Raw genomic sequence first — 447,322 nt, forward strand, 5'->3', positions numbered from 1 at the left:
CCAGCTGGACCATCGACGGGCAGGCGCAGGAACGCTCGCTGTTCCGCATGATCAAGAACACCCACCAGCAGACACCGCAGCACACCCTGAGCGCGTACAGCGACAACGCTGCGGTGATCGAAGGCCATCCGGCGTCGCGTTACCGTCCGGATCCGGCCAGTGGCGAGTACCGCCGCGAGCCGCAGGTGCCCAGCGCCTTCCAGATCAAGGTCGAAACCCACAATCACCCGACCGCGATCGCGCCGTTCCCGGGGGCTTCCACCGGTGCCGGTGGCGAAATCCGCGACGAAGGCGCAACCGGCCGCGGCGGCAAGCCGAAGGCCGGCCTGACCGGCTTCTCGGTCTCGCACCTGCGCATCCCCGAGCTGCCGCAGCCGTGGGAAGCGCCGCGCGCGCTGAATCCGCGGATGGCGCCGGCGCTGGAGATCATGACCGACGGCCCGCTCGGCGGCGCTGCGTTCAACAATGAGTTCGGCCGCCCGAACCTGCTCGGTTACTTCCGCAGCTTCGAGCTGCCTGAAGGCGCTGACCTGGTCCGTGCGTACGACAAGCCGATCATGCTGGCCGGCGGCCTCGGTGCGATCGACCGTATCCAGGTCGACAAGATCCCGCTGCAGGCCGGTGATGCGGTCATCGTGCTCGGCGGTCCGGCGATGCTGATCGGCCTGGGTGGCGGTGCGGCCAGCTCGGTGGCCTCCGGTGAAAGCGCCGAAGACCTGGATTTCGCCAGCGTGCAGCGCGACAACCCGGAGATGGAGCGCCGCTGCCAGGAAGTCATCGACCGCTGCGTGGCGATGGGTGCCGACAACCCGATCAAGTTCTTCCATGACGTCGGTGCCGGTGGTCTGTCCAACGCGATTCCCGAGCTGCTGCACGATTCGAACGTGGGCGGCATCATCGATCTCGGCAAGGTGCCCACCGACGATCCGTCGTTGTCGCCGATGCAGCTGTGGTGCAACGAATCGCAGGAGCGCTACGTGCTTGGCGTCGCGCAGGAGCGACTGGCCGAGTTTGCCGCGCTGTGTGCGCGCGAGCGCTGCCCGTTCGCCGCCGTGGGTGTGGCGACCGCCGAGGAGCATCTGGTGGTGGCGTACGGTGCGGTGCCGGGCCATGTTCCTGCAGACGCGCCGATCGACCTGCCGATGGACGTGCTGTTCGGCAAGCCGCCGAAAATGCACCGCGACACGGCGCACCCGCCGGCACCGCGCTGGCCGGCGCTGAAGACCGGTGGCCTGGATCTGCAGGAAGCGGGCCTGCGCGTGCTGGCACACCCGACCGTAGCCGCGAAGAACTTCCTGGTCACCATCGGTGACCGCAGCGTCGGCGGCCTGACCGCCCGCGAGCAGATGGTCGGCCCGTGGCAGCTGCCGGTGGCCGACGTAGCCATCACCCTGGCTGATTTCGATGGCGTGGCCGGTGAGGCGATGTCGATCGGCGAGCGCACGCCGCTGGCCCTGCTCGACGCCGCGGCGTCGGCGCGCATGGCCGTGGGCGAAGCGCTGACCAACCTGTGCGCGGCCCCGGTGGATGCGCTGGATGGCATCAAGCTGTCGGCGAACTGGATGGCTGCTGCCGGCCATCCGGGCGAAGACGCGCTGCTGTACGACGCAGTGAAGGCCGTGGGCATGGAACTGTGCCCGCAGCTGGACATCAGCATCCCGGTCGGCAAGGACTCGCTGTCCATGCAGGCGCAGTGGCATGACCAGGGCGAGGCACACAAGAGCGTGTCGCCGGTGTCGCTGGTGATCTCGGCGTTCGCGCCGGTTGCCGATGTACGCCAGCAGCTGACGCCTCTGCTTGATCGCGACGTCGACAGCGAGCTGTGGCTGATCGGTCTCGGTGCCGGCAAGCAGCGCCTGGGCGGCTCGATCCTGGCGCAGGTGCACGCCGACCACGGCGAACTGCCGGCCTTCGCCGGTGCCGCGCCGGACCTGGACGACCCGCAGCGCCTGCGTGCCTTCTTCGAACTGATCCGGGATGCGCGCCAGTCCGGCCTGCTGCGTGCGTACCATGACCGCAGCGACGGCGGCGCGTTCGCCGCGCTGTGCGAAATGGCGTTCACCTCGCGCCTGGGCCTGGATATCGCCCTCGACGCGTGGGGCGATGACCCGTTCCGCAGCCTGTTCAATGAGGAACTGGGTGCGGTGGTGCAGATCGCCCGCGAAGATCGCGCCGCTTTTGCCGACCTGGTCGAGCGCCACGCCCTTACCGAATGCGCGCAGCGCATCGCCAGGCCGACCACCGCACCGGTGGTGCGCGTATCGCTGGCAGGCGAGAACCTGGCCGAGTGGCGCTGGGAGCAGCTGTTCGATGCGTGGTGGTCGGTCACCCATGCCATGCAGAAGCGTCGCGACAATCCGGCCAGCGCCGATGCCGAGCGCGATGTCGCCCGCGCGTTCAACGCACCGGGCCTGAAGCCGAAGCTGAGCTTCGACCTCAACGAGGATGTGGCGGCGCCGTTCATCAGCACCGGTGCGCGTCCGCGCGTGGCGGTACTGCGCGAACAGGGCGTCAACGGCCAGATCGAGATGGCCAACGCCTTCGAACGTGCAGGCTTCCGCGCGTTCGACGTGCACATGAGCGACCTGATCGAGGGGCGCGTGGCCCTGCAGGACTTCACCGGCCTGGTCGCCTGTGGCGGCTTCAGCTACGGCGATGTGCTGGGTGCCGGCCGTGGCTGGGCGACCTCGATCCTGGAACGCAGCGCGCTGCGCGATGCCTTTGCGGCGTTCTTCGAGCGCCAGGACAGCTTTGCCCTCGGCGTATGCAACGGTTGCCAGATGATGAGCCAGCTGAAGGACATCATCCCCGGCGCCGAACACTGGCCGCAGTTCCGCCGCAATGCCAGCGAGCAGTTCGAGGCCCGCACCGCACTGCTGGAAGTAGTGGAATCGCCGTCGATCCTGCTGCGTGGCATGGCCGGTTCCCGCCTGCAGGTGGCGGTGGCGCACGGCGAAGGCCAGGCGGTGTTCGACAACGCCGTCGACCAGGCCGCTGCGCGCGTGTCGCTGCGCTACATCGATGGCAACGGTGCCATCGCCCAGCAGTATCCGCTCAATCCGAACGGCTCACCGGATGGCATCACTGGCCTGACCAGCACGGACGGCCGCGTCACCATCATGATGCCGCATCCGGAGCGTACCCCGCGCGCACTCAATCTGAGCTGGGCGCCGGCCGAGTGGCAGGGTGATTCACCGTGGATGCGGATGTTCCGCAATGCCCGGGTGTGGTGCGGCTGATCGCGCACCGCTTCGCGCAGGCGTCGATGCCGATGCGTATGGAAAAACCCGCCGCATTGCCGGCGGGTTTTTCTTTGCGCGGATGAAACTCCTGTCGCCACCATGAGTTACATGCATTTCCATGCGCCAGACAATCGTCACGTGCAACTAACAAAATGGATTGATAAACGCGTGAAAAAGTGAACTGCTTCACGGCAATGTGATTTGCTGTGTCAAAGTCTTGACGATATGGAAAGTTGCCGTTAACACTTGAACCCCGTTTCAGAACCATTCATCCCGCAGTAACCGCTTGGCGCACGCGCTCGGTTTTCTGTCGCTGCGCGCCGTTCGGCAATACCCCGCAGTAAATCACGCGAATAAACGCCCCCAGGGGACGTTGGACCAGAAGGTCCGGCGGTGGCGTTGCTTTGCCCAAAACCAGTCCAATCAGGAGCCGTACCGATGAATCGGATTTATCGCAAGGTCTGGAACAAAGCACTGGGTCAGTTGGTCGTGGCCTCGGAACTGGCCTCGTCCGACAGTTGCGGCGGGGTCGTCGACCAACGCCGCGATGCGACACAGGCCAGGCCCTTTGTACTGGCTGCCGCACTGGCGCTGGCACTGGGATTGGGCATGACCGGCGTCGCCTCTGCACAGTCGGTGGAGATCGGCGGCAACGCCAACTGCGTGGTGCTCAACAGCTCGATCGTCGACAAGTGCCTGGTGGATGGCAGCGCCTCGGCCACCGGCACCAATGCGGTCGCCGTGGGCACCGGCAGCCGTGCAACCGGTGCCAACAGCGTGGCGCTGGGCGCCGGCTCGAAAGCAACGCGTGCCAATACCGTTGCCGTCGGTGATGCGGGCAAGGAACGGCAGGTGACCCACGTCGCCGCTGGCACCGAGGCAACCGATGCGGTGAACAAAGCGCAGCTGGATGCACAGGCGCGGGCCACGCAGGCGGCGTTGGCCGAAGCGACAGCCCAGAGCAGTCGCTACTTCAAGGCCGACGGCGCCGGTGATGACAGCGACGCGGCGAAGATCGAAGGGCAGGGCGCGATTGCGGTCGGCAGCGGCAGCCAGTCGCTGGCCAACGCCACCACGGCCGTCGGCACACAGGCCGTGGCCGCCGGTCTGGGCGCCAGTGCGTTCGGCCAGAGCGCGTTGGCCATCGGTGATGCCAGCGTCGTCGTCGGCCAGAGTGCCGTTGCGTTCGGGCTGGGAGATACCGCCGTCGGTGCCAGCGCTGTTGCGGCCAGCGAGAACGGCGCAGCGACCGCACTGGGCGCGTTGTCCGAGGCCAGTGCGGACGGCGCAACGGCGGTCGGTGGCGGAGCCGTGGCCATGGGCCCGGGCAGTACCGCCGTGGGTCGTGGCGCAACGGCCGCCAATGAAGCATCGATCGCGGTCGGTGCGTTCAGCACCGCCGTGGGTGAATACAGCACCGCGCTGGGTTCGAACTCGGCGGCGGTTGCCACCGGCAGTGTGGCGCTGGGCGCCGGCTCGCTGGCCGACCGGGTCGATACGGTATCGGTGGGCGCGGCCGAGTACGGTCTGACCCGGCAGATCACCAGTGTCGCGGCGGGTACCGAAGACACCGATGCGGCCAATGTCGGCCAACTCCGGGACGTCGCGGCCGTGGCCGATGCCACGGCCAAGCGTTTCCAGGCCACCGGCAGCAGCAACAGCGACGCCGGTGCGCTGGCCGCAGGCGATGACGCGCTGGCTGCCGGTGAAGCGGCCAACGCGCTGGGCGATGGCACCACCGCAGTCGGCGCCGGCGCCACCGCGGTCGCGCAGAACGCCACGGCGGTCGGCAACAACGCCCTGGCCGCCGGACAGAACAGCGCCGCGTTCGGCAACAACGCGCAGGCTGCAGGACCCGGCAGCGTCGCGGTGGGTGGCGCCGCCGTGGACGAGGACGGCAATCCGCTCATCACCAACGGCGGCGTGCCGGTGGAGACCGGTGCGACCAGTGCCGGCGTCGGCGGCACTGCGGTCGGTGCCAGCGCAGAGGCGGCTGGCTTCGCTGCGTCCGCCTATGGCGTGGGTGCCTATGCGGCCGGCGCGCAGTCCTCCGCATTCGGCGCGGTGGCCAATGCCATCGGCGACTACGCCACCGCAGTCGGCACCCAGAGCAACGCGACCGGCACCAGCAGCGTGGCCGTGGGTGGCCCGGCTGACCTGATTCCCGGTCTGGGCTTCTTCGTGCAGACCCAGGCCAGCGGCGAAGCCGCTACCGCTGTCGGTGCCGGCGCGATCGCCAGCGGTGACCGGACCGTGGCCAACGGCAGCCTGACCGAAGCCTCCGGCGCCGAAGCCACGGCCATCGGCTACTTCGCCTACGCACCCGGAGAAGGGGCCAGCGCGCTGGGCGCGCAGACCTGGGCCAGCGGCGCGCAGAGCACGGCGGTCGGCTACTACGCCACGGCACGCGGCGCCAACAGTGTCGCCCTGGGGGCGAACTCTGAAGCCATCCGTGACAACAGCGTCGCCGTGGGCAGTGCCGGCAACGAGCGGCAGATCACCGGCGTCGCTGCCGGCAGTGAAGCCACCGATGCAGTGAACAAGGCGCAGCTGGACGCGGTGGCCAGCACCGCGGATACCACCGCCCATTACTTCCAGGCCCAGCCGGAAGCCGGCAGCGATGCCGGTGCATTTGCCGAGGGTGAAGGTGCGGTAGCCGCCGGTTCGTCCAGCAACGCGATCGGCGCCGGTGCCATCGCCCAGGGCGCGGGCGCTTCCGCCGTGGGCGATGACAGCGTCGCCATCGGTCGCAACAGCAGTGCCAGTGGCAACGGCGGGGTCGCCATCGGTGGACTGGGCCAGGCCTACGACCAGTACAACCAGCCGATCATCGGCGATGACGGTCAACCGGAACGTGTCGGCACCACCGCCGGCGCCGATGCCACCGCCGTCGGCAATGGCGCGCAGGCAACGGGTGCCTCGGGCAATGCCTTCGGCAGCGCGGCCAAAGCCACCGGCGACAACAGCGTGGCTGCCGGTGGCAAGTCGCGTGCGACCGGCAGCTACGCGGTCGCCGTGGGCGACAGTGCGTTCGCCAGCAGCGACGACAGCACCGCCGTCGGCGGCTACAGCTGGGCCACCGCCAGTGGCGCCAGCGCATTCGGTTCGGGCGCATGGGCCACCGCCACCAACGCATCCGCCTTCGGCAATGCAGCGTGGGCCAGCGGCAGTGGCGCCACCTCCATCGGCTACAACAGCTGGGCCAACGGCACCAGCGCCACCGCCGTCGGTCGCGGTGCCTTCGGCTACGGCGACTACAGCGTGGCGTTGGGCTACCAGGCGCTGGGCAACACCGTCAACAGCATCGCCATCGGCACCAATACGGTGGCCGGCGGTGAAAGCGCGATCGCGCTGGGCGCCGGCAGCAACGCCAGCGGCAACAACGCGGTCGCGTTGGGTGCAGGCTCGGTGGCTGATCGTGACCGCAGCGTGGCGGTTGGCGCTGCCGGCAACGAACGCCAGGTGACCCACGTGGCCGCAGGGACGCAGGCCACCGATGCGGTGAACAAGGCACAGCTGGATGCCGTCGCGGCCGAAGCATCCACCACCGGCAGGTACTTCCAGGCCAGCGGCAGTGCCGACAGCGATGCCGGCGCTTACGTGGAAGGGGACAACGCACTGGCTGCCGGCGAGGCATCCAACGCCATCGGCGACGGCGCCATCGCCCTGGGCAGCGGCGCCAATGCACTGGCCAGCAACGCGCAGGCGCTGGGCTTCAATGCCGTGGCCACCGCGGCCAACGCCAGCGCGATCGGTGCCAACGCACAGGCGACCGGCGAGTACGCCACCGCGCATGGCGCGGAAAGCGAAGCCAGCGGTGAACAGAGCGCGGCCTTCGGTGCTGCCTCGATCGCCAGTGGCGCCGGCAGCACCGCCAGCGGCGTGCTGTCCGAAGCCTCCGCAGAAGAGGCGACGGCGGTGGGCTACTTCAGCACTGCCAGTGGTGAAGCGGCCACGGCGGTCGGCAGCGAGAGCGTGGCCAGCGGCACGGCCTCGGCTGCGTTCGGCATCGGTGCGGAAGCCACGGGCGGCTACAGCACCGCCATCGGCGGTTTCGCCAGTGCCTCGGCGTTCAACGCCACCGCGTTCGGCAATTTCGCCAATGCCTCCGGCTCCAACAGCGTGGCGTTGGGCGGCGACTCGGAAGCCTCCGGCGACTACAGCACGGCCACCGGTCAGGGCAGCCTGGCCACCGGTACCAACAGTGTCGCTGTCGGCGGCTCGTTGTTCGGCATTCTCGCCACCGAGGCGTCCGGCAACTACTCCACGGCCGTCGGTGGTGGCGCATGGTCGCCGGGCATCAACAGCACCGCGCTCGGCAATGCGGCCGAGTCGCGCGGCGCCAACAGCGTCGCGCTGGGTGCCGATTCGATTGCAGACCGTGACAACACGGTATCGGTCGGTGGTGGTGGCAACACCCGCCAGGTGACCAACGTGGCGGCAGGTACCGAAGGCACCGATGCGGTCAACAAGGACCAGCTGGACGCCGTGGCATCGGTGGCCGAGAACACGGGCCGCTACTTCCAGGCCAGTGGCAGTGCCGACAGCGATGCCGGCGCCTACGTGGAAGGTGACAACGCGCTGGCGGCCGGCGAAGCGGCCAACGCGATCGGCAACGGTGCCACCGCACTGGGCAGTGGTGCGACGGCGGTCGCCGCCAGTGCCACCGCCGTAGGCCTGGACAGCCTGGCCAGCGGCAGCAATGCCGCAGCGGTGGGCAGCAACGCACAGGCCACGGGTGAAAACAGTGCGGCGCTGGGTAACGGCGCGGTTGCCAGCGAGATCGGCAGCACGGCGACCGGCGCGGGCGCACAGGCCACGGCGGTGTACAGCACCGCCAACGGCTCGGAAGCGCTGGCCAGCGGTGCGCAGTCGCTGGCCAGCGGCTTCCGCAGCGCGGCGTCGGCCGATGGCACCACGGCGGTCGGTGGTTACAGCGAAGCCAGTGGTCGACTCGGTTCTGCACTGGGTTACGGCACGATCGCCAGCGGGGCCAACAGTACTGCGACGGGCGTGTTTGCCACGGCCAGCGGCGCCAGCGCGGTGGCCATGGGTGATTCCAGTGAAGCCAGCGGCGATGAAAGCGTCGCCATCGGCGGCAGCACGTTCTTCGGTCTGATCCCGGCCCGCGCCAGCGGCTACGGCGCCGCGGCGTTCGGTGCGGGTGCATGGGCCACCGACGACTACGCCACCGCCATCGGCTGGAACTCGTGGGCCGACGCGGCCGATTCCACCGCACTCGGTGCCAGCGCCACCGCCAATGCTGCGAACAGCGTGGCACTGGGTGCGGGTTCCGTTGCCGACCGCGCCAACAGCGTGGCCGTCGGTAGTGCCGGCAGCGAGCGCCAGGTGACTCACGTGGCGGCAGGTACCGAAGGCACCGATGCGGTCAACAAGGACCAGCTGGACGCCGTGGCGTCGGTGGCCGAGAACACCAGCCGCTACTTCCAGGCCAGTGGCAGTGCCGACAGCGATGCCGGCGCCTACGTTGAAGGTGACAACGCGCTGGCCGCCGGCGAAGCGGCCAACGCGATCGGCAAGGGTGCCACCGCACTGGGCAGTGGTGCGACGGCGGTCGCCGCCAGCGCCACCGCCGTAGGCCTGGACAGCCTTGCCAGCGGCAGCAATGCCGCAGCGGTGGGCAGCAACGCACAGGCCACCGGTGAAAACAGCGCGGCACTGGGCAGTGGTGCGGTTGCCAGCGAGATCGGCAGCACGGCGACCGGCGCGGGCGCACAGGCTACGGCGGTGTACAGCACCGCCAACGGCTCGGAAGCGCTGGCCAGCGGTGCGCAGTCGCTGGCCAGCGGCTTCCGCAGCGCGGCGTCGGCCGATGGCACCACGGCGGTCGGTGGTTACAGCGAAGCCAGTGGTCGTCTCGGTTCTGCACTGGGTTACGGCACGATCGCCAGCGGGGCCAACAGTACTGCGACGGGCGTGTTTGCCACGGCCAGCGGCGCCAGCGCGGTGGCCATGGGTGATTCCAGTGAAGCCAGCGGCGATGAAAGCGTCGCCATCGGCGGCAGCACCTTCTTCGGTCTGATCCCGGCTCGCGCCAGCGGCTACGGCGCCGCGGCGTTCGGTGCGGGTGCATGGGCCACCGACGACTACGCCACCGCCATCGGCTGGAACTCGTGGGCCGACGCAGCTGATTCCACCGCACTGGGCGCCAATGCCACCGCCAACGGCAGCAACAGCGTCGCCCTCGGTGCTGCATCGAAGGCAGACCGCGACAACACGGTGGCGGTTGGCAGCACGGGCAGCGAACGCCAGGTCACCCATGTCGCCGCGGGTACCGAAGGCACCGATGCGGTCAACAAGGACCAGCTGGACGCCGTGGCGTCGGTGGCCGAGAACACCAGCCGCTACTTCCAGGCCAGTGGCAGTGCCGACAGCGACGCCGGCGCCTATGTGGAAGGTGACAACGCGCTGGCCGCCGGCGAAGCGGCCAATGCGATCGGCAACGGTGCCACCGCACTGGGCAGTGGCGCGACGGCGGTCGCCGCCACTGCCGCTGCCGTGGGCTTCAACGCGGTGGCGACGGGTGAGGATGGCGTGGCCATCGGCCACAGCGCCAGCAGTACCGCTGGCGGCGCGATCGCCCTCGGTGCGCAGAGCAGCAGCGCCGGGCCGGCCAGCGTCGCCCTGGGCGCGCAGTCGGAAGCGGAGGGCATCGGTGCCGTTGCGGTAGGTGGCATCGCCCAGGCCACTGGCCTGGCCGCCACCGCCGTCGGTTACGGGGCCACGGCCGACGGTCGCGAAGCGACTGCGGTCGGCAACTTCGCCTATGCCAATGGCTGGCAGTCCACAGCCTACGGTGCGGGTGCCACGTCCAGCTTCTTCGGCACGGCCCTGGGCAGTGGCGCGCAGGCCGCCGACGTCGCCACGGCGGTCGGCCAGGGCACCACCGCGCAGATCGCCGGTGCGGGCTTCGGCGTACAGGCACGCGCCGGTGAGTACGGTACCGCGCTCGGCAACAACGCGGCCACCGGCCTCAATGGCGTGGCGGTAGGCTTCAACGCACTGGCCGGGCAGGATGCCAACAGCGTCGGCAGCGGTCAGCACACCACCGCCATCGGCAGCGAGGCGTGGGCGACCGAGGACGGGGCCACCGTGGTCGGCTACAACAGTTACGCGCAGGCAACCAATGCCACGGTGCTGGGCAGCAACACCTGGACGACCAAGGCGGCCGACAACAGCGTCGCGCTGGGTGCCGGATCGCTGGCGGATCGTGCCAACGCGGTATCGGTCGGCGCGGCGCAGGACTGGGTTGATGCAGCGGGCGTTACCCACAGCGCGATCAACCGCCAGGTCACCAATGTCGCGGCCGGTACCCAGGCGACCGATGCGGTGAACAAGGGCCAGCTGGATGTGGTGGCGGCCACCGCCGATGCCACCGGCCGCCACTTCCGTGCGACCGGTACCGGGACCGCCAGCGCCACGGGCAGCAACGCGGTCGCCGTCGGTTCCGGTGCCAGTGCCAGCGGCAACCGCAGCAATGCGCTGGGCAGCAGTGCCAGCGCCATCGGCAATGCGGCGCTGGCCGTCGGCGCCAACGCCGGCGCGACCGGTGCGAACTCGGTGGCGCTGGGCAGTGGCGCGCGCGCGCTGGACGCCAATGTGGTGTCCGTCGGCGGTGGCAACGGTACCGATGGTCCGGCGACGCGCCGCATCGTCAACGTCGCCGACGGTCGCATCGCCGCAGGCAGCAGCGACGCGGTCACCGGTTCGCAGCTCAATGTCACCAACCAGCGCGTCGGCGCGGTGGAAACCCGGGTCGGCGATTTCGATTCGCGCATCGCGACCGTGGAAACGTCCACTGCCAATGCGGTCGGTTATGACGACGCCAGCCGCGACCGGCTGACCCTGGCCGGCATCGAGGGCACCACGATCGACAATGTCGGCGCCGGCAGCATCGCCGCAGGCAGTCGCCAGGCGATCAATGGCGGCCAGCTGTTCCAGTCGCTCAGCGATGCCGCCAGCTTCCTCGGAGGTGGCGCCAGTGTCGGCATGCAGGGCGTGTTCGTCGCGCCGAACTACGTGATCCAGGGCGCCAGCTACAGCAATGTCGGCGATGCCCTCGGCGCACTGGACCGCAAGGTCAGCGAGATCGACCAGCGCACCGGGGGGGCGAACCGCTCCCGCACCGCCAGCCTGCGTTCGACCAGCACGCCGCTGGAGGGAGGCGCCGGCAGCCTGGCCGCGGAGACGGCCAGCGCCGATGCTGTCCCCACCGTGGCCACTGCCAGTACTGCCCGGGTACAGGGCGCGCCGACCGCCGCCGCAGCGGGCTCGGGCATCCCGGTCGGCACACCGGCAGCGGGTTTCAACGCGGTCACCGTGGGAGAGGGCGCCGTTGCCAGCGGCGCGTCGTCCACGGCCATCGGCCAGGGGGCCAGTGCGACGGCCGCCAACGCCGTGGCGCTGGGCCAGGGCTCGGTTGCCGATCGTGCCAACACCGTCTCTGTCGGCAGCGAAGGCAACGAGCGCCAGGTCACCAATGTCGCGGCCGGCAGCGCTGCCACCGACGCGGTCAACAAGGGTCAGCTGGACCGTGGTGTCGCCACGGCCAACAGCTACACCGATGGCCAGGTGAAGGCCGTGACCGACAGCTTCGATGTGTTCAAGGGCGAAGTCGATGGCCGCCTGCGTCATATGGACCGTCGCATCGATCGTCAGGGCGCGATGAGCGCGGCGATGCTCAACATGGCCACCAGCGCCGCCGGCATCCGTACCCAGAACCGGGTCGGCGTCGGTGTCGGCTTCCAGGGCGGCGAGTCGGCGTTGTCGCTGGGTTACCAGCGTGCAATCAGCGACCGCGCCACGGTCACCTTCGGCGGAGCCTTCAGCAGCGACGACAGCTCGGTCGGCGTTGGTGCCGGCTTCGGCTGGTAAGCCACTCCATCGCGCCGGCGGCCACCCACGCCGGCGCCACACCCGCAACGAGGGCCTGGGGGGAGGTCACGGCAATCCCGGCTGGGCCGGCCGGGAGTCGTCAAGGAATGATGGCCGCAGTGTTGGTTCGATCCATGACCCAGAAGAGGAATTTCGACGTGATCAAGAAGCAGAACCTTCGCATCAACGTGCTTGCCGCCGCCGTGCTGTCGATGACCGCCGTCGGTGCCGTCCATGCCGCCGGGCTGCCGACGCAGGAACCGGCGCGCCAGGCGCGCACCGCACAGCCGGGCACCGACCGCATCATCGTCAAGTACCGCGCCGGCACGGCCGCTGCGCTGGATCGTTCGGCCAAGCTGTCCACGGTGCAGTCGGCGCTGACCCGCGCCAGCCTGTCCGGCGGCACTGCGCGCGCCAGTACCCTGGGCCCGCAGGTCGTGCGCAAGCTCGGCGTCGGCGCCGATGTGATCCGCCTGCAGGGCCGTCTGGCCCCGGCTGAACTGCAGCGCGTGCTGAAGGAGCTGAAGGCTGATCCGGCGGTGCAGTACGCCGAGGCCGACGTGAAGCTGCGCCGCAGCGAACTGCGTGCGGGCGATGTGCAGCCGGCGCTGGTGCCGAACGACCAGTACTACCAGCAGTACCAGTGGCACCTGCACAACGCGACCGGCGGCATCAACGCGCCGGCGGCCTGGGATGTTTCGCAGGGCGAGGGCGTGGTGGTGGCGGTGCTCGACACCGGCATCCTGCCGCAGCACCCGGATCTGGTCGGCAACCTGCTGGAGGGCTACGACTTCATCAGCGATGCCGAGACCTCACGTCGCGCTACCGACGACCGTGTACCGGGCGCACAGGACTATGGCGACTGGGTCGAGAACGACAACGAGTGCTACACCGGTTCGCTGGCTGAAGACAGCTCCTGGCACGGCACGCACGTCGCCGGCACCGTGGCCGAGCAGACCAACAACGGTGTCGGCATGGCCGGCGTCGCGCACAAGGCCAAGGTGCTGCCGGTCCGCGTACTCGGCAAGTGTGGCGGCTACCTCTCCGACATCGCCGACGCCATCACCTGGGCCTCCGGTGGCACCGTGACCGGCATTCCGGCCAATACCAACCCGGCCGAAGTCATCAACATGAGCCTGGGTGGCAGCGGCAGCTGCGATGGCACCTACCAGGATGCGATCAATGGCGCGATCTCGCGCGGCACCACGGTCGTGGTGGCCGCCGGCAACGAGACCGACAACGCGTCCAATTACCGTCCTGCCAGCTGCGCTGGCGTGGTGACGGTGGGAGCCACCCGTATCACTGGCGGCATCACCTACTACTCCAACTACGGCACCCGCGTCGATCTTTCCGGCCCTGGTGGTGGCGGCAGCGTGGACGGCAATCCGGGTGGCTATGTCTGGCAGGCCGGTTCCGACGCGGCCACTACGCCGGACTCGGGCAGCTATACCTACATGGGCAAGGGCGGAACCTCGATGGCCTCGCCGCACGTCGCGGCGGTGGCGGCACTGGTGCAGAGCGCGTTGATCGCCGATGGCAAGGAGCCGCTGGCTCCGGCAGCCATGCGTACCCTGCTCAAGGAAACCGCACGCCCGTTCCCGGTGGCCATCCCGTCGGCGACCCCGATCGGTACCGGCATCGTCGACGCCAAGGCCGCACTGGCCAAGGCGCTGGAGGAGCCGTGCACCGAGGACTGTGGCCCGGTAGCCACGCCGCTGACCAACAAGGTCGCTGTCGGCGGCCTGTCCGGTGCGACCGGCGGCAGTGCCCTGTACAGCTTCGAAGCGGTGGCGGGCAAATCGCTGAGCGTGATCACCTACGGTGGTAGTGGCAACGTGTCGGTGTACCTGGCCCAGGGCCGCGAGCCCAGCGCGAGCGACAACGACGCCAAGTCCACGCGTGCGGGCAACGCCGAAACCGTGCGCGTCAACAAGCCGGTGGCCGGCACGTACTACGTCAAGGTGGTGGGTGAAGCCGCCTACAGCGGGGTGACCATCCTCGCCACGCAGTAATGCCATCACACTGTCGTAGATGAACTGGCGACGCCCGTCACCCCGTGGTGGCGGGCGTTGTCATTTTTCGAAAGGCGGCGCGATGGCGGCGGAAACCACGGCTTAACTGCTAAAGTCGGGCCGATCGACAGGAGAGTCACGTGAACGCGCTCGCTGCAACCACTGCCGACGACGCCGAGAGCCGCATCCTGGATGCGCTGCTGGCGCGTGGGCGGCTCAAGGAAGGAGACCTGGCCCGGGCGCGGCCGCTGCATGCCGAGGCCGGCGGCAGCCTGCTCGGCCTGCTGGTGCGCCTGGGACTGGTGTCCGAGCGGGACCAGGCGCAGGCCAGCGCGGATGTGCTGGGCCTGCCACTGCTGGAAGGCAAGCAGGTGCCCGAGACGCCGCCGCAGTCCCTCGCCGAAGGCCTGCCGCTGTCGCTGCGCTTCCTCAAGCAGTTCCACGTCTGCCCGCTGGCGCTGGATGAACACGGCGTACGGCTGTGGTTGGCCGATGCCCACGATGTCTACCCGCAGCAGGCCGTGCAGCTGGCCCTGGGCGTGCCGGTCACGCCGGTGCTGGGCATGCGGGCGGAGATCGACGATCTGGTCGAGCGCTGGTTCGGCCAGGGCCGCAGCGCCATGGGGGCGATCGTGGAAACCGCCGATGGTGAAGGCGGCGCGGTGGACGACATCGAGCATCTGCGTGACCTTGCCTCGGAAGCGCCGGTAATCCGCCTGGTCAACCTGGTGATCCAGCGCGCGGTGGAACTGCGTGCGTCGGACATCCATGTCGAACCCTTCGAAAGCCGTTTGAAGGTCCGTTACCGCGTCGATGGCGTGCTGGTGGAGGGCGAGAGCCCGCCCGCCAACCTGACCGCCGCGGTCATCAGCCGCATCAAGATCATGGCCCGGCTCAACATCGCCGAGCGCCGCCTGCCGCAGGACGGCCGCATCATGCTGCGCGTGCAGGGCAAGGAGCTGGACCTTCGCGTCAGCACGGTACCGACCGCACACGGCGAGAGCGTGGTGATGCGCCTGCTTGACCGCGAAACCGTGGTGTTCGATTTCCATCGGCTTGGCTTCACCGATGCATTCCTGCCGCAGTTCCGCAAGGTCCTGGAGCAGCCGCACGGCATCCTGCTGGTGACCGGCCCGACCGGTTCGGGCAAGACCACGACGCTGTACACCGCGTTGAGCCAGCTCAATACCGCCGACGTCAAGATCATCACGGTCGAAGACCCGGTCGAGTACCAGATCGAAGGCATCAACCAGATCCAGGCCAAGCCGCAGATCGGCCTGGACTTCGCCAATGCGCTGCGCAGCATCGTGCGCCAGGATCCGGACATCATCATGATCGGCGAAATGCGCGATCTGGAGACCGCGCGCATCGCGATCCAGTCGGCGCTGACCGGCCATCTGGTGCTGTCCACCCTGCACACCAACAATGCCGCCGGTGGCATCACCCGGCTGCTCGACATGGGTGTGGAGGACTATCTGCTGACCTCCACCATCAACGGCATCCTCGCGCAGCGTCTGGTGCGCCGCCTGGAACCGACCCACGCCGAGCGCTACCCGGCGTCACCGGAAGAGATCGATCGTTTCGAGCTGCGCCGCCTGCAGCCGGAGGGGGCGATTCACCTGTACCGGCCGCGTCCCTCGGCACTGGCACCGACCGGCTACCTGGGCCGCACCACCATCATGGAATTCCTGGTGATGAACGACGCGCTGCGGCGCGCGGTGATGCGCCGCGATGGCATGGGCGAGCTGGAGCGCATCGCGCGCGAAGGCGGCATGCGTACCATGTACGAGGATGGCCTGGCCAAGGCCCTTGCCGGGCAGACGACCATCGAGGAAGTCCTGCGTGTGACGGAGGAGAGCTGATGCGCGCCGGAGCCCGGGGCTGACATGCCTAACTACCGCTACAAGGCCCTCAATCCGCATGGCGAGATCTTCGACGGGCAGATGGAAGCGGCCAGCGAGGCCGACCTGATCGCGCGCCTGCAGGACCAGGGGCATCTGCCGATGGAAACCCAGCTGGCCGATGCGGGCTCCATCGGGGGGGGCAACTGGCGCAACCTGTTCCACCAGCGCCCGCTGCAGGGCCCGGCGCTGCTGCAGTTCACCCAGCAGCTGGCGACCCTGCTCGGTGCCGGCCAACCGCTGGATCGCGCGCTGTCGATCCTGCTGGGCCTGCCCGAGGACGAGCGCTCGCGTCGTGCGATCACCGACATCCGCGACGTGGTGCGCGGTGGTGCGCCGCTGTCGACCGCGCTGGAGCGCCAGCATGGCCTGTTCTCGCGCCTGTACGTGAACATGGTGCGGGCCGGCGAGGCCGGCGGCAGCCTGCATGAGACCCTGCAGCGGCTGGCCGATTACCTTGAGCGCGCGCGTGCGCTGCAGGGCAAGGTGATCAATGCGCTGGTCTACCCGGCCATCCTGCTGGTGGTGGTGGGCGGCGCGCTGCTGTTCCTGCTGGGTTACGTCGTGCCGCAGTTCGCGCAGATGTACGAGAGCCTGGACGTGGCGCTGCCGTGGTTCACCAATGCCGTGCTGCAGCTGGGCCTGTTCGTGCGCGACTGGTGGATCCTGCTGCTGGTGGTACCGGGCGTGCTGGCCCTGCTGTTCGAGCGCAAGCTGCGGCAGCCGGCCTTCCGGCTGGCCCTCGACGGCTGGCTGCTGCAACGGCGCAGCATCGGCCGCCTGCTCGGCGAGCTGGAAACCGCACGGCTGGCGCGCACGCTGGGGACGCTGCTGCGTAACGGTGTGCCGCTGCTGGGTGCGCTGGGCATCGCCCGCAACGTACTGGGCAACCGCGCGCTGGCAGCCGACGTGGATACCGCCGCCGACGAGGTCAAGAACGGTGCGGGCCTGTCGCTGGCACTGTCGCGCGGCAAGCGCTTTCCGCGGCTTGCCCTGCAGATGATCCAGGTCGGCGAGGAATCCGGCGCGCTGGACACCATGCTGCTGAAGGCGGCGGATACCTTCGAGCAGGACAGCGCCCGGCGCATCGATCGCCTGCTGGCGGCGATGGTCCCGGCGATCACCCTGGTGCTGGCTTCGGTGGTCGGTGCGGTCATCGTCGCCGTGCTGGTCCCGCTGTACGACCTGACCAATGCCATCGGTTGACGATGGACTCTTCCGCACTTCGACCCAACGCAACCGAAAGGACCGATCATGATCGCTAACCGTCGACCCATCCGCCTGTCCTTCACCGCCGCGCGGCACCAGTCGGGCATGAGCCTGCTGGAGATCATCATCGTCATCGTGTTGATCGGCGCGGTGCTGACCCTGGTGGCCAGCCGCGTGCTGGGCGGTGCCGACCGGGGCAAGGCCAACATCGCCAAGGCGCAGGTGCAGACCGTGGCATCCAAGATCGACAACTACCAGATCGATACCGGCAAGCTGCCGGGCGCGCTCACCGATCTGGTGACCGCACCGGCCGGCGTTGGCGGTTGGCTCGGCCCGTACGCCAAGCCGGCCGACCTCAACGATCCGTGGGGGCACGCGCTGGAGTACCGCGCACCCGGCGAAGGCCAGCCGTACGAGCTGATCAGCCTGGGCAAGGACGGCAAGGCCGGTGGCAGCAGCGTCGATGCCGACATCCGCTACCAGCCGTAATCCCGCATGACGTATTTCCTGCCGCGCCGGTTGCCCCGACCGCGCCTGCACGGCAGGCGCCCGGCGGGGCTGTCGCTGCTGGAGATGCTGCTGGTGATCGCGCTGATCGCGGCCATCGGCCTGATCACCGCGGCGGGACTGTCGCGTGGCTTCGCCGGCATGCAGCTGCGCAGCGCCGGCAAGGACATCGCCAACCAGCTGCGCATGGTGCGTGCACAGGCGATCGCGCGCGGCGAACCGCAGCGGTTCGTGATCGAGCCGGCACGGCATCGCTGGCAGGGGGCGAACCAGCGCCAGGGTGAACTGCCGGCACAGTTGACGGTGCGTTTCGAAGGTGCGGCGCAGCTGGCCACTGCACCGGGGCAGGGCGTGATCGAGTTCCATCCCGATGGCGGTTCCAGTGGCGGCCGCATCCGCCTGCAGCGTGATGCCGCCGAATGGCGCATCGATGTCGGCTGGTTGACCGGTGAAGTCCGCTCCGGCCCATGGCAGGCGCAGTGATGCGGCGGGCGCGCGGTTTCACGCTGCTGGAGGTGATCGTGGCCTTCGCTCTGCTCGGGCTGGCGCTGACCCTGCTGCTGGGCAGCCTGTCCGGCGGTGCCAGGCAGGTGCGCGAGGCCGAACTGCGCACGCGCGCCGTCCTGCATGCGCAATCGCTGCTGGCTGCGGCGGGCGTGGATGCGCCGCTGCAGGTGGGGCAGCAGCAGGGCGACTGGGAAAACGGGCGCTATCGCTGGGAGCTGCAGGTGCAGCCCTGGACCGAGCCACGCGCCGGCAACGCCGCGGCCACGCAGTCGCCGGGTGCACCGTGGCTGGCCGAACTGCAGTTGCAGGTGCGGTGGGGCGATGGCGAGCGCGAACAGCTGCGCTGGCGCAGCCTGCGCCTGCTGCCGCCGGACCTGGAGCGCGCGCGATGAAGCGGAGCGCTGCGGGATTCACTCTGGTTGAGGTGATGCTGGCGACCGTGCTGCTTGCCGGTGGCCTGGCGCTGGCGTTCGCCAGCGTGCGCTCGGCGATGGCGGTCAGCCAGCGGGGTGAACAGATCGCCGCCGAAAGCGAGCGGATGCGCGCGGTGCAGGCCCTGCTGCGGCGACAGCTGGCCGGGGCGATGCGCAGCCCGCTGGAAGTGCCAGACCCGACCCGCGAGCCGGTGTTCTTCCAGGGCGAAGAGCAACGGATGCTGTTCGTCGCCGATCTGCCAGGCTACCTCGGACGCGGCGGGCCCTATCTGCATGCGCTGCAGGTGGACGGCAAGGCCGGGCAGCAGCGTCTGCTGCTGGACCTGGTCCTGCTGCAGGAGGGCGAGCGCATCGCCGAAACGCCACCACGCCCGCCCGAGGTGCTGGTGGATGGCCTGCAAGCGGTGGAGATGCGCTATCGCGGCATCGATGCCGGCAGCGGGCAGATGACCGAGTGGCTGCCGCGCTGGGAAGACACCCGTCGCCTGCCTCTGCTGGTGGAACTGCGGATCGTGCCGGTCCGTGGTGCCGCATGGCCGCCCCTGGTGGTGGCCCCCCGCCTGGGCGGCGGTGGAGGGGGGCGTTGATGCGGTCGCGCGGGGCCGCACTGGTGCTGGTGCTGTGGTTGATCGCGCTGATGACCGCACTGGTCGGCGCGTTCGCGCTCAGCGCCCGCGTCGAGCATCTGCAGGAGCGCGTGCTCGACGACGATGCACGTGGCCAGGAGCGTGCCCGTGCGGGACTTGAGTACGCACTGATGCGGCTGTCACCGGATCCGCTGCGCGCGCCGTGGCAGGCCGATGGTCGCACCTATCGCTGGCAGTTCGACGGTGCCCGCATCGAGATCCAGGTGCTGGACGAGAACGGCAAGATCAACCTGAACCTGGCCGACGTGGCGCTGCTGACCGCATTTCTGCAGGCACTTGGCGAACCGGTGGACAACGCGCGCCAGCTGGCAGGCGCGATCGTCGACTGGCGTGACGAGGACAGCCTGCTGCAGCCCGGCGGCGGTGCCGAGGCACAGGATTACGCTGCGGCCGGGCTGCCGTATGGGCCCCGCAACAAGCGCTTCGAGACGCTCGGCGAGCTGCAGCGGGTGCTGGGCATGAACGGGCCGCTGTACCGGAAGATGCTGCCGCACCTGACCCTCTACAGCCGCCAGGCGCGACCGGATCCGCGATTCGCCAGCGCTCCCGTGCTGACCGCGCTGGGCCTGGATGCCGACCTCGTGCTGGCGCAGCGGAACCCGCCGGAGCGTGACGGCGATCCGGCGGATGGATCTTCAGCGCTTGCCAGCAGCAGCGGCACCTATAGTATCGAGTCCCGTGTCATCGACGGCAGTGGACGCAGGTCGGTGTTGCAGGCAGTGGTTCGCAATGGCTCCGGGGGGATTCCCGGGCGGTCCTACACAGTGCTTCGCTGGGAGCAGGGAATGACGGCAAGATGACGGCTTGGCAGGACAGTCTGCGGCAGGTGCAGGGCCAGATCGGTCCTGGCGCCGGCCGTTTCCTGCGCTGGTGGCGGCACTCGTTGCTGGCGTGGGTGCCGGCGCGCTGGCAATGGGCGCTGGGCTGGGCCCAGGCACGGTTGCTGCTGCAGCGCGAGGGTGACCAGCTGCAGGTCTGGCGCGAAGCGGGCGAGCGCCGCGAGGCTGTGGTCACCCTGCCGTGGCCCTCGTCTCCGGCCGCACTGGATCGCGTGCTGGAGCCGCGCCTGCGCAGCCTGCCGCGATTCTGGCTGCTGCCGGTGGAACGGGTCCTGCGTCGCACCCTGCGGCTGCCGGCGGCGGCCGGCGACCGGCTGCACGCGGTGGTCGGTTATGAGATCGACCGGCAGACCCCGTTCGAGGCCAGCCAGGTCAGCTATGACGTGCGTGAACTGGGCGTGGCAGGGGAAGGCCAGCTGCAGGTCGAACTGGTGGCCTGGCCGCTGCGCCAGATGGAGGCCTGGCGTGCCAGCGTGGGCGAGTGGGGCGACGCCCTGGCCGGCGTCGACGCGATCGATGCACAGGCTGGCACGCTGCAGGTCAACCTGTTGCCGAGCGCCCAGCGCCAGTCGCGGCCCGATCCGATGCGGCGCTGGAACCTGCTGCTGGCCCTGGCTGCGCTGGTGATGCTGGTACTGGCTGGACTGCAGCTGCTGGACAACCGCCGCGCCGCCGCCGACGCACTGCGTGCGGACGTCGAACGCAGCGCGCGCAGTGCCCGGGGTGTAGCCAGTGAACGTGCCCAGCTGCAGGCACTGATCGACGGCGCGGCCTTCCTGGAGTCGCAGCGCCGCCAGCATGCCGGCACGGTGGAAATCTGGAACGAGCTGACCCGCCGTCTGCCCGAAGGCACCTATCTGGAGAAGCTGGCCATCGAGAACAACGGCCTGCAGCTGATCGGGCTCAGCCGCGAAGCCTCGCAGCTGGTGCAGCTGCTGCAGGATGCTCCGCAATGGCGCAAGGTCAACCTGACCGGTGTGCTGCAGGCGGACGGCGCCGGCAGCGGCCGGGACCGCTTCACCATGACTGCCGAACTGCAGCCGTTGCCCGCGGCGGCACCGGCAACGCCGACAGCAGCGACTCCGGAGGCGGCCGATGCCAAGCGCACGCCGTGACCGCTGGCTGGCGCTGGCGCTGCTGCTGGCGGTGCTGGGCCTGGCTTACCTGTTGCTGGTGCACCCTTGGTTCACCCAGCCGCTGCGCGAGATCGATGCCGATGTCGCGGCCCTGCGCGAGCGCCAGCAGCGCGTGCAGGCGCAGCTGCAGCAGCAGCCCCAGATCGAACAGCGGCTGCGCGCCACCCGTGAAGCCTTGCAACGGCAACCCGGCTTCCTGCAGGAGGCCACTGCCGAAGCCGCCGCCGCCGCGCTCGGCGCGCGCCTGCAGGATGCGGTGGCCACTGCAAGCCCCGGCAACCGCAGCTGCACCATCAGCAATCGCACGCCGCTGACCGACAATCGCCGTGATGCCGAGTTCGTCCGCGTCGCCATGCAGGTACGCCTGCGCTGCGGCGTGGCGGAACTGGCGACCGTGCTGCACAGCCTGGAAACCGGCAGCCCGCGGTTGTTCGTGGACAACCTCAATCTCATCGCGCAGCGCTTCCAGCAGTCGCCGAACGAATCCGGGCTGGGCCTGGACGTCTCCTTCGAACTGGCCGGCTACCTGTTGCCCGGTGCCGCCAGTGGCGCTGCGGCAGTACCTCCCGCAGCGGAGCCCGCCGAGGCCGCCCCGGCCCCGGTCGAGCCGCCGCCACCGGCGGCCGCCGAGGGAGAGGAGGTCGCCGATGAAACGTGAGCCCATCAGCCTGCGCACCGGTTTCCTGCTGGCCCTGGCCGGCTGGTCCGCCGCGATATGGCTGGCCACCGGTTTCGGACTGGGCAGTCGCCTGCCGGCCGGCGGGGCCGACGCCGACCCCGCGGCAGCACTGCCGGTGCTGCCGGCGTTCGCTCCGGAACGGATGGCCAGTGCGGACAGCTACAGCGCCATCGCCGCGCGTCCGCTGTTCGCCGAAGACCGCAGGCCGCGCCCTTACCTGCTGGGCGGCAGTGAACCCAGCGCCAGTGCCGCATTGCGCCTGACCGGTGTGCTGCTCACGGACGACTTCGGCCTGGCCACGTTCAGTACGGAGCAGAACCGCTCGCTGCGCCTGCGCCTCAATGGTGACGCGGTCGACGGTTGGCAGCTGGTCGCGCTGCAGCCCCGCCAGGCGACGGTGATCGGCCCGGGCGGCAGCCAGGTGCTGGAACTTGCCGTGTTCAACGGGCAGGGCGGGGAGCCACCGACGGTCCTGCGCGGCAGTGCCGGTGCACCCGCACCGGGCGTGCCGGTGCCACCGCCGGTAGTGCCGCTGCCGGCGCAGGCCGCGCCGGCACAGGCGGCGACCGCACCGCAACGTGCAGCCGACGCCACACCCGCGCCGGCGTCTGCTGCCGCACCCCCGCCGCCGGCCAACAGCAACGGGCCCAGCGAAGCGCAGATGCAGGCCATCCGCGAGCGCATCCAGGCCCGCCGCCGCCAGCTGCAACAACAACAGCAACAACAGTCGCCGCCGCCTTCGGGCAATGGCGCCAACCGGTAGAGTGAGAGCATGAGCCTGCGTTTTCTTCCTTGGTCCTTCGTGCTCGCGCTGCTGGTGGGCTGCGGTACCGTCTCCAGCCCCCATGTGCAGCGCAAGGGCGCCCTGCAACCTGCGGCCAGCGCCGGCCAGGCCGCAGCGGACGTCCAGGCCGATGCGGCGGCCGACAGCCAGGGGGCACCTCAGGCGGTCATCCGCCGTGGCACCGGCACGATGATCAATCGCGAGGCCGCGCGCGCACCGTCGCCGGCATTGCATGCGGCCGGCACCGGCAGCGCCACGTTCAACTTCGAGGGCGAATCGCTGCATGCCGTGGTCAAGGCGATCCTCGGTGACATGCTGGGCCAGAACTATGTGATCGCGCCGGGGGTGCAGGGCACGGTCACGTTGGCCACGCCCAAGCCGGTCTCGCCGGCACAGGCGCTGAACCTGCTGGAGATGGTGCTGGGCTGGAACAACGCGCGCATGGTGTACAGCGGCGGGCGCTACAACATCGTTGCCGCTGACCAGGCGCTGGCCGGCACTGTCGCGCCGAGCACCGCACCGGCCTCCAGCGCGCGCGGCTTCGAGGTCCGGGTGGTGCCGCTGCAGTTCATCTCCGCCACCGAGATGAAGAAGGTGCTGGAGCCGTACGCGCGGCCCAACGCCATCGTCAACGTCGACAGCGGCCGCAACGTGATCACCCTCGGCGGCACCCGTGCCGAGCTGGAGAACTACCTGCGCACGGTCGAGATCTTCGATGTGGACTGGCTGTCGGGCATGTCGGTGGGCGTGTTCCCGATCACGTCCGGCAAGGCCGAGCAGGTCGCCAGCGACCTGGAGAAGGTGTTCGGCGAGGAGAGCAAGACGCCCAGCGCCGGCATGTTCCGTTTCCTGCCGCTGGAAAACGCCAACGCGGTCCTGGTGATCACCCCGCAGGTGCGCTACCTGGACCAGATCCAGCAATGGCTGGACCGCATCGATACGGCCGGTGGCAGTGCCCGCCTGTTCTCCCATGAGCTGCGCTACATCAAGGCGCGCGATCTTGCCGAGCGGCTCAGCGAGGCGTTCGCCAGCAGCGGCAAGCGGGGCGGCTCGAGCCCTGCATCGCTGGCCCCGGGTGCCATTCCGTCGCAGCTGGACAGCGACAGCGACCGTGGCATCGACAGCAACAACAGCAGCAGCTTCGGCTCGACCCCAGGCAGCAGTTCCAGTGGCGATAATGGCAGCTTGAACCTGCCGCAGCGCCAGTCCGGCAACGTCAGCGTCAGCCTGGAAGTGGAAGGCGACCGGGTCGGCGTGTCGGCGGTGGAGGAAACCAATACGCTGCTGGTGCGCGCGACGCCGCAGGCCTGGCGCTCGATCCGCGAGGTGATCGAGAAGCTGGACGTGATGCCACTGCAGGTACATATCGAAGCCCAGGTGGCCGAGGTCGCTCTGGATGGCGACCTGAAGTACGGCGTGAACTGGTTCTTCGACAACGCCGTGGCCGGGCGTGCACTGACCGGAGCCTTGAGCGGTGTCACCCTGCCGGCCGCGGCGGGTGGCTCCTGGAGCAGCTTCGCCGGTGCTGCGACCGGCGGCGAAGGCCTGGGTTGGGCGTTCACCGGCCACAATGGTGCAGCGGTGGTGAGCGCGCTGGACAAGGTCACCGATGTGCGACTGCTGCAGACCCCGTCGGTGTTCGTGCGCAACAACGCCGAGGCCACGCTCAACGTGGGTGACAAGGTGCCGATCAGCACCACCACGGTGAACACCGGCGTCGGCACCAGCAGCTACAGCTCGGTGCAGTACATCGATACCGGCGTGATCCTGAAGGTGCGCCCGCGCGTGACCCGCGACGGCACGGTGTTCCTGGACATCGTGCAGGAAGTCAGCAGCGCGTCGGATGTGCCGGAGAACTGCAATCCGCAGGAGCGCAACTGCAACCCGCGCATTTCCACCAAGAAGCTGGCTACCGAGGCCGCCGTACAGAGCGGCGACACCATCATGCTGGCCGGTCTCATCACCGACTCGGCCACCGACGGCAGCAGCGGCATTCCCGGCCTGAGCCGGATTCCGGTGATCGGCGCACTGTTCGGGCAGAAGAGCCGCACCAGCCGTCGTTCGGAGGTGATCGTGCTGCTGACGCCCAGCATCGTTCGCAATGCGCAGGAAGCGCGCACGTTGACCGACGAGTACAGCGAGCGTTTCCGGGCGATGGAGCCGCTGAACCAGCCGCGCGCAAAGAAGTAGGGGGTTACGGCGGGGCGACGCCCGCCGTTTCCATGAACCCCGCTTCGGCTCCGGCTTTTGCACGTGCCGGGTGCAACCCGGCCAACACCCTCCCGGTGCTACGCTGTGGCCACCGACAACCACGGAGGCGGGATGGGGGCGATCGTGTTGTTGCCGCTGTGCGTGGACGATGCGGCGCTGGACCGGTGTCTGGCCGCACTTGATGCCGGTACGGCACCGGGTACCGCGGTCTGGTTGGCCGACGATGCGCAGACCGGACCGCGCGCTCAGGCGGTCGTCGAGCACTGGCTGGCGAACACGCCACTGCAGGCCGAGTACACCCGCCGCGCCCGGCCGCTGGGCGAGGTGGCCCATCTGGATGAAATGCTGCGTGCCTGCGAGGGGCTCGATGTGGCCGTGCTGGCACCGGACAGCGTACCGGCGCCGGGATGGCTGCAGCAGCTGCAGGACGCCTTCGCCCGCGATGCGGCCATTGCCACCGCCACGCCCTGGTGCAATGCAGGCGAGACCGCGGCCTGGCCCCGGCTGGGCGAGATCAATGCCGAGCCCATCGATACTGCGCTGCTGGCGCAGACCTGCGCCGCACTGCCGACCCTGCACCCGGAGCTGCCATCGGCGGTCACGCATGCGGTACTGGTGCGCGGCAATGCACGTCGCCGTGCCGGCGGACTGGACGTGGAAAGCTACGCCGGCTGGAACGCTGCGCTGGTCGATCTGAGCCTGCGCATGGCGGGCCTGGGCTGGCGCAACGTGCTGTGCGAGAACGCGTTCGTCAGCCGCGCCGGCGAAGCGGTCAGCCGCGATGGCGATCTGGAGGCGTTGGCCGCGCGGTGGCCTGGCTGGGTGCCACGCCTGGCCGACTTCCTGATGCACGATCCGCTGCACGAACTGCGCGCGGACCTGCAGCAGCGGATGCAGCAGGCGATAATGCCGCGCGAGCAGGGCGATCTGTTCGTCCCGTCCGCGTCGGAGCCAACCGCTTGAATGCCGCCATTGCCGCCATCGTCGTTACCTACCAGAGCGGCAGCACCATCGATGCCTGCCTGTCGAGGCTGCGCCAGTCGCAGGATGTGGCGGAAATCCGGGTGATCGACAACGGTTCGGTGGATGGCACGCTGGATATCGTGCAGCGGCACGCCAGCCACGACCCGCGCGTGCGCTTCATCGGCAACCCGGACAATCCGGGCTTCGCCGCCGCCAACAACCAGGGCGCGGCCGATTCGCACAGCCCGTGGCTGGCGTTCATCAACCCGGACCTGATGGTCGAGCCGGAAACCCTGGCCAGGCTGCGCGACCGCGCACACGTGCTCGGTGACTGCCTGCTCGGGGTCGAGCAGGTGGATGAGCACGGCCATGCCGATGAGGCGGTGCGCCGCCGTGATCCGGATTTCCTGGCCATGCTGCGCTCGCCGGGCAGCGGCTCGAAACTGGCGATTCCGCGCGATCCGGCACAGACGCTGCAGCCGGTGCCGGCGCTGTCCGGCGCGCTGCTGCTGATGCCGCGGACGCTGTTTGATCGTCTCGGTGGCTGGGACGCCGGTTACCGGTTGCACGCCGAGGACCTGGACCTGTGCCGGCGCGCGCGTGAGGCGGGCGCGGTGGTGGCGATCGCGAACGACCTGCAGGTCACCCATGTCCGCGGCGTGTCCAGCCGTTCGCGGCCCTTCTTCGTCGAGTGGCACAAGCACCGCGGATTGTGGCGTTACTTCCGCAGGTTCGAGGCGCGACAGCGCTCGTTGCTGGTGCAGGTGGCGGTCTGGGGGGCGATCTGGGCGCACGCGCTGCTGCTGGTGCCGAGACTGCTGCGCAGATCCCTGTAGTGTCGAGCGTGTCCGGCGGCGGCGCGCATGGGCGGGCCCCCCGGTTCACCCCGCCGGGCGCATAATCCGCCTCATGCCTATCATCCAGTCCCTGCTCGACACCGATCTGTACAAGTTCACCATGATGCAGGCGGTGCTGCACCAGCATCCCGGCGCCCAGGTGCAGTACCGGTTCAAATGCCGCACGCCCGGCATCGACCTGGCCCGCTTCATCGACCAGATCGATGAAGAGATCGACCACCTGTGCAGCCTGCGTTTCAGCGACGCCGAGCTGGATTACATGCGTGGCCTGCGCTTCGTGAAGCCCGATTTCGCCGATTTCCTCGGCCTGTTCCACCTGGACCGCAAGTACATCCAGCTGCGTGCCTCGACCCGGGTGCCCGGCGAGATCGAACTGGACATCACCGGGCCCTGGCTGCATACGATCCTGTTTGAAGTGCCGCTGCTGGCCATCATCAACGAAGTCTGGTTCCGCAACACCACCACGCCCGACTTCGCCGAGGGCGAGCGCCGCCTGCAGGCCAAGGCCGCGCTGCTGCGCGACACCCCCGGCTTCGAGCAATGCCGCATTGCCGACTATGGCAGCCGCCGTCGCTACTCGCGCGACTGGCATGCGCGCCTGCTGCCGCTGCTGCGCGATGCGCTCGGCCCGCAGCTGGTCGGCACCAGCAACGTGCATTTCGCCCGGCTGTACGGCATGACCCCGCACGGCACCATGGCGCACGAGTACCTGCAGGCATTCCAGGCGCTGGGGCCACGGCTGCGCGATTCGCAGGTGGCGGCATTGGAGTCATGGGCACGCGAGTACCGCGGTGACCTGGGCATCGCGCTGTCCGACGTGGTCGGCCTGGACGCCTTCCTGCGCGACTTCGACATGTATTTCTGCAAGCTGTTCGACGGCGTGCGCCATGACTCGGGCGATCCGTTCGACTGGGGCGACCGCATGCTGGCGCATTTCCAGCAGCGCCGGGTCGATCCGCGCAGCAAGGTGCTGGTGTTCAGCGATGGGCTCGACATCGCCAAGGTGATGCGCCTGTACGACTATTTCCGCGGTCGCTGCCAGGTGGCCTTCGGCGTCGGCACCCACCTGACCAACGATCTGGGCCCGACGCCATTGAACATCGTCATCAAGATGGTCCGCTGCAACGGCCAGCCGGTGGCCAAGCTCAGCGATTCGCCGGGCAAGAGCATGTGCGACGACCCCGGCTACCTGGCCTACCTGCGTCAGGTCTTTGAACTGCCGGACCCGGCTTAAAGGTAGTCGACCACCACCAGGTAGGCGCCCCGCAGCGGTTGCTGCTGCGGCGCTTCCACGCGGTAGCGCTCGGAGAAGGCGATGTCGCCGACGCGCATGGCGCTGGCCGACACGGCCAGCTGCTGGCCATGGCGCTTGCCATCGCGCAGCGTCGCGGCCTGGCTGTCGCCCACCGCGGTCACCGCCACCGTCGAGCCCTTGGCCGACGGCGGGCAGGCCGCCAGGCTCAGCTCGCCCTGGGACAGGGCCGTCGTGCAACCCGGCTCGGCGATGCGGCCGCTGAACCGGATGCTGCCACTGCTGGCCTGGGCCAGCGCACTGACGGACATCAGGGCCACGCACAGCAGAAGGGAAGTCCTCATGACACGTTCTCTGGTTCGGTGTGTCCTAGTTAGCGACAGCTCCGGACGGCCTTTAATAGGCAAAATCCGAATCTGCTAGGGCCATCACCAACAAAGAGTGATGCGCATCAAATAAGGCGCTGGCCGCCTGAAAACAGCCTCTTTCAGGCGCGCCCGCCACCGGGGTCGAAGACGTCATCTGCTGTCGTTCCCCACCTTTGCCGGCCCGCGCCAATTCCCCATCGGCCGCCAAGCCAAAAGTGCCTATCACGTCACATTTGTGGCGTCAATAAACCATCGTTCAGAAAAATAATGGGACTTTCATCACAGTTCTGCATATACTTGCGTCACGGATTCAGGGGTAGGTATGTCCGAATCCGGCCACAGGTGAGACGCAAGGATGGGTCTTGAAGCCCGGCAGTGCTCCTTGCTTCCTCCTCTACTTCCATCTCTTCAGTAGGGTTAGGTAAAAGCAATGCACAAGATCAACATCATCGCGGCTCTCATGCTGGCCGCTGCTCCGCTGGCCGCCAACGCTGCCGACGGCACCATCACCTTCAATGGCAAGGTGACCGACAAGACCTGCACCATCTCGACCCCGGGCGGCAAGGACTTCGCCGTTACCCTGCCGACCGTGTCCAAGAACACCCTGGCCACCGCCGGTGCCGTCGCGGGCCGCACCCCGTTCGCCATCAACCTGACCAAGTGCAGCGCCGGCAACGTCGCCACCTACTTCGAGCCGGGTTCGACCGTTGACTTCAACAGCGGCCGCCTGATCAACCAGGCTTCGGCCAACGCTGCCGGCAACGTGCAGCTGCAGCTGCTGGGCTCGAACAACCAGTTCCTGCCGGTGAAGGCCGCAGGCACCGGTCTGGCCCAGGACAACTCGCAGTGGGTGACCGTTGCCACCGACGGCACCGCCAACCTGAACTACTACGCCGAGTACTACGCCACTGCCGCCGCCACCCCGGGCGACGTCACCAGCAGCGTCAAGTACACGATCATCTACAACTGATCATCGCCGTACCCGCACTGGCCGGCGTACGCGCCGGCCAGCGCTCCGCGGCCCCTGGCCACACACCTCGAGCGTAGTACTTCCGATGAAAGCTCTCTTTCCCCGGGCGCTGCTGCTGGCAGCGTCGACGCTGCTCTTCTGCCAGGAAGCCATGGCAGGCGTGGTGGTCAATGGCACGCGTGTGATCTATCCGGCGCAGTCGCGCGAAGTCACCGTGCAGGTCGACAACGTGGGCGACTCGCCCGCGCTGGTGCAGGCCTGGATCGACAGTGGCGACGCCAACCAGACGGCCGACACCAGTGATGCCCCGTTCGTGCTGACGCCGCCGATCAGCCGCGTCGAGCCGGGCCGCAGCCAGGCGCTGCGACTGATCTTCTCCGGCGCGCAGCTGCCGACCGATCGCGAGTCGGTGTTCTGGCTGAACGTGCTGGACGTGCCGCCGTCGCCGGACAACGCCGAGAACGGTGAGCAGAACTACCTGCAGGTCGCGTTCCGTTCGCGCCTGAAGCTTTTCTATCGGCCGCAGGGCCTGAAGGGCGTCGCCAACGACGCACCGGCAGCCCTGCGCTGGACCCGCAGCGGTGACCGCCTGCGGGTGGAGAACCCGAGCCCCTTCCACGTGACCCTGGCCGAAGTGCATGCCGTGACCGGCAGCAGCGAAAAGGCGGTCGAGGACAAGGGAACGATGGTCGCACCGAAGCAGAACCTGGAGTTCGCCGCACCGGCGGGCACCACCGAGGTGCGCTTCATCACCATCAACGATTACGGCGGTCGGGTGGAGCACAAGGTCCGCCTCGACAGCACCGGGGGCTGAACGCGCCGCGCTGGCCAGGGCCTGCGCATCCCGCCACCGCCGCCGTGCGGCGAATTGAAGGAATGTCAGTGTGATCGGAAACAGATTGACATTGTCGATCCATCAGGCGCTTTGCCTGTTGGCTGCCGGCGTGGCCTGCCCAGGATGGGCGCTGGCTGCCCCGGCCAATCTCGGCGAACAGGCGCTGATGGCGCAGACTGGGGCGGCGACCGCGCGTGCGCCGGAGTCGGCGCAGTTCAACTCCAGCTTCCTGTCCGGCCAGGCCAAGCAGGTCGATCTGGCGGCCTTCAGCAACGGCAATCCGATGGTCGCCGGCACCTACCGCGTGGACGTCTACGTCAATGGCGCCTGGCAGGGCCGCCGCGACGTGCAGTTCAAGGCGGATGCACAGGGGCGCGTCGATGCCTGCCTGGCGCTGCCGATGCTCGAGGAAATGGGCGTGGACAGCGAGGCGGTGCTGCTGCAGCAGGATCCGTCGGTGCCGACCGATACCTCCACGTGCGTGCCGGTGCAGCAGCGCATGGCCAATGCCTATGGCGTCTATGACAGCGGCAACCTGCGTTACGACCTGAGCATCCCGCAGGTGTTCCTGCGCCGCGAAGCGCGTGGCTACGTCAACCCCGCGCTGTGGGACCGTGGCATCAACGCCGGCTTCGTCGGCTACAGCTTCAATGCCATCGACAGCGACAGCCGCGTCGAAGGCGGACAGCGCAACCGCAGCGCCTATCTGGGCCTGAATGCCGGCCTGAACCTGGGTGGCTGGCAGTTCCGCCACGATTCCAACCTGACCTGGACCGAGGGCGACGGCCGCCACTGGCAGAGCATCGCCACCTACGCCCAGCGCGGCATCCCGAAGATCCGCGGCATGCTCACTGTGGGCGAGGCCTATACCACCGGCGAACTGTTCGAGTCGATCGGATACCGGGGTGCCAGCCTGGCCAGTGACGACCGCATGCTGCCCGATTCGCTGCGCGGCTACGCGCCGGTGGTGCGCGGCATCGCCGAGACCAATGCGCGGGTGGAAGTCCGGCAGAACCAGCAGCTGATCTATTCCTCCACCGTATCGCCGGGCAGCTTCGTCATCGACGATCTGTACCCGACCGGTTACGGCGGTGACCTGGAAGTGAGCGTGATCGAGGCCGATGGCCGCCGCCGCGAGTTCAAGGTGCCGTTCGGTTCGGTGCCGCAGATGCTGCGCGAAGGCGTCTCCCGCTACTCGGTGACCGCCGGCCAGGTCCGCAACGAGCTGCTGCGCGATGAACCCTGGCTGGCGCAGGGTACCTACCAGCGCGGCATCGGCAACCAGCTGACCCTGTACGGCGGCAGCGCGCTGAGCGAAGGCTACGTTTCACTGCTGTACGGCATTGGCCTGTCCACCCGGATCGGTGCGTTCGCGGCCGATGTCACCCACGCCCGCACGTCGTTCAACCACTACGGCGACCACACCGGCGCCAGCGTGCGCCTGAGCTACAGCAACATGATCGGCGAAACCGGGACCAACCTGACCCTGGCCGCCTATCGTTATTCGACCGAAGGCTACTACAGCCTGCAGGACGCCCTGTACGGACGCGACGCGGATGATCGCGGCATCGACCCGACCACCCGTGGCCGCCAGCGCAGCCAGTTCCAGCTGACCCTGAACCAGCCGCTGGGCCGCCGTGCCGGTGCGCTGTACGTCACCGGTTCGGTGCGTGACTTCTACGACCGTTCCGGCACCTCCAAGCAGTACCAGGTGGGCTACAACAACGCCTGGCGCTCGGTGAACTACGGTTTCTCGGCACTGCGCACCGAAGAAGGCATCCTCGGCCGGGCCGACACCCAGTACCTGTTCTCGATGAGCGTTCCGCTGGGCCGAGGGACCCATCCGGTGTCGTTCAGCGCCGACCTGGGCGCGCGTGACCGTGGTGGCTACGACAACAGCCGCGTGGGCATCACCGGTTCGGCCGGCGTCGACAACAACTTCAGCTACGGCGTGGCCCTGTCCGATTCCCGCGAGGGCAACACCACCGCGGTCGGCAACGCCGAGTACCGCAGCCGCTACACCGCGCTGAACGCGACCTACAGCCATTCCAGCGATTTCCGCCAGGCATCGGTGGGCGCCAACGGCAGCGTGGTCATGCATCCGGGCGGCGTCACCTTCACTCCGCAGCGTGGCGATACCATGGTGCTGGTCGAGGCGCCGGGCGCGCGCGACGCGCAGGTGACCAACGCACCGGGCCTGCGCATCGATGGTCGCGGCTACGCCGTGGTGCCGTACGTATCGCCGTACCGCCTGAACACCGTGACCCTGGATCCGCAGGGCATGGCGCATGACGTCGAGCTGGAAAGCAGCAGCCAGTCGGTTGCACCGTTTGCCGGTGCCATCAGCTACCTGCGCTTCGATACCCGCAAGGGCAACGCGCTGCTGATCCAGGTGCGCAATCCCGATGGCCGCACCCTGCCGTTCGGCGCACAGGTCAAGGACGAGCAGGGCCAGCCGGTGGGCATGGTCAGCCAGGGTGGCCGCCTGTATGTGCGCAGCGAGCAGGATCACGGCCGCCTGCAGGTGGAGTGGGGCGCCGGCGCCGACCAGCGCTGCACCGTCGATTACCAGGTTCCGGCGGGCGCCGATGCGTCCAAGACCGGCTTCATCCCGCTGGAGGCAGCATGCCGATGATTCTTTCCCGTGGCCGCAAGGCGCTGGCCGCACTGGCCGTGCTGGGGGGCGTGCTGCTGGCCCAGCAGGCCAGCGCCGCATGCCGCATCCAGACCAGCGGGTTCACCGCGCAGGACGTGACCATGGACATGGGTCAGATCGTGATCCTGCCCAGCACCCCGGTTGGCGGCGTGATCAAGGAGATCAGCGTTGCGATCAACCAGCAGAACAGTGTCGCGCGCTGCGACTGGTCCGGCGGTCGCTCCATCGGCGAGTACGTCAATGCCGCACAGAAGCGCCCGGTGGCCGGCTTTTCCAACGTCTATGAAACCGACGTGGCGGGCGTGGGCATCCGCCTGTTCCGCGACTCCGGCGCCATCCAGACCTACTATCCTCACTCGATCAACTTCAACGGCAACGCGACCATCTCGCTGATCGGTGGCCAGTTCCGCATCCAGCTGATCAAGACCGCGGCGCAGACAGGTTCGGGCATCATCGCGCCCAATGGCCGTTTCACCACCTATTACTTCGATGGCGATAGTGCCAGCCGGCCGGTGCTGACCTCCACCTTCAAGGGATCGGGCACGACCGTGGTCAGCCCGACCTGCGAGGTGGACGCCGGCAGCCGCAACATCGCGGTGGATTTCGGCAGTGTCCCCAACACCTCGTTCACCGGCGTCGGTTCGCGCGCGGTCAACCGTGACTTCGACATCCGCCTGAACTGCCAGGGCAGCAATGTTGCTGCCTACCAGAGCAAGATCGGCATCCGCCTGGATGCCGACCAGGACAGCTCCAACATGCCGGGCGTGCTGAAGCTCAGCGCGGCTGCCAACAGCGCGACCCGCATCGGCATCCAGATGGTCCAGCGCGATGGCACCACCGAGCGCGAAGTGCGCTTCGGCCAGGCGATCAATGTCGGCACCACCATACCGGGCACCAGCACCATGACCCTGCCGCTGCGCGCCCGCTATGTACAGACCCAGGCCGGTACCGTCGGTGCCGGTGTCGCGAACGGACAGGCGACTTTCACCATCCAGTACGAGTAGCGGCCAACGGCCGTTCCACCGCTGCGCTGCACCCCAACGTTGCCTGTTCCGCAGGCGACGTTGACTGCGTCTTGATCCCGGAAATACCAAGATCGGAGCTGCCATGAACGTATCGCAGCGCGAGTGTGATGCGCGTCATGAAATTCGAGTCACCCAACACAGCACCTCCGCTGCCGCAGCGTCGGCTCGGCGGAGGTCCGCTGAAAGGACCCGGCATGACAGCGCCCCATCTTGCCATCGCCGGATTGCCGCCCGAATTCGTCGAGATGCACGGCGGTGGGCTGTACTGGGTCGTCGCGGCCGGAAGCGCGCCGGCCGACCTGGTCGGCGCAGGTGTGCTGGGTTCGGCCAGCGACGTGCAGGACGCCGTGCTGGCGACGCTGGGGCGCGGCGCCGATGCGATGCTGGCCGAGCTGCGGCCGGGGGAGGGGCCGGCGCGGTTGCGTCTGTTCCGTTCCTCGGCCGCTGCCATGCAGCGGACCCTGCGCGGTCTGGCGGTTGATCTTCCCCGCGCGGCCACCGCCGCGACCCGCCTGTGCATGGTGCAGTTTCCGCTGGCGGCGCTGGAAGGCTGGAGCGATGCCCGGCTGGCGGCATGGAACCGGCAGCTGCAAGCCTGGGCGGAGCAGGCCGGCACGGTGCTGCTGCTGCTTTGCCACGGTGAAGTGGCCACCCTGGCGCCGCGCCTGCTGGCCTTGAACCGGACCTGTTCCGGCGTCGCCCAGCTGCATCCGCACCGCGGTGCGCTGCAGCTGCTGCTGCATTACTGGGCCAATGCCCATGGCGTGGTGGCCCGCCGTGCGTTTGCGATCGAAGCGGCAGAAGGCGGGTTGCGCCGCGTGCCAGAAGAGGCGGACAGCGTGCTCTCTGCGGTCGAGGCCAGCGGCGGCGATCGTGATCTGTACCTGGCCGAGGCCGACGTGCTGGAAGGTGCTCCGCCCCTGTCGCCCGCCTGGCGGCTCCACGATGGCTGGGCGGACCTGCTGCCTTCGGCGCTGCAGGCGCGCGAGGCCACCGTGGTGCTGGCGATCCGCAGCAACGACCAGGTGGACACACTGGCACGCCTGCTGCATCGGCTGCGCCGCGAGCGCGGCGACCTGCTGAAGCTGGTGGTGCGCGAGGTGCAACCGTGCCTGCGCTACGCCGACGAGCGCCTGCTGCTGCAGTGCGGCGGCAACATGGTGGTGCCGGCGACGACCCCGCTGCCGCGGCTGCTGACGCTGCTGGAGACGGTGCAGCGGCAGCGTTGGCAGGGGCAGCTGGCGGCCGACCCCGAACCGTTGATCCGTGCCCACCGGCCACCGGAAGTGAATGGAATCGTGGCGGCCGACCGCTTCCGGCAGATCGTCGGCGAACGCATCGATCAGGACGGCAGCGCGGTGGAAAGCGCCGTGCTGGCGCTGCAGCCGGTGGCCGGGCTGCGCGCGGAACAGACCCTGCAGCAGTTGAACATCCGCAGGCAGGGGGATGTGGCCTGCGTGTACCGCGGCCAAGTCCGCCTGTTCCTGTTCGGCTGCCGCCGCGATGCGGTCGAACAGGCGCTCTCCAACCTGTACCGGCTGCCCTGGCGCGAGCTGTTCGACGGCTACCAGCGCCTGGCCGAGTACGACATCGCAGCGATGAATGCCCGCGGCAGCGACTCCGAATCCGAGACGCTTCCCGCCCCTGCTGTTCCGTTGCCGCAACCCGCGGCCCCGGTCAACGAGGTTGCATTCAACGCCCCCATTCCATTCCGGTTGGGAGGTTCCGCATGACCACCGACCAGCAGCTGTGGACGCTGATCGCGGCCTGTGCGCTGGTGATGATTCCCTTCGGCGTGATGCTGGGCGCGCTGTGGCGCGCGGCGCGTCGCCACGCAGCGTCATGGCTGCCCCCACGGCACCTGCGGCGGGCGGGCGTGCGGGTGCGCGATGCGCGGAGGCCCCAATGAGTGCACAGCTGACGCCCGCATCGCCGTTCGTGTGGTCGGACCTGCGCGGCTGGAACCTGTATTTCCTGTCCAAGGTGGTGCTGGCCTGGATGGGCGCGCTGGACCTGAAGATCCTGCCCAACCTGTTGTTCCTGGCCGCACTGCTGGTGCCACTGCCGTGGCGATGGGCACGCATCACACGCACGGTCGTCGCCGTGCCGGTGGCCGTGGTGCTCTACTACCAGGACACCTGGTGGCCGCCCTTCCAGCGTCTTCTCGCACAGCCGGGCGTGCTCGATTTCTCCGCCGACTACTGGCTGGAGCTGGCGCAGCGCTTCATCAACTGGCAGATGGTCGCGGTGCTGGTGCTGCTGGTGGTTGCCTACCTGCTGCTGAAACCGTGGCTGCGCATCACGACGCTGAGCGTGCTGGGCATGCTGGGCATGGCGGTGGTGGCACTGCCATTGCCGGCGGGCCTGAACTGGGGAACGTCGCAGGCCACCGCAGCGACCGGCGGTGCTGACGCCGCTGCCGGCGCTGCCGGTGCACTTGCGCCGGCCAGCAACGAGACACTCAATGCCTGGCTGGCAGCCTTCTACCAGCAGCAGTCGGGCCTGAAGACGGTGTTCCCGGCGCCGGCCAGCGCTGCGCCGTTCGACGTCATCATCCTCAACATCTGTTCGCTGGCATGGAGTGATCTGGACGAAGTCGGCATGCGCCAGAACACGCTGCTGGACCACATGGACCTGATCTTCGACGATTTCAACTCGGCCACCGCCTACAGCGGACCGGCGGCGATCCGCCTGCTGCGCGCCAGCTGCGGACAGACCTCGCACACCGCATTGTTCGACCCGGTGCCAGCCGAATGCCAGTTGTTCTCCAACCTGCAGCGCCTGGGTTTCCAGAGCGAGCTGGCGATGAACCACGATGGGCACTTCGACAACTTCATCGGCGAACTGAGCCAGTACGGTGGGTTGCAGGCACGGCCGATGGACATCAGCGCGTTTCCCCGGGCGCTGGTCGCGTTCGACAAGTCGCCGCTGCGCCGCGATGGTGACGTGCTGAACGCCTGGTGGAAGCAGCGCCAGGCCGAACAGGCGCAGCAGGTCGCGCTGTTCTACAACACGATCTCCCTGCACGACGGCAACCGCATCGTCGGCGCCGACGGTCGTGCCAACGCGGCGGACTACAAGGCCCGCGCGCAGATGGTGCTGGGTGACATGGCAGGCTTCGTCGAAGCGGTGGAGCGCAGTGGCCGTCGCGCCATGATCGTCGTGGTGCCCGAGCATGGCGCGGCGCTGCATGGCGACCGCATGCAGATTCCCGGCATGCGGGAGATTCCGAGCCCTTCGATCACCCATGTGCCGGTCGGCATCAAGCTGGTCGGGATGGGCACGCCGGCCAGCGGAGGGCCGCGTCATGTGCCCGAGCCCAGCAGCTATCTGGCCCTCTCCGAACTGGTGTCGCGGGTGTATGCGCTGAACGCGCAGTCGCCGCCGGGAGCGCGTGACTGGGACAGCCTGCTGCAGGGGCTGCCACGTACGCCCTCGGTGTCGGAGAACGAAGGCGCCAAGGTCATCGATTACGGTGGCAAGCCCTGGCTGCAGCTGCAGGGAAGCAAGGCCTGGAACCCGTACCCGGAGGACAAACGCTGATGGCCGACATCCTGGCCGTTGCCAGTACGCTTTCGGTGGAGGAGGACGACATCGATCTGCTGCGTCGCAGCCTGGGCATGCCCGGGTTGCCCTACGTGGACTTCTCGGCGCAGAACGAACGTGCCCGGGCACTGGCACGCTGGCCGTTGCTGGCCGAGCTGGAGCGGCAGCCATGAGCGTACTGCTGTCCCTGCAGGGCGTGCACGGCGGCACAGGCGTCACCACGGTGCTGGCCGCGTTGGGACAGGCGCTGCATGCGCAGGGCCAGCGCGTGCTGCTGGTCGAGTGCAGTCCGGATCAGATGCTGGGCCTGCATGTCGGGTTGGCCGCGCGGGAGGCCGATGGCTGGGCGCGGGCGATGCTGGACGGCCGCGATTGGCGTGATGCGGCCTTCGCCTGCGCACCGGGCCTGGCAGTGCTGCCGTACGGCCGTGTCAGCGCGGCCGAAGCCCTGCAGATCGAGCAGGCGCTGAGTCTGGCACCCGACACCTGGAATGATCGCGTGCCAGTGCTGTCGGCGCAGTTCGACTGGCTGCTGTTCGACCTGCCGCAGCGGCTGCCGGCACATGCGGCGGCGGTCAACCGACATGCGCGCTGTACGCTGCCGTTGCGCCTGGCGTGCGTCGATCCGGCAAGCCACGTCTTCCTGCAGCGGCAGCACGACGATCCGCGCCGTCTGCTGGCCAACCGGTATGACCCGGCGGTTCCGGTGCAGCGCGATCTGATGCAGCTGTGGCTGCATGCGCACGCGTCGATGCTGGTGCCTCAGCCTCTGCACGAAGATGCGCGGGTGCCGGCCGCGTTGGCCAGCAAGCAGCCGCTGGGCCAGCATGCGGCCGATGCGCTGGCGGCTGCCGACGTCGCCGGCCTGGCATTGTGGTGCCTGGCCGAGGCGGCGCGGCGGCAGGATCGGGAGAGCGGGCGATGAAGGGCGCACGCATCCACTATCTGCACTGGAACCGGCTGCGTGAGCGCGTGTACGCCGCATGGCCACTGTGCGCGCTGCTGTGGTCGCTGCAGGCGCTGGGCTGGGCGCTGTTGAGGCTGGAAGGACCTGCGTGGCAGGCGCTGGCGCCGCGGCTGCGGCGTGCGTTCCCGCAGTTGCAGGGTGAGCGCCGCTGGCGCCCCGGAGATCCACTGCGGCTGCTGATCCAGGCCGCATGGCTGTCGCTGGTGCGGCTGGTTCCGCATACCTCGCTACGCCGACAGCGCCTGGCCCAGGCCCGGCGCCAGCGCATCGCCGAGCTGCGCGGAGCGGCAGGACGCGGTCGCCTGCGCTACCTGCGGGCGATGCGTGATGCACCTGCCGATGTCGGCAACAGTCGCCTCGCGGCGTGGCTCGCACAGCGCCTGGAGCACCTGCCGCCTCGCGTGCGTCAGGCGCTGACCGCGGTCACCGGTCTGGCTACGCTGGGTCTGGCGGCGCTGTGCATCACCCAGCCCTTCAGCTATCTGGCGCAGTTCGTATTCGTGCTGCTGCTTTGGGTCATCGCGCTGCTGGTACGGCGCATGCCCGGCCGCTATGCGACGCTGGTACTGGTGGTGCTGTCGATCACCGTGTCCTGCCGCTATCTCTGGTGGCGCTATACCGCCACCCTGAACTGGAGCAGCACCTTCGACCTGGTCTGCGGCCTGGTGCTGCTGGTGGCCGAGACGTATTCCTGGCTGGTGCTGATGCTGGGCTACGTACAGGTTGCCTGGCCGCTGCGACGGCGTCCGGCGCCCTTGCCGGCCGACATCCGGCAGTGGCCCACGGTGGATGTGCTGATTCCCACCTACAACGAAGACCTGTCACTGGTGCGGCATACCGTCCATGCCGCCATGGGGCTGGACTGGCCGGCCGACAGACTGCGCATCCACCTTCTCGATGACGGCAAACGCGAGGCGTTCCGTGCCTTCGCCGAGCAGACCGGCGTCAACTACATCACCCGCAGCGACAACCGGCACGCCAAGGCCGGCAACCTCAACCACGCCCTGACCCTGATCGACGGTGAGCTGGTGGCGATCTTCGACAGCGATCACTTGCCGGTGCGCTCGTTCCTGCAGATCACCTGTGGTTGGTTCCTGCGCGATCCGAAGCTGGCGCTGGTGCAGACGCCGCACCATTTCTTCTCGGCCGATCCCTTCGAGCGCAACCTGCAGGTGTTCCGCAGTGATCCCAACGAGGGCGAGCTGTTCTACGGGCTGGTGCAGGACGGCAACGACCTGTGGAATGCCGCATTCTTCTGTGGTTCCTGCGCGGTGCTGCGGCGTGAGGCCATCGATGCCATCGGCGGCTTCGCCACCGAGACCGTCACCGAGGATGCGCATACCGCCCTGCGCCTGCATCGCCAGGGCTGGAACTCGGCCTACCTTCGCATTCCGCAGGCGGCCGGCCTGGCCACCGACAGCCTGGGCGCGCACGTCAACCAGCGCATCCGCTGGGCACGCGGCATGGTGCAGATCTTCCGCATCGACAATCCGCTGCTTGGCAAGGGCCTGAGCCTGTTCCAGCGCTTCTGCTACGCCAACGCGATGCTGCATTTCCTCGCGGGCATCCCGCGGCTGGTGTTCCTCACCGCGCCGCTGGCCTTCCTCCTGCTGCATGTCTACATCATCTACGCCCCCGCGCTGGCGATCCTGCTGTTTGTCGTTCCACACATGGCCCACGCCAGCCTGACCAACGCGCGCATCCAGGGCCGGTACCGCCGCCCGTTCTGGGGCGAGGTCTATGAAACCGTGCTGGCCTGGTACATCGCGCGGCCGACCACCGTGGCCCTGTTCAGTCCCGGACGTGGCAAGTTCAATGTCACCGACAAGGGCGGCACGCAGGCGGGTGACCGCTTCGACTGGCGGGTGGCGCGCCCCTACCTGGTACTGGCGCTGCTGAACGTGCTGGGACTGTGCTTCGCCGTGTGGCGTTTCATCGAGGGGCCCGCCGATGAGCGCGGCACCGTGGTCGTGAGTTCGTTGTGGGTGCTGTACAACCTGCTGATCATCGGCGGCGCGCTGGCGGTGGCGGCGGAGGTACAGCAGGTGCGGCGCACCCACCGGGTCACCACGCGCCTGCCGATGGCGCTGCAGATACCCGATGGGCGTCGACTGCGGGGCGTGCTGCAGGACTATTCCAACGATGGCGTCGGCCTGGAGTTGGGACTGGATCCGCAACTGGCCGAAGGCACGCGCGTACACCTGCTGCTCGGGCGTGGCCGGCGCGAGTTCGCCTTCCCGGCGCGGGTACAGCGCAGCGTCGGCCATCGCCTCGGCCTGCTGCTGCAGTTCGACAACGAGCGCCAGCGCGTGGAGTTCGCCCAATGCACATTCGCCCGCGCCGATGCGTGGCTGGACTGGCATGCCGGTTACCAGCCCAAGAGCCTGCCACGCAGCCTGTGGAGCGTGCTGGTGCTGGGCTGGAAAGGCTATCGGCGAATGGGCGACTTCACGCCGTTCGATCTCGACCGCCCGGTGCACTGGAGCGGTCGCCTGCTGCGCTGGCTGGCCAGTTTCGCACCACAACGTCCGCTTCCCTCCCACCCGGCTGACCCAGCCGCTGACCCAGGGCTTCGTCCATGAGCATCCCGACCTCTCTGCGCTGGCTGCTGCTGCCGTTGCTGGTACTGCCAGTGGTGTCCGGCAATGGCGCTCCAGCACCCGTGCCGGCGCCTGCCACCGGTTCCACGCCGGATGCCCCGGCCGCGCAGGTTGCGGTACCGACCCCGACCACAGCGGCATCGGTGCCCGCGCCGCGCGGCGAACCGGCCTTGCCCGATACCTGGGCCGGCAGCGCTTGGCCCTGGCAACGGCACAGCACCTTCGCACAGCTTGGCCGCCGCCAGGACACGCTGCTGTCCGGCGTCCGCAACAGCACCACGTTCGAATTCCAGGTGCGCCGCGATCGCCTCGCGCGCGAAGCGGAGCTGGATCTGAGCTTCACACCCTCGCCGTCGCTGTTGCCGACGCTGTCGCACCTGCGGGTCTATCTGAACGACGCGATGATGGGCGTGGTACCGATCAGCAACGACCAGCTGGGACGCCCCGTGCAGGCCAAGCTGCCGCTGGATGCGCGCCTGATCGCTGATTTCAACCAGGTCCGCCTGGAATTCGTCGGCCATTACACCGACATCTGCGAAGAACCCACGCACAGCTCGCTGTGGGTCAACCTCTCCAGCAACAGCACGCTGAGGCTGGGCGGCCAGCCGCTGGACATGCAGGATGATCTGGCCAATTTCCCGCTGCCCTTCTTCGATCCGCGCGACACAGCGCGGCTGGAACTGCCGGTGGTGTTTGCAGCGGCGCCCACGCTGGCGCAGCAGCGGGCTGCGGCGGTCATGGCGTCCTATTTCGGCAGCCTGGCGGGATGGTGGCGGCAGGCCCGTTTTCCGGTGAGCTTCGGCACCCTGCCCGAGCGGGGCCACGCGGTGGTGCTGGCGGTGAATGGCCGCTTCCCGCCGGTGATCGCCAACCACGCGCCTGTGCAGGGGCCGGTGATCGAGCTGATGGCCCTGCCCGGGGATCCGCAGCGCAAGCTGCTGCTGGTGCTGGGCCGCAACGACGATGACCTGCAGAAGGCCGTTTCGGCGATGGCGGCCGGCAATGTCCTGTTCCGCGGCCGCCAGGTCGCGATCGACGAAATGAAGCCGTTGGCGCCACGCAGGCCGTACGACGCGCCGAACTGGGTGCGTACCGATCGCGCGGTGCGCCTGGCCGAGCTGCTGGACTATCCGCAGCAGCTGCATGCCAACGGGGTATCGCCGCAGCCGATCACGGTCAATCTCAACCTGCCACCGGACCTGTTCATCTGGCGCAACCAGGGAATTCCACTGAACCTGCGTTACCGCTACACGCCGCCGTTTGGCAGTGATGAGTCGCGGCTGGGCGTGGCGATCAACGACCAGTTCATTTCCAGCTTCCCGCTGGTGCGCCGCACCGGCAAGCAGGGTGTGGCGGAAATCCGCCTGCCTGTGCTCGCTGGCGATGCCGGCGCCGACGATGGCCGCCTGTTGATTCCGGCGCTGAAGCTGGGTGACCGCAACCAGCTGCGGTTCGACTTCAACTTTGCCAGCGTGATGGGCAGTGCCCAGCGCGACCACTGCCAGACCGTGCTGCCGCCCAACCTGCAGGCGGCCATCGAGGAGGATTCGACCATCGACTTCTCCGGCTTCCATCACTACATGGGGCTGCCGGACCTGTCCGCGTTCGCGCTCAGCGGCTTCCCGTTCACACGCATGGCGGACCTGTCTGAAACCGTGGTGCTGGTGCCGCCGTCCGCCAGCGAGGCCCAGGTCAGCCTGCTGCTCAACCTGATCGGAGGCCTGGGCGTGCAGAGTGGGTATCCGGCCTACGGGTTGCGCCTGTCCGCGGACTGGAAACAGGCCAGTGCGCTGGATGCGGATCTGCTGGTCCTGGGCGCATTGCCGGATGAGCTGCGCGGCAGCCAGCAGCTGTCACTGCTGATCGACGATCAACGCACGCGCCTGCTCAATGGCCAGTGGTCATCGCCGGAGCTGGCGGTGCAGCAGGCCCGTCGCGGCAGCCGCGCGGGCGATCCTGCGGTCACCCGCGTGGCGGTCACCGCACAGGCGCCCTTCGCGGCCATCGTCGGCCTGCAGTCGCCCCGCCATGCACAACGCAGCATCGTCTCGCTGGCGGCCAGCCATCCGGCCGACTATCAGCTGCTCGATGATGCACTCAGCGACACCGGCAAGCGCGAAGCCATTGCGGGATCGGTGGCGATCCTGCGCAGTTCCGGCATCAACAGCCAGTTCGTGGGGGAACACTACTACGTGGGCGCGCTGCCGTGGTGGCTGCTGCTGTGGTATCACCTGGCCGATCATCCGGCATTGCTGGCCGTGCTGGCCACGCTGGTGGTGCTGATGGTCGCCTTCCTGCTCTGGCGTGCACTGCGCTGGGTCGCCGCGCGGCGCCTGGATGCGGGCAAGGAATGAGCCGGACCTCGCCGCCGCTGCTGATGGCGTCCCGGCTGGTGCTGCTGGGTCTGGCCGGGACCGGCGCATGCGCGGCACAGGCGCTGCCGCAAATGCCCGGCGGCACGGCGGCCGAGCAGCGGCAGTGGTTGTTGCAGCAGGTACGCATCGGCGAGGCGACCGGGCGCCAGAGTCTGATCGAAGATGCGTTGGCCCGGCTGCGCATGCTGGCACCGGATGATCGTGGCACCCTGCTGGCGATCCTGGAGGTGCAGTTGTCGCAGCAGAAGGTGGAGGATGCGACCGCGACGCTGCAACGATTGCGGCAGGTCGGTGCGGGCAGTCGCGAACTCGCTGCGGGTGATCGCCTCTGGCAGGCCTACCAGGGCGATCTGCAGCAGGAGCTGCAGCAGGCACGCCTGTTCGCAGCCGGTGGCCGCAGTGCCGATGCGCTGGCGATCTACCGCCGCCTGTTCAATGACGCGCCTCCGGGGTTGCAGCTGGGGCTGGAGTACTGGCGTCTGCGTGGCGCGCAGGCGGATGGCCGCGCGCTGGCGATCCGGGAGCTGACCGCATTGGACCAGGCGTATCCAGGCAACACCGGGCTGCTGCAGACGCTGTCGCAGCTGCTGTTCGCGGCCGGTCGCGACGATGAAGCGCTCGACGCGCTGCGGCGCATGGGCCGCAACCCCGACGCCCGCGGGCTGGCTGCCGATGCCGAGTGGGCGTACCTGCAGGACCAGCCCGCCGATGAGCGCGGCGTGCGTCGCCTGCAGGAGTTCATCACCCGCAATCCCACCTTCAATGACATCGCCCTGGTGCGCGAGCGCTATGCCGAGCAGCACAGGCAGGTCAGTGATCCGGCCTGGCGGGCGGGTCTGCGTGGCCAGCAACTGCTTGAACGCGGGCGCGATGCCGAGGCCGAACGTGCCTTCCAGCAGGCGTTGCGGGCCTATCCGCGCGAAGCCGCCTTCCTGGGCGGATTGGGCATGGCGCAGATGCGACAGGGCCGTCGCGCGTCGGCGATCAGCCTGTTCGAACGCGCGATCCAGGCCACGCCCGTCGGCGAGAGCAGCGACAAATGGCGCGACCTCATTGCCAGTACGCGCTACTGGCTGCTGCTGGACCAGGCCGATGCCGCACTCGGTGCCGGTCGGCTGGACGAGGCGGATGCGTTGTACGCGCAGGCGCGGCGGCAGCAGCCACGCGAGGTCAACGCACGGCTGGGGCAGGTGGATGTTGCCGTGGCCCGTGGCGACGACGCCTCGGCCGAACGCCAGCTGCAGGCCGCGAGGCGGATGGCGCCGAACGATGCCAACGTGATCCGCAGGTTGGTGCAGCTGTATGGGAGGACCGATCCGCAGCGTCTGGAGACCTTCATCGATGCGTTGCCGGCCGCGCAGCGCCGGTTGTACGCCGAGGATCTGCGTCAGCTGCGGATCAGTCGCCTGCGCGAACGACGTGAGCAGGCCCTGGCGGCCGGCGATGCGGAGGCCGCCCTTGCGCTCGGGCATGAGCTGCGCGTGGAGCTGCCCGCCGATGCGTGGCTCGCCCGTGCCCTGGCCGTTGAGCTGCAGGCCGCGGGTCGGCCTGCCGAGGCCGATGCGGTGGTCGCGGACATGGTGGCGCGCAATGACAGCGCTGAAGCACGCTACGCGCAGGCGTTGTATCTGTCCGGCACCGATCGCCTGCCGCAGGCACTGGCAGTGCTGGACGCGGTGCCGCTGGCGGAATGGGATGACGATATCCGCGCACTGTCCGCACGGCTGCGCCGGCAGCAGCTCATCGATCATCTCTGGTCGCTGCGTGCGCAGGGACGCGAGCCGGAAGCCATCGCTCTGCTGCAACAGCAACCGGCCAGTGCCGAGAACAACCTGCTGCTGGCCGACTGGGCGCGCCTGCGCGGCGACCACCCGCAGGCCCTGCAGTATTACCAGCGGGTACTTGCGGAGCAGCCGGACAACGTTGATGCACAGCTTGGCCAGGTGCAGGCCTGGATCGGTGCCGGCGATCTGGACAACGCGCGGCGGCAGATGCGGCTGTCGCCCCCGGTGGTCGCCGAAGATGCGCTCGGCCAGCAGCGCCAGCTGGCCGGCATCTGGACCGACCTGCACGAGGACGCCAAGGCATTGGCGATCTTGCGCGCGCTGCTGGCCCGCAGGGACGGTCCGGATCCACAGTCCTGGCGCGACGCAGCGCGACTGGTGCGCCGCGAGGATCCGCAGCAGGCGCTGGACATGTACGCGCAGGCGATGGCCGACAACGGCCTGCTGGCCGCAACGCAGGCACAGCCGCGCGACAACCGCGCGCTGACCCTGGCCAGCCGCGAGACCGCGGGGGACGACTGGCTGCGGCGCAGCCTGCGCAGCGACGTGGAAACGCTGTACCAGCAGGAAAATCCCACGCTGACGGTGATGCAGGATACCGGTCGTCGCAGCGACGGAACGCCCGGCATTTCCCGCCTCGGGCGCGACACCCGCATCGCGCATCTGGATGCGCCGTTTGCAGGCGGGCTCGGCTGGGCGCGCATCGAACAGGTGCACTTCGACGCAGGGCGGTTCCGCACCGGCGCCGACGGCACTTATGACGAGGATTTCGGCAGCTGCGACCTGTCGCTGCTGCGTGCCGACGGCTCCCGGCTGCAGGCCCCGGGATGTACCCGCTTCGTGCATCAGCGGCGCAGTTCCGGCGCAGGGTTCGCGGCCGGCTGGCGCACGCTGGACGATCGCTGGAATGTCGACCTTGGCCATACGCCGTCCCACTATGTGATCGGCAACTGGCTGGGAGGCATCACCGCCAATGGCGATCTGGGCCGTCTCGGCTGGGGGGCGACGCTGTCGCGGCGGCCGATGACCAACTCCCTGCTGTCACAGGCCGGTGCCCGTGATCCTCGCAGCGGCATTGCCTGGGGTGGGGTGACCGCCAATGGCATCACCTTCAGCCTGGGCTTCGATGAGGGCGGACGCAATGGTGTCTGGTCGAACTGGAGCTGGCACCGGTTGACCGGTCACAACGTCGCGGACAACACGCGTGCGCGTGCGATGGTCGGCTGGTACCACAAGCTGATCCAGCGTACGGACATGCGCCTGGACGTCGGCACCACGGCCATGTACTGGCGTTACCAGAAGGATCTGGGCGGCTACTCGCTGGGCCAGGGCGGCTACTACAGCCCGCAGCGCTATGCCTCGTTGAGCCTGCCGGCCAGCTTTGCCTGGCGCAATGATCTGTGGTCGCTGCGGGTGGATGGGTCGGTCAGTGTTTCCAGCGCGCGTACGGCGTCGATCAGCCGCTTCCCGGACCAGGCGCTGATCGAGCGCGTGGTGGCACAGCTGGAGCCGCAGTACGGTGCTCTCGCGCTGGACGAGGCTGGCCTGTACACCGGCGACAGCCGCAGCACCGGCACCGGCTATCGGCTCTACGCGGCCGTGGAGCGGCGGCTGGGCGATCACATCGTCCTGGGTGCGGCGGGAACCCTGCAGCGCAGCCGTGACTTCTCGCCGAACACATTCCAGCTCTATCTGCGCTATACCTTCAAGCCCTGGCAGGGCAACCTGCCGCTGCCCGTGTCGCCACTGGTGCCCTATGGCGAGTTCCGCTGACCCGCAACGCCGCCGACTGCTGCAGGCGACGGCCGCCTTGCCGTTGCTGGCCATGGGCGCAGGGCGTGCGCTCGCAGCGCCGCGCTGGCCGGCCTGGCAGGTGCTGCTGGACAGCAGCCTCAGCAACGACGGACGCATGATCGATCGCAGCCAGGACGACCAGCGCAGTACGTCGGAAGGGCAGTCGTATGCGTTGTTCTTCGCGCTGGTCGACAACGATCAGGCGCTGTTTGATCGCGTTCTGGGCTGGACCCAGGACAACCTGGCCGGGGGCGATATGCGGCAGCGGTTGCCGGCCTGGCTGTGGGGCCGCGATGACAAGGGCGGCTGGCGCGTACTGGACGACAATCCGGCGTCCGATTCCGATCTGTGGCTGGCCTACGCCCTGCTCGAAGCGGGGCGGCTCTGGCACCGTCCTGCGTTGCAGGCCATCGCCGGGGGCATGCTGGGGCAGGTGCGGGAAAGGGAAGTCGTGCAGCTGCCCGGTCTCGGCCCGATGCTGCTGCCGGCACCGCAGGGATTCATCGAAGGCGATGCGACCCGGGTCAATCCCAGCTATCTGCCGCTGCCGCTGCTGCGGCGCTTTGCCGCGGCCGATCGCAGTGGGCCCTGGGCGGAACTGGCGGACAACGCGACCACGCTGCTGGAGCAGACCAGCCCGCATGGCTATGCACCGGACTGGGCGGCCTGGCAGCAGGGGCGCTTCGTGGTCGATCCGGTGAACGGAGCGGTGGGCGGCTACGATGCGATCCGCTGCTACACGTGGGCAGGCATGACGGCCCCGCGCGATCCGTTGTTCCGGCGGCAGCTGGCGGCGTTGTCCGGTCCGCTGCAGCGCCTGCGCAGCGGTGCGGCACTCTGGGAAAAGGTCGATACCCGCAGCGGGCAGGGGCAGGGCGAAGGCAACTATGGTTTCCGCGCGGCTGTACTGCCCTGTGTGCTGGCGCAGCGCGAGCAGGGGCTGGCGAAGTCGCTGCTGGCCAGCCTGCCCAGCCCGGAACAGCAGCGTGCCGAGGCACCGGCCTACTATTCGCAGATGCTGGCCCTGTTCGGCCGAGGCTGGGCCGAGGGCCGCTGGCGTTTCGGCGTGGATGGCCAGCTGCGACCGGCATGGCGATGAGTGCACCACCAGCCCGCCGTGACAGCGGGCCCCTGCCCTGATTACTCCAGCGCGAAGCGCAGCACGAACAGCACGGCCACCAGCCACACCGCCGGATGCACCTCGCGCCAGCGGCCAGTGCCGGCCTTCAGCGCGGCGTAGGCGATGAAGCCGAAAGCCAGTCCATTGGCGATGGAGTAGGTGAACGGCATCGCCAGCGCACACAGGGCCGCCGGCACCGATTCGGTGAGGTCGCTCCAGTCCACTTCCACCAGCTCGCGCAGCATCAACCCGGCAACGAACAGCAGGGCCGGTGCGGTGGCATAGCTTGGCACCATCGAGGCCAGCGGCGAGAACAGCAGGGCGGCCAGGAACAGCGCGGCGACCACCAGGGCGGTGAGGCCGGTGCGGCCGCCCACCTGCACGCCCGAGGCGCTTTCGGCGAATGCCGTGGTGCTGCTGGTGCCCAGCATGGAGCCGGCGACGATTGCCGTGCTGTCGGCCAGCAGTGCACGGCCGAAACGCTTCTGCGCACCCGGCAGCTTCAGCAGGCCGGCGCGGCCGACCACGCCGTACAGCGTGCCGGTGGCATCGAACACCTCCACCAGCACGAACACCAGCACCACCTGCAGCAGTACCGCGATGGGGGCACCGCCGTCGTGGTGCAGCAGGCCCGGCAGGTCCAGCTGCAGGAAGGTCGGCGCCAGGCTTGGCGGCAGGGACACCAGGCCCTGGTACTGCACGTCGCCCAGCGCCCAGCCGGCCCCAGTGACCGCCAGGATGCCGATCAGGATCGCACCACGGATGCGGCGCGCCTCCAGCACGGCGATCAGCAGGAAGCCGGCCAGTGCCAGCAGCGGTGGGGCGGTGTTGAGCGGGCCCAGCGCCACCAGCGTGTCCTCGTTGCCGATGATCACCCCGGACTTCTGCAGGGCGATGATGGCCAGGAACAGGCCGATGCCGGCGACGATGGCCGAGCGCAGTGACGAAGGAATGCCGGATACCAGCCAGGCACGCACGCCGGTCAGCGACAGCACCAGGAACACCAGGCCGGAGATGAACACTGCCGCCAGCGCCTGCTGCCAAGGCAGGCCGGCGGCGCCGACCACGGTGAAGGCAAAGAACGCGTTCAGGCCCATGCCCGGAGCCATGCCGACCGGGAAATTGGCTGCCAGCGCCATCACCGTGGAGCCCAGCGCGGCCGCCAGGCAGGTGGCGACAAATACCGCGCCCGCATCCATGCCGGTGGTGCCGAGGATTTCGGGGTTGACGAAGACGATGTAGGACATCGTCAGGAAGGTGGTGACACCGGCCAGCAGCTCGGTGCGCACGGTGGTGCCGTGCTGCTGCAGCTGGAACAGGCGTTCGAACAGGGACATGGGGCTTCTCGTGAAGGTGTCTCCCAGCAAGCGGGCGACCCACAGAAGGAGAAAGGCCGCGCGAGCGCGGCCTTTCCTGTTGCGTTACTTCAGTGCCTTGAAGCGCAGGCGCTTCGGCGCAGCGTCATCGCCCATGCGGCGCTTCTTGTCTTCCTCGTACTCGCGGTAGTTGCCCTGGAAGAACTCCACGTGCGAGTCGCCTTCGAAAGCGATGATGTGCGTGGCGATGCGGTCCAGGAACCAGCGGTCGTGCGAGATCACGAAGGTGTTGCCCGGGAACTCCAGCAGCGCGTCTTCCAGCGCACGCAGCGTTTCGATGTCCAGGTCGTTGGACGGTTCGTCGAGCAGCAGCACGTTGCCACCCTGCAGCAGGGTCTTGGCCATGTGCAGGCGGCCACGCTCACCACCGGACAGCGAGCCGACCATCTTCTGCTGGTCCTGGCCCTTGAAGTTGAAGCGGCCGATGTAGGCGCGCGACTGGATCTCGATGCCGTTGATGTTGAGGATGTCCAGGCCACCGGCGATTTCCTGGAAGACGTTGTGGTTGCCTTCCAGCTTGTCGCGGCTCTGGTCCACGTAGGACAGCTGCACGGTCGGGCCGATCACGATCTCGCCCGAATCCGGCTTCTCCTGGCCGGTGATCATCTTGAACAGCGTCGACTTGCCGGCGCCGTTCGGGCCGATGATGCCGACGATCGCGCCCGGCGGAATCAGCATCGACAGGTTGTCGATCAGCAGGCGGTCGCCGAACTTCTTGGACACATTCTTGAACTCCATCACCATGTTGCCCAGGCGCTCGCCCGGCGGGATGAAGATTTCGTTGGTCTCGTTGCGCTTCTGGTAATCCTGCGACTGCAGCTCTTCCAGGCGGGCCAGACGGGCCTTGCCCTTGGAACGGCCGCCCTTGGCGTTCTGGCGCGACCACTCCAGTTCCTTCTGGATCGCCTTCTGGCGGGCCTTTTCCTGGTTTTCTTCCTGCTTCAGGCGCTCATCCTTCTGCACCAGCCATTCGGTGTAGTTGCCCTTCCACGGAATGCCGCGGCCGCGGTCCAGTTCCAGGATCCACTCGGCGGCGTTGTCCAGGAAGTAGCGATCGTGGGTAACGGCCACCACGGTGCCGGTGTAGCGCGCCAGGAACTGTTCCAGCCATTCCACCGACTCGGCGTCGAGGTGGTTGGTCGGTTCGTCCAGCAGCAGCATGTCCGGCTTCTGCAGCAGCAGGCGGCACAGCGCGACGCGGCGCTTTTCACCGCCGGACAGGTTGGCGATCTTGGCATCCCACGGCGGCAGGCGCAGCGCATCGGCAGCCACGTCCAGCTGGTTTTCCAGAGTGTGCGCGTCGCCGGCGGCCAGGATCGCCTCCAGGCGCTCCTGTTCCTTGGCCAGTGCGTCGAAGTCGGCGCCTTCCTCGGCGTAGGCGGCGTACACCGCCTCCAGCGCAGCCTGGGCCTGCAGCACTTCGCCCACGCCTTCCTCGACCGACTCGCGCACGGTCTTGTTCGGGTCCAGTTCCGGTTCCTGCGCCAGGTAGCCGACCTTGATGCCCGGCTGCGGGCGTGCCTCGCCCTCGAAATCGGTATCCACGCCGGCCATGATCTTCAGCACGGTCGACTTGCCAGCGCCGTTCAGGCCCAGCAGGCCGATCTTCGCGCCCGGGAAGAAGGACAGCGAGATGTCCTTGATGATCTGCCGCTTGGGCGGGACCACCTTGGACACGCGGTTCATGGTGTAGATGTATTGCGAGGACATGAGGTCTCCGTAGGCGCGACCCTGCGCCCGACCGTCACGGGAGGTTTCCCGGTGCGGCAGCGGGCACAGACTTGAATGGAATACCGCCAATTATAGCCGGAACCGGTTACCCGCCGCGCCACGGGGAGCCGGCCGGGCTGGCCGCGGCCTGAATCGCCGTCACAGTCCTGAAGCGGGAAGCGTTTCCAGCCGGAAACGGTTCAGATCCGGTGCGCAATATGGGGTCACCACCACCCAAGCAGAGGTCTGACATGCGCATCAATTGAGTAATGGCCGGAGCCGTGGCCTCTGTGCTGGCGCTCGGCGCGGTTGCCCCGGCATTTGCCGACGACGACCATCGCGGCCGCGGTCACGACCGCCGCGAGTGGCGGGAGGATCGTCGCGAGTGGCGACAGGACCGTCGTGACTGGGAGCGCGACCGCCGTGAGGCCCGGCGCGATTACCGGCAGGACCGCCGCGAGTGGCACCGTGACCATGACCGCTACTACCGCCCGGCACCGCCGCCGCGTGTGGTCTACCGCCCTGCCTACGGCCCCGGCTATGGCTGGAAGGTGGGGCACCGCTACCGCGACTACTATCGCGGCCCGATCTACGTGGTGAACGACTATCCGCGCTACCACCTGCGCCGTCCGCCGCATGGCCACCACTGGATCCGCGATGACCGCGGCAACATGCTGCTGGTGGCCATCGCCACCGGCGTGATCGCCCAGTACGTGCTCAGCAGCCGCTGAGGATCGCGGTCGGGGTCAGATCCCTTCCCAACGGAAAGGGATCTGACCCCGCAACTTCACTCGAAACCATACGGGGCCGGATTCCTTCGAGGGATCCGGCCCCGTCCGTTTCGGCCCCAGCCGGCCGGTGCGGGGCTACAATCAGGGGCTGAGCCGTACACCCCCTTTCCCTGCCTGCTGGAGTACCCGATGTTCCCGCGTGACGTCCGCATCGAATCCTACGATCCCGAACTGGCCAAGGCCATCGCCGCTGAGACCCAGCGCCAGGAAGACCATGTCGAGCTGATCGCCAGCGAGAACTACACCAGCCCGGCAGTGATGGAAGCGCAGGGCAGCCAGCTGACCAACAAGTACGCCGAAGGCTATCCGGGCAAGCGCTACTACGGTGGTTGCGAATACGTGGACATCGCCGAGCAGCTGGCGATCGACCGCCTCAAGCAGCTGTTCGGCGCCGACTATGCCAACGTGCAGCCACACAGCGGCTCGCAGGCCAACCAGGCCGTGTACTTCGCGCTGCTGCAGCCGGGCGACACCATCCTCGGCATGAGCCTGGCCCACGGCGGCCACCTCACCCATGGCGCCAAGGTGAACGCCTCGGGCAAGCTGTTCAACGCCGTGCAGTACGGCGTGAACGACCAGGGCCTGATCGACTACGACGAAGTCGAGCGCCTGGCCCTGGAGCACAAGCCGAAGATGGTCGTGGCTGGCTTCTCGGCCTACTCGCAGGTGATCGACTGGGCACGCTTCCGCGCCATCGCCGACAAGGTCGGCGCCTACCTGTTCGTCGACATGGCCCATGTCGCCGGTCTGGTCGCCGCCGGCGTCTATCCGAGCCCGCTGGACCACGCCCACGTCGTCACCTCCACCACCCACAAGACCCTGCGCGGCCCGCGCGGCGGCATCATCGTCGCCAAGGGTGCCGATGAGGACCTGGTCAAGAAGCTGCAGTCGATCGTGTTCCCGGGTATCCAGGGCGGTCCGCTGATGCACGTCATCGCCGGCAAGGCGGTGGCCTTCAAGGAAGCGCTGGAACCGGCCTTCAAGACCTATCAGCAGCAGGTGGTGAAGAACGCCCAGGCGATGGCCAGCACGCTCATCGCGCGCGGCTACAAGATCGTCTCCGGCGGCACCCAGAACCACCTGATGCTGGTGGACATGATCGGCAAGGACGTGTCCGGCAAGGACGCGGAAGCGGCACTGGGCAAGGCGCACATCACCGTCAACAAGAACTCGGTGCCGAACGACCCGCGTTCGCCGTTCGTGACCTCGGGCCTGCGCCTGGGTACGCCGGCGGTGACCACCCGTGGCTACACCGAGCAGGACTGCGTGGATCTGGCCAACTGGATCGCCGATGTCCTCGATGCGCCGAACGATGACGCCGTGATCGCCCGCGTGCGCGATGCCGTCAGCGCGCAGTGCCGCAAGTACCCGGTCTACGGTTGATCGGGTAATGGGGTCGGATCCCGTCCCGCAGGGGAAGGGCTCTGACCACGGCCCAGGGAGAGCAACGCACATGGATGAGCGTATGGATGAACGTCTGCACAAGCGCCTGCACCTCGTGCAGGCCCTGCTGTTCGGGCTGCCAGGCGTGCTGCTGGGAGGCACCGTGGCCTTGGTGGGCGTGTATTCCGGCCTGATGCAGGAAACCCGCCTGCCGAGCCGGCTGCTGCTGGTGTGCTGGGGCACCGCCGGGGCGCTGGGCATTGTTGCCTGGTTGTACATCGGCGCCGGTTTCCTGCTGCAGGGCCGGTCTGGCCTGCAGGCAGTGGGCCGGGTGTGGTGGGCGTTGCTGGCGCTGGGCGCGCTGGCAGCAGTGCCCGCCGTCGTGCTGGGGCTGGCGGTCGGCCTGACCGAACGCATGGACGGCTTCAGCCTGTTGCTGTTCGGCCCGCCGCTGCTGCTGCCGGCGGCGCATCTGGCCTGGCTGCGCTGGCGGCCTGCTCACCTTGCGGCTCACCTTCCGGGCGCCTGAGTTTTCAGGCAGGTCGCATGGGGGTGTAGGGATCGCCTCCCCAGCCTCACGCATCAGCGTGTTTCTGAGTATCTGGGTGCATCTGGGACGGTTACAGGGTTGCCTTTGACGAGGGGCCGTACAGCGCATGAAATTTGCCGGAAAGCCCCTTCTCAGGTACCTTTGCGACGCTGCCATGACCGTGGCATTTAGGTTGCCCCCTGAGCCAGGCGTTCCATGTATTGCCCCTTCTGCCAACATGCCGATACCCGGGTCATCGACTCGCGCGTCTCTGAAGACGGCGCGACGATCCGCCGTCGGCGTGAGTGCGAGGCCTGCAACGAGCGCTTCAGCACCCTGGAAACCGTCGAACTGAAGCTGCCGGCCATCGTCAAGAGCGATGGCACCCGCGAGGCCTTCGACCAGCGCAAGGTACGCGCCGGCTTCGATCGCGCGCTGCAGAAGCGTGCCGTGCCGGAAGACAAGATCGAAGCGGCGGTGCGTGCGGTGGTCCACCAGCTGCGCCTCAGTGGCGAGCGTGAAGTGCCTTCGATCAAGGTGGGCGAGTTCGTGATGAACGAGCTGCGCAAGCTCGATCACGTGGGGTACGTGCGATTCGCTTCGGTCTACCGCAGCTTCGAGGATGTGGCCGATTTCCGCGAGGAAATCGAAAAACTCGAACGCGAGCTGCCGGCCAGCACCGAACAGCTGCAGCTGTTGGGCGATGTGATCGCCCTGGCCAAGAAGAAGAAAGGCTGACCGCCTCTGCCTGGTTGGCACTGATGGCCGCATTCACTGGTGGGTGCCAACCCTGGTTGGCACCGATGGCCGCATCCACTGGTGGGTGCCAACCTTGGTTGGCACCGATGGCGCATTCACTGGTGGGTGCCAACCTTGGTTGGCACCGACGGCATGGATCAACACCGGCAGCGTTACCATGGCCAGATGACCACCCCATTCTCCGTCCTCGACCATCTGCACATGGCCAGCGCGCTGCGCCTGGCCGAGCGCGCCGCCTACACCACCCGCCCCAATCCGATGGTCGGCTGCGTGATCGCCCATGGTGAACGTGTGGTCGGGCAGGGCTGGCACCAGCGTGCCGGTGGCCCGCATGCTGAAGTGTTCGCGTTGCGCGAGGCCGGTGGTGAGGCGCGCGGTGCCACTGCCTACGTCACCCTCGAGCCCTGCGCGCATTACGGGCGCACACCACCGTGCGCCCTGGCACTGATCGAGGCCGGTGTATCGCGTGTGGTCGCTGCGCTGCGTGATCCCTTCCCGCAGGTCGATGGCGGCGGATTCGACCTGCTGCGCGGCGCCGGCATCGAGGTCGCCGAAGGGCTGATGGCGGCGCAGGCACGCGAGCTCAACAAGGGCTTTCTGTCCCGCGTGGAGCGCAATCGCCCGTGGCTGCGGGTGAAGCTGGCCGCCAGCCTGGACGGGCGTACGGCGATGGCCGACGGCACGTCCAAATGGATCACCGGAGCAGCGGCGCGCGAAGACGTGCAGCACTGGCGTGCACGCGCCGGCGCGATCCTGACCGGTGCCGATACCATCCTGGCTGATGATCCGATGCTGACCGTGCGCCTGGCCGATGCCGAGGTGATGCCGCCACTGCGCGTCGTGCTCGATTCGCGCCTGCGTTCCCTGCAGTGCAGCCGCGTGCGCGAGGGTGGGGCACCGACGCTGTACCTGCATGATGCGGCGGTCAGTGCACCCGATGCAGCCGATGCCGAATTCGCCAGCGTGCCCAGTGCCGACGGCCGTCTCGATCTTGGCGCGATGCTGACGCTGCTGGCCGGGCGCGGCATCAACGAAGTGCATACCGAAGCCGGCGCTACGCTGGCCGGTGCGCTGCTGCGCGGCGGCTGGGCGGACGAGCTGTTGCTGTACCAGGCGCCCACCCTGCTGGGGGACCGCGGCCGCCCGCTGCTGGCCGGACTGGGCATCGAGGCGATGCAGCAGCAACGCCGGCTGCGCGTGGTCGAGCAGTGCCAGGTAGGTGAGGACCTGCGCCTGCTGCTGCGGCCGTAGCATGGGCAGGTGGCGGACGAGACGGACGCGCGGTAGCGGGGGTGCTCAGTCGTGGAGCAGGCTTGGGAGAACATCCCCCGTGATACGCCGGTCCCATGCCTCGAACGGCAGCAACCTCAGCAGAATGGCCTGGTACAGCTGGTCTGAACGGGCCTCATGCACGTCGCCATGGCGATAGGAGGACCACCCCACCACATGGGTGCGATGCAATGCCGCCGGCGCACTGCGAAGGTGGGCGGCGTAGGCGCTGAAGAACACATCGCTGTGGTGCGCCTGCCCGCCAGGCCCGGCCTGGCGCAATGCCCGGTAAAGCGCGAACGTGGGCGCCGGGTCGGGCAACGCGCAGGCGAGCGTGAATTGACCGATCTCGGGACTGCCCAGCGGCAGGAACGCCTCGGCGTGGCAGGTGGCCGTCGACAGTCGCGCCAGCAGTGCATCGGTGACATCCTGCATCACCGCCGCCGAGGGCGGCACGATCTGCTGCTGCCGCAGCCAGGTGGGCAGATCATCGAGGCTGCGCTGCCAATCGATTCCGTTGCGAGGAACAGCGGCAGCGTCCCACAGGGCCAGCTGGTCGCGCGCAGCCGGATCGTGCTGAAGAACAACACGCGCCTGCAGCGTGTACTCCTGTTCCGGCGTGTGTGGCGCGGCAATGCACACGCCGGTGAACAGAAAGGACAGAGCGGCGAGCAGGCGCATGTCAGGGGCCGGGAAGGGTGCTGCAGGATCGGCCCCGGCACCCTGTGAAGCAATGCAAGAAGTTGCAAACGGGGTCATGCAGCGCATGCCCCCGCTGCGATGCCATCATCACGCGATCAGGTGCATTCGAGTGACGCCGGGCATGGCCCGGCGCTACCACTTAGCGGCTCAGGTGCATTCGTCGGTCCACATCATCTCGGCCAGCGGGCGCAGTGCCTTGCACTCCTGCGTCATCTCCTCGGCCGACTGCACCTGCGCTTTGGCCTTCAGCTCTTCGGCCATCGCGTCCACGCCGCTGATCTGGTCGGGTGCGATCTTCGCCACGCAGGCGCGGTGCTGCTGCAGCAGCAGGTCGCAGCCGGGTATGCCGGTCACTTTCGGCGCGTTGGCTGCCTGCGCGTCCTGCATCCAGTCCTCGAACGGAGCCAGCGCACCGGCCACGGTGCCCACCAGATCATCGAAGTTGCCGCTGTACCAGTAGCCGTTGTCCTTGGCCGGGTACAGGGTGAAGGCGCCGCTGACCGGCACGCGTGCACCACTCTGCAGCGCCTGGGTGTAGGCATCGGTGAACTGCTTGCGCGAAGCCGGGCTGGCATGGTCGGCCAGGCTGGCGGCGAACAGCGGGCGGACCTTGCCCAGGTCGGGCACCTGGCAGATGTAGGTGATCCGCGCCAGCTTCTGGTCTTCAACGTATTCGTTGTCTTCGATCACGCTCTGGGTTGCGCGGCACTTCGAATCACGCAGCGCCTTGGCGTACAGCGCTTCGGTGGCCGCAGCGTCGACCTTGGCGCCGGTGCTGGCCAGTACCGTCTGCCAGGGTTCGGCCAATGCCTTGGCCAGCGCCCCCGGGTTCGGGGTCACGGCGTCCTGGCCCTCGAACGCCGGCTTCAGCGCGTCGTTGAGCGTGCGCGTGGCGGCCGCGTCGTCTTCCAGCAGTACGCGGGCATAGAGATCGAACGTCTGTTCGGGGCTCAGCTGGGTCGAGGCGGCGCTGGCGAACAGGGGAGCGCACAACAGTGCAGTGGCCAGCAGGGAGCGCAGGGGGGTCTTCATGACAGTGATTCCGGGTCCAGAGGCGGGCAAGCCTAGCGCATTCTCCGCCGTTGCCGCAGGCAGAAAAACGGGCCACCTGCGGGGGCGTTCGACCGCACGACGAGGATCGGGCAATGCGCTTCAGGCGGGTGACCACGTGGTCATCGTCGTGGCAGCGGGTTGTCGAACGTGGCTGACCACTGATCACGGTAGGCATCATGGATCGCCCTGCAGTATCTCATTGAAGATTCCCGACCCAGCATGTTCAGAAGCTCCGCCATGCTTTCATGAAGCGCTGCGCCCCGCTGGCGTGGGTTGTCCGGATAGTGGCGTGCTGCGAATTTCATCTGTGCGTCCAGCATGAGATCACACGCTGGAATGCCGGAGAATACAACGACGGACTCAGCATCGATCCGTTCGTCCCACTCCTTGAAGGGGAGCAATCGCTCAAACAGCGCGGGGGCAAGATCGTCCAAGGTGCCGCCCATCCATGGTCCAGGACTGCCGAGACGGTAGAACGCGGCTTCCGCTTGGTGGATGCGGTCGGGTGCGTCGCTGACAATCGCAGCGTATTGATCGAGGAAGGCCGCGAATCGCTCTTCATCCTTGTCCGGATGGAAATACCTGCGGTTCTCGCGGTAAACGTCAAAGGCCGCCGATACGTCCGGGAGCAGGCATTGATAGCGTACCTCGTGATGATCTGATGTGTCGCGTTTCACGGCCTCGATCCCAGTGATCTCGCAACGGATGCGCTGGATGCGTGCATGTATTGCCTCGGTTGCCGCCGCACTGAACACTTTGTCCAGACCTCCAAAGGCATACAGCCGGTACGTGCTGGATGCGATGTGATGGTGGTGGTCAGCGTCCGCCGTCTCCAGGCTGCGCCTGAGGATGTCCCGGGCTCGACCATCATTGTGGGCAATGACCTGGATATACGCATCAAACGTTGCTTCCAGTGAAAGCGCGGCGGGTTCTGCTGCGCGCGTGGCAAACGGTACGGACAGCAACAGGGCAAGGACAGGTTTCAGCACGGCATGGACAGGAACGCGTGAGGGGCCCAGAGGATCGGGCTTGCCGGCCCGGCAATCCATGCAACCTGTCCGAAAAAAAACGGGCCCCTTGCGGGGCCCGTTCGATCGCACGACGAGGATCGGGCAATCAGAAGCTGGCGCGGACGCCGGCCGAGAACTGGGTGACATCGCGCTGGCCGGAGACTTCTCCCACCAGGCCCCAGGTCGGGGTGAAATTGATCTGGCCACCGACGGTGCCGACCCAGGTGCCCTTGAAGTCGTTGCCGCCATCCATGTAGCCGGCCTTGGCCCACGCTTCGGTCTTCGGCGAAGGCTTGCCACGCACGCCCATGGTGGCGCGGGCCAGGTTGGTGTGATCCTTCAGGTGTTCGCGGCCGAACAGATCCGATTTCACGGTCAGCTCGGCGTTCTGGCGCACCCAGGCGATGTCGGCGGTGTAGTCCAGGCGGTCCGTCCACGGCATGTGGTAGCCGATGCCCAGCTCAGGCTGGTCCAGTTCGAACTTGGCCGACGCACCGGTGAAGTGGTAGCTCTTGCTGGTACGCGACCAGCTGCCGAACACGTGCACCTGCTCGGCCAGCGCGAACGAACCGCGCACGTAGCCGCCGTCAAGCTTCGGGTCGTTGAAATCGCTGTCGTCGGTCTTGACCTGGGTCCAGCCACCTTCGACGTAGGTGTAGCTCAGCCCTTCGGCGGCCGAGGCCAGCGGAGCGACGGCCAGCAGGCTGGCGATGATCAGGAGCTTGCGCATGGGAATTCCTGTGAATTGCAGTCCATTGGCGGGCGCGCCGGAGGCGCAGCCCGTGGCGACCTCATGTCGTCCGCGGCGAATTTTAATGAAAGTTTTACAAAATGCGAGAGACAGCCGTCACAGGCTGGGCAGGCTTGGGGTGAGATCCGTTTCCCGCCGGGAAACGGCTGCGGCGCCGGGCATCCCACCCCGTTCAGCCCGGGCTGGTACACTTGCTGCGCCGGTTCGCCGGTACACAAACGTCTTCAGGGCGGGGTGCAACTCCCCACCGGCGGTAGGTGCGCAAGCACGAGCCCGCGAGCGCCCCGGTCCACGGCCGGGGGTCAGCAGATCCGGTTCAAGGCCGGAGCCGACGGTCATAGTCCGGATGAAAGAAGACGGTGCCACAGGGCCCATGCCCTGCGCGTGCCTGTTTGCCTTGCGGCGTTTTTCGCTCACATCCTGCGGAGAACGTTACTTGTTTACTGGAATCATCGAAGGCGTCGGCCGTCTGGCCGCACGCGAGTCCATCGGCGGCGATGTCCGCTTCACCTTCAATGTCGGCAACCTGCCGTTCGACCACGTGCAGATGGGCGAGAGCATCGCCATCAACGGTGTCTGCCTGACGGTCATCGCATTCGACGCCAACAGCTTCCAGGCCGATGCCTCCACCGAGACGCTGGGCCTGACCACGCTGGGCCAACTCGAGCAGGGCGCGGTCATCAACCTCGAGCGTGCCATGCGCCCGACCGATCGTCTGGGTGGGCATCTGGTCAGCGGCCACGTTGATGGCCTGGGCCAGGTGCTGTCCATCCACGATGACGCGCGCGCCCAGCGCTGGCGCTTCGCCGCGCCGGCCTCGCTGCTGCGCTACATCGCCAAGAAAGGCTCGATCTGCGTGGACGGCGTCAGCCTCACCGTCAACGAAGTGGACGAGGAAGGCTTCGAGGTCGCGCTGATCCCGCATACCGTGGCCAACACCGCCTTCTCCGCCTCCGGCGTGGGCAGTGCGGTGAACCTGGAAATCGACCTGGTCGCCCGTTATGTCGAACGTCTTGTTGGCGGGCACCTGCAGGGAGGCGCAGCATGAACTTCGCGCCGATCCCCGAGATCCTGGAAGACATCCGCCAGGGCCGCATGGTCGTCATCGTCGATGACGAGGACCGCGAGAACGAAGGCGACCTGATCATGGCTGCCGAGCTGGTCAAGGCCAGCGACATCAACTTCATGGTTACCCATGGCCGTGGCCTGGTGTGCCTGCCGTTGACCCGCACCCGCGCCGCCGACCTGGGCCTGGCGCCGATGGTGCAGGCCAACACCGCGCAGTTCCAGACCAATTTCACCGTCAGCATCGAAGCGGCTGAGGGCGTGACCACCGGCATCTCCGCCCATGACCGCGCGCATACCATCCGCACCGCGGTGAAGCCCAACGCGCGGCCGTCGGACCTGCACCAGCCCGGCCACATCTTCCCGCTGATCGCCCAGCCGGGCGGCGTGCTGACCCGCGCCGGCCACACCGAGGCGGGCGTGGACCTGGCCATGCTGGCCGGGCTGGAACCGGCCGGCGTGCTGGTGGAGATCCTCAACCCGGACGGCAGCATGGCGCGTCGCCCGGAGCTGGAAGTGTTCGCCCGCGAGCACGGCCTGAAGATGGGCTCCATCGCCGACCTGATCGCCTACCGCCTGGCCACCGAGAAGACGGTCGAGCGCGTTGATGAGCGCGACATCGATACCGAGTTCGGCCCGTTCAGGCTGGTGACCTACCGCGACCGCATCGCCCACGACCTGCACTTCGCCCTGGTCCGCGGCACTCCCGACGCTGGCACGCCTACGCTGGTGCGCGTGCAGGTGGAGAATCCGCTGGCCGACCTGCTGCACTGGCGTCGTGACGATTTCGGCGTGGCCGCCACCGACGCGCTGCGTGCGATCGCCGCCGAAGGTGCCGGCGTGATGGTGGTGCTGTCGGCGCCGCGCGATGGCGAGGCGCTGCTCGCGCGCCTGCGCCAGCAGCCCGCACCGGTGGTGCCGGGCAAGGACAAGGATGTGGGCCAGTGGCGCCGCAATGGCGCCGGTGCGCAGATCCTGTCCGATCTGGGTCTGGGCAAGCTGCGCGTGCTGGGCACGCCGCGCCGGCAGATCGGCCTGGCCGGCTATGGCCTGGAAGTGGTGGAGACGGTGGCCCTGTAACGGTCGCCCCTTGGGGTCGGAGGCCGCGGTGCGGGATCCGACCCCGGTAGCGCCGGGCCATGCCCGGCGGATGCCAGGCCCCCGCCAACCACGGCCGGGGCCCATCCACGCTAGAATTACCCCTTATCGAGTCCCCCAAGCCGCATATGAGCCACTACGAAGGCGATCTTCGCACTCCCGAGTCGGCGCGCTTTGCCATCCTGGCCAGCCGCTGGAACGCCCGCATCACCGATACGCTGGTGGCCGGCGCACGCCAGAGCCTGGCCGGCAACGGCATCACCGAAGCCAACATCGACGTGATCCGGGTGCCGGGCGCCTGGGAACTGCCGCTGGTCGCCGCACGCCTGGCCGCCGCCCATGAACACGCCGCCATCCTCACCCTCGGCTGTGTGATCCGCGGCGACACCCGTCATTACGAACACGTGGCCGACCGCTGCGCCGAAGGCCTGATGCGCGTGCAGCTGGATTTCGGCGTGCCGGTACTGAACGGCGTGCTGGCGGTGGAACGCGTGGAAGATGCCGAGGCCCGCGCCGGCGGCAGCCACGGCAACAAGGGCGAGGAAGTCGCACTCGCCGCATTGGAAATGGTCAATCTTCTGGAGCAGCTGCCATGAACAAGAACACCCAGGGCAAGCCCTCCGGTAAACCCGTCCGCCGCGATGGCATTGATCCGGTGCTGCGCTCGCGCGCGCGCCGTCGTGCCGTGCAGGCCGTCTATGCGTGGCAGATCTCCGGCGGCAACGCACAGTCGCTGATCGCCCAGTTCGCGCATGAGCAGGCCCGCGAGATCGCCGATCTGGCGTACTTCGAGGCGCTGATGCACGGCGTGCTCGACAACCGCACCGACATCGACGAAGCGCTGGCCCCGTATCTGGACCGTGGCATCGAGGAAGTCGATGCCATCGAACGCGCTGTGCTGCGCCTGGCGGCGTACGAGCTGCGCTACCGCCTGGACGTGCCGTACCGCGTGGTGATCAACGAGGCCATCGAATCGGCCAAGCGCTTCGGCTCCGAACACGGCCACACCTACGTCAACGGTGTGCTGGACCGCGCCGCCGTGGAATGGCGCAAGGTCGAATCGGGCCACTGACCCGATCGCTGTAGAGCCGTGCCCTGCCTGGCTTGCCGCGCAGGGCAGGGTTGCGTCCGGTAGTGTGGCGCGTGATCGAACTGCAGCCGCGCATGGCCCGGCTGCTACCTAAGAGCAGAACGCCCCATGTCCCTGGCCGAATTCGCCCTCATCGACCGTATCCGCGCCCGCACCGCCGAGCGCGATGACGTGCTGCTCGGCATCGGTGACGATGCCGCGCTGCTGCAGCCGCGCGCGAATGAACAGCTGGTGGTGACCGCCGATACACTCAACAGTGGCGTGCACTTCCCGGTGGAGACGCCGGCCTTCGATATCGGCTGGAAGACGCTGGCGGTCAATCTGTCCGATCTTGCGTCGATGGGCGCGCGACCGGCCTGGTGCACCCTGGCGCTGTCATTGCCGGAAACGTCCGAAGACTGGATCGAGGCATTCGCCGATGGCTTCTTCGCATTGGCCGACCAGCATGACGTCGCGCTGATCGGGGGTGACACCACGCGCGGACCGCTGTCGTTGTCTGTCACCGCAATGGGCCAGGTTGGCCGTGGTCAGGCCCTGCGCCGCGACCGTGCACAGGCCGGCGATGACATCTGGGTCAGTGGCACGCTGGGGGATGCGGCAGGTGCGCTGCGCCTGTGGCAACAGGGTGCGTTGAACGTGGCCACGGCCACGTTGCTCGTCGATTATGAAAGCCTGCGCCAGCGCCTGCTGCGGCCGACGCCACGCGTGACCCTCGGCCTGCGCCTGCGTGCCTTCGCGCATGCGGCAGTGGATGTGTCCGACGGACTGCTGGCCGATCTGGGCCACATCGCCCGCCTCAGTGACGTGGCAGCGCATGTCGATACCGATGCGTTGCCGATCTCGCACGCGCTGCGTGAGCTGCTCGGCCGCGATGGCGCGCGCGACTGTGCATTGCGTGGCGGAGACGACTACGAGCTGTGCTTCACTGCGGCCGCCGATCAGCGCGACGCACTGCATTACCTCGCCGAATCGCTGGACCTGCCGCTCACCCGCATTGGCCGCATCGCCGAAGGGCAGGGCGTGCACGTGGATGGCGAAGTGGCCGACGGTGGTTATCAGCACTTCGCCTGACGAATGAAGACGCCGGGCATGGCCCGGCGCTACCGTCCTGACACGGACGGCGTTCATGCACAGGGCGGCGCCTCATGCAGGCGGCAGCACCTTGCCCGGGTTGAGGATGCCATCCGGGTCCAGCGTGGCCTTGATCGCGCGCATGGTCGCCAGCGTGGCGGGAGTGAACGCCTGCGCCATGAAATCGCGCTTGGCCAGGCCAATGCCATGTTCACCGGACAGTGTGCCGCCCAGTGCCAGCGTCAGCGCGAAGATCTTCGGCAGCGCCGCATGCGCTCGCGCGCTCTCATCGGCATCGTCCGGGTGGTACAGGATGTTGACGTGCAGGTTGCCGTTGCCGGCATGGCCGAAGGTGACGATGGTCAGGCTGTACTGGCCTGCCAGCGCCTGTACCCCGGCAACCAGGTCGGGAATGCGCGATACCGGCACCACCACGTCTTCGTTGATCTTGCCGGGCGCAACGCTGCGCAGCGCGGGCGACAGTGCCTTGCGCGCCGCCCACAGCTGGTCGCGTGCGCGGCCCTCCATCGCTACGTCCAGTTCCATCATGCCGTCGCCTTCGGCAGCGCTGGCCAGCGCCTGCAGCAGGTAGGGCAGGGTGTCGTGGTCGCCATCGGCCTCGACCAGCAGCATCGCGCCGGCCTCCGGTACGTCGGCGCCATTGAGGCGCAGCAGCTCCAGGCTGCGCGCGTCCATGAACTCCAGGCGGGTCGGTACCACTGGCTGCGACATCAGCCGCGATACCGCGGCGGCGGCGGCATCGGCATCGCGGTACAGCACGCGCAGTCCGGCCTGCGCGACCGGCAGCGGCGTCAGCTTCAAGGTAGCTTCCACGATCAGCGCCAGGGTGCCCTCGCTACCCACCAGCAGGTGGGTCAGGTCGTAGCCGGTGGCATCCTTGGTATAGGCACCACCGCAGCGGATCACCTCGCCGGTGCCGGTGACCGCGACCAGCCCCAGTACGTTGTCTCGGCTGGTGCCGTACTTCACCGCGCGTGGGCCACCGGCATTGCAGGCGAGGTTGCCGCCGACGCTGCAGATCTCCGCGCTGGACGGGTCCGGCGCCCAGAACAGCCCATGCGGTGTCAGCGCCTGCTGCAGGGCGCCGTTGAGCACGCCAGGCTGCACCACCGCGCAGCGATCACCGGCACGGATCTCGACGATGCGATCCATGCGGGTGAACGACAGCACGATGCTGCCCGGCAGGGGCACCGCCGCCCCGGTGGTACCGGTGCCCGCGCCACGCGCGACCAGGGCCACGCCGTGCACACGGCAGGCGCGGACCAGCGCCTGCACCTGTTCGGTGTCGGCCGGCAGCGCGACGGCGGCGGGGCGTTGCCGGCGCCATGAGTTGTCCTGCGCATTCGCCTCCAGCGCGGTGTCATCCATGCGCCAGCCCTCCGTGCCCAGCAGGGCGGACAGTTCGGCAACCAGGGCAGCGGGCAGGGCAGGGCTCATGTTGGATCTCGTGGAACAACCGGTACGGAGTGGATGGCCTTACAGGCGGCCTCTGCGCCGGGCATCGGCACCGCAGCGTGGGTGATGATCGAGGGCATCAGCAGTCGTCCAGCCGGAACGCGTCGCGCAGCCAGTGCAGCTGTGGCGGTTCGCCGCTGGCCTCGACCACGTCGAAGCGGCAGGGCGCATCGGCCAGTGCAGGATGCGCCTGCAGGTACAACTGTGCGGCCTGTACCAGGCGCCGGCATTTGCGGGGGTCGACCGAGGCGGCAGCGCCGCCGAAGTCGCTGCGCGCGCGGTACCGCACCTCCACGAAAACCACGGTACCGGCGTCGTCCATCACCAGGTCCAGTTCACCGCTTCGATAACGGACATTGCGCGCGCGTGGCTGCAGCCCGGCCTGTTGCAGGTGCAGCTCGGCGGCGGTTTCCACCGCCGAGCCCCGCTGCGTGCGCTCAGCGACCACCGACGATCGGCATCGGCCGGCCGCCGCTGAAGGTCGACCACGCCGGCTGGCGCAGGATGTTGCCGTTGCCATCGAGGAACAGGGTGCCGGTGGCGCCTTCCAGGCCGCCTTCGTTGGCCAGCTTGTCCAGATAGCTGCTGATCTTCCACGCGTCGGCGCCGAAGGCGAACAGGCGGCCGGCGGCACCGCGCGCGCTGGGCAGCGTGCTGGCGACCTGGCTGGCCGACGGCAGGCCGGAGACACTGCGCACGTTCCAGGCTTCATTCGGGTAGACGATGCCGTCCAGTGCCACGTCTTCCTCCACCTTGCCGCTGCCGATGGTCAGCTGGGACGTGCCGACGCGGGTGGCGCCGCCGACACCGGCCAGCGCCAGCTGCGGCGCGAGCAGCCGCGCCTGCGGAGCGCGCACGGCGAGAAACACAGCGTCGACCTGGCCGGCATTGCGCACCTGGGCGCCGACATCGCCCACCGCTTCAGGGACCGATACCGTGGCGGCCACCTGGCCACCGCGCTGGGTGAAACGCTGGGAGAAGGCCGCGGCGGCGCGGCGGCCGGTATCGTCGCTGCTGCTGATGACCAGGGCGCGATTGCGCTCACGGCCACGCAGGTATTCGGCGGCGACGATGCCGTCGTCTTCCGGGGCGAGCGAGAAGCCGGCGCTGCCGGCCGGCGGTGAATCCTTGCCACGGTTCAGCGCCAGCACCGGCACCTGCAGCGGCTGGCGGCCGTATACCGCATCCACTTCATCGCGGCCCAGCGGGCCAACGACGAAGTCGGCACCGGAGGCCACTGCCTTGTCGTAAGCAGCCAATGCCCCGGCCGGCGTGCCGGCGGTATCGAAGAAATTGATGTCCGGGCGGCGGCGCGATTCGCCGTAATAGGCGGCGAGCAGGCCATCGCGCACCGGCTGTGCCGCGGTGGCGAGGCGGCCACTGAGCGGCAGCAGCACGGCCAGCTTCGCCGGCGGGCGGTAGCCATCGCTCATTGCCGGCGGGCGCTTGCTGGTGTCGAACTGGGCGGCACCGTCGCGGTCGAACGGACGCGGAAGCGGCAGGCCGCGGGCGATCAACGCACGGCCGGCGAAGTTGTACAGCGGATCGTTGGCCGGCAGCGCGGCGGCACGGCTGCGCAGCGTGGCATCGTCGAGGGTGCCAAGCAGGCCTGAAATGGCCGCCTGGTTCTCGTTGCGCGCGCTGCCGGTGAGGCCGGCCTGCGCGCGTGCGCGGTCGCTGGCGGCGCCGAAGGCATCGCCAGTGGCCTGCAGGGCCTGGGCACGGGCGAGCAGCCAGCGCGTGCGCAGGCCGGGTGCGACGTTGTCGCCATTGTCCTTGAGCAGGGCCAGCGCCTGTGCGGGTTGCTTGTCAGCCAGTGCCAGCTCGGCGCCGGTCAGCTGGTAACGCTGCAGGCTGGCACCGGACAGCTGGCGGGCGCTGAGCTGCCCCAACAGGCTGCGCGCGCGGGTGCTGTCGCCGGCCAGGTGCCACGCCCAGGCTGCATCCGCCAGGGCATTGCTGCGCGCGCTGCCGCGCAGGGTGGCCGCCAGGCCCTCCAGCTGCATCGCGGCGTCGCGCGGCTTGCCCTGTTCGATCAGCGCCAGCGCCTGGCTCTGGGCCGGCGATTCGGGCGCGCTGGTGAAGCTGGTGGTGGCACAGCCGGCCAGGAGCATCAGCGACAACGAAAGGGCGGAGATGCGTGCGGCGGGCTTGTTCATGATCGGGTCCATGCGATGAGGGCAGCGGCCTTGGCCAGGTACACGCTAGGATTCTACCCTTGCCCCGTGAGTACCGCTGAAATGAGTGTCCCCACCCTGTATGTCGTCGCCACGCCGATCGGCAACCTGGCCGATCTGAGTCCGCGCGCACAGGAGGTGCTGCGTTCGGTAGCGGCGATCTGTGCCGAAGACACCCGGCGCAGCGGCCAGCTGTTGTCCCATTTCGGCATCCAGCAGCCGCTGGTGGCGCTGCACGAGCACAACGAAGACGCCCTGGCGCAGCGACTGGTCTCGCGCCTGCAGGCGGGCGAATCGCTGGCGCTGGTCAGCGATGCCGGCACGCCGCTGGTCAGCGATCCCGGCTTCCGCCTGGTACGGGCCGCGCGTGCGGCGGGCATCCGGGTCAGCCCGGTTCCGGGTGCCTGTGCCGCCATTGCCGCGCTCAGTGTGGCCGGCCTGCCCAGCGATCGCTTCAGTTTCGAGGGATTCCTGCCGGCCAAGGCCAGCGGGCGCCGCGACCGGCTGCAGGCGCTCGCCGGCGAGGTGCGCACGATGGTGTTCTACGAATCCTCGCACCGGATCGCCGAGTCCCTGGCGGACATGGCGGCGATCTTCGGCGGTGAGCGGCCTGCGGTGCTGGCACGGGAGCTGACCAAGCTGTTCGAGACCGTGCTGGATGGCGATCTGGCGGCCTTGCTGGCAGCGGTCGAAGCCGACGAGAACCAGCGCAAGGGCGAGTTCGTGGTGATGGTGCAGGGGGCCGGCGACGACGAGGAAGCGCAGCTGGCCCATGGCCGTCGCGTCTACGCCACATTGAGCGAGCACCTGCCGCCGTCGACCGCCGCCAAGCTGGCCGCCGAGCTGACCGGCGCACCGCGCAAGGCGTTGTACGGCCGGTAGCGCCGGGCCATGCCCGGCGTGCGCGTCGCGCGGCCTCGAACAGCCACCGGGCAGGAACCACCCGCGTACGGTAGAATGCGCGCTGGCGGAGCCGGCCAGACAGTCGCGTCATCCCTTGCGGGGTGCCGAGGAAAGTCCGGGCTCCACAGGGCAAGGTGCCAGGTAACGCCTGGGCGGCGCAAGCCGACGGAAAGTGCAACAGAAAGATACCGCCTACGTCTTCTTCGGAAGACCGGTAAGGGTGAAATGGTGCGGTAAGAGCGCACCGCGAGTCTGGTAACAGACCGGCACGGCAAACCCCACCTGGAGCAAGACCAAATAGGGATCCTTTGGCGCGGCCCGCGTTGGATCCGGGTAGGTTGCTTGAGCGTTGCGGTGACGTAACGCCTAGAGGAATGACTGTCCACGACAGAACCCGGCTTATCGGCCGGCTCCGCCTCCATTCACCTGTGTAGCGCCGGGCCATGCCCGGCGGCATCCTGCCCGCCGTTCAGAAGTCGATGCGGCTTCCGGCGACGAATACGCCCTGCGGCCCGAAGCGGCGTTCATGGATCTGCCCGTGGCCATCACCATCGATCAGCAGCACGGTGCTGGCACGGGTGCCGTAGTCGTCGCCGCGGATGAAGGCCGGGCTCAACCAGCGCTCGCGTTCCAGTCCGATGCCGGTGTCCGGCAGGTCACTGTCGGCAGGCCGGTGTTCGTCGGCCAGCGCGGTCCATAGCGGGGTCAGGTCCGGGGTCAGATCCCTTTCGCTTTGCGAAGGAGATCTGACCCCGTCTTCTTCGAGCCAGGCCGTCAGCGCGGCCATCAGCCGCTGTGTCTTCGGCCAGGGGGCATCCAGTGCACCGTTGGACATGCCATGCACGCCCGGCCCCAGGCGCTGCCGTTCGGCAGGGTGGTTGCCCAGATACTCCAGGCTGTCGCTATCGGCAAGCAGCAGGTTGAACGGGGCGTAGGCGCCGGCCACGGCCGCCAAGCGATCGATATGCACTGCGGCCGGGTCGCGGCCACGCAGGAAGTCGGCCACCAGCGCGCCACGCGAGGGACCGGTCTGGGCGGCCAGCGGATCGCGCACATTGGTGACCACCGCCATCCGGCCGCCGGCACCGACGCCGGCCCAGCCTCCTCCGGAGCGGAGGTCGCGCCCGCCGATGACGGAGGTCTCATCCTGCCAGCGGGCCAGCGCCGCAGTGGGGCGGGCGTGGAACTCATCACGGTTGCCGGTCATCACCAGCCGCCAGCGCGGATGGTGCATCCAGCCAAGAGCAAGCAGGCACATGACGTCATTGTGCCCGGTTTGCGCAGTCTGGCGCCGCTTTCAGCCAGTTCCCGATGAATGCGGGGGCGATGTTTCACGCCCCCTGCACAGGCCTGAACTTCCGTTCAATCTCAAAAATTGAGACGGATCAGCAACTTGTGGATAAGCCTTGAACAATTCTCTAAAGGTTGCTGCAAGCCATTGATGTGGCTGGCGATTTCCCTGCGGAAAAGTTGTTGACAACCCTTCGCTCGCTGCTAAGGTGGGCATCAGAGGGAAATCCGGGTGTTTTGTGGGTTTTCGTGGTTCAATGTTTCACCGGGCGAAGGACAAGGTGCAGGCGTCGTGTTTCAGGGCGAGACGGCCATCACAGTTGACGACAAGGGGCGCATGGCGGTTCCCACCGCTTACCGCGACCTGGTCGCGCGCGCCAGCAACAACCGTCTCGTGTTGACCTACAACCCGTTCGAAGCCGGCTGCCTGTGGCTGTATGCCGAGTCGGAATGGGAGCGGGTCCGCGACGATGTCATGTCCAAGCCCAATACCCAGCGCGTCGTGCGCCTGTTGCAGCAGAAGCTGGTCGGCTCGGCCGCCCACCTGGAGCTGGACGGCAACGGTCGTATCAGCATTCCCGCCAGCCACCGCGGTGCGGTGGGCATAGAAAAGAAGGCGGTATTGCTCGGTATGGGCGACAAGTTCGAATTGTGGAGCGAGCAGGCGCATCGTGCCCTGATCCAGCAGACGTTGTCTGACGAGGATCTGGGCGATGGGTTGCTCGACCTGAAGTTGTGAGCCGGGGTGCCCGGATGCGCCCAGAAGCGCAGGCCGGTCACCTTCCGGTGTCGCAGTCGCCGGCGGTGCACCTGCCGGTCCTGTACACCCAGGTCCTGGACGGCCTGAGGGTGATCGAAAACGGACGTTATCTGGATGGCACGTTCGGTCGTGGCGGTCACGCACGTGGCGTGCTCACCCAGTTGGGGCCGGAGGGACGCCTGCTGGTCATGGACAAGGATCCGGAAGCCATCGCTGTGGCCGAGCGCGACTTCGCGCCGGACCCGCGCGTGTCGATTTTCCGTGGCAGCTTCGCCCAGCTGCTGCAGTGGAACGAGACGGCCGAAGGCCTGGATGGCGTGCTGTTCGATCTCGGCGTGTCCTCGCCGCAGCTGGACGTGGCCGAACGTGGTTTCAGCTTCGGCAAGGACGGCCCGCTGGACATGCGCATGGATCCGGACAGCGGCGAAAGTGCCGCGCAGTGGATCAACCGCGTCGAAGAGCGCGAGATCGCCGACGTGCTGTGGACCTATGGCGAAGAGCGGCAGAGCCGGCGCATCGCCCGCGCCATCGTTGCCCGCCGCGAGAAGCAGCCGTTCTCCCGCACCGCCGAACTGGCCGAACTGATCGCGTCGGTGATGCCCCGCGGCAAGGACAAGATCCATCCGGCCACCCGCAGTTTCCAGGCCATCCGCATCCACATCAACCGCGAGCTGGCCGATCTGGAGGCCGGGCTCGACGCGGCGGTGGAACGGCTCAAGCCCGGCGGCCGGCTGGCGGTCATCAGCTTCCATTCGCTGGAAGACCGTATCGTCAAGCAGTACATGAACCGTCTGGCCAAGGCGCCGCCTGCCAACCGCCGCCTGCCTGAAGCGGTCGCGTTCGTGCCGACCCTGGACCTGATCGGCGGGGCCATCAAGGCCACGGACGACGAACTGGCCGCCAACCCGCGCGCGCGCAGCGCCGTGCTGCGCGTGGCCCAGAAGCGGGAGGCCGACGCATGAGCCGCCTGCTGCTGATCATTCTGCTGGCCTCCACCGTGGCCTCGGCGATCGGCGTGGTGTTCGTGCGCCACCGCCACCGGCAGACGTTCATCGAGCTGTCGCGCGCCGAGCGTGCGCGCGATGACCTGAACATCGAGTTCGGCCGCCTGCAGCTGGAACAGGCCACCCTGGCCGAAGCCAACCGCGTCGACCGCATCGCCCGCGAGAAGTTGGGCATGAAGTTCCCCGAAGCCGCCGACGTAGTGGTGGTGCGCCCATGAGCAAGACCGGCCGCAACCGTCCACGCAACGCCTTCAACCTGCGCCAGCGCCTGCGCTGGGTGGCGCTGGCGCTTGGCCTGTGTTCGGTGTCGCTGGTCGGCCGCGCGGCCTACGTGCAGATCATCAACAGCGATTTCTACCAGCGCCAGGGCGAGGCCCGCTACCTGCGCGAGCTGCCGATCAAAACCTCGCGCGGCATGATCACCGACCGCAACGGCGAACCGCTGGCGGTCTCCACCCCGGTGGCCTCGATCTGGGTGAACCCGCAGGACCTGCTGCGCGCGCCTGACCGCATTCCGGAACTGGCGCAGGCCGTGGGCATGTCGGTGGACGAGCTGAGCAGCCGCCTGTCGCAGAAGTCGGACAAGGAATTCATGTACCTGCGTCGCCGGATCAATCCGGACGAGGCAGAAAAGGTGGTCGCGCTGAAGATTCCAGGCGTGGCCGCGCAGCGCGAGTTCCGCCGCTTCTACCCGCAGGGCGAAGCGATGGCGCATGTGCTGGGTTTCACCAACATCGACGACCGCGGCCAGGAAGGCCTGGAACTGGCGTTCGACGAATGGCTGCGCGGCAAGCCGGGCGCGAAGCGGGTGATCCGCAACCGCAAGGGCGAGACCGTCGAGAGCGATCTGCTGCGTGCCGCCGAACCGGGCAAGGACCTGACCCTCAGCATCGATCGCCGCATCCAGTACCTGGCCTTCAAGGAACTGCGCAATGCGCTGGTGGCCAACAAGGCGGCCGGCGGTTCGATGGTCATCATGGACGTGACCACAGGCGAGATCCTGGCCATGGTCAACCTGCCGACCTACAACCCGAACTCGCTGACCGGTGCGTTGCCCGATTCGCGCCGCAATCGCGCGGTGACCGATCTGGTCGAACCGGGCTCGACGATGAAGCCGTTGACCATCGCCACCGCGCTGCAGGCAGGCGTGGTGACCAAGGACACCATCGTCGACACCAATCCGGGTTACATGACCCTGGGCCGCTTCACCATCCGCGACGTGCCGCGCAACAACGGGGTACTGAACGTGACCGGCGTGATCACCCGCAGCTCCAACGTGGGTGCCGCCAAGGTCGCGGCGAAGATGCCCGACCAGACCTTCTATGACGGTGTGCGGCGCTTCGGCTACGGCTCGGTACCGCACAGCGGTTTCCCGGGTGAGTCGGGAGGTGTGGTGATGCGTCCGGGCCGTTGGTCGGGAACCACCAAGACCACCATGTCCTATGGCTACGGCCTGTCGGTCACGCCGTTGCAGATCGCCACCGCGTACTCGGCGCTGGCCAACGGTGGTCGCCTGATCGCACCGACCTTCGTCAAGGGGCAGCGCAACGAAGGCCAGCAGATCATCGACGAGAACGTCGCCAAGCAGGTGGTGGCGATGATGGAAACGGTGGTCACCCAGGGCGGCGCCAAGCAGGCGGCGGTCCTGGGCTACCACGTCGCCGGCAAGACCGGTACTGCGCGCAAGGCCGGCCCCGGCGGCTACGAGCGCGGTCACTACAACGCGCTGTTCGCCGGCGTGGTGCCCGCCACCAACCCGCGCTTCGCCACTGTCATCGTCATCAATGATCCGCAGGCCGGCAAGTTCTACGGCGGCCTGGTGTCGGCGCCGGTCTATCACAACGTGATGGAAGGCACTCTGCGCCTGATGGATGTGCCGCTGGACGACCTGCAGTCGTGGCTGGCCGCGCAGCAGTCCGGAAAGATGGGGCACTCGGCCTCGATCCTGCCGGCCCCGCCGGCCGAGACCGCGTTGCCGGTCGATGCCGCCGCCGAATTCGATGCCGCGCTGCCCAGCGCGCAGGTCCAGACGCCGCCCGCCACGGGAGGCACGCAATGAGCCCTTCGATGTTGCTTTCGCAGTTGCTTCCGGACGTGGCCCTGGCGGGCCATGATCCCGTTCTGACCGGCCTGGTGCTGGACAGCCGTGCCGTACGTCCCGGCAATGCCTTCGTGGCCATCGCCGGCTTCGGCGCACACGGCCTGGGCTTCGTCGATCAGGCGCGCGCGGCGGGCGCCGGCGCGATCCTGTTCGAGCCACCGGCACCGGACGATCTGCCCGCACCGGCCGATGCCATCGCGGTGCCGGGCCTGCGCGCACGCATGGGCGCAATGGCTGACCAGTTCCACGGTGCACCGTCGCGGGCAATGGCGATGGTGGGTGTCACCGGTACCAACGGCAAGACGTCCACCGTGCAGCTGCTGGCCCAGGCCTGGCATCTGCTGGGAACGCCCAGTGGCAGTATCGGCACGCTGGGTGCTGGACTTTACGGCGCGGTCGAGCCGACCGGCTTCACCACGCCGCTGGTGCTGCAGATGCATGCCCTGCTGGCGCAGCTGCGCGACCAGGGTGCGCGAGCGGTGGCGATGGAAGTCAGTTCACATGCGCTGGACCAGGGCCGCGTCGATGCCGTGCATTACGACGTGGCCGTGTTCACCAACCTCACCCGCGACCATCTCGATTACCACGGCGACATGGCCAGCTACGGCGCCGCCAAGGCCCGCCTGTTCCATCGTCCTGGCCTGAAGGCCGCGGTGATCAACCTCGACGACGCGTTCGGGCGCCAGCTGCTCGCCGATCTGCCGGCCGGCGTGCTGCCGATCGGCCTGAGCTCGCGCGGTACCGACGGCGCCGTCGTGCTCGCCGACGCGCTGCAGCTTGATGGCCGTGGCATCGCCTTCGACCTGGTGATCGAAGGCCAGCGCGCAGCTGTCCGATCGCCGCTGCTGGGCCGCTTCAACGTCGACAACCTGCTGGCCGTGGCCGGCACCCTGCACGCGCAGGGCCAGCCACTGCCGCGTATCGCCGAGGTGCTGTCGGCGCTGCAGCCGATCCGCGGCCGCATGAACCGCCTTGGCGGCGAGCAGGGCCTGCCGACCGTGGTCATCGACTACGCGCACACGCCGGATGCACTGGAACAGGCACTGGACAGCCTGCACGGGCACCTGCAGGGCACGCTGTTCTGTGTGTTCGGCTGTGGCGGTGAACGTGACACCGGCAAGCGCCCGCAGATGGCGGCCATCGCCGAGCGGCTGGCCAACCAGGTCATCGTGACCGATGACAACCCGCGTGGCGAGGACGGTGACCGCATCGTCGCCGACATCCTTGCAGGATTCACCGATGCCGGCGCGGTGACGGTGCAGCGCAACCGTGCGCGCGCGATCGGCCTGGCCGTGAAGCGCGCCGGTGCCGGCGACATCATCCTGATCGCCGGCAAGGGCCATGAGCCCTACCAGGAGATCAAGGGCGTACGCCACGACTTCGACGATACCGAAGTGGCGGCCGCTGCACTGGCTGCCAAGGCCGGTGTGCTGGCGGCGGAGGGTGCACGATGAAGCGCACCCTGCTGTCGCTGATCGCGCACTGGGCCGGCGGCGAGATCCACGGCGACGATGTCGCCATCGATGCCATCAGCAACGATACCCGCAGTCTCGGCCCGGGCAGCCTGTACGTGGCCCTGCGTGGCGAGCGTTTCGATGGCCATGACTTCGCCGCCGACGCGCAGGCCCGTGGCGCCAGCGCGCTGCTGGTCGAGCGCCTGCTGCCGGTCGAGCTGCCGCAGGTGCTGGTCGCCGACAGCGAACTGGCGCTGGCGAAGATCGCCACGGGCATGCAGCGCGACCGCAGCACCGAGGTCTTCGCGATCACCGGCAGCAACGGCAAGACCAGCGTGAAGAGCCTGCTGCTGGCCATCCTGCAACAGGTGGCACAGCACGCGCACAAGGTGGTCTACGCCAACCCGGGCAACCGCAACAACGAGATCGGCCTGCCACTGGCGGTGATCGATGCACCGGAAGATGCCGACTACGCCGTCTACGAGATGGGCGCCGGCAAGCCGGGCGACATCGCCTACCTGACCGATATCGCCCGCCCGCGCTATGCGCTGGTCAACAACATCGCGCCTGCGCATCTTGAGCGGATGGGCAGTCTGCTCGGCGTGGCCACCACCAAAGGCGCCATCTACGCCGCACTGCCGGCCGACGGCGTGGCGGTGATCAATGTCGATGATGCCTACGGACGGTGGTTCGAGCAGCACTTCGTCGGCGTTCCGCCGCGCTGCCGCGTGCTGCGTTACGGCCTGGAACACACTGCCGACATCACCGCGCGTGACATCCGCGCCGGTGCGCAGGGCAGCCAGTTCACGCTGGTCTCGCCGATGGGCGAAGCACGCGTGGTGCTGGGCCTGCCGGGCCGCCACAACGTCAGCAACGCGCTTGCTGCCGCCAGCCTGGCGCTGGCTGCCGGCATCGACCTGGCATGGGTTGCCGCCGGCCTGGCCGACGCACAGCCGGTGCCCGGACGCCAGATCGCGCACCAGCTGCGCAATGGTGCGGTGCTGGTGGACGACAGCTACAACGCCAATCCCGGTTCGCTGGCCGCCGCCATCGATGCGCTGGCGGCCGCCCCGGAAGAGGGCTGGCTGGTGCTGGGTGACATGCGTGAGCTTGGCCCGGATGCGCAGTCGCTGCACGCGCAGGCCGGCGTCCGCGCGCGCGCCGCAGGGCTGAAGCGCCTGTATGCGCTCGGTCCGCTCAGTGCCGCCGCCGCCGCCGCGTTCGGCGAAGGCGGCCGCCAATTCGCCACCCATGACGCGCTGTCGCAGGCGTTGAAGGACGAGCTGCACGCCGGCGTGCGCTGCCTGGTCAAGGGTTCCCGTGGCAGCGCCATGGACACGATCGTCAAAGCGCTGCTGGCGCAAGGAGAGGAATCCCCGCATGTTGTATGAACTGGCTCGATGGTTGCAGCAGTTGGAGAGCCTGTTCGGGCTGTTCAACTACCAGACGTTCCGCGCCATCCTTGCCGCGTTGACGGCCCTGTTCCTGTCGCTGTGGCTCGGCCCGGCGATGATCCGCAAGCTTGCCCAGTTCAAGGGCGGCCAGCCGATCCGCAAGGACGGCCCGCAGACCCATTTCTCCAAGGCCGGCACGCCGACCATGGGCGGTTCGCTGATCCTGCTGACCGTCACCCTGTCGGTGCTGATGTGGGCCGACCTGCGCAACCGCTACGTCTGGCTGGTGCTGGCGGTGATGCTGTGCTTCGGCGCGATCGGCTGGTACGACGACTGGATCAAGATCGTCCGCCGCGACCCGAACGGCCTGAAGTCGCGCTGGAAGTACCTGCTGCAGTCGATCTTCGGACTGGCCGCCGGCCTGTTCCTGTTCTATACCGCCGATGTGCCTGCCGCACTGACCTTCTACATTCCGATGTTCAAGTCGGTGGCGCTGCCGCTGGCCGGCATCGGCTTCGTGACCATCGCCTACTTCTGGATCGTCGGCTTCTCCAACGCGGTCAACCTGACCGATGGCCTGGACGGCCTGGCGATCATGCCGACCGTGCTGGTCGCCTGCGCGCTGGGCGTGTTCGCCTACGCCTCCGGCAACGTGGTGTTCGCCAACTACCTGCAGATCCCGCAGATTCCCGGTGCCGGTGAGCTGGTCATCATCTGCGCCGCCATCGCGGGCGCCGGGCTGGGCTTCCTGTGGTTCAACACCTATCCGGCGATGGTCTTCATGGGCGACATCGGCGCGCTGGCGCTGGGCGCGGTGCTGGGCACGATCGCGGTGATCACCCGCCAGGAACTGGTGCTGGTGATCATGGGCGGCGTATTCGTCATCGAGACCCTGTCGGTGATGATCCAGGTCGCCTCGTTCAAGCTGACCGGCAAGCGCGTGTTCCGCATGGCGCCGATCCACCACCATTTCGAACTGAAGGGCTGGCCGGAGCCGCGCGTGATCGTGCGCTTCTGGATCATCTCCGTCGTGCTCGTGCTGATCGGCCTGGCCACGTTGAAGGTGCGCTGACGATGAACGACCTGTCCCGCCAGGCAACACGCCTCGAAGCCATCGAAGGCAGCTACGACAAGTGGCTGCTGGGTGCGATGCTCGCGCTCACCGGGCTGGGCGTGGTGATGGTGGCGTCGAGTTCGATCGCGTTGATGAGCAGCCCGTTCTACTACCTCAACCGCCACCTGGTGTTCCTGGCGATCGGCATCGTGCTGGCGGCCATTGCAGCGCGTACCGAGCTGAAGTCCATCGAACAGTACAACCAGCTGCTGCTGCTGGGCTGCTTCGCACTGTTGCTGGTAGTGTTCATCCCCGGTCTGGGCAGCAGCGTCAACGGTGCCCGCCGCTGGATCAACCTGGGGGTCTCCAAGTTCCAGACCGTGGAAGCGGTGAAGGTGCTGTACATCGTCTGGCTGTCCAGCTATCTGGTGCGCTTCCGCGACGAGGTCAATGCGACCTGGCCGGCGATGCTCAAGCCGCTGGGGGTGGCCGGTGCGCTGGTGGTGCTGCTGCTGCTGCAGCCCGACTTCGGTTCGTCGACCCTGCTGCTGGCGATCACGGCCGGCATGCTGGTGCTGGGCGGGGTCAACATGCCGCGCATGTCGATGCCGGTGATCATCGGCCTGGTCGGCATGAGTGCGCTGGCGATCATCGAGCCGTACCGCATGCGCCGCATCACCTCGTTCCTGGACCCGTGGGCCGACCAGCAGGGCGACGGCTACCAGCTGTCCAACGCGCTGATGGCGGTGGGGCGCGGTGAGTGGACCGGCGTCGGCCTCGGCAATTCGGTACAGAAGCTGTACTACCTGCCCGAAGCACATACCGACTTCATCTTCTCGGTGACCGCCGAGGAATTCGGCTTCATGGGCACCTGCGTCATCATCGCCCTGTTCGCGCTGCTGGTCGGCCGCACCTTCTGGCTGGGCATGCGCTGCGTGGAAATGAAGCGCCACTTCTCCGGCTACATCGCCTTCGGCATCGGCCTGTGGATCAGCATGCAGACCTTCGTTTCGATCGGCGTGAACCTGGGCATCCTGCCGACCAAGGGCCTGACCCTGCCGCTGATCTCCTCGGGTGGTTCGTCGGTCCTGATGACCTGCGTGGCGATGGGCCTGCTGCTGCGCGTGTCCTACGAGCTGAAGCGTGCCGAGCGCCGCCAGGCCGTGCGCATCGGCGGCGGCGACGACGTCACCAGCGCGCCGGCCGAAGAGCCGTCCGCCCCGTCCGCGGGGTCACTGCCGATGGGCGCGGACGCGCCTGCCGGTGCGGGCCCTGCCGTGCGTGGCACCAGCCGCCTGCAGTCCCGCGTCGAACCGACCTTCGGGAGGCTCGGATGAGCGCTGCCGACCACAACGTTCGCCCGGTGATGATCCTGGCCGGTGGTACCGGCGGGCATATCTTCCCGGGGCTGGCCGTGGCCCGCGTGCTGCGCGAGCGTGGCGTGCCGGTCACCTGGATGGGCGCCGAAGGCGCGATGGAAACCCGGCTGGTGCCGCAGCACGACATTCCGATCGACACGCTGGCCATCACCGGCCTGCGTGGCAAGGGCAAGCTGGCACTGCTGGGCGCACCGTGGCGGCTGATGCGCGCGTTGCGCGCGGCCGGCATGATCATCCGTCGTCGCCAGCCGCGTGCGGTGATTGCCTTCGGTGGATTCGCTTCGGGCCCCGGTGGCATGGCCACCCGCCTGCACGGGCTGCCGCTGCTGGTGCACGAGCAGAACCGCGCACCCGGCATGACCAACCGCATCCTGTCGCGCTACTCGCGCCGCCTGCTGACCGGCTTCCCCGGCACCTTCGCCAAGGGTGAAGAAGCGGTGGGCAATCCGGTGCGCGCGGAGATCGCCGCGATCGCGCCGCCGGAACAGCGTTTCGCCGATCGCCACGGTCCGTTGCGCGTGCTGGTGGTGGGTGGCAGCCAGGGTGCGCGCGCACTCAACAGCGGCGTGCCGCAGGCCATCGCAGCGCTCGGTGCGGAAGTGCCGGTGCAGGTGCGCCACCAGAGCGGCGAGAAGCTGCACGCCGAAGCGGTCGAGGCCTATGCCAAGGCGGGCGTGCAGGCGCAGATCACGCCGTTCATCGCTGACATGGCCGAGGCATTCGCCTGGGCCGATCTGGTCGTGTGCCGTGCCGGGGCATCCACCCTGGCCGAGCTGTGCGCGGTCGGTGTCGGCAGCGTGCTGGTGCCATTCCCCGCCGCCGTTGACGATCACCAGACCCGCAACGCGGAGTATCTGGTCGAGCGCGGCGCGGCGGTTTTGCTGAAGCAGGACGGAACGCTGGCAGACGGCATTGCCGCACTGCTGCGCGATCTGTCCGAAAATCCCGGCCGCCGCATGCAGATGGCGCAAGCCGCGCGTGCCCTGGCCAAGGTCGATGCCGCCGAGCGCATCGCCGATATCATTCTCGAGGAAGCTGTATGAAGAAGGCATGCCAGCGCGCCTGCCCTGCGCGAGGCCGCGCATGATCCGTCGCCTGCACGACACCAACGACCTGGTGCGCGCCTTCCCGCGCGTGCACTTCGTCGGCATCGGCGGCACCGGCATGAGCGGCATCGCCGAAGTGATGCTGACGCTGGGTTATGAAGTGTCCGGTTCGGACAATGCCGACAATGCGGCCACCCGCCGCCTGGCCGGCCTGGGCGCACGCATCATGCGTGGCCATTCGGCGGCCAATGTGCTGGGCACCGACTGCGTGGTGGTGTCCAGCGCGATCCGCGAAGACAACCCGGAGCTGATGGAGGCGCGCAGCCAGCGCATTCCAATCATGCCGCGTGCGGCGATGCTGGCCGAGCTGATGCGCTTCCGGCGTGGCATCGCCGTGGCCGGCACCCATGGCAAGACCACCACCACCAGCCTGACGGCAGCGGTGCTGAGCGAGGGTGGCCTGGACCCGACCTTCGTGATCGGTGGCCAGCTGCTGGCCGCCGGCGCCAACGCCAAGCTCGGCGGTGGGCAGTGGCTGGTGGCAGAGGCCGATGAGAGCGATGGCAGCTTCCTGCGCCTGAATCCGCTGATGTCGATCATCACCAACATCGATGCGGACCACCTGGAAAACTACGGCAACGACTTCGCCCGGGTGCAGGCCGCATTCGCCGAATTCCTGCAGCGCCTGCCGTTCTACGGGCTGGCGGTACTGTGCATCGACGATCCGGAAGTGGCTGCACTGGCCGCCAGGACGCCGCGCCACGTCATGAGCTACGGCATGAGCCCGCAGGCCGACGTGCGCGCCGAGAACGTGGTGCAGGAGGGCTCGCGCATGCGCTTCACCCTGCGCCTGCCGCAGGGCACCAGCCAGGAAGTGGTGCTGGCACTGCCGGGCAGGCACAACGTGCTCAACGCGCTGGCCGCCGCTGCGGTCGGTTGGCAGCTGGGCGTGGCACCGGATGCAATTGCGCGTGCGCTGGAGGCCTTCGCCGGGGTCGGCCGTCGCTTCAACGACCTGGGCGAAGTCACCACCGCCAGCGGTGCCAGGGTGCGGATCATCGATGATTACGGTCATCACCCGAGCGAACTGGAGGCGGTGTTCGCCGCTGCCCGCGGCGGCTGGGCCGACAAGCGCCTGGTGGTCGCGTTCCAGCCCCACCGCTACAGCCGCACCCGCGACCAGTTCGACAAGTTCGCTGCAGTGCTGTCCAGCGTCGACGCGCTGGTGCTGAGCGAGGTCTACCCGGCCGGCGAGGAGCCGATCGCAGGTGCCGATTCGCATGCGCTGGCACGCGCCATCCGCGCCCGCGGCCGCAGCGAGCCGGTGGTGGTGGGCAAGGCCGCCGAGCTGGCGAGCGTGCTGCCGGACGTGCTGCAGGATGGTGACCTGCTGCTGATGATGGGGGCCGGCGATATCGGCGCCGTCGCCACCCACATCGCAGTGGAAGGCTTCAAGGCGGAGGGCGAGGCGTGAGCACGCTGACCTTCCCGCCGCTGCGCAGTACCGACCCGGCCGCGTTCGGTCGCGTCGCCGTGCTGCTCGGCGGTACCTCCAGCGAGCGCGAGGTGTCGCTGGACTCCGGCCGCAACGTGCTGGAGGCGCTGCAGTCGCGCGGCGTCGATGCGTTCGCCGTGGACGGCATTCCGGCCCTGGCCCGGGCATTGGCCGGCGGCGGCATCGATCGCGTGTTCAACATCCTGCACGGCCACAACGGTGGCGGAGAGGATGGCATCGTGCAGGGCCTGATGGACGCCTTCGGCGTGCCGTATACCGGCTCGGACGTGCTGGGTTCGGCATTGAGCATGGACAAGATCCGCACCAAGCAGGTGTGGCTCTCGGTCGGTTTACCCACCCCGCAGTACCGGAAGGTCACTGCCGAGACCGTCCACGCACAGGCGCGCGAGCTGGGCCTGCCGGTGGTGGTCAAGCCGGCCAACGAAGGCTCCAGCGTGGGCATCAGCCGGGTGACCGACGAAGCCGGCCTGGACGAGGCGGTGGCGTTGGCCTCGCGCTACGACGGCCAGCTGCTGATGGAGCAGATGGTAGTCGGCGACGAGCTGACCGTCGCCATCCTTGGCGACGTCGCACTGCCGTCGATCCGCATCGTGCCCAAGGGCCAGTGGTACGACTACAACGCCAAGTACATCGCAGAAGATACCCAGTACCTGTGCCCGGGCCTGGACGGCGAGGCCGAGGACGAGATCCGTCGCATCGCGCTGGCCGCGTTCCGCGCCGCCGGCTGCCGTGGCTGGGGGCGCGTGGACGTGATGCGTGACCGCGCAAGTGGCCGCTTCTTCCTGCTGGAAGTGAACACCGCGCCGGGCATGACCAGCCACTCGCTGGTGCCCAAGGCGGCCCGCCAGGCCGGCATCGGCTTCGAGGAGCTGGTGTGGCGCGTGCTTGAACAGACCCTGGAGGCTGGCCACGCATGAACGCGGTGCTGCGCATCTTCGTCTGGCTTCTGGCGCTGTCGGTGGTGGCACTGCCGGTGGTGGCCGTGGTCAATGGCTGGGTCGGCGCCGAGCGCTGGCCGCTGGCGAAGCTGCGCGTGCACGGTGAATTCAAGCGCGTGCCGGCCGAGCAGCTGCAGCAGGTGCTGTTGCCGTATGCGCGTGCCGGGTTCTTCGCGGTCAAGCTGCAGGATGCGCAGGACGCACTGGAGAAGCTGCCGTGGGTGGAAAGCGCGCAGGTGCGCAAGCAGTGGCCTGACGTGCTGGAAGTGACCCTGGTCGAGCACAAGCCTTTCGCCCGCTGGGGCGAGGGTCGCCTGCTGTCCGAGCAGGGCAAGCTGTTCCCCACGCCGAAGAAGCTGGCCGACCTGCAGCTGCCCGAGCTGGATGGCCCCGACAGCCAGACCGAGGAAGTGGTCAAGCTGTACAACGATTCACGCGCGCTGTTCGCGCCTGCCGGCGTCGACGTGCGCCGGCTGACCATGGATGCGCGCGGCAGCTGGTCGCTGGTGCTGAGCAACGGCACCGAAGTGGTGGTAGGACGCGATGACGCCCGTTCGCGCCTGCAGCGCTTCGTGCGCGTGCTGCCACAACTGGCCAACCAGGCTGCGCCGATCGAGCGCGCCGATCTCCGCTACACCAATGGTTTCACGCTGAGCTGGGGCACCCCGGCCGCGCCGGCTGACGCGCCGGCGACCCCGGCAAGAAGGACGCAGGAAAGGACATGAATCGCAAGGGTGACAAATCGCTGATCGTCGGCCTGGATATCGGCACCTCCAAGGTGGTGGCGCTGGTGGGCGAGTATTCGCCGGGCAACCCGATCGAAGTGATCGGCATCGGATCGCACGAGTCGCGCGGCCTCAAGCGCGGCGTGGTGGTGGACATCGAATCGACCGTGCAGTCGATCCAGCGTGCGGTCGAAGAGGCCGAGCTGATGGCCGGCTGCGAGATCCGTTCGGTCTACGCCTCGATCTCCGGCAACCACGTGCAGTGCAAGAACTCGCCGGGCATCGTTCCGATCCGCGATGGCGAGGTGACCTGGGGCGACCTGGACCGCGTGCTCGACGCTGCCAAGGCGGTGGCGATTCCGGCTGACCAGAAGATCCTGCATGCGATCCCGCGCGAGTACGTGCTGGATGATTCGCAGGAAGGCATCCGCAACCCGGTGGGCATGACCGGTGTGCGCCTGGAAGTGCATGCACACCTGGTGGTGTGCGCGCAGTCCGCCGCCGCCAACATCAGCAAGTGCGTGCAGCGCTGCGGCCTGCAGGTGGATGATCTGGTGCTGTCCTCGCTGGCCTCCAGCGTGGCGGTGCTGACCGCCGACGAACGCGAGCTGGGCGTGGTGCTGGTCGACATGGGCGCAGGCACCACCGACATCGCGGTGTTCGTGCAGGGCGCGATCTGCCACACCGCATCGCTGCCGATTGCCGGCGACCACGTCACCAACGACATCGCGCACATGCTGCGCACGCCGACCCCGGAAGCCGAGCAGATCAAGGTGCGCTACGCCTGCGCCCTGGCCCAGCTGGCCACTGCCGAGGAGAGCATCCAGGTGCCGTCGGTGGGTGATCGCCCGCCGCGGCGCATGCCGCGCCATTCGCTGGCGCAGGCAGTGCAGGGCCGCTACGAGGAAATCTTCGAGATGGTGCAGGCCGAACTGCGTCGCTCCGGCTTCGAAGAGCTGGTGCGCGCGGGCATGGTGCTCACCGGCGGTGCATCGAAGATGGAAGGCGTGGTCGAGCTGGCTGAAGAGATGCTGCAGATGCCGGTGCGCGTGGGCATTCCGCAGCACGTCACCGGCCTGGGCGAAGTGGTCGGCAACCCGGTGCACGCCACCGGCGTGGGCCTGCTGCTGATGGGCAGCCAGATCGAGCATCCGCGCCGGCCATCGCTGCCGACCGGGCGCGCCGGCAGCATGTTCAAGAAACTCAAGACCTGGTTCCGCGGCGAGTTCTGACGCGGAACCCTTAACGCCGGGCATCGCCCGGATGCAACACCCGCAACACAACGCAACACCGGCAACACACAACCCACACAGCCGCAACGGCGGCATGCAGCAGGACGGCAGGACGCCCGAATGCCCATGCCATCGAAAGCGGATACAACGAGGACACGGACATGGCGCATTTTGAACTGATCGAAAAGATGGCACCCAATGCGGTGATCAAGGTGGTTGGCGTGGGCGGCGGCGGCGGCAATGCCGTGGCGCACATGGTCAACTCGGCGGTGGACGGCGTGGAGTTCATCACCGCCAACACCGACTCGCAGGCCATCAAGAATTGCGGTGCGAAGCTGCAGCTGCAGCTGGGCACCAACGTGACCAAGGGCCTGGGCGCAGGCGCGAACCCGGAAGTGGGCCGCCAGGCCGCCCTGGAAGACCGTGAGCGCATCATGGACGCCCTGCAGGGCGCCGACATGGTGTTCATCACCGCCGGCATGGGCGGCGGCACCGGCACCGGTGCGGCGCCGGTGGTGGCGCAGCTGGCCAAGGAAATGGGCATCCTGACCGTGGCCGTGGTCACCAAGCCGTTCCCGTTCGAAGGCCGTCGCCGCATGCAGGTTGCGCTGAAGGGCATCGAGGAACTGAGCCAGCACTGCGACTCGCTGATCACGATTCCGAACGAGAAGCTGATCACCGTGCTGGGCCGCAACGCCACCATGATCCAGGCGTTCCGTGCCGCCAATGACGTGCTGCAGGGCGCCGTGCAGGGCATTGCTGACCTGATCGTGCGTCCGGGCCTGATCAACGTCGACTTCGCCGACGTGCGCACCGTCATGTCCGAAATGGGCCTGGCGATGATGGGTACCGGCACCGCCCGTGGCGATGACCGTGCCCAGGCTGCCGCCGAAGCGGCGATCCAGAACCCGCTGCTGGACGATGTGAACCTGGCCGGTGCCAACGGCATCCTGGTCAACATCACCGCCGGCGCCGACTTCACCATGGCCGAGTTCGACGAGATCGGCCGCACCATCGATGGCTTCGCGTCCGAAGATGCCACCGTGGTGGTCGGTACCGTGCTGGATCCGGACATGCAGGACGAAGTGCGCGTGACGGTGGTCGCTACCGGCCTGAACCGCGTGTCGGCCAGCAAGAGCCAGCGTCCGGGCGAGCGTGCGCCGATCAAGCTGGTGCGCAATGCCACCACCGGCCAGCCGGAGTTCGGCGAGTTCGACACGGGTGGCGATGCGGTCTCCAAGGCCGTGGGCGGCATGGGCCTGGGCCTGCGTCGTGCCAGCAGCGATACTGCGGCAGCCTCCACCGCGTCGGCCCCGGCCTCTTCGGCCCCGGCGGCGGCGGAACTGCCGAACGATTACCTGGACATCCCGGCGTTCCTGCGCCGCCAGGCGGACTGAGCGGAGCTGCCCGGGGCTTGTCCTCCCCGGGTCGCGCCACCATGTCCTGAAGTGCGGGCGTCGGGCCAGGATAGGCCCGGCGGCCCTTCACGCGTGTCCCACCCGCGCGCCGGTGTGTCCTGCCGCCGTTTCAGCCGGGGTAGGGGAGTGCGCGTGTTAATCTAATGTGTCACTTCCGGTCTGCCCCCATGATCCAGCAACGCACCCTCAAGAACACGATCCGCGCCACCGGCGTTGGCCTGCACAGCGGCGACAAGGTCTACATGACCCTGCGCCCGGCACCGGTCAACCACGGCATCGTGTTCCGCCGCGTGGATCTGGATCCGGTGGTGGAAGTGCCGGCCAAGGCGGAGCTGGTCACCGAAGTGACCCTGTGCACCGGCCTGACCTGCAACGACGCCAAGATCCAGACCGTCGAGCACCTGATGTCGGCTCTGGCCGGCCTGGGTGTGGACAACATCATCGTTGAGCTGTCCTCGGCCGAGCTGCCGATCATGGACGGTTCGGCGGGCCCGTTCGTGTTCCTGCTGCAGTCGGCAGGCATCGTGGAACAGGATGCGCCCAAGCGCTTCATCCGCGTGCTCAAGACCGTGGAAGTGACCGAGGGTGACAAGGTGGCCCGCTTCACGCCCTACGAAGGGTACAAGCTGGGCTTCACCATCCAGTTCGACCACCCGATGATCCCGGCCAAGCAGTCACGCCAGGAAATCGAATTCTCCACGCTGGCGTACACCAAGGAAATCTCCCGCGCGCGTACCTTCGGCTTCATGCGCGACCTGGAGTACATGCGTGAACGCAATCTGGGCCTGGGCGGGTCGATGGACAACGCCATCGTGCTTGACGAGTTCCGCGTGCTCAACGAAGACGGGCTGCGCTACGCCGACGAATTCGTGCGCCACAAGATCCTTGATGCGATCGGCGACCTCTACCTCGCCGGTGGCCAGGTGCTGGGCGCCTACGAGGGCTTCAAGTCCGGTCACGCGCTCAACAACAAGCTGGTGCGCGCGCTGATGGCCGATGCCAGCGCGTGGGAGTGGGTCAGCTATGACTCGCCGGCGGTACCGGATCCGGTCGAGTACGCCACCCCGGCCTATGCCTGATCCAGCTAACATTTTGAATTAAAAGGAAAAAACGCCGCCTCTCAGGGCGGCGTCCGCATTTCTGGAGGCTGTGACGGATACGACGCAGCAGATGACGCGACTGTCGGTCTGACGTCACGGTTTCGTGAACCTGTTGGATCGGAAGCCTGAATTTAACGTTGCTTTAACAACAATCTAACGACAGGTCCACCGGGGACCGCTAGGATGCGACCCGGCCCCCGAAATGTTTCACGCTGCGGTGACACGCGCGACGGGGAGCGGAGCAGGAAGCTCCGTTGTCCTCAGGACCGCTTCTTCGGCTTCGAAGGAACATCCTGCAGGGCTGCCAAGGCGTCGCGTAGCCCTTTGTGCGTGGCGGCTGAAACTGCGTGGGGGCCATTCCGGTTGTCGATCGCTGGGGAGCGTGAGGGAGTGGTGGACGCAGTCTTGATGGTCACCCTGGTGGCCTTCAGCCCGATGGACCGGGCCGCGTCGAGAAGCTGGGCCTCGGCAAGCCGGAATTTGGCATGCCAGACCGGCGACTCGACGAGAAAAACGAGGTGTTCCCCGTCCACATTGGCCAGCCGGCAACGGCTGCGCAGAGGTGGCGGCAACTGGGGGCGCAACTGACGGTCCAGCGCGTCGAGCCACAAGGCACGCCGCAGCGGGTTCCCGCTTTTGTCCGCCATCACCGCATCCAGTGCCGGTTTCGGCACGGAAGCGGGGCGAACGCTGGATTTCGGCTCAGACATGAAAACTCACTGATGGCATTCAAAAAGATCGTAATCAAAACGCGTGAAGGTCAGGCCAAATCGGCGCTCACGCGTTTGCGGTTCTATTTCGAGGACCGCCCCCGTGCCCTGCTGGGCAGCGTGCTTGGGGTAGGCTGCATTATCGGCTTTGCAGGCGGAATCGGCGCCAACGCGTTCAACGATTCGCGGCTGCAGGCCAAGGTCGACCGCCAGGAGGCTGAACTGGCCAAGGTCCAGCGCGATGCGCAGACCCAGGTCAACGCCCTGGCGGCCCGCCTCGGCGAGCTGCAGGCGCAGGCCACCCGCCTCAACGCCCTGGGCGAACGGCTGACCCAGATGGGCAAGCTGGAAGATGGCGAGTTCGACTTCAACGAAACTCCCGGCCTGGGTGACGGCGATGCCGGCGGCCCGACCTCGGACATCCCGGTCAAGGATGTCAACGCCGACTTACAGGTGCTGGAGCAGCGTTTCGCTGCTTCAGGCCGCCAGCTGTCGGTGATGGAATCGCTGATGTTCGATCACCAGCTGCAGCAGAACGCCGTGCCTTCGCGCATGCCGATCCGCAACAGCTATGTCACGTCCGGCTTCGGCACCCGTGCCGACCCCTTCGGCCGCGGTGCCGCCACCCACAAGGGCATGGACTTCCACGCCCGGGTCGGCGATCCGGTCATGGCCGTGGCCGATGGCGTGGTCAGCTTCTCCGGCGTCAAGGGCGGCTACGGCAACGTCGTCGATGTCGACCATGGCAACGGCTACGTCACCCGCTACGCGCACAATTCGCGCCTGGTGGTGAAGGTCGGCGATCTGGTCCGTGCCGGCCAGGAAGTGGCCAAGGCCGGTTCCACCGGTCGCTCCACCGGCGCCCACGTGCACTTCGAGGTCTGGGAAAACGGCAACGTGGTCAACCCGCGCAAGTTCCTCGGCGACGGCGGCAACACGCCGGTCGGCCGTATCAGCCGCGGCTGATTCCAGCGCCGGGCATGGCCCGGCGCCACCCTCCTTGGGGTCAGATCCTTTCGCCACGGCGAAAGGGATCTGACCCCTTTGCTCAACCCCGGTTTGCCGGATCCGGGCCGATCACGCCGCACGGGACGCTTGAAACCCCTCCCGGCCGTCCCAAGCTACAATGGGTGTTGCCATCGACAGGGCGCCAAGCGCCCTGTTTCGTTTGCGGCGGACGGATTCCCCAGGGAAGGCCGGGCGTCGTGTCCATCCAACCCGGTTCCTTCAATGATCAACAGCCTGCTTACCCGCGTATTTGGCAGTCGTAACGAACGACAGCTGCGCCAGCTCAACCGCATCGTCGCCAAGATCAATGCGCTGGAGCCGGAGATCGAGAAGCTTTCCGACGAGCAGCTGCAGGCCAAGACGCCGGAGTTCAAGCAGCGCATCGCCGGCGGTGAGGCCCTGGACAAGGTCCTGCCGGAAGCATTCGCGGTCTGCCGCGAAGCCGGTCGCCGCGTGCTCGGCATGCGCCACTACGACGTGCAGCTGATCGGCGGCATGGTCCTGCACCTGGGCAAGATCGCCGAAATGCGTACCGGTGAAGGCAAGACCCTGGTGGCCACGCTGCCGGTGTACCTCAACGCGCTGGAAGGCAAGGGCGTGCACGTGGTCACCGTGAACGACTACCTGGCCCGCCGCGATGCCGCGCAGATGGGCAAGCTGTACAACTGGCTGGGCCTGAGCGTGGGCGTGGTGTATCCGGGCATGCCGCACAGCGACAAGCGCGAAGCCTATTCCGCCGACATCACCTACGGCACCAACAACGAATTCGGTTTCGACTACCTGCGCGACAACATGGCGCTGTCCAAGGCCGATCGCTATCAGCGCGGCCTGCACTACGCCATCGTCGACGAAGTCGACTCCATCCTGATCGACGAAGCACGCACCCCGCTGATCATCTCCGGCCCGGCCGACGATTCCCCGGAGCTGTACATCCGCGTCAACCGCATCGTGCCGAACCTGGTCAAGCAGGAAGTGGAAGACGGCGAGGGCGACTTCTGGGTCGATGAGAAGGGCAAGCAGGTGCACCTGTCCGAAGCGGGCATGGAGCACGCCGAACAGCTGCTGGTCGAGGCCGGCATCCTCAACGGCGACACCGAAGGCCTGTACGCGGCGCAGAACCTGACCGTGGTCCACCACCTCAACGCCGCCCTGCGCGCGCACGCCATCTACCAGCGTGACGTGGACTACATCGTGCGCGATGGTGAAGTGGTGATCGTGGACGAGTTCACCGGCCGTACCCTGGCCGGTCGCCGCTGGTCCGACGGCCTGCACCAGGCGGTGGAGGCGAAGGAAGGCGTGCCGGTGCAGCGTGAGAACCAGACGCTGGCCAGCATTACCTTCCAGAACCTGTTCCGCATGTACAAGAAGCTGTCCGGCATGACCGGTACGGCCGATACCGAAGCATTCGAGTTCCAGAGCATCTACGGCCTGGAAGTGGTGGTGATCCCGACCAACCGCCCGACCATCCGCAAGGACAGCCCGGACCAGGTGTTCCTCAACCGCAAGGGCAAGTTCAACGCGGTGCTGGCCGACATCGAGGAATGCGCCAAGCGCGGCCAGCCGGTGCTGGTCGGTACCACCTCGATCGAAACCTCGGAAATGCTGTCCGAGCACCTGCGCAAGGCGGGCGTGAAGCACGAAGTGCTCAACGCCAAGCAGCATGACCGCGAAGCGACCATCGTCGCCAATGCCGGTCGTCCCGGCGCGGTGACCATCGCCACCAACATGGCCGGTCGTGGTACCGACATCGTGCTCGGTGGTTCGCTGGAAGCCGAGCTGCATGCGCTGGGCGAAGATGCCACCGATGAACAGAAGGCGGCGATCAAGGCCGACTGGCAGCAGCGCCACGAAGCAGTGAAGGCGGCAGGCGGCCTGCACATCGTCGGCACCGAGCGCCATGAATCGCGTCGTATCGACAACCAGCTGCGTGGCCGTTCGGGCCGCCAGGGCGACCCGGGTTCGTCCCGCTTCTACCTGTCGCTGGAAGACAACCTGATGCGCATCTTCGCCTCTGACTGGGTGCAGAAGGCCATGCGCATGATGGGCATGAAGGAAGACGACGTCATCGAAGACCGCCTGGTCAGCCGCCAGATCGAGAAGGCGCAGCGCAAGGTCGAGGCCCACAACTTCGACATCCGCAAGAACCTGCTGGACTTCGACGACGTCAACAACGACCAGCGCAAGGTCATCTACGCCCAGCGCGATGAACTGCTGGACGCCGAATCGGTGAAGGAGAACGTCGATGGCATCCGCGACGACGTCGTCTTCGACATCGTTGCGCGTTTCGTGCCGCCGAACTCGGTGGACGAGCAGTGGGACCTGCGTGGCCTGGAAGCGACCCTGGAATCGGAGTTCGGCCTGCAGATGTCGCTGACCGACCTGGTCAAGTCGCACGAGGAACTGGACGCCGAAACCATCGCCGCCAAGGTGCAGGAACGCGTCAACCAGCACTTCGCCGAGAAGGAAGCCAGCGTCGGCGACGAGACCATGCGCGCGCTGGAAAAGCACGTGATGCTGACCGTGCTGGACCAGAGCTGGAAGGAGCACCTGGCACGCATGGACTACCTGCGCCAGGGCATCTACCTGCGGGGTTACGCGCAGAAGCAGCCGAAGCAGGAGTACAAGAAGGAAGCCTTCGAGCTGTTCTCGGACATGCTGGAGAACGTCAAGCGCGAAGTGGTGACCCTGCTCGCCCGCGTGCGCATCCGCAGCGACGAGGAAGTGCAGGCACTGGAAGCGGCCGAGCGCCAGCAGGTCGAGGCACGCCTGCGCCAGTCGCAGTTCCAGCACCAGGACGCCGGCGGCTACAGCGCCGACGAGGAAGCGGCGCAGGTGCAGGCCGCGCAGCAGGGCGTGGCCCAGGTGCAGCGCGAAGAAGCCAAGATCGGCCGCAACGATCCGTGCCCGTGCGGCAGTGGCAAGAAGTACAAGCACTGCCACGGCCAGCTGAGCTGACCGGCCAGAGAGCCCCGCGAAAGCGGGGCTCTCCCGTTATGGGGCAGGAAAGTGCGCGATCCGCGATTGCGCCGGTCCCCCTGTTGTAGGCATGCTCCCTGCATGCCTTCCCCCACCCGATCGATCCATGTCGTGGCGGCCGTCATCACCGACGCCCGTGGCCGCGTGCTGCTCAACCGTCGTACCGAGAACCGCGACATGGCCGGCCTGTGGGAGTTCCCCGGCGGCAAGCGCGAAGCGGGCGAAACCTCCGCGCAGGCCCTGGTGCGTGAACTGCGCGAGGAACTGGGCATCGAGGCCGAGGTCGGCGACTGGATCATGGACGTGCCGCAGCGGTACCCGGACAAGCACCTGACGCTGGAAGTGCGGCACGTCCGCAGCTGGAAGGGCACGCCGCGCGGTCGCGAAGGCCAGGCCATTACCTGGGTCGCGCAGGACAAGCTCGGACGCTACTCGATGCCGCCGGCCGACCTGCCGGTGGTGGCGGCACTGCGCGAGCCCGACTGCTACCTGGTCACCCCTGCACCGGGTGAGGACGATGCCGGTCAACGGCAGTGGCAGGAACGGCTGCAGCGCGCGGTCAGTGGCGGCCAGCAGCGCATCCAGCTGCGCCTGCCGTTGCAGCATCCTCGCCGTCAGGCCCTGATCGAGCAGGCGCTGCGCGCGCACCGTGGCGGGGTGCAGTGGCTGCTGAACCGCGATATCGAACTGGCGCGCGCGCTGGGTGTCGGCGTGCATCTGGGCAGCGAACAGCTGCTGTCCCTGCAGGCGCGACCGTTGCCGGATGGGCAGCTGGTGGGAGCCTCCTGCCACGACCTTGAACAGCTGCAGGCCGCACAACGGCTGGGATGCGACTTCGCCGTGCTTGGGCCGGTGCAGGCGACCGCCAGCCATCCCGAGGCAACGCCGCTGGGCTGGGATGCGTTTGCCGCCCTGCGTGCACAGGTATCGCTGCCCATCTACGCGCTGGGTGGGATGGCACGCAGCCAGGTCGCTGAGGCGCGCCGCCATGGTGGGCAGGGCATCGCCGCCATCCGCGGCCTGTGGCCGGAGTAAAGCACGCACGCGGGGTCAGATCGCCGCGCAGCCGGGCTCTGCCCCCTCGCGGTCACAAGGTGATCCAGAAACAGCCGTACTGACGTCGCAGTCCCAGCACCGTCGCGGCGCGGGTGGCGCTGCCAGGCAGCGTCTGCTCAAGCCGCAGGCCTACGGGATGGCGCGACGTGGAGGGCTCGGTCGCGGATCCGGCCAGTGCAGGATCCTCGTCCTGCAGAACGGCCTGTGCCTGCTGCGGATAGACCGGCACGACGTCCACCAGTGGCCGCCGCGCCAGCGACTCCAGCTGGCCGAGGATGCGCTGCGCGCCCGCGTCGGACACCGCCCCCCAGAGATAGAGTGAGGACAAGCGGTTCACGTCGTTGCCGGTAATGCCGGTGCGCAGGGCCTGTACCAGCTCGCTCAGGCGGCGCGGGCAGCGCGCCCCCAGCGAGTCCTGCGGCAGGTGGTTGCCGGCAGGAGCGGGAGGTGGCAGCCGTGATCGCGCGCCGATGCTGTCGCAGGGCCGGTCGGTGTAGACGCTCTGGCCCTGTGCATCGGTGCAGCGGTTCAGGCGCGAGGCCTGGCCGTGGGCAACGCCGGGCGCAGCGGACAGCAGCAGCGGCAGCAGCAGGAGTGAAATGGATCTCATCGACGCAGGGTAGCGCCGAACGCACACGTGCAGGGTGTTTTCAGCCCTGCAGCAGTTTCAACACGGCCGTTGTCGGCTTGGCCAGGTTCAGCGTGTAGAAGTGCAGGCCCGGCGCCCCGCCTTCGATCAGGCGCTGGCACAGCTTGGCCACCACCTCGGCGCCGAATGCACGCACCGATGCCGCGTCATCGCCGTAGGCCTGCATCTTGCGGCCGATCCAGCGCGGGATCTCGGCGCCGCACTGCTCGGAGAAGCGGCGCAGCTGGCTGAAGTTGGCGATCGGCATGATGCCGGGCGTGATCGGCACGTCCACGCCAAGCCGGCGCACTTCATCCACGAAGTGGAAGTAGGCGTCGGGGTTGAAGAAGTACTGGGTGATCGCCGCGTCGGCGCCGGCATCGATCTTGGCCTTGAAGTGCTTCAGGTCGGCCAGGGCATCGGAGGCCTGCGGGTGAGTTTCGGGGTAGGCACCGACCTCGATGCGGAAGGCATTGCCATGTTCGGCACGGATGAAGGCGATCAGTTCGGCGGCGTAGCGCAGGTCGCCAGGAAAGCCCATGCCCGAGGGCAGGTCACCGCGCAGTGCGACCAGCCGGCGGCAGCCGATCGCGCGGTACAGCTTGAGCAGCTCGCGGATTTCCTGGCGGGTGCCGCCGACACAGGAGAGGTGAGGCGCCGCCTCGAAGCCGTGGTGCTGGTTGAGATGGCGCACGGTCTCGGAGGTGTAGCTCAGGGTCGAGCCACCGGCGCCGAACGTACAGGACACGTACTCGGGCGTGTAGTCCTTCAGCTTCGCCGCGGCACGGTCGAGCTGGCTGCGCTGTTCGTCGGTCTTGGGCGGATAGAACTCGAAGCTGATGGCGGTCATGGCACGGGCGATGGCGGCGGGTGCGAACCAGTATATCGCTTCATCAAGATGGATGTGCAACGAATGTGTGAAGCGCCTGCCGCGAAGGGGGAAGGGCGGGTACCCTGTGCCACTGAATTCCTGATCACGCCGCACACCATGTCCATCGTCCTTACCGATTTCGCCCGTCCCCGCCTGTTCCCGCGCGTGCCGCGCGGCAACACCATCCAGGACTGCACTGCCGAGCAGTTCGAGGCGTATCTCAACGCACACGCACCGCTGAAGGTGCTCGACGGCTACGCGCCGTTCTGCAAGCTGTTCGTCTACGAGAACTGGACCAGCACGCGCTGCCTGACCGTGCCGGTCACCGATGCCAACCGCCACCTGCTGCGCAGCGGCTACGAAGCGCGCAACCGCGATGAGCTGCCGGTGCTGGTGCGTTGGTTCGAAGGCGTCGAATCGCCGCGTGCGAACTACCTGGTGGTGATCCTGTACAGCGCCGAGCAGCTGGCCAAAGAGGGCTCACCGATCGATGCGGACAGGGGCATCGTCGGCTGCATCTACACTGCCGAACCGGAGGAGGTGCCGATGGCGCCGATCACGATGATGCGCAATGCGCTCGGTGTGGAGGAGGGCGGTTCCGGCGTGCCGCTGGACCGCGAGGCCTACCAGCGCGCCGTGCAGTTCTGGGAGAACAACGCCAACTGGCGGCCGTAGGCCCGGTCAGGTGCGTCCGGCCGCGCTCAGCCGGAAAGCCATTCCCACCACGGGTAATGGTATTCGCGGTCGATTGCCTGCCAGTGCTGGCCGCAGTGTGCACAGGCGACCGTGTGGCAATCGCCCCACCCATCCTCGGCCTCCTGCAACGAGAGCAGCTGCATGTGGCCTTGTTCGATCAGGCGCCGGGGATCGAAGAACGGGTAGGTGGGGTGGAGCGCGCACAGGCAACCCTCGCGCGCCTGCCAGTAGCGCAATCGCCGCAGCGCCGCCTTCAGGTGCGCCTGGTTGCTGACCAGCATGCCGCCGAGTTCGATGGGCTGGCAGCGTCGCTCGATCAGGTCGGCGTGCGATGCCAGGGCCTCCAGCGAGGAGGGGGTGAACAACCGTGCAACCGTGCGCGCGGCGTCGGTGATGCGGCTGGCGTCGCGCGACAGCAGATCCTGCAGCAGCACGTCGGCCTGTGCATCGTCGAGCCGGGGTATCGGCGCTGAGGACCACGGCCAGCGCATCAGCGGGCCTTGCCGATGGCGGCGTAATGGCCGGCCGTAAGGCGCAGCAGGTCGGCCGGCGCCAGTTCCACTTCCAGTCCACGACGCCCGGCGCTGACATGCAGGCTGGGCAATACCTGCGCACTGGCATCCAGGAACGTGCGCAGGCGCTTCTTCTGCCCGAGCGGGCTGATGCCACCGACCACGTAGCCGGTGGCGCGCTGGGCGGCGTCGGCAGCGGCCATCTCACACTTCCGGCAGCCGGCTGCTTCCGCCAACGCCTTCAGGTCCAACTGGCCGGCCACCGGCACGATCGCCACCAGCAGCTCGTGGGTTTCGGTGCTGGCCAGCAGGGTCTTGAATACCTGTGCCGGATCGAGGCCCAGCTTGTCGACGGCCTCGCCACCATACGACTCGGCGTGGGCATCGTGCACGTAGCTGCGTACGGTGTGGGCGATCTTCTCGCGCTTGAGCAGGGTGATGGCCGGAGTCATGGGCGCATCGTAGCGTGGGGCGACGCGGCTGCCTTGACCGAGGCTGTTGCCGCGATCCGGCAGCGCCGGACCATGCCCGGTGGCGTGGAGATCGTATTGCCTGCGTGTCGATGAGCAGGCGCCCTGCACCCGCCGGGCATGGCCCGGCGCTACCGGGATGCTCATGGGCTGGCGCTAGCGGCGTGCCTGAAGCAGAACGGGCGCCCGAAGGCGCCCGTTCTTTCTGCTTCCGTTACCCCGGGCGCGGCATCAGTAGCGGTAGTGGTCCGGCTTGAACGGGCCTTCCACCGGCACGCCGATGTAGTCGGCCTGTTCCTGGGTCAGGGTGGTCAGCTTCACGCCGATCTTCTCCAGGTGCAGGCGTGCCACTTCCTCGTCCAGCTTCTTCGGCAGCAGGTAGACCTTCTTCTCGTAGCTGTCCTTGTTCGCCCACAGGTCGATCTGTGCCAGGGTCTGGTTGGCGAAGCTGTTGGACATCACGAAGCTCGGGTGGCCGGTGGCACAGCCCAGGTTCACCAGGCGGCCCTCGGCCAGCAGGAAGATCGCATTGCCGTTCGGGAAGACGTACTTGTCGACCTGCGGCTTGATGTTGACGTGCTTGATGCCCGGGTAGGACACCAGCGCATCGACCTGGATCTCGTTGTCGAAGTGGCCGATGTTGCAGACGATGGCCTGGTCCTTCATCGCGCTCAGGTGCTCGATGCGGATGATGTCCTTGTTGCCGGTGGTGGTGACGTACAGGTCGGCACGGCCCAGGGTCGATTCGATGGTGTTGACTTCATAGCCTTCCATCGCTGCCTGCAGGGCGCAGATCGGATCGATTTCGGTCACGACCACGCGTGCGCCGTAGGCACGCAGCGAGGCGGCGCAGCCCTTGCCGACGTCACCGTAACCGCAGACCACGGCCAGCTTGCCGGCCAGCATCACGTCCATGGCACGCTTCAGGCCATCGGCCAGCGACTCGCGGCAGCCGTACAGGTTGTCGAACTTGCTCTTGGTGACCGAATCGTTGACGTTGATCGCCGGAATCAGCAGGGTGCCGGCCTGGGCCAGCTGGTACAGGCGGTGCACGCCGGTGGTGGTCTCTTCGGAGACGCCCTTCCAGTCCTTGACCACGCGGCCCCAGTAACCCGGGCGCTCCTTGGCCACGCGCTTGAGCAGGTTCTTGATGACCTGTTCCTCGTGCGAGGAGGAGGCGGTGTTGACCCAGTCACTGCCGTTTTCCAGCTCGTAGCCCTTGTGGATCAGCAGGGTGACGTCGCCACCGTCATCGACCACCAGCTCCGGACCGGTCAGGGTGCCGTCGGCCAGAGTGAAGGTCAGCGCGTCCAGGGTGCAGTCCCAGTACTCTTCCAGGGTCTCGCCCTTCCAGGCGAACACCGGGGTGCCGGTGGCGGCGATGGCCGCAGCCGCATGGTCCTGGGTCGAGAAGATGTTGCACGAGGCCCAGCGCACGTCGGCGCCGATGTCCTTCAGCGTTTCGATCAGCACCGCGGTCTGGATGGTCATGTGCAGCGAGCCGGTCACGCGCACGCCCTTCAGCGGCAGCTCGGCCTGGTACTTGCGGCGGATCGACATCAGGCCCGGCATTTCATGCTCGGCGATGTCCAGTTCCTTGCGGCCCCAGTCGGCCAGGGTGATGTCGCGGATCTTGTAATCGCCTTCGGTGGAGAAGGTCTTGGCAACAGCGTTCATGCAGTAGCTCCGGTTGTGGGCGAGCGGGTGCTCGCATCTAGCCGGGCGCCGTTGTTACAGAGCCACCTCACCGAGCCTGGCCGGCCTCATGGGGGTCCGGTCGCAGCGCCCCTCGGGAGGGGAGAACGGCCATTATATCGCGCGCCCGGTGTTTCATCGGCGTGACCCAACCATCGGCAGATGGGCGCCTGTGCACGGACTGTTAAGGTCGGGTTTTAACGCACCCTCAGGTGGAACGATGAGCATGCATGTACGCCGCAACCGGCGCTTGACCGGCCTGGTACTGTCCATGGCCCTGTTGGCGGTGGCCCCGCTGGCCTGGGCGGCAGCGCCGCAGCCTGCGGCGGCCCAGGCCCAGGGGGCAAACGGCTACGAGCTGCCCTCGGCCGAGCTGCAGGCGGTGGTCGACGCCCCGCGTGCGCCCTCGCTGTACCTGTCGCCGCGCCGCGATGTGGCCGCGCTGATGCAGATGCCGTCGCTGCCGTCGATCCAGGTGGTGGCCCAGCCGGAACTGAAGCTGGCAGGCCTGCGCATCAACCCGCGCACGTTCTCCGACAGCCGTTTCAGCTTCGGCGAGAAGCTGTGGCTGATGAGCGTGGCCGACGGCAGGGAGCGGCAGATCAGCGGCCTGCCGGGCACGCTGTCGATTGCCAGCCTGGCATGGTCGCCGGACCAGAAGTGGCTGGCCTTCAACCAGGTCGACGCCGCCAGTGGCGCCAATGAACTGTGGCTGGTGGATGTGGCCGCCGGCAGCGCCCATCGCCTGGTCGCCGGCCTGAACACGGTGATCGGCAGCGGCTACCAGTGGCTGCCGGACAGCCGTGGTCTGGTGGTGTTCACCCGCCCGGCCAACCTCGGCGCCGCCCCGGCCGCCGACGGCATTCCCACCGGCCCCGCCGTGCAGCAGACCAGCCAGGGCGGCGGCGTGGTGTCGATCCGTACCTATCAGGACCTGCTGAAGAACGAGGCCGACGCGCGCCAGTTCGACTACTACGCCACCACCCAGCCGATGGAAGTCAGCCTGGATGGCCGCACCCGCGCGATCGGCGCGGCGGGCATCTTCATGGGCTTCTCGGTATCGCCGGATGGCCGCTTCGTGCTGCGCCAGCCGGTGCAGCGGCCTTACTCCTATGTGGTGCCGGTCAGCAGCTTCCCGCGCCGCATTGAAGTGATCGACCGTGCCAGCGGCCAACTGGTGCACACCGTGGCCGTGCGCCCGCTGGTGGAAGGCCTGCCGACCGGTAACGACGCCGAAGTGACCGGCGTACGCGACATCAGCTGGCGCGGCGATGCCGATGCCACACTGGTCTGGGCCGAGGCCCAGGACGGTGGTGATCCGAACCGCGACGCCAAGGTGCGCGACGCGGTGCTGATGCAGGCCGCCCCGTTCAACAGGCCGCCGGTGACGCTGGCCCAGCTCGGCAGCCGTCTGGCCGGCATCAGCTGGGGCCGTGGCGACCTGGCCCTGCTCACCGAGTCGTGGTGGAAGACCCGCAGGACCAAGACCTGGTTGATTGCCCCGGACAACGCCGGTACCGAGCCGCGCCTGCTGTGGGATCGTGATGCGCAGGACCGCTATTCCGATCCGGGCCGGCCCCAGCTGTCCAGCGACGATCGCGGCCGCTCGCTGCTGCAGACCAGCCCCGATGGTGGCAGCCTGTATCTGGTCGGTGCCGGTGCTTCGCCGGAAGGTGACCGTCCGTTCGTGGACCGCTTCGACATCGCCAGCGGAAAGGCCTCCCGCCTGTTCCACTCGCAGGCGCCGAACTATTCGGTGCCGGTGGCATTGCTGGACAACCAGGGCAGCTCGCTGCTGCTGAGCCGTGAAAGCCCGGACGAGCCGACCAACTTCCATGTGCAGTCGCTCACCGATGCCGGCGCGGCACCGCGCGCGCTGACCCACTTCCCGCATCCGCTGCCGCAGCTCAAGGGCGTGCAGAAGGAGCAGATCCGCTACAAGCGTGCCGACGGCGTGGACCTCACGGCCACGCTGCTGCTGCCGCCGGGCTACGATCCCACGCGCGACGGCCCGCGCCCGCTGCTGATGTGGGCCTACCCGGGCGAGTTCAAGAGCGCCGCGGCCGCCAGCCAGGTCACCGATTCGCCGTACCGTTTCAACGCGATCAGCTACTGGGGCCCGCAGGCGTTCCTGGCCAAGGGCTATGTGGTGCTGGCAAGTCCTTCGATGCCGATCATCGGCGAGGGCGACAAGGAACCCAACGACACCTATATCGAACAGCTGGTGGCCAATGCCCAGGCTGCGGTGGACGAAGTGGTGCGCCGTGGCGTGACCGACCGCGACCATATCGCCATCGGCGGCCATTCCTACGGTGCGTTCATGACCGCGAACCTGCTTGCGCATACGCGCCTGTTCAAGGCCGGCATCGCCCGCAGTGGTGCCTACAACCGTACGCTGACGCCGTTCGGCTTCCAGGCCGAAGAGCGCAACTACTGGCAGGCGCAGGACGTGTATCAGAAGATGGCGCCGTTCAACTATGCGGACCGGATCAAGGATCCGATCCTGTTCATTCACGGCGTGGATGACAACAATTCCGGCACCTTCCCGATGCAGAGCGAGCGCATGTTCGCTGCGGTGAAGGGACTCGGAGGGACGGCGCGCCTGGTGATGCTGCCGAACGAATCGCACGCCTATCGTGCACGCGAATCGATCATGACCATGCTGGCCGAGAGCGAGCGCTGGCTGGAGCAGACCATCGGCCCGGCAGCCTCGGGCAAGGCGAAGAAGAAGCGCTGACACGTGCATGCCGGCGGCCCCTGCGAGGGGCCGCCCCGACGCGGTTGCATTCCACATCGGCAGCGCTGGCGTTGCATGCAGATGAAACCATTTCTGCATCGCAGCACAGCCCCCGATCTGGGATAGGCTTGGATCCAGGATCCGTTGACCGAGGCCCGTGCGTCGCCGATGAACGAGTACCGCAGCAGCATCGAGTTTGCTTCTCCCGATCTTCCGCTCCGCGATGACGTGCGCCGGCTCGGCGCGCTGGTCGGCGACCTGCTGGTCGAGCAGGTTTCGGCAACCTTCCTCGACGACGTCGAGGATGTGCGCACGCGGGCCATCGCCCGCCGCGAAAACCAGGCGCCGCTGTCGGAGCTGGCCGAAGGCCTGGCCGGTCGTACGCCGCAGCAGGCCGAGACGATGGTGCGGGCGTTCAGCACTTACTTCCAGGTGGTCAACATCGCCGAGCGCGTGCACCGCATCCGCCGCCGCCGCGACTACCAACGTGCCGGTACTGCCGCGCCGCAGCCGGATGGCCTGCAGGATGCGCTGCAACACCTGAAGGCGCAGGGCGTGACGCTGGATGAGTTGGCGCAGTGGCTGCCGCGCATCGATATCGAACCGGTGTTCACTGCGCATCCCACCGAAGCCGTGCGCCGCGCACTGCTGGAGAAAGAGCAGCTGATGGTGGCCAGCCTGGTCGACAACCTCGACGGCCAGCGCACGCCGGGCGAGGCGGCAGCGGATGCTGCACGCTTCCGCATGGCGCTGACCGCTTCCTGGCAGACCACCGACTCCTCACCGGTGCGGCCGACGGTCGATGACGAGCGCGAGCATGTCGGTTTCTATCTGGTGCAGGTGCTGTACCGGGTGATACCCGTGCTGTACGAATCCCTGCAGCAGGCGCTGCGTGATACCTATGGCGAAGAACTGGCGCTGCCGCGCCTGCTGCGTTTCGGCACATGGGTGGGCGGCGACATGGACGGCAACCCGAACGTGGACGCCCGCACCATCCGCAGCACGCTCGATGCCCAGCGACAGGCAGTGCTGGGGCGCTACCAGAAGGAACTGCTGCAGCTGGCCAGCCTGCTCAGCCAGTCCACCGAGCGGGTGGGCGTGAGCGATGCGCTGCAGGCGCGCGTGTCGCACTACCAGCAGCTGTTGCCGCAGGTGCAGTCGCGCCCGCGGCACGCCGACATGCCGTACCGGCTGCTCAACGACCGCATGCGTGCGCGCCTGCAGGCCACCCTGGACGATGCAGAGGGAGCCTATGCAGGCCCGGACGAGCTGATCGACGATCTGCAGCTGATCCTCGACAGCCTGCGTGCCAACCGTGGCGAGCATGCCGGCGGATTCGCCGTGCAGCGACTGTTGTGGCGGGTGAAGACGTTCGGCTTCCATCTGGCGCGGCTGGACGTGCGGCAGGAATCGAGCGTGCATGCGCGCGCGCTGGCGGCGGTGCTGGGCGGCGAAGCGGCCTGGGAAGGATTGGATCCATTGGCCCGCGCAGGCCTGCTCGGCCCACACGCCAGCGGCGAGCAGCCGCTGCCGGTGGGTGACGACGAGGGCAACCAGCGACTGGATGCGGTGTTCGCGGCGCTGGCCGACGCGCGCGCGCGGCATGGCAGCGAGGCGCTGGGCAGCTACATCATCTCGATGGCACATGATCGCAGCGATGTGCTGGCCGTGCTGGCGCTGGCGCGCCGTGGCGGATTGGCTGACGAGGACGGCGCGGTGCCGCTGGACATCGCACCGCTGTTCGAGACGGTGGACGATCTCAAGCGTGGTACTGCGACGCTGCGTGACCTGCTGGCCGATCCGGTCTATCGCGCTCATCTGCGGGCACGCGGTGATGTGCAGATGGTGATGCTGGGTTATTCCGACAGCAGCAAGGACGGCGGCATCGCCGCTTCGCGCTGGGGCCTGCAGCGTGCGCAGGTGGAACTGCTGGACGTGGCGGCCGAGGCCGGCATCCGCCTGACCTTCTTCCACGGCCGTGGTGGTTCGATCAGCCGGGGCGGTGGCAAGACCACGCACGCGGTGGACGCGTCGCCACGTGGCAGCATCGATGGTCGCCTGCGCGTGACCGAGCAGGGCGAGGTGATCCACCGCAAGTACGGCATCCGCGCGCTGGCGCTGCGATCGCTGGAGCAGGCCACCGGTGCGGTGCTGCGGGCCAGTCTGCGTCCGCGTGCCGCGGAACCTCGCGAGGAGGGCTGGCGACCGGTGATGGACGTGGTCGCCGCCGCCAGCAGCGAGGTCTATCGCGTCTTCGTCGGCCAGGCCGGTTTCATGGATTACTTCCGTACGGCGACGCCGATCGATGTGATCGAGCGGATGACGCTGGGTTCACGGCCGTCGCGTCGTCTCGGCCAGGATGCGGCACTGGGCAACCTGCGTGCGATCCCGTGGGTATTCGCCTGGAGCCAGGCCCGCGCGGTGATTCCCGGCTGGTATGGCGTGGGCAGCGGCCTGCAGGCGGCGGTGGCTGCCGGCCATGAACCTGTCCTGCGCGACATGGCGCGCGACTGGCCGTTCTTCCGCACCTTCCTGGACGACATCGCAATGGTGCTGTCCAAGGGCGATATCACCATCGCCGAACAGTTCTCGCGTCTCTCCGGTGACCTGCACGGGCGCTTTTTCCCGCAGATCCAGCACGAACTGGCGCTGACCCGCCGCTGGCTGCTGGCACTGATGGACCAGCAGACCTTGCTGGAGCACGATGCGCGGCTGGCGCTGTCGATCCGCCTGCGCAATCCCTACGTCGATCCGATCAGCGTGCTGCAGGTGGACCTGCTGCAGCGCTGGCGCGAAAGCGGGCGGGAGGACGAAGAACTGCTGCGCGCGCTGGTGGCCTGCGTGAATGGTGTTTCGCAGGGCGTGCAGAACACCGGGTGATCCGCATCCGCCGGGCATGGCCCGGCGCTACCCGCCTCGGTGGGTGCGGGGCTTGCCCCGCACGCTCTCACTCTTCAGGCGAAGGCGGATTGGACGCCAGCAATTCCAGGTGCCGTTGCTCCATTTCCTGCCGCAGCTGGCGCCGGATCAGCGCGGCGGCCTGCCGGCGCTTCTCGTCCGAACTGGCGGGCTGCAGCGGGGGGACAGGCGTTGGCCGCCCCTCTTCGTCCACCGCCACCATGGTGAAGAAACAGCTGTTGGCGTGGCGCACGCTGCGCTTGAGGATGTCCTCGGCCACCACCTTGATGCCGATCTCCATCGACGAGGTGCCGGTGTAGTTCACCGAGGCCAGGAACGTCACCAGTTCGCCCACCGCGATCGGCTGCCGGAACATCACCTGGTCCACCGACAGGGTGACCACGTAGCTGCCGGCGTAGCGGCTGGCGCAGGCATAGGCGACCTGGTCGAGCAGGCGCAGGATGGCGCCGCCGTGGACCTTGCCGGAGAAGTTGGCCATCTCCGGCGACATCAGCACGGTCATGGACAGCTGGTGGGTTTTGAGTTCGGTCGACATGCACCGATTGTATCGGCGTGGCGCAGCTCGTGTGGAGCCGAGCCCGTGCTCGGCTGCTCTCGGCGCAGGCAAAAGAAAGCCGAGCATGGGCTCGGCTCTACAGAAAGCAGAAGGGCCGCTTGCGCGGCCCTTCGTCTGTCTTACTTCAGCTTCGCATCGGCGCGCAGGGCGGCGGCACGATCGGTCTTCTCCCAGGAGAAGGCCGTGGCGTTGACCGTCTCGCCGGCACCGTTGAGGTAGCTGAACTCCTTCGGCTTGCGGCCGAAGTGGCCGTAGGCCGCAGTCTGCTGGTACATCGGGTGGATCAGGTCCAGCATCTTGATGATGCCGTACGGGCGCAGGTCGAAGTGCTTGCGGATCAGCTTCTCGATCTTGTCGTCGCTGATCTTGCCCGTGCCGAAGGTGGTGACCGAGATCGAGGTCGGCTCGGCCACGCCGATGGCGTAGGAGACCTGCACTTCGCAGCGGTCGGCCAGGCCGGCGGCGACCACGTTCTTGGCGACGTAGCGGGCAGCGTAGGCGGCCGAGCGGTCAACCTTGGACGGATCCTTGCCGGAGAACGCGCCGCCACCGTGACGGGCCCAGCCGCCGTAGGTGTCGACGATGATCTTGCGGCCGGTCAGGCCGCAGTCGCCCACCGGGCCGCCGATCTCGAACTTGCCGGTCGGGTTGATGTGGAACTTGGTGCCCTTGTGCAGCCACTTGGCCGGCAGCACCGGCTTGATGATCTCTTCGCGGACGGCCTCGATCAGGTCCTTCTGCTTGATGCCCGGGGCGTGCTGGGTGGACAGCACCACCGCGTCGATGGCGGCCACTTCGCCGTTCTCGTAGCGCAGGGTGACCTGGCTCTTGGCGTCCGGGCGCAGCCACGACAGCGGCGAGTTCTTCTTCTTGCGGATCTTGGCCTGCTGCTCGACCAGGCGGTGCGACAGGTGGATCGCGGCCGGCATGTAGCTGTCGGTCTCGTTGGTGGCGTAGCCGAACATCAGGCCCTGGTCGCCCGCGCCCATTTCTTCCGGCTTCTTGCGGTCCACGCCCTGGGCAATGTGCGGCGACTGCTTGCCGATCAGGTTCAGCACGCCGCAGGTGGCGCCGTCGAAGCCGACGTCGGAGCTGTCATAGCCGATGTCCAGGATGACCTTGCGGGTCAGCGCTTCGAGGTCGATCCAGGCGCTGGTGGTGATCTCACCGGCAACAATGGCCACACCGGTCTTGACCATGGTCTCGCAGGCCACGCGGGCGCGCTGGTCCTGGGTCAGGATCGCGTCCAGCACCGCGTCGGAGATCTGGTCGGCAATCTTGTCCGGATGGCCTTCGGAGACCGATTCGGAGGTGAACAGGTAGCTGGACATCAGGCTTAATATCCCTTGATTCGGATGGAAAGATGGGCGCGCATCATACACGGGGTGCGCCGCCTGTGCATTGTGAACCCGTACGGGTTGCCGGTGGTTAAGGTGACGTGCCCTCTGGCACAAGGCCTGGCGGGCGTCTGCAGGACACGGTGCGCAGGCAGTGTTCCACTGGCGTGACCATTGCCGCAAGGCCGTGTTGCGGGGGGGAAGGGGCGGTTCCGGCGTTGCCGGAGCGGGACCGGCCGTCATCGTTCTGCCCCGAAACCGCCATCTGCCTGCCGCGTGCCAGGCGCAGGCTGTCGGCCAATCCGGCCGCCGGGTATCAGTGAGCACGCCATGCAGGAACTCGAACAGCGTCTGCAGCAACGCTTTCCGGAGTGGTTCCACGGCCGCCGCGGCCAGCTCGCGCGGCCCCTGCTGCGCAGTGTCGGTCGCTGGTCGCGGCTGGACCGGGTGGAGGACTTCCTGCGGCGCAACGCTAACGTGCGCGGATTCGGCTTCGTGGCCGCCGGACTGGAGTTCCTGGACGGCCAGTACCAGGTGGATCCGGCCGCCCTGGCCCGCATTCCGGCCACGGGCCGTCTGCTGATCGTGGCCAATCATCCTTCCGGTGCACTCGACGCGCTGGCGCTGCTGGACGCGGTCGGCCGCATCCGCCGCGACGTGCGGATCGTGGCCAACGATCTGCTGGGCGCCATCGGCCCCCTGCAGGACCTGCTGCTGCCGGTCCGCATCCTCGGCGGCAAGGTCCAGCGCGGCAGCCTGCAGGCGGTGGAGCAGGCGCTGGCCGCCGAGCAGTGCGTGATCGTGTTTCCGGCCGGCGAGGTATCCCGGCTGTCGTTGCGCGGCATCCGTGATGGTCGCTGGCAGCGCGGGTTCGTCAGGTTCGCCCGGGCCGCCGGCGCCCCGGTGTTGCCGGTGAGGGTGGAGGCACGCAATTCGGCCCTGTTCTACGGCGCCTCGACCCTGTTCAAGCCAGCCGGCACCGCGCTGCTGGCGCGCGAGATGTTCGCGCGGCGTGGTCGGCCGCTGCGGTTGCGCGTCGGTGAACCGATGCAGCTGGGACAGGGCGACCCGGGCGAGCAGCTGCTGGCGGTACGGCGCGCGGTGTATGCGCTGGGCCGCGACCTGCGCCCCGGCGAGACTGCCAGCGCCGGCCCCGAACCACTGGCCGCACCGGTGCCGCCGTCGCAGGTGGCGGCCGCCATCGCTGGCGCTGTCCGGCTTGGACAGACCGCCGACGGCAAGCAGATCCTGCTGGCCAGCTGCAGCGCCGACTCGCCGCTGCTGCTGGAACTGGGACGCCTGCGCGAGCTGACGTTCCGCCAGGTGGGCGAGGGTACCGGCCACAGCCGCGACCTGGACGCCTTCGATCCGCAGTACGAGCACATCGTGATCTGGGACGCTGCCGCGCAGCGCATCGCGGGCGCGTACCGCATCATGCGGGGCGCGCACGCCCTGGCCCGGCGCGGACTGGCAGGGCTCTACAGCGCGTCGCTGTTCCGCTATTCCGACGATGCCATCACCCATATCGCCGAGGGGCTGGAGCTGGGCCGCAGCTTCGTAGTGCCCGATTACTGGGGCAGCCGCAGCCTGGACTACCTGTGGCAGGGAATCGGCGCCTACCTGCAGTGCCGGCCCGGCATCCGCTACCTGTTTGGTGCGGTATCGATCAGTGCGGCGCTGCCGCGCGATGCGCGCGAGCAACTGGTGGCCTACTACCAGCGCTACTACGGCGGCATCGCCGGCCTGGCCGAGTCGAACCGGCCCTTCCAGTACTTCGCGGCACCGCCCAGTTTCGGCGAACTGGATGCGGGCGCAGCCTTCGATGTCCTGAGGGCCAACCTGGCCGCACTCGGGACCGGCGTGCCGACCCTGTACCGCCAGTACACCGACCTGTGCGAGCCCGGTGGCGCGCGCTTCCTTGCGTTCGGTGTCGACCCGGCGTTCAGCGACTCGATCGACGGTCTGATCGAGGTGGACCTGTGCGCGATCCGACCACACAAGCGCAAGCGCTACCTGCGTGATGCCGGAGCGCAGGCATGAGCGCGCTGGCGACGTTGTCGCCACACCGTCGCGCCGTGTTCGTCTCCGACGTGCATCTGGGGTCGCGCCATTGCCATGCGGCCGAACTGGCCGTGTTTCTCGCCCAGCTGCGCTGTGAACGGTTGTACCTGGTCGGTGACATCATCGACCTGTGGTGGATGGCGCATCATCGCGCCAACTGGCGGCAGTCGCACAGCGACGTCATCCAGGCGCTGCATGCACTGCGTCGCAACGGTACCGAGATCATCTACATCCCCGGCAATCACGATGCCTCGCTGCGCCATGTCTGCGGGTTGATGCTGCCGGCGATGCAGGTGCGCCGTCGCGCGATCCACGTGACCGCCGACGGGCGACGGTTGCTGGTCGCCCATGGTGACGACTACGACGGTGTCACCCATTTCGGCGGCCTGCAGGAAAAGTTCGGCGACTGGCTGTACTACCGCATCCTGACCGGCAACCAGGCGCTCAACGCGGTACGCCGTCGGCTGGGCATGCGCTACTGGTCGCTGTCGGAATTCCTCAAGAAGCGCAGTGGTGCGGCCGAGCGCTACATCGAGCGCTTCGTGCAGGCCGGGCTGGACGACGTGCGCCGGCGCGGCCTGGACGGCATCATCTGCGGGCACATCCACCGTGCGGCGCTGGTCGAGCGCGACGGCCTGGTCTACGCCAACGACGGCGACTGGGTGGAGAGCCTGACCGCGCTGGCCGAAGATCATGACGGCGCGCTGCGCCTGCTCGATCACCATGGGCGGACGCTGGTGGAGCTGCCCGGCGCAGCCCGGCGCGCGGCGGCTGCCTGAGCCCAGCGACACCGGCCACCGTCCTGGCTCTTCCGTCGCCCTGCAAAGCCGTTAGCATCGGGCCATGGATTCCTTGACCCAGATCGTTCTCGGCGGCGCCGTAGCCGCTGCCATCGCCCCGCCCGGACATCGCCGCGCGGCCCTGCTGGCCGGTGCCGCACTTGGCACCCTGCCGGATCTGGATGCCTTGTGGCTGGGCTTCACTGCCGAGGATCCCGTAGCGGTGATGGTCGACCACCGCAGCTTCAGCCATTCGCTGCTGGTGTTGCCCTGGGTGGCGGCGTTGATCTGGTGGCTGTTCAAGCGCTACGGCCGGGGGCGGGTGGCGCAGTCGCCGCTGCGCTGGTTCTGGGCCATCCAGCTGGCGCTGGTCACCCATCCACTGCTGGATGCGTTCACCGTCTACGGCACCCAGCTGTGGTGGCCACTGCGGCCACACCCGACCATGGGCTCGAGTGTTTTCATCATCGATCCGGCGTACACGGTGTGGCTGCTGCTGGGCTGCGTGGTGGCGTGGTTCGGGCGCGCGCGGCCATGGGCCGGCAAGGTACTCGGGGTTGCCCTGGTGCTCAGTACCGGCTACCTGGGATGGGGCCTGCTGGCCAAGGCTCAGGTCGACCGTGCCGCCCAGCAGAGCCTTGCGGCCATGGGGCTGGGCGATGCGCCACGATTCTCGGTACCGATGCCGTTCAACACCCTGCTGTGGCGGGTGGTGGCGATGACCCCGAACGGTTACGTGGTCGGCGATCGCTCGCTGGTGGCCGACCGCGGCCCGATGCAGTTCGAAGGCCACCCGTCCAATGTGCAGGCCCTGCGTGAAGCGCAGTCGATTCCGGCGGTTCAACGCCTGCAGTGGTTCAACCGTGGCTTCATGCGTGCGCAGATAGTGGACGGAATGCTGGTGCTGAGTGATCTGCGCATGGGCCTGGAGCCGGATTACACCTTCAACTTCGCGGTGGCACGGCAGGTCGATGGGCGCTGGCAGGCGATCGTGCCCGAGCAGCGGCGCACGGATTACAGCAGCCCAGCGGCGCGCGCCGATGTCGGCGTCAGGCTGGCCGCGATGTGGCAGCGGATCTGGCATGCGCCGGCAGCGACGGGCGCCACCGGCGGTGGTGCCCCGGTGCACGCGGGCGATTGATCGGCAGGCGGGGATGCTGTGCCGGCGTCAGGCCGGCGGTGCTGTGCGGTTGAGCTGGATCGAGCGATGCAGGACCTGGCGCGGCGCATTGGCGATGTCGAAGCCGACGAATGCCAGCAGGAACTGCAGGCCCGAAATCAGCGAAACCATGACGATCATGAGCGTACCTACCGGCGTCGCAACCTCCGCCGATGCCGATGCGATCCAGTGGTACGCGCCGAACACGCCACCGAAGGCAAGCAGTCCCAGCCCGGCGATCAGCTCCAGCGAGGCGATGGTCAGGTCGCGCAGGAAATAGTTGTAGCCGACACGCTTGAGCGTGTTGCGCACGTGCTTGAAGGCGAACTCGCCCAGTACCCGGCTGATGCGCAGGTTGCTGGTCTCGTCGGCATAGCGCGCGTCCATCGCCACGTCCTGCACCACGGCACGCACCGTGTTGAGGCGGAACAGCATGTCGGTCTCGAAGAAGTAGCGGTCGCTGATCGCATCCAGGGGCAGGTGGCTGGCAACGCGGGCGTGGATGGCGGTGTAGCCGTTGGTCGGGTCGAACACCTGCCAGTAGCCGGACGACGCCTTGCTCATGAACGACAGCGCGAGGTTGCCGATCCGCCGCAACAGCGGCATGCGACGGATGTGGCTGAGGTTCCAGAAGCGGTTGCCCTTGGTGTAGTCGGCGTTGCCCTCGGCGATGGGAGCGACGAAGTCCATCAGCAGTGTGGGATCCATCTGGCCGTCGCCATCGACCTTCACCAAGATGTCCATGCCCTCGGCGATGGCCGCGCGGTAGCCGGTCTTGATCGCACCACCGACGCCGCGGTTCTGCGCATGGAACAGCACCCTGACCCGGGGATCGCGCGTGCTGTCCTGGACCATCCGGCCGCTGCCATCCGGGCAGGCATCATCAACGCAGTAGATGGCGGTGACCGCATCGTCGATCGCTGCGAGCACGCCGAGCACGTGGCGGGTCACCCGGTAGCAGGGAATGATGACGGCGATCTTCGGTGGCGTGGCCGGGCGCGCGTAGGCGTTCATCTGCATCGTCCTCAGGGCTGCGGCGTTGCCGGCGGCTGCGCGGGCGCGGCCAGCATCGCGGCTGCGGGCACTTCCACCAGGTCGGCGTACATCGAACGGGGTTCGGCGACGTCGCTGACCATCACATGGTGATAGCGGTTGAACGTGGTGTTGAAGCGGTCTTCGGGCATGTCCGGGAAGCGCGCGCGGAAGTACGCCAGCTGCGGGAAATACAGCGTGTGGTTGACTGCCGGGATACCGACGCCGGACAGCAGCGCACCGTAGCGCCCTTCCACCACCAGCGCTCCGTCCGCAGCCTGCCGTGCACCGCGCGCCTGCATCGACGCCAGCACGGCGCTGCGGTCCATGTCGAAGATCGGCCGGGCCGACTGCACAGGATTGAACAGCCCGTTGGTCAGCACGTTGCCGAGCGCGGCCACCGCCAGCACCAGCGCCACCGGATGCGCGGCGAGCCGCGGGCGGCGCGCTGCGAAGGCCAGCACGCCCACGCACAGCAGTGGCCATGCATCGGCCGTGGCATGCAGCCGGCTGAAACTGCCCTGGCCGAAGGCGAACTTGAGCAGGCATCCCGCCAGCAGCAGGGCCGCGAGCAGCAGCAGGCGGCCGCGTCCCAGGCGCACCCCGCCGCGCACCAGCACGATCGCGCAGCCGATGTTCAGCAGCAGGCCCAATGCCAGCAACGCACGGGTGGGCGGCACCATCGACAGTCCGGTCAGCTGGCCGATCCGCAGCGGCACCGGCAGGAAGATCCAGCAGGCGACCAGCGCGATGCCGGCGGCCAGCACCCCCAGCGACAGCCGGTGGCCGCGCGCCCAGCGCAGCACCTGCGTCCAGTCGGCGAGGACGGCGGTGAACAGCGGCAGCAGGCTGCTGAACACTGCGATCTCGCAGGCGTTGGACGGCTCGAACGCAGGCAGCGGATAGAACCCGCGCGTCATCAGGTTGGGGAACCCGTGGGTGAGCAGCGCGACCGGGCTGACCCCGCCGCCGGCGCTCTCGCGCTGGCCGGGATAGACGGTGTTGCGGACGATCTCGATCGCTTCGTGGAAATAGCCCAGGAACGCCAGCAACGCCAGGCCGCCGGCGACCGCCGCATCGAGCAGGCGTGCCACTGTCAACGCATCGCGGCGGAAGGCCAGCACCAGCACGCCCATGGCCAGCAGCGCTGAAATGATGAAGGGCGGGTAGGCCACGGCCAGCAGCCAGACCACCAGTGCGTAGGCGCTGGCGAGGATGCGCAGCCAGCGGTTGTCGATCCGCAGCCAGGCCACGGCTACCCACGGGGCCAGCGCGAACGCGCCCCAGTTGGTCGTCCACCACACCTGCACGTAGGGCGAGAAGTACAGGGTCAGCGCGACCAGCACGGCCGCCAGCGGCGGAACCCGCAGTTGGCGCAGGAACAGCGCCCAGCCGCACAGGAACGCCATCGCCATGAACATGAAGAAGAACGAGTAGGCGTTGGCCGGTGGCAGGATGAAGAAGGCCCAGTGGTACGGCTTGAACAGCAGGCCCCAGTCCAGCAGCGGAAGCGCCTGGAACGAGCGCAGCGTCTCGTGGTACGGCGAAAACGCGTTGGTCGCGCCGAAGTCGTTGGCCACCGCGATCTGCACGTAAGGGGTGTAGACCATCCACTCGTCCATGCGGATGCCCCGCGCCTTGCCGAGCAGGGGCTCGATCGGCGCCAGCCCCAGGTACTGGCTGGCCATCGCATACGACGAGGGCGTCAGTGCAAATGCGACATACAGCAGGCACAGCACCGCCACGATGCCCAGGCACAGACGGGCCTGGCGGGAGTCGAGGCCATCCAGCAGGCCGCCTTCCCGGGCGGCGAGGGGCAGCGTGCTACCCGGAGTCGTTGCGCGTGCTGTCATCAGGAATCCCTTCAGGCGCGGAGCTCGGTGGTCCCGTTGCCGCGCACGCGGAAGGGGCCGGGTCCAGCGCGCGCCCGTCCTCGACGCCAGCCCGCGACGATTCTAGCGGGTTGCCAGCCATGCGGCGCGTGGCACTGCCGCAGCGCAGCGGTGCAGGCGCCGGTCAATACACCGTCGCGCGGCCCTGCACGAACGAGAAGAAGAACACGGCATTGGGATCGTTCTGCACCAACCGGAACTCGCGACGCATGCCCTCCACCGTATCCTCGTCCACGGTGCCGGCCTGCAGCAGCTGCTCGGCGGCCGACAGCAGCAGCTGCTCCCAGAACGCGATCATCGTCTTGCGCCGCGCCGGCTCGCGGTTGTCCAGGTGGATCGTCTTGATCTCGGTATGCACATCGCGGAAACCACCGGCCAGCAGCAGGTTGCCGAGCTTGGCGCCGACGAAGGGATCGCCGCCGTGGTCGTACTGGAAATCATTGAACGCCATCCAGTAACGCCAGATGTGCGGCGAATACGGATCGAGCAGGAACGATGCGTTCATCACTTCGGTGATGTAGACCGGCGATCCCGGTGCGAGTACGCGGCGCACTTCGCTGAGCACGCGGGCCGGCGAAGGTACATGCTCCAGCACCCAGCACAGGAATGCCGAATCGAAGCTGCGTGCCTCGAACGGCAGCTCGCCTGCATCGGCCTGCTGCAGGGTGTAGCGATCGCTGCACCACGGCGTGCGCGCGAGGTTCTCGCGGGCGGTCGCCAGCTGCGTTTCGCTCAGGTCCACGCCGGTCACGTGCAGGTCCGGGAAGCGGCGCAGCAGGATCTCGGTCTGCGCGCCGACGCCGCTGCCGACTTCCAGCAGGCGTCGTGCGCTGCCGTAGTCGATCTGGCCGAAGATGCTCGATTCCAGCAGGCGGGCCTGGGTCATCAGGCGCTGCTGTTCGGTGCCGGAGAACCCGTGCAGGTAGGTGGGGGAGGAAATCGGCGGTGTCATGGTCGCGGGCTCGTGGTGCGTCGTGCGGGGTCGACTGCGGGGCGTGCGGGGTCAGGCAGCCGACGGCAGCGCCGGTTGTCCGGCGATCAGTCGGTCGAAGTACTCGGTGGTCAGCGTGATCTGGCTCTGCGGATCTTCGGCGCGGTTGACCACGGCGCGGAACGCCGCATTCTCGGGCCGGTCCTTGGCGTACCAGCCCAGGTGCTTGCGCGCGATGCGCACGCCCTGCGGCTCGCCGTAGAAGGCATGCAGGGCGTGCAGGTGGCCGAGCAGGATATCGCGCACTTCGGCCAGTGACGGCGGGGCCAGTTCCTCACCGGTGGCCAGGTAGTGCGCCACCTCGCGGAAGATCCACGGCCGGCCCTGCGCCGCGCGACCGATCATCACTGCGTCCACGCCGGTCTGCTGCAGGACGAAGGCGGCCTTGCGCGGCGAATCGATGTCTCCATTGGCGATCACCGGAATGCGCAGCGCTGCCTTGATCTCGCCGATCGTGGCGTACTCGGCCTGGCCGGTGTAGTGCTGGTCGCGGGTGCGGCCGTGCACAGCCAGGGCGGCGATGCCGCTGTCCTCGGCGATGCGCGCGATCAGCGGCCCATTGCGGTGGTCGCAGTCCCAGCCGGTGCGGATCTTCAGCGTGACCGGCACATCGACCGCGTTGACCACGGCAGCAAGGATGCGCGCCACCAGCGATTCGTCACGCATCAGCGCCGAACCGGCCCAGGCATTGCAGACCTTCTTGGCCGGGCAGCCCATGTTGATGTCGATGATCTGCGCACCATGGTCGACGTTGTAACGCGCCGCCTCGGCCAGCTGCTGCGGCTCGGTGCCGGCGATCTGCACGCTGATCGGTGCCGGTTCACCCTCATGGTCCATGCGGTGGATCGACTTGCGCGTGTTCCAGAAGCGCGGGTCGCTGATGGTCATCTCGGAGGCGGCCAGGCCCGCGCCCAGCCGTTTGCACAGCAGGCGGAACGGCTTGTCGGTGACGCCGGCCATGGGCGCCAGCACGACGTTGGGAGCAATGGTGTAGGGGCCGATCTGCATGCGCCCATTGTAGGCCGCAGGCGGTCACATGGCCGGGTCGGCGAGGCGCCGGTTCAGGCCGATCCGGACCGACCTCATGCCGTACGGGCATCAGCAGATGCTTGACGGTTGCTTCCGCCGCCCCCAGTGGCGGGTCATCCTGGGCGGCTGGGGCAGGGCTGCGTGCCCTGCATGGGCGCAGGCAGAAAAAGGCCCGGGCACCTGCGTGCCCGGGCCGGTTCATGCAGCTGCGGCGTGGACCTACCGGATTTCCACGTCGGCCGGGGTCAGCCGTGGCATCGCCGCTGCGGCGCCTTCCTTCTCGGTCGAGCGGCCCGCGAACTGGTTGGCGAAGCGCACATGGCGTGCGAACGGCGCCTCCGGCAGCTGGGCAAGGGAGGCGGCCAGCGCGCCGTTGAAGGCGTCGCCGGCACCGGTGGTATCGATCGCCTGCACCTGCTCCGCACCCACGCGGTAGTACGGCTGGGTGTCGCCGCGCAGGTTCTCATCGGCATGCGAAACGAACACGCCCACCGAGCCCAGGGTCACCACCACGGTACCGTTGCCGACCAGCTTGCGGCACAGCGCATGCAGGCTGGCACCATCCAGCGCGGCCACGTCGTTGGCATCCACGCGCTCGCCGACATGGCGGCCCAGCAGGGCGGCGAACTCGGTCTCGTTCGGGGTGATCACATCGGCCAGCTTGAGCAGGCCGATGGTCGAGGGGGCGTCGGCCGGTGCGGTGTTGAGCACGGTGGTGACACCGGCCTCGCGGGCGGCAGCCAGTGCCGCCTCGATGGTCTGCACCGGCGACTCCAGCTGCACCAGCACCACCCGGGCACCGGTCAGCAGCGCCTGTTGCTGCTGCAGGAAATCGGTGCTCAGGGCGGCATTGGCGCCCGGGCCGATCACGATGGTGTTACGACCCCGTGCATCGACATAGATGCCGGCGGTGCCGGTCGGTTCGCTGCTGGCTTCGGCGATCAGCGCGAAACCGTCCTGGCCGGCGAGGTCGCGGGCGGTGGCACCGCCGGCGTCATCACCCAGGGCGCACACGAAGTGGGTGTCGGCGCCCGCGCGGCATGCGGCCACGGCCTGGTTGAAGCCCTTGCCACCGGGGCCGGTGCTGTAGCGGCCGGCAATGGTCGCGCCCGGTGCCGGCAGCGACTCGCACCGCCACACGTGATCGACATTGAAGGAACCGACGACAACGACACTGCTGCTCATAGGGAATCTTTTCTCGAACTAGGGTTCAACTGAAATGCGTCAGCACGCCGGCGATGGTCGCCGTCATGAAGGTGGCGATGGTACCGCCCAGTACCGCGCGCAGGCCGAACTTGGCCAGGTCGTGGCGACGTTCCGGGGCCAGGCCACCGATGCCGCCGATCTGGATCGCGATCGAGCTGAAGTTGGCGAAGCCGCACAGCGCATAGGTGGCGATCAGGCGACCTTCGTTGGACAGGGTCACGCCGGCGACCTGGCCGTTCACGATCTGCGACAGCTCGGTATAGGCGACGAATTCGTTGATCACGACCTTCTGTCCGATCAGCGACCCCACGGTGGTGGCGTCGGCCCACGGAGTGCCGATCACCCAGGCGATCGGTGCCAGCAGGTAGCCGAAGATGGTCGACAGGTTGGTCGGCTTGCCGATCTGTGCGGCCAGGCCGGTCACTTCGCCGAGCCAGGTCAGCGGGGCGTTCAGCAGGGCGATCAGGGCGATGAAGGCCAGCAGCATCGCGCCGATGTTCAGCGCCAGCTTCAGGCCGTCGCCGGCGCCGGCCGCCGCCGCGTCGATGATGTTGCTGGAGGTCTTCTCCACTTCCATCTTCACCGTGCCGCGGGTCAGCGGGGTGCCGGTTTCCGGGATCAGCAGCTTGGCCACCACCAGCGTGGCCGGTGCGGCCATGATGCTGGCCGCCAGCAGATGCTTGGCGTAGAACGCCTGCTGGGTCGGGTCGCCCCCGCCGAGCATGCCCACGTAGGCCGCCAGCACGCCGCCAGCGATGTGGGCCATGCCACCGATCATCATGGTCAGCAGCTCGGACTGGGTCATCTTGGCGATGTACGGGCGCACGGTCAGCGGCGCCTCGGTCTGGCCAATGAAGACGCTGGCGCAGACGCTGGTGGTTTCGGCACCGGACACGCGCATCACCTTGGTGATCGCCCACGCCATCACCCGGACGATCGCCTGCATGACGTTCAGGTGGTACATCACGCCCATCAGCGCGGAGAAGAAGATGATGGTCGGCAGCACCTGGAAGGCGAAGATGAAGCCGTAGTTCTGGACGTCCATCAGCGAGCCGAAGATGAACTTCGAGCCCTCGTTGACGAAGCTCAGGACCTTCACGAAGCCGTGGCCGAGCGCATCGAACACGTCGCGGCCGCCGGGGACCAGGATCACCAGCGCCGCAAAGGCGATCTGCAGGGTGATGCCGGTGGCGACGAGCTTCCAGTCCACCGCGCGCTTGTTGTTGGAAAACAACCAGGTGATGCCGATCAGCACCGCCAACCCGAACAGGCCGAAGCCGATCCTGCCCAAACCTTCGACCATGTGAGTGACTCCCCTGGGGCGTCGCGAAAAACGGGAAGCCTAGTGCAGGGCAGGGGCCGGGGCAAGGAAAAGCAGCGTGCGCGCGGCCATCGGCACCGATCGGGCCAGCAACGGCAAGGGGTTGCGGTCGGCACGACGGGTAGAATGGGGCTCGATTCCGGCCCGGATGCGGGCCCGCAGCAGGAGATTCGCATGCATTACCGCCGCCTGGGCTCCACCGGCCTGCCGATATCCGCCCTGTCCTTCGGCGCCTGGGTGACCTTCGGTGACCAGATTCCGCGCGACGAGGCCCGCAACCTGGTTGCCGCGGCCTGGGACCATGGCATCAACTTCTTCGACAATGCCGAGGGGTATGCCAATGGCCGCGCCGAGCAGGTGATGGGCGATGTGATCGCCGACCTGCGCCTGCCGCGCGATGGGTTCTGCGTGTCCAGCAAGGTGTTCTTCGGCAGTGCCAAGGATCCGCGACCGACCCAGCGTGGCCTGTCGCGCAAGCACGTCACCGATGCCTGCCATGCCGCGCTCAAGCGCCTGCGGGTGGACTATCTGGACCTTTATTACTGCCACCGCCCGGATCCCGACGCGCCGATCGCCGAGACCGTGCACGCGATGGATACCCTGATACGGCAGGGCAAGGTGCTCTACTGGGGCACGTCCGAGTGGTCGGCGGCACAGATCCAGCAGGCGCTGGACATCGCCGCGCGACACAACCTGCAGGGGCCATCGATGGAGCAGCCGCAGTACAACCTGCTGCACCGCGAGCGGGTGGAAACCGAATACGCCCCGCTGTATGCGGGGGCCGGCCTGGGCACCACCATCTTCTCGCCGTTGGCGTCCGGCCTGCTCAGTGGCAAGTACGACCGTGGCATTCCGGCCGACGCCCGGCTCGGCCGCGAGGGCATGGAGTGGCTGCAGGATCTGGTTCTGGGCGCCGATGCACAGGCACGCCTGGCCCAGGTCCGTCATTTCAGCGCGGTGGCACGCGAGCTTGGCCACGCCCCGGCCAGCGTGGCCATCGCCTGGTGCCTGCGCAATCCACAGGTGTCCAGCGTGATCCTGGGCGCCAGCCGGGTCGAACAGCTGCTGCAGAACCTGCAGGCCCTGGAAGTGCTGGAGCAGATCGACGCCGCCGGCTGGGCCCGGATCGAAGCCGCCTTCGTCTGACCTGGAGCATTTTCCCGCCGGAGTCGAGCCGTGCTCGACCCCTGGGGCCCCGTTGCCCGCCATTCGATTCACGAAATCTATCGAATTCTGGATTTCGATCATTAATCTCATCAATCAAATTGAGAATGGTTGTTGATTGTCAACTGAGAATCATTATCATTTAACTCGTCCCTCGCACGAGTCCAGATGCTCATGAACGCTCAACCTGTACTGCTGCGCCCCGAAACACTGACCCTCCGCGATCGTCCGGTCCGCGTCGTTCCGCCGGAAGAGGTCATCGACAGCGAAGCCCTGCTCAAGGGCCGTCGTGAAATCCTGATCCAGCACGGCGATCGCTTCTATCGCCTGCGGCACACCAGCAACGACAAGCTGATCCTGACCAAGTAACGCGGCCTGGTCGCCCGCCTCCCTCCCTCCTGCCGGGCGCCGCCCGCAGGGTGGGCGACCCGTCCGCTCCTGCTCTCTCCCCCTCGGTCTACCGCGTACGCTCCGGCGTGCCGGTGGCCGGGGGTTCCCCTGCCTGACCGAACGAACCCGATGACCCGCCATACCGCCCTTTGCCTTGCTGTCTGGATGGCGCTGCCGCTGTCCGCCCACGCTGCCACTGCCGCCAGCGCCGCGCCCGATGCGCGCGAATTCGATCGCGTGCAGGTCACCGCCACGCGCACCGAACGCGCGGTCAGCGACGTCGCCGCTACGGTCGATGTGATCGACCGCGAGCAGATGGACCGGCACCTGGTCCAGGACATCAAGGATCTGCTGCGCTACGAGCCGGGCCTGTCGGTCAGCCGCAGCGCCGCGCGCTTCGGCCTGGGCAGCATCCGTATCCGTGGCCTGGACGGCAACCGTGTGCGGGTGCAGACCGATGGCATCGCGATGCCGACCAGCTTCAACATTGGTTCGTTCTCCAACGCCAACCGCAACTTCACCGATCTGGACACGCTCAAGCGCGTGGAGATCGTGCGCGGCCCGGCCAGCTCGCTGTACGGTTCCGATGCGCTGGGCGGCGTGGTCGCCTTCGTCACCAAGGATCCGGCCGATTACCTGAAGGATGGCAAGGACAGCTACGTCGGCCTGAAGTTCGGCTACGACGGTGAATGGAAGGGCCTGCTCGGCGGTGTCACCACGGCGTTCGGCGGCGAACACTGGAGCGGCATGGTCAACATCAACCATCGCCAGGGCCAGGAAACCGACAACAAGGGTGACGTGCGCAGCAACGACAACACCCGCACCGCCCCCAACCCGCAGGACCGCGACGGTCGCAGCGGTCTGGCCAAGCTGGTCTATGCACCGAGCGAGGACCAGCGCTTCCGCCTGACCGTGGAAGGCAACGAAGACAAGACCGAGACCAACGTGCTGTCTTCGATCGACCGTACCACCACCACCGGCATGAAGGCGCGCGACAAGCAGAACCGCACCCGCGTGTCGTTCGCGCATGAAATGGATGCGCTGAACAAAGGCTTCGCCGACAGCCTGCACTGGCAGCTGTATACCCAGCACAGCGAAACCACCCAGATCACCGATGAGGACCGTGCCAACCGCAGCCGTCGCCACCGCGAGTTCAACTTCGACCAGCGTGTGTACGGCCTGCAGGCGCAGTTCAACAAGGCCTTCAGCACCGGCAGCGTCGAGCACGCGCTGACCTATGGCTTCGAGGGTGCACGCACCGAGATCCGCCAGAAGCGCGATGGTTTCCAGGTACTGGCCAACGGCCAGACCAGCACCACCATCCTGCCCGATGCGTTCCCGGTACGCGATTTCCCGATCAGCAAGACCACCGAGCTGGGCCTGTATGCGCAGGATGAAATGCGCATGGCTGGCGGCAAGCTGTCGCTGGTGCCGGGCGTGCGCGTGGACCGCTACGAGCTGAAGCCGGAAGTGGACAACATCTTCGCCGAGGACAATCCCGGCGTGGCGGTGGCGAAGCTGACCAAGACCAGCGTCTCGCCCAAGCTTGGCATGGTCTATCGCTTCACCGACGAATGGTCGCTGTTTGCCGGTTACTCGCACGGCTTCCGCTCGCCGCCGTACAACGACGTCAATCTCGGCTTCACCAACTTCGCCTTCGGCTACACGGCCATTCCCAATCCGGACCTGAAGCCGGAAACCAGTGATGGCATGGAACTGGGCCTGCGCTTCCTGTCGCCGGCTGCCTACGTCAGCGTCAGCGGCTACTACAACGAGTACAAGGACTTCATCGAGTCGCAGTCGCTGGTCGGCACCAATGCGCAGGGCCTGATGGTGTTCCAGTCGCGCAACATCGCCGACGCCCGCATCTACGGCGCTGAACTGAAGGCCGGCGTCGACTTCGGCCAGATCAGCCCGACCCTGCAGGGCTGGGCACTGCGCAGTTCCGTGGCCTGGTCGCGCGGCGACAACAAGACCGAGGACACCCCGCTGGATTCGGTCGACCCGCTGCGCGGCACCGTCGGCCTGATGTACGACACCGATGCCTGGGGTGTCGAACTGGCCGGCACGTTCGTCAAGCGCAAGGACCGCGTCGCCTCGGCCACGGTGTACCGCCCGGCCGGCTATGGCGTGGCCGACCTGATGGCACATTGGAACTTCGCCCCGGGTGCGACCTTCAACGTAGGCGTGTTCAACCTGGGCGACAAACGCTACATCGATTGGTCCAACGTGGGTACGACGCTGTCGCCGACCAGCCGCGTGCTGGATCGCTACACCAGCCCGGGTCGTACCTTCTCCGCCAGCCTTGCCGTGTCCTGGTGACCTCATGAGCCGAGCCTTGTCCGCACGCAGGAATGACTCCATCGCCGCGCCACACCGCGCGGCATGGCCGACCCCGGCACAGCTGGCCACGCTTGGCACCGTGTTGTGTCTCTACCACGCCGACGGCAACGAGCTTGGCGGCTGGCGCCAGGCGGTGCGCGTGCATGCCTGCCAGGGCGTGGACAGCGAGGGCCTGCGCGAAAGCCTGTGCTTCCTTGACGGCCGTGGCCGCTGCGTGTGGCGCCTGTACCTGCTGCCGGACAGCGATTTCCTGGCCTGGGACCGGTTGGTGGCCGCGCTGCCGCCGGGCCCACAGCACGACAGCGACGGCAGTGTCGGTGAACGCCTGTGGCGGCGCCTGGCCGGTCATCTCGGCGGCCAGCGTTGGCGCCTGTGTGCGCTGCGCCTGCATGCCGCCGATGACGGCCGCACCCTGGCGGCCAGCCTGTCGACGCTGTCGTCGCTGGGCGCGGCCACCGCACGCCGCATCGCGCGCCTGGAAGGCGCAGAGGGCGAGCTGGCCGTCGACGACTGCTGCTGTGCCGACGCCGCGCGCCGGCCGCCACCACGGATTCCCGGCGACCAGCCGCTGATCCGCCTCTGATCTGTTCCTGATGGAACGCCCGACGGCCACGGATGGCCTCTCAACGAACCTGCAACCCCGAAGGAAGACCCCGATGAAATTCCAGACAGCCAGCGTCCTGCTGTTGCTCGCCGGCAGCGGCGTGGCCAGCGCGCAGCCCTCCGACATCGCCCGCGATCACGACAGCATTCTGGCCATGCAGGGCGAGTACACCGTGGATTTCGCCTTCGACGAAACCGTGCTGCTGAAGCCGGGCTACGAGCGCGCGCCGGCGATGCGCAGCGGCGGCAATGAAATGGTCATCGTGGTCGAGGACACCCCGAAGCGCATCGTGCTGCAACACCTGCTGCTGGACGAGAAGAGCGGCCACATCACCAAGCACTGGCGCCAGGACTGGGTCTACGAGGCCCCGAACCGCTTCGAGTTCAGTGCCGACCAGACCTGGCGGGTACGCAGCATCCCGGCGGCGGTGAACCAGGGCGCCTGGACCCAGTGCGTGTATGAAGTAAGCGATGCACCGCGCTACTGCGGCACCGGCAAATGGACCTACACTAACAACGTGCCGAGCTGGACCAGCGACCTGAGCTGGCGCCCGCTGCCGCGCCGTGAGTACACCAAGCGCAGCGACTACAACGCGCTGGCGGTGGTCAACCGCCACACGCTCACCCCGAACGGCTGGACCCACGAGCAGTTCAACACCAAGGTGCAGCGCAACGCCGACGGCAGCCAGGTGGAGATCGCGCGCGAGTTCGGCTTCAACGACTACGTGAAGACCACCGAGATCGACTTCACCCCGGCGCGCGACTACTGGAAGGCCACCGCCGGCTACTGGGCCAAGGTGCGCCAGCGCTGGGACGGTTTCCTGACCCAGGCTCCGGGCGTGCACCTGAAGACCAAGCTGGATGGGATGGCGATGATCATTCCGCTGTTCACCCAGGCGCAGGACCTGCAGGATGGCAAGCAGGTGAAGGACGCGCAGATCGACGAAGTGTTCGCCAGGTACGTGGAAAAGGCCCAGTAGGGTCGAGCCATGCTCGAGGCCACAGCCGGATCCACGCATGGCGTGGCCTACCGCAAGGAAGGGTGCCGGGCTTGCCCGGCACGCCTTCCGGGGCGCGCCTTCGTCAGGCCTCGCGCAGGGCCAGGGCGGGCGGGGTATGCAGGATGCGCCGGGTGCCCCACCAGCCCGCCAGCAGGCTCAGCCCGATGCCGACCACGCCGCCCAGCAGCAGGCCCGGCCACGGCGGCAGCAGCGGCAGCTCGAACACCTTCTGCGACACCACCAGCCCGATCACGGCCGTGGCGCCCACCGCCAGCAGCGCGGCGAGCGTGCCCAGTGCCCCGAACTCGACCAGTACCGCACCGCGCAGCTGGCGCCGGGTCGCGCCCAGCGTGCGCAGTACCGCGCTGTCGTAGCGGCGCTCGCCGGCCGTGGCCTGCAGGGCAGCCAGCAGGACCAGCACGCCGGCCAGCAGGCTGAACACCATCACCAGCTGTACCGCCTGCGCCACCCGTTCCATCACGTCGCGCACCTGCGAGATCACCGCATCCACGTCCAGCAGCGACAGGTTCGGCTGTGCACGCACCAGTTCGCCCAGCCCGGCTGCCTGGCCGGCCGGGAGGTGGAACGCCGACAGCAGGTTGTGCGGGGTGTCGCCCACGGCGTTCGGATTCAACAGCACGAAGAAGTTCGGCCGGAACGTGTTCCAGTCCGCCTTGCGCACGCTGGTCACGGTGAACTCGCGCTGCTGCTCGCCCACGGAAATGCCGATACGGTCGCCGGTCGAGACGCCGTAGCGTTTGGCCCAGCCGGTTTCCACCGAGGCTTCGGGCGCAGTGCTGTCCGCCTTCCAGAAGTGGCCCTCAAGCAGCGTATTGGCCGGCGGGAAGGTGCTGCGCCAGCTGAAGTTCAGTGGCCGGTTCTCGTCGTCGTCCTCGCGCGGGCCGTTTTCCCGCCCCTGGCCGTCCTGCGCCTGGTCCACGCGCACCGGCGGCTTGCCGTTGATCGCGATCAGGCGGCCGGTGGCCATCGGTTCGATGCTGGCATCGGCCGCACCCAGCGCGCGCAATGCTGCCAGCACGCCGTCGCGTTGTTCGGGCTGGATGTTGATCAGGAAGTAGTTCGGCGTGTCCTCCGGCAGGCGCTCGCGCCACTGCTGCAGCAGCCCCGGCCCGGTCACGGCCAGCAGCAGCAGCGCGCACAGCGACAGCGACAGGCCCACCAGTTGCATCACCGCCAGCATCCGGCGGCGGGTCAGGGCGGCCAATCCCAGCCGCCAGTTGCCGTGCAGGCGGTGCTGCAGGCTGCGCAGCACCTGCAGCAGCACAAAGCCGCCCAGGCCCGCCGCTGCGGCGAGAGCGGCCAGGCCACCCAGCACCCACAGGGCCAGCTTCAGGTCGCCGGTCACCTGCACGGCCAGCACCAGGCTGGCCAGCAGGGCGGCGACGTAGGCCAGCAGCGAGGCGGGCGGCAGTGCAGCGAAGGAGCGGTTGAGCACGCGCATCGGCGGCACTCCGCGCAGGCGCAGCAGCGGCGGCAGGCCGAAGCCGAACAGCAGCAACAGACCGATGCCTGCACCGGTCAGCGCCGGTGTTGCCTGTGGCAGCGGCAGGCGCTGCGGTATCAGGCTGCCCAGCACCTGTACCAGGCTTTCCTGCGCGGCCATGCCCAGTCCAATGCCGAGCAGGCAGGCCGGAACGGCCAGCATCAGCAGCTGCAGTGCCAGGCCCAGCAGGATGTCGCGCTGGCGTGCTCCCAGGCAACGCAGGATCGCCACCTGGTCGATGCGGCGCAGGGCGAAGCGGTTGGCGGCCAGCGCGGTGGCAACGCCGGCCAGCAGCACCGCCAGCAGCGCGCTCAGGCCGAGGAAGCGCCCGGCCAGATCGAACGCCTGGCGCACGCCGCGCTGGGTGTCATCCACGCTGAGCAGGCGCATGCCCTTCACCTGTGGCTGCAGCCATTGCCGGAACGCCGCGATCCGGTCGGCCGGCCCGGCGAACATCAGCCGGTAGCTGATGCGGCTGCCGGGACCGAGCAGGCCGGTGCCGTCGACATCAGCGCGATTGACCAGCAACGTCGGCGACAGCGTGAGGAGGTCGCCGCCGGCATCCGGTTCGGCCTCGATGATGCCGGCGATGCGCAGCGTACCGGCGCCGAACTCGAGGTCATCGCCGGCCTTCAACCCCAGCGCCTGCAGCAGGCGGGGATCGGCATAGGCCTGGCCCTGCGGCGGCATGCCGGCATCGTCGATCAGCGCACCACCGGGCGTGCTGCGTACCCGCAGCGTCCCCCGCAGCGGATAGCCGGCCTGTACCGCCTTGATGCTGGCCATCTGGCTGGCATCGCCCTGGAACAGCACGGTGCCGAAACTGGCCATGCGGGTGGATGCCAGTCCCCGCTGCCTGGCCTCTTCGGCGAAGGCGGCCGGCGGGTCGTCACGACCGGCGACGCCGAGGTCGCCGCCGAGCATCTCCGCAGCGCTGCTGGTCAGTGCCAGGTTGACCCGGTTCACCAGCGTGCCGACCGCGGTCATCACCGCCACGCCCAGTACCAGCGCGGCGAACACGGTCAGCAGGTCGCCGGCCAGGGCTTCGCGGCGCAGCGCGCGCCACGCATGCCGCAGCAGGTTCATGCGCGGGCCTCGTGCGCGACCGCCTGCAGGCGGCCGTTGTCGATGCGGTGGATGTGCTGGCAGCGCTGGGCCAGGCGCAGATCGTGGGTGACCAGCACCAGCGTGGTGCCGCTGCCGGCGTTGAGCTCGAACAGCAGGTCGCTGATGTGCTGGCCGGTGCTCTGGTCCAGCGAGCCGGTCGGCTCGTCGGCGAACAGGATGCGTGGCCGGGTGACGAAGGCACGCGCCAATGCCACGCGCTGCTGTTCGCCGCCGGACAGCTGGCGCGGGTAATGGCGGGCGCGATGGGCCAGCCCGACCTGGTCCAGCACGGCGTCCACCCGCGCGCGATCCTCGCGCCCGCCCAGCTCCAGTGGCAGGGCGACGTTCTCGGCGGCGGTCAGCGCCGGCAGCAGGTGGAAGCTCTGGAAGACGAAGCCGACCTCGCGAGCACGCAGCTGCGCGCGGGCTTCCTCATCCAGGCTGGACAGTTCGTGCCCGGCCAGAGCGATGCGACCGCGGCTGGGCAGGTCCAGCCCGGCGAGCAGGCCGAGCAGGGTGGTCTTGCCGGAGCCGGAGGCGCCGACGATGGCCACGCTGGTGCCTTCATGGACCGTCAAAGTGATGTTGTCCAGTATGTGGACTTCACCCTCCGGGCCATGCACGGATTTGCCGACCTGGTCGACGGCGATGGCGACGGGCGCGCTGCGGGGGGACAGGCTGTCGATGAGGAGACTCCAATGCGCAAGACGGGATGGAGCCGGCGAGCCGGCATGATGATGGTGCTGTTGCTAGGGTTCCTGCTGTTGCCCGGGCTGGCCTGTGCCAAAGGTCCGGCCGGTACCGTCCTGGTGCTCGGCGACAGCCTCAGTGCTGCCCACAATATCCCTGCCGATGCCGGCTGGGTCAGCCTGCTGCAGCAGCGGGTCAGGCAGCAGTCGAAAACGCCGGCGCGGATCGTCAACGCCAGCATGAGCGGCGAGACCACCGCCGGCGCCCTGACCCGGCTGCCGGGCCTGCTGGCGAAGGAGAAGCCGGACGTGGTGGTGATCGCTCTGGGGGGCAACGACGCCCTGCGCGGGCTGACCCCGGCGCAGGTGCAGGGCAATCTGGAAAAGATGGTGCAGGCCAGCCAGAAGGCGGGCGCCAAGGTGCTGCTGCTGGGCATCGATGTGCCACCGAATTACGGCCCGGCGTACCGCCAGCGGCTGGCGGCCGCCTACCGCGCGCTGGCCGACCGCTACGCTGTGCCGCTGCTGCCGTTCCTGCTGGAGGGGGTGGCCCTGCAGCCGGGGATGATGCAGGCCGACGGTCTGCACCCCACCGCCCAGGCCCAGCCGAAGGTGCTCGACAACGTCTGGCCCCTGCTCAAGCCGCTGCTCTGAGCAGCGGATCGGACCTCTTGACGGAACTTCACATTGCCTCCACCGTCGATCCGGCATGTTTCACAAAGCTGAAGTTAGAGGGAATCACATGCGTCAGACGAAGGAGACTTCCGGCTTGGTGCTGGTGGTCGAAGACAACCGCAACATCTCCGAGATGATCGGCGAATACCTGGAAGGTCGTGGCTTCGAAGTCGACTATGCACAGGATGGCCTGGACGGCTACCGGCTTGCGGCGGAGAACAGCTATGACGTGGTGGTGCTGGACCTGATGCTGCCGCGGCTGGATGGCATCGAAGTCTGCCGGCGGCTGCGCAACGATGCGCGCAAATCGACGCCGGTGCTGATGCTGACCGCGCGCGATACGCTGGACGACAAGCTCACCGGCCTGGGTTTCGGTGCCGATGACTACCTGACCAAGCCGTTCGCGATCCAGGAACTGGAAGCACGCCTGCGCGCGCTGATCCGCCGCGAACGCCGCCAGGTGGGTTCGGAAGTGCTCAAGGTCGCCGACCTGGTGCTCGATCCGGTCAGCATGCGCGCCACCCGCGCCGGCACCGAACTGCAGCTGTCGCCGATCGGCCTGCGCCTGTTGACGATTCTGATGCGCGAATCGCCGCGGGTTGTCACCCGCCAGGAAATCGAGCGCGAGATCTGGGGCAACGGGTTGCCGGATTCGGACACCCTGCGCAGCCATCTGTACAACCTGCGCAAGATCATCGACAAGCCGTTCGATCGCCCGCTGCTGCATACCGTGCAGAGCGCCGGCTATCGCATTGCCGACATCGCCCAGCCGATGGCCTGAGCAGGGACCGTGCCGGTGCAGCTGCAGGCCCGGTGCGGTAGCGGACGGGCAACAGGGCAGGGGATGACCGACCGGCAGTGTCGGCGGTCATCATCCCTGCACGACCACGGCGCGGTGCGCTGCCTATAATCGCAGCGCTCTGACCGGGACCCCGCAATGCCGCACGGCCTGCCGCGCAAGATCCGTATCGCCTTCATCCTGCAGGCAGTGCTGGCCAGCCTGGGCATCCTGCTGGGCGCATGGCTGGTGTCGCTGGTCATCAAGCACAGCCTGGTCGGTGCAGCGCTGCGCGAGGAAGCGGCGTATTACTGGACGCTGCACGACGCATCCCCGGCACAGCCCCCCCCCCAATACGCAGAACATCCGCGGCTACCTGCTGGAAAGCGGCCAGTCCGCGTTGTCGCTGCCGGCCAACCTGCGCGACCTGGAGCCCGGTTTCCACGAACTGCCGGCGGATGACCAGCTGGTCCTGGTCGATGTGCGGCCGGCCGGCCGCCTGTATCTGGTATTCCTGCGCTCACGCGCGGAAATGCTGGCGTTCTGGTTCGGCATCGTGCCGGTGTTGCTGACCCTGCTGGCGGTGTATGGCGCCAGCTGGATCACCTATCGCGCGTCCAAGCGTCTGGTATCGCCGGTGAACTGGCTGGCGCGGCGCGTGTCGCGCTGGGACCCCGGCCACCCCGAGGCAGCCGATCTGGAACCGAACAAACTGCCGGCGGACATGCAGGGCGAGACCCGGCAGCTCGCCGCGGCCCTGCATTCGCTGGCCAACCGGGTCAGCGCGCATGTCGCCCGCGAACGCAACTTCACCCGCGATGCCAGCCATGAACTGCGCACGCCGTTGACGGTGATCCGCGTGGCCAGCGACATGGCGCTGGGGGATGATTCCCTGCAGCCGCGCCTGCGCCGCAGCCTGCAGCGCATCCAGCGTGCCGGGCGTGACATGGAAGCGGTGATCGACGCCTTCCTGATCCTTGCCCGCGAGGCGGATGTCGAGCCGCAGGTCGAGCTGTTCGATGTCAACGACATCGTCCGTCACGAGGTGGACAACGCCAACGAACTGCTGGGTACGCGCCCGGTCGTGGTGCACCTGCACAGCGACGGACCGGTGAATCTGCATGCGCCGCCGCGGGTGCTGCAGGTGGTGGTCAGCAACCTGGTGCGCAACGCCTGCAGCTATACCGACGAAGGCCGCATCGACGTGCATGTGCGCGACGACCGGGTGGTGGTGCGCGACACCGGCATCGGCATGTCTGCCGAAGCCCTGTCGCGCGCGTTCGAGCCGTTCTACCGCGCCGAACCCAGTCGCCCGCAGGGCACCGGACTGGGCCTGTCGATCGTGCGCCGGCTGTGCGATCGCTTCGGCTGGAAGGTCAGCCTCTCCAGCGAACCCGGGCAGGGAACCGAAGCCACCGTGATTTTCCGCTAGAGGGCTTTTGCCGGGTCAGAAGCGGGCATTCCGCGGAATGGCAGGGGTAGCGCCGGGCCATGCCCGGCGTGCGCAGTGTCTCAGTCGCAGGTCACCTTCGGTGCCAGCGCGCGGGTCCAGATGGCATATCCGGCGGGCGTCATGTGCAGCATGTCCTCACGGAACAGCGCGCGATCAGGCTGGCCGTCGGCGCCCAGCATCGGCGTGTAGATGTCGGTGAAGCCGGTGTTGGGCAGCCTGGCCAGCGCCGCCTTGACCAGCGTGTTGGCCTCGTTGATCGCCGGCAGCAGGTGCGCCCGTGACGGGCTGGGCTTGATCGACACGTATTCCACCCGGGTCTTGGGCAGGTCGCGATGCACGCGCTGCACGAAGGCGACCACATCGTCGCGCACCTGCACGGCGCTGCGGCCGCTGTTGAGGTCGTTGTCGCCGGCGTACAGGAAGACCTTGCACGGCGCGTACGGGATCACGATCTGTCCGGCATACCAGGTGCTGTCCCGGACTTCCGAGCCGCCGAAGCCCCGGTTGAACACCGGCTGGCCGGCGAAATCGGCCGCCAGGCTGTCCCACATCCGGAATGACGAACTGCCAATGAACTCGATGCCACCACGAGGCGGCGGGGCGACCTTGTCGGCGGCGGCGAAGGCGGCCATGTCGGCGGCCCAGGCCACGTTGGAGACCTGCTCGGGAACGCGGGGCGACGGCGAGGGAACGCGTGCCAGCGCCAGCGGCGCAAGGGTCAGCAGGCCCAGCATCAGCAGAGCGGGACGGCGGTGGGACATCGTGCACTCCAGGCAGGAAGGAGGGAGCCATCATAGGAGGCGGGCGCGGCCCGCGCTTGTCCCCGGCAGGCCATTCGGCCCGGCCGCGCGGAGTATGGCCGGCGGCCTTGTGGCAAAATGGCGACTGTCTGCCCATCCCTGTGCACCCATGACTCCCTGCCGTGCGTCTGAGCGGTCGCTGCGCCGCGCCCCCGTTGCTGGATGCTCCACCCGTGGCTGACCAGTTCGGCCACATGCCGCGCGGCCCGCGCCGCATCTTCCAGGCCGCGCGCTGGTCCTGGCAGGGCCTGCGGGCTGCCTGGCTGCATGAGTCCTCGTTCCGGCTGGAGGTCTACCTGCTGGTCCTGCTGACCCCGGTGGCGATCTGGCTCGGCCAGACCCCGGTGGAGCGCGCGCTGCTGATCGGCTCGATGCTGCTGGTGCTGGCGATGGAACTGGCCAACTCCGCCATCGAGGCCGTGATCGAGCGCTACGGCAGCGAGATCCACGAGCTGGCCGGGCGCGCCAAGGACATGGGTTCGGCCGCCGTGTTCGTGCTGATGATGAACGTACTGCTGTGCTGGGCCCTGGTCGTGGTCCCGCATGCACTGGCCGGCCGCTACGGCTGAACCCCCATTCCCCCACTGCCTTGAAGAGTTTCCATGTCCTTTGAGTTCCTCGCCGACCCCAACGCCTGGGTGACCCTGTTCACCCTGAGCGCGCTGGAAATCGTGCTCGGCATCGACAATCTGGTGTTCATCTCCATCGCGGTCAGCAAGCTGCCGGAAGAGCGCCGTCCCTTTGCGCGCAAGCTCGGCATCGCCGTGGCCTGCATCACCCGTATCGCACTGCTGGTGTCGCTGGCCTACCTGGCCCACATGTCCGCCAACCTGTTCACCGTGGCCGGCATGGGCATCTCGATCCGCGACCTGGTGCTGATCGTGGGTGGCCTGTTCCTGATCATCAAGGGTTACATGGAGATCAAGGAACTGATCACCGGTGGCGAAGACGAGAATCCGGCGACCAGCAAGGCGTCGGGCGTGTTCGGCATGGTCATCCTGCAGATCGCCATCATCGATATCGTGTTCTCGCTGGACTCGGTGATCACGGCCGTCGGCATCGCCGACCACATCCCGGTGATGGTCGCTGCCATCCTGCTGTCGGTGCTGGTCATGCTGCTGGCGGCCAATCCGCTGGGGCGCTTCATCGACGCCAACCCGACGGTGAAGATGCTGGCGCTGGCCTTCATCCTGCTGATCGGCGCGGTGCTGATCCTGGACGGCCTCGACGTGCACGTGCCCAAGCCGTACATCTACGCCGCGATGGGCTTCTCGGTGCTGGTGGAATGGTTGAACCTGCTGATGCGCCGTCGCGCGCGCGACCACCACGTGCCGGGCGCCGGCGACTGGTAAAGCGTATGACTTCGAACCCCCGGCCCGGCCGGGGGTTCTGCTTTGCGGGCTACCGCGTCCGCCGGGCATAGCCCGGCGCTAACGGGGTACGCCACGCCTCGGGCAACGCCGGGCCATGCCCGGCGGGGGCTTTTGCCTGCAATGCCGGCGTACACCTTCACTTGTGAACCCGCATCAACAGTGTTTTCCCCGGGCGAGGCTTAATCCGGTGCGGCAAAGCGCGCAGGCTACGCGCTCCCGATTCCCGCCCCCAGGAAGTCCCCCATGAAGTCCAGAGCCGCATTGCTGGCGCTTGCCGTCGGCGCCTTCGCCATCGGCACCACCGAGTTCGCCCCGATGGGCCTGCTGCCGGTCATCGCCGACGGCGTAGGGGTTGGCATTCCCACCGCCGGCATGCTGATCACGGCCTACGCCATGGGCGTGATGCTGGGCGCGCCGGTGATGACGCTGCTGATGGGGCGCTTCGGCAAGCGCACCGCGCTGATGCTGCTGATGTCGATCTTCGTGGTCGGCAACCTGCTGTCGGCGCTGGCGCCGAACTATGGCCTGCTGCTGTTGTCGCGGCTGGTCACCAGCCTCAACCACGGTGCCTTCTTTGGTATCGGTGCGGTGGTCGCCGCCAGCCTGGTACCGAAGGACAAGCAGGCGGCGGCGGTGGCCACGATGTTCATGGGCCTGACCATCGCCAACATCGGCGGCGTGCCGCTGGCAACCTGGGTCGGCCAGCAGCTGGGCTGGCGCCTGTCCTTCGCCGGCACCGCAGTGCTGGGCGTAGTGGCGATCATCGCGCTCGGCCTGGCCCTGCCGGCCTCGGCACCGGGCCCGCGCCCGGACGTGCGCCGTGAACTGAAGGCGATCCTGCAGCCGCAGGTGCTGCTGGCCATGGCCACCACGGTGCTGGGCGCCGGTGCCATGTTCACCTTGTACACCTACGTGGCGCCGGTGCTGACCGAGCTGACCGGTGCCTCCAATGCCTTCATCGCGATGTCACTGGCGCTGATCGGTATCGGTTTCACCATCGGCAACGGCATCGGCGGGCGAATGGCCGACTGGTCGCTGGATGGCGCTACGCGGATCCTGCTGGCGGCGCTGGCCGTGTTGATGTTCGTGCTGCCGCTGGCCTTCATGAATCCCGTGACCGCAGCGCTGGGTGTACTGCTGTTCGGCGCGGCGACCTTCGCCATCGTGCCGCCGCTGCAGATCCGGGTGATGGAAGCGGCCACCGAGGCGCCGGGCCTGGCGTCGTCGATCAACGTGGGCGCGTTCAACCTGGGCAACGCCGTGGGTGCGGCGCTCGGCGGTGCGGTGATCAGCTCGGGCCTGGGCTACGCCGCGATCCCGGTGGCCGGTGGCCTGCTGGCGGCATCGGGCCTGCTGCTGGCATGGTTGGGGCGTCCCCGCACTGCGGTGGCTGAAGCCTGCTGAGGGGTGTTGGATTCCGGCAGGGCTTGCAGCCCTGCACCCGCCGAATCAACGTCAACGTCAACGGCAAAGGCCTGCATTCCGTGGGTTGGCGGGGTGGGTCCGGTTGAGGGGGACGCTGTAAGTACCCCTGCGGGGCCCGGCCCATTCCCGCGATCTGTCGCAACGGCGTTCCTCTCTGGTAGGTGTCGACCTTGGTCGACACGAATGCCTGAAGAACCGGCTTTTGCTTTTGATTTTTTTCTTTTGATCTTCCCGCGGTGCGCAGGAAACCGTATGAGGCCGGGGGGGGGCGTGGCGGGGGTATCCGCGCCATGGATGGCGCGGCTAAGCCTCCAGGGATGGATTCACGGCGTCCCCCGCCATGCCCACCCGCCCGGACTACTCAGGCGATCCATGAGCATGGCCACCGCGGAGGGGGCGGCGCCCGATGGCCGGTCTTTCACCCGAACCATGGCATGCTCGGCGCCAAGCCCACCCGGAACCTCCGCCATGCGCCTGTTCACCCGTGTCCTGTCCCTGATGCTGCTGGCCTCCCTGCTGTCCGGCTGCGGCTACAACGCGATCCAGCAGAAGGATGAAGCGGTCAAGGCCAGCTGGGCCGAAGTGCTCAACCAGTACAAGCGCCGCGCCGACCTCGTGCCCAACCTGGTGCAGACCGTGAAGGGCTTCGCCAGCCAGGAAGAGCGCGTGCTGACCGAAGTCACCAACGCCCGCTCGCGTGTCGGCCAGATCAACGTCAACGCCGATGACGAAGCCTCGCTCAAGCAGTTCCAGCAGGCCCAGGGCGAACTGGGTAGCGCGCTGTCGCGGCTGCTGGTGGTGACCGAGAACTATCCGGTACTGAAGTCCGACCAGAACTTCCGCGACCTGCAGGCCCAGCTGGAAGGCACCGAAAACCGGATCACGGTTGCGCGTGGTCGTTACATCCAGCAGGTGCAGGACTACAACACCTACATCCGCTCGTTCCCGCAGGTGATCACCGCAAAGCTGTTCGGCTACAAGACCAAGCCGAACTTCACCGTGGACAACGAAGCGCAGATCTCCAACGCACCGGCCGTCGATTTCGGCAACGCGCCGCAGCAGCAGCCGGCACCGCAGCCGGGCCATTGAGCCATGCGTCTGGCGACGGCACTGCTGGTCATGCTGCTGTGGCTGCCGCTGGCCGGCCACGCACAGTCGCTGGCGCCCATCCCCGCGCTGGACTCGCCGGTGGTCGACACCACCGGCACGCTGGACGCCGCGCAGAAGCAGGCGCTGGTGCAGCAGGCGCTGGACCTGCAACAGCGCAAGGGCAGCCAGCTGCAGGTGCTGGTGGTGCCCACGACGCAGCCGGAGGACATCGCGCAGTACACGACGCGGGTCTTCGACCAGTGGCAGATCGGCCGCAAGGGTGTGGATGACGGCGTGCTGCTGGTGGTGGCCAAGGATGACCGGCGTGTGCGCATCGAGCCGGGCTATGGTCTTGAAGGCGCCATCCCCGATGCCATCGCCAACCGCGTCATCCAGGAATATCTGGTGCCACGCTTCCGCAGTGGCGACTACGCCGGCGGCATCACCGATGCCACCGCCGTACTGGTCGGGCTGATCGACGGCGAGTCGCTGCCGGCGCCGGTCAGTGGCCAGCGCGGGCGGGAGGCCGACGGCGGTGGCGATACCTGGATCCTGGCGTTGTTCATCGGCGTGTTCGCAGGCACGGTGCTGCGGGGCGTGTTCTCGCGGGTGCCGCGGCCGGTGCGCGGGCTGCTCGGAGGTGCGGGTGCGGCGGTTGCTGCCTTCCTGTTCACCTCCACCCTGCTGGCCAGTGGCCTGGCCGGCGTTGTCGGGCTGGTGGTGGCGATGCTGTCCGGCCATCCCGGCCGCTTTGCCGGCGGCAGTGGCTGGGGCGGCGGCAGCTGGGGCGGCGGTGGTGGTTTCGGGGGCGGCGGCGGTTTCGGCGGTGGTGGCGGCTGGGGCGGCGGCGGCGGCCGTTCCGGCGGCGGTGGTGCTTCGGGAGGTTGGTGATGATCCGTCGTCTTTGCCGTCATCTGTTCTCGCCCTCGGTACGACGGGCGTTTCCCCCCGCCACGCTGCAGGCGATCACCGCGGCCATCGCTGCCGGTGAGCAGCGCCACGGCGGCCAGGTGATGTTCGCTGTCGAAGCCGACCTGCCGCTGCACGCGGTCTGGCGCGGAATCACGCCGCGCCAGGCGGCGGAGCAGGCGTTCGCCCACCTGCGCACCTGGGATACCCGGCACAACAACGGCGTACTGATCTACCTGCTGCTGGCCGACCACGCCATCGAGATCGTCGCCGACCGGGGCCTGAGCGACCGGGTCAGCGCGGCGCAGTGGCAGCGGGTGTGCACCCACCTGCGCGAAGGCCTGCGCGGCGCCAGTCCGGTGGATGCGCTGCGCGATGCGATCGACGAAGTCTCCAGCCTGATCGAAGGGCACTTTCCGGCCTCGACGCGGTCGGAGGATGACGCGCTCCCGAATGCGCCGCAGATCCTGGGCTGAGCCCCGGTCCCGGGCCGGGTCGGGGCGCTAAAATACCCGTACTCCTGCCAGGCGTCTTCCATGATCTATTTCCACGACATCGACCCCATCGCCCTCTCGCTGGGGCCGATCAAGGTGCATTGGTACGGCATCATGTACCTGCTGGGTTTCACCGCCGCCTGGCTGCTCGGTCGTCGCCGGATCGCCGCCGGGCGCCTGCCCGGCGTCGATGCCAACGGATTCTCCGACCTGTTGTTCTACGCCATGCTGGGCGTCGTGCTGGGCGGGCGCATCGGTTACATGCTGTTCTACGCGCTGGGCGATTTCCTGCACAACCCGCTGCTGTTGTTCAAGGTATGGGACGGCGGCATGAGCTTCCACGGTGGCCTGCTGGGCGTGCTCGGCGCCTGCTGGTGGTGGTCGCGCAAGCACAGGCTGCACTTCTTCGACACCATGGACTTCATGGCGCCGCTGGTGCCACTGGGCCTGGGTTTTGGCCGCATCGGCAACTTCATCGGCGCAGAGCTGTGGGGCAAGTACACCGACGGCAGCTGGGGCGTGGTGTTTCCGTCCGGCCTGCCGGCTCCGCTTAACCAGCTTGACCACGCGACCCTGCAGGCGCAGTTCGCGACCGGCGCGCTGAACCAGTACGCACGCCACCCCTCGCAGCTGTATGAAGCCTTCCTCGAAGGGCTGGTGATGTTCGTGGTGCTGTGGGCGGTGTCGGCCAAGCCACGCCATCGCTATCTGGTGGGGGGGCTGTTCGCGCTGATGTACGGTGTCTTCCGCTTCGCGGTGGAATTCGTGCGCATGCCCGACAACGGCATCTACGTAGCGTTCGACTGGCTCACCCGCGGCCAGATCCTCAGCCTGCCGCTGATCGCGCTGGGCCTGGTGCTGCTGGCGATGTCGCGCCGCGCACCGGTACTGCAGCCGCAGCCGCTGGCGGTGGAGGGCAAGGCATGAAGGCCTACCTGGACCTGCTCTCGCACGTGCTGGAGCACGGGACGGAGAAGAGCGACCGCACCGGTACCGGCACCCGCAGCGTGTTCGGCTGGCAGATGCGCTTCGACCTCAACGAAGGTTTCCCGCTGGTCACCACCAAGAAACTGCACCTGCGCTCGATCATCCACGAGCTGCTGTGGTTCCTGAAAGGCGATACCAACATCGGCTACCTGAAGGACAACCAGGTAAGGATCTGGGACGAATGGGCCGACGGCAACGGTGATCTTGGCCCGGTGTACGGCAAGCAGTGGCGCAGCTGGGCCACCGGCGATGGTCGCGAGATCGACCAGATGCAGTGGCTGGTGGACGAGATCAAGCGCAACCCCGATTCGCGGCGGCTGGTGGTCAGCGCCTGGAACGTGGGCGAGCTCTCGCAGATGGCGCTGATGCCCTGCCACAACCTGTTCCAGTTCTACGTGGCCGATGGCAGGCTCAGTTGCCAGTTGTACCAGCGCAGCGGCGACATCTTCCTCGGCGTGCCGTTCAACATCGCCAGCTATGCGCTGCTGACCCACATGGTTGCGCAGGCCACCGGCCTGGGCGTGGGCGACTTCGTGCATACGCTGGGCGATGCGCACCTGTACTCCAACCATTTCGAGCAGGCCCGTGAGCAGCTGGCGCGCGAACCGCGCGCGCTGCCGAAGCTGTGGTTGAACCCGGACGTGACCGACCTGTTCGGTTTCCAGTTCGACGACATCCGCATCGACGGCTACGACCCGCATCCGGCGATCAAGGCGCCGGTGGCGGTATGAGTATCCGCCTGATTTCCGGGAGCCTGCTGGCGCTGTGCGGCATGCTGCCGCTGGCCATGGCGCAGGCCGGACCGGCCGATGCGCTGTCGTTGGCCAGGCAGGTCAATGAGCAGATCGTGCACACGCACATGCGCGAGGAAGTGCATGCGTTCGCCGGGGCATTCAACGGCAGCACCATGATGCCCCCGGATGTCCCGGAAGGATGCCGGGCGCAGATGCGTGAGGCGGTAACGGGCATGTACACGGCAATGACCGACCACCTGAAGGCCGGTATTGAGGATCCGGCCTATCAGCGCACGCTCGAGCAGCAGCTTGCCAACGTCTATTCCAGCGACCAGTTGCAGGCGTTTCTGGCACGTCGTGCCAGCACCGATACCGCCGCGCTGTCGGCAGAGATCCTGTCAGGACCGGGCCTGAAGGATATCGAAGAGGCGCAGAAGCAGAAGATCCTTGGTGGCCTGGACGAGCAGTCCACGTCCAGCCCTGCGCTGGCTGCGGCGTTGCAGGCCGCCAGTGCAGCGAACGCTGCCTGCGAACGCCTGCAGATCGATGCCAACTGAGGAGGTCGCAGCATTGAAGCTTTCGATGATCGTGGCGCTGGATCGCAACCGTGGCATCGGCCAGGGCAATGCCATGCCCTGGCACCTGCCGGATGACTTCAAGCACTTCAAGGCGCTCACCCTGGGCAAGCCGATCCTGATGGGGCGCAGGACGGCCGAGTCGATCGGCCGCGTTCTGCCGGGGCGGACCAACCTGGTGCTGACCCGCAGCGGCCAGGTGCCGTTCGAGGGCATGCGCGCGGTGGGCTCGCTGGACGAAGCGAAGGCGATCGCTGAAGGCGAGGGTGCCGGTGAGCTGTGTGTCATCGGAGGCGGCGAGATCTTCCGCCAGCTGCTGGACCAGGCCAGTGACCTGTACCTGACCTGGGTCGATGCCGAAGTGCCGGCCGACACCCATTTCCCCGAGGTGGACCCGCAGCTGTGGCGGGAAACAGGCAGTGAGCCGCATCCGGCCGACGAACGCCACGCCTACGCGTTCCGCTTCGTGCATTACGTGCGCCGCTGATCGCCGTGCATCTGTAGAGCCGGGCCACGCCCGGCCTCGTTCCTCAAGGCTACAGGATCGTTTACGGCATCCGGTAATGCCCGATGATGGCGTGCTGGAACAGCAGGTTCTCTTCCCGGGTCCCGCGCGCGATGTTGTGCAGTACCAGCGGTGTCCCGTCGGCCAGCTGCCGATCGGAGACGATGCCCACGTGCAGCAGGCCGTTGCCATTGAGCTTCCAGGCGACGATGTCGCCTGCCGCGTAGTCGGCGGCGAGGGCCGTGATGGGCTGCTGCCAACCCTGCCGCTCGAACCAGCGCATCAGGTTCGGTACGCGGCGATGATCGATGTTGCGATCCGGCCGTGACAGGCCCCATATCGCGGGATAGGCGCCGAAACTGCTGCGCATGTCTTCATGCACGCGCGCCTGCAGATCCAGTCCCAGATCGCGCAGGGCGCGCACCACCACGTCGGTACACACGCCGCGATCAATCGGGACGTCCCCGCCGGGATAGGCCAGCACCCGATAGGCCGGGTCGTAGCGGGTGGTGACGCCGATCTGTGCGCGCGCCGCGGTCACCAGCGGCGGCGAAGACGCCTGCGGTTGCGCTGGTACGTGGCCGGCGTTTTCGCCGCCGGAGGGAACCGGGGCCGGACCGGGCTGGCAGCCGCTGGCCAGGGCCAGCGTCAGCAGCAGCACCGTCCATGGTGCCCGACCGCGCGCGGTCATGCCTGCGGAGGCGTGCCGGTGCTGTTGCCGCCACCCGTACCGCCACCACCACCACCACCGCGCCGACGGCGGCGACGTGGGCCGCGGTTGCCCGGGTTGGCAGCGGTGTTTCCGCCGCCCTGTTCCTTGCCCTGTGCCGCAGCGGTAGACCGCTCGTGGGCCGGTCGCGCCGGCGGCCGGGCATTCGGAACCGGAGCAGGTACATCGCGGCCGGGCACCTGCACCACGCGCAGCTCATCGGTATCGAGCTGGATCGCGGTCAGCTTGCCGCCCCATACCGCGCCGGTATCGATGGCGTGCACGCCCTGGGTGATGGTCAGGCCCAGCGCCGACCAATGGCCGCATACGACCTTCAGGTCGCGCTCGACCCGGCCGGGCACTTCAAACCACGGATACAGTCCCTGTTCCTGCGTGCCCGGCGTGCCCTTGTCCTCGATGCCGATGCGTCCGCGCGGAGTGCAGTAGCGCATGCGGGTGAGCACGTTGATGATCGCCCGCGAACGGTCGTAGCCGGACAGGTTCGGTGCCCAGCTTGGCTTGTCGCCATACATGTTGCGGAACAGCTTGCGGTAGCCCGCGCCGTGCAGTTGCACTTCGACTTCGGCCGCATGCTTTTCGGCCATCTGCGTGGTCCATTTCGGCGCCAGGCCGGCGTGCACCATCATCCAGCCCATCTCGCGGTCCACATGCACCAGCTTCTGCAGGCGCAGCCAGTCCAGCAGTTCGTCACGGTCCTCGGCCTGCACGATGCGCAGCAGGTCCGGATTGACCTTGCGCTGCTCTTCCTCGGTGCGTGCACCGACCGCCAGCAGCGAAAGATCGTGATTGCCCAGCACGACCACGCTGTGCTCGCGCAGCGAATGCACCAGCCGCAGCGTTTCCAGGGATTGACCACCGCGGTTGACCAGGTCGCCGCAGAACCACAGGGTGTCCTGCGCGGGGTCGAAGCGGAGCTTCTCCAGCAGTCGCTGGGTCACGTCATAGCAGCCCTGCAGGTCGCCGATCGCCCACACACTCATCGTCCGGCCTCCGTGTCAGTGCAGGGTACGTGGGATGGCCAGCACGAACGGTGCGACCGGCGCGGCGAATTCGGTGCCGTCATCGGCGACCATGTCGTAGTGGCCCTGCATGGTTCCGTGATCGGTCGCCAGCATGACACCGGACGTGTAGTGGAAGTCTTCACCGGGACGCAGCCGCGGCTGCTCACCGATCACACCTTCGCCATCGACGTGCTCGACGCGGCCGTTGGCATCGGTGATGCGCCAGTGGCGCGCGACCAGCCGCGCGGCCACCCGGCCCTGGTTGTGGATGCGGATCGTATAGGCGAACGCATAGCGGCCGTCTTCCGGCACGGACTGGTCATCGAGGAATCGCGGTGCGACCTCGACGGAAATGGCGTAAACGTCAGCGTCTTCCATACCGGCAGTGTAATCAGGAGGCATTGGCCAAGGCGATGAATTCGGCCACGTCCAGCTGTTCGGCACGGGCATCGGGGCGCACGCCGGCAGCGGCGAACTGGTCGGCCGACACCACGTTGTTCAGTGCGTTGCGCAGGGTCTTGCGGCGCTGGCCGAAGGCGGCCTTGACCACTTCGGCGAAGCGGGCATGGTCACGGATGCCGACCGTGGCCGGATCATGCGGCACCAGCCGCACCACGGCCGAATCGACCTTCGGCGGTGGCCGGAACGCACCCGGCGGCACCACGAACAGCGAGGTGACGGTGCAGTAGGCCTGCAGCATCACGCTGAGGCGGCCGTAAACCTTGCTGCCGGGGCCGGCTGCCATGCGGTCGACCACTTCCTTCTGCAGCATGAAGTGCATGTCGCGGACCACGGCGGCATGCTCGAGCGCATGGAACAGGATAGGCGAGGAGATGTTGTACGGCAGGTTGCCGACCAGACGGATCGGCTGTCCGGCCGCCAGTTCGGTGAAGTCCACGCGCAGCACGTCGCGGTGGACGATGGTCAGCTCGCCCAGCGGCTCGGCGGCGGCGGTCAGCGGCGCGATCAGGTCGCGGTCGAACTCGATCACCGTCAGTGCCGGATGCACGCGCAGCAGCGGCAGCGTGATCGCTCCCTGGCCGGGGCCGATTTCGACCAGGCGGTCACCGTCCTTGGGGTTGACCGCCATCACGATCTTGTCGATGTAGTGGCGATCGGCCAGGAAATGCTGGCCAAGCTGTTTCTTGGCCGGGGCGGTGAACACCGGGCCGGAGGGGGAATGCGGGGAATTCATGCGCTCAGTGTACGTTGCCGCGCAAGCTGCGCACACAGCGTCGTTGCCGCCTGCAGGCTGGATGGATCGGCAATGCCGCGGCCGGCCAGGTCCAGCGCGGTACCGTGATCGACAGCGACGCGCGGGTAGGGCAGGCCCAGGGTCAGGTTCACGGCCTGCTCGAAGCCGGAGTACTTCAGCACCGGCAGGCCCTGGTCGTGGTACATGGCCAGGACCGTATCGAAACCTGCCAGCTTGCCTGGCAGGAACGCGGTGTCGGCCGGCAGCGGCCCGACCAGATCCATGCCTTCAGCGCGCAGGCGCTGCAGCAGCGGGATGACCAGATCCAGTTCCTCGCGGCCGAGGTGACCGTCTTCACCGGCGTGCGGGTTCAGGCCGAGCACGGCGATGCGCGGCGATGCCAGCCCGAACTCGCGGCGCAGCGCGGCGTGCACGGTGCGCAGGGTGTGCTCCAGGCCGGGTGCGGTGATCGCATCGGCGACCTCACGCAGCGGCAGGTGGGTGGTGGCCAGGGCCACGCGCACGATGTGATTGGCCAGCATCATCACCACCTTCACCCCGGCCTGGTCGGCCAGCAGTTCGGTGGTGCCGCTGTAGGCGATGCCGCCCTCGTTGATGATCGCCTTGTGCACCGGGCCGGTGACCACGCCGTGCAGCTCGCCCGACAGGCAGGCCTGGCCGGCGCCGAGCAGGGCGCCGATGACCGCGCCGGCATTGGCCGGATCGGCGTGGCCGAAGCGGCTCGGGACGGCATTGGCCACGACGCGCAGACGCAGGTCGCCCGGGAAGCGGGCTTCTGCCTCCTCGGGCAGCAGTTGCAGGGGCAGGTCCAGCGCGGCGGCGGCTGCGCGCAGGGTATCCGGGTCGGCGAAAGCCAGCAGCCGGCAATCATCGCGCGGCTGCTGGATCAGGCGGATGCACAGCTCCGGGCCGATCCCGGCGGGCTCGCCCGGTACCAGAGCGAGCTCGGGGCGCATCGGTCAGGACTGCGGCGGCGTCGCGGTGTTTTCCGCGCGGTCACCGCTGCGGAAGCTGACGTAGGCTTCGCCACGCAGCTCCTGCAGGAAACGGTTGTATTCGTCTTCCAGCTTGCGGCGGCCGATGGTCTCGCGGACCTGCGCACGCTGGTTGTCGTTGGTCACGTCGGTCTGGCGGGTCGCCACGCGCTGCACGATGTGCCAACCGGCGTCGGTGCGGAACGGCTGGCTGACACCGCCGTCCTGCACGCTCTGGACCTGCTGGCCGAAGGCCGGACCGAACGCATCGGCCGGGAACCAGCCCAGATCGCCGCCCTGGCCCTTGCTGTTGTTGTCCTCGGACGACTCCCTGGCCACCGTCTGGAAGTCGGCGCCGCCGGCAATGCGGGCACGCAGGGTGTCGATCTTGGCCTTGGCGGCCGCATCGGTCTGGTTTTCGTCCACGCGCACCAGGATGTGGCGGCCGTGGAACTCGGTGACGGTATGGGTGCCGGCGGCGGCGCTGGAATCGCGCACTTCCACCAGCTTCAGCAGCTGGAAGCCGCTCGGACCACGGATCGGGCCAACCACGTCACCGGCATTCATCTTTTCCATCAGCTGCGCGAACGCGGCCGGGATCTCGTCCATGCTGCGCCAGCCCAGGTCGCCGCCTTCCAGTGCATTGGGGCTGTCCGAGTAACGTACGGCGGCGGCATTGAAGTCCAGCTCACCCTTGTCCAGCAGGGCCTTCACGCCGTCGGCCTTCTTCTGGCCGGTGGCGATCTGCTCGGCATTGGCGCCGTCGGGCAGGGCGATCAGGATGTGCGCCAGGTGGTACTGGTTGCCGGCGGTGGCCTGCTGCTTCAACGCGGCATCGACTTCGCCCTCGCTGACGCTGATGCGGCTCTGCGCGAAGCTCTGGCGCAGGCGCTGCACGGTGATCTCGTCACGCACCGAGGCGCGGAAGTCGTTGAAATCGATGCCGTCACTTGCCAGGCGCTGGCGCAGCGCGTCCAGATTGGAACCATTCTGCTGGGCGATGGCATTCATCGCCTGGTTCAGCTCCTGGTCGCTGACGCGGATGCCGCTGCCCTGCGCACGGGCCACCTGCAGCTTGACCAGCACCAGGCGCTCGAGCACCTGCCGGCTGAGTACGTCATCCGGCGGCAGCTGGGCCTCGCGGCCGGCGTACTGCGCCTTGATGTTGGCGATGGCGCGCTGGAGTTCGCTCTGCAGGATCACGTCCTCATCGACGACAGCGGCGATGCGGTCCAGCGGCTGCGCCTCCTGGGCAAGTACCTGCAGGGGGGCGGACACGCTGGACACCGCCAGCAGCGAGGCGAGAAGAACGGGGAAGCGCTTGGTCATGGGATCAGATTCGGATCGTAGTCGTCCCGGGTCGTCCCGGTATTGCTGGGGGGCACGAGATAGAGGTCGTCGCGGTTGTAGCCGAGGATAGCACGGCGCAGGGTGCGGTCCGTGTCCTGGCCCAGGGAGCTGAGGCCCTTCAGCACGAACTCCAGCTGGATGGAATTGTTCAGCTCGCCCTCGCGGTTGCGCACGTAGCGGCGGGCCACCGCGCGCACGGCCAGGCAGCAGCTGTCCCACTGGACGCCACCGATGATTTCCAGCGGCTTCTTGTCTTCCAGCGAGTAGTAGTAGCGGCCGACCAGGCTCCAGCGGGGGTTCAGCGGGTACAGGAACGACAGGTCGGCCTGCTTCAGCAGGTCGGTGCCGTCCGGGTTGATGCGGTGGCGGTAGGTCAGGTTGACCACGCCATCGTTGGGCATCAGGTAACGGGCGCGGAAGCTGGCCAGGTCCTCACGCTTGTATTTGGGGTCCCACTGGTAGGTCGCGCTGAGGGTCCAGCGGTCGTTGACCATGTAGTTGGCATCGGCGATCCAGGCCGACTTGCCCTTTTCCACCGGCGGGCCACCCGGCACGGCGGTCACCCGCGATTCGTCGAAGTACTGGATCTGGCCGATGGCCGCCGAGAACCGCTCGCGGCCGGTGGTCTGGTCGATGAAGCGGGTGCCCAGCGCCATGGTCAGCTGGTTGGCGTCGTTCTGGCGGTCGGCGCCGGTATAGCGCGAGTCGCGGAACAGCTGGCCCCAGCTGAAGGTGAAGTCGCGGGTATCGAAGATCGGCAGCTCGTCCTGGTTGCGGTAGGGCGTGCGCAGGTAGAACAGGCGCGGTTCCAGGGTGTGCAGGAACGAGCGGCCGCCGATGGTGGTCTCGCGGTCGAAGAACAGGCCGGCATCGATGCTGCCGATCGGCAGGCTGCGGCTGGGCGAGGTGTTGCCGCGCAGCTGCTCGGGGGTAGCGGTGGCCGGATCAACGCCCTGTGAAACCAGCACGTTGCGGCGGATGCTGTCGGCCAGCTGCCGGTCCAGGTCGTAGGCGGTGTAGCGGTAGGCCAGGGTCGGGGTCACGTACCAGGCCGCACCGCTGAACGGCAGCGACACATAGGGTTTCAGGTCCAGGCGTGCGCCGCCGTACATCCGCTGGGTCTGGCCGGTACGGGTGTACTCGAGGTCCGGTCCGGCCTCGGGGCCGTACTTGAAGTTGATGTCTTCATGGGTGAAGCGCACGGCTTCGGCGTACACGCCGGTTTCCAGCCACGACAGGACCGGCTTGTCCCAGTTGAAGTACAGGCGCGGCTGGCGGTTGTAGGCCAGCGCGCTCTCGTTGAGCGTGTAGTCGGTCAGCTGCCAGCGGTCGGCCATGATTCCGGCCGTCCAGTTCTGGCCGGTGCCGTAAAGGCCAACGGTGCTCTGCAGGTTCGAGGCGGTCACGCCCACCAGGCGGTTGGCGAAGTCCTCGACGTAGCGCTCGTCGCTGACCCAGGCCAGGTTGGCACGTGCCTGCCAGTGGCTGTCCACGTTGTGGTAGCCGCTGAACATGACACGGCCGCGATCGCGGTCGCGCAGCTTGTCGTTGGGGATGTAGGCGGTCAGCAGTTCGCCGCGGCCGCCGTTGTAGAGGTAGCGGAACTCGTTGTCGAGCATCAGGCCGCGCCGGCTCATGTAGCGCGGCATCAGCGTGTCGTCGTAGTTCGGTGCCAGATTCAGGTAGATCGGCTGGGTGTAGTCGAACCCGTTGCGCCCGGACATGCCCAGCTGCGGGAACAGCAGGCCGGTCTTGCGCCGGTCGTCGATCGGGAACTTGAAGTACGGTGCCCACAGCACCGGCACCTTGCCGATGCGCAGCACGGCATTGCGCGCCGTGCCGAAGCCCTCGTCGTTGTCCACTTCGATCTGCGGCGCCGACAGCTTCCACACCGGCTGCGACGGGTCGCAGGTGGTGTAGGTGGAGCGGTGCATCTGCCCGACCGCGCCCTGCAGGTCGACCGATTCGGCGTCGCCGTTGCCACGGCGGGACACCAGCTGGTACTGGATGTCGGTGATCTTGTGGGTGTCGCTTTCCTGGTTGCCCTCGGCGCGCTTGGCGACCATGCGGATCGACGCGTCCTGGTAGCGGACATTGCCATCGGCGATGTAGTTGCCGGACTCGGTGTCGAAGCTGAGCTTGTCGGTGCCGACGAACTGGTCGCCGCGACGCAGGGCGACGTTGCCCTCGTACTGCGGCACCGTGGTGGTACCCAGCAGCTGATCGCCCTCGATATCGGTCGGCTGCTGCTCGCGCGCGGCGCTGGCGGCGGCCTTGTCCTGGCCCGGAACCGGGGTCGGGGCGTCGGTGAACGCGGGAATGACGTCGGTTGCCGGGCACAGGCCCCAGTTGAGCGGCTTATCATCGGCCATCGCCGGCAGGCAGACGGCGATGCTCAGAGGCAGGGGAAGCAGGCGGAGGGCTCGGCGCACGCGGTTCGGATTCGGGCGAAAACGGACGGTAGCTTGCCCCATCCCTTGCATAGGGGCAATGAAGGCGGCCCGGTCGCACCGGTTCGGGTTCATCCAGCCGGGGGGGACGCCGCCGGCGACATCAGGGCCTGCACGTGGGCCACGCTGCATTCGGCCAGGGCCTGCAGGTCGTAGCCGCCCTCCAGCATCGACACCACCCGGCCGGCCGCGTGGCGACGCGCCAGCGCATGCAGTTCGCGGGTGATCCAGGCGAAATCCTCGGTCTCCAGCATCAGATCCGCCTGGGGGTCGCGCAGATGGGCGTCGAAGCCTGCCGAGATCAGCATCAGCTGCGGGCGGAAGTCGTCGATGGCCGGCAGCATCTCGTCGGCCCAGACATTGCGGAAGCGGAATCCGCCACTGCCCGGCGGCAGCAGGATGTTCATCAGATTGCCCGCGCCACGGTCACGGCGCAGGCCGGAGTTGGGGAACAGGCCGGCCTGGTGGGTGCTGTAATACGACACCCGTGCGTCGTGCTGGAAGATGTCCTGGGTGCCGTTGCCATGGTGGACGTCGAAGTCGACCACCGCGATCCGCTCCAGCCCGTGGCGGTCGCGCGCGTAGGCTGCGGCGATGGCGATGTTGTTGAGCAGGCAGAAGCCCATGGCCGTGCTGCTGGTGGCATGGTGACCCGGCGGGCGCACCGCGCAGAACGCCAGCGGGTCCGCGCCCAGCATCACCGCATCCACCGCGGCCACACCGGCACCGGCAGCATGCACCGCCGCGCTGGCCGAGCCGGGCGAGGTCCAGGTGTCCATGTCCAGCTGGCGCAGGGGCACGGTCTGCGGTTGCAGCACGAAGTCGAGCAGGGCGCTGTCGTGGACCCGGCTCAACTCGCCGAACTTGGCGGGTGGGGCCTCGCGCCAGTCCAGCTGGCCGGGGAATGCGCCGCGCAGGGCGTCGAGCACGCCCTGCAGCCGTTGCGGGCATTCGGGATGGCCCGGACCGGGATCGTGCAGCAGGCAGGACGGATGGGTGAAGACCAGCATCGTACGGACTCAGCCCTGCCGGTGCTGGGGCTGCCAGAGCGCCTCGCCCTGCCCATCGGCGCGGGCCAGCACCCGGGCCAGCACGAACAGCAGGTCCGACAGCCGGTTGAGATACTGCAGCGCTTCGCTGCGCACGTTCTCATGGCGGGACAGCGTCACCGTCTCGCGCTCGGCGCGGCGGACAATCGTTCGTGCCAGGTGGCAGCGTGCGGCGGCTTCGCCACCGGCGGGCAGGATGAACTCCTTCAGCATCGGCAGCGTGGCGTTGTAGTGGTCCAGCTGCTGTTCCAGTGCCGAGACATCGGCGGCATGGATCGCGGCATGGCCGGGGATGCACAGCTCGGCGCCCAGGTCGAACAGCTGGTGCTGCAGATGGACCACCAGCGCGCGCACGTCGTCCGGAAGCGGTGCGGCCAGCAGCAGGCCCAGCGCCGCGTTGGCTTCGTCGACGGTGCCGTAGGAGGCGACGCGGGCATCGTCCTTGGCTACGCGCTGGCCATCGCCCAGTCCGGTGCTGCCGTCGTCACCGGTGCGGGTGTAGATGCGCGAGAGGCGATGGCCCATGGCGCAGCTCAGTGCCGGATGTCGCGACGGGCCTGCTGGAGCTTGAGCACCTGCTCCACGGCCAGTTGCAGGGCGGCGGCCAGCGCCACGTAGATCGCCGTGGTCCGCAGGTAGGGGCCGAACCACTGTGCGTAGTTCTGCGCCCAGCCCGCCAGCGTCGGCTCGGCTACGTTGCGGGTGGTCCAGTAGAAGCCCCCCTGCGCAAGCAGGTGGCACAGCGCCACCGAGGCCACCAGCAGGAGCGCACCCTTGGCCAGCACCGGCCAGCGCGCGCCGCGGTAGTTGTGGCCCAGCAGCATGCCGCCGGCCCACCGCGAGAAGTACGCCGGCAGCAGCAGCCAGTAGCCGGGCGACACGCAGTAGTGCTGCCAGAAATCCAGCCCCGCGCTGCGGATCACGATCCAGTCGACCAGCACCGCGAACAGCATCAGCAGCGGAAAGGCCCAGCGCGTCCAGCGCGCGAGGTAGAAACCGCCGATGAAGAACACCGCCCAGGAGGCATCGGGGATCGCCGCGAAGTGGTTGACCCGGGTCGCCGCCAGCAACAGCACGAGCACGGACAGGACGAAGGCGCGATTGGCGGTGTCGGACATGGCGGCGGGCCCGGAGCGGATTCAGCTTTCATTCTAGCCCGCCGCGCGGGTTGGCGCAGGCAGCGTCGCGTTCGGTGTACAGCCGGGGCGAGCGCGTATCATGAACGCCATGAGTGAACGACATGACGTGCTGATCGTCGGCGGCGGACTGGTGGGTGCCAGCCTCGCCATCGCCCTGGACCGCCTGGGCCGCGACGTGGGCCTGATCGAGGCCAGCCCTGCCGGTGGACTGCCGGCGGTGTTCGACCAGCGCAACCTCAGTTTCGCCGCCGCCACCGTCAACGCGCTGACCGCGCTGGGGGTGATGCAGAAGCTGGCGATGGCGCCGGGACCGATCCGTCGCATCCATGTCAGCCGCGCCGGTGACTTTGGCCGGGTGCAGCTCGATGCGGCCGATTACAACCGGCCGTGGTTCGGCCAGGTGGTGGTCGCACGTGACTTCGGTCATGCGCTTGAGGCACGCCTTCAGGAACTGCCGCGGCTGCGGCGTTACCGGCCGATGCGTTTCCTCGGCCTGGGCGGGGTGGTGGAGGGCTGTCGCCAGGTGCATGTGGCCGACGACGCCGGCGAGCGCACGCTGCTGGCACGGCTGGTGGTCGGTGCCGATGGCACGGCCAGTGCGGTGCGGGAGGCGCTGGGCATCGAGGTCGACCGCCACGATTTCCAGCAGACCCTGTTCGTGGCCCGCGTGCGCAGCCAGCGCGCGCCCGACGGCACGGCTTGGGAGCGCTTCACCGATACCGGCCCGACGGCCCTGCTGCCGCGTGGCGACCGCCATTTCGGCACGGTGCATGGGGTGGCGCGCGAAGACGCCGACGCGGTGATGGCGCTGGACGACGCAGCGTGGCTGCAGCGCCTGCAGCATGCCATCGGCTGGCGTGCCGGGCGTCTGCTGGAGTCGGGTCCGCGCAGTGCCTACCCGCTGATCCAGGTGCTGGCGCGCGCCCTGGCAGGCGAGCGCGCGGTGCTGCTCGGCAATGCCGCACAGACCATCCATCCGTTGGGCGCGCAAGGCTTCAACCTGGGCCTGCGCGATGCGCTGACCCTGGCCGAACTGCTGGAAGACGATGCAGGCGATGCCGGCAGTGATGCGCTGCTGCGTGCGTATGTGGCCCGTCGGGAAGAGGATCGCCAGCAGACGGTGGCGTTCTCCGGAGGACTGGCGCGCCTGACCAGCAATCCTGCGCCGTTGATGCGCCCGTTGCGCAGTCTCGGCCTGGTGGCCGCGCAGCGCGGTTCGGTGCAGTCGATGCTGGTCGGCGGGGCGATGGGTTTCCGTGGCGTCGTGCCGCGACTGTGCCGCGGAGAAGCCGCATGAACCGCCGCGCGCGCCTGGACGTGGTCATCGTGGGAGGCGGCGTGGTCGGTGCCGCGTGTGCACTGGCGCTGGCCGATGCGGGGCTGGCCGTCGCCCTGGTGGAGGGCCGTGAGCCCGCGCCCTGGCAGGCATCGCAGCCGGACCTGCGCGTGTTCGCCTTCGCGGCTGACAACGTGCAGCTGCTGGACCGTCTCGGCGTGTGGCCTGCGATCGTACAGGCGCGGGCCTGGCCGTATCGCCGCATGCAGGTATGGGATGCCGCGGGAGGCGAGGACCTGCTGTTCGATGCCGACCGCCTGGGGCGTCGCGAGCTGGGCTTCATCGTCGAGAACGGGCTGTTGCAGGATCGCCTGTGGGCGGCACTGCCGGCGGCCGGGGTGCAGCTGCATTGCCCGGCACGGGTGGAGGCGCTGGAGCAGGACGAGGAAGGGGTGCGACTGCGCCTGGATGACGGACGCAGGCTGGAAGCGGCCCTCGCCGTGGCCGCCGATGGTGCCGAGTCGACGCTGCGCGAGCTGGCGGGCATCGACGTGGTGCGCCACGACTATCACCAGCGTGGCGTGGTGGCCTACGTCGACAGCGAGCTGCCCAACCAGTCCACGGCCTGGCAGCGTTTCCTGCCGACCGGTCCGCTGGCGCTGCTGCCGGTGGCCGAGCGCCGCAGCTCGATCGTGTGGACCTTGCCTGACGAAGAGGCGGTGCGCGTGCTGGCGCTGGAGGAGGAGGCATTCAATCGCGAACTGACCCGCGCCTTCGCCGCACGGCTGGGCGAACTGCGCCTGGTGTCGCCGCGCGCCGCGTTCCCGCTGCGCCGCCAGCTGGCCCGCCACTATGTGGCCGGCCGCGTGCTCGCACTCGGCGACGCCGCGCATGTGGTGCATCCCCTGGCCGGGCAGGGCGTGAACCTGGGGCTGCGGGATGTCGCTGCCCTGCGGCAATGGCTGGCGCCGTCAGCCGAGCGCCGTGGCCAGCCGCGCCTGTCGCCGCAGCGCCTGCAGCGCTGGGCCCGCGAGCGGCGTAGCGACAACCAGGTGGCCGCCTACAGTTTCGATGCGATCAACCGCCTGTTCTCCAACGACGAGATGCACCTGACCCTGGCCCGTGGCCGCGCGCTGGGCTGCGTCGGCAAGTGGCCGCCACTGGTTCAGGCGTTCTGGAAGCGCGCCGCCGGCGTGTGACGACCCCGTTTGGCGGTTGATCCGCCGGGCATGGCCCGGCGCTACCCGCAGCGGATCAATCAATCAGTGCGCCGGCCAGATCGGCGCTATCCAGCGCGGCAACGGGACGCCGTTCGGCGGATCATCAGGCCGGTAGCGCCGGGCCATGCCCGGCGGGATCCGTGAACCGGATCAATCAATCAGCCAGCCGGCCAGGTCGGCACGATCCAGCTTGCCGCGGCGCTTGCTGTCCAGCGCGGTGAACTCATCGGCCAGTGCAGGATTGGCCTGGGCCTCCGCACGGCTGATGAAGCCATCACCGTCGGTATCCAGCGCGGCAAAGTGGATGCGGTACTGGCCGGTCACGCTGCTGGGTTCAACCGAGCGCACCGTGACCTGGGCCTCCCCTGCGGGCATCGGGATATCGACGCTGCCGGTGACCCGTCCGGCATTCAAGGGCTGCTGGCGGATGGCTCCGCCGGTCGGACCCAGCGGTTGGCTCTGCGCGGGTGTGGGCGGCAGCTGCTGCGCCAGCACGGGGGACGTGGCCAGCAGGGCAGCCAGCAGCACGGGCAAACGCGGACGGCACATGACGGACTCCTGGCGGGCGTTGACGGAAGCGTACCCGCGGCATCCTGTGCGGGCGATGACCCTGCCGCGCATCACCGCATCGGCGACGCCAGCACGGTGATCTCTTCGCGGTCGTGATAGAGCTGCTTGGCACGCACTTCCAGAGACGTGCCAGCCTTCTCCTGGAACAGGTCCAGGCACAGCCGGGTCTCGTCCCAGCGCTTCTTCATCGGCAGTTTCAGATTGAAGATGGCATGCCTGCACCAGCCTTCGCGGAACCAGGTGGCCATGCGTTCGGCAACGCGACGCGGTTGCTCGACCATGTCGCACACCATCCAGTCCAGCGGCTGCTCCGGGTGCCAATGGAAGCCATCCGCGCGCAGGTGCTCGACCAGGCCGGTATCCAGTACGTGCTGGCGCAGGGGGCCGTTGTCGATGCTCAGCACCTGCATGTGCTGGCGGGTCAACACCCAGGTCCAGCCGCCCGGTGCCGCCCCCAGATCGGCCGCGCGCATGCCGGGTTTCACCAGTGCCTCGCGTTCTTCCGGCGCCAGCAGCGTCAGCAGGGCTTCGTCCAGCTTCAGCGCCGAACGCGAGGGGGCCTCCGGCAGCAGTTTCAGGCGCGGAATGCCCAGTGCCCACGGTGCGCTGTCGGCGGGGTCGGCCACGCAGATGAAGGCGTGGGTGCCGTCGACGAACACCACGTGCAGGCGTGGCAGCCGTGCATTGGGCTTGTCGCTGAGCTTGCCGGCCTTGCGCAGCGCCGGGCGCAATGCGTTGCCGAACGCACGGGCGAGCCCGGACAGCGGCTTGCCGGCATCCGAATCCGGATGTTCGACCCAAAGATCACCAAAGCGTGGCGCATCGGCCAGCACCTCCAGCATCGGCGTGATGCGATCGGCCGGATCCAGCTGCGGCAGTTCAGCCAGCACCACCAGCTTCTGCCGCGCGAAGATCAGACCGCGCCACGGCAGCCGCGGTGCCAGCGCGGCCGCTTCCTCGCACATGAACAACACATAGCCATCATTGCGCTGGGTACGTGCGTAGCCGGCGAAGCCTGCCTCACCGGCGCGGAACTGCAGTTCGCCGGCCAGCTCCGGCTCGAAGCCCTGGCGGCACAGGCACAGCAGGCCGATGCCGGTTTCAGTAACGGGCGCCATCGCTTTCCCCATAGGCGCGCAGCACGCTGCGTGCGGCGTCGCGGTTCAGGCCCTGCACCACCTCGATGCCACGCTTGTTGAGCTCGCCCACCCAGTCGGCCGGCAGCGGGCCTTCGTCGAACGGGGTCAGTTCCTCTACATCGGCGGCACTGGCGCCGATCAGCAGGCGGTCGATGCCGGCCCACACCGTAGCGCCGTAACACTGGCAGCACGGCTGCGAGCTGGTGGCCAGGGTAACCGGCGACAGCACGGCATTCAGGCGCGGCGTCTGCAGGCGCTGCTGGGCCAGCATGTAGGCCATGTTCTCGGCATGTGCCAACGAGGTGGCATGCGGCATCACCCGGTTCACGCCGGCGGCGATCACCTTGTCGTCCGGACCGAACACCACGGCGCCGAACGGACCGCCGCTGGCGTGCTCGACGTTCTGGCGCGACAGCTCGATGGCCAGCGCGACCTTGGCCTCATCGCCCGGATATCGACGATCCAGGTCGATCTGGTCGTGGATCCAGGCGGGAAGGGTCAGGTGGACTTGCGCATACAGCATCGCGGGGGTGCCTCGTGTGGGATGGGAAAAGTGCGGTTGCTTGGGAAACCGGCGCGCAGTGTAGCCGCACCGGCCTGTACCGGGTGTGGGCGCGTCAGCCGGGTGAGCCGGTGCGGATCACCACGTACTGCTTGCGGAACTCCAGCCCGGCCTGCGGCCAACTGGCGGCATACGCGCGCAGCAATGGCAGGGCAGGGGCGAAGTCGTGGCCATTGACCCGACAATCGGCCTCGCACAGGCCATCGGCATCGCGCGAGGCGAACAGGCGGATGGCAAGGAACTGGCGCGCTTTCAGCAGCTCGTCGAAGGCGTCCATGCTCCTGGTGAACAGGCAGCAGGGGCAGGAACCGTGGTCGTCCTCACTGCATGTGGCGACCTCCACCTCCTGCGCGCGGTAGTGGGCCAGCGGCCCCAGCACGACGGTGCGCCCGTGTTCCTTGCCGTCATCACCTGCTGGATAGGTCAGGCCCATCATCGGCAGGCCCTGCGCGTCGTCGGCGCCCACTGCGGTCTGCAGGGTGGCCAGGTCCACCCGCACCCAGGCCTGGAAGCCGGACAGCAGCGAGGCCTGCTCATCGGCGCCGTTGGCGTGCTGGTACTCGAACAGGCCATCGGCGAACAGGGTGGGGTGCTGCGCCTCGATGACCGTGGAGGTCTGCCAGCCACCGTTGTCGCGCGCGTGTGCTGCCATCGCATGCGGGGTCAGGCGCAGGCCGCTGTCCAGCACCAGCGCGCCGCCGTCGACGCGGCTGGCGATGCCAGCGTCCTGCAGGACCTGCTGCAGCAGCGGGAGGAGGGCGGTGGACGTCGTGGTCATGTCAGGCCTGTGGATGGATCGGGTGGAGCATCCAGGCCGGGCCGGGTGCTAGTGATCGAGTGCTTCGCGTTCTGCGCGATATCGCCGTGCGTCGGACTGCTGCTGCGGATCGTTGCCATGATCACGCAGCCAGGTATCCAGTTCGCGGCGATAGTCCGCGCGGAAATCGGCGTTGCCCGGGCTGAAGTGCAGCTTGCGTGCGGCTACCTCCACCCGCTCGCGCGCGCTGGCACGGGCCTGGGCGATGCCGTGCGGTGATTCGGTGGTGAGGATGACGAAGTTGCGCGGAAAGCCCGGCGTGTACTTCACCACGAACGGCTGGTCCTGAGCCGGGATGCGGATCGCGTTCTCCAGCGGCCACAGCGAAGCGGTGTTGGTGTGGAACACCACCTCCACGTCGCGACCTTCGGAAGTGCGCAACACCGCTTCGTAGCGCCAGATGTACTGTTCGTTGATCGTGGAATTGGTTTCCTCGGCCTTCACGATCACCGCTTCACCGCGCTCGCCCACCGCGTTGAGGAAAGTGGCGTTGAGGAAGCTGCCGAGGAAGATGTTGAGCATCGCCAGCGGAAACACCACGATGGCGTAGACCGGTGAACGCCGCCACCACGAGACCAGCGCGGCCAGCCCCATTGCTGCAAAGAACGTCAGCAGCGGATGCTGCGAGATGAACCAGAGCAGGGCGGACAGGGCGGTGACCATCGTCGCGGGCGTGCGGGCGTGCGGGCGCCGTGCCGGCGCCCGCGCAGGTCCTCAGGCCGACCAGGTATCGCGCAGCGTCACGCTGCGGTTGAACACCGGCTTGGCTTCGGTGTGGTCGCGGCGGTCGGCAACGAAGTAGCCGGTGCGCTCGAACTGGAACGACTGCTCCGGCGCGGCGCTGGCCGCGGCCGGCTCGACATAGCCGGTGACGGTGCGGCGCGATTCCGGATTGAGGTAGTCGCGGTAGGTCCTGCCTTCCGACTCGTCGTCCGGGTTCGGCACCGAGAACAGCCGGTCGTACAGGCGGATCTCGGCCGGAACGCCGTGCACGGCGCTGACCCAGTGAATGGTGCCCTTGACCTTGCGGTTGGCCCCTTCCATGCCGGGGCGCGACTCCGGATCCAGCCAGCCGCGCAGCTCGGTGATGGTGCCGTCGGCATCCTTGATCACCTCATCGCAGCGGATGATGCCAGCACCACGCAGGCGCACTTCGCCGCCCGGCACCAGGCGCTTCCAGCCCTTCGGCGGCACTTCGGCGAAGTCCTCGCGGTCGATCCAGACCTCGCGCGCGAACGGCACCTGACGGCTGCCGAAGCTCTCGTCCTTCGGATGGTTGCTGAAGGTGAGCTGTTCTTCATGGCCTTCGGGCAGGTTGGTCAGTACCAGCTTGAGCGGGTCGACCACGGCCATGCGGCGCGGTGCGGCGCCATCGAGGTCTTCGCGCAGCGCGCCTTCCAGCACGCTGAAGTCGATCAGCGAGTTCTGCTTGCTGATGCCCACGCGTTCGGCGAACAGGCGCATTGCCGCCGGGGTGTAGCCGCGGCGACGCAGTCCCTGCAGGGTCGGCATGCGCGGGTCCTCCCAGCCGTCCACCAGCTGCTCGGTGACCAGCGCCATCAGCTTGCGCTTGCTCATCACCGTGTAGTTGATGTTCAGGCGCGAGAATTCGATCTGGCGCGGCTTGGCGGCTTCGCGCGGCAGGCCGGCATCGACCAGCGGCTGGGTCAGTGCGTCGTCATGGGCGAAATCGACGTTGTCCACACACCAGTCGTAGAGCGGGCGATGGTCCTCGAATTCCAGGGTGCACAGCGAGTGGGTAATGCCCTCGATCGAATCGCCCAGCGCATGCGCGAAGTCGTACATCGGGTAGATCGGCCACGCATTGCCCGTGTTCTGGTGCTCGACATGCTTGATGCGGTACAGCGCCGGATCGCGCAGGTTGATGTTGCCGCTGGCCATGTCGATCTTCGCGCGCAGGGTGCGCGCACCGTCCGGGAATTCACCGGCACGCATGCGGCGGAACAGGTCGAGGTTCTCCTCGACACTGCGCTCGCGCCACGGCGAGGGACGGCCCGGCTCGGTCAGGGTGCCACGGTAGGCACGCACTTCCTCGGCCGACAGGTCACACACATAGGCCTTGCCCTGCTCGATCAGCTTCTCGGCGGCGAGATAGTAGGCCTGGAAGTAATCGGAGGCGTGGCGCAGTTCGTTCCACTCGAACCCCAGCCAACGGACATCATCCTGGATGGCGGCCACGTACTCCGGGTCTTCCTTGGCCGGATTGGTGTCGTCGAAGCGCAGGTTGCATACGCCGCTGAACTCGCCGGCAATGCCGAAGTTCAGGCAGATCGACTTGGCATGGCCGATGTGCAGGTAGCCGTTCGGCTCCGGCGGAAACCGGGTCTTGATCGCCTGGTGCTTTCCGCTGGCCAGGTCCTCGCGCACGATCTGGCGGATGAAATCGCGCTTTTCGTGGCTGTCGGCGGGGGTCTCGGGGCTGGCGGGGGTGTGCTCGGACATGAGGCTGGGCGAAAAAGGGCAGAAAGACCAACAGTCTAGCGCGTAAGGGGAAGGGCTGCCGGGGTTGCGCCCGCGCTACCGGGCGCAGGGGGGGCGGGGGTAGCGCCGGGCCATGCCCGGCGAGCGCAGCGGCGGCATTCAGCCCCCGGGCGTATGCTGGAGGCCTCTCCCGTGGAGCCGCCCCATGCACATCGTGTACAAGGCCGACAATCTGTTCGACGCCCACTTGGTGAAGCACGCGCTGGAAGATGCCGGCATTCCTGCCTTCGTGTTTGGCGAGCAGCTGCTGGGGGGCATGGGCGAGCTGCCGCTGTTTGGTGTATTGAGGGTCGGCATCCCCGACGCCGCGCGGGCCGAGGCTGAAGGCATCGTCGCCGGCCTGGACTTGGGCCACGCCGCCGACGCCCCCATTTCCGATGCAGACGACATTGCCGGCCTTCCGGCGTAGGAGCGCATCATGTTGGGAATCGGACAGGGCATCCTGGGCATCGGCGCCTTCAAGCAGCGCCTGCCGCGCCCGGAAGAGGCGCTGCCAGGGCGTGATCAGCCACTGCCGCTGCACAGCAACCAGCACTTCGTGAACAGTCACCCGCTGAAGGACCGCTTTGCCGGCCTGCAGCAGATCCGTTTCGCGCTTGGCTGCTTCTGGGGAGCCGAGCGCAAATTCTGGTCGGAGCCGGGCGTGTACAGCACGTCGGTCGGCTATGCCGGCGGCGTCACGCCGAATCCCACCTATGAAGAAGTCTGCTCCGGCCTGACCGGCCACACCGAAGTGGTGCAGGTGGTGTTCGATCCGAAGGTGGTGAGCCTGGAACGGCTGCTGCAGCTGTTCTGGGAAAGCCACGACCCGACCCAGGGCATGCGCCAGGGCAACGACACCGGCACCCAGTATCGTTCGGCGATCCATGCCACCGACGAAACGCAGTACGCCGCTGCGCTGGCCAGCCGCGAGGCCTACCAGGCGCAGCTGGACGCGGCCGGCTATGGCCCGATCACCACCGAGATCGTGTTCCCGGCGCCGGAGTACTACTATGCCGAGGACTATCACCAGCAGTACCTGGCGAAGAACCCGAACGGTTACTGCGGCATCGGCGGCACCGGGGTGAGCTGCCCGATCGGGCTGGATGTGGAGGCGCCGCGCTGACGCGCGGTGGTCCGCCTGCGGCGGGCAGAAGCGGAAAGCAACTGCCGAAGCAAAAGCCAGAGCCAAAGCCAAAGCGGCTCTGGGTTGCTTTGAGTAGGGGGGGCGGTGTGGGTCGGCAGGACACGCCGTGAACCCATCCATGGGGGCTCGATGGCGCCATCCATGGCGCCAACGGTCCTGCCAACCCACACCACCCCACCTCCGACAGTTTCCCGGTGACGGTGGGCAAGAGCGTGGGTTACTGACGAACTGAAGGAAAACAAGAAGGACGCGGCCTTCGCCGCGTCCTTTTTGTTTGATCCTGCGGTGTCTTTTGTAGAGCGGAGCCATGCTCCGCTCCGAGCAAGCGAAGCGCGCGACCCGCTGTTGCTCTTCTCTCTTTCTTCCGTGGCGGGCGGCCGCAGGAAATTGTCGAAGGCAGGGTGGGTAGGCTGTGCAGGGGCGTGAGCCGCATGGATGCGGCGACCGAGCTTACAGGGACGTACTTGCAGCGTCCCCTGCACGGCCTACCCACCCTGCCAAACGCATTACCCGCCTTTCGCGACCAAGCCCCCGCCACGAGGGGCTCAGCCGTTGGCTGGAACCCTTACAGCGCCGCGCGGATCCGCTCGCGCAGCGCTTCCAGATCCTTGGCGAACGCCTCGATACCGGTCGTCAGCTTCTCGGTCGCCATCGGATCGGCAGCCAGATCCGCCGCAAACGTCGCCGCATCGATCGGGGTCACCGCCACGCCGTTACCCTCACCGGGCACCAGCTTGCGCGGCAGCTCGCCGTGATCGGCGTCCAGCTTCTCCAGCAGATCCGGCGAAATGGTCAGGCGGTCGCAGCCGGCCAGCGCCTCGATCTGTGCGGTGGAACGGAACGAGGCGCCCATCACCACGGTCGGCGAACCACGGCGCTTGAACTCCGCATACACGCTGCGCACGAACTTCACGCCCGGGTCCTCATCGATGTTGGCCGGGGTCTGGCCGTTGGCCACGTACCAGTCAAGGATGCGGCCGACGAACGGCGAGATCAGGAACGCGCCCGCTTCGCTGCAGGCCAGCGCCTGGGTCGGGTTGAAGATCAGCGTCAGGTTGCAGTCGATGCCCTCGGCCTGCAGGATCCGCGCCGCTTCCACGCCTTCCCAGGTCGCGGCGATCTTGATCAGGATCTTCTCGCGCGGCACGCCGGCATCGGCGTACATCTGGATGAACTGGCGGGCCTTGGCCACGGTGGCGGCGGTGTCGTACGCCTGGTCAGCATCCACCTCGGTGGACACGCGGCCCGGCACCAGCGTGCTGAGCAGCGCGCCGACGCCGATGGTCAGCCGATCGGCCACCGCATGCACCACGGCTTCGCGGTCGCCGCTCTGCTGACGGCCCCAGGCCAGTTCGCGCTCGATCAGATCGGCATAGACCGGCAGGTCCAGTGCCTTCTTCACCAGGGTCGGGTTGGTGGTGCAGTCCACCGGCTGCAGGCGCTTGATCGCCTCGTAGTCACCGGTATCGGCAACGACCACGGACAGTTCGCGCAGCTGGGACAGTTTGGACGAGGTACTCATTACGGCTCCTGGTACGGGGAATCGGATCGCGCGCAGTGCGCAGCGGAGATCAGGGACGGTCGTTGTGCACTGCGGTCACGCGCAGGCGCAGCTTGCGACCACCGGGTGCAGTCCAGTCGATGCTCTGGCCGACCGACAGGCCGAGCAGGGCACTGCCGACCGGGGCCAGCACGGAAACCTTGCCTTCATCGACGTTGGCTTCGCGGGGGAAGACCAGGGTCAGGACGTGCTTCTCGCCTGAGACCCCATCTTCGCACTCCACGCGGGAATGCATCATGACGATGCCTTCGGGAATCTGGTCCGGCGCCAGCACGGTGGCCCGGTTGAGTTCTTCGGCAAGCGCGAGCGCGGCAGGCGTCTGGCTCAGCGCAGGGGCTTCGAGCATGGCCTCCAGGCGGTCCATGTCGAAGGTTGAGACAGTGATCGACGGCGGCAGGCCGCTGGCGGTGTTCATGTAAAACTCCTTGGTTGAAAACCATGCAAAAGGCGGCGCCTGCTGGCGCCGCCTGTCTGTATTGTGGGGACAAATGCGACCGGAATCGACTCCCGCCGCTCGGGGGCGGGGACGCGGGGCCGTCAGCCGTTCAGCGCGGGGCCGGAAAGGCTGGCCGGATCGGCGGCCGCGCCATTGGCGGCTTCCAGCGTGAACAGCGCATGCGGCAGGCGCTTGAACTGGCTGGCCAGCTCCATCAGGAAGTCGTTCATCGCCGAGCTGCGGCGCCAGACCATCGCAATACGGCGGCTGGGCCGGCCCTCACCGATGAAATCGAGCAGGCGGATGTTGTTCGAGCGCGGGACGGGGGGCTGCACCGACAGGCTCGGCAGCAATGTGATGCCGACATCGGCGGCGACCATCTGCCGCAATGTTTCCAGGCTGGTGGCGCGGAACTCGGATTTCTCGTTGGCGCCGAACAGCCGGCACACTTCCAGCGCCTGGTCGCGCAGGCAATGGCCGTCTTCCAGCAGCAGCAGCTTCTGCGTGGCCAGTTCCTGCACATCCAGATGGGCGCGCTGGGCGAGCGGATGGCGACCGGAGACGGCCAACAGGAACGGCTCCTCGAACAGGAACTCGGCGTGCAGCTGATCGTCGATCACCGGCAGTGCCAGCAGCGCGGCATCGAGCTTGCCTTCGCGCAGGCGCTCCAGCAGCACATCGCTCTTCTCTTCGACCAGCAGCAGTTCCAGTTCCGGGAAACGTTCGCGGATGCGCGGGATCACATGCGGCAACAGGTACGGGCCCAGGGTCGGGAAGATTCCCAGGCGCACCGTGCCGGCTTCCGGATCGCGGCTGCGCCGTGCCGCTTCCTTCAGCTGCTCCACCTCGGACACGATCACCCGCGCCCGTGCAGCGGCTTCCTGCCCGGCCGGGGTCAGCATCACCTTGCGGGGTGCCCGCTCGACCAGCGGCAGGCCCAGCTCTTCTTCCAGCTTGCGGATCTGGGTGGACAACGTGGGCTGGCTGACGAAGCACGACGCGGCAGCCCGACCGAAATGCTTGTGGTCGGCCAGGGCTACCAGGTACTTCAGATCGCGTAGATTCATCCTCACATCCCAGGGATAACGGACCGGCTGGCGGCGTGGTCACCCCGCAGCTGACAATGCTCCCGGCAACCCGGGAGCAGTGGATCAGGCAGCTTCGGCAACGGCTCCGCTGCTCTTGCTCACCGACGAGCGGATCAGATGATCGAACGCGCTCAGTGCGGCGGTCGAGCCGGCGCCCATGGCGATGATGATCTGCTTGTAGGGTACCGTCGTGCAATCACCTGCGGCGAACACGCCGGGCACACTGGTCTGGCCACGGTCGTCGATGACGATCTCGCCGCGCGGCGACAGCGCCACGGTGTCCTTCAGCCACTCGGTGTTGGGCAGCAGGCCGATCTGCACGAAGATGCCTTCCAGCTCTACGCGGTGGGCGTCGCCACCGATGCGGTCCTTGTAGACCAGCCCGGTGACCCGGCTGCCATCGCCCAGCACTTCGGTGGTCTGGGCGCTGGTCAGCACGGTGACATTGCCGAGGCTGCGAAGCTTCTTCTGCAGCACCTCATCGGCGCGCAGGCTGGAATCGAATTCCAGCAGGGTTACATGCGACACGATGCCGGCCAGATCGATGGCAGCTTCAACGCCGGAGTTGCCACCACCGATCACCGCCACGCGCTTGCCCTTGAACAGCGGGCCATCGCAGTGCGGGCAGTAGGCCACCCCCTTGTTGCGGTACTGCTCTTCGCCCGGCACATTCATCTGCCGCCAGCGCGCACCGGTGGACAGGATCACCGAACGTGACTTCAGCACCGCGCCGTTTTCCAGCTGCACCTGTACCAGCCCATCGTCGCCGGCCGGCACCAGCGCGGTGGCGCGCTGCAGATCCATGATGTCCACGTCGTACTCGCGCACATGCTGCTCCAGCGCGGTGGCGAGCTTCGGGCCTTCGGTCTCCTTGACCGAGATGAAGTTCTCGATGGCCATGGTGTCCAGTACCTGGCCGCCGAAGCGCTCGGCGGCGATGCCGGTGCGGATGCCCTTGCGCGCCGCGTAGATCGCTGCGGCCGCGCCAGCCGGGCCGCCGCCCACCACCAGCACGTCGAAGGCCTGCTTGGCGGCGATCTTCTCTGCGTCGCGCTTGCTGGCGTTGGTATCCAGCTTGGCCACGATCTGTTCGAGCGTCATCCGGCCCTGGTCGAAGACTTCACCGTTGAGATACACGGTCGGCACCGACATGATCTCGCGCTTCTCCACTTCCTCCTGGAACAGCGCGCCGTCGATGGCCACGTGCTGGATGCGCGGGTTGAGCACCGCGGCCAGGTTCAGCGCCTGCACCACGTCCGGGCAGTTCTGGCAGGACAGGGAGAAATAGGTCTCGAACCGGTACTCGCCTTCCAGGCTCTGCACCTGCTCGATCAGTTCGGCGGTGGCCTTGGACGGATGACCGCCCACCTGCAGCAGCGCCAGCACCAGCGAGGTGAATTCATGACCCATCGGCAGGCCGGCGAAGGTCAGGTGGATGTCCTGGCCGGGCGTGCCCAGGTCGAACGAAGGCACGCGGCCCTGGCCATCACGCAGCACCTGCAGCGAGATGCTGTCGGACAGGCTTTCCAGGGTCTGCAGCAGTTCCAGCATTTCCCGCGACTTGTCGCCGTCGTCGGCATGCGCGGTGATCTGGATGGGGCGGGTCACGCGCTCCAGATAGGTCTTCAGCTGCGACTGCAGGTTGGCGTCCAACATCGGGTCTTCTCCTGGATTCAGGCAAACAGGGGGCGTGGCACCGCTGTAGAAGGTAGCGGACCAGCAGGGGGTAGGGGTGAACCCAAGACAGCGACCGTGGAAGGGGCTGGCTGGCCGCGACGGGCCGGCGATGGCTGTCTTGGGTTCACCCCCACGCCGGCGATGCCGCCGGCATGGAGATGGGCCTGCCGTGGCATGGGGCCACGGCGTGCCGGTGCTGCGTTAGATCTTGCCGACCAAGTCCAGCGACGGGGTCAGGGTCTTCTCGCCTTCCTTCCACTTCGCCGGGCACACCTGGTTCGGGTTGGCGGCGGTGAACTGGGCGGCCTTCAGCTTGCGCAGGGTCTCGGAGACGTCGCGGGCGATCTCGTTGGAGTGGATCTCCAGGGTCTTGATCACACCTTCCGGATTGATGATGAAGGTGCCGCGCAGGGCCAGGCCCTCTTCCGGAATGTGCACGCCGAAGGCGTTGGTCAGCTGGTGGGTCGGGTCGCCGACCAGCGGGAACTGGGCCTTGCCGACGGCCGGCGAGGTTTCGTGCCACACCTTGTGCGAGAAGTGCGTGTCGGTGGTGACGATGTAGACCTCAGCGCCAGCCTTCTTGAACTCGGCGTAGTGGTCGGCGGCGTCTTCGATCTCGGTCGGGCAGTTGAAGGTGAATGCAGCCGGCATGAAGATCAGGACGGACCACTGGCCCTTCAGGCTGGCATCGGAAACCTTGATGAACTCGCCGTTGTGGTAGGCGTTGGCTTCAAACGGCTGGATCTGGGTATTGATGAGGGACATCATTTTTCCTCTGGGTGAAGGGAGTGGGTGAATCGACAGGAGCTAGGTTACCGGCTCAGTTGCGATAAGAACAATCCATTGATTGCATCTATTTGATAGATGCAGCCTATCAAATTGCCATGAGCCCGCACTGAACCTTGCGTCCCTCATCCTGCAACTGCCTGTGTGACAAGGGAAATCGCCAGGGACGCGTGAAGAGGGCCGATAGCCCCTCCTTATGCCCCCGGGCGAAACCTGAACGGATTCCAGCTCTTGTAGAGCCGAGCACGCGCTTGACCGCGGATCTGTAGAGCCGAGCCCATGCTCGGCTGTTCCAGAAGCAGCCGAGCATGGGCTCGGCTCTACAATTGCGGAATGTCTTCCCAAACCCAACCCTCCCTGCGCCAGGTGGTGGCCGACGCCAGCGCCCGCCTGGGCGGCATCGACGCCCGCCACGAAGCCGAGCTGCTGCTGCTGCATGTGCTGGAGCGTCCACGCAGCTGGCTGTTCGCCCATGCGACCGATCCGCTGCCGGCAACGGCGCAGGCTGCCTTCGAGGCGCTGCTGGCGCGTCGCGCCGCCGGTGAGCCGGTGGCCTACCTGACCGGCCGGCGCGGGTTCTGGACGCTTGATCTGCGGGTCGATGCGGCGACCCTCATCCCGCGTCCGGAAACCGAACTGCTCGTGGAGCTGGCGCTGGAGCGCCTGCCACCGGACCGCCCGCTGTCCGTGGCCGACCTCGGGACCGGCAGTGGTGCGATCGCCCTGGCCCTGGCCAGCGAGCGGCCGCTGGCACAGGTGCTGGCCACCGATGCCAGCCCCGGTGCACTGGCCATGGCTGCGCGCAATGCCGCCCACCATGAACTGCGCAACGTGCGTTTCGCTGAAGGCGGACAGGACTGGTACGCACCGCTGCAGGGCGCGCGCTTTGCACTGATTGCCAGCAATCCGCCCTACATCGCCAGCGAAGATCCGCATCTGCAGCAGGGCGACCTGCGGTTCGAGCCGGCCAGCGCGCTGGCGTCCGGCATCGACGGACTGGACGATATCCGCCGCATCGTTGCAGGCGCGCCCGAACACCTGCAGCCGGCGGGCTGGCTGCTGATCGAGCACGGCTGGGACCAGGGCGCGGCGATCCGCACGCTGTTCGATGCGGCCGGTTTCGCCGACGTGCAGACCCAGCAGGACCTTGAGCAGCGTGATCGGGTCACCCTCGGCCGGCGACCGGCCTAGAATGTGGGTTCTCCTGCCCCGGCAGGGCATCACCCTGGAGCTGCAAGCATGCGTACGCTGTACCCCGCCATCACCCCCTATGACGTCGGCACCCTGAAGGTCGACGACCGCCACACGCTGTACTTCGAGCAGTGCGGCAATCCGGATGGCAAGCCGGTGGTGATGCTGCACGGCGGTCCGGGCGGCGGTTGCAGCGACAAGATGCGCCAGTTCCATGACCCGGCGAAGTACCGCATCATCCTGTTCGACCAGCGCGGTGCCGGCCGTTCCACGCCGCATGCGGATCTGGTGGACAACACCACCTGGGACCTCGTCGCCGATATCGAGCGGCTGCGCGAGCATCTGAACGTCGACCGCTGGCAGGTGTTCGGTGGTAGCTGGGGGTCAACCCTGGCGCTGGCCTACGCCGAAACCCATCCGCAGCGCGTCACCGAACTGGTTCTGCGCGGCATCTTCATGCTCCGCCGCTGGGAGCTGGAGTGGTTCTACCAGGAAGGCGCCAACCGCCTGTTCCCCGATGCATGGGAGCACTATCTGAAGCCCATCCCGGTGGTTGAACGCCATGACCTGATCTCGGCGTTCCACCGTCGCCTGACCAGTGAAGACGAGGCGACCCGCCTGGAAGCAGCCAAGGCCTGGGCCGTGTGGGAGGGTGCGACCAGCTTCCTGCATGTGGATGACGACTTCATCAACAGCCACGAAGACCCGCATTTCGCGCTGGCCTTTGCCCGTATCGAGAACCACTACTTCGTCAATGGTGGCTTCTTCGAGGTGGAAGACCAGCTGCTGCGCGACGCGCACCGCATCGCCGACATCCCGGGCGTGATCGTGCATGGCCGCTACGACGTGGTGTGCCCGCTCGCCAATGCCTGGGACCTGACCAAGGTGTGGCCGAAGGCGAAGCTGGAAATCACCCCGGCATCGGGCCACTCCGCGTTCGAAGCGGAGAATGTCGACGCGCTGGTGCGCGCCACGGACAGCTTCGCGTAACGCGCCGGTAGCGCCGGGCCACGCCCGGCGGCATCGCGATCTGTCGTCGCGGTCCGACTCGCCGGGCATGGCCCGGCGCTACCCGTTCCCTACCTGCAGCAGACGTTGCTCCGGTAGCGCCGGGCCACGCCCGGCGGCATTGCGATCTGTCGCCGCAGTTCCGACTCGCCGGGCATGGCCCGGCGCTGCCCGTTCCCTACCTGCAGCAGACGTTGCTCCGGTAGCGCCGGGCCACGCCCGGCGGCGTTGCGATCTGTTGCCGCGGTTTGACTCGCCGGGCCTGGTCCGGTGCTACCCGTTCCCTACCTGCAGCAGACGTTGCTCCGGTAGCGCCGGGCCACGCCCGGCGGCATTGCGATCTGTCGCCGCAGTTCCGACTCGCCGGGCATGGCCCGGCGCTGCCCGTTCCCTACCTGCAGCAGACGTTGCTCCGGTAGCGCCGGGCCACGCCCGGCGGCGTTGCGATCTGTTGCCGCGGTTTGACTCGCCGGGCCTGGTCCGGTGCTACCAGTCCCCTGCAAGCAGCGCGTCGGCCAGCACCTGCAGCTTCGGCGAGTGCTGGCGCGAAGGTGGGTAGATCAACGAGAGTTCGCGGCTGCGGCCTTCATACGGTTGCAGCACGCGCAGCAGACGACCGTCGGCCAAGGCGTCGGCCACGGCGAAGTCCATTACCTGCACGATGCCGATACCGGCGATGGCGGCTTCCACCAATGGGTCGCCGCTGTCGAACACCATCCGCGTCGGTGGCGTGAACTCGCGCAGCTGGCCGTCCTGAAGGAACTGCCAGTCCACCAGGCGGCCACTGCGCAGGTTGCGCACGGCCAGGCAGGCATGCCCCGCCAGTGCGGCCACATCGCCCGGTGCACCGCGCCGGGCGAGGTAGTCCGGGCTGGCGACGGTCACCCAGCGCAGCGGTCGCAGGGGCCGGGCGACGATGCGCTGGTCGGCGATGGTGCCGGTACGCAGCGCGGCGTCGAACCCCTCTTCGACCAGGTCGACCAGGCGATCGCTGAGCACGGCTTCGACCTGCAGTTGTGAATGGCGCTCCAGCAGCGGCGCCAGCAGGGGCACCAGCACCTTGCGGCCGAACATCGACGGCGCACTGATCTTCAGCGTGCCCGACGGCGTGCAGGGGCGATCTGCAAGCTGCCGTTCCGCGTCCTCCAGTCCGCACAGCAGTGGCGCGACCTGTTCTACAAACTGGCGCCCATCCGGGGTCAATGCCACGTTGCGCGTGTTCCGCTGCAGCAGCTTTACGCCCAGGTCCACCTCGAGCCGGCTGATCGCGCGCGACAGCCCGGATTGGCTCAGGCCGAGCTGGCCGGCAGCGACGGTGAAGCTGCGTGCTTCGGCCACCTGCACCAGCATGCGCACCGCGTTGAGGTCCATCGATGATCCACTCATGCAGAAAATCATGACAGATATGGCGGGTGAGGGGTTTATTGATTTCGCTGCATCAATGAGACTGCGCTCCCCCTTCACTCCAGACCACCGATGCCTCCCCTCAAATACCCGCGCTGGGCACTGACCCTGCTGGCCACCGCCCAGCTGATCATCGCCCTGGATGCCACCATCATCTTTGTCGCGCTGCATGACATGGGCCGCGCGCTGCAGATCAACGCGCAGCAGCTGCAATGGGTGGTCAGTGCCTACACCGTGGCCTTCGGCGGCAGCCTGCTGCTGGGCGGGCGTGCCGCCGACCTGATCGGCCGCCGTCGCTTCTACCGCCTGGGCATGCTGTTGTTCGCGGTGGCTTCGCTGCTCGGCGCGCTGGCGCCGAATGCGGGCCTGCTGATCATCGCGCGCGCAGCGCAGGGCATCGGTGCCGCGCTGCTGTTCCCGGCAACGCTGGCCCTGATCAACACCCTGTATGAAGAAGGCCCGGCCCGCAACCGCGCGCTGGCGATCTGGAGCATGGCCAGTGCAGTGGGTCTTGCCTTGGGTACGCTGCTCGGTGGCGTACTCACCCAGGCCTTCGGCTGGCCGGCGGTGCTGGCGGTGATCGTGCCGCTGGCCACCGCGTGCGCGCTTGCCGCCGGTGCGTGGCTGCCGCCCGATGCTTCGCGCCCGCAGGGCCGTTCGTTCGATCTGGCCGGCTGCATCACCGTGACCCTGGGTGGCAGCCTGCTGGTGACCACGCTGGTACAAGGCCCCGAATGGGGGTGGACGGCGCCCGTCACGCTGGGCTGCCTGGTGCTGTCGATACTGATCCTGTTCGCGTTCGTGCAGATCGAGCTGCGCAGCCGCGATCCACTGATGCAGTTCGCGCTGCTGCGCCTGCCGGGCCTTCGTGCCGCCCTCGGCCTGACCTTCGCGTTCATGAGCAGCTACGGTGTGCAGTACTACTTCATGGCGCTGTACTTCCAGGACGGCTACGGCTGGAGTCCGCTGCAGGCCGGCCTGGCATTCCTGCCGGCCACGGCGGTGTGCACCGTGGGCATCCAGCTTGCCGAGTGGACGCTGCAGCGCTGGAGCGCGCGCAGGGTGCTGGTGATCGGCAACCTGGCCGGTGCCGTCGGCATCGCCTGGGTGGCGGCGGCACTGCCGCATGCCTCGAATTTCTGGCCATTGCTGCCGGGCGTGGTGGTGTTGAGCATCGGCCAGGGCATGACCTGGACCGCGATGTGGATCGTGGCGGGTCAGGGCGTGCCGGCGGCGCAGCAGGGCGTGGCGTCGGGCATGGCGGCCACCGCACAGCAGATCGGCGGTGCGCTGGGCCTGGCGGTACTGGTGATGGTGGCCAACGCCGACGTGGCAGCTGCCGGCTCTCCGGATGCGCTGGCCGGGCTGGTGCGTGCGGAGTACGGCGCCGCAGTGTTTGCACTGCTCGGCGTGGTCATCGCGCTGGCCCTGCGCCCGGCGCCGGTCGCCCCGGCGGTCCCCGCCTGCCTGGCCAACGACGCATGATCGACCTGCAGGACGACCCGGTAGCGCCGGGCCATCCCCGGCGAGGCGCAACGCGACGGTGAATCCTCCAGTGCCGCCGGGCATGGCCCGGCGCTACCGGGCCCGGATGGCGTTACACCGATGCCAGCAGCCGTGGCTGCAACGCGCTGAAGATCCGCGCCAGCCGCTCGGCCCACGCCTGCTGCCCGGCCGCGTCGGCGATCAGGTCCTGACGGATCTCCAGTTCGACGTGCACCAGGCCGCGCCCTTCGCCGTGCACCGGTACCGCGTAGTCGCTGGTACTGCTTACCGAATACGGTTCGTTGTCACCGACCACCAGATCGCCTTCGTCGCGCAGTGCCTGCAGCAGGGCGTGGGCAAAGCGCGTGTCCTGGTGGTACAGCACGCCGGCATGCCATGGCCGCAGCGTGCCGTTCATGGAGGGAGTGAAGCTGTGCATCATCACCAGCAGGGTCGGGCGGCCGGCTTCGCGGCGCGCATCCAGTTCCGCTTCGATGCGGGCGTGATAGGGCGCGTGGATCGCGTCGATGCGCTGCTGCCGTTGTGCGGCCGACAGGCCGGCGTTGCCCGGTACCACGGTGTGATCGCTTGCTTCCGGAATCAGGGTCGGCGATGCCAGCGGACGGTTGCAGTCGATCAGCAGGCGCGAATAGGTCTGCTCGATGGCCCAGGCATCCAGCCGTTCGGCCAATGCACGCGTGGTGCCGGCGATGCCGATGTCCCAGCCGATATGGCGGTCAAGTTCGCGCTGCGGCAGGCCGAGGCCGGCCAGTGAGCGCGGTACCTGCTGCCCGGCGTGATCGGCCAGCAGCAGGTACGGCGAAGCGCCCTGCGGCCGGTGGATGGTGTAGATCGCCGGGTCGTCAGCGCCCAGCAATGCCGGCAAGGTGTGCAGGTCGGCGTCAGCCACGCGGGCGCCCGTCCAGGTGATGTTCGATCATCCACAGCCCGGCCCAGAGCTTGGCATCGAGCTCGTAGCCTTCGCCCATCTTCTGCACCAGCCACGCGGCAGCCTGCTTGAGCGGGACCTCGTGCACCGTGATGTCCTCGCTGTCATCGCCGCCGCCTTCGCCGATCCGGCGCAGGCCGGTGGCGCGCACGAATGCGATCTTCTCGCTGCTGGCGCCTGAGGAGGTCGGGCCGATCATCAGCACTTCGGCGTGCTCGGCGGTCCAGCCGGTCTCTTCTTCCAGTTCGCGTACCGCCGAGACTTCGATCGACTCGCCGGCATGGATGTCACCGACCAGCCCGGCCGGCATCTCGATGGTCGATGCCTGCAGGGGCACGCGGAACTGCTCGACGAACAGCACCTTGTCCTCGGGGGTGACGGCGATGATGATCGCCGCCAGGCCACCGGCGTGGGTGCGTTCGCTGTATTCCCAGGTGCCGCGTACCAGCATGCGCTGGTACTTGCCTTCATAGACGACACGCGGGGCTTCGGTATTGCGCTGGCTCATGCGGGCTCGCCGGAATTGGAAAAGGAGGGAGTGGGAAGCGGGTCGGCCATGCCGGCGGCGTTGAACAGCCGGCGGCGGGTCATCGGGCCGAAGCGCAGGGTCTGGCACAGGCCGCCGAGCAGCTCCGGGTCGGCCGTCTGCCGCAGCAGGCCAGGCTGGCAGCCTTCCAGCGGCGCGTCCAGCGCGATGGTGGTCAGCTGTCGCCAGAGCAGGGCATGCTCGCGCTGCTCGCGCAGGCGCACTGCCATCTGCGCTGCGCCGCGCAGGCGCAGGAAGGGCACTTCGTCCAGGCGCTCGTACAGCACATCCAGGCTGCCGAAGTGGGCCAGCAGGACCGCCGCGGACTTGCTGCCGACGCCGCTGATGCCGGGGATGTTGTCCACCGCATCGCCGCACAGTGCCAGGTAGTCGGCGATCTGGTGCGCATGCACGCCATGCCGCGCTTTCACCCCGGCCACGCTCCAGCGCTGGTTGCGCGCATAGTCCCACTGCTCGTCGTGGTCCAGCAGCAGCTGCGACAGGTCCTTGTCGGCGGAAATGATGACACCGCGGTGGCTGCCGCGGTGCACATGCAGGGCGCTGCCGATCAGGTCGTCGGCCTCGTAGTCGTGATGGGCAAGCACGGCCAGACCGAGCGCCGCGCACAGTGCCTTGCAATGCACGAACTGGCGCTTCAGCGCCTCCGGAGCCGGATCGCGGTTGGCTTTGTACGCCGGATACAGGCGATGGCGGAAGCCGCTGTCCAGCGCCTCGTCAAAGGCGATGGCGATGTGCTGCGGACGCTCGCGTTCGAGCAGGTCCAGCAGGAAGCGCGCGAAGCCGTGCACGGCATTGGTCGGCCAGCCCTGCGCATCCTGGAACTGGTCGGGCAGCGAGTGCCAGGCACGGAACACGTAGATGCTGGCGTCGACCAGGTACAGCGCCGGCGCCGGTGCCGGCAAGGTCATGCCGGTGGCGTCCAGTCGCGCAGCAGGGCAGCTGGATCCGGACGCTCGCGCTCGGGCACGTCGGCGCGGGCGGTGCCGATATGGATGAAACCGGCGATGCGCTCGCCGTCGGCCAGCCCCAGATGGGCGTGTACGGCCGGGTCGAACGCCATCCACGCCGTCAGCCACTGGGCGCCGAAGCCCAGCGCCTGTGCGGCCTGCAGCAGGGCAAAGCAGACGCATCCAGCGGTCATCAGCTGCTCCTGCTCGGGCACCTTCGGGTCGGGGCGGGGGCTGGCCACCACCACGATCACCAGCGGCGCATGGCTGAAACGCTGGCGATCCTTCTCGAACACGGCCTCGCCGGCAGTGGGATCGCGCTGGCGGCTGCGCTCGGCCAGGAACGCGCCCAGAGTGTGACGCGCATCGCCGGCAATCTTCAGGAACCGGAACGGCACCCGCTTGCCGTGGTCGGGCACCCGCACCGCCGAGGAGAGCATGCGCAGCAGGGTCTGCGGGTCCGGCCCGGGCTCGCCCAGCTGCCGCGAGGGCACCGAGCGGCGGGCATCGAGGGCAAGCAGGGCGGCGGGGTCGGGCATGGCGTCTGAACCGGTCATCACGGGCATTTGATTATAGTCGCGGTGGTCGATGACGCCGTGGCTGCGGCGTCTGTCCCCTCACTATCAAACTGTGATGAACATCATGCCACTGGCGGCAATCGGACGCCGGCTTCCTCTCGCCTCGCGGGCCTTGCACGGCTTACGATATCCCTCTTGCCGGGCCGTGGGTCACGAGGTTTGAAGTGAGGACTGTTTCACTGTCCGTGAGGGGCGGGCCGGCCTACCATCGACGTATCGGTACATGGGGTGTGCCGGTCGTCGCGATGTCCATGTTGTCTGTCGCACCAGAGAAGGTGGGGAGCCTTCCCGAATGATGAGCGCGCCCACACCGTTGGGAACGTCGGGTCGTGACCCGGCCCAGTTCCAGCTTGCCCGTGACGCCGTCCTGCCCGCGCTGTGCCAGGCCTTCGGGGCGGCACTGGCGCGCTTCGACGACGCCCTGTTCGACCGTGCCGGCAATGCCGGCGCCTCGCAGCTGCTGTTCCTTGATGCGATGCGCGAGCTGCGCCGGCGGCGCGAGGAGATAGCGGCGGCCTTTGCCGGCCATCTGCAACGCGCCTGGGCGGCTCTGGTTGCCGGAGAGCCACTGTCGGCGGATGCGACCCTGTCCGGCCCGGCCGAGGATGGCCTGAGCCTGCTGGCCGAGCACGTGCTCGAATCGCGGCTGGCGGTGCGCAACTTCGCCACGGTGCTGCTGCGTGATTTCAAGCCGGTTCTGGCGCGGCTGGACCGCCGCCTGGGCTGGCTGGCCGGCGATGTGCCGCTGGATGCCGACCTGAACCCGATCAGCCCGGAACATCTGGGCGTGGCCATCCACGAGGCCTTCGCCGGCTGCGAACTGGCGCCGGAAGTCCACCTGGTGCTGATCAAGCTGTGCGAGCGCGACCTGCGCGCGCCGGTCGGCCGCATCTACGACAAGCTGGACGAGCAGCTCGCGGCGGCCGGCGTGATGTCGCAGATGGGCGCGGTGCGCCGCACCCCGGCGGCCCCGGGCCCGCGTCCACCGCAGGGGCTGGACGATCTGGTCGAACAGCGCCCGGTGCCGGGGTTCGACAGCGATTTCAGCGATGACGAGCAGGCCGCACCGGCGTGGGCGCAGCGCTTCGCCGCGCGCTGGTCCGAGCGCCGAGGCCACCTTCAGCAGGCCGGTGGGGACGGTCCCGGCGCCGCCGGCAGCGAGGCCTATGGCCAGCAGGGGATGTTGCTGGAAGCGCTGCAGGAACTGCTGCAGCAGACGCGCCACGTGCGTGAGGACGCAACATCGGCCGCGCAGGTGGCCGTGGGCCAGCAGCGCCCGTTGAGCCAGCGCGAGATGATGTCGGTGCTGTCGCTGCTGCAGGCGACCCCCAGCGCCACGCTGCGTGCGGCGATCGGTGAGGATGGTGAGTCGCTCGCGCAGCGCCTGAAGAGCGAGGTGTTGTCCAGCGCCACCCGGCTGGGCGTCGACCCGGGCCAGACCCGCCTGGATCCGCAGGACGAGGACGCGATCGACCTGGTCGGCATGCTGTTCGACGTCATGCTGGATGAACGCGAACTGGAGGGTCGCTCGCGCGAACTGATCGGCCGCCTGGTGGTGCCCTTCGTCAAGGTCGCCATGCTCGACCGCCGCATGTTCGTGCAGAAGACCCATCCGGCGCGCAAGCTGCTCAATTCGTTGGCCGAGGCCTGCGAAGGCAACACCGGCGAGAGCCAGGCCGAGCGCATGCTGATGGCCAAGGTGGAGGAGATCATCGAGCGCCTGGTCGCCGAGTTCAACGAGAACCTGGCCATCTTCCTCACCCTGGAAGAGGAGTTCCGCGACTTCCTGGTGCAGCACCGTCGCCGCGTCGAGATTGCCGAGCGGCGCGCAGCGGAAACGCAGCGCGGCCAGGAAAAGCTGGAAATGGCCCGCACGCGCGCGGCCACCGAGCTGGATCGCCGCATAGGCGATGCCACCCTGCCACCGGCCATCGCCGAGTTCCTGCGCCAGCCGTGGCAGCACCACCTGACCCTGGCGCTGCTGCGCGAGGGCGAAGACGGTGCATCGGTCGCCGAAGCCCTGGCTCTGGGCGATGGCCTGCTGGAGGAAGTGGCCGAAGCGCGCCGGCAGATCATCGGCAAGCCCTGGCTGCAAGCCTGGCAGCCGGTGCTGGCCAAGGTGTTCGCCAGTGTCGGCGTACACGGCGATGCGGCAACCTCGGCCATCGATGCACTGCATGACACCCTGCAGGGCATCGCCGAGTCACGGCCGGAGCTGGAACGTGCGCTGCCGGAGCTGCCGCAGGTTGTCCTGCCCATGCCGCCGGTTGCGGACTCGCCGACGGTCGAACTGGGCAGCCAGGTGGATACCGACGATTTCGACAATGCCGATGCCGATCGCTTCCGCCGGATGGAGATCGGCAGTTGGCTGGACTTCGTCGACAAGGACGGCAAGGTGCAGGCCGGCAAGCTGTCCTGGGTGAGCCCGATTTCTTCCCGGCTGCTGTTCGTCAACCGGCGTGGCGTGCGCTTCTGCGTGGCTTCGCCGGAGGAACTGGCGGTGATGGTGCGGCTGGGCCGCCTGCGTGCGCATGTCGACGATGGCGCCTTCGACAGCGCCATGCAGGGCGTGATCGACCGCCTCGACCCGGGCAACGCCACCCTGCACTGAGCGGGAGCCGCCTGCTAGGATCGGGAAAACTCACCGATCAGCGGGGACCTGCATGGCCGTGGCGTTGCTGGGGATCAAGGAGACCGCGCCGGGCGAACGGCGCGTAGCGTTGACGCCGGAGACCGCGCGCAAGCTCGCCGCACTGGGCGTCACCGTCTGGTACGAAACCGGTGCGGGCGAGGCCGCCGGTTTTCCCGATGCCGCCTATCAGGACGCGGGCGCACGTGCATTCGATGACGGTCGCTGGGGCGAGATCGACATCCTTCTGTGCGTGCAGGCGCCGCCGGCGCAGGTGCTGGCCCGGCTCAAGCCGGGCGCAGCCGTGGTCGGCCTGCTGACGCCGGCCAGCGATCCGACACTGGCGGCGCTGGCCAGCGAGGACCGCCTGCTGCTGTTCCCGCTGCAGCTGTTGCCGCGCACCACCCGTGCGCAGGCGATGGATGTGCTCAGTTCGCAGGCCGGCATGGCGGGCTACAAGGCTGCGCTCATCGCAGCCGAGCGTGCACCACGCTTCTTCCCGATGCTGACCACCGCGGCCGGTACCGTGCGTCCGGCCAAGGTGCTGGTGATCGGCGCTGGCGTTGCAGGATTGCAGGCGATCGCTACTGCGCGCCGCCTCGGCGCCCAGGTGGAAGGATTCGATGTGCGGCCGGAAACGCGCGAGCAGATCCAGTCGCTGGGCGCACGCTTCCTCGACCTGGGCGTCAGCGCGGCCGGCGAGGGCGGCTACGCGCGGGCGCTGACCGAGGAAGAACGGGCCGAGCAGCAGCGGCGGCTGGCCGACCATCTGCGCAGCGTCGATGTAGTGATCTGTACCGCAGCCGTGCCGGGCCGTCCGGCACCGACCATCGTCACTGCGGCGATGGTGGAAGGCATGGCGGCGGGCAGTGTGATCGTCGATCTGGCGGCCGAGAGCGGCGGCAACTGCGCGCTGACCCAGCCGGGGCAGTGCATCGAACACCAGGGCGTGACCATCGATGGACCACTGGGCCTGGCCAGCCGGGGTGCGACCCAGGCCAGCGAGATGTATGCGCGCAACCTGCTCAACTTCGTTGCCCTGTTCGTACGCGAAGGGCAGCTGAGCTTCGACTGGGAAGACGAACTGCTGGCAAAGACGCGCTGGCAGGCGTGAATGGCATGGGGTCAGATCCCTTTGCCTCTGCCAAAGGGATCTGACCCCCTGTATCCCGAAGGCTTACCGTGGCTTTGCCGGTGGCGGGTTGTCCCGCACCCAGTCGCGACGCTCCTCCGGCGTCATCCGGGACCAGAATGACATGGGGTCAGATCCCTTTGCCTCTGGCAAAGGGATCTGACCCCTGTATCCCGAAGGCCTACCGCGGCTTTGCCGGTGGCGGGTTGTCCCGCACCCAGTCGCGACGCTCCTCCGGCGTCATCCGGGACCAGCGATCGCGCAGGGCGTCGCGCTGGGCAGGGGGCAGCTGGCGCATCTGCCCGAACAGTGCGCGTGCCTGTTCACGCTGTTCCGGGCTCATGTGCTCGAACCGGCGCAGGCCACGACGGGCCTTGTCGCGCTCTTCCGGGCTCATGGACTGCCAGCGCTGGCCATGGGCCAGCATGCGCTGGCGCTGACCGGCATCGGCGCCGTTCCAGCGGTCGCGCAGCGGGGCCAGCACCGCCTCGCGCTGGGCGGGGCTGAGCTGATCCCAGGCAGGCAGTGGAGCACCGGGAGCGGGCGGCGCGGGCGCATGGGTCTGCGCCAGCACCGGTGCTGCAGGCAGCAGCGCCAGGGCGATCAGCAGGGGCAGGGAGAGATGTCGCAGCATGATTCACTCCATCGCCAGGTCGGTGTCGCCCAGCCACAGGTACAGATCGGGATTCTCGTCGTACAGCGCGCTGTTGTCTTCCACTGCAGCAACGGTCGGTACCGGGGCTGGCCGCGTCGGCAGGTCCGGACCGGTGAACTGCACGCCGATGCCCAGCGCCACCACCAGCGAGCAGGCGCTGGCCAGCCACCAACGCCAGCGCCCACGATGGGCTGCATGGGCGCCCTGGCGGGCCTGGCGCAAGCGCGACAGCGTTGCCGGCGACAGCGCCTGCAGAGAATGCGCATGCAGGCGCCGCAAGGCGTCATCGGAGGGCAGGGAGCGGTTCACGGGAGGTTCTCCAGATAATCCTGCAGCGCCTGCCGGGCGCGTGCGAGATGGGTCTTTACCGCGCCTTCGCTGCAGCCCATGGCGCGGGCGGTGGTGGCGCCGTCCAGTTCCTGCAGCACGCGCAGGGTGAACGCTTCGCGCTGGCGGGCGGGCAGCGTACGCAGCGCCTGCACCAGCTGCTGGTACTGCTGGTGCTGCTCGTGCGCCTGCGCCGGGGTAGGGCCGGGGTCGGCCCAGTCGATGTCGGCACCGTCGGCATCCTGGTTGTCGCGCCAGAACGGGAGGCGGAAGCGGCGTCGGCGCTGCAGGTCGATCACCCGCCGGCGCAGGATGCTCCAGAACAGGGGCGCCCATTCGCTGGCGGGCTTGTCGGCATAGTCCAGCATGCGCAGCAGGGCATCCTGCACGGCGTCCAGGGCATCCTCGCGCTGGCGCAGGCCGGCCTCGGCGAAGCGGAACGCGCGCGGGCCGATGCTCGCCAGGAACGCTTCCAGCGACGCCGGCAGGGCATCGGTGTCGGCGGTCGGGGGGATGGGGCTGCTCACCAGCACAGGGTACGGTTCCTTGCTCGGGGTCACCATCGACAACGCGTGAGCGCGGCCCCGGTTGACGAGGATGCGCGCCGGGTTCAGCCCATGGTTATGATGGGCCGACGAAGACAGAGCGGGAGCGTTGCTGATGAGTGACGGGTTCGTGGCGCTGTACATCTTCATGCTGGCCGCCATCGCCGGCCACGTGATCATTTCGCGGGTGCCGGTGATCCTGCACACCCCGCTGATGTCGGGTTCCAATTTCATCCACGGCATCGTGCTGATCGGCGCGATGGTGGTGCTCGGCCACGCACAGACGCCGCTGGAAAAGGCCTTGGGCTTCATCGCCGTGGTGCTCGGTGCCGGTAACGCCGCCGGCGGCTACGTGGTCACCGCGCGCATGCTGGAGATGTTCAGGCCGAGCGCGCCGCGGGCAGGCAAGGACGAACCGAAGGAGCCGCAGGCTTGAACATCAGCACCGTCGAACTGCTCGATTGGCTGGTCAAGGCCAGCTACCTGGTGGCCGCCACGCTCTTCCTGCTCGGCCTGCAGCGGATGGCCTCGCCGCTGACCGCGCGCAGCGGCATCCGCTGGGCCGGGCTGGGCATGCTGCTGGCCACCGCGGCCACCTTCTTCCTGCCCGAGCTGCACAACGTGCCGCTTATCCTGGTCGCGCTGCTGCTGGGTGCCGGCCTGGCCTGGTGGTCGGCCGGCAAGGTCGCGGTCACCGACATGCCGCAGATGGTGGCGCTGTACAACGGCATGGGCGGTGGTTCGGCGGCGGCGATCGGTGCGGTCGAACTGCTGCGCTACGCCTTCCTGGCCCATCGCGATACCACGCACTGGAGCGAACAGGCGCTGGCCGACCTTGCCGCACGCCAGCCTTCCACCACCGTGCTGCTGCTGGCGGTGGTCGGCGCCGCGATCGGCGCGGTGTCGCTGTCCGGCTCCGTGATCGCCTGGGCCAAACTGGATGGCCGCCTCGACAAGCGGGTCATCTGGCCAGGGCAGCAGGCGTTGAACCTGCTGGTGGCGCTGGCGGTGGTGGTGCTGGCCATCGTCGCGGCCAGCACGCTCAGCACCTGGGCGATCATCGCCTTCTTCGTGCTGGCACTGGCGCTGGGCGTGCTGATGACGCTGCCGATCGGTGGCGCCGACATGCCGGTGGTGATCTCGCTGTACAACGCATTCACCGGTCTGGCGGTGTCCTTCGAGGGCTACGTGCTGGGCAACGAGGCCTTGATCATCGCCGGCATGATGGTCGGCGCGGCGGGCATCCTGCTGACCCGCCTGATGGCCAAGGCGATGAACCGGCCTATCCGCAACGTGCTGTTCTCCAATTTCGGGGGTGGTGCAGGCGGAGAGGCACAGGCGATCACCGGCGCGCAGAAGCCGATCGAGGCGGCCGATGTGGCGGCAATGATGGCCTTCGCCGAGCGCGTGGTGATCGTGCCCGGTTACGGCATGGCCGTGGCCCAGGCCCAGCACAAGATCTGGGAACTGGCACAGCGGTTGGGGCAGCGCGGGGTCAAGGTGAAGTTCGCCATCCATCCGGTCGCCGGGCGCATGCCCGGGCACATGAACGTGCTGCTGGCCGAGGCCGGTGTGCCGTACGACCTGATCGCCGACATGGACGACATCAATCCCGAGTTCGCCAGTACCGATGTGGTGCTGGTGATCGGCGCCAACGACGTGGTCAATCCGGTCGCACGTACCGATCCGGCCAGTCCGATCTACGGCATGCCGGTGCTGGACGTGATCAACGCACGCAACGTGGTGGTGATCAAGCGCGGTCGCGGGACCGGCTTTGCCGGGATCGAGAATGCGCTGTTCTACGCCGACAACACGCGCATGCTGTACGGGGACGGCGCTGAGGCGGCAGCGTCGCTGGTCAGCGAGCTGAAGGCGCTCGACGGCGGGCATTGAGCTGTAGCGGCAGCGCCGGGCATGGCCCGGCGCCTGATGCGCGGGGCGCTGCGCTCGCCGGGCATGGCCCGGCGCTACCCACGTCAGGTGCGATCAGCGCGCCAGCCAGGCGCCGACGGCCACGCCGATCGCCAGCCACAGCCATTCCATCGCGCCATTGGCCAGGTTGATCAGCGTCCAGGCCAGATGCGGGCCCATGCGCAGCGAGGCGTCCCAGGGGTTGAGCCCCATCGAGCCGCCCATCCAGGCGCTGGCGATCGCCCAGTTCGCCGCCGCCGCCACCAGCAGCGTGCCGGCCACCACCAGGGCCACGCGAAGACGGCCGGGACCGAGTGTGCCCAGACGCAGCATGAACACCAGTTCCAGAGCGGTCAGCACTGCCATCCAGCCGACCTGGCGGCCGGTCATCAGGGCCAGCAGCATCCAGGCGAGGGGAGCAACAACCAGGCCCAGCAGCAGCATGAAGGGCCAGAGCCAGGTCACGGTCCTGGCACGCGCGGCATTGGAGGACATCGAAGCTTCCTGAAAGTCACCCACAGGATACTGTGGTTTGCCGCGGTGCACCGGCGGGCGCAGGACGGCTGGGCTAGAATGCCGTCTTGCGTGGCCATGGCCACGGCCCCATATCGGTCCCCATGTATTCCCGTAGCAGCGAACCTGTCCACTTCGAACGCGATTGCGAGGCCGTGATGGTCCCGCAGGGCGACACCGTGACCCTGCCCGCCGGCAGCTATGGATACATCACCCAGGCGCTGGGCGGCAGCTATTCGGTATTCGTCGAAGGCAACCTGTTCCGCATCGCCGGCAAGGATGGCGACGCCATCGGCAAGGAAGCACCCGCTCCGCTGGAACTGCCGGCCGACGCCACCGACGAACAGGTGGAGCAACTGGTATGGCAGCAGCTTCGCACCTGCTTCGATCCGGAAATTCCGGTGAACATCGTCGAACTGGGCCTCGTCTACGAGGTCGAGATCAAGCATCTGGACGAGGGCCAGCGCGAGATCGACGTGAAGATGACCCTGACCGCGCCCGCGTGCGGCATGGGTGACATCCTGGTCGACGACGTGCGCAGCAAGCTGGAAATGATCCCGACGGTGGCCGAGGCCGACGTCGAGCTGGTGTTCGATCCGCCATGGAACCAGCACATGATGTCCGAGGCGGCCCGTCTCGAGACCGGCATGCTTTGACCCAGGGCCCGCAGTGACGCGGGCCCGGCACTACCCGCAACCAGAACAGGAATCCTCCGGTGTCCCAGTCCATCCCCAGCTTCGCCGTCACCCGTTCGGACCACCCGCGCAGCGCTGAAGAGCGCGCCACGATCCTGGAGAAGCCGGGTTTCGGCCTGCACTTCACCGACCACATGGTGGAAGTGCGGTGGGACAAGGACACCGGCTGGCACAACGCCAACGTGCGTGCCTATGGCCCGCTGCAGCTGGACCCGGCAGCGGCCGTGCTGCATTACGGACAGGAGATCTTCGAGGGCATCAAGGCCTACCGTCATGCCGACGGCTCGATCTGGACCTTCCGTCCGGATGCCAACGGCCGTCGCCTGCAGCGCTCGGCACAGCGCCTGGCGCTGCCGGAACTGCCGGTGGAGATCTTCGTCGAGTCGCTGAAACAGCTGATCGCCGTGGACAGCGCCTGGGTGCCGTCGGCGGATGAGTCCAGCCTGTACTTCCGCCCGTTCATGATTGGCGACGAGGCCTTCCTCGGCGTGCGTGGCGCGCACAAGGCCGGCTATTACGTCATCGCCAGCCCGGCCGGTCCGTACTTCGCCAAGGGCGTGGCACCGGTGTCGATCTGGCTGTCCACCGAATATGCGCGTGCGGCCAAGGGCGGCACCGGCGCGGCCAAGTGCGGTGGCAATTACGCCGCCTCGCTGCTGCCGCAGCAGAAGGCCCAGGCGCAGGGCTGCTCGCAGGTGCTGTTCCTCGACCCGGTCGAGGGCAAGTACCTGGAGGAACTGGGCGGCATGAACGTCTTCCTGGTCTACAAGGACGGCACCCTGGTCACGCCGCAGCTGTCGGGCAGCATCCTGGAAGGCATCACCCGCGAGAGCATCCTGCAGCTGGCCCGCGACCGCGGCATGAAGGTCGAGGAGCGCAAGGTCAGCATCGACGAGTGGAAGGACGGCGTTGCATCCGGTGCGATCAGCGAGGTGTTCGCCTGCGGCACCGCTGCGGTGGTGACCCCGATCGGCCAGCTCAAGGGCGAAGGTTTCTCGGTGGGCGACCTCAACGCGCCGGCCGGCGAAGTGACCATGTCGCTGCGCAAGGAACTGACCGACATCCAGTACGGCCGCCTGCCGGACCGCCACAACTGGCTGGTCAGGCTGGGCTGATCCTCCCGCCAGTCGGTAGCGCCGGGCCCATGCCCGGCTGCGCTGTTCCCCGAAGGCCCGTCCCCGCGACGGGCCTTCGTCGTTTACGGGGGAGGCCGGCCGCCGATGTCGGCAAAGTCATCGGTGGACAGGACATCTGCCCAGTCAGGTTCGTGCGCGTGGCGCGAAAGTTCCTTCATCTTCACAAACCCTCGACCCGGAAAGTCTCAGATCGAACATTTCATGTTCCTGAAAAGACACTGAAAATATTGTGGTGTCCGGTTTAGGCCATTAGCGTCATCGGCACGGCGGATCGTAAGGGGGATCCGCTGGCTCGCCGGACTCCGGACCTCGCCAACGCAAGCCAGCCCATGGTTCGGGCCGGTGTTTCTGCCGATTCCGGCATTCACACCACTAGAAAGGGAAATACGATGTCCCAGGTAACGCAACCGCGTGTGCGTCGAGTGTGGGTGGTCCTTGGTGCTTCCGTTCTTTCATCGCTGCTGCTGGCCACGCCTGCGCTGGCCGGTGATGTCCAGCTCAGCGGGCTGCAGTCCGCGCCGACGCACCAGCGTTTCATCGTCAAGTATCGCGACGGCAGTGCGCCGGTGGCCAACACCACCGCCCTGGCATCGTCGCTGAAGACAGCGGCTGCGGGCCTTGCCAGCAGCCAGGGCCGCGCGCTGGGCCTGCAGCAGGTCCGCAAGCTGGCCGTCGGCCCGACCCTGGTCAGGACCGATCGTCCGCTGGACCAGGCCGAATCCGAACTGCTGATGCGCAAGCTCGCCGCCGACCCCAACGTCGAGTACGTGGAAGTCGACCAGATCATGCGCGCGACGCTGACGCCGAACGACACCCGCTTCAGCGAACAGTGGGGGTTCGGTACGTCCAACGCCTCGATCAACGTGCGCCCGGCCTGGGACAAGGCCACCGGCACCGGCGTGGTCGTCGCGGTGATCGACACCGGCATCACCAACCACCCCGATCTGAACGCCAACATCCTGCCCGGCTATGACTTCATCAGCGACGCGGCAATGGCACGCGACGGCGGTGGCCGCGACAGCAATCCCAACGACGAGGGTGACTGGTACGCCGCCAACGAATGTGGCGCAGGCTACCCGGCCTCCAACTCCAGCTGGCACGGCACCCACGTTGCCGGCACCGTGGCAGCGGTGACCAACAACAGCACCGGCGTGGCGGGTACTGCCTTCAATGCCAAGGTCGTGCCGGTGCGCGTGCTCGGCAAGTGCGGTGGCTACACCTCCGACATCGCCGACGCCATCGTGTGGGCCTCCGGCGGCAGTGTCAGCGGCGTGCCGGCCAATGCCAATCCGGCCGAGGTCATCAACCTCTCGCTGGGTGGTGGCGGCAGCTGCTCGACCACCTACCAGAACGCGATCAACGGCGCCGTCGGCCGTGGCACCACGGTCGTGGTGGCCGCAGGCAACAGCAACACCAACGTGTCTTCATCGGTACCGGCCAACTGCCCGAACGTGATCGCGGTGGCGGCCACCACGTCGGCGGGCGCACGTGCCAGCTTCTCCAACTACGGCACGGGCATCGACATCTCCGCGCCGGGCCAGGGCATCCTGTCCACTCTCAACACCGGCACCACCACGCCGGGCAGCGCCAGCTATGCCTCGTACAACGGCACCTCGATGGCAGCACCGCACGTGGCCGGCGTGGTCGCGCTGATGCAGTCGGTCGCACCGAGCCCGCTGAGCCCGGCCCAGGTGGAAAGCATCATCAAGAGCACCGCTCGGCCGCTGCCGGGTGCCTGTTCGGGTGGCTGTGGCGCCGGCATCATCGACGCCGATGCTGCAGTGGCGGCAGCGATCAATGGCGGTGGCAACCCGAACCCGGGCGGCACCGTGCTGCAGAACAACGTACCGGTGAGCGGACTGGGTGCCGCATCGGGCGCTTCGCTGAACTACACCGTCAATGTCCCGTCCGGCAGCAGCCAGCTGCGGGTGACGATCAGCGGTGGCAGCGGTGATGCCGACCTGTACCTGCGGCAGGGCAGCGCGCCGACCGATACCGCCTACACGTGCCGTCCGTACCTGAGCGGCAACAGCGAGACCTGCACGGTCAACAGCCCCGCTGCAGGTACCTGGTACGTACGGGTGAAGGCCTACAGCACCTTCTCGGGCGTGACCCTCAACGCCCAGTACTGAGCCCAAGACCCTCTCCTAGGGCACGCCCTGGCTTCGGCCGGGGCGTTTTTGCATGGGGCCGCGCGGTGGTGCGTGCCGCCGCGTCGTGGTGGGTGCCGACCTTGGTCGGCACTCCGTTCCTCAAACCGATTCGAAGCGGTTCGCGGCAACGTTCTTGCGCACGTGCTGCGGGTCGAAAATCCGCCCGTTCATCGCGATGTAGACGCCGGCCGGCAGCGACTGTACCGCGCCGATCGCGCAGCCGATGTTGAACTCCGCGTCCGAACCGCGGAAACGTGCCGGACTGAGCGCGCCGGTCATCACGATGGTCTTGTCCGCGATCGTCGCCAGCACCTTGCCGGTCTGCACCATCGAATCGGTGCCATGGGTCACCAGCACATGCCGGGTCGGCTGCGCGGCGATGGTGGCCCGGATCAGCTCGCGGTCCTCATCGTTGATGTGCAGCGAATCCTTGCGCAGGATCGGAATCACGTTGAAGCGGAACGTCACCCCCAGCTCGCGCAGGATCATGCCGATCTGCGGATCGCCGATCTGGTAGTCCGACTTGTCGTCGAAGTAGATCTTGTCGATCGTGCCACCGGTGGTGACGACCAGGAGCTCTTCCATCATGTGCATGCGCGAAACCAGGACAGGTGCAGCGGCGCGGGGCCGGGAACGCAGATGATACGGCCCGGGAGGCGCAGCGTCAGCGTCGCCTGCCGAAGCGGGCGCGCAGCCCTGGCAGGCTGGCGCTGAAGATCACCAGCAGGGCCAGCGCGATCTCGATCAGCGCCAGCCAGCGCGTCTCCGGGTGGCTCCAGGCGCTCATCACGCCGTGGCTGAACCAGCCCAGGGCCAGCACCGAGGCCCAGAACCCTGCCTTGCGCCAGCCCAGGCGCAGGGCGATGGCCAGTGCAAGCGGTGGGGCGGTGAACACCAGCTGGGTGGCCAGCCAGTGCTTGTCGTTGATGAACCAGCCTGCAAACAGCGCGGCCAGACCCATCAGGGCCAGCAGCAGAGCCGTACGCGGCGCGGCGTTCATCGGGCCAGCCGCTGCGCGATATCGGCGACGCGACGGCCCAGCGCCCGCGCCAGCACCGCCTCATCATCGGTCGGCTGCGGGTCGTCGGCCGCTCCCGCCACATGGCTGGCGCCGTAGGGCGTGCCGCCGCTGGTGGTGTGGCTCAAACCCGGTTCGGTGAACGGAATGCCGACGATCAGGCAGCCGTGATGCAGCAACGGCACCTGCATGGTCAGCAGGGTCGATTCCTGCCCGCCGTGCATTGATGCGGTCGAGGTGAACACGCCGGCGGGCTTGCCCGCAAGCGTGCCATTGACCCATTCAGCACCGAGTCCATCGAGGAAGTGCTTGACCGGCGCGGCCATGTTGCCGAACCGCGTCGGACTGCCCAGCAGCAGCCCCTGGCAGTCGGCCAGATCCTGCACGCTCACGTAGGGGGCGCCATCGTCGGGCACCGGCGGCTGTGCGGTCTGGGTCACGGCCGCCACCGGCGGCACCGTGCGCAGCCGCGCCACCATTCCCGGCACCTCGCCGATTCCCCGCGCGATCTGGCGCGCCAGCCGTGCCACCGAGCCACCGCGGCTGTAGTAAAGCACCAGGATCTCGCCCATCGTGCCCAGGTCTCCTCATCGTGTGGACGCCAGTATGGCTATCCTGCGTGCATTCCGCATCGGGTACCCTTGCGCCGATGGAACCTCTGGATACGCTCAACCTATGGATGGAACGCGCGCGCGATCGTGCGCGTGCCGCCAGCTTCGGCCGCTTCCTGTGGCACCGCTTTCTCGATGACCGCCTGTTCCAGGCGGCCGCCGCACTGGCCTACACCACGGTATTCGCCCTGGTTCCGCTGGCGATCGTGGTGTTCGGCGTGCTTTCGGCCTTCCCGGTCTTCGACCGCTGGAGCGACCAGCTCAGCGACTATGTCTTCTCCAACTTCGTGCCCAATGCCGCACGCGCCGCCGAAGGCTACCTGCGGCAGTTCTCGGCCAGCGCTGGCCAGCTCACCGCGGCCGGCTTCATCGCCCTGGTCGTCTCGCTGCTGATCACCCTCAACAGCGTGGAAGAGACGTTCAACAAGATCTGGCGGGTCGGATCGACCCGGCCCAAGCTGACCCGCTTCCTGGTCTACTGGACCGTGCTGACCCTGGGCGCGATGCTTGCCGCCGCCTCGCTGGCAGTGTCGGCACGGGTACTGGCAATGCCGCTGTTCGGGACCCAGGAGGGGCGCTGGCTGGCCGACCTGTCGCTGCGGCTGGCACCGGTGCTGATCGAATTCGTCTGCATCAGCCTGATGTTCCGGGTCGTGCCGCACCATACGGTGAAATGGCGGCATGCAGTCCCCGGCGCGATCCTGGCGGCGGTGATCCTGGAGCTGGTGAAGTGGGGCATCGGTGCCTATCTGGGCAGTTTCCAGTCCTACCAGAAGCTCTATGGCACGGTCGCGTTCGTGCCGATCCTGCTGCTGTGGATCTATCTGTGCTGGGTGGCGGTGCTGCTGGGCGCATCGCTGGCATCGTCGATGGCGGCGTTCCGCTACCAGCCGGTCGAGCTGCGCCTGCCGCAGGGCTATGAATTCTATGGGCTGCTGCGCCTGCTCGGCCGCTTCCACCAGGCGCGTGCCCGGGGCAGGGGGCTGGCCGATGACGAGATCCTGCGGCTGGAGCCGATGCTGACCGACTCGCTGCTGCAGGACCTGGCCTGCAAACTGGAGGCCATCGGCCTGCTGCGCCGCGACGAGCGGGGTGAATGGCTGCTCGCGCGCGACCTGGACCAGGTCAGCCTGGCCGATCTGTACGAATGCACCCAACTGCGCATCCCGGTGGCGGAGCAGCATCTGCCCTACCGCGAAGACAGCCTGGGCCAGGCCGCGCTGGCGGCGCTGGATGAACTGCGCCTGCCTCTGCGTGAGCGCCTCAAGCGTCGCGTCAGCGATATCTATCCCGATTCCGGAGACACCCCATGACCCGCACGACTCCGCTGCTGCTGGCAGTTCCATTGGCCGTGGCGCTTGCCCTGGCGGCCTGCAAGCCTGCGCAGGACGCGACCCCGGCCAGCAGCCAGCCACCGGCGCAGGCTCCCGCACCGGCGGCACCGCCTGCGGCCGAGGACACGCCGGCCGAGCGTGTCACGGCCGAGTTCCCCACATTGAAGATGAAGGCCGTCGATGGCAGCGAGTACGACCTCGCGGCCCATCGGGGCAAGTGGGTGGTGGTGAATTTCTGGGCCACGTGGTGCGCACCATGCCGCAAGGAGATGCCGGAGTTGTCCGCGCTGCACGCCATGCGCAGCAACATCGAAGTGGTCGGCCTGGCCTATGAGGACATCGAGGTGCCGGAGATGCAGTCGTTCCTGACCAAGCATCCGGTGACCTATCCGATCGTGATCGTGGATCCGTTCGATCCGCCGGCGGACTTCGCCACGCCGCGGGGGCTGCCGCTGACGCATCTGATCGATCCGCAGGGCCGGGTGGCCCACAGCTTCCTCGGCCCGGTTACGGCGGCCGACATCGAGAAGCAGATCGCGGCTGCGAAGTAGTGGGTGTGTAGGCAGGGCCTGCGGCCCTGCACCCGCTACGCGCAACAGCAACAGCAACAGCCGAAGCGGAAGCGGGTTCCCTGAGGGATGGCGGGGTGGGCCCGGTTGCGGGGGACGCCGTGAACCCATCCATGGGGGCTTGGCCGCGGCATCCATGCCGCGGACACCCCCGCAACCGGACCCACCCCGCCTTCGACAGTCCCCTGCGATCTGTCGGAACGGCTATTGGGGTCAGATCCGTTTTCCTGCGGAAAACGGATCTGACCCCAATTTGGATTTCGATATCCGAGAGATTCCATCACGCATGGCGTGGACCTATCAGATTGCAGATATCTGTCAGAGGTGGGGCGGTGTCGGAGTGCGGGGTGTCAGCCGCATGGATGCGGCTGCCAAGCCTACAGGGACGTACTTGCGGCGTCCCCGCACTCCGACACCGCCCCGCCACCCCGCGGTATGTCTGCCGTTGCCGTTGCTTCTGCCGTTGCTCGTAGCGGGTGCAGGGCCGCAGGCCCTGCAGACAACCCCTACTCCTCGACAGGAAAGTCCTCGATCGGCTTCAGCACATCGTAGTGCTCGCGATGCAGCTTGCCCTTCAGCTTCGGCAGCTCCGGCAGAGGCGCGTCCACGCGGGTGTCGGGCAACCGGTCCAGCAGGTTGCGTACCAGGGTCAGCCTGCCCAGCCGCTGGTCGTTGAAGTCCACCAGGGTCCACGGCGCACCTTCGCGATGGGTGGCGCGCAGCATGGCCTCCCGTGCTTCGGTATAGGCGCTGTACTTGCTGCGCGATTTCAGGTCGACCGGTGACAGCTTCCAGCCCTTCAGCGGATCGACATGGCGCTCGGCGAAGCGCTTCTCCTGCTGCTCCTGGTCCACGCACAGCCAGTACTTGAACAACAGGATGCCGTCATCCACCAGCAGCTGCTCGAACACCGGGGCCTGGCGCAGGAACTGCTGGTACTCGCTCTCGCTGCAGTAGCCCATGACCCGCTCGACACCTGCGCGGTTGTACCAGCTTCGATCCATCAGCACGATCTCTCCGGCTGCCGGAAGGTGCCCGACATAGCGCTGGAAGTACCACTGTGTCGCCTCGCGGTCGGTCGGCTTGGGCAGTGCCACCACCCGGCACTGGCGCGGATTGAGGTGCTGGCTGATGGCCTGGATCGCGCCGCCCTTGCCGGCGGTGTCGCGGCCTTCGAAAAGCACCAGCAACCGCTGCCCGCTGTGCTGTACCCAGCGGGCCATCGCGGTCAGTTCCAGCTGCAACGGCAGCAGCAGTTCGTCGTAGTCCTTGCGTTTGAGCTTGCCCATCGTCATGCCGCGCGGAAAGGAGGGCCCAGCCTAGCGCAGCGGCTGCTCAGGCGCCGTCGACGCCCTGCCAGCCCTGCTCGCGCGCCAGCTGCTGCAGCAGTGCCGAAAGGTCACGGGCGAAACCGGCCATGTCGAACACGCCGCTACGCGCGCGGGCCTGTGCCAGTTCGGCGCGCAGTGCGGCCAGCGCTGCCGGATCGTTGCCGAGCGCGCGGGCGGTGGCGATGAACGCCGCATCGTCGGCAACGTTCATCCGTGCCAGGCCCAGGTGATGGTTGAGGCTGCCGGCCACGCGCGCGGCGAAGGTCTCGCCCGGGCAGGTGAGTACCGGGCAGCCCGCCCACAGTGCGTCGGAGGCCGTGGTGTGCGCGTTGTACGGGTGTGTATCCAGGAACAGATCGGCCAGTTGATAGCGGGCCAGATACTGCGGATGCGGCAGCTTGGGCATGAACACCAGCCGCGCCGGGTCCAGACCCGCTGCCTGCGCCGCTGCCCGCAGGCGCGCATCGGCCTGGCCGGGGCCGGACAACAGCCATAGAACGCTGCCAGGCACCGCCGCCAGGACGGCGAACGCGCGCCCCATGCTGCGCGGGTTGAGCTTGTAGCTGTTGTTGAAGCAGCAGAACACCACGCCGTGTCCAGGCAGGCCGCACGCGGCGCGATCCGGTGCCGGCTCGAGCGCGCGGGTGTTGTCCGAGGGCTGGAACGCGCGCGGCAGGTACACCACGCGCTCGCTGTGGTGGGGCGCCAACGCCGCTGGCAGGACGAACGCATCGGCGATCACCGCATCCAGCCACGTTGCGCCGGATGTGCCGGGATAGGCCAGCCAGTTGAGTTGCAGCGGGGCAGGGCGCAGCGCCAGCACTTCCGGCGCGCCGCCACCGCCCCAGCCACGCAGGTCGAACAGCAGGTCGATGCCCTGTGCACGGATGGCGGCAGCGATGTCGGCATGGCGGCGCCCCGCCAGATCGTGCAGCCGGGTTGCCGCCTGCAGCCGCTGGCGGATGCGGCTGCCATCGTCCCGGTTCAGTGCGAACAGATGCAGCTGCAGTTCCGGGTGGCGGCCCAGCTGCTCGAACAAGGCAACGGTCAACAACCCGGTCGGATGTGCGCCGAAGCCGTTGGAGAGGAAGCCGATCCGCAGGGCTCCCTGTGTCCGTACCTTCACAGCGGGCATCGGCCGCACCGATGCGGCCACCGCTGCGGCGCGCGTGCGGGCGCAGGCCAGCTGCTCGGCGGCGCTGGCGTCTTCGCTGAGGAAGGCAAAGGGCTCGACCGCGCCCTGCCCGGTCGCGACCGCGCCGCGCACCTGCGCGGCCAGGGCCTCCACGTCCTGCCAGTCGCACAGGCGGCGTTGCCATGCCAGTCGCTGGGCGGTGATATAGGGTTCGTCGGGCATCAGCCCATGTGCACGCCGGTACGCGGCCGCCGCGCCCTCGGGGTCGCCGGCATCTTCCAGGGCATGGCCCAGCCACAGCGCGATGCCGGGATGCTCCGGAGCGCGCGCTGAAGCCTGTCCCAGCAGCGTCGCAGCGTCGGCGTGCGCACCGGCCATCCATGCCACGCGACCCAGCCGGGCCAGCGCCTCGGGATGGTCTGGCCGCAGCTGCAGCGCACGCCGTGCGGCCTGCTCGCCTGCGCCGATGTCGCCGGCTTCCAGTTCCAGATCGGCCAGCATCACCCAGGCGACGAAGTCACCGGGCTGGCGCGCGATCGCCTGCTGCAGTTGTTGCCGCTGCTGCCAGGCCGACATCGGCGTCAGCCCGCCGACAGCTGGGCCAGGGCATCCACCTGGTGCTCGTGGCTGAGGCGCTGCAGCAGCGGGTCCAGATCGCCGGCGAGGATGTTGGGCAGGTCATACAGGGTCAGGCCTTCCACACGATGATCGGTGATCCGCCCCTGCGGGAAATTGTAGGTGCGGATGCGCTGGCTGCGATCGCCACTGCCGACCTGCAGGCGGCGCGATTCGGCCTGCGCGGCGTCCTGGCGCTGGCGCTCGGCGTCGAGCAGCTGCGCCTTCAGGCGTTTCATCGCCTTGTCGCGGTTCGCGTGCTGGCTGCGTTCGGTCTGGCATTCCACCACCACGCCGGTCGGCACGTGGGTGATGCGGATCGCCGACTCGGTCTTGTTGACGTGCTGGCCACCGGCACCGGATGAGCGGAAGGTGTCGACCTTCAGGTCGGCGGGGTTGATGACGATGTCATCGACTTCGTCCGCTTCCGGAATGATCGCCACGGTAGCCGCCGAGGTGTGGATGCGGCCCTGCGATTCGGTGGCGGGCACGCGCTGCACGCGGTGCGTGCCGGATTCGAATTTCAGCCGCGAGAAGGCGCCACGGCCGACCACGCGCGCCACCACTTCCTTGTAGCCGCCGTGCTCGCCGGGGTTGTCGGACTCGATCTCGACTTTCCAGCCCTGGCGCTCGGCATAGCGCGCGTACATGCGGAACAGGTCGCCGGCGAAGATCGCTGCTTCGTCGCCACCGGTACCGGCGCGGACTTCCAGGAACAGATTGCCCTCGTCACGTGGGTCGCGGGGCACCAGCAGCAAGGCCAGCTCCTGCTCCAGTTCCTGCAGGCGCGCCTGGGCCGAGGCGATTTCCTCATCGGCCAGCTCGCGCAGGTCCGGATCGGCGCGCATGCCCTCGGCGGCGGCCAGGTCGGCCTTGGCGCGCGCCTCGTCGGCCAGTGCGGTGGCGACCGGTTCAAGTTGGGCGAATTCGCGCGAAAGGTCGCGGAAACGGGTGTTGTCGGCGACCACGTCGGGTTCGGCGAGCAGGCGTTCCAGTTCTTCGCGGCGCTCGGCCAGCGCTTCCAGCTTACGGCGCAGGGTCGGCGTCATCGGTTCTCACGGGTGGGTGGCGGTAACCCGGCGTGGCCGGGAACAGGCGCTCGGCGGCGCGGGTCAGGTCGGCATCGCCGCTCAGCGCGGCCGCGCGCAAGGCAGCGGTCGGGGGGTGCAGGAGCCGGTTGGTCAGGCCGTGGGCCAGCAGTTCCATGACCTCTTCGGCCGGCTTGCCGTTGGCCAGCTGCTGACGGGCACGTTCGAGCAGCTCGGCGCGGGTGGCGTCGCCGAAGGCACGCAGTTGCCGCAGCGGCGCGTGGTGGGCGCCGGCCTGCAGGGTCTCGACGAAGCGCGATACCTGCAGGTCGATGATCGCTTCGGCTTCGGCGGCCGCCTCGCGACGGCCGCGTCGATTGTCTTCCACCGCGCGTTCCAGATCGTCCACGGTGTACAGGAAGGCATCGTTGAGCGTGCCGACCTCAGCCTCGATGTCGCGTGGCACGGCCAGATCGAACAGCAGCATCGGCTTGTGCCGGCGTGCACGCAGTGCATTGGCCACGGTCTCGCGGTGGATCACCGGTTCGCGTGCGGCGGTGGCCGAGAACACGATGTCGGCCTCGGCCAGATGGCGTTCAAGCTCGGTCAGCGGCAGGGCCACGCCGCCATGACGGCTGGCCAGTTCCTGCGCATGGGCGATCGTGCGGTTGGCGATCAGCAGCCGCCGCACCTTGCCTTCGCTGAGGTGGCGGGCGGCCAGCTCGATGGTTTCCCCCGCACCGACCAGCAGCACGGTGGAATCATCCAGGCGGGCAAAGGCATTCTGCGCCAGGCGCACCGCGGCCGAGGCGACCGACACCGGGTTGGCGCCGACCTGGGTATCGGTGCGCGCACGCTTGGCCACGGAGAACGTCTGCTGGAACAGCCGGTCCAGGCGCTGGCCAAGCAGACCGTGGTCGCGCGCGGTTGACCAGGCATCCTTCACCTGGCCCAGGATCTGCGGTTCACCCAGCACCATCGAGTCCAGGCCCGTCGCGACCCGGAACAGGTGGCGCACGGCGTCGGCATCAGCATGCTGGTACAGGTAGCCCTGCAGGTCGCCGGCCTGGCTGCGCAGCCACTGGTCCAGCGCCTGCGCCGAATCGGCCACCGCGTACAGTTCCGTGCGGTTGCAGGTGGACAGCAGCACCGCCTCGGCGATCTGCGGGGTGTCGCGCAGCGAACCGAGCGCGCGCGGCAAGGCATCGCCGGCGAAGGCCGCGCGCTCGCGCAGTTCCACCGGCGCGGTCTGGTGATTCAGTCCGAGCACCCACAGGGTCATTGTTCAGTTGCTTGCGATAAGCTGCTGGCCATTGGACGACATTTTAAGGCCCCGATGCCGACGATGCCCGCATTGATTCGCATCCCCAGTGTTCTGCTGCTGTCCCTGGCGTGCAGCCAGGCCCTGTCGGCGGCGCCCGCCAAGCCCCCGGCGCGGGGCGCCGCCACCGAGGAACTGGCACTGGAGCCGGTGATGGCCGGCGAGTTCGCCCTGCAGGCCGGCAAGCTGGCCGAGGCGGCGCGCTGGTACCTGCAGGCCGCCCAGCGCAGCGACGGCGATGCCGGCCTAGCCGAGCGCGCGACCCGTATTTCCATGCTGGCCAACGACGATGCCAGCGCCGCCCAGGGCCTGGCCCTGTGGCAGCAGCGCGCGCCACGGTCGCTGGCCATGCGCAGCGCGGCCGGTGCGCTGGCGATGCGCCAGGGCGACGTGAAGGCGGCCCGCAGCGAGCTGCAGAGCCTGCTGCAGGACAGCGATGACCGTGGCTGGAAGTTTGCCCTGGCCGCGCTGGTCGGCGGTGGGCGCGATCCGGCCGTGCCGGCGCAGGTGCTGGGCGAGCTGGTCGATGCCAACGCCATCCCGCCGAAGATCGAGGCCTGGCAGGAATTCGGTCGCCTGGCGCTGCGGATGGAAAAGCCGGAGCTGGCACGGCGCATGATCGATGAGGTGGTCAAGCGCTTCCCGGAAGAGCCGCGCGTGGCGTTGCTGCGCGCCAGCCAGCTGCAGCAGGCTGGGCAGACCGATCGCGCGCTGGCGCTGCTGCGCGAGGTCGAACCGAAGACCCGCCAGGATCCGGAACTGCGCAACGCGGTGGCCATTGCCTACGACAGCCTGAACCAGCCGGCCGCCGCCGAGCGGGTGCTGGCGGTAGGGCCGCAGGACGTGCAGACCTGGGGAATGCGGGCGTCGCTGCTGGCCAAGCAGGGAGACAAGGCGGCCCTTTCCAACCTGTACAGCGAGCTGTCGCGGCAGGCCGCCAAACCGGACCCGGCGCAGCGCCTGCTGCTGGGCAAGATCGCGGAGTATCTGAAGCGTTATCCGGAAGCGGTGCAGTGGTATCACAGCGTGCCGGGCGGCGACGAACTGAGCGAGGCCCGCCTGCGGGCGGCGAGCGCACAGGCGCTTGCCGGGCGCCAGAGCCTGGCGCTGGACGAGGTACACGCGATCCAGTCCGATGCCGGCGTGGACGATGAGGTGCGCCGCGACGCCTATCTGCTGGAAGCGGAACTGCGGCAGCGCGCCAGCGACGATGCAGGTGAACTGGATGCGCTGGCCCGCGGTCTGGCCGCTTACCCGGACGAGAATGCACTGCTGTACGCGCGTGCGTTGGCCTGGGAACGCCGTGATGATATTGCCCGTGCCGAGGCCGACCTGCGCAAGATCCTGATCACCGAGCCGGAGAACGTGCCGGCGCTGAATGCGCTGGGCTACACCCTGGCCGATCGCACCGGTCGCTACCAGGAGGCGCTGGAACTGATCGACCGTGCCCGCGTGGCCGAGCCGGACAATGCCGCCATCGTCGACAGTTATGGCTGGGTGCTGTATCGCCTGGGCCGCAACGAAGAGGCGCTGGTGCAGCTGCGTCGTGCGTGGACCCTGGCCAAGGATCCGGAGATCGCCGCACACGTCGGCGAAGTGCTGTGGGTGCTCGGCCGGCATGACGAGGCCCGCCACTTCTTCGAGGAAGCGGCCAGGCTCGACCCCGACAACCGCGCGCTGCAGCGTGCCCGCGAGAAATTCAATCCATGAGTGTTCTTTTCCGGCCGCTGCTGTTGGCAGTGGCGACCGTCGCCATGACTGCCTGCACGTCGCTGGGCACCCAGAAGACACCGGCGCCGGCCGTGGTCGAGACCGTGTCGGCGGAAGCGGCACAGGCCGAAGCCGCTCGGGTAGCGGCGCTGCAGGCGCAGCCGGAGTGGTCCTTCCAGGGCCGGGTAGCGGTCAGCAAGGGCAAGGACGGTGGCAGTGGACGCATCGACTGGCAGCAGGCCGGGCGGCGCTACGTGATCGAGCTCAGTGCACCCGTGACCCGGCAGAGCTGGAAGCTGACCGGCGACAGCCAGCATGGAGGCGGTCGCCTGGAGGGACTGGCCGGCGGCCCGCGTGAAGGCGAGGACGCGCAGCAGCTGCTGCTGGAGGCCACGGGCTGGGAAATCCCGGTCAACTCCCTGCCCGAGTGGGTGCGTGGGCTGGCGGTTGCCGATCCCGCCGGCGCGGGCAAGGTCGAGCGTGATGGCGAAGGCCGCCCGCGCCGCATGCAGCAGATGGGCTGGCAGATCCAGTACCTGGACTGGTACCCCGCCGAGGCCGGGCGCCCGTCCCGGCCGCGCCGGATCGAAGCCAGCAGCGGAGATGCCAAGGTTCGCCTGCTGGTGGACCAGTGGGGGCAGGGCGCGCCATGAGCGCGGGTGCGGAGGATGCGGGCTGGTCCTGGTGGCCGGCCCCGGCCAAGCTGAACCTGTTCCTTCATATCACCGGCCGCCGCGCCGACGGCTATCACGAGCTGCAGACCGTGTTCCGCCTGCTGGATTGGGGGGACCGCATCGGCCTGCGCCTGCGTGAAGACGGCCAGATACGTCGGCAGGGGGAGGGATTGCCGGGTGTGGACGAGGCCGACGATTTGGCCGTACGTGCCGCCCGCATGCTGAAAGAGGTCGCCAACATCGGCCAAGGTGTCGATATCATCGTCGAAAAGCATATTTCGGCCGGTGGTGGGTTCGGCGGTGGGTCATCCGACGCTGCCACCGTGCTGGTGGCGCTGAACCGGCTCTGGAACGCCGCTCTGGACGAGGACGCATTGGCCGCGCTGGGCCTGCGCCTGGGCGCGGATGTGCCGGTGTTCGTGCGTGGCCGTAACGCCTGGGCCGAAGGTGTGGGAGAGCGGCTGCAGCCGATCACCCTGGCACCGGCCTGGTATGTGGTGGTCGAGCCCGGCGTTCATGTTCCGACCCCGGTCCTGTTCGCAGCCCCGGATTTGACGCGCGACAGCCCAGTGGCGAAAATAGACGACTTCGCTTCCGGGGCCTTGGTCGGGAACGCGTTCGAACCGGTGCTGCGCCGCCGCGAGCCTGCCGTCGAGGCAGCGCTTGCCGCGTTGAGCGACATCGGTACCGCGCGACTGACCGGTTCTGGAAGTGGTTGTTTCGTCGAATTCGCATCGCAGACTGCCGCACAGCAGGGGCGGGCGAAGTTGCCGAAGGAGTTGCGGGCCAGGGTGGCTGCGGGCGTTGCGCGTTCGCCGCTGCTGGATGCACTCGAGCAACACTGATTTCAAATGCAGGGGCGTCGCCAAGAGGCCCAAGGCACCAGGTTTTGATCCTGGCATTCGTAGGTTCGAATCCTACCGCCCCTGCCAATGCGGCTGTGTCCGCGCCTTCAGCGCATCCTCCGCGCGGGACGTGGAAACAACCGCGGTGTTGTCAGCAGCAAGGGTCCGGCGTGGTCCTTGCCGCCACCGGATCCCCGCCACTCGTCCCCGCCCGAGACAATCATGATGCAAGAGTCCCCGAACCTGCTGGTCTTTTCCGGCAACGCCAACAAACGTCTGGCGCAGAACATCTGCAAGGAACTGGGGGTTCGCCCGGGCAAGGCGCTGGTCTCGCATTTCTCCGATGGAGAAGTGCAGGTGGAGATCGAAGAGAACGTCCGCAAGCAGGACGTGTTCGTGATCCAGCCGACCTGCGCACCGAGCGCGGAAAACCTGATGGAACTGCTGGTGCTGATCGACGCGCTCAAGCGCGCATCGGTAAACAGCGTGACCGCCGTGGTGCCGTACTTCGGTTACTCGCGCCAGGATCGCCGCATGCGTTCCTCGCGTGTGCCGATCACCGCCAAGCTGGCGGCGAAGATGTTCAGCACCGCTGGCGCTGATCGCGTGCTGACGGTCGACCTGCACGCCGACCAGATCCAGGGCTTCTTTGATATTCCGGTCGACAACGTTTATGCCTCTCCGCTGCTGCTGGCCGACATCTGGCGCGCCTACGGCACGGAAAACCTGATCGTGGTGTCGCCGGACGTGGGCGGCGTGGTCCGCGCCCGTGCCGTGGCCAAGCGCCTGGATGATGCCGACCTGGCGATCATCGACAAGCGCCGTCCGCGCGCCAACGTCTCCACCGTGATGAACATCATCGGTGACGTCGAAGGCAAGACCTGCGTGATGGTCGATGACATCGTCGACACCGCCGGCACCCTGTGCGCCGCTGCCGCTGCCCTGAAGGCGCGCGGTGCGCTCAAGGTCGCCGCCTACTGCACCCACGCGGTGCTGTCGGGACCGGCGGTGGACAACATCACCAATTCCCAGCTCGACGAGCTGGTGGTGACCGATACCATCCCGCTGAAGGACGCAGCTCGGGTGTGCAGCAAGATCCGCCAGCTGAGCGTGGCGGAGATGCTGGCCGAAACGATGCGCCGCATCGCCTTCGGCGAGTCGGTCAGCTCGCTGTACGTGGACTGAGTTTTTCGTCCCTGCCGGCAACGGCAAGGACTTCCCCGGATGCTTCTGGTCGCGGAAGCATCTTCAATCGCCAAGCCGCAGGGCAAGGCAACAACCTGAGTAGTCGAAAATGTCGAAGACCCATGAAATCAAGGTCACCAAGCGTGAACTGCAGCGTAAGGGTGCGAGCCGCCGCCTGCGTCACGCCGGTGTGATCCCGGCCATCGTGTACGGCGGCAACGCCGAGCCGGTCGCCATCAGCCTGGACCACAACGAAATCTGGCTGGCCCAGCAGAACGAGTGGTTCTATGCCTCGATCCTGGACCTGAACCTGGACGGCCAGGTGCAGAAGGTCCTGCTGCGTGACATGCAGCGCCATCCGTACAAGCAGCTGATCATGCACCTGGACTTCCAGCGCGTGAACGAGAACGAAGCCCTGACCGCTTCGGTCCCGCTGCACTTCATCAACGAAGACACCTCGCCGGCCGGCAAGGCTGCCGACGTCGTGGTCACCCACGAACTGAAGGAAGTGACCATCAGCTGCCTGCCGAAGGACCTGCCGGAGTCGATCGAAGTCGACCTGGCCGACCTGGCTGCTGGCGACGTGGTGTACCTGTCCAACATCAAGCTGCCGAAGGGCGTGGAAATCCCGGCCCTGGCGCTGGGCAAGGACCACGACGACGCGATCGTCACCGCCAAGCACGGCAAGGAAGACGCTGCCGACGCTGAAGAAGCACCGGCCGCCGAGTAATGCCCCCGCGGCGCCTGCTCCGGCAGGCGCCGCCCCGGCATCTACAGGAAGATCCAATGGCAGGACTGCGACTGATCGTCGGTCTGGGCAATCCCGGATCGGAGCACGCCCGGACCCGGCACAATGCCGGGTTTCATTTCGTTGAGGCCCTGGCGGAAAAGGCAGGGGCGCGATGGAACGTGGACAGCAAGCTGTTCGGCGAGACCGCCAAGGTCGAGATCGCCGGGCAGACGGTATGGCTGCTCAAGCCTGCCACTTTCATGAACCTCAGTGGCAAATCGGTCACCGCCGCGCAGCGGTTCTGGAAGATCGAGCCCGAGGAAACCCTGCTGGCGCATGATGAACTGGACCTCCCGCCCGGTGTGGCGCGGCTCAAGTTCGACGGCGGTCATGGCGGCCAGAATGGCCTGCGCGACACCATCCGCCTGCTGGGTCACGGCAAGTTCCATCGCCTGCGCGTGGGCATCGGCCATCCCGGCCACAAGGATCGCGTGGTGGGCTGGGTGCTGGGCCGTCCGTCCAAGGACGACGACCTGCTGATCGCGCGCGCCATCGACGATGCGATCGATGTGATGCCGCTGGCCGTGCAGGGCGATTTCAATGAAGCGATGAAGCGCCTGAACACCCCGGAGTAGCTGCCAACCCCGGTTGGCACCCGCAATGATCGATTGAAACAGCTTGGGAAAGCAGCGCGCGCGCTGTTTTCCCAATCAATTTCACCCCAGAGGTTGTCAAAGATGGGTATCAAATGCGGCATCGTCGGCCTGCCCAACGTCGGCAAGTCGACCCTGTTCAACGCGCTGACCAAGGCGGGCATCGCCGCGGCGAACTTCCCGTTCTGCACCATCGAACCGAACGTCGGCATCGTGCCGGTGCCGGACCCGCGCCTGAACGAGCTGGCAGCGATCATCAACCCGCAGAAGGTCATTCCGACCGCCGTGGAATTCGTCGACATCGCCGGCCTGGTCGCCGGTGCTGCCAGCGGTGAAGGACTGGGCAACAAGTTCCTCGCGCACATCCGCGAAGTCGATGCGATCACCCACGTGGTGCGCTGCTTCGAGAACGCCGACGTCATCCATGTCAACAACAAGGTCGATCCCATTTCGGATATCGAAACCATCGATACCGAGCTGGCCCTGGCTGATCTGGACAGCGTCGAGAAGGCGCTGAACCGCGCCGAGCGCGCTGCCAAGGGTGGCGACAAGGAGGCCGCCGCGCGCAAGCCGGTGCTGGCCAAGCTGCAGGCTGCGCTGTCTGACGGCAAGTCCGGCCGTTCGGTGGGTCTGGACGAGGAAGAGAAGGCGCTGGTGCGCGACCTGTTCCTGCTGACCCTGAAGCCGGTGATGTACATCGCCAACGTGCTGGAGGACGGGTTCGAGAACAACCCGCACCTGGAAGCCGTGCGCGCGCACGCTGCCGCCGAGGGCGCGCAGGTGGTGCCGGTGTCCGCCGCGATCGAGGAAGAACTGTCGCAGCTTGACGACGAGGACCGCGACACGTTCCTGGCCGACCTGGGCCTGAGCGAGCCGGGCCTGAACCGCGTGATCAACGCGGCCTACAGCCTGCTGGGCCTGCAGACCTACTTCACCGCCGGCGTGAAGGAAGTCCGCGCCTGGACCGTGCGCAAGGGTGCCACCGCCCCGCAGGCCGCCGCGGTCATCCACACCGACTTCGAGAAGGGCTTCATCCGCGCCGAAACCATCGCGTATGACGACTTCATCAAGTACAAGGGCGAAGCCGGTGCCAAGGAAGCCGGTCGCCTGCGTCTGGAAGGCAAGGAATACCGCGTGCAGGAAGGCGACGTGCTGCACTTCCGCTTCAACGTCTGATCCAGCGGCATCGGATCGACCCCGGACGCCCCGCCCCGAGCGGGGCGTCCGCGTTTCCGGCATCCGTCTCTGCGCTGGACAAAAATTGACCATGCTCTGAAACGCCTGCAGCGCAACGTTCGCACACACTTGTCCACATCAAACCCCCACCGCTTTCCACGCGCGGTGTGGAAAACCCAGCGTGCCGCTGTAGCGCCGAGCCCATGCCCGGCTGATGCCAGCCGGAGCCGAGCATGGGCTCGGCTCTACAGAAGCTTGTCCGCACGCCGTGGACAAAATTTCACCGCGCTTGGAAACGCCTGCGCGACAACGCTCTCACCCACTTGTCCACATCAAGTTCCCATTGCCTTCCACGCGCCGTGTGGAAAACAATCGCGGCCGTGGACAAAAAATAACCACGCATGGAAACGCCTGAGGCGCAAGGCTCTCGCCTACTTGTCCACACCAAGCCCCCATCGCTTTCCACGCGTGGTGTGGAAAACCACGGCCAACAGCAGATTCCGATTTCGTACTTGTTGCATGGTGCGCGGCGCGGTGCTGCTTCAGGCTGGCCTCTGACCCTTCCACTGACACGGGCGGCATCATGCCTGTGCGCGACCCGGAGAGTTGCTATGACGACGCGAACGTATGGGTGGGTAGTGGCGATCGCGGCCCTCGGGTTGCTTCTGGCCTACGGCTGCCAATACATGGCCGTGCGGCCTGCACGAGGGAGTGCATCAGCCCCGGAGTGCAGTGCCGTCAGCCTGTTGAGTGCCATGCGCGAGCGGCTGCGACCCGAAGCGGACTTCAGCGAAAGCGGAGGCATCTACCTGGACTCTGTTGACCCGGAGGATCCAGAGGCACTGATCGCCTATGCGGCACTGGGTCGCATCTGCCAGGAGCCAGCAGGACGACGCACCGACGAGGGGCAGGCCCTTGCCAGGCGGCTTGCCCGGATCGCATCCAGCTTCATCGTCGGGGGAAAGCTTGAGCCCGGTCGCTACGTCCTGACCGCGGCCACGGATGGCTCCCGGGGTGATGAAGTGGTCGCAGTGTCACCGGAACACCTTGCACTGCTGCGAAGCATGAACACCCGCACGCTGGGGAGGGCAGTGATGCTGATGGACAGCAAGCGTCCCTACGGTGATATGCATTACTTCTACATCGACATGGCCCGCGCGCTGGGGGAGCCGGTTCCGCTGGACGCGAATGGTAATGCGACGTTCGCGCCGGAGGTGATTGCCCGGTACGACGAACTGCATGGACAGATGCTTGATGTGGTCCGTGTCTTCTGGCGCTTTGCGGAGCCGGCGCAGTCTACGTCCTGAGCGGGGACGGAGGCCTGCACCCCCGTCCTTCCGCCTGACTTCAATGCAGCGGCACGCCTTACAGCGCGCTGCCGCCGAACTTGTGCGTGTACTGCAGATTGATCGTGCGGCCCACGCTGTCGAACCAGGAGACGTCGTAGTACGGGTACGCCGTGTATGTGGCGTCCTTCGGCGGCATCTTGTTGAACACGTTGACCACAGACAGAGACAGGCGCGAGTGGTCGTCGAAGCGATACTGCACCGACGCGTTGTAGCGGTACGTGGCCCTGATGTACGGGCTGTCGCCGCTGTCCCAGTCGAACACCTGGTCGTAGCTGTCCGAGGTGGGCAGCTTGCCCAGTCGCGAACCGTACACGGTGGCCGACCACGCATCCTTTTCCCACGTCACACTGACGCTGCTCTTGGTGCGCGGGATGTCGAAGCCGCTGTTCACCGCGAACTGGTCCTCGATCGCATCGCCGGTGTAGCGCTGGAAATCGTGCTTCTTCACCCAGGTGTGGCTGCCGTTGAAGATGAAGTCACCGATACCGGTCTGCAGGCGGTAGCGCAGGCCCGCATCGATGCCTGAGGTCGACTCGCGTGCCACGTTGATCGGATTCACATGCACCCCGTACAGGCGGCCGTCGGCGGTCCGGGTCACCCGCGCCAGTGCGTCCACGCAGGTTGGTGACGTGATGTCGGCGTCGCCCAGGCGGCAGTTCGCTTCACTGGCCAGGATCGTGCGCACGTCCATGTCCTGCACCTGCCTGCGCATGTCGATATCGAACCAATCCAACGAAAGATCCAGCCCTGCGGCCGGCGACCAGACGAAGCCTGCGCTCCACGAGGTGCTGGTCTCCGGGTCCAGCTCGCGGTTGCCGCTGCGGCTGCGGATGACGTTGCGCTCGTAGTCCGAGCAGTCGTCGGCCTGTTCGGCGCGGCAGCTGTACAGGTCCTCAGCGCTGGTCTCGTCGTTGCCGGGGCCGGCAAACACGTAGTGCAGGTCCGGGGCGCGGAAGGCCGTGCCGTACGAGCCGCGCACCAGCAGGCTCTCGACCGGGCGCCACTCAAGGCCGCCGCTCCAGGTCGCCTTGCCGATCGTGTGGCCGGAGTAGCGGTACTGGTCATAGCGACCGGCCACGCTCAGGTTGATCGTCTCGTGCAGCGGCATGCGCAGCTCGGCGGCCGTTGCCCAGCGGTTGCGCGAACCCTTGCCGTCGGAATCCTTCCAGCTGTAGTAGTAGTACTGGGTCGCCAGCGGATCGGGATTCAGCGCGTAGGCCTGCTGGCCCACTTCCACGGTCGCGGCAAAACCGGCATCGCCGCCGGGCAGGGCGAACAGCGAGCCGTTGGTCAGGGTTAGGGCGGCCGTCTCGGTGCGGGACTTCGGGGTATAGGTGGTGCGTGCGGCGATCGCGTCGTACTCGGCGCGTGTCAGCGGTCGGTACAGCCGCGACGGGTCGGCGTTGTAGATCGGGAAGCCGTCATCGTCCTCGCCCAGCTGCGGGCCCAGGAACAGGTCGTTGGCCCTGCCGGCGATGATCTGTGGCCAGCTGATCCGCGACTGGTACTGCGAATGGCTCAACGCCGCTTCGTAATCCCAGTTGCCGGCCAGGTTGCCCTTGAAGCCGGTGGTCACGCTGAAGGTCTTCTGCGTGCTGCGCACCATCGCGTTGCGCAGGCCACCCATTTCCTCGGGCGAGAACTGACGCTGCCAGAACTCGATTTCGCCGGTGGCTTCGTTGCTGAAGTAGCCCGACTCGTCGCCGTCGGCGGCCATCCGGCCCCACGACGTCACGTCGCGCATCAGCGCCAGCGTGTGGTAACCCATCTGCACGTCGGCGAACCACTGCTGGCCGTTGTCGAAGTCATAGCTCAGCGAGGCATAACCGTTGGCGCCGCGGCGCTTGCTGAGGATGGTGCCGTAGCCGATCGACGCGTCGCTGCCGCAGTAGTAGCCATAGCGGGGGCGGAAGGCATGGTAGGTGCTGCCCTGATTCTGTCCGCTCAGGGCATCGCAGGTGGCCGCGCCCGGATCCAGGTAGTCATCGTTGTAGTCGGTGCGCAGGTAGGCACGGCGGGCGATGCGCGAGCCCTCGGTCGGCCCGTCCCGGGTGGAATCCTGGATGCCGCGCTCATAGGCCCACAGCGGCGTCTGCGACTGCAGCTCCACGCTGTACACCGCATTGAAGCGGCCCGCGCTGAACCCGCTGGACAGGCTCATGTCGAAGGAATCGCCACCGCCTTCACTGGTGGTACCCATGCGCACGTCGACCGTGGTGCCGTCGGCCTTCTTCTTGAGGATGAAGTTGACCACGCCGGCGATCGCGTCCGAACCATAGATGGCCGAGGCGCTGCCGGTCAGCACTTCGATGCGGTCGATCATGCCCAGCGGAATGTTGGACACGTCGGTGAAGTTGCTGCGGCCCTGGAACGGCATCGGGAAATCGGCGATGCGGCGGCCGTTGACCAGCACCAGGGTGTGGTTGGGTCCCAGCCCGCGCAGGTCGACCTGCTGTGCACCCGGCGAGAAGTCGGCGCCGCTGGAGGATTGCTGGCTCTGCGTCTCGCCACCGTTCTGGGTCATTGCCCGCAGCACGTCCGGCACGGTGGTGAAGCCGCTGGAACGGATCTGTTCGGCGTCGATCACCGTGATCGGGGCAGGGCCCTCGACCTGGGCGCGCGGAATGCGTGAGCCGGTGACCTGCACCGCATCGAGCTGCCGTACCGGAGAGGAGGCCGGAGCCTGGGCCGCCGCAGAAGCAGCAAGGCCCATCAACGCCAGCTGGATCGACCACGCCATCGCCTGTCTACGCATGAGAAGTTCCCGGAAGTAATGCCAGCCCGCAGAGGAGGGGCCCATCCCCCATTCAGATTTCCGCAATGGGCGCCGGCATTTAACGCCTTTTTCATGCCCTTGACTACTGATGCCCCATCTGGCAAAGAGTGAAAACGCTTGCAGGTCGTTTCTGTTCAGGGAGATCAAGATGCGACGGTTCCATCGGAGGCTGCATCACGTGCTTGCCGGCCTGGCAGTGCTGGTCCTCCTGGGCTCGCCGCTGGCCGCATCCGCGCAGGACCTGCAGGGGCCGGGATTCGCCTATTACGAGACCGGCGATCTCGATGCCCCGCGACCGGGGCCGAGGGCGCCGGCGATGATGCTGATGGGCGGTGGAGAGTGGGTGCCGGAGGCGTTCCAGTGGTGGTTGAAGCAGGCCGGCAATGGTCGCGTGCTGATCCTGCGCGCCTCCGGCAGCGACGATCTGCAGGAGCGTCTGCACCATGACATCGGCGGCACCACCGCCGTGCAGACCCTGGTGTTCGACAGCCGTCGTGGCGCCGATGACCCGGCCGTACTGCGGGTGGTGGCCGCGGCCGACGCCATCTTCATCGCCGGCGGCGACCAGTCGCGCTACATCCGCTTCTGGAAGGGGACCGCACTCAACCGCGCGCTCAATGCCCACGTCCGTGCCGGCAAACCGATCGCCGGCACCAGTGCCGGACTGGCGATCCTCGGTGGCTATGCCTACGGCGCGCTTGACGGTGGCAGCGTCACCTCCGCCGCCGCGCTGGCCGACCCAATGGGCAGCGCGGTGACGATGGACAGTGGCTTCCTGCAGATGCCCTATCTGCAGCGGGTGGTCACCGACACCCACTTCGACCGGCGTGATCGTCTCGGTCGCCTGATCGTTTTCGTTGCCCGTGCCGCGCAGGACAGTGGCGACCCGGACATGATCGGCATCGGCGTGGACGAAGACACCGCGCTGTGCGTGGAGCCTGACGGACGCGCGCAGGTCTACAGCGCCGATGGTCATGGCAGGGTCTGGGTGGTCCGCCCGGGCCGTGGCGCGGACCGGCTCACGCAGGGCGAACCGCTGCGTTTCCACGCTGTGCCGGTTACCGTGGTGGCAAGCGGTGGCCGCATGCGGCTGGACGACTTCCAGGCCGACGCCGACTATCACGCAGCGGTCGATGTTGACGGTGGCCGGATTGAACTGATCCGTCGCTGACCGCTGCTGCCGGCCGCTCGCCGGCGCTTCCCTTCAGGCATCTCGTCGAGCCTGCTCGATGCCATCGCTTCCATTTCCGGAGATATCGATGAAGCTTCATCTGGCGCTGTCTGCGCTGCTGTCCCTGCCGTTGCTCGCCCACGCTGCTCCCGGTGCGTCGCCCCTGCTGGTCATCCATGGCGGTGCCGGCGTCGAGCGCAAGGATCTGTCCGCCGCCGAAGAGAAGGCGGCACGTGCGGCACTCCGTGCGGCGCTGCTGAAGGGGCATGCCGAGCTGGCAGCCGGTCGCCCTGCACTGGCGGCGGTCACCGCGGCGATCACCGTTCTCGAGGACGATCCCACGTTCAATGCCGGCAAAGGCGCGGTGTTCACCCACGAAGGGCGCAACGAGCTGGACGCGGCCGTGATGGATGGCGCCACCCAGGCGGCCGGCGCGGTGGCCGGCGTGCAGCGCGTACGCAACCCGATCCTGCTGGCAACGGCCGTGATGCAGGAATCGAAACACGTGATGATGGTCGGGCAGGGCGCTGAGGCGTTCGCGGTCGAGCAGGGCATGACCCTGGTCGATCCTTCGTACTTCCGCACCGACAAGCGCTGGCAGCAGCTGCAGCGTGCATTGAAGGAGGAGGCCGGTGGCCAGGCCCACGCCGACCTGGAAACGGCCCGGCACTTCGGCACGGTCGGTGCGGTTGCGCTGGATGCGCAGGGGCGCCTGGCAGCGGGGACCTCCACCGGAGGAATGACCAACAAGCGCTATGGGCGTGTCGGCGATTCGCCGATCATCGGCGCCGGCACCTGGGCCGATGCACGCTGTGCGGTGTCGGGAACCGGGTGGGGCGAGTACTACATCCGCACCGCTGCCGCGCACGAGATCTGCGCGCGTATCCGCTACCAGGGCCAGTCGCCGGCGGAGGCGGGCAGGGGCGTGATCAACGAGGCGATTCCGCAGATGGGTGGGGATGGCGGTGCGATCGTGCTCTCCGCCGATGGAAAAGCGGCCACGCCGTTCAACACGCAGGGCATGTACCGCGGCTGGATCGGTGCCGACGGCGTTCCGCATGTGGCGATCTTCGCCGACGAGGCCTTGGCACTGCCCGGGCAATAGGCTTGCGTATCAAAGGGTTTGCGACGCATGTGAAAAAAAGTGAAAAAAAGCGTTGACAGGCCCCCGCTTCATCTCCAGAATTGCGGGCTCACCACCACACACCGCAACGCTTCGGCGGCACGGGATGGGGTTGAAACGGAGGGATACCCAAGCGGCCAACGGGGGCAGACTGTAAATCTGCTGGCTTACGCCTTCGGTGGTTCGAATCCACCTCCCTCCACCAGCTTCACGTTGTGGCACTTCCCGGTGCGGGAGTAGTTCAATGGTAGAACCTCAGCCTTCCAAGCTGATGGTGCGGGTTCGATTCCCGTCTCCCGCTCCATTGAATGAACTTTGAATATTATCGAGTTCATGCCATAATGCAAAACTCGCTCACGTAGCTCAGTCGGTAGAGCACTTCCTTGGTAAGGAAGAGGTCGAAGGTTCGATTCCTTTCGTGAGCACCATCTTCAGCACCACACCAGACGAATTCGAGATAAGCAGCCATGGCCAAGGGTAAGTTCGAGCGCACCAAGCCGCACGTCAACGTCGGCACCATCGGTCACGTCGACCACGGCAAGACCACGCTGACCGCCGCGCTGACCAAGATCGGCGCCGAGCGCTTCGGTGGCGAGTTCAAGGCGTATGACGCCATCGACGCCGCACCGGAAGAAAAGGCTCGTGGCATCACGATCTCGACCGCGCACGTCGAATACGAATCCCCGACCCGTCACTACGCCCACGTTGACTGCCCGGGCCACGCTGACTACGTCAAGAACATGATCACCGGTGCTGCCCAGATGGACGGCGCGATCCTGGTGTGCTCGGCCGCTGACGGCCCGATGCCGCAGACCCGCGAGCACATCCTGCTGTCGCGTCAGGTCGGCGTGCCGTACATCGTGGTGTTCCTGAACAAGGCTGACATGGTCGACGACGCCGAGCTGCTCGAGCTGGTCGAAATGGAAGTGCGCGAACTGCTGAGCAAGTACGAGTTCCCGGGCGACGACACCCCGATCATCTCGGGTTCGGCCCGCCTGGCGCTGGAAGGCGACCAGAGCGAGATCGGCGTGCCGGCGATCCTGAAGCTGGTCGACGCGCTGGACACCTGGATTCCGGAGCCGGAGCGTGCGATCGACAAGCCGTTCCTGATGCCGGTGGAAGACGTGTTCTCGATCTCGGGCCGCGGCACCGTGGTGACCGGTCGTATCGAGCGCGGCGTGATCAAGGTTGGTGACGAAATCGAAATCGTCGGTATCCGTCCGACCCAGAAGACCACCGTGACCGGCGTGGAAATGTTCCGCAAGCTGCTGGACCAGGGCCAGGCAGGTGACAACGCCGGTCTGCTGCTGCGCGGCACCAAGCGTGACGACGTCGAGCGTGGCCAGGTTCTGGCCAAGCCGGGTTCGATCACCCCGCACACCGAGTTCGAAGGCGAAGTGTACGTGCTGTCGAAGGACGAGGGCGGCCGTCACACCCCGTTCTTCAACGGCTACCGCCCGCAGTTCTACTTCCGCACCACCGATATCACCGGCGCTGCCAAGCTGCCGGAAGGCGTGGAAATGGTGATGCCGGGTGACAACGTCAAGATGACCGTGACCCTGATCAACCCGGTCGCGATGGACGAAGGCCTGCGCTTCGCCATCCGCGAAGGTGGCCGCACCGTCGGCGCCGGCGTGGTCTCGAAGATCATCAAGTAAGCCTGCAGTACCGGCGGTTGCATAGCGCTGCCGGTCGCGCGAGTGGCGGGCCGGGAACCTCGGTCCGCCTTCGCCGTCTAAGGGAAGGCAAGTTTCAAAACGTACGCCAGTAGCTCAATTGGCAGAGCAGCGGTCTCCAAAACCGCAGGTTGGGGGTTCGAGTCCCTCCTGGCGTGCCATCTGCCCACCTTATCCAGCGGCTCTTGCCGCTAAAGCAGACACACCGGATGAATAGCAAGATCGAACATTCCAAGGACACCTCCGCCAGCGGTGGAGATATCGTCAAGTACGTTGCCGCATCCCTGCTGGTGCTGGCGGGTCTGTTCGTCTGGTTCTGGTTCTCCGCCGACTCCGGTCGCGCCGCCCAGCTGGGCGCGTGGGCGGGTCAGCTGCGTGCGTTGGCGGTCGTGGTCGGTCTGGTTGGCGGTATCGGCGTGTTCATGCTGACCGGCAAGGGGCGCGACACCCGCGAATTCCTCTCCGAGTCGCGCTTCGAACTGCGCAAGGTGGTCTGGCCGACGCGCCAGGAAGCCGTTCGCATGACCTGGGTCGTGATTGTCGTGGTGCTCATCCTCAGCCTGCTGCTGGGTGGCTTCGACTTCCTGATCCAGAAACTGACTCAGTGGTTCCTGAGCCGCTAAGGAGAATTGCATGAAGCGTTGGTACGTCGTTCACGCCTATTCGGGCTTCGAGAAGTCGGTGGCGCAGGCTCTGCGTGATCGCATCGTCCGTGATGGCATGGAAGAGCGCTTCGGCGACGTCCTGGTTCCGACCGAGGAAGTGATCGAGATGCGCGCCGGCCAGAAGCGCCGGTCCGAGCGCAAGTTCTTCCCGGGTTACGTGCTGGTCCAGATCGAGACCCACGAAGAGGCCGGTATTCCGCGCATCGACAACGAAAGCTGGCACCTGGTCAAGGAAACCCCGCGCGTGATGGGCTTCATCGGCGGTACCGCCGATCGTCCGCTGCCGATTGCCGATTCCGAAGCCGAGTCCATCCTGAATCGCGTTCAGGAAGGTGTCGAGAAGCCGCGTCCGAAGGTGCTGTTCGAGCCGGGCCAGATGGTCCGCGTCACCGATGGTCCGTTCAACGATTTCAATGGTGTGGTCGAAGAAGTCAACTACGAGAAGAGCCGTCTGCGCGTCTCGGTGCTGATCTTCGGTCGTGCCACCCCGGTCGAGCTCGAGTTCGGCCAGGTCGAGAAGCAGACCGGCTGATGCCCGGTGATGCTGCCGGCCACGGGCTGGCAGCCTTCAGGTCGCCCTCCCTGTTCAGACAGGGCGCCCAAAACCTGATATAGTGCGCGGCTCCCCGCTGGGAAGCCAGCAGGACGAGGCCACCGCAAGGTGGCCTTCGGCATGATTTCAAAACGCGATGCCGGGACGCGTGATTCCCGGTCCGATGGGGAGCCTGTTGTCGAAAGGCGCTAGCACCCGGAGAGTACTCACATGGCAAAGAAAGTTGTCGGTTACATCAAGCTGCAGGTGAAGGCCGGTCAGGCCAACCCCTCGCCGCCGGTCGGTCCTGCGCTGGGTCAGCGCGGCCTGAACATCATGGAATTCTGCAAGGCGTTCAACGCTGCCACGCAGAAGCTCGAGCCGGGTCTGCCGGTTCCGGTGATCATCACGGCCTACTCGGACCGTACGTTCACCTTCATCACCAAGAGCACCCCGGCCACCACCCTGCTGAAGAAGGCCGCTGGCATCTCGTCGGGCTCCAAGCGCCCGAACACCGAGAAGGTCGGCAAGGTCACCCGTAAGCAGCTGGAAGAGATCGCCAAGGCGAAGGAGCCGGATCTGACTGCCGCCGACCTGGACGCCGCCGTGCGTACCATCGCTGGCTCTGCCCGTTCCATGGGCCTCGTGGTGGAGGGTTAAGAAGATGGCACAGACCAAGCGTGAGAAGGCCATCAAGGCCGCCGTCGTTCCGGGCAAGGCTTACGCCTTCGAGGACGCGATCAACATCCTGAAGAGCGCCACCAAGGCCAAGTTCGTCGAGTCGATCGACGTTGCTGTGCGCCTGGGCGTCGACGCGAAGAAGTCCGACCAGCAGGTCCGTGGCTCCACCGTCCTGCCGGCCGGTACCGGCAAGTCGGTCCGCGTTGCCGTGTTCGCTCCGGCCGGTGCCAAGGCTGATGAAGCCCTGGCCGCTGGCGCCGAAGCCGTCGGCATGGATGACCTGGCCGAGAAGATGCAGGCTGGCGATCTGAACTACGACGTCGTCATCGCGACCCCGGACGCCATGCGCGTTGTCGGTAAGCTGGGCACCGTGCTGGGCCCGCGCGGCCTGATGCCGAACCCGAAGGTCGGCACCGTTTCCCCGAACCCGGGTGAAGCCGTGAAGAACGCCAAGTCGGGCCAGGTCCGTTACCGCACCGACAAGGCTGGCATCATTCACTGCACCATCGGCAAGGCCGACTTCGCCGAAGACGCGCTGAAGTCGAACCTGACCGCGCTGCTGCTGGACCTGATCAAGGCCAAGCCGGCCACCTCGAAGGGCACCTACCTGCAGAAGGTTTCGGTCAGCTCGACGATGGGCCCGGGCGTCACCGTCGACCAGTCGTCGCTGACCCTGAAGTAATTGTTTCAAGCGGTCACGGTACTTTCGGGTGCCGTGACCGTGACATTTGAAGGCATCGCAGGCAGCCCACCGCCTGCGGTAGCCGTCAAAGACCGCAGGCGCGGTCGTGGCAGGGCCGGCGACGGGCACGGAAGCTCGATATGGCAGGGAGTCGCCGCCGGAACAGTCATGAACGCTTAATCGATTCCCCGGAATCACCCTGCGTAGATGGTGCCCTTCTGGAGTTTTTCTGGTTCACGCACGTCTGGGTTTCCCAGGTTGGCCCACTCCAGGTCTAGAACGGCCCACCCCCCGGAACATCATCCTGGTGTTCCCGGCGTCCAGGACGGATGCCGCACAGGACCGCACACGGCAGGAGCCGTAAGCGGAGTTCAATTGGAGGAGTGCAATGGCTCTCAATCTGTCCCAGAAGCAAGAAGTAGTCGCCGAGCTGGCAGACGTCGCCGCCAAGGCCCACTCCTTGATCGCAGCCGAATACGCTGGCACCACGGTCGCCCAGATGACCGCGATGCGCAAGCAGGCTCGTGAAACCGGTGTTTTCTTGAAGGTTGTCAAGAACACCCTGGCTTCGCGCGCCGTTGAAGGCACCGAGTTCGCCGTGGCCCAGGACCAGATGGTTGGTCCGCTGCTGTACGCGTTCTCGCTCGAGGAGCCCGGCGCTGCCGGTCGCCTGATCAAGGAAGCCGCCAAGGGCAACGACAAGCTGAAGGCTAAGGTCGTCGCCATCGGTGGCGAAGTGTTCCCGGCAAGCCACGTCGACGTGCTGGCCTCGCTGCCGACCCGCGATCAGGCCCTGGCCATGCTGGCCCGCGTCCTGACCGAGCCGGTCACGATGTTCGCCCGCGCCATCAAGGCTGTTGGCGAGAAGCAGGGTGGTGGCGAAACCGCCGCTGCCGAGCCGGCCGCCGAGACCGCCTGAGTTTCGACTTACCGTGGTTCCTGACGGAACCTCAACCCAGAAAATCATCCAAAGGTATTAATCATGTCCCTTACCAACGAACAGATCGTCGACGCCATCGCCGAGAAGTCCCTGATGGAAGTGATGGAGCTGGTCAAGGCCATCGAAGAGAAGTTCGGCGTCTCCGCCGCTGCTCCGGTTGCCGTGGCTGCTGCCGCTGGCCCGGCCGCTGCTGTTGAAGAGCAGACCGAGTTCACCGTCACCCTGAAGTCGGCCGGCGAGAAGAAGGTCGAAGTCATCAAGGCCGTCCGCGCCATCACCGGCCTGGGCCTGAAGGAAGCGAAGGACCTGGCCGAAGCTGGTGGCGTCCTGAAGGAAGGCGCTTCGAAGGACGACGCCGAGAAGATGAAGAAGGACCTGGAAGCTGCTGGCGCGACTGTCGAAGTCAAGTAAGCACTTCCTTTGCATCGTCATCGATTCTCGGCGATGCAGCCAAGGCTGGGGGCGTAAGCCCCCGGCCTTTGGTCGTTGTTGCAGGCCCGCGTACTGCGCGGGTGGAATCAGGCGGTAGAAAGCCCAACACGGGCTGCGGTCAAATCCCGGCACGCCCGCGCATCGCGCGGCAGCAGGGAAGTAGATGCAGACGAGTTGGCAGTTGGAAGTAGCGGGAGAAGGCGTGCTGGTGCCGGCAATACCAGCGACTTCCAACTGACAATTTCAAAGTTCCCTTCAGGGTCGTGGACGCACGGCCCGCACAACAAGGTGGAAGACCTCATGACGTCCTATTCGTTCACCGAAAAGAAGCGTATCCGCAAGGATTTCGGCAAGCAGCGCTCGATTCTCGAAGTGCCGTTCCTGCTCGCGATCCAGGTGGATTCCTACCGTGATTTCCTGCAGGAGAACATCGATCCGGCCAAGCGTGCCGATCATGGCCTGCACGCCGCGCTGAAGTCGGTCTTCCCGATCGCCAGCTACAGCGGCAATGCCGCCCTGGAGTACGTCGGCTACAAGCTGGGCGAGCCGGTCTTCGACGAACGTGAATGCCGCCAGCGCGGCATGAGCTACGGCGCTCCGCTGCGCGTGACCGTGCGCCTGGTGATCTACGACCGCGAGTCGTCGACCAAGGCCATCAAGTACGTGAAGGAGCAGGAGGTCTATCTGGGCGAAATCCCGCTGATGACCGAGAACGGCACCTTCATCGTCAACGGCACCGAGCGCGTCATCGTCTCGCAGCTGCACCGTTCGCCGGGCGTGTTCTTCGACCACGACCGCGGCAAGACCCACAGCTCGGGCAAGCTGTTGTACAGCGCCCGCATCATCCCCTACCGCGGTTCCTGGCTGGACTTCGAGTTCGACCCGAAGGACGCGCTGTTCACCCGTATCGACCGCCGCCGCAAGCTGCCGGTGTCGATCCTGCTGCGCGCGCTTGGCTACAGCAACGAAGAGATGCTGGCCGAGTTCTTCGAGATCAACACCTTCCACATCAACCCGGATGAAGGCGTCCAGCTGGAGCTGGTGCCGGAGCGCCTGCGTGGCGAAACCCTGGGCTTCGACCTCGCCGACGGCGACAAGGTCATCGTGGAAGCCGGCAAGCGCATCACCGCGCGCCACATCAAGCAGCTGGAAGCCTCGGGCATTGCGGCCCTGGCCGTGCCGGACGACTACCTGGTCGGCCGCATCCTGTCGCACGACGTGGTTGATGCCTCGACCGGCGAACTGCTGGCCCAGGCCAATGACGAGATCAGCGAAGAGCAGCTGCAGAACTTCCGCAAGGCAGGCGTCGATGCGGTCGGTACCCTGTGGGTGAACGACCTGGATCGTGGTCCGTACCTGTCCAACACCCTGCGCATCGATCCGACCAAGACCCAGCTGGAAGCACTGGTCGAGATCTACCGCATGATGCGTCCGGGCGAGCCGCCGACCAAGGACGCCGCGCAGAACCTGTTCCACAACCTGTTCTTCACCTTCGAGCGCTACGACCTGTCCGCGGTCGGCCGCATGAAGTTCAACCGTCGCGTGGGCCGCAAGGAAACCACCGGCGAAGCCGTGCTGTACGACAGCAAGTACTTCGGTGAGCGCAACGACGAAGAGTCCAAGCGCCTGGTCGCTGCCCATGGCGACAGCTCCGACATCCTGGACGTGATCAAGGTCCTGACCGAGATCCGCAATGGTCGCGGCGTGGTCGACGACATCGATCACCTGGGCAACCGTCGCGTGCGTTCGGTCGGTGAAATGGCCGAGAACGTGTTCCGCGTCGGCCTGGTCCGCGTCGAGCGCGCGGTCAAGGAACGCCTGTCGATGGCCGAGTCCGAAGGCCTGACGCCGCAGGAACTGATCAACGCCAAGCCGGTCGCTGCCGCCATCAAGGAGTTCTTCGGCTCCTCGCAGCTGTCACAGTTCATGGATCAGAACAACCCGCTGTCGGAAGTGACCCACAAGCGTCGCGTCTCGGCCCTGGGCCCGGGCGGCCTGACCCGTGAGCGCGCCGGCTTCGAAGTGCGCGACGTGCACCCGACCCACTACGGCCGCGTCTGCACCATCGAAACGCCGGAAGGCCCGAACATCGGCCTGATCAACTCGCTGGCCGTGTACGCCCGCACCAACCAGTACGGTTTCCTCGAGACCCCGTACCGCAAGGTCGTGGACGGCAAGGTCTCCGACGAGATCGAGTTCCTGTCGGCGATCGAGGAAAACGAGTACGTCATCGCCCAGGCCAACGCCCTGACCGATGCCAAGAGCATGCTGACCGAGCAGTTCGTGCCGTGCCGCTACCAGGGCGAGTCGCTGCTGAAGCCGCCGGCGGAGGTCCACTTCATGGACGTCTCGCCGATGCAGACCGTGTCGATCGCGGCCGCGCTGGTGCCGTTCCTGGAGCACGATGACGCCAACCGCGCACTGATGGGCGCGAACATGCAGCGTCAGGCCGTGCCGACCCTGCGTTCGCAGAAGCCGCTGGTCGGCACCGGCATCGAGCGCGCCGTGGCGCGTGACTCCGGTGTGACCGTGAACGCCCGTCGTGGCGGTGAGATCGTGCAGATCGACGCCGCCCGCATCGTGGTCAAGGTGGTCGAGGAAGAGATCGTCGGTGCCACCGACGCCGGCGTCGACATCTACAACCTGGTCAAGTACACCCGTTCCAACCAGAACACCTGCATCAACCAGCGTCCGCTGGTCCAGGTGGGTGACGTCATCGCCCGCGGCGACGTGCTCGCCGACGGTCCGTCCACCGACATCGGCGAACTGGCCCTGGGCCAGAACATGCTGATCGCGTTCATGCCGTGGAACGGCTACAACTTCGAAGACTCCATCCTGCTCTCCGAGCGCGTGGTGGAAGAGGATCGCTACACCACGATCCACATCGAAGAGCTGACCTGCGTCGCGCGCGACACCAAGCTGGGGCCGGAGGAAATCTCCGCCGACATCCCGAACGTTTCCGAGCAGGCGCTGAACCGCCTGGACGAGAGCGGCGTGGTGTACATCGGTGCGGAAGTCCGCGCCGGCGACATCCTGGTCGGCAAGGTCACGCCGAAGGGCGAGAGCCAGCTGACCCCGGAAGAGAAGCTGCTGCGCGCGATCTTCGGCGAGAAGGCTTCGGACGTTAAGGACAGCTCGCTGCGCGTTCCGCCGGGCATGGACGGCACCGTCATCGACGTGCAGGTCTTCACCCGCGACGGCATCGAGAAGGACAAGCGTGCGCGCCAGATCGAAGAGTCGGAAATCAAGCGCGTCAAGAAGGACTTCGACGACCAGTTCCGCATCCTGGAAGCCGCCATCTACATGCGTCTGCGTTCGCAGATCGTCGGCAAGGTGGTCAACGGCGGTGCCGGCCTGAAGAAGGGTGACGTCATCACCGACGCGTACCTGGACGGCCTGAAGAAGGCTGACTGGTTCGTGCTGCGCATGAAGGACGAGGACGCTTCGGAAGCCATCGAGCGCGCCCAGAAGCAGATCCAGGCGCACGAGAAGGAATTCGAGCGTCGCTTCGCCGACAAGCGCGGCAAGATCACCGCAGGCGACGACCTGGCTCCGGGTGTGCTGAAGATGGTCAAGGTGTTCCTGGCCGTGAAGCGCCGCATCCAGCCGGGCGACAAGATGGCAGGTCGCCACGGCAACAAGGGTGTGGTGTCCAACGTGGTGCCGGTCGAGGACATGCCGTACATGGCCTCGGGCGAAACCGTGGATATCGTGCTGAACCCGCTGGGCGTGCCGTCGCGTATGAACATCGGCCAGATCCTGGAAGTGCACCTGGGTTGGGCCGCCAAGGGCCTGGGCCGCAAGATCCAGGCGATGCTGGAAGCCCAGGCGGCCGTTGCCGACCTGCGCCGGTTCCTGGACGACATCTACAACCACGATGACACCAACGTGGCCAACCGTGTCGACCTGTCGCAGTTCAGCGACGAGGAGCTGCTGCGCCTGGCCCGCAACCTCACCGACGGCGTGCCGATGGCCACCCCGGTGTTCGACGGTGCCACCGAAGCGGAAATCAAGCGCATGCTGGAACTGGCCGATCTGCCGAGCAGTGGCCAGACCCAGCTGTACGACGGCCGCACCGGTGAAGCGTTCGATCGCCACACCACCGTGGGTTACATGCACTACCTGAAGCTGAACCACCTGGTCGACGACAAGATGCACGCGCGTTCGACCGGTCCGTACTCGCTCGTTACCCAGCAGCCGCTGGGCGGCAAGGCGCAGTTCGGTGGTCAGCGCTTCGGTGAAATGGAAGTCTGGGCGCTGGAAGCCTACGGCGCGGCCTACACCCTGCAGGAAATGCTGACGGTGAAGTCCGATGACGTGCAGGGCCGCAACCAGATGTACAAGAACATCGTCGACGGTGAGCACGAGATGGTCGCGGGCATGCCGGAATCCTTCAACGTGCTCGTGAAGGAAATCCGCTCGCTGGCCATCAACATGGAACTGGAAGACAACTGATCCATGCCGGCGCGGCGGCTCTCTCCGCCGCGCCGCTGGCAGTGACCTGAAAGCCCATCGACACAGCATTCCTCCTTCTGGAGAACACCATGAAAGACCTGCTCAATCTCTTCAACCAGCAGCGCCAGACGCTGGACTTCGACGCGATCAAGATCGCGCTGGCTTCGCCGGACCTGATCCGCTCGTGGTCCTTCGGCGAAGTGAAGAAGCCGGAAACCATCAACTACCGTACCTTCAAGCCGGAACGCGACGGCCTGTTCTGCGCCGCCATCTTCGGCCCGGTCAAGGACTACGAGTGCCTGTGCGGCAAGTACAAGCGCATGAAGCACCGCGGCGTGGTCTGCGAGAAGTGCGGCACTGAAGTGACCCTGGCCAAGGTGCGCCGCGAGCGCATGGGCCACATCGACCTGGCCTCGCCGGTCGCGCACATCTGGTTCCTCAAGTCGCTGCCGTCGCGCATCGGCCTGATGCTGGACATGACCCTGCGCGACATCGAGCGCGTGCTGTACTTCGAAGCCTACGTGGTGACCGAGCCGGGCCTGACCGCCCTGGAGCGCCGCCAGCTGCTGACCGAAGAACAGTACCTGCAGGCCCGCCAGGAGCACGGTGACGACTTCGACGCCGCCATGGGCGCCGAGGCCGTGTACGAACTGCTGCGCACGATCGACCTGCAGTCGGAGATGACCCGCCTGCGCGAGGAGATCGCCGCGACCGGTTCGGAAACCAAGCTGAAGCGACTGACCAAGCGCATCAAGCTGATCGAGGCCTTCCTGGAGTCGGGCAACCGTCCGGAATGGATGGTGATGACCGTGCTGCCGGTGCTGCCGCCGGACCTGCGTCCGCTGGTGCCGCTGGACGGTGGCCGCTTCGCGACCTCGGACCTGAACGACCTGTACCGTCGCGTCATCAACCGCAACAACCGCCTGCGCCGCCTGCTCGAACTGAGCGCGCCGGACATCATCGTGCGCAATGAAAAGCGCATGCTGCAGGAATCGGTCGATGCGCTGCTGGACAACGGTCGCCGTGGCCGTGCCATCACCGGCACCAACAAGCGCCCGCTGAAGTCGCTGGCCGACATGATCAAGGGCAAGCAGGGTCGCTTCCGTCAGAACCTGCTGGGCAAGCGCGTGGACTACTCGGGCCGTTCGGTCATCGTGGTCGGTCCGTACCTGCGCCTGCACCAGTGCGGCCTGCCGAAGAAGATGGCGCTGGAGCTGTTCAAGCCGTTCGTGTTCGCCAAGCTGCAGCGTCGTGGCCTGGCCACCACCATCAAGGCCGCCAAGAAGCTGGTCGAGCGCGAAGAAGCCGAAGTCTGGGACATCCTGGAAGAGGTCATCCGCGAGCATCCGGTGATGCTGAACCGCGCGCCGACCCTGCACCGTCTGGGCATCCAGGCGTTCGAGCCGGTGCTGATCGAAGGCAAGGCCATCCAGCTGCATCCGCTGGTCTGCACCGCGTTCAACGCCGACTTCGACGGTGACCAGATGGCCGTCCACGTGCCGCTCTCGCTGGAAGCCCAGCTGGAAGCGCGTGCGCTGATGATGTCGACCAACAACATCCTGTCGCCGGCCAACGGCGAGCCGATCATCGTGCCGTCGCAGGACGTCGTGCTGGGTCTGTACTACATGACCCGCTCGCTGGAAAACAAGAAGGGCGAGGGCATGGCCTTCGCCAACATCGCCGAAGTCAAGCGCGCCTACGACAACCGCGTGGTGGAACTGCACGCCAAGGTCAAGGTCCGCATCACCGAAGTGGTGACCGACGAGGAAGGCAACAAGCAGAACAAGACCTCGATCGTGGATACCACGATCGGTCGCGCCCTGCTGGCTGAAATCCTGCCGGAAGGCCTGCCGTTCGCGCTGGCCAACACCGAGCTGACCAAGAAGAACATCTCGCGCCTGATCAACTCCAGCTACCGTCAGCTGGGTCTGAAGGACACGGTCGTGTTCGCCGACAAGCTGATGTACACCGGCTTCGCCTACGCAACCCGCGCCGGCGTGTCGATCGGTATCGACGACATGCTGATCCCGGACGAGAAGCGCGGCATCCTCACCGAGGCCGAAGCCGAAGTGCTGGAAATCCAGGAGCAGTACCAGTCGGGTCTGGTCACCGCTGGCGAGCGCTACAACAAGGTGGTCGACATCTGGTCGCGCACCAACGAGCGCATCGCCAAGGCGATGATGGACACCATCGGTACCGAGAAGGTCGTCAATGCCAAGGGTGAGACCATCGATCAGAAGTCGATGAACTCGCTGTACATCATGGCCGACTCCGGTGCACGAGGCAGCCAGGCGCAGATCCGTCAGCTGGCCGGCATGCGCGGCCTGATGGCCCGCCCGGACGGCTCGATCATCGAGACGCCCATCAAGGCGAACTTCCGCGAAGGCCTGAACGTGCAGGAGTACTTCAACTCCACCCACGGTGCCCGTAAGGGTCTGGCCGATACCGCGCTGAAGACCGCGAACTCGGGTTACCTGACCCGTCGACTGGTCGACGTGGCGCAGGACGTGGTGATCACCGAGGTGGATTGCGGTACCACCGAAGGCCTGATCATGACCCCGATCGTGGAAGGCGGTGACGTGGTCGAGCCGCTGAAGGACCGCGTGCTGGGTCGCGTGGTTGCCGAGGACGTGTTCCTGCCGGGCAACGACGAAGATCCGATCGTCACCCGCAACACCCTGCTGGACGAGCAGTGGGTCGCCAAGCTGGAAGATGCCGGCGTGCAGAGCATCAAGGTGCGTTCGACGATTTCGTGCGAATCGGCCTTCGGTGTCTGCGCTCGCTGCTACGGCCGCGATCTGGCCCGTGGCCATCTGGTCAACATCGGTGAAGCGGTCGGCGTCATCGCCGCCCAGTCCATCGGTGAGCCGGGTACCCAGCTGACCATGCGTACCTTCCACATCGGTGGTGCGGCGTCGCGAGCTGCTGCGGTCGACAACATCACCGTCAAGACCACCGGCTCGGTCAAGTTCAGCAACCTCAAGTCGGTCGAGCATGCCAACGGCTCGCTGGTGGCAGTGTCGCGCTCGGGCGAAATCTCGGTGCTCGATGCCCACGGCCGTGAGCGTGAGCGTTACAAGCTGCCGTACGGTGCGACCATCACGTCCAAGGACGGCGATGCGATCAAGGCTGGCCAGACCGTGGCCAACTGGGATCCGCATAACCACCCGATCGTGTCGGAAGTGGCCGGCTTCATCCGCTTCATCGACTTCGTCGACGGCATCACCGTCATCGAGAAGACCGACGAGCTGACCGGCCTGGCCTCGCGCGAAATCACCGATCCGAAGCGTCGTGGTACCCAGGCCAAGGACCTGCGCCCGATCGTGCGCATCGTCGACGCCAAGGGCAACGACCTGTCGATCCCGGGCACCGATCTGCCGGCGCAGTACCTGCTGCCGCCGCGCTCGATCGTCAACCTGCAGGATGGCGCCCCGGTGGGCGTGGGCGACGTCGTCGCCAAGATCCCGCAGGAAGCCTCGAAGACCCGCGACATCACCGGTGGTCTGCCGCGCGTGGCCGACCTCTTCGAAGCGCGCAAGCCGAAGGATCCGGCGGTGCTGGCCGAGCGTTCGGGCATCATCAGCTTCGGCAAGGACACCAAGGGCAAGCAGCGCCTGATCATCAAGGACACCGATGGTTCGGAGCACGAAGAGCTGATTCCGAAGTACCGCCAGGTCATCGTGTTCGAAGGCGAGCATGTCACCAAGGGTGAAACCATCGTTGACGGCGAGCCGAGCCCGCAGGACATCCTGCGCCTGCTGGGTGTCGAACCGCTGGCGGCCTACCTGGTCAAGGAAATCCAGGACGTGTACCGCCTGCAGGGCGTGAAGATCAACGACAAGCACATCGAGGTGATCACCCGCCAGATGCTGCGCAAGGTCGAGATCACCGATCAGGGCAGCAGCAAGTTCCTGAACGGCGAGCAGGTCGAACGCCAGCGCGTTATCGAGGAGAATGCCCGCCTGTCGACCCGCAACGAGCTGCCGGCGCGGTTTGATCCGGTCCTGCTGGGCATCACCAAGGCCTCGCTGGCCACCGAGTCGTTCATCTCGGCGGCGTCGTTCCAGGAGACCACCCGTGTGCTGACCGAAGCGGCCGTGCGCGGCACCTCGGACAACCTGCGTGGCCTGAAGGAAAACGTCATCGTCGGCCGTCTGATTCCGGCCGGTACCGGTCTGGCGTACCACAGCCAGCGCCGTCGTGGCGCGTCCGGCCTCACCGAGTCGGAGATGCAGACCCTGGCCGGCACCCCGGCGGCGGTCGAGGCTCCGGCAGTGGAAGCCGAGACCGAACAGGCTGCGGGCGAGGAATGAGGTGACCGGTCCGGCCGCAAGGCCGGACCCACCTTTGCGGTAACGCCCGGGGACATGCCCGGGCGGGCTTGAAGGGCAGGGCGGCGCAGGCCGTCCGACCTGGCTGTAGCGGCAGGCGGCTCCATCCGTGGAGGGCCGGTCGAACCTGAACGGGGTACATGGAGGCCCCCCAGTAACGTTCCGGGATCAGGGACGGGCTTGACAGGGCGCGTTTGACGTCGTTCCTGGCAGGTTGCTACAATCGTCTGTCTCAGCAGGCCAGAATTTTGGCCTGCTTTAACATTTCCGCATCTCTGGCCGGATTTTCCGGCCACCAATCAGAAGAACCTACTGATGGCGACGATCAACCAGCTGGTCCGCAAGCCGCGGCAAGCGACCACCTACAAGAGTGCCTCGCCGGCGCTCGACAAGTGCCCGCAGCGCCGTGGCGTCTGCACCCGTGTCTACACCACCACTCCGAAGAAGCCGAACTCGGCCCTTCGCAAGGTTGCCAAGGTCCGCCTGACCAACCAGGAAGAAGTGATTTCCTACATCGGTGGTGAAGGCCACAACCTGCAGGAGCACTCCGTGGTCCTGATCCGCGGCGGTCGCGTCAGGGACCTGCCGGGTGTGCGTTACCACACCGTTCGTGGCTCGCTCGACGCCGCCGGCGTTGCCAAGCGTCGCCAGGCCCGTTCCAAGTACGGCGCCAAGCGTCCGAAGGCCTAAGGAGAGAGCACTATGTCGCGTAAGGGTAATACTCCGCAGCGTTCCGTCCTGCCCGATCCGAAGCACGGAAGCGAAACCATCGCCCGCTTCATCAACATGGTCATGCAGAGCGGCAAGAAGTCCGTCGCCGAAAAGATCGTGTACGGCGCCATGGACGTGATCACCGAGAAGAACAGCAGCGCCAACGCCATCGAGCTGGTGCAGAAGGCGCTGGACAACGTCGCTCCGGCGGTCGAAGTCAAGTCGCGTCGCGTCGGCGGTGCCACCTACCAGGTGCCGGTCGAAGTGCGTGCCTCGCGCAAGATGGCTCTGGCCATGCGCTGGCTGATCGACTCCGCGCGCAAGCGTGGTGAGAACACCATGCCGAAGAAGCTGGCTGCTGAACTGATCGACGCCTCGGAAAACCGTGGTGGCGCCATCAAGAAGCGCGAAGAAACCCACCGCATGGCCGAAGCCAACAAGGCATTCGCCCACTACCGCTGGTGAGTTTGACGGCCTTGCAAAACAGGCAGGGCAGCACCACCTAGGTGCTGCCTCGCGGTCCCAGAAGGACTGCGCCAACCCGAAGGCCGCCGAAAGGCGGCGTTCGGCCATCCGAAATCCAAGAAATCTGAGAGGCTCCCCGTGGCCCGTTCCACTCCCATCGAGCGTTACCGTAACTTCGGCATCATGGCTCACATCGATGCCGGCAAGACCACCACGTCCGAGCGCATCCTGTTCTACACCGGCAAGAGCCACAAGATCGGTGAAGTGCATGACGGCGCCGCCACCATGGACTGGATGGAGCAGGAGCAGGAGCGTGGCATCACGATCCAGTCCGCTGCCACCACCGCGTTCTGGAAGGGCATGGACAAGTCCCTGCCGGAGCATCGCTTCAACATCATCGACACCCCCGGACACGTCGACTTCACCATCGAAGTGGAGCGCTCGCTGCGCGTGCTCGACGGTGCGGTGTTCGTGCTGTGTGCCGTCGGTGGCGTGCAGCCGCAGTCGGAAACCGTGTGGCGCCAGGCCAACAAGTACCACGTGCCGCGCATCGCGTTCGTCAACAAGATGGACCGTACCGGTGCCAACTTCCAGAAGGTCGTCGGCCAGCTGAAGGCCAAGCTGGGCGCGGTTGCCGTGCCGATGCAGCTGCCGATCGGCGCTGAAGACAACTTCAAGGGCGTCGTCGACCTGCTGAAGATGAAGGCCATCCACTGGGATGAAGCCTCGCAGGGCATGAAGTTCGAGTACAGCGACATCCCGGCTGAACTGCAGGCGGCTGCTGAAGAAGCCCGCCAGTTCATGGTCGAGACCGCTGCCGAAGCCAGCGAAGAGCTGATGGAGAAGTACCTGGGCGGCGAAGAGCTGGCCGAGGCTGAAATCATCAACGCGCTGCGTACCCGCACCCTGGCCACCGAGATCGTGCCGATGTACTGCGGCTCGGCGTTCAAGAACAAGGGCGTGCAGGCCATGCTGGACGGCGTGATCCAGCTGCTGCCGTCGCCGGTCGATGTGCCGGACGTGAAGGGCGTGGACGTCGACGACGATACCGTCGAGATGACCCGCAAGTCGGACGACAAGGCGCCGTTCTCGTCGCTGGCCTTCAAGATCATCACCGACCCGTTCGTCGGCGCGCTGACCTTCTTCCGCGTCTACTCGGGCACGCTGAACGGTGGTGACACCGTGCTGAACTCGGTGAAGGGCAAGAAGGAGCGCATCGGCCGCATCCTGCAGATGCACTCGAACAACCGCGAGGAAATCAAGGAAGTTCTGGCGGGTGACATCGCTGCGGCCGTGGGCCTGAAGGACACCACCACCGGTGACACCCTGTGCGCCGTGGACGCCCCGATCATCCTGGAGCGCATGACGTTCCCGGAGCCGGTGATCTCGATGGCCGTCGAGCCGAAGACCAAGTCGGACCAGGAAAAGATGGGTCTGGCCCTGGGTCGTCTGGCGCAGGAAGATCCGTCGTTCCGCGTCAAGACCGACGAAGAATCCGGCCAGACCATCATCTCCGGCATGGGCGAGCTGCACCTGGACATCATCGTCGACCGCCTGAAGCGCGAGTTCAACGTTGAAGCCAACGTCGGTGCGCCGCAGGTGGCCTACCGCGAAACGATCACCCTGGCCGACGTCAAGTCGGACTACAAGCACGCCAAGCAGTCCGGTGGTAAGGGTCAGTACGGTCACGTCGTGATCGAGCTGTCGCCGATCACCGCTGAAGACCGTGCCGATCCGAAGCTGGCTCCGGCCATCAAGGACGACTTCCTGTTCATCAACGACATCACCGGCGGCGTGATCCCGAAGGAATTCATTCCGTCGGTCGAGAAGGGCCTGCGCGAAACCATCACCAGCGGCCCGCTGGCTGGCTTCCCGGTCGTGGACGTCAAGGTGAAGCTGGTGTTCGGTTCGTACCACGACGTCGACTCCTCGGAAATGGCGTTCAAGCTGGCTTCGTCGATGGCCTTCAAGCAGGGCTTCGCCAAGGCCAAGCCGGTGCTGCTGGAGCCGATCATGAAGGTCGAGATCGTGACCCCGGAGGATTACCAGGGTGACGTGATGGGCGACGTCAGCCGTCGTCGCGGCGTGCTGCAGGGTTCCGACACCACCGGTGACGGTTCGGCCAGCATCATCAACGCGATGATCCCGCTGGGTGAAATGTTCGGCTACGCCACTGCGCTGCGTTCGCAGACCCAGGGCCGCGCCACCTTCACCATGGAATTCGATCACTACGAGCCGGCTCCGACCAACATCGCCGAAGCCGTCATGAAGAAGGGCTGAGCCTCGCTCAGCCTCTCTTGAAACCACTTACGAACAATCAAGGTATATAACAATGGCAAAGGGTAAGTTCGAGCGCACCAAGCCGCACGTCAACGTCGGCACCATCGGTCACGTCGACCACGGCAAGACCACGCTGACCGCCGCGCTGACCAAGATCGGCGCCGAGCGCTTCGGTGGCGAGTTCAAGGCGTATGACGCCATCGACGCCGCACCGGAAGAAAAGGCTCGTGGCATCACGATCTCGACCGCGCACGTCGAATACGAATCCCCGACCCGTCACTACGCCCACGTTGACTGCCCGGGCCACGCTGACTACGTCAAGAACATGATCACCGGTGCCGCCCAGATGGACGGCGCGATCCTGGTGTGCTCGGCCGCTGACGGCCCGATGCCGCAGACCCGCGAGCACATCCTGCTGTCGCGTCAGGTCGGCGTGCCGTACATCGTGGTGTTCCTGAACAAGGCTGACATGGTCGACGACGCCGAGCTGCTCGAGCTGGTCGAAATGGAAGTGCGCGAACTGCTGAGCAAGTACGAGTTCCCGGGCGACGACACCCCGATCATCTCGGGTTCGGCCCGCCTGGCGCTGGAAGGCGACCAGAGCGAGATCGGCGTGCCGGCGATCCTGAAGCTGGTCGACGCGCTGGACACCTGGATTCCGGAGCCGGAGCGTGCGATCGACAAGCCGTTCCTGATGCCGGTGGAAGACGTGTTCTCGATCTCGGGCCGCGGCACCGTGGTGACCGGTCGTATCGAGCGCGGCGTGATCAAGGTTGGTGACGAAATCGAAATCGTCGGTATCCGTCCGACCCAGAAGACCACCGTGACCGGCGTGGAAATGTTCCGCAAGCTGCTGGACCAGGGCCAGGCAGGCGACAACGCCGGTCTGCTGCTGCGCGGCACCAAGCGTGACGACGTCGAGCGCGGCCAGGTTCTGGCCAAGCCGGGTTCGATCACCCCGCACACCGAGTTCGAAGGCGAAGTGTACGTGCTGTCGAAGGACGAGGGCGGCCGTCACACCCCGTTCTTCAACGGCTACCGCCCGCAGTTCTACTTCCGCACCACCGACATCACCGGCGCTGCCAAGCTGCCGGAAGGCGTGGAAATGGTGATGCCGGGTGACAACGTCAAGATGACCGTGACCCTGATCAACCCGGTCGCGATGGACGAAGGCCTGCGCTTCGCCATCCGCGAAGGTGGCCGCACCGTCGGCGCCGGCGTGGTCTCGAAGATCATCAAGTAATCTGTTAGACTCTGCGCCCCGATGTTGCCTGGGTAGGGCATCGGGGCGTATCAAAATGGGAAAGCAGGCACAGGATGTGCCTTGTGTTCCCCGGACCAGGAAGGGTCAAGGCCATTCAGGCGGCGTCAACAGGAGACTGTTGACAGTCTGCCTGGCGTGCCATTATGCTTCTACGTCTGGGCAGGCCGGGAAACTGGTCTGCCTACGTTTTTGAGGTCTACGGATTGACCTTGTCGGCCTGCAGGAGTGCGGGCCGTCCGTATGCAGGAATTTCATGGGGCAAAGCAACCCAGAGGCTTTGTCTGTCGCTCTTTTAACGAAGGAACCTACCGCCATGGCGGACCAAAAGATCCGGATCCGGCTGAAAGCGTTCGATCATCGTCTGATCGACCGTTCGGCCAGCGAGATCGTTGAAACGGCAAAGCGGACCGGCGCGCAAGTGCGTGGCCCGATCCCGCTGCCGACCAAGATCGAGCGTTACACCGTTCTCGTTTCCCCGCACGTCGACAAGGACGCGCGTGACCAGTACGAGACCCGCACGCACAAGCGCGTGCTCGATATCGTTGACCCGAATGACAAGACCGTGGACGCGCTGATGAAGCTCGAACTGGCTGCCGGCGTCGACGTTCAGATCAAGCTGACCTGAGGACTACGACCATGACGAAGAAGTATTCGTTGGGCTTCGTGGGCCGCAAGGCCGGCATGAGCCGCGTGTTCACCGAAGATGGTCGTTCCATCCCGGTGACCCTGATCGAAGCCACCCCGAACCGCATCGCGCAGATCAAGACCGTCGAAACCGACGGCTACAGCGCCGTGCAGGTGACCGTCGGCGCGCGTCGCGCTGCCCTGGTCAACAAGCCGGAAGCCGGCCACTTCGCCAAGGCGAAGGTGGAAGCGGGTCGTGGCCTGTGGGAATTCCGCGTTGAAGACGCGCAGCTCGGCGATTTCGCCGTCGGCGGCGAAGTCAAGGCGGACATCTTCGAAGTCGGCCAGATCGTCGACGTCCAGGGTGTCACCAAGGGTAAGGGTTTCCAGGGCACCATCAAGCGCCACAACTTCCGTATGGGCGATGCAACCCACGGTAACTCGCTGTCGCATCGCGCGCCGGGTTCGCTGGGTCAGCGCCAGACCCCGGGTCGCGTTTTCCCGGGCAAGAAGATGTCGGGCCACATGGGCGCGGTGCAGCAGAGCACCCAGAACCTGGAAGTGGTCAAGGTCGACGTCGAGCGCGGTCTGATTGCGGTTCGCGGCGCCGTTCCTGGCGCGGCGGGTGGCGATGTGATCGTCCGTCCGGCGAGCAAGGCATAAGGAGAGATGACGATGGAACTCGTTATCACGGGTAGCAACAACAAGGTCTCGGTCTCCGACGCCGTGTTCGGTCGCGATTTCAGCGAAGATCTGGTCCACCAGGTCGTCGTTGCTTACCGCAACGCCGGTCGCGCCGGCACTAAGGCACAGAAGACTCGCTCCGAAGTGGCTGGTACCACCAAGAAGTCGAAGAAGCAGAAGGGCGGCGGCGCGCGTCATGGCGCACTGACGGCTCCGATCTTCGTCGGCGGCGGTGTCACCTTCGCGGCCAAGCCGCGCAGCTTCGAGCAGAAGGTCAATCGTAAGCAGTACCGTGCCGCCATGTGCGCGATCCTGTCCGAGCTGAACCGTCAGGGCCGTCTGACCATCGTGGAGGCCTTCGATGTCGAAGCGACCAGCACGAAGGGTCTGATCGCCAAGCTGGCCGGCCTGGAAGTGGGCAAGCGCCCGCTGATCGTCACCGAGGAAGCCTCCGAGCACCTGTACCTGTCCGCCCGCAATCTGCCGTACGTGCAGGTGCGTGACGTGCAGGGCCTGGACCCGGTGTCGCTGGTCGGTGCCGACACGGTCGTCATCACCGCTGACGCGGTCAAGAAGGTCGAGGAGTGGCTGGCATGAACAGCAACGAAAAAATCTTCAGCGTGCTGCGTGCCCCGCGTGTCTCCGAAAAGACCGCGCGCCTGCAGGAACTCTCCAACCAGTATGTCTTCGAAGTTTCGAACGAAGCCACCAAGGCCGATGTAAAGGCCGCGGTTGAGCAGCTGTTCGACGTCAAGGTCGAAGCCGTCAACGTGGTCAACGTCAAGGGCAAGAACAAGTCCTTCCGTAACCGTGCTGGCCGCCGCGGCGATTGGCGCAAGGCGTACGTTCGCCTGGCCGATGGCCAGTCGATCGATGTAACGGCCAAGGCCTGAGGTACATCCCATGCCATTGATGAAATTCAAGCCCACTTCCCCCGGCCGCCGTTCGGCCGTGCGCGTGGTTACGCCCGACCTGCACAAGGGTGCTCCGCACGCTGCGCTGGTCGAGTCGCAGAGCCGCTCGGGTGGTCGTAACCACCACGGCCGCATCACCACCCGTCACGTCGGTGGTGGCCACAAGCAGCACTACCGCATCATCGACTTCAAGCGCAACAAGCTGGGCATCCCGGCGCGCGTGGAACGCATCGAATACGATCCGAACCGCACCGCCCATATCGCCCTGCTGTGCTACGTCGACGGCGAGCGTCGCTACATCATCGCCCCGAAGGGCCTGAAGGCCGGTGATCAGGTGATCGCTGGTTCGGATGCCCCGATCAAGGCGGGCAACACCCTGCCGCTGCGCAACATCCCGGTCGGTACCACCATCCACTGCATCGAGCTGAAGCCGGGCAAGGGCGCTCAGATCGCCCGCGCTGCAGGTGCTGCCGTGCAGCTGGTCGCCCGCGAAGGCATCTACGCCACCCTGCGCCTGCGCTCGGGTGAAATGCGTAAGGTTCCGGTCGAGTGCTGCGCCACCATCGGCGAAGTCGGCAACGACGAGCACAGCCTGGAAAAGCTGGGCAAGGCCGGTGCCAAGCGCTGGCGCGGCGTCCGCCCGACCGTTCGTGGTGCTGCCATGAACCCGGTTGACCACCCGCACGGTGGTGGTGAGGCCAAGGCCGGCCAGGGTAACCCGCATCCGGTCACCCCGTGGGGTGTCCCGACCAAGGGTTACAAGACGCGCCATAACAAGCGCACTCAGCAGTTCATCGTCCGCGATCGTAGGGGCTAATCGACCATGGCACGTTCACTCAAGAAGGGCCCGTTCGTCGATCACCACCTCGTCAAGAAGGTGGAGGCCGCTGCGGGCAGCAAGAAGCCGATCAAGACCTGGTCGCGCCGTTCGATGATCCTGCCTGACATGGTAGGCATCACCATTGCCGTGCATAACGGCAAGAACCACATCCCGGTTCTCGTCAACGAGAACATGGTCGGCCACAAGCTCGGCGAATTTGCCATCACCCGGACCTTCAAGGGTCACGGTGGTGACAAGAAGTCGGGCAAGTAAGGAGAGATGACAATGGAAGCGAAAGCCATCCTGCGCACTGCGCGCATCTCCCCGCAGAAGGCTCGCCTGGTCGCTGACCAGGTGCGCGGTCTGCCGGCCGAACGTGCGGTCAATCTGCTGAAGTTCTCGGACAAGAAGGCTGCCCACCTGATCAAGAAGGTGGTGGAGTCGGCTATTGCCAACGCCGAGAACAACCAGGGCGCCGACGTCGACGAGCTGAAGGTTCAGACCATCATGGTTGATGAAGGTCCGACCCTGAAGCGTTTCATGGCGCGGGCGAAAGGCCGCGGTACCCGCATCCTCAAGCGCACCAGCCACATCACTGTGGTTGTGGGCGCCGGCAAGTAAGCGGATAAGGAAAAGACCATGGGTCATAAAGTTCATCCGATTGGTATCCGTCTCGGTATTTCCAAGGACTGGAACTCCAAGTGGTACGCCAACAAGGCCGAGTTCGCTGGTTACCTGGCAGCCGACCTGAAAGTTCGCGAAATGCTGCGCAAGAAGCTGGCTCAGGCCGGCATCAGCAAGATCCTGATCGAGCGTCCGGCCAAGACCGCGCGCGTGACGATCCACACCGCCCGTCCGGGCGTGGTGATCGGCAAGCGTGGTGAGGACATCGAGAAGCTGCGCAAGGAAGTGAGCGAGATGATGGGCGTTCCGGCGCACATCAACGTCACCGAAGTGCGCAAGCCGGAACTGGACGCGCAGCTCGTTGCCGAGTCGATCGCCCAGCAGCTGGAGCGTCGCATCATGTTCCGCCGCGCAATGAAGCGCTCGGTGGGCAACGCGATGCGCCTGGGTGCCCTGGGCATCAAGGTCAACGTGGGTGGCCGCCTCAACGGTGCTGAAATCGCCCGTTCGGAGTGGTACCGCGAAGGCCGCGTGCCGCTGCACACCCTGCGTGCCGACATCGACTATGGCTTCGCTGAAGCCAAGACGACCTACGGCATCATCGGCATCAAGGTCTGGATCTACAAGGGCGAGGTCTTCGATTTCTCCCAGGTTGGCCAGGAAAAGCAGGACGACACCCCGTCGCGCAACGATCGTCACGATCGCGGCGACCGTGGTGACCGTCAGCGCCCGGCCCGTGAAGCGAGGTAACGACAATGTTGCAACCCAAGCGAACCAAGTACCGCAAGGTACACAAGGGCCGTAACGAAGGCCTGAGCTGGAGCGCCAACGCTGTCAGCTTCGGCGAATACGGCCTGAAGGCAACCGCACACGGTCAGCTGACCGCGCGTCAGATCGAAGCGGCTCGCCGCTCGATCAGCCGCTACGTCAAGCGCGGCGGCAAGATGTGGATCCGCGTGTTCCCCGACAAGCCCATCACCAAGAAGCCCATCGAAGTTCGAATGGGTTCGGGTAAGGGTAACGTGGAATACTGGGTGGCCCAGATCCAGCCCGGCCGCATGATCTATGAAATCGAGGGTGTTTCCGAGGAAGTGGCTCGCGAGGCGTTCCGCCTGGCCGCCGCCAAGCTCTCGGTCACCACCACTTTCGTGACCCGTACGGTGCGCTGATGGATATCAAAACTCTCCGTGAAAAGTCGGCTGACGAACTCAAGGCCCACCTGATCGACCTGCGTAAGGAACAGTTCTCTGTCCGTATGCAGCAGGTCACCGGCCAGCTGCCGAAGACCCACGACATCCGCCGGGTCCGTCGCGAGATTGCTCGCGTCAAGACCCTGCTCGGCAGCACGAAGTAAGGATGGCCGCTATGAGCGACAATACTGAAAACAAGACGCTGCGCACGGTCGAAGGCCGTGTCGTCAGCAACAAGATGGACAAGACGGTTACCGTCCTGGTTGAGCGTCAGGTCAAGCACGCACTGTACGGCAAGTACATCAAGCGCTCGACGAAGCTGCACGCCCACGATGCCGACAACGCCTGCAAGGAAGGCGATGTCGTCCGCGTGACCGAGATTGCTCCGATGTCCAAGACCAAGAACTGGCGCGTGGTGGAAGTCATCACGCGTGCGGCTGAATAAGGAGTCTGAATCATGATCCAGATGCAGAGCTACCTTGACGTCGCGGACAATTCGGGTGCCAAGCAGGTGATGTGCTTCAAGGTGCTGGGTGGTTCCAAGCGCCGTTACGCCGGCATCGGCGACATCATCAAGGTCACCGTGAAGGATGCGATTCCGCGCGGCAAGGTCAAGAAGGGTGAAGTGTATGACGCCGTCGTGGTGCGTACCCGCAAGGGTGTGCGTCGCGCCGACGGCTCGCTGATCCGCTTCGACGGCAACGCTGCCGTCCTGCTGAACAACAAGCAGGAGCCGATCGGTACCCGTATCTTCGGGCCGGTGACCCGTGAACTTCGTTCGGAGAAGTTCATGAAGATCGTCTCGCTCGCTCCCGAAGTGCTGTGAGCGACAGGAGATAATCATGGCTAACCGTATCAAGAAGGGCGACCAGGTCGTCGTCAACACCGGCAAGGACAAGGGCAAGCAGGGCGAAGTCGTCCGCGTCGACGGCGACCGTGTGGTCGTCGCCAACGTGAACATCGTCAAGCGCCACACCAAGCCGAACCCGCAGGCAGGCGTTGCCGGCGGCGTGGTCGAGCGTGAAGCTTCGATCCATATCTCCAACGTGAATGTGCTGAACCCGGCTTCGGGCAAGGGCGAACGCGTTGGCTTCAAGGTGCTGGAGGATGGACGCAAACTGCGTGTGTTCCGCTCCAGCGGTGAGGCGCTCGACGCCTGAGGAATGAGAAGATGACTTCCCGTCTCGAAAAGTTCTACAAGGACGAAGTGGTGCCGGCGCTGATGAAGCAGTTCGGCTACACCAATCCGATGGAAGTGCCGAAGCTCGTCAAGGTCACCCTGAACATGGGTGTCGGCGAAGCGGCCACCAACAAGAAGATCCTGGAAAACGCCGTCGGCGACATGACCAAGATTTCCGGCCAGAAGCCGGTTGTCACCAAGTCGCGTATTTCGGTTGCGTCGTTCAAGATCCGTGATGGTTGGCCGATCGGCTGCAAGACCACGCTGCGTCGCCACAAGATGTACGAGTTCCTGGATCGCCTGATCAACATCTCGCTGCCGCGCGTGCGCGACTTCCGTGGTGTCTCCGGTCGTTCCTTCGACGGTCGCGGCAACTTCAACATGGGTGTGAAGGAACAGATCATCTTCCCGGAAATCGACTTCGACGCTGTCGACGCGATCCGCGGTATGGATATCGCCATCACCACCACTGCGAAGACCGACGCGGAAGCGAAGGCGCTGCTGGCAGCGTTCAAGTTCCCGTTCCGTAACTGATCCGTCGAGGAAACCGAAATGGCAAAGACCTCCATGGTCAACCGCGACATCAAGCGGGAAAAGCTGGCCAAGAAGTACGCTGAGAAGCGTGCTGCTCTCAAGAAGATCGTGTCCTCGGTGGACGCGAGCTACGACGAGAAGATCGAAGCTGCTGCCAAGCTGGCCAAGCTGCCGCGCGATTCGTCGCCGAGCCGCCAGCGCAACCGCTGCGAACTGTCCGGCCGTCCGCGTGGCGTCTACAGCAAGTTCGGCCTGGGCCGCAACAAGCTGCGTGAAGCCACCATGCGTGGCGACGTCCCGGGTCTGCGCAAGGCCAGCTGGTAATCCCAGCCGGTCCTGCGATCAGGCGTCCCTCCGGGGGTTCCTGAACCGGGGAGGGGAGGCATTCAGCCTCCCTTTCGCAAAAAACCCGAAGAGCCCGACGCAAGTCGGGCTCTTTTGGCGTATACTCCCGCGTCTTGCCCTGTGCAGACGGGGTTGTAGGGCGGGCCGCAGGTCCGCTGCATCAAGGGACCTGGCCCGTTTCCAGGAGACAACAGATTTTCGCGAAAGCGGATATCGGTGCACTCAAAGGTACTCATATGAGCATGACTGATCCCATCGCCGACCTGCTGGTCCGCATCAAGAATGCGGCCGCGGTTGGCAAGCAGACGGTGAAAGCCCCGTCGTCCAAGATCAAGGTTGCGATCGCCCAGGTCCTGAAGGACGAGGGTTACATCACCGACCTGCGCGTTACCCAGCTGGAGAACAACAAGGCCGAGCTGGAAATCGTGCTGAAGTATTTCGAAGGCAAGCCGGTCATCGCGACCCTGAAGCGCTTCTCGCGTTCGGGCCTGCGCCAGTACCGCGGCAAGAGCGAGCTGCCGAAGGTCATGAACGGCCTGGGCATCTCCATCATTTCCACCTCCAAGGGCATCATGACTGATGCGCAGGCGCGCCAGCTGGGCGTCGGCGGCGAAGTCCTGTGCTTCGTGGCCTAAGGCGAAAGGAGTAGAACTATGTCCCGCGTAGCCAAGAAGCCGATCGACCTGGGTAAGGTTGAACTGAACGTCCAGTCGGAAAGCGTCACCGCCAAGGGCCCGAAGGGCACCCTGTCGCTGGCCAAGCCGGCCGGTATTGCCATCAACGTCGACAACGGCGTTGCCACCCTGAGCACCGAGAACGTCGAACTGGTCGCACTGACCGGTACCGTGCGTGCGATCCTGGCCAACATGGTCAAGGGCGTGTCCGAAGGCTTCGAGCGCAAGCTGGAGCTGGTCGGCGTGGGTTACCGCGCTGCCATGCAGGGCAAGGACCTGAGCCTGTCGCTGGGCTTCTCGCACCCGGTCGTGTTCGTGGCGCCGGAAGGCATCACGCTGTCCACCCCGACCCAGACCGAGATCCTGGTCCAGGGCGCGGACAAGCAGGCCGTCGGTGAAGTTGCCGCCAAGATCCGTGCGTTCCGCAAGCCGGAGCCGTACAAGGGCAAGGGCGTGAAGTACTCCGACGAAGTCATCATCCGTAAGGAAGCCAAGAAGGCCTAATAGGCGCTTCCGCTTTCATAGGAAAAACATCATGAACAAGAACATCGCCCGCCTGCGTCGCGCCAAGTCGACCCGCGCCCACATCCGTGAGCTCGGCGTCGCCCGCCTGTCGGTGCTGCGCACCGGCCAGCACCTGTATGCCCAGGTCTTCACCGCCGACGGTTCCAAGGTGCTGGCTGCCGCCAACACCACCCAGACCGACGTCAAGGAAGGCCTGAAGAGCGGCAAGAATGTCGATGCCGCCGCCAAGGTTGGCCGCATCGTCGCTGAGCGTGCCAAGGCCGCCGGCGTCGAGAAGGTTGCCTTCGATCGTTCGGGTTACCGTTACCACGGCCGTATCAAGGCCCTGGCAGAGGCTGCCCGCGAAGCCGGCCTGCAGTTCTAAGGGATCGGGGCAGGGGGCCGATGGCCCCCTGTCCGCCTGCTCGCCAGCCTGAGCGAGGCTGGACGGCGCCATTCTTCTGTAGTGGCCCACCGGAACGACGCGTCATTCCACAACCATAAGCGGCCCTGAGCCGTACATACCCAACAACCAAGGAATCAACATGGCAGAAGAGCGTCAGCAGCGGGGTCGCGATCGCGACCGTAACCGCGAAGAGAAGATCGACGACGGCATGATCGAAAAGCTGGTCGCGGTCAACCGCGTCAGCAAGACCGTCAAGGGTGGTCGCCAGTTCACCTTCACCGCCCTGACCGTGGTCGGCGACGGCGAAGGCAAGGTCGGTTTCGGTTATGGCAAGGCCCGCGAAGTGCCGGTCGCCATCCAGAAGTCGATGGAACAGGCCCGCAAGAACCTGGTCAGCGTTGACCTGAACAACGGCACCCTGTGGCACACCATCAAGGATGGTCATGGCGCAGCCCGCGTGTTCATGCAGCCGGCTTCGGAAGGTACCGGCGTCATCGCCGGCGGTGCCATGCGCGCCGTCCTGGAAGCGGTTGGCGTGAAGAACGTGCTGGCCAAGGCCACCGGTTCGCGCAACCCGATCAACCTGGTGCGTGCCACCGTGAAGGGCCTGTCTGCAGCGCAGTCGCCGGCCCGCATCGCGGCCAAGCGCGGCAAGAAGGTGGAGGAACTCAACCATGGCTAATGAGTCCAACAAGACTGTGAAGGTGCGCCTGGTGCGCGGCCTGCGTGGTGCTCAGTCGCGTCACCGCCTGTCGGTGCGTGCCCTGGGTCTGAACAAGCTCAACGATGTGCGTGAACTGAAGGACAGCCCGCAGGTTCGCGGCCTGATCAATACCGTTCACTACCTCGTCAAGGTTGAGGAGTAATCGATCATGACTCTGCGTCTCAATGAACTGAGCCCGGCACCGGGCGCCCGTACCGAGCGCACCCGCGTCGGTCGCGGTATCGGCTCGGGCCTGGGCAAGACTGCCGGCCGCGGCCACAAGGGTTCGTTCGCCCGCAAGGGTGGCGGCAAGATCAAGGCCGGCTTCGAAGGCGGCCAGACCCCCATGCAGCGTCGTCTGCCGAAGATCGGCTTCCGTTCGCCGATCGCCAAGGACACCGCTGAAGTGCTGCTGTACCAGCTGGACAAGCTGCCGGCCGGCGAGATCGACTTCGCCGCCCTGCGTGCCGCCAAGCTGGTCCCGAGCACTGCCAAGAAGGCCAAGGTCGTCGTCAAGGGCGAAGTGACCAAGGCGTTCACCCTGAAGGGTGTTGCTGCCACGGCCGGTGCCAAGGCTGCGATCGAAGCTGCCGGCGGCAGCGTAACGGAGTAAGAAAATCATGGCGCAAGCTGGCATCGGTAACCTCGCGGGCGGAATGGGCAAGTTCACTGAACTTCGCCAACGTTTGCTGTTCGTCGTCGGGGCTTTGATCGTCTATCGCATCGGCTGCTACGTGCCGGTGCCGGGCGTCAATCCCGATGCCATGCTTGCCATGATGCAACAGCAGGGCGGCGGCATCGTGGACATGTTCAACATGTTCTCGGGCGGCGCCCTGCACCGTTTCAGCATCTTCGCGCTGAACGTGATGCCGTACATCTCGGCATCGATCGTGATGCAGCTGGCCGTGCACATCTTCCCCGCCCTGAAGGCGATGCAGAAGGAAGGTGAGTCCGGTCGCCGCAAGATCACCCAGTATTCGCGCATCGGCGCCGTGCTGCTGGCAGTGGTGCAGGGCGGTTCGATCGCTCTGGCCCTGCAGGGCCAGGTCTCGCCGTCGGGCGCTCCGGTCGTGTACGCGCCGGGCATGGGCTTCGTGCTCACCGCCGTGGTCGCGCTGACCGCCGGCACCATGTTCCTGATGTGGGTCGGTGAGCAGGTCACCGAGCGCGGCATCGGCAACGGCGTGTCGCTGATCATCTTCGCCGGTATCGTGGCGGGCCTGCCGGGCGCGGTCATCCATACCTTCGATGCCTACCGCGACGGCAACATCCAGTTCATCCAGCTGCTGCTGATCGCCATCGTCGTTCTCGCCTTCACCTTCTTCGTGGTGTTCGTCGAGCGCGGCCAGCGCCGGATCACGGTCAATTACGCGCGCCGCCAGGGCGGTCGCAATGCGTACATGAACCAGACCTCGTTCCTGCCGCTGAAGCTCAACATGGCCGGCGTCATCCCGGCGATCTTCGCCTCGAGCCTGCTGGCCTTCCCGGCCACCCTGGCCATGTGGTCCGGCCAGGCGGCCAACCAGAGCAGCTTCGGCCAGGTCCTGCAGAAGGTCGCCAACGCGCTGGGTCCGGGCGAGCCGCTGCACATGATCGTGTTCGCTGCGCTGATCACCGGTTTCGCGTTCTTCTATACCGCGCTGGTGTTCAACTCGCAGGAAACCGCCGACAACCTGAAGAAGTCGGGCGCGCTGATTCCGGGCATCCGTCCGGGCAAGGCCACCGCCGACTACATCGACGGCGTGCTGACCCGCCTGACCGCAGCCGGCTCGGCCTACCTAGTGATCGTCTGCCTGCTGCCGGAACTGATGCGCACGCAGCTGAACGCCTCGTTCTACTTTGGCGGTACCTCGCTGCTGATCGTGGTGGTGGTGGTGATGGACTTCATCGCCCAGGTGCAGGCGCACCTGATGTCCCACCAGTACGAGAGCCTGCTGAAGAAGGCCAACCTGAAGGGTGGCAACCGCGGCGGTTTTGCCCGCGGCTGATTCGCCTGTTATACTTTCGTCTTCCTGACGTGATGGTCCCTCCGCTTCGCGGACTCCGGCCACACAAACGAAGGGCGGCCCCCGCAGCGGTTCCGGGTGGGGGTGTGATGAGGTGGTCCCGCGCAGGAGTAGCGCGGGCGGCCCCGGGAGACCTCCCGGGATCAACCCCATCCGGCGCCGGAGCCTGGGCACACTCCCCAGGCCGGGTTCATGAAACCTCTGGTTTCACGGGCTTCCATGTAAACCGGAACCTTGTTAGTATCGCTAGTTCACTTTTTTGATCCATCCTGCCGGATTGGCGTGCCCGAGGCGCGCTGTCGGCCATCACTCAGCTGGAGAACCGCGTCATGGCGCGTATTGCAGGCGTCAACCTGCCAGCCCAGAAGCATGTCTGGGTCGGGTTGCAAAGCATTTACGGCATCGGCCGTACCCGTTCGAAGAAGGTCTGCGAAGTCGCAGGCGTCGCTTCGACCACCAAGATCCGCGATCTGTCGGAGCCGGAAATCGAGCGCCTGCGCGCCGAAGTCGGCAAGTACATCGTGGAAGGCGATCTGCGCCGTGAGATCGGCATCGCGATCAAGCGCCTGATGGACCTGGGCTGCTACCGCGGCCTGCGTCACCGTCGTGGCCTCCCGCTGCGTGGCCAGCGCACCCGTACCAACGCCCGCACCCGCAAGGGTCCGCGCAAGGCGATCAAGAAGTAAGGGACTGAGAAATGGCTAAGCCCGCTGCTAAGACCAAGAAGAAGATCAAGCGCGTCGTCACTGACGGCGTTGCCCACGTCCACGCTTCGTTCAACAACACCATCGTCACCATCACCGACCGCCAGGGCAATGCTCTGTCGTGGGCGACCTCCGGTGGCGCTGGCTTCCGCGGTTCGCGCAAGTCGACCCCGTTCGCTGCCCAGGTGGCTGCCGAGAAGGCCGGTCGTGCTGCGCTGGACTACGGCGTGAAGTCGCTGGAAGTCCGCATCAAGGGCCCGGGTCCGGGCCGTGAGTCGGCCGTGCGTTCGTTGAACAACGTCGGCTACAAGATCACCAACATCATCGACGTGACGCCCATCCCGCACAACGGGTGCCGTCCGCCGAAGAAGCGTCGCGTCTAAAGGGAGCGATAAGAAATGGCTCGTTATATCGGTCCTACCTGTAAGCTCGCCCGCCGCGAAGGCGCCGACCTGTCCCTGAAGAGCCCGGCGCGTGCGCTGGACTCCAAGTGCAAGCTGGAGCAGAAGCCCGGCCAGCACGGCGCCACTGCCCGCAAGGGCAAGCTGTCCGACTACGCCACCCAGCTGCGTGAAAAGCAGAAGGTCAAGCGTATCTACGGCCTGCTGGAGCGTCAGTTCCGCAACTACTACAAGAAGGCCTCGACCAAGAAGGGCAACACCGGCGAGAACCTGCTGCAGCTGCTGGAAACCCGCCTGGACAACGTCGTCTACCGCATGGGCTTCGCCGTGACCCGTCCGGCTGCCCGCCAGCTGGTGTCGCACCGCGGCGTCACCGTGAATGGCAAGTCGGTCAACCTGGCTTCGTACCAGGTCAAGGCTGGCGATGCCATCGCGCTGTCCGAGAAGGCTGCCAAGCAGCTGCGCGTCCAGGAAGCCCTGACCGTCGCCGCACAGCATGACCTGAGCCCGTCGTGGGTTGAAGTGGATTCCGGCAAGTTCACCGGCATCTTCAAGGCGGTTCCGGATCGTTCGGATCTGCCTGCGGACATCAACGAAGCGCTGATCGTCGAGCTGTATTCGAAGTAATTCACATTGGAGAGCCCCCGGCGACGGCCGGGGGTTCACTAGGAGAACCCGCAACATGACGGTTACCGCCAACCAGGTTCTGCGTCCTCGCGGTCCGCAGATCGAACGCCTTACCGACACCCGTGCAAAGGTCGTTATCGAACCTTTGGAGCGGGGTTACGGGCATACGCTGGGCAACGCCCTGCGTCGCGTGCTGCTGTCGTCCATCCCGGGCTTCGCCATCACGGAAGTCGAAATCGACGGCGTGTTGCATGAGTACACCACGGTCGAAGGTCTGCAGGAGGACGTGCTCGAAGTCCTGCTGAACCTGAAGGACGTGGCCATCCGTATGCACTCCGGCGACAGCGCCACCCTGTCCCTGTCCAAGCAGGGCCCGGGCGTTGTCACCGCTGCCGACATCAAGGTCGACCACAATGTGGAGATCCTGAACGGCGACCATGTGATCTGCCACCTGACCAAGGATACGGCAGTGAACATGCGTCTGAAGATCGAGCGTGGTTTCGGCTACCAGCCGGCTGCTGCGCGTCGTCGTCCGGACGAAGAAACCCGTGCCATCGGCCGCCTGGTCCTGGATGCCTCGTTCTCGCCGGTCCGCCGCGTCGCCTATGCCGTGGAAGCGGCCCGCGTCGAACAGCGTACCGACCTGGACAAGCTGGTCATCGATATCGAGACCAACGGCACCATCGATGCCGAGGAAGCCGTGCGCACCGCCGCCGACATCCTCAGCGATCAGTTGTCGGTGTTCGGTGACTTCACCCACCGCGACCGCGGTGCGGCCAAGCCGGCCAACAACGGCGTGGATCCGGTGCTGCTGCGCCCGATCGACGATCTGGAACTGACCGTGCGTTCGGCCAACTGCCTGAAGGCTGAAAGCATCTACTACATCGGCGATCTGATCCAGAAGACCGAAGTGGAGCTGCTGAAGACCCCGAACCTGGGCAAGAAGTCGCTCACCGAGATCAAGGAAGTGCTGGCCCAGCGTGGCCTGTCGCTTGGCATGAAGCTGGAGAACTGGCCGCCGGCCGGCGTCGCCAGCCACGGCATGCTGGGCTGATAAAGCCTCCTGCTGTACCCGAAGGCTCCACCGTCAGCGGTGGAGCCTTCACCGCAAGATGCCATGACGAACCGCAGGTTCGCGGGCAGGTCGTCCAGGACGGGCGGCCAGGACCATCCGCAGTCCGTGCAGCAACGCCAGGATGGCGACAACGATCCACACAGCCACATCATTAACCAAGGAATATCACCATGCGTCACCAGAAGTCTGGCCGTAAGTTCAGCCGTACCAGCGCCCACCGCGAAGCGATGTTCAAGAACATGGCCGCCTCGCTGTTCAAGCACGAGCTGATCAAGACCACCCTGCCGAAGGCCAAGGAACTGCGCCGCGTCGCCGAGCCGCTGATCACCCTGGCCAAGGTCGACTCCGTTGCCAACCGCCGTCTGGCCTTTGCCCGTCTGCGTGACAACGAAGCCGTGGGCAACCTGTTCACCATCCTGGGCCCGCGCTACGCGAACCGTCCGGGCGGCTACCTGCGTCTGCTGAAGTGCGGCTTCCGTGCCGGCGACAATGCTCCGATGGCCTATGTCGAGCTGGTCGACCGTCCGGCCGTGGCCGAGGAAGTGGCCGAGTAATCGGACCGCTCCAACGCGAAACAGTGAAAGCCCGGCATCTGCCGGGCTTTTGCGTTCTGGTAGCGCCGGGCGATGCCCGGCGTTTACGTTTCCGCTGCACTCGCCGGGCATGGCCCGGCGCTACCTGCGAAGGGAAGTGGCCCGCACCGTTCCGACGAGCGTCACCGGCAGCGGTTCGAATGGCAGGCGCGGTCGGTTACGCTTGGCGCCTGATCCATTCGAGCATTCACGATGAATCCTCTGCGCTGGCCCTTCCGCGCCCAGTTCCTGCTGGGCTTCCTGATCTGCGTGGGCCTGCTGGGCTATGCGATTTTCCTGCAGCTGAAGATGGGGCTGGAGCCGTGCCCGCTGTGCATCTTCCAGCGGCTGGCCTTTGCCGCGCTCGGCCTGCTGTTCCTGCTGGGCGCACTGCACGGCCCGTCGAACCGGCCGGGACGGGTGACGTACGGCATCCTTGCCTTCATTGCGGCAGCCGTCGGCGTCGGCATCGCCGCGCGCCATGTCTACGTGCAGATGCTGCCGCCGGAAATGGGTGCCACCTGTGGCCCGCCGCTGAGCTTCCTGCGCGAGACCATGGGCCCGTTCGAGGTGTTCCGCACGGTGCTGACCGGTACCGGCAACTGCGGCAACATCGACTGGACCTTCCTCGGACTGACCATGCCGATGTGGTCGGGCGTGTGGTTCGTGCTGCTGGGGCTGTGGGCACTGCTGGTGCCGCTGCGCAGGGTCAGGCGCTGAGTAACTGACGCGCCCCAGCAGAGCCGGGCATGGGCTCGGCTCTGCCGGGGGGCAGCGACATCGATCAGAAATCCTGCTGCAGGCTGAGATAGGCGCCGCGTCGCGGCCCCCACTGGGGGGCGAACACGCCTACGCCGCCGCCATCGCGCAGCTGATAGCTGCGATCCAGCGCGTTGACCAACGCCAGCTGTGCATGCAGCGGATGGCCGCTGTCGGGGTTGAAATCGTGGCCAGCACTGAGGTTCACCTGCAGGTAGGACGGCAGCTCGCCCCCATTGGGTACGCTTTCGGTGTCCGAGCGCAGGCCACTGCCGAACACGTAGTTGGCACCGATCCGGTTGTGTCCGGCGAAGGCATAGCTGACACCGCCCGACGAGGTCAGCTTCTGGTCGTGGTCCAGGTGGATCCAATGGTCGGCCACGTAGGCCAGGGCGTCCGGGTCGAGGTTGTACTGGCCGGTGATCACCTGGGTGCCGATCGCCTTGTTGTATGCAGCGTTGAAGTAGGCGCTGAACGGTCCGTCGCTGTAGTCGGCGCTGAACTCCAGGCCGCGGATGTGGCCGCGACGATAGTTGAACGTTGAATAGAGGTAGGCGGCGCCGAACTGGCCTTCATCCTGCAGGCGGGCGACACGCCGGTCATACGCATCCACGCCGAGTGTCAGGTGCTCGCCGATCTGCTGCGAGATGCCGATGTCGTAGTAGTCACTGCGCTCGGCCAGTGGCGTGGCGTTGCCATCGCTGGGCTGCTGGTTGCTGGTGCCGTCGTACAGCGTGATGTCGTCGCGGGCGATCAGCTCGCTGGCCGGTGGCGTGAAGTAGCGCGAATAGCCTGCGTGCAGGGTGGTGCTGTCGCTGGCATTCCAGACCACGCCCAGGCGCGGGCTGAGCTGGCCTTCGGTGCGTCCGAAGGCCGTGTAGCGGTCGCCGCGCAGACCATAGTTGACCGTCCAGTCGTCTCCGATCTTCCACTCGTCCTGCACGTAGAGCGCCAGCGTGCTGGCGTGGAAAGCACTCTGGTCGGGAATCATCAGGGGCGTGGTGCTGGCCTGCTGGCCGGCGTCGTCAACCGGGAACACCCAGCTGCTGCTGTGGGCCCGCGCGGTCTCATGATTGCCGTACAGGCCATAGCGCAGCGTGTGATCGCTGCCCAGCGGGGTGGAAACGTCGGCCTGCACGGTGTTGGCGCGGTTGCTGCGCTGCACCTGTGAAGCAACACCGCTGAACACCAGATCGCCCGCCACATCGGGATTGAACCCGACATCGCTGTAGCGTTGGCCGGCCGACAGCTGGTACGCGCTGGCGCCCAGCGTCCCCTGCAGCACCAGCATGCCGAAGCGCGTGGTCTCGCGCTGGGTCTCATCCAGCTGGCTGGAGTCGAACGTGGAGGTATCGAGGTAGCCGAACTGCGGTGTCTGGCCCGGGTTTACCGGAATCTGGAAGCGGTTGTTGGCAATGCCGGCGAACACGCTCACGCGCGTGTTCTCGTCCAGCAGATAGGTGAGGTCGGCGAACGCCTTGCCCTGGTGGGTGTCGTCGTGCAGCGGCCGGCGCGAGTTCGTCGGGTTCTCCAGGCCGACCTCGTTCTGGTCGTAGTTGCCGGTCAGGAACCAGCTCCAGCGTCCCTGGTTGCCCCACCAGGAGGCGTTGGGATTGACCTTGCCGAACGACCCGGCAGTCAGTCCGGCGCTGCCGCCGTTGCCCAGTTCGGCGCCACTGCGGGTGGTGATGTCCACCACTGCGGCGGTGCGTTCGCCGAACTGCGCCGGCAGTGCGCCATCCATCAGCCGGATGCTCCTGATGGTTCGCGCATCCAGGGTCTGGCCGAAGCCGGAGATCGATTCGGGCAGCAGCACGCCGTTGATGCGGTACTGCAGGTTGGCGTGATCACCACGCACATGGACACCGCCGTAGGAATCCTGGACCACGCCCGGGGCCTGCAGCAGCACCTGGCTGAGTGCGGCGGAGGCGCCGAGCGGCTGCTTCTGGATGTCCTCTGCGGTGATCTGGTACTGGCTGCTGCCGATGTCCGGCGACAGCGCGTTGCGGGCCTGGTCGAGGTGGGCGCTGACGGTGACCGCATCCAGGTTCTTTACTGCGGGCCCGGCGTCATCCGCGGCCGCGGCAAGATTGGGCGTGCTGGCCAGGGCCAGGGCGAAGGTGATGCCGGTAGCGAGGCGTGAGGGCTTCATGGGAGAGAGCAGGAGCCTGGGGCGGGGAGGGGGCCGATCCATGACGGTGAGTGTTACTCCGTAACAGATCATGCGCCTGTGGCGGTGCCTCCGGCCATGCGGTCTGTGGCTGCTCGGCGCGTGCTTTCCCTGGCGTTCAGGCATCGGGCCGGAACGGCTGGCCCTTTGCGGCGGCGGCCGGCTCTGCGACGATGACCGTCCCCCACCCCGGAAGTCTGCAATGAGCCTGTCCGCCGTTTCACCGGTTCCCGATCCTGCCGCAACCGCTGCGGGTGCTGCCTGGTCGCCGGAGAGCTGGCGCGGCAAGACCGCACTGCAGATGCCGACCTATCCCGACCCGGTGGCGCTGGATGCTGCCCTGCATGAGCTGAAGCGGCTGCCCCCCCTGGTGACCTCGTGGGAGATCCTGGCGCTGAAGCAGCAGCTGGCGGAGGCGCAGGAGGGCAAGCGCTTCCTGCTGCAGGGCGGCGATTGCGCCGAGAACTTCAGCGACTGTGAGTCCGGCACCATCTCCAATCGGCTGAAGGTGCTGCTGCAGATGAGCCTGGTACTGGTGCATGGCCTGCGCCAGCCGGTGATCCGCGTCGGCCGCTTCGCCGGCCAGTACGCCAAGCCACGCTCGGCTGATACCGAGACCCGTGATGGGGTGACGCTGCCCAGCTACCGGGGCGATGTGATCAATGCGCCGGCCTTCACCGAAGCCGCGCGCCTGCCCGACCCGAAGCGGATGCTGCAGGCCCACGCGCATTCGGCGATGACGATGAACTTCGTGCGGGCGCTGATCGATGGCGGCTTCGCCGACCTGCACCACCCCGAGTACTGGAACCTGGACTGGGTGCGGCATTCGCCGCTCGCCGCCGAGTACCAGAAGATGGTGGCATCGATCGGCGATGCCGTGCACTTCATGGAAACCCTGGCCGGTGCCCGGGTGCACAACCTCAACCGCATCGACTTCTACACCTCGCACGAAGCCCTGCTGCTGCCCTACGAGCAGGCGCTGACCCGGCAGGTGCCGCGCCAGCAGGGCTGGTTGAACCTGAGCACGCACTATCCCTGGATCGGCATGCGCACGGCGGCGCTCGACGGCGCGCACGTGGAGTACCTGCGGGGCGTGCGCAATCCGATCGCGATCAAGGTTGGGCCGTCGGTTTCGCCGGACCAGCTGCTGCGCCTGATCGATGTACTCAATCCGGACGACGAGCCGGGGCGCCTGACCTTCATTCACCGCATGGGCGCGACGCAGATAGCCGAAAAGCTGCCGTCGCTGCTGGAAGCGGTCAAGCGCGATGGCCGCCGCGTGCTGTGGGTGTGCGATGCCATGCACGGCAACACCGAGAGCACCGCCAATGGGTTCAAGACGCGCCGCTTTGACAACGTGCGCCGCGAGGTGGAGTTGTCGTTCGATCTGCACGCCGCGGCGGGTACGCGCCTGGGCGGCGTGCACCTGGAGCTGACCGGCGAGGACGTGACCGAATGCACCGGTGGCGCGCGCGAGCTCACCGAGCGTGATCTTGAGCGCGCGTACCGTTCCACGGTCGATCCGCGGCTGAACTACGAGCAGTCGCTGGAGATCGCGATGGCGATCGTGCGCAAGCAGGAACAGGTGCGGTAAGGGTTTTTCGGCAGGGCTTGCAGCCCTGCACCTGCGGAGTCAACGTCAACGTCAAATGCGGGCATTCCTTGGGATGGCGGGGCAGTGTCGGAGTGCGGGGACGCCGTGAATCCGTCCATGGAGGCTTGGCAGCCGCATCCATGCGGCTGACACCCCGCACTCCGACACCGCCCCGCCTCTGGCAGACGTCCACGGCTGTTGGATCCACGCCATGCGTGGATGAATCTCTGTCCGATATCGAAATCAATCCGGGGTCAGATCCGTTTTCCTGCGGAAAACGGATCTGACCCCAAGAGCCATTCCGACAGATCCCGAAAATCTGTCGAAGGCGGGGTGGGTCCGGTGGCGGGAGTGTCCGCGGCATGGATGCCGCGGCCAAGCCCCCATGGATGGGTTTACGGCGTCTCCCGCCACCGGACCCACCCCGCCATCCCGCAGGAAATCCGCTTCTGCTTCGGCAGTTGCAGTTGCAGTTGCTCCAGCGCTCAGCAGGTGCAGGGCTGCAAGCCCTGCAGGCCAACACCCTGCTTACGAACGACTGACGTGACGCTCATGCGCCATGCGCGAGGCTGTCCGCTGCTGTTCAAGTGGAGGTGGCAACCGTGCACTGGCAAAGCGCACAGGCATATGCATGGCCGCTGGGTCTGGCGGCGCTGGTAGGCGGCATCGGCGCCTGGCTGATCCTGTGGATCTATCACCGGCTGAAAGGGCGTGATCGCCGGCGCGCGCGCATCGGTCGTGTGCTTGGTCTGCCAATGGCGACCGCATGGCCCTTGCTGCTGCTGATCCCGGCGCTGCAGGCCACGCCACTGCAGGAGCCTCTGCTGGGGCATCTGCAGCACGGGCTGCACATCGCGCTGACGGCCTGTTTCATCTGGCTGCTGGTGCGCGCGGTGGCCGCCGGCGAGCGTGCGATCCTGCGCAGTCATCCCATCGACGTCTCGGACAATCTGGAAGCCCGACGCATCCAGACCCAGACGCGGGTGCTGAGCCGCGTGCTGATGGGCGGCATCATCGTGCTCGGTGCATCGCTGGTGCTGCTGACATTCCCGATGGTGCAGAAGATCGGCGCCGCCCTGCTGGCCTCGGCCGGTCTGATCGGGCTGGTCGCGGGCATCGCGGCCAAGCCGGTGTTCGGCAACCTCATCGCCGGCCTGCAGATCGCAGTGACCCAGCCGATCCGGCTGGATGATGTGGTGATCGTTGAAGGCGAGTGGGGGCGCGTGGAGGAGATCGGCAGCAGCTATGTGGTGGTACGCATCTGGGACGAGCGGCGGATGGTGGTGCCGCTGACCTGGTTCATCGAGAACCCCTTCCAGAACTGGACCCGGCGCAGCGCCGATCTGCTCGGCGCGGCGTTCCTGTGGCTGGACTACCGCGCGCCGATCGCGGCGATCCGCAGCGAACTGGAGCGCATCTGCCGCGGCGAGGCGCTGTGGGATGGACGGGTCTGCGTGACCCAGGTGACCGAAACCAGCGAGCGGGCAATCCAGGTGCGCCTGCTGGTCAGTGCACGCAGCTCCGGCGATGCCTTCGATCTTCGCTGCCTGGTGCGCGAGCGCATGCTGGATTTCCTGGCGCGCGAGCATCCGCAATCACTGCCGCAGCTGCGCGCGCGGTTGCAGCGCGAGGATGAGCTGGACATGCCGCGCGCACCGCGTGCACGTACGGCAGATGTGCGTTCACCCGGGGCGGAGGACGGCGAGGCCGCGATCGCACCGGTGGAACCGGACCCCGACCGCTAGCGCCGGGACGTGCCCGGCGAGCGCAGCGGTACCGCCCGGTCCGCCGGGCAGCCCGGGCAGCCCGGGCAGATCAAGGCTCGCCAGTGTCGATCAGGGTGTCGGTTTCGAAATGAGGTGGACGGCGCGCACGCGTGCGTTGCTCGTAGGCGTAGGCCATTTCGATCAGCTTCGGCTCGCTCCAGGCCGTGCCCATGAACAGCAGGCCGACCGGCAGGCCGTTGATCTGTCCCATCGGCACGCTCAGGCTGGGGTAACCCGCCACCGCTGCCACGCTGTAGCTCTCACCCGGGAAATCGTCGCCTTCGCGGCGGATGGGCCAGGCTGTGCCGGTGGTCGGTGCAACCAGCGCATCCAGCTGGTAGGCAGCCAGGACGGCGTCGATGCCTTCCGGCCCGGCCAGGCGCCGCGCATCGCTGCGCGCACGGATGTAGGCAGGGTCGGCCAGTCCGGCAGTGGCGTTGGCCTCCAGCAGCAGTTCCTGGCCGAACAGGCCCAGTTCCTGCGGCGCCTGGGCCTAGTTGAAGGCGATGAGTTCGCCAAGACTGCGCAGGGGCGCGCGGTAGGTCTTGAAGTAGCGCTCCAGCCCGGCCTTGAACTCATGCAGCAGCACGACCCGCTCGGCTTCGGCCCAGGCACCCGGGTCGGGCAGTTCCACCGGCACCACCACCGCGCCCGCACGGCGCAGTTCGGCGGCGGCCTGATCGATCAGCGGTGCCATGCCACGGTATGTCAGCAGAGGGGTCTGCAGCAGGCCGATGCGCTTGCCGCGCAGGCCTTCGGGGTCCAGGCGCGCGGTGTAGTCGTAGACCGCGCGGCCGGGCATGGTGGCCGTGGCGGGGTCGGCATCGTCCCGGCCCGCGATCGCCGTCAGTACGGCCGCGGCGTCGGCGACGCTGCGCGTCATCGGCCCGGCGGTGTCCTGGCTGAAGGAGATCGGGATGATGCCTTCGCGGCTGACCAGGCCGACCGTCGGTTTCAGGCCGACGATGCCGTTGATCGCGGCCGGGCAGACGATGCTGCCGTCGGTCTCGGTGCCGATCGCCACACTGGCCAGATTGGCGGCCACCGCTACCGCGCTGCCGCTGCTGGAGCCACAGGGCGAATGGCTGAGACGGTACGGATTGCGGGTCTGGCCACCGCGCGCGCTCCAGCCCGACACCGAATCGTTGCCGCGGAAGTTGGCCCACTCGCTGAGATTGGTCTTGCCCAGCACGACCGCGCCGGCCTCGCGCAGGCGTCTTACCAGGTAGGCATCGGCGGGGCGGAAACCCTGCAGCGCGAGCGATCCGGCGCTGGTGGTCATGGGCGCGGCGTTGATGTTGTCCTTCAGCAGGACCGGAATGCCATGCAGCGGCCCGCGCAGATGGCCGTCCCGGCGCTCGCGATCGCGTTCACCGGCTTCCCGCAGGGCATCCGGGTTGAGTTCGATGACGGCACGCAGGCGCGGCCCGGCGCGATCCAGCGCAGCGATGCGCTGCAGGTAGGCGTGGGTCAGCGTGGTGCTGTCCAGTTCGCCGGCCACCATGCGCGCCTGCAGGTCGGCCAGGTCGGTCTCGGCGTAGGGGAAGGGCACGTTGCGGCTCGCGGGTTCGGCGGCGTGGGCGCTGGTCGTGGCCGGGCTGCAGCCAACAATGAACAACGCGGGCAGCGCGATGAGCAGGCAGGTCAGCAGAGGCGGCAAGGACGGGCGCATGGGGCGGCTTGGTCGGCTCCAATGCCCAGTGTAGCCGCTGCTCAGTGGTGGCGCTTGCGCAGGTCGCGGGCCAGGACGTAGACCACGAGCAGGTTGATCGCCAGGATCGTCCAGGAGGGCCAGCCGGGGTGGCGGACGATGGCGAAGACATCGAAGGGCAGATACAGCGCGGCGGTCAGGCAGCCCAGCCAGGAGGCCCAGGCCCTGGCCCGCCAGAGGCCCCAGGCTTCCACCAGGTGCAGCAGGCCGTAGCCGATCATCGCCGCCGCCGCCAGGTGCACGGCGTCGGGATTGATCATGTTCAGGAGGGAGGGCAGGGTGCCGTGATCCGGGTCCAGGCTGAAACGCCGGATCAGGGCATTGACCCCATCGCGGAGCGGCTGCGGACCGAGCACTTCAAGCCCGGTCGCAGCCAGCAACGCCAGCACCGCCTTGCTCGCTTCGAGCAGGGCGATGACGTGGAGGCCCGGATGCCGGTGTGGATCCGGGTTGTAGCCGCTCTGGCTCACGGTCCGGCTCAGCCGCCGCGCGAAGCCTTCTTGCGGTCGCTTTCGGTCAGGAACTTCTTGCGCAGCCGGATTTCCTTCGGAGTGATCTCGACCAGCTCGTCGTCCTCGATGAAGTCCAGCGCCTGTTCCAGCGAGTACTTGATCGCCGGGGTCAGCTGGATCGCATCGTCCTTGCCCGAAGCGCGCATGTTGGTCAGCGGCTTGGTCTTGATGGCGTTGACGGTCAGGTCGTTGTCCTTGGAGTGGATGCCGACCAGCTGGCCTTCATACACATTGTCGCCTTCAGCAGCGAACAGCTTGCCGCGTTCCTGCAGCGGGCCCAGGGAGTAGGCCGGAGTCACGCCCGGGGCATTAGCGATCATGACGCCGTTGATGCGCTTGGCGATTGCGCCCTGTTCCTTCGGACCGTAATGGTCGAACACGTGGAACAGCAGGCCCGAACCCTGGGTCAGGGTCTTGAATTCGTTCTGGAAGCCGATCAGGCCACGGGCCGGGATCGAGTATTCCAGGCGCACGCGGCCCTTGCCGTCCGGTTCCATGTTCTTCAGCTGGCCCTTGCGGGTGCCCAGCTTTTCCATCACGCCGCCCTGGTGCACTTCTTCCACGTCCACCACCAGCTGTTCGATCGGCTCCATCTGCTGGCCGTCGATTTCCTTGATGATCACTTCCGGACGCGACACGGCCAGTTCGTAGCCTTCACGACGCATGTTCTCGATCAGCACCGACAGGTGCAGTTCGCCACGGCCGGAGACCAGGAACTTGTCGGCGTCCTCCAGCTGTTCGACCTTCAGCGCCACGTTGTGGACCTTTTCACGGTCCAGGCGGTCCTTGATCTGGCGGCTGGTCAGGAACTTGCCACCGGACAGGTCCTTGTTGCCCGCGAACGGCGAGTTGTTGACCTGGAAGGTCATCGAGATGGTCGGCTCGTCCACGGTCAGCGCCGGCAGCGCTTCCGGGGTGTCCGGGTGGCAGAGGGTGTCGGAGATGGTCAGCTCCGGAATGCCCGAGATCGCCACGATGTCGCCGGCTTCAGCGGTGTCCTGCTCGATGCGCTCCAGGCCCAGGAAGCCCAGCACCTGCGCGACCTTGCCGTTGCGCTTCTTGCCTTCACGATCGATCACCGTGACCTGCATGTTCTTCTTCAGGGTGCCACGCTGGATGCGGCCGATGCCGATCACGCCCACGAAGTTGTTGTAGTCCAGCTGGCTGATGCGCATCTGGAAGGCACCTTCCGGATCCACTTCGGGCTTCGGCGCGTGCTTCATGATCGCTTCGTAGAGCGGGGTCATGTCGCCATCGCGGACGGTGTCTTCCAGGCCGGCATAGCCGTTCAGGGCCGACGCGTAGACGATCGGGAAGTCCAGCTGCTCGTTGGTCGCGCCGAGCTTGTCGAACAGATCGAACACCTGGTCGATCACCCAGTCCGGACGCGCGCCCGGACGGTCGATCTTGTTGACCACCACGATCGGCTTGAAGCCCATCGCGAAGGCCTTCTGGGTGACGAAGCGGGTCTGCGGCATCGGGCCGTCCATCGCGTCGACCAGGATCAGCACGGTGTCGACCATCGACAGCACGCGCTCGACCTCACCGCCGAAGTCGGCGTGGCCGGGGGTGTCGACGATGTTGATCCGGTTCTTGATGCCGGTCTTCTTGTCTTCCCAGGTGATGGCCGTGTTCTTGGCCAGGATGGTGATGCCGCGTTCCTTTTCCTGGTCGTTGCTGTCCATCACGCGCTCGGCGAGGACGGTACGCTCGGACAGGGTGCCGGACTGCTTCAGCAGCTGGTCGACCAGGGTGGTCTTGCCATGGTCGACGTGGGCGACGATGGCGATGTTGCGAAGATTTTCGATGGACATACGAAAGGGGGCCAGTCGGCGCCGGATTTGGAAAAAGAAGTCCAACATTATACGTCGAACTTGACGATTCGCGAAAAGCTGGATTCCGGCCCGCCCGGGAGCCCCATTCAGCTGGCCGTCGGGGCCCCGCCGGCGGCGCCCCTCCAGAGCCTGAAGCGTCGCCCTGCGCCGATGGTCGAAGCCGCCGCCGCCACGAGCCGGGTGTAAACTAGGTGGCTAGACGCCTTTCCCTTTGCAACAAGGATCTTCATGTCCCTCATCGCCACTTTCGACACCACCCAGGGCCCGATCAAGGTCGAGCTGTTCGCTGACAAGGCGCCGCTGACCGTTGCCAACTTCGTGAACCTGGTCAAGCACGGCTTCTATGACGGCCTGATCTTCCACCGCGTGATCGCCGACTTCATGATCCAGGGCGGTTGCCCGCAGGGCCGTGGTACCGGTGGCCCGGGCTACAAGTTCGAAGACGAGAAGAACGGCGTGAAGCATGAGGTCGGCTCGCTGTCGATGGCCAATGCCGGCCCGAACACCAATGGCAGCCAGTTCTTCATCACCCACATCAAGACCGATTGGCTGGATGGCCGCCACACCGTGTTCGGCAAGGTTCTGGAAGGCCAGGCCATCGTCGATTCGGTCAAGCAGGGCGACGTGATTCACTCGATCACCCTGGAAGGCGACGTCGACGCCGCGCTGGCCGCACAGGCTGACCGCGTGGCCGAGTGGAACAAGATCCTCGCCGCCTGACCCCCTTCCGAGACGGCCACCCACGGGTGGCCGTTTCCCTGTTCTCCGCCGCCTGCCAGGCCCACCGGGCCACGCCCGCGGCGTCCCATCAAACGCTTGCAAGCAAGAGGAAACCCCCATGAAAGCACCCGTTCGTGTTGCCGTGACCGGCGCCGCCGGCCAGATCGGTTATGCCCTGCTGTTCCGCATCGCCTCCGGCGAAATGCTGGGCAAGGACCAGCCGGTCATCCTGCAGCTGCTGGAGCTGCCGGTGGACAAGGCCCAGGCCGCCCTGAAGGGCGTGATGATGGAACTGGAAGACTGCGCCTTCCCGCTGCTGGCCGGCATGGTCGGCACCGACGACGCTGAAGTGGCGTTCAAGGATGCCGACATCGCCCTGCTGGTCGGCGCGCGTCCGCGCGGCCCGGGCATGGAGCGCAAGGACCTGCTGCTGGAAAACGCCAAGATCTTCACCGCGCAGGGCGCGGCGCTGAACAAGGTCGCCAGCCGTGACGTGAAGGTGCTGGTGGTCGGCAACCCGGCCAACACCAACGCCTACATCGCCATGAAGTCGGCACCGGACCTGAAGCCGGAAAACTTCACCGCCATGCTGCGCCTGGACCACAACCGTGCCCTGAGCCAGCTGTCGGCCAAGCTCGGCAAGCCGGTCGGTGGCATGGAAAAGCTGGTGGTGTGGGGCAACCACAGCCCGACCATGTACCCGGACTACCGTTTCGCCACCGCCGATGGTGCTTCGATCGCCGATGCGATCAACGACCAGGAGTGGAATGCCAACACCTTCATTCCGACTGTCGGCAAGCGCGGCGCGGCGATCATCGAAGCCCGTGGCTCGTCCTCGGCGGCTTCGGCGGCCAATGCCGCGATCGACCACGTGCGTGACTGGGTGCTGGGCAGCAACGGCAAGTGGGTCACCATGGGCGTGCCGTCCGATGGTTCCTACGGCATCCCGGAAGGCGTGATCTTCGGCTTCGCCGTGACCACCGAGAACGGCAAGTACACCCTGGTCAAGGATCTGCCGATCGACGACTTCAGCCAGAAGTACATCGACAAGACCCTGGCCGAGCTGGAAGAAGAACGCGCCGGCGTTGCCCACCTGCTGGGCTGATGCCGCGGGTGCCGGTCTGGCCGGCACGCAGCTGACAGAAACGGGGAAGCTTCAGCTTCCCCGTTTTCATTTGGAGTTCCGCAGAACCGCATGATCCACCTGCATTACATCGATGACGCGCTGCTGGTGGTGGAAAAGCCCGCTGGCCTGCTGTCCGTGCCTGGCCGTAGCGCGGAGAACCAGGACTGCGTGGTGGCCCGCCTGCAGGTGCTGTACCCGGACGCGCTGACCGTGCATCGGCTGGACCAGGTCACCTCCGGTCTGCTGCTGCATGCACGGGGCAAGACGACGCAGGCCGCGTTGTCGATGCAGTTCGAGCAGCGCAGGGTGGGCAAGTGTTACGAAGCCGTCGTGCAGGGTGTGATCGAAGGTGATGCCGGCGAAGTGGATCTGCCGCTGATCGTGGACTGGCCGAACCGGCCGAAACAGAAGGTCGACCATGAACACGGCAAGCCTGCGCTGACGCGCTGGCGCGTGCTGGCCCGCGATGTTGAAGCGCAGCGCACGCGCGTGGCGCTGGAGCCGGTGACCGGGCGCAGCCATCAGTTGCGCCTGCACATGGCCAGCCTGGGTCATCCGATCGTCGGCGATGTGCTGTATGGCGCCGCACCGGCGCAGCGCGTGCATCTGCATGCGCGCAGCCTGCACTTCACCCACCCGGTGACGGGCGACGCGCTGGCGTTCGAGTCCGCCACTCCGTTCTAGCAGGGCAAGGGGGGCGGCAGGGCTGCGCCCTGCACCTGCTACGAGCCAGGGCAACGTCAGATTCAACGTCAAACGCGCGCTGTCCGTGGGGTGGCGGGGCGGTGTCGGAGTGCGGGGACGCCGCAAGTACGTCCCTGTAGGCTTGGCCGCGGCATCCATGCCGCGGACACCCCGCACTCCGACACCCCCCACCTTCGGCAGAATGCCGTGATCTGATGGATCCACGCCACGCGTGGATGAAATCTGTCAGATATCGGAATAGATAGTGGGTCGGATCGTTCCGACAGATCGCAGGAAACTGTCGAAGGCGGGGTGGGTCCGGTTGCGCGAGTGTCCGCGGCATGGATGCCGCGGCCAAGCCCCCATGGATGGGTTCACGGCTTCTCCCGCAACCGGACCCACCCCGCCATCCCTCAGTAGTCCAGCTGTTGACGTTGCCTCTGCAGGTGCAGGGCGGCAGCCCTGCATGGAAAACCCACCCCCTACCAAGGTAGGGCGGAACGCGCGGCAACGCGGCACTATGCTCGAACCCATGACTTCGTCTGGGAGGGCTGCGTCATGAACTACGAGGAAACCTACCGCCGCTCGATCGACGAGCCGGAGGCGTTCTGGGGCGAGGAAGCCAAGCGCATCCATTGGCACAAGCCGCCGCAACAGGTGCTCGACTACAGCAACCCGCCGTTCCGGCGCTGGTATGTAGGCGGCGAAACCAACCTCTGTTACAACGCGGTTGATCGCCATCTGGACACTCGGCCCGACCAGCTCGCGCTGGTGGCCATTTCCACCGAAACCAACAGCACCCGCGAGATCACCTACCGGCAGCTGTACCGTGAAGTGAACGACTTCGCTGCCGTGCTCCAGCGCCTGGGCGTCGGCCATGGCGACCGCGTGGTCATCTACATGCCGAACATGGCCGAAGCCGTGTTCGCGATGCTGGCCTGCGCGCGCATCGGGGCCGTGCACTCGGTGGTGTTCGGTGGTTTCGCCGCGCACAACCTTGCCCTGCGCATCGACGATGCCAGACCCAAGCTGCTGATCGCGGCCGATGCCGGCATGCGCGGAGGCAAGCTCATTCCCTACAAGCCGATGGTGGACGCCGCCTGTGCGGAAGCCGGGCATCCACCGCCGCACGTGCTGATCGTTTCGCGCGGGCTGGATCCGGCCGAGCCGCGCATCGAGGGCCGCGACGTCGAGTACGCGACGCTGCGCGCGGAAGTCGGTGCCGTCGATGTTCCGGTGCAGTGGCTGGAAGCGAGCGAGCCGAGCTATCTGCTGTATACCTCCGGCACCACCGGCAAGCCCAAGGGCGTGCAGCGTGATGTGGGCGGATACGCGGTGGCGATGGCACAGTCGATGGAGACCGTCTTCGACTGCAAGCCGGGGCAGGTGATGTTCTCCACCTCCGATGTCGGCTGGGCCGTAGGACATTCCTACAACGTGTATGGACCGCTGATCGGCGGTTGCACATCGCTGTTGTACGAAGGCCTGCCGACCCATCCGGATCCGGGCATCTGGTGGGCCCTGTGCGAGCAGTACAACGTGCGCACGATGTTCTCCTCTCCCACCGCGATCCGCGTGCTGAAGAAGCACGACGCGGATTTCATCCATCGCCACGACCTGCGCGCGTTGAAGTACCTGTTCCTGGCCGGCGAACCGCTGGATGAGCCGACCGCGCACTGGATCAATGAAGCGCTGGGCAAACCGATCATCGACAACTACTGGCAGACCGAAACCGGCTGGCCGGCCTTGACCCTGTTGCCGGGCCTGGAGATGAAGCCGGTGCGCTTTGGTTCGCCGGGCTTCCCCAACCTCGGTTACCGCATGAAGGTGATCGACGAGAACACCGGCGAAGAAGTCGCACCCGGGCAGAAGGGAGTCCTGGTGGTCACCCCGCCATTGCCGCCGGGCTGCATGAGCACGGTGTGGAACGACGACAGCCGATTCCTGCAGAGCTACTTCAGCCATTTCAAGGAACTGCTGTACAGCTCGCTGGACTGGGCGATCCGCGACGATGACGGCTACACCTTCATCCTCGGCCGTACCGACGATGTCATCAACGTCGCCGGGCATCGCCTGGGGACACGTGAGATCGAGGAAGCCATCTCCAGCCACCCGCGTGTGGCGGAGGCCGCGGTGATCGGCGTCAAGGATGAACTGAAGGGACAGGTGCCGCTGGTCTTCGTCACCCTCAAGCAGGGGCTGGGGGGCGAAGACCCTGCACCGGTGGTGGCGGAGATGATGGCAACGGTGACCACGTCGCTGGGGGCTGTTGCACGGCCGGCGCACGTGCACGTGGTCAACGCATTGCCGAAGACGCGCTCGGGCAAACTGCTGCGGCGCTCGCTGCAGGCGCTGGCCGAGCAGCGCGATCCCGGCGACCTGTCGACCCTGGATGACCCGGCCGCCCTGGAGGAGATCCGCCGCGCGCTGGGACGCTAGACCGGTCCTGCATTGCCGGGGCCGCGTGCATCGGGCCGAGGCAAGGAATGCAGCGGTGCTGCACCGCAGCGTTCACCGTACCAGCAGTGCGTTAAGCTCGATGCCGGGGAGCGCGTCCGTCAGGGCACGCAGGCATGCGCATCATGGAACGGGGGAGCTATGGCACTGCTGCACGCCAAGACGGCCGCTGGCCGCCAGGAAATCGAGGATCGTGCGCGGCGCCTGCCGGCCGCGCTGCGCTCGATCCTGCTGATGGTCGATGGTCGCCGCGATGACACCGAACTGCGCAGCCTGCTCGAAGGACTGCGGGCGCCACCCGATGCGCTGGAACAGCTGGCCGCGATGGAGCTGATCGAGGTGGTGGGGGGCAGCGCCGATGCGGTGCCGGTCGCTGGCCTCAGCAACGGCCGCGAACACGATCCGGCGTTGTATCAGCAGCTGTACGAGGCGATGAGCGAAGCCGTGCGGCGCCACCTTGGGCTGAAGGGCTACTTCATGCAGTTGAAGATCGAGCGCTGCACCGATGCCTCGGCCCTGGAGCGCCTGTGCCCGGAACTGCTGGCGGCGGTAGGCAAGGCACGCAGCCCGGCACTGGCACAGCGCTGGTGGCAGGAAACGCAGGCATCGCTGGCAGCCGGCGATCGCGGAGTCGTGCAGGCCTGACGCAGCGCGTAGAGTGGATGGTTTCATTCCCATCAGGAGCCTCTCGTGCAGGACGACCACGACGACACCGAAACCCCCGGCTGGGACGCGATCAATGCGGCGTTGGCGCCGCTGTACGCGGGCCAGGAGCCCCTGCATTTCGGAACGGCATTGCCGTACACGCTGGGCGGCCAGGATCCCCTCGATGGCATCAGTGTCTACCGTGTGGAGGTGCCGGTACCGCACTGGCACTACATCACCTATGGCCTGTCCGAGCTGTACGCCAAGGAGAGCAGTGACGCCGAAGCAAGTGGCTACGGATTCGAGCTGACCTTCCGTCTGGCAGCAGGCGAGGGCGTGCACGCCGAACAGGCACCGCCGACATGGCCGATGAACCTGCTGCAGAACCTGGCGCGCTACGTGTTCGGCAGCGGCAACGTGTTCGAGGATGGCCACCACCTTGACGCGAACGGCCCGATTGCCCTCGAGTCCGACACCCGCCTGCGCCATCTGGCTTTCATCGCCGACCCGCAGTTGCCGGCGCGCGAGACCGCCAACGGCCGCCTGCAGTTCCTGCAGCTGGTCGGGCTGACGGATGGGGAAATGGCTGCAGTGAAGCGCTGGTCGACCCGCGGGGTGCTGCACGTGCTGGAGCCGGCGATGCCCCTGTGGATCACCGATCTGCATCGGGGCGACCTGCTGGATGATCCGGCACTGGCGGCGCAGGTGCAGGCGGGCAGTGCGCGGGAGGGTTCCAGCACCGGCATGTTGTTCATTGAAACGCTGGACTGGCGACAGGTCTCGGGCGTGACCACGCTGGTGCTCGGCGCCGGCCAGGTGCCGAGCGTGCGCGAGCTGCTGCCGCTGCGCCTGCACCATGGCGCATCACTGGTGCTGGTCAGCCGTGAGCGCCAATGGGAGTTCACCCCGGCTGCGGGCGGCGGCGCCAACGACGTCGATGCCGACAGCGCGCGCTGGGCATTGGATGCACAGGGGGTCCAGGCGTGGCAGGACGTGCGTGCCGAGCGCGGGATCTACCCGCTGGGCGGTCAGCTGCAGGTCGAGGTGGTGCCGACGCTGCTGCGTGACGCCAAGGGTGCCGTGATCCGCGAGATCGGTTGAACGGTGGACACGGGGCGCCGGCGATGCCCGGCGCCGGGCCGGGACGCCGGATCGGAGCCGCCTGCGCTGCCGGCGGCTCCGTGTGCGGTCAGGCCAGGCCTTCGGCCTTCAGTGCGGCCTGCACGCCGGCATCGGCGTCCATGCGCGCCTTGTAGGCGGCCAGATGATCCAGCCCCGACAGGTCGACCTTGGCGCCGGCTGCCCAGCGCAGGGTGATGTAGAAGTACGGGTCGGCGAAGCTGCGGAAACCGGCCAGCCAGGGCTTGTCCGCCAGCTGCCGGTCGGCCGTCTCGAACAGGCCGCGCAGGCGCTTGCGGGCGGCCGCGCGGATCGCGTCGTACTGGCTCTCATCGCCGATGAACTTGCCCGGTGCGAACAGCGGCGAGAACGCCGGGTGCACATCGGAGTTGACGAAGGCCAGCCAGCGGGAGGCCTCGGCACGCTGGCGCGGGCTGCCGTCGCCGGCCAGGCCGGCCTGCGGGAAGCGGTCGGCGATGTAGCCCATGATGGCCGCGTTCTGCAGCAGGATGAAGTCGCCATCGACCAGCGCCGGAACCGAGCCGGCCGGGTTGATCTTGAGGAATTCCGGCCCCTTCAGGGTGTCCTTGTCGAGCAGTTCGACCTCGAACGGCTGGCCGGTCCACTGCAGGGCGATGTGGTCGGCGGTGGAGCAGGCACCGGGCTTGCTGTACAGCTTCATGGGAACTCCAGGCGGGGTGTGCGGGAATCGCCCACTATCCCAGAGCCTGCCGGCGCGCGGCAACGCTGCCGCCGGCAACAGTTCGTTACGACTGCCGGGGCTTGAGGTTCTGCACCTTATAGAAGGTGTGATCACCGATGGTGGCCACCTGGTAGGCATTGCGCCAGTTCGGGCTGGCGATGGCCAGGGCGGCGAAATGGCTGGCACCGGGAACGATCTCGCGGCGCTCGCCGGCCGGCAGCGCCCAGTTGCGCTCCGCATCGAAGGCCACGCTCATGGCCTCGCTCCAGGCCGCGTCGTTGCCCAGCTGGGTGCCGGGGGAGACGATGGTCGGGGCGAACTGCTTGCGTGCGGTCACCACCTGGCACATCGAGTCGCCCCACAGGCCGCTGTCGAGGCGGCGCAGTGCCACTTCGGCCACGGCCTGCTGGCCGCGCAGGGTCTGGTCGCGGGCTTCCAGGTATACGGTGGTGCTCAAACACAATGAATCAGCCGCCGGCTGGGGCAGCAACTGCGACAGCCAGAGAATCCAGGCCAGTTTCATATAACTCCTTGCTCCGTATGGGCCGCACCACGGGGTTCCGGCCGAAGAGAGGGCAGGAGGCGGGGTACGACTTGGCGTCATGGGGAGGCGGCCATCGGGGCCGCCCCGTGGGCGGCCCGGGAAAAGAGGATCGATGAACGATCCGGGAGGGCCGCACCGGCTCACCGGAAACTGGGTGGTGAGCGGAAAGTTGGCGCAAGGTAGGGGGGGCTGGCCGAACGCATCATGAATCGCCCGGCTTGACATTCAGCTTTGAGGTGGGTGACGGAAATCACAGTCCCGCCGCCCATTCAGGTCTGGATCAAAGGGCGGCCGCCACCTGGCTGCCCTGATCGATGGCGCGTTTGGCGTCCAGTTCGGCGGCCACATCGGCACCGCCGATCAGCTGTGCGCTGATGCCCGCCGCCTGCAGTTCGGCCTGCAGCGCGCGGTTGGGTTCCTGCCCTGCACAGATCACCACATGATCCACCGGCAGCAGCTGTTCGCTGCCTTCCACGCGGATGCGCAGCCCCTGGTCGTCCACGCCGAGATACTCGACGCCGCCCAGCATCCGCACGCCCTTGGCCTTCAGCGTGGCGCGATGGATCCAACCGGTGGTCTTGCCCAGGCGCGCACCCGGCTTGCCGGGGCTGCGCTGCAGCAGCCACAGCCGGCGTGGCGAAGCGTCCGCCTGCGGACGGGCCAGCGAGCCGCGGGCCTCGAAGGTGACGTCCACCCCCCATTCGGCCATCCAGCGCTGCGGGTCCAGCGACGGCGATGGGCCCTCGTGGCTGAGGAATTCCCCAACATCGAAGCCGATGCCGCCGGCACCGATGATGGCCGCGCTGGCGCCCACCTCGACCCGGCCCTGCAGCACGTCCAGGTAGCTGACGACCTTGGCGTGGTCCGCGCCGGGGAAGTCGACCCGGCGCGGCGTGATGCCGGTCGCCAGCACGACCTCGTCGAAGCCGGCCAGACAGGTCGCGTCTGCCCGGGTACCCAGGCGCAGCTGCACGCCCGTGTCCTGCAGCTTGTGGCGGAAATAGCGCAGCGTCTCGTGGAACTCTTCCTTGCCCGGGATGCGCTTGGCCACATTGAACTGGCCGCCGATCTCGTCGCTGGCGTCGAACAGGGTGACCTGGTGACCGCGCTCGGCGGCCACCGTGGCACAAGCCAGGCCGGCCGGGCCCGCGCCCACCACCGCCACCCGCTTCGGTGTGGACGCCGGGCGGTAGACCAGCTCGGTTTCGTGCGCGGCCCGCGGATTGACCAGGCAACTGGCCAGCTTGTTCTCGAAGACGTGGTCCAGGCATGCCTGGTTGCAGGCGATGCACGTGTTGATCGTGTCGGCACGGCCGGCGCGCGCCTTGTTCGGCCATTGCGGGTCGGCCAGCAGCGGGCGCGCCAGCGACACCATGTCCGCACCGCCGTCGGCGAGAATGCGCTCGGCAACCTCGGGCATGTTGATGCGGTTGGTCGCTACCAGCGGCACCGTCACATGCGGTTTCAGCTTGGCGGTGACCCCGGCGAAGGCGGCGCGGGGCACCGAGGTGGCGATGGTGGGAATGCGCGCCTCGTGCCAGCCGATGCCGGAATTGATGATCGTCGCGCCCGCGGCCTCGATGGCCTGCGCCTGCTGCACGATTTCCTCCCAGTTGCTGCCGTCCTCAACCAGATCCACCAGTGACAGCCGGTAGATGATGATGAAATCCGGACCGCAGGCTTCGCGGATGTGGCGCACGATCTCCACTGCGAAGCGCATGCGCTGGGAGGCATCGCCGCCCCAGCGGTCCGTGCGCGTGTTGGTGCGCGGGGCGATGAACTCGTTGATGAGGTATCCCTCCGAGCCCATCACTTCGACACCGTCGTAGCCGGCTTCGCGTGCCAGCCTGGCGCTGCGTGCGTAATCGGCGATGTGCCGTTCGACGCCGCTGGCCGACAGTGCGCGCGGGGTGAACGGATTGATCGGCGCCTTGAGCTTGGAGGGCGCCACCGACAGGGGGTGGTAGGCATAGCGGCCGGCGTGCAGCAGCTGCAGACAGATCTTCGCGCCATGCTGGTGGGCGGCGGCCGTCAGTTGCCGGTGCGGACGCACTTCCCAGGGCCAGGACAGCTTGCCGCCGAAGGGTTTGAGCCAGCCGACCACGTTGGGGGCGAAGCCGCCGGTGACGATCAGGCCGACGCCGCCTTCGGCGCGCTCGGCGAAGTAGGCGGCCAGGCGCGGGAAATCGCGCGCGCGATCTTCCAGCCCGGTGTGCATCGAACCCATCAGCACCCGGTTGCGCAGCTGGGTGAAGCCCAGATCGAGCGGGGCGAACAGGTGGGGATAGGCGCTTTCGTTGGCTGGCGACATGGTCGATACGCTTGCGTACGGAAGCGCGAAGCGTGCCGCGAAACGGCGGTCGGGGCAAGGGGCGGGCGAATCGGTAGCGCCGGGCCATGCCCGGCGATGCGGCTACCCGTGGCCGCGCTGCGCGCTCGCCGGGCGTGGCCCGGCGCCACCCGCCGGCAGGGGCCGGCCGATGCCGAACCAGCCCAGCGTCACCCCGCACAGCGGGCCGATCAGCAGCGCAAAGGCCAGGGTGCCGACGCCCACGTTGCCTCCCAGCCACCAGCCCAGCAGCAGGACGCTGCCTTCGATCAGGCTGCGCACCTTCCAGATCGGCCAACCGGTGCGGGCATGCAGGCCGGTCATCAGCCCGTCGCGCGGGCCGGGGCCGAGCCGCGCGCCGATGTACAGGCCGGTGGCCAGTGCCACCAGCAGCATGCCGGTACCGAACATCGCCACCTGCCAGACCAGGCCGACAGCCGGCGGCAACAGCCACAGGCCGAACTGCGCGGACGGACCGATCAGCAGCACGTTGAGCACGGTGCCGACGCCCGGCTTCTGCCGCAGGGGCCACCACAGCAGCAGGACCAGCGCGCCGATCACGTTCGTGGCCAGGCCGAAGGACAGCGGAGTCTGCGCCGCGATGCCCTGCGACAGCACGTCCCAGGGCGCGACACCGATCGCGGCACGGATCATCAGCGAGGCGCCGAAGCCATACAGGAACAGGCCGACGATCAATTGCAGCAGGCGCAGGGGCAGGGCAGTGGGCATGGGAGCGCTCAGGGGGGAGGGAATCTGTCTCCACCGTAATCCCGAATCGCCAGCTTCCATAGATACAGATCCGGGTGAATCCCGCGCCACAGCGCGCGCGTCAGTCGTCCCAGCCTGCCAGTGCCAGCTTGCCCAGCGTGCGGCCGCTGGCCAGCCGCTCGTGCGCCGCCTGCAGGTTGGCGGCACTGATCGTGCCGAGTGTCTCGCTGAGCGTGCCACGCAGCTGGCCTGCATCGATCATGCTCGCGGCGCGGCTCAGGATGCGGTGCTGCTCGATGCGATCGGCGGTACCGAAGCGCGATCGCGCGAACATGAATTCCCAGTGGATGCCGATGCATTTGGCCTTGTACGGGTCGCCGATGCGCAGCGCGCCGCGGGGTTCGACGATCAGCCCGACGTGCCCCTGCGGCGCCAGCAGCTGGCCCAGTTCATCCCAGTAGTGATCGGTGTCGGCCAGGTTGAGCGCGATCTGCACGGCGCTGATGCCCAACGCCTGCAGCTGCGGCTGCAGCGGCTGGCGATGGTCGATCACGTGATGGGCGCCCATCTGCCGGCACCAGTCGGCCGACCGCTCACGGGAGGCGGTGGCAATGACCGTGAAGCCGGCATGGTGGGCCAGCTGGATGGCCATCGAACCGACGCCGCCGGCGCCGCCGATCACCAGCAGGTGCTGCCCGGCGTGGCGGCGGTCGTCCAGATGCAGCGGCATGCGCTCGAACAGCAGCTCCCATGCGGTCAGCGTGGTCAGCGGCAGCGCCGCTGCCTCGGCGAAATCCAGCGTGGTGGGCTTGCGTGAGACCAGCCGCTCATCCACCAGCTGATACTGGGCATTGCAGCCGGAGCGGGTGACATCACCGGCGTAGTAGACCTCGTCGCCGGAGGCGAACAGGCGGGCGTCCTCGCCGATGGCCTCGACCACGCCCGCCGCATCCCAGCCGAGCACCCGCGGCGTGTCCAGCGTGGCCGGATCGGTGGCGGCACGCTGCTTGCCGTCGACCGGATTGATCGAAACCGCCTGCACGCGGACCAGCAGATCGCGCCCGGCTGGCGGCAGCGGCGGCGGCAGGCGAAGGTCTTGCAGGGCGGGGGCGGATTCACGACTCAGGGCGACGGCTTTCATCTCGGCTCCGGCTCGGTTTCCCTTTTCATCATAAGGTTCCTCACGTTTCCGGGGGCGCGCTGAATCTCCTTCGCCGCGCGTTCGGCAGAATGTCGCCTGCGTTGCCTAAACACCGTCAAACCCTTGTGGGGTGAGGGTCTTGCGGATTTTCATCATCCTGTATAGGGTTTCAACGTCGGACCGGTGGCCGGTCGGGCGCAACACTTCACATGTTACGGGACTGTTAACATGGCCTTCACCCGCCTGAGCATAATGTTCGCGGCGGTGGCGTGCTGAATCGGCTGTCTGAACATCGACGCAGTAGTGCTGGCCCATGCCTCTACCGGTTTCATACCCCCGAAATAGGAGCTGTACTCAATGAACAAGAAGATCCTTACTGCCGCGCTGCTGGGTGGTCTGGCTTTCGCCCAGGCTGCTTCTGCGCAGGAGTTCGATGACCGCTGGTACCTGACCGGTTCGGCCGGCTTCAACTTCCAGGACAGCGACCGTCTGACCAACGACGCTCCGTTCGTGACCCTGGGCCTGGGTAAGTTCATCAGCCCGAACTGGTCGCTGGACGGTGAGCTGAACTACCAGAACCCGAACTTCGACAGCAATCAGGACCTGAACTGGTCGCAGTACGGCATCTCGCTGGACCTGCGTCGCCACTTCATCAAGGAAGGCCGCGGCTGGAACCCGTACATCGTCGGTGGCCTGGGCTACCAGAAGTCGGAAGAAGAGTACCCGGCAATCAGCGTCAATGGTCCGCGTGAGCGCAAGGACGGCAACGTTGCCGCCAAGCTCGGCGTCGGCCTGCAGACCACCTTCGACAAGCGCGTTGCTGTCCGCGCCGAAGTGGCCTACCGCGCTGATTTCGACGACAAGAGCTACCACGCTGCCAGCGAAGACTGGTTCGGCGACGTGCTGGCTTCGGTCGGCGTCGTGATCCCGCTGGGCCCGGCTCCGGTCGCGGCTGCTCCGGCTCCGGCTCCGGTTGCCCCGAGCTGCGCCGACCTGGATGACGACGGTGACGGCGTCAACAACTGCGACGACAAGTGCCCGAACTCGCAGCCGGGTCAGACCATCGGTCCGGACGGTTGCCCGGTGCCGGTCTCGATCGACCTGAAGGGCGTGAACTTCGACTTCGACAAGTCGAACCTGCGTCCGGACGCCGTGGCCATCCTGAGCGAAGCCACCGAGATCCTGAAGCGTTACCCGGATCTGCGCGTTGAAGTCGCCGGTCACACCGACTCGAAGGGTACCGACGCTTACAACCAGAAGCTGTCGGAGCGCCGCGCCACCGCGGTGTACAACTACCTGACCAAGAACGGCGTGGACGCTTCGCGTCTGGTCGGCCCGATCGGCTACGGCGAGAGCCGTCCGATTGCTCCGAACACCAACCCGGATGGTTCGGACAATCCGGAAGGTCGTGCCAAGAACCGTCGTACCGAGCTGAACGTCCAGAACTAAGTTCTGACGTTTCGCCCGCAAGACACAGCAGGACCCGGCTTCGGCCGGGTCTTGTTGTTTCTGCGGCGGGAAAAACCGGAACGGGCGTCGATGGACCGACCGTTTGTCGGCTTTTTGTCCAAAAAACCAATGAGTTGGCGCATTCATTGAAAGTGGCGCTTGAAAGCTGTCGCCGCATTGCTACACTCGCCGCGTCACCTTCATTCCGTGGATGCCTCTCATGCTGCGCTCTGCATCGGCCGCCGTCCTGGCGCTGGCCCTGGTTCCTGCCGCTCACGCTGCGGTCGATTGCTCGGTCAACACCAGCGCTTCGCCGCTGCCGCTGCCGGCCACGACCATCGCGCCGGTGGCCGACGAGCTGTACATCCGTGGCAACCAGCTGGGCATGCCGGCCGGTGTGCTGAGCAGCAGCTACGATCCTTCGCAGTCGCTGGACCAGGTGCTGCAGCGCCTGCGCATCGACGGCTGCCAGAACATCGCCAAGGCGATTCCGAGCGCGCCGGCGGTGAAGCCGAACGATCCAGCGGCGTACAAGCCGCAGACCGAATTCGACAATACGCCGTGGCGCTTCGACATGAGCCAGAACGGCAAGCGCATGACCGCCGAGGAATTCGATGCCTGGATGAAGGCGCGTGGCGTCCGCGTGGTCAAGGCGCGCCCGGCACCGGTGGCCACCCCGGCCGCGGCCGAAGTACCGGCTGAGACCAAGCCGGTCGATAAGAAGTAACCGTCGCGGGGAGCAGAGGCTTGCGTACGCGCCGCCCACCTGCCGCCCCCGCCGCCCGCTCCCACGTCCTGCGTGGGCGCGCGGATCCGGATGCACCCACGGGTGTGCGCCATGGCCTGGCGCGTGTGCTCTCCAAGGCCGGCGTGTGCTCGCGCAGCGAGGCCGCGCGCTGGATCGCCGAGGGCCGCGTGCGCGTCTCCGGCCGTATCGTCCGTGACCCGGAGTTTCCGATCGGCAGTCCGGCACCTCCCATCGAGGTCGATGGCCTGCCGCTGGCACCGCCGCAGCGGCTTTACCTGATGCTCAACAAGCCGCGCGGGGTGGTGACCACCGCGCAGGACGAGCGCGGCCGTGACACCGTATACCGCTGCTTCGACGGCGCCGGCCTGCCCTGGATCGCGCCGGTCGGCCGGCTGGACAAGGCCAGTGAGGGCCTGTTGCTGTTCAGCAACGATCCGCAGTGGGCGGCGCGCCTGACCGATCCGCAGACCGGGCCGGACAAGACCTACCACGTGCAGATCGATCGCCTGCCCGATGCGGCCACGCTGGCGGCGCTGCAGGCCGGGGTGGACGACGAGGGTGAATTCCTGGCCGCCCGGGCCGTGCGCGTGCTGCGCAGCGGTGACAAGACCGCGTGGCTGGAGGTGGTCCTCGACGAGGGCCGCAACCGCCACATCCGCCGCCTGCTGGCGGCCTTCGACCTGCAGGTGCTGCGCCTGGTCCGGGTCGCGATCGGCGACCTGGCGCTCGACGATCTCGGCAAGGGCCAGTGGCGGATGCTGGAGGTCAATGACCAGCAGCGGCTGGGGGCCGCTGCACCGGGCTGAGCGTCATGCCCGCGGCCGGCGGATGCCGGTCACCGTTCCAGGCGTAGGGGGCGCCTGGTCGTCGAAATCCCGAACGGAGCCTGCCCATGTACCACTCGTCCCTCAACCGAACCCTGCGCTGTGCCGGCCTGCTGCTGCCGATCGTGCTGCTGGCCGCCTGCGGTGGCCACAAGAAAATGGCCAAGACGGAAACGCCTGCCGAAACCCCGGTGGTGGAAGTGAAAACCCCGGAACTGGATGGTCGCGGCAGTTACCGCTTCCTGATGAGCGACGGCGACAGGAAGATGACCGCCGACGAGTTCGATGCATGGATGAAGGCCAATGGCATCCGCGTCGCCCGTGGCAATGCCCAGGACGCTGCCGCCAAGCCGGTCGTGGTGGCCAGCAAGGATGAGCCGAAGGACAAGAAGAAAAAGAAATGACGCGCATGGCGCGTCATTCCGGTAGCGCCGGGCCGTGCCCGGCGAGCGCATGGCGCGGCTGTCGGGAAACCGCCGGGCATGGCCCGGCGCTGCCCCCCGGGGCGATCAACCCTTGATCACGCCCAGCTCGACGCCGATGCGGGAGAAGGCGTCGATCGCGCGGTCCAGCTGCTCGCGGCTGTGCGCGGCGCTGATCTGGGTGCGGATACGTGCCTGTCCCTTGGGCACCACCGGGAAGAAGAAGCCGATCGCATAGATGCCTTCCTCGAGCAGGCGCTCGGCGAACTTCTGCGCCAACGGTGCGTCGTACAGCATCACCGGGCTGATCGGATGCACGCCCGGCTTCACGTCAAAGCCGGCGGCGGTCATCTTCCCGCGGAAGTACGCGGTGTTCTCGGCCAACCGGTCGCGCAGGTCGTCGGCGGCAGCCAGCATCTCGAAGGCCTTGATGCCGGCGGCGACCACATGCGGCGGCAGCGAGTTGGAGAACAGGTACGGGCGCGAGCGCTGGCGCAGCAGTTCGATCACTTCCGCGCTGGCGCAGGTGAAGCCGCCCAGTGCGCCCCCCATGGCCTTGCCCAGAGTGCCGGTGATGATGTCGATCTTTTCCAGCACACCCTTCACTTCGGCCGAGCCACGACCGGTGGCGCCAAGGAAACCCGTGGCATGGCATTCGTCGATGTGCACCAGCGCGTTGTACTTCTTCGCGAGCGCGGTGATCTCGTCCAGCGGTGCAATGAAGCCGTCCATCGAGAACACGCCGTCGGTGGTGATCAGCTTGGTCCTGCAACCGGCGGCGTCGGCGGCCTGCAGCTGCGCTTCCAGGTCGGCCATGTCGCAGTTGGCGTAGCGGAAGCGCTTGGCCTTGCACAGGCGCACACCGTCGATGATCGATGCGTGGTTCAGTGCGTCCGAGATGATCGCATCGTTCTCGCCGAGCAGCGGCTCGAACAGGCCGCCGTTCGCATCGAAGCAGGCCGCATACAGGATGGTGTCCTGCTTGCCGAAGAAATCGGCGATCTGTTTCTCGAGCTGCTTGTGCAGGTCCTGGGTGCCGCAGATGAAGCGCACCGAGGCCATGCCGAAGCCGTGGGTATCCAGAGCATCCTTGGCGGCCTGGATCAGGTCGGGATGATCGGCCAGGCCCAGGTAGTTGTTGGCGCAGAAGTTCAGCACCTTGCGGCCATCGGCCAGCGTGATCTCGGCCGATTGCGGACTGGTGATGATCCGCTCGGACTTGAACAGGCCCTGGGCGCGGATGGCGTCCAGTTCCTCGGCATAGTGGCGGGTCAGGGCGGAGGAGGCGTCGGTCATGGCGTGGGCACGGCTCAGCACGGGAAACCGACGATTCTACCGGGCATCGATGGCTGGCGACCGGCGGCAGGCAGGCACCGCCATGGCCGGCACATGTTGCAATGCAATAGCAAACGGGTTAAAAAATCGTGAACCGGCCCGTTCTGGCTCCGGTTTCCCGCAACTGCCCTGCACGCCACCGCCCCCCACCGGAGACGACCATGAAGCACGCTCGTGCCTGCCTCGCCCTTGCCGCCGCCCTGACCTTGGCCCCGTTTGCCGCCAGCGCCCAGGAGAGCGAATCGCCGTACAGCTGGAACGTTACCGCCGTGTCGGATTACCTGTTCCGTGGTGTGTCGCAGACCGATGAGGATCCCACCCTGCAGGCCGGTTTCACCTATACCAGCCCGGTTGGTCTGTATGCCGGTGTCTGGGGATCGGGCGTGGACTTTGGTCCGGGCGACCCGAGCGTTGAAGTGGATTACCAGATCGGCTACGGCGTCGACGCCACCGAGCGGGTGAACTTCGATGTGCTGCTGAACCGCTACACCTACCCCGGCGCCAGCGAGCTGAACTACAACGAGCTGATCACCACCACCACGCTGGATGACACCTACAAGCTGACGGTGGCCTACAGCAATGACGTGTGGAACAGCAGCACCGATGGCTGGTATTACGCGCTGGGCGGCGAGTGGGGCCTGCCGCAGGACTTCACGCTGAGCGCCAGCGTCGGCCGCAGCACCTTCGAAAAGGGCATTGCCAAGGATTACACCGACTGGAACGTTGGCGTGGCCCGTACCTGGGGTCTGTTCACCCTCGGCCTGGGCTACTACGGCACCGACGGCAACGGCCGCGACAACAGCGGCAAGCTGGCCGACAACCGGGTGGTGTTCACGGTGGCGGTAGGCCAGTAAGCGGCGCATGACATCAAACGAAAAAGGCACCCCTGGAGGTGCCTTTTTCGTGTCTGGCGTCGGGCACTGCGTGGGCCGGCCAACGGCCGGGGACAAAGTGAGATGCGGGGGAATCAGGCAGTCGCGCCGGAGGCACGAGTGATCAATTCCAGCTCAGTACCACCTTGCCGGCCTTGCCTTCTTCCATCAGGTCGAAGCCCTTCTGGAAGTCGTCGATCGGCAGCTGGTGGGTCATCACCTTGCCGAGCGGGAAACCGGACAGCACCAGCTGCGTCATCTTGTACCAGGTCTCGTACATCTTGCGGCCGTAGATGCCCTGCACGGTCAGGCCCTTGAAGATGATCTTGTCCCAGTCGCAGCCGGCACCCTTGGGCATGATGCCGAGCATGGCGATCTTGCCGCCGTGGTACATGCAGTCGAGCATGTCGTTGAAGGCGCGCGGATTGCCGCTCATTTCCAGGCCCACGTCGAAGCCCTCCATGTGCAGTTCCTTCATCACGTCCTTCAGCGAGGTGTTGGTGACATTGACCACGCGCGTCGCGCCCATGTCGGCGGCCAGCTTCAGGCGGAAGTCGTTGACGTCGGTCACCACCACGTTGCGCGCACCGATGTGCTTGCAGATGCCCGCAGCGATGATGCCGATCGGGCCGGCGCCGGTGATCAGCACGTCCTCGCCGATCACGTCGAACTCCAGCGCGCAGTGCGCGGCGTTGCCGTACGGGTCGAAGAAGGCCGCCAGTTCGGACGGAATCTGGTCGGGGATCGGCCACAGGTTGCTGGCCGGCATCACCATGTACTCGGCGAAGGCGCCATTGACGTTCACGCCGATGCCGACGGTGTTCGGGCACAGGTGCGGGCGGCCGCCACGGCAGTTGCGGCAGTGGCCGCAGACGATGTGGCCTTCGGCCGAGACGCGCTGGCCAACCTCATAGCCGGTCACCGCCGAGCCAAGCGCGGCGATGCGACCGACGAATTCGTGGCCGATGGTCAGGCCCGGCTTGATGGTGCGCTGGCTCCACTCGTCCCACAGGTAGATGTGCAGGTCGGTACCGCAGATGGCGGTCTTTTCCAGCTTGATCAGGACTTCGTTCGGGCCCGGGGTCGGCACCGGGACCTCTTCGAGCCAGATACCCTTGGCCGCTTCGCGCTTGACCAGGGCCTTCATCGTTTGCTGCGCCATCGGGGTGGAACTCATCAGGGGGAAAGCGCGGATTATAGAGGTCTGCACGGAATTCCAATGTTGCGCTGCGGGCGCGCTGGCGGAACGAAAGGCGTGCGCCGGCGGGCGTTTCGAACGTGACCGGCGTGCTCGCCGGGCATGGCCCGGCGCTGCCGGGAAATCGGGCGGCTCGCGCTCGCGGGGCATGGTCCCGCGCCATCGGGAAATCGTGCGGGTAGCGCCGGGCCATGCCCGGCGGGCCGGGGGCCATGACTTCCGGGGTTCGGGACAGGGCAGGGGGGCGGGCTACAATCGAAGGTTCCACTACCAGGGGCCGCTCCATGCGCTCGAACCTGCTTGCATTCTCCGTCGTCGCCAGCCTTGGGCTGGTCCAGGTCGCCCATGCCGCCGAAGGCATGTGGGTACCGCAGCAGCTGCCGGAGATCGCCGGCCCGCTGCAGAAGGCCGGCCTGAAACTGTCGCCGGAACAGCTGTCCGACCTGACCGGCGACCCGATGGGCGCGGTGGTGGCGCTGGGCGGCTGCACCGCCAGCTTCGTCTCCCCGCAGGGCCTGGTGGTCACCAACCACCATTGTGCCTACGGCGCGATCCAGCTCAACTCCACCGCCGAGAAGAACCTGATCAAGGACGGTTTCAACGCGCCGACCCTGAAGGACGAACTCAGCGCCGGTCCCAACGCCCGCGTGTTCGTGCTGGACCGGATCACCGACGTCACCGACCAGGCCAAGGCCGCCATCGCCGCCGCCGGCAAGGACCCGCTGGCCCGCACCCGTGCGCTGGAAGCGTTCGACAAGGCCCAGACCGCCGCCTGTGAAGCCGACGCCGGTTTCCGCTGCCGTCTGTACAGCTTCTCCGGCGGCAATACCTACCGCCTGTTCCGCAACATGGAAATCAAGGACGTGCGCCTGGTCTATGCGCCCCCGGGCAGCGTCGGCAAGTTCGGCGGCGACGTCGACAACTGGATGTGGCCGCGCCACACCGGCGACTTCTCGTTCTATCGCGCCTACGTGGGCAAGGATGGCAAGCCGGCCGCGTTCTCGGCCGACAATGTGCCGTACCAGCCGAAGCACTTCCTGAAGTTCGCCGACCAGCCGCTGGGCGCGGACGACTTCGTGATGGTGGCCGGCTACCCGGGCCGCACCAACCGCTATGCGCTGGCCGGCGAATTCAATGAAACCGCCGAGTTCACCTACCCGACCATCGCCCGCCATTACAACGAAGTGCTGGCGCTGATCGACAAGGCCGGCAAGGCCGACGCCGACGTCAAGGTCAAGTACGCCAACACGGCGGCCAGCATGAACAACGTGGCCAAGAACTACGTCGGCCAGCTGGAAGGCTTCAAGCGCATCGACGCGGCCGGGCAGAAGCGGGCCGAAGAGGCCGCCGTGCTGGCCTGGCTGAAGCAGCAGGGCGCAGCCGGCAAGCCGGCCCTGGCCGCACACGCCCAGCTGCTCAAGCACCTGGATACCAGCAAGAGTACCCGCGAGCGCGATCTGTTCGTCGGCCAGTTCAACAACACCTCGGCCGTGGGCGCCGCGCTGTCGCTGTACCGCCTGTCGATCGAACGCGCCAAGCCGGACGCCGAGCGTGAAGCCGGTTACCAGGAGCGCGATCTGCCGACCCTGGAAGGCAATCTGCGCCAGATGGACCGTCGCTACGTCGCCAGCATGGATCAGCAGCTGCAGCAGTACTGGCTGGACCAGTACGTCGCGCTGCCGGCGGCACAGCGCAACAACGAGGTTCTCAACCAGTGGCTGGGCGGCAGCGATGCCGGGGCCGTCAACGGCCTGGTGAAGAAGCTGGCCGGCACCGGGCTGGGCAGCCTCGATGCACGCCTGAAGTGGTTCAAGGCCGACCGTGCTGCCTTCGAGGCCAGCACCGATCCGGCCATCCAGTACGCCGTGGCCGTGATGCCGGCCCTGCTGAAGCAGGAAGAACAGAGGAAGATCCGCGAAGGTGAATCGCTGACGGCCCGTCCGCTGTACCTGCAGGCGGTGGCGGACTACAAGAAGAGCAAGGGCGAGTTCGTCTACCCCGATGCCAACCTGTCGCTGCGCATCACCTTCGGCAATGTCATGGGCTATGCCAAGGACGGTGTCCAGTACACCCCGTTCACCACGCTGGAAGGCGTTGCGGCGAAGGAAACCGGCGTCGATCCGTTCGACTCTCCGAAGGCACTGCTGGATGCGGTCAAGGCCAAGCGGTATGGCGGCCTGGAGGACAAGCGGATCGGCTCGGTGCCGGTGAACTTCCTGTCCAACCTGGACATCACCGGTGGCAACTCCGGTTCGCCGGTGCTCGATGCGCACGGCAAGCTGGTCGGCCTGGCCTTCGACGGCAACTGGGAATCGGTCAGCTCCAACTGGGTATTCGACCCGGTGATGACCCGCATGATCGCGGTGGACAGCCGCTACATGCAGTGGATCATGCAGGAAGTGGCCCCCGCGCCGCAGCTGCTGAAGGAATTGAACCTGGCGCAGTAAGGTTCATGCTGGCGCCGCCGGGCGATGCCCGGCGGAATCCGTCTGCAATCCCGAAACCCCGCGATCCCCGTCGCGGGGTTTTTTCATGTCCCGACCGGCGCGATGCGCCGAACAGGTATCATCCCTGTTCCGCGTACTTCACAGGATGTGAACGAAACGCGGCCATCTCCTCCCCCCAGGACTCCTTGCACGCATGCGCATCCTGCTTGCCCGCCACGGCGAAACCCCGTGGAACGCCGAAGGCCGCTACCAGGGCCAGATCGACATCCCGCTTTCGCCCATCGGCGAAGCCCAGGCCCAGGCGCTGGGCGCCCGCCTGGCATCCGTGGACATCACCCGTGCGGTAGCCTCGCCGCTGTCGCGCGCCCAGCGCACCGCCCAGCTGGCCCTCGGCGCCGACCGTGCCGGCACGCTGCAGACCGAACCGGATCTGCAGGAAATCGCCCATGGCGAGTGGGAAGGCCTGCTGGCCAGCGAGATCAACGAGAAGGACCCGTCGCGGTTGAAGGCGTGGCGTGAGGAACCCGATACCGTGCTGATGCCGGGCGGCGAGTCGCTGCGTCTGGTGCTCGAGCGCAGCTGGCGCGGCCTGGCACGCGCCAGCGAGGGCCTCGGGGAGCACGACACGCTGCTGGTGGTCGCACACGATGCCGTCAACCGGGTGATCCTGTGCAGGGTGCTGGGCCTGCCGCTGTCGCGGCTGTGGACCTTCCGCCAGGCACCGACCACGTTGAACCTGCTTGAAGGTCCGGACCTGGAGAGCCTGGAGGTCGTGCGCCTCAACGACTGCGCCCACCACACCCCGTTCTTCGGCGAAGCCAAGCACCGCGCCCTCTGATCCCTGTCCACATCGAACCACCCTGCTTCTGCTGGAACCGCTGCCGTGACGAACCTGCCGACCACCCTGGCCGAATGGCTGGATTACATTGAACGCCAGCACCCGGCGACGATCGACATGGGCCTGGAGCGCGTCCGCGCCGTGGCCACGAGGATGGGACTGGGCGCGCCGGCCAAGCGCACCATCGTGGTCGGTGGAACCAACGGCAAGGGCTCCACGGTCGCCTTCATCGAGGCCATCGGCCGCGCTGCAGGCTGGAAGGTGGGGGCCTACACGTCGCCGCACCTGCTGCGCTACAACGAACGCGTGCGCATCGATGGGCAGGATGCGGAGGATGCCGCTCTTGTGGCGGCATTCAACGCCGTCGAAGCTGCGCGTGGCGACATCACCCTGACCTACTTCGAGTACGGCACGCTGGCCGCCCTGCGGCTGTTCGCGGGGGCAGCGCTGGACCTGGCGGTACTGGAAGTCGGGCTGGGAGGGCGCCTGGATGCGGTCAACATCGTCGACGCCGACGTGGCCGTGATCACCACAGTGGACATCGACCATGCCGAGTGGCTGGGCGAGGACCGTGAAGCGATCGGTGCGGAAAAGGCCGGCATCATCCGCGGCTGGAAACCGGTGATCCTGGGCGAGACCGACCCGCCGTCGAGCGTGCTGGCACGGGCCTATCTGCTGGGCGCGAACGCCATCCGCGGCGGCAGCGACTACTTCTACGAGCCGATCGATGCCCAGCGCTGGCGCTGGCGCGATGTCGGCCTGCGCATGGAACTGCCGACCCCCGCGCTGGCCGGTCCGATCCAGCTGGCCAATGCGGGTGCGGCCATTGCCGCGCTGCGCGCGCTGGACCGGCCGCTGCCACGCGCGGCGTGGGCGGCTGGCATCGCCGCGGCCCGCATCAACGGTCGCCTGCAGGAATTCGATCGTGATGGGGTGCAGGTGCGGGTCGATGTGGGTCACAACCCGCAGGCGGCCGGCCAGCTGGCACGCGCGCTGAAGGCCGAAGCTGTCCCGGGCCGGACCCTGGCGGTCTATGCCGCGTTGCAGGACAAGGATGCGGAAGGCGTGGTGCAGGCGCTGCAGGAGGTGGTGGACGAGTGGACGCTGGCCGGCCTGGAAGGTCCGCGCGGACAGAGTGCGCAGCAGCTGCAGGCACGTCTGCATGGCACCGCTGCGGTCACCGCACGGCTGGTCGGCACTGTCGAGCAGGCACTGACGCAGGTGCTGGCACAGGCCCAGTCAGGCGACCGCGTACTGGTATTCGGTTCGTTCCACACGGCCGCTGCGGCCCTGCAGTGGTTGCAGCCCGCGCCCTGATCCACGTTCAGCCAACGCCGACGCCGTCCGGTCCGGCACCCGTATAATCGACTGCAACCCCCGGACAGTTGCCTGCCTCACGTGGATACGCCTCTGAAACAGCGATTGATTGGTGCCATCGTGCTGGTGGCACTCGCCGTGATCTTCCTGCCGATGCTGGTGAAGGGGCCGGCGCCGGACAGTGGCGTCGCCAGTGTGCCGATCGCAGCGCCCAATGCGCCCGCCGACGGCCAGTTCGAGACCCGTGAGCTGCCGCTGGTCGCCCCGGCCGGGGGGGCCACCGGCCTGCAGAGTGGCCAGGCCGCACCGCTGCAGGACGCAGCCGCGCCCGCCACGCCGCCGACCGTGGACACCTCGCCGGCGGTGGCTGCCGGCAACTATGCGGTGACATTCGGCGCCTATGGCAGCAAGGCCGACGCCGATGCGGTGATCGCCTATCTGAAGCGTTCGCAGCTGCCGGGCTTTGCCGAGGCGGCGACCATCAACGGCCGGCAGGCGTGGCGCGTGCGCGTCGGACCGTATGCCGATCGCGCCCAGGCCGAGGCGGCCCGCCTGCAGGCGGTGAAGATCCGCTCCGACGTCCATGCCGAGGTGATCACGCTGGATGCGCCCGCAGCTGCGGCTGCACCGGCCGCCGCTTCTCCGGCGCCGGCGGCACCGTCGGCCAGCACCCCGGCGGCCGCGTCCACGCCGTCGGCCACGGGCAACCCGGTGCGCAGCGAGAGCCTGCCGCCCAGCACGCCGGTCGCCAAGCCTGAAGCACCGAAGGCAACGGCGACGCCGGAGGCGACGAAGCCGGTCGCCAAGCCCGAGCCAAAGCCGCAACCGCAAACCCCGGCCGCGCCGGCGGCGGGCGGTGTTGGTTTCGCGGTCCAGCTGGGGGCGTTCGGCCAGGCCAACGACGCCAACGCGCTGCGCGACAAGGTGCGCGCTGCCGGATTCAGTGCCTTTGTCGAGCAGGTCCGCACCGAAAAGGGCACCCTGCATCGCGTGCGCGTCGGGCCGGTGGCCAACCGTGCCGATGCCGAGCAGCTGAAGGCCCAGGTGGCGGCCAAGGTCGGCGTGGCCGGCATGGTCCGACCGCACCCGTGATCACGCGCGCTGTCCGCCGCTGTCGTCGGCAGGAGCGGGCAGCGTGATCGACATCGTGCTGGGCGTGCTGATCGGTGCGTCGGTGCTGTTCGGCTTCATCCGCGGTTTCGTCGGCACCGTGGTCGCGCTGGTGTCCTGGCTGCTGGCCGGCTGGATGGCGTTCACCTTCGGCAACGAGGCATCGCACTGGTGGGCGGCGCCCCAGCCACCCGGCACGGGTCACTATCTGGCCGGCTATCTGGGGGTGTTCGTGCTCACCGTGGTGGCGGTCGGGCTGGTCGGGCTGTTGCTGAAGGCAGCGATCAAACTGACCCTGCTGGGCGGCGTGGATCGCCTGCTGGGCGGTGCCCTGGGCCTGGTCCGCGGCCTGTTCTTCGCCAGCGTGCTGTTGCTGCTGGCCGGTTTCACCGCGTTGCCGGCTGAGCCGGCATGGCAGCAGTCGCAGGTGCGGCCGTTGCTGCAGCCGGCGGTGGCCTGGATGCAGGCCCAGCTGCCGCAGCTGGACGGCATGCTGCCACAGGCGCTGCCGCTGGACGGCCTGCTGCCGGGGGCACTGCCCTTGCCCCTGCTCGAGAATGCCCCCACCTCCTCGCAGGTATTGGGCAAGCCGGCGCCGACAGGCGATAATGGCGTTCTCAACGAGGTAGTGGCGGGCGGCGGATGGCCGCGGCCCGTGGACGTGGAGCGGGAGCCCCGGCCGGCCCCCACACTGCCCAGCAACATCGAGCCGGCGCCCGCGCGTCCGGCCCGGCCCGCGCCTGCCGCGGGCGGGACCCCAGGCCAGGCACGGCCACCTTCCTTGTAACTGGGCACAGCCCAGCGGAGACCTCGCACCATGTGTGGCATCGTCGGAATCGTCGGCAACCAGAACGTCGCCGGGCAGTTGTATGACGGCTTGACCGTCCTCCAGCATCGCGGCCAGGACGCGGCAGGCATCGCCACCGCCAACGGCAGCCGCCTGCGGGTGCAGAAGGCCAACGGCCTGGTCCGCGACGTGTTCGACGCACGCACCATGTCCACCCTGGAGGGCAGCGTCGGTATCGCCCACGTGCGGTATCCCACGGCCGGTTCGGAAGGCATGGACGAGGCCCAGCCGTTCTACGTCAATTCGCCGTATGGCATCGCCCTGGCGCACAACGGCAACCTCATCAACACCGAGGCTCTGCGCCAGCAGGTGTTCGAGCAGGACCGCCGCAACGTCAACACCGATTCGGACAGCGAAGTGCTGCTGAACGTGTTCGCCTACGAACTGGAACAGCAGCGCCAGCTCAGTCCGGAAGCCGCCATCCGCGCGGTGGCCGGCGTGCATCGTCGCTGCAAGGGCGGCTACGCGGTGGTCAGCGTGGTGCTGGGCCTGGGACTGGTTGCCTTCCGCGATCCGCATGGCATCCGTCCGCTGGTGCTGGGCAAGCGCAGCCATGCCGAGGGCGACGAGTACATCGTCGCTTCCGAATCGGCCGCACTGGACGTGCTCGGCTTCCAGCGCGTGCGCGACGTGCAGCCGGGCGAAGCGCTGGTGATCACCGCGCGTGGCGAGCTGTTCTCGGAAATCTGCGCGGAACCGGCCGAGCATACCCCGTGCATCTTCGAGTACGTGTACTTCGCCCGCCCGGATTCGATGATCGACAATGTCTCGGTGCACAAGGCGCGCATGCGCATGGGCATCAAGCTGGGCGAGAAGATCCTGCGCCTGCGCCCGGACCACGACATCGACACCATCATCCCGATTCCGGACACCTCGCGCGATGCCGCGCTGGAAATCTCCAATGTGCTTGGGGTGAAGTACCGCGAAGGCTTCATCAAGAACCGCTATATCGGCCGCACCTTCATCATGCCGGGGCAGGGTGAGCGGGTGAAGTCGGTGCGGCGCAAGCTCAACCCGATCCACCTGGAGTTCCGCAACCGGGTGGTGCTGCTGGTGGACGACTCGATCGTGCGTGGCACCACCAGCCAGCAGATCGTGCAGATGGCCCGTGATGCGGGCGCACGCAAGGTCTACCTGGCCAGTGCCGCGCCGCCGGTGCGCTTCCCGAACATCTACGGCATCGACATGCCGGCTGCCGAAGAACTGGTCGCGCACAACCGCAGCGTGGAAGAAATCGAGGCCCACCTGGGCTGCGACTGGCTGATCTACCAGGATCTGGAAGACATGGAAGCGGCCGTGAGCGAGGGCAACCCGGCACTGCGCAACTTCGACTCGTCCTGCTTCAACGGCCACTATCCCACCGGCATCGAACCGGGCTATTTCGAGCGCATCCAGCAGCTGCGTTCGGACGACGCCAAGCACAAGCGCCGCGCCTGAGGCCAAGGGCGTGGTCGAGGTGGCCGACGTCGGTGGCGACCTGCTGCGTGCCGCGCAGCAGTGCCTTGCAGAAGCCGATCCGCTGCGCAAGGTGGCCTTGACCCAGGCCCATGCCGCGGCATTCCGTGCGGGGCGGCTGAAGGTGGCGGTGGATGTGCCGCCACCGGAGCCGATCCGGATGCCGGGCAGGCCGGACCGCCTGCGGCTGGTCCATCCGCGCGAGGTGCCGCGGCGTGGCCTCGGTGGGGTGGAAGGGCGCGCCGCCTTCATCCATGCCATCGCCCACATCGAACTCAATGCGATCGATCTGGCGTGGGATGCCGTGTATCGCTTTCGTGGCCTGCCCGCAGCTTTCCATGCCGACTGGGTCAGTTGTGCCGATGACGAGTCGCGGCATTTCATGCTGTTGCGTGAGCGCCTGCTGGCCCATGGCCACGACTACGCCGACTTCCCTGCGCACAACGGCCTGTGGGAGATGTGCGAGAAGACCGCACATGACGGCCTGGCACGCATGGCGCTGGTGCCGCGCGTACTGGAGGCGCGCGGCCTGGACGTGACACCGGGCATGATCGACAAGCTGCGCAACGTCGGCGATGGCGAGACCGCGGATGTGCTGGAGATCATCCTGCGCGAGGAAGTGGCGCACGTCGCCGCAGGTTCGCGCTGGTACCGCTGGTACTGCGAACGTGCCGGCGTTGAACCGCGCGCACGCTTCAAGGCACTGCTGGTCGAGTTCGCAGGCGGTTACCTGCACGGTCCGTTCAACCTGGAAGCCCGCCTGCTGGCCGGTTTCGATGCCGATGAACTGGCCAACCTGGTCGAACAGGCCGGCTGACCGGCAACGCGGGAGCCCCTTCCCGCCCTGCGCGGGCGCGTCTCATGTGTTCGGCAGCACCACCCGCTTGCCATCCACGGTCGGGCGGTTGATGCAGAACAGGCCGGGACCGGGTCGATACGGCAGCTCGCTCACGCCGGCATCGGCCGCATAGGTCAGCGCGGTATCGCCCAGTGCGTCGAAATTCCAGTGTGCCGACTGCATCAGGTAGCGCCTGCGCAGCAGTGCTTCCTGGGCCGGGGTGAGGGCCTGGCCGGCCATCAGCCGGCGCGCGATAGGCAGCAGTGCGTCGGGCAGTTCCCAGCCGGCAACCGCGTTGGCATCTGCGCGCCAGCGTACGCCGGCGGCGATGGCCTGCTGCTGCATCACCTGCAGGGCCACCAGCTGGTAACGCCAGTCGATGCGCCGACGCAGCACCACTGCCGCGGTGACGTACAACACCGGCGACAGCAGCACGCTGCGGCTGCCGGCGCGGCGTTGCTGCTGCCACTGGTGCCAGACATCGACCCACACTTCCTTTTCGCCCAGCCCGAGCTGCTGCCGCCAGCGTTCGGCATCCGCCTGCGCCTCGGCGTACACCGTCGTGGCCTGAAGCTGTGCCAGCGGGGGGACCTGGTAGTCGGCCACGCTTGGCCGGCGCAGCTGCTGCCGGCGTGGGCGACTGAGCAGCTTCGGTCCTTCCTCTGTCTGGTTGTAGCCACCGCCGATGTTGGCGTGCACGCCGGGCAGTGCGATCTCCATGTGCGCTGCGGCCACCCGCGTGAGCGGGTAGTGCTGGCGATGTTCGTCGCGCGCGACCAGCTGCACGACACGTCCGGCGATGTCGGCGGCGAGGGCGACGCGTGGTCGCTCATCGGCTCTTCCCCCGCTTACGGCGACGACCGTGTCGAACAGGCCGATGAAGCGCAGCAGCGGCCGTGCCGGCGCGAAGCCGGCGGCGCACACCAGCCCCGCGTCCTGCAGCAGTTGCTGCCAGCGGGCCGTATCCCAGGCCTGCAAGCGGTTGGCGGCATCGCGCGCCGCCGCCGCCCCGCGCGAGTATCCGAACAGATCCAGCTGCACGGCCTGCACGGGCCTGTGCCAGCGCGCGGACACGCTGGTCAATGCTGCCGGCAACAGCTCGTTGAGCGCGCGCTCGACCTTGGCACGCACACCGCTGGCGCCGATGCCGAAGGCCAGTCCCAGCAGATCGTCTTCGGCATCATCGCGGGTGCCCACCCCTTCCACGTAGATGGCCAGCGAGGGGAACGGCAGCGTCTCCTGGCGGCTGTCCGGATACAACCGGTGCAGCCGTGCAACGTTGGTCAGGCCATTGTCGTAGCTGCTGGTCAACCGGCTCTGATAGGTCGAATCATCGTCGGCGCGCAGCACGGCAGGGCGGGGTTGCGGCACCTGGACGTGTCCGCGCGCCAGGTTGTGCGCGTTGTTGCGGGTGCCATCGAAGAACAGACCGATCCGCAGCACGGCGGCATCGTCATGGGTGTCCTGCGCTGGTGCCATGTGCATTCCCCGTCGTGGCTACGTCACGGTAGCGCGAAAGCGGTGTGTTGGCGAAGTGTAGCGACGCTGTTGACCTGACTGAACGCAGATGCGGTCGATCACAGATCCAGATTCTCATTCCGACCGCCTATTGAATTCACACGACCTGCGCAGGCCAGATGGCCGGACCCGACACAACGGGTCGTGCTGCATCACTGCTGTTCACTTCATTCAAGGAGCGACGAAATGATGTCCAGATCGATTGGCAAGACGGCGGGTGGCCTGTTGCTGGGAATGTCGGTGGTTGCGGCCGCCGGTGCTGCACCGTTGTTCGAGCCGGTGACGGTACTCAGTCGTGCATCGGCAAGCAGTGAACCTGCGCTGGGCCGGTTGCTGGCGACGCCGTCCACGGCCGCCGTGCAGGAAGTGCGGGTCGATGCCGCTGCCACCGCGCAGCCGCAGCTGGAGTTCGAGCTGCTTGGCCAGCGGGTGCAGGCGGTACGCAGCAAGGTCGAAACGCTGCCCGACGGCAGCTCTGTCTGGTACGGCCAGCTCCGCTCCGCGTCGGGCAGGCTGCAGGCGGCCACCTCCAATGGACAGGATGACCCTGGCAATTCGGTGATCCTGGTCCGCTCCGGCGACACGCTGACCGGCTCGATCCGCAAGGACGGCAAACTCTACCGGTTGCGTCCGCTCGGCAACCGCCACGTCCTGGTGGAAGTGGATGAATCGCGGATGCCGGCCGACCACCCGGCCGACTACAACCAGTTGCCGAAGATTCCGCTGCCGGCCGATGACCGCATCGGCATTGCCCAGGCGTCTTCGGGAACGCCGGCGACCATCCGCGTACTGGTGGTGGCCACCAATGCCGCCGTCGCCGCCTATGGCGGCAACATGCAGTCGCTGGTGCAGCTGGCGGTCGCCGAGTCGAACCAGGGCTACACCAACAGCAATGTCGGCCTGACGCTGCAGCTGGCCCGCTACGAGACCACCAGTTACAGCGAATCCGGCGACTTCAATACCGATCTGGCACGTTTCCGCGGCACCAGCGACGGCTACATGGACAGCATCCACAGCAGCCGCAATACCTACACGGCCGATGTCGGCGTGCTGCTGATCAACAACGCGTCGTACTGCGGCCTGGCCTCGGGCATCGGCTCAAGCGCATCCACCGCATTCGCGGCGGTGTACTGGGATTGCGCGACCGGCTACTACTCGTTCGCCCACGAGATCGGCCACCTGCAGAGCGCGCGGCACGATCTCGCCAACGATCCGAGCACGTCGCCGTACGCCTATGGCCATGGCTATCGCTATGAGCCGTCCAGCGGTACCGGCTGGCGCACCATCATGGCGTACAACTGCACCCGCAGCTGCCCGCGCCTGAATTACTGGTCCAATCCGAACATCAGCTACAACGGCATCCCGATGGGCACTGCCAGCACCGCCGACAACCAGCGCGTGCTGGTCAATACCAAGCACACCATCGCCGGCTTCCGGTAACCGGTACTCGGGGCGCACGACCCGGGGTCGTGCGCTGCCGTGGATGGACGGGCCTCAGGTCAGCGAATCCAGCGTCCAGCCCTGTGGGGTCACGCGCAGTACCGAGCCCCGCTCGTACCAGTCACCCAGAACGATGCGGGTGCAGCTGCGTCCGCCGGCCTGCAGCGCATGGATTGCAGGGCGGTGAGTGTGGCCGTGGATCATGGTGTCCACGCCGTGACGGATGAAGGTGGCCTCCACTTCGGCCGGGGCCACGTCGGTTACTGTCTCGAACTGCGCGCGGTCGCCCTGTTTCATTTCCGACTGCCGTGCCTGGCTCGCTTCACGGGCCTTCTGTGCGAAGGCAATGCGTGCGGCCAGCGGTTGCGAGAGGAACTGCGCCTGGAATGCCGGATCGCGCGTCTGCGCGCGGAACTGCTGGTAGGGAATGTCGTCGGTGCACAGCAGATCGCCGTGCTGCAGCAGCACGGCACGGCCGTACAGCTCGATCACGCAGGGGTCGGGCAGGATGCGCAGGCCGGCGCGGCGCGCGTAGTCTTCGCCAAGCAGGAAATCGCGGTTGCCGCGGATGAAGTACACCGGCACGCCGCTGTCGGCGAGCGTCCTCAACGCGTCCGCCACCGCATCGGCGGCGGGTGAGGGCGTGTCGTCGCCGATCCAGGCCTCGAACAGATCGCCCAGGATGTACAGCGCGTCCGCGCCGGGCGCCTGTTCGCGCAGGAAACGCAGGAACAGGTCGGTGATTTCCGGACGGCTCGGGTCCAGGTGCAGGTCGGAAATGAACAGCGTGGTCATGCCTGCATTCTAGGTCATCGCGGATACCGGTAGCGCCGGGCCATGGCCGGCGAGCGCATCACACCGGCAGCGGCAGCCAGGCCAGGCTGGCCGACGCCAGCAGTGCGGCGATGCCGGTGGCGGCCAGCACATCGCTGGGGTAATGCAGGCCCAGCACGACCCGCGACAGGCCCACGCCGAGGGTGAACGGCACCAGCAGCGGCGCCAGCCAGGGGTAATAGGCCAACGCCACGATGGTGAACGACACCGCGTGCAGGGTATGCCCGGACGGGAAACTGAACTCGTCCAGCGGGGCCACCCAGGCCCGGATGCGCAGATCGGCGGCATACGGGCGGGGGCGCCGGGTCCAGCGCTTGAGGCCCTTGTACAGCAGCAGCGCGGCCAGGCCGGTGGCGGCCATGTGCACCGATGCGCGCAGCCCGTCGAAGCCATCGATCGCCACCAGTACACCCATCAGCACGTACCAGAACACGCCGTCGCCAAGCCGGCTGATGATCGAGAACAGACGGCGCACGCGGCGGCGCCGGCAATAGTGGTTCGCCCGCCGGCACAGGCGTGTTTCGCTGCCGCGCAGCAGTTCAAGCGGCGTGGTGCGCATGGCCAATCCTCCGGGTGTTCGCCAGCTCGGCCAGCAGCGCATCGAACTCGGCCACCACCTGCTGCGGATGCAGCCGCTTCATCGCCCGTGCGGCCTGGCTGCCCAGTTCGCGGCGCAGCGTGTCATCGCTGGCCAGCTGCACGGCCGCTTCGACGAACTGCTCGTCGTTGTCCACGGCGGCACCGTTCTCGCCGTTGCGCAGGTACTCACGCGCCGCGCCGTAATCGAAGGCCACCGTGGCCAGGCCGCTGGCCATGCTTTCCAGGGTCACGTTGCCGAAGGTCTCGCTGCGGCTGGGGAACAGGAACAGATCGCCGCTGGCGAAATGGCGGGCCAGCGCTTCGCCGCGCTGGATGCCGCAGAAGATGAAGTCGGGGTTCTCATGCGCCAGCTTCTCCCGTGCGGGCCCGTCGCCGACCCAGACGAAGCGTGCCTTCGGCCGTATCTGCTGCAGGCGGCGGAACGCCTTCACGGCCAGTCCGAGGTTCTTCTCGGCGGCGATGCGGCCAACGTAGATCGCTGCCAGGCCATTGCCGTCGATGCCCCATTCCTCGCGCAGGGTGGGGTCACGCCGGCCCGGGTCGAACTGCTGGCTGTCGACCGCGCGGGCCAGCAGCCGGACGCGCTCGAAGCCCTGTTCGGCAAGGAACTGTTGGAGCTCGCGGGTGGGCACGAGGGTGGCGTCGGCCTGGTTGTGGAAGCGGCGCATCCAGCGCATCGCGGCGGCCTGCAGCCAGGCGACCCCGTAGTCGGGCAGATACTCGTCGAAGCGGGTGTGAAAGCCACTGGCTACCGGGATGCCGAGGCGCCGCGCGGTACGCAGCGCCGACCAGCCCAGCGGGCCTTCGGTAGCGACATAGATCGCATCCGGGCGCTGCTGCTGCCAGTGGCGACCGAGCCGGATCGGGGCCGGCAGGCCGAACCGCAACCCGGGATAGCGGGGCAGGGCGGCGCCGGGAACCAGCAGGGTACCGGGAGCGGAATCCAGCGCTTCACTGGCCTGGCGTGGCCGGATCAGGTCGATCTCGTGCCCGGCCGTCCGCAGGCCCTGTTCCAGTCCCTGCACGGTCAGTGCGACGCCGTTGACTTCCGGCGGATACGTCTCGGTGACGATGGCATAGCGCATGGCGGGCCTCCGGTTTCCCGGCATGCTCGGGCCTGGCGATGTAGCCGACATGACGGCTTGGCGACACAGGCATGACAGACGCGCAGGAGTGCCGGCGGCGGGGCCGGGGCCAGAAAAAACCACGGCCCCGAAGGGCCGTGGTCGTGGAGCGTCGCAGTGCGATCGATCAGAAGCGCTGCTGGTACTTCATGTAGATGAAACGACCGATGTCGTAGCCACCGTAGTACGAGAACGCGGAGTTCGGCTTGCTGTACATGATCGGGCCGGACTTCTCGAACACGTTGTTGGCGCCGACGGCGACGGTCGCATCCCACGGCAGGTTGTAGCGGAACTGCACGTCGTGGAAGGTCACCGAACCACGCTCGTTGTAGTTGCGCGAGCCCTTGTACCACGGTGCATACACGCCCGGATCCGAGCACTCGTCCGGATACAGACCGATGTTGGAGCAGGTCTCCTTCACGCCCGAGTAGTAGCGCGCGGTCCAGGTCACCCCGAAGTCACCCAGATCGTAGCCCAGCGCCAGGTTGGAGCGGACGCGGAAGGCGCTGCCGATGCCGTTGGTGACGATCGGAACGATCGAGCTGTCGTTCGAGGTGCGGTAGGTCGCACTGGACACGTAGGTGGTGGCCGAATTCACGTTGAACTTGCCGAACCGGGTGTCCAGACGGTAGCTCACATCCAGGTCGTAACCTTCGGTTTCCATGAAGCCCGCATTGCGGTTGCCGAACTTCAGGTTGGTCACGATGCCGGTCACCGGGTCACGCTGGAAGCGCGTGCAGCGCGAATCGATGCCTGCTTCGTAGCAGTCCTGCAGGATCTGGGTCGGCGTATCGGCAATGATCGTGTTGTCGATGCGGATCTTCCACCAGTCCAGCGAGGCGTTGAAGCCCTGGATGAAGCTCGGGCTCCAGACCAGGCCCAGCGTCTTGCTGGTCGAGGTTTCCGGAGTCAGCTGCGGATTGGAGCCGGAGGTGAATGGCACCGGCGTGGCATCGGTGGAGGTGTTCACCGGAGTGCCGCCCTGGCGCAGCTGGCGGAAGGTATCGGCATTGGCGATGTCACGCGCGCAACGCGCACGGACTTCGGCGCTGGAGGCCGAGGAACCGAAGCGGGTGTCGCACGGATCGCTGAACTGCGCGAAGGTCTCGGAGCCACCACCGAACAGATCGTTGATGGTCGGGGCGCGGAAGCCCTCCGCCCAGGTGCCGCGCACCATCAGCGAGTCGATCGGCTTCCACTTGAAGCCGAACTTGCTGTTGAGGGTGTTGCCGAAGGTGTTGTAGTCCGAGAAACGGGTAGCACCGTTGAAGCTCAGTTCCTTCGCGCCCGGCAGATCGGCCAGCACCGGAACGTTCACTTCCAGGTAGGCTTCATTGACGGTGTAGTCGCCACCGGTCGGGCCAGCCGCGAGGTTGGTGGTGGCGCCGGTCTGGGCCAGGGCATCCGGGGTGTACTTGCCTTCTTCCTTGCGGCTTTCCACGCCGAAGGCGAAGCCGAGGTCACCGGCCGGCAGGGTCACGATGCTGCCCGCGATGCTGGCGAAGAAGTTCTTGGAGGTGGTGCGGCCCTTGGTGATCTCATCCGGGAACAGCCACGCCTGCAGTTCTTCGTTGCCATAGATGCCATCGGCAGCGGTGGTGCCGTACGGAACCAGCGGGTTCCACGGCTTGCAGACGTCGTAGGAGATCGGAGCAGCGGCAGTGCCGCACTGCACCTTGCCGGTGGCAGCGTTGAAGAAGGACGGACCTACGCCGGCCGCGACGCGACCCTTGTGCAGGTTGCCGGTCGCCACCGATTCCAGCTCGTTGCGGTTGTACTGGTAGCCCACTTCCCAGTCGAAGTAGCGCTCGCCGATGTCGAACGAGCCGTCGAACGAGGCCACCGCGCGGTAGGTCTTCAGCTCGCTGGTGGTCACGCGCGGCACTTCCCAGGTGCGGCGGTTCCAGGCCACCGCAGTCGGGGTGGCGAAGCCGTGCTGGTTGCCGAACGGGTTGAAGTAGCTGTCGATCGACATGGAGCCGACACCGGCGGTGCTCGACTGCAGCGGATAGCCCGCGATCTGGCGGGTGGACTCGCGCTGGTTGTAGCCCAGCTCGGTGCGGAAGTTGACGTTGTCGGTGATCTTGAACCGGCCGTCGAAGTAGATCGAGTCGCGCTTGACCGGGTACATCACGTGCATCTGGTCGTTGGCGTTGCTCACGTCACCGGTGAAGGGCGTGGAGCTGGTGAGGTGGTAATTGGCCGGATTGGTCGGGTCCGTGCCACGGTTGAGCGAGTAGCCACAGCCTGCCGGAGGCGTCGCATTGCAGCCGGGACCGCGCACGCCGGTGAACTGGCCGTACTGGCTGATGGTGGTCCAGTTGCTGCTGTCGTTCGGGTGGCGATCGGTCATGCCGTACTGGCTGAAGCCGCGGTCACGTGCCCACACGCCCTTCTCTTCTGCATGCTCGGCCGACAGGGTCAGCGAGATGCGGTCGTTGTTCCAGCCGGCGACCACGTCGAAGCGGTCGCGCGCGCCGTCGCCCTCGCTGTACTGGCCGTGGTAGACGTTGGCGGTCACGCCGGTGACGTTGGAGCGGGTGATGATGTTGACCACGCCGGCCATGGCATCCGAACCATAGATCGCAGAAGCGCCGTCCTTCAGCACCTCGATGCGCTCCACTGCCGACACCGGCAGGGAGGAAACGTCCTGGTAGCCGGACGTGCTGATGCCCAGGCGCTTGCCGTTGACCAGCACCAGCGTGCGCTGCGTGCCCAGGTTGCGCATGTCGATGTAGGTGCCGCCCGCGTTCTCGCCTGCGGTCAGCGCGTTGGCGCGGCTGATTGCCGGGCTGCCCATCGCGGTGACGTTCTGCAGGATGTCGGCAACCGAGCTGAAGCCCTGGCGCTCGATATCGTTGCGGCTGATCGCGAACACCGGCTGGGCGGTTTCCACGTCGACCTGACGGATACGCGAACCGGTGATCTCGATACGGTCCAGGTTGGTCGGCGAAGCAGTGCTTTCGCTCTGGGCGAACGCGGGCAGTGCCGCCAGCGTTGCAGTGGTAGCCAGGGCATAGCGGATCGCCTGCCCCAGGGCGGTGGTGCGTGAAGTCATACGAGCTCTCTCTCTCTCAGGTCGTGCAACGGACGCCAAAAAGGGCGTCGAAGAAGCCGGAAGGTCGTGCGACCGGACCAGCAACCCGATAGTAGTCTCGTTGGTTAATGCTGTGTAAAGAGGGCGTGTCGAACAAATTAACGCTTTGTCACAAATCTTCACAAAACATGAACAAAAGCAATCGCTTACGATGCCGTCGCGGATGGACCCCCAACGACGGGCTGACGCGATGCAACAGGAAAAGCCGCCAGATTGCGCAAAGTGTCACCGAATGTAACGCCGAGGCGCGCGTATTCAGGCAACGAAGGGACGGAACTGGATGCCGAGGCCGGCGATGCCGTCGGTCTCGCCGATCAGGTCGGCGCGCAGCAGCGGCCGGGCGTCGATGAACGCCTGCGGCACGATCAGCGACAACCGGTTGTCATCGGCGGTCAGTTCCAGCGGCGGCAGCGGAGCGTCCTCATGGGCACGGTTGAGCAGCACCGCCAGGCGCAGCAGCGCGGCCAGCCGCCGCGCGGTCAGTAGCAGGCGCTCGGGCAGGGCGTCGAACGCGGTCTTGCCCACGCTGCGGCGATGGCTGCGGACCAGGGCCGCCAGCATCTGCTGCTCCTGCCGCGAGAAGCCGGCGATGTCCGAGTGTTCCAGCACGTAGCTGCCATGCACGTGATAGCCGCTGTGGGCGATCATCAGCCCCAGCTCATGCAGGCGTGCCGCCCAGCCGAGCATGCGGGCATCGTCAGCGTCGAGCTTCCAGCGTTCCTGTACCTGCTCCAGCAGCGACAGGGCGGTGTCCTGCACGCGGTCGGCCTGGACGGTGTCGATGCCGTAACGGTGAGTGAGCGCAGCGACCGATTCGTCGCGCAGGTCGTTCTCGCCGGCACGGCCGACGATGTCGTAAAGGATGCCTTCGCGCATCGCGGCCTTGCTGACCAGCAGCTTCTGCAGGCCCAATGCCTGGAAGGCCGCCTCCAGCACCAGGATGCCGCCCGCGATGATCGGGCGGCGATCGCTGGACAGGCCCGGCAGCACGATGTCGTCGATCTTCTTGGCCTTGAGCAGCTCGTCGCGCAGCTGTGGCAGGGCTTCGGCGGTGATCGCCCCCTTGCTCAGCTTCATCGTCGCGCAGATCTCGCTGATCGCCTTGTGGGTGCCCGAAGAACCCAGTGCCTCCTGCCAGCCCAGCGCACGGTACTTGCTGGCGAAGGGCTGGAACTCGCGACCGATCTCGGCCAGTGCATCCTTCCAGCGCTTCTTGCTGAGCTTGCCGCCCGGAAAGAAGCGGCGGGTGCTGGCAATGCAGCCGGCCTGCAGGCTCTCGCGCTCGAGGGTCTGCATGCCCATGCCGATGATGAACTCGGTCGAGCCACCGCCGATGTCGATCACCAGCCGGCGCTCGCCCGGTTTGGGCGGCTGGGCATGGGCGACGCCCAGGTAGATCAGGCGCGCCTCCTCGCGGCCGCTCACCACTTCGATGGCATGGCCAAGCGCGGTTTCGGCGGGAACCAGGAACGACTGCGGTGAACGCAGCTGGCGCACGGTATTGGTGGCCAGTGCACGCACGCGGTGCGACGGGACATTGCGGATGCGCTGGCCGAAGCGGGCCAGGCATTCCAGTGCGCGTTGCCGTGCCGCAGCCGACAGGCCCCCCTTGCCATCCAGACCGTCGGCCATGCGCACGGTTTCGCGCAGGCGGTCGATCACCCGCAGCTGGCCGAGCGTGTAGCGCGCGATGACCATGTGGAAACTGTTGGAGCCAAGGTCGATGGCGGCCAGCAGGTCGCCATCCTGCAATGCGGGCGGAGTCGTGGTGGTATGCGGCATGGGCGAATGTTAGCCGAAGGGGCGGTGTGCTCGTCACCGCATGGCCTTCACATTTTGTCGGGGGGCGTTCGGTAGTGCCGGCCGCTGGCCGGCAAGGTCAACGTCAACGTCAAAATCGGGTTTTCTGAGGGATGGCGGGGTGGGTCCGGTTGAGGGGGACGCCGTAAACCCATCCATGGGGGCTTGGTCGCGGCATCCATGCCGCTCACACCCCCTCAACCGGACCCACCCCGCCTTCGACAGTTGGCCGCGGTCTGCCGGAACGACACGGGGTCGGATCCCGTTGCTGCGCAACGGGCTCTGACCCCGGTGTTCTAGATTGGACGCATTGTGCCGACCAAGGCCGGCACCTACCGGGTCAGAGACCCTGCATCAACGCCATCTGCGCCGAATGCGGGGCCTCGTCGTGGGCCGGGGCACGCTTGTGATAGATGCCATCGGCATCCAGTTCCCAGGCGTTGAGGTTGTCGTCCAGGTAGTTCTGCAGGACTTCGCGGTAGACCCGCTTGGCCAGCGTCGGATCCAGGATCGGGAAGCAGGTCTCGACCCGCCGCAGCAGGTTGCGCTCCAGCCAGTCGGCGCTCGCGCAGTACAGTTCGGGCGCACCATCGTTGCCGAACCAGTAGACCCGGCTGTGTTCCAGGAAGCGGCCGACGATGGAGCGGACACGGATGTTGTCGGACACGCCCGGGACGCCGGGACGCAGGGTGCAGGCGCCACGGATGATCAGGTCGATCTGCACTCCGGCCTGCGAGGCGGCGTACAGCGCGCGGATTACCTGGGCCTCGTTGAGGGCGTTCATCTTGGCGATGATGCGTGCCGGGCGGCCCGCGGCCGCGATGCGCGTCTCGCGCTCGATCCGCGCCAGGATGCCGGTATGCAGGGTGAAGGGCGACTGCAGCAGGCGCTTGAGCTTCATCTTCGAGGCCAGCCCGGACAGCTGCTGGAACAGCAGGTGCACATCATTGCCGATGTCCGCATCAGCGGTGATCAGGCTGATGTCGGTGTACGCGCGCGCCGTACCGCTGTGGTAGTTGCCGGTGCCCAGGTGCACGTAACGGCGCAGCTTGCGGCCTTCGCGACGCACGATCAGCAGCATCTTGGCATGGGTCTTGTAGCCGACCACGCCATACACCACCTGTACGCCGGCTTCCTGCAGGCGATCGGCCAGCCCGAGGTTGGCCTCTTCATCGAAGCGTGCGCGCAGCTCGACCACCACGGTCACATCCTTGCCGGCACGTGCAGCCTGGATCAGCGCATCGACGATCAGCGAATCCTTGCCCGTGCGGTACAGGGTCTGCTTGATCGCCAGCACGTTCGGATCCAGCGCCGCCTGGCGGATCAGGTCGAGGACCGCGGCGAACGCATCGAAGGGATGGTGCAGCAGCAGGTCCTGGCGCGCCACGGTCTCGAAGATGCCATCGGTGTCGCGCAGCGTGCGCGGCGTCATCGGCGGATATTTCAGGTCTGGCTGCGCGATGAGGTCGTACAGCTGGATGATGCGGTTGAGGTTGACCGGGCCATCGATGCGATACACCGCGTTCTCGGTCAGGCCGAAGTTCTGCAGCAGGGTACGCACGATCTCGCGCGGCATGTCATGGGCGATTTCCAGCCGCACCGCCGGCCGGTAGCCGCGGTCGACCAGTTCATCGCGCAGTGCCAGCGCCAGGTTCTCCACTTCCTCCTCGTCCACCACCAGCTCGGAATTGCGGGTCACGCGGAACTGGTAGGCGCCCTGGACTTCCATGCCCGGGAACAGTTCATCCACGAAGGTGGACAGCACCGAGGACAGGAACACGAAGTTCTGCGAGCCACCGAGTTTTTCCGGCAGCTGGATGATGCGCGGCAGCGAGCGCGGTGCGCGCACGATGGCCAGGTGGCCGGCGCGGCCGAATGCATCGGTGCCCTTCAGCACGACGACGATGTTCAGCGACTTGTTGAGGATCTTCGGGAACGGATGCACCGGATCCAGGCCCAGCGGCGACAGCACCGGCATGATCTCGTTGCGGAAGTAGGCCCGCAGCCAGCGCTTCTGCCGATGGTTCCACGAATGGCGGCCGAGCACGCCGATGCCGGCATCCATCAGGGCCGGGCGCAGTGTCTCGTTCCAGCAGCGGTACTGCTGGTCCACCAGTTCGGCGGCGCGTTCATGGATGGCGTTGAGGATGGCCTGCGGGCTCATCCCGTCCGGAGCCGGCGGCAGGCCGTATTCCTGCGCGTGGCGGACAGCGGCGGCCCGGATCTCGAAGAACTCGTCGAGGTTGGTGCAGGAGATGCACATGAAGCGCAGGCGCTCCAGCAGGGGCACCTGCGGGTCCATGGCCTGGGCCAGCACGCGGAAGTTGAAATCCAGCTGCGACAGTTCGCGGTTGATGTACAGCGCCGGATCGCGCAGCGGATCGTTGTCCGGGCTCACGGGGAGAGGGAGGGATCCGAGGCTGCTCATGGCTTCATTCTTCGACGGAGGTCAGGGGGGCGGACTCGCGCGGGCGCACGTGGTCGGCATCGAAATGACAGGAGAACACCGATCCTTTGCCGACCTCGCTTTCGATCTCCAGCCGCGCATGGTGCAGGCCGAGGATGTGCTTGACGATGGAAAGGCCGAGGCCGGTGCCGCCGCTCTCGCGCGAGCGGCTGCTGGAAACGCGGTAGAAGCGCTCGGTCAGCCGCGGCAGGTGGGTTGCCGGGATGCCATAGCCGGTATCGCGCACGGCCAGCACCGCGCCGTCGCCTTCGCGACGGAACTCGACGGTGATGCGGCCGTCGGCCGGCGTGTAGCGCACTGCATTGGTGACCAGATTGGAGAAGGCGCTGTGCAGCTCCTTGGTCGAGCCCTGCAGGTCGACGCCGGCAAGGTCCTCGATGCTGATCTGGTGGCGACCCTGGCTGTGGGCCTCGGCTTCGCGACGCAGCGTGGCCAGCATCGGCTGCATGGCCACGACTTCCTCTTCGGTGTGCTCCTGCGACTCCAGCCGCGACAGGGTCAGCAGGTCTTCCACCAGCTGGGCCATGCGCTGGCTCTGCTTGCGCATCTCTTCAAGCATCGGGCCGGTGCCGGGGAAATCCTCCGGATCCATCATGTCCAGGTAGCCGTGCACCACGGTGAGAGGGGTGCGCAGCTCATGTGAAACATTGGCGACGAAATCGCGGCGGACCTGCTCCAGGCGCAGCAGCTTGCTGACATCACGGGCGATTAGCAGCCAGTAGTCCGACGAATACGGAATCAGGCGGAGGTTCAGGCGGATCGCTGGATCGACCGGCGAGGGCACGTCCAGGATCGGCTCGGCGTTGCGACCACCGGCCAGCCAGTGGGCCAGCGGCATCGGCTGCAACCGCTCGACAAGGGCCTCGCCCAGGTCGCCCGGGTGGTGCAGGCCAAGCAGGGCCGTGGCCGCTTCGTTGAACCACTGCACGCGCTGGCTGTTGCGGTCGAGCACCACCACTGCGTCGGGCAGCGCGGCGGCCGCGGCGCGGTAGCTGCGCAGCATGTCCAGCAGGCGCCGCTTGCGCACGCGCATTTCGACCTGGTTGCGGTACAGCAGGCGATCCAGTTCATTCCACACACCCGTGCCTTCGGCGGTATCCCAGCGCTGGCGCGCGGTCAGCCGGCGCAGCACGCTGCGCAAGCGCCAGTAATGCCAGGCCAGCGTCGCCAGCGCGCCCAGTGCGACGCACAACCACAGATGGCCCGTGAACCATCCCACCAGTCCGGCGAACAGCAGTACCGCGGCGACGGTAGCCAGCGTCTTCAACCAGGCAGAGCGGATGTGGCGGGGCATTGCGGTCTCGTCGATGAGGTGCGGTGGTTCACTGGAATGAACCAAGGGTTATAGCAGAGTTGCCGGCATCGGCACCCGTGGGTGCGCGATGCCGGCACGACGGGACTCAGGTGGCGGTCGAGAAGCGGTAACCCGCGCCGCGCACGGTCTGCACCATGTTCTCGGCATTGAACGGTTCCAGCGTCTTGCGCAGGCGGCGGATGTGCACGTCGATGGTGCGCTCCTCCACGTACACGCTGCCGCCCCACACGTGGTCGAGCAGCTGGGCGCGGGTGTACACGCGCTCGGGGTGGGTCATGAAAAAGTGCAGCAGGCGGTACTCGGTCGGGCCGATCGGCACCGGCTGTTCGTTGGCGAACACGCGATGCGCGGCACCGTCGATGCGGATCGGACCGACCGCCACGCTGCCGTCCTCGTCGTCTTCGCGGGCGCGGCGCATGACCGCACGGATGCGGGCCAGCAGCTCCCGGGCCGAGAACGGCTTGACCACGTAATCGTCGACGCCGGCTTCCAGGCCGCCGACACGGTCGTTCTCCTCGCCACGCGCGGTCAGCATGATGATGGGCACCTCGCGGGTCAGCGTCTCCTTGCGCCAGCGGCGCGCCAGGTCCAGGCCGCTGGTGCCGGGCAGCATCCAGTCCAGCAGGATCAGATCGGGAACACGGTCGGCGATCGCGGTCTGGGCTTCGCGGGCATCACCGGCGTGGACCGGCTCGTAGTCACCCTTGCGCAGGGCGAAGGCGACCATTTCGCGGATCGCGGGCTCGTCATCGACGATCAGGATACGTTTCTGCACGAGGGCACCGTAGGGCTCGGTTACTGGACGGGTGCCAGTAGACTACGGTTTGATGACATGTTTGTGACCATCGGGCCGGAACCGCTCCCGATTGCCACGGACCGGTCATGCAGCGCTCAGCGGCGGTCCAGATCGGGGTCCTGCACGCCCTGCCGGCGCAGCTCCAGCACGGTCGGGGTGATCGATTCGATGCGCGCGTCGACCCGGGCCCGTCCTACGTAGTCCAGTGCAGGATTGCGCTTGAGCGCCTGCAGCTGCATCAGCGCCTGCTCCGGCCGGCCGCTGAGGAAGGCCGCCTCGGCGTAGGCCTCGCTGGCACGGACGCTGTCCCCGGCCAGCTCGCTGGCACGGGCGTAGCGCTGCTGGAACACCGGATCGTTACCACTTTGCGACAGCAGCGGCCGCAGCATGGCCTGCGCGCGCTGCCCCGCCTCGCGGTTGCCCTGTTCGTTGAGGATCTCGGCGTAGGTCAGCGCGACGGGCCGGCTGTTGGGATGCTCGCGCAGCAGCTGCTCGAAACGGGCATTGGCCTGCGTGGCCTGGCCCGAGCGCGATTCGGCCTCGGCCAGGGCCAGGGCTACCCACAGGCTGTCCGGATGGGCCTGCAGCAGGCCGTTCAGGGTCTGCCGCGCCTCGCCGGCACCGCTGCGTCCCCCCCGCATGACCGCCAGGGCCTGGCCGTAGCGCTGGGCATCGTTCAATCCACTCTTCTGGCGTTTGCCCAGGTCGGCGTACTCGCGCTCCACCTCGCCGGTGGAGTCGGCACTGAGCACCCGCAACCGTTCACGTGCCCAGTCGAAGTCGCCGCTGGGGCCCCGGCTGAGCTGGCCAACCGGCACCCGCAGCACACTGCTTGGCAGCAGCGGGTTGCTGCCGCGCAGCAGTGGTTCGGACAGGGTCGGGTCGGCCGGGTCCACCCGTTCCCTGCGCTCGCCGCTGGGCGTGGTGGTGGTCAGCAGCACCGTGTCCTTCTTCATCTGCTCGGCGCGGGCCTTCGCTTCGCTGATGCGCGTGATGTTGACCGGGTGCGTGCGCAGGAACTCCGGCACGCTGTAGCCGCCCTCGTTGCCGCGCATGGCCGTCGACATCCGCTCGAAGAAGCCGGCCATCGCGTCCACGTCGTAACCGCTGCGTGACAGGGTGCGTATGCCCAGCCGATCGGCTTCCGATTCGTTGGAGCGGGTGTAGTTGATCTGCCGCTGCTGCATCAGGCCCATGCCCGAGCTGATCGCGGCCATGGTCGCATTGCCTGAAGAGGTGCTGTTGCTGGCCTGTGCCGCCACCACCGCCGCCAGCATGCCCAGCAGGATCGGGATCTGGTCGCGCTGGGCGCGCTCGACCCCGCGCAGCACGTGCTGCTGGGTGACGTGGGCGATTTCGTGTGACAGCACCGCAGCAACCTCGTCTTCGCGTTCGGCCGTCAGCACCAGCCCGGCGTTGACCCCGATGTAGCCGCCCAGGGTCGCGAAGGCGTTGATCTGGCGGTCCTTCATCACGAAGAAGGTGTAGGGCTGGCGCGGCTGGTCGCTGTTGGACCCCAGGCGGGTGCCCATGGTCTGCAGCCAGTCATTGACCAGCGGATCGTCCAGCAGGTAGCCATAGTTGCGCAGCTCGCGCAGCATCATCGCGCCGTACTCGGCCTGGCGGGCCGGGGTCAGCAGCTCGCCGGCCGAGGAGCCGATGTCGGGCAGCTTCTCCTGGGCCTGGGCCAGCGGCATGGCCAGGGCGAAGGTGACGGCGGTCGAAAGCAGCAGGGCTCGCAAGCGGAAGGTCCTCGGGCGGGGCGCGCCAAGCGTGGCAGGGCAGGGGGCAACCATTCGTTAATCCACAGTGTTGCGGTGGTAGCGTGGAAATTCCAGCGCACCGGTACCATATGTAGACCGTCGATCCATCGTGGAGTTTCCCGTGACAGCCCAGACCGCCGGCGGTGCCCCCGCCATCACCATCTATTCCACTGCCGTCTGCCCTTACTGCGTGGCCGCCAAGAACTTCCTCAAGAGCAAGGGCCAGCAGTGGACCGAGGTCCGCATCGACCTGGACCCGGCCGAACGCGAGAAGATGATGGCGCTGACCCGCCGCACCAGCGTGCCGCAGATCTTCGTCGGCGACGTCCATGTCGGTGGCTATGACGACATGATGGCGCTGCACCGTGAAGGCAAGCTTGAGCCGCTGCTGGCCGGGCAGGGTCAGGCATGAGCGCGGCCGACGACGGCAGCAAGGACCGCATCGCCGAGTTCACCGCGTTCCGCAAGCGCATGAACGAGCGCATCCTGGGCGAGCCGAACCAGGTGGTGCGCCGGTTCTTCGCGCTGGATACGCAGACCTACCAGGCCGGCGCGCTTGATGTGAAGACCAAGGAGCTGCTGGGGCTGGTGGCCTCGATGGTGCTGCGCTGCGACGACTGCATCAGCTACCACGTGGCCCAGTGCAAGGAGGCCGGGGTGACCCGCGAGGAGTTCTTCGAGACCTTCTCGGTCGGCCTGGTGGTCGGCGGCTCGATCGTGATCCCGCACCTGCGCCGCGCGGTCGATTTCCTCGACCAGCTCGAAGGCGGTGCCGCCGCCCCGGAAGCCCACGAGCACTGAGGGTAGCGCCGGGCCATGCCCGGCGCTACCGGAATACGCGGGCAATTCTGCCTGAGCCGGGGACTGGGACCATGGTCTATTTGGGACCTCGGCCCCGGCTCAGGCATAATTGCCGGTGAAACTTCCTTTGCGCCGGCGTTTCCGGGCACGTCCGGACGGCGTTTTTTCCCCCTGTTCGGAACATCGATCAATGACGCAGAAAATTACGGTCATCCGCGGCGACGGCATCGGCCCGGAGATCATGGACGCCACCCTGTACGTGCTCGACCAGCTCAATGCCGGCCTGGAGTATGAAGAGGCCGACGCCGGCCTGGCGGCGCTGGAGAAGCACGGCGACCTGATGCCGGCGGTCACCCTGGACTCGATCGCGCGCAACAAGGTTGCCCTGAAGAGCCCGCTGACCACGCCGGTCGGCGGTGGCTTCACCTCGATCAATGTCAGCCTGCGCCGCCATTTCGACCTGTACGCCAACGTGCGTCCGGCCCACACCTTCCCGAACACCAAGTCGCGTTTCGACAACGTTGACCTGATCACCGTGCGTGAGAACACCGAAGGCGCCTACCTGGCCGAAGGCCAGGAAGTGTCGGCCGACGGCGAGACTGCCTTCTCCGGCACCCGCATCACCCGCAAGGGCTCGGAGCGCATCGTGCGCTACGCCTTCGAGCTGGCCCGCAGCGTCGGCCGCAAGAAGGTCACCGCCGTGCACAAGGCCAACATCATCAAGTCGACCTCGGGCCTGTTCCTGAACGTCGCCCGTGAAGTGGCCGCGCAGTATCCGGACATCGAGTTCCAGGAAATGATCGTCGACAACACCTGCATGCAGCTGGTGATGCGCCCGGAACAGTTCGATGTGATCGTCACCACCAACCTGTTCGGCGACATCATTTCCGATCTCTGCGCCGGCCTGGTCGGCGGCCTGGGCCTGGCCCCGGGTGCCAACATCGGCAAGGACGCGGCGATCTTCGAAGCCGTGCACGGCACCGCGCCGGACATCGCGGGCCAGGGCAAGGCCAATCCCTGCGCGCTGCTGCTGGCGGCGGCACAGATGCTGGATCACATCGGCCAGCCGCAGAATGCCGAGCGCCTGCGCAAGGCCATCGTGGCGACCATGGAAGCCAAGGACTCGCTGACCGGCGACCTGGGCGGCACCGGCACCACCATGAGCTTCGCCAAGGCCATCGCCACGCGCCTGTAAGCGGTGGCGGGACCTTGCCTGGATTTCCAGCGGGGCGCCTTCGGGCGCCCCGTTGCGTTTGGGTGCCTGCGCATGCTCTGCGCAGCTCATGTGGTGTGGCGGCACCGAAAGTGCGCGCGCTGGTCGGGTACCTTGCCACGCACTACGCTGCCCAGGCCGGCGTGGCAGCGTAGCCACGGGGTCGCAGCGAGGTGATGATGGATTCGGTGTATCTGCTGGTCGCGCTTGGAGCGATCGTGGCGGGATTCGTGCAGGGACTGTCCGGCTTTGCGTTCGGAATGGTCGCCATGTCGTTCTGGGCGTGGGGGCTGGAGCCGCGCCTGGCGGCTACGCTGTCGGTATTTGGCGCGCTGGTGGGTCAGCTGGTGGCGGTGTTCACCGTGCGGCGCGGATTCAATCTGCGTCTGCTGCTGCCCTTCGTCTTCGGTGGCCTGGCGGGCATTCCGCTGGGCGTGATGGTATTGCCGCAGCTGGACATGGACTGGTTCAAGGCCCTGCTGGGAGGCTTCCTGGCACTGTGGTGCCCGGTGATGCTGATGGCCCGTTCGCTGCCGCCGATCACCACGGGCGGGCGCATCGGCGACACCGTGGCGGGCATGGCCGGTGGCGTGCTCAGCGGCATCGGCGGCTTCGCAGGTCCCGTGCCCACGTTGTGGAGCACGCTGCGTGGTTTCGGCAAGGAGGAGCAGCGCGCGGTCATCCAGAACTTCAACCTGGCGATGCTGTCGGTCACCATGGCCACCTACGTCGGCAGTGGCCTGGTCACCCGGCAGATGCTGCCGTACTTCGCTGTCGTCGCCCCGGCCATGCTGGTTCCGGCGCTGCTGGGGGCCCGGGTCTACATCGGCATCAGCGAGGCGCGGTTCCGCCAGATCGTATTGAGCCTGCTGACGCTGTCGGGCATCGCGCTGCTCGCCTCGTCGCTGCCGGCCCTGTTTGCGCGCCCGGTTGCCGGCTGAGATTCAGGCCGGCCGGAACATGCGGAAACGCTGCTCGGCACTGACGCGGAAATAGTCGGCCGGTCCACCGCCGCGCAGGATCGGGCCGGCGGCTGCAGTGTCGTAGATGCCATCGACCAGCAGTCGTGCCTCGATATGGACGGCGACCACCTCGCCGAGCACCAGCCAGCCGTTGGTGTCCTGTCCGGCGGCATCGCGCAGGCGGACGATCTGGGTGCAGCGGCATTCCATGCTGACCGGGCTTTCTGCAACACGCGGCGGCTTGACCTGCCCGGAAGCCAACGGCGTCAAGCCGGCCAGCGTGAACTCGTCGACGTCCGGCGCGACCGCCCGGCAGCTCTCGTTCATGGCTTCGGCCAGGTCGAAAGTGGCCAGGTTCCAGACGAACTCGCCCGTCGCTTCGATGTTGTGCAGCGAGTCCTTGCGGCCCTGGCTGGAGAAACCAATGATCGGCGGCGTGTAGTTGAAGGCGTTGAATAAGCTGTAGGGCGCCAGGTTCAACGCGCCGTCGGCAGCGCAGCTGGAAATCCAGCCGATCGGGCGGGGTCCGATGATGGCGTTGAACGGGTCATGCGGTAGGCGATGGCCATCAGCGGGGCGATAGCTGTGGAAGAGGGCAGGCATGGCGGGGTCGAAAGGGGGAGGGGAACAGAAAGGGCGCCACGGAGGCGCCCTTTGTCGTTTTCAGCTTGACCGGAATCAGCGCTGCTGGATCTTTGACAGCAGGCGGAGGAACTCGACGTACAGCCAGACCAGGGTCACCATCAGGCCGAATGCGCCATACCACTCCATGTACTTGGGCGCGCGCTGGGCCACACCGCTCTCAATGAAATCGAAATCCAGCACCAGGTTCAGCGCGGCGACCACGACCACGAACAGGCTGAAGGCGATGCCCCAGCCGCTGGAGGAGTGGATCAGCGGGACTTCGATGTTGAAGAACGACAGCACGAACGACGCCAGGTAGAGCAGGGCGATGCCGCCGGTGGCGGCGACCACGCCGAGCTTGAAATTCTCGGTGGCCTTGATGACGCCGGTGCGGTAGGCCACCAGCAGGGCAGCCAGCGTGCCGAAGGTCAGCAGTACTGCCTGGAACACGATGCCCGGGAACCGCAGCTCGAACACGGCGGAAATGGCGCCGAGGAACAGGCCCTCCACCAGCGCGTACAGGGGGGCGGTGACCGGCGACCATTGCTTCTTGAACACGGTGACCAGCGCCAGCACCAGGCCGCCGATCGCGCCGCCCATGGCATACAGCTTGGCGGCCGGCAGCACCTGGCCGAAGGCCACGGTCTGGTTCCAGGCGAAGGCTGCGGTCAGCACGGTCAGCAGCAACAGGATGCCGGTCTTGTTGACGGTGCCGTTGAGGGTCATCGCCTGGTCGGGGCGGGTCACCACCGAGCCGTTGGCGAGGTCGAGGAAAGTCGACTCGGAAAGAGCCGGGTTGCCGCTGCGCATGCGCGTTCTCCGTGCGAATGAGGGATCAGGAAGGCCATCCGGCCGACGATGTCGAGCATAGCCGATGGCCACTGCCACTGCCGTGACCGCGCGCCCGGGACAGATCGCTGCGTTGACAGTTCGCCGCGTGCTTGGCGACAATGACCAACTCCCCGGGCCTGGCTCGAGGGGATTGCAAGACCGGGGTATAGCGCAGTCTGGTAGCGCGCCTGCTTTGGGAGCAGGATGTCGGGGGTTCGAATCCCTCTACCCCGACCAATCCCACGCCACGTCGGATTGGACGCCGTTCCGGTTCGGGCGCCCGTAGCTCAACTGGATAGAGCACCGGCCTTCTAAGCCGGCGGTTACAGGTTCGATTCCTGTCGGGCGCGCCATTGGAATCAATGGTTTACGCATTTGTCGCGGGGTCAGCAGTCCTCACTCCTGAAATCCCTCCTGAAATGGACCGGCTCGATGCGGACCGATCGGGCCAGTCGCTGATAGGTGTTCATTCAGGATTCTGTAATGTCGCAGGATGTGCGACCATGCTTGGTGATCGTGGCCGACCCGCAAATGGAAGTAGGGGGCACGTATGCTGATGAATTCAAATAGCCATAGTCCAAACGACATCCCTTCAGCAGATTGGTTGCTGTCGCGGGCTCCAATCGATCCTCGCGCCGAAATGGCAGCGTACGAATCGCTGTGGATGGGGCCAAATGCTTGGTTCGCGTCGATCGCGAATCTCTTCCGGGATCATCCGGGAATGCTGCCATCGGAGTTGGTACCGGCGCTGGAGCGGGACCGTGTCCTGCAGCAGCTCCGGGATCTTCTCGGCGACCGAATGGACGAAGTTGGGGTAAGAGTCCACGGTAGCGCGGATTATCCTGACCGCCTAAGAGAGGCGGATCATCCGCTCGAGGTTTTCTACTACCAGGGTGACTGGTCGTTGGCCTCCTCGCCAGGGGTGGCCATTGTGGGTACGCGCAATCCGACCGACGAAGGAGCGGCCAACGCTGCCAAGATTTCCCGCGCGATGGTGAGAGAGGGCTTTACGGTCGTCTCAGGGTTGGCGAAAGGCATCGACCGTGCGGCGCACATGGCAGCGATTGAGGCCAGGGGTCACACTATCGCAGTGATCGGTACGCCGCTGTTTGATTCGTATCCTAAGGAAAATGCCCCTCTGCAGAGAGCAATCGCTGAAGGGCACCTATTGATATCGCAGGTCCCTTTTCTGCGATACAAGAATCAGCACTACAAGACAAACCGACTCTTCTTCCCGGCCAGAAACGTCACGATGTCGGCCTTGACGCGCGCCACCATTATTGTTGAGGCGGGTGAAACTTCTGGGACGCTGGTCCAGGCCCGAGCTGCGCTTAATCAAGGGCGCCAGCTTTTCATTCTCGAGTCGTGTTTCCGTCGAACCGACTTGACGTGGCCGGCGAAGTACGAAAAGCAGGGCGCTATTCGCGTTAAGTCAGTCACGGATATTCTGTCGAAGCTAGGGAAGGCGAGCGATGCAAACCCGGATGAATCGGATCAGTGATGGCACTCGTCTAGACGAAGGCGATATCTGCTACTTCTTCGGTGAGTACATTTCAGGTGGCAAGTGGGATGCTAGCCCCACCAATCAGCTGATCTTCAACCTCAAGGCAGACTTGGTGCAGCAGCCGCAAAGACGCGTGCATAAGAAGGCTGCAATTGAGGAAGCTATTGAACAGCTGGTTACCGCAGTATCTGCTGGGTCCCTCGAAAAGGTAACTGTTGTGCCGATGCCTGGTTCAAAGCCAGTTGGGCATGAAGGCTATGACGACCGCATGCTGCAGATCATGAGCGGTTGGAGGGCGAGAATCGGACCCACTTTTGACGGTCGCCCGGTTCTCGTCACTGCGCAAGAGCGAGCGCCGCAGCACTTGGCGGCCGCCAAGGGGCTGGCACGGGCGACTGTTGACGAACTCGCTGCGACTCTTGCGCTGGACCCTCAGTACCTGACAACGCCTCTGCGCGAGACAGTGGTGCTGCTCGATGATGTGTTCACGGCTGGAACTTCCTTCAAGGCCGCGCAGCGCGTTCTTTTGCAGCGCCCCGAAGTCAAGAAAGTTTGCGGCCTTTTCTTGGCGCGAACAGTTTGGCCGCCACAAGCTAAGGTGGATGTAAGTGGCCTGCTCGCGACATTGAGGGCGAAACTCGGAAAGTAGCCGTTCAGTTGCTGTCGCCGGCTTCGCTGACAATGGGCAGTGAGTGGTCATAGACGTGTAACATTGCGTCGGTGACGTGGCCGCTTGCTTCCTTCTTGTTGCCCTTGGTGTCGGTAACACCCCGATGCTTGAGTCCGTGCATCGCGAAGCGCTCGTCCTCTGAGATGACTCCGTCCCTGACCGCGTTGCGCATGAGGCGCCCCCAGGCGGTGTGCCAGCCGTGGGCTGTAAGCATTTCTCCGTCCTCGCTGACGAACAGAGGTCGCATCTTGGGCGACAGCGGCGCGTTTAGCTGAGTGATGCCGCGTTTGGCCCAGATGGCAGCTCGGCGATCTTGCAGGACCCTAATCGCGACTTCGGTCTGCTCGCCCTTGCGCACCAGATTGTCGCGGCTGCCTTTTCGGCGGTTGGTCTGCAGGACCTCGCCCTCCACATGGTGATCGGTGAGCGTGCGCACTTCGATGCCGCGCAGACGTGCCTGGTAGGCGAGTTCCATGGCCGCCCATAGGTAGACCGGCAGCGCTCCTTTCTCGCGTGCGCCACGCTCGCTGCAACTGCGTGCGTAGTCCTGGACCCGACGGAAGACATTGCGCTCAGGCATGCGATGGTCGCGCTTCTCCCTGACCTTCTTGATGCCGGCGGCGGGGTTGGTCGTCACGTGGTCGTGCTCACGCGCCCAGCCAAAGACTCGACGCAGGTAAGCAAGCCAGTGGTTCGCCTTGGTCGGGTACCCGGGAATGGCGGCGTCCCCGGGCTTCGTTCCGGGCCTGCCCTGGGCGATGATGTCGATCAGCCGGCGGATGAAGCCTGGCGACAGGCGGTCCACCACGGCATCTCCCAGCTTGCCCCCATTCTTCAGTGGGAACACCTTGATCGCCTTCGCGTAGTCGCGATAGTGCTGCTGCGTGGTTCCGCCGAGCTGGGAGAACGCAAGGCTCTTCGCGTGCTGATCGATGACATAGGCGATGGTGCCCCTCTGCGCTTCGCCCCTCCGAGCTTCCGCGATCGCGTGCAGGTCTGATAGCCGCGCGGCCGGACCGGCCACGGTTTTGCACTTCGTTCCGTGTCCCTCCGGGTGTGGATCGCGCACATACCATCGTCCACGGCCGGTTCCGTCCCAGTAGACACCATGGGGAACCTTGTCATAGTCGATGTGTTTGGGGAGGTTCGATGGAACCTTGCGAGGCCGTGCCATCTTTCGTAGCTGTTTCCGTCAGAGCAGATCGGTTGAGTAGGTGTCGCCATTGCTGGCGGGCGCTGTCAGGCCGAGCGCCTCGTTCAGCGCCGTCGTTGTTGTCCAGATTCCGCCTGAGGCGTCGTATTGAAAGCGAATGTGGCGATCGCGCGCCCAGCGCTCGACCGTTGCCAGTCGCGGTCGCTTTCCAGGCTGGCAGAGCTCCTGCAGGTCACGGAACTGGAGGACTTCTCCGATCATGCGAATAGGTCCAGTTGGGCCGGCAGCGCCGGCGGCGGGGGTGGGGCAGCGACGGCCAAGGGCGTGGGCCTGATGCGGATCAGGCACTCTCCCTCGCCACGCATCTGCCACGGTCTGCCGGCGATGGGCACAAGGTCGTGGTAGCCACCACCACCGCCTACGCGGTCCTTGACCTTCACCTGGTAGTAGTCGCGACCACCGAACTGCGTGTGGTGCCCGGCGCGTGGCCTCACCGAAACGACAGTGAAAATCGGGACCAAACGATGCCACGCGCTGGCCCGCACTTCATCTTCGTAGTGCCACGAGCCATCCAGATCGCGGTCCATCGAGATAACCTGGTCGCCCACGTTGAAAGGCTCCAGGCTCTCGACGTCGCCGTGCGCAGACTTGTGGATCGGAGGGAAGAGGTCGCGGATGGCGAAGAACAGCCCGCGGCCGTTCGCGTCGGTGAACTCGGCAATCGGGAAGTAGGCAACGGCGATGCCGCCTTCCCGCAGCAGGTAGAAGGCGGAGCCGCACGGGGTCTGCCCGGACGCCTCGTGCTTCCGCAGCGACTGGCGCGACCAGCCGCTTTCCAGCAGGTCGAGGACGACACGCTCTGCGAGATCCATTCCGATCTCCAAGTGCATCACCCGTTCGCGCTGTGTGTCAGCCATGAGCGCACCTCCGCCAGCACCAGCGCAGCCCTGCGCGCGCGGCGCGGCAGCCCTGCAGCGCGATCCAGAGGGTGCCCAGCACCAGCAGGAACCCGACCAGGTCGAGCAGGTGGGCCGTTGCAGCGGTGAGCAGCTGGTCAGCCATGGGCGCGGTCATGCAGCGCTCCTTTCGCAAAGGCCGAGGTCAGAGGTACAGCCGCCGCCGGCCTGTGCCTGAAAGAACAGGTCGAACTGCCGGCCGCCTCGGCTGGTGCGGCTCCATTCGACCAATGTGTCGATCCTTGAGTAGGTCCCAGGGCGCTCCACGTCGGTGGGGTCGGTGACAGCCGGAAAGAACGTGGCGCTGCGGCGCTTGTTGGCCGAGGCGACGATCTCTTCCCACTGTCGGATGCGCTCGATGTGGTTGGGGAACAGGTCCGCGATGTTCCGCAGCTCGCCCTTGCGGCAGTTGATGCAGGGCATGCAGCCGACGCGGCCCATGCCGAGCGCATAGAGCGGGTTCGGCTCAAGGCCGTGGCGGCGGTGCTGATCCCATACCTGCTGAACTGTCCAATCGAAGATCGGCCGCCAGACCATCGATCCCGATTCGTGCCGATTGAACCTTGGCTGCTTGGCACGGTTGGCGGATTCCTCCGCTCGGATGCCCAGCCATTGCAGCACCGGCCCGGCCTTCAGCATTGGCCCGACCACTTGGGTGGTGATCGGGATCGTCTTCAGTTCCTCAGTGCAGAACTGCGCCATCCGCGAAGGGAATCGCCCCTTGCTGATACAGAGATCTAGGAATGGGTTGCCGGTTGGCTCATGCAGCGCTGCGGCCTGGCGCACGATGTCATCAGGAATGCCCTGATCCGGCCAATTCTGCAGGATGTACTCGCGGTGCTGGGCGAGCTGGCGGGTGAAGTCCGCACGCACTGTTTCGACCGCGGGGCCGCCCGTCTTGCGCGCCAGCTCGGCCACGTAGTCGTAGACGCGCTGATCCTCGTTGCCCGTATCAGCGAACACAGCCCGGAATGGCCGGCCCAGCTCGATTGCTCGCAGATAGACCGCGGTGCTGTCCTTGCCGCCGGACACATTCACGAGGTGCTGGATGCGATCAGCCATTGCCCACCGCCTTGCCGTCGATCAGAAGCCGCTTCACGTAGTCGCTGATTGCTTTGCGCTTCTTCTGGCTCAGGGATCCAGCGTGGGCGCTGAGTGCGGTGTGGATCGCCTGTTCAAGATCCTCAGCATGTCCCTGGGACCAGCGACCTTGGTCCAGGGCCTGCGCGGGCGGGGCGGCGTAGACCTCGCCCGATCCGTCTTCATCGGTGATTGCCCGGTCGGAGACGATCAGAACGTCGCCCACTTCTAGGTCGGCAATCCCGCCCTCCGTCAGCCAGTCGACGTAGCGGTCGCCTTCGCCGTCGCGCCGAACGGTGGCCACAGCCTCAACGGTTACCGGCTCCTGCCCCCCCGGCTGGCTTGCCGCCATGCGATAGACGGCCCGGTCCCAAGCAACGCCCGACATGCCGCCGTTGTGCTGGCCGCTGTCCACCATCTCGCGGTAGAGGGCATTGAGCCGCGCGTCGATTTCGGTGTCGGTGATCTGCCCCACCGGCTGGCGGGCGGCGAGGGCGGCTTTCAGCGCGCCATAGGTCGCTTCCGAAATCTCGCCGTGGTAATCGCCGCTATCAATGTCGCGGATTACGCGGCGCGCGGCTTCGGCCAGCGCATCCTGACCACCCGGGGAGGGCTGGGCGGCGAGGGTTTCGCGCAACACCGTCATCGCCTCGGTGACCATGATTCCCGGGCGTCGGTCAGGGCAGCTGTCAAGGTCATCGAGCGCCGTTGTCAGGTAGCCAATGGCGGTGTCGATCCTTGCCAGTACATTCCATCCGTCTTTGGACGGCGCGGCCTGATCCCCCAGCCTCACCCTCCCACCGGGCTGCACGTCCGCCAGCAGCGCCGGCCCGTCCCCACGCAGCTCGCGCACGCGGTTGGCTACGTCCATCTTGCTCATGCCCGGCTGGCCGAAGAGCGCTTCGGCGATCTGTGCGTCGAGGCGCTCGTTGGCGCCGTCTGTCATCGCGGTGTTCGCGGTCATTGGCGGGCGTGATCGAATAGGGTGAAGGTGTTCACGAAAGCGCCAGCAAGCGGCGCTTCGCATGCGGTACATGCGTCCGCTGCAGGGCGATCGGGAAACGGCGGCATGCGGCGGTAGCGACAGTTGGGGTCTGCGGTGTACTTGCCGTCTCGGAGGCGCACCGCCTGGTACTGAGGGAAAGCCTCATCGGGCAATGCCTGGCGCGCCTCCCGGATTAGCGCGACAAATCGCGCTTGCCAATCGATTGGCATGGACTGCAAGGTGCGTCGCGGCAACACCAGGTAGGCGGCGCGACTGATGCCGAATGCATGCCACACCGGACCATCGGAGTAGGTACTGCCGGGTCTTCCGGGCTCGGCGGCTGCCGCTGCGTGCAAGTGGCTGCTCATGGGACGCCTCAGTCCATCTCGCGGGCCGCCATGCGATCCGCATGACTCCCTTGGTTGGCCGCGCGGCGGCTCATCAGTGGGCGAAGGGGCGTGTTGCCAAGGACTTCGATGACGCCGCCCGCAGCCTCGAAGGCGGCGATTTCGTCGGCTAGCTGCAGCCGCTCGATCTCCTTCTGATCGGGGCTGACAACGGCGCCGCTCGAGCGATGTGGGATGGGGCTCAGCTGACGCCGGGGAGGCGCCGGGGCCTGCGGTGGCTGGCTGTACTGCCGTTGCATTTCCGGAGTCAACTTCCAGATGCCTCGCACGCCGTTCATTTCCACGGTGACCTGTTTGGTGCGGCGCATGCCGACCAAGGTGCAGCTGATGACCTTGTGACTGGCCTCCAGGTTGCCCGCAATCTTCAGCTCGGCTGCGGTAGCTCCGTCGGGCATCAGCGCAAGGATCTGGCGAAGGGCGGCGGCGCGGCCGCTGCTGAGGCGCTTGCCGCTCATGCCCGGCCACTCGCCGCGAGTTCGCGCATGGCGGCGCCAAAGCGCATCACGCGAGAGGCGCTGTTGGCGACTGCGTCGGGGTTGCTGGTGAGCACCAACGTGTTTTCCGGCGGATACCGGGTGTGTCCGTCCCAGTCGTCCAGGACGTCCTGGAGCTGAAAGTGGTCGCGCAGCTTCTGCGCGTTCCTGGTCTTGCCGCAGCGATGCGGCCCGTAGATGACGATGGATCGGTTCATGCAGGGATTCCTGGATTGCGGCGCATTGCGCGTTGGGGAGATGCGACCGAGCGCACAGTCACGCCCTGGCGGTCCAGCCAGCGGTGCGCGGCCTGTGCAGCCAGCCGGTTGAGGTCGAACTTGGTCCCGCCAATGGAGAGGCAGCCGGTGGAGGTGCGAACAGACCTGGTGGCGCTGGCAGCAACCCGGAGCAGGGACTCGCGCGGCGCGGCGCTGTAGAGGCCGGCCCACAGCCATCCCTGACAGACCATCAGCACGAGGGTTTCGCCGTGCTGGCCGGTCGCAAACTGCTGCTCGACTGGGAGTGTGGCTTGAGCAGTCACGCGGTCAGTGCCTGAGTGCGTGCGACTTCGATCAGTGCCTCGACCTGGGCGATGCCCAGCCGGGTGAGCGTCGCGATGCGAGGCAGCTGCGGATCATCGAAACTCAGCAGCGCACGCTCATCGAGCCAGTTCACGGTCCTGCGGGTGAACACCTTCTCCGGTTGGTTTGCGGGTGCAAAACCACTCCGGTTGCGACGCAACGCGCGATCCGGTGCGCTGTATGCAGCCAGCAGCGCGGCGCGTTCCTTCGGCTTGAGGGGAGCAGCCATTGGGTTCTCCTATTTAGGCGGCAATGCCGTGAGAGCGGCAGGCGGACGCGATCTCGGCAAGCACTTCGCCGCGGTGGCGTGCCAGGTGGGAAATTGGGATGCGCATGTGGCCCAGGCTCGGATCGGTCCATCGGAGCTCAGCCAAAGCGGCCCTTTCCTGCGGCACCGGTCGCGTGGCTACCCCGCAGCGGTGACATTCGATGTGCACCAGTGGCGGGCACGGTGTGCCCAGGCGGTGGCCGGTCGGCGCGCCTTCGGTCGTCACGATTTGCGGGTGATGGCCGGCGCCGCACAGCGGCACAGAGTGGGGCAGCGGTCGGGATGTCTGGCGCATGGTCAGCCCCTCACCGAACTGGTCGCTGCCCAGCGCGCCTTGGCGGTGTCGCGATCAGCGTGAGCTTGCTGAATCTCGGCGACGCGCAGCGGCACGACAATTGCGGAGACCACCACGACAGCTGCCCAAGCAACGCGGAGACGGCGGCTCATGCTCCACCGCCGAAAATCTCTTGCCGCGTTGTCCGCAGGCTCTTGACGGGAAGCGCTTCGTCCAGGAGTTCGGCGCAGTCGGCGCACGCGAACTGCGCTCCACCACCGCCGTCGATGTCGATCCCAAGCACCCAGCCCTCGCGCCCTGCGAGATCCTCGCAGTCGTCAACGCTATCGGCGCCCGGACTGTTCTCGTCACAGTTGAAGCACCAGAGGTGATGGGCCCTAGCTTCCGCTGCGCTCATGCCCGCATCTCCGCCGACATGTCGCGCGAGCAGGCTTCCAGGAGGAGGCTGGCAACGCCCATGCGCCGCGACCGGCGCAGCTGGTTGCGGTTGTGTTCGCCCTTGCTGCGGACCCAAAGCGCTCGGGCTGCGGTGTGGTCACGTGCGGCCACTGCCAGCATGGCCACCACGGCCAGGCGCGGCAGCAGGCAGGGGCTCGGATCGGCGTAGCGGTGTGACATGGCGCGCTCCTGTTTGAAGGAGGGCGCCGGCGGGTCAGGTGCCGTGGGGGCGGCTACTGCCGGTCAGGGGTGGACCGGCAGGAAGGCGACCCGCCGGTCGCCCGCCAGCTCGTACGCTGGCGGGAGCATTAATGCACAAACGAATTGTCAGTGCAATACCCGAACGAATTAATTGTTCGAATGCGTATTAGGTTGGCCGTCGTCGGTCGTCACAGAGCACAGTGTGTCGATCGCGGCTTTCTGCTTTCGATCCTTCCCCGCCTTGAACGCATTGCAGGTCGGCCACGTGCCCTGTGGCTCCAGCAGGTAGGACACCCTGGCCCAAAAGAGTTCGTAGGGCGCCGCGAACTGGACAGGTTGTCCAGGTGTGCCTGAAGAGACCACTGCAGCGCCGTTGACGCCCGCCGAGCCGACAGTGGGCGTCGGGGCGATTGAATTCACAGTCCGCGTGATCTGAGCCGTCGCTTCTATGCCGTCTGCAGTCGGTCGCGTCGTGATGGTCCAGTAATCTGTGCCGGTCGTTGCAGCTATAACCGCGTAAACCAGCCAGTTGCGCGTTGCTACCAGCTGGCCGGCGGGGTAATCGAAGCGGAAATCCTTATCGGCGAGCCTGAGAGTCTTCTCCGCAGCGTCAAGCACCGCTTGCTCTGACTGACCAGGAAACGAGCGAGTGTGAATGGCACTCCACTCCGATCTGTTCTGGGGGACGGGGGCCGTCGCGCATCCCGCCAGCGAGGCTAGGGCAACGAACAAACATACGGGTTGCTTCATCAGTCATTCCTTGGTTGATGAGACGCGGTGGTTGACTACAGTCCGCCGCGACCGCTCCGGTCGATCACGCGGCCGACGATATAGACATTGCTCGCTTCTTCCCCGCTCAAGAACTCATCCGGATACAGCGTCTTGTCGGCATTGTCGCTTACCACTCGTAGGCGACCATCGGCCGTTTTGAACAGTCGCTTGATCTTTACATCGGGTTCTGTCCCGCCAGTGGTGAAGACGTAGACCCGCCCATCGATAATCGACTTGTTCTCGGCCATGTTTACAGCTACCCGGTCTCCATGGAACAGCGTCCGCTCCATGCTGTCGCCCGTTACCTTCATCACACGCACGTCTTCAGGCCTGGCGCCTACCTGGCGGAACCAGTCGAGCTGATACGACATGCGGTAGCGGGTCTCGACGAACTCGGGCGGCCGCAATCCAGGGCCGGCGGAAACTAGCACGTCAATCTCTGCAACCATGATTTCCTTTTCCGGATCAAGTCCATCTTGGCCGTCCACGGCTTTGACCCGATAGGCCCGAACGCTGTCTGCTGAAGGGCCGCGGTCCGGCAGAGTCGTGCGCAACTGCTCGACGGTGACCCCGAAATAGTCGGCAAGAGGGCGAACCGTGCCGTCGCGAGGATCCGCGACTCGGCCGGAAAGGATCCGATGGATGGTCGGCTGCGGCACGCCCGTGTTGCGCGACAGCTGATTCTCGCTGAGGGACTCGATGTCCATCAGGCTGCGCAAGTTATCGGCCAGTCTATTCATATATGAATTGTCGCGGGCATCACAATCCGCGCATAGATCGTTTGCGTATTGCAAAGCAATTCGTTTGTGCATAGGATGCTGCTCCATGAGCACACTCAGCCCCCAACAGGCGGTTCAGGTCTTGGTGAAAGCCAAGTGGTCAGAGGCGCGTATCGCCAAGGCGGTCGGTACTTCCCAGCCGACCATTCATCGCCTGAAGCGTGGTACGCAGAAGAGCGTCGCCTTCGAAGTTGGTACTAGGTTGGTGGCGATAGCTACCCCCCTGTCGTCCGATGTAGGCGCTGAAGTCGGGGCGGCCTGATGATCGGGAGCCGCAGGCAGGGCATGCAGCGGGCGCTGAGCGGCATTCGCGCCGAGCGGACCTCCCGTCGTCCCGGCTGCAGTCGTCAACGCGTGACGGCTGGCGGGCGAGCACCCATCGTGCCCCTGCTGTGGGGCGGCTTCGGGCCCAGAGCGCGCTACTCGATCTGGGCCGAACAGGATCGCTGCAACCTGAGTCGCGCCGCGATCACTATCAAACCAGCGCAGTGCGACAAACTTGATCCGGCACGGAGGGGGTGTGTTCTGGCTCATCCTTCCTATGCTCGCGGCAAAGGCCGGTGAGCGCATGAAGGATGGCCGTCACTTCCTGCCGCCTCGACAGTCCATCGTCTACGCCCACACCCGGCGCATGCTCGATGCCACCGCGACGAACTACTCCAGTTTCGCGATGGAGGTGGCGGAGCGATATCTCGGCATGACAGCCGCAGACGTTCGCCAGGTGAAGCTGAGAACCGGAGAGGGCACAGACCTGATCCGTGCGATGGAGAACAACGCGCAGATCATCAGGCGCTACATGGATGGCACGGTTAAGACGCTGCCGGCAGACCTGGAAGACGCATGGGTTCTGAGTCTGCCCGAGCCCTACCGCACCGACTGTGAGCGTGATCTCGCTCGTCGTCGCGGGATGCTGGCCGTCGCTATGCCAGGGGCACCGGGCCTTGAGGTGGCCAGTGTCGCCAAGCTCGTCAGCGAGTACGGAAACCTGCTCAATGCGCTTGCTCCGACGCTCGCAGATGGCCGCTTCGGGCCGGATGATCTTCCCCATAAGCGGCAGGTCGATATCGCTGGCGACCACGTGATCGCTGCTGTGATCGGCTTGCGCAATGAACTGGACCGCGCGGTGCATGGCGGAACGGTGGCAGGGTGAGGTGGCCACCTTCCTCGCGCCCCGGGCACCACTCGATCGCCACCGCCGGGTGGCCGGGCCGCTCGGCCTGCAGGCAATCGCGGAAGCGGAGCGGCTGCTCTCCGGTGATCTGCCGGGCCTCGTTGGGGACGACGCGCTTGCCGAGCGTGAGCGGCTACGTCGACAGGACGAGGATGGGCAGAACCGGCAAGGCCGCCTGCCACTGGGGGTGCCCGATGCGGTCCTGCGACGGTGACCTGGCCCCATCCCCCCGGGAGCGGCGTCAGACGCGAATGACTCTCGATTGGACTGAATCGCCCCCTCAGATGCGAGTCGTTCTCGTTTCCGGGTTTGGGTCCTCCCTGGAGACCCCTGTCGCGGGTAATTCGGACCCCGTTGTTTCGGTAGTTAGCGGCCCTGGAAGTTACTGAATGTCTGTGAATTACGAGGATGTCCTTGGGCAGCTGCAGGCTGCCGGCCTACTGGTCACCGAGCTGGTCACCACCGGGCGCATGGTGCGCTGTCGAGTGGAGGGATCGCGCGAGCGGCGCGGCTGGTATGTCCTCCACGAACTGAACACTGCCGCTGGCGAAACGCTGGTAGTCGGCACGTTCGGTGTCTGGCACGGCAACGAGAATGGCGCCACCAAGGTGGAGCTCCACAAGCGCGATCGTTCCTTTACGGACGAACAGCGCGATGCGCTGCGGCGCCGTCTGGCCGAGGATCGCCGTCGTGCCGAGCTGGCACGCCAGACGCAGGCCAAGCGGGCGGCGGACCGTGCTTCGGTTGCGTGGTCCAAGGCGCTGCCTGCTGGCGATGCCGACTACTTGGTCGCCAAGGGTGTGCAGGGATTCGGCCTTCGGTACGGCAAGACAGGCGTCGCGCTGGTGCCGCTGCTGGACGCGAACAGCCAGGTACACGGGTTACAGGTCCTGCGCAGCGCCAAGCAGGCAACAGCAACAGGCAAGCCGGCAAAGGAGTACTGGCCGGCCGGAATGGTGAAGAAGGGGCATTTCCACCTGATCGGCGGCACGCCGCAGTGGATCCTTCTCGTGGCGGAGGGTTACGCCACCGCGGCGTCGCTGCACATGGCAACCGGCTATCCCGTCGCCGTCGCCTTCGACGCCGGCAATCTGCTGCCCGTGGCGACCGCCCTAGCGAAGCGCTACCGCGGTATCAAGGTGTTGGCCTGTGGCGACGATGACGTGCTGCAGAAATGCCGGCATTGCCGTTCTCGCGTGATCCTCGCCGTGCATCCGCAGTTCTGCCCATCGTGCGCGCAGCCTCATGGTGCATCGAACGCGGGCATGCTGGGTGCGGAGGCGGCAGCTCTTGATGTCGGCGGCGCGGTGCTGCTCCCGACGTTCGCCGATGAGGCCGAACGCCGTACGCGCTTCCTGGACACGGGCCGCAAGATCAGCGACTTCAACGATCTGCACGCGCTGGAGGGCCTGCATGTCGTTCGCGCTCAGGTCGAGGCCCGCCTCACGGAGCTGTCATGGCGAGTGCCTGCCGAAAAACGCGCGCCTTCCATCACCAGCGAAGGGGGCGCGGGGAAAGACCGCCTGACTCCTATCCACGCGCTCGGCGAGTTGCTTGAGCGGTTCGCGCTGGTCTATGGGCAAGGCGGCACCGTCTTCGACCACAAGGAACACATGCTGGTTGCGCTGGGCGACATGCGTGATGCCTGCGTGCGCAAGGAGCTGCACCGGGCGTGGATGGAGCATTCGGATCGCTCCATCGTGCGGGTGTGTGAAGTGGACTTTGATCCGTCGGGCGAGAAGCCGGGGGTGACCTGCAATCTCTTCGCCGGCTGGCCCACCGTGCCACAGGAGGGCAACTGCGAGCGGTTGCTGCAACTGCTTTGGCATATGTGCGGCAACGAGGCCAACCAGAAAGCGCTGTACGACTGGGTGGTCAAGTGGCTTGCCTATCCGCTACAGCATCCTGGTGCCAAGATGAAATCGACCATCGTCATTCATGGTCCTCAGGGCACCGGCAAGAACATGTTCTTCGATGAGTACATGAAGCTCTACGGTGAATACGGCCGGGTGCTCGACCAGGCGGCGCTGGAAGACAAGTTTAATGACTGGGCAAGCCGCAAGCTGTTCCTGCTGGCCGATGAGGTGGTCGCACGCACCGAGGTTTACCACCTGAAGAACAAGCTCAAGGCGCTGATTACGGGCGACCGTATTCGCATCAACCCGAAGAATATCCAGGCCTACGAGGAAGACAACCACGCGAACCTGGTGTTCCTCTCCAATGAGGCGATGCCGGTCGTGCTGGAGGAAGATGATAGACGCCACGCGGTCATCTGGACCCCGGACAAGCTCAGTCAAGAGTTCTACACCGAGGTGTTGGCGGACATCCGCAATGGCGCGACGGCTGCGCTGCACCACTATCTGCTGCGGGTGGATTTGACCGGGTTCACCAATGGCACAAATCCGCCGATGACCCAAGCGAAGTCCGATCTGATCGGGCTGAGCCAGGACAGCCCACAGCGCTTCATCGATGAGCTTTACGGCGACGATATCCCGGGGCTGCGCCCCATGCCCGCGCTGTCGAAGGAATGGTACGAGGTCTACAAGGTCTGGTGCGCCCGGGAGGGCCTGCCTCGACCTGCACCGTCGCCGAAGTTCATTAACGCGCTGGTACGTAAGCGCGGGATCGTGCATCCCGATAGGGCGCGGAAGCGCTACCAGATCGAGCAGAACGTCAACGGGCCCCACGGCTTCCTGATGCTGGGGGACTGCACCAACCCTGAAGGCAAGGCCGAAGCTACCTGGCTGGGCGAGCAGGTTGTGCTGTTCCGGCGCATGTACGGCGACTACAGAGGGCGCGCGTGATGGTCACGGCCGACCTTGTGCGGGATGTGCGGGATGTGCGGGCAGATGTGCGGGATTCGAATGTGCCTGAAACCCTTGTGGCACAGGGTATGTGCGGGATGTGCGGGCACTGGCCTACATGTGCGGGCGCGCGCGACACGCAATGGTGTCATCTGCATGTACATGTAAGTCCGCGCGCACGTAGGGGTGCCCGCACATCCCGCACATCCCGCACACGCCTACTCTCACAGGCGTTTCGCGATTTTCATATCCCGCACACCCAACCGCACATCCCGCACGCGTTCGCGCGCGCGTCTTTTCTGTCATCTACGGCTTTCAAAGAATATGGAGAAGGGGGCAGCAATGGCTGATGCTGATGTCACGGTCACGGGAAAGGAGTTGGCTGCACTGATCGGATGCAGGCCGTCCTACGTGATTGAGCTCAGGAAGAAAGGGCGGGTAGTGGTTGGGGAGGGAGGCAAGGGCTTCCTGAAGGCCGCCTCCCTGGAGCTGTACGCCAAGACTTCGGATCCGGCCTATGTCGGCGTCGCCCAACGTCACGCAGACGCTCGCGGTGCTGTCCTCGCGGGGAGCGGGGAAGCCGCTGTGGATCTGGATGCAGAGGATGACGCTGACGAAGATGACGACGACGCCGCGCCTTCCGGCCGTACGGGAAGGCCGGTTACACCGGATTCGGCGCGCAAGGCCAAGGCTCTGGCTGACAAGGCCGAGACCGACGCCCACATGGCACACATCGCGCTGCAGAAAGAACTCGGGCTGCTCCTGCCGCGCGCCGAGGTGGAGGCATTCCTGGCAGAGCATGCGACGACATTCCGTGGCGCCATGGAGCGCCTGGCCGATACCCTTGCCCCGCAGCTGGCCGCGACCGTCGATGAGGCAGAGTGCCGGCGGTTGGTGTGGGATGAGGTCAGTCACGCCCTGGAGGAGCTCAGCCAGGGCTTCCGCACTCTCGCTGCCAAGGCGGCAGAGGGGGCGCAGTGATGCAGGCCGCGCAGGGTATGGCTACCGTCCTGGCGCGATCGCTTCAGCCTCGCCGGCCGCTGAGCGTCTCGCAGTGGTGTGACGAGCACATGCGTCTGTCCAGCAAAAGCGGAAGCAAGCCGGGCCGCTGGGTGACTGCTCGGAACCCGCCACTGCGTGAGCCGATGGATAACATGTCCGCCCGCAGCCCGGTTCACGATCAGGTGTGCATGTTCCCGATCCAGTTCGGCAAGAGCCAGCTGGCGACGAACGCGATGGCGTACTGGATGGACTACGCACCCGGTCCGATGATGTATGCGCTGCCCGGCGAAGTGTCCATGAACAAGTGGATTGCGCAGAAGCTGAATCCCATGATCGAAGTGTGCGCCGCCGTGAAGAAAGCGCTCACCAGCACGGCCAGCCGGGACAGCGCCAATCAGAGGACGTTCAAGGATTTTGCCGGTGGTCAGCTGTTTGTGGAGCACATGGGTAGCCCGCAGCGTCTGAAGTCATCCACGGTGAAGTACCTGCAGGTGGATGAGATCGATGAGGCACCCCAGCAACTGGCCACTGGCGACGATCCGGTGAAGATGCTCGACGGGCGCACATCGTCCTTCCCGACCACATACAAGCGGCAGTACATCAGCACGCCTGGCATCGCCGGACTCAGCCGCATCGCCAAGCTCTATGACAAGAGCGACCAGCGTCGCTACCACGTGCCGTGCCCGCACTGCGGTCACTTCCAAGCACTGCAGTGGAGTGGGCTGGTGTGGTCGCCCGACAAGAGCCATGCCTGGTACGCATGCTGCGAATGTGGCGCCGCTATAGAAGAGCATTTCAAGACCGAGATGATCGCCAAGGGCCGATGGGTAGCGGCCAACCCCGACTCGCCGATCCGCGGCTACACCATCAACTGCCTGTACTACCAGTTCGGACTCGGTCCGCGCTGGCTGGACTTGGTGAAGGAGTGGTTGGAGGCGCAGGGCGATCCCGCCTCGCTGAAAACGTTCGTCAACGACCGCCTGGCGGAGACGTGGGAAGACCCGTCGATGCGTGCCGTGAAGCACAACGTCATCAAGGACCGGGCCGAGCCGTACCTGCTTCGTCTGGCGCCGCGTGGTGTACTGGCTATCACCGTCGGCGTGGATACCCAGGACAACCGCTTGGCCGTGCACACGATCGGGTGGGGCAGGGGCATGGCAGCGTGGACGCTGGACTACGTGGAGTTGCAGGGCGATCCGGCAGAAGAGGCTGTCTGGGTAGCACTGACCGATTTGCTCAATCGTGCTATCGAGCGAGAGGACGGGGCGCTCCTGCGTCCACTGGCGGTGGCTATTGATGCCGGTGGCCACCGCACGGAGGCTGTGAAGAACTTCGTTCGTCAGCGGCGCGTGACGCGTCCAATGTGCATCTTTGGCGCAGTCCCCAACAATGCTCCCGTCCTATCGAAGGGCAAGCTGGCCGACGTGACCTGGAACGGAAAGACCGACCGGCGCGGCATCACCATCCATCATGTCGGGACTGTTGCCGCCAAGCACTATCTGTACAGCCGGCTCTCTGCCGATGCCGAGCGGGATGTCGATCTCCGCCTTGTGCACTTCAGTGACCAGTTGCCGGAGGAATACTTCCCCGGGTTAGTTTCGGAGGTCTATAACCCGGTAAAGAACCGATTCGAGAAGAAGGTCACACGGAACGAGCCCCTCGACACGTGGGTCTACGCCTACGCAGCCACGCACCACCCCGAGGTCAGGCTGCACAGGTTCACGCGCGCAGATTGGGACGCTTTAGAGGCACGCGTCCTGATGACAGTGGCATCGACGGATTCCCGTGGAACAGAGCCGAAGGTCGCAAAGGAGCAGACGTTGACCGTTTCGCGTGAAACGGCGAGGGCTCGACCGAGGAGCGCTGGCCTGGCGCGCGATGGGTGGACATTCTGATGAGGAAGCGTAAAGAGTCTGCGCATGAGTTGCGGGAGCGAATCTTGGCCGCAATGCAGGCGGACATCGGAATCAGCGAGCGCATGGCGCTTCCATTCGTTGAGTCCGTCATGCATTGCTTTGCCGGGGAACAGCCCTACTTCCCAGCAGCGCCGCGCGTCTATCCAAGGGATAGGATCCAGCGTGCTCTGGAATCTGGGATTCCCGTGAAACAAGTCATGCGTGATTTCGATGTGTCGCGCTCAAAGCTGCATGATCTTTTCCCGGGAGGGCTTCCAAAGCGGCAAAAAGGCATGCATTCCACGGTTTCAATGAAAGTGGAGACAAAATAAATTTTGCCCTCTTGCAGATCAATGGCTTAGAGAGGGGGGTGTCCACAAGTTTATTGAGTCTGTGGACAGTGTCGCCCCTAGCCTATGCAGTCATGAAGACTGCTCAGGAAATGCTGGATTTCTACATCGACGCGGAGGTGGCCGTGCTTTCCGGGCAGACCGTACGTCTCGGTGAGCGCCAGCTCTCCCGCGCGGACTTGGCGGAGATCAGAAACGGACGGAAGGAATGGCAGGCGCTCGTCCTACGCGGCGATGCCGCCTCCGCGCGTCGTGCTCGTTGGGCGAACGCTGATTTCGGTGGGGTCACATGATGGCCTCTGCGCAGATCGCCAAGGCCCGCCTCGCTGCCGCTCTGGGTGCCGACCGCGCCATCCATGCGGCGCGGGCACAGCTCGCTCCGGTTGTTGCGCGAGCGCATGAGGTGACGCGTCCGTCACGCAATCGAAAGCTGGCCCGCGACTGGGGCAGCGGCAACGCGATCGCAGGGATGGACGCTCGCCAGCTGCGCGATCAGGCCCGGCACCTCGAACGCGACCTGGACCTGGCTGACAACGCCCTCAACGTGCTCGTTCAGAACACTGTTGGTTCCGGTATCGACGTCCTATCCGCGCCGCGTCTTCCCGGCCAGCCTATCAACCGAGACCTTGCGCTTCAGCTGGACGATCTTTGGGACGCCTGGTGGGACGCACCAGAAGCCACCCGGACGCACGACTACGGCGTTTGTCAGCAGCTTCTGGCGCGGAGCTGGTTCCGCGATGGAGACGCGTTCTACCAGGACCTGATTGGCTCCGTGCCGTACTTCGAGCACGGGTCAACTGTGCCCTACAGCTTCGAGATGCTGGAGGCCGATCTAGTGCCGTTGGACTTCAACGATCCGGCGCGGAACATCCTGCAGGGCGTGGAGCGCAACGCCTGGGGGCGTCCCATCGCGTACCACGTCTTCAAGACACACCCGGGCGACCCGCTGGGTGCTCGGCTGGAGACGAAGCGCGTCCCAGCGGAATTCATGCACTGCATCGCGCTGGTCAAGCGCCTCCACCAGGTGCGCGGGCTCAGCGTGTTTGCAAGCGCGATGTCGCGTTTTGAGGACGTGAAGGACTACGAAGAATCCGAGCGCATCGCCGCGAAGGTGGCGGCCTCGATGACGTTCCAGATCAAGAAGGGTGGCGGGGAGCAGTACGGATCGGATCTCGGCGGGCGCGTCCTTGTTGAAGACGGCGTTCCAGTACGTGAGCTCCGCTTGGCCCCGGGCGCCATCTTCGATGACCTATTGCCCGGCGAATCGATCGAGAGTCTAGGAACGGATCGGCCCAACCCCAACGCGGCGACCTGGCGCAAAGAGCAGCTGCGTGCAGCAGCCGGTGGCATCGGCGTGAGCTACTCCAGTTTGTCCCTGGACTACAACGGCACCTATTCCGCACAGCGGCAGGAGCTGGTGGAGAAGTGGGGCAGCTACCTGATGCTGGCTGAGCGCTTCATTGCGATGTCCGTGCGCCCCCAGAGAGTGCGTTTTGTTGAGGCATGTGTTCTGGCCGGTCGCGTCCGCCTTCCGCGTGGCTGGACCGTGCGGAACCTCGCGGCATCCACTTATGTACGCCCGGTCATGCCGTGGATCGATCCGCTGAAGGAGGCCTACGCCCGTGGCGAGGCTGAGGATCGCGGTTGGGTCTCGCCCCAGCAGAACACGCTGCAGTACGGGAACAACCCTGCTGAGGTACTCCGCCAGCGCCAGGACTGGCAGGAGCAGACCGAATCCCTTGCGCCTTTGGCGCCCAACAGCAGCGCCGAGGCGCGCGCCCAGGTTGTGGGCTCGCTGACGCGCGATCTTTCCAGGAGCGAATGATATGCGTGCAAGCCAGTTGGCCAGCGCGATCAGAGCCACCATCCGTGCAGATGCCGCACAGGACGGCGAGCTCGGTCCGGCCTTGTTCCAGGTGCGCGCCGAGGCGGACACAGCCGAAGTGATGATCTATGGCGCAATCGGCGGATACCTGTTTGAGGAGTCGGTCTCGGCCGCCGATCTGGTCGAACGAATCGGCCAGATCACCGCTGGCACCATTCACGTGCGGCTGAACAGTGTGGGTGGTGTCGTTGCGGACGGAATGGCCATCCACAACGCGCTGCAGTCGCACTCGGCTCGAAAGATCATCACGGTTGAGGGTCAAGCGGCGTCGATCGCATCGCTGATTCTGCAGGCAGGCAACGAGCGGCGTGTGTACGCCAGCTCGCTGGTGATGGTTCACGCGCCGCGCACCATCGCCGCCGGTAGCGCAACGGCATTCCGGCAGAACGCAGAGGCTCTGGATGCCCATGCCGCAGCGATGCTGGAGGCGTACGCCTCCCGGTCGGGTCGTCGTGAAGAGATGGAGCGACTGCTCACTGACGACGCCGACCACTGGTTCTCAGGGCCGCAGGCAGTTGATGCCGGCTTGGCCGATGTGGTGGTCGATGCGGATGCGGGCACCACTGCGAGGTCTCCGTCGATTGCAGCCGTGGCCATCAGCGGTTACCTGCAGGCCATCGATGGCGCTGGTGCGCCCATCGCCACCGAGCTGCGCCGGCACATCGTCGCCAGTCTCTCTCCCCAAGTATTTGCCTCGCTTCCCGAGGTCAGTCAGACGGCCGTGATCGGCCATATCGAGGATCCAACCATGAAGAAGCAATACAGCACCATCCTCGCGAATGCCGGTCGTCCCAACCCGGCCTCCGCTCCCGCTCCTGGTGCTCCGGCAGCAGCCACTCCCGTAACGGAACCGGTAGTGGCTGGCGATCCGGTTCAGGTGGCCATGACCGCCCTACGCGACCGCAACACCCAGATCCAGGCCATTGCGCTGCCGCATCTGGGCAATCCCCAGGTGCGCGAGTACGTGGATGGGGTGATCGCGCAGGCTGATTCGAACATCACGGCCGACGCCGTCGGACGTCATATCCTGGCCCTGCTGGGCAGCCAGTCCGCACCTCTGAACGGCGGCGCGCGCGTAACCGCAGGCACCGATCAGCGCGACCTGACCCGCGCTGCGATGTCGAACGCGATCGAGGCGCGCGCCGGCCTGGTGCAGGCAACGGATGGCAATCAGTTCCGCGGGATGTCCATGACCGAGATCGCGCGTGCCTGCGTTCAGCAGGCCGGCGTGGACACGCGTGGCATGGAGCGCCTGGAGGTGGTGGGCATGGCCTTCACCCACAGCAGCTCGGACTTCCCGCAGTTGCTGGGTGATGCGAGTCGCCGCGCCCTGCTGCAGGGCTACCAGGAGGTCGAAGAGACCTTCGACCAGTACACGAGGGCAGTGAACGTGGCCGACTTCAAGCCAACCAATCTGGTTGGTCTGGGGGCGTTCTCCGATCTGGACGTTGTTCCGGAAGGGGGTGAATACAAGCAGGGAACGTTCTCCGAGCAGTCCCAGGCGATGAAGATCGTGACCTTCGGCAAGCTGTTCACCATCACCCGCCAAGCCGTCATCAACGATGAGCTGGGGGTGTTCGGTGACGTGCCGCGCAAGATGGGCCAGGCCGCTCGCCGCACGCTCGCCAAAGCAGTATTCGAGCTCATCAACAGCAATCCGGTCCTGGCCGACGGCAAGCGGCTGTTCCACGCCGATCATAACAACCTGCTGCCTGCTGCGCTTATCACCACGGCCAGTGTGAGTGCAATGCAGGCTGTCATGCGCCTGCAGAAGGATAGTGACGGCAATCTGATCCAGGTGCCGATGCGTGGTCTGCTGACGCCGGTCGCTCTCGGTGGCCAGGCGAGGACGGTCCGCACTGCCGAGTACGCGGTGGGCGCTGGCGTGGGCAGCAAGGACCCGAACATTGTGCGCGACACCTTCGAGGTCTGGGACGATGGTCGCCTGGACGCGAAGGACGCGAAGGCATGGTACGGCATTTCCAACCCGGCGTACGTTGACGGCATCGTCGTCGGCTACCTGGATGGGAATCAGACTCCGTATCTGGAACAGCACCAGGGCTTCACCGTCGACGGAGTGGCCTGGAAGGTCCGCCTGGATGCCGCGCCGGCGATCGCCGATTACCGGGGCATCTACAAGAATCCAGGCAATCCCGCCTAACTGCCAGCCGGCTGGGTGATGACCCAGCCGCGGCGCATCAGTTCATTTCACGTATCCGGAGAAACTCCATGAAGAACGCACATCAGGACGGCCGCGTACTCGATGTGACCCTGACCGCAGACGCCAAGAGTGGCGAGTTGGTGGTCGAGGGCAAGCTGATCGGTGTTGCGGTCACCGATGGGAAGGCCGGCGAAATCGTCGCAGTGCACGTCGAAGGCGTGTTCGAGCTTCCGAAGCTGCCTGCCGGTGTGTTCACCGTCGGCGATTCGGTGAACTGGGACACGCCGAACAAGCAGGCCATCTCGGCCGATGCAAGCGCGGGTCAGGTGGCCGGCATCGGCTTCGCGGTCTACGGCGCCGCGGCGGGCAGCGAGACCGTGTTCGTCCGCTTGACGCCGGGCGCAGCCGAGGCGGGTGCCTGACGGCACAGACCGCTACGGACGTGGCCCCACCACCGCACTCGTGCCCGTCGGCTTGGTGCTGTGGTGGGGATACAGGTAGATCGGGGGATCAATGAGCAGCAACGATACGAACGCCCAACTCGACCGCGCCATGAACGGGAAATTTGCTTCGGTGGCGCTCAAGGTCGCCATCTTCGCCTTGCCGTTCGTCCTGACGGTCGCAGGGAGCGTGGTGAGCTGGATGCTCAACGACATCCGCAGCATCCAAGCGGATCAGGGCAGGGGCTTGCAGCAGGTCACCAGTGACCTGCAGGTCGTGAACGCAAAGCTGGACAACGGGGTGATCTGGCGGATCGCCGAACTGGAACGTCGTCTCAACACTGTCGAACAGGCTCAGAAAACACCATGAATCGCATCGTGTCGTTCTTCAGTCGCTGGCAGGAGTTCATCGTGTGGATGCCCGTGCTGGCCATCTTGGCATTGATCGGCTGGGTTCTGTTGGGCGCGCTCGATCGCACCATCGGCGGCGACGTGCTGGCTCAGCTGCTGCAGCTGCCGATTCACGCGATCTACCTCGCAGCGGCCTGTGCAGCAGCCTGGATGTTCAAGCGGACCTATCTCTACGATCTCAATGAGGCGGACGAGAGGGAGCTGCACGAGGCGGCTCTAGCCGGGGACGGGCGCGCGTGGCGCATGCTGCTGCTGGATCGGGTCGAGTGGCTGTGCCTGATTGGTCTGTTCGTTGCGTTCTTCTGGATCGCACGATGATCGCTCAGCTTGCCCTGGCTATGCTACTTGTGACCGCGCTGACGGGCTGTGGGCAAGGCCCATCGGTGGCCTCCACGCCGCTGGCCGGCGAGGCCACCGCCGTCGCGGTGGCGGACGTGCGTGATGATATCTCGGCCGCTGCAACGCCTGTCGTGGCCGCGGTTCAGGAGACCACGGCTGAGGTGGTGTTGCCCGCGATGGTTGGCGTGCAGGAGGCGATTCAGCATGCCGCGCCGCCGACGGCAAGCTCGCTCCGCGAGCCAATCGTTTCGCCTCCTGCTGTGGCACTGATTGTCCGGTGGGAGGTCGGGAGTCCGTCGTTGTACGCGCGCCGCTATGAGTCTCCGATCTGGCCGGGTGGCGCGTCTGGTGTTACGTGGGGCATCGGGTACGACGGCGGTCACCAGACTCGCCAGCAGATCGGTCTGGACTGGTCCGCGCATGATGCGGTATCTCGTCTGCAGGGCACGGCAGGAATTACGGGAGGTGCGGCCCGGCCGGTCGTTTCGCAGTTGCGTGACGTGCGCGTCTCGTTCGATCTGGCAACTGATGTGTTCGGGGCGGCCTCGTTGCCTCGCTATCACGCCAGTGCGCGGCGCGCATTTGGCCCCGATGGCTTCGATGTGCTGCCCGCAGACGCTCAAGGCGCACTGGTGTCCCTGGTCTACAACCGGGGCGCGTCCATGGTTGGGCCAGGGCGTACGGAGATGCGCTCCATTCGTGACGTGTGCATCCCGGGTTCCGACGTGCACTGCATCGCGGGCCAGATCCGCCTGATGTGCCGCCTGTGGCGAGGCACGAACCTCGAGGCAGGGCTGTGCGGGCGGCGTGAGGAAGAGGCCGGGTTGGCGGAGCGTGCACGATGAAGCTGCCATCGGCCATCACAGTGAAGCCGCTGCTCTGGGTGATTGGGATTCTTGCCCTGGTCGTGATCGCGCTTTCGGCATGTCTGGTTGTGGTGCGAGCCAACGCCCGCGCCGCAGCTGCGGCCTACGTAGGTTCCGCTACAGCGTGCTCCGCTGAGAAGGAGGGCGCACTCAGGCACGCTGCTGAGCTGGTTGCCGCCAACGCGGGCTACGGCCGCACCGTCGCAGTGCGCCAGGAGGAGCTGCAGGTGGCGCAGGAGCAGGTGGCGACGATCAAGCAGCAGAGCGACAGCGCGATCGCGGCAGCCAAGGCACGGGAAGACGACGCAGACAGGACGCTCAAGCAGTTCATGAATCGCTACGCCGGACAAGCGCGTGAGACGCGCTGCGCGCTGGCCCTGACCGAGGTGGAGGCATCATGTCCCGCATTCTCCGGCTACTGATTGCCGCCCTGATCCCCGCGCTTGCCATGGTGGCGTGCACGGGTACCAAGCCCGACGCCGGTCCGGCCATGTGCGCCGTGTCGCCTCAGCCTGTTGTGGTGGAGCGGCGGGTGTACGTGTCCATTCCGGCTGAGCTCACGCGCACTGAGGCCGTTCCTGAGGGGCCCATCGCCCAGTGTTTCGACGTGGCGGCGCAGAGGCGGGCCGTTATCGAACGCCAGAACGCGCGAGCCGAGCAGGTGCGCGCCATCCAGGGAACCCAGGTGAAGCCGTGAGCCAGATTCGGATTGCCGTCGATGCGGACAACATGCTCGGGCGCCAGTTCACCCAGCTGGAGCGCCAGAACCTCGCGTTCGCCGTGATGCAGGCCTGCAATGCGACCGCCTTTGACATCCGGCAGCAGTGGGAAGGTGCGGCTGGCCGGGTATTCGATCGCCCCACACGCATGACCCAGCGGGCGGCTCAGTATCGGAAGGCAACCAAGGATAAGTTGTTCGCGGAGATCTACCTTCGCGATGAGGCCAGCAACGGCACGCCGCCGGCAAAGTACCTGCTCCCGCAGGTCGACGGTGGTACGCGCCGGAAGAAGGGCTTTGAGGTGCTACTGCAGCAGAAGGGCGCGATGCCGCCCGGCATGTTTGCGGTGGCTGGTGACGGGGCCGACCTGGACCAGTTTGGCAACGTGCGTGCCCGCCAGGTGAGCCAGATCCTCTCCCAGCTCGGCGCCCGTCAGGATGCGTTGCAGAATCAGACGGACACCAGCCGGGCCGGCCGTCGGTCCAAGCGCAGGCGCGGCGGCGAGTACTTCGCTCTGCAGGCACAGCGCGGAAAGCTCCGGCCCGGCATCTACGAGCGCATCGTTACCGCTTGGGGCTCGGCGGTGCGGAGCGTCTTCATCTTCACCAACGGTGCGACGTACACACCCCGCTACAACATCTTCGGCTTGGCCCAGCGTGCTTGGGACAAGTTGATGCCGTTTCACTTCAATCGGGAGTTGGCCAAGGCACTGGAGACATCCAAGTACAGGGGGCGCTCATGAGCCAGAAGGCCTTCTTGGCGGAGTTTGACCGCGCGGCCCTTGGTGCCTTCGTGGGGGCCGGCATTGCTGACGCTGATGCCGTCTACACGCCTCGCGATGGCGGTCCCGGCATTCCGTGCTCCGTGCTTGTGGATCGTGGCACGCAGGCGTTCGGGGATGAGCTGATGCCGGTGGCCGCATACGAGGTCGTCATCAGCCTGTTCCGAGCTCAAGTGGTTGGCGACCGGGAGGGCATCGTTGAGGTCGACGGCGAGAGGTACAGGCTGACTGACAAGCTATCAGACGACGGATCGCGTGTCCGTTGGGCGGTGGCCCGTGCTTGATCCAACCCCGCGCCGCCGGCTGCTTGATGCCTTCGCTGCGAACCTTGGCGATGCGCTGGCCGCGGCAGGCTATCGAACCAACATCGGTGTGGTGGTCACCCTCGAGCCTGGTCAGCTGGACCCCGAGCGGGTGGATGAGGGCTTGGCCATCTACATCGAGCGGCAGGCCCGGTCGCCGGAGCCTGCCACGGCCAAGACACACCGGCTCACTACCGTCGGCGTCCTGGTCAAGCGCATCGCTCACGGAGCAGGCGAGGCGCGGCTCGATGACGTGGTCGACGACATCGAACGTGCTCTCGATGCGCGTCCGAAGACCTGGCCGGCTGGCTTCACCGCTCCCCAGTACCAGTCGATGGAGCCCTTGAGGGCACCGCCTGGCGCCGACTGGATCGGCGCTTTGATCCGTTACACCTCGACCATTCCCATTCGTTGACGGCCGCCCAGCGGCATTACCCGGAGAAATACCCATGACCATGAAAGACCAGAGCTACCTGGGCAGCGGCAAGGTGCTGGCGCGCGAGTACGGCGTCCCCGGCCCGTTCGTGGATGTAGGAAACTGCTCGGCGCTGACGCTCAGCCCGCAGACCAACCCCATCACCCTGGCCGACCACACCCAGCCGGGTGGCGGCGAGCGGAACCGGGTCGATCGCCTGACCGGCGTCGAGATGGCCTATACGTTCCACGACTTCGCCCCCGAGAACCTCGCGCGCGCCCTGCGTGGCACCGTCACCAATGTCATCGCAGGCAGCGCCGTCGATGAATCCGTGGTGGCCTACAAGGGCGGCCTGACTCCGCTGCTGCGCATTGCGAAGGACATCACGGCCGTCAAGCCGGCGACCGGCAGCACCAGCTATGTGGCCGGGACGGACTACGAGCTCCAGGACGGCGCGCTGTTCATCCCCGCGGGCAGTTCCATTGTGGACCCCGTCTCGGGCGCCGCGAACGTGAAGGTTTCCTACGCGTACAACGCGCAGGCCGTGGTTCAGCCCATCGTGACCGCTGCCAAGCAGTACCAGCTGCTGTTCTTGGGTCTGAATGAAGCCCAGAGCGGCAAGGCGGTCCGCATCCTCGCCCACAAGGTGTCCGGCGGCGTGATGGCACAGTTTGCGGCGATCGGCGACGAGCACGGTGCCGGTGAGGTGACGGGCGCCTTGCAGAGCGATTCTTCCAAGGGCGCCGGCCTGTCGCGGTACTTCGAGGTCACGCAGGAGGTCATCGCGTGAGCGAGGGCGCTGCCGATGAAATGGAGGTTCTGGCGGCGGCCAGAACCTCCGTCACCTACCAGGGAGAGTCGTTGGAGATCGCTCCGCTCCCGGTAGGGCGCATTCCGGTGCTGGTCCGTGAGCTCCGTCCGGTCGTCGCTGCACTGCGTTCAGCTAGTGCGGCAGAGGGGGTTATCGAGATCGACATCACGCCGGAACTGGTGATGGACCTGGTTGTAGACCATTCCGCTGCGCTGTTCGAGGCCACGGCACTGTGCATCGGCCGTGATCGACAGTTCGTTGAGCGTGGCGACCCGGCCGAGTTCATCGCGCTCGCCTTGAAGGTGGTCGAGGTGAATCGTGATTTTTTTACTCGCCAGATCATGCCGCTCCTGGGCGGCCTTCGCGATCGCATCCGTGGGGCTGGGCTGACGCTCTCCAACTCCTGATCCAAAGCGGTCACGCGTTGGACTGTATCAGGGGCTACACCTTGGCACAGTTCAGGGCATTCAGTGAAGCGGCGGCGCAGGCGCGGCGCCGCCACCTGGCTGAGGAGCTGATGAACCTGCGCGCTGCTCAGTTTGATGCGTCTGACTACACCGCCTACCTGGACAATCTCACGGACTGAAATGGCAACCTCTGCTCCCAACCTACGCGTCCGAATCTCGGCCGATATCAACGACATCAAGCAGGGCTTGGCGTTGGTCCGGTCGGAGGTGGCCGCATTCAAGAAAGAGGCGGCCAAGTCCATCGATCTGAAAGGGATCACGGATGGATTCGGCCAGCTGCGCAGTTTGGTGGGTGGCCTGTTCGCTGGCGTCACGGTCGGTAGCCTGTTCGGTGCCTTGATCTCAGAGACCCGCGACGCGTCCAATGAGTTGGCACAGCTGCAGGCCGTTCTCGCGTCCACCGGCCAGCAGGCTGGCTTCAGTCAGCAGCAGCTGCTGGAGATGGCCGATTCGATGGCGGCAGCGACCACCCATTCCGCCGGCGAGATCGTCAAGGCACAGACGCGCCTGCTGTCGTACACCGGCATTGTCGGGACGCAGTTTCCCCAGGCCCTGCAGATGGCGATCGACCAGTCTGCGCGCTTGGGCGAGAACATCGAGCAATCTGCTGAAACCATCGGCAAGGCGCTGGACAAGCCCTCACAGGGCGTGACTGCCTTGACGAAGCAAGGGTTCAAGTTCACCGAGCAGCAAAAGCAGCAGATGAAGGTGATGGAGGCGACCGGGCGCACTGCAGAGGCACAGCAGATCGTTTTGGATGCCATGGCAGAGAGCTATGCGGGAGCGGCTGCAGCGGCGCGCGGCAATTTCAGCGGCGCGTTGACGGCTGTGGGCAATTCATTGCGTGACCTGCTCGATGGTTCTGGCAGCTCTGGCCTCGCCGCCGTGACCAGTGCGATCAACGACGTGGCAGCGGCCCTTCGCTCGCCAGAGATCAAGGCATCATTCGCCGATCTGTCTGATTCGCTTCTTCGCGCAGTCGGGGCCTTCGCCAAGTTCGTTGCGCAGGACGGAATTGCATTCCTGCAGTCCCTTGCTGGTGCGATCTCTGGGGTTGTGAGGAACATTGATGTGCTGGCGGTCGCGGTCGGCACCTACCTGGCCGCCCAGGCGGTGCCGGCCGCGATTGCGGGCGTTCAGGCCCTGATTACATGGTTGGTCAGCATGCGAGCGAGTCTGCTGGGCGCGTCAATCGCAGCCAACGGGCTCAAGGCGACTCTGGCCACGCTCGGTGGCCCGATCACGCTCGCCGTCACAGCTTTGACCACTGCGCTGTACTACCTCTATCAGAGGACGGAACAGGCTCGTGAGGCAGCGGAGCTGCACCGGCAGGCGCTGGATGCGAACAGGAAGATGGCGGAGCTCAGTGCGGAGGCCGCGCGGAAGGATGCTGCCGAGAAGCGCAAGCAGGCTCAGGAAACGCTGAACGCAGCCAGGGCCGTTCTGGAAGAGCGCCGCGCCAGGTTGATGGACACCAGCTCCATCTACGCCCGCGGCGGCGACCGCGGCGATGGCGCTGCCATGGCTGCTGCGACCAACTATTCCAGGGCGCAGGCGGAGGTCGCAGCCGCACAGGAGAAGTTGGAGAACTGGAGCAAGCAGCTGGAGGAGATGACAAAGCGCGTGGCCGACGAGGCCGTCACGGCAGTGACGGAGCCGGCCGAGGCCGCTGGTACTGCGCTGGCCAGATCTAACGCGAATCTCCTGGACGCCGTGCGACGCTCCTTGGCCGAGATCGATCGCCTGTACCAGGACAACGGCATTTCGATCGCTGACTACTTCGCAAAGAGGACTGCACTGCAACAGCGTGCAGCGGATCTCGAGCTGGAACAGGCGCGTAGCGAGAGGGCGCTGGCGACGGAGGCAGGGGCACGTCGGCGCATCGAGGAGCAGATTGTGAAGCTCCAGCGCGATCGCGCCGAGGTGGCCACGGTCGCTGCGCAGGAGCAGAAGAAGGCCGAGGAAGCGCTCAGCCAATCCCTTTCCGGGGTGAAGACCCGTCTCTTGGAGCTGGATGGTGCCACGGGAGCAGCGCAACGCCTGCAGCTTGAGGCTGAGTACAGAACACTACTGGAACGGTTGCGTGCGGAAGGAGACAAGACCGGCGAGGCGCTGGTGCGTAGCCTGGTTGATCGCCTGGTAGCCAAGTCGAAAACTGACGAGCTGCGCGAGGCGATGGGTCGCATCACCTCCCAGCTTCAGGGGCAGGAAGCCGCCATTGGTGCACAGGTCAGCGGCCGGATGATGGGCTATGGAGAAGGTGAGCAGCAGCTGGCGCAGGCGCGCGTGAAAGCACTTGCCGACCTCCAGGCGTTGCGTATCGCTTCGGTCCAGGCCATGGCAGGGTACGCCAAAGGCTCTCCGGAACAGGTTGCTGCACTGGCTGGACTGCAGGAGATCGATACCCACATCGGCCAGATCGTCGCGACTCAACAGGTCTGGCGGCAGAAGATCGAGGACACGGCTGCGGGGGCCTTCGGAGACTTCCTGTCCGACCTCTCAACCGGCGCGAAGTCCTTCAAGGACGCCTTCAACGACATGGTCAAGAGCTTTGTCAGTGGCGTGGCTCGGATGCTGGCACAGGAGGCAGCTTTGCGCACCGTGCAGTCCCTTATGAGCTGGTATGGAGGTGGCAGCACTGCGGGAGGTGGTGTCAACGTGAAGGCCGGCGCATCCGTTAACAAGTTCCACACGGGTGGTCGCGTGGGGGGGGGCGGTGGCACCCGTATGCACCTCCCCATTAACCCAATGGTGTTTGGCGATGCTCCACGCCTCCATGGCGGCGGAGGCTTCGGTCTCCGCTCCGATGAGCGGCCGGCCATTCTGCAGACCGGGGAGCGGGTCCTCAACCGCCGCCAGACGGCCGCGTATGACGCCGAGCGCGGTGGGCCCACTCGGTTGCGGGTTGAGATCATCAACAACGGCCCACCGGCGAAGGTGGAGGAGGCTGGAGTCGGTAGGGGGGCAGGTGGAGATCAGGTTCTGCGGATGGTGATCTCGGCCGTGGCGGACGATGTGGCAAACGGTGGACCGGTTGCGCAGGCGGGTGTAGCCCGATACGGCTGGAGGGAGTCGGTATGAGCGAGCTGCCCTTGGGTACGCATATCCAGATGGAGGGGCTGGGCGAGGCGATCACACCTTCGGTCGAGCGGACCGAGATGGAGCGCGGCTTGGCTAAGCAGCGCCTGCTGAACAGTCAGGTGCTGTGCACGTTCAAGGCCACGCTGTACTTCGAGAGTTCAGCCGCAGCTGACGCCTTTATCGACTGGTACCTGGATGAGATCCGTTGTATCGGCTGGTTTCAGGTTCGTAATCCCCGGAACGGGCTTCTGCTGACCGTCCGCTTCGAAGACGGCAGGGTCGGCGAGCTCAACCCGGTGGATGACAGCGCTTACGACAGCCGTCGTGCGGTGGTCATGGAGTATCTGCGATGACGAGTTTCACTGAGAGAAAGCAGCGCATTACCGACACCAGTGGCACGCTGCTGTTCCTGTCGATCTCGGCGCCTTCGCTGCCCGGTCCTCTGCGGATCGTCAACGATACGCGGGACTGGGTGAGCCAGGGCATCCCGTACATGGGTGTTCCCTTCGCCTTCAAACTTCCGGACGACACCCGCGGTCAGTCACCGCGTGCCCAGCTGGTGCTCGACAACGTGGGACGGGGCATCTCCGAGGATCTGGAAGCACTTGGGCCCAATGAATTGATGATGGCCCGCCTGATGGTGTCGGACCGCGCGGACCCCAATGTGTACGAGCGCGACTATTACCTGCCAATAACTGGCGTTTCCGTCGCCGGCGCCACCGCGACCGCGCAGTGTGGTGTGGACTACCTGATGCGGCAGCAAGCGGTGCGGCTGCGCGCCAATCCGTTCACGCTGCCGGGAATCTTCTGATGCGGCTATCGGACGTTGAGTCACTGGTCGGTGTGCCCTATTGCGAGCACACCTGCGACTGCGCCGACTTCGTGGTGCTCGTCCAGCGGCAACTGTTCGGCCGGGCCGTTCAGCTGCCGAGCGCCCGCCCGCGAGGCGTCGCTGGCCAAGCTGCCATCGGGGAGTTGTCGCGGCCCTATGGCACCGAATGTGCCACCCCGGTGGACGGCGATCTTGTGCTGATGATCGAGCACGGGCAAAGGCGAGCAGGCCACGCTGGCGTTTACTTCCATCTGGCCCATGAGGGCTGGGTACTGCATTCCAACGAAAGGAACGGTTGCAGCGTCCTGCACCGTGTCCGTGACCTGCCGGAGTTCGGCTTGAGGATTGAGGGTTACTACCGATGGGCCTGATGAAGGACACCGCGCCGCTGATTATTACCCCGCACCCAGTGACGCTGGAAGGCCAGAGGACATTGGCTGCGCAGTTGCAGGAGGGGGAGCGGCTGGGCGGATTCCTGGCGCGGGTGGTGCCTGATTACACCAGCGATCTGTGGGAGGTCCGCATCAATGGCGTCGTGGTGCCACACGAGGTCATGCATCGCGTGCGGCCGAAGGGCGGAACGGTCATTGAGGTCCGTGGCGTGGTCAAGAAGACCGCGTTGATGATCGTGGCGCTGGTGGCCCTCACCGTTTTCACCATGGGCGTGGGCACCGCCATCGTGGCCGCTGGCTACAGCGCTGCGGTCGCCGGACTGGCGCAGGCGGCGATCTACACCGCCGGCGCACTGCTGATCCAGAAGGTGTTGGGCCCGAAGCGGCCCAAGCCGAGCGAGAGTGATGCTGGCGCGGTCTATACCCTGGGGTCGGCACGCAATCAGCCGAGGCCCTACCAGCCGCTGCCGCTCCTGCTCGGCGGGCCGTTGCGCATCGCTCCAGACGTGGCCAGCAACGCTTACACGTGGTACGAAGCGGACGATCAGTATCTGGCCATGACGCTCGCTGCGGGTATCAATGTGGGGCGCGTGGAGGCGCTGTACAACGGGGATGCATTGCTGTCCTCGTTCGAGGGTGTGACCGTTTGGCACAACGGCTTCACGGGCATGCCCAACGAGGCCATCCCGCTCTACAGTAACGCCGACACCATCAACGGCGGCGCGCTGGAGGCGGAGAAGGGCCAAGCCAGCCCCTGGGTGCAGCGCACCAGCAGCCTGAACACGATCCGCCTGAAGGTTGACGTTGACTTCATGCTGTTCGACACCACGAGCAAGGGCAAGCCCAAGGACAATCAGGAGACGATCGAGGTCCAGTACCGCGCCGTCGGCGTCACGAACTGGAGCATCTTCGGGTCCTACCCGATCACCAGCCGGTCTCAAAAGCAGCAGCGCCGCAGCTACTCCAAGGACGTGCCGGAGGGGCAGTACGAAGTGCGGGTGGGCATCGCGGGTCGTAACACCGACGGCAGTGGCGCGACCAGTGATTTCACCTGGTCCACCCTGACCAGCATCCAGAAGGACACCGCCGACTACGCCGGCCTGGCCCGGATCGGCATCCGTATGAAGGCGACCGGCCAGCTCAACGGCCAGCCTGACGAGATCCGCTGCGTCGCGCACGCAGTGCCGGCACCGGTGTGGACTGAGGCCGGGTGGGTCACGCAGGAGACCAACAATAACGGTGCGCTGATCCTGGCCTACGCCCGTGGTTTCAAGGACCAGAATGGCAAACTGATCGCTGGAATCGGCCTGGATGATGTGCAGATCGATATCGAGGCGCTCAAGGCATTCATGCTGTTCTGCCAGGCCAACGGCTATGGCTACGCGAATTACATCAAGGACGTTCGCAACCACGACGACGTGCTCAATGCCATCGCGCTAGCTGGCTTCGGGCAGATCACCTGGGCGGGCGGTCGGTTGTCGGTGGTGTGGGCGGGCTCCGAGCAGCCGCTTTCGGGTGTGGTCAACATGGCCACGATCAAGAAGGGGCAGTTCCAGGTTGACTACACCCTGGCCAATGCCGCCGACGGTATCGAGTACAGCTTCTTTGATGCCACCGACTGGACCACCAAGACCCTGCGCGTGGCTGCCCCTGGCGCCACCACCATGCTCAATCCGGCCACGGTGGAGGGTGAGGGCATCACCAATGAAGCGCACGCGGCGCAGATGGCGCGCTATCACCTCGCCCAGTCCCTCTACCAGTACAAAGACATCACCTACAGTACCGACATCGAACACCTGAGCTACCGCCGCCTGTCGGTGCTGGCCCTGCAGCACGACCTGACGCAGTGGGGATTCGGTGGCCGGCTCGTATCGGCGACCGCGGTGAACGGGGTCGTAACGCTGAAGCTGGATGAGCCAGTGCCGGCGCCGGCAAACGGCAACGCATGGATCGGACTGCGCGTACCTGGCGAGCGCGTGTACCGCGTGTTCGGCGTTCAGCCGTTCAGCGGGACCAGCGAAACCATCCGCCTGACTGGTGAGTGGCCGGATGACGCCCCGTTGCCGGGCGCCGCCCCGGCCAATCCCGCCCACGACACCATCTGGATTTATGACTTCAAGCAGACCCCGGGCTACCGCGTACGCGTCACCGGGGTCGAACCGGAAAGCGACCTCAAGGGCGCAAAGGTCTCGGTGGTGCCGGAGCCGCCCGAGTTCTGGAACTACGTCCTGACGGGCCAGTACGTGCCGCCGGCGAACCCGAACCCGGTGATCGACCGCCCGATCGCCAGTGCCTTGACCATCAGCGAGCAGCAGGTGGTTCAGGGCGATACCGTCTTCACTGAACTGACCGCCACCTTCGCCATCACCGGCCCGGTGGGCAACATCGTGGTGTCGGCCGCGGGCAGCGATGGCGTGTTGAACGAGGTGGCCCAGACCACGACCCGGACGGCGACGTGGCGCATCTCGCACGCAGATCAGTACACAGTGGTCGTCCGGCCCTTCAGCCCCGACGGCAGGGCAGGTGTCGCGGTATCCGGCATCTACGTCACTGCCGGTGCGGACGTCCCGCCTCGCCTGGTCGACTTCTTCGATGTGGACGAACTGTCCGGTGGCGTGCGCATGTACAGCTGGGGCTTCCTGGCCGACAGCATCCAGTCGCCGGACTTCGCTGGGGTGGAGGTCCGCTATATCGCCGGCGCCCACACGGAGCCCGTGTGGGACCAGATGACCCCGATTGGGGGTGGTGGGTATCACCCCGTGCCGTTCGAGGCTGTGGTGCCCGAGGCAGGGCAATGGACCTTCGCCTGCCGCAGCGTCAACACGTCGGGCGAACTCTCCACGAACGCCAGGGTGGTCAGCAAGCTGCTGGGCGCCAATCTGGGTGAGGTGATCGGGGGCATCGGCGAGAGCCTGGAAGAGCAGACGCGCAAGCAGATCGAGCAGCAGCGTCAGATCGACCAGGAGAAGCTCGACCGCATCAGTGGCGATGCCCAGGAAGCCTTCAACCGCGCGAACGACATCGCGGCCGTGAATGCGTCAATCGCCGCGGAGACCGCGTTCCGTGTTGCTGCCGTGCAGGGCGTCGCCGATGACCTTCAGGACACGGCCAACGAACTGGCGCAGGAGAAGCTCGCGCGCGCAGAGGCCATCCTGAACGAGAAGCTGGAACGCGTGGCTGCGGTCGAGAACCTGACCACCACCACGCAATCTCAGTTTGAGTCTGTGGCCCAGCAGATCGGCTCGGTCGCCGCCGGCAGTGGCACGCAGTTCGACCAGAAGAAAATCTGGTACTTCGACACCACCACCGACGGATGGACGTCCAACGGCACACCCACCGTAGTGGACGGGATGCTGCGTCCGGCGAACAGCACGACCGCATACGCACAGACCCCGGCCGGCATCGGCGTGGATGGAAACTCCTACCGGTTCATCAAGACCCGGGTTAAGCGGGTGGGCAATCCGCCCTGGCGCGGCTTGGTGCGGTGGACGACCGATGCTGACCAGACGTGGGATGACGCGAAGTCGGTCACCATCCCGTTGCCCAGCTTCGATGCTAGCGGCCTGGCCACGGTCGACATCGACCTGATCCCGTGGAACGGCCCGTCGCCGGTCCGCGCCGTCCGCATGGCGCTGGTCACCGTCCAGACGGCCACGGACTACCTGATGTACGACTATGTCGCTGTCGGCCGTCCTACCCCGGGCGCCGGCGTGGCGCAGGTACAGGAGGTGCAGACCGCCCTGCAGCAGGCCGACCAGGTCATCGCCAGCAGCGTGACGACCCTGGGCGTGCAGATGCGTGGCCAGTACGAAGGCACGGACCCGCTGCAGCTGACCAGCGGCTTGATGTACAACGAGATGACTGCGCGCATCACGGCTGACCAGGCACAGGTACAGCGGATCAGTGCGATGGAAAGCCGCATGCCCACCGGCAGTGGCAAGCTCGCGTCCGAGGCACGGGTCAGCGCACTCGAGGAAGCCACTACCACCGCCACAAGCGCCCTCGCGCAGTCGATCACCAATATCAACGCGACGCTGCCTGCGATGATCGTGCAGGGCAGCAATCACGCCTTGAACGGTACGTGGGAATCCGGCCGCGACGTGGGCTGGACGTACCTCAATCCGGGAACGACGCTGAATGTCGTCAACGAGGGGCGCAGCGGCCTGTGCCTGCGCGTGGATGGCGGTACGGGGGTGCGACAGGCACTGGTCAATGGCAACGCCAACGTCACGGTTGTCCCCGGCCGGACCTACCGCGTGAGTTGCTGGTACAGGACCACGGCCGATTACAACGGGACTTCCAGCAACGGCAAGTTGCGGCTTGGCAACCAGACCGGTGGCCAGATTGGCAGCAACACCTTCGCCGCTAACCGTGTGGACTGGACGTACACCGAGCGGGTGCATGCGGTGCCGACCGACGGCAGCGTTACCGCCTATCGGGTGGGGATCCTGGCAGACCACACCACAGGCACCCTGTGGGTTGATGACGTCATGATCGAGGAGGTCACCGAACTCCTCGCCAATGCGCAAGGACTGGTTGCGCTGACGAATACCGTCACGCAGCAGGGGCAGCAGATCACGGCCCAGGCCGGCTTGATTAGTGCCCTGCGCACGGACGTGGACGGCAAGGCAAGCAATTCCGCGCTGCAGTCGTTGCAGTCGCAGGTAAGCCTGCAGGGCAGCGACATCACCAGCCTGGGTCAGTCCGTGACCAACATCACCGCTTCGCTGTACAGCATCGGCGGCGACAATCAATTGGCGAACAGCGGCTTCGAGCTGGGCACGGCTGCGGGCTGGACCACTGGCAGCGGGAACGTTGGAAGCGCCATCTTCACCCGCACGCTCGTTGATTCGAGTCTGCCGGGCAGCACCAAGGCGTACCGCCTCGCGATGAGTGGCCTGGCCGCCACTGGCTATGGAGAGATTGTCAGCAACACGACGGTCAAGGTCGCCAAGGTTGAGCCTGGCAAGAAGGTGGCGTACTCGGCCTATGTTCGCGGCACGCCGGGACCGCGATTCTTCATGCAGATCGCATGGGTGAGCGCAGAGGGCGGGGTGATCGGTTACACCGGCACGCCCAGCACCGCGGACTGGGTGGTTCCGGCGGAGACCTGGACCCGGATGGTTTTCGTCCCGACCAATCCGGCACCGGCAAACGCGGTGGCCGCGCGTTGCTACCTGCGCTGCTACGGCAATGGCGCAGCCGACCAGTGGGTGGAGTGGGACAACGTCCAGCTGCAGGTCGGGTCGGTGGCCACCGGCTACATGCCTTCCATGGATGAACTGTCGATTCAGACGGCCGCGAACGCCAACGCCACGGCCACGCTGACCGGAACCGTCACCCAGCAGGGCCAGCAGATCACGTCGCTTGGTCAGTCGGTTACCACCGTCAACGCACAGCTCCAGAACGTAGGCGGCGACAACCTCCTGCCGAATGCCAGCCTTGAGGATCGAGCATCAGATACGGCCGCACCCACCGGCTACACCTCTGGCGGGAGCGTGCCATCGGGTGCCACCCTGGGGTACGTTGATTCTGATCTTCCGGGCAGCACGAAGGCTGTGCGCCGGACGGGCACTTCCACTGCCGCCAATCAGTACCTGGAGATCCGCACCGTCGATAGGACGGTCAAGGCGACCGCCGGCCAGACCTACGTGGCGAGCGCCTTCATGCGTGGCTCGGGTGGAACTCCCTACATCATCATGTGGTTCCTCGACGCAGCGGGCGGAACCCTGGGGGGTGCCCAGCCCGACAGCTTTGTGATGGGCGAGGGCTGGAAGCGCTTCGTAAGCACGCCGCGTGTTGCTCCTGCTGGCACGTCCTACGTCCGCGTGTATTTCCGTTGCACATCGACTGCCGCCGGGCAGGATATGGCGATCGAAATCGACAACGTGATGCTGCAGCAAGGGGAGGTGGCAACCAACTGGACTCCCAGCGCCAGCGAGATCGCTGCACAGACTGCTGCCAACGCAGCGGCCACCAGTACGCTGACGGGTAAGGTCGATCAGCAGGGCAGCTTGATTACGGCGCTCGGTCAGCAGATCACCACCGTGAGCGCGGATCTGAGCCAGTCGAACCGCGCCGGCAGCAACATGGTTGTCGATGGCAGCTTCGAGAATCGAGCGGCGGGTACGGCCATTCAGACCTGGGCTGTGGTCGTGCCGGGTGGTAGGACGGGCAGCAACGCGTTGCAGGTCTCGTTCGCGTCCAACACCCGATCCACGAACCTGCAGACCTTCGATGTGGCGCCAGGGCGGATCTACTACTGCGAGGCGTGGGTGAAGCGAGTAGGGCCGGCCGCAGGCACGATGCAGTTGCGGTTCCAGCTGAGCAACAACGGCGCGTCGCCAACGTATCCGAACTTCCAGACGGTCACGCTTTCGACCATTCCCGAAGATGGCTACGTGAAGGTCAGCGGGCGCATCACCATCCCGGATGGGAAGAACCGAGCCGTCCTACAGCTCAACAGTGCCAGCGCGACCACCAGCGCTACGCAGCTGCTGTGGGACGACTTCGTGCTCCTGGACGTTACGGAAGCCAATAGCGCTCAGCAGACTGCCGATGGCGCCGCCAATGGTCTGGCGTCACTGACGGCGACGGTCACCCAGCAGGGACAAACGATTACTGCGCAGGGCACCCAGATCAACCAGGTCGGCGCGGCTGTCGAGGGCAAAGCAAGTGCGCAGGCGCTGATCGAGTTGGACGCAAAGGTGGTCCGCCAGATGACCGGCGCGGGGAACCTCCTGTCTAACGCTGGGTTCAACGGCGCGACCACCGTCGGGTGGAGCTTCTTCTATTCCGCCGGCAGCATCCAAGGCGTCAACCGGTACTTTGCCAGTGGCCCGGGCATGAGCGGAGCCACTGACCCGGGCGTACCGGTGGGGATGCGGGCACTGATCGTTGCTGGAGGCACCAGCAGCGGAGACTTCTTCGTCGCGCCGGACGTTCCGACACCGATCGATGGGGGCAAAACGTACCTGTTCTCCGCCTACGCTTCGGGCAATCGGGGTGAGCTACGCCTTGAGTGGTACGACGTCAACGACAACCACGTGGGTGATATTGCAGTCTCTGGCAAGTTCACACTGCTTTCTGGTGGCCCCGCGCTGGCCAACTACAGTCGCCTGAAGCTGCGCGCGACCGCGCCAGCCAACGCAGTGCGCTGCCGCACCATCTTGGTTACCCCGCTGAACGGAGGATCGTGGTTCACCCGATGGCTGCGCCCGCAGTTTGAGGAAGTGGCATCTGACCAGGTCGAGCCGTCGCCTTGGGCCGCCGGCGGCGCCGAAGAGTACGCCAACATCAACATGTTCACCGACGTGAACGGCTACATCGCCGGCATGCAGGTGAAGAACAACGGTGCCACTTCGGCAATCAACATGCTGGCGTCGGCGGTGAACATCCTGACGCCCGGCGGAGCCGACGGCATCGAGATGACGCAGGGTTACATCCGGGTGTGGGCCGGGAATTCCCAGCGCATCATCGGCAATAACTTCGGCACCGAGGGCCTGATCGATTACTTCGGCCCCAACGTGGGCGCTGGCAACGCCAGCAAGGCGAACGCGACGATGTGGATGGACAGGAACGGCAGTGCTTACTGGGGCGGTGCACTCTCGGCCGGCGTGCTGAAGAACGCTGCGCAGAGCACGTCGATCGTGACGGTCGGCAATTCGGTGTTGGTTGGTCCCTTCGATACCAACGGACGGAACAAGCAGGTGGTCGTCGGCTTCAACCGGGTCCACACGCGTATCAAGGACGACAGCTACGGCAGCAGTGGCTTCGTAGCCGGCGGCGGGCAGAACAGCGGAATCATCAACCTGTACCGCCAGATCGAGGGGCAGTCAGAGACGCTGTGGCAGCAGGTCCAGATCACGGGCGGTGTGGACATCGTCAACGAGGTGGACGGCCCCGACCGGGCGACGTCCACCTGGTATGCATCGTTGACCATCAACGACAACGCGGATGGCTCTACGCGCCGCACCTACCGCGCCGAGATCGCCTCCTTCGCTGAGCAGACCGTCAGCCATTCATCAGGAACGTTCAACAAGCAGACGATCACCCAGAGCCTTTCTGTGGTCTCTGTCGAGCAGTAGTGAACCAATTTGCCGGCGTGAAGCGCTGGCGTAACCCCGCTGGCCCGTGAGGGTCACCAACAGGAAGAGGAACTTGCAATGCTCAATCTCAAAATGCGCCTGGCCAACAAGCTCGAATCCGTTACGTTGCCGAACAAGCTGCAGCTGACCTTCGATGACCCGGGCGTCACGTCGGGGCCTCAGATCGTGCTCACGGTGGGCTACGAGGACGGCGCGGCAATGCGTACCGGCCGGTACTACCGCATCAACGCTGAGGAGGAGGTGCCCGCGACGGAATAGTCGCAGAGACCGCCTGATGACGGGCCGCTGCTGCAGCTTCGCGGCGGCTGATGGCATCCCGCATGTCACATAGAATCTAGGAATCTGGTAAGGAATTGATCCTGTGGTCAGAGAATCTGAAATCCGGCACCTTCTGCACGGCATTGATTCCCACGAGGTTGACGGTGAACATGGCTGGTGGGAGACGTCCGCCGGCGCGGAGTTCGGTCAACAGCGGCTGCAGGCGCTCCTGGCTTTGCTGCATGAGCGTGGCGTGCTTATCAGCGACAGCCAGTAGCGGTTACCAGCGTCGGCTATCAGCATCGGCGCTACCCCTATCGATCAGTTCACCGGTTCCAGCAGATCCTCGCGGTTGTTCCTGGGCGTGTTGACCGCCCGGCTGACCCGGTAGGCCTCCATGGATGGGGGCTCGCTGGTCAGTAGCATCGCCATCGCATCGTCGGGGCTGGCTGCCATCCACTCATCGATCTGGCTGGCCAGCAGCCAGACCGGCATGCGGTCGTGGATGTCGGCGGACACGCCGCTGCTGTCCCCGGTGATGACGGTGAAGGTTCCCAGGTTGCCTTCTGGCAGCAGCGGGCTGGTGCCTTCCCACAGGCCGGCAGCCAGCAGCGGCTCTGCCGAGTGGATGAACCATGGATCCTTTTTCCCGTCGATCGGGCTGACCGACCACTCGTAGTAGCCGGCCATCGGGATGACGCAGCGGCGCTTCTTGAACGCCGTGCGGAATGCCGGCTTGGTGGCCACTGTCTCGATGCGGGCGTTGATGGTTGAGCCCTGCAGGCCCTTGGCCTTTGCCCAGAACGGCAGCAGGCCCCACGCCAGCCGGGTGACCTGCCGGCCTTCGCCGCGGTCCAGGATCACCGACGCCCGCTGCGTCGGGGCGAGGTTGTAGCTGGGCTGGATCTCGGCCAGGCCCGGGGCAAGGTCAGCCAGCTCGGCCTGGCCGAAGTTGACGACGGGGAGCTGGACGAATCGGCCGCACATGGCCGGAGCGTAGCTCGACCTGCCGTGCCTGGGGCGTGTAGGGGTCACCCAGCCGGATGGTGCGTGCGTCTACACCTACACCGAAATGTTCACGCCTTCCTCACGGAGTTCCGGCGATTTTTGGAGCAGAGCGGTAGGGGGACTGCTAGGCGCTTAATGCCCGGGCGTTCGGCTGTGCTCACTCCCCCACGGGCTTGTAGGACTGCCGCCGTGAATCTGCTCATCTCCCTTGCCAGCCCGGCATTGGCCGCGGGCGCGTTGCTTGCTCTCGTCCATGGAATCGTTTGGGGGTGGAAAGCCCTGGCTATCCGCCGCACCCGACGACTGAGTCTTCGGTGATGGAGGCGTTTCGCTACGCCTATCAGAAGGCACGCGGCTGGCACACGCCAGTCCTTACCTCGGCGTGGGTGGGGCTCAGATACTCGCTTACTGGGGACACCGGCTACTTCAAGTCGCATGGTGGCTGGCGCATATCACGCCTCCATCGTGGCGGAGAGTCCTCTGAGTAGCCCAGGTAGGCGGACCGGCCAGCAGGACTACTGAAAGTCTTGCAGGTGGGCGCGGCTTCCCGCGATAGTTCCTTGTAACGCCATCGGATGACCCTATGAGCATCCTCAACGTCTTGCTCAGTCGCGAGCAGATGGTCATTGCCGTCGATACGCTCGCCGAGGATGCGCTGACCGGCGCCCATTCGGCGGGCGCCAAGATGCTTTTGATCCCCCAGCACAACCTCCTCCTGGCCACCCGAGGATCCGCCCAGTTCTTCCTCCGGATCTACGAGCTGGCCCTACAGGCGAGCTTCCGCGCTGAGTTCACGGTGGGACAGTTGAGCGCAGAACTCGGCTCTGTGATTGACCAGCTGTGGCCGAACTACGAGAAGGCTGTGGCCGAGGCCGGCCTGCCGATCGAGCAATTGGGAACGGAGATCGTGCTGGGTGGCTGGTCTCCACAGCACGGCAGGATGATCGCCACGGCGTATGCGAAGAGCGGCAGTGGGCAACCGGCACGCGTGCAGCCCATAACTGGCCAACTGGCGTCGCCGGGGGAGCCCCTGAAGACAGTGCCGCCGAGCATGGCCCAAGCCGAGTTGCTAGCCGCCGGGCGGCTGCAGGCGAGCTACCTCAATGAGCGTGAGGGCCGGCGGGTGGCCGGCGGCCGTCTGTTGATGGGATACCTGCAGCAAGGGCAGGCGGTGGTCAAAGATCTAGGGCCGATCTGACGCCTAGGCAGGGGAGTCGGTTGCACCGCCGGGTCCGGGGCCGATGGTAGGTCCACCCGGGGGCGCGTTAGCAGCACCGGGCCGGCACTGAATCCGAACGATTCAGGCAGGTGCCGGGTGCGTTCGCAGGTTCTGCGACCGCCGGTCGTATCCTTCCGGCCATGCTTCCTTCGCACGTCCACCATGGTTTCCGCACCGCCCCAATCCCGTGCGGATGGGTCCAGACCGGTGAGCGCTGGGCGCTCTGGTACAACGGCCGGGAGACAGCCGGCGTTGCTCCCGATGGTGCCGACGGCGTGCGCCTGTGGATGGAAGGCCAGAAGATGTGGCAGGTGAAGGAAGTGCGCGCGGCGAGCGTCCGGCAGGCGAAGCGGTACGCCGAGCGCTGGTGCGCGGCCAGGCTCTATCCCGACCTTCCCCTGCGCGAGGCCGTCGCCCGGCTGACCGACAGCACCCCGATCCAACTGCCGCCGCCACTGCCTGGCCTACCGCCAACGCGTGCGCAGCAGCAACAGGCGCGCCGCCTCGCTGAGTCTGGGGCGCTGGATCTGACACGGATCAAGGAAGCGCTGGAGCCACGCAAGCCAGCGACTATTTCAAAGCCGCGACCAAGGGACGCTCGAAAGGAATGGGTGAGGGCCGGGCTTCGTGATCTTCGTGGCCGATGAGTGCGGCGGCTTCCCGAAAACATCCTGTGCCCCCATTGCAGGACTTGGGCTGCGCTCGCCCTGCTCCTGAATTGAACTCAATCTAAGCTATTGACTACAATGCACAGTCAGCCAGCCTTCTAAGCCGGCGGTTACAGGTTCGATTCCTGTCGGGCGCGCCATTGGCGAAGCACCGGGACCGCATCGGCGGATGTGAAGAAAGGCTTGCAAAAGCGTGAGGACTCCACCAGAATATCGGACTCGCTTCGGTGGCCCGAACTTCGGTGACGGTCTCCAGGCAAGGCTTCAAAGCTCCAGCGCCGGCAGCATCGGCGATGAAGCGAATGTTTCAGTGGTGGCTGTAGCTCAGTTGGTTAGAGTACCGGATTGTGATTCCGGTGGTCGGGGGTTCGAATCCCCTCAGCCACCCCACTGATTCAACCGCATCGGCACAGCCGACACGGTGTTGCAATAAACAGAATGCACGCTATAATGTGCGTCTGAGTTTCACGGGCCGTTAGCTCAGTTGGTAGAGCAGTTGACTCTTAATCAATAGGTCCAAGGTTCGAATCCTTGACGGCCCACCAAGACAGAAGCCACCTGGTACGCCAGGTGGCTTTTTTCTTGCCTGCAGGCCGCGCGAAGCACCTTGGGTCGTGGCACGCATGCATCGATCAACGATGTTGAAAAAAAGCTTGCACCCCGTGTGCGCATCAGGTCATAATTCGCGCCCCGATTTCGGGCTGTTAGCTCAGTTGGTAGAGCAGTTGACTCTTAATCAATAGGTCCAAGGTTCGAATCCTTGACAGCCCACCAGACGAAAGCCACTTGGTCCTCCAGGTGGCTTTTTTCTTGGGTGTTCAGCGGCTGCCGGACGGCTCTGCGAGTGTGCCGATGGACACCAGGCGCCTTCCTGCTTCATGCACCAGCAACGGCAGGGCCCAGCTCAGCACCAGCAGGCTCGGCACCATCACCAGGGGCGATGCCAGCTGCATGAGCGCAGGCACCAGCAGCGACAGGCGGAACACCGCGGGTGACAGCGTCACCAGGTAGCTGCGCAGCATCCATCGCCGGTGCTGCTCGACGTCGCCACGCCGGATGCTGCGATAGCCGCAGAATGATGTGACCAACCACGCCAGGCCGGTCGCAGCGAACGCCATTTTCAGTGCCAGCCAGCCCTGGGTGGTGGCGATCAGGCCGGCGACAGCGGCGCTCCCCAGCAGGATGCCGGCCAGGTAGATCCGTCCCAGCCAGCGATGCAGCCGGGGCCGGTGTCGCCGCAGGGGACCGATGAACTGCGTGGCGCCGGCCAGCATGGCCAGGCTGCCGCCGGCGACATGCAGCCACAGCCAGTTGCGACGCTCCCAGAACATGCCATAGGCCTCGGCGCTGACCTGCCCGTAGCGTTGTGCGGTGACCCACAGGAAGTGCAGCGCGACTGCAAGGCCGAGCAGCCAGACGAGTGTGGACCAGCCGGGCATCCGGGCCTGCAGGGGCGTGCGGAGTGGGGGGCGTTCCATCGGGGCAGACCGGGTGGCGGCAACGGCACGAGTCTACGCGCACGTGTTGGCGCCTGCGCGTGGGTGCCTGGACTGCGTATTCAGGTTTGTCATGCCTTCCGCTTTGTGCACCCGCCTGCGACAATGACCGCCTGTGCCGGCCACGCGAAAGTGGCGGAATTGGTAGACGCCCTGGATTTAGGTTCCAGTGCCGCAAGGCGTGGGGGTTCGAGTCCCCCCTTTCGCACCAGTGCCGGCCTGCCTCCGCCCCCCGCCGGGCGTTCCCGAGGCGCTTGCCCGGCCTGCGCTGGCAGTGCACGCCGAATTGGGCGAAACTAAAGGGCTGCGGCAAGCAGGCGCGTCCCGGACGCCGTCACCTTACAACCGTTTCATCCATCATCGAGCCGGAGGCCAGAGCGCCACCGGTGGCAGGAGTCAACATGCAAGCTTCGATCGAATCCATCGGCAACCTGGAACGCCGCCTGAGCTTCTCGCTGCCGGAAGACCGTCTGCAGAGCCACATCAACGGCCGCCTCGGCGAAATCGCCCGTACCACCCGCATCAAGGGTTTCCGCCCGGGCAAGGTGCCGGCCAAGGTGATCGAGCAGCGCTTCGGCGCGCAGGTCCGTGGCGAGGCGCTGGACGGCCTGCTGCGCGAAACCTTCGACGCGGCCGTGCGTGAGCACGATCTGCGCATCGTCGGCAGCCCGCGCATCGACAAGGGCGACGAGGGTGAGTTCTCCTTCGTGGCCACCGTGGAAGTGGTGCCGGACTTCGGTGACATCGACGTCAGCAAGCTGACCGTGGTGCGCCACACCGCCGAGATCACCGACGCCGACATCGACCAGATGATCGAGAACCTGCAGAACCAGCGCCGCACCTGGGCACCGGTTGCGCGTGGTGCGCAGGATGGCGACCTGGTCGCGGTCGAAACCTGGTCCCAGGCCGGCGAAGAGCGCCTGCCGGCCGAAGGCACCGAGAAGGGTTCGATCGTGCTCGGCCAGGGCATGATGTTCGAGACCATCGAAAAGGGTCTGGTCGGCCTGGCCAAGGGCGAGGAAAAGACGCTGGACGTCGATTTCCCGGCCGACTGGCGCGTGCCGGTGCTGGCCGGCAAGACCGTGCAGGTCACTGTCAAGGTTGCCGAAGTGTCCGAGCCGGTGGTGCCGGCGGTCGATGAGGCCTTCATCAAGAGCTTCGGCGTGAAGGGTGGTGATGTCGAGCAGTTCCGCAGCGACATCCGCGCCAACCTGGAGCGCGAGCTCAAGGGCGCGCTGATGAACCGCCTGCGCCGTGAAGTGGGCGAGCAGCTGATCGCCGCCTATTCCTCGGTGGAAATGCCGCCGCGCCTGGTCGAGAACGAAGCCCGCGCGATGCTGGCCCAGCAGGTCGAGCAGATCCGCCGCAGCGGCCGCAACCCGGGCGAGATCCCGGCCGATGCCCACGAAGGTTTCAAGGACGCCGCCGCCAAGCGCGTGCTGGTCGGCCTGCTGGTCGGCGAAGTGGCGCGCACCAACGATCTGCGCCTGGAGCCCAAGCGCCTGAACGAAACGCTGCGTCTGATCGCCTCGACCTACGAAGAGCCGGAGCAGGTCATTGAGATGTACCGCAACGACCCCCAGCTGATGTCTGGTCTGCAGAACCGTGTGATGGAAGAGCAGGTGATCGACTGGATCGCCGAGCGCGCCCAGCACACCGAAGAGAAGCTGTCGTTCCAGGACGCGATCCGCCAGTAAGTCCGGGCGGATCACCGTATGCCCCGCGCCCCTGCCGGCGCGGGGTTGTTTCCCCCCAAGATAGGTACCTCACGTAATGGACAACCGAACCAAAGCCCTGAACCTGGTTCCGATGGTGGTCGAGCAGACCAGCCGCGGCGAGCGTGCCTACGACATCTATTCGCGCCTGTTGAAGGAGCGCCTGATCTTCCTCGTGGGCCCGATCGACGATCACATGGCCAACGTGGTGGTGGCGCAGTTGCTGTTCCTGGAATCGGAGAACCCGGAGAAGGACATCAACATCTACATCAACTCGCCGGGTGGCGTGGTCACCGCCGGTATGGCGATCTACGACACCATGCAGTACATCAAGCCGAATGTGAGCACCACCTGCATCGGCCAGGCGGCCTCGATGGGTGCCCTCCTGCTGGCTGCAGGTGAAGCCGGCAAGCGCTATGCGCTGCCCAATTCGCGCGTGATGATCCACCAGCCGCTGGGGGGTTACCAGGGCCAGGCGACGGACATCGACATCCACGCGCGCGAGATCCTGACGCTGCGTTCGCGCCTGAATGAGATCCTGGCCCGCCACACCGGCCAGTCGCTGGAAACGATCGCTCGCGATACCGAGCGCGACAACTTCAAGAGTGCGGTCGAAGCGCAGGCCTACGGCCTGGTCGACCAGGTCCTGGAGCGTCGCCCGGATGAGTCGGTCCAGGCGGGTTGAGCCGCCTTCACGGGGCCAGGCAGGCCTCGTTCCTGCAGGGTCGGGCGGGACTGGTGTCCCTCCGGCCCTGTGCTATTCTCGAATCGAACCCCCGTTCAGCGGGTGGGGTAACTGGGTAAGCGAAGCATGAGCGAAGACCGCCAAGGTCGTTCCACGGACACCGGCAAGATCCTCTACTGCTCTTTCTGCGGCAAGAGCCAGCATGAAGTGCGCAAGCTGATTGCGGGTCCGAGCGTGTTCATCTGCGATGAATGCGTGGAGCTGTGCAACGACATCATCCGCGAAGAACTTGAGGAAAAGGCGCAGTCGGCGCGCAGCTCGCTGCCGAAGCCGCGCGAGATCCTCGAGGTCCTCGACCAGTACGTGATCGGCCAGAACCGTGCCAAGCGCACCTTGGCCGTGGCCGTATACAACCATTACAAGCGCATCGAGAGCCGGCAGAAGAACGACGACGTCGAGCTGGCGAAGTCGAACATCCTGCTGGTCGGTCCGACCGGTTCGGGCAAGACCCTGCTGGCCGAAACCCTGGCCCGCCTGCTCAACGTGCCGTTCACCATGGCCGACGCCACCACGCTGACCGAAGCCGGTTACGTGGGCGAGGACGTGGAGAACATCATCCAGAAGCTGCTGCAGAAGTGCGACTACGACGTCGAGAAGGCGCAGCAGGGCATCGTCTACATCGATGAGATCGACAAGATCTCGCGCAAGAGCGAGAACCCGTCGATCACCCGCGACGTGTCCGGCGAAGGCGTACAGCAGGCCCTGCTGAAGCTGATCGAAGGTACCGTGGCCAGCGTGCCGCCGCAGGGCGGTCGCAAGCATCCGCAGCAGGAGTTCCTGCAGGTGGACACCAAGAACATCCTGTTCATCTGCGGCGGCGCGTTCGCCGGCCTGGACAAGGTGATCCAGGCCCGTTCCACCGACGTGGGCAGCATCGGCTTCGGCGCCAAGGTGAAGAGTGCCGAGCGCAAGCAGGAAGTGGGCAAGCTGCTGGCAGAAGTCGAGCCGGAAGATCTGATCAAGTTCGGCCTGATTCCCGAGTTCGTCGGCCGCCTGCCGGTGGTGGCGACCCTGGAGGAGCTGGACGAGCCGGCCCTGATCAAGATCCTGACCGAACCGAAGAACGCCATCACCAAGCAGTTCAAGAAACTGTTCGAGATGGAGAACGTCGAACTGGAGTTCCGTCCGGACGCCCTGTCGGCCATCGCCCGCAAGGCGCTCAAGCGCAAGACCGGCGCCCGTGGCCTGCGCACCATCGTCGAATCGGTGCTGCTGGACACCATGTACGACCTGCCTTCGCAGGAAAACGTCAGCAAGGTGGTGGTGGACGAATCGGTGATCGAGCACAAGTCCGAGCCGTACCTGATCTACCAGACCCCGGCGGCCCCTGAACAGAAGGCCGCAGGCGCCGAGTGATTCTTCCAAGTTGTTGATTGGAAAGAATTTTAAAGGAATGCCTTGCATCTGAAAGCCGATGGCCCCATAACGGGGCCATCGGCTTTTTTTGTCTCCGGAAGATGTCCTCCCGGAGGCGGTTTTCCCCTTCCCTGGAGCCCCCATGGCCCGTTCCCCAAGTGAAACCCTCGACCTGCCGGTCCTGCCGCTGCGCGACGTAGTGGTGTTCCCGCACATGGTCATCCCGCTGTTCGTCGGCCGTGACAAGTCCATGCACGCGCTCGAACAGGCAATGGAGGCAGACAAGCGCATCCTGCTGCTCGCACAGAAGTCCGCCGAGACCGACGACCCGCATGCGGCCGATCTCTACCAGGTCGGTACGCTGGCGCAGGTGCTGCAGCTGCTGAAGCTGCCCGATGGCACGATCAAGGTGCTGGTCGAAGGCCTCTCGCGCGTGCAGGTGACCCATGTCGACGAACGCAACGGTTCGCTGCACGGCCAGGCCGTGGAGATCGACGCTGCGGACGAGCGCGAGCCGCGCGAGATCGAGGCGATCGCCCGCTCGCTGATGTCGCTGTTCGAGCAGTACGTGAAAACCAACCGCAAGCTGCCGCCGGAGCTGCTGCAGACCCTGGCCGGGATCGACGAGCCTGCGCGCCTGGCCGATACCATCGCCGCCCACATCAGCGTGCGCCTGGCCGACAAGCAGCGCCTGCTGGAAACGCTGGCCGTCGGCGAGCGCCTGGAGATGCTGGTCGGCCTGGTTGACGGCGAGATCGACGTGCAGCAGATGGAAAAGCGCATCCGCGGCCGCGTGAAGTCGCAGATGGAGAAGAGCCAGCGCGAGTACTACCTTAACGAACAGATGAAGGCCATCCAGAAGGAACTGGGTGACCTCGACGACGCGCCGGGCGAGCTGGAAGAGCTGGCCCGCAAGATCGCCGAAGCGGGCATGCCGAAGGCCGTGGAAGCCAAGGCGCGCAATGAACTGAACAAGCTCAAGCAGATGTCGCCGATGTCCGCTGAGGCGGCGGTCGTGCGCAATTACCTGGAGTGGCTGCTGGGCGTGCCGTGGAAGAAGCGCACCAAGGTGCGCAAGGACCTGAAGGCTGCGCAGGACACGCTCGATGCCGACCATTACGGCCTGGAGAAGGTCAAGGAGCGCATCCTTGAATACCTGGCGGTGCAGTCGCGGGTGAAGCAGATGAAGGGCCCGATCCTGTGCCTGGTCGGGCCCCCGGGCGTGGGCAAGACCTCGCTCGGCCAGTCCATCGCCAAGGCCACCAACCGCAAGTTCGTGCGCATGTCGCTGGGCGGCGTGCGTGATGAGGCCGAGATCCGTGGCCACCGTCGCACCTACGTCGGCTCCATGCCGGGCCGCATCGTGCAGAACCTCAACAAGGTCGGCAGCAAGAACCCGCTGTTCGTGCTCGACGAGATCGACAAGATGTCGATGGACTTCCGTGGTGATCCCTCCTCGGCGCTGCTGGAAGTGCTCGATCCGGAGCAGAACAACGCATTCAACGATCACTACCTGGAAGTGGACCTGGATCTGTCGGAAGTGATGTTCGTGGCCACCTCGAACTCGCTCAACATTCCGGGCCCGCTGCTGGACCGCATGGAAGTGATCCGCATCCCCGGTTACACCGAGGATGAGAAGCTCAACATCGCGACCCGCTACCTGGTGCCCAAGCAGATCAAGGCCAATGGCCTGAAGCCGGAGGAACTGGAAATCGGCAGCGATGCGATCCAGGACATCGTGCGCTACTACACCCGCGAGTCGGGCGTGCGCAATCTGGAGCGCGAGATCGCCAAGATCTGCCGCAAGGTGGTGAAGGAGATCGCGCTGGCAGGCCCGCAGCCGGTGAAGGCCAGGAAGGGCGCGAAGAAGGCCAAGGCGCTGGTCACGGTGACCGGCAAGAACCTGGACAAGTACCTGGGCGTGCGCCGCTTTGATTTTGGTCGCGCCGAGGAAGAAAACGAGATCGGCCTGGTCACCGGCCTGGCCTGGACCGAAGTCGGTGGCGACCTGCTGCAGATCGAATCGACGCTGGTGCCAGGCAAGGGCCAGTTGATCCTGACCGGCCAGCTCGGCAACGTGATGAAGGAATCGGCTTCGGCGGCGCTGTCGGTGGTGCGTTCGCGCGCCGATCGTTTCGGCATCGACAGCGACTTCCTGCAGAAGCACGACGTGCACCTGCATGTTCCGGACGGTGCCACGCCGAAGGACGGCCCGAGCGCCGGCGCGGCGATGGTGACCTCCCTGGTCTCGATGCTGACCAGGGTGCCGGTGCGTGCCGATGTGGCGATGACCGGCGAAATCACGCTGCGTGGGCGGGTCACCGCCATCGGTGGACTGAAGGAGAAGCTGCTGGCTGCACTGCGTGGCGGTATCCGCACGGTCATCATTCCCGAAGAGAACCGCAAGGATCTGGCCGACATCCCGGCCAACGTCACCCGTGATCTGAAGATCGTGCCGGTGAAGTACATCGAAGAAGTGCTTGATCTGGCATTGGAGCGTCCGCTGGCACCGAAGAAGGCGCGCAAGAGTGCGCAGCGCGTCACGGTACGTAGCAAGGCGAAACCGAGTGGAAACGCGCGCGTCAAGCACTGACGCGCGTTGCCGAATGGCCTGAAACCCGCGTCGTTGCTGGCTTTCCAGCTTGCGTGGGGGTAGGGCCACTGGTATAAAAGCAGCACTCGCAAATGAGTGATCGCTGTTGGCGATCTCTGAATCGGCGAACCGTTTCCACATGGCGATCGCGCGCAGATGGCGTGCGGTTGCTTCCCTGTCGAATCCGCGGAACCCACCGCCAAAGGAGTTGTAGAGAATGAACAAGACCGAATTGATCGACGCCGTTGCTGAAGCTGCCGACCTGACCAAGGCCGAGTCCAGCCGCGCTGTCGATGCCGTCGTTGCTGCCATCACCAAGGCGCTGAAGGACGGCGATGCGGTCACCCTGGTTGGCTTCGGTACCTTCCAGGTCCGCGACCGTGCAGCCCGCACCGGCCGCAACCCGAAGACCGGCGACACCATCAAGATCGCTGCTTCGAAGAATCCGTCCTTCAAGGCTGGCAAGGCCCTTAAGGATGCTGTAAACTAAGCGGCTCGCTGGGGTGCTTAGCTCAGCGGTAGAGCGTCTCCTTTACACGGAGAGGGTCGGGGGTTCGAAACCCTCAGCACCCACCACAGCACCGCGGTAAAAGTTTGAGTGTGGAGCGGTAGTTCAGCTGGTTAGAATGCTGGCCTGTCACGCCGGAGGTCGCGGGTTCGAGTCCCGTCCGCTCCGCCACTTCAACGAGGCCTCCGGCCAAAAGCTGGAGGCTTTGTTTTCTCCCTGATCCTGATCGGGAAGAGAACACAAGCAGCACAACGCGGAGCGGTAGTTCAGCTGGTTAGAATGCTGGCCTGTCACGCCGGAGGTCGCGGGTTCGAGTCCCGTCCGCTCCGCCATTACATCGAGGCCCCCGGCCCAAAGCTGGGGGCCTTGTCTTCTCCCCGGCCTGTCCGGGACGAAGGCAGAAGGGTTGTCGCAAGCACGGAGCGGTAGTTCAGCTGGTTAGAATGCTGGCCTGTCACGCCGGAGGTCGCGGGTTCGAGTCCCGTCCGCTCCGCCATTGCGAAGTTCTTAAGTCCCCGTGAAAAAACTTTGAAAAAAGTGTTCATCGGGCTGGGTTTCCAGGGTGTCTTCGGATATACTGGGCGCCTGCAAAGTTTCAAGCGCGGAGCGGTAGTTCAGCTGGTTAGAATGCTGGCCTGTCACGCCGGAGGTCGCGGGTTCGAGTCCCGTCCGCTCCGCCAACTTTCAAAAGCCCTCGGCGAATGCCGGGGGCTTTTTCTTTGCGCGCATGTCGCCCTTGGCGTTTTTGGTCCCTGCGACGAAGCGGGTTACACTGCCGGGCTCGCCAATCAGGCCTTGTGATTCCTCACCATGCTGCAGAAACTCCGCGACAAGACCTCAGGCTGGATCGTCACCGTGATCCTGGGGCTGCTGATGATTCCGTTCCTGTTCGTGATCGACAACAGCTACCTGGGTGGCGTTGGCGCACAGAACGTGGCCAAGGTTTCCGCACCGCCGACCTGGTGGCGTTCCGCGCCGTCGTGGTGGCCGGTACGCATGCTGTGGCAGCACCATGAGATCAGCGCGCAGGATTTCCGCACCCGTTTCGAGCAGGAGCGCATGCGTGAGCGCCAGCAGCAGGGCGACAACTTCGACCCGCGCGCGTTCGAAAGCACCGAGAACAAGCTGGCGGTCCTGGATCAGCTGATCGACGAGCAGGTTGTGCGCCTGGTCGGCGAGCAGGCAGGTGTGGTGATTGGCGATGGCGCCGTGCGCGAGTACATCACGTCCATGCCGGCGTTCCAGGGGCCGGATGGCAAGTTCAACGAGAACAGCTACCGCCTGGCGCTGGCCGGCGGCAATCCTCCGCGTACCCCGACCCAGTTCCAGGAACTGGTGCGCGAGAGCCTGCAGCAGTCGGTGATTCCGGCCGGACTGCAGAACTCCGGTTTTGTCACCCAGGCCGAGACCGAACGCCTGTTGAAGCTGCTGGGCGAAACCCGTGATGTCGAGCTGGCTGCGCTGCCGCCGGTGCCGGCTGACACGGCCCCGGTGACCGATGCGCAGATCAAGCAGTGGTACGACAGCCATGGCAAGGATTTCCGCCAGGCCGAAACCGTTTCGCTGGAGTATGTCGAGGTCAACGGTGCCAACCTGCCGGCGCCGACGCCGGCCGACGAAGCCACCCTGCGCAAGCGCTACGAGGAAGAAAAGGCCAAGTTCACCTCTCCGGAGCAGCGCCAGGCCGCCCACATCCTGATTACCGGCGACGGTGCTGAGGCCAAGGCGAACAAGCTGGCGGCCCAGGCAAAGGCGGCGGGTGCCGACTTCGCAGCCCTGGCCAAGGCCAACTCCGAGGATCCGGGCTCCAAGGACCAGGGCGGTGACCTGGGCTGGGTGGAGCGTGGCGCGATGGTCAAGCCGTTTGACGATGCCCTGTTCGCGGCCAAGGCCGGCGATGTGATCGGTCCGGTCAAGACCGAATACGGATACCACATCATCAAGGTGGCCGCGGTACGCGGCGGCGAAGGCAAGTCGTTCGAGGACGTGCGCGATACGCTGGCCGCCGAACAGCTCAAGGCCGACGGTGAGCGCGGTTTCAACGAGCTGGCCGGCCGTCTGGTCGATGCCATCAACAAGAGCCCGAGCGACCTGGCTGCCGCAGCCAAGGAAGTGGGGCTGCCGCTGCAGACCCTGGGACCGATCACCCGCGCTACCGCCAGCGGCATCGCCAGCGACCCGGCCGTGCTGCGCGCCGCGTTCTCGGACGTGCTGGTGCAGGACGGGACCGCCAGCGATCCGATCGCCCTGGGAGGCGCCACCAACCACAGCGTCGTGATCCGCGTCGCGGCCCACACGCCGGAGCAGGCGCTGCCGCTGGAGAAGGCCCGCGAGCAGGTGATCGCCGCGATTCGTGCCGACCGCCAGCGCCAGGCCAGCGACAAGGCGGCCGAAGCGCTGCTGGCCAAGTTGAAGGGCGGTGCCACCCTGCAGTCGCTGGCTGCCAGCGAAAAGCTGCAGCTGAGCCCGATGCCGGGCCTGCCGCGTGGCCAGCCGGTGCCGACCCCGGAAATCAACAGCGCGATCTTCAGCGCGCCGGTACCCACCGCAGGCAAGCCGACCTACGGCAAGGTCGACGTCAACGGCCGTGCGCTGGTGTTCGCGGTGAACAAGGTCAATCCGGGCGACATCAAGGACGTGACCGCCGAGCAGCAGAAGCAGCTGAAGGAACAGTTGAGCCAGATCGACGGCATGGCCGCAGCCAAGGCCTACATCGACGCGATGCGCAAGAAGTTCGTGGTGCAGACCACCGAAGCGAATCTGTAAGCCCACGGCGGGCAGAACGGAAAGGCCCGGCATTGCCGGGCCTTTTTCGTGGGCGGGTGCCCGGTAGCAGGAGGATCGCGCGGCGCTGCTGTGCGCCGGTCAGTCTTCCAGGCGAAGCACCGCGCCCGGCTTGAGCACGCTGCTGCCACTCAGGCCATTCAGCGACAGCAGCGCCTTGACCGGCATGCCGTAGCGCCGGGCAATGGTCCAGGCCGACTCGCCGTTGCGCACCGTATGCCGACGGCTGCGCGGACGGTCGACGGCGGCGGCGACGGTGCGGGCAACCTGCGGCGCTGGCGAGGCAGCGGGGGCAGAGGTGGGCGAAACCGAGGCCGCCAGCGCCGTCGTGCTGTCCACCACGTCGGCGGTCGCCGCTGCGACAGGGGCCAGCACCCGGGTGGTGCCCGTGGGGCGGCCACCGGCGGCCAGGGCGGGATTCAGGCGGGCGATGCGTGCCGGGTCCAGTGAGCGCTGGGCGGCCCACTGCTGGACGCTGGTGCCGGCCGGCAGGGCATGATCCTTCAGCACCGGCACGGTGCGGTCCAGCGAGGCCATGACGCCCGGCTGTTCTTCCACGTCTTCCAGCACGCAGGCCAGGGCGTGAAGCTTCTCGACGTAGGCATAGGTGACCGGCGACAGGCCGGGCAGGGCCGATGGCGTGGCGTTCTGCGCATTCATGCCCGCCTTGCGCAGCGCCTGCAGCACGCGATATTCGCCAGCGTTGTAGGCCATGGTGGCCAGCCGCCAGTCGCCGCCGAACATGCCGTGCAGGGTTTTCAGGTAGCGCACCGCGGCCTGGGTCGAATCCACCGCCGACAGGCGGCCGTCGTAGCCGTTGGCCATCGGCACGCGATGGTTGCGGGCGGTGGTGGCGATGAACTGCCACAACCCGGTCGGTCCGCTGCCATTGCGGGCATTGGGCCGGTAGCCGCTTTCCACGAAGGGGATCAGCGCGAATTCGGTCGGCAGGTTGGCCTTGCGCAGTTCTTCGACCACATAGCCGAACAGGACCAGTGCATCGTCATCCTGGTTGGCCAGGCGCGAAGGGGCGTGCGCGAACTGCTTCTGCCAGCGCGGGCTGGTGGCCTCGGCGTCGCAGGTGGGTTCAGCCAGGCCATCGCGGAAGCTGGAGAAGATCTCCTGGCCATTGCGCACCGATGCAGGTGGCAGCGAAGAGGCATCCAAGGGCAACGCAGCAGCGGCGGTGAGATTCTGGCCGATGCCAGCGCCCAGCGACTGCGCGCCTGCGGTTCCAGCCAGCCCCAGAGCGATGCCCAGGGCCAGCGGCAGACTTCGGCGCATCATGCGCGGAAGCCGTCTTTCCAATGCCGGAGACCGGCCATGACATCGACATCGTCAACGACGTCGCGCCCCAGGTGCGCCGACACCGCCGCGCGGATCGGCGCGGTGTGCACACGCAGGAACGGATTGCAGTCCAGTTCGTTGGCCAGGGTTACCGGCAGGGTGGAACGGTCATCGCGGCGCATGGCCAAAGCCTCCTCTTGGCGCTGCCGCAGGGCAGCGTTGGCGGGGTCGACATGCCGCGCGAAGACGGCATTTGACACGGTGTACTCATGGGCACAACAAAGCAGCAGTCGTGCAGGCAAGGTACCCAGCGTGCGCATCGATGCCAGCAGCTGGGACGGCGTACCTTCGAACAGGCGTCCACAGCCCAGGCTGAACAACGAATCTCCGCTGAAAAGATGTTCAGCAGTGTGAAACGCGATGTGGCTGCGGGTATGCCCGGGCACGGATAGTACGTGGAACGTCCGGCCCAGTGCCTGAACGCGTTCACCTTCGCCGACGCGTTCGGTGGCGGTGGTGATGCGTTCCTCCACCGGTGCGACCACCCGCGCGCTGGGAAAACGGGCACGCAGGGCCGGCACGCCACCGATGTGGTCGTCGTGATGATGGGTCAGCAGGATGGTATCCACGCGCAGGCCCTGTTCGGCCAGCGCGAGCACCGGCGCGGCATCACCGGGATCGACGACGATGGCAGCGCCTTCATCATCGATCAGCACCCAGATGTAGTTGTCCGCAAATGCGGGCAGGGCAGTCAGTCGCATAGAATTGGACCATGCCCGCGCTGCAGAGCACCCGTCAAGCGAGCCTGGCCCCGTGGTTCGACAGCGAGCCGGCGGCGGCCCTGCGCGTGCTGGAGCGGCAACTGCTGTTGCCACAGCTGTCGGTGCTGCCCGCACAGCCCTGGATGTGGATCGCGCCGAGCGCTGCCTGGCTGGAAGATGCGCAGCCGGGCGGGCGCGGCCTGCGCCTGTACCGCAATGGCGGCCGCTATGCCGGCGATGCGTGCTGCGGTCTGCCGCTGCCGCTGGCCACCGAAAGCGTCAATGCCATCGTGCTGCAGCACGTGACGGCCGCTGATGCCGACCAGCTGCTTGACGAGTGCGAGCGGGTGCTGATGCCCGGCGGCCATCTGTGGTTGAGCAGCCTTAATCCGTTCAGTCCGTTCCGCACCCACTGGCGCCAGCATGGCCTGACGGTGCGTACGCCGCAGCGGATCCGCCAGCTGCTGGGTCGTCACGGGCTGGACTGCGACGACATGCGCTACCTGGGCCCGCTCTGGCAGGGCGCCGGCAGTCGTGGCCGCGGGGGGTGGGCCCCGCTGCGCGCGGCCTGCCTGTTCCATGCCGAAAAACGTACGTTGGCCCTGCCCGGGCCGACACCGCTGCCGGTGCGCTGGCATGGCACCGTTGCTACCTGATTCTGGAGCTGTATTGAAAACCATCGAAATCCATACCGACGGATCCTGCCTCGGCAATCCCGGTCCCGGCGGCTGGGCCGCGTTGCTGCGCTACAAGGACCACGAGCGTGAACTGAGCGGCGGCGAAGCGCATACCACCAACAACCGGATGGAACTGATGGCGGCCATTTCCGGCCTGGAGGCGCTGACCGAGCCCTGCAACATCGTGCTGTTCACCGACTCCCAGTATGTGCGGCAGGGCCTGACCCAATGGATGCCGGGCTGGATCCGCAAGAACTGGAAGACCGCCGGAGGTGATCCGGTGAAGAACCGCGAGCTGTGGGAGCGGCTGCATGCGGCCACGCTGCGGCACCAGATCGACTGGCGCTGGGTGAAGGGGCATTCCGGCGATCCGGACAATGAACGCGTCGATACGCTGGCGCGCAATGCCGCCATCCAGATCCGCGATGCCAGCCCGGTAAACTGAGCCCATGCGTCAGATCATCCTCGATACCGAAACCACCGGCCTGGAGTGGAAGAAGGGCAACCGCATCGTCGAAATCGGCTGCGTGGAGCTGTTCAAGCGTCGCCCCACCGGCAACAACTATCACCAGTACATCAAGCCGGACTGTGAGTTCGAACAGGGCGCGCAGGAAGTCACCGGCCTGACCCTGGACTTCCTGGCCGACAAGCCCGAGTTCGCGCAGATCGCCGACGAGTTCCTGGCGTTCATCGACGGCGCCGAGCTGATCATCCACAACGCGGCATTCGACCTGGGTTTCCTCGACAACGAGCTGTCCCTGCTGGGGCCGCAGTACGGGAAGATCACCGATCGCTGCACCGTGATCGATACCCTGGCGATGGCGCGCGAGCGTTTCCCGGGCCAGCGCAACTCGCTGGATGCGCTGTGCAAGCGGCTGGGCGTGGACAATTCGCACCGTGCACTGCACGGCGGCCTGCTCGATGCGCAGATCCTGGGCGATGTCTACATCGCGCTGACGTCAGGGCAGGAAGAGATCGGCTTCGGCCTGGGCGAGGACGAGGCCGGCGCGGGTGGCGCGGTGCTGCAGGCGTTCGATGCTGCCAAGCTGCTGCCGCGTCCGCGCGTGGTCGCCACCGCATCGGAACGTGAAGCGCACGCCGCGCGACTGGAACGCCTGCGCAAGAAGGCCGGTCATGCGCTGTGGGACGGCCCGAAGGTGGAAGAGCCCGCCAGCGCGTAGACCCTCGGCGCAGGGTGCGCGTGCGGTCCGCTGGCTCAGTGGCAGCGGACCAGGATCACGCTGATGTTGTCGCGGCCGCCGCCATCCAGCGCGGCGGCGACGAGCGTATCTACGCATTCCTGTGCGCTGGCGTCGTCGAAGGCCAGCGTGCGGGCGATGCCACGATCATCGACTTCCTCGGTCAGGCCATCGCTGCACAGCAGCAGCTGCATGCCGGGACGAAGTTCGCCACGGGTGGTGGCCACGTTCAGGTGCGCCGGATCGGTCACGCCCAGCGCCTGGGTGACCACATTGCGGTGCGGATGCGCGCGCGCCTGCTCCGCGGTCAGGTTGCCCTGCGTGACCAGTTCCTGCACCACGCTGTGATCCTGGCTGAGCTGGGCCAGCTGGCCGTCGCGCCACAGGTAGGCCCGGCTGTCACCGACCCAGGCCACTTCGTAGCGATTGCCCTGCACGCGCGCAGCGACCACGGTGGTGCCCATCGGAAGCGTATCGTTGCGTCGCCGCGAGGCGCGGATGATCTCTTCGTCGGCCGTGCGGATGGCCTGCTCCAGCGAGGCGCCGCGGCGGATCTCGCGGACGATGGCTTCGCGCGCCAGCGCGCTGGCGACCTCGCCGCAGGCGTGCCCGCCCATGCCATCGGCCACCAGCCACACGCCCAGCTCGCTGTCACCGTAATAGGTGTCCTCGTTGAGCTCGCGGCGCAGGCCGGGATGGGTGAGATGTCCGAATTCGATCATGGTGTGCGGGGCGGGGTAGAGCGGGGGAGAGGGCATCATCACGGCGTGACCGGCATCCGGCAAGGCATGGCGGCAGGAAAATCGCGCCGCAGCGCCCCGGAGACTTGTCGGCAGCCTCACTTCCTCGTATGATGCGCGTCCCCGGTTCGCCGGGGACCACCCGGAGAGGTGGCAGAGTGGTTGAATGTACCTGACTCGAAATCAGGCAGGCGTTTATAGCGCCTCGGGGGTTCGAATCCCCCCCTCTCCGCCAGATGAAGAAGAAAGCCGCCCCCGGGCGGCTTTTTTCGTTGTCCGGCTGGCCGCGCGCGCTGCGGGGCGGCAATGGATCTCCCCTCGGGGTGCTGCGGGTTAACATGTACGCATCACCTGCTGGAGCTCCCCCATGACTGCTGAAATCCTCGTTCCCGTGTCCTTTGGCGAACTGCTCGACAAGATTTCGATCCTGCAGATCAAGTCCGAGCGGATCAGCGACGAGGGCAAGCTGGCCAACGTGCGCAAGGAGCTGTCGGCGCTGGAGCAGACCTGGATGGCGCACCCGGCCGCGGTCAAGGACATCGCCAAGCTGCGCGGTGAACTCAAGGCCGTCAACGAGCAGTTGTGGGACATCGAGGACGACATCCGCCTGAAGGAGAAGGCGCAGGCGTTCGACCAGGGCTTCATCGACCTTGCACGCAGTGTGTATCTGCGCAACGACGAGCGTGCGCGCATCAAGAAGGCGATCAACCTGGCACTGGGCTCTGCCTACGTGGAAGAGAAGTCGTACCAGGATTACGCACAGCGTGGGTGAGATGGATCCGCCGGGCGTGGCCCGGCGCTACCGATGATCCATCGACTCAGGTGAGGTGGTCCGTCACGTAACGTTCGAAGGCGGCGATGCCGTCCTCGACCGTGATCAGTTCCATCACATCATCGAACTCGATCTTGGTGCCCCACTTGAGGTCGGCGGCCTGCTTGCCGAGATACTTGCGTGCGGCGTCGTCATAGCGGTCCACGCAGTAGCGGCGATCCGAATACGGGCCGCTGCGGTGCGGGTTGCTGGCCGCGTGCAGGCCCAGCACCTTCGCTCCCATGGCATTGGCGATATGCATCGGTCCCGAATCGGGTGTCATCACCAGATTGGCGCGTGCCAGCAGCGCAGGCAGCTGCTTGAGCGTGTCCTTGCCGACCAGGTCCAGTGCCGGCGTGTGCAGCTGGGCCTGGATCGCGTCGGCCATGCTGCGTTCCAGTTCACTGCGGCCACCGCACAGCACCACCTGCCAGCCGCGCTGCGTAGCATGGTTGGCGACGGCCGCGTAGCGGTCGGCGTACCAGTTGCGGCGGACGTGGCTGGAGCAGGGCGAAATCATCAGTACCGGCCGGCCATCATCCTGCCACTGCGCCGCGGCCCACTCGAAGGCGGACTGCGGCACGGCCAGGTCCCAGCTCACGTCGGTCTGGCGCAGGCCCAGCGGCTCGCAGAAGCTGCCGATCGCATCCAGCACATGGATGCCGGGGCGGTCCGGAATGCGTTCGTTGATGAACAACCCATGCAGGTCCTTCGAGCGGCTGCGGTCGTATCCGATGCGGCGTTCGGCCGGGATGAACGCCGACAGCAGGTTCGCGCGGAAGGCCACCTGCATCTGCAGCAGCGCCTCGAAGCGCCCCGGTGGCAGCTGCTTGCGCAGCTCCTTGACGCCGGCCATGCCGCTCTTCTTGTCGTAGGCGTGGAAGGTCACGCCCGGCAGACCCTCGAGCAACTTCTGCCCGGCCTTGTCGATGATCCAGTGGATCGGCGTGTCCGGGCGTGCGGCCTGCAGCGTACGCACCAGGGGCACCACGTGGGTGACATCGCCAAGTGCGGACAGGCGCAGAAGGCACAAGGATGAGGACGCTGATGCCATGTGTTGTTAGACTCAAAGAAATGGTCGCATTCGACGCCAATGAAGCGCTGACGCCATGCCGCGAGGGTCGCGGCATCGGGGCCATTCTGTTCGACCGCGAGCGCCTGCGGCAAGCCGACATCGGCCTGTTCTCTCCCCAGCACTGGGGCAGCCGGGCCCGGCCGGTGGGCGAAGGGGGACGTGGCAGCGCCTGGTTCGTCGACGCGCCGTTCGGCCCCAGCGTGCTGCGCCACTATCTGCGCGGTGGCCTGGTGGCCAGGATCAGCCACGACCAGTACCTGTGGCGGGGCGCCGACCGGACCCGCAGTTTTGCCGAGTTCCGGCTGATGCGGGCCCTGCGCGCGCTGAAGCTGCCGGTTCCCCGGCCGGTGGCGGCTTTCTACATGCGGCAGGGCATGCGCTACCGGGCGGCGATCCTGATGGAACGGATCGAAGGGGTGCGTTCGCTGGCCGACCGCGCGCTGGTTGCCGGACGTGGCGCGCCGTGGGAAGAGACCGGTCGGCTGATCGCCCGCTTCCACCGTGCCGGCCTGGACCATGCCGACCTCAACGCGCACAACATCCTGTTCGACAGCAACGGCCATGGCTGGCTGATCGACTTCGATCGTGGCGTCATCCGCATTCCGGCCACCGCCTGGCGGGAGCGCAACCTCAAGCGCCTGCTGCGCTCGTTGATCAAGCTGCGCGGCGAGCGCAGCGTAGAGGACGTGCAGAAGGACTACGCGCGGCTGCGCCGCGCCTATGACATGGCCTGGAACCGGGGCACCTGATGGACTGGTCGTTGCGTTTCCTCGGCGTCGGCAATGCGTCGGCGGTCGAGTTGGGATCACCGATGTCGGTGATCGAGCGCGAAGGTCGGCCGTGGTTGACGATCGACTGTGGCGGGGAAGGCCTGACCGCCTTCAAGGCGCACTACGGCCACATGCCGCAGGCGCTGTTCATCACGCACGTCCACCTGGATCATGTGGCCGGTTTCGAGCGGCTGTTCGTGGATACCTACTTCAACGCGCAGCGGCGTGGGAAGGTGCGCCTGTATGTGCCGGCCACCGTGGTGCCGCTGCTGCACAGGCGCATCGGCGATTACCCCAATGTGCTGGCCGAGGGCGGTGCCAATTTCTGGGATGCGTTCCAGTTGGTCGTGGTCGGCGACGCGTTCTGGCATGAAGGCGTGCGCCTGGAAGTATTCCCGGCACGCCACCACTGGCCGGAGACCGCCTATGGGTTGCGCCTGCAGGGCGCGCTGACCTGGAGCGGTGATACCCGGCCGATCCCGGAGGTGCTGGCGCGGTACGCCAGTGACAACGAGCTGATCGCCCACGACTGCGGCCTGCACGGCAATCCATCGCATACCGGGGTCGATGATCTGGAGCGCGAGTACAGCGCTGAGCTGCAGGCGCGGATGATGCTGTACCACTACGCCAGCGTGGCCGATGGTGCTGCGCTGGCCGCGCGCGGACACCGCGTGGCACAGCCGGGCCAGTGCGTGCCGCTGGCGACCCCGACCGCGCCGCACGTGCTGGCGCAGGATCCGCCGTGAATACCTCTGGCCAGCCTGCCGACGCGGCGCTGGCGGCCGAGCTGGAACATCTGGAACGCGCGCTGCACACCCCGCAGGTGCGCGGTGATCGCGCGCGGCTGTCGGAACTGCTGGATGAGGATTTCAGCGAGATCGGCAGCTCCGGCCAGTGCTATGGCCGTGCGGCTGCGCTGGCGGAGATTCCGCTGGAGCGGGCGCAGGTGCAGATCGAATCGGAGCAGTACGCGGTCTCGTTGCTGGCACCAGACCTGGCCCAGGTGCGTTATCGCAGCCGCTACCACCTGGATGGCCAGCCGCAACGCTGGGTGCTGCGCAGTTCGTTGTGGCGCAGGCATGGGCAGGGGTGGCGGGTGGTATTCCATCAAGGGACGCCCGAAGCACGGTAGCGCCGGGCCACGCCCAGCGAGGGGGCCAACCAGGGTTGACCTCTACCAGAGCGCGGCACTGCCAGAAAGGCGATGGCCCCGCCGGCTGACCTCGGCGCCCGCGTCGATCGATACCGTTGCTGCCTTCCGGCCCTGGCGGGGTTTTCGACCTAGCGTCGCGAGGGGCCGACGGGGCCACCATAGAGACGTTGGCCGCCCGGAGGCGGCCTGTTCACGGATCAGGGGAAGCAGCGCAGGGTGCGCCGGAGACCACAGCCGGACTGCACATCGGCTGGCCGATGGCAGGCGCGCATTCTAGCGCAGGCATGCGTATCGACGCCAGCGCCATGCGCTGAATCTGCTGTAACCCGCGGCGCGTATTCGCGGCCGGGCGGCGCGGGCGTTGCTAGAATCCCGGGCCAGGAGGAACGACCTCCCCCGCATCGGGAATCAATGACCAGGACGGCCTGGCCCTGCCAAGAGGAGGGCCGTCATGGCCTGGATCTATCTGTTGTTCGCTGGCCTGCTGGAAATCGTCTGGGCCGTGTCGATGAAGCAATCGGAAGGCTTCACCAGGCTCACTCCCACCCTGGTCACCCTCGCCGGCATGATCGCCAGTTTCTGGCTGCTGGCCGTGGCCATGCGCAGCCTGCCGCTGGGGACGGCTTACACGATCTGGACAGGCATCGGCGCGGTCGGTGCCTTCGTGGTCGGCATCGTGTTCCTGGGTGAACAGGTCAGCCCGATGCGGATCGGCGCGGCGGTGTTGATCGTGTCGGGGCTGGTGCTGATGAAGCTATCCAGCAGCTGAGATGGGGCGCAGTTTCCTGGACAACCGACCCCGGCTGCCAGACAAATGAAAAAGCCGCCCGATGGGCGGCTTTTTTGTTCATCTGGCGGGGAGAGGGTGATTGTCGGGTGCATCCCTGCACCCGATCCCTGCGCGCTGCGCTTCGGGACCCGCCTTCGGCGGTCCGGATCTGCTCCTGCAGATCCGTCGAACCCCGGCGAGGCGTCTCACCCCGATGCTCTCCACCAGACAAATAAAAAAGCCGCCCGTTGGGCGGCTTTTTCATTCATCTGGCGGAGAGAGGGGGAAACAGTACCTTGACCGTCCCGCCTAGCTCCGGAGGCGTCCACAAACCGGATTTGTGTCCTGTGGTGTGTCCCGGATACTACTCAAGTCCGCCCCATGATGCGAGCAGGGGACGGCCTGGAGTTCGTCGGATTGGGCCGTCCTAAAGATTCCGGCAGGCGAGCCGCTGTCTATGAGGGCCTCTAATCAATGGATATCTTTAGCTGGCGTCCTTGACCCGGCGGAGTTCTCGGTCGATGAGACGAGGCCGGTCTATGCTTGGCAACAGAGGGGTGGACTAGAAGGAAATACCGGAATGCAATTTCGGATGTGGTCAGCAGGAGTGCTTTTTCTAGGGTCATATGCCCCGCTGGCCTTTGTCCTGGCGGCGCAAGACATCAAAAAAGCGCTGTGGGGAGAACCCATATGTGGTTGGGGAGGGCAGTTTGATTGCGAACTTCAGATCTTTGAGCACCCTTGGGCATCCTTGGCAGCAATAGTGGTTACATCAGTCGCACTGTGGCTGACGATGTATTCCATGAAGGCCGTCCGAATGAAGACTGAAGCTGAAGTTCTGTCCGCGAAGCCCGTTCCGAATGACCTGATTAATTATGTTTTCCCCTACGTTGTATCATTCATGGGGTTGAGTTACGGAGACCCACAGAAGTTGGCGGGATTCTTCGTATTTCTTGTACTCTTGTTCTTGATTACGTATAGATCGGGGCAGATTCTGATGAACCCCGTGTTGATTGCTTTCGGCTGGCGACTGTATGAGGTTGATATTGCTGTCGGTGGGAAACAGGTCCATAAGACGGTGCGCGCGTTGAAGCAAGGAAAGCTGTTGCCTGGCAAGCAGCTTATTGAGGATGTTCAGGAAGTATATTTGATGGGGGACCCATGAGCGATTTGGCATTGAAAAGCCTCAAGGCATTTGACCTCGCCGGGTCAAGCGTGTTCCTTTGGGTTTTTAAGAGGAGCGCTGGTACGAAGAAATTCAAGGCGTACTACATCAAGACGGATCCAGTCCTAGATAATGCTCTCAAGGGTTTTGCGGAAAATGAGAGAGCCCGAATTAACGAGTGGATTCCATATGGGCATCTCTCTCAGCCCACCGATGATGGATGCCTGACTATTGCTGTTGGTGATACCGACTTTCAGGTTCTAAAGGATCTCGTTGACGAGCCGGAGTCCGACCATGCGACTAATGATCTTAAGAAGCTCAAGGGCGCTGTCGGCTACTTGGTGAAGTTTGTAAAGGACGGGCAGACCCTCTACGCCACGCGACGTACTCCGATGACGTGGAAGCCGGTATATATAAAGAAAAATGTAATTAATGCCATTTTTAAGAACGGTCAGTTGTCGGCCGTAGCGGGTGATGAGTTCACTCTTGAGCCCCGTTTTGACATATTTGCCTTGGATGGTGTTCTTTTGGTGTCGAACAAGAAGGGCTTTGAGTCAATGATGCAGTATCGAGCTGGTTATGCTCAGGCGTTCGAAAAGCTGAAGTTGGAACCTGCCTTCTCCGCTCTCTTTACTGACATGCAACCGCTGTTGGACTATGTTGGCGAGAATGGAACGCATCTAAAGAGGATGACGGTGATTCAGGACAAGAATCTCTATTCCAATCCAAAATATTTGAAGGCGCTCAAGACTGTTGCGACGAAGCGAAAGTGGGGCGTCGCTTTCGATAAGGCGGGGAAAATTATCCCGACCGCAGAGACCGCCAAGGTCATCATGACATTGCTGTTAGATCACCGCCTTGTTAGTGAAATCACCGATATCATGTATGACGTTCCTGACGGTATTCCAGTAAAATAGGCTGAGTGGCCAACCGAAGACGTAGCAACGTAGATTCGGCTACGGAATTTTTGGCCCTGCCTCGGCGGGGCTTCTTTTGTGTCGGCCCGCTAAATAGCTAAATATAGCCCGTCTAATCGTCTACTTCTTGGCTAACAAGCATGCGGAAAGTCGCTATTGCCCGCAACCTCCTATTGATTCAGAAGGGAAGGCACTGACAGCTTGCCTACGTTTTGCGAGATCATCATCCAAGAGACAATGTGCCTGAATGGCATAGCAGAAGCGTGATGCCGGGCGCACTGGAAGTTATATCGCTATGGATATAACTTTGCTCCCCAGCCAATCCGGTCTCTGAACTGACCTCTGGTGTATATAGGCAGTTCCACTGGCGGCTTGTAGAGATCAAGGGCTGCCTTCTGCCTAGCTCGAACGCAGTCGGGCTTGGTGTGATAGTAGGATGCCTGCAGGACGGGTGCTGTCTTCACGACGGAGTGTCCGGTGATCAGCGCTACGTCCTCCGTGCGCACTCCCAGGTTGTCCAATGCTGTCGCCAGTGTGTGTCTAAATGCATGAAACCCGACACCTTTCGGGAAGCCGAGTTGCTTGAGGTAGGTGCCAAATTGATTAAGCAGCGCCTGGCTATACCGAGCGTTTGTCTCCCCAGTCTTCCTACTGATGCCAGCCGAGAGGTTGGGAAAGAGCCTAGGGTGTCCTGTGGACTTGATGTCCGCTACATAGTCCAGGAAGCCAGCAGCGAGTAAGGGCTCGGCTATCGGGATGGTGCGTATGGCTGATCTACCTTTCAGCGTCTGGCGACTTCTCGCTCCTGATGCGTTGGCGAGATCGGCATCGACGGTTTTCCGGAAGGCTATGCACCACATGCCCTGTTCTTGGACGATGTCGGCGACTTTGAGTTGAGCGACTTCGTTGATGCGGGCCCCGGTGTAAAGGCCGATCATCGGACACCACCATCGATGCGGGAACTTCATGGCCCACGGCAGGAAGCTGTCAGGATTGAAGATCTTCTGCAGATCGTCTTCGCCAAGCAGACGTTCAGACCTATCTGTCTCTTCTATCAGGTCTTTCTTGATGGATGGGAATGCGCTTAGGGGAGAGTGCGGGATAGCCTGAGCCTTCACTAGACCATTGAAGAAGGTGGCCAGGAAGCGACGATGTAGCTCTAGCGTCGCCCGGGCTGGTACAGGTGCGCCCATCTGCCGCCCGAGCTTGATCAGCTCATCGGCACTAAGCTGCTGAAGTCGCGGTGTAGTCGCCAGGCTTGGTGGGGCGCATTGCATCAACTGCCAGAACTTGTGGATGTGCTTGGTGTCGATCCTTGATACCGGGATGTCTCCAGTCACGATCATGAGCAGTGCTAGAGACCGGGCATTTGCGTCTATTGTTCGACTGCGCAAGCCCCTGTGTTCCATGTACTGGAGGTAGTCATCGATCTCTGACGACAGCAGGCGCGCTGGTGCCCCGATTGGCATCTCAGAGTAGTATCGAGTGCCGTCCTTTCGCAGCCGGTTGCGCCTGGATCGATCCGAGGCGGAGTTGAGCATTTCCTGCAGTTGGATCGCAGATTCTCGTCCTTGGACGCGGATGTCTTTGAATTCGTGGCGCCCAATGCGGATGCACCCAACTTCCAGCAGACCAAAGGGTTGCCGAACGTAGTCTTCAATTCTCTTTTCTAGCTCTTCTTTCATGTTGCTTCCTATCAGTAAGATGAAACCTTGATAGGGCAGGGAAAGCTTTCGTCAATTTGTAAAATAGACCATTTTTTCTGCTCAGGTGATGCCTAGTCATGGGTGGCAATCCTGCCAGTAGGCGAGTGCTAAGTTACCCAATAGCTGAGAGTAAGTTGTTGAAAGGAAATAAATATTTGGCGGTGGAGCTGCTGGCGTGGGATAGCTTTCTATAGTGTTTAATTTCACTAAAGTTGATGCCTAAGTGTACTTTTCTTACATTATTGGCATTTAGGCATTGGGATGTCGGTCACATAAATATATTCGCCCATCCCGTGGTTTTGGTCTGTGACGTTATTAGGCAACTCGACTGCTCAGCTGACATTGCGGGCGTGTGCAGTTCCTTATACTGCGTCTGTGGAGTTGTTTGTGGCGTGTAGAAGTCGTAACTTGTCATTGCTGGCCGGGATGGTTGCGCGGGTGTTTCAAAGCGCTTCCTGGTTCCCGCCACTCCGTCTATTCCAAACTCAGGTTTTTTAAGAATGACCAAGCCGTCACTCGATTCAATTGCCTCTGCTAAAGCCAAGCTTGCTGAAGAGCTGCGCAAGCTTGAGGAACAGGAAGTTCAGCTTCTCCAAGAGCAGGCCGCTGATGCCTTCGCGGAGGTCGCCAACCTCGTTTCCCAATACGGTAAGAGCTTCTCTGCGAAGCAGCGCGCCGAGATCGTCAACATGCTGGCGACGGATGTCCCTAAGAAGGCGGGAGGTGTGAAGAAGGAAGTCGCGCCCAAGTATTGGCTCCCACATACGGGCGAAACCTGGAGCGGCCGGGGTAGGACCCCTCGCGCCTTCGCTGCATGGGAAGGGACTTCCGCTTACACAACTTGGAAGGCTTCCCATCCCAACGAAAAGTTCCCGGCTTTCCCTGGATAATTCATCCAAGCAGGGGCAGCTTAGCGCCCCTGCTGTCTCATCTTGGGAGACCGCCTCATCGTCTAATGGAGTCTTGGCTCTTGGTCCGGCTTAACGCTGGCGCTCAACCGTCGTATCTGGGGTGTCGAGATGAAGGTTTTCATTAGTTCGTTAATTTCCGGGATGGAAGCCGAACGAGCCGCTGTGAAGCGTGCCGTCGAGAGGCTGGGGCACGGTCCCATTATGGCGGAGGACTTCGGCGCTAGGCCTAGCTCCCCCCAGGTCGCTTGCCTTGGCGGAGTGCGGGAATCCGATCTGGTGATCTTGGTCTTGGGGCCTCGCTACGGTGTGCCCCAGGCGGGCGGGGTCTCGGCTACTCACGAAGAGATTCTGGAAGCGCGAAACCGGAAGCCGATCCTCGTCTTCCTGCAGGCAGGTGCTCAGCCGGAAGACAGTCAGGTTGCTTTGATCAATGAAGTCGGAGGTTGGGAGGGAGGGCTTTTCCGACAGGAATTTACGTCCCCAGAGGACTTGGAAGACAAGGTAACCCGCGCCATTCATCGGCACGAGCTGGCGCATGCCGTAGCGCCACTGAATCCTGAAGAGTTGAAGGCCAGGGCGACTAGGCTCCTTCCTGCGCTGGAGAGGGGGTATGGGGCGAATACGCTTCAGCTGGCAATAGCCAGCGGTCCCGTCTCAGCCATCCTTCGACCTGCAGAGATGGAGGCCCCGTCCCTGATTGCGGAGATGCAGCAGAGCGCACTCTTTGGCAGTCACCCAATCTTTGATAGGGCGGCCGGTAGCCGATCTCGGTTGGAAGGTGAGGCGCTCGTTGTGGACCAAGAGGACGGCCACAGGTCTGGGGCATCGGTGCGCCTTTGGCCAAACGGTGATCTGTTGATCAGCCTTCCGGTGCCGCCTCCCACGCGTGGGATGGGGCTGCCCGTGGTGTTGGAAGAAGACGTAGCTAGCAAACTAGCCAGCGCTGTTGGATATGCGGCATGGCTGCTGTCGCGGATAGATCCAACTGAGAGAATCACTCACATCGTGCCAGCCGTCAGGCTCAGTGGGGATGGTGGCGGCGCGTGGCGCACCAGGGCGGAGCATGATGCGAGCCCCAATTCGGGACAATTTCCATGGCGACAAGGTGAGCATGAGGAGCCTGTATTCCTGGCTCCCGCGCACCAAGTCAGGCAGGTGCTGTCGATGGATGCGCGTCGTGTGATCGAGGACTTTGTCGTTCTGCTGAGGCGACGCTGGAATCAGGACTGATCAAGCTAGATCTAACTATGGAGGAGTAGGCTCAATGGTCATAGCAGCGCAAGCTTTTACGGAGAAGGCCGTCAGTGAGCTCAAGCCAGGCAGCCTTTTCCTCTTCCGGCAGCAATGGGCCTTCATGGGGGAGCGGCAGGCTCAAGATCTCGAAGGCGAGCGTAAAGAAAAAGTCCTAGTGCTTCTTCAGGGCGAGCATGCAGGCTCGATTGTTAGGGCGCCAGAAGGCGTGTCCACCTACCTGACTTTTGCGGAACCATTTGGTTGGTTCGCAGCAATCGAACCTGGCGTTCTGCCGCAGGCAGATGGGCAGTTGCCTGGCTCATTGGTCATCTCGCCCGATGGTCTAGTGATTGTTGGTGGCGAGAAGGACCACTGGGGCGATATCGATCACTTCGCTTTTCTTTTTAAGGGCGGAGAACAAGTTCAGCCGCCAAGCAACAGGTTTAAGCGTTTTCCGAACTGGAGCGTGGAGCTGTGCCATGCAGAGAGGCCGTATGTCAGTCTGGGCCGGATTCTGGATGTCGCGGCTTCTTAGAAGTGCGGTGGTCACAGCAGTTCCACCTCTGCAGGGCTGCTCGTCAACGCCGATCCTCTATTGATTCGCGCTCTATGCGCTTCTCAGCCTCTGGTGGATAGGGCGCAAGGACCGTGTTTTGTGGCCCCAAGGGGCAGCTCGCCCTCATGAATTGCGGTCCCGAATTTGTCATTCGACCGATGACTACAAGATCATCATTTACACGCCCGACACGGTCTCGCACGTCAGCAGAACATCCGGATCCTTCATACATGTCGAAAAAGAGCGCGCTGTGGCTGGCCACCCACCGCATTGATGGGTAGATGAAGGATGAGCTATTTAGAAGTGCGCTGGCGATTACGACGATCACAAAGCCAGAGATGATTCTGGTCAGAGTGAGAACCAAATCCAGATCGCGGACCTTGGATGAGGTCGTGCCGAGCTTTCCTAGTCCCCAGACAAGACCGATGATCACCCCGAAAGTCCCCAAGACGATAACGAGGGCAGCGGCAACGGGGACAAACGAAAGCGGGACCAACAGCGCCACTGCGCTGGTGAAATAGGACGGATCTTGACCCGTAGCATCGTTGACCGTGATCTTGCTTACCCCTGTTGCAGCCGCGAGGGTCACAACACCCAATACGGTGATGGCCAGTTTCATCAGGGGGTAGTTGAGTCTCTCGACGGTCCAGTAGTAGCACTCCGTTAGGAAAGCAGATGCTAGCAGTGCGCATCCTGCATACGTCGCGACATCGGAAGCCAGCGATCTGGGGTCATGGAGGAAGAGCGCGATGCTCAGGAGCATACACGCGGCTCCTCCGAGGTATAGGCGCACAGTCGGGGGGTGTTCAAGCCACCAATCCGCCATATTTGTCGGGATCGAAGAAAGTGAAAGCGCGCTAATCGATGTCATGCCTGTCTGTTCAGGATGTGGTCGAGCGCGAGACTACAGCGGCGCTATCTCACAACTTGAGATCAGACAATCGATTCCCTGGAAAGGGAGGCCGGGGAACGCATTCTAGATAGGTGCCGGGATGGTCACTGGCATGACGGCGTGGCATGCGGTACAAATCGAAAAATAGGCTGCCAGTGCTGGTTTGGGTCCTGGCTTAGTACTCACATGGATTGGAGATGGAGCTTGGTGAGTGCGCTTAGAACGCAGCGAGGGCAATTTGGATGTCTACTGAGGTGATCTTGGATCGGCAAGCCTATAGGCACTATGCCCCTAGCGAGTTGCATGATCACTTTGCTGCTTTTGACAGGTTGCTCGCGTCAGCGGTTCGCCGGGATCGCGGCACGGCTACGCTGGTTGCCAATCCGTTGCATCTATTTTCTGCGAAAAAGCGATACCCGGTCATCCACCTTGTTGCCATGAAAGACAGGGAACGATGGCGCTATTTCCAGCTTCCCTTTGCAACCTACGCGATCAGAGAGGGGCATCGCTTTGTCAGCGAGGATGGGGCTTCAACGAAGGCAATAGCTCAACCCCAATTCTGTTTTGAAGTCGTAGCTGACCCTTCTCTCAACGTCTTCGAAACGATGAAAGGTCGGTCCTATGCCTCGGCAGATGAGTTGCGTGCCGATGCTGAACTTATGCGAAAGTTTAACGAAGGCGGGAAAGATGTTGCGATCCCCTCAGTGTTGCTCACAGCCCCTATTGCACTGCTTAGGCGAGGAGTCGCCGGGCGTTTCTTGCAACAAAAATACACGCTCTATCAACATATCTTCGGCTCTGGGGCGGAATACCCCAATGATGGCCCGTTCTATATAGGCATCACATCACGAGACTGGAAGAAGCGTTGGAGGGAGCACTGGGCCGCTATACAGCGCGGTTCAGGCCACAAGTTTCACAGGGTTTACCGAGAAAGGATGGCGGAGCGCGCCTTGACCTATGTCCATCACAAGGTGATGGGTGTGGCGTCTAGCCTTGACCAGATACAAGACCTGGAGGAGACCTTCGTACAAGGCCACTGGGACGACAGCCGCCTCCTGAACATGATCCCTGGCGGCAAAGCAGGTATCGCCTATCTTCATCGGCACCGAATGCTCGATGAGCGGGTTACGCCTACTCCAGACAAGGTCGAGGGGGCCTTGGAAGAGTGGGCGGAAGACCATCCTCGAAAGGGGAGTCCGGCGCCATGGATTGCTGAGGCTTGGCAGAGGCCTGAATACGCGTCGCAGGTGATCTGCGGTCGGGATGACAGATTGAATGTTGACCAGGTGCTTCAGATCAGGCTTCTGGCCTCAGGCGGTGTCTCGGCCAACGATATTGCAAAAAAAATAGGATCCAGTCCCGAGCGGGTCGAAAAAGTCGTTGACGGAAAGACCTATGCAAGGGTTGGTCGGCTGAAGTAAGTAAGCTATGAGTTTGTGTCACTTGACATGAGTTGGATCTCGACTATTTTTCGTTCGTTGAGAAAATACTGGTGAATCATGTCAAGAAGGCTCTACATCAAAAATGATAATGAAAGCGCTTCGCGCCTTCGAGAGGGAGATGAGCTCTTTCCTCATCAAGGCGAGGATGCATCTTGTAAGTCGAGTCCGCCTCCTTCTCGCTGGAGAGAGGTGGCAAGGGCACCACTCAAAGATGTTGTTTTCGATGAACTTGGATGGGGCGAGCTGACGGGGCCGCCTGGGCGTGGGATGCGAGTTTTTCGGTGGCCTCAGGTGGCGACTGACTCAGAACAAGATCAAGGTTGAATCGGGCTATTTCTGCCTTGGTCAATCCGGCTGCTTCATCCAGTGACGCCACTTCTGTAATGACGATGTCTCGGTTTTGTATGGCAATCCTGTAAAATGATTTAATCGTCTGCCCGGCGCGGTTTAGCCACGAAATTTCGAACAAAGTAACGGCTGACTGTGGGTCAAACATTTTTACAACTGTGGAGCAGAACAAAAATTTGTCTTCGATGAGGCTTTTGAGGACATTTTCACTGCTGTCGCTTTTCAATATTGGCTGGAACTTTTCTAAATTCGAAGCCACTTTTTCTGAATTGGCTCCGATATGCACCTGGATGGCGGCGGACGAGTCCAGTGGAATGCCGATGACGTTGACCGGTCCTTGTTTGGACTTCACATCAAATAGGAAAATGTATTCTTTAGCGTTGGCCAAGTTCATAGTAGCGATTCCTTCCTAGGTGCTGGACGCAGATCGGTGTGAATTCCTTACTTAACCCCATGCGTTGAAAGGCTACGGCCCAGCAAGCTGCTTTAGCAGTGCCAGTGCTTCTTTCTGCTTCCTAGCATCAAGCTGCGATAGCACCAGGATGGCTTCAGCCATTGTGTCGGAGGCAGCAAGAAAGTAAGCCGCTGGAAGATCCAGCAGTTCCGCAAGTCTCTCGATGGTCGCCAGATCGGGCTTGTGCATGCCTCGTTCGTAACGGCTGATGCGGGGAGCCACCGTGTTCGGGTCGTCCACGCCCAAAAGCAATTCCCCAAGCTGCGCCTGCGTCCACCCCTTAGCCACACGGGCGGCGCGAAGACGTTGGCCAAGAACAGTAGGCGTAGGTTGAGGGGCGGGCATCCGAGAACAACAAAGACGTTGACTCCCAGAAGTGTGCCGATCTAAGCTTATCCGGTCATTTGCGTTCAACGCAAATAATCGTCGGAGAGCTTGTCGTATGGATATGAGGTGCTTTGGATTTCTGGGTCTTCTGGCGTTCGCTGCTTCTGCCGACGCTGCGCCGAGCCTCTCTTGCCAACTGCAGAGCGGCCAGTTCAGTGCGGGCGGGGTAGGGCATCCCAAGGTCTCTGAGTTCGTCTGGGCCACGGGTCATGGCTCTGCGATTCCCACCGCTCCCGTGCGAACCAGGATCGGTCGCATCGACCCTGTGGAAGGCCGGGACTACAAGCGCGCTATCAAGCTGGACGGCAAGCCCATTCTGCTGCCTCCGGATACACGAAGCGTTATCGGCTTTGGCAAGGTCTATGACTTCAAGGATGCCGTCGTTTTGGCCTATCTGGGAGAGCGCGATGAAGACTCATCCGCCCGGCCTAGCCAGATCGTGATCGTCATCAACAAGGCAGGGGCACTGATTGATTGGGAGGTACTCCCTGGCACGAGCCTCAACCCGGGCAAGCACTGCTTGCTCATCGACTGAAGGAACACATATGAAGAAGCTTTGGATGGTTTCCGCCGTAGCGCTGCTGGTGGCTTGCTCTGGTGGGCCCGGCAGTGGCGATGTTGAGAAGGCCTTGGCCGTGTATTTTAAGGAAGCGACGGGAACGACGATGACGTTTGAGCACTTGAAGGTAGGAGACTGCGTGCGTGGGGACAGTCCCGGCTACGCGTGCAGTGTCACTGGAACGGCCCGCTACCAGATCGGCACTCGCATTGAGCAGCAGCAGCTCGTTGGCATGTTCGTTATCGACAAAGTTGGCGGCAACTGGACTGTTGTAGACCGTCGCTAACCAAAGCCTCGCCAACTAAAGCTAGGAAGCTTGTATGTGGACCTTGTTCAAGGTAATCCGCTGGATCATCACCGGTCTCGCGCTCTGGTGGCTGTGCGGTGTGGTGTTCGAAGACGGCACAACGGCTGACGGGGCAGTCTTCGGGCTGATGCTGTTCGGGCAACTGGTCTTCTGGCCCCTTGCGCTGTTGTGGGGTTTGCCGTGGCTGTTCCGTCGCCGAACGCCCAAACTGAAGAAGCATAGGCCTGAAGAGTTCGAACCCACGGTATCCCATGATCACATTGCCTTGGACCTGGGCAGGGATGCCATCTGGGTCCGGGACCCTGGGAAGGGCGAGCGCTATCTGCGGCGATCTGAAGTGCTCGCAATCCGCACTGGGGAATACAACTACAAAGGAGTGGTCACCCATCGCCTGGAAGTCCAGGTTCGGGACGTTGTTCATCCGCTCTGGCTGGTTCCTTTCGTGCGTCACTCTGACCGCTGGCTCAGGAGCACAGCGATCAATGAGGCCGAGCGAGATGAGTGGTTCGCTAGGATGAAGGCTTGGTTGCCCTAACCGCGCCTACTCGTCTGCTGTCTCAGCTTCGGCGTTGATTGGGTCTTTCGGGGATATCGGAAGGTTGCTGACTTCACACGACGTTATGAAAGATCGAGTCCGCTCATAAAGTACGGAGTTCTGCTCCCTGAAGTTGGCGTAGTAAAGGATCGCGCTAATTGCGATGCGCTGCTTAAGAGGATCCCAGATGCGAACGCGCTCGATAAGATCGTCTCTCGAAAGTGGCTCCAACCCCATTTTCGCGATGTTCTTGGCAGCATCCCCCTTGAAACCCAGCGCTACGACAAGTCCTAGTGCTTGGTGTTGGGAGATAAGCTTGGAGAACTCACTGAACTCGCCAATGTCATCTTCGTCAACGACATACTGCTTCACCTCTGCAGAGAGGACTAGCTTTTCGCCGTCGCGGGCGTCAATGTCGCCGACGCGCTTCTCGCGCTTGGAGCCCGTCCTTACCTTGCCGACTTCGACTTGTAGATGCGGAGCATCAGCACGGATATAGCCAAACACTGTGCCCTGATACGCAGCACCAGTCGGCTCACCTGCGCGGCTGGTCATGTCAAACGACTGTAAGTATTGCAAGAACAACGGCGGATCTCGCTTGACCGTGGTTGGGTCAATTGCTTGAGATGGCAGTGCTCCTAGAACGTAGTCAATTACGTCCTGCTCAAGCTTGTCCAGCGAGTCGTCGCTAAACGAGAGAATGGCTTCAATCCATGAGACGTAGTCTCGCCAAGCCTGGGTCGCGTGTGGTGCTGAGCTTGGGAAATCATAGCGATGGTTGTCATTCCGAAAGAAGTTGGCGATTGCGTCGTAGTCCTTCCGGATTGCCAGATCCTTTCCATCTACAGTGACCGTGAAGGTGTTTACGCCAGCTCCATTTTTCTTCTGGGTGACGAGCGGGAAGTCCTTGTGGAACTCCGTCAGGCTTGAGTATTTCCCTCCCGTCGCGTTCAGTCTGCGCAAGAAGCGAATGATTGCGATTAGGAGGCCTGGAAGAAACTTACGCTTCTGGCCACCAAAAAAGTTCGCCTTAACATCCGTTAAAATGAGATCCGGTGTGATCTGCTTGGAATTCATGGCAGCTTCGCCAGCTTCTGGATGGCTTCGGAAGCCATCGCAAAGTAGATTGGGTCTCGCTCTGTCCCCAGAGCCTTCAGCCCTAGATGACTGGCAGCGGCCAAAGTGGAGCCGCTGCCCGAAAATGGATCGTAAATGATGCCCTTTCCGAGAGGGAGGACGCCTCGAACTATGTAGCGCATTAGTTTTTGCGGCTTTATAGACGGATGCGGGGCGAGCGCCCTTTCCGGGTCCCTGGCCGGAGCGACCTCGATTAAATCCCTGAAAGGTTCATCCTCAGAGACGCGCCTGAAACCACCAGTGCCCCACTTGCGTAGGTTGGCGGCGACCGTAGGTTGGTCAATTGGCTTACGAAAGATTCCCCATGGTTCCCAGCAGGAGCGCGGCATCACGGACACGTCTGTATATTCTTCCTCGTGTCCTTTCGGTCGATCTCCGCCGCGTAGGGTTTTCACAACCCGGATCAGCTCACCGCGCTTTTCAAAACCAGCTGTTTCAATCGCCGCAAATGTGGTGGTCGATACCAGTGGGTTTGACGCAATCACGATGTGCCCGCCCGGCACCAGAATGCGTCCGGCCTGATATGCGAACGCCTTAAAGAACGTCGTAAGGCGCTCCCTGTCTTTGGCCGTCAGCGTGGTGAAACGCGGCAAGGGGCCGCGCTTTGCCCCGTCAAAGGATGGCGGAATGCGCCAGACTCCCCCAGCCCCTCCACGAAGCTTGTCTACATGCTTTTCGTCGAACTCGACAAGGCCATAGGGCGGATCAGTGACAATTGCATGAATCGAGCATTCCTCGCGCTCGGCCATCCACTGGAGAGCGTCCGCCAAGTAGAGCTCGGCGTGCTTGGTAGGATTCGTATGCGGAAAGTGAACGCGTGATGCCTCAGCTGCTTTGAGCGCCGAGGGCTTGTTAGTACGATTGACGGTAGACATCTGCTTCTTCGTGGGACGGAGCGGAGGCATTGTCCAATTCCCTTGTCTCATGCCAGGAGACGGCCCAAGCCATCCTATTCCCTATTAGGCCACTGGCTTGCGGGATAGGGAAGGGGGTGGGGGGGGCTGGTTGAGCTACGCGGCTGATGGAGCTGTTGTTTGCTTTGGTGTTGCGCGCGTCTTGCCGTGCAGCCTGATCCGCAAGGACAGCGGGCCACTGTCGAGGGCGGGATGCGTGACCTGGTGGGCTCAGGGCGTTCCCGCTGCAGTTGGCAAGCACATGCATTGATGATTTCTGGCGGGTGAGTCCTTAAAGGCAAGAGCGCACTTAGGCATTGCCCTTTGGGCAATGCGTGCGCAAGAGGCTGTGCCCCTTGACCCCCTAAAAAAGCGCTTGCCAAAGCCTAAATCGTAGGCATAAAGGCGAGTGCGGGGGCCAGAACAAGGAGCATCAATGGCCATTTATCACACCAGAGTAAAGACGTTCAGCCGTGCCCAAGGGCACGCATCCACTGCCGCCGCTGCCTACAGGGCGGGGCTGCTCATCATCGATGAGCGCACCGGTCTCCGGCACGACTACCGAAGGCGAGGGGGCGTTGTCGAAACCCGGTGTCTGGCGCCAGATGAAGCGCCCGAGTGGGCTTTCGATCCTCGGCAGCTCTGGCCAGCAGCAGAGGCCTCAGAGCGCCGAAAGGACGCCACTGTCGCTAGAGAGTTCGAGGTGGCCTTGCCACACGAACTGAGCAATGAGCAGCGTTCAGACCTGGCGGCCGAAATATCGCGCTGTCTGGTCCAGCGTTACAGGTTCGCTGTCCAATCCAGCATCCATGAGCCGCAAACGGCAGATGGCCTCAACTATCACGTCCATATCCTGGCCACGACTCGGCGGGTTGACGCAGAAGGGCTGAAGGACAAGACCAGGGAGCTGGATGGTGGCCCCTCAGGTCGAGGGGAAGTGGAATGGATTCGCCAGATGGTAGGGCAGGCCATCAATGCCCATCTTGCTGCTGCAGGTGTCTCGGCCCGTGTCGATCACCGTAGCCTTAAGGACCAAGCGGCGGAGGCCGCAGAGCAAGGGGATGAGCTCACAGCAGCGGAGCTTTCCCGTGCTCCAGGACTTCACATGGGCAAAGACGCGACGGCGCTTCATCGCCGAGGTGCCGATACAGTCCTTAAGCAGGGCAATGACGGAATTGCTCAGGCTAACAGCGCTGCTTGGGATCGCGCCGTCGCTGACTTGGCGGAGCAGGGCAGATTGATGGAACCGGCATCCGATCAAGCCATCTTGGTCGGCCCGGGCGCGGCTCCTTCGCATCCTGCCATCCAAACAATGCTGTCTTCCGACGTGGTGAGCCCTGTGGTTGAAGCGGTGGAGGGAAGTCTGCCAGTTGAAGCGATTGCCGATGACGAGGCGCGGCAGCCACAGGCCACCGCATCCAAGCAGGCGTTGAAGGCTGTGTTAGAAATTTGGGGCGAGGCGTGGATTGAGGCGCTGCGAGATCGGCTTAGATTTACGCGCAGGTTGCTCCGCAGCAGTGCTGCTCTGATATCCACTCACGTCGCAGCGCCCAGGCTCCGTGGCGACTTGGAAGAGCTGCTCGTGCGACTGAAGAAGTTGAAGCGGGACGCTCTACGCTTCAAGCGTAGGCTGAAAGCTGAAGATCGAGCCCACCACTTATTGGCCCAAGCAGAATTTGCCTTGGAGAACTTCGAAAGCCAGAACCCAAGGCCGGGCCTCTTGAATCGGTCGGATTGGTCGCGGCGTCGGGCGCGCCGGGTTCGGGCTTTCGAACTTGGGCGCCTGGAGTATCAACGCGCTCACGAGGCCACTGGCCCCGCCGCTCAGAAGGACTACAACAGCCAGACAGATGAGTCCCTCTCACAGCTGGAGAATTGGAGTGAAGTGTTGCTGCGTAGATATCCAGTGTTGGGGGATGCGCCCACTGACGCTCCTGCAGCGACCATTCCTGCTGATGGCTTGCTAGCAATGAAGCAGGCAAAGGAACGCGGAGTGCGGTTGCATTGATAGGCAAGCGAAGGCCCCGGTGAGCCGGGGCCTCAGCCAACCTCCAGTTTCGCAAACTCAGTGGTAGGTAGGGCCCCGAGTGGGCTTGGACACCGCGCCACGGCGCTCTGAGATCATGTCGCTCAGCTGCACCTCGTCGCGTTCTACCACAGCTTCTCTGACCCTAACGGCAGGTTTTAGAGTGTGGTCGTCAGCAGGAGGCTTAGGGTGTATGCATCGGTTGATCAATTCGTCGGCGATTTCGAGAGCATGGATGATGTCTTCGATCCGCTCTTGAGTGTCTCGGGTTCGGTCTTGTGCGATCAATGGGCACAGCACTCGGCTAGCGATAGCCAATTTTCTTTCTAACGGCATATGAAGCTCCTAACAGTTGAGGGAGCTTTCATAAAACCACCATTTGCGTTGATCGCAATAGTTGTGGCGTTTGTCAGTGCCAATGTTGGCCCGTTAGAGATACTCCTAGACGTTCCATGTAATTCCTGGCGCGGAGATAAGCTATCCCAGCAACTTCTTCAGTGCAGCGAGCTCAAGATTGAAGCTCAAAGATGAGAGCCCTGCTGTCTTGAATTCAGGGGTGATCAGCCCATTGAGCTTTTCTGCAGGGGTGAATTCCCGGCTGTAGACAGGATGATGTTCATCATCAAGCTCGTGGCCGACGATCTGGGCGCGCATTTCTGAGGCGACACCGAAGCCCTGCATCTGCTGGATAACCGTCTTACGCAGGGAATGGAAACCGCGCTTGGCCTTGGGCCAAGTCTTTCCGTGCTCAGCGAGGTGGCGGGTAAAGGCCTTGGATATCCAGTTCCCCGCGCCATTGACGGCATTGGCCTTCGCCTGGGGGAAGAGGCGGCTTGAGGTGGGCAGGCTTGCAACATAGTCGCCGAAGCCCAGGGCAATCAGGTCGGCGTGGATCGGGACAGTCCGGATGCTGGCCTCGCTCTTGAGGCGCTGGTGCTCGCCGTCGTCATTAATATGGATGTAGGCCACGCCTCCCTCCGTTTGCACATCGCTCACCAGCAGCTGCCCAACTTCAGAGGCACGGGCGCCCGTATACAGGCCCAATAACGCTGCCCAGCGCGCGGCAGGTGACAAGGTGGCAAAGGCCGATGGAGCAAAGAGGAGGCTGATCTGCTTCAGGTCGAAGGCCTTGAAGCCCAGCTTGCGCCGCTTACGCTTGGCGCTATTGCCGTATGAGACATGGCTTCGGGCCGGATTGCTGTCTGTGTAGTAGCCAGCGGCAATCAACCAGTCGAAGAAGCCGCCCAAGTAGGACTGTTTGTTCACCCGGGTCGGGGTTGAGATGCCAGCGTCGGCGAGCGACTGATAGAAGTTCGACAGGTCGATCCGATTGATGCTGGGCAAAGGGTAGTCAGGGCCGGTCGTGCGCACGAACCCATCAATGGCCGACTTCTTGATGCTGTAGGTCTTGGGAATGGTGTCTGGCGCAATGGCTTTGAGCCAAAGATCGCGCGCTTCCATCAGCGACAGGACTTTGCTGGGTTGGGGCTTGGAAGAAACTACCGGGGCGGCTGCCGCGCCGAAGAACGCGGGATTGACCCGTCCGATGCTCTCGATGGCGCGAGTCAGCGCCTCGGTGTCTTCGCCTGGCTCCGCTTGGATACGCAGGGTGCCATTGGCGTCTCGTTCGAGGGTGTAGTCCTGGAGCCGTTGTCCCCGAAGCTCCTGGAGCCATTGCTCTGCCGTCTTCTCGCCCATGCCGTTCTTCCTGATGGCGCTGAAGACCTCAGCATAGCGGGCGGCCAGGACCAGGGCGCAAGCCTGGGCGCTGCGCATTTCGCGCGTTCGAAGGCTTCGCTTGAGAATTCGGCAGCCCAGGAGAGGCTGGAGATCGACAGGCACGCGCTGACGGAACGAAAACCCCGCTGGCGTCTTGATCAAGTGATGGGGAACTCTCATCGGGATGTGTCCCGATTTGTGTCCTGCCCCTTGCTGGGCCCAGAAAAGCAAAACCCCTGATTTCTCAGGGGTTTGCAGAGTCTGGCGGAGAGAGGGGGATTCGAACCCCCGAAGCGCGGTTTAGACGCTTACACACTTTCCAGGCGTGCTCCTTCAACCACTCGGACACCTCTCCGAATCCCTGCCATCGGCAAACACCTCAGCAGGGGCGCAGATTCTAGCGGGCGGCGTGGCAGGACACAAGCACCCATTCAGGGCGCCTCGCAGGCGGAGGGGGATGGACAGGCGTGGCACAATGGAGCATCCGATGGAAGACGGTGGCCTGATGTCCTATCTCGTCCTTGCCCGCAAGTGGCGTCCGAAGCGTTTTGCCGAGCTGGTGGGCCAGGAACACGTGGTCCGTGCGCTCAGCAATGCGCTGGACAGTGGCCGGGTCCACCACGCGTTCCTGTTCACCGGTACCCGCGGTGTGGGCAAGACCACCATCGCGCGCATCTTCGCCAAGTCGCTGAACTGCGAGCAGGGCACCAGTGCCGATCCGTGCGGCCAGTGCCCGGCCTGCCTGGACATCGATGCCGGTCGTTACATCGACCTGCTGGAGATCGACGCCGCGTCCAATACCGGCGTGGATGACGTCCGCGAGGTGATCGAGAACGCGCAGTACATGCCCTCGCGCGGCAAGTACAAGGTCTACCTGATCGACGAAGTGCACATGCTCTCGAAGGCGGCGTTCAACGCGCTGCTGAAGACGCTGGAAGAGCCGCCGGAGCACGTCAAGTTCCTGCTGGCCACCACCGATCCGCAGAAGCTGCCAGTCACCGTGCTCAGCCGCTGCCTGCAGTTCAACCTCAAGCGCCTGGATGAGGACCAGATCCAGGGGCAGATGACCCGCATCCTTGCGGCCGAGGAGATCGAAGCCGACGGCAGTGCCATCGTGCAGCTGGCCAAGGCCGCCGACGGCAGTCTGCGCGACGGTCTGTCGCTGCTGGACCAGGCCATCGCCTACGCCGGTGGTGCGCTGCGCGACGATGTGGTGCGCACCATGCTGGGGACCGTCGATCGCACCCAGGTGGCAGCGATGCTCGATGCCCTCGCCGAAGGTGACGGTTCGCGCCTGTTGCAGGTGGTGGCGGCACTGGCGGAATTCTCGCCGGACTGGAGTGGCGTGCTGGAGGCCTTGGCCGAAGGCCTGCATCGCATCCAGGTGCAGCAGCTGGTACCGGGTGTTGCCGCTGCGGCTGAAGGCCTGGATGCGGCAGCATTCGCCGGGCGGCTGCGTCCGGAGGTGGTGCAGCTCTGGTATCAGATGGCCCTGAACGGCCGTCGCGACCTGTCGCTGGCGCCGAGCCCGCGCGCGGGCTTTGAAATGGCCGTGCTGCGCATGCTGGCGTTCCGCCCGGCAGCGTCGGTGCCGCCGGTGCCGCGTTCGGTGGATGCCGCCGGCGGTGCCGCCGGGGGGGCGATGCCCGGTGGTGGGGCGGGTGCTGGCAGCCAGGAAATGGCCCCGGTGGCCGCCGCTGCCGCGATCCCGGCCCGCGTGCCTGCGCAGGCCGCCCCACGCGAACCCGACCCGGAGCCCGAGCCGGCGCCTGAACCCGAACCTGATCCGACGCCTGAGCCGAAGCCGGTTCCGGTTGAAGAACCGGTGTCGCCACCGCCGGTCAAGGCCGACGGCATCCCGGTGCCGGTGGCCGTCGATGATCTTCCGCCGTGGGCCACGGACGAGGCCGAGGCCCGCGACCAGGCACTGGCTGCGGATGTCGCCACGCCGGACGCGGCCATGGTCGCGCCCTGGCATGAGCCGTCGCCTCCGGTCGCTGCATCAGCCGCGCCCGAGCGTCCGTTCCGTTCCGAGGGCATCGTCATCGCTCCACCTGCGCCCGTCGCGTCGGCGGAGACGGGCGCGCGGGCTGACATCGGCGAGCTGGCGACGGCGGAAGACTGGCTGGACCTGGTCGCCAACAGCGGCCTGAGCGGGCCTTCACGGCAGCTTGCGGCCAATGCCGCCTTCATCTCCTGCCGGCAGGGGACCTTGAAACTGGGGCTTTCGCCCGGATTTGAGTACCTGCGCTCGGAACGCGCGCTGGCCGCTCTTGGCGAAATGCTGGAAAAGGCCTTGGGGCACGCGCTGAAGATCGTGGTCGAGACCGTGGAAACCGAACACGTTCCGGCCGAGACCCTGCACCAGCGCGCCGATCGCCAGCGCGGCGAGCGGCAACAGGTGGCAGAGGCTGTTTTCATGGACGATCCGGAAGTGCAGGTGCTGATCCAGCAACACGGCGCCCGGATCGTTTCCGATTCCATCCGTTCTTTTGACGAGTAAGACACTATGCGCGGCAACATCGCCCAACTGATGCAGCAGGCCCAGAAGATGCAGGAGAACCTGCAGAAGGCCCAGGAAGAAATCGCCAGGATCGAAGTGACCGGCAGTGCCGGCGGTGGCATGGTCAGCGTGACGCTGACCGGTGCCAAGGAGTGCCGCAAGGTGCGCATCGACCCGTCGCTGGCCAGTGACCCGGAGATGCTGGAAGACCTGATCGCCGCGGCGTTCAACGATGCCTCCAACAAGATCGATGCCGAATCGAAGTCGAAGATGGGCTCGGCTACCGCCGGCATGCAGCTTCCGCCGGGCATGAAGCTGCCGTTCTGATCGTCGGCGCGGTGCCCGCCTTGCCGGGTGCCGCGCACACCCATAAGGCCAGAAGCTGCCGTGTCCGCACCCCTGCTTGAACAATTGATCGATGCGCTGCGGGTGCTGCCTGGCGTGGGCCAGAAGACCGCGCAGCGCATGGCCTACCACCTGCTGGAACGCGAACGCGACGGCGGCCAGCGCCTGGCCGAGGTGTTGGCGCTGGCCGTAGAGCGCATCGGCCACTGCGCGCAGTGCCGCGATTTCAGTGAAACCGAACTGTGCCCGACCTGCGCCAACGGCAGCCGCGAGCGCAGCCAGCTGTGCGTGGTGGAATCGCCCGCCGACCGCCTTGCCATCGAGAATGCCACCGGCTTCCGGGGTGTCTACTTCGTGCTGCAGGGGCGTCTGTCGCCGCTCGACGGCATCGGTCCGCGCGACCTGGGCCTGGAGCAGCTGGAGCAGCGCCTTGGCGAAGGCGAAGTGCAGGAGCTGATCATCGCCACCAGCGCCACCGTCGAGGGAGAGGCCACCGCGCATTATCTGGCGCAGCTGGCGCGGTCCCGCCAAGTCCGGCCGAGCCGGTTGGCGCAGGGGCTGCCGCTGGGGGGCGAACTGGAATACGTGGATCGCGGCACGCTGTCGCACGCGTTCGGCACCCGCAGCGAATTCCGCGATTGATGGCCTGGCCCTTTGAAGGGCGGGGTTGCCTACAATGCAGGCGACGTTTCCGCCGAGGCCGACCATGAGCAACGAAACCCTTTTCAGCAGGATCATCCGTCGCGAGATTCCGGCCACCATCGTCTATGAAGACGAGGACGTGCTGGGCTTCAAGGACATCGCGCCGCAGGCGCCGGTGCACGTGCTGTTCATTCCGAAGAATGAAATCATTCCGACCCTGGACGACCTGCAGCCTTCGCAGGCGCACCTGATCGGCAAGCTGGCCCTGGCGGCGGCCGAGTATGCGCGCCGCGAGGGCTTTGCCGAGCAGGGCTACCGCATCGTGATGAACTGCCGCGAGGATGCAGGGCAGACCGTGTTCCACATCCACATGCACCTGCTGGCCGGCGCGCCGCTGGGCCATTTCGGTGCGCCCGGGAAGTAAGCGCCCGCCGGTGCGATGCCGTGCAAGCAGAAGGCCGCCCGGTGGGCGGCCTTCTGCGTCATGCGTACCGGAGGGGTGTTACCACCAGCCCCAGCGGCCGTAGCCCCAGTACGGGCCATACGGGCCCGGGCCCCAGGGGCCATAGGGGTAGGGCACGACGTCGACCTGTCGCTGCTCCGGCCACAGGTAGATCACATCGGCCGACAGCTTCGGCAGGCGATAGTCGTACTCGCCGATGCGGGTGTTCTGGTAACCATCGATCTTGCCGATGAAGGTCACGTCACGGCCAGGCTCAAACACCGCCGGATCGTAGAAGCCGGAGCGGCAGGCGATGAAGCGGCCGTCGCTGGCATCGAACGAGGTGGTGTTCGGGCGGCCGGAGGCGTTGAGCGGGCGCGAGATCATCTGGAAACAGGTCTCGCCCTGGCCGGGCTTGGTTTCGATGATGCGGCCGCCCCAGCGCACGGGCGTGCCGACCTGCTGGGTGGCGACCGAGTCGCGGGGGGAGACCATGCTGAACTGTCCCTGCAGCGGCTTTGGGGCCGTGGCGCAGGCCGACAGGGCCAGCGTGGCCACAGCGGTGAGAAGGAACTTGGTGTTCATGGGGAGGCTCCGGAAGTCGGGCGATGCCTGCGCAGGTCCCGCAATAATGAAGCGAGGTCGGTGCAAGTTCCAGCGTAGCGCGCGTCGGCGAAACGCTGGCTGAGTGCCAGCAGGGCCGGATCGGGCCGGCACGCATGGACGCGACGGGCCCAGAGCAGTGCCGGCTCGTGCGGTTCGCGGGCCAGGCCGAGCCGGGCGTAGCGCCGGCCCAGGCGGTGCCAGGCGCGCAGCAGCGGGTCGCGTTCGCGCTCGCCCCGGGCCAGCAGCCATGCCATCCACAGCACGGCTGCCAACGCGGCCATCACGAAGCCTGACAGCAACTGTCCCGGCGCGATGTCGTCCAGACCCAGGGGCTTGAACAGCTGCTGCTGGCGGCGCGCATCGAAGGACAGCACCAGGTCGTTCCAGCCACGGCGCAGCCAGTCGCCCATCTGACCCAGCTGCAGCCAGCGCTGCTGCAGCGGATTGCCGGCGTCTGCCAGCAGGCGATCGTCGAGGGTATCCAGGATGCGTTCGGGGGCGACGGCCGCCGTTGGATCGACCCGCACCCAGCCCCGTTGCGGCAGCCAGACCTCGGCCCAGGCGTGGGCATCCATCCGCCGCACAACCCAGTAGTCGCCCACCCGGTTGCGCGTGCCGCCGGCGAAGCCGGTCACCACGCGGGCCGGAATGCCTGCGTTGCGCATCAGCACCACGAAGGCCGAGCTGAAGTGCTCGCAGAAGCCTGCCTTGTAGCCGAACAGGAATTCATCGATGGGGTCGCGGCCGGCCACGGGCGTGTCCAGCGTGTAGGAGAAATCGGTGGTGATCCACTGCAGTGCGCGACGTACCACGGCCTCATCGTTGCTGCCCGCCTCCTGCCGCCACTGCCGGGCGAGGGTGGCGGTGCGTGGATTGAAGCCGGCCGGCAACTGCAGCGCTGCGCGTCGCAGGTAGGGGGGGAGCGCGCTGTCGAAGTGCTGCGGCGGCGCCGAGTGCAGGCGCCACCGGCTCAGCGCCGACAGCGTGCGGTCGCTGAGCAGGCTCATGTCCGCATCCAGCGTGCTGCCTTCCGGCGCACGGGTGGGCAGATCCAGTGCCACCAGCTGGCGGCGGTCGGTCGGTTCGTAGTCGATCTGGTAGTCCCAGCCGCGCGCACCGGCATCGACGATCGCGGGTGGGCGCTGCGTGCGGGCACGGTCACGGGTCCATCGTCGGCCATCGAAGTCGGTCAACACCGGTCCTCGCCAGTAGCGCTGGTCCGGCTCGGGTACGGCGCCGAAGAACTGCACCCGCAGCGCAGGTGTGTCGTCGGCCATCAGGTCCAGCCACTGCCCCGGCTCCATGCTGTCGGACAGGCCCGGCGTACTGACCGCGCGTTCGGGTACGCCCCACAGCGGCGTGGACAGACGCGGAAACAGCCAGAACGACGCCAGCGCCAGTGGCAGGCCCAGCGCCAGCAGCCGGCCGACGTCCTTCAGCTGGCCGCGCAACGGCAAAGCGTCGGCGTGGCCCTCGCCCTGTGCCAGGCGCTGCAGAGCCAGCAGTGCACAAAGGCCGGCCAGCGCCGCCAGCAGCGTGGTCAGCGGGCCCTGGTCCAGCAGGAAGGCGGCGAATGGCGAGAACAGCGCAAAGCCCAGCAGGCTGCGTGCATCGCGCAGGCTGCGCAGCTCGCTGGACTTGATTGCAAGCATCGCGGCGAGCAGTGCGCAGCCGGTATCGCGTCCGGGGCGGACCAGGCCCATCTGCCAGACGATGGCGGCCAGCATGCCCAGCACGAGCAGCAGGCGCACCGGCATCGGCAACACGCGTCGCCACGACAGCGCGGCCGTCATCAGCGCAGCCAGCGCGATCACCGTGGCGAGCATCGGCGGCAACTGCAGCAGCAACGGCAGCAGCGCAAGCGCAGCGCTGGCCAGGGTCCAGGTGCGGGCGTTGCGGTCGAGCGTGGGCGCGGCGTCAGTCATGCGGCATCAGCGCCAACGCGCGCAGGCAGAGATGGTGATGGCTGGCGCCCTGTCCCGGCCCCAGTGGCGGATGCGAGGGCAGCAGCAGGGTGTAGCGGCGACCGCCGCGTTCGGCCATGTCGATCCAGCGCGCCAAGCGTGCGATGCGCGCTTCGGTCGGCAGTGGCGCCAGCGTGTGCCAGTCCAGCACGACCTCGATGCCGACCGGCTTTTCGTACTCACGGACCAGCAGGCTGTCGCGGCGCGCGGAGTGCTTCCAGGCAATGCTGCGGGGGGCGTCTCCGGCGCGGTAGGGGCGCAGCTGGTGCAGCTCTTCGCCGCTGGCGTGCGCGCGGGTGTGCAATGGATCGTTGCCGCGTTCGGGCAGCGCGGGGGCCACCGCTTCGGCCACGGGATACACCAGCAATGGCTGTTCCGGCCACACCCACGACCACGCACGGACCAGGCCCAGCGGTTGCGTGATGGACAGGCGGATGCGCGACAGCTCCCGCCAGCCGCGACGCTCGCTGGGGACGTCCAGCTCCACTTCGCCGCGCCCTTGTGCCGGCAGCGAGGTCCAGGCCTGGCTGTCGCCCAGTTGCAGGTGCAGCCCCTGTCGTGGCCGCGGATCACGCAGCGACAGGTCCACGCGCAGCCGCAGCGGCTGGCCGGCAGGCACCGGCTCGGCGGAGATCGCATCGATCTGCACGCCCGACAACTGCAGGTGCGCGGCAATGGCGCTGGCTATTGCCGCCGCCGCCAGCAGCAACGCCAGCAGCAACGCGGGGTTGTTGTTGTAGTTCAGCGCACCCAGCAGCATCGCCGACAGCAGCGTGGCGACGAACAGGCCGAAGCGCGTCGGCAGCACGTAGATGCGGTGGCGGTTCAACCGCTGCGGCAGTGCTTCCGGCGCACGCGGGCGTGCCAGCAGCTGCAGCCGCGCCCAGCGCGAGGCCACGCTCAGTCCACCGTGACGGTCTGCAGGATCGCGCGTGCCAGCGCAGGCCCGGAGCTGGACTCGGCTTCGGCCACCAGTCGATGCCCCGCCACCGCCACGAACAGCGTCTGCACGTCTTCGGGAATGACATGGCTGCGGCCGAGCAGCAGCGCATGCGCCCGGGCTGCACGCAGCAGCGCCAGGCCGGCACGAGGCGACAGCCCTACGCGCACGCCTGCATGCTGGCGGCTGCGGGTCAGCAGGGCCTGCACGTAGTCGACCAGCGCGTCGCTGGCGTGGACCTGGCCTACGGCCTCACGCAATGCCCGCACCTGCACTTCGTCCAGTTTCGGCATCGCACGTGCGATCAGGTCGCGGCGATCGGTGCCGCGCAGCAGCTCGCGCTCGGCCTGCGGGCTGGGATAGCCCATCGCCAGCCGCAGCAGGAAACGGTCCAGCTGCGAGTCGGGCAAGGGGAACGTGCCCGACAGGTCCACCGGATTCTGGGTGGCGATCACGAAGAAGGGGTCCGGCAGCGCATGCGTCTGTCCATCCAGTGTCACCTGCTGTTCGGCCATGGCCTCCAGCAGCGCGCTCTGCGTGCGTGGTGGCGCGCGGTTGATTTCATCGGCCAGCAGCACATGGGTGAACACCGGGCCGGGATGGAACTGGAACTGGCGACTGCCTGCCTCATACACCGATACGCCAAGCACATCGGCCGGCAACAGGTCCGAGGTGAACTGCACGCGCTGGAAGCCCAGGCCCAGACTGCTGGCCAGCGCGTGGGCCAGCGTGGTCTTGCCGAGGCCGGGCAGGTCCTCGATCAGCAGATGTCCACCGGACAGCAGAGCGACGAAGGCGAGCCGCACTTCCGGAACCTTGCCCAGCACCAGCGCGTTGACCTGATCCTGGGCCTCCCGCAGGGACTGGCGCAGTTGATCGGTTAGCATGCTGGGACTGGGGGACGAAGCTGGCATGATCGTCTCTGATCTGGAATCTCTTCGATTATCCATAGAGCAATGCAGGGCGAACAGCGCGCACGGACGATTTTTCTCTGGTTATGGACGCTGGTCACAGCGGCCAAGCTGGTGGTGGCCGCGCGCCTGCCACTGTTCGTCGATGAAGCGTTCTACTGGCAGGAAGGCCAGCACCTGGCGGCGGCCTATTCCGATCTGCCGGGCCTGACCGCGTGGATGGCGCGGCTGGGCGTGGAGATCGGCGGTCATCACGTGCTGGCCCTGCGCCTGCCGTTCCTGGCGATCGGTGCGTTGCTGCCCTGGCTGGTTTCGCGCATCGCCACGCGCTGGTTCGGTGCGGTGGCCGGTTGGCAGGCAGGCAGCCTTACTCTGCTGATGCCACTGTCGGCCACACTGGGTCTGCTGGCGGTGCCGGACGTCCCCATGGCGCTGGCGGCCGTGCTGTGCCTGCACGCGGGTGCGCGCCTGCTGCACAACGTGGACGCATCATCGGCGATGAAGCTGGCGTTGGGCCTGCTGATCGGTGCGCTCAGCCACTATCGCTTCATCGGCGTGATCGGCGTCGGCTTCATCGCGTTGCTGGCGTTGCCGCAGGGCCGGCGCATGCTGGCCGATCCGCGGGTCTGGGTCGCGCTGGCCATCGGTGTACTGGCCTGGTTGCCGTTGCTGGCGTGGAATGCGGACAACCACGATGCCGGGCTGAAGTTCCAGGTGGTCGAGCGCCATCCCTGGGCGTTCGAGTGGGGTGGGCTGTGGTTCCTGGTGATCCAGCCGATGCTGGTCACCCCCATCCTGTGCATCGCGATGTGGAAGGTGGCGCTGGCCGGCACGCGCAGCGGTGGTGGTGCGCGCGTGCAGTGGCGCTACTTCGGGCTGGTGGGCGGCGTATCGACGCTGGGCATCTTCCTGCTGGGGTTCTTCACCGATGTCGAGCGCATCAGTTTCCACTGGCCGCTGCCGGGCTACCTGGCGCTGCTGGTCGCGGTACCGGTGGTGCTCAATGGATGGCCGCGCTGGCTGCGCAGGACAGGGTGGTGGCTGGCAGGGCTGGGCATGGTGCTGGCGTTCGGCTACTACCTGATGGCATCCACGCCGGCACTGCGCGAGCAGATGGCCGGCAGCAAGTACTACCCGCGCAATTTCGCCGGCTGGGAGCCGTTGGCCACGGCGGTCCGCGAGGAACTGCAGCAGATGCCGGAAGGCACGCGTGTCCTGGCCGGCAACTTCAAGGTGGGGGCCGAGCTGGGCTTCCAGCTGGGCGATGGCGATATCGAAGTGTTGCCGCACCCGCTCAACGACAAGCATGGCCGCACGGCGCAGCTGGCGCAGTGGAACCTGGTGCATGCCGGTGAGCGCACCGCGCCCATGCTGCTGGTGCTGTCACCCAGCGACCAGCGGTACCGCGAGCTGCTGGACCGCTATCACGCGGTCTGCGAACAGGTGGGGCCGCTGCCGGCACCACGGATTGTCAGCAGTGACCACGGCTTCCAGCGCTTCCTGCTGTTCCGCCTGCCGGCGCAGCGCGCGCCGGGGCCCTGCGTGACGCCGGCGATGGCGTGGCTGGATGCGCCGTCCAATGGCGAGAAGGTGTCCGGCACGCTGGCGATCCGGGGCTGGGCCTTCAAGGACGGCGTCGGCCTGGCGCGCGTGGAGGTGCTGGTCGATGGCCGCTCGATCGGCGATGCACGCTACGGTCGCGAGTTCGACCTGCGCCCGGCCTGGCCGGACAGCACCGATCCGCAGCATCCGGCCGTGGGCTTCGATGCCAGCCTCGATACCTCCGTGCTGGCACCGGGCAAGCACTGGCTGGGCCTGCGCCTGTACGGCCACGACGGCAGCGTGGAAGCATGGCAGGAGCAGCCGTTCGTGGTGGAGAAGCGCTGAAGGCGCTACCCCGGGGCTCAGGGCACCCGGAATCCGGCCCTGCGCAGCAGGCTGCACAGGGCGATCAGGGGCAGGCCGACCAGCGCGGTGGGATCGCGGCTGTCGATGGCTTCGAACAGGCTGATGCCCAGTCCTTCGCATTTGAAGCTGCCGGCACAGTCAAGGGGCTGCTCGGCAGCGACATAACGGGCGATTTCCGCGGCATCAAGATGACGGAAGCGCACTTCGGTCAGATCCAGCGCTGCAAACGATTCTCCGTCCCGCGTGAGATTGAGGGCGGTGTGGAAGCGTACGGTGCGTCCGGCCATGGCCGCCAACTGCGCACAGGCGGCATCGACCGTGCCTGGCTTGCCCAGCGGCCGGCCTTCCAGATCGGCGACCTGGTCCGAGCCGATCACCCAGGCGCCCGGGTGGTGGGCGGCCACATCGGCCGCCTTGGCCGCGGCCAGCCGTACCGCCAGATCCAGCGGGGCTTCGCCGTTCAACGGCGTTTCATCCACCTGCGGGCGCGCGCAGTCGAAGGGCAGGGCCAGCCGCTGCAGCAGTTCGCGGCGGTAGCGGGAGGTGGAGGCCAGGACCAGGGTCATGCAACAATACCGGGGCAGGGTGCGGCAGTCTGGCCCGGCCTGACCGCCAGCGGCAAGCCTCATGTGGCGGGCATTTGACAGCTGCCGCCCGGATCCTTAGTATTCAGCGGCTTATGTCCGCGAACGTGCCCGAAACGCTGGATGCCTGGCGGATGGTTGTAGCGCGAAGGCGCTTCGACGGTCAGGTGTCCCTGACTGAATTGACCCGCCTGCAGGGGTTGGTCGCAGATACCGACGGCGAGTGCGTGTACTCGCTTGAGTTCGGTCGCGACGACGTCTTGCGGGTATCCTATGTGGAACTGACCATCGACACCGCGCTGCCGCTGACCTGTCAGCGCAGCATGCAGCGATTCCTGTTGCCGGTGAAGGTGACCCAGAGGCTTGGCCTGATCCGCGACGAGGACGAGGAATCGTCCCTGCCGGAGGAGTACGAGGCGTTGCTGGTGCCGGAAGATGGCCAGCTGCGTCCGCTGGACCTGGTCGAGGACGAACTGGTGCTGGCGGTGCCGGTGGTACCGCTGTCACCCGACGGTGAAGCAGTCGACAAGGACTGGGCACCGAGCGAAGAAGAAACGAAGAAGGCCAACCCGTTCGCGGCGTTGGCGGCGTTGAAGAAACAATAGCAGCCGGTTGTCGTCGGCGGCTGCGGCGAAAGCGAAAAGTGTGCTGGGCGCTGGCGTCCTGTGCGACGAAACGACGAAGCAAAACGAACCGAGTTTGGAGCAATCCCATGGCTGTCCAGAAATCCCGTGTTACCCCGTCCCGTCGCGGCCAGCGTCGTTCGCATGACGCCCTGAGCGCCAAGCAGCTGTCGACCGACCCGACCACCGGTGAAGTGCATCTGCGTCACCACATCACTGCCGACGGTTTCTACCGTGGCAAGAAGGTCATCCAGACCAAGACCTCGGCCGTCGAAGAAGATTGATGTGCCGGGAAGGCCGCTGCCCGACGGGCAGCGGCCTTTGCCTTCTTTCCCCGGGCGTGCCGGTGATCGGCGGCCCGCGCAACAGGAAACATGATGAGCAAGCGGATCTACTCGAGGATCGCGGGCACCGGCAGCTATTTGCCGGAAAAAGTCCTGACCAACGCCGACCTGGAAAAAATGGTCGAAACCTCGGACGAGTGGATCCAGACGCGCACCGGTATTCGTGAGCGGCACATTGCGGCCGAAGGCGAGACCACCAGCGATCTCGGCTACCAGGCTGCGCTGCGTGCGCTTGAAGCGGCGGGCATCGACGCTTCCCAGCTCGACATGATCGTGGTCGGCACGACCACGCCTGATCTGATTTTCCCGTCCACCGCGTGCCTCATCCAGGCCAAGCTCGGTGTGGCCGGTTGCCCCGCCTTCGACGTCAACGCGGCCTGCTCGGGCTTCGTGTTCGCGCTGAGCGTGGCCGACAAGTTCATCCGTTCCGGCGACTGCAGGCACGTGCTGGTGATCGGCGCGGAAACCCTGACCCGCATCGTCGACTGGAACGACCGCACCACCTGCGTGCTGTTCGGTGATGGTGCTGGCGCCGTCGTGCTCAAGGCCGACGAGGAAACCGGCATCCTCAGCACGCATCTGCACTCTGATGGCAGCAAGAAGGAACTGCTGTGGAATCCGGTCGGCGTTTCGGCCGGTTTCAAGGACGGCGCCAATGGCGGCGGCACCATCAACATGAAGGGCAACGACGTGTTCAAGTACGCCGTCAAGGCGCTGGACTCGGTCGTGGACGAGACCCTGGCTGCCAATGGTCTGGACAAGTCGGACCTGGACTGGCTGATCCCGCACCAGGCCAACCTGCGCATCATCGAAGCCACCGCCAAGCGGCTGGAAATGTCGATGGACCAGGTCGTAGTCACCGTCGATCAGCATGGCAACACCTCGTCCGGCTCGGTGCCGCTGGCGCTGGACGCTGCGGTCCGCTCGGGCCGCGTCGAGCGCGGTCAGCTGCTGCTGCTGGAAGCCTTTGGTGGCGGCTTCACGTGGGGTTCGGCCCTGTTGCGCTATTGATAGTGCAAGTTACGACAACGTGAAGTCTGTCGTTGCGGCCCTCCGGGGCCGTAACGCGTTTAAGGAGGTCCTGTCATGGTTGAGCCCATCGTCATCGACGGGCAGCGCGCCTGGCTGAAGCAGTACGGCAAGGGAAGCCGAGCCATGGCCCTGGGCCTGCTCAATTTCGTCGCCCGCCGGTTCCAGCTGGACGCGCTGCGCCCGCCGCCGCACCGGGGCGGAGACGCCGCACGCGAGGTCGAGGCCCGCCGCCTGGGCGAACTGCAGGCACAAGGGGTGAACGTGCCCGACGTGATCGGCAGCGGCCATGCCGCGCTGGTGATCGGGGACAACGGCAGCTCGTTCAACACCTGCCTGCGCGAGGCCGACGACGCCGGGCGGGACCGGCTGGTGATGGCCGCAATGCGGGCACTTGCCGAAGCACACAGCCGTGGCGCCTATTTCGGCCAGCCGCTGCCGCGCAACCTCACCTGGGATGGCGAGCGGGTCGGTTTCATCGACTTCGAGGAAGATCCGCTGGAAGTGATGGATCTGGCCGAAGCCCAGGCGCGCGACTGGCTGATGTTCGGCTATGGCGTGGCCAAGTACTACGCCGACCGGCCTGACTGCCTGCAGGCGATGATGGCCGAGGCGATCGGCACCGTGCAGGCGCCGGTACGCGAGCACGTGCACGCTGTGAGCGGCCGCCTGCAGCGCCTGGCCCGGGTCTGCATGAAGCTCGGACGCTCGGCGCGCACGCTGGCCCATTCGATCTTCATCGCGCACGGCGCCACCACCATGGGGGTGCTGATGGTGGTCGGGCTGTGCATGGACTTCTTTGCCGATGGCGAACTGGACATTCTGCAGTTGTTCTGCTGATTGCATCCGCCGGGCATGGCCCGGCGCTACCGGAGCCGTTCACCGGGCATGGCTTGGCGCTGCCGCAACCGTTCGCCGGCCCGGCATTGCTGGCGCGCTCCATACGCCCTGCATACGCGCACGTACAGACGACACGGCGGATTCACCCTTATCATGGCCCGCTTCGATTGCAACAAGCGGATGACCGCGTGACCGTATCCACCCTCGCTTTTGTCTTCCCCGGCCAGGGCTCGCAGTCTGTGGGCATGGTGGCCGAGCTGGCCGAGCTGCACCCGCAGGTGCGTGAGGCCTTCACCGAGGCATCCGATGGTGCCGGCGTCGACCTGTGGGCGCTGTCCCAGGGTGGCCCGGAGGAAATGCTCAACCGTACCGAATACACGCAGCCGGCCCTGCTGGCGGCGAGCATCGGCGTGTGGCGCGCCTGGAATGCCGTGGGTGGTCCGCGCCCGTCGGTGCTGGCCGGCCACAGCCTGGGCGAGTACACGGCGCTGGTCGCCGCTGGCGCGCTGAGCCTGCATGACGGTGCGCACCTGGTGCGCCTGCGCGGCCAGCTGATGCAGGACGCGGCTCCGGCCGGCGTGGGCGCCATGGCCGCCGTGCTCGGCGCCGAAGACCAGCTGGTGCTGGACGTCTGCGCCGAAGCAGCGGGCAGCCAGGTGGTGGTACCGGCCAACTTCAACTCGCCCGGCCAGATCGTGATCGGTGGCGATGCGGCAGCAGTCGACCGCGCGCTGGCGTTGCTGGCCGAAAAGGGCGTGCGCAAGGCAGTGAAGCTGGCCGTCAGCGTGCCCTCGCATACCCCGTTGATGCGCGAGGCCGCCAACCGTCTGGCCGAAGTGATGGCCGGGCTGTCCTGGCAGGCTCCGCAGCTGCCGGTGGTACAGAACGTCGATGCCCAGGTGCACGACGGCGTGGATGCCATCCGCACCGCGCTGGTCCAGCAGCTGTACCAGCCGGTGCAGTGGACCGGTTGCGTGCAGGCCCTGGCCGCCCGTGGCATCACCCAGGTTGCCGAATGTGGCCCGGGCAAGGTGCTGACCGGCCTGGTCAAGCGCATCGACAAGGCCATCGACGGCCGTTCGCTGGCGACCCCGGGCGACTTTGAAAGCGCCCGCGAGGCATGGTCGGCCTGATCGCCCCTGTTCCTGCCGACCCTGCCAGTGGCCGCTGCACGCGGCGCGGGTGGGGCGGCTGCCCCCGTCTGAGGAAACCATCATGAGCAAGCCCCTGCAGGGTGAAATCGCACTGGTCACCGGCGCCAGCCGTGGCATCGGTGCCGCCATTGCCGATCTGCTGGCCGCCCAGGGCGCCACCGTCATCGGCACCGCCACCACCGAGTCCGGCGCTGCTGCGATCGGCGAGCGCCTGGCGGCCCATGGGGGTCACGGCCGCGCACTGAACGTCACCGATGCCGCCGCACTGGACAGCGTGCTGGATGGCATCGCCAAGGAATTCGGCCCGATCTCGATCCTGGTCAACAACGCCGGCATCACCCGCGACAATCTGCTGATGCGCATGAAGGACGATGACTGGGCCTCGATCATCGACACCAACCTGACCAGCGTGTTCCGCACCAGCAAGGCGGTCATGCGCGGCATGATGAAGGCACGCAAGGGCCGCATCATCAACATCGCCTCGGTGGTGGGCGTGACCGGCAATGCCGGCCAGGCCAACTACGCGGCCGCCAAGGCCGGCATCATCGGCTTCAGCAAGTCGCTGGCCAAGGAGATCGGCTCGCGTGGCGTCACCGTCAACGTGGTCGCGCCGGGCTTCATCGACACCGACATGACCAAGGCACTGCCGGAAGAAGCGCGCACCGCGCTGATCAACGACATCGCCCTCGAACGCCTGGGTTCGCCGGAAGACATCGCCCATGCGGTGGCCTTCCTGGCCAGCCCGGCTGCCGGCTACATCACCGGCGAAACCCTCCATGTGAACGGCGGCATGTACATGCCGTAAGCAAGGGGCGCACGGATTGCGCCGCAAGTGGTTGATCTGCGTGGATTTTTGCTGCAATGCAAGGGCGCGCCGGTTTCCACTACACTATCCCACGGCCATCGCCCTTGATGGCGACCACTTTTGAACCACAACTCCATCTGGAGCGAGATCCCATGAGCACCATCGAAGAACGCGTCAAGAAAATCGTCGTCGAACAGCTTGGCGTCAAGGAAGAAGAAGTCACCACCAGCGCATCGTTCGTCGATGACCTGGGCGCTGACTCGCTGGACACCGTCGAGCTGGTGATGGCGCTGGAAGAAGAATTCGAGTGCGAAATCCCGGACGAAGAAGCCGAGAAGATCAGCACCGTGCAGGCCGCCATCGACTACATCAAGGCCCACGTCAAGGCCTGATGTCAGACGGCAGTGCGCGTGCAGGCATCCGCCCGGCGCGCACCGCACCCCATGGGGCCGCTGTTGCGGCCCCGTGTGTTTGCGCATCACACCGAAGCAAACCGCGTTGCCCGAAAGCATCTTCGGGTCAGGAGAATCAGCAATGAAGCGTCGCGTCGTCGTAACCGGCCTGGGTATCGTCTCGCCGTTGGGCAATGATCTGGCCAGCAGCTGGGAAGGCATCACCCATGGTCGTTCGGGCATCGGTCCGCTGACCAACGTCGCCGATTCCTACCTGGAACGGTTCACCACCAAGATTGCAGGTGAGGTCAAGGGCTTCGACATCACCGCCGACAATGCACTGTTCGGCAAGTATCGGGTCAGCGGCAAGGATGCCAAGAAGATGGACCCGTTCATCCATTACGGCCTCGGTGCCTCGTTCATGGCCCTGCATGATTCGGGCCTGGAGATCACCGACGCCAATGCCGAGCGCATCGGCGCCATCGTCGGCGCCGGCATCGGCGGCCTGCTCGGCATCGAAGAGCAGACCATCGAATTCCACGAGGGCAAGAAGATCTCGCCCTTCTACGTGCCCAAGACCATCATCAACATGCTGCCGGGCCAGCTGAGCATCATCACCGGCCTGAAGGGCCCGTCGTTTTCGGCGGTTTCGGCCTGCGCCACCTCGAACCACTCGATCGGCACCGCCATGCGCATGATCCAGTACGGCGATGCGGACGTGATGGTGGTGGGCGGCGCCGAGCGCGGCTCCTCGCCGACCGCCGTGGGCGGCTTCTGCGCGATGAAGGCCATGTCCACCCGCAACGACGCACCGGAACAGGCCTCGCGCCCCTGGGACAAGGACCGCGACGGCTTCGTGCTGGGCGACGGTGCCGGCATCCTGATCCTGGAAGAGTACGAGCACGCCAAGGCCCGTGGCGCGAAGATCTATTGCGAGCTGGCCGGCTTCGGCGCCAGCTCCGACGCGTACCACATGACCGCGCCGAGCGAGAACGGCGAAGGCGCTGCCCGCTGCATGACCATGGCGTTGAAGGACGCTGGCCTGAATCCGGAACAGGTGGGTTACCTCAACGCACATGGCACCTCCACGCCGCTGGGCGACCTGGGCGAAACCATGGCGATGAAGACGGCCTTCGGCGACCACGCCTACAAGATGATGGTCAGCTCCACCAAGTCGATGACCGGCCACCTGCTCGGCGCTGCCGGCGGTGTGGAGGCGATCTTCTCGGTGATGGCGCTGCAGGACAACGTCATCCCGCCGACCATCAACCTGCAGGAGCCGGGCGAAGGCTGTGACCTGGACTACGTCCCCAATGAAGCGCGCCAGGCCAAGGTCGACGTGGTGATGTCCAATGGCTTCGGCTTCGGCGGCACCAACGGCACGCTGATCTTCAAGCGCGTCTGACCGGGTTGTCGCGTCGGGCCATGCTCGACCGGACGTGCTCCACGCACGAGGAAGCCGCCGCAAGGCGGCTTCCGTGTATCTGAATTCCCCTGCAGGCCACCATGACCCACGCCCCGCTGATCCACCCGCTGCCGCATCCGATCGATCTGCTGGCCCTGCAGCAGCAGGCGCCGGAACGTTTCCCGCTGCTGATGGAGTCCACCGCTTCCGGCACCGCGCAGGGGCGCTGGAGCCTGCTGTTGGCCGCACAGGGCGACACGCTGCGCCTGGATGCCGATGGTTGCGTGCGCGACCAGCAGGATACGGTGCAGCCCGGCAGCTTCCTGCAGGCGCTGGACCGCGCCTGGCAGCAGGCACGGCTGCCGCACGATGGCAGTCACAGCCTGCCGTTCCGCGGCGGCTGGGCCTTGATGCTCGACTACGAAGTGGCCAGCCAGATCGAGCCGGTGCTGCCGGCGCGTGCGCGCGATGATGGCCGGCCGACGGCACTGGCGCTGCGCTGCCCGGCGGCCGTGCTGCACGATCACCAGAACCACGCCAGCTTCGTCATCGCCGAAGCGGGCGAGCAGGCGCTGCTGGACTCGCTGGTGGCGCTGGCCGCGCAGGCGCTGCCGGAGGCGGGGCAGGGCTGGCAGCCGCCGCAGTCGGTCGGCGAAGACGCGCCGCAGCGCTTCACCGACGGCGTGCGCCGGGTGATCGACTACCTGCGCGCCGGCGATGTGTTCCAGGTGAACCTGTCGCGGCGCTGGAGCGCGCAGTTCGCCACGCCGGTCAGCCCGCAGGCCCTGTACGCACAGCTGCGCCGCGCCAACCCCGCACCGTTTGCCGGCCTGTTCAGTGCGTTTGGGCGGCACGTGGTCAGCTCCTCGCCGGAGCGGCTGGTATCGGTGCATGCCGGCCACGCGCAGACCCGGCCGATCGCGGGCACGCGCCCGCGTTTCGAGGGTGACGATGATGCCGCGCGCATCCAGGAGCTGGTCGGGCACCCGAAGGAGCGCGCCGAGCACGTGATGCTGATCGACCTCGAACGCAACGATCTGGGCCGCATCTGCCTGCCCGGCACCGTGGTGGTTGATGAACTGATGACGGTGGAGAGCTACGCCCATGTGCACCACATCGTCAGCAACGTCAGCGGCCATCTGCGCCCGGAGGTCACCCCCGGCGAAGTGATCGCCGCAACGTTCCCCGGCGGCACCATCACCGGCTGCCCGAAGGTGCGTTGCATGCAGATCATCAGCGAGCTGGAGCAGGTGCCGCGCGGTGCCTATACCGGGGCGTTCGGCTGGCTGAACCGCGATGGCGACCTGGACCTGAACATCCTGATCCGTACCGCCGAGGTGGACGGCCACGAGGTCAGTTTCCGCACCGGCGCCGGCATCGTGGTCGATTCGGACCCGGACAAGGAGCTGGACGAGACCCGCGCCAAAGCGCGTGGCCTGCTGCGCGCCCTGGGCCAGCAAGGGTAGGCGATCGACCCCCGCCGGGCATGGCCCGGCGCTACCGACGCATCACCCTCCCGGTAGCGCCGGGCCATGCCCGGCGAGCGAAGCGGGGTTGAGTGCCACCCCGGCCATGACCCCACACCACCGGCACGGTATCCTGCACGACGGAATCGAGTTCTGAGGTAATCCATGGCGGGAGCCAAGCGCGGGTGTCTGTTCGTGGTAACGCTGCTGGTGGTGCTGGTCGCGGTCGTGGCCGGCGCGGGTGCGTGGTTCTTCTACAAGCAGACCCAGTTCGCCGATGCCCGGATCTCCCCCTCCGCAGAGACCGTGGTGATCGCCAGCGGCGATGGCCTGAACACCGTGCTGCGCAAGCTGCGCGAGGCGGGCGTGGACGAAGGCCAGGACGCACAGTGGCAGCTGCTGGCACGCCAGCTCGACGCCGCCGGCAAGCTGAAGGTGGGTGAGTACGCGCTGGACAACCAACTGACCCCGCGCGAGCTGCTGCTGCGCATGCGCGCCGGCAAGGTCCTGCAGCACCGCGTCACCATCATCGAAGGCTGGAACATCCGCCAGCTGCGCGCGGCGCTGAAGCGTGCCGATCCACTGCTGCACACCACCGATGATCTTGATGATGCGGCACTGATGCAGCGCCTGGGCTTCGGCGGCCAGCATCCGGAAGGCCGGTTCCTGCCGGAGACCTACATCTACCAGCGCGGTGACAGCGACGTGGATGTGCTCAAGCGTGCGCATGCGGCAATGGAAAAGGCGCTGGACGAGGCCTGGCAGAGCCGTGCACCGGACCTGCCGATCAACACGCCGTACGAGCTGCTGACGCTGGCATCGATCATCGAGAAGGAAACCGCGCTGGCCAGCGAGCGCCCGCAGATTGCCGGCGTGTTCATGCGCCGCCTGCAGATCGGCATGCGCCTGCAGACCGATCCCACCGTGATCTATGGCATCGGCGCGGCCTACGACGGCAACATCCGCCGCCGCGACCTGACCACCGATACGCCTTACAACACCTATACCCGTGCGGGCCTGACCCCGACCCCCATCGCCATGCCCAGTCGCGACGCGCTGATGGCCGCGGCACACCCGGCAGCGGGGGATGCACTGTATTTCGTCGCCGTTGGCGATGGCAGTGGCGCGCACGTGTTCTCGTCCAGCCTGGACCAGCACAACGCTGCGGTAGCGCGCTACCTGCAGCAGCTGCGCCAGCAACGCACCCAGGAGACCCCGGCGCAATGAGTCCCGCGCTGCTACGCCACCCGCGTTTCGTCAGCCTGGAAGGCGGCGAAGGCGCCGGCAAGACCACTGCGATCAATGCCATCCGCGCGTGCCTGCGCCAGCATGGCCATGAGGTCGTGTTGACGCGTGAACCGGGTGGCACGCCGCTGGCCGAGCGCATCCGCAGCCTGATACTGAAGCCCGATGCCGAGATCGCCGCCGAGCCGCTCAGTGCCGAGGCCGAACTGCTGCTGGTGTTCGCCGCCCGCGCGCAGCACGTGCGGGAGGTGATCCAGCCGGCCCTGCAGCGCGGTGCCTACGTGCTGAGTGATCGCTTCACCGATTCCAGCTACGCCTACCAGGGAGGGGGCCGTGGCCTGGACCCGCAGTGGATTGCCGAGCTGGAGCGCCGTGCCGTTGGCCTGTTGCCGGGCCTGACCCTGCTGCTGGATGTGGACGTGGCGGTCGGTCGTGCGCGCGCCAATGGCCGCGACCTGTGGCCGGACCGCATCGAGAGCGAGCAGGACGATTTCTTCCAGCGCGTGCGTGAAGTGTTCCGCAGCCGCGCCCAGCAGGACCCACAGCGTTTCGCCGTGATCGACGCGGGCCAGGTGCAGGAACGCGTGGCCGCCGACGTGATCGCGCGGGTCGAGCGCTGGCTGCAGGAAGGAAAGGGCGCATGAGCACCTTCTCGCCCTGGCAGCAGCGCGCATTCGATCAGACCGTGGCCGCGCTCGACGCGGGCCGGCTGGGGCATGGCCTGTTGATCTGCGGCCCGGCCGGGCTGGGCAAGCGCGAGGTTGCACTGGCGCTTGCCGACCACGTGCTGGCGCAGGGCGATGCCGCGCACGCCACGCGCACCCGCCACCTGATCGCTGCCGGTACCCACCCGGACCTGCAGCTGGTGAGCTTCATTCCAAACAAGAGTGGCGACAAGCTGCGCACCGAGATCGTCATCGAGCAGGTGCGCGAGATCACCGACAAACTGGCATTGACCCCGCAGTACGGCGTGGCCCAGGTGGTGATCGTCGATCCGGCCGATGCGATCAACCGCTCCGCGGCCAATGCACTGCTCAAGACGCTGGAAGAACCGCAGCCCGGCCGGTACCTGTGGCTGATCAGCAGCGACCCGGCACGCCTGCCGCAGACCATCCGCAGCCGGTGCCAGCGCCTGGAGTTCAAGCTGCCGCCGCACGAGGAAGCGCTGGCCTGGTTGCAGCAGCAGGGCCACAGCGACGCCTCCGCACGCGAAGCGCTGGACGCCGCGCGCGGCCATCCCGGCCAGGCCGACAACTGGCTGCGCGAGGACGGGCTGAGCCTGCGCCGTGAGGTGGCCCGCGACCTGGAGCAGCTGGCCACCGGCAGGACCGGCGCGGTGGAGCTGGCGCAGAAATGGTGCGGTGATGACAACGCGGCGCTGCGCCTGCGCTTCGCCGCCGACTTGGCGCTGGCCCAGGCCAGCACGGACGCCTTGACCGCGCCGGAGCGATTGCACAAGCTGGCAGCCTGGTTCGACGCTGCCAACCGCACCCGCGACCTGCTGCGCACCACGGTGCGTGCAGACCTTGCGGTGGTCGAGTTGCTGCTGGCCTGGAACAAGGTGAACGAGCGGCCTGCCGCAAGGGGAAATCGATGAGTGCCAGCAACGCCCGCCAGGGCATCCTGTCCCTGGCCGTGAAGGACAAAGCCGCGCTGTACAGCGCGTACATGCCGTTCGTGAAGAACGGCGGCATCTTCGTGCCCACGCCCAAGCGCTACTTCCTCGGCGACGAGGTGTTCCTGCTGCTGACCCTGCCCGATTCCAGCGAGCGCCTGCCGGTGGCCGGCAAGGTGATCTGGGTGACCCCGGCAGGGGCGCAGGGCAACCGTACCGCGGGCATCGGCGTGCAGCTGGCCGACGGCGCCGAAGGCGAGGGCGTGCGCCATAAGATCGAGACCCAGCTGGCCGGCCTGACCAGCTCGGACAAGCCCACCCACACGATGTGAGGCAGCGCCGGGCCACGCCCGGCGGCACGCCTCGAAAACACACGTGAAGACGGATGTGAAAACTGTTGACGGCCTCTGAAAAGTTCCTATAATGAGCGGCTCAGCAACACACCGGGCGGTTAGCTCAGCGGTAGAGCATTGCCTTCACACGGCAAGGGTCACAGGTTCGATCCCTGTACCGCCCACCAAATAAATCCCTGATTTTTCAGGTGATATGACGAAGCCGGCCTTGAGCCGGCTTTTTCGTAAGTGCAGGGTAAGTGCAGCGCGATTACCTCAGCCGCCGGCCTACGTTGTTGCTCGCTCGCAGCGTCTTGCCGATGCCGGTTCCATTTGCAATGTCGTTCTGCACCCTGGCATACGCCAAGTCCGCTCCCTCTCGCATCGCTGCCTTGTATCGCTCAAGGTCGCGGGTGCTTGGGTCACCGTTGATCGTGATGTTCTGCTGCAGCTGGCGACTGCCACCGCCATCCACGTCGCGGCCCACACGATCCAGGGTGGCATCAAGCTTGGCGCTGGTCGCCGCCGTGGTGACCCGCTCGCCCTTCTGCAGCAGCCAGGTGCCGGTTTCCGGGACCGCATCGATACCGTCGTGCGCCATGCCGGCCAGGCCCGAGGACGCCACTACCGTGGCCACGTAGGGCGCGGTTGCCGACAGAGCGGCCGCCGCCGCCGCCGGCGCCATGATGGGGCCGGTGATCGGGATGGCCGCCGTCGACGCGTAGGCGGCGATTGCGGCCTGGGCTGCGGTGGCCACCGCGTTGCCTGCCAGCGTGGCCGTGGACTGCTTGGACGTGGACTCTCCGACCGTCCGCTGTACCACCTGGTAAACCAGCCACTGGGCGGCCATGTTCGACAGGGTGTTGATGACGGTCTCGCCCATGGACACGGCCAGGTTCTTCACCGAGTCGAACAGGCTTTCGTTGCCCTTCACCAGCTCTGCGATGCTGTTGCCCACTTCGCTGGTGGTGGTGTCCAGAAAGCCCTTTGTCGCCTCGTAGGCCATTTTGTTGTAGTCGGTGGCGTCGGTCGCATAGTCGGCCCACGCATCCCGCATGCCGGCCATGCTGTCGTCGCGCAGGGCGTCTACCTGCCGGTAATAGTCGCGCTGCAGCTCCAGGCGTTCGCGCAGCGCCGAACTGAGGCCTTCCGTCTCGGTGGTGTACAGCGCCTGGGTGATCTCTCCGGCCTGGTACTGCCGCTGCAGGTCCGCCCGCTTGCGCTGGTAGTCCTCCTCGATCCCCAGCAGCGCGCGGGCGCGCTCGCGCTCCTGCTGGCCCATGCCAGCACCCAGCACGTCCACGTTGAGCGCAGCGCGCGCCGTTGCCAGCTCCTCCTGCAGGCCGTAGAGGTATTCCGTCGCCTTGGCGGCCTCTTGGGCGGCTTCGCGCTGCGCGGTGAGGCTGTCGAGCACGGCCGCCTGGCTGCGCAGGTTCTCGGCCAGCTCCGGGGCCAGGCCCTTGAGCGAACCCTTGAGCAAGTCGAAGTTGAGCCGCTGCAGCTCGGTGGCCTTGGCCGAACCGTCAGCGCTCTGGTCGAACAGGGCTATGCTGCGCTCAAACTCCAGCGAGGCCGCCGCGTAGGCCCGGGCCAGGTCATCCACCTTGCTGGTGGTCTCGGTAGGCGGCGTGTACGGCTTGCCGGACTTCGGCTTGAGCGCCGATTCCGGCATCAGCGCACCGTTCTCCAGGAGCGTCACCTTCGGGCCGCGAGCCTGCGCCTCCTGGATCCACTTCGCGATCTGCTCGACCTCCTTCTGCACCTTGGCCTTGGCGTCATCGCCAAACACGCCAGTCCAGCGGCTCAGCGACTGCTGCAGCGCCTTCTGGCGCGCTTGCAGGTCGCCCACGTCGCTGCGTTCGTTGACCGGCAGGAAGCCCTGGCCGCGTAGCCAGGAGGTGTAGGTGCCAGCGAGGCCGAGGATCTCCGAGGACGCGTAGGCCGCCTGCGCAGCGATCGCGCCGATGCCCTTGGCCGTGTCCTGCAGCGCCTTGCGGGATTCCTCGCTCTTGAGTTGGCCGGTGAAGTCAGACAGGGCAGGGGCCAGTTCCGACACCAGCGTGTTCTTCATGCCCTCCAACGCGAGCGTGGCCGTGGCCGTGTCGGTCTTCATGCCGCGCAGCGCGGTGATGGCGTCCTCGTCCAGGATGGCGCCGAAATCCTGCGCGCGGTTGCCCCATTCGTTCATCAGCCGGCCGCCATCGCGCAGCAGTGGGAGCAGCATGGTGGCGTCGTTGGCGATGGCCTCCATCGAGGTGGTCATCTGGTTCTGCGTCAGCCCGGCTTTCTGCAGGCTGGTGACGTACAGCTGCAGGGCCTGCGGCCCGGACAGCATGCGGAACTGCTCGGCGGTGACGCCAACGCGGGGAGCGATGTTCTTGAAGAAGTCGGCCAGCTCGCCGCCGCCCGTGAGCAGGAAGTCGCCCACCTTGTCGTTCACGTCTTTGAAGATATCGCCGAGCTTGTCCTGCTCGATCCCCAGCGAGCGAGCGCCGGCGGCGAAGCGCTGGAACTCGGTGGTGTTGGAGCCGGCCACTTGCGCCAGCCTGGTGAGCTGCTCAGCCTGCCGGATGGTGGCGACGGTGATGCCGGCCAGGGCGGTCACAGCCGCGGTCGCGGCCGTGCCGATGGCAAAGCCCACCTGGTAGGCGGCTTTCTCCACGCTGCGACGCCATTTGTCGGACGCCCGCTCGGTTTTGTCCATGCCGGCGACGAAGCCGCCCACGTTGGCGACCACATCGATGGTCAGCTGGCCGAGACTTCGTGCCATTTCGGTTACCTCCGGGTAGTTGGACCGCCGGAGCGCCCGCGTGGCGGCCATCCCAGCGGGGGAGGGGCCAAAAGCGCACCCCTCAAAAAATGATTTTTCTCAACTGACGGCGCAAAAAAACGTCTGGGCGCACGGTCAGGGTGGCAAAGGGCTTGGACTTTCACCCCGCCCCCGGGTAGTTGCCCGGCCGGTCATCGCCGACCGGCCGGGCTGCCTGAATCCCGCGCGCTCAGGCGGGCGCGGGTGGCCGGGTTGGGAAGCCTGCAGCGCCCGGACACCACTTCGCTGCAGTTGCTTAGGTCAGGGTGACTTCCACGATGGCTGCGGTGTTGGCCACATACAGGCCCACGCGCATTTCGGCCAGGATGGTCACCTTGTTGGTGGTGAAGTTCTTGTCGTGCTGGTCGCTGATGAGCACGGTTACCTGCTGGCGGTCCAGCACCTCAAGCCAAGCCGTGTCGAGCACCAGGGCAGTGCCTTGCGCCACGCTGCTGGCCGGGATGACACGGGTGTTCCACACCGTTGGCGCGGCCGGCTTATCCCAGCCACCCGCGACGTACTCGCCGGTCTCTTCGCTACGCTCGCTGGACATCTTGAACCAGTCCATCGGGTTGACCAGGACCACGTTGGGCATGAAGCCGGCGTTCTGGTGCGCCGCCATCGCCTCGCCAATGCGGTCAGCGGGTGCCAGGCCCGGGGTTCCAACGAAGGGCGCGGTGTACTCGGTCAGCCCCTTGATATGGAATTTCGCGCCGTCGCCATCGACCAGCTCGGTGTCCGCCTTCCGCATCGCGTCGTAGCGCAGAAGCCGATCAATGGTGCCCAGCAGAGTGCGCTCATCGTCCAGCACCTGCTTGGAGACGGTGATGTGCTCGGCGATGGTGGCGATGGCGAAGGTGGCCGGAACCACGCTGAAGACGCCCTCGGGCTTCTCGGTGCCTTCGCCTTCCTGATAGTCGGCCTGCGTCAATGACGCCGCATCGATCAGTGGTGCTTCGAAAGTGTTGGAGGTAACAGGCCGCGACGGCAGCACCTCGAGGATGCGGAGCGGACGCTGGACGGGGGCCACCATGCCAGCGCGCTGGGGCGCCACGTCGATGCCGACCGGCGGTGTTGCCGGACTGCCCTGCAGTGAGGTCAGCGCCTTCAAGCCAACGTCGAGCACGATGCGGCCGGTGCTGGTGGCGCCTTCCTCTCGCATGGCCTTCAAGCCATCAGACTGCACCAGACCCTTGTACGCCTGCTCAAGGCCGGCCTGGTCTTCCACAGCATTGCCGCAGCCCGCGCGTCTTGCAAGCTTCTGCTCAACGTCCAGCAAGCGAGCGTCGTGTTCCTTCACCGACTGAACGGCCTTCTCGGCAAATTCGCTGATCTCGGCATCACGCTGGTTCAGCGTCCTGATGAGGTCGTGCATGTCAGCGTTGGCGTCGATTCGGCCGGCGTTTTTCATCTGGCGCCCGTGTGCGCGGGCGGTGGTGTTCGACATGGTGAGCTCTCCCGGATTTGTGATGCTCAGTGTCTTGCCGCCGGCCGCTTTAAACCATGAGCCTCCATGTGGTTGGATGGGCTTAGGTGTCTCGATGTGACTCGATCCACAAAGCCACATCCTCCAAGCGGTAAGTGACCCGGTGGCCGCCGCCGCTTAGATTGAACGCACGCGGAGCCGTCCCTTCCCGTCGCTTGTTCGCCAGCGAGGCCGCCGTGATTCCCAGCAGTGTGGCCAGGTCCGCCTCGCCAACGCGCCCATCTGCGCTGATCCAGTAGGACGCAGCGCGCGCGGCCTGCTCCAGGACTTGCGCCGTTCGCTGCGATTCGCCATCAATTTCGGCGCGCAGAATGCCAAGAGCGCGGGCCTTGCGCCGGATCTGCGCTATGCCTGATTTAACTTCGGTCATCGTCTTCCGACGCTCCTCCACGGTTGTCTTCATTTTCAAAATCCAATTTTGACGGTGCGAAAAAAAGCCTGGGCGCACGGTCAGGGTGGCAAACCGGTTTGAGTTTTTGACCGCCCCCATCCCGTACGGTCCATGCGCGGTCGCGTACGGTTTTCCCTGCGTGTGGTGATCGCGATGCAGTGCAGTGGTGAACCTGGTGCATGGGGTGCGCCCGCTGCAGCCCCGCAGCCGGACAGGTTGAAGGGTGCAATCTGCGACATGGCAAAGGGTGCAATCAGCGGTGAGCGCGAAGGGTGCAGCTGGGCGCATGAAGCGGGAAGCGGTGGAGCCAAGACACGGCTCCGCTCCGCTACCGCCTGGTAGTAGTTATCTGTGCACTCAACCTGAGTACGGTTTTGGGCGGAAATGCGCCCTGACCGTACTCGCCTTGAGTACGGTTTCGTTATTTTCTCGTTACGCTTATGCATGACCGTACTCACCTTGAGTACGGGGCGTACTCGCCTTGAGTACCGTGTTTTTCTGGCATTCGTCAGCATGTGGCCTCCAGCGCATGTAGGACTTCTTTGCGTCCACATCACCACCATCGGGACCAACGTTGGTGAGCAGGAACGAACGAGCGCGGCCGGTGCCCGTCTTCTGATCGAAGCTTCCGGCCTTGGCTTCCTCGATCCAGCCGCGCTCCTCCAGCGCTGAGAACGCAGCCTGGACCTTTGCTTGGCCAACGTTGCCCAGGCGCCGGCGAGCTTCCCGTACGCTGAGAAACACCTCGTTACCGGTAGATGGCCGATACAGCGCGCGTAGCTCCACAAGAAGCGCACGGGCATCAGGGTTGAGGGTGCGATACGCAGGGCAATCCAACTCCCACGCATAGAGCCGGACGTGTGGAGAGATTGGGACATAGACACTACTGCTACGTCCCGTCGCCCTTGCACGGCGCTTGGCCTGCTTGCGGGCTTCTCGCTCACTCATCTGCCTCCCCTACGATCACCAGCCTCACCTTCTTCCCGTGGTAGTGCTTCGGGAGCGGCGTGAATGGGATGCACGCGCCGACCTGTGACCTGTGGATGACTTCGACCAGCACCGCATCGCGGTAGCGCTGCGCCAGGTCGCCGACAGGCTTGGTCTGCTTTCCAGCTGCAATCGATTCGAACAGATCGCGATTCATCGGCTGGCCTCCACGGTGGCTGTCGCCAGCAGCTGGCCGACGCAGCGACCGAAGTCGGCGTCGGCGCGGGCGGCGCGGCGCTGGATCCACGCCAGCACGTGGGCGGGCGTGTGCCGGCGGCGGTACTGCATGGCGCAGTCGGCGCAGATCACGTACGGCAGGGACGCGAAGCTGAACTCCCACTCGGCTCGGTGGAAGCTGCCGTAGACGGCCTGCAGCGGCTTGTCACAGCAGTCGCAGGCGATCGGTGGGGGGCAGGGGCGTTTGGTCACCATGTCAGGCCTCCACCGCAGACTGCAGCGCGCGGTCCAGCCGATCCACCATGTCGGCGAACACCTCCATCGCCGCCCGATGCTCGGCAAGCGCAGCGGCCATCACGGCACGGGTGGCCTGCAGCTGCTTGCGGTGCTCGGGATCGACCGCCGCGGCAACCAATGCTTCGGGGCTGAAAGACGCCAGCCTTGCGCGGGCTCGCGCCAAGTCGTCGAGGGGGTTGGCCTGGGCCTTGGCGGGCTTCTTCTTGGGGAATTTCATTGCAGACTCTCCATTGCTCTGTGCAGACGTTCCTGGTCACGTGCGGGCAGGGTTGCCCACAGGGGATCGCCGGCATCGGCTGGTCGGGTCAGCGCGACATGCTTCTCGTCAGCCATTAGAGGACCTTCTGGCAGCGTCGCGCGGGTGAACGGCGTGCACTCAAACACCGCCTTGAAGAACGGTCCAAGGTTGCAGCGGGTGTGCGGCCGGTGGATACGCTTCACTCGCACCGCTCGGCACTCGTTCCCTGGTCGTCCCCAGTAGATGAAACGGATGCTGGCCGGCGTGACTGCATTGCGCGGCCCCACTGGCAGCGCGGGCGGTGCGTGAGCATCGCCCGGGGTGGACGGCTCGGGTCGCCCACTTTCGCCAATCGCCAGGCGCTTCATGCCCGGCCTCCCTTCTTGCCCCAGCAGCCAGCGGTGTCGTCGCGCAGTTCGCACATCGTCCAACTGGCGTCCTCGTGCAGCATCTGGATTGCACAGTGCAGGCCCTCCTGCTGCGTGCTGGATAGACGCAGCCCGGCCGCGTCTGGTTCGTCGTCGAAGACAGCCCCGGCCTGGAAGTTCAGCACCAGCAGCTCATGCAGCGTGCCGATCGTCTGCAGCGCGCGGTCCACCCTAGCCAGCTTGAGTTCAATGGCCGGGCGCAGGCCCCGTTCTTCCCAATGGGCGTCCGACCAGTGCTGATAGCGGAAAGGCCCGTAGGACTTTTCTGAATTGGGGTCGCGGGTTTGCCCGATGGCGTCGGGCGCGGTTTGCTGTACAGTAGTTCCCATGGTCAAGTCGTTCCTTGGTAGGGTTCGGACGTGGCTTCTGCGGCTCAGCTGGGTGCGAACCAGCTGGGCCGTTTCTCTTTCTGTGCACCTGGTCATGGCTTGCCCCTTAGGCGGCGGCTTCTTTCTCGCGGGCTTCGATGTACTCGCGCAGCGCGCGGGCCGAGACCATGCGGCGCTTGCCTACCTTGAAAGTGCTGAGCTGGCCTGCGGCCATCGCCCGATAGAGGGCGTTGCGATTAAGGCCGGTAACGGCGCATGCCTCGTCGGTGGTGTAGCTAAGGCGCTCGTGCTGGTCGTTCATTTTCGCTCCAGGTATGGACCAATGTGGTCCGTTGAGCGCAGTGGACCACAATGGTCCCTTGCGGTCAAGGACCAGTCTGGTCCACCATTTCGGCCATGAGCAACCAAGACGTTCAGTTCAAACTTCGGCTTCCAGCACTGCTGAAAAAGCGGCTTGAAGACGCCGCCGAGCGTGCTGGGCGGTCGGTATCTGCTGAGCTCGTCCACCGACTGGAGCAGTCGTTCATACCTAGCCGGCTGGAGCCACCTGGCACCCTCGGCATTCGGGCTGGGATCGCCGCTCAACGTGAGGTGTATCAGGCGTCCGTCGAAATGCTGACGCGTGCCGTGGTGCGGATGGAGGCGCAACTGCAACTGGGCAGTGATGAGCCGTATCCAGGTCAGGCGAGCGGGAAGACCCTCAAGCAGTCTCTCGCCGATACGAAAGATGCGCTGGAGGTGTTCAATCGCAAGATGGAGGTAGCTGCCCTGCTGCTTTCTGAGCTGGCTGTCGGGGAGGCGAGTGGCGCTGAGATCGACGTGGACGAGTTCCGAGAGCGTGCTATTCGCGCTGGCGTGCTCTAGCCGGGGCCTCTGCAAACCTCAATTTTGAGGTTTGCAGGCAAGTGGCTGATTTCAAAGCAAAGCGCAAAATTGAGCCGTGCTACAGGAACTGCACCTGAGCCAGCTTGTCGCGCGCAGCGCCTTGAACCAGGTGGCCGTAGTGCTTCTCGATCATCGCCAGCGACGTGCCGGCGAGCTTGGCCACGGTCAGTAGGTCCATGCCACCCACGATGGCGTCGGTGATCCAGCAGTGGCGCAGCGTGTAGAGCGTCACGCCAGCAGGTAGCCCAGCGCGCGCAGCCGCATCACGTACAAGCTCGCTCCAGTCGGTGGGCGTCCACGCCTTCTTCCCGTCCTGGGTGAACAGGTGCGCCTTGGGTAGCTTCCCCTTGGCCAGGCGGTCGAACAGCGCAGTGGCAGCGGGCGAGAGCGGTATCTTGCGGTCGTGGTCCTTGCTGCGGAACCTGACGCTGGCTGTGCGGCCGTCATAGTCCGATCGCAGGCACAGCGATGGGTCGCCCGGCCTGCAGCCCGTCAGCGCCACACACTCGATCAGGTCGCGCACCGGCCCCTCAGCCGCTTCCAGCAGCGCGCGGCGCTGCTGCCTCTCCAGGTACAGGCCACGGCGCTGCCCGGCGTCCTTCAGCGGCTTCACGGCGTTCCACTCGAAGGCGAGGTCGGGGGAAGCCTTGCGGCGGGCCACGGCGTGATTCAGGGCGGCCACCAGCGTCGTGCGGATGCGGTTGATGCTGGACCGCGCCAACGGCTTCGCCACCGGTGGCCGGCCGCGCTTGACTGGCAGCGGCGGGAGGTCGCCTTTCTCCACCCGGTCGCGCCATGCCTCGATGTGATCCTGGTGGAGATCCTTGAGGCGCACCTTGCCCAGCTTGTCGCCATAGAGGCAGCGCTCAAACCGGCGCTTTGCGTCATCCGATGCGGTGTTGCGTCCGTCCTTCTCCAGGGCGGTCACGTAGTCGCGGCAGGCATCGGCCACGGTGAGTTCGCTCTTGGGGGCCACCGCGGCGAGCGGGGCGCCATGCTGGGACGCCTCCGATAGCGCGGCCAGGGCGGCAGCGCGCGCGCCAGCCAGAGTCATCACCGGGTGTTTGCCGAGGGTCCGCCGCTTTCCCCGGCCCCATGTGACGATGTAGGACTTCACGCCCGAGGGCTGCACGCGCAGCAGCAGGCCCTTCATGTCGCTGTCGCTCAGCTCATAGGGCTTCTCGGCTGGCTTGGCCAGCTCCACAGCGCGGATTGTCAGCTTGGTCGCCATGTGGCCGTAAGTGCGTGGTAAGTGCAAATCGCAGTGTGCGGCCAAATTCAGCGGGACGCAACGAGACGCTAAAATAAGGCTCTCCAGCACGACGCCCTGTGCTGCAAAGGCCTTTCTCGTCCTTCACACGGCAAGGGTCACAGGTTCGATCCCTGTACCGCCCACCATGTTGCAGAACGAAAAAAGCCTCCAGCAATGGGGGCTTTTTTGTTGTCTGATGATGCGTGCCAGCGTCACTGCGACGCTGCTGCGGCTGCCATCAGCCGTGCTGGTCCAGCAGATCCCGCGCGATCATCGCTGTCGCATCCAACAGGTCGTGACCGCTACCGGCCTGCACTACAACCGCCAGCAGATTGCGGCCGACCTCGGCATTGCCGCTGGTCAGTTCCATCTCGCCTTCAAAGCACAGATCAGCCAGCCATTCGTGGGCCTGTTGAAGCCCGCGCTTGCGGGTGCGGCGAAACTCCGCCAGCAACTTCGCCTGGCCGGCCTCCTGCTCACCATCGGCCAGCAGGCCGATGGCACCGCCGTGCGCCGCGCGCCAGATGGCTGGCAGCGGGCGACCGTTCGCGTCCACCACGTCCGCCGAAAATTCCGCGCAGTACATCTCATAGCGTTTGCCCGCCGTACTGCAGGGCACGATGCCGGCCTTGGCGAGCAGGCGCTCGGCTTCATCCAGTTTTCTGAACTTCAACCGCAGCAGTGCGGGGCGGCTCAGCTGTTGGGCCAGCGCGTGCTGGTTGGCCGCAAACCATACGTTCCAACCCACGGTTGCGCGGCCTTCCAGTGCGGCCTTGAAGTACTCCAGGTGTTCGGCGTCCATTGCGGCCTCCTGCGTTCCCTGCGCGATTGTAGCGGGAGGGCATCCGGGCCGGTCAGTCAGCGCCGGAGAGGCAATGATTCGCCTCACGCACCAGTTGTCGCGCGGCCACGATCAGTCCGTCGGTGTGGAAAGCGCCCAGCTGTTCGTCCGGGCCGCCTTCGTTGCGTGCATGGTCGGCGGCCTGCAGCAGATCGAGCAGTGCGGTAAGCCCAGACATCGAGCGGCGCAGCGAGGCGTGATTGCTGGCAACGAGGGTGAGGCTTTTGCACGGCAGTCCGTCATCGCCGTCGGCGCGGCTGATGGCATTGAGGTACGTGAAGAAGGCAGGCGACTGCACGGGCAGACTCTGTTCGTGCAAGGCGCACTCGATCTCGCGTGCGAGGTCCTCGGGCACGTCGGCGGCGATGTCGCCGATCAGGGCGTGCAGGCGGGGATGGACAGCGGTGCGGTTGGTCATGGCGAAACCCTCACTGGCGTGGGGCCACCTTCCGAAGCGAAGGTGGCGGACGGTGCGGGTTGGCGTACCAAGGCAAACGAACTTCCACCGAGAGGAAGGCCTGGCGGATCTGTCGATCCCCACGCACCGGCCGCCATTGAAGGCAATCGGTGCATTCTCTCTGCTGAGGCGTGAACCGCAGCGGTGGAAGTTCGTTCGTTTATTCGAGACGCCAATCCCGGCCAAGGCAATCTGCCTCGGCGCGGCGATCATCCGGCTGCGCAATCACATCGGTCTGTAAGGAAAATTCTCTTTCATGCCAATGCGGAGGAGGGAGATCTCGATCTGTGCGACAGTGCACGGGCGCGCTGCGAGCAACGTCACTTCCGATGCGACGCGCTGCACGGGCTGTCGGTGCACTTCGCGACAACGCGGTACGCGCCGCGGGTTGTTTGCGTCACGCTGCGCACGATGCCCGGATCACTCGAGCAGCGTCGGATCGGTGATGTCCAGCAGCCCGGCATTCGCCATCCGCAGTTCAACCTGATGCACGCGCCTCAGATGTTCCGGGTTGCGCAGATCGAAGGGTTCGTCCAGCGCTACGATCATCGTTCCTTTGCCTTTCACGACCTCCATGGACGCCGCTTCAGGAATGAATTTCTTCGGCACGAGGTGGGGTACAAATCCCATCCAGCCCAGCCAGCGTCGATGGGGAAACAGTTGATGGAAGTGTGCATAGGTCTCATATCCCTCTCCGTCCGGGAGTGGGGACGTAACGTCTGTCGCAACGAACACGGCATCCAAACGGGTTGCCATGCTTCGGACGCAGGATCGAATGATTCCGGATGTGCCATCCGGACCAAAAGCCTGGACGGGGGCGTTGATGCTCAGGGTAACCCTGCCGAACCACGGCCTGTAATCCAGCGTAGGACAGCCAGGTTGATCATGAGCTTTCTGGCTCAAGGCGGGAGTAATGGAAGCGCCGGCACCGCCCGAATTGGCCGCAGTTGGGTACTTTCTATGGTAGTAGGCGGCGTTCTCGGCGACTGCATCGATGAACCTTGCCTTGTCGCTTAGAAGTACCGGTCTGCCAGAGGAATCACGAAGCGCCCAGTTCTGGAAAAGGTGATGTATCTCGCCAAGCTCTTCGGTAAGTTGCAACAGTTGTCGATAGGCCGCTTCAGCACTCAGCACCTCCACCGGCACAGTTGCATCTATGAATGCGTTGTATATCTCGGTCATGGTGAGTATCTGCAGACTGAGGCAAGTGGGCCAAAGAGGCGTAGTGCGGCCATGTAGCACACTCGTTCGAGGAAGTGCCACTCCAGTTTTGAGGGTCGTCCGAAACCGCTGATGATTCCATGCTGCGTACTTAACTGTCTTATCCAGGATTCCTCAATATTCTCCCTTCTCTTTCCAGCCTTCAGCGCAGCCCACAAGCGTAATGTTCCCTTCTCGTCAAAGAACTGGGAGTAGTGGCCTTTCGTTTCAACGGCGGTACATGTTCTTCGCCAGAAGCCATCAAACCGGACACCTGCGCACTGCCACTCGGTTATGGTGATCTGATTCTTCTCGCGGAGGATAGCTGCGCGAGATCTGTCCAGCGCGGTGCCCCCATACGTGTAATCGAAGCTCTCCGGTCCGGCCAGGCGATTGGCGATTCGCAGCTGGTAGTCGTAGTCCCGGTACTGGGTCAGTGGAATCGTGTAGTTCGCGGGCACGAGGTAGCCTTGTGCCAGCTTGCAGGCGTTGCAGTTATTCTGGTTGCTCGTCTGCGAGCAATCTGTCTCGCTCGTTTGTACCCTGGGTTCGATCTTCACTCCAGTTTCGACACCCGTCGCTTCCTTGATCTTCTGCCATATCTGGCCGAGCGTCGGGCCGCCTGCCGTGGTTCCTGGCATCTGGTCTGGGAACGGAACGGGAGCATCGCGAACCGGATCCCATGCCCCTGGCGACGTCACTGGGGGAGGGGGAATAGGGAATGGCACAGCACCCATTTTCTGGTCCTTTCAGTTCAGTCTGTGATGCGGGAAGAGGCCAGCAGTGCCAGAAGGTCCGCTGCCGTGGCATTGGGATGGGCGGTCTCGTTGAACCAGACCCGGGTGACTGCCTGGTCGCGCAACCCGCGGGCCCAGGCCACATCGGCTTTCACCCAGCGCACCAGCGTCGGTAGATGCGTGATGTGCAGGGATGTCATAGCGTGCCGGTAACTTGCACGGACATCCTCGACGAGTTCCTCGTCGCTTCGTTGGGCGGTCTCGACAGGAAAGTGTCTTCTGGTTTCGCGCGAAAGCGGGACGACGAACGTTGCTGGATCCGGGAGGCAAAGCCTCGCATACTGTTCAGCGCTGAGTGTCAGCATCGCATGCACCTGGCCTTTCGAGATCGGCTCGGACCAGAGTCCAGTCCTGACTGTTCAACGTGACCTGCCACTCCAGTACCGGACCGAGCAGGTCCAGCTGTTGTCGGGGAGTGAGGACATCGCAGTATCGGAGGAAGGCTCTGGGGTCGTAGTAGCGCATCAATGCCAACGACCCGTCCGGCAGCGAGATGTCCAGTTTCGTCTGCAGATGTTGAAACAATGGATCGAAGGCTGTCGCTGAAGCCAGTATCGTGACGCCCGAAGACTGACGACCGAGGCAGGTCAGCCAGTGATGTACAGGTCTCTGGATCGCTCCCCAAGGTAACTCGATCAGCCAGGGAGAAGCTTGGACGAGATCGCTCTCGGGCTGTCCTGTGAACAGCGAGCGGTGGAGCAGTGCGTCCTGCTGAGTGTAATGGCGGAGTTCGCCCTCTCGTTCAGGGGCGGCGGCGCAGTCCACCAAAGCGAATGCTGTCCACGCCATCACGAGCGCACCAGAAGCGGAGCGCCGCTGGTGCCTGCAGTGAGCAGGCACTCCAGGCAGATGGCCGCTCCGGGAGAGGAGCCTGTCGAGACATCAATCGTTGAGGGTGCGGCAGTACAAGGCCCTTCGCTGACGTACACCAGGCGCTGTTGGGTGGAAACAAGCTGGCAGCCGCATGCGAGACGGTGCCCGTGGAGCGCGACGGGGTGACCGTCGATGATAAGGGTGGGCTCGCCTTCGATGATCGGGAAGACCCCCTGATGCAGCGGGCAGGTGGCGCTGTCGCCTTCACGTGCGACGGCGCGGCCCTCGATGTCTGTGCAGGGTGAGCCGTTGATGACGCGTCCGCTGCTGCTGGTCGTGTCACCAACGACAATCCAGTGTCGTCTCACGTTGAGATATCGAACCTGTTGGTCGGTGCCCAGCCTGCAATCCGGCAACGACATCCATCAAGCATTTGCAGCCATCATGCTGTCACTTATGGCACTCCATGCAGCTGCTGATTGTGATCGCTTCTCCCGTTTCTGCTGGAGAAACAAGAGCTTTCCAGAAATTTGGGGTCGCGGGATTCAGTCAATGAGGGCAGGGACGTGGTCTGCGCGACGCTGCGTTGATGAGTTCAGAAACCTGCGAGAAGCGACATGCACCCTCGTAATCAGAGAGCGAACGCGGAGCGGCAGGGAAGCTGAGAAGTGCGCCCTCCTGGGGGAGGAAATTGCAGGGCTCTAAACGGGACGCGCGTTCGCGCGACATTTCACACAGAAATCCAGCAGCCCGGCGCATCGTCTCCCAACCCTCCACCCGGGAGCCCCACCATGCCGCTCGCCCGCATCGATCTCCGCAAAGGCCAATCCGCCGACTACCTGCAGCGCGTCGGCGAGGCCATCTACCAGGCCATGCGCGCTGTCGGCGTGCCCGAGAACGACCGCTTCCAGATCTTCCAGGAGCACGACGCCGCCACCCTGGTCTACGACCCCAGCTACCTGGGTGTGCAGCGCTCCGACGATTTCATCTGCATCCAGATCACCTGGAACGAGGGCCGCACCCTGGAGCAGAAGAAGGCGCTGTACGCGGGCATCGCTGACGGCCTGCATGCGGCAGTGGGCATCCGCCGCGAGGACGTGTTCATCAATCTGGTGGAAGTGAAGAAGGAGAACTGGTCGTTCGGGCATGGCGTTGCCCAGTACGCGACGTGAGGCGCCTGCGTCACCCTGTCGCAGGGGCAAAACCCTGAACGTGGTCCAAGGTTGCGGCGCCGCGCCGTAGAATGCCCGGGTGCACCGCCCCCGATTCCACCGCCGGTTCCAGGCCCTGGCATGGCTCGCCCTGCTGCTGGTGCTGCTTGCCCCGCTGGTGAGCCGCTGGGTGGCGCATGGCCGCGTGGCAGCGGCGGCGCCGGTGGCGGCGATGGATCATTCGCTGCATGCGCAGCACACGATGGAAGGCCATCACGACCATCATGCGATGGCGACGCCGCACGGTGAGGCCGCGAAGAATCCGCCCGCCGATCCACACGCCGACCATGAAATGGGCGTGGATTGCGATTACTGCCTGATCGCGGCGCGGCTGATCACCCTGCTGGTGGCGGCGTTCCTGCTGCTGGTGCCCTTGGCGCCGGTCTGCCGGGCGCGGCTGGGCGCTGTGCTGGCAGTGCCCGCGCGCCTGGCGGGAACCCTCGGGGCGCGGGGACCACCGGCGGCATCGGTGGGCTGAGCCGCGCGCGCGGCCGTGCATTCCCTCTGATGGAAGCCGCCAGGCATGGCCTGGCGCTACCGCGTGCGCTTTCCTTCCTGCTGCCCCGCAGTGCGGGGTGGCATTGCATGCCGTGAAAAAATGAAAAGACATCCGAAGCGCGTTGCCCTGCGTTGGGCGACGCTGCCGGCGCTGTGCGCCTGCGCCCTGCCTGTTGCACCTGCCCGTGCCGAAGCGGCGGGCCCGACCACCCTGGACACCGTACGCGTAGTCGATACCCGGCACGGTGCGCTGTCGGCCACCCCCGGCGCAGGTTCCGCGCTGGGCCTGAACGTGTTGCAGACACCTGCCGCGCTCACCGTGATCGACCGCGACCAGCTGGAGCAGCGCGGCGACAGCAACCTCAACGATGCGATCAGCCGCGCGGGTGCGATCAGCGCGATGCCGCATCCGGGCAACGGCCTCAGCGCGCTGTCCAGCCGGGGTTTCACCGATGGGGCGTCGGTGATGCGCCTGTACGACGGGCTGCGCCAGTACGGGGGCGTCGGCATCACGTTCCCGTTCGATACCTGGTCCATCGAGCGCATCGAAGTGCTGCGCGGGCCGGCCTCGGTGATCCACGGCGACGGTGCGATCGGCGGTGTGATCAACATCGTGCCGAAGAAGCCTTCGCGCGGTGCCGTCGAGAACGAGATCAGTGTGACGGTGGGCAGCGAGGACACCGCGCGCCTGGGCTTCGGCAGTGGTGGCGCGCTGACCCCCGAGCTGGCCTACCGGCTGGATGTGAGCGGCAACTACAGCGGCGGCTGGGTGGACCGTGGCCGCAACAGTGACGCGACTTTCTCCGGGGCATTGCTGTGGCAGCCGCTCGCGGACCTGCAGCTGACGCTCACCCATGCGCAGGGCTACCAGCAGCCGATGCGCTACTTCGGCACGCCGCTGGTGGATGGCCGACAGTGGGACGCACTGCGCCACCGCAACTACAACGTGGAAGACAGTGACATCCGCTTCCGTGACCGCTGGACGCAGCTCGATGCGCTGTGGACACCGAATGCGAACGTGGAATGGCGCACGCGCCTCTACCAGATCGACAGCCAGCGCGATTGGCGCAACGCCGAGGCCTATGTCTACAACCCGCGCACTGGCCTGATTGACCGCTCGGGCAATACCCAGATCACCCACAACCAGGACCAGACCGGGCTGACCTCGACGCTGCGCGTGCAGGGGGAGGTGGGCGGTCTTGCCAACAGTTTCGCGCTGGGGATGGATGCCAACCGCGCGCACTTCAAGCACACCAACAACACCTATGCCGGCAGCTCCGGCCCGGTCGATCCGTTCCATCCGGTGCCGGGCCAGTTCGCCAGCGATGCGCCGAATCTGCCGCGCTACCGCAACGCCGCCGAGCAGTACGCGCTGTTCGTGGAAGACCACCTGACGCTGAGCGAGCGTTGGTCGGTGCTGGGCGGCCTGCGCCATGACCGCGCGCGCATCGATCGCACCGATCTGATCAGCGGCCAGAGGGCATTCTCGAAGACCTACAGCAGCACCGGCTGGCGAGCAGGCACGGTATTCGCGCTGCAGCCGACGCTGAGCCTGTACGCACAGTATTCGCAGGCGGCCGACCCGGTCAGCGGCCTGTTGATGATCAGTCCGGCCAACGGTGCCTTCGACCTGGCCAAGGGGCGTCAGGTCGAAGTCGGCCTGAAGCAGGCCTTTGACGGTGGCGAGTGGACGCTGGCGGCGTACCGGATCCGCAAGACCGGGCTGCTCAGCCGTGATCCGCTGCTGCCGGATCGTCGGGTGCAGGTGGGCGCGCAGACCTCGCGCGGAATCGAGGCGTCCTTGAACTGGAATTTCGCGCCGCAATGGACGCTCGATGCCAACGCGACGGTGCTGAAGGCCGAGTTCGAGGACTTCCTGGAAACCACCGGTTCGCCGGCCGTGCTGGTCTCGCGCGATGGCAACGTGCCGCCGAACGTGGCCGAGCGGTTGGCCAATGTGTGGCTGAGCTGGCAGTTCCTGCCGGACTGGACCGTGGCCGGCGGTGCGCGTTACGTCGGCAAGCGCTACGCCGACAACGCCAACACCCTGGAGCTGCCGGGCTACGGCACCACCGATCTGGCGCTGACCTGGCAGGCGGCACCGCGCACGCGGGTGACAGCCCGTGTGTTCAACGTGTTCGACAAGGCGTACTACGCCACGGCGTACTACACCAGTACGCAGTGGCTGCTGGGTGCGGACCGCCGCGTCGAGTTCACCCTCGACCATCGCTTCTGAGGACGCACACCATGTCGCTGCGATCCACTGCCAAGCGCTGGACCTACCTGGTGCACCGCTGGCTGGGCATCGGTGGATGCCTGTTGATGCTGCTGTGGTTCGTCAGTGGCATGGTGATGCTGTTCGTCGGCTACCCGAAGCTGACGCCCGGCGAGCGGCTGGCGGCGTTGCCGGTGCTGGGCGACGCGCATGGGCTGCTGGGACTGTCGGCGTTGCCAGCGGCCGTGCAGGCTGAGCCGGAAAGCGTGGCGCTGACCACGCTGCGCGGCGAGCCCGCCTATGTGGTGCGTAGTGGCAGCCACGTGGGAGCCTGGTCGGCGCGTACCGGGCAGGTCCTGCTGCCGGTATCGGCACAGCGCGCCGAAGCTTCGGCGGCGCAGTTTGCCGGCGGCCCGGCATTCGTGGGTGCGATGCGCGTGGATGAGGACCGCTGGACGCATTCGCGTGCGCTGGATGCGCATCGGCCGCTGTACCGGGTCGAGGTGGGCGGTGCGCGGCCGGGTGACCTCTATGTGTCTTCTCGCACCGGCGAGGTGGTGCTGGATGCACCGCATGTGCAGCAGCGCTGGAACTATGTGGGCGCTTGGCTGCACTGGCTGTACTTCCTGCGCATGCAATCGGTGGACCCGGTGTGGACGTGGGTGGTGATCGTGTTGTCCGCACTGTGCACGGTGGCGGCGGTGAGCGGCATCGTGGTGGGGGTGTGGCGCTGGCGCCTCCGTGGCCACTATCGTTCCGGTGCGAAGACGCCGTACGTCGAGCCGTGGATGCGCTGGCATCATCTGATCGGTCTGGCGGCTGCGGCGTTCGTGTTCACCTGGATCTTCAGCGGGCTGATGTCGATGAATCCGCTGGGCGTGTTCAGCAGTACGCGCGCGGCGATCGACACGGCGCAGTATCGCGGCGATGCGGTGGCAGTGAACGGCGCACTAGGCGAACCGGCAGCGCTGCTGGCTGCGGCCCATGATGGGCTGTTCATGCCGGTGGAGATCCAGTGGCGGCGCATCGGCGGTGAGCTGTTCGCGCTGCTGCTGGACGGGCAGGGCGATACGCGCATCGTATCCGCAGGCGAAGGGCATCTTCGGATGATGCAGCTGCTGCCGGTGGCATGGCTGCAGCAGAAGGCGCAGGCGATGTCTGCCGCGCCGATGCATCGGTTCGCGCTGCTGCATGCAGCGGATGCCTATTTCTATCCACGTGCGCCGGAGGCGATGAACGGCGCGGCGGTGCGCCGCTTCCCGGTGGCGGTGGCGGACTTCGGTGATGCCGAGGCGACGCGCGTCTACTTCGATCTGGCCAGCGGCGATCCACTGCTGACCCTGGGGCATCGTGAGCGCGTCGGGCGCTGGCTGTTCTACTTCCTGCACAGCTGGGACCTGCCGGCAATGCTGCGGCAGGAGACGGCCCGGCTGGGCGTGCTGCTGCTGTTGAGCACCGCCGGCACCGCGCTGTGCGCGACGGCTACGGTGATCGGTTATCGACGATTGCGGATGAAGGTCCGGCGTCGGCGCCGTTGATGCCGCGCGCTACACCCGCAGCCAGCGCGTGGACACTGCCACCAGCAGCAGCGCGATGGCCACACCGATGAATGCAGCGATCAGGCCGAAATGATTGGCGGCGAAGCCGATGAGTGCCGGGCCGGCAAGAATGCCGGCAAAGCCCAGCGTGGACACGGCGGTGATCGCCAGCGCGCCGGGCATGCGGGTCTGGTGGCCGGCCAGCGAGAACAGCGCCGGCGCGATGTTGGCGCAGCCCAGGCCGACCAGCACATAGCCGGCCAGTGAGACCTGCCAGGGCGTGACAAGCGTCAGCACCAGCACGCCGCTGGCCGCGAGCAGGCCACCGAACACGATGGCGCGTTCGCGTCCCACCCGCGCCACCAGTGCATCGCCGAGCAGGCGGGCGACGGTCATGGTCAGGGTGAAGATCACATAGCCGATGCCTGCCATGCGCGCATCGACGTTGCGCACGTCACTGAGAAAGACCGCGCTCCAGTCCAGCATCGCGCCTTCGCCGAGGAACGCGACGAAGGCCAGCACGCCGATGAACAGCACGATGCCGTGCGGCATGGCCAGCATCGGCGTGTCGTGCGGCATGCGCTCGCGGTGCCAGTACGACGCCGACAGCAGCATCGCCAGCAGCATCGCGGCCACGCCGATCAGCACCGATGCCAGCGGTGGCAGCTGCAGGGACAGCAGCACGGTCATCATTGCCGCGCCCAGGAAGCCGCCGATGCTGAAGAAGGCGTGGAAGCCGGACATCATCACACGCCGCGCTTCGCGCTCGACCACCACGGCCTGCACGTTCATCGTGCAGTCCATCGCGCCTACCGCGGCACCGAACACGAACAGCACCAGGCCCAGCAGCCACGCTGAACCGGCCAGGGCCAGGCCCGGCACGGTGAGGCAGATCAACAGCGTACTGGCCACCATCACCCGGCGGCAGCCCAGCCGCGCGGCCAGAACGCCTGCCACTGGCATCGCCAGCAGCGAACCGGCACCCAGGCAGAGCAGCACCAGGCCGAGCGTGGCGTCGTTGAGGTCCGCGCGTGCCTTGGCGAACGGTACCAGCGTCGCCCACAGTGCCGTGGCGAAGCCGGGAATGAAGAATGCAGCGCGGGTCGCGTGCTGTTCGGCACGCGCGCGGTAGGCAACGGACATGGGCGGTTCGGTCAGGGCGGGGTGGGGTGCACCGCAATACCGGCAGCGAGGAAGCGCGCTGCCAGTGCGGGCGGGGCTGATGTGGTCAGCACCAGGTCGTCGATCTCGTCGAGGCCGGCGATCTGCCAGTGGCCACGGGCACCGAGTTTTTCGGTGGTGGCGGCGACAATGACGCGGCTGCTGCAGGCCACCATGGCGCGCTTCAATGTGGCTTCTTCGGCATCCATCGCCCACACACCAGTGTCGCCGTCCACCGCGCACGGGCCGGGCAGGTACACGTCGGCGCGCAGGCGCTGCACCTGGGCCAGTGCTTCAGCACCGACCGCCCCGCCGCCGCTGGCCAGGCGGCCGCCGATCAGCTGCACGGAAGTGCCTTCATGCACGCTGGCGGCGGTGGCGATCTGCGGCGCGTTGGTAATCACCGTCAGTGCCAGTTCGGGCGGCAACTGCTGGGCGATGGCCAGGTTGGTCGAACCGGCATCGAGCAGCACCACCTGGCCAGGTTGCAGCAGGGCACAGACGCGCGCGGCCAGTTCGGCCTTGTCGCCACGATCGCGGGTGAGCCGCTCGCGCAGCGGGCGCTCCTTCGGCGGCGGCAGCACGGCGCCGCCGTACACGCGCTGGCACAGGCCTTGGGCGGCCAGTTCACGCAGGTCGCGGCGGATCGAATCTTCGGAGACGCCATAGCGGCGCGCCAGTTCCGCAGCGATCACGCGGCCCTGCTGGCGCAGTTCCTCGAGGATCTGCCGGGTACGTTCGGCGGGGAGGGGGCTGGAATCGGCGTTCATGGGATAAGTGTGCATATTCGTGCATGAACATGCAATAACGTGCATTCCGGGTCGACGCACGGGAGCCCCTTCTCCCGGGCGGCCCTGGAAAAGTGCGAGGTGCGGGGCTTGGCCGGGCGAGCGCCGGCTCTGCAGGTTCATCAGGCCGCGTAGGCGACCCAGCCCTTGAAGGTGAATCCGGCGTAGAACAGCTCGATGTCCTTGAAGCCTGCCTCCTGCAGCACCTCCACCTCCTGTTCCGGTGACAGCAGCGGCAGGCGCTCGGCGATGGCGGTGATCGCGCGCTGTGCATCCGCACGGGCAATGCCGGAAGCCTCGCCGAAGGCCGCATAGCGCCTCAACCAGCGCAGCTTCGCCTCCGGCTCCTGCGGGACGCTGTGGTGGGCCACCACCAATGGCGCGCCCGGACGCAGCCGCCTGCGCAGTTCGCGCAGGGTATGCCGGCGCTGGTCGATATCGAGGAAGTGCAGGGTCAGCAGGCAGCTGGCGCCATCGAAGATCGTGGCCGGGGCATCCTCGATGTAGCCCTCCAGCAGCTCCACGTGGTTCATCCGTGTGCCGAGCGTTTCGCGGGCCAGCGCCAGCATCGGGCCGGCCGGATCGACTCCGAGCATGCGCCAGTATGGGTGGGCGTCAGCGAAGGCCTTCAGCTCGAGGCCGCCACCGGCGCCGAGCACCAGCACGTGGCCGTGCTCGGGCACGTGCTCGGCCAGCAGCAGGTGGGCCATCTGTTGCAGACCGAGGAATCCAGGTACCTGCCGCAGCGGTCCCTCGTGATAGCGGGCCGCAGCCTGGGGATCGGAGAACGAAGGCATCCGGAGGCGACCTGCAGCAGGAGGGGAATTATCACTGTAGCGCGGGCGTCAAGAGGTGCCGAGTCCGCGATGCAGCTGCGGCGTGGTGCGCGCGCAGGGCTTCGCCGCCTGTCATCGTGGCGTCGTCGATGCCTCACGCCGGCTATGCAGGCCAGCGTCCACGCTTGATCGTCCCCGCCCCCACGGAGACCGACCATGTGGCTGCTTGATCATCTCTGGCCTGCACGCCGGCCCGCGCCTCCGCCGCACCCCGTTCAAGCGGAGCCCGCGCCACGCCGGCCCTGGCGCAAACGCCCCGCGCGGGCCGGCCGCAGCGGCATGGCGCCCTGGCAGAAGGTCGCCGCGCCGACACGCCGAACCCGGCACTAGGCCGGGCGGTCGGCCGGATGGTTCACGCCATCGCTGACCGGAATCACGCCCAGCGCGAAGGGATCGATGCCCTCCAGGCAGGCGACGTTGTAGCCGTACTGGTCGGGGTTCGAACGCCGACGGTGGTGGGTGTAGATGCCGCACACATCGCAGAAGTAGTGCTCGGCCACATGCGTGTTGAACTGGTACAGCCGCAGATGGTCCCGCCCTCGCACCACCTGCAGCCCTGCGAGGGCGACGCTGGCGGCGATGGCGCCGCGGCGGCGGCACATCGAGCAGTCGCAGCGGCGCGGGTCGACGATGCCGTCCGGCAGGTCCAGCAGCAGTTCGACCGTACCGCAATGACAGCGGGCGCTGTGCTGGGGTTGGACCGCAACACCGGCCACGGAGGTAATGCCCATCGATGCTCCTGGAAGAGGGAACGGTATGTGGAAAACGGCGTTGCAGACGGTGCACCCAGCAGCCTGAACAGGCCGTAGATGTCAGGGCGAACCCGCTTGTGGCTAACTATGCGCCCCCGGGACCACGACAGGACGCCAGTGAAAGCCGCAGGACGTTGGATGACAGGAAGTGTGATGGTACTGCTGGCACTGTGGGTGGCTGGCCTGCTGCTCTATCAGCTGCCGGGGCCGGGCTGGCTGGCGTCGGCCGTGGCGGTACTGTGGGTGCTGTCCGCCCTGTGGGCGTCCTGGCGGGTTGCCCGTGGCCATGGCACGCGACGGCTCGGCATGGCCTTCGGCGTGGCGCTGGCCCTGGCGCTGGGGTGGTGGATGCTGCTGACCCCGCGCCAGGATCGCGTCTGGGCCGATGACGTGGCCCAGCGCCTGCACGTGGTGTCCTTCGATGGGCGGCATGTGGTGCTGGACAACGTGCGCGATTTTACCTGGCGCAGCGAAACCGACTATGACGCGCGCTGGGTGCGCCGGACGTACGACCTGGACCAGCTGCGTTCGGCCGACCTGGTGCTTTCGTACTGGATGGGGCCGGCGATCGCCCACACCCTGATCTCGTTCGGCTTCGACGATGGCCGCCATGTCGTGTTCTCGCTGGAGATCCGCAAGGAACGCGGGGAATCGTTCTCGGCACTGGGGGGATTCTTCCGCAAGTTCGAGATGACCCTGGTGGCCTCCGAAGAGACCGACATCATCCGCACGCGTACCAACGCGCGTGGCGAGGATGTCTATCTGTACCGCCTGCATGGCATGGACCGCGCACAGTTGAAGGAACTGTTCGCTGCCTACATCGCGCAGGCGCGCGAGCTGGATGCGAAGCCCGGCTTCTACAACACGCTGACCAGCAACTGCACCACCATCGTCTTCGATCTGGCCAGGCATATCGCGCCGCGGCTGCCGCTCGACTACCGCCTGCTGCTGTCCGGCTATCTGGCCGAGTACGCGCAGGAGGTCGGGGCATTGACGCCGGGGGTGCCGTACGCAGTGCTGCATGCCAAGGGCCGGATCACCCAGCGCGCGCTGGACCTGGGTGACGGCGGCAACTTTTCCACCGTGATCCGCCAGGGCGTGCCCGGCACCGAGCAGGACCCGCAGTGATGCTCATGTCCATACTTTCCCGCTGGCAGCGCGTGCTGCCGGCGTCGCTGGCGATCTTCATGCTGCTGGCCGGCAGCGGCTGCGCGATGGTCACCGTCAAGCAGGTGAAATCCAGTGACTCGCTGGTCAACAAGCGTGCCGATGTGCTCAACACCGGCAAGCTCAGCCCGGCGGCCCGGGAAACGCTGAGTGCAGCCGGGCTGGATGAGTCGCAGTGCGAGAAGGACTTCGTGGTCTGTCGCAGCACGCTGTTGATGACCGACGATCTCAACGTCGAACAGCGGCTGTCCGCGTTGTCGGAGCTGTGGGTGAAGGCAGCGCTGGCGCTGACCCCGAAGAAGACGGCGGCGGGCGATCCACCGATGAGCGATGCCGCACTGGACGCATGGCTGGAAGCGGCGCGCTATGCCTACGCCTACCTGTTCTACAGCGGCCGTTCGCCGTCCGATCGGGCGTTTGAGGACCGGCAGACGCAGGTGCGCGACTATTACAACTATGCAGCCGAGAAGGCCGCGGTGGTTCTGTTCGTGCGGGCGCGCGCTGCCGCGCTGGCCGGCGAGGACTATACAAAGCCGATCACGGTCGGCAGCTGGTCGCTGGCCTCCAACTACCAGCAGCTGGCCCTGAAGAGCATTCCGGCGCAGCTGGTACCCGCCGGTACGGTCAGCTTCGTCGGCCTGCGCAGTACCTATCGACGCGACGGTTTCGGTGCGGAGCTGGTGATGGTGATGGACCCGCCGAAGCTGGTCACTCCGGCGGTCTCCGCAGATGGCCCGAAGGCGGACGGCGGGCAGGACGACGACAGCGATGCGCGTCGTGGTCGCCGCCATCGCCAAGATGATGCGGTGCCGGAGTTCAGCGAGATGTCCTCGATCAACGTCACCGCGCTGCTGCGCTTCGAGGGCAGCACGCTGGAGGACGTGATGCGTACCCGCCGGGTCGAGCTGGACGCCTATTCGCCCGAAGCGACCGAGCGCATCACCCTGCACGGCGAGCAGGTGCCGCTGGCCGGCAACTTCACTGCCGCCTACGGCCTGTGGCTGGCGCAGAGTGGCTTTGCCCGGCAATCGCTGCGCACGCTGTTCGGCATGAGCGAGGGTATCGGTGAGCCGCACATCTACCTGATGCAGCCGTGGGATCCGAACCGCCGCATCATCTTCATGCTGCATGGCCTGGCCAGCAGCCCGGAAGCGTGGGTGAACCTGGCCAACGAGATCATGGGCGATCCCGAGCTGCGCCAGCAGTTCCAGGTGTGGCAGGTGTATTACCCGACCAACGCGCCGATCGCGCTGAACCGCTATGAGATCGCTACTGCATTCAACGACACGCTGAAGCATTTCGACCCGGATGGCAGCACGCGCGCATCGAAGGACATGGTCTACATCGGTCACAGCATGGGCGGCGTGTTGGCCCGCCTGCTGGTGAGCGACTCGGGCGATGTGCTGTGGAACGACCTGCTGGCCAACTATGACCTGAAGGGTGAACGACTGAAGCGGGTGCAGAACAAGCTGGGCCCGCTGCTGCACTTCAAGGCGCAGCCGAATGTGGAACGGGCGATCTTCATCGCCGCTCCACATCAGGGCACCGACATCGCCGGCAACAGGGTCGGCCGCCTGATCGGCCGCCTGGTGCGCCTGCCGCTGACCATCCTGGGCAAGTTCGAGGATGTGTTCCTGGCGCTGGCGCAGGCCGAGCAGCAGGTTGACGGCACCGCCAAGCCGAAGATTCCCAACAGCATCGACAACCTCAAGGCCAGCGATCCGTTCGTGAAGGCGGCCGCACAGCTGCCGATCGAAGCGGGCCTGAAGTACCACTCGATCATCGCCCAGCGCAAACCGGAACTGCCGCTGGAGGAATCCGACGATGGGCTGGTGCCGTATTGGAGCGCGCACCTGCCGGGGGCGCTGTCGGAGAAGGTCATCATCTCCGGACACAGCGTGCAGGAATCGCCGCAGGCCGTGCTGGAGGTGCGCCGCATCCTGCACCGGGACATCGATGACGTGGACGCGGCGGCCACGCCATGACTGCACTGATCGCCGGGCCACGCCCGGCCGCATCAACCGGTGGCGTTACACCCGGCGTGCAATCAGCGTGGACAGCAGAGCCAGGCCCAGGGTGATCGCCAGGCACAGCACGTAGCCGATGTGCGGCCTGTCGTCCACGAACAGGGCAAACAACGCGCCGGAGACGGCCAGTGCGGTGGTGACCGCCAGCGCCTCGCTCAACTGCAGCGCCGAGGTGTTGGCTCCCTGTTCGTGCGGTGCCGAAAGGGACAGGGTCAGTACCGAAAGACTGGCGTAGATCATGCCCATGCCGAAGCCGGTGAGCGTCCAGCCGATCAGAGCCACCGGCAGCGGTACCGTGCGGAACAGCACCGCCAGCGTGGCCGCGATACCGATCGCCATCAGCGGCGTTCCCGCGCGCAGCAGCTGCTGGCGTGACCAGCCATTGCGCTGGTGGCCCTGCAGCCACGACCCGGCGAACCAGCCCAATGCCCCCAGGCTCAACACCGCGCCGGCCCCGCTGGGTGACAGCCCGCGCTCGCGCTGCAGCAGCAGTGGCAGGTAGGCCTCGCAGGCGAAGAATGCCGCAGCGGCGATGCCGCGCAGGGCGATCACACTGGGCAGGCCGCGATGCAGGCGCAAGGTGCCGGCGGGCAGCAGCCGCTGCACGCAGAACAGCAGCGCAAGCATCGCCACAGCGATGCACAGCACTGCCGCCATCCCTTGCTGCTGCCCGCCGAGATACAGCAGCAGCGCTGCCAGCGACGCGCCGCTGGCCCAGCGCACCACCCGGCTGCGATTGCCGCTGTCGCCCGCAGGCGAGGGCTGCAGGCGTGACAGTGCAGGTCGCAGCAGCAATGCAGCGGGTAGCGCCAGCAGCGGCACGGCCAGGAACACCCACCGCCAGCCCAGGTGCTGCACGATGAGCCCGCTCGCAGCCGGGCCGATCATCGACGGCACCACCCAGCCAGCGGAGAATGCTGCGAACACCTTCGGGCGCAGCGATTCGGGGTAGGTACGGCCGACCATCACATACAGCGAGACCGAGATCGCACCCGCGCCCAGGCCCTGCAGCAGCCGCCCGGCCACCAGTATCCCCATGTGCGTGGCCAGGCCGGCCAGCAGCAGGCCCAGTACGAAGCACGCCAGGCCCCACCACAGCGGCCGCGCGGGCCCGTGCCGGTCGGCCCAGAGGCCAGCGAGTGTCATGCCGATGACGCTGGTGGCGAGGGTCCCGCCGAAGGCCAGCGCGTACAGGCGAAGCCCGTCAAGCGCGGCGGCGACGGTGGGCATGGCTGCGGCCACCGCCAGCGCTTCGAAGGCGTGCAGCGAAACCAGGGCGACCATGCCGAGGGTGGTCGCACGATAGCGCGCGGAGAGGATGGAGGTTTCGGCAGGAGGGGCGGCGTCGGCAGCAGATGGAGTCGGGGTCATGCGGAAAGTCTGGGAGGCCGCGCTTGTCATCCGGCGGCGAAGACCGCAGCATGACACCTGAACTATAGTTGAGGTCAAGCAATGGTGTCGCAGGAACTGAGTGTGGGTGAGGTTTCGCAGCGCAGCGGCGTGGCCGTATCCGCACTGCACTTCTATGAGCGCAAGGGCCTGATCAGCAGCCTGCGTACCTCGGGCAACCAGCGCCGCTTCAGCCGCGACGTGCTGCGCCGGCTGGCGGTGATACGCGTTGCACAGCGCGTGGGCATGCCGCTGGAGGCGGTGGCGCGTGCTTTCGAAAGCCTGCCGCAGGGCAGGGCACCGACCAAGGCCGACTGGGCCACGCTGTCTGCACGCTGGCGGACCGAGCTGGATGAGCGCATCCACATGCTGCAGCTGCTGCGTGACGAGCTGACCGGGTGCATCGGTTGCGGCTGCCTGTCACTGAAGCGCTGCCGGCTGGCCAACCCCGAAGATGTCCTCGGGGAACGGGGTGACGGTCCGATGCGCTGGGGCTGAGGCCCCGGCACATCGGAGGGCACGCCAGGCTGGATCATGCATCACCAGACGGTGATCGTTTCACCGCTCAGGATGCCTTCCACCGCGCGCTGGTACGCCAGTGCCGCGCGCTGGGCGGTGACCGCTTCAAAGCCGGGGAAGTAGGGCGCGTAGGCATCCATTGATTCGACCAGCACATTCGGGCTGACGACATTGATGCGCAGCCCGCGGGGCAGCAGCTCCAGGGCCGCTGCGCGCACGAATCCTTCCAGCGCGGCGTTCACCGAGGTTGCATTGACGCCATCGCGGATCGGCTGGGCACTGACGATGCCGCTGGTCAGGGTGATCGAGCCACCGGCGGTGAGGTGATGCTGGGCGGCCAGTGCCAGCCGTACCTGACCGAGCAGCTTGTCCTGCAGGCCGACGTTGAACCGTTCGGGCGTCATGTCACGCAGGGGACCAAAATGCAGTTTGCCTGTTGTGGAAATCACCGCATCGACCGCGCCGGTGCGGGCAAACAGTTCGTTGACGCTGGCATCGTCGGTCAGATCGACGCGCAGCGTGCCGCTGCTGCGCCCTGCGTCCAGGATCTGGTGCTGCTGGCCGAGCTGGCGCGCTACGGCGTGGCCGAGCGTGCCGGTGGCGCCCACGAGAAGAATCTTCATGACGGTTCCTTGCTTGGGGAGACGAAGCGCAGTCTGCGCCGTGACGACGCGGTTTGGTAAGCCGCGTATGATTCGCTGATTACTAATCAGGACTTAGCAATGGACATGCTGCGCTGCATGCAGGCCTTCGTCGCCGTGGCCGAGCGCGGGAGTTTCGCCGCTGCCGCCGAGCACCTGCAGGTGTCTGCGGTGATGGTGGGCAAGTACATCCAGCAGCTGGAAAGCCACCTCGGCACCGCGCTGTTGCAGCGGAACACGCGGCGGCAGCGCCTGACCGAAGCGGGCAGCGCCTATCTGGCCGGTTGCCGGCAGGTGCTGGAGCAGGTGCAGCAGGCCGAGGCGGACGTGGCCGGCCTGCAGCTGCAGCCGCGCGGTGTGTTGCGGGTCAGTGCTCCCACCACCTGGGGCAGCTGCGTGCTGGCGCCCCGGTTGGCCGAGCTGCTGCGTGCACAGCCGCTGCTGAACATCGAGCTGGATCTGAGCAATCGCCGGGTGGACCTGATCGAAGACGGCTTCGACGCGGCGATCCGGGTCGGTCCGCTGCCCTCGGCGGACATCGTTGCGCGTCCGCTGCCCCCCTATGCGATGAGCCTGTGCGCAGCGCCGTCGTACCTTCGCCGTCGAGGCACGCCGCGGACGCCCGCGGATCTGCAGGGGCACGATTGCCTGAGCCACCTGGCGTGGCGTGGCGGGCACGGTTGGCAGCTGGCCAGTGGCGAGCATGTGGACTGGGAGGCGCGGCTCACCAGCAATGACGGTTTCGCGCTGCGCGAGGCTGCCGTGGCGGGTGCCGGATTGATTCTGCAACCGACGGCGCTGCTGGCCACGGAGATCGCTGCGGGCCGGCTGAAACCGCTGCTGCGCGACCATCTGCCGGAGCCGCGGCCGATGCACCTGATCTATCTGCCGGACCGTCGCCCGCGCCCGCGCCTGCAGTGCTTCGTCGACTTCGTCATGACCACGTTGGGGCAATGAGCATCGCGGGAGACGGGGTCAGATCCCTTTGCCCCGGCAGAGGGATCTGACCCCAAGGAATCAGTCGTTTGCCGCTGACAGTTCCTGGCCGCGCACCTGTGCAGCGCGCAGCGCGGCATCCACCAGTGCCTCGAAGCCACCGGCCTGGAAGCTTTCGATCGCAGCCTGGGTGGTGCCGTTGGGCGAGGTCACGCGGCGGCGCAGCTCGGCGGGACTTTCGCCCGCTTCATCGAGCATGCGTGAGGCGCCCAGCAGCGTCTGCACCACCAGCGTGCGTGCGGCGTCGGCGGGCAGACCCTGGGCGATGCCTGCCGCTTCCATCGCTTCGGCGAGCAGGAATACATAGGCCGGACCGCTGCCGGAGACAGCGGTGACCGAATCCATCAACGGCTCGCTGTCGATCCATACCGTGCGTCCGGCACTGGCCAGCAGGTGCTCGGCCTGGGCGCGCTGTGGTGCATCCACTGCCGGTGTTGCGTACAGGCCGGTGACGCCGGCACCGAGCAGCGCGGGCGTGTTGGGCATCGCGCGCACCACCGGCAACGTGCCGCCCAGCCAGCGCTGCAGCTGCGTGCTGGTGATGCCGGCGGCGATCGAGACCACCAGCGGTCGGTTGTCCTGCGCCAGCGGCTGCAGCGACTGGCAGACGTCGCGCAGTACCTGTGGCTTGACCGCCAGCAGCCAGGTCTGGCCCTGCGCGGCGGCCGCGCTGGCGCTGTCGTGGGTATGCACGCCGAAGTCGCTGGCAAGCGCATCGCGCACGGCGGCGACCGGCTCGGCCACGTGGATGCGCGTGGCAGGCACGCCCTGGCGGATCAGGCCGGCGATCAGGCTGCGTGCCATGTTGCCGCCGCCGATGAAGGTGATGGAATCTGCTGCCATGGAAGTCTCCTCGGAATGTCAGGCCGGCCGCGGACGGGCGCCGAACAGGGCGGTGCCGATGCGCACCAGGGTGGCGCCTTCGGCGATGGCCTCGGTGTAGTCGCTGCTCATGCCCATCGAAAGGGTATCGACCTGCGGGAAGCGGTCGGCCAGTGTCTGGAAAAGTGTGCGCATGCGCACGAATGCGTCGCGGCGGCGTTCCGCCTCCGGCCACGGCGCCGGGATCGCCATCAGACCCCGCAACCGCAGGCCAGGCTCGGCGGCGATGGCCTCGGCCAGGGCCTGGACGTCCTCTGGCGCGCAGCCGTGCTTGCTCGATTCATCATCGATGTTGACCTGGATCAGCACGTTCAGCGCTCCGCGCGCCGCCGGTCGATGGCGGGCCAGCGCGGTCACCAGCTTGGGACGGTCCACGCTCTGCACCCAGTCGAAATGCGTGGCCACCGCTTCGGCCTTGTTGGACTGCAGATGGCCGATCAGGTGCCATTCCAGGTCGAGGTGCTGCAGCGCCTGCATCTTGGCCAGCGCCTCCTGCACGTAGTTTTCGCCGAAGGCGCGCTGGCCCTGTGCAGCAAGGGCGGCCACGGCCTCGGCCGGTTGGGTCTTGGAGACCGCCAGCAGGCGCGGCGGCGCACGTCCGGCGGCCTCCGCCGCAGCGTGCAGGGTGCTCAGGATCTGGGGCAGGGCAGTGGCCACGTAACGCGTTCCAATCGATCAGGAGGCTATACTGCCGCCCGGGGAAAGATCCTTCCAGTCGAAGCCGTTATTGGGGAGTAGCCGCTCATGGATATCGCCGAGCTGTTGGCGTTTTCCGTAAAGAACAAAGCGTCCGACCTGCACCTGTCCGCAGGCCTGCCGCCGATGATCCGCGTGGACGGCGACGTTCGCCGCATCAACATCCCGGCGCTGGACCACAAGCAGGTCCATGCGCTGGTGTACGACATCATGTCCGACAAGCAGCGCCGCGACTACGAGGAATTCCTCGAAGTGGACTTCTCGTTCGAGATCCCGTCGCTGGCACGTTTCCGCGTGAATGCGTTCAACCAGAACCGGGGTGCGGGCGCGGTGTTCCGTACCATTCCGTCGGAGGTTCTGACGCTGGAGGATCTGGCCTGCCCGCCGATCTTCCGCGAACTGATCCAGCAGCCGCAGGGCCTGATCCTGGTGACCGGCCCGACCGGTTCGGGCAAGTCGACCACGCTGGCCGCGATGATCGACTACATCAACAAGAGCGAATACGGCCACATCCTCACCGTCGAGGATCCGATCGAGTTCGTGCACACCTCGCAGAAGTGCCTGATCAACCAGCGCGAAGTACACCGCGATACGCATGGCTTCAACGAGGCACTGCGCTCGGCACTGCGAGAAGACCCGGACATCATCCTGGTCGGCGAACTGCGCGACCTGGAAACCATCCGCCTGGCACTGACCGCCGCGGAGACCGGCCACCTGGTGTTCGGCACCCTGCACACCAGTTCGGCGGCCAAGACCATCGACCGCATCATCGACGTGTTCCCGGCCGGCGAGAAGCCGATGGTGCGCTCGATGCTGTCCGAGTCGCTGCGCGCGGTGATCTCGCAGGCACTGTTGAAGAAGGTGGGCGGCGGCCGTACCGCAGCGTGGGAGATCATGGTGGGCACGCCGGCCATCCGCAATCTGATCCGCGAAGACAAGGTGGCGCAGATGTACTCGGCGATCCAGACCGGTCAGCAGCAGGGCATGATGACGCTCGACCAGCACCTGCAGGACCTGGTCAAGCGCAGCCTGATCACCCGCAACCAGGCGCGCGAGTACGCCAAGGACAAGCGACTGTTCGAGTAAGGCAAGGCAGAAGCGGGCCCCGGCGCGCGACCGCGCCGGCGACTCCGCGATGTTCCGACCATCGACTGAAGCCTGGCACATGCCTCCTGGGAGCCTGCCGTGAACACCACCGCCACCACCATCGATTTCACCTCCTTCCTCAAGCTGATGGCGCACCAGCGCGCCTCGGACCTGTTCATCACCGCGGGCATGCCGCCGGCGATGAAGGTCAATGGCAAGATCGCGCCGATCACGCAGACCCCCCTGACGCCGCAGCAGAGCCGCGACCTGGTGCTGAACGTGATGACGCCGGCACAGCGCGAAGAGTTCGAGAAGACGCACGAATGCAACTTCGCCATCGGCCTGTCCGGTGTCGGCCGTTTCCGCGTGAGCTGCTTCTACCAGCGCAACCAGGTGGGCATGGTGCTGCGTCGCATCGAGACGCGCATCCCGACCGTGGAAGAACTGAGCCTGCCGCCGATCATCAAGACGCTGGCGATGACCAAGCGCGGCATCATCCTGTTCGTCGGTGCGACCGGTACCGGCAAGTCGACGTCGCTGGCAGCGATGATCGGTTATCGCAACCAGAATTCCACCGGCCACATCATCACCATCGAGGATCCGATCGAGTTCGTGCACAAGCACGAGGGCTGCATCATCACCCAGCGCGAAGTGGGCATCGATACCGACAGCTGGGAGGCCGCGCTGAAGAACACGCTGCGCCAGGCGCCGGACGTGATCATGATTGGTGAGGTGCGTACCCGCGAAGGCATGGACCACGCCATCGCCTTCGCCGAAACCGGCCACCTGGTGCTGGCGACCCTGCACGCCAACAACGCCAACCAGGCGATGGACCGCATCATCAACTTCTTCCCGGAAGACCGTCGCAACCAGCTGCTGATGGACCTGTCGCTGAACCTCAAGGGCGTAGTCGCCCAGCAGCTGGTGCCGTCCCCCGATGGCCGCTCGCGCAAGGTTGCGATGGAGATCCTGCTGGGCACGCCGCTGGTGCAGGACTACATCCGCGACGGCGAGATCCACAAGCTGAAGGAAGTGATGAAGGAATCGGTCCAGCTGGGCATGAAGACCTTCGACCAGAGCCTGTTCGAGCTGTACCAGGCCGGTGAGATCAGCTACGAGGATGCGCTGCGGTATGCCGATTCGCAGAATGAAGTGCGGCTGCGCATCAAGCTGAGCCAGGGCGGTGACGCGCGCACCCTGTCGCAGGGGCTGGACGGCGTGGAAATCTCCGAGATCCGCTGAAGCAGCAGGGGACGGCAGCCGGGCATCGCCCGGCGCCGCGGAACATCACCGGATCGACCGGATTCATGAAATGCAGTCATGACCGACTGCGGCGCAGCCGGTTCAATCCGATGGGGCCGCAGGCGTATCGTCAGCGCTCCCCCTCTGGAGCATGACAATGCAGACACGTGAACTCGGCCGCAGCGGCCTGAAGGTTTCCGCCCTCGGCCTGGGCTGCATGGGCCTGAGCCACAGCTACGGCAAGCCCGTGGAACTGGAGCAGGGCGTCGCGCTGCTGCACGCAGCCGTGGAGCGCGGGGTCACCTTCTTCGACACGGCCGAAGTGTACGGCCCGTACACCAACGAGGCACTGCTGGGCAGGGCGCTGGCGCCGCATCGGGACCGGCTGGTGATCGCCACCAAGTTCGGTTTCCGCAATGCCCAGGCCGATACCGGGCTGGACAGCCGCCCGGAGAACATCCGTGCCGTGGCCGAAGCCAGCCTCAAGCGCCTGCGTACCGACCACATCGATCTGTTCTACCAGCACCGTGTCGATCCCAACGTGCCGATCGAGGACGTCGCCGGTACCGTGCGCGACCTGATTGCCGAAGGCAAGGTCGGCCACTTCGGGCTCTCCGAAGCGAGTGCCGCCACCGTGCGCCGCGCACATGCCGTGCAGCCGGTGGCTGCGGTGCAGAGCGAGTACTCGCTGTGGTGGCGCGAGCCGGAGCGCGAACTGCTGCCGACCCTGCAGGAGCTGGGCATCGGCTTCGTACCGTTCAGTCCGCTGGGCCGGGGCTTCCTGACCGGTACGATCAATGCAGAGACCACGTTCGAGGCCGACGACTTCCGCAACACCGTGCCGCGGTTTGAAGTCGAAGCGCGCCGGGCGAACCAGGCGCTGGTGGACCGGATCGGCGCCATTGCCGCCGCCCGCGGTGCCACCCCGGCACAGGTGGCACTGGCCTGGCTGCTGGCGCAGGCGGACTGGATCGTGCCGATTCCGGGTACCACCAAGGTGCATCGCCTGGAAGAGAACCTGGGAGCGGTGGACCTGCAGCTGTCGAGCGAAGAACGGCAGGGCATCGCGCAGGCGCTGGATGAAGTGTCGATCGTCGGCGAGCGCTACAACGCCCAGCGTGCGGCGCAGGTCAAGGGCTGATCGTGGTGGGTGCGGGCCTTGGGCCCGCACTCATCGGTCCATCATCGGCCCGCGCAGGGCATCGAGCACCGTGCGCATCGCCAGGGTCACGTGGTGGCGCGAGGGGTAGTACGCGTAGTAGCCATCGAACGGCGGGCACCAGTCGTCCAGCACCGATTGCAGGCGCCCATCGTCCAGCATCGGCAGGACCTGGTCTTCCGGCAGCCAGGCCAGCCCGCTGCCGGCCAGTGCCGCGCTGCGGGTCATGCCCATCGTGTTGAAGGTCCACTGCCCGCTCACGCGCACGCTCAGTTCGTGGCCATCCTGGCCGAAGTCCCATGGCATCAGTCCGCCATGGGTGGGCAGGCGCAGGGTGATGCAGTTGTGGCTGGCCAGGTCGTGCGGATGCGCGGGGGCGGCGTGCTGACGGAAGTAACCCGGGGCACCGACCACGCGCATCCGCAGCGGGGGGCTGATGGGCACGGCGATCATGTCGCGTGCCAGGCGCTCGCCGAGGCGGATGCCGATGTCATAGCGCTCGGCGACGATGTCGGCCAGGCCGTAGTCGGTGGTCAATTCGATCTTCAGGTCGGTGAAGCGCTGCAGCAGGGGGGCCAGCCGCGGCCACGCCAAGTACTCAGCGGCGTGGCCGGTGGCATTGATGCGGATCGTCCCGGCGGGGCGGTCGCGGTACTCGGCCAACGCGGCCAGTTCGTGCTCGATCTCGGCCAGGCGTGGCGCCAGCGTGGCGAGCAGGCGGGCGCCAGCCTCGGTGGTGGAGACGCTGCGGGTGGTCCGGGTCAGCAGGCGCACCCCGAGCCGCTCTTCGAGGCCCCGCATGGCATGGCTGAGCGCGGACTGGGAGACACCCAGCTGGGCGGCCGCGCGGGTGAAGCTGCCCTCGCGGGCGACGTGGACAAAGGCCTGCAGGTCGTTGAGGTTTTCGCGCGGCATACGGGAATGATACGGCGCCGCCGCTGCCCGCTGCCGCACGGGCTGATGCTCTCCGGGGAGCCCTCAGGCAGGGCGGCGCATCCAGCTGAACGATTTCATCTGCAACTGTCATGCGGATCGTGTCTAATACCGCCTCCCCCCGCTGTCCCCCCACCCGCATGTCCCATCCTTCCCATGGCCCCGCGCCGTGCGACGACGCTGACGGCCACCTGGTCACCGCCGGTCCGTTGACTCCGCCGCCGGACAGCGCCGGTACCACCGCCGACGAGAAAGCGCTGCGCCACTCGGTGGCCGAGGACGTGCAGGGCATGGTGCTGGCGACGATGGTGGCCTCGCTGGGCCTGGCCATCTTTGCCAAGGGCGGGCTGATGATCGGCGGCATGGCCGGCATGGCCTTCCTGCTGCACTACTCCATGGGCTGGAACTTCGGGCTGGTGTTCGTGCTGGTCAATCTGCCCTTCTACTGGGTGGCGCTGCGGCGCATGGGCTGGGAGTTCACCCTGAAGACCTTTGCCGCGGTTACCGCCTGCGGCGTACTGACCGATCTGCTGCCGCGCTGGATCGATTTCTCGCACATCCATCCACTGTACTCGGCGATCGTCGGCGGCGCGCTGTCGGGGCTGGGCATCCTGTTCTTCATCCGCCACCGTGCCAGCCTGGGCGGCATCGGCATCCTGGCGGTCTACCTGCAGCGCACCCGTGGCTGGAGCGCCGGCAAGGTGCAGATGTCCTACGATGCCTGTCTGATGATCGCCGCGTTCTTCGTGCTTTCGCCGTCCAAGGTGATGTATTCGGCGATCGGCGCGGTGGTGCTCAGCCTGGTGCTGATGTTCAACCACCGGCCCGGCCGTTACATGGGCGTGTAAGCGCGCCTTCCGCGTTCGCCGGGCATGGCCCGGCGCTACCGGAACCGGTACGTGGTAGCGCCGCGCCATGCCCGGCGGATGGATCTGGTAGCGCCGGGCCATGCCCGGCGGGTCCGGTTCAGCGGGCGACGGCCTGCAGCCAGGGCGGTGACAGCTTCAGCAGCCGCGCATGCACCGGGCAGTCTGCGGCGTGCGCACCCGGCAGGTAGCCCAGGCTCATCAGGAATTCGCCGGTGATCTCGCCGCCGGTGAAGCGGAAGGTCTTCTTGAACAGCTTCACCCAGTCGGCCTTGCTGCGCGGGTGATGCGCGTCCAGCCAGGCGGCAAAGCTGCCGTGGTCCGCACGCAGCTGCTGGATCACCTGTGCGTTGTGGATCGCGGCAAGCACCTTCAGGCGGTTGCGGATGATGCCCGGGTCCGAGAGCAGGCGCTCGATGTCCTGCTCGGCATAGGCCGCGACCCGGTCCACGTCGAAGGCATCGTAGGCCGCGCGGAATCCTTCCCGCTTCTTCAGGATGGTCTCCCAGCTCAGGCCGGCCTGGTTGATCTCCAGCACCAGCCGCTCGAACAGCTCGCGTTCGTCGCGCTGCGGGAAGCCGTACTCGTGCGCGTGGTAGTAGTCGTGCACCGGGTGGCCGGGGGCGATCAGGCAATATCCGGACAAGGCGAACTCCTGCGGTACGGGGTGGTCATTATGCGCGCCGTGACCGGCAGGTGCAGGCATCGGGGGCGACCAGCGGCTAGAATGGCGGCATGCCCGCAACTCCCACTTCCCTTGCCGATCACCTGCTCGTCGCGCTGCCGTCGCTGCTCGACGCGACCTTTGCCCGCAGCGTCGCGCTGATCTGCCAGCACGACGAGAACGGGGCGATGGGCGTGCTGGTCAACCAGCCGTCCGAGTACACGCTGGGCGAGGTGCTGTCGCAGATGGACATCGCCACCAGCGATGGCGACCTGCAGGCGCGCATGGTGCTCAACGGGGGGCCAGTGCATCCCGAGCGCGGGTTCGTCATCCACGACGATGCGCGGCCCTGGGATTCCAGCCTGACGGTGGGCGATGGCCTGTACCTGACCACGTCGCGCGACATTCTCGAAGCAATGGCCCGCGGCGAAGGCCCGGCCAATGCCGTGGTGACCCTTGGCTGCGCCGGATGGGGCGCCGGGCAGCTGGAAAGCGAGCTTTCCGAGAACAGCTGGCTGACCGTGCCGGCCGACGCCGAACTGGTGTTCCAGCTGCCGCTGGAGCAGCGCTGGCAGGGCGCGGCCTCGCGCATCGGCGTGGATCTGTTCCGGCTCACCGATTACAGCGGCCATGTCTGAGCCGGCCGCCCTCCGTCGCGATGGCACCGTGCTCGGCTTCGATGTCGGCGCGCGACGGATCGGTGTGGCCATCGGCAGTGCCTTCGCCGCGCACGCGCGTGCCGTGGCCGTGGTCGACGTGCACGGCAACGGCCCGGACTGGGCGGCGATCGAACGCCTCATCAAGGAATGGAAGCCCGATGGCCTGGTGGTCGGCGATCCTCTGACGCTCGACGGCCAGGACCAACCCAACCGCAAGCGCGCGCAGGGCTTCGCCCGCCAGCTGCGGGAACGATTCAAGCTGCCGGTGGTGATGATCGACGAGCGCTCAAGCTCGGTGGAAGCCGCCCGCCGCTTCGCCGTCGAGCGCGCCGAAGGGCGCAAGCGCCGCCGTGATGCGGCCGCGCTCGATGCGGTGGCTGCGGCGGTGATCATCGACCGCTGGCTGTCCTCGCCGGACGACGCCACTCCCATTCCCTGACTGCACGATTCCCGCCATGACCGCCCAGCAACTCGATGCCTCCGGCCGCCTGCGCCACCTGCTGACTCTTGAGGGCCTGCCCCGCGACACCCTGCTGCAGCTGCTCGACCGCGCGGGGCAGATCCGCGACGCGGCGGTCGGCCGCGTCGGCAACAAGCGGCACGTGCTGGCCGGTTCCGCGGTGTGCACGCTGTTCTTCGAACCGTCCACCCGCACGCGCAGCTCGTTCCAGCTGGCCGCGCAGCGCCTCGGCGCCGACGTGCTGAACTTCGATGCGTCGACCTCGTCCACGCGCAAGGGCGAAACCGCCTGCGACACGCTGCGCAACCTGGAAGCGATGGGCGTGCGCGGTTTCGTGGTGCGCCATCCAGATGATGGTGCCGTGGCCGCACTGGCCGAAGCGGCGGGCGAGGGCACCGCCCTCATCAACGCCGGCGATGGGCGCAGTTCGCACCCCACCCAGGGCCTGCTGGACATGCTGACCCTGCGCCAGGCCAAGGGCCCGGATTTCTCGAAGCTGAAGGTGGTGATCGTCGGCGACGTGAAGCACTCGCGCGTGGCCCGCACCGACCTGCACGCACTGCGCACGCTGGGCGTGGGCGAGATCCGCGTGTGTGGCCCGCAGTCGCTGCTGCCGGACGACGAAACCCTGAAGGGCTGCGTGGTGGGCGAGGATTTCGACGCGATGCTGGAAGGGGTCGACGCACTGATGATGTTGCGCCTGCAGCGCGAGCGCATGGAAGAAGGGCTGGTACCGTCGCTGGAGCAGTATCACGACCAGTACGGACTGACCCGCGAACGCCTGGCCCGCGCCGGCAAGGACGCCGCGGTGCTGCACCCCGGCCCGATCAACCGCGGCGTGGAAGTGACCGACGATGTGGCCGATGGCCCACAGTCGTGGGTGCTGCGCCAGGTCGCCAACGGCGTCGCCGTGCGCATGGCCGTGCTGGAAACCCTGCTGGGCTGACCACCCGCTCTGGTAGGTGTCAGCCTTGGTTGACACACTTACCGCGCGGCTTGTCCGCGCACCGCTCTGGTAGATGCCAACCTTGGTTGGCACTATCCATCCGCGCCCAAGTTGTCGAGCGGATCACACGAAGCGCCAAGCTCCCATTCGCACCATGCATGGGGATATTGCCCAAGCCGCGTCGTCAGCCCGGCCCTGATCGGATTTCCCATCAGATACATCGCATGCCGGTGCAACGATTCGTCAGAGCGGATCGCATGATCGTGATAGCAGGCCTGCCAGAAGCGCCCGACTCGCCCCAGCAACCGGTTTACCTGCTGGGCGGTGCGCGACTTGAAACGCTTCATGACGGTTTCCAGCGTTCCCGCACGTAGTTCGACCAGCCAGTGGATGTGGTCGGGCATGACCACGTACGCAATCGAGCGGGTGAAGCCTTCCTGATCCAGTCGCTGGAATTCGCGGACTGCCAAGGCGGCCGCTGCGGCGTTGGTGAAGAGCGGCGCGCGGTCATGGACGACGGTGTGAGGATATAGCTGAGGCCGATGCTGGAGCGACGACCGAGCAGGAGACGTGTGTTCTGCATGGAGCAAGCATGGACGGGCCTGCTTCCAGTGAACATCGGGGAATGGGTTGGTTTCAGGTAGGCCAGTGCCAACCAAGGTTGGCAACTACCGAAGCTATGGCTCAGCGCTTCTGCTTGAACAACCACGTCCACATCGCCGCATCGGCGTAGGTGGCATCCCAGGCGTTGTGGTTACCTTGCGGATACTCGGTGTAGCGTACGTCGGCGGCGCCGGTGGCCTGGAATGCGGCGTGCAGGCGGCGGTCGTCGTCTGGTGGCACCACATCGTCAAGCGCACCATGGAAGATCCAGATCGGCGTGTGCCGCAGGCGCTGTGCAATCGCGGCATACGGATCGGCTTCGTTGGCGACCTGCTCCACGAACAGGGTCGGCCGCACCGCGCGGGGGGCCAGCACCGCGCCGCAGACCGGCACGATCGCCGCGAAACGGCGCGGGTCATCCAGTGCGATGTTCCAGCTGCCGTAGCCGCCCATCGACATGCCGGTCAGGTACTGCCGGGCCGGGTCGGCGCCGAACTCGGCGAGGGTGGCGTCGAGTGCGGCCAGGGCCACCCGGTTGTTGCGGCCGCTCCATTCCTCGTGCCCGGGAACCTGTGGGAATACCACCAGCGCCGGGAAGTCGCGGTGGTCGCGCAGGTAGGGGCCGAGCCCGGCGTGGGTCTGCTTCACGCCATCGCCGCCGCGCTCGCCAGAGCCGTGCAGGAACAGGATGACGGGCACATCGACCGGCGCGGCACCCTGCTGCGCCGGACCACGCGGCTGCAGGCCCGCCGGAATGAACACCTGGTAATAGGCCGTCCGGCCATCCACCTTCACCGCACGCGCCTCGAAGCGTCCGTGCGTCCGTTCGGCGGTGCTGGCGCAGCCTCCTACCATCAGGACCAGCAGCAGCGGCAACCAGCGTGCAAGCAGACGAACCATGAGCGCGTTTCCTGATCTGGAATCGTTTTCATGGTAGTCCAGTCGCGCCTGGCCAGCATCGTGCAGCGCGTCACTCGGGCCGGGGGGCGCTGGCGACGATGTCCAGCTGCTCCTGCGCTTCAGCGTTGCCTTCGGCGGCGGCGGCCCGTACCTGTGCCAGATCCGGGTGCAGCACCACCAGCATCGGGTTCTCGCACACCGGGCAGTCGTACTCGGTGGCGTCCTCGTCCAGCTCCATCACCATTGCCCGCGAACTGCCCTTCCATTCGCACGCGGCACAGGTATGCAGCTGGTCGCGCCAACCCGGCTGGAAGTAGTTTTCGATCGTGGTTGCCATGGGGTGTTCCAGTTGGAATGGGCCCCGCGCCCCGACTGGGGGCAGGGCGCAGGTCGGTCAGTGCAGCAGCACCAGGGTGGCCAGGCCGAGGAAGGTGAAGAAGCCCATCGAATCGGTCACGGCGGTCAGGAAAATACCGCTGGCCAAGGCCGGATCGAAGCCGAAACGTTTCAGGGTCAGCGGCACCAGCACACCGGCCAGCGCGGCGAACAGCAGGTTGAAGGTCAGCGCGATGGCGATCACCGCCGACAACCCCGGCGAATGGAACCAGGCCAGCACGATCAGGCCCAGCACGGAACCCAGCAACAGGCCGTTGAGCAGTGCCACCCGCACTTCCTTCCACAGCAGGGTGCGTGCATTGGATGCGCCCACCTGGCCCAGCGCCAGGCCGCGCACCATCAACGCCAGCACCTGCGTGCCTGCGTTGCCGCCGAGGCCGGCGACGATGGGCATGAGCACCGCCAGCGCCACCAGCTTGTCGATCGTGCCTTCGAAGTGACCGACCACGCTGGAGGCGAGGAAGGCGGTACACAGGTTCACCGACAGCCACATCAGGCGACGGCGCATCGCGCGCCACACCGGGCTGAACAGATCCTCGTCCTCGTCCAGGCCGGCGGCGCCCAGCGCCTGGTGCTCGGCCTGGCCCCGGATGATGTCGACCACGTCATCGATGGTGATGCGGCCGACCAGAATGTTGTTGTCGTCCACCACCGGCGCGGAAATCCAGTCATGGTCGGAGAACTGGCGGGCGACCTCCTGGTCGCTCTCGCCGACATCGATCGCCGGCTGTTCGTCGTCGATCAACCGGTTGATCGGCGTGGTGTCTTCATGGGTGACCAGCGCTGCAAGCGAGACACGGCCAAGATACTGATGGCGGCGGCTGACCACGAACAGGTGGTCGGTATGGTCCGGCAGTTCGCCGCGCAGGCGCAGGTAGCGCAGCACCACGTCGACGTTGACGTCGGCGCGCACGGTCACTACGTCCGGGTTCATCAGGCGGCCAGCGCTGTCCTCGGGGTAGGACAGGACCTGCTCGAGGCGCTCGCGGTTCTCGCGGTCCATCGACTTGAGGACTTCGTCGATGACCGTGTCCGGCAGGTCCTCGACCAGATCGGCCAGGTCGTCGATGTCCAGGTCTTCGACCGCAGCGATGATCTCGTCCGGGTCCATGTCCGCGAGCAGGCTCTCGCGCACGTCGTCGCCGACGTGGACCAGCACCTCGCCGTCATCTTCCGGATCGACCAGGCCCCACACGACTTCGCGCTTTCCCGGCGGCAGCGATTCGAGCAGGTTGCCGATCTCGGCGGGGGCCAGAGTATTGACCAGGCGACGCACCGGTCCCAGCCGGCCACTGTCCAGTGCATCGGACAGCATCCGCAGTTGGCGCGCAGTCTTGTCGTGGCGTACAGCTTCAGCCATCGCAGCTCCCGCGGGATAAGAAAAGCCGCGATCCTGGCAAGGATGCGGCAACAGGGGTGTTCAGCGCGTCATTATCGCAAGGGGATGTTTCAACGCATACCCCGGTGTCTGCGGCCAGCGGGGTCCATGAATTCCGCCGGGCATGGCCCGGCGCTACCGGGAAGGTGCACGCGGTGGTGCGCCGCGCCATGCCCGGCGAGCGGAATGCACGGTGGTAGCGCCGGGCCACGCCCGGCGAGCGGGATGCATGCGATGGTATCGCCGGGCCACGCCCGGCGAGCGGAATGCACGGTGGTAGCGCCGGGACATGCCCGGCGAGCGGAATGCACGGTGGTAGCGCCGCGCCATGCCCGGCGAGCGCGCAGCGCGGCCGTCAGGGCGTATCGGCCACCAATGCCAGCCAGCGCTCGATGCCGCGACGGTCCCGCGCGGCCAGCAGCTTCGGAGCGCGGGCGCGCAGGGATGCCAGGTCGGCCTCGCGGATCGCGCGGCGGACTTCCAGCAGCGTGCCCGGATGCAGGCTGAACTCGGTCAGGCCCAGTGCCAGCAGCAGCGGCGCCATGCGTGCGTCCCCCGCGATCTCGCCGCACACCGCCACCGGCACACGATGGCGTGCGCCGGTCTCGATCACCATCTGCAGCAGGCGCAGCACCGCCGGGTGCAGCGGCGAGTAGAGTTCGCCCAGCGCCTCGTTGTTGCGGTCGGCCGCGAGCAGGTACTGCACCAGGTCATTGGTGCCGATGGACAGGAAGTCGACCAGGTCGATGAAGCTCTCCAGCGCCAGAGCAGCGGCGGGTACTTCGATCATCGCCCCCAGCGGCACGTGGTCGGCCACCATGTGCCCTTCCGCGCGCAGTTGTTCGGACAGCTTGAGCATGCGCCGGCGCACGGCCAGCAGCTCTTCGCGCGTGCTGATCATGGGCACCAGCACCCGCAGCTTGCCATAGGCCGAAGCACGCAGAATCGCCCGCAGCTGGGTGTCGGCCACTTTCGGCCGTGCCAGCGACAGGCGCACGCCCCGCAGGCCAAGCGCCGGGTTCTCTTCGTTGCTCAGGGTCAGGCCGGTACGATCCGCTTTGTCCGCACCCAGATCGAGGGTGCGGATGGTCACCGGCCGCCCGCTCATGCCCAGCGCGGCGTCGCGGTAGGTCCGGAACTGTTCTTCCTCGTCCGGCAGTTCGTTGCGCTGCAGGAACAGGAATTCCGTGCGGTACAGACCCAGTCCCTGCGCGCCGAGGGCGTGGGCCTGGGTTACGTCCTCCAGCGATTCGGCGTTGGCCAGCAGGGCGATGTCGACCTGGTCGCGGGTACGGCTGGGTTTGCTGCGCAGGCGTCCGAGCTCCCGCTGCTCGCGGGCGTGTTCCTTCAGCCGTGCGCGATAGTCGCGCAGGTTGTCGGCCTGCGGGTTGACGGTGATGCTGCCGTCGGCGCCATCGACGATCAGCACGTCGCCATCGGCAACGCGGCTGAGCAGCTGCGGAACGTTGACGATCAGTGGCAGGTGCAGACTGCGGGCGAGGATGGCGCTGTGCGACAGCGCGCTGCCGGCGGCGGTGACGATGCCCACGACGCCCTGTGCCTGCAGCTGTGCCAGCTCGGACGGCGCGATGTTGTCGCAGACCAGGATCTCGCCGGCCAGCCCCTTCATCACCGGCGCGCGCTCCGGCTGCAGGAAGGCGTGAATACGGCCGATCACATGATCCAGATCGTCCATGCGGCTCTTCAGGTAGGCATCGTCCATGCCATCGAAGACCTTGGCCAGGCGGTCGCGCTGCAGGCGCAGGGCGTAACCGGCACTGTACGGGCCGCTGCGGATCAGCTCATCCAGGCCGAACAGCAGCTCCGGGTCGTCCAGCAGCAGCGCGTGCAGATCGAGGAATTCGCCTACTTCCTGGTTCAGTGCGCCGTGCAGGCGCTGCCGAAGCTCATGCATCTCCGTGCGCGCGGCATCTACGGCGTGATGCAGGCGCGTCAGCTCGGTTTCGATCTGCTGCGGTGCCACGCGCTGTTCGGCAACGTCCAGCGCATGGGGCAGGCGCACGCGTGCACGCCCCATCGCCGAACCCCGCGCAGCGCCGTGACCCGCCAGCAGCTGGACCGGCCGTTGGCCGGAAGGGAGCTGGCCGGCGCGGGCGCGCGGCACGGTCAGCTGTCCTCGTCGAAGCGGCGTTCGAACAGGTCGACCACCGCGTCCATCGCGGCGGCTTCGTCTTCGCCACTGATGCGCACGGTGACCGGGGTGCCCTGGCCGGCAGCGAGCAGCATCACGCCCATGATGCTCTTGGCGTTGATCTCGCGGCCCTTGGCAGCCATGGTCACGTTGCACCGGAACGGTGCCAGGGTCTGCACCAGCTTGGCGGTGGCCCGGGCATGCAGGCCCAGGCGGTTGCTGACGGTGAGTTCTCGTTCAAGCATCGTCGACTATCGCTCCATTACGGGTACCCGCCGCAGCGGTGGCGGGCAGTTGATCCAGTGCCTGTTCCGGATAATTCATCACCCGCAGCAACATCGGCAGGCTCAGCGCCGACACCCGGCGAACCGGGGTCCCCAGCCGGGCCAGCTGCCCGGCAAGGTTGGCGGGGCTGGCGCCGTACAGGTCGGTCAGGATCAGCACGCCTTCTCCACCATCTACCCGCCGCAGCGCGGCCGAGGCGAGGGGGAGCAGAGCATCCAGGTCTGCGTCGAACGGTACTTCGAAAGCTTCGGTCTTCAACGGCAGCTGCCGCAGGAGCCGGGTCGCCACGTCAAGCAGGGCGGCGCCGACCCCGGGATGTGTTACGAGGAGAATGCCACAGGTCATTACTGCACGTTAACAGGTCAAGGTGAATTGGCGATAGCCGCAGATGAGGGGCACTGTGTCCCGTATTCAGCGTCCCTCGCCTGCTGGCCCATCCCGCCTCCCCACGGGGCGGTCGGGCGCACCCCGGCCGGGTCTCTCAATCCTGCTCGCGGTGATAGGTGGCCACGTCTTCCCAGCCCATTTCGCGGGCATGCCGGGCCATCCGTTCGGCCAGATAGACCGAGCGGTGCTTGCCGCCGGTGCAGCCGAAGGCCACGGTCACGTAGCTGCGGGTGCCGTCGCCCAGCTTCGGCAGCCAGGTGTCGAGAAAACCCATCAGCTGTGCGAGGTAGCACTGCACGTCCGGCTGGGCTTCCAGGTAGTCGCGCACGCCCGGCTCGCGGCCACTGAGCGCACGCAGCTCGGGATCCCAGTGCGGATTGGGCAGCACCCGCGCATCGAAGACGAAATCCGCTTCGGCCGGCACGCCACGTTTGTAGGCGAACGATTCGAACAGCAGCGACAGGCGGGTTGCGTGGTCCAGCGTGAACTCGGTGATGATGCGGCGGCGCAGCTGGTGCACGTTGAGCGCGCTGGTGTCGATGATGGCGTCGGCCTCCTGGCGCAGCGGTGCGATCAGTTCGCGCTCGCGGGCGATCGCTTCCGGCAACGACAGACCGAGCTGGCTGAGTGGATGGCGGCGACGGGTGTCGGCATAGCGCTTGAGCACCGCCTCGTCGCTGGCTTCAAAGAACAGCACCTTGGTTTCCACGCCGGCATCGGTGGCCAGTTGCCGCCAGTTCGCCAGCTGGCTCAGGTCGGCCTGGCCGCGCACGTCGATGCCGACCGCCAGCCGGCGCGGCGCGGCGCCGTCATGGTGGGCCAGCAGGCTGCGCACGAAGTCCGGCAGCAGCTGGATCGGCAGGTTGTCCGAGCAGTAGTAGTCCTGGTCCTCGAACGTCTTCAGGGCGACGGATTTACCCGAGCCGGACAGGCCGCTGACAATGATCAGGGTCGGGGCGGTGGGGGCAGCGGTGCTCATGGACAGACTCTTCGAAGGCCAGGGAAATCAGGGTGTTCGCCGTTCCAGCAGGTTACTGTGGCGCGCGATGAACATCGCGGCCGGGTCGATGCCCTTGGTCCGCAGGATATGCAGGCGGGTGGCCGCCTCGGTCAGCACGGCCAGGTTGCGGCCGGGCATCACCGGCAGCGTGATCAGCGGCACGTCCAGGTCCAGCACATGGCGGGTACCGGAATCGCCGGTCAGGCGTTCGTAGCCATGCGGAGTGGGCTCGGTCATCGGCTTGGTCAGGTGGACGATCAGCCGAAGGTACTTGTTCTTCTTTACAGCCGTGTCGCCGAACATCTCGCGCACGTTCAGCACGCCCAGGCCGCGTACTTCCAGCAGGTCCTGCAGCAGTTCCGGGCAGGTGCCGTCGAGCACGTCCGGCGCGATCTGGGTGAATTCAGGTGCATCATCGGCCACCAGGCGGTGACCACGGCTGAGCAGTTCCAGCGCCAGCTCGCTCTTGCCCGACCCGGCTTCGCCGGTGATCAGCACGCCGATGGAGTAGATCTCCATGAACACGCCGTGCAGGATCACGCGCGGCGCCAGCGTGCGTGCCAGGTGGTAGGACAGATGATTGAGCAGTTCGTGGCCGCGCTTGGGAGATACCCACAGCGGCGTGCCCGACTCGTCGGCGGCCGCGCGCAGGTCTTCCGGACAGGGCTGGTTGCGGGTAATCACCAGCGCCAGCGGGTGCGACTGCATGAGCTTTTCGATCGTCTCCCAGCGCTGGCGCGGTTCCAGCGCGTCCAGCCAGGACAGTTCCTCGGTGCCCAGGATCTGCACCTTGTTGGGGTAGATCGCATTGAGGTAGCCCGCCAGCGAGGGCCGGCGGGAGACGGTGTTGCCGGCCTCGAGCTCGCGCTTCTCGCCGGATTTTCCCGCCACCCAGCGCAGGCCCAGGCGTTCGCGCTGCTGTTCGAACAGTTCGCGTGCGGTGATGCTGGTATTCATGCGGCACTCGCCGGGGGCGTGAGATCCAGGGCCTGACGCAGTGCCCGCGCGTCGCCGGCGGCGCGCAGCGCCTCGCGGATGGCGGGGGCGGAGAACAGTTCGGCCAGTTCGGACAGCAGCATCAGGTGCTGATGGGTGTAGTGGGCCGGAACGGCCATCGCGAACACCAGGTCGACCGGCTCGTCGCCCCCGAAGTCGACGGGGGTCTCCAGTCGCAGCAGGGCGCCGCGTGGGCGGTCCAGGGTCGGCGCGCGGCCATGCGGGATGGCGATGCCGCAACCGATCGCGGTGCTGCCCAGCGCCTCACGCTGGCACAGGTTCAGATAGATCTGTTCGGCATTGGCCTGGCGGCAGGCCAGCAACCCGGCCGCGGCCTTGAGGACGCTGTCGCGGTCGGTGGCCGTGCAGAGCTGGGTCTGCACGGCCGCCAGGAGGTCAGTCAGGGGCATGTCTGCGGGGAACGGTGGCGATCAGCCGCCATTGTCACCCACCGGCAGCGGTGCGTGCTGCTGTTTTTTCTCCTTGTGCTTGATCACCAGGCGGTCAAGCTTGTCCGCCAGCAGGTCGATCGCGGCATACATGGTCTGGCCGCCGGCCTCGGCGTGCAGGGTCTGGCCGGGAATGTTGAGGCTGGCGTCGACGTGGTGTTCGGTCTTCTGCAGCTTGAGGGTCACCCGCGCTTCGCAGTGCTGGTCGAAGTGCTTTCCGATCCGGGCCAGCTTCTCCTCTACATAGGACTGCAGGGCCGGGGTGACTTCGACGTCTTTGCCAAACGTTTCGATGCGCATCGGGTTTCTCCTGTGTTCGGATGTGCCAATGAACCTCTCCGCCGGGCGCGGCGGTGCGTCAAGCGATTCTGACCCTTTCGTGCGAGGCGGAAATGTTCATGGCTTCACGATACTTCGCCACGGTGCGTCGCGCCACTGGAATTCCCGACGATTTGAGCAGGTCAGCCAGCTTGGCG

At 66.3% G+C, this 447,322-nt stretch carries 424 protein-coding genes, 19 tRNA genes, 2 other RNA genes, 4 pseudogenes and 2 riboswitches (2 of these 451 running past the window's edge); of the genes and pseudogenes, 284 read left to right on the forward strand and 165 right to left on the reverse strand.

Annotation, left to right across the window (positions count from 1 at the left end; translation table 11 throughout):
* The 17 genes from purL to pncB form a co-directional block, all read left to right on the forward strand.
* Window positions 1-3,239 carry the 3' portion of a phosphoribosylformylglycinamidine synthase gene (gene purL, locus ACZLIF_RS02800; RefSeq protein ID WP_128989074.1) on the forward strand. The gene continues 646 nt to the left of window position 1, outside the view, so the window shows 3,239 of its 3,885 coding nt (coding positions 647-3,885); the start codon falls outside the window, past its left edge; its stop codon occupies window positions 3,237-3,239.
* A 441-nt stretch (window positions 3,240-3,680) separates the two neighbouring features.
* Complete coding sequence (locus ACZLIF_RS02805; protein WP_128989076.1) at window positions 3,681-12,137, forward strand: ESPR-type extended signal peptide-containing protein; 8,457 nt, start codon at window positions 3,681-3,683, stop codon at window positions 12,135-12,137.
* A gap of 158 nt (window positions 12,138-12,295) precedes the next feature.
* Complete coding sequence (locus tag ACZLIF_RS02810) at window positions 12,296-14,149, forward strand: S8 family peptidase (RefSeq protein ID WP_128989162.1); 1,854 nt, start codon at window positions 12,296-12,298, stop codon at window positions 14,147-14,149.
* A 140-nt stretch (window positions 14,150-14,289) separates the two neighbouring features.
* Window positions 14,290-16,011 (forward strand): type II secretion system ATPase GspE, encoded by a 1,722-nt coding sequence (gene gspE / locus ACZLIF_RS02815; RefSeq protein WP_111186337.1) that lies wholly within the window; start codon window positions 14,290-14,292, stop codon window positions 16,009-16,011.
* A gap of 24 nt (window positions 16,012-16,035) precedes the next feature.
* Window positions 16,036-17,256 carry a type II secretion system protein XpsF gene (xpsF, locus tag ACZLIF_RS02820; protein ID WP_128989078.1) on the forward strand — a complete coding sequence of 407 codons (1,221 nt, stop codon included), beginning with the start codon at window positions 16,036-16,038 and terminating at the stop codon, window positions 17,254-17,256.
* Window positions 17,257-17,304: 48 nt separating this feature from the next.
* A complete protein-coding gene (gene gspG, locus ACZLIF_RS02825) occupies window positions 17,305-17,748 on the forward strand; it encodes a type II secretion system major pseudopilin GspG (protein ID WP_053520019.1) in 444 nt (147 codons plus the stop codon).
* A 6-nt stretch (window positions 17,749-17,754) separates the two neighbouring features.
* The gene (gene xpsH / locus ACZLIF_RS02830; protein ID WP_074901860.1) at window positions 17,755-18,249 is read left to right on the forward strand and encodes a type II secretion system protein XpsH; all 495 of its coding nucleotides are present in this window, start codon (window positions 17,755-17,757) and stop codon (window positions 18,247-18,249) included.
* A complete protein-coding gene (gene xpsI, locus ACZLIF_RS02835) occupies window positions 18,249-18,665 on the forward strand; it encodes a type II secretion system protein XpsI (RefSeq protein WP_053520017.1) in 417 nt (138 codons plus the stop codon). Before xpsH ends, xpsI begins: the two co-directional genes overlap by 1 nt.
* Window positions 18,662-19,294, forward strand: a complete 633-nt coding sequence (locus ACZLIF_RS02840) for a type II secretion system protein J (RefSeq protein WP_128989080.1) — start codon at window positions 18,662-18,664, stop codon at window positions 19,292-19,294. Before xpsI ends, ACZLIF_RS02840 begins: the two co-directional genes overlap by 4 nt.
* Window positions 19,291-20,154, forward strand: coding sequence for a type II secretion system minor pseudopilin (locus ACZLIF_RS02845; protein ID WP_128989082.1), 864 nt, complete (start codon window positions 19,291-19,293; stop codon window positions 20,152-20,154). Before ACZLIF_RS02840 ends, ACZLIF_RS02845 begins: the two co-directional genes overlap by 4 nt.
* Window positions 20,151-21,308, forward strand: coding sequence for a PilN domain-containing protein (locus ACZLIF_RS02850; protein WP_128989084.1), 1,158 nt, complete (start codon window positions 20,151-20,153; stop codon window positions 21,306-21,308). The genes ACZLIF_RS02845 and ACZLIF_RS02850 overlap by 4 nt, the downstream gene beginning before the upstream one ends.
* Entirely contained in the window at window positions 21,289-21,987 is a 699-nt protein-coding gene (gspM, locus tag ACZLIF_RS02855; protein WP_128989086.1) for a type II secretion system protein GspM, read from the forward strand. The genes ACZLIF_RS02850 and gspM overlap by 20 nt, the downstream gene beginning before the upstream one ends.
* Window positions 21,977-22,771, forward strand: a complete 795-nt coding sequence (locus ACZLIF_RS02860; RefSeq protein WP_128989088.1) for a general secretion pathway protein GspN — start codon at window positions 21,977-21,979, stop codon at window positions 22,769-22,771. The genes gspM and ACZLIF_RS02860 overlap by 11 nt, the downstream gene beginning before the upstream one ends.
* Window positions 22,772-22,780: 9 nt before the next feature.
* Window positions 22,781-24,982: a type II secretion system secretin GspD gene (gene gspD / locus ACZLIF_RS02865; protein ID WP_128989090.1), complete on the forward strand. Its 2,202-nt coding sequence runs from the start codon at window positions 22,781-22,783 to the stop codon at window positions 24,980-24,982.
* Between the two features lie 132 nt (window positions 24,983-25,114).
* Window positions 25,115-25,966, forward strand: a complete 852-nt coding sequence (locus tag ACZLIF_RS02870; RefSeq protein ID WP_128989093.1) for a glycosyltransferase family 2 protein — start codon at window positions 25,115-25,117, stop codon at window positions 25,964-25,966.
* Window positions 25,963-26,802: a glycosyltransferase family 2 protein gene (locus ACZLIF_RS02875; protein ID WP_128989095.1), complete on the forward strand. Its 840-nt coding sequence runs from the start codon at window positions 25,963-25,965 to the stop codon at window positions 26,800-26,802. The genes ACZLIF_RS02870 and ACZLIF_RS02875 overlap by 4 nt, the downstream gene beginning before the upstream one ends.
* Window positions 26,803-26,875: 73 nt before the next feature.
* Window positions 26,876-28,057, forward strand: a complete 1,182-nt coding sequence (gene pncB, locus ACZLIF_RS02880; RefSeq protein ID WP_053518866.1) for a nicotinate phosphoribosyltransferase — start codon at window positions 26,876-26,878, stop codon at window positions 28,055-28,057.
* Here pncB and ACZLIF_RS02885 read toward each other — a convergent pair.
* The gene (locus ACZLIF_RS02885) at window positions 28,054-28,419 is read right to left on the reverse strand and encodes a hypothetical protein (RefSeq protein WP_053518868.1); all 366 of its coding nucleotides are present in this window, start codon (window positions 28,417-28,419) and stop codon (window positions 28,054-28,056) included. The genes pncB and ACZLIF_RS02885 overlap by 4 nt on opposite strands.
* Before the next feature lie 454 nt (window positions 28,420-28,873).
* Here ACZLIF_RS02885 and ACZLIF_RS02890 point away from each other — a divergent pair, with 454 nt between their 5' ends.
* The 13 genes from ACZLIF_RS02890 (at window position 28,874) to bcsZ (ending at window position 48,094) form a co-directional block, all read left to right on the forward strand.
* Complete coding sequence (locus ACZLIF_RS02890; protein WP_053518870.1) at window positions 28,874-29,413, forward strand: fimbrial protein; 540 nt, start codon at window positions 28,874-28,876, stop codon at window positions 29,411-29,413.
* A gap of 85 nt (window positions 29,414-29,498) precedes the next feature.
* Window positions 29,499-30,227 carry a fimbrial biogenesis chaperone gene (locus tag ACZLIF_RS02895; RefSeq protein WP_053518872.1) on the forward strand — a complete coding sequence of 243 codons (729 nt, stop codon included), beginning with the start codon at window positions 29,499-29,501 and terminating at the stop codon, window positions 30,225-30,227.
* Window positions 30,228-30,318: 91 nt separating this feature from the next.
* The gene (locus tag ACZLIF_RS02900; protein ID WP_065175834.1) at window positions 30,319-32,883 is read left to right on the forward strand and encodes a fimbria/pilus outer membrane usher protein; all 2,565 of its coding nucleotides are present in this window, start codon (window positions 30,319-30,321) and stop codon (window positions 32,881-32,883) included.
* The gene (locus ACZLIF_RS02905; RefSeq protein ID WP_128989097.1) at window positions 32,874-33,908 is read left to right on the forward strand and encodes a fimbrial protein; all 1,035 of its coding nucleotides are present in this window, start codon (window positions 32,874-32,876) and stop codon (window positions 33,906-33,908) included. Before ACZLIF_RS02900 ends, ACZLIF_RS02905 begins: the two co-directional genes overlap by 10 nt.
* Before the next feature lie 215 nt (window positions 33,909-34,123).
* The gene (locus ACZLIF_RS02910; RefSeq protein ID WP_128989099.1) at window positions 34,124-35,662 is read left to right on the forward strand and encodes a BcsE family c-di-GMP-binding protein; all 1,539 of its coding nucleotides are present in this window, start codon (window positions 34,124-34,126) and stop codon (window positions 35,660-35,662) included.
* The gene (bcsF, locus tag ACZLIF_RS02915) at window positions 35,659-35,838 is read left to right on the forward strand and encodes a cellulose biosynthesis protein BcsF (protein WP_128989101.1); all 180 of its coding nucleotides are present in this window, start codon (window positions 35,659-35,661) and stop codon (window positions 35,836-35,838) included. The genes ACZLIF_RS02910 and bcsF overlap by 4 nt, the downstream gene beginning before the upstream one ends.
* The gene (bcsG, locus tag ACZLIF_RS02920; protein ID WP_128989103.1) at window positions 35,835-37,472 is read left to right on the forward strand and encodes a cellulose biosynthesis protein BcsG; all 1,638 of its coding nucleotides are present in this window, start codon (window positions 35,835-35,837) and stop codon (window positions 37,470-37,472) included. Before bcsF ends, bcsG begins: the two co-directional genes overlap by 4 nt.
* Complete coding sequence (gene bcsR, locus ACZLIF_RS02925; RefSeq protein ID WP_080375313.1) at window positions 37,472-37,648, forward strand: cellulose biosynthesis protein BcsR; 177 nt, start codon at window positions 37,472-37,474, stop codon at window positions 37,646-37,648. The genes bcsG and bcsR overlap by 1 nt, the downstream gene beginning before the upstream one ends.
* Window positions 37,645-38,400, forward strand: a complete 756-nt coding sequence (bcsQ, locus tag ACZLIF_RS02930) for a cellulose biosynthesis protein BcsQ (protein ID WP_128989105.1) — start codon at window positions 37,645-37,647, stop codon at window positions 38,398-38,400. Before bcsR ends, bcsQ begins: the two co-directional genes overlap by 4 nt.
* Window positions 38,397-41,024 (forward strand): UDP-forming cellulose synthase catalytic subunit, encoded by a 2,628-nt coding sequence (bcsA, locus tag ACZLIF_RS02935; protein WP_128989107.1) that lies wholly within the window; start codon window positions 38,397-38,399, stop codon window positions 41,022-41,024. The genes bcsQ and bcsA overlap by 4 nt, the downstream gene beginning before the upstream one ends.
* Complete coding sequence (bcsB, locus tag ACZLIF_RS02940; RefSeq protein WP_128989109.1) at window positions 41,021-43,396, forward strand: cellulose biosynthesis cyclic di-GMP-binding regulatory protein BcsB; 2,376 nt, start codon at window positions 41,021-41,023, stop codon at window positions 43,394-43,396. Before bcsA ends, bcsB begins: the two co-directional genes overlap by 4 nt.
* The gene (gene bcsC, locus ACZLIF_RS02945) at window positions 43,393-46,974 is read left to right on the forward strand and encodes a cellulose synthase complex outer membrane protein BcsC (protein ID WP_128989111.1); all 3,582 of its coding nucleotides are present in this window, start codon (window positions 43,393-43,395) and stop codon (window positions 46,972-46,974) included. Before bcsB ends, bcsC begins: the two co-directional genes overlap by 4 nt.
* Window positions 46,958-48,094: a cellulose synthase complex periplasmic endoglucanase BcsZ gene (gene bcsZ / locus ACZLIF_RS02950; protein WP_128989112.1), complete on the forward strand. Its 1,137-nt coding sequence runs from the start codon at window positions 46,958-46,960 to the stop codon at window positions 48,092-48,094. The genes bcsC and bcsZ overlap by 17 nt, the downstream gene beginning before the upstream one ends.
* 41 nt (window positions 48,095-48,135) lie before the next feature.
* Here bcsZ and ACZLIF_RS02955 read toward each other — a convergent pair whose 3' ends face one another.
* Together ACZLIF_RS02955 and ettA are read right to left on the reverse strand one after the other, a co-directional pair.
* Window positions 48,136-49,452: an NCS2 family permease gene (locus ACZLIF_RS02955; protein WP_053518892.1), complete on the reverse strand. Its 1,317-nt coding sequence runs from the start codon at window positions 49,450-49,452 to the stop codon at window positions 48,136-48,138.
* 84 nt (window positions 49,453-49,536) lie between these two features.
* The gene (ettA, locus tag ACZLIF_RS02960) at window positions 49,537-51,201 is read right to left on the reverse strand and encodes an energy-dependent translational throttle protein EttA (RefSeq protein ID WP_005415249.1); all 1,665 of its coding nucleotides are present in this window, start codon (window positions 51,199-51,201) and stop codon (window positions 49,537-49,539) included.
* A gap of 269 nt (window positions 51,202-51,470) precedes the next feature.
* On the opposite strand from ettA, the gene ACZLIF_RS02965 reads away from it, so the two are divergent.
* The 5 genes from ACZLIF_RS02965 to ribD all read left to right on the forward strand — a co-directional run bounded on the left by ACZLIF_RS02965 (window position 51,471) and on the right by ribD (window position 55,914).
* Window positions 51,471-51,932 (forward strand): RcnB family protein, encoded by a 462-nt coding sequence (locus ACZLIF_RS02965; protein ID WP_053518893.1) that lies wholly within the window; start codon window positions 51,471-51,473, stop codon window positions 51,930-51,932.
* Window positions 51,933-52,121: 189 nt separating this feature from the next.
* Window positions 52,122-53,375, forward strand: a complete 1,254-nt coding sequence (gene glyA / locus ACZLIF_RS02970; RefSeq protein ID WP_065175825.1) for a serine hydroxymethyltransferase — start codon at window positions 52,122-52,124, stop codon at window positions 53,373-53,375.
* Window positions 53,376-53,457: 82 nt separating this feature from the next.
* Window positions 53,458-53,904: a hypothetical protein gene (locus ACZLIF_RS02975; RefSeq protein WP_128989114.1), complete on the forward strand. Its 447-nt coding sequence runs from the start codon at window positions 53,458-53,460 to the stop codon at window positions 53,902-53,904.
* Window positions 53,905-54,120: 216 nt separating this feature from the next.
* Complete coding sequence (gene nrdR / locus ACZLIF_RS02980) at window positions 54,121-54,642, forward strand: transcriptional regulator NrdR (protein WP_053518899.1); 522 nt, start codon at window positions 54,121-54,123, stop codon at window positions 54,640-54,642.
* Window positions 54,643-54,828: 186 nt separating this feature from the next.
* A complete protein-coding gene (gene ribD / locus ACZLIF_RS02985; protein ID WP_128989116.1) occupies window positions 54,829-55,914 on the forward strand; it encodes a bifunctional diaminohydroxyphosphoribosylaminopyrimidine deaminase/5-amino-6-(5-phosphoribosylamino)uracil reductase RibD in 1,086 nt (361 codons plus the stop codon).
* Window positions 55,915-55,959: 45 nt separating this feature from the next.
* On the opposite strand, the gene ACZLIF_RS02990 is transcribed toward ribD, so the two are convergent.
* The 4 genes from ACZLIF_RS02990 to ACZLIF_RS03005 all read right to left on the reverse strand — a co-directional run bounded on the left by ACZLIF_RS02990 (window position 55,960) and on the right by ACZLIF_RS03005 (window position 59,427).
* Window positions 55,960-56,613, reverse strand: a complete 654-nt coding sequence (locus ACZLIF_RS02990) for a hypothetical protein (RefSeq protein ID WP_128989118.1) — start codon at window positions 56,611-56,613, stop codon at window positions 55,960-55,962.
* Window positions 56,614-56,781: 168 nt separating this feature from the next.
* A complete protein-coding gene (locus ACZLIF_RS02995; protein ID WP_128989120.1) occupies window positions 56,782-57,666 on the reverse strand; it encodes a hypothetical protein in 885 nt (294 codons plus the stop codon).
* A 140-nt stretch (window positions 57,667-57,806) separates the two neighbouring features.
* A complete protein-coding gene (locus tag ACZLIF_RS03000; protein ID WP_164972381.1) occupies window positions 57,807-58,736 on the reverse strand; it encodes a hypothetical protein in 930 nt (309 codons plus the stop codon).
* 67 nt (window positions 58,737-58,803) lie between these two features.
* The gene (locus tag ACZLIF_RS03005; RefSeq protein ID WP_053518907.1) at window positions 58,804-59,427 is read right to left on the reverse strand and encodes a hypothetical protein; all 624 of its coding nucleotides are present in this window, start codon (window positions 59,425-59,427) and stop codon (window positions 58,804-58,806) included.
* Between the two features lie 237 nt (window positions 59,428-59,664).
* A riboswitch (FMN riboswitch) is annotated at window positions 59,665-59,810 on the forward strand.
* Window positions 59,811-59,884: 74 nt separating this feature from the next.
* On the opposite strand from ACZLIF_RS03005, the gene ACZLIF_RS03010 reads away from it, so the two are divergent.
* The 5 genes from ACZLIF_RS03010 to thiL all read left to right on the forward strand — a co-directional run bounded on the left by ACZLIF_RS03010 (window position 59,885) and on the right by thiL (window position 63,772).
* Window positions 59,885-60,496: a riboflavin synthase gene (locus tag ACZLIF_RS03010; protein WP_111186317.1), complete on the forward strand. Its 612-nt coding sequence runs from the start codon at window positions 59,885-59,887 to the stop codon at window positions 60,494-60,496.
* Window positions 60,493-61,593, forward strand: coding sequence for a 3,4-dihydroxy-2-butanone-4-phosphate synthase (gene ribB, locus ACZLIF_RS03015; RefSeq protein WP_053516472.1), 1,101 nt, complete (start codon window positions 60,493-60,495; stop codon window positions 61,591-61,593). The genes ACZLIF_RS03010 and ribB overlap by 4 nt, the downstream gene beginning before the upstream one ends.
* 146 nt (window positions 61,594-61,739) lie before the next feature.
* Window positions 61,740-62,207 carry a 6,7-dimethyl-8-ribityllumazine synthase gene (gene ribH, locus ACZLIF_RS03020; protein WP_010481977.1) on the forward strand — a complete coding sequence of 156 codons (468 nt, stop codon included), beginning with the start codon at window positions 61,740-61,742 and terminating at the stop codon, window positions 62,205-62,207.
* Window positions 62,204-62,683: a transcription antitermination factor NusB gene (gene nusB, locus ACZLIF_RS03025; RefSeq protein WP_128989124.1), complete on the forward strand. Its 480-nt coding sequence runs from the start codon at window positions 62,204-62,206 to the stop codon at window positions 62,681-62,683. Before ribH ends, nusB begins: the two co-directional genes overlap by 4 nt.
* A gap of 126 nt (window positions 62,684-62,809) precedes the next feature.
* A complete protein-coding gene (gene thiL / locus ACZLIF_RS03030) occupies window positions 62,810-63,772 on the forward strand; it encodes a thiamine-phosphate kinase (RefSeq protein ID WP_128989126.1) in 963 nt (320 codons plus the stop codon).
* Between the two features lie 72 nt (window positions 63,773-63,844).
* On the opposite strand, the gene ACZLIF_RS03035 is transcribed toward thiL, so the two are convergent.
* The 3 genes from ACZLIF_RS03035 to ACZLIF_RS03045 form a co-directional block, all read right to left on the reverse strand.
* A complete protein-coding gene (locus ACZLIF_RS03035; protein ID WP_065182807.1) occupies window positions 63,845-65,230 on the reverse strand; it encodes an FAD-binding oxidoreductase in 1,386 nt (461 codons plus the stop codon).
* Between the two features lie 97 nt (window positions 65,231-65,327).
* On the reverse strand, window positions 65,328-65,696 hold the full coding sequence (locus ACZLIF_RS03040; RefSeq protein ID WP_065182806.1) for a YraN family protein: 369 nt from the start codon (window positions 65,694-65,696) through the stop codon (window positions 65,328-65,330).
* On the reverse strand, window positions 65,686-67,407 hold the full coding sequence (locus ACZLIF_RS03045) for a penicillin-binding protein activator (protein WP_128989130.1): 1,722 nt from the start codon (window positions 67,405-67,407) through the stop codon (window positions 65,686-65,688). The genes ACZLIF_RS03040 and ACZLIF_RS03045 overlap by 11 nt, the downstream gene beginning before the upstream one ends.
* Window positions 67,408-67,488: 81 nt before the next feature.
* On the opposite strand from ACZLIF_RS03045, the gene rsmI reads away from it, so the two are divergent.
* Window positions 67,489-68,307 carry a 16S rRNA (cytidine(1402)-2'-O)-methyltransferase gene (gene rsmI / locus ACZLIF_RS03050; protein WP_128989132.1) on the forward strand — a complete coding sequence of 273 codons (819 nt, stop codon included), beginning with the start codon at window positions 67,489-67,491 and terminating at the stop codon, window positions 68,305-68,307.
* Window positions 68,308-68,394: 87 nt separating this feature from the next.
* Window positions 68,395-68,746, forward strand: an RNA gene (gene rnpB / locus ACZLIF_RS03055) — RNase P RNA component class A.
* 51 nt (window positions 68,747-68,797) lie between these two features.
* On the opposite strand, the gene ACZLIF_RS03060 is transcribed toward rnpB, so the two are convergent.
* Window positions 68,798-69,586: an NRDE family protein gene (locus ACZLIF_RS03060; RefSeq protein WP_065175816.1), complete on the reverse strand. Its 789-nt coding sequence runs from the start codon at window positions 69,584-69,586 to the stop codon at window positions 68,798-68,800.
* 369 nt (window positions 69,587-69,955) lie between these two features.
* On the opposite strand from ACZLIF_RS03060, the gene ACZLIF_RS03065 reads away from it, so the two are divergent.
* The 15 genes from ACZLIF_RS03065 to lpxC all read left to right on the forward strand — a co-directional run bounded on the left by ACZLIF_RS03065 (window position 69,956) and on the right by lpxC (window position 86,718).
* Window positions 69,956-70,357, forward strand: a complete 402-nt coding sequence (locus ACZLIF_RS03065; RefSeq protein WP_008266948.1) for a division/cell wall cluster transcriptional repressor MraZ — start codon at window positions 69,956-69,958, stop codon at window positions 70,355-70,357.
* Window positions 70,358-70,371: 14 nt separating this feature from the next.
* Entirely contained in the window at window positions 70,372-71,340 is a 969-nt protein-coding gene (rsmH, locus tag ACZLIF_RS03070) for a 16S rRNA (cytosine(1402)-N(4))-methyltransferase RsmH (RefSeq protein ID WP_053516464.1), read from the forward strand.
* Window positions 71,337-71,600, forward strand: coding sequence for a cell division protein FtsL (gene ftsL, locus ACZLIF_RS03075; protein ID WP_053516463.1), 264 nt, complete (start codon window positions 71,337-71,339; stop codon window positions 71,598-71,600). Before rsmH ends, ftsL begins: the two co-directional genes overlap by 4 nt.
* The gene (locus tag ACZLIF_RS03080) at window positions 71,597-73,441 is read left to right on the forward strand and encodes a peptidoglycan D,D-transpeptidase FtsI family protein (RefSeq protein ID WP_065182805.1); all 1,845 of its coding nucleotides are present in this window, start codon (window positions 71,597-71,599) and stop codon (window positions 73,439-73,441) included. Before ftsL ends, ACZLIF_RS03080 begins: the two co-directional genes overlap by 4 nt.
* Entirely contained in the window at window positions 73,438-74,937 is a 1,500-nt protein-coding gene (locus ACZLIF_RS03085; RefSeq protein ID WP_128989134.1) for a UDP-N-acetylmuramoyl-L-alanyl-D-glutamate--2,6-diaminopimelate ligase, read from the forward strand. The genes ACZLIF_RS03080 and ACZLIF_RS03085 overlap by 4 nt, the downstream gene beginning before the upstream one ends.
* Entirely contained in the window at window positions 74,934-76,328 is a 1,395-nt protein-coding gene (locus ACZLIF_RS03090) for a UDP-N-acetylmuramoyl-tripeptide--D-alanyl-D-alanine ligase (protein ID WP_128989136.1), read from the forward strand. Before ACZLIF_RS03085 ends, ACZLIF_RS03090 begins: the two co-directional genes overlap by 4 nt.
* On the forward strand, window positions 76,318-77,403 hold the full coding sequence (gene mraY, locus ACZLIF_RS03095) for a phospho-N-acetylmuramoyl-pentapeptide-transferase (protein WP_053516457.1): 1,086 nt from the start codon (window positions 76,318-76,320) through the stop codon (window positions 77,401-77,403). The genes ACZLIF_RS03090 and mraY overlap by 11 nt, the downstream gene beginning before the upstream one ends.
* A gap of 2 nt (window positions 77,404-77,405) precedes the next feature.
* Window positions 77,406-78,722 (forward strand): putative lipid II flippase FtsW, encoded by a 1,317-nt coding sequence (gene ftsW, locus ACZLIF_RS03100; protein ID WP_128989137.1) that lies wholly within the window; start codon window positions 77,406-77,408, stop codon window positions 78,720-78,722.
* Window positions 78,719-79,807, forward strand: a complete 1,089-nt coding sequence (gene murG / locus ACZLIF_RS03105) for an undecaprenyldiphospho-muramoylpentapeptide beta-N-acetylglucosaminyltransferase (RefSeq protein WP_128989139.1) — start codon at window positions 78,719-78,721, stop codon at window positions 79,805-79,807. Before ftsW ends, murG begins: the two co-directional genes overlap by 4 nt.
* A gap of 40 nt (window positions 79,808-79,847) precedes the next feature.
* Complete coding sequence (gene murC, locus ACZLIF_RS03110; protein ID WP_053516454.1) at window positions 79,848-81,284, forward strand: UDP-N-acetylmuramate--L-alanine ligase; 1,437 nt, start codon at window positions 79,848-79,850, stop codon at window positions 81,282-81,284.
* Window positions 81,281-82,243, forward strand: a complete 963-nt coding sequence (locus ACZLIF_RS03115) for a D-alanine--D-alanine ligase (protein WP_128989140.1) — start codon at window positions 81,281-81,283, stop codon at window positions 82,241-82,243. Before murC ends, ACZLIF_RS03115 begins: the two co-directional genes overlap by 4 nt.
* Window positions 82,240-82,989 (forward strand): cell division protein FtsQ/DivIB, encoded by a 750-nt coding sequence (locus tag ACZLIF_RS03120; protein ID WP_053516451.1) that lies wholly within the window; start codon window positions 82,240-82,242, stop codon window positions 82,987-82,989. Before ACZLIF_RS03115 ends, ACZLIF_RS03120 begins: the two co-directional genes overlap by 4 nt.
* Window positions 82,986-84,221, forward strand: coding sequence for a cell division protein FtsA (gene ftsA / locus ACZLIF_RS03125; RefSeq protein ID WP_005408083.1), 1,236 nt, complete (start codon window positions 82,986-82,988; stop codon window positions 84,219-84,221). Before ACZLIF_RS03120 ends, ftsA begins: the two co-directional genes overlap by 4 nt.
* Window positions 84,222-84,382: 161 nt before the next feature.
* Entirely contained in the window at window positions 84,383-85,618 is a 1,236-nt protein-coding gene (ftsZ, locus tag ACZLIF_RS03130) for a cell division protein FtsZ (protein ID WP_053516450.1), read from the forward strand.
* A gap of 188 nt (window positions 85,619-85,806) precedes the next feature.
* Window positions 85,807-86,718, forward strand: coding sequence for a UDP-3-O-acyl-N-acetylglucosamine deacetylase (gene lpxC, locus ACZLIF_RS03135; protein ID WP_128989142.1), 912 nt, complete (start codon window positions 85,807-85,809; stop codon window positions 86,716-86,718).
* Window positions 86,719-86,999: 281 nt separating this feature from the next.
* Here the strand turns inward: lpxC and ACZLIF_RS03140 are convergent, their stop codons facing one another.
* Window positions 87,000-87,449, reverse strand: a complete 450-nt coding sequence (locus ACZLIF_RS03140) for a DciA family protein (RefSeq protein WP_053516447.1) — start codon at window positions 87,447-87,449, stop codon at window positions 87,000-87,002.
* Window positions 87,450-87,461: 12 nt separating this feature from the next.
* On the opposite strand from ACZLIF_RS03140, the gene ACZLIF_RS03145 reads away from it, so the two are divergent.
* The 3 genes from ACZLIF_RS03145 (at window position 87,462) to ACZLIF_RS03155 (ending at window position 92,468) form a co-directional block, all read left to right on the forward strand.
* On the forward strand, window positions 87,462-88,415 hold the full coding sequence (locus tag ACZLIF_RS03145; RefSeq protein WP_053516446.1) for a M23 family metallopeptidase: 954 nt from the start codon (window positions 87,462-87,464) through the stop codon (window positions 88,413-88,415).
* A 264-nt stretch (window positions 88,416-88,679) separates the two neighbouring features.
* Window positions 88,680-91,412 carry a preprotein translocase subunit SecA gene (secA, locus tag ACZLIF_RS03150; RefSeq protein ID WP_053516445.1) on the forward strand — a complete coding sequence of 911 codons (2,733 nt, stop codon included), beginning with the start codon at window positions 88,680-88,682 and terminating at the stop codon, window positions 91,410-91,412.
* 102 nt (window positions 91,413-91,514) lie between these two features.
* On the forward strand, window positions 91,515-92,468 hold the full coding sequence (locus ACZLIF_RS03155; protein WP_128989144.1) for a Nudix family hydrolase: 954 nt from the start codon (window positions 91,515-91,517) through the stop codon (window positions 92,466-92,468).
* Between the two features lie 52 nt (window positions 92,469-92,520).
* Here ACZLIF_RS03155 and ACZLIF_RS03160 read toward each other — a convergent pair whose 3' ends face one another.
* Together ACZLIF_RS03160 and metF are read right to left on the reverse strand one after the other, a co-directional pair.
* Entirely contained in the window at window positions 92,521-93,099 is a 579-nt protein-coding gene (locus tag ACZLIF_RS03160; RefSeq protein ID WP_128989146.1) for a DUF4124 domain-containing protein, read from the reverse strand.
* 40 nt (window positions 93,100-93,139) lie between these two features.
* On the reverse strand, window positions 93,140-93,967 hold the full coding sequence (gene metF, locus ACZLIF_RS03165; RefSeq protein ID WP_074901796.1) for a methylenetetrahydrofolate reductase [NAD(P)H]: 828 nt from the start codon (window positions 93,965-93,967) through the stop codon (window positions 93,140-93,142).
* A 138-nt stretch (window positions 93,968-94,105) separates the two neighbouring features.
* On the opposite strand from metF, the gene ACZLIF_RS03170 reads away from it, so the two are divergent.
* On the forward strand, window positions 94,106-94,663 hold the full coding sequence (locus tag ACZLIF_RS03170) for a DUF3228 family protein (protein ID WP_128989148.1): 558 nt from the start codon (window positions 94,106-94,108) through the stop codon (window positions 94,661-94,663).
* A gap of 26 nt (window positions 94,664-94,689) precedes the next feature.
* Here ACZLIF_RS03170 and ACZLIF_RS03175 read toward each other — a convergent pair whose 3' ends face one another.
* The 3 genes from ACZLIF_RS03175 to ahcY form a co-directional block, all read right to left on the reverse strand.
* Window positions 94,690-95,175, reverse strand: coding sequence for a hypothetical protein (locus tag ACZLIF_RS03175; RefSeq protein WP_065175807.1), 486 nt, complete (start codon window positions 95,173-95,175; stop codon window positions 94,690-94,692).
* On the reverse strand, window positions 95,175-95,648 hold the full coding sequence (ybaK, locus tag ACZLIF_RS03180) for a Cys-tRNA(Pro) deacylase (RefSeq protein WP_053516440.1): 474 nt from the start codon (window positions 95,646-95,648) through the stop codon (window positions 95,175-95,177). Before ybaK ends, ACZLIF_RS03175 begins: the two co-directional genes overlap by 1 nt.
* 249 nt (window positions 95,649-95,897) lie before the next feature.
* Complete coding sequence (gene ahcY / locus ACZLIF_RS03185) at window positions 95,898-97,343, reverse strand: adenosylhomocysteinase (RefSeq protein ID WP_065182797.1); 1,446 nt, start codon at window positions 97,341-97,343, stop codon at window positions 95,898-95,900.
* Window positions 97,344-97,379: 36 nt separating this feature from the next.
* A riboswitch (S-adenosyl-L-homocysteine riboswitch) is annotated at window positions 97,380-97,463 on the reverse strand.
* A gap of 118 nt (window positions 97,464-97,581) precedes the next feature.
* Between ahcY and ACZLIF_RS03190 the strand changes: the two genes are divergently transcribed.
* Together ACZLIF_RS03190 and ppc are read left to right on the forward strand one after the other, a co-directional pair.
* The gene (locus ACZLIF_RS03190; RefSeq protein WP_128989150.1) at window positions 97,582-100,098 is read left to right on the forward strand and encodes an alpha/beta hydrolase family protein; all 2,517 of its coding nucleotides are present in this window, start codon (window positions 97,582-97,584) and stop codon (window positions 100,096-100,098) included.
* Window positions 100,099-100,266: 168 nt separating this feature from the next.
* A complete protein-coding gene (gene ppc, locus ACZLIF_RS03195) occupies window positions 100,267-102,978 on the forward strand; it encodes a phosphoenolpyruvate carboxylase (RefSeq protein WP_128989164.1) in 2,712 nt (903 codons plus the stop codon).
* Between the two features lie 67 nt (window positions 102,979-103,045).
* Here ppc and ACZLIF_RS03200 read toward each other — a convergent pair whose 3' ends face one another.
* Both ACZLIF_RS03200 and metK read right to left on the reverse strand, forming a co-directional pair.
* Window positions 103,046-103,552 (reverse strand): acyl-CoA thioesterase, encoded by a 507-nt coding sequence (locus ACZLIF_RS03200; RefSeq protein ID WP_053516435.1) that lies wholly within the window; start codon window positions 103,550-103,552, stop codon window positions 103,046-103,048.
* A gap of 140 nt (window positions 103,553-103,692) precedes the next feature.
* Complete coding sequence (gene metK, locus ACZLIF_RS03205) at window positions 103,693-104,904, reverse strand: methionine adenosyltransferase (protein ID WP_053516433.1); 1,212 nt, start codon at window positions 104,902-104,904, stop codon at window positions 103,693-103,695.
* Between the two features lie 336 nt (window positions 104,905-105,240).
* Here metK and olsF point away from each other — a divergent pair, with 336 nt between their 5' ends.
* The 3 genes from olsF to ACZLIF_RS03220 all read left to right on the forward strand — a co-directional run bounded on the left by olsF (window position 105,241) and on the right by ACZLIF_RS03220 (window position 108,891).
* Complete coding sequence (gene olsF / locus ACZLIF_RS03210) at window positions 105,241-106,950, forward strand: bifunctional ornithine lipid synthase OlsF (RefSeq protein WP_128989152.1); 1,710 nt, start codon at window positions 105,241-105,243, stop codon at window positions 106,948-106,950.
* Window positions 106,947-107,750 (forward strand): UDP-2,3-diacylglucosamine diphosphatase, encoded by an 804-nt coding sequence (locus ACZLIF_RS03215; RefSeq protein ID WP_074901785.1) that lies wholly within the window; start codon window positions 106,947-106,949, stop codon window positions 107,748-107,750. The genes olsF and ACZLIF_RS03215 overlap by 4 nt, the downstream gene beginning before the upstream one ends.
* Before the next feature lie 64 nt (window positions 107,751-107,814).
* Complete coding sequence (locus tag ACZLIF_RS03220) at window positions 107,815-108,891, forward strand: metal-dependent hydrolase (RefSeq protein ID WP_128989154.1); 1,077 nt, start codon at window positions 107,815-107,817, stop codon at window positions 108,889-108,891.
* Between the two features lie 27 nt (window positions 108,892-108,918).
* On the opposite strand, the gene ACZLIF_RS03225 is transcribed toward ACZLIF_RS03220, so the two are convergent.
* The 6 genes from ACZLIF_RS03225 to ACZLIF_RS03250 all read right to left on the reverse strand — a co-directional run bounded on the left by ACZLIF_RS03225 (window position 108,919) and on the right by ACZLIF_RS03250 (window position 116,362).
* Complete coding sequence (locus ACZLIF_RS03225) at window positions 108,919-109,923, reverse strand: glycosyltransferase (RefSeq protein ID WP_053516476.1); 1,005 nt, start codon at window positions 109,921-109,923, stop codon at window positions 108,919-108,921.
* Window positions 109,924-109,934: 11 nt separating this feature from the next.
* A complete protein-coding gene (locus ACZLIF_RS03230) occupies window positions 109,935-111,794 on the reverse strand; it encodes a DUF7657 domain-containing protein (protein ID WP_128989156.1) in 1,860 nt (619 codons plus the stop codon).
* Window positions 111,795-111,957: 163 nt separating this feature from the next.
* Window positions 111,958-112,785, reverse strand: coding sequence for a methyltransferase domain-containing protein (locus ACZLIF_RS03235; protein ID WP_053516428.1), 828 nt, complete (start codon window positions 112,783-112,785; stop codon window positions 111,958-111,960).
* A gap of 51 nt (window positions 112,786-112,836) precedes the next feature.
* Complete coding sequence (dusB, locus tag ACZLIF_RS03240) at window positions 112,837-113,832, reverse strand: tRNA dihydrouridine synthase DusB (protein WP_053516426.1); 996 nt, start codon at window positions 113,830-113,832, stop codon at window positions 112,837-112,839.
* Window positions 113,833-114,072: 240 nt separating this feature from the next.
* A complete protein-coding gene (locus ACZLIF_RS03245; protein WP_053516425.1) occupies window positions 114,073-115,038 on the reverse strand; it encodes a ribokinase in 966 nt (321 codons plus the stop codon).
* A gap of 25 nt (window positions 115,039-115,063) precedes the next feature.
* Window positions 115,064-116,362, reverse strand: coding sequence for a NupC/NupG family nucleoside CNT transporter (locus ACZLIF_RS03250; protein ID WP_053516424.1), 1,299 nt, complete (start codon window positions 116,360-116,362; stop codon window positions 115,064-115,066).
* Between the two features lie 192 nt (window positions 116,363-116,554).
* Here ACZLIF_RS03250 and ACZLIF_RS03255 point away from each other — a divergent pair, with 192 nt between their 5' ends.
* From ACZLIF_RS03255 to ACZLIF_RS03275, 5 genes are all read left to right on the forward strand, one after another.
* Entirely contained in the window at window positions 116,555-117,526 is a 972-nt protein-coding gene (locus ACZLIF_RS03255; protein WP_053516475.1) for a potassium channel beta subunit family protein, read from the forward strand.
* 192 nt (window positions 117,527-117,718) lie between these two features.
* Complete coding sequence (hemP, locus tag ACZLIF_RS03260; RefSeq protein ID WP_005412278.1) at window positions 117,719-117,913, forward strand: hemin uptake protein HemP; 195 nt, start codon at window positions 117,719-117,721, stop codon at window positions 117,911-117,913.
* A gap of 150 nt (window positions 117,914-118,063) precedes the next feature.
* Window positions 118,064-120,256 carry a TonB-dependent hemoglobin/transferrin/lactoferrin family receptor gene (locus tag ACZLIF_RS03265; protein WP_478462321.1) on the forward strand — a complete coding sequence of 731 codons (2,193 nt, stop codon included), beginning with the start codon at window positions 118,064-118,066 and terminating at the stop codon, window positions 120,254-120,256.
* A gap of 4 nt (window positions 120,257-120,260) precedes the next feature.
* A complete protein-coding gene (locus ACZLIF_RS03270; protein ID WP_128989158.1) occupies window positions 120,261-120,860 on the forward strand; it encodes a ChuX/HutX family heme-like substrate-binding protein in 600 nt (199 codons plus the stop codon).
* Window positions 120,861-120,933: 73 nt separating this feature from the next.
* Window positions 120,934-121,860: a DUF6607 family protein gene (locus ACZLIF_RS03275; RefSeq protein WP_053516420.1), complete on the forward strand. Its 927-nt coding sequence runs from the start codon at window positions 120,934-120,936 to the stop codon at window positions 121,858-121,860.
* A gap of 103 nt (window positions 121,861-121,963) precedes the next feature.
* Here ACZLIF_RS03275 and ACZLIF_RS03280 read toward each other — a convergent pair whose 3' ends face one another.
* Both ACZLIF_RS03280 and ACZLIF_RS03285 read right to left on the reverse strand, forming a co-directional pair.
* Window positions 121,964-124,471 (reverse strand): ABC transporter permease, encoded by a 2,508-nt coding sequence (locus tag ACZLIF_RS03280; protein ID WP_053516419.1) that lies wholly within the window; start codon window positions 124,469-124,471, stop codon window positions 121,964-121,966.
* Entirely contained in the window at window positions 124,468-125,115 is a 648-nt protein-coding gene (locus ACZLIF_RS03285) for an ABC transporter ATP-binding protein (protein WP_080375229.1), read from the reverse strand. The genes ACZLIF_RS03280 and ACZLIF_RS03285 overlap by 4 nt, the downstream gene beginning before the upstream one ends.
* 75 nt (window positions 125,116-125,190) lie before the next feature.
* Between ACZLIF_RS03285 and ACZLIF_RS03290 the strand changes: the two genes are divergently transcribed.
* The 3 genes and pseudogenes from ACZLIF_RS03290 (at window position 125,191) to ACZLIF_RS03300 (ending at window position 128,066) form a co-directional block, all read left to right on the forward strand.
* Complete coding sequence (locus ACZLIF_RS03290) at window positions 125,191-125,835, forward strand: arylesterase (protein WP_053516417.1); 645 nt, start codon at window positions 125,191-125,193, stop codon at window positions 125,833-125,835.
* Window positions 125,836-125,923: 88 nt separating this feature from the next.
* The gene (locus ACZLIF_RS03295; protein ID WP_002811889.1) at window positions 125,924-126,637 is read left to right on the forward strand and encodes a response regulator transcription factor; all 714 of its coding nucleotides are present in this window, start codon (window positions 125,924-125,926) and stop codon (window positions 126,635-126,637) included.
* Window positions 126,638-126,793: 156 nt separating this feature from the next.
* Window positions 126,794-128,066 (forward strand): annotated as a pseudogene (locus tag ACZLIF_RS03300) (sensor histidine kinase).
* A gap of 80 nt (window positions 128,067-128,146) precedes the next feature.
* Here ACZLIF_RS03300 and ACZLIF_RS03305 read toward each other — a convergent pair.
* Window positions 128,147-128,848: an SGNH/GDSL hydrolase family protein gene (locus tag ACZLIF_RS03305; RefSeq protein WP_065182787.1), complete on the reverse strand. Its 702-nt coding sequence runs from the start codon at window positions 128,846-128,848 to the stop codon at window positions 128,147-128,149.
* Window positions 128,849-129,060: 212 nt separating this feature from the next.
* Here ACZLIF_RS03305 and ACZLIF_RS03310 point away from each other — a divergent pair, with 212 nt between their 5' ends.
* From ACZLIF_RS03310 to ACZLIF_RS03355, 10 genes are all read left to right on the forward strand, one after another.
* Window positions 129,061-129,456 (forward strand): diacylglycerol kinase, encoded by a 396-nt coding sequence (locus ACZLIF_RS03310; protein WP_053516413.1) that lies wholly within the window; start codon window positions 129,061-129,063, stop codon window positions 129,454-129,456.
* A 33-nt stretch (window positions 129,457-129,489) separates the two neighbouring features.
* Window positions 129,490-130,239: a TerC family protein gene (locus ACZLIF_RS03315; RefSeq protein WP_004144462.1), complete on the forward strand. Its 750-nt coding sequence runs from the start codon at window positions 129,490-129,492 to the stop codon at window positions 130,237-130,239.
* 264 nt (window positions 130,240-130,503) lie between these two features.
* Window positions 130,504-131,664: an MFS transporter gene (locus tag ACZLIF_RS03320; RefSeq protein WP_053516410.1), complete on the forward strand. Its 1,161-nt coding sequence runs from the start codon at window positions 130,504-130,506 to the stop codon at window positions 131,662-131,664.
* A 489-nt stretch (window positions 131,665-132,153) separates the two neighbouring features.
* Entirely contained in the window at window positions 132,154-132,774 is a 621-nt protein-coding gene (locus ACZLIF_RS03325) for a LemA family protein (RefSeq protein WP_128989160.1), read from the forward strand.
* A 3-nt stretch (window positions 132,775-132,777) separates the two neighbouring features.
* Entirely contained in the window at window positions 132,778-133,665 is an 888-nt protein-coding gene (locus ACZLIF_RS03330) for a TPM domain-containing protein (protein ID WP_414488135.1), read from the forward strand.
* Complete coding sequence (locus tag ACZLIF_RS03335) at window positions 133,665-134,159, forward strand: TPM domain-containing protein (RefSeq protein ID WP_128990593.1); 495 nt, start codon at window positions 133,665-133,667, stop codon at window positions 134,157-134,159. Before ACZLIF_RS03330 ends, ACZLIF_RS03335 begins: the two co-directional genes overlap by 1 nt.
* 60 nt (window positions 134,160-134,219) lie before the next feature.
* A complete protein-coding gene (gene lgt, locus ACZLIF_RS03340; protein WP_065182837.1) occupies window positions 134,220-135,104 on the forward strand; it encodes a prolipoprotein diacylglyceryl transferase in 885 nt (294 codons plus the stop codon).
* Window positions 135,101-135,895, forward strand: a complete 795-nt coding sequence (locus ACZLIF_RS03345; RefSeq protein WP_128990589.1) for a thymidylate synthase — start codon at window positions 135,101-135,103, stop codon at window positions 135,893-135,895. The genes lgt and ACZLIF_RS03345 overlap by 4 nt, the downstream gene beginning before the upstream one ends.
* Window positions 135,892-136,455 (forward strand): hypothetical protein, encoded by a 564-nt coding sequence (locus tag ACZLIF_RS03350; protein ID WP_241686021.1) that lies wholly within the window; start codon window positions 135,892-135,894, stop codon window positions 136,453-136,455. The genes ACZLIF_RS03345 and ACZLIF_RS03350 overlap by 4 nt, the downstream gene beginning before the upstream one ends.
* A 13-nt stretch (window positions 136,456-136,468) precedes the next feature.
* The gene (locus ACZLIF_RS03355; protein WP_128990587.1) at window positions 136,469-136,960 is read left to right on the forward strand and encodes a dihydrofolate reductase; all 492 of its coding nucleotides are present in this window, start codon (window positions 136,469-136,471) and stop codon (window positions 136,958-136,960) included.
* 61 nt (window positions 136,961-137,021) lie between these two features.
* On the opposite strand, the gene ACZLIF_RS03360 is transcribed toward ACZLIF_RS03355, so the two are convergent.
* The 10 genes from ACZLIF_RS03360 to ACZLIF_RS03405 all read right to left on the reverse strand — a co-directional run bounded on the left by ACZLIF_RS03360 (window position 137,022) and on the right by ACZLIF_RS03405 (window position 146,866).
* Entirely contained in the window at window positions 137,022-137,669 is a 648-nt protein-coding gene (locus ACZLIF_RS03360) for a DUF1287 domain-containing protein (RefSeq protein WP_128990585.1), read from the reverse strand.
* Window positions 137,666-138,688: a symmetrical bis(5'-nucleosyl)-tetraphosphatase gene (locus ACZLIF_RS03365; protein ID WP_128990584.1), complete on the reverse strand. Its 1,023-nt coding sequence runs from the start codon at window positions 138,686-138,688 to the stop codon at window positions 137,666-137,668. The genes ACZLIF_RS03360 and ACZLIF_RS03365 overlap by 4 nt, the downstream gene beginning before the upstream one ends.
* Before the next feature lie 15 nt (window positions 138,689-138,703).
* Window positions 138,704-139,087, reverse strand: coding sequence for a Co2+/Mg2+ efflux protein ApaG (apaG, locus tag ACZLIF_RS03370; protein WP_053519676.1), 384 nt, complete (start codon window positions 139,085-139,087; stop codon window positions 138,704-138,706).
* A gap of 13 nt (window positions 139,088-139,100) precedes the next feature.
* On the reverse strand, window positions 139,101-139,904 hold the full coding sequence (gene rsmA / locus ACZLIF_RS03375) for a 16S rRNA (adenine(1518)-N(6)/adenine(1519)-N(6))-dimethyltransferase RsmA (RefSeq protein ID WP_065182841.1): 804 nt from the start codon (window positions 139,902-139,904) through the stop codon (window positions 139,101-139,103).
* On the reverse strand, window positions 139,901-140,881 hold the full coding sequence (gene pdxA / locus ACZLIF_RS03380) for a 4-hydroxythreonine-4-phosphate dehydrogenase PdxA (protein WP_128990582.1): 981 nt from the start codon (window positions 140,879-140,881) through the stop codon (window positions 139,901-139,903). Before pdxA ends, rsmA begins: the two co-directional genes overlap by 4 nt.
* Before the next feature lie 3 nt (window positions 140,882-140,884).
* Entirely contained in the window at window positions 140,885-142,228 is a 1,344-nt protein-coding gene (locus tag ACZLIF_RS03385) for a peptidylprolyl isomerase (RefSeq protein WP_128990580.1), read from the reverse strand.
* Entirely contained in the window at window positions 142,225-144,681 is a 2,457-nt protein-coding gene (gene lptD / locus ACZLIF_RS03390) for an LPS-assembly protein LptD (protein ID WP_080375337.1), read from the reverse strand. The genes ACZLIF_RS03385 and lptD overlap by 4 nt, the downstream gene beginning before the upstream one ends.
* Window positions 144,682-144,770: 89 nt before the next feature.
* On the reverse strand, window positions 144,771-145,709 hold the full coding sequence (locus tag ACZLIF_RS03395) for a histone deacetylase family protein (RefSeq protein WP_065176230.1): 939 nt from the start codon (window positions 145,707-145,709) through the stop codon (window positions 144,771-144,773).
* Window positions 145,710-145,718: 9 nt separating this feature from the next.
* Entirely contained in the window at window positions 145,719-146,273 is a 555-nt protein-coding gene (locus ACZLIF_RS03400) for a cob(I)yrinic acid a,c-diamide adenosyltransferase (protein ID WP_065176231.1), read from the reverse strand.
* 8 nt (window positions 146,274-146,281) lie between these two features.
* The gene (locus tag ACZLIF_RS03405; RefSeq protein WP_478462328.1) at window positions 146,282-146,866 is read right to left on the reverse strand and encodes a hypothetical protein; all 585 of its coding nucleotides are present in this window, start codon (window positions 146,864-146,866) and stop codon (window positions 146,282-146,284) included.
* A 109-nt stretch (window positions 146,867-146,975) separates the two neighbouring features.
* On the opposite strand from ACZLIF_RS03405, the gene ubiH reads away from it, so the two are divergent.
* The gene (gene ubiH, locus ACZLIF_RS03410; protein WP_065176232.1) at window positions 146,976-148,184 is read left to right on the forward strand and encodes a 2-octaprenyl-6-methoxyphenyl hydroxylase; all 1,209 of its coding nucleotides are present in this window, start codon (window positions 146,976-146,978) and stop codon (window positions 148,182-148,184) included.
* Window positions 148,181-149,362 carry a UbiH/UbiF family hydroxylase gene (locus ACZLIF_RS03415; protein WP_128990578.1) on the forward strand — a complete coding sequence of 394 codons (1,182 nt, stop codon included), beginning with the start codon at window positions 148,181-148,183 and terminating at the stop codon, window positions 149,360-149,362. Before ubiH ends, ACZLIF_RS03415 begins: the two co-directional genes overlap by 4 nt.
* 171 nt (window positions 149,363-149,533) lie before the next feature.
* On the opposite strand, the gene ACZLIF_RS03420 is transcribed toward ACZLIF_RS03415, so the two are convergent.
* The 6 genes from ACZLIF_RS03420 to ACZLIF_RS03445 form a co-directional block, all read right to left on the reverse strand.
* Entirely contained in the window at window positions 149,534-149,932 is a 399-nt protein-coding gene (locus tag ACZLIF_RS03420) for an EF-hand domain-containing protein (RefSeq protein ID WP_128990576.1), read from the reverse strand.
* A 71-nt stretch (window positions 149,933-150,003) separates the two neighbouring features.
* Entirely contained in the window at window positions 150,004-151,071 is a 1,068-nt protein-coding gene (rlmM, locus tag ACZLIF_RS03425) for a 23S rRNA (cytidine(2498)-2'-O)-methyltransferase RlmM (protein ID WP_128990574.1), read from the reverse strand.
* Window positions 151,055-151,615, reverse strand: coding sequence for a nucleoside deaminase (locus ACZLIF_RS03430; RefSeq protein ID WP_065176235.1), 561 nt, complete (start codon window positions 151,613-151,615; stop codon window positions 151,055-151,057). The genes rlmM and ACZLIF_RS03430 overlap by 17 nt, the downstream gene beginning before the upstream one ends.
* 94 nt (window positions 151,616-151,709) lie before the next feature.
* Window positions 151,710-152,432, reverse strand: a complete 723-nt coding sequence (locus tag ACZLIF_RS03435) for a DUF6348 family protein (protein ID WP_065182846.1) — start codon at window positions 152,430-152,432, stop codon at window positions 151,710-151,712.
* A 48-nt stretch (window positions 152,433-152,480) separates the two neighbouring features.
* Complete coding sequence (locus tag ACZLIF_RS03440) at window positions 152,481-153,134, reverse strand: hypothetical protein (protein WP_128990571.1); 654 nt, start codon at window positions 153,132-153,134, stop codon at window positions 152,481-152,483.
* A gap of 51 nt (window positions 153,135-153,185) precedes the next feature.
* On the reverse strand, window positions 153,186-154,934 hold the full coding sequence (locus tag ACZLIF_RS03445) for a glutamine--tRNA ligase/YqeY domain fusion protein (RefSeq protein WP_128990569.1): 1,749 nt from the start codon (window positions 154,932-154,934) through the stop codon (window positions 153,186-153,188).
* 184 nt (window positions 154,935-155,118) lie between these two features.
* On the opposite strand from ACZLIF_RS03445, the gene ACZLIF_RS03450 reads away from it, so the two are divergent.
* Window positions 155,119-155,382, forward strand: a complete 264-nt coding sequence (locus ACZLIF_RS03450) for a putative signal transducing protein (protein ID WP_053519109.1) — start codon at window positions 155,119-155,121, stop codon at window positions 155,380-155,382.
* A 30-nt stretch (window positions 155,383-155,412) separates the two neighbouring features.
* A complete protein-coding gene (gene msrA, locus ACZLIF_RS03455; RefSeq protein ID WP_053519160.1) occupies window positions 155,413-156,078 on the forward strand; it encodes a peptide-methionine (S)-S-oxide reductase MsrA in 666 nt (221 codons plus the stop codon).
* A gap of 586 nt (window positions 156,079-156,664) precedes the next feature.
* Here msrA and ACZLIF_RS03460 read toward each other — a convergent pair.
* The 5 genes from ACZLIF_RS03460 to ahpC all read right to left on the reverse strand — a co-directional run bounded on the left by ACZLIF_RS03460 (window position 156,665) and on the right by ahpC (window position 161,626).
* The gene (locus ACZLIF_RS03460) at window positions 156,665-157,621 is read right to left on the reverse strand and encodes a transaldolase (protein ID WP_065175981.1); all 957 of its coding nucleotides are present in this window, start codon (window positions 157,619-157,621) and stop codon (window positions 156,665-156,667) included.
* Between the two features lie 49 nt (window positions 157,622-157,670).
* Window positions 157,671-158,075, reverse strand: coding sequence for a nucleoside diphosphate kinase regulator (gene rnk / locus ACZLIF_RS03465; protein WP_053519113.1), 405 nt, complete (start codon window positions 158,073-158,075; stop codon window positions 157,671-157,673).
* A gap of 122 nt (window positions 158,076-158,197) precedes the next feature.
* The gene (locus tag ACZLIF_RS03470) at window positions 158,198-159,163 is read right to left on the reverse strand and encodes a LysR substrate-binding domain-containing protein (RefSeq protein WP_128990826.1); all 966 of its coding nucleotides are present in this window, start codon (window positions 159,161-159,163) and stop codon (window positions 158,198-158,200) included.
* A gap of 84 nt (window positions 159,164-159,247) precedes the next feature.
* Window positions 159,248-160,840, reverse strand: a complete 1,593-nt coding sequence (gene ahpF / locus ACZLIF_RS03475; protein ID WP_053519116.1) for an alkyl hydroperoxide reductase subunit F — start codon at window positions 160,838-160,840, stop codon at window positions 159,248-159,250.
* Window positions 160,841-161,062: 222 nt separating this feature from the next.
* Window positions 161,063-161,626 carry an alkyl hydroperoxide reductase subunit C gene (ahpC, locus tag ACZLIF_RS03480; protein ID WP_005408159.1) on the reverse strand — a complete coding sequence of 188 codons (564 nt, stop codon included), beginning with the start codon at window positions 161,624-161,626 and terminating at the stop codon, window positions 161,063-161,065.
* A gap of 354 nt (window positions 161,627-161,980) precedes the next feature.
* On the opposite strand from ahpC, the gene prmC reads away from it, so the two are divergent.
* Together prmC and pip are read left to right on the forward strand one after the other, a co-directional pair.
* Window positions 161,981-162,838: a peptide chain release factor N(5)-glutamine methyltransferase gene (prmC, locus tag ACZLIF_RS03485; protein WP_128990828.1), complete on the forward strand. Its 858-nt coding sequence runs from the start codon at window positions 161,981-161,983 to the stop codon at window positions 162,836-162,838.
* Between the two features lie 48 nt (window positions 162,839-162,886).
* Window positions 162,887-163,828 (forward strand): prolyl aminopeptidase, encoded by a 942-nt coding sequence (gene pip / locus ACZLIF_RS03490; protein ID WP_065175985.1) that lies wholly within the window; start codon window positions 162,887-162,889, stop codon window positions 163,826-163,828.
* A 504-nt stretch (window positions 163,829-164,332) separates the two neighbouring features.
* On the opposite strand, the gene ACZLIF_RS03495 is transcribed toward pip, so the two are convergent.
* Complete coding sequence (locus ACZLIF_RS03495) at window positions 164,333-165,217, reverse strand: LysR family transcriptional regulator (RefSeq protein ID WP_065182851.1); 885 nt, start codon at window positions 165,215-165,217, stop codon at window positions 164,333-164,335.
* 105 nt (window positions 165,218-165,322) lie between these two features.
* On the opposite strand from ACZLIF_RS03495, the gene ACZLIF_RS03500 reads away from it, so the two are divergent.
* Complete coding sequence (locus ACZLIF_RS03500; RefSeq protein ID WP_111186080.1) at window positions 165,323-166,735, forward strand: MFS transporter; 1,413 nt, start codon at window positions 165,323-165,325, stop codon at window positions 166,733-166,735.
* Window positions 166,736-166,847: 112 nt separating this feature from the next.
* Here the strand turns inward: ACZLIF_RS03500 and ACZLIF_RS03505 are convergent, their stop codons facing one another.
* From ACZLIF_RS03505 to ACZLIF_RS03520, 4 genes are read right to left on the reverse strand one after another with little or no spacing between them, the layout of a single operon-like run.
* On the reverse strand, window positions 166,848-167,645 hold the full coding sequence (locus ACZLIF_RS03505; RefSeq protein ID WP_128988696.1) for an N-formylglutamate amidohydrolase: 798 nt from the start codon (window positions 167,643-167,645) through the stop codon (window positions 166,848-166,850).
* The gene (locus tag ACZLIF_RS03510; RefSeq protein WP_053519128.1) at window positions 167,638-168,192 is read right to left on the reverse strand and encodes an NUDIX hydrolase; all 555 of its coding nucleotides are present in this window, start codon (window positions 168,190-168,192) and stop codon (window positions 167,638-167,640) included. Before ACZLIF_RS03510 ends, ACZLIF_RS03505 begins: the two co-directional genes overlap by 8 nt.
* Window positions 168,189-169,139, reverse strand: coding sequence for a 5'-3' exonuclease (locus ACZLIF_RS03515; protein WP_065175990.1), 951 nt, complete (start codon window positions 169,137-169,139; stop codon window positions 168,189-168,191). Before ACZLIF_RS03515 ends, ACZLIF_RS03510 begins: the two co-directional genes overlap by 4 nt.
* Entirely contained in the window at window positions 169,136-169,717 is a 582-nt protein-coding gene (locus ACZLIF_RS03520) for a nitroreductase family protein (RefSeq protein ID WP_065176012.1), read from the reverse strand. Before ACZLIF_RS03520 ends, ACZLIF_RS03515 begins: the two co-directional genes overlap by 4 nt.
* Before the next feature lie 331 nt (window positions 169,718-170,048).
* Here ACZLIF_RS03520 and ACZLIF_RS03525 point away from each other — a divergent pair, with 331 nt between their 5' ends.
* On the forward strand, window positions 170,049-172,367 hold the full coding sequence (locus ACZLIF_RS03525) for a DUF1631 domain-containing protein (protein WP_128988694.1): 2,319 nt from the start codon (window positions 170,049-170,051) through the stop codon (window positions 172,365-172,367).
* A gap of 52 nt (window positions 172,368-172,419) precedes the next feature.
* Window positions 172,420-173,499: an NAD(P) transhydrogenase subunit alpha gene (locus ACZLIF_RS03530; RefSeq protein ID WP_111186078.1), complete on the forward strand. Its 1,080-nt coding sequence runs from the start codon at window positions 172,420-172,422 to the stop codon at window positions 173,497-173,499.
* A gap of 199 nt (window positions 173,500-173,698) precedes the next feature.
* On the opposite strand, the gene ACZLIF_RS03535 is transcribed toward ACZLIF_RS03530, so the two are convergent.
* The 3 genes from ACZLIF_RS03535 to ACZLIF_RS03545 are packed head-to-tail and all read right to left on the reverse strand — an operon-like array spanning window position 173,699 to window position 175,062.
* Window positions 173,699-174,151 (reverse strand): DUF3106 domain-containing protein, encoded by a 453-nt coding sequence (locus ACZLIF_RS03535; RefSeq protein WP_053519136.1) that lies wholly within the window; start codon window positions 174,149-174,151, stop codon window positions 173,699-173,701.
* Window positions 174,152-174,154: 3 nt separating this feature from the next.
* The gene (locus ACZLIF_RS03540) at window positions 174,155-174,481 is read right to left on the reverse strand and encodes a hypothetical protein (RefSeq protein WP_065182855.1); all 327 of its coding nucleotides are present in this window, start codon (window positions 174,479-174,481) and stop codon (window positions 174,155-174,157) included.
* Entirely contained in the window at window positions 174,478-175,062 is a 585-nt protein-coding gene (locus tag ACZLIF_RS03545; protein ID WP_128988692.1) for an RNA polymerase sigma factor, read from the reverse strand. The genes ACZLIF_RS03540 and ACZLIF_RS03545 overlap by 4 nt, the downstream gene beginning before the upstream one ends.
* A 97-nt stretch (window positions 175,063-175,159) precedes the next feature.
* On the opposite strand from ACZLIF_RS03545, the gene ACZLIF_RS03550 reads away from it, so the two are divergent.
* A complete protein-coding gene (locus ACZLIF_RS03550; RefSeq protein WP_053519142.1) occupies window positions 175,160-175,480 on the forward strand; it encodes an NAD(P) transhydrogenase subunit alpha part 2 in 321 nt (106 codons plus the stop codon).
* Window positions 175,477-176,937 carry an NAD(P)(+) transhydrogenase (Re/Si-specific) subunit beta gene (locus tag ACZLIF_RS03555; protein ID WP_128988690.1) on the forward strand — a complete coding sequence of 487 codons (1,461 nt, stop codon included), beginning with the start codon at window positions 175,477-175,479 and terminating at the stop codon, window positions 176,935-176,937. The genes ACZLIF_RS03550 and ACZLIF_RS03555 overlap by 4 nt, the downstream gene beginning before the upstream one ends.
* Before the next feature lie 93 nt (window positions 176,938-177,030).
* Here ACZLIF_RS03555 and ACZLIF_RS03560 read toward each other — a convergent pair whose 3' ends face one another.
* On the reverse strand, window positions 177,031-177,450 hold the full coding sequence (locus ACZLIF_RS03560) for a hypothetical protein (RefSeq protein WP_128988688.1): 420 nt from the start codon (window positions 177,448-177,450) through the stop codon (window positions 177,031-177,033).
* Window positions 177,451-177,572: 122 nt separating this feature from the next.
* On the opposite strand from ACZLIF_RS03560, the gene sufT reads away from it, so the two are divergent.
* The 3 genes from sufT to ACZLIF_RS03575 all read left to right on the forward strand — a co-directional run bounded on the left by sufT (window position 177,573) and on the right by ACZLIF_RS03575 (window position 181,431).
* A complete protein-coding gene (gene sufT, locus ACZLIF_RS03565; protein WP_004144911.1) occupies window positions 177,573-178,124 on the forward strand; it encodes a putative Fe-S cluster assembly protein SufT in 552 nt (183 codons plus the stop codon).
* Window positions 178,125-178,183: 59 nt separating this feature from the next.
* Window positions 178,184-179,278, forward strand: a complete 1,095-nt coding sequence (locus ACZLIF_RS03570; protein ID WP_053519148.1) for a branched-chain amino acid aminotransferase — start codon at window positions 178,184-178,186, stop codon at window positions 179,276-179,278.
* Between the two features lie 410 nt (window positions 179,279-179,688).
* Window positions 179,689-181,431: a S8 family peptidase gene (locus ACZLIF_RS03575; protein ID WP_053519150.1), complete on the forward strand. Its 1,743-nt coding sequence runs from the start codon at window positions 179,689-179,691 to the stop codon at window positions 181,429-181,431.
* Window positions 181,432-181,551: 120 nt separating this feature from the next.
* Here the strand turns inward: ACZLIF_RS03575 and ACZLIF_RS03580 are convergent, their stop codons facing one another.
* From ACZLIF_RS03580 to wrbA, 3 genes are all read right to left on the reverse strand, one after another.
* Window positions 181,552-182,037: an asparaginase domain-containing protein gene (locus ACZLIF_RS03580; protein ID WP_053519164.1), complete on the reverse strand. Its 486-nt coding sequence runs from the start codon at window positions 182,035-182,037 to the stop codon at window positions 181,552-181,554.
* 79 nt (window positions 182,038-182,116) lie between these two features.
* The gene (locus ACZLIF_RS03585) at window positions 182,117-182,452 is read right to left on the reverse strand and encodes a DUF2069 domain-containing protein (protein WP_128988686.1); all 336 of its coding nucleotides are present in this window, start codon (window positions 182,450-182,452) and stop codon (window positions 182,117-182,119) included.
* Window positions 182,449-183,042, reverse strand: coding sequence for an NAD(P)H:quinone oxidoreductase (wrbA, locus tag ACZLIF_RS03590; RefSeq protein ID WP_053519154.1), 594 nt, complete (start codon window positions 183,040-183,042; stop codon window positions 182,449-182,451). Before wrbA ends, ACZLIF_RS03585 begins: the two co-directional genes overlap by 4 nt.
* Before the next feature lie 77 nt (window positions 183,043-183,119).
* Between wrbA and ACZLIF_RS03595 the strand changes: the two genes are divergently transcribed.
* Window positions 183,120-184,394, forward strand: coding sequence for a YihY family inner membrane protein (locus tag ACZLIF_RS03595; RefSeq protein ID WP_053519156.1), 1,275 nt, complete (start codon window positions 183,120-183,122; stop codon window positions 184,392-184,394).
* On the forward strand, window positions 184,391-184,966 hold the full coding sequence (locus tag ACZLIF_RS03600) for a TlpA family protein disulfide reductase (RefSeq protein WP_053519158.1): 576 nt from the start codon (window positions 184,391-184,393) through the stop codon (window positions 184,964-184,966). Before ACZLIF_RS03595 ends, ACZLIF_RS03600 begins: the two co-directional genes overlap by 4 nt.
* 524 nt (window positions 184,967-185,490) lie before the next feature.
* On the opposite strand, the gene ppk2 is transcribed toward ACZLIF_RS03600, so the two are convergent.
* From ppk2 to hemA, 4 genes are read right to left on the reverse strand one after another with little or no spacing between them, the layout of a single operon-like run.
* Window positions 185,491-186,273 (reverse strand): polyphosphate kinase 2, encoded by a 783-nt coding sequence (gene ppk2 / locus ACZLIF_RS03605; protein WP_065175996.1) that lies wholly within the window; start codon window positions 186,271-186,273, stop codon window positions 185,491-185,493.
* Window positions 186,274-186,319: 46 nt separating this feature from the next.
* Window positions 186,320-188,026, reverse strand: a complete 1,707-nt coding sequence (locus ACZLIF_RS03610) for an O-linked N-acetylglucosamine transferase, SPINDLY family protein (protein ID WP_128990689.1) — start codon at window positions 188,024-188,026, stop codon at window positions 186,320-186,322.
* 5 nt (window positions 188,027-188,031) lie between these two features.
* Entirely contained in the window at window positions 188,032-189,114 is a 1,083-nt protein-coding gene (prfA, locus tag ACZLIF_RS03615) for a peptide chain release factor 1 (protein ID WP_053520283.1), read from the reverse strand.
* The gene (gene hemA, locus ACZLIF_RS03620; RefSeq protein WP_128990687.1) at window positions 189,092-190,375 is read right to left on the reverse strand and encodes a glutamyl-tRNA reductase; all 1,284 of its coding nucleotides are present in this window, start codon (window positions 190,373-190,375) and stop codon (window positions 189,092-189,094) included. The genes prfA and hemA overlap by 23 nt, the downstream gene beginning before the upstream one ends.
* A gap of 63 nt (window positions 190,376-190,438) precedes the next feature.
* Between hemA and ACZLIF_RS03625 the strand changes: the two genes are divergently transcribed.
* The 9 genes from ACZLIF_RS03625 (at window position 190,439) to ACZLIF_RS03665 (ending at window position 198,694) form a co-directional block, all read left to right on the forward strand.
* Entirely contained in the window at window positions 190,439-192,124 is a 1,686-nt protein-coding gene (locus ACZLIF_RS03625) for a tetratricopeptide repeat protein (protein WP_180875739.1), read from the forward strand.
* Window positions 192,121-192,777, forward strand: a complete 657-nt coding sequence (gene lolB, locus ACZLIF_RS03630; RefSeq protein ID WP_128990685.1) for a lipoprotein insertase outer membrane protein LolB — start codon at window positions 192,121-192,123, stop codon at window positions 192,775-192,777. The genes ACZLIF_RS03625 and lolB overlap by 4 nt, the downstream gene beginning before the upstream one ends.
* Window positions 192,774-193,643 carry a 4-(cytidine 5'-diphospho)-2-C-methyl-D-erythritol kinase gene (gene ispE, locus ACZLIF_RS03635; protein WP_128990683.1) on the forward strand — a complete coding sequence of 290 codons (870 nt, stop codon included), beginning with the start codon at window positions 192,774-192,776 and terminating at the stop codon, window positions 193,641-193,643. Before lolB ends, ispE begins: the two co-directional genes overlap by 4 nt.
* A 10-nt stretch (window positions 193,644-193,653) precedes the next feature.
* Window positions 193,654-193,730, forward strand: a tRNA-Gln gene (locus ACZLIF_RS03640).
* Between the two features lie 138 nt (window positions 193,731-193,868).
* Window positions 193,869-194,828, forward strand: coding sequence for a ribose-phosphate diphosphokinase (locus ACZLIF_RS03645; protein WP_053520289.1), 960 nt, complete (start codon window positions 193,869-193,871; stop codon window positions 194,826-194,828).
* A 109-nt stretch (window positions 194,829-194,937) separates the two neighbouring features.
* Window positions 194,938-195,558, forward strand: coding sequence for a 50S ribosomal protein L25/general stress protein Ctc (locus ACZLIF_RS03650; RefSeq protein ID WP_053520288.1), 621 nt, complete (start codon window positions 194,938-194,940; stop codon window positions 195,556-195,558).
* A gap of 56 nt (window positions 195,559-195,614) precedes the next feature.
* Window positions 195,615-196,193, forward strand: coding sequence for an aminoacyl-tRNA hydrolase (gene pth, locus ACZLIF_RS03655; protein ID WP_478462337.1), 579 nt, complete (start codon window positions 195,615-195,617; stop codon window positions 196,191-196,193).
* A gap of 102 nt (window positions 196,194-196,295) precedes the next feature.
* Window positions 196,296-197,387: a redox-regulated ATPase YchF gene (ychF, locus tag ACZLIF_RS03660; protein WP_053520317.1), complete on the forward strand. Its 1,092-nt coding sequence runs from the start codon at window positions 196,296-196,298 to the stop codon at window positions 197,385-197,387.
* A gap of 755 nt (window positions 197,388-198,142) precedes the next feature.
* Window positions 198,143-198,694: a hypothetical protein gene (locus ACZLIF_RS03665; RefSeq protein WP_128989637.1), complete on the forward strand. Its 552-nt coding sequence runs from the start codon at window positions 198,143-198,145 to the stop codon at window positions 198,692-198,694.
* A gap of 58 nt (window positions 198,695-198,752) precedes the next feature.
* Here the strand turns inward: ACZLIF_RS03665 and ACZLIF_RS03670 are convergent, their stop codons facing one another.
* Window positions 198,753-201,491, reverse strand: coding sequence for a TonB-dependent receptor plug domain-containing protein (locus ACZLIF_RS03670; protein ID WP_128989639.1), 2,739 nt, complete (start codon window positions 201,489-201,491; stop codon window positions 198,753-198,755).
* A 169-nt stretch (window positions 201,492-201,660) separates the two neighbouring features.
* Between ACZLIF_RS03670 and ACZLIF_RS03675 the strand changes: the two genes are divergently transcribed.
* From ACZLIF_RS03675 to ACZLIF_RS03905, 47 genes are all read left to right on the forward strand, one after another.
* The gene (locus ACZLIF_RS03675; protein WP_128989641.1) at window positions 201,661-202,683 is read left to right on the forward strand and encodes a cyanophycinase; all 1,023 of its coding nucleotides are present in this window, start codon (window positions 201,661-201,663) and stop codon (window positions 202,681-202,683) included.
* A gap of 88 nt (window positions 202,684-202,771) precedes the next feature.
* A complete protein-coding gene (locus tag ACZLIF_RS03680) occupies window positions 202,772-203,788 on the forward strand; it encodes an isoaspartyl peptidase/L-asparaginase family protein (RefSeq protein ID WP_128989643.1) in 1,017 nt (338 codons plus the stop codon).
* Window positions 203,789-203,925: 137 nt separating this feature from the next.
* A tRNA-Tyr gene (locus ACZLIF_RS03685) sits at window positions 203,926-204,011 on the forward strand.
* 25 nt (window positions 204,012-204,036) lie between these two features.
* Window positions 204,037-204,110, forward strand: a tRNA-Gly gene (locus ACZLIF_RS03690).
* 48 nt (window positions 204,111-204,158) lie between these two features.
* Window positions 204,159-204,234: transfer RNA gene (locus ACZLIF_RS03695), tRNA-Thr, on the forward strand.
* 39 nt (window positions 204,235-204,273) lie between these two features.
* Window positions 204,274-205,464 carry an elongation factor Tu gene (gene tuf / locus ACZLIF_RS03700; RefSeq protein WP_065176003.1) on the forward strand — a complete coding sequence of 397 codons (1,191 nt, stop codon included), beginning with the start codon at window positions 204,274-204,276 and terminating at the stop codon, window positions 205,462-205,464.
* A gap of 103 nt (window positions 205,465-205,567) precedes the next feature.
* Window positions 205,568-205,643 (forward strand) — tRNA-Trp (locus ACZLIF_RS03705).
* A gap of 48 nt (window positions 205,644-205,691) precedes the next feature.
* The gene (gene secE / locus ACZLIF_RS03710) at window positions 205,692-206,105 is read left to right on the forward strand and encodes a preprotein translocase subunit SecE (protein ID WP_053519951.1); all 414 of its coding nucleotides are present in this window, start codon (window positions 205,692-205,694) and stop codon (window positions 206,103-206,105) included.
* A 10-nt stretch (window positions 206,106-206,115) separates the two neighbouring features.
* Window positions 206,116-206,679, forward strand: a complete 564-nt coding sequence (gene nusG / locus ACZLIF_RS03715; RefSeq protein WP_053519952.1) for a transcription termination/antitermination protein NusG — start codon at window positions 206,116-206,118, stop codon at window positions 206,677-206,679.
* 231 nt (window positions 206,680-206,910) lie between these two features.
* Window positions 206,911-207,339 carry a 50S ribosomal protein L11 gene (rplK, locus tag ACZLIF_RS03720; RefSeq protein ID WP_004145248.1) on the forward strand — a complete coding sequence of 143 codons (429 nt, stop codon included), beginning with the start codon at window positions 206,911-206,913 and terminating at the stop codon, window positions 207,337-207,339.
* A 4-nt stretch (window positions 207,340-207,343) separates the two neighbouring features.
* Window positions 207,344-208,042: a 50S ribosomal protein L1 gene (rplA, locus tag ACZLIF_RS03725; RefSeq protein ID WP_004154350.1), complete on the forward strand. Its 699-nt coding sequence runs from the start codon at window positions 207,344-207,346 to the stop codon at window positions 208,040-208,042.
* Window positions 208,043-208,430: 388 nt separating this feature from the next.
* Complete coding sequence (rplJ, locus tag ACZLIF_RS03730) at window positions 208,431-208,961, forward strand: 50S ribosomal protein L10 (RefSeq protein WP_053519953.1); 531 nt, start codon at window positions 208,431-208,433, stop codon at window positions 208,959-208,961.
* A 63-nt stretch (window positions 208,962-209,024) separates the two neighbouring features.
* Window positions 209,025-209,393 (forward strand): 50S ribosomal protein L7/L12, encoded by a 369-nt coding sequence (gene rplL / locus ACZLIF_RS03735; RefSeq protein ID WP_053519954.1) that lies wholly within the window; start codon window positions 209,025-209,027, stop codon window positions 209,391-209,393.
* A gap of 321 nt (window positions 209,394-209,714) precedes the next feature.
* Window positions 209,715-213,869 carry a DNA-directed RNA polymerase subunit beta gene (gene rpoB, locus ACZLIF_RS03740; protein ID WP_053519955.1) on the forward strand — a complete coding sequence of 1,385 codons (4,155 nt, stop codon included), beginning with the start codon at window positions 209,715-209,717 and terminating at the stop codon, window positions 213,867-213,869.
* Between the two features lie 89 nt (window positions 213,870-213,958).
* A complete protein-coding gene (gene rpoC / locus ACZLIF_RS03745; RefSeq protein WP_053519956.1) occupies window positions 213,959-218,182 on the forward strand; it encodes a DNA-directed RNA polymerase subunit beta' in 4,224 nt (1,407 codons plus the stop codon).
* Window positions 218,183-218,515: 333 nt separating this feature from the next.
* Window positions 218,516-218,890 (forward strand): 30S ribosomal protein S12, encoded by a 375-nt coding sequence (gene rpsL / locus ACZLIF_RS03750; RefSeq protein WP_065722845.1) that lies wholly within the window; start codon window positions 218,516-218,518, stop codon window positions 218,888-218,890.
* A 12-nt stretch (window positions 218,891-218,902) separates the two neighbouring features.
* Window positions 218,903-219,376, forward strand: coding sequence for a 30S ribosomal protein S7 (gene rpsG, locus ACZLIF_RS03755; RefSeq protein WP_053519957.1), 474 nt, complete (start codon window positions 218,903-218,905; stop codon window positions 219,374-219,376).
* A gap of 138 nt (window positions 219,377-219,514) precedes the next feature.
* Window positions 219,515-221,656, forward strand: a complete 2,142-nt coding sequence (gene fusA / locus ACZLIF_RS03760) for an elongation factor G (RefSeq protein ID WP_049470847.1) — start codon at window positions 219,515-219,517, stop codon at window positions 221,654-221,656.
* Window positions 221,657-221,708: 52 nt separating this feature from the next.
* On the forward strand, window positions 221,709-222,899 hold the full coding sequence (gene tuf / locus ACZLIF_RS03765) for an elongation factor Tu (protein WP_065176003.1): 1,191 nt from the start codon (window positions 221,709-221,711) through the stop codon (window positions 222,897-222,899).
* 334 nt (window positions 222,900-223,233) lie between these two features.
* The gene (gene rpsJ / locus ACZLIF_RS03770) at window positions 223,234-223,545 is read left to right on the forward strand and encodes a 30S ribosomal protein S10 (RefSeq protein WP_005408208.1); all 312 of its coding nucleotides are present in this window, start codon (window positions 223,234-223,236) and stop codon (window positions 223,543-223,545) included.
* A gap of 11 nt (window positions 223,546-223,556) precedes the next feature.
* On the forward strand, window positions 223,557-224,207 hold the full coding sequence (rplC, locus tag ACZLIF_RS03775) for a 50S ribosomal protein L3 (RefSeq protein ID WP_004145336.1): 651 nt from the start codon (window positions 223,557-223,559) through the stop codon (window positions 224,205-224,207).
* 12 nt (window positions 224,208-224,219) lie between these two features.
* Window positions 224,220-224,825, forward strand: coding sequence for a 50S ribosomal protein L4 (gene rplD / locus ACZLIF_RS03780; RefSeq protein WP_053519740.1), 606 nt, complete (start codon window positions 224,220-224,222; stop codon window positions 224,823-224,825).
* Entirely contained in the window at window positions 224,822-225,121 is a 300-nt protein-coding gene (gene rplW, locus ACZLIF_RS03785) for a 50S ribosomal protein L23 (protein ID WP_004145338.1), read from the forward strand. Before rplD ends, rplW begins: the two co-directional genes overlap by 4 nt.
* 10 nt (window positions 225,122-225,131) lie before the next feature.
* Window positions 225,132-225,959 carry a 50S ribosomal protein L2 gene (gene rplB, locus ACZLIF_RS03790; RefSeq protein WP_053519741.1) on the forward strand — a complete coding sequence of 276 codons (828 nt, stop codon included), beginning with the start codon at window positions 225,132-225,134 and terminating at the stop codon, window positions 225,957-225,959.
* A 6-nt stretch (window positions 225,960-225,965) separates the two neighbouring features.
* Complete coding sequence (rpsS, locus tag ACZLIF_RS03795) at window positions 225,966-226,235, forward strand: 30S ribosomal protein S19 (protein ID WP_005415413.1); 270 nt, start codon at window positions 225,966-225,968, stop codon at window positions 226,233-226,235.
* A gap of 12 nt (window positions 226,236-226,247) precedes the next feature.
* Window positions 226,248-226,583, forward strand: a complete 336-nt coding sequence (gene rplV, locus ACZLIF_RS03800) for a 50S ribosomal protein L22 (protein WP_080375339.1) — start codon at window positions 226,248-226,250, stop codon at window positions 226,581-226,583.
* Between the two features lie 18 nt (window positions 226,584-226,601).
* Entirely contained in the window at window positions 226,602-227,336 is a 735-nt protein-coding gene (gene rpsC, locus ACZLIF_RS03805) for a 30S ribosomal protein S3 (RefSeq protein WP_004145350.1), read from the forward strand.
* A gap of 5 nt (window positions 227,337-227,341) precedes the next feature.
* Entirely contained in the window at window positions 227,342-227,755 is a 414-nt protein-coding gene (rplP, locus tag ACZLIF_RS03810; RefSeq protein ID WP_053519743.1) for a 50S ribosomal protein L16, read from the forward strand.
* Complete coding sequence (gene rpmC, locus ACZLIF_RS03815; protein ID WP_004154487.1) at window positions 227,755-227,940, forward strand: 50S ribosomal protein L29; 186 nt, start codon at window positions 227,755-227,757, stop codon at window positions 227,938-227,940. Before rplP ends, rpmC begins: the two co-directional genes overlap by 1 nt.
* A gap of 11 nt (window positions 227,941-227,951) precedes the next feature.
* Window positions 227,952-228,221, forward strand: coding sequence for a 30S ribosomal protein S17 (gene rpsQ, locus ACZLIF_RS03820; RefSeq protein WP_053519744.1), 270 nt, complete (start codon window positions 227,952-227,954; stop codon window positions 228,219-228,221).
* A gap of 12 nt (window positions 228,222-228,233) precedes the next feature.
* Window positions 228,234-228,602, forward strand: coding sequence for a 50S ribosomal protein L14 (gene rplN / locus ACZLIF_RS03825; RefSeq protein ID WP_010483978.1), 369 nt, complete (start codon window positions 228,234-228,236; stop codon window positions 228,600-228,602).
* Between the two features lie 16 nt (window positions 228,603-228,618).
* A complete protein-coding gene (rplX, locus tag ACZLIF_RS03830) occupies window positions 228,619-228,936 on the forward strand; it encodes a 50S ribosomal protein L24 (RefSeq protein ID WP_053519745.1) in 318 nt (105 codons plus the stop codon).
* A gap of 11 nt (window positions 228,937-228,947) precedes the next feature.
* The gene (gene rplE, locus ACZLIF_RS03835) at window positions 228,948-229,490 is read left to right on the forward strand and encodes a 50S ribosomal protein L5 (protein WP_053519746.1); all 543 of its coding nucleotides are present in this window, start codon (window positions 228,948-228,950) and stop codon (window positions 229,488-229,490) included.
* 18 nt (window positions 229,491-229,508) lie between these two features.
* A complete protein-coding gene (gene rpsN / locus ACZLIF_RS03840; RefSeq protein WP_053519747.1) occupies window positions 229,509-229,814 on the forward strand; it encodes a 30S ribosomal protein S14 in 306 nt (101 codons plus the stop codon).
* Between the two features lie 257 nt (window positions 229,815-230,071).
* A complete protein-coding gene (gene rpsH / locus ACZLIF_RS03845) occupies window positions 230,072-230,470 on the forward strand; it encodes a 30S ribosomal protein S8 (protein WP_005415417.1) in 399 nt (132 codons plus the stop codon).
* Between the two features lie 18 nt (window positions 230,471-230,488).
* Window positions 230,489-231,013: a 50S ribosomal protein L6 gene (rplF, locus tag ACZLIF_RS03850; RefSeq protein WP_053519748.1), complete on the forward strand. Its 525-nt coding sequence runs from the start codon at window positions 230,489-230,491 to the stop codon at window positions 231,011-231,013.
* Between the two features lie 31 nt (window positions 231,014-231,044).
* Window positions 231,045-231,398, forward strand: a complete 354-nt coding sequence (gene rplR / locus ACZLIF_RS03855) for a 50S ribosomal protein L18 (RefSeq protein WP_053519749.1) — start codon at window positions 231,045-231,047, stop codon at window positions 231,396-231,398.
* A gap of 160 nt (window positions 231,399-231,558) precedes the next feature.
* Window positions 231,559-232,101, forward strand: a complete 543-nt coding sequence (gene rpsE, locus ACZLIF_RS03860; protein WP_005408213.1) for a 30S ribosomal protein S5 — start codon at window positions 231,559-231,561, stop codon at window positions 232,099-232,101.
* A complete protein-coding gene (rpmD, locus tag ACZLIF_RS03865) occupies window positions 232,094-232,285 on the forward strand; it encodes a 50S ribosomal protein L30 (protein ID WP_004145412.1) in 192 nt (63 codons plus the stop codon). The genes rpsE and rpmD overlap by 8 nt, the downstream gene beginning before the upstream one ends.
* A gap of 6 nt (window positions 232,286-232,291) precedes the next feature.
* Complete coding sequence (gene rplO / locus ACZLIF_RS03870; RefSeq protein WP_053519751.1) at window positions 232,292-232,735, forward strand: 50S ribosomal protein L15; 444 nt, start codon at window positions 232,292-232,294, stop codon at window positions 232,733-232,735.
* A 7-nt stretch (window positions 232,736-232,742) separates the two neighbouring features.
* Window positions 232,743-234,110 (forward strand): preprotein translocase subunit SecY, encoded by a 1,368-nt coding sequence (secY, locus tag ACZLIF_RS03875; protein WP_005415420.1) that lies wholly within the window; start codon window positions 232,743-232,745, stop codon window positions 234,108-234,110.
* 347 nt (window positions 234,111-234,457) lie between these two features.
* Window positions 234,458-234,814, forward strand: coding sequence for a 30S ribosomal protein S13 (rpsM, locus tag ACZLIF_RS03880; protein ID WP_004154500.1), 357 nt, complete (start codon window positions 234,458-234,460; stop codon window positions 234,812-234,814).
* Window positions 234,815-234,825: 11 nt separating this feature from the next.
* The gene (gene rpsK / locus ACZLIF_RS03885; protein ID WP_004145443.1) at window positions 234,826-235,215 is read left to right on the forward strand and encodes a 30S ribosomal protein S11; all 390 of its coding nucleotides are present in this window, start codon (window positions 234,826-234,828) and stop codon (window positions 235,213-235,215) included.
* A gap of 15 nt (window positions 235,216-235,230) precedes the next feature.
* The gene (gene rpsD, locus ACZLIF_RS03890) at window positions 235,231-235,860 is read left to right on the forward strand and encodes a 30S ribosomal protein S4 (protein WP_004145446.1); all 630 of its coding nucleotides are present in this window, start codon (window positions 235,231-235,233) and stop codon (window positions 235,858-235,860) included.
* A gap of 55 nt (window positions 235,861-235,915) precedes the next feature.
* Complete coding sequence (locus ACZLIF_RS03895; protein WP_004145453.1) at window positions 235,916-236,914, forward strand: DNA-directed RNA polymerase subunit alpha; 999 nt, start codon at window positions 235,916-235,918, stop codon at window positions 236,912-236,914.
* 191 nt (window positions 236,915-237,105) lie between these two features.
* Window positions 237,106-237,489, forward strand: a complete 384-nt coding sequence (rplQ, locus tag ACZLIF_RS03900) for a 50S ribosomal protein L17 (RefSeq protein ID WP_053519752.1) — start codon at window positions 237,106-237,108, stop codon at window positions 237,487-237,489.
* Between the two features lie 231 nt (window positions 237,490-237,720).
* Window positions 237,721-238,227 carry a disulfide bond formation protein B gene (locus ACZLIF_RS03905; RefSeq protein WP_053519753.1) on the forward strand — a complete coding sequence of 169 codons (507 nt, stop codon included), beginning with the start codon at window positions 237,721-237,723 and terminating at the stop codon, window positions 238,225-238,227.
* Window positions 238,228-238,291: 64 nt separating this feature from the next.
* On the opposite strand, the gene ACZLIF_RS03910 is transcribed toward ACZLIF_RS03905, so the two are convergent.
* Window positions 238,292-240,418 (reverse strand): TonB-dependent receptor, encoded by a 2,127-nt coding sequence (locus tag ACZLIF_RS03910; protein ID WP_128988937.1) that lies wholly within the window; start codon window positions 240,416-240,418, stop codon window positions 238,292-238,294.
* A 220-nt stretch (window positions 240,419-240,638) separates the two neighbouring features.
* Between ACZLIF_RS03910 and ACZLIF_RS03915 the strand changes: the two genes are divergently transcribed.
* Entirely contained in the window at window positions 240,639-242,030 is a 1,392-nt protein-coding gene (locus ACZLIF_RS03915; RefSeq protein ID WP_053519755.1) for a class II 3-deoxy-7-phosphoheptulonate synthase, read from the forward strand.
* Between the two features lie 602 nt (window positions 242,031-242,632).
* Window positions 242,633-243,775, forward strand: a complete 1,143-nt coding sequence (locus tag ACZLIF_RS03920; RefSeq protein ID WP_128988933.1) for a mechanosensitive ion channel family protein — start codon at window positions 242,633-242,635, stop codon at window positions 243,773-243,775.
* A gap of 70 nt (window positions 243,776-243,845) precedes the next feature.
* Here ACZLIF_RS03920 and ACZLIF_RS03925 read toward each other — a convergent pair.
* The 3 genes and pseudogenes from ACZLIF_RS03925 to typA form a co-directional block, all read right to left on the reverse strand.
* Window positions 243,846-245,468: pseudogene (locus ACZLIF_RS03925) on the reverse strand (amidase).
* Between the two features lie 41 nt (window positions 245,469-245,509).
* Window positions 245,510-245,977: a DUF2127 domain-containing protein gene (locus ACZLIF_RS03930; protein WP_065176006.1), complete on the reverse strand. Its 468-nt coding sequence runs from the start codon at window positions 245,975-245,977 to the stop codon at window positions 245,510-245,512.
* A gap of 8 nt (window positions 245,978-245,985) precedes the next feature.
* Window positions 245,986-247,833, reverse strand: a complete 1,848-nt coding sequence (gene typA / locus ACZLIF_RS03935) for a translational GTPase TypA (protein ID WP_053520332.1) — start codon at window positions 247,831-247,833, stop codon at window positions 245,986-245,988.
* Window positions 247,834-248,082: 249 nt separating this feature from the next.
* Between typA and ACZLIF_RS03940 the strand changes: the two genes are divergently transcribed.
* The 6 genes from ACZLIF_RS03940 (at window position 248,083) to ACZLIF_RS03965 (ending at window position 254,587) form a co-directional block, all read left to right on the forward strand.
* Window positions 248,083-248,574 carry a peptidylprolyl isomerase gene (locus tag ACZLIF_RS03940; RefSeq protein WP_053520333.1) on the forward strand — a complete coding sequence of 164 codons (492 nt, stop codon included), beginning with the start codon at window positions 248,083-248,085 and terminating at the stop codon, window positions 248,572-248,574.
* Window positions 248,575-248,692: 118 nt separating this feature from the next.
* Window positions 248,693-249,679, forward strand: a complete 987-nt coding sequence (locus ACZLIF_RS03945; RefSeq protein ID WP_005415428.1) for a malate dehydrogenase — start codon at window positions 248,693-248,695, stop codon at window positions 249,677-249,679.
* Window positions 249,680-249,769: 90 nt separating this feature from the next.
* A complete protein-coding gene (locus ACZLIF_RS03950) occupies window positions 249,770-250,384 on the forward strand; it encodes an RluA family pseudouridine synthase (protein WP_128988931.1) in 615 nt (204 codons plus the stop codon).
* Window positions 250,385-250,942: 558 nt separating this feature from the next.
* Window positions 250,943-252,823, forward strand: a complete 1,881-nt coding sequence (prpE, locus tag ACZLIF_RS03955; RefSeq protein ID WP_065182872.1) for a propionate--CoA ligase — start codon at window positions 250,943-250,945, stop codon at window positions 252,821-252,823.
* Window positions 252,824-252,982: 159 nt separating this feature from the next.
* A complete protein-coding gene (locus ACZLIF_RS03960; RefSeq protein WP_128990613.1) occupies window positions 252,983-253,486 on the forward strand; it encodes a hypothetical protein in 504 nt (167 codons plus the stop codon).
* 45 nt (window positions 253,487-253,531) lie between these two features.
* Window positions 253,532-254,587: a suppressor of fused domain protein gene (locus ACZLIF_RS03965; protein WP_128990615.1), complete on the forward strand. Its 1,056-nt coding sequence runs from the start codon at window positions 253,532-253,534 to the stop codon at window positions 254,585-254,587.
* A gap of 88 nt (window positions 254,588-254,675) precedes the next feature.
* On the opposite strand, the gene ACZLIF_RS03970 is transcribed toward ACZLIF_RS03965, so the two are convergent.
* The 5 genes from ACZLIF_RS03970 to ACZLIF_RS03990 all read right to left on the reverse strand — a co-directional run bounded on the left by ACZLIF_RS03970 (window position 254,676) and on the right by ACZLIF_RS03990 (window position 260,030).
* Window positions 254,676-255,287: a glutathione S-transferase N-terminal domain-containing protein gene (locus ACZLIF_RS03970; protein WP_128990617.1), complete on the reverse strand. Its 612-nt coding sequence runs from the start codon at window positions 255,285-255,287 to the stop codon at window positions 254,676-254,678.
* An 85-nt stretch (window positions 255,288-255,372) separates the two neighbouring features.
* Window positions 255,373-255,831, reverse strand: coding sequence for a cell wall hydrolase (locus ACZLIF_RS03975; RefSeq protein ID WP_053520031.1), 459 nt, complete (start codon window positions 255,829-255,831; stop codon window positions 255,373-255,375).
* 301 nt (window positions 255,832-256,132) lie between these two features.
* Entirely contained in the window at window positions 256,133-258,163 is a 2,031-nt protein-coding gene (locus ACZLIF_RS03980; protein WP_478462339.1) for an FAD-dependent oxidoreductase, read from the reverse strand.
* Between the two features lie 102 nt (window positions 258,164-258,265).
* On the reverse strand, window positions 258,266-258,910 hold the full coding sequence (gene yczE / locus ACZLIF_RS03985) for a membrane protein YczE (RefSeq protein WP_128990621.1): 645 nt from the start codon (window positions 258,908-258,910) through the stop codon (window positions 258,266-258,268).
* Between the two features lie 100 nt (window positions 258,911-259,010).
* Entirely contained in the window at window positions 259,011-260,030 is a 1,020-nt protein-coding gene (locus tag ACZLIF_RS03990; RefSeq protein ID WP_128990623.1) for a zinc-binding alcohol dehydrogenase family protein, read from the reverse strand.
* A gap of 357 nt (window positions 260,031-260,387) precedes the next feature.
* Between ACZLIF_RS03990 and ACZLIF_RS03995 the strand changes: the two genes are divergently transcribed.
* The 4 genes from ACZLIF_RS03995 (at window position 260,388) to ACZLIF_RS04010 (ending at window position 263,455) form a co-directional block, all read left to right on the forward strand.
* The gene (locus tag ACZLIF_RS03995) at window positions 260,388-261,479 is read left to right on the forward strand and encodes an OmpA family protein (RefSeq protein WP_053520027.1); all 1,092 of its coding nucleotides are present in this window, start codon (window positions 260,388-260,390) and stop codon (window positions 261,477-261,479) included.
* 220 nt (window positions 261,480-261,699) lie between these two features.
* Window positions 261,700-262,206 (forward strand): hypothetical protein, encoded by a 507-nt coding sequence (locus ACZLIF_RS04000; protein ID WP_053520026.1) that lies wholly within the window; start codon window positions 261,700-261,702, stop codon window positions 262,204-262,206.
* A gap of 20 nt (window positions 262,207-262,226) precedes the next feature.
* Window positions 262,227-263,033, forward strand: a complete 807-nt coding sequence (locus tag ACZLIF_RS04005; protein ID WP_478462342.1) for a pseudouridine synthase — start codon at window positions 262,227-262,229, stop codon at window positions 263,031-263,033.
* An 86-nt stretch (window positions 263,034-263,119) separates the two neighbouring features.
* Complete coding sequence (locus ACZLIF_RS04010) at window positions 263,120-263,455, forward strand: hypothetical protein (protein WP_065175931.1); 336 nt, start codon at window positions 263,120-263,122, stop codon at window positions 263,453-263,455.
* A gap of 105 nt (window positions 263,456-263,560) precedes the next feature.
* Here the strand turns inward: ACZLIF_RS04010 and kbl are convergent, their stop codons facing one another.
* On the reverse strand, window positions 263,561-264,769 hold the full coding sequence (gene kbl, locus ACZLIF_RS04015) for a glycine C-acetyltransferase (protein WP_065175932.1): 1,209 nt from the start codon (window positions 264,767-264,769) through the stop codon (window positions 263,561-263,563).
* Between the two features lie 200 nt (window positions 264,770-264,969).
* Here kbl and ACZLIF_RS04020 point away from each other — a divergent pair, with 200 nt between their 5' ends.
* Window positions 264,970-265,662: a TorF family putative porin gene (locus ACZLIF_RS04020; RefSeq protein ID WP_128989467.1), complete on the forward strand. Its 693-nt coding sequence runs from the start codon at window positions 264,970-264,972 to the stop codon at window positions 265,660-265,662.
* A 142-nt stretch (window positions 265,663-265,804) separates the two neighbouring features.
* Here ACZLIF_RS04020 and tdh read toward each other — a convergent pair whose 3' ends face one another.
* Window positions 265,805-266,827: an L-threonine 3-dehydrogenase gene (tdh, locus tag ACZLIF_RS04025; protein ID WP_053520036.1), complete on the reverse strand. Its 1,023-nt coding sequence runs from the start codon at window positions 266,825-266,827 to the stop codon at window positions 265,805-265,807.
* Between the two features lie 335 nt (window positions 266,828-267,162).
* Here tdh and ACZLIF_RS04030 point away from each other — a divergent pair, with 335 nt between their 5' ends.
* From ACZLIF_RS04030 to ACZLIF_RS04060, 7 genes are all read left to right on the forward strand, one after another.
* Window positions 267,163-269,325: a S46 family peptidase gene (locus ACZLIF_RS04030; protein WP_074900324.1), complete on the forward strand. Its 2,163-nt coding sequence runs from the start codon at window positions 267,163-267,165 to the stop codon at window positions 269,323-269,325.
* Window positions 269,326-269,518: 193 nt separating this feature from the next.
* Window positions 269,519-270,163: a histidine phosphatase family protein gene (locus ACZLIF_RS04035; protein ID WP_053519451.1), complete on the forward strand. Its 645-nt coding sequence runs from the start codon at window positions 269,519-269,521 to the stop codon at window positions 270,161-270,163.
* 45 nt (window positions 270,164-270,208) lie between these two features.
* On the forward strand, window positions 270,209-271,480 hold the full coding sequence (gene folC, locus ACZLIF_RS04040) for a bifunctional tetrahydrofolate synthase/dihydrofolate synthase (protein WP_128989469.1): 1,272 nt from the start codon (window positions 270,209-270,211) through the stop codon (window positions 271,478-271,480).
* Between the two features lie 81 nt (window positions 271,481-271,561).
* The gene (locus ACZLIF_RS04045; protein WP_128989471.1) at window positions 271,562-272,572 is read left to right on the forward strand and encodes an SPOR domain-containing protein; all 1,011 of its coding nucleotides are present in this window, start codon (window positions 271,562-271,564) and stop codon (window positions 272,570-272,572) included.
* 43 nt (window positions 272,573-272,615) lie between these two features.
* Window positions 272,616-273,377: a CvpA family protein gene (locus ACZLIF_RS04050; protein ID WP_053519448.1), complete on the forward strand. Its 762-nt coding sequence runs from the start codon at window positions 272,616-272,618 to the stop codon at window positions 273,375-273,377.
* A gap of 30 nt (window positions 273,378-273,407) precedes the next feature.
* Window positions 273,408-274,874 carry an amidophosphoribosyltransferase gene (gene purF, locus ACZLIF_RS04055; protein WP_065175938.1) on the forward strand — a complete coding sequence of 489 codons (1,467 nt, stop codon included), beginning with the start codon at window positions 273,408-273,410 and terminating at the stop codon, window positions 274,872-274,874.
* A 10-nt stretch (window positions 274,875-274,884) separates the two neighbouring features.
* Window positions 274,885-275,709, forward strand: coding sequence for a ferritin-like domain-containing protein (locus tag ACZLIF_RS04060; protein WP_128989473.1), 825 nt, complete (start codon window positions 274,885-274,887; stop codon window positions 275,707-275,709).
* A 42-nt stretch (window positions 275,710-275,751) separates the two neighbouring features.
* Here ACZLIF_RS04060 and ACZLIF_RS04065 read toward each other — a convergent pair whose 3' ends face one another.
* Window positions 275,752-277,209 (reverse strand): DUF2235 domain-containing protein, encoded by a 1,458-nt coding sequence (locus ACZLIF_RS04065; protein ID WP_478462344.1) that lies wholly within the window; start codon window positions 277,207-277,209, stop codon window positions 275,752-275,754.
* Between the two features lie 225 nt (window positions 277,210-277,434).
* Here ACZLIF_RS04065 and ACZLIF_RS04070 point away from each other — a divergent pair, with 225 nt between their 5' ends.
* Window positions 277,435-278,688: a M12 family metallo-peptidase gene (locus ACZLIF_RS04070; RefSeq protein ID WP_128989475.1), complete on the forward strand. Its 1,254-nt coding sequence runs from the start codon at window positions 277,435-277,437 to the stop codon at window positions 278,686-278,688.
* A 54-nt stretch (window positions 278,689-278,742) separates the two neighbouring features.
* Here ACZLIF_RS04070 and lpxH read toward each other — a convergent pair whose 3' ends face one another.
* The 9 genes from lpxH to ACZLIF_RS04115 all read right to left on the reverse strand — a co-directional run bounded on the left by lpxH (window position 278,743) and on the right by ACZLIF_RS04115 (window position 292,463).
* On the reverse strand, window positions 278,743-279,483 hold the full coding sequence (lpxH, locus tag ACZLIF_RS04075) for a UDP-2,3-diacylglucosamine diphosphatase (protein ID WP_128989477.1): 741 nt from the start codon (window positions 279,481-279,483) through the stop codon (window positions 278,743-278,745).
* 58 nt (window positions 279,484-279,541) lie between these two features.
* A complete protein-coding gene (locus ACZLIF_RS04080; protein ID WP_053519442.1) occupies window positions 279,542-280,081 on the reverse strand; it encodes a phosphatase PAP2 family protein in 540 nt (179 codons plus the stop codon).
* Entirely contained in the window at window positions 280,062-281,207 is a 1,146-nt protein-coding gene (locus tag ACZLIF_RS04085) for a glycosyltransferase family 4 protein (RefSeq protein WP_111186886.1), read from the reverse strand. The genes ACZLIF_RS04080 and ACZLIF_RS04085 overlap by 20 nt, the downstream gene beginning before the upstream one ends.
* Before the next feature lie 166 nt (window positions 281,208-281,373).
* The gene (locus ACZLIF_RS04090; protein WP_128989479.1) at window positions 281,374-284,304 is read right to left on the reverse strand and encodes a TonB-dependent receptor domain-containing protein; all 2,931 of its coding nucleotides are present in this window, start codon (window positions 284,302-284,304) and stop codon (window positions 281,374-281,376) included.
* A gap of 294 nt (window positions 284,305-284,598) precedes the next feature.
* Entirely contained in the window at window positions 284,599-286,125 is a 1,527-nt protein-coding gene (gene ppx / locus ACZLIF_RS04095; protein WP_053519439.1) for an exopolyphosphatase, read from the reverse strand.
* Window positions 286,126-286,483: 358 nt separating this feature from the next.
* On the reverse strand, window positions 286,484-288,571 hold the full coding sequence (gene ppk1, locus ACZLIF_RS04100) for a polyphosphate kinase 1 (RefSeq protein ID WP_053519438.1): 2,088 nt from the start codon (window positions 288,569-288,571) through the stop codon (window positions 286,484-286,486).
* Window positions 288,572-288,575: 4 nt separating this feature from the next.
* Complete coding sequence (gene phoR / locus ACZLIF_RS04105) at window positions 288,576-289,904, reverse strand: phosphate regulon sensor histidine kinase PhoR (RefSeq protein WP_053519437.1); 1,329 nt, start codon at window positions 289,902-289,904, stop codon at window positions 288,576-288,578.
* Between the two features lie 106 nt (window positions 289,905-290,010).
* Window positions 290,011-290,700, reverse strand: coding sequence for a phosphate regulon transcriptional regulator PhoB (gene phoB / locus ACZLIF_RS04110; RefSeq protein WP_053519436.1), 690 nt, complete (start codon window positions 290,698-290,700; stop codon window positions 290,011-290,013).
* 116 nt (window positions 290,701-290,816) lie between these two features.
* Entirely contained in the window at window positions 290,817-292,463 is a 1,647-nt protein-coding gene (locus tag ACZLIF_RS04115) for a M48 family metalloprotease (protein WP_053519435.1), read from the reverse strand.
* A gap of 142 nt (window positions 292,464-292,605) precedes the next feature.
* Here ACZLIF_RS04115 and grxC point away from each other — a divergent pair, with 142 nt between their 5' ends.
* From grxC to ACZLIF_RS04135, 4 genes are all read left to right on the forward strand, one after another.
* Entirely contained in the window at window positions 292,606-292,896 is a 291-nt protein-coding gene (gene grxC, locus ACZLIF_RS04120) for a glutaredoxin 3 (RefSeq protein ID WP_004154541.1), read from the forward strand.
* The gene (locus ACZLIF_RS04125) at window positions 292,893-293,285 is read left to right on the forward strand and encodes a carboxymuconolactone decarboxylase family protein (RefSeq protein ID WP_053519434.1); all 393 of its coding nucleotides are present in this window, start codon (window positions 292,893-292,895) and stop codon (window positions 293,283-293,285) included. The genes grxC and ACZLIF_RS04125 overlap by 4 nt, the downstream gene beginning before the upstream one ends.
* Before the next feature lie 190 nt (window positions 293,286-293,475).
* Complete coding sequence (locus ACZLIF_RS04130; RefSeq protein ID WP_053520418.1) at window positions 293,476-294,480, forward strand: isocitrate dehydrogenase; 1,005 nt, start codon at window positions 293,476-293,478, stop codon at window positions 294,478-294,480.
* Between the two features lie 197 nt (window positions 294,481-294,677).
* A complete protein-coding gene (locus ACZLIF_RS04135; protein ID WP_128988142.1) occupies window positions 294,678-295,439 on the forward strand; it encodes a sulfite exporter TauE/SafE family protein in 762 nt (253 codons plus the stop codon).
* 3 nt (window positions 295,440-295,442) lie between these two features.
* Here ACZLIF_RS04135 and ACZLIF_RS04140 read toward each other — a convergent pair whose 3' ends face one another.
* Window positions 295,443-296,063: a flavin reductase family protein gene (locus ACZLIF_RS04140; protein ID WP_128988141.1), complete on the reverse strand. Its 621-nt coding sequence runs from the start codon at window positions 296,061-296,063 to the stop codon at window positions 295,443-295,445.
* A gap of 75 nt (window positions 296,064-296,138) precedes the next feature.
* Window positions 296,139-296,894, reverse strand: a complete 756-nt coding sequence (locus tag ACZLIF_RS04145; RefSeq protein WP_053520416.1) for a Bax inhibitor-1/YccA family protein — start codon at window positions 296,892-296,894, stop codon at window positions 296,139-296,141.
* A 181-nt stretch (window positions 296,895-297,075) separates the two neighbouring features.
* Between ACZLIF_RS04145 and ACZLIF_RS04150 the strand changes: the two genes are divergently transcribed.
* The 4 genes from ACZLIF_RS04150 (at window position 297,076) to ACZLIF_RS04165 (ending at window position 299,068) form a co-directional block, all read left to right on the forward strand.
* Window positions 297,076-297,152, forward strand: a tRNA-Pro gene (locus ACZLIF_RS04150).
* A gap of 39 nt (window positions 297,153-297,191) precedes the next feature.
* A tRNA-Arg gene (locus ACZLIF_RS04155) sits at window positions 297,192-297,268 on the forward strand.
* Between the two features lie 197 nt (window positions 297,269-297,465).
* Window positions 297,466-298,416 (forward strand): DNA-processing protein DprA, encoded by a 951-nt coding sequence (locus tag ACZLIF_RS04160; RefSeq protein ID WP_206733963.1) that lies wholly within the window; start codon window positions 297,466-297,468, stop codon window positions 298,414-298,416.
* A complete protein-coding gene (locus tag ACZLIF_RS04165) occupies window positions 298,400-299,068 on the forward strand; it encodes a hypothetical protein (RefSeq protein WP_128988140.1) in 669 nt (222 codons plus the stop codon). The genes ACZLIF_RS04160 and ACZLIF_RS04165 overlap by 17 nt, the downstream gene beginning before the upstream one ends.
* A gap of 4 nt (window positions 299,069-299,072) precedes the next feature.
* On the opposite strand, the gene ACZLIF_RS04170 is transcribed toward ACZLIF_RS04165, so the two are convergent.
* From ACZLIF_RS04170 to ACZLIF_RS04240, 15 genes are all read right to left on the reverse strand, one after another.
* Window positions 299,073-300,263, reverse strand: coding sequence for a site-specific integrase (locus tag ACZLIF_RS04170; RefSeq protein WP_241685937.1), 1,191 nt, complete (start codon window positions 300,261-300,263; stop codon window positions 299,073-299,075).
* Between the two features lie 18 nt (window positions 300,264-300,281).
* Window positions 300,282-300,503 (reverse strand): hypothetical protein, encoded by a 222-nt coding sequence (locus tag ACZLIF_RS04175; protein WP_128988139.1) that lies wholly within the window; start codon window positions 300,501-300,503, stop codon window positions 300,282-300,284.
* Entirely contained in the window at window positions 300,500-301,159 is a 660-nt protein-coding gene (locus ACZLIF_RS04180) for a hypothetical protein (protein ID WP_128988138.1), read from the reverse strand. Before ACZLIF_RS04180 ends, ACZLIF_RS04175 begins: the two co-directional genes overlap by 4 nt.
* Window positions 301,152-301,316, reverse strand: coding sequence for a hypothetical protein (locus ACZLIF_RS04185; protein WP_164972346.1), 165 nt, complete (start codon window positions 301,314-301,316; stop codon window positions 301,152-301,154). Before ACZLIF_RS04185 ends, ACZLIF_RS04180 begins: the two co-directional genes overlap by 8 nt.
* Window positions 301,313-302,260 carry a phosphoadenosine phosphosulfate reductase domain-containing protein gene (locus tag ACZLIF_RS04190; RefSeq protein WP_128988137.1) on the reverse strand — a complete coding sequence of 316 codons (948 nt, stop codon included), beginning with the start codon at window positions 302,258-302,260 and terminating at the stop codon, window positions 301,313-301,315. Before ACZLIF_RS04190 ends, ACZLIF_RS04185 begins: the two co-directional genes overlap by 4 nt.
* On the reverse strand, window positions 302,253-303,242 hold the full coding sequence (locus tag ACZLIF_RS04195; RefSeq protein WP_128988136.1) for a hypothetical protein: 990 nt from the start codon (window positions 303,240-303,242) through the stop codon (window positions 302,253-302,255). Before ACZLIF_RS04195 ends, ACZLIF_RS04190 begins: the two co-directional genes overlap by 8 nt.
* Window positions 303,239-303,631: a hypothetical protein gene (locus tag ACZLIF_RS04200; protein ID WP_128988135.1), complete on the reverse strand. Its 393-nt coding sequence runs from the start codon at window positions 303,629-303,631 to the stop codon at window positions 303,239-303,241. Before ACZLIF_RS04200 ends, ACZLIF_RS04195 begins: the two co-directional genes overlap by 4 nt.
* 8 nt (window positions 303,632-303,639) lie before the next feature.
* Window positions 303,640-304,125: a hypothetical protein gene (locus ACZLIF_RS04205; protein WP_128988134.1), complete on the reverse strand. Its 486-nt coding sequence runs from the start codon at window positions 304,123-304,125 to the stop codon at window positions 303,640-303,642.
* The gene (locus ACZLIF_RS04210; RefSeq protein WP_128988133.1) at window positions 304,122-304,361 is read right to left on the reverse strand and encodes a hypothetical protein; all 240 of its coding nucleotides are present in this window, start codon (window positions 304,359-304,361) and stop codon (window positions 304,122-304,124) included. The genes ACZLIF_RS04205 and ACZLIF_RS04210 overlap by 4 nt, the downstream gene beginning before the upstream one ends.
* A complete protein-coding gene (locus ACZLIF_RS04215) occupies window positions 304,358-304,684 on the reverse strand; it encodes a hypothetical protein (RefSeq protein WP_128988132.1) in 327 nt (108 codons plus the stop codon). The genes ACZLIF_RS04210 and ACZLIF_RS04215 overlap by 4 nt, the downstream gene beginning before the upstream one ends.
* A complete protein-coding gene (locus tag ACZLIF_RS04220; RefSeq protein WP_128988131.1) occupies window positions 304,681-304,953 on the reverse strand; it encodes a hypothetical protein in 273 nt (90 codons plus the stop codon). Before ACZLIF_RS04220 ends, ACZLIF_RS04215 begins: the two co-directional genes overlap by 4 nt.
* 482 nt (window positions 304,954-305,435) lie before the next feature.
* Window positions 305,436-305,684, reverse strand: coding sequence for a hypothetical protein (locus tag ACZLIF_RS04225; RefSeq protein ID WP_128988130.1), 249 nt, complete (start codon window positions 305,682-305,684; stop codon window positions 305,436-305,438).
* Complete coding sequence (locus ACZLIF_RS04230) at window positions 305,681-305,905, reverse strand: hypothetical protein (RefSeq protein WP_128988129.1); 225 nt, start codon at window positions 305,903-305,905, stop codon at window positions 305,681-305,683. The genes ACZLIF_RS04225 and ACZLIF_RS04230 overlap by 4 nt, the downstream gene beginning before the upstream one ends.
* Window positions 305,906-306,073: 168 nt before the next feature.
* Entirely contained in the window at window positions 306,074-306,676 is a 603-nt protein-coding gene (locus tag ACZLIF_RS04235) for a hypothetical protein (protein ID WP_128988128.1), read from the reverse strand.
* Window positions 306,677-306,711: 35 nt separating this feature from the next.
* On the reverse strand, window positions 306,712-307,437 hold the full coding sequence (locus ACZLIF_RS04240) for a LexA family transcriptional regulator (protein WP_164972350.1): 726 nt from the start codon (window positions 307,435-307,437) through the stop codon (window positions 306,712-306,714).
* Window positions 307,438-307,522: 85 nt separating this feature from the next.
* Between ACZLIF_RS04240 and ACZLIF_RS04245 the strand changes: the two genes are divergently transcribed.
* From ACZLIF_RS04245 to ACZLIF_RS04380, 28 genes are all read left to right on the forward strand, one after another.
* Complete coding sequence (locus ACZLIF_RS04245; RefSeq protein ID WP_128988126.1) at window positions 307,523-307,738, forward strand: hypothetical protein; 216 nt, start codon at window positions 307,523-307,525, stop codon at window positions 307,736-307,738.
* 258 nt (window positions 307,739-307,996) lie between these two features.
* On the forward strand, window positions 307,997-308,626 hold the full coding sequence (locus ACZLIF_RS04250; protein ID WP_241685936.1) for a hypothetical protein: 630 nt from the start codon (window positions 307,997-307,999) through the stop codon (window positions 308,624-308,626).
* Window position 308,627: 1 nt separating this feature from the next.
* Complete coding sequence (locus ACZLIF_RS04255) at window positions 308,628-308,861, forward strand: hypothetical protein (RefSeq protein WP_478462350.1); 234 nt, start codon at window positions 308,628-308,630, stop codon at window positions 308,859-308,861.
* Between the two features lie 175 nt (window positions 308,862-309,036).
* Entirely contained in the window at window positions 309,037-311,451 is a 2,415-nt protein-coding gene (locus tag ACZLIF_RS04260; RefSeq protein ID WP_128988125.1) for a DUF5906 domain-containing protein, read from the forward strand.
* A 342-nt stretch (window positions 311,452-311,793) separates the two neighbouring features.
* A complete protein-coding gene (locus ACZLIF_RS04265; RefSeq protein WP_128988124.1) occupies window positions 311,794-312,432 on the forward strand; it encodes a hypothetical protein in 639 nt (212 codons plus the stop codon).
* Window positions 312,433-312,521: 89 nt separating this feature from the next.
* The gene (locus ACZLIF_RS04270; protein WP_241685935.1) at window positions 312,522-314,348 is read left to right on the forward strand and encodes a phage terminase large subunit family protein; all 1,827 of its coding nucleotides are present in this window, start codon (window positions 312,522-312,524) and stop codon (window positions 314,346-314,348) included.
* The gene (locus tag ACZLIF_RS04275; RefSeq protein WP_128988123.1) at window positions 314,348-314,680 is read left to right on the forward strand and encodes a helix-turn-helix domain-containing protein; all 333 of its coding nucleotides are present in this window, start codon (window positions 314,348-314,350) and stop codon (window positions 314,678-314,680) included. The genes ACZLIF_RS04270 and ACZLIF_RS04275 overlap by 1 nt, the downstream gene beginning before the upstream one ends.
* 92 nt (window positions 314,681-314,772) lie before the next feature.
* A complete protein-coding gene (locus tag ACZLIF_RS04280) occupies window positions 314,773-314,991 on the forward strand; it encodes a primosomal replication protein PriB/PriC domain protein (protein ID WP_128988122.1) in 219 nt (72 codons plus the stop codon).
* Window positions 314,988-316,523 (forward strand): phage portal protein, encoded by a 1,536-nt coding sequence (locus ACZLIF_RS04285; protein ID WP_241685934.1) that lies wholly within the window; start codon window positions 314,988-314,990, stop codon window positions 316,521-316,523. The genes ACZLIF_RS04280 and ACZLIF_RS04285 overlap by 4 nt, the downstream gene beginning before the upstream one ends.
* Before the next feature lies 1 nt (window position 316,524).
* Complete coding sequence (locus ACZLIF_RS04290) at window positions 316,525-318,744, forward strand: ClpP-like prohead protease/major capsid protein fusion protein (RefSeq protein ID WP_128988121.1); 2,220 nt, start codon at window positions 316,525-316,527, stop codon at window positions 318,742-318,744.
* 68 nt (window positions 318,745-318,812) lie between these two features.
* The gene (locus tag ACZLIF_RS04295) at window positions 318,813-319,166 is read left to right on the forward strand and encodes a DUF2190 family protein (protein WP_128988120.1); all 354 of its coding nucleotides are present in this window, start codon (window positions 318,813-318,815) and stop codon (window positions 319,164-319,166) included.
* A gap of 91 nt (window positions 319,167-319,257) precedes the next feature.
* Window positions 319,258-319,554, forward strand: a complete 297-nt coding sequence (locus ACZLIF_RS04300; protein WP_128988119.1) for a hypothetical protein — start codon at window positions 319,258-319,260, stop codon at window positions 319,552-319,554.
* A complete protein-coding gene (locus tag ACZLIF_RS04305) occupies window positions 319,551-319,913 on the forward strand; it encodes a hypothetical protein (RefSeq protein WP_128988118.1) in 363 nt (120 codons plus the stop codon). The genes ACZLIF_RS04300 and ACZLIF_RS04305 overlap by 4 nt, the downstream gene beginning before the upstream one ends.
* Complete coding sequence (locus tag ACZLIF_RS04310; RefSeq protein ID WP_478462353.1) at window positions 319,910-320,779, forward strand: lysozyme family protein; 870 nt, start codon at window positions 319,910-319,912, stop codon at window positions 320,777-320,779. The genes ACZLIF_RS04305 and ACZLIF_RS04310 overlap by 4 nt, the downstream gene beginning before the upstream one ends.
* Window positions 320,776-321,222: a hypothetical protein gene (locus ACZLIF_RS04315; RefSeq protein ID WP_478462355.1), complete on the forward strand. Its 447-nt coding sequence runs from the start codon at window positions 320,776-320,778 to the stop codon at window positions 321,220-321,222. The genes ACZLIF_RS04310 and ACZLIF_RS04315 overlap by 4 nt, the downstream gene beginning before the upstream one ends.
* Complete coding sequence (locus ACZLIF_RS04320; RefSeq protein WP_478462356.1) at window positions 321,198-321,497, forward strand: hypothetical protein; 300 nt, start codon at window positions 321,198-321,200, stop codon at window positions 321,495-321,497. The genes ACZLIF_RS04315 and ACZLIF_RS04320 overlap by 25 nt, the downstream gene beginning before the upstream one ends.
* Window positions 321,494-322,261, forward strand: a complete 768-nt coding sequence (locus ACZLIF_RS04325) for a hypothetical protein (protein ID WP_128988114.1) — start codon at window positions 321,494-321,496, stop codon at window positions 322,259-322,261. Before ACZLIF_RS04320 ends, ACZLIF_RS04325 begins: the two co-directional genes overlap by 4 nt.
* On the forward strand, window positions 322,258-322,584 hold the full coding sequence (locus tag ACZLIF_RS04330) for a head-tail joining protein (protein ID WP_128988113.1): 327 nt from the start codon (window positions 322,258-322,260) through the stop codon (window positions 322,582-322,584). Before ACZLIF_RS04325 ends, ACZLIF_RS04330 begins: the two co-directional genes overlap by 4 nt.
* Window positions 322,577-323,017, forward strand: coding sequence for a hypothetical protein (locus ACZLIF_RS04335; protein WP_128988112.1), 441 nt, complete (start codon window positions 322,577-322,579; stop codon window positions 323,015-323,017). Before ACZLIF_RS04330 ends, ACZLIF_RS04335 begins: the two co-directional genes overlap by 8 nt.
* Before the next feature lie 34 nt (window positions 323,018-323,051).
* A complete protein-coding gene (locus ACZLIF_RS04340; RefSeq protein WP_164972349.1) occupies window positions 323,052-323,807 on the forward strand; it encodes a phage tail tube protein in 756 nt (251 codons plus the stop codon).
* Window positions 323,804-324,235: a hypothetical protein gene (locus tag ACZLIF_RS04345; protein ID WP_128988110.1), complete on the forward strand. Its 432-nt coding sequence runs from the start codon at window positions 323,804-323,806 to the stop codon at window positions 324,233-324,235. Before ACZLIF_RS04340 ends, ACZLIF_RS04345 begins: the two co-directional genes overlap by 4 nt.
* Window positions 324,236-324,276: 41 nt before the next feature.
* Complete coding sequence (locus ACZLIF_RS04350) at window positions 324,277-324,414, forward strand: hypothetical protein (RefSeq protein WP_164972345.1); 138 nt, start codon at window positions 324,277-324,279, stop codon at window positions 324,412-324,414.
* 1 nt (window position 324,415) lies between these two features.
* Window positions 324,416-327,376 (forward strand): phage tail length tape measure family protein, encoded by a 2,961-nt coding sequence (locus ACZLIF_RS04355; protein ID WP_164972348.1) that lies wholly within the window; start codon window positions 324,416-324,418, stop codon window positions 327,374-327,376.
* Window positions 327,373-327,729, forward strand: coding sequence for a hypothetical protein (locus ACZLIF_RS04360; protein WP_128988108.1), 357 nt, complete (start codon window positions 327,373-327,375; stop codon window positions 327,727-327,729). Before ACZLIF_RS04355 ends, ACZLIF_RS04360 begins: the two co-directional genes overlap by 4 nt.
* Window positions 327,726-328,187, forward strand: coding sequence for a DUF1833 family protein (locus ACZLIF_RS04365; RefSeq protein ID WP_128988107.1), 462 nt, complete (start codon window positions 327,726-327,728; stop codon window positions 328,185-328,187). Before ACZLIF_RS04360 ends, ACZLIF_RS04365 begins: the two co-directional genes overlap by 4 nt.
* On the forward strand, window positions 328,187-328,579 hold the full coding sequence (locus tag ACZLIF_RS04370) for a C40 family peptidase (protein ID WP_128988106.1): 393 nt from the start codon (window positions 328,187-328,189) through the stop codon (window positions 328,577-328,579). The genes ACZLIF_RS04365 and ACZLIF_RS04370 overlap by 1 nt, the downstream gene beginning before the upstream one ends.
* Entirely contained in the window at window positions 328,570-336,687 is an 8,118-nt protein-coding gene (locus ACZLIF_RS04375; protein ID WP_164972347.1) for a host specificity factor TipJ family phage tail protein, read from the forward strand. The genes ACZLIF_RS04370 and ACZLIF_RS04375 overlap by 10 nt, the downstream gene beginning before the upstream one ends.
* Before the next feature lie 78 nt (window positions 336,688-336,765).
* A complete protein-coding gene (locus ACZLIF_RS04380; RefSeq protein ID WP_128988104.1) occupies window positions 336,766-336,966 on the forward strand; it encodes a hypothetical protein in 201 nt (66 codons plus the stop codon).
* A gap of 321 nt (window positions 336,967-337,287) precedes the next feature.
* Here the strand turns inward: ACZLIF_RS04380 and ACZLIF_RS04385 are convergent, their stop codons facing one another.
* Window positions 337,288-337,953: an SOS response-associated peptidase gene (locus ACZLIF_RS04385; RefSeq protein WP_128988103.1), complete on the reverse strand. Its 666-nt coding sequence runs from the start codon at window positions 337,951-337,953 to the stop codon at window positions 337,288-337,290.
* Between the two features lie 604 nt (window positions 337,954-338,557).
* On the opposite strand from ACZLIF_RS04385, the gene ACZLIF_RS04390 reads away from it, so the two are divergent.
* The 5 genes from ACZLIF_RS04390 to ACZLIF_RS04410 all read left to right on the forward strand — a co-directional run bounded on the left by ACZLIF_RS04390 (window position 338,558) and on the right by ACZLIF_RS04410 (window position 340,635).
* Complete coding sequence (locus ACZLIF_RS04390) at window positions 338,558-339,172, forward strand: hypothetical protein (RefSeq protein ID WP_128988102.1); 615 nt, start codon at window positions 338,558-338,560, stop codon at window positions 339,170-339,172.
* A 161-nt stretch (window positions 339,173-339,333) separates the two neighbouring features.
* Window positions 339,334-339,840 carry a hypothetical protein gene (locus ACZLIF_RS04395; protein WP_128988101.1) on the forward strand — a complete coding sequence of 169 codons (507 nt, stop codon included), beginning with the start codon at window positions 339,334-339,336 and terminating at the stop codon, window positions 339,838-339,840.
* 334 nt (window positions 339,841-340,174) lie between these two features.
* A tRNA-His gene (locus tag ACZLIF_RS04400) sits at window positions 340,175-340,251 on the forward strand.
* A 79-nt stretch (window positions 340,252-340,330) separates the two neighbouring features.
* Window positions 340,331-340,406 (forward strand) — tRNA-Lys (locus ACZLIF_RS04405).
* 153 nt (window positions 340,407-340,559) lie between these two features.
* Window positions 340,560-340,635: transfer RNA gene (locus ACZLIF_RS04410), tRNA-Lys, on the forward strand.
* A gap of 44 nt (window positions 340,636-340,679) precedes the next feature.
* Here ACZLIF_RS04410 and ACZLIF_RS04415 read toward each other — a convergent pair.
* A complete protein-coding gene (locus ACZLIF_RS04415) occupies window positions 340,680-341,339 on the reverse strand; it encodes a DUF2306 domain-containing protein (RefSeq protein WP_128990849.1) in 660 nt (219 codons plus the stop codon).
* 144 nt (window positions 341,340-341,483) lie between these two features.
* Here ACZLIF_RS04415 and ACZLIF_RS04420 point away from each other — a divergent pair.
* The 12 genes from ACZLIF_RS04420 (at window position 341,484) to ACZLIF_RS04475 (ending at window position 351,040) form a co-directional block, all read left to right on the forward strand.
* Window positions 341,484-341,568 (forward strand) — tRNA-Leu (locus tag ACZLIF_RS04420).
* 190 nt (window positions 341,569-341,758) lie between these two features.
* Window positions 341,759-343,054, forward strand: a complete 1,296-nt coding sequence (gene tig / locus ACZLIF_RS04425; protein WP_053520350.1) for a trigger factor — start codon at window positions 341,759-341,761, stop codon at window positions 343,052-343,054.
* A gap of 76 nt (window positions 343,055-343,130) precedes the next feature.
* The gene (gene clpP / locus ACZLIF_RS04430) at window positions 343,131-343,757 is read left to right on the forward strand and encodes an ATP-dependent Clp endopeptidase proteolytic subunit ClpP (protein ID WP_053520351.1); all 627 of its coding nucleotides are present in this window, start codon (window positions 343,131-343,133) and stop codon (window positions 343,755-343,757) included.
* Between the two features lie 126 nt (window positions 343,758-343,883).
* Window positions 343,884-345,173, forward strand: coding sequence for an ATP-dependent Clp protease ATP-binding subunit ClpX (gene clpX, locus ACZLIF_RS04435; RefSeq protein ID WP_053520352.1), 1,290 nt, complete (start codon window positions 343,884-343,886; stop codon window positions 345,171-345,173).
* Between the two features lie 142 nt (window positions 345,174-345,315).
* Window positions 345,316-347,766, forward strand: a complete 2,451-nt coding sequence (lon, locus tag ACZLIF_RS04440; protein WP_053520353.1) for an endopeptidase La — start codon at window positions 345,316-345,318, stop codon at window positions 347,764-347,766.
* A gap of 217 nt (window positions 347,767-347,983) precedes the next feature.
* Window positions 347,984-348,256, forward strand: a complete 273-nt coding sequence (locus ACZLIF_RS04445; RefSeq protein WP_005408270.1) for an HU family DNA-binding protein — start codon at window positions 347,984-347,986, stop codon at window positions 348,254-348,256.
* Between the two features lie 11 nt (window positions 348,257-348,267).
* Window positions 348,268-348,342 (forward strand) — tRNA-Val (locus ACZLIF_RS04450).
* 26 nt (window positions 348,343-348,368) lie between these two features.
* Window positions 348,369-348,445: transfer RNA gene (locus tag ACZLIF_RS04455), tRNA-Asp, on the forward strand.
* Between the two features lie 84 nt (window positions 348,446-348,529).
* Window positions 348,530-348,606 (forward strand) — tRNA-Asp (locus tag ACZLIF_RS04460).
* Between the two features lie 87 nt (window positions 348,607-348,693).
* A tRNA-Asp gene (locus tag ACZLIF_RS04465) sits at window positions 348,694-348,770 on the forward strand.
* Between the two features lie 107 nt (window positions 348,771-348,877).
* A tRNA-Asp gene (locus ACZLIF_RS04470) sits at window positions 348,878-348,954 on the forward strand.
* A gap of 130 nt (window positions 348,955-349,084) precedes the next feature.
* Complete coding sequence (locus ACZLIF_RS04475; protein ID WP_065182466.1) at window positions 349,085-351,040, forward strand: peptidyl-prolyl cis-trans isomerase; 1,956 nt, start codon at window positions 349,085-349,087, stop codon at window positions 351,038-351,040.
* 99 nt (window positions 351,041-351,139) lie between these two features.
* Here ACZLIF_RS04475 and ACZLIF_RS04480 read toward each other — a convergent pair whose 3' ends face one another.
* Together ACZLIF_RS04480 and gloB are read right to left on the reverse strand one after the other, a co-directional pair.
* Window positions 351,140-352,345: a lytic transglycosylase domain-containing protein gene (locus tag ACZLIF_RS04480; RefSeq protein WP_053519050.1), complete on the reverse strand. Its 1,206-nt coding sequence runs from the start codon at window positions 352,343-352,345 to the stop codon at window positions 351,140-351,142.
* Window positions 352,342-353,106, reverse strand: a complete 765-nt coding sequence (gene gloB, locus ACZLIF_RS04485; RefSeq protein ID WP_065175946.1) for a hydroxyacylglutathione hydrolase — start codon at window positions 353,104-353,106, stop codon at window positions 352,342-352,344. The genes ACZLIF_RS04480 and gloB overlap by 4 nt, the downstream gene beginning before the upstream one ends.
* 11 nt (window positions 353,107-353,117) lie before the next feature.
* Here gloB and ACZLIF_RS04490 point away from each other — a divergent pair, with 11 nt between their 5' ends.
* From ACZLIF_RS04490 to dnaQ, 3 genes are read left to right on the forward strand one after another with little or no spacing between them, the layout of a single operon-like run.
* On the forward strand, window positions 353,118-353,762 hold the full coding sequence (locus tag ACZLIF_RS04490; protein WP_053519054.1) for a methyltransferase domain-containing protein: 645 nt from the start codon (window positions 353,118-353,120) through the stop codon (window positions 353,760-353,762).
* Window positions 353,763-353,775: 13 nt separating this feature from the next.
* Entirely contained in the window at window positions 353,776-354,228 is a 453-nt protein-coding gene (gene rnhA / locus ACZLIF_RS04495; RefSeq protein ID WP_053519056.1) for a ribonuclease HI, read from the forward strand.
* 4 nt (window positions 354,229-354,232) lie between these two features.
* A complete protein-coding gene (dnaQ, locus tag ACZLIF_RS04500; protein WP_053519058.1) occupies window positions 354,233-354,964 on the forward strand; it encodes a DNA polymerase III subunit epsilon in 732 nt (243 codons plus the stop codon).
* 35 nt (window positions 354,965-354,999) lie between these two features.
* On the opposite strand, the gene ACZLIF_RS04505 is transcribed toward dnaQ, so the two are convergent.
* Window positions 355,000-355,704, reverse strand: coding sequence for a PP2C family protein-serine/threonine phosphatase (locus ACZLIF_RS04505; RefSeq protein ID WP_053519060.1), 705 nt, complete (start codon window positions 355,702-355,704; stop codon window positions 355,000-355,002).
* 162 nt (window positions 355,705-355,866) lie between these two features.
* On the opposite strand from ACZLIF_RS04505, the gene ACZLIF_RS04510 reads away from it, so the two are divergent.
* Together ACZLIF_RS04510 and ACZLIF_RS04515 are read left to right on the forward strand one after the other, a co-directional pair.
* Window positions 355,867-355,957, forward strand: a tRNA-Ser gene (locus ACZLIF_RS04510).
* Window positions 355,958-356,089: 132 nt separating this feature from the next.
* On the forward strand, window positions 356,090-356,494 hold the full coding sequence (locus tag ACZLIF_RS04515) for a DUF6165 family protein (RefSeq protein ID WP_053519062.1): 405 nt from the start codon (window positions 356,090-356,092) through the stop codon (window positions 356,492-356,494).
* A 46-nt stretch (window positions 356,495-356,540) separates the two neighbouring features.
* On the opposite strand, the gene ACZLIF_RS04520 is transcribed toward ACZLIF_RS04515, so the two are convergent.
* Window positions 356,541-357,587 (reverse strand): glycosyltransferase family 9 protein, encoded by a 1,047-nt coding sequence (locus ACZLIF_RS04520; protein WP_053519064.1) that lies wholly within the window; start codon window positions 357,585-357,587, stop codon window positions 356,541-356,543.
* 20 nt (window positions 357,588-357,607) lie between these two features.
* Here ACZLIF_RS04520 and ACZLIF_RS04525 point away from each other — a divergent pair, with 20 nt between their 5' ends.
* Genes ACZLIF_RS04525 through ACZLIF_RS04535 form a run of 3 tightly spaced genes read left to right on the forward strand, consistent with a single transcriptional unit; the run spans window position 357,608 to window position 359,510 of the window.
* A complete protein-coding gene (locus ACZLIF_RS04525) occupies window positions 357,608-358,357 on the forward strand; it encodes a 3-deoxy-D-manno-octulosonic acid kinase (RefSeq protein WP_053519066.1) in 750 nt (249 codons plus the stop codon).
* Entirely contained in the window at window positions 358,357-359,124 is a 768-nt protein-coding gene (locus tag ACZLIF_RS04530) for an MBL fold metallo-hydrolase (protein ID WP_128989870.1), read from the forward strand. The genes ACZLIF_RS04525 and ACZLIF_RS04530 overlap by 1 nt, the downstream gene beginning before the upstream one ends.
* Window positions 359,121-359,510 (forward strand): nuclear transport factor 2 family protein, encoded by a 390-nt coding sequence (locus tag ACZLIF_RS04535; RefSeq protein WP_053519070.1) that lies wholly within the window; start codon window positions 359,121-359,123, stop codon window positions 359,508-359,510. The genes ACZLIF_RS04530 and ACZLIF_RS04535 overlap by 4 nt, the downstream gene beginning before the upstream one ends.
* Before the next feature lie 75 nt (window positions 359,511-359,585).
* On the opposite strand, the gene ffs is transcribed toward ACZLIF_RS04535, so the two are convergent.
* Window positions 359,586-359,682, reverse strand: an RNA gene (gene ffs, locus ACZLIF_RS04540) — signal recognition particle sRNA small type.
* Window positions 359,683-359,982: 300 nt separating this feature from the next.
* Between ffs and ACZLIF_RS04545 the strand changes: the two genes are divergently transcribed.
* The 3 genes from ACZLIF_RS04545 to ACZLIF_RS04555 all read left to right on the forward strand — a co-directional run bounded on the left by ACZLIF_RS04545 (window position 359,983) and on the right by ACZLIF_RS04555 (window position 362,382).
* Window positions 359,983-360,300 carry a DMT family transporter gene (locus tag ACZLIF_RS04545; protein WP_053519073.1) on the forward strand — a complete coding sequence of 106 codons (318 nt, stop codon included), beginning with the start codon at window positions 359,983-359,985 and terminating at the stop codon, window positions 360,298-360,300.
* A 580-nt stretch (window positions 360,301-360,880) separates the two neighbouring features.
* The gene (locus tag ACZLIF_RS04550; protein WP_231522215.1) at window positions 360,881-361,465 is read left to right on the forward strand and encodes a hypothetical protein; all 585 of its coding nucleotides are present in this window, start codon (window positions 360,881-360,883) and stop codon (window positions 361,463-361,465) included.
* On the forward strand, window positions 361,462-362,382 hold the full coding sequence (locus ACZLIF_RS04555) for a Kiwa anti-phage protein KwaB-like domain-containing protein (protein WP_231522216.1): 921 nt from the start codon (window positions 361,462-361,464) through the stop codon (window positions 362,380-362,382). The genes ACZLIF_RS04550 and ACZLIF_RS04555 overlap by 4 nt, the downstream gene beginning before the upstream one ends.
* 293 nt (window positions 362,383-362,675) lie before the next feature.
* On the opposite strand, the gene ACZLIF_RS04560 is transcribed toward ACZLIF_RS04555, so the two are convergent.
* Window positions 362,676-364,067, reverse strand: coding sequence for a site-specific integrase (locus tag ACZLIF_RS04560; protein ID WP_478462362.1), 1,392 nt, complete (start codon window positions 364,065-364,067; stop codon window positions 362,676-362,678).
* A 521-nt stretch (window positions 364,068-364,588) separates the two neighbouring features.
* Between ACZLIF_RS04560 and ACZLIF_RS04565 the strand changes: the two genes are divergently transcribed.
* The 3 genes from ACZLIF_RS04565 (at window position 364,589) to ACZLIF_RS04575 (ending at window position 366,767) form a co-directional block, all read left to right on the forward strand.
* Window positions 364,589-364,978: an H-NS histone family protein gene (locus ACZLIF_RS04565; protein WP_231522218.1), complete on the forward strand. Its 390-nt coding sequence runs from the start codon at window positions 364,589-364,591 to the stop codon at window positions 364,976-364,978.
* A 162-nt stretch (window positions 364,979-365,140) separates the two neighbouring features.
* Window positions 365,141-366,229, forward strand: coding sequence for a DUF4062 domain-containing protein (locus tag ACZLIF_RS04570; RefSeq protein ID WP_478462614.1), 1,089 nt, complete (start codon window positions 365,141-365,143; stop codon window positions 366,227-366,229).
* Window positions 366,230-366,263: 34 nt separating this feature from the next.
* The gene (locus ACZLIF_RS04575; RefSeq protein ID WP_478462364.1) at window positions 366,264-366,767 is read left to right on the forward strand and encodes a hypothetical protein; all 504 of its coding nucleotides are present in this window, start codon (window positions 366,264-366,266) and stop codon (window positions 366,765-366,767) included.
* Window positions 366,768-366,810: 43 nt separating this feature from the next.
* On the opposite strand, the gene ACZLIF_RS04580 is transcribed toward ACZLIF_RS04575, so the two are convergent.
* The gene (locus ACZLIF_RS04580; protein ID WP_478462366.1) at window positions 366,811-367,551 is read right to left on the reverse strand and encodes a hypothetical protein; all 741 of its coding nucleotides are present in this window, start codon (window positions 367,549-367,551) and stop codon (window positions 366,811-366,813) included.
* Between the two features lie 371 nt (window positions 367,552-367,922).
* On the opposite strand from ACZLIF_RS04580, the gene ACZLIF_RS04585 reads away from it, so the two are divergent.
* On the forward strand, window positions 367,923-369,101 hold the full coding sequence (locus ACZLIF_RS04585) for a GIY-YIG nuclease family protein (protein ID WP_478462368.1): 1,179 nt from the start codon (window positions 367,923-367,925) through the stop codon (window positions 369,099-369,101).
* Between the two features lie 226 nt (window positions 369,102-369,327).
* Here ACZLIF_RS04585 and ACZLIF_RS04590 read toward each other — a convergent pair whose 3' ends face one another.
* The 3 genes and pseudogenes from ACZLIF_RS04590 to ACZLIF_RS04600 all read right to left on the reverse strand — a co-directional run.
* The gene (locus ACZLIF_RS04590) at window positions 369,328-369,864 is read right to left on the reverse strand and encodes a hypothetical protein (protein ID WP_478462369.1); all 537 of its coding nucleotides are present in this window, start codon (window positions 369,862-369,864) and stop codon (window positions 369,328-369,330) included.
* 72 nt (window positions 369,865-369,936) lie between these two features.
* Window positions 369,937-370,113 (reverse strand): helix-turn-helix domain-containing protein, encoded by a 177-nt coding sequence (locus ACZLIF_RS04595; protein ID WP_478462616.1) that lies wholly within the window; start codon window positions 370,111-370,113, stop codon window positions 369,937-369,939.
* A pseudogene (locus ACZLIF_RS04600) lies at window positions 370,114-370,269 on the reverse strand (helix-turn-helix domain-containing protein); the annotation flags it as partial.
* Window positions 370,270-370,366: 97 nt separating this feature from the next.
* Here ACZLIF_RS04600 and ACZLIF_RS04605 point away from each other — a divergent pair.
* Genes ACZLIF_RS04605 through ACZLIF_RS04615 form a run of 3 tightly spaced genes read left to right on the forward strand, consistent with a single transcriptional unit; the run spans window position 370,367 to window position 371,712 of the window.
* Window positions 370,367-370,846: a hypothetical protein gene (locus tag ACZLIF_RS04605; RefSeq protein WP_478462370.1), complete on the forward strand. Its 480-nt coding sequence runs from the start codon at window positions 370,367-370,369 to the stop codon at window positions 370,844-370,846.
* A 10-nt stretch (window positions 370,847-370,856) separates the two neighbouring features.
* Window positions 370,857-371,156: a hypothetical protein gene (locus tag ACZLIF_RS04610; protein ID WP_478462371.1), complete on the forward strand. Its 300-nt coding sequence runs from the start codon at window positions 370,857-370,859 to the stop codon at window positions 371,154-371,156.
* A gap of 34 nt (window positions 371,157-371,190) precedes the next feature.
* Entirely contained in the window at window positions 371,191-371,712 is a 522-nt protein-coding gene (locus ACZLIF_RS04615; RefSeq protein WP_478441595.1) for a hypothetical protein, read from the forward strand.
* 6 nt (window positions 371,713-371,718) lie between these two features.
* On the opposite strand, the gene ACZLIF_RS04620 is transcribed toward ACZLIF_RS04615, so the two are convergent.
* Both ACZLIF_RS04620 and ACZLIF_RS04625 read right to left on the reverse strand, forming a co-directional pair.
* Window positions 371,719-372,789 (reverse strand): hypothetical protein, encoded by a 1,071-nt coding sequence (locus ACZLIF_RS04620; protein WP_478462373.1) that lies wholly within the window; start codon window positions 372,787-372,789, stop codon window positions 371,719-371,721.
* Window positions 372,786-373,724, reverse strand: coding sequence for a DNA-methyltransferase (locus ACZLIF_RS04625; RefSeq protein ID WP_128989844.1), 939 nt, complete (start codon window positions 373,722-373,724; stop codon window positions 372,786-372,788). Before ACZLIF_RS04625 ends, ACZLIF_RS04620 begins: the two co-directional genes overlap by 4 nt.
* A gap of 454 nt (window positions 373,725-374,178) precedes the next feature.
* On the opposite strand from ACZLIF_RS04625, the gene ACZLIF_RS04630 reads away from it, so the two are divergent.
* Window positions 374,179-375,750: a MobA/MobL family protein gene (locus ACZLIF_RS04630; RefSeq protein ID WP_478462374.1), complete on the forward strand. Its 1,572-nt coding sequence runs from the start codon at window positions 374,179-374,181 to the stop codon at window positions 375,748-375,750.
* Between the two features lie 495 nt (window positions 375,751-376,245).
* On the opposite strand, the gene ACZLIF_RS04635 is transcribed toward ACZLIF_RS04630, so the two are convergent.
* The gene (locus tag ACZLIF_RS04635) at window positions 376,246-377,667 is read right to left on the reverse strand and encodes a DUF6538 domain-containing protein (RefSeq protein ID WP_231522228.1); all 1,422 of its coding nucleotides are present in this window, start codon (window positions 377,665-377,667) and stop codon (window positions 376,246-376,248) included.
* A gap of 82 nt (window positions 377,668-377,749) precedes the next feature.
* Window positions 377,750-377,842: transfer RNA gene (locus ACZLIF_RS04640), tRNA-Ser, on the reverse strand.
* A gap of 132 nt (window positions 377,843-377,974) precedes the next feature.
* Between ACZLIF_RS04640 and dnaX the strand changes: the two genes are divergently transcribed.
* From dnaX to ACZLIF_RS04660, 4 genes are all read left to right on the forward strand, one after another.
* The gene (dnaX, locus tag ACZLIF_RS04645) at window positions 377,975-379,990 is read left to right on the forward strand and encodes a DNA polymerase III subunit gamma/tau (protein WP_128989837.1); all 2,016 of its coding nucleotides are present in this window, start codon (window positions 377,975-377,977) and stop codon (window positions 379,988-379,990) included.
* Between the two features lie 6 nt (window positions 379,991-379,996).
* Entirely contained in the window at window positions 379,997-380,317 is a 321-nt protein-coding gene (locus tag ACZLIF_RS04650) for a YbaB/EbfC family nucleoid-associated protein (RefSeq protein ID WP_010483846.1), read from the forward strand.
* A 60-nt stretch (window positions 380,318-380,377) separates the two neighbouring features.
* Entirely contained in the window at window positions 380,378-380,977 is a 600-nt protein-coding gene (recR, locus tag ACZLIF_RS04655) for a recombination mediator RecR (RefSeq protein ID WP_128989835.1), read from the forward strand.
* A 64-nt stretch (window positions 380,978-381,041) separates the two neighbouring features.
* Window positions 381,042-381,401, forward strand: a complete 360-nt coding sequence (locus ACZLIF_RS04660; RefSeq protein WP_128989833.1) for a histidine triad nucleotide-binding protein — start codon at window positions 381,042-381,044, stop codon at window positions 381,399-381,401.
* Window positions 381,402-381,479: 78 nt separating this feature from the next.
* On the opposite strand, the gene ACZLIF_RS04665 is transcribed toward ACZLIF_RS04660, so the two are convergent.
* Genes ACZLIF_RS04665 through ACZLIF_RS04680 form a run of 4 tightly spaced genes read right to left on the reverse strand, consistent with a single transcriptional unit; the run spans window position 381,480 to window position 385,843 of the window.
* Entirely contained in the window at window positions 381,480-382,004 is a 525-nt protein-coding gene (locus ACZLIF_RS04665) for a Slp family lipoprotein (RefSeq protein WP_128989831.1), read from the reverse strand.
* Entirely contained in the window at window positions 382,001-383,950 is a 1,950-nt protein-coding gene (locus ACZLIF_RS04670) for a transglutaminase TgpA family protein (RefSeq protein WP_128989829.1), read from the reverse strand. Before ACZLIF_RS04670 ends, ACZLIF_RS04665 begins: the two co-directional genes overlap by 4 nt.
* Window positions 383,943-384,887: a DUF58 domain-containing protein gene (locus tag ACZLIF_RS04675; protein ID WP_128989827.1), complete on the reverse strand. Its 945-nt coding sequence runs from the start codon at window positions 384,885-384,887 to the stop codon at window positions 383,943-383,945. The genes ACZLIF_RS04670 and ACZLIF_RS04675 overlap by 8 nt, the downstream gene beginning before the upstream one ends.
* Before the next feature lie 2 nt (window positions 384,888-384,889).
* On the reverse strand, window positions 384,890-385,843 hold the full coding sequence (locus ACZLIF_RS04680) for an AAA family ATPase (protein ID WP_065175954.1): 954 nt from the start codon (window positions 385,841-385,843) through the stop codon (window positions 384,890-384,892).
* A 42-nt stretch (window positions 385,844-385,885) separates the two neighbouring features.
* Here ACZLIF_RS04680 and ACZLIF_RS04685 point away from each other — a divergent pair, with 42 nt between their 5' ends.
* Window positions 385,886-387,727, forward strand: a complete 1,842-nt coding sequence (locus tag ACZLIF_RS04685; RefSeq protein WP_053519089.1) for a glycosyltransferase family 39 protein — start codon at window positions 385,886-385,888, stop codon at window positions 387,725-387,727.
* A 17-nt stretch (window positions 387,728-387,744) separates the two neighbouring features.
* Here the strand turns inward: ACZLIF_RS04685 and ACZLIF_RS04690 are convergent, their stop codons facing one another.
* On the reverse strand, window positions 387,745-388,314 hold the full coding sequence (locus ACZLIF_RS04690) for a Maf family protein (RefSeq protein WP_128989825.1): 570 nt from the start codon (window positions 388,312-388,314) through the stop codon (window positions 387,745-387,747).
* Between the two features lie 113 nt (window positions 388,315-388,427).
* Here ACZLIF_RS04690 and ACZLIF_RS04695 point away from each other — a divergent pair, with 113 nt between their 5' ends.
* The 14 genes from ACZLIF_RS04695 to ACZLIF_RS04760 all read left to right on the forward strand — a co-directional run bounded on the left by ACZLIF_RS04695 (window position 388,428) and on the right by ACZLIF_RS04760 (window position 399,770).
* The gene (locus ACZLIF_RS04695; RefSeq protein WP_128989823.1) at window positions 388,428-388,937 is read left to right on the forward strand and encodes a YceD family protein; all 510 of its coding nucleotides are present in this window, start codon (window positions 388,428-388,430) and stop codon (window positions 388,935-388,937) included.
* A 107-nt stretch (window positions 388,938-389,044) separates the two neighbouring features.
* Window positions 389,045-389,239 carry a 50S ribosomal protein L32 gene (gene rpmF / locus ACZLIF_RS04700; protein ID WP_005408308.1) on the forward strand — a complete coding sequence of 65 codons (195 nt, stop codon included), beginning with the start codon at window positions 389,045-389,047 and terminating at the stop codon, window positions 389,237-389,239.
* A gap of 93 nt (window positions 389,240-389,332) precedes the next feature.
* Window positions 389,333-390,310, forward strand: coding sequence for a beta-ketoacyl-ACP synthase III (locus tag ACZLIF_RS04705; RefSeq protein WP_053519093.1), 978 nt, complete (start codon window positions 389,333-389,335; stop codon window positions 390,308-390,310).
* Between the two features lie 75 nt (window positions 390,311-390,385).
* Complete coding sequence (locus ACZLIF_RS04710) at window positions 390,386-391,168, forward strand: BUD32 family EKC/KEOPS complex subunit (protein ID WP_065182460.1); 783 nt, start codon at window positions 390,386-390,388, stop codon at window positions 391,166-391,168.
* 188 nt (window positions 391,169-391,356) lie between these two features.
* The gene (gene fabD, locus ACZLIF_RS04715) at window positions 391,357-392,301 is read left to right on the forward strand and encodes an ACP S-malonyltransferase (protein ID WP_053519097.1); all 945 of its coding nucleotides are present in this window, start codon (window positions 391,357-391,359) and stop codon (window positions 392,299-392,301) included.
* A gap of 82 nt (window positions 392,302-392,383) precedes the next feature.
* Window positions 392,384-393,127 carry a 3-oxoacyl-ACP reductase FabG gene (fabG, locus tag ACZLIF_RS04720; RefSeq protein ID WP_053519099.1) on the forward strand — a complete coding sequence of 248 codons (744 nt, stop codon included), beginning with the start codon at window positions 392,384-392,386 and terminating at the stop codon, window positions 393,125-393,127.
* A gap of 152 nt (window positions 393,128-393,279) precedes the next feature.
* Window positions 393,280-393,519, forward strand: coding sequence for an acyl carrier protein (gene acpP, locus ACZLIF_RS04725; protein WP_053519101.1), 240 nt, complete (start codon window positions 393,280-393,282; stop codon window positions 393,517-393,519).
* A 142-nt stretch (window positions 393,520-393,661) separates the two neighbouring features.
* Entirely contained in the window at window positions 393,662-394,924 is a 1,263-nt protein-coding gene (gene fabF, locus ACZLIF_RS04730; protein ID WP_053519103.1) for a beta-ketoacyl-ACP synthase II, read from the forward strand.
* A gap of 101 nt (window positions 394,925-395,025) precedes the next feature.
* Window positions 395,026-396,390 carry an aminodeoxychorismate synthase component I gene (locus ACZLIF_RS04735; protein ID WP_053519105.1) on the forward strand — a complete coding sequence of 455 codons (1,365 nt, stop codon included), beginning with the start codon at window positions 395,026-395,028 and terminating at the stop codon, window positions 396,388-396,390.
* Window positions 396,391-396,555: 165 nt separating this feature from the next.
* Window positions 396,556-397,617: an endolytic transglycosylase MltG gene (mltG, locus tag ACZLIF_RS04740; RefSeq protein ID WP_128989821.1), complete on the forward strand. Its 1,062-nt coding sequence runs from the start codon at window positions 396,556-396,558 to the stop codon at window positions 397,615-397,617.
* On the forward strand, window positions 397,614-398,279 hold the full coding sequence (tmk, locus tag ACZLIF_RS04745; RefSeq protein WP_128989819.1) for a dTMP kinase: 666 nt from the start codon (window positions 397,614-397,616) through the stop codon (window positions 398,277-398,279). Before mltG ends, tmk begins: the two co-directional genes overlap by 4 nt.
* Window positions 398,276-399,232 carry a DNA polymerase III subunit delta' gene (locus ACZLIF_RS04750; protein ID WP_111187151.1) on the forward strand — a complete coding sequence of 319 codons (957 nt, stop codon included), beginning with the start codon at window positions 398,276-398,278 and terminating at the stop codon, window positions 399,230-399,232. The genes tmk and ACZLIF_RS04750 overlap by 4 nt, the downstream gene beginning before the upstream one ends.
* Window positions 399,229-399,582 carry a PilZ domain-containing protein gene (locus ACZLIF_RS04755; protein ID WP_053520428.1) on the forward strand — a complete coding sequence of 118 codons (354 nt, stop codon included), beginning with the start codon at window positions 399,229-399,231 and terminating at the stop codon, window positions 399,580-399,582. The genes ACZLIF_RS04750 and ACZLIF_RS04755 overlap by 4 nt, the downstream gene beginning before the upstream one ends.
* A 113-nt stretch (window positions 399,583-399,695) precedes the next feature.
* Window positions 399,696-399,770 (forward strand) — tRNA-Val (locus tag ACZLIF_RS04760).
* A gap of 83 nt (window positions 399,771-399,853) precedes the next feature.
* On the opposite strand, the gene ACZLIF_RS04765 is transcribed toward ACZLIF_RS04760, so the two are convergent.
* The 10 genes from ACZLIF_RS04765 to ACZLIF_RS04810 form a co-directional block, all read right to left on the reverse strand.
* Window positions 399,854-402,352, reverse strand: a complete 2,499-nt coding sequence (locus ACZLIF_RS04765; RefSeq protein WP_164972396.1) for a phage tail tape measure C-terminal domain-containing protein — start codon at window positions 402,350-402,352, stop codon at window positions 399,854-399,856.
* A gap of 295 nt (window positions 402,353-402,647) precedes the next feature.
* Entirely contained in the window at window positions 402,648-403,838 is a 1,191-nt protein-coding gene (locus ACZLIF_RS04770; RefSeq protein WP_164972395.1) for a phage major capsid protein, read from the reverse strand.
* A gap of 82 nt (window positions 403,839-403,920) precedes the next feature.
* Window positions 403,921-404,367 (reverse strand): helix-turn-helix transcriptional regulator, encoded by a 447-nt coding sequence (locus ACZLIF_RS04775; protein ID WP_128989813.1) that lies wholly within the window; start codon window positions 404,365-404,367, stop codon window positions 403,921-403,923.
* 339 nt (window positions 404,368-404,706) lie between these two features.
* The gene (locus tag ACZLIF_RS04780; protein ID WP_128989811.1) at window positions 404,707-405,216 is read right to left on the reverse strand and encodes a hypothetical protein; all 510 of its coding nucleotides are present in this window, start codon (window positions 405,214-405,216) and stop codon (window positions 404,707-404,709) included.
* Window positions 405,209-405,412, reverse strand: a complete 204-nt coding sequence (locus ACZLIF_RS04785) for a hypothetical protein (protein ID WP_128989809.1) — start codon at window positions 405,410-405,412, stop codon at window positions 405,209-405,211. Before ACZLIF_RS04785 ends, ACZLIF_RS04780 begins: the two co-directional genes overlap by 8 nt.
* Window positions 405,409-405,687, reverse strand: coding sequence for a hypothetical protein (locus tag ACZLIF_RS04790; protein WP_128989807.1), 279 nt, complete (start codon window positions 405,685-405,687; stop codon window positions 405,409-405,411). Before ACZLIF_RS04790 ends, ACZLIF_RS04785 begins: the two co-directional genes overlap by 4 nt.
* A gap of 1 nt (window position 405,688) precedes the next feature.
* Window positions 405,689-405,946 carry a hypothetical protein gene (locus ACZLIF_RS04795; RefSeq protein ID WP_128989805.1) on the reverse strand — a complete coding sequence of 86 codons (258 nt, stop codon included), beginning with the start codon at window positions 405,944-405,946 and terminating at the stop codon, window positions 405,689-405,691.
* Window positions 405,943-406,335 carry a hypothetical protein gene (locus ACZLIF_RS04800; RefSeq protein ID WP_128989803.1) on the reverse strand — a complete coding sequence of 131 codons (393 nt, stop codon included), beginning with the start codon at window positions 406,333-406,335 and terminating at the stop codon, window positions 405,943-405,945. Before ACZLIF_RS04800 ends, ACZLIF_RS04795 begins: the two co-directional genes overlap by 4 nt.
* On the reverse strand, window positions 406,332-406,724 hold the full coding sequence (locus tag ACZLIF_RS04805; protein ID WP_128989801.1) for a hypothetical protein: 393 nt from the start codon (window positions 406,722-406,724) through the stop codon (window positions 406,332-406,334). The genes ACZLIF_RS04800 and ACZLIF_RS04805 overlap by 4 nt, the downstream gene beginning before the upstream one ends.
* 106 nt (window positions 406,725-406,830) lie before the next feature.
* Window positions 406,831-407,025: a helix-turn-helix domain-containing protein gene (locus tag ACZLIF_RS04810; protein WP_128989799.1), complete on the reverse strand. Its 195-nt coding sequence runs from the start codon at window positions 407,023-407,025 to the stop codon at window positions 406,831-406,833.
* Window positions 407,026-407,120: 95 nt separating this feature from the next.
* Here ACZLIF_RS04810 and ACZLIF_RS04815 point away from each other — a divergent pair, with 95 nt between their 5' ends.
* Window positions 407,121-407,588, forward strand: coding sequence for an Arc family DNA-binding protein (locus tag ACZLIF_RS04815; RefSeq protein ID WP_164972394.1), 468 nt, complete (start codon window positions 407,121-407,123; stop codon window positions 407,586-407,588).
* A gap of 79 nt (window positions 407,589-407,667) precedes the next feature.
* Here ACZLIF_RS04815 and ACZLIF_RS04820 read toward each other — a convergent pair whose 3' ends face one another.
* The 8 genes from ACZLIF_RS04820 to ACZLIF_RS04855 form a co-directional block, all read right to left on the reverse strand.
* Window positions 407,668-408,840 carry an integrase family protein gene (locus ACZLIF_RS04820; RefSeq protein ID WP_128989795.1) on the reverse strand — a complete coding sequence of 391 codons (1,173 nt, stop codon included), beginning with the start codon at window positions 408,838-408,840 and terminating at the stop codon, window positions 407,668-407,670.
* Window positions 408,841-409,099: 259 nt separating this feature from the next.
* Window positions 409,100-409,663, reverse strand: coding sequence for a hypothetical protein (locus tag ACZLIF_RS04825; RefSeq protein ID WP_128989793.1), 564 nt, complete (start codon window positions 409,661-409,663; stop codon window positions 409,100-409,102).
* 52 nt (window positions 409,664-409,715) lie between these two features.
* Window positions 409,716-410,120, reverse strand: a complete 405-nt coding sequence (locus ACZLIF_RS04830) for a hypothetical protein (protein WP_128989791.1) — start codon at window positions 410,118-410,120, stop codon at window positions 409,716-409,718.
* Between the two features lie 459 nt (window positions 410,121-410,579).
* A complete protein-coding gene (locus tag ACZLIF_RS04835) occupies window positions 410,580-411,341 on the reverse strand; it encodes an Imm52 family immunity protein (RefSeq protein ID WP_128989789.1) in 762 nt (253 codons plus the stop codon).
* Window positions 411,338-411,919 carry a Tox-REase-5 domain-containing protein gene (locus ACZLIF_RS04840; protein WP_241685991.1) on the reverse strand — a complete coding sequence of 194 codons (582 nt, stop codon included), beginning with the start codon at window positions 411,917-411,919 and terminating at the stop codon, window positions 411,338-411,340. Before ACZLIF_RS04840 ends, ACZLIF_RS04835 begins: the two co-directional genes overlap by 4 nt.
* A 194-nt stretch (window positions 411,920-412,113) precedes the next feature.
* Window positions 412,114-412,461: a hypothetical protein gene (locus tag ACZLIF_RS04845; protein ID WP_111187168.1), complete on the reverse strand. Its 348-nt coding sequence runs from the start codon at window positions 412,459-412,461 to the stop codon at window positions 412,114-412,116.
* Window positions 412,442-412,945, reverse strand: a complete 504-nt coding sequence (locus ACZLIF_RS04850; RefSeq protein ID WP_128989785.1) for a DUF4123 domain-containing protein — start codon at window positions 412,943-412,945, stop codon at window positions 412,442-412,444. Before ACZLIF_RS04850 ends, ACZLIF_RS04845 begins: the two co-directional genes overlap by 20 nt.
* A complete protein-coding gene (locus ACZLIF_RS04855) occupies window positions 412,945-413,391 on the reverse strand; it encodes a PAAR domain-containing protein (protein WP_128989783.1) in 447 nt (148 codons plus the stop codon). Before ACZLIF_RS04855 ends, ACZLIF_RS04850 begins: the two co-directional genes overlap by 1 nt.
* A 369-nt stretch (window positions 413,392-413,760) precedes the next feature.
* Between ACZLIF_RS04855 and ACZLIF_RS04860 the strand changes: the two genes are divergently transcribed.
* The 4 genes from ACZLIF_RS04860 to ACZLIF_RS04875 all read left to right on the forward strand — a co-directional run bounded on the left by ACZLIF_RS04860 (window position 413,761) and on the right by ACZLIF_RS04875 (window position 418,431).
* Window positions 413,761-414,141, forward strand: coding sequence for a tautomerase family protein (locus ACZLIF_RS04860; protein WP_053519221.1), 381 nt, complete (start codon window positions 413,761-413,763; stop codon window positions 414,139-414,141).
* Between the two features lie 130 nt (window positions 414,142-414,271).
* Window positions 414,272-414,658, forward strand: a complete 387-nt coding sequence (locus ACZLIF_RS04865) for a DUF2946 family protein (RefSeq protein WP_065175979.1) — start codon at window positions 414,272-414,274, stop codon at window positions 414,656-414,658.
* A gap of 120 nt (window positions 414,659-414,778) precedes the next feature.
* The gene (locus tag ACZLIF_RS04870; protein WP_128989781.1) at window positions 414,779-416,914 is read left to right on the forward strand and encodes a TonB-dependent receptor; all 2,136 of its coding nucleotides are present in this window, start codon (window positions 414,779-414,781) and stop codon (window positions 416,912-416,914) included.
* 11 nt (window positions 416,915-416,925) lie between these two features.
* The gene (locus ACZLIF_RS04875; protein ID WP_128989779.1) at window positions 416,926-418,431 is read left to right on the forward strand and encodes a PepSY domain-containing protein; all 1,506 of its coding nucleotides are present in this window, start codon (window positions 416,926-416,928) and stop codon (window positions 418,429-418,431) included.
* 9 nt (window positions 418,432-418,440) lie between these two features.
* Here the strand turns inward: ACZLIF_RS04875 and ACZLIF_RS04880 are convergent, their stop codons facing one another.
* The 4 genes from ACZLIF_RS04880 to ACZLIF_RS04895 all read right to left on the reverse strand — a co-directional run bounded on the left by ACZLIF_RS04880 (window position 418,441) and on the right by ACZLIF_RS04895 (window position 421,947).
* Window positions 418,441-419,574: an MFS transporter gene (locus ACZLIF_RS04880; protein WP_128989777.1), complete on the reverse strand. Its 1,134-nt coding sequence runs from the start codon at window positions 419,572-419,574 to the stop codon at window positions 418,441-418,443.
* 11 nt (window positions 419,575-419,585) lie between these two features.
* The gene (locus ACZLIF_RS04885) at window positions 419,586-420,362 is read right to left on the reverse strand and encodes a DeoR/GlpR family DNA-binding transcription regulator (protein ID WP_128989775.1); all 777 of its coding nucleotides are present in this window, start codon (window positions 420,360-420,362) and stop codon (window positions 419,586-419,588) included.
* 140 nt (window positions 420,363-420,502) lie between these two features.
* Entirely contained in the window at window positions 420,503-421,177 is a 675-nt protein-coding gene (locus tag ACZLIF_RS04890) for a class I SAM-dependent methyltransferase (protein ID WP_128989773.1), read from the reverse strand.
* A gap of 365 nt (window positions 421,178-421,542) precedes the next feature.
* Entirely contained in the window at window positions 421,543-421,947 is a 405-nt protein-coding gene (locus tag ACZLIF_RS04895) for a GFA family protein (RefSeq protein ID WP_053519241.1), read from the reverse strand.
* A gap of 174 nt (window positions 421,948-422,121) precedes the next feature.
* On the opposite strand from ACZLIF_RS04895, the gene ACZLIF_RS04900 reads away from it, so the two are divergent.
* Together ACZLIF_RS04900 and ACZLIF_RS04905 are read left to right on the forward strand one after the other, a co-directional pair.
* Window positions 422,122-423,096 carry an Lnb N-terminal periplasmic domain-containing protein gene (locus tag ACZLIF_RS04900; protein WP_128989872.1) on the forward strand — a complete coding sequence of 325 codons (975 nt, stop codon included), beginning with the start codon at window positions 422,122-422,124 and terminating at the stop codon, window positions 423,094-423,096.
* Window positions 423,096-425,120 carry an esterase/lipase family protein gene (locus tag ACZLIF_RS04905; protein WP_128989771.1) on the forward strand — a complete coding sequence of 675 codons (2,025 nt, stop codon included), beginning with the start codon at window positions 423,096-423,098 and terminating at the stop codon, window positions 425,118-425,120. Before ACZLIF_RS04900 ends, ACZLIF_RS04905 begins: the two co-directional genes overlap by 1 nt.
* 45 nt (window positions 425,121-425,165) lie before the next feature.
* Here the strand turns inward: ACZLIF_RS04905 and ACZLIF_RS04910 are convergent, their stop codons facing one another.
* Window positions 425,166-426,533, reverse strand: a complete 1,368-nt coding sequence (locus ACZLIF_RS04910) for an MFS transporter (protein WP_128989769.1) — start codon at window positions 426,531-426,533, stop codon at window positions 425,166-425,168.
* A gap of 81 nt (window positions 426,534-426,614) precedes the next feature.
* On the opposite strand from ACZLIF_RS04910, the gene soxR reads away from it, so the two are divergent.
* Window positions 426,615-427,049 carry a redox-sensitive transcriptional activator SoxR gene (gene soxR / locus ACZLIF_RS04915; protein WP_053519250.1) on the forward strand — a complete coding sequence of 145 codons (435 nt, stop codon included), beginning with the start codon at window positions 426,615-426,617 and terminating at the stop codon, window positions 427,047-427,049.
* Between the two features lie 41 nt (window positions 427,050-427,090).
* Here soxR and ACZLIF_RS04920 read toward each other — a convergent pair whose 3' ends face one another.
* Window positions 427,091-427,693, reverse strand: a complete 603-nt coding sequence (locus ACZLIF_RS04920) for a short chain dehydrogenase (RefSeq protein WP_128989767.1) — start codon at window positions 427,691-427,693, stop codon at window positions 427,091-427,093.
* A 99-nt stretch (window positions 427,694-427,792) separates the two neighbouring features.
* Between ACZLIF_RS04920 and ACZLIF_RS04925 the strand changes: the two genes are divergently transcribed.
* Window positions 427,793-428,668 (forward strand): LysR family transcriptional regulator, encoded by an 876-nt coding sequence (locus ACZLIF_RS04925; RefSeq protein ID WP_128989765.1) that lies wholly within the window; start codon window positions 427,793-427,795, stop codon window positions 428,666-428,668.
* 60 nt (window positions 428,669-428,728) lie between these two features.
* Here the strand turns inward: ACZLIF_RS04925 and proC are convergent, their stop codons facing one another.
* Window positions 428,729-429,550: a pyrroline-5-carboxylate reductase gene (gene proC / locus ACZLIF_RS04930; RefSeq protein WP_053519255.1), complete on the reverse strand. Its 822-nt coding sequence runs from the start codon at window positions 429,548-429,550 to the stop codon at window positions 428,729-428,731.
* An 18-nt stretch (window positions 429,551-429,568) separates the two neighbouring features.
* Entirely contained in the window at window positions 429,569-430,246 is a 678-nt protein-coding gene (locus ACZLIF_RS04935; protein ID WP_128989763.1) for a YggS family pyridoxal phosphate-dependent enzyme, read from the reverse strand.
* A gap of 87 nt (window positions 430,247-430,333) precedes the next feature.
* On the opposite strand from ACZLIF_RS04935, the gene ACZLIF_RS04940 reads away from it, so the two are divergent.
* The 3 genes from ACZLIF_RS04940 (at window position 430,334) to ACZLIF_RS04950 (ending at window position 433,754) form a co-directional block, all read left to right on the forward strand.
* Complete coding sequence (locus tag ACZLIF_RS04940; RefSeq protein WP_053519259.1) at window positions 430,334-431,371, forward strand: type IV pilus twitching motility protein PilT; 1,038 nt, start codon at window positions 430,334-430,336, stop codon at window positions 431,369-431,371.
* A 147-nt stretch (window positions 431,372-431,518) separates the two neighbouring features.
* Complete coding sequence (locus ACZLIF_RS04945) at window positions 431,519-432,613, forward strand: PilT/PilU family type 4a pilus ATPase (protein ID WP_053519270.1); 1,095 nt, start codon at window positions 431,519-431,521, stop codon at window positions 432,611-432,613.
* Window positions 432,614-432,770: 157 nt separating this feature from the next.
* The gene (locus ACZLIF_RS04950) at window positions 432,771-433,754 is read left to right on the forward strand and encodes an aldo/keto reductase (RefSeq protein ID WP_128989761.1); all 984 of its coding nucleotides are present in this window, start codon (window positions 432,771-432,773) and stop codon (window positions 433,752-433,754) included.
* A 30-nt stretch (window positions 433,755-433,784) separates the two neighbouring features.
* On the opposite strand, the gene ACZLIF_RS04955 is transcribed toward ACZLIF_RS04950, so the two are convergent.
* Window positions 433,785-434,687 carry a LysR family transcriptional regulator gene (locus ACZLIF_RS04955; protein WP_128989759.1) on the reverse strand — a complete coding sequence of 301 codons (903 nt, stop codon included), beginning with the start codon at window positions 434,685-434,687 and terminating at the stop codon, window positions 433,785-433,787.
* Between the two features lie 158 nt (window positions 434,688-434,845).
* Here ACZLIF_RS04955 and ACZLIF_RS04960 point away from each other — a divergent pair, with 158 nt between their 5' ends.
* Window positions 434,846-435,553 (forward strand): YitT family protein, encoded by a 708-nt coding sequence (locus tag ACZLIF_RS04960; protein ID WP_053519265.1) that lies wholly within the window; start codon window positions 434,846-434,848, stop codon window positions 435,551-435,553.
* Window positions 435,554-435,671: 118 nt separating this feature from the next.
* Here ACZLIF_RS04960 and ACZLIF_RS04965 read toward each other — a convergent pair whose 3' ends face one another.
* Window positions 435,672-436,217 (reverse strand): DNA-3-methyladenine glycosylase I, encoded by a 546-nt coding sequence (locus ACZLIF_RS04965; protein WP_053519397.1) that lies wholly within the window; start codon window positions 436,215-436,217, stop codon window positions 435,672-435,674.
* An 89-nt stretch (window positions 436,218-436,306) separates the two neighbouring features.
* Between ACZLIF_RS04965 and ACZLIF_RS04970 the strand changes: the two genes are divergently transcribed.
* From ACZLIF_RS04970 to ACZLIF_RS04980, 3 genes are read left to right on the forward strand one after another with little or no spacing between them, the layout of a single operon-like run.
* Window positions 436,307-436,873 carry a YqgE/AlgH family protein gene (locus ACZLIF_RS04970; protein WP_065182436.1) on the forward strand — a complete coding sequence of 189 codons (567 nt, stop codon included), beginning with the start codon at window positions 436,307-436,309 and terminating at the stop codon, window positions 436,871-436,873.
* Entirely contained in the window at window positions 436,866-437,333 is a 468-nt protein-coding gene (ruvX, locus tag ACZLIF_RS04975; RefSeq protein ID WP_053519401.1) for a Holliday junction resolvase RuvX, read from the forward strand. Before ACZLIF_RS04970 ends, ruvX begins: the two co-directional genes overlap by 8 nt.
* A gap of 16 nt (window positions 437,334-437,349) precedes the next feature.
* Window positions 437,350-438,300 (forward strand): aspartate carbamoyltransferase catalytic subunit, encoded by a 951-nt coding sequence (locus tag ACZLIF_RS04980; RefSeq protein ID WP_074900463.1) that lies wholly within the window; start codon window positions 437,350-437,352, stop codon window positions 438,298-438,300.
* A 92-nt stretch (window positions 438,301-438,392) separates the two neighbouring features.
* Here the strand turns inward: ACZLIF_RS04980 and ACZLIF_RS04985 are convergent.
* From ACZLIF_RS04985 to ACZLIF_RS05040, 12 genes and pseudogenes are all read right to left on the reverse strand, one after another.
* Window positions 438,393-438,883 (reverse strand): annotated as a pseudogene (locus ACZLIF_RS04985) (REP-associated tyrosine transposase).
* A 101-nt stretch (window positions 438,884-438,984) separates the two neighbouring features.
* Window positions 438,985-439,803 carry a carboxylesterase family protein gene (locus ACZLIF_RS04990; protein ID WP_128989757.1) on the reverse strand — a complete coding sequence of 273 codons (819 nt, stop codon included), beginning with the start codon at window positions 439,801-439,803 and terminating at the stop codon, window positions 438,985-438,987.
* Window positions 439,804-439,873: 70 nt separating this feature from the next.
* Window positions 439,874-440,140, reverse strand: coding sequence for a hypothetical protein (locus ACZLIF_RS04995; RefSeq protein WP_065174529.1), 267 nt, complete (start codon window positions 440,138-440,140; stop codon window positions 439,874-439,876).
* A 57-nt stretch (window positions 440,141-440,197) separates the two neighbouring features.
* Window positions 440,198-441,559 (reverse strand): magnesium transporter, encoded by a 1,362-nt coding sequence (mgtE, locus tag ACZLIF_RS05000; protein WP_053519410.1) that lies wholly within the window; start codon window positions 441,557-441,559, stop codon window positions 440,198-440,200.
* A 373-nt stretch (window positions 441,560-441,932) separates the two neighbouring features.
* Window positions 441,933-443,702, reverse strand: coding sequence for a phosphoenolpyruvate--protein phosphotransferase (ptsP, locus tag ACZLIF_RS05005; protein ID WP_128989755.1), 1,770 nt, complete (start codon window positions 443,700-443,702; stop codon window positions 441,933-441,935).
* A 2-nt stretch (window positions 443,703-443,704) separates the two neighbouring features.
* Window positions 443,705-443,974: an HPr family phosphocarrier protein gene (locus ACZLIF_RS05010; RefSeq protein ID WP_053519412.1), complete on the reverse strand. Its 270-nt coding sequence runs from the start codon at window positions 443,972-443,974 to the stop codon at window positions 443,705-443,707.
* A complete protein-coding gene (locus tag ACZLIF_RS05015) occupies window positions 443,967-444,359 on the reverse strand; it encodes a PTS sugar transporter subunit IIA (protein WP_065174531.1) in 393 nt (130 codons plus the stop codon). Before ACZLIF_RS05015 ends, ACZLIF_RS05010 begins: the two co-directional genes overlap by 8 nt.
* A gap of 136 nt (window positions 444,360-444,495) precedes the next feature.
* Window positions 444,496-445,380 carry an RNase adapter RapZ gene (gene rapZ / locus ACZLIF_RS05020; RefSeq protein ID WP_053519414.1) on the reverse strand — a complete coding sequence of 295 codons (885 nt, stop codon included), beginning with the start codon at window positions 445,378-445,380 and terminating at the stop codon, window positions 444,496-444,498.
* A gap of 27 nt (window positions 445,381-445,407) precedes the next feature.
* Window positions 445,408-446,358, reverse strand: a complete 951-nt coding sequence (hprK, locus tag ACZLIF_RS05025) for an HPr(Ser) kinase/phosphatase (protein ID WP_053519415.1) — start codon at window positions 446,356-446,358, stop codon at window positions 445,408-445,410.
* Entirely contained in the window at window positions 446,355-446,807 is a 453-nt protein-coding gene (locus ACZLIF_RS05030; protein WP_053519416.1) for a PTS sugar transporter subunit IIA, read from the reverse strand. Before ACZLIF_RS05030 ends, hprK begins: the two co-directional genes overlap by 4 nt.
* 21 nt (window positions 446,808-446,828) lie before the next feature.
* Window positions 446,829-447,146: a ribosome hibernation-promoting factor, HPF/YfiA family gene (gene hpf, locus ACZLIF_RS05035; RefSeq protein WP_005415556.1), complete on the reverse strand. Its 318-nt coding sequence runs from the start codon at window positions 447,144-447,146 to the stop codon at window positions 446,829-446,831.
* Window positions 447,147-447,204: 58 nt separating this feature from the next.
* Window positions 447,205-447,322, reverse strand: partial view of an RNA polymerase factor sigma-54 gene (locus ACZLIF_RS05040; RefSeq protein WP_128989753.1) — the end only. It continues 1,307 nt past the right edge of the window; the window shows 118 of its 1,425 coding nt (coding positions 1,308-1,425); its start codon lies beyond the right edge, outside the window — the gene reads right to left on this strand; its stop codon occupies window positions 447,205-447,207.

It is taken from the genome of Stenotrophomonas sp. 2201_Sma, assembly GCF_056486685.1.

Coding starts and splice junctions, on each gene's coding strand:
- ACZLIF_RS02805 (WP_128989076.1), top strand. CDS start 3,681: ATGAATCGGATTTATCGCAAGGTCTGGAACAAAGCACTGGGTCAGTTG.
- xpsF (WP_128989078.1), top strand. CDS start 16,036: ATGCCTAACTACCGCTACAAGGCCCTCAATCCGCATGGCGAGATCTTC.
- gspG (WP_053520019.1), top strand. CDS start 17,305: ATGATCGCTAACCGTCGACCCATCCGCCTGTCCTTCACCGCCGCGCGG.
- xpsH (WP_074901860.1), top strand. CDS start 17,755: ATGACGTATTTCCTGCCGCGCCGGTTGCCCCGACCGCGCCTGCACGGC.
- xpsI (WP_053520017.1), top strand. CDS start 18,249: ATGCGGCGGGCGCGCGGTTTCACGCTGCTGGAGGTGATCGTGGCCTTC.
- ACZLIF_RS02840 (WP_128989080.1), top strand. CDS start 18,662: ATGAAGCGGAGCGCTGCGGGATTCACTCTGGTTGAGGTGATGCTGGCG.
- ACZLIF_RS02850 (WP_128989084.1), top strand. CDS start 20,151: ATGACGGCTTGGCAGGACAGTCTGCGGCAGGTGCAGGGCCAGATCGGT.
- gspM (WP_128989086.1), top strand. CDS start 21,289: ATGCCAAGCGCACGCCGTGACCGCTGGCTGGCGCTGGCGCTGCTGCTG.
- ACZLIF_RS02860 (WP_128989088.1), top strand. CDS start 21,977: ATGAAACGTGAGCCCATCAGCCTGCGCACCGGTTTCCTGCTGGCCCTG.
- gspD (WP_128989090.1), top strand. CDS start 22,781: ATGAGCCTGCGTTTTCTTCCTTGGTCCTTCGTGCTCGCGCTGCTGGTG.
- ACZLIF_RS02870 (WP_128989093.1), top strand. CDS start 25,115: ATGGGGGCGATCGTGTTGTTGCCGCTGTGCGTGGACGATGCGGCGCTG.
- pncB (WP_053518866.1), top strand. CDS start 26,876: ATGCCTATCATCCAGTCCCTGCTCGACACCGATCTGTACAAGTTCACC.
- ACZLIF_RS02885 (WP_053518868.1), bottom strand. CDS start 28,419: ATGAGGACTTCCCTTCTGCTGTGCGTGGCCCTGATGTCCGTCAGTGCG.
- ACZLIF_RS02890 (WP_053518870.1), top strand. CDS start 28,874: ATGCACAAGATCAACATCATCGCGGCTCTCATGCTGGCCGCTGCTCCG.
- ACZLIF_RS02895 (WP_053518872.1), top strand. CDS start 29,499: ATGAAAGCTCTCTTTCCCCGGGCGCTGCTGCTGGCAGCGTCGACGCTG.
- ACZLIF_RS02905 (WP_128989097.1), top strand. CDS start 32,874: ATGCCGATGATTCTTTCCCGTGGCCGCAAGGCGCTGGCCGCACTGGCC.
- ACZLIF_RS02910 (WP_128989099.1), top strand. CDS start 34,124: ATGACAGCGCCCCATCTTGCCATCGCCGGATTGCCGCCCGAATTCGTC.
- bcsF (WP_128989101.1), top strand. CDS start 35,659: ATGACCACCGACCAGCAGCTGTGGACGCTGATCGCGGCCTGTGCGCTG.
- bcsG (WP_128989103.1), top strand. CDS start 35,835: ATGAGTGCACAGCTGACGCCCGCATCGCCGTTCGTGTGGTCGGACCTG.
- bcsR (WP_080375313.1), top strand. CDS start 37,472: ATGGCCGACATCCTGGCCGTTGCCAGTACGCTTTCGGTGGAGGAGGAC.
- bcsQ (WP_128989105.1), top strand. CDS start 37,645: ATGAGCGTACTGCTGTCCCTGCAGGGCGTGCACGGCGGCACAGGCGTC.
- bcsA (WP_128989107.1), top strand. CDS start 38,397: ATGAAGGGCGCACGCATCCACTATCTGCACTGGAACCGGCTGCGTGAG.
- bcsB (WP_128989109.1), top strand. CDS start 41,021: ATGAGCATCCCGACCTCTCTGCGCTGGCTGCTGCTGCCGTTGCTGGTA.
- bcsC (WP_128989111.1), top strand. CDS start 43,393: ATGAGCCGGACCTCGCCGCCGCTGCTGATGGCGTCCCGGCTGGTGCTG.
- bcsZ (WP_128989112.1), top strand. CDS start 46,958: ATGGCGAGTTCCGCTGACCCGCAACGCCGCCGACTGCTGCAGGCGACG.
- ACZLIF_RS02955 (WP_053518892.1), bottom strand. CDS start 49,452: ATGTCCCTGTTCGAACGCCTGTTCCAGCTGCAGCAGCACGGCACCACC.
- ettA (WP_005415249.1), bottom strand. CDS start 51,201: ATGTCCTCGCAATACATCTACACCATGAACCGCGTGTCCAAGGTGGTC.
- ACZLIF_RS02965 (WP_053518893.1), top strand. CDS start 51,471: ATGGCCGGAGCCGTGGCCTCTGTGCTGGCGCTCGGCGCGGTTGCCCCG.
- glyA (WP_065175825.1), top strand. CDS start 52,122: ATGTTCCCGCGTGACGTCCGCATCGAATCCTACGATCCCGAACTGGCC.
- ACZLIF_RS02975 (WP_128989114.1), top strand. CDS start 53,458: ATGGATGAACGTCTGCACAAGCGCCTGCACCTCGTGCAGGCCCTGCTG.
- nrdR (WP_053518899.1), top strand. CDS start 54,121: ATGTATTGCCCCTTCTGCCAACATGCCGATACCCGGGTCATCGACTCG.
- ribD (WP_128989116.1), top strand. CDS start 54,829: ATGACCACCCCATTCTCCGTCCTCGACCATCTGCACATGGCCAGCGCG.
- ACZLIF_RS02990 (WP_128989118.1), bottom strand. CDS start 56,613: ATGCGCCTGCTCGCCGCTCTGTCCTTTCTGTTCACCGGCGTGTGCATT.
- ACZLIF_RS02995 (WP_128989120.1), bottom strand. CDS start 57,666: ATGAAGACCCCCCTGCGCTCCCTGCTGGCCACTGCACTGTTGTGCGCT.
- ACZLIF_RS03000 (WP_164972381.1), bottom strand. CDS start 58,736: ATGGATTGCCGGGCCGGCAAGCCCGATCCTCTGGGCCCCTCACGCGTT.
- ACZLIF_RS03005 (WP_053518907.1), bottom strand. CDS start 59,427: ATGCGCAAGCTCCTGATCATCGCCAGCCTGCTGGCCGTCGCTCCGCTG.
- ribB (WP_053516472.1), top strand. CDS start 60,493: ATGAACTTCGCGCCGATCCCCGAGATCCTGGAAGACATCCGCCAGGGC.
- ribH (WP_010481977.1), top strand. CDS start 61,740: ATGAGCCACTACGAAGGCGATCTTCGCACTCCCGAGTCGGCGCGCTTT.
- nusB (WP_128989124.1), top strand. CDS start 62,204: ATGAACAAGAACACCCAGGGCAAGCCCTCCGGTAAACCCGTCCGCCGC.
- thiL (WP_128989126.1), top strand. CDS start 62,810: ATGTCCCTGGCCGAATTCGCCCTCATCGACCGTATCCGCGCCCGCACC.
- ACZLIF_RS03035 (WP_065182807.1), bottom strand. CDS start 65,230: ATGAGCCCTGCCCTGCCCGCTGCCCTGGTTGCCGAACTGTCCGCCCTG.
- ACZLIF_RS03045 (WP_128989130.1), bottom strand. CDS start 67,407: ATGAACAAGCCCGCCGCACGCATCTCCGCCCTTTCGTTGTCGCTGATG.
- rsmI (WP_128989132.1), top strand. CDS start 67,489: ATGAGTGTCCCCACCCTGTATGTCGTCGCCACGCCGATCGGCAACCTG.
- ACZLIF_RS03060 (WP_065175816.1), bottom strand. CDS start 69,586: ATGTGCCTGCTTGCTCTTGGCTGGATGCACCATCCGCGCTGGCGGCTG.
- ACZLIF_RS03065 (WP_008266948.1), top strand. CDS start 69,956: ATGGCGGTTCCCACCGCTTACCGCGACCTGGTCGCGCGCGCCAGCAAC.
- rsmH (WP_053516464.1), top strand. CDS start 70,372: ATGCGCCCAGAAGCGCAGGCCGGTCACCTTCCGGTGTCGCAGTCGCCG.
- ftsL (WP_053516463.1), top strand. CDS start 71,337: ATGAGCCGCCTGCTGCTGATCATTCTGCTGGCCTCCACCGTGGCCTCG.
- ACZLIF_RS03080 (WP_065182805.1), top strand. CDS start 71,597: ATGAGCAAGACCGGCCGCAACCGTCCACGCAACGCCTTCAACCTGCGC.
- ACZLIF_RS03085 (WP_128989134.1), top strand. CDS start 73,438: ATGAGCCCTTCGATGTTGCTTTCGCAGTTGCTTCCGGACGTGGCCCTG.
- ACZLIF_RS03090 (WP_128989136.1), top strand. CDS start 74,934: ATGAAGCGCACCCTGCTGTCGCTGATCGCGCACTGGGCCGGCGGCGAG.
- mraY (WP_053516457.1), top strand. CDS start 76,318: ATGTTGTATGAACTGGCTCGATGGTTGCAGCAGTTGGAGAGCCTGTTC.
- ftsW (WP_128989137.1), top strand. CDS start 77,406: ATGAACGACCTGTCCCGCCAGGCAACACGCCTCGAAGCCATCGAAGGC.
- murG (WP_128989139.1), top strand. CDS start 78,719: ATGAGCGCTGCCGACCACAACGTTCGCCCGGTGATGATCCTGGCCGGT.
- murC (WP_053516454.1), top strand. CDS start 79,848: ATGATCCGTCGCCTGCACGACACCAACGACCTGGTGCGCGCCTTCCCG.
- ACZLIF_RS03120 (WP_053516451.1), top strand. CDS start 82,240: ATGAACGCGGTGCTGCGCATCTTCGTCTGGCTTCTGGCGCTGTCGGTG.
- ftsA (WP_005408083.1), top strand. CDS start 82,986: ATGAATCGCAAGGGTGACAAATCGCTGATCGTCGGCCTGGATATCGGC.
- ftsZ (WP_053516450.1), top strand. CDS start 84,383: ATGGCGCATTTTGAACTGATCGAAAAGATGGCACCCAATGCGGTGATC.
- lpxC (WP_128989142.1), top strand. CDS start 85,807: ATGATCCAGCAACGCACCCTCAAGAACACGATCCGCGCCACCGGCGTT.
- ACZLIF_RS03140 (WP_053516447.1), bottom strand. CDS start 87,449: ATGTCTGAGCCGAAATCCAGCGTTCGCCCCGCTTCCGTGCCGAAACCG.
- ACZLIF_RS03145 (WP_053516446.1), top strand. CDS start 87,462: ATGGCATTCAAAAAGATCGTAATCAAAACGCGTGAAGGTCAGGCCAAA.
- secA (WP_053516445.1), top strand. CDS start 88,680: ATGATCAACAGCCTGCTTACCCGCGTATTTGGCAGTCGTAACGAACGA.
- ACZLIF_RS03155 (WP_128989144.1), top strand. CDS start 91,515: ATGCCTTCCCCCACCCGATCGATCCATGTCGTGGCGGCCGTCATCACC.
- ACZLIF_RS03160 (WP_128989146.1), bottom strand. CDS start 93,099: ATGAGATCCATTTCACTCCTGCTGCTGCCGCTGCTGCTGTCCGCTGCG.
- metF (WP_074901796.1), bottom strand. CDS start 93,967: ATGACCGCCATCAGCTTCGAGTTCTATCCGCCCAAGACCGACGAACAG.
- ACZLIF_RS03170 (WP_128989148.1), top strand. CDS start 94,106: ATGTCCATCGTCCTTACCGATTTCGCCCGTCCCCGCCTGTTCCCGCGC.
- ACZLIF_RS03175 (WP_065175807.1), bottom strand. CDS start 95,175: ATGCGCTGGCCGTGGTCCTCAGCGCCGATACCCCGGCTCGACGATGCA.
- ybaK (WP_053516440.1), bottom strand. CDS start 95,648: ATGACTCCGGCCATCACCCTGCTCAAGCGCGAGAAGATCGCCCACACC.
- ahcY (WP_065182797.1), bottom strand. CDS start 97,343: ATGAACGCTGTTGCCAAGACCTTCTCCACCGAAGGCGATTACAAGATC.
- ACZLIF_RS03190 (WP_128989150.1), top strand. CDS start 97,582: ATGAGCATGCATGTACGCCGCAACCGGCGCTTGACCGGCCTGGTACTG.
- ppc (WP_128989164.1), top strand. CDS start 100,267: ATGAACGAGTACCGCAGCAGCATCGAGTTTGCTTCTCCCGATCTTCCG.
- ACZLIF_RS03200 (WP_053516435.1), bottom strand. CDS start 103,552: ATGTCGACCGAACTCAAAACCCACCAGCTGTCCATGACCGTGCTGATG.
- metK (WP_053516433.1), bottom strand. CDS start 104,904: ATGTCCAGCTACCTGTTCACCTCCGAATCGGTCTCCGAAGGCCATCCG.
- olsF (WP_128989152.1), top strand. CDS start 105,241: ATGCAGGAACTCGAACAGCGTCTGCAGCAACGCTTTCCGGAGTGGTTC.
- ACZLIF_RS03215 (WP_074901785.1), top strand. CDS start 106,947: ATGAGCGCGCTGGCGACGTTGTCGCCACACCGTCGCGCCGTGTTCGTC.
- ACZLIF_RS03220 (WP_128989154.1), top strand. CDS start 107,815: ATGGATTCCTTGACCCAGATCGTTCTCGGCGGCGCCGTAGCCGCTGCC.
- ACZLIF_RS03225 (WP_053516476.1), bottom strand. CDS start 109,923: ATGAACGCCTACGCGCGCCCGGCCACGCCACCGAAGATCGCCGTCATC.
- ACZLIF_RS03230 (WP_128989156.1), bottom strand. CDS start 111,794: ATGACAGCACGCGCAACGACTCCGGGTAGCACGCTGCCCCTCGCCGCC.
- ACZLIF_RS03235 (WP_053516428.1), bottom strand. CDS start 112,785: ATGACACCGCCGATTTCCTCCCCCACCTACCTGCACGGGTTCTCCGGC.
- dusB (WP_053516426.1), bottom strand. CDS start 113,832: ATGCAGATCGGCCCCTACACCATTGCTCCCAACGTCGTGCTGGCGCCC.
- ACZLIF_RS03245 (WP_053516425.1), bottom strand. CDS start 115,038: ATGAGCAGCAGTGTCGTTGTCGTCGGTTCCTTCAATGTCGATCACGTG.
- ACZLIF_RS03250 (WP_053516424.1), bottom strand. CDS start 116,362: ATGGTCGAAGGTTTGGGCAGGATCGGCTTCGGCCTGTTCGGGTTGGCG.
- ACZLIF_RS03255 (WP_053516475.1), top strand. CDS start 116,555: ATGCATTACCGCCGCCTGGGCTCCACCGGCCTGCCGATATCCGCCCTG.
- hemP (WP_005412278.1), top strand. CDS start 117,719: ATGAACGCTCAACCTGTACTGCTGCGCCCCGAAACACTGACCCTCCGC.
- ACZLIF_RS03265 (WP_478462321.1), top strand. CDS start 118,064: ATGACCCGCCATACCGCCCTTTGCCTTGCTGTCTGGATGGCGCTGCCG.
- ACZLIF_RS03270 (WP_128989158.1), top strand. CDS start 120,261: ATGAGCCGAGCCTTGTCCGCACGCAGGAATGACTCCATCGCCGCGCCA.
- ACZLIF_RS03275 (WP_053516420.1), top strand. CDS start 120,934: ATGAAATTCCAGACAGCCAGCGTCCTGCTGTTGCTCGCCGGCAGCGGC.
- ACZLIF_RS03280 (WP_053516419.1), bottom strand. CDS start 124,471: ATGAACCTGCTGCGGCATGCGTGGCGCGCGCTGCGCCGCGAAGCCCTG.
- ACZLIF_RS03290 (WP_053516417.1), top strand. CDS start 125,191: ATGCGCAAGACGGGATGGAGCCGGCGAGCCGGCATGATGATGGTGCTG.
- ACZLIF_RS03295 (WP_002811889.1), top strand. CDS start 125,924: ATGCGTCAGACGAAGGAGACTTCCGGCTTGGTGCTGGTGGTCGAAGAC.
- ACZLIF_RS03305 (WP_065182787.1), bottom strand. CDS start 128,848: ATGTCCCACCGCCGTCCCGCTCTGCTGATGCTGGGCCTGCTGACCCTT.
- ACZLIF_RS03315 (WP_004144462.1), top strand. CDS start 129,490: ATGTCCTTTGAGTTCCTCGCCGACCCCAACGCCTGGGTGACCCTGTTC.
- ACZLIF_RS03320 (WP_053516410.1), top strand. CDS start 130,504: ATGAAGTCCAGAGCCGCATTGCTGGCGCTTGCCGTCGGCGCCTTCGCC.
- ACZLIF_RS03325 (WP_128989160.1), top strand. CDS start 132,154: ATGCGCCTGTTCACCCGTGTCCTGTCCCTGATGCTGCTGGCCTCCCTG.
- ACZLIF_RS03330 (WP_414488135.1), top strand. CDS start 132,778: ATGCGTCTGGCGACGGCACTGCTGGTCATGCTGCTGTGGCTGCCGCTG.
- ACZLIF_RS03335 (WP_128990593.1), top strand. CDS start 133,665: ATGATCCGTCGTCTTTGCCGTCATCTGTTCTCGCCCTCGGTACGACGG.
- lgt (WP_065182837.1), top strand. CDS start 134,220: ATGATCTATTTCCACGACATCGACCCCATCGCCCTCTCGCTGGGGCCG.
- ACZLIF_RS03345 (WP_128990589.1), top strand. CDS start 135,101: ATGAAGGCCTACCTGGACCTGCTCTCGCACGTGCTGGAGCACGGGACG.
- ACZLIF_RS03350 (WP_241686021.1), top strand. CDS start 135,892: ATGAGTATCCGCCTGATTTCCGGGAGCCTGCTGGCGCTGTGCGGCATG.
- ACZLIF_RS03360 (WP_128990585.1), bottom strand. CDS start 137,669: ATGACCGCGCGCGGTCGGGCACCATGGACGGTGCTGCTGCTGACGCTG.
- ACZLIF_RS03365 (WP_128990584.1), bottom strand. CDS start 138,688: ATGAGTGTGTGGGCGATCGGCGACCTGCAGGGCTGCTATGACGTGACC.
- apaG (WP_053519676.1), bottom strand. CDS start 139,087: ATGGAAGACGCTGACGTTTACGCCATTTCCGTCGAGGTCGCACCGCGA.
- rsmA (WP_065182841.1), bottom strand. CDS start 139,904: ATGAATTCCCCGCATTCCCCCTCCGGCCCGGTGTTCACCGCCCCGGCC.
- pdxA (WP_128990582.1), bottom strand. CDS start 140,881: ATGCGCCCCGAGCTCGCTCTGGTACCGGGCGAGCCCGCCGGGATCGGC.
- ACZLIF_RS03385 (WP_128990580.1), bottom strand. CDS start 142,228: ATGACCAAGCGCTTCCCCGTTCTTCTCGCCTCGCTGCTGGCGGTGTCC.
- ACZLIF_RS03395 (WP_065176230.1), bottom strand. CDS start 145,709: ATGCTGGTCTTCACCCATCCGTCCTGCCTGCTGCACGATCCCGGTCCG.
- ACZLIF_RS03400 (WP_065176231.1), bottom strand. CDS start 146,273: ATGGGCCATCGCCTCTCGCGCATCTACACCCGCACCGGTGACGACGGC.
- ACZLIF_RS03405 (WP_478462328.1), bottom strand. CDS start 146,866: ATGTCCGACACCGCCAATCGCGCCTTCGTCCTGTCCGTGCTCGTGCTG.
- ubiH (WP_065176232.1), top strand. CDS start 146,976: ATGAGTGAACGACATGACGTGCTGATCGTCGGCGGCGGACTGGTGGGT.
- ACZLIF_RS03415 (WP_128990578.1), top strand. CDS start 148,181: ATGAACCGCCGCGCGCGCCTGGACGTGGTCATCGTGGGAGGCGGCGTG.
- ACZLIF_RS03420 (WP_128990576.1), bottom strand. CDS start 149,932: ATGTGCCGTCCGCGTTTGCCCGTGCTGCTGGCTGCCCTGCTGGCCACG.
- rlmM (WP_128990574.1), bottom strand. CDS start 151,071: ATGGCGCCCGTTACTGAAACCGGCATCGGCCTGCTGTGCCTGTGCCGC.
- ACZLIF_RS03430 (WP_065176235.1), bottom strand. CDS start 151,615: ATGCTGTATGCGCAAGTCCACCTGACCCTTCCCGCCTGGATCCACGAC.
- ACZLIF_RS03435 (WP_065182846.1), bottom strand. CDS start 152,432: ATGACCACGACGTCCACCGCCCTCCTCCCGCTGCTGCAGCAGGTCCTG.
- ACZLIF_RS03440 (WP_128990571.1), bottom strand. CDS start 153,134: ATGGTCACCGCCCTGTCCGCCCTGCTCTGGTTCATCTCGCAGCATCCG.
- ACZLIF_RS03445 (WP_128990569.1), bottom strand. CDS start 154,934: ATGTCCGAGCACACCCCCGCCAGCCCCGAGACCCCCGCCGACAGCCAC.
- ACZLIF_RS03450 (WP_053519109.1), top strand. CDS start 155,119: ATGCACATCGTGTACAAGGCCGACAATCTGTTCGACGCCCACTTGGTG.
- ACZLIF_RS03460 (WP_065175981.1), bottom strand. CDS start 157,621: ATGAGTACCTCGTCCAAACTGTCCCAGCTGCGCGAACTGTCCGTGGTC.
- rnk (WP_053519113.1), bottom strand. CDS start 158,075: ATGAACACCGCCAGCGGCCTGCCGCCGTCGATCACTGTCTCAACCTTC.
- ACZLIF_RS03470 (WP_128990826.1), bottom strand. CDS start 159,163: ATGAATCTACGCGATCTGAAGTACCTGGTAGCCCTGGCCGACCACAAG.
- ahpF (WP_053519116.1), bottom strand. CDS start 160,840: ATGTTGGACGCCAACCTGCAGTCGCAGCTGAAGACCTATCTGGAGCGC.
- ahpC (WP_005408159.1), bottom strand. CDS start 161,626: ATGTCCCTCATCAATACCCAGATCCAGCCGTTTGAAGCCAACGCCTAC.
- prmC (WP_128990828.1), top strand. CDS start 161,981: ATGTCTTCCCAAACCCAACCCTCCCTGCGCCAGGTGGTGGCCGACGCC.
- pip (WP_065175985.1), top strand. CDS start 162,887: ATGCGTACGCTGTACCCCGCCATCACCCCCTATGACGTCGGCACCCTG.
- ACZLIF_RS03495 (WP_065182851.1), bottom strand. CDS start 165,217: ATGGACCTCAACGCGGTGCGCATGCTGGTGCAGGTGGCCGAAGCACGC.
- ACZLIF_RS03500 (WP_111186080.1), top strand. CDS start 165,323: ATGCCTCCCCTCAAATACCCGCGCTGGGCACTGACCCTGCTGGCCACC.
- ACZLIF_RS03510 (WP_053519128.1), bottom strand. CDS start 168,192: ATGAGCCAGCGCAATACCGAAGCCCCGCGTGTCGTCTATGAAGGCAAG.
- ACZLIF_RS03515 (WP_065175990.1), bottom strand. CDS start 169,139: ATGACCTTGCCGGCACCGGCGCCGGCGCTGTACCTGGTCGACGCCAGC.
- ACZLIF_RS03520 (WP_065176012.1), bottom strand. CDS start 169,717: ATGCCCGACCCCGCCGCCCTGCTTGCCCTCGATGCCCGCCGCTCGGTG.
- ACZLIF_RS03525 (WP_128988694.1), top strand. CDS start 170,049: ATGATGAGCGCGCCCACACCGTTGGGAACGTCGGGTCGTGACCCGGCC.
- ACZLIF_RS03530 (WP_111186078.1), top strand. CDS start 172,420: ATGGCCGTGGCGTTGCTGGGGATCAAGGAGACCGCGCCGGGCGAACGG.
- ACZLIF_RS03535 (WP_053519136.1), bottom strand. CDS start 174,151: ATGCTGCGACATCTCTCCCTGCCCCTGCTGATCGCCCTGGCGCTGCTG.
- ACZLIF_RS03545 (WP_128988692.1), bottom strand. CDS start 175,062: ATGGTGACCCCGAGCAAGGAACCGTACCCTGTGCTGGTGAGCAGCCCC.
- ACZLIF_RS03550 (WP_053519142.1), top strand. CDS start 175,160: ATGAGTGACGGGTTCGTGGCGCTGTACATCTTCATGCTGGCCGCCATC.
- ACZLIF_RS03560 (WP_128988688.1), bottom strand. CDS start 177,450: ATGTCCTCCAATGCCGCGCGTGCCAGGACCGTGACCTGGCTCTGGCCC.
- sufT (WP_004144911.1), top strand. CDS start 177,573: ATGTATTCCCGTAGCAGCGAACCTGTCCACTTCGAACGCGATTGCGAG.
- ACZLIF_RS03575 (WP_053519150.1), top strand. CDS start 179,689: ATGTCCCAGGTAACGCAACCGCGTGTGCGTCGAGTGTGGGTGGTCCTT.
- ACZLIF_RS03580 (WP_053519164.1), bottom strand. CDS start 182,037: ATGGAAGAGCTCCTGGTCGTCACCACCGGTGGCACGATCGACAAGATC.
- ACZLIF_RS03585 (WP_128988686.1), bottom strand. CDS start 182,452: ATGAACGCCGCGCCGCGTACGGCTCTGCTGCTGGCCCTGATGGGTCTG.
- wrbA (WP_053519154.1), bottom strand. CDS start 183,042: ATGGGCGAGATCCTGGTGCTTTACTACAGCCGCGGTGGCTCGGTGGCA.
- ACZLIF_RS03595 (WP_053519156.1), top strand. CDS start 183,120: ATGGAACCTCTGGATACGCTCAACCTATGGATGGAACGCGCGCGCGAT.
- ACZLIF_RS03600 (WP_053519158.1), top strand. CDS start 184,391: ATGACCCGCACGACTCCGCTGCTGCTGGCAGTTCCATTGGCCGTGGCG.
- ppk2 (WP_065175996.1), bottom strand. CDS start 186,273: ATGGGCAAGCTCAAACGCAAGGACTACGACGAACTGCTGCTGCCGTTG.
- ACZLIF_RS03610 (WP_128990689.1), bottom strand. CDS start 188,026: ATGTCGGCCTGGCAGCAGCGGCAACAACTGCAGCAGGCGATCGCGCGC.
- prfA (WP_053520283.1), bottom strand. CDS start 189,114: ATGACGCCGACCCTGCGCCGTAAGCTGGAAGCGCTGGCCGAGCGCCGC.
- hemA (WP_128990687.1), bottom strand. CDS start 190,375: ATGACCCTGTGGGTGCTCGGACTGAATCACCAGACCGCGCCGGTGGAA.
- ACZLIF_RS03625 (WP_180875739.1), top strand. CDS start 190,439: ATGCCCGCATTGATTCGCATCCCCAGTGTTCTGCTGCTGTCCCTGGCG.
- lolB (WP_128990685.1), top strand. CDS start 192,121: ATGAGTGTTCTTTTCCGGCCGCTGCTGTTGGCAGTGGCGACCGTCGCC.
- ispE (WP_128990683.1), top strand. CDS start 192,774: ATGAGCGCGGGTGCGGAGGATGCGGGCTGGTCCTGGTGGCCGGCCCCG.
- ACZLIF_RS03645 (WP_053520289.1), top strand. CDS start 193,869: ATGCAAGAGTCCCCGAACCTGCTGGTCTTTTCCGGCAACGCCAACAAA.
- ACZLIF_RS03650 (WP_053520288.1), top strand. CDS start 194,938: ATGTCGAAGACCCATGAAATCAAGGTCACCAAGCGTGAACTGCAGCGT.
- pth (WP_478462337.1), top strand. CDS start 195,615: ATGGCAGGACTGCGACTGATCGTCGGTCTGGGCAATCCCGGATCGGAG.
- ychF (WP_053520317.1), top strand. CDS start 196,296: ATGGGTATCAAATGCGGCATCGTCGGCCTGCCCAACGTCGGCAAGTCG.
- ACZLIF_RS03665 (WP_128989637.1), top strand. CDS start 198,143: ATGCGCGAGCGGCTGCGACCCGAAGCGGACTTCAGCGAAAGCGGAGGC.
- ACZLIF_RS03670 (WP_128989639.1), bottom strand. CDS start 201,491: ATGCGTAGACAGGCGATGGCGTGGTCGATCCAGCTGGCGTTGATGGGC.
- ACZLIF_RS03675 (WP_128989641.1), top strand. CDS start 201,661: ATGCGACGGTTCCATCGGAGGCTGCATCACGTGCTTGCCGGCCTGGCA.
- ACZLIF_RS03680 (WP_128989643.1), top strand. CDS start 202,772: ATGAAGCTTCATCTGGCGCTGTCTGCGCTGCTGTCCCTGCCGTTGCTC.
- tuf (WP_065176003.1), top strand. CDS start 204,274: ATGGCCAAGGGTAAGTTCGAGCGCACCAAGCCGCACGTCAACGTCGGC.
- secE (WP_053519951.1), top strand. CDS start 205,692: ATGAATAGCAAGATCGAACATTCCAAGGACACCTCCGCCAGCGGTGGA.
- nusG (WP_053519952.1), top strand. CDS start 206,116: ATGAAGCGTTGGTACGTCGTTCACGCCTATTCGGGCTTCGAGAAGTCG.
- rplK (WP_004145248.1), top strand. CDS start 206,911: ATGGCAAAGAAAGTTGTCGGTTACATCAAGCTGCAGGTGAAGGCCGGT.
- rplA (WP_004154350.1), top strand. CDS start 207,344: ATGGCACAGACCAAGCGTGAGAAGGCCATCAAGGCCGCCGTCGTTCCG.
- rplJ (WP_053519953.1), top strand. CDS start 208,431: ATGGCTCTCAATCTGTCCCAGAAGCAAGAAGTAGTCGCCGAGCTGGCA.
- rplL (WP_053519954.1), top strand. CDS start 209,025: ATGTCCCTTACCAACGAACAGATCGTCGACGCCATCGCCGAGAAGTCC.
- rpoB (WP_053519955.1), top strand. CDS start 209,715: ATGACGTCCTATTCGTTCACCGAAAAGAAGCGTATCCGCAAGGATTTC.
- rpoC (WP_053519956.1), top strand. CDS start 213,959: ATGAAAGACCTGCTCAATCTCTTCAACCAGCAGCGCCAGACGCTGGAC.
- rpsL (WP_065722845.1), top strand. CDS start 218,516: ATGGCGACGATCAACCAGCTGGTCCGCAAGCCGCGGCAAGCGACCACC.
- rpsG (WP_053519957.1), top strand. CDS start 218,903: ATGTCGCGTAAGGGTAATACTCCGCAGCGTTCCGTCCTGCCCGATCCG.
- tuf (WP_065176003.1), top strand. CDS start 221,709: ATGGCAAAGGGTAAGTTCGAGCGCACCAAGCCGCACGTCAACGTCGGC.
- rpsJ (WP_005408208.1), top strand. CDS start 223,234: ATGGCGGACCAAAAGATCCGGATCCGGCTGAAAGCGTTCGATCATCGT.
- rplC (WP_004145336.1), top strand. CDS start 223,557: ATGACGAAGAAGTATTCGTTGGGCTTCGTGGGCCGCAAGGCCGGCATG.
- rplD (WP_053519740.1), top strand. CDS start 224,220: ATGGAACTCGTTATCACGGGTAGCAACAACAAGGTCTCGGTCTCCGAC.
- rplW (WP_004145338.1), top strand. CDS start 224,822: ATGAACAGCAACGAAAAAATCTTCAGCGTGCTGCGTGCCCCGCGTGTC.
- rplB (WP_053519741.1), top strand. CDS start 225,132: ATGCCATTGATGAAATTCAAGCCCACTTCCCCCGGCCGCCGTTCGGCC.
- rpsS (WP_005415413.1), top strand. CDS start 225,966: ATGGCACGTTCACTCAAGAAGGGCCCGTTCGTCGATCACCACCTCGTC.
- rplV (WP_080375339.1), top strand. CDS start 226,248: ATGGAAGCGAAAGCCATCCTGCGCACTGCGCGCATCTCCCCGCAGAAG.
- rpsC (WP_004145350.1), top strand. CDS start 226,602: ATGGGTCATAAAGTTCATCCGATTGGTATCCGTCTCGGTATTTCCAAG.
- rplP (WP_053519743.1), top strand. CDS start 227,342: ATGTTGCAACCCAAGCGAACCAAGTACCGCAAGGTACACAAGGGCCGT.
- rpmC (WP_004154487.1), top strand. CDS start 227,755: ATGGATATCAAAACTCTCCGTGAAAAGTCGGCTGACGAACTCAAGGCC.
- rpsQ (WP_053519744.1), top strand. CDS start 227,952: ATGAGCGACAATACTGAAAACAAGACGCTGCGCACGGTCGAAGGCCGT.
- rplN (WP_010483978.1), top strand. CDS start 228,234: ATGATCCAGATGCAGAGCTACCTTGACGTCGCGGACAATTCGGGTGCC.
- rplX (WP_053519745.1), top strand. CDS start 228,619: ATGGCTAACCGTATCAAGAAGGGCGACCAGGTCGTCGTCAACACCGGC.
- rplE (WP_053519746.1), top strand. CDS start 228,948: ATGACTTCCCGTCTCGAAAAGTTCTACAAGGACGAAGTGGTGCCGGCG.
- rpsN (WP_053519747.1), top strand. CDS start 229,509: ATGGCAAAGACCTCCATGGTCAACCGCGACATCAAGCGGGAAAAGCTG.
- rpsH (WP_005415417.1), top strand. CDS start 230,072: ATGAGCATGACTGATCCCATCGCCGACCTGCTGGTCCGCATCAAGAAT.
- rplF (WP_053519748.1), top strand. CDS start 230,489: ATGTCCCGCGTAGCCAAGAAGCCGATCGACCTGGGTAAGGTTGAACTG.
- rplR (WP_053519749.1), top strand. CDS start 231,045: ATGAACAAGAACATCGCCCGCCTGCGTCGCGCCAAGTCGACCCGCGCC.
- rpsE (WP_005408213.1), top strand. CDS start 231,559: ATGGCAGAAGAGCGTCAGCAGCGGGGTCGCGATCGCGACCGTAACCGC.
- rpmD (WP_004145412.1), top strand. CDS start 232,094: ATGGCTAATGAGTCCAACAAGACTGTGAAGGTGCGCCTGGTGCGCGGC.
- rplO (WP_053519751.1), top strand. CDS start 232,292: ATGACTCTGCGTCTCAATGAACTGAGCCCGGCACCGGGCGCCCGTACC.
- secY (WP_005415420.1), top strand. CDS start 232,743: ATGGCGCAAGCTGGCATCGGTAACCTCGCGGGCGGAATGGGCAAGTTC.
- rpsM (WP_004154500.1), top strand. CDS start 234,458: ATGGCGCGTATTGCAGGCGTCAACCTGCCAGCCCAGAAGCATGTCTGG.
- rpsK (WP_004145443.1), top strand. CDS start 234,826: ATGGCTAAGCCCGCTGCTAAGACCAAGAAGAAGATCAAGCGCGTCGTC.
- rpsD (WP_004145446.1), top strand. CDS start 235,231: ATGGCTCGTTATATCGGTCCTACCTGTAAGCTCGCCCGCCGCGAAGGC.
- ACZLIF_RS03895 (WP_004145453.1), top strand. CDS start 235,916: ATGACGGTTACCGCCAACCAGGTTCTGCGTCCTCGCGGTCCGCAGATC.
- rplQ (WP_053519752.1), top strand. CDS start 237,106: ATGCGTCACCAGAAGTCTGGCCGTAAGTTCAGCCGTACCAGCGCCCAC.
- ACZLIF_RS03905 (WP_053519753.1), top strand. CDS start 237,721: ATGAATCCTCTGCGCTGGCCCTTCCGCGCCCAGTTCCTGCTGGGCTTC.
- ACZLIF_RS03910 (WP_128988937.1), bottom strand. CDS start 240,418: ATGAAGCCCTCACGCCTCGCTACCGGCATCACCTTCGCCCTGGCCCTG.
- ACZLIF_RS03915 (WP_053519755.1), top strand. CDS start 240,639: ATGAGCCTGTCCGCCGTTTCACCGGTTCCCGATCCTGCCGCAACCGCT.
- typA (WP_053520332.1), bottom strand. CDS start 247,833: ATGTCCATCGAAAATCTTCGCAACATCGCCATCGTCGCCCACGTCGAC.
- ACZLIF_RS03940 (WP_053520333.1), top strand. CDS start 248,083: ATGTCCCTCATCGCCACTTTCGACACCACCCAGGGCCCGATCAAGGTC.
- ACZLIF_RS03945 (WP_005415428.1), top strand. CDS start 248,693: ATGAAAGCACCCGTTCGTGTTGCCGTGACCGGCGCCGCCGGCCAGATC.
- ACZLIF_RS03950 (WP_128988931.1), top strand. CDS start 249,770: ATGATCCACCTGCATTACATCGATGACGCGCTGCTGGTGGTGGAAAAG.
- prpE (WP_065182872.1), top strand. CDS start 250,943: ATGAACTACGAGGAAACCTACCGCCGCTCGATCGACGAGCCGGAGGCG.
- ACZLIF_RS03960 (WP_128990613.1), top strand. CDS start 252,983: ATGGCACTGCTGCACGCCAAGACGGCCGCTGGCCGCCAGGAAATCGAG.
- ACZLIF_RS03970 (WP_128990617.1), bottom strand. CDS start 255,287: ATGAAGCTGTACAGCAAGCCCGGTGCCTGCTCCACCGCCGACCACATC.
- ACZLIF_RS03975 (WP_053520031.1), bottom strand. CDS start 255,831: ATGAAACTGGCCTGGATTCTCTGGCTGTCGCAGTTGCTGCCCCAGCCG.
- ACZLIF_RS03980 (WP_478462339.1), bottom strand. CDS start 258,163: ATGTCGCCAGCCAACGAAAGCGCCTATCCCCACCTGTTCGCCCCGCTC.
- yczE (WP_128990621.1), bottom strand. CDS start 258,910: ATGCCCACTGCCCTGCCCCTGCGCCTGCTGCAATTGATCGTCGGCCTG.
- ACZLIF_RS03990 (WP_128990623.1), bottom strand. CDS start 260,030: ATGAAAGCCGTCGCCCTGAGTCGTGAATCCGCCCCCGCCCTGCAAGAC.
- ACZLIF_RS03995 (WP_053520027.1), top strand. CDS start 260,388: ATGAACAAGAAGATCCTTACTGCCGCGCTGCTGGGTGGTCTGGCTTTC.
- ACZLIF_RS04000 (WP_053520026.1), top strand. CDS start 261,700: ATGCTGCGCTCTGCATCGGCCGCCGTCCTGGCGCTGGCCCTGGTTCCT.
- ACZLIF_RS04010 (WP_065175931.1), top strand. CDS start 263,120: ATGTACCACTCGTCCCTCAACCGAACCCTGCGCTGTGCCGGCCTGCTG.
- kbl (WP_065175932.1), bottom strand. CDS start 264,769: ATGACCGACGCCTCCTCCGCCCTGACCCGCCACTATGCCGAGGAACTG.
- ACZLIF_RS04020 (WP_128989467.1), top strand. CDS start 264,970: ATGAAGCACGCTCGTGCCTGCCTCGCCCTTGCCGCCGCCCTGACCTTG.
- tdh (WP_053520036.1), bottom strand. CDS start 266,827: ATGAAGGCCCTGGTCAAGCGCGAAGCGGCCAAGGGTATCTGGCTCGAA.
- ACZLIF_RS04030 (WP_074900324.1), top strand. CDS start 267,163: ATGCGCTCGAACCTGCTTGCATTCTCCGTCGTCGCCAGCCTTGGGCTG.
- ACZLIF_RS04035 (WP_053519451.1), top strand. CDS start 269,519: ATGCGCATCCTGCTTGCCCGCCACGGCGAAACCCCGTGGAACGCCGAA.
- purF (WP_065175938.1), top strand. CDS start 273,408: ATGTGTGGCATCGTCGGAATCGTCGGCAACCAGAACGTCGCCGGGCAG.
- ACZLIF_RS04065 (WP_478462344.1), bottom strand. CDS start 277,209: ATGGCACCAGCGCAGGACACCCATGACGATGCCGCCGTGCTGCGGATC.
- ACZLIF_RS04070 (WP_128989475.1), top strand. CDS start 277,435: ATGATGTCCAGATCGATTGGCAAGACGGCGGGTGGCCTGTTGCTGGGA.
- lpxH (WP_128989477.1), bottom strand. CDS start 279,483: ATGACCACGCTGTTCATTTCCGACCTGCACCTGGACCCGAGCCGTCCG.
- ACZLIF_RS04080 (WP_053519442.1), bottom strand. CDS start 280,081: ATGCGCACCACGCCGCTTGAACTGCTGCGCGGCAGCGAAACACGCCTG.
- ACZLIF_RS04085 (WP_111186886.1), bottom strand. CDS start 281,207: ATGCGCTATGCCATCGTCACCGAGACGTATCCGCCGGAAGTCAACGGC.
- ACZLIF_RS04090 (WP_128989479.1), bottom strand. CDS start 284,304: ATGACTTCACGCACCACCGCCCTGGGGCAGGCGATCCGCTATGCCCTG.
- ppx (WP_053519439.1), bottom strand. CDS start 286,125: ATGCCGCATACCACCACGACTCCGCCCGCATTGCAGGATGGCGACCTG.
- ppk1 (WP_053519438.1), bottom strand. CDS start 288,571: ATGAGCAGCCTCGGATCCCTCCCTCTCCCCGTGAGCCCGGACAACGAT.
- phoR (WP_053519437.1), bottom strand. CDS start 289,904: ATGCCCCGCCACATCCGCTCTGCCTGGTTGAAGACGCTGGCTACCGTC.
- ACZLIF_RS04125 (WP_053519434.1), top strand. CDS start 292,893: ATGAGCGCGGCCGACGACGGCAGCAAGGACCGCATCGCCGAGTTCACC.
- ACZLIF_RS04130 (WP_053520418.1), top strand. CDS start 293,476: ATGACGCAGAAAATTACGGTCATCCGCGGCGACGGCATCGGCCCGGAG.
- ACZLIF_RS04135 (WP_128988142.1), top strand. CDS start 294,678: ATGGATTCGGTGTATCTGCTGGTCGCGCTTGGAGCGATCGTGGCGGGA.
- ACZLIF_RS04140 (WP_128988141.1), bottom strand. CDS start 296,063: ATGCCTGCCCTCTTCCACAGCTATCGCCCCGCTGATGGCCATCGCCTA.
- ACZLIF_RS04145 (WP_053520416.1), bottom strand. CDS start 296,894: ATGCGCAGCGGCAACCCGGCTCTTTCCGAGTCGACTTTCCTCGACCTC.
- ACZLIF_RS04160 (WP_206733963.1), top strand. CDS start 297,466: ATGCTGATGAATTCAAATAGCCATAGTCCAAACGACATCCCTTCAGCA.
- ACZLIF_RS04165 (WP_128988140.1), top strand. CDS start 298,400: ATGAATCGGATCAGTGATGGCACTCGTCTAGACGAAGGCGATATCTGC.
- ACZLIF_RS04170 (WP_241685937.1), bottom strand. CDS start 300,263: ATGGCACGGCCTCGCAAGGTTCCATCGAACCTCCCCAAACACATCGAC.
- ACZLIF_RS04175 (WP_128988139.1), bottom strand. CDS start 300,503: ATGATCGGAGAAGTCCTCCAGTTCCGTGACCTGCAGGAGCTCTGCCAG.
- ACZLIF_RS04180 (WP_128988138.1), bottom strand. CDS start 301,159: ATGGCTGACACACAGCGCGAACGGGTGATGCACTTGGAGATCGGAATG.
- ACZLIF_RS04185 (WP_164972346.1), bottom strand. CDS start 301,316: ATGACCGCGCCCATGGCTGACCAGCTGCTCACCGCTGCAACGGCCCAC.
- ACZLIF_RS04190 (WP_128988137.1), bottom strand. CDS start 302,260: ATGGCTGATCGCATCCAGCACCTCGTGAATGTGTCCGGCGGCAAGGAC.
- ACZLIF_RS04195 (WP_128988136.1), bottom strand. CDS start 303,242: ATGACCGCGAACACCGCGATGACAGACGGCGCCAACGAGCGCCTCGAC.
- ACZLIF_RS04200 (WP_128988135.1), bottom strand. CDS start 303,631: ATGAGCAGCCACTTGCACGCAGCGGCAGCCGCCGAGCCCGGAAGACCC.
- ACZLIF_RS04205 (WP_128988134.1), bottom strand. CDS start 304,125: ATGAGCGGCAAGCGCCTCAGCAGCGGCCGCGCCGCCGCCCTTCGCCAG.
- ACZLIF_RS04210 (WP_128988133.1), bottom strand. CDS start 304,361: ATGAACCGATCCATCGTCATCTACGGGCCGCATCGCTGCGGCAAGACC.
- ACZLIF_RS04220 (WP_128988131.1), bottom strand. CDS start 304,953: ATGGCTGCTCCCCTCAAGCCGAAGGAACGCGCCGCGCTGCTGGCTGCA.
- ACZLIF_RS04225 (WP_128988130.1), bottom strand. CDS start 305,684: ATGAGCGCAGCGGAAGCTAGGGCCCATCACCTCTGGTGCTTCAACTGT.
- ACZLIF_RS04230 (WP_128988129.1), bottom strand. CDS start 305,905: ATGTCACACCGCTACGCCGATCCGAGCCCCTGCCTGCTGCCGCGCCTG.
- ACZLIF_RS04235 (WP_128988128.1), bottom strand. CDS start 306,676: ATGAAGCAACCCGTATGTTTGTTCGTTGCCCTAGCCTCGCTGGCGGGA.
- ACZLIF_RS04240 (WP_164972350.1), bottom strand. CDS start 307,437: ATGAATAGACTGGCCGATAACTTGCGCAGCCTGATGGACATCGAGTCC.
- ACZLIF_RS04245 (WP_128988126.1), top strand. CDS start 307,523: ATGAGCACACTCAGCCCCCAACAGGCGGTTCAGGTCTTGGTGAAAGCC.
- ACZLIF_RS04260 (WP_128988125.1), top strand. CDS start 309,037: ATGTCTGTGAATTACGAGGATGTCCTTGGGCAGCTGCAGGCTGCCGGC.
- ACZLIF_RS04265 (WP_128988124.1), top strand. CDS start 311,794: ATGGCTGATGCTGATGTCACGGTCACGGGAAAGGAGTTGGCTGCACTG.
- ACZLIF_RS04270 (WP_241685935.1), top strand. CDS start 312,522: ATGCGTCTGTCCAGCAAAAGCGGAAGCAAGCCGGGCCGCTGGGTGACT.
- ACZLIF_RS04275 (WP_128988123.1), top strand. CDS start 314,348: ATGAGGAAGCGTAAAGAGTCTGCGCATGAGTTGCGGGAGCGAATCTTG.
- ACZLIF_RS04280 (WP_128988122.1), top strand. CDS start 314,773: ATGAAGACTGCTCAGGAAATGCTGGATTTCTACATCGACGCGGAGGTG.
- ACZLIF_RS04285 (WP_241685934.1), top strand. CDS start 314,988: ATGATGGCCTCTGCGCAGATCGCCAAGGCCCGCCTCGCTGCCGCTCTG.
- ACZLIF_RS04290 (WP_128988121.1), top strand. CDS start 316,525: ATGCGTGCAAGCCAGTTGGCCAGCGCGATCAGAGCCACCATCCGTGCA.
- ACZLIF_RS04295 (WP_128988120.1), top strand. CDS start 318,813: ATGAAGAACGCACATCAGGACGGCCGCGTACTCGATGTGACCCTGACC.
- ACZLIF_RS04300 (WP_128988119.1), top strand. CDS start 319,258: ATGAGCAGCAACGATACGAACGCCCAACTCGACCGCGCCATGAACGGG.
- ACZLIF_RS04305 (WP_128988118.1), top strand. CDS start 319,551: ATGAATCGCATCGTGTCGTTCTTCAGTCGCTGGCAGGAGTTCATCGTG.
- ACZLIF_RS04310 (WP_478462353.1), top strand. CDS start 319,910: ATGATCGCTCAGCTTGCCCTGGCTATGCTACTTGTGACCGCGCTGACG.
- ACZLIF_RS04315 (WP_478462355.1), top strand. CDS start 320,776: ATGAAGCTGCCATCGGCCATCACAGTGAAGCCGCTGCTCTGGGTGATT.
- ACZLIF_RS04320 (WP_478462356.1), top strand. CDS start 321,198: ATGTCCCGCATTCTCCGGCTACTGATTGCCGCCCTGATCCCCGCGCTT.
- ACZLIF_RS04330 (WP_128988113.1), top strand. CDS start 322,258: ATGAGCCAGAAGGCCTTCTTGGCGGAGTTTGACCGCGCGGCCCTTGGT.
- ACZLIF_RS04340 (WP_164972349.1), top strand. CDS start 323,052: ATGACCATGAAAGACCAGAGCTACCTGGGCAGCGGCAAGGTGCTGGCG.
- ACZLIF_RS04355 (WP_164972348.1), top strand. CDS start 324,416: ATGGCAACCTCTGCTCCCAACCTACGCGTCCGAATCTCGGCCGATATC.
- ACZLIF_RS04360 (WP_128988108.1), top strand. CDS start 327,373: ATGAGCGAGCTGCCCTTGGGTACGCATATCCAGATGGAGGGGCTGGGC.
- ACZLIF_RS04365 (WP_128988107.1), top strand. CDS start 327,726: ATGACGAGTTTCACTGAGAGAAAGCAGCGCATTACCGACACCAGTGGC.
- ACZLIF_RS04370 (WP_128988106.1), top strand. CDS start 328,187: ATGCGGCTATCGGACGTTGAGTCACTGGTCGGTGTGCCCTATTGCGAG.
- ACZLIF_RS04375 (WP_164972347.1), top strand. CDS start 328,570: ATGGGCCTGATGAAGGACACCGCGCCGCTGATTATTACCCCGCACCCA.
- ACZLIF_RS04380 (WP_128988104.1), top strand. CDS start 336,766: ATGCTCAATCTCAAAATGCGCCTGGCCAACAAGCTCGAATCCGTTACG.
- ACZLIF_RS04385 (WP_128988103.1), bottom strand. CDS start 337,953: ATGTGCGGCCGATTCGTCCAGCTCCCCGTCGTCAACTTCGGCCAGGCC.
- ACZLIF_RS04390 (WP_128988102.1), top strand. CDS start 338,558: ATGAGCATCCTCAACGTCTTGCTCAGTCGCGAGCAGATGGTCATTGCC.
- ACZLIF_RS04395 (WP_128988101.1), top strand. CDS start 339,334: ATGCTTCCTTCGCACGTCCACCATGGTTTCCGCACCGCCCCAATCCCG.
- ACZLIF_RS04415 (WP_128990849.1), bottom strand. CDS start 341,339: ATGGAACGCCCCCCACTCCGCACGCCCCTGCAGGCCCGGATGCCCGGC.
- tig (WP_053520350.1), top strand. CDS start 341,759: ATGCAAGCTTCGATCGAATCCATCGGCAACCTGGAACGCCGCCTGAGC.
- clpP (WP_053520351.1), top strand. CDS start 343,131: ATGGACAACCGAACCAAAGCCCTGAACCTGGTTCCGATGGTGGTCGAG.
- clpX (WP_053520352.1), top strand. CDS start 343,884: ATGAGCGAAGACCGCCAAGGTCGTTCCACGGACACCGGCAAGATCCTC.
- lon (WP_053520353.1), top strand. CDS start 345,316: ATGGCCCGTTCCCCAAGTGAAACCCTCGACCTGCCGGTCCTGCCGCTG.
- ACZLIF_RS04445 (WP_005408270.1), top strand. CDS start 347,984: ATGAACAAGACCGAATTGATCGACGCCGTTGCTGAAGCTGCCGACCTG.
- ACZLIF_RS04475 (WP_065182466.1), top strand. CDS start 349,085: ATGCTGCAGAAACTCCGCGACAAGACCTCAGGCTGGATCGTCACCGTG.
- ACZLIF_RS04480 (WP_053519050.1), bottom strand. CDS start 352,345: ATGATGCGCCGAAGTCTGCCGCTGGCCCTGGGCATCGCTCTGGGGCTG.
- gloB (WP_065175946.1), bottom strand. CDS start 353,106: ATGCGACTGACTGCCCTGCCCGCATTTGCGGACAACTACATCTGGGTG.
- ACZLIF_RS04490 (WP_053519054.1), top strand. CDS start 353,118: ATGCCCGCGCTGCAGAGCACCCGTCAAGCGAGCCTGGCCCCGTGGTTC.
- dnaQ (WP_053519058.1), top strand. CDS start 354,233: ATGCGTCAGATCATCCTCGATACCGAAACCACCGGCCTGGAGTGGAAG.
- ACZLIF_RS04505 (WP_053519060.1), bottom strand. CDS start 355,704: ATGATCGAATTCGGACATCTCACCCATCCCGGCCTGCGCCGCGAGCTC.
- ACZLIF_RS04515 (WP_053519062.1), top strand. CDS start 356,090: ATGACTGCTGAAATCCTCGTTCCCGTGTCCTTTGGCGAACTGCTCGAC.
- ACZLIF_RS04520 (WP_053519064.1), bottom strand. CDS start 357,587: ATGGCATCAGCGTCCTCATCCTTGTGCCTTCTGCGCCTGTCCGCACTT.
- ACZLIF_RS04525 (WP_053519066.1), top strand. CDS start 357,608: ATGGTCGCATTCGACGCCAATGAAGCGCTGACGCCATGCCGCGAGGGT.
- ACZLIF_RS04530 (WP_128989870.1), top strand. CDS start 358,357: ATGGACTGGTCGTTGCGTTTCCTCGGCGTCGGCAATGCGTCGGCGGTC.
- ACZLIF_RS04545 (WP_053519073.1), top strand. CDS start 359,983: ATGGCCTGGATCTATCTGTTGTTCGCTGGCCTGCTGGAAATCGTCTGG.
- ACZLIF_RS04550 (WP_231522215.1), top strand. CDS start 360,881: ATGCAATTTCGGATGTGGTCAGCAGGAGTGCTTTTTCTAGGGTCATAT.
- ACZLIF_RS04555 (WP_231522216.1), top strand. CDS start 361,462: ATGAGCGATTTGGCATTGAAAAGCCTCAAGGCATTTGACCTCGCCGGG.
- ACZLIF_RS04560 (WP_478462362.1), bottom strand. CDS start 364,067: ATGAAAGAAGAGCTAGAAAAGAGAATTGAAGACTACGTTCGGCAACCC.
- ACZLIF_RS04565 (WP_231522218.1), top strand. CDS start 364,589: ATGACCAAGCCGTCACTCGATTCAATTGCCTCTGCTAAAGCCAAGCTT.
- ACZLIF_RS04570 (WP_478462614.1), top strand. CDS start 365,141: ATGGAAGCCGAACGAGCCGCTGTGAAGCGTGCCGTCGAGAGGCTGGGG.
- ACZLIF_RS04575 (WP_478462364.1), top strand. CDS start 366,264: ATGGTCATAGCAGCGCAAGCTTTTACGGAGAAGGCCGTCAGTGAGCTC.
- ACZLIF_RS04580 (WP_478462366.1), bottom strand. CDS start 367,551: ATGCTCCTGAGCATCGCGCTCTTCCTCCATGACCCCAGATCGCTGGCT.
- ACZLIF_RS04585 (WP_478462368.1), top strand. CDS start 367,923: ATGTCTACTGAGGTGATCTTGGATCGGCAAGCCTATAGGCACTATGCC.
- ACZLIF_RS04590 (WP_478462369.1), bottom strand. CDS start 369,864: ATGAACTTGGCCAACGCTAAAGAATACATTTTCCTATTTGATGTGAAG.
- ACZLIF_RS04595 (WP_478462616.1), bottom strand. CDS start 370,113: ATGCACAAGCCCGATCTGGCGACCATCGAGAGACTTGCGGAACTGCTG.
- ACZLIF_RS04605 (WP_478462370.1), top strand. CDS start 370,367: ATGGATATGAGGTGCTTTGGATTTCTGGGTCTTCTGGCGTTCGCTGCT.
- ACZLIF_RS04610 (WP_478462371.1), top strand. CDS start 370,857: ATGAAGAAGCTTTGGATGGTTTCCGCCGTAGCGCTGCTGGTGGCTTGC.
- ACZLIF_RS04615 (WP_478441595.1), top strand. CDS start 371,191: ATGTGGACCTTGTTCAAGGTAATCCGCTGGATCATCACCGGTCTCGCG.
- ACZLIF_RS04620 (WP_478462373.1), bottom strand. CDS start 372,789: ATGAATTCCAAGCAGATCACACCGGATCTCATTTTAACGGATGTTAAG.
- ACZLIF_RS04625 (WP_128989844.1), bottom strand. CDS start 373,724: ATGTCTACCGTCAATCGTACTAACAAGCCCTCGGCGCTCAAAGCAGCT.
- ACZLIF_RS04630 (WP_478462374.1), top strand. CDS start 374,179: ATGGCCATTTATCACACCAGAGTAAAGACGTTCAGCCGTGCCCAAGGG.
- ACZLIF_RS04635 (WP_231522228.1), bottom strand. CDS start 377,667: ATGAGAGTTCCCCATCACTTGATCAAGACGCCAGCGGGGTTTTCGTTC.
- dnaX (WP_128989837.1), top strand. CDS start 377,975: ATGGAAGACGGTGGCCTGATGTCCTATCTCGTCCTTGCCCGCAAGTGG.
- ACZLIF_RS04650 (WP_010483846.1), top strand. CDS start 379,997: ATGCGCGGCAACATCGCCCAACTGATGCAGCAGGCCCAGAAGATGCAG.
- ACZLIF_RS04660 (WP_128989833.1), top strand. CDS start 381,042: ATGAGCAACGAAACCCTTTTCAGCAGGATCATCCGTCGCGAGATTCCG.
- ACZLIF_RS04665 (WP_128989831.1), bottom strand. CDS start 382,004: ATGAACACCAAGTTCCTTCTCACCGCTGTGGCCACGCTGGCCCTGTCG.
- ACZLIF_RS04670 (WP_128989829.1), bottom strand. CDS start 383,950: ATGACTGACGCCGCGCCCACGCTCGACCGCAACGCCCGCACCTGGACC.
- ACZLIF_RS04680 (WP_065175954.1), bottom strand. CDS start 385,843: ATGCCAGCTTCGTCCCCCAGTCCCAGCATGCTAACCGATCAACTGCGC.
- ACZLIF_RS04685 (WP_053519089.1), top strand. CDS start 385,886: ATGCAGGGCGAACAGCGCGCACGGACGATTTTTCTCTGGTTATGGACG.
- ACZLIF_RS04690 (WP_128989825.1), bottom strand. CDS start 388,314: ATGACCCTGGTCCTGGCCTCCACCTCCCGCTACCGCCGCGAACTGCTG.
- ACZLIF_RS04695 (WP_128989823.1), top strand. CDS start 388,428: ATGTCCGCGAACGTGCCCGAAACGCTGGATGCCTGGCGGATGGTTGTA.
- rpmF (WP_005408308.1), top strand. CDS start 389,045: ATGGCTGTCCAGAAATCCCGTGTTACCCCGTCCCGTCGCGGCCAGCGT.
- ACZLIF_RS04705 (WP_053519093.1), top strand. CDS start 389,333: ATGAGCAAGCGGATCTACTCGAGGATCGCGGGCACCGGCAGCTATTTG.
- ACZLIF_RS04710 (WP_065182460.1), top strand. CDS start 390,386: ATGGTTGAGCCCATCGTCATCGACGGGCAGCGCGCCTGGCTGAAGCAG.
- fabG (WP_053519099.1), top strand. CDS start 392,384: ATGAGCAAGCCCCTGCAGGGTGAAATCGCACTGGTCACCGGCGCCAGC.
- acpP (WP_053519101.1), top strand. CDS start 393,280: ATGAGCACCATCGAAGAACGCGTCAAGAAAATCGTCGTCGAACAGCTT.
- fabF (WP_053519103.1), top strand. CDS start 393,662: ATGAAGCGTCGCGTCGTCGTAACCGGCCTGGGTATCGTCTCGCCGTTG.
- ACZLIF_RS04735 (WP_053519105.1), top strand. CDS start 395,026: ATGACCCACGCCCCGCTGATCCACCCGCTGCCGCATCCGATCGATCTG.
- mltG (WP_128989821.1), top strand. CDS start 396,556: ATGGCGGGAGCCAAGCGCGGGTGTCTGTTCGTGGTAACGCTGCTGGTG.
- tmk (WP_128989819.1), top strand. CDS start 397,614: ATGAGTCCCGCGCTGCTACGCCACCCGCGTTTCGTCAGCCTGGAAGGC.
- ACZLIF_RS04750 (WP_111187151.1), top strand. CDS start 398,276: ATGAGCACCTTCTCGCCCTGGCAGCAGCGCGCATTCGATCAGACCGTG.
- ACZLIF_RS04755 (WP_053520428.1), top strand. CDS start 399,229: ATGAGTGCCAGCAACGCCCGCCAGGGCATCCTGTCCCTGGCCGTGAAG.
- ACZLIF_RS04765 (WP_164972396.1), bottom strand. CDS start 402,352: ATGGCACGAAGTCTCGGCCAGCTGACCATCGATGTGGTCGCCAACGTG.
- ACZLIF_RS04770 (WP_164972395.1), bottom strand. CDS start 403,838: ATGTCGAACACCACCGCCCGCGCACACGGGCGCCAGATGAAAAACGCC.
- ACZLIF_RS04775 (WP_128989813.1), bottom strand. CDS start 404,367: ATGGGGGCGGTCAAAAACTCAAACCGGTTTGCCACCCTGACCGTGCGC.
- ACZLIF_RS04780 (WP_128989811.1), bottom strand. CDS start 405,216: ATGAGTGAGCGAGAAGCCCGCAAGCAGGCCAAGCGCCGTGCAAGGGCG.
- ACZLIF_RS04785 (WP_128989809.1), bottom strand. CDS start 405,412: ATGAATCGCGATCTGTTCGAATCGATTGCAGCTGGAAAGCAGACCAAG.
- ACZLIF_RS04790 (WP_128989807.1), bottom strand. CDS start 405,687: ATGGTGACCAAACGCCCCTGCCCCCCACCGATCGCCTGCGACTGCTGT.
- ACZLIF_RS04795 (WP_128989805.1), bottom strand. CDS start 405,946: ATGAAATTCCCCAAGAAGAAGCCCGCCAAGGCCCAGGCCAACCCCCTC.
- ACZLIF_RS04800 (WP_128989803.1), bottom strand. CDS start 406,335: ATGAAGCGCCTGGCGATTGGCGAAAGTGGGCGACCCGAGCCGTCCACC.
- ACZLIF_RS04805 (WP_128989801.1), bottom strand. CDS start 406,724: ATGGGAACTACTGTACAGCAAACCGCGCCCGACGCCATCGGGCAAACC.
- ACZLIF_RS04810 (WP_128989799.1), bottom strand. CDS start 407,025: ATGAACGACCAGCACGAGCGCCTTAGCTACACCACCGACGAGGCATGC.
- ACZLIF_RS04815 (WP_164972394.1), top strand. CDS start 407,121: ATGAGCAACCAAGACGTTCAGTTCAAACTTCGGCTTCCAGCACTGCTG.
- ACZLIF_RS04820 (WP_128989795.1), bottom strand. CDS start 408,840: ATGGCGACCAAGCTGACAATCCGCGCTGTGGAGCTGGCCAAGCCAGCC.
- ACZLIF_RS04825 (WP_128989793.1), bottom strand. CDS start 409,663: ATGGACGCCGAACACCTGGAGTACTTCAAGGCCGCACTGGAAGGCCGC.
- ACZLIF_RS04830 (WP_128989791.1), bottom strand. CDS start 410,120: ATGACCAACCGCACCGCTGTCCATCCCCGCCTGCACGCCCTGATCGGC.
- ACZLIF_RS04835 (WP_128989789.1), bottom strand. CDS start 411,341: ATGACCGAGATATACAACGCATTCATAGATGCAACTGTGCCGGTGGAG.
- ACZLIF_RS04845 (WP_111187168.1), bottom strand. CDS start 412,461: ATGCTGACACTCAGCGCTGAACAGTATGCGAGGCTTTGCCTCCCGGAT.
- ACZLIF_RS04850 (WP_128989785.1), bottom strand. CDS start 412,945: ATGGCGTGGACAGCATTCGCTTTGGTGGACTGCGCCGCCGCCCCTGAA.
- ACZLIF_RS04855 (WP_128989783.1), bottom strand. CDS start 413,391: ATGTCGTTGCCGGATTGCAGGCTGGGCACCGACCAACAGGTTCGATAT.
- ACZLIF_RS04860 (WP_053519221.1), top strand. CDS start 413,761: ATGCCGCTCGCCCGCATCGATCTCCGCAAAGGCCAATCCGCCGACTAC.
- ACZLIF_RS04870 (WP_128989781.1), top strand. CDS start 414,779: ATGAAAAGACATCCGAAGCGCGTTGCCCTGCGTTGGGCGACGCTGCCG.
- ACZLIF_RS04875 (WP_128989779.1), top strand. CDS start 416,926: ATGTCGCTGCGATCCACTGCCAAGCGCTGGACCTACCTGGTGCACCGC.
- ACZLIF_RS04880 (WP_128989777.1), bottom strand. CDS start 419,574: ATGTCCGTTGCCTACCGCGCGCGTGCCGAACAGCACGCGACCCGCGCT.
- ACZLIF_RS04885 (WP_128989775.1), bottom strand. CDS start 420,362: ATGAACGCCGATTCCAGCCCCCTCCCCGCCGAACGTACCCGGCAGATC.
- ACZLIF_RS04890 (WP_128989773.1), bottom strand. CDS start 421,177: ATGCCTTCGTTCTCCGATCCCCAGGCTGCGGCCCGCTATCACGAGGGA.
- ACZLIF_RS04895 (WP_053519241.1), bottom strand. CDS start 421,947: ATGGGCATTACCTCCGTGGCCGGTGTTGCGGTCCAACCCCAGCACAGC.
- ACZLIF_RS04900 (WP_128989872.1), top strand. CDS start 422,122: ATGGTACTGCTGGCACTGTGGGTGGCTGGCCTGCTGCTCTATCAGCTG.
- ACZLIF_RS04905 (WP_128989771.1), top strand. CDS start 423,096: ATGCTCATGTCCATACTTTCCCGCTGGCAGCGCGTGCTGCCGGCGTCG.
- ACZLIF_RS04910 (WP_128989769.1), bottom strand. CDS start 426,533: ATGACCCCGACTCCATCTGCTGCCGACGCCGCCCCTCCTGCCGAAACC.
- soxR (WP_053519250.1), top strand. CDS start 426,615: ATGGTGTCGCAGGAACTGAGTGTGGGTGAGGTTTCGCAGCGCAGCGGC.
- ACZLIF_RS04920 (WP_128989767.1), bottom strand. CDS start 427,693: ATGAAGATTCTTCTCGTGGGCGCCACCGGCACGCTCGGCCACGCCGTA.
- ACZLIF_RS04925 (WP_128989765.1), top strand. CDS start 427,793: ATGGACATGCTGCGCTGCATGCAGGCCTTCGTCGCCGTGGCCGAGCGC.
- proC (WP_053519255.1), bottom strand. CDS start 429,550: ATGGCAGCAGATTCCATCACCTTCATCGGCGGCGGCAACATGGCACGC.
- ACZLIF_RS04940 (WP_053519259.1), top strand. CDS start 430,334: ATGGATATCGCCGAGCTGTTGGCGTTTTCCGTAAAGAACAAAGCGTCC.
- ACZLIF_RS04945 (WP_053519270.1), top strand. CDS start 431,519: ATGGCGCACCAGCGCGCCTCGGACCTGTTCATCACCGCGGGCATGCCG.
- ACZLIF_RS04950 (WP_128989761.1), top strand. CDS start 432,771: ATGCAGACACGTGAACTCGGCCGCAGCGGCCTGAAGGTTTCCGCCCTC.
- ACZLIF_RS04955 (WP_128989759.1), bottom strand. CDS start 434,687: ATGCCGCGCGAAAACCTCAACGACCTGCAGGCCTTTGTCCACGTCGCC.
- ACZLIF_RS04960 (WP_053519265.1), top strand. CDS start 434,846: ATGTCCCATCCTTCCCATGGCCCCGCGCCGTGCGACGACGCTGACGGC.
- ACZLIF_RS04970 (WP_065182436.1), top strand. CDS start 436,307: ATGCCCGCAACTCCCACTTCCCTTGCCGATCACCTGCTCGTCGCGCTG.
- ruvX (WP_053519401.1), top strand. CDS start 436,866: ATGTCTGAGCCGGCCGCCCTCCGTCGCGATGGCACCGTGCTCGGCTTC.
- ACZLIF_RS04980 (WP_074900463.1), top strand. CDS start 437,350: ATGACCGCCCAGCAACTCGATGCCTCCGGCCGCCTGCGCCACCTGCTG.
- ACZLIF_RS04990 (WP_128989757.1), bottom strand. CDS start 439,803: ATGGTTCGTCTGCTTGCACGCTGGTTGCCGCTGCTGCTGGTCCTGATG.
- ACZLIF_RS04995 (WP_065174529.1), bottom strand. CDS start 440,140: ATGGCAACCACGATCGAAAACTACTTCCAGCCGGGTTGGCGCGACCAG.
- mgtE (WP_053519410.1), bottom strand. CDS start 441,559: ATGGCTGAAGCTGTACGCCACGACAAGACTGCGCGCCAACTGCGGATG.
- ACZLIF_RS05010 (WP_053519412.1), bottom strand. CDS start 443,974: ATGCTTGAACGAGAACTCACCGTCAGCAACCGCCTGGGCCTGCATGCC.
- ACZLIF_RS05015 (WP_065174531.1), bottom strand. CDS start 444,359: ATGACCTGTGGCATTCTCCTCGTAACACATCCCGGGGTCGGCGCCGCC.
- rapZ (WP_053519414.1), bottom strand. CDS start 445,380: ATGAGCACCGCTGCCCCCACCGCCCCGACCCTGATCATTGTCAGCGGC.
- hprK (WP_053519415.1), bottom strand. CDS start 446,358: ATGAATACCAGCATCACCGCACGCGAACTGTTCGAACAGCAGCGCGAA.
- ACZLIF_RS05030 (WP_053519416.1), bottom strand. CDS start 446,807: ATGCCCCTGACTGACCTCCTGGCGGCCGTGCAGACCCAGCTCTGCACG.
- hpf (WP_005415556.1), bottom strand. CDS start 447,146: ATGCGCATCGAAACGTTTGGCAAAGACGTCGAAGTCACCCCGGCCCTG.